Below are 461,373 nucleotides of genomic sequence, written 5' to 3' on the forward strand. Positions count from 1 at the left end.
GCGGGAATAGCTCAGTTGGTAGAGCACGACCTTGCCAAGGTCGGGGTCGCGAGTTCGAGTCTCGTTTCCCGCTCCAAATTCTTATCTCAATAAACATATCCACAACGAATTATCGCGTTGGGGCTGTTTTCTTTTGTCTTTGACATACTCTTGTAAACAGACTTATCCACAGGTTCGGATATTATTCCTGGAATGCAAAAAACTTAGCCGGGTGAATAGTATCTTTGTAATTAATTGAATACGTTGAATTAATTATCATTTCAAACTGTTAATGCGATCACTTGACGATTTTTTCCCTCTTGAATATCAATGTGTTTTTATTTTTATACACAAGCTGTGGATGACTTAAGCGTCACGTGGCAAGCCTTTTTCAATGACCCTGACCAGGCGCTGCTTCTTCGGCAGTTGCACTTCAACCACGCAGGCATTTCGCTTCTCAATTTGCTGCGCAATCGCCCATTCTATGTGCTCATCGAGAAGTGGGTGCTCACCTCGGCGATTTTCCAGCGCATTGATAACAGCCCCATCCCAGGGGGCATTACCCAGCGCGACGGCGATATTTCGTAGCCAGCGCAAGTGACCAATACGACGAATGGCAGAACCTTCTGTGACTTTTAAAAACCACGCTTCGCTCCAGCTAAACAGTTCAATTAACTCTGGGGCGTGGAGTTGTTTGCGTGGGCTAAAGTCGTCTTCTACGGTTAACTGCGAATAGCGATTCCAGGGACAAATGAGCTGGCAGTCATCGCAGCCATAGATCCTATTTCCCAGCAGTGGGCGAAATTCTTGCGGAATTGCACCCTCCAGCTCAATGGTGAGATAAGAAATGCAGCGGCGGGCATCTACGGTGTACGGCTCAACGATCGCACCAGTCGGGCAGATGGTCATGCAGGCGACACACTTCCCACATCCTTCTTCTGCTGGCAGATCCACTGGCAAAGGTAAATCAACCAGTAACTCACCCAGAAAGAAAAATGAACCGGCTTCACGGTTAAGGATAAGTGAGTGCTTACCTGTCCATCCAAGCCCGGCTTTTTCCGCCAGTGGACGCTCAAGAATAGGCGCAGAATCAACAAAAGGTCTAAAATTCAGCGAAACACAGTGTTGCTGAATCATCTCTCCCAGTTTTTTTAAGCGGTTACGCAGTAGTTTATGGTAGTCACGCCCCAGTGCGTATCGACTGACGTAGCCCAGGGTCGGATTCTTTAAGGTGCTGGCAAAGGCCGCGTTGGCAGGGAGATAGTTCATTCGTACGCTAATGACGCGTAAAGTCCCGGGCAATAACTCCTGGGGACGAGCACGCATCATGCCGTGACGGGCCATCCAGTCCATCTCGCCGTGATAGTGTTTATCCAGCCATGCCTGCAGTTTGGGTTCGGCTTCGCTAAGGTTGGTATCGGCAATACCGACCTGCTGAAAGCCAAGTTCCAGCCCCCACTGCTTAATATTTTGCGCTAACTGATTGAGATCGAGGGGCTCTGACATGACGGACCATACAATGAAGAAAAACCCCGCAAGTATACCACACTCCATCTGGCACGCCGATGACATCAAGAGAGCGGAACGTGAGGCTGCAGACAGTCTTGGGCTGACTCTTTATGAACTGATGCTACGAGCGGGAGAGGCAACATTTAAGGTTACCTGCGACGCGTACCCGGACTTCCGGCACTGGCTGGTGCTCTGTGGCCACGGAAATAATGGTGGGGATGGCTATGTGGTCGCAAGGCTTGCCAAAGCGGTGGGTATTAACGTCACATTACTGGCGCAGGAGAGTGACAAGCCTCTCCCTGAAGAGGCGCAGCAGGCGCGTGACGCCTGGCTGAATGCAGGGGGCGTTATCCATGCTCCAGATATTATCTGGCCGGAAAAGGTGGATGTCATTATTGATGGGCTGCTCGGTACCGGCTTACAACATGCACCGCGCGCCCCTCTGGCTGCATTGATCGAATTGGCTAATTCGCACCCTGCTCCCGTGGTGGCGATAGATATTCCGTCCGGTCTGCTGGCGCAGACAGGAGCGACGCCAGGTGCGGTGATGAGTGCCGCGCATACCGTCACTTTTATTGCGTTAAAACCGGGACTGTTAACCGGTAAAGCGCGTGATGTCACTGGGCATCTTCATTTTAATGCTCTTGGGCTGGAGACCTGGCTTGCAGGGCAGGAAGTGCCTGTTCAGCGTTTTGATGCTTCGCAACTTGCCCACTGGTTAACGCCGCGCCGACCGACATCGCATAAAGGCTCCCATGGGCGACTAGTGATTATTGGTGGCGACCATGGCACTGCTGGTGCAATACGTATGGCCGGTGAAGCCGCACTTCGCGCAGGTGCCGGGCTGGTTAAAGTTCTGACCCGCAGCGAAAACATTGCGCCAATCCTGACTGCCCGTCCGGAGTTGATGGTGGATACGCTAACGCCGCATGCGCTGGAGGAAAATCTGGAATGGGCGGATGTGGTGGTCATTGGTCCTGGGCTTGGGCAGCAGGAGTGGGGCAAAAAAGCGCTGCAAAAAGTGGAGAATTTTCGTAAACCAATGCTCTGGGACGCTGATGCGCTTAACCTGCTGGCAATCAACCCCGATAAACGTCACAATCGCGTGATCACGCCGCATCCAGGTGAGGCCGCGCGACTACTGGGCTGTTCCATAGCAGAAATTGAAGACGATCGCTTACTTTCTGCACAACGTCTGGTAAAACGGTACGGAGGTGTAGTGGTGCTGAAAGGTGCGGGTACGGTTGTGGCCTCCGAACAAAATGCGTTGGGTATTATTGATGCCGGCAATGCAGGAATGGCCAGCGGCGGTATGGGCGATGTGCTCTCCGGTATTATTGGTGCATTGCTCGGACAGAAGCTTACCCCGTATGATGCAGCGTGTGCAGGATGTGTCGCGCACGGTGCGGCGGCGGATGTGCTGGCAGCGCGTTTTGGAACTCGCGGCATGCTGGCGACAGATCTCTTTACCACGCTACAGCGTATTGTTAACCCTGATGTGATTGACGTTTATCATGATGAATCGAGTAATTCCGCTACCTGATGAACAGGCGACTTTAGACCTGGGACTGCGGGTAGCCAACGCCTGTGACGGCGCAACTGTTATTTATTTGTACGGCGATCTGGGTGCGGGTAAAACCACCTTTAGCCGGGGATTCCTGCAGGCGTTGGGTCACAAAGGCAATGTAAAAAGCCCCACCTACACACTGGTTGAACCCTATTCACTCGATAACCTGATGGTGTATCACTTCGATCTGTATCGACTTGCGGACCCGGAAGAATTGGAGTTTATGGGGATCCGAGATTATTTTGCCAATGATGCAATTTGCCTGGTGGAATGGCCGCAACAAGGTAAAGGTGTGCTTCCTGACCCGGACGTCGAAATACACATTGAGTACCAGGCGCAAGGTCGGGAGGCGCGCGTAAGTGCCGTCTCCTCATCGGGTGATTTATTGCTGGCGCGTTTAGCCGATTAATCTTAAGGGTGGCGGGATGATTTATCGCATCAGAAACTGGCTGATGGCAACCCTGGTCCTGCTGTGCGCGCAGGCAGGAGCCGCCAGCCTCTCGGATCTTCAGGTTTCCAACGGTGACCAACAGGCGCGGATCACGTTAAGTTTTATTGGCGATCCTGAATACAGCGTATCGCAGGACGGGAAACGAACTGTCGCGCTGGATATCAAACAATCCGGTGTGATTCAGGGATTACCGCTGCTGTTTAGTGGCAATAATCTGGTGAAGGCGATCCGCTCCGGCACGCCGAATGACGCGCAGTCTCTGCGGCTGGTCGTCGATTTAACCGAAAACGGGAAAGCTGAAGCCGTGAAACGGCAAAACGGTGGTAACTATACTGTCGTGTTTACGATCAAAGCCGATGCTCCACCGCCTCCACCTCCACCAGTGGTCGTGAAGCGTGTTGAAGCGCCGGTTGTTGCCCCGCGTTCGGTTGAGCCTGCACGCAATCCGTTTAAAACGGAAAGCAATCGTACAACTGCCGTGACCAACAGCAATACGGTCACGCGACCTGCCGCCCGGGCGACCAACAACAATGGCGATAAAGTCGTTATCGCTATCGATGCAGGACACGGTGGGCAAGATCCCGGCGCTATCGGGCCTGGCGGTACGCGGGAGAAAAACGTCACTATCGCGGTTGCGCGTAAGCTGCGTAGCTTGCTGAATGACGACCCGATGTTTAAAGGCGTGCTTACCCGTGATGGCGATTACTTCATTTCGGTGATGGGGCGTTCTGACGTCGCTCGTAAACAAAATGCCAATTTCCTGGTCTCTATTCATGCGGATGCTGCACCAAACCGGGATGCCACCGGCGCTTCCGTGTGGGTACTGTCAAACCGTCGTGCCAACAGTGAAATGGCCGGCTGGCTGGAACAGCATGAGAAGCAATCTGAGCTGTTGGGTGGTGCGGGGGATGTGCTGGCAAACAGTCAGTCCGATCCGTACTTAAGCCAGGCGGTGCTGGACCTGCAGTTCGGTCATTCACAGCGTGTAGGGTATGATGTGGCGACCAGTATGATCGGCCAGTTAGAGCGTATTGGTTCGATGCACAAACGTCGACCAGAGCACGCCAGCCTTGGCGTATTACGCTCGCCTGATATCCCGTCAGTACTGGTTGAAACCGGTTTTATCAGTAACAACAGTGAAGAGCGCCTGCTGGCGAGCGATGATTATCAGCAGCAACTGGCAGAGGCGATTTATAAAGGGTTGCGTAACTACTTCCTGGCGCACCCTATGCAAACGGGGCCGCAGGGCGCACCGTCACAAACAGCCAGCGCTGTATCGCCGGGTGATACGTTAACAAATTAAGGATTAGCCATGCCGATTCAGGTTCTACCGCCACAGCTGGCGAACCAGATTGCCGCAGGTGAGGTGGTAGAACGGCCTGCGTCGGTAGTAAAAGAACTGGTGGAAAACAGCCTTGATGCGGGTGCTACACGTATTGATATTGATATCGAACGCGGTGGTGCAAAGCTTATCCGCATTCGTGACAATGGCTGTGGTATCAAAAAAGACGAGCTGGCGCTGGCGCTGGCTCGCCATGCCACCAGTAAAATAGCCTCACTTGACGATCTCGAGGCTATCGTTAGTCTCGGGTTTCGCGGGGAGGCGCTGGCAAGTATCAGCTCTGTCTCACGTTTAACCCTGACGTCCCGTACACAAGAACAACCCGAAGCCTGGCAGGCGTATGCTGAAGGGCGCGATATGGACGTGACGGTTAAACCTGCTGCGCATCCGGTGGGTACTACGCTGGAAGTGCTGGATTTGTTCTACAACACGCCAGCGCGGCGCAAGTTCATGCGCACCGAGAAAACCGAGTTTAATCATATTGACGAAATCATCCGACGCATTGCGCTGGCGCGTTTTGACGTGACGATAAATTTGTCGCACAACGGTAAAATAATGCGCCAGTACCGCGCGGTGACAGCCGATGGGCAAAAAGAGCGTCGACTGGGCGCTATTTGTGGCACGCCATTTCTGGAGCAGGCGCTGGCTATTGAGTGGCAGCATGGCGATTTGACGTTGCGGGGCTGGGTAGCTGACCCGAATCACACCACTGCGGCATTGGCAGAAATTCAGTACTGCTACGTGAATGGTCGTATGATGCGTGACCGGCTGATTAACCACGCTATCCGCCAGGCCTGCGAAGACAAGTTAGGGGCCGATCAACAACCCGCATTTGTCTTGTATCTGGAAATTGATCCGCATCAGGTGGATGTAAATGTGCATCCTGCCAAACATGAAGTCCGCTTCCATCAGTCCCGCCTGGTGCATGATTTTATCTATCAGGGGGTGCTGAGCGTACTGCAACAACAGCTTGAAACATCGCTTCCGTTGGAGGGTGATGAAGATCCTCTACCAAGGCATATCCCGGAAAACCGGGTTGCGGCGGGACGTAATCACTTTGCAGAACCTGCGCCAGCACGTGAACCTACTACGCCGCGTTATTCCGTATCGGCAGGGAGTGGTGGCAGTCGCCAGGCATCTGCCAGTTGGCCGCATGCTCTGCCTGGGTATCAAAAGCAACAGGGTGAAGTTTACCAACAACTACTTCAGACACCTGCTCCGGTTCCAACGCACAAATCCGCTGTACCCAACGTGGCAGAGTCTTCTCTTGCCGGACACAGCCAAAGTTTTGGCCGAGTCCTGACAATCGTCGGTGCAGACTGCGCGTTACTCGAATGCGACGGACATATCCGGCTGTTGGCGCTACCGGTAGCTGAACGTTGGTTGCGTCAGGCGCAGTTGACGCCGGGACAGGGACCTGTTTGTGCTCAGCCATTGCTGATCCCGTTGCGTTTGAAAGTGACCGCAGATGAAAAGGCGGCTTTGCAAAAAGCGCAAAGCCAGTTGGCGGATTTGGGCATTGAATTTCAGTTGGATGCGCAGCATGTGACCATCCGAGCAGTGCCTTTACCCTTACGCCAACAAAATTTACAAATCTTGATTCCTGAACTGATAGGCTACCTGGCGCAGCAGTCCGTATTCGAACATGGCAACATTGCACAGTGGATTGCGCGTAACCTGATGAGTGAACATCCGCAGTGGAGCATGGCTCAGGCTATTACGCTGTTGGCGGATGTTGAGCGGCTCTGTCCGCAGCTTGTGAAGGCGCCGCCGGGTGGTCTGTTACAACCTGTTGATTTACATTCGGTAATGAACGCCCTGAAACATGAGTGATATCAGTAAGGCGAGCCTGCCAAAGGCAATTTTTTTAATGGGGCCAACGGCCTCTGGTAAAACGGCATTAGCAATTGAATTGCGTAAAGTTTTGCCTGTAGAGTTGATAAGCGTTGATTCCGCCCTTATTTACAAGGGGATGGATATCGGTACCGCCAAGCCCGATGCTGAAGAGCTAAAGGCTGCACCGCACCGATTGCTGGATATTCGCGATCCGGCACAGGCGTATTCTGCTGCGGATTTTCGTCGAGATGCGCTAGCCGAGATGGCTGATATTACTGCAGCGGGGCGTATCCCGCTGTTAGTAGGCGGCACAATGTTATATTTCAAAGCCTTGCTTGAGGGGTTGTCGCCGTTACCGTCGGCGGATCCGGAGGTCAGGGCCAGAATTGAACAGCAGGCGGCAGAGCTTGGGTGGGACGCGTTACATCGGCAGCTTCAGGAGATTGATCCTGTTGCCGCAGCGCGGATTCATCCAAATGATCCGCAAAGACTTTCCCGGGCACTGGAAGTTTTTTTCATTTCGGGTAAAACTTTAACGGAGCTGACGCAAACGTCAGGAGATGCTTTGCCGTATCAGGTGCATCAGTTTGCTATCGCCCCGGCGAGCCGTGAACTGCTCCATCAGCGAATTGAGCAGCGTTTTCATCAGATGTTAGCTTCAGGTTTTGAAGCAGAAGTCCGGGCGCTTTTTGCCCGAGGAGATTTGCATACGGATTTGCCTTCCATTCGTTGTGTTGGGTATCGCCAGATGTGGTCATACATTGAAGGTGAAATCTCATATGATGAAATGGTTTATAGAGGTGTTTGCGCCACGAGGCAGTTGGCGAAGCGGCAGGTAACCTGGTTGCGTGGTTGGGATGGGGTGCACTGGCTTGACAGTGAAAAGCCTGACCAGGCGCGAAACGAAGTATTACAGGTTGTTGGTGCTATCGCGAACTGAATGTGTACAATTGAAACGTATCGTGCGCAATTTTTCAGAATCGAAAGGTTCAAAGTACAAATAAGCATATAAGGAAAAGAGAGAATGGCTAAGGGGCAATCTTTACAAGATCCGTTCCTGAACGCACTGCGTCGGGAACGTGTTCCAGTTTCTATTTATTTGGTGAATGGTATTAAGCTGCAAGGTCAAATCGAGTCTTTTGATCAGTTCGTGATCCTGTTGAAAAACACGGTCAGCCAGATGGTTTATAAGCACGCGATTTCTACTGTTGTCCCGTCTCGCCCGGTTTCTCATCACAGCAATAACGCCACCGGCGGCACCAGCAGTAACTACCATCACGGTAGCAACGCGCAGGGTTCATCTGCGCAACAGGACAGCGAAGAAACCGAATAAGGTTTTGGCTGTTTTACACACGGGGAGCCAGAGATCCTGCGTTCCCCGTTGATATATATTAAGGGGTTGACGCTTGTTTGACCGTTATGATGCCGGTGAGCAGGCGGTACTGGTACACATCTATTTTTCGCAAGACAAAGATATGGAAGATCTCCAGGAGTTTGAATCTCTGGTTTCTTCCGCCGGTGTCGAAGCAATGCAGGTGATTACCGGGAGCCGTAAAGCACCGCACCCGAAGTTTTTTGTTGGTGAAGGTAAGGCAATCGAAATTGCGGAAGCCGTGAAAGCGACAGGCGCTGCGGTGGTGATTTTTGATCATGCTCTAAGCCCTGCCCAGGAACGTAACCTGGAACAGTTATGCCAGTGTCTTGTCATCGACAGGACTGGCCTCATTTTAGATATTTTTGCCCAGCGTGCACGTACCCATGAGGGTAAGTTGCAAGTTGAACTGGCGCAGTTGCGTCATATGGCTACACGCCTGGTCCGTGGCTGGACTCACCTTGAAAGGCAAAAGGGCGGTATTGGTTTGCGTGGTCCGGGTGAAACCCAGCTCGAAACCGACCGTCGTTTGCTGCGTAATCGCATTTTGCAGATACAGTCGCGCCTGGAAAAAGTTGAAAAGCAACGTGAGCAGGGGCGGCAGTCGCGCAAGAAAGCGGATGTCCCAACCGTATCACTGGTGGGATATACCAACGCCGGAAAATCCACCTTGTTCAACCAGATAACCGAAGCCCGGGTCTACGCAGCAGATCAACTGTTTGCGACCCTGGATCCTACACTACGTCGTATAGACGTAGCGGATGTCGGTGAAACTGTGCTGGCGGATACCGTCGGGTTTATACGTCATTTGCCGCACGACCTGGTGGCGGCGTTTAAAGCCACCTTGCAGGAGACGCGTCAGGCGACATTGCTGCTGCACGTTATTGATGCGGCAGATTTCCGTGTGCAGGAAAATATTCAGGCTGTGGATACGGTTCTCGAAGAGATCGACGCGCACGAGATCCCGACCCTGCTGGTGATGAATAAAATCGATATGCTGGATGATTTTGAACCGCGTATCGACAGAGATGAAGAGAATAAACCAATCCGCGTTTGGGTTTCTGCGCAAACTGGCATTGGTATACCACAACTTTTTCAGGCTTTGACAGAGCGGCTTTCCGGTGAGGTTGCGCAGCATACGTTGCGTTTACCGCCGCAGGAAGGGCGTCTGAGAAGCCGGTTTTACCAACTTCAGGCAATAGAAAAAGAGTGGATGGAGGAGGATGGCAGCGTAGGTCTGCAAGTTCGTATGCCGATCGTTGACTGGCGTCGCCTCTGTAAACAAGAACCGACCCTGGCAGATTACATCGTCTGACCGGGAGGAAATGCCTGGGGATTTTTTGCCCAATACTCATCGAATTTTGGGTTGCAGGAAGGCGGTAACGCTCCTGTAGTGCAAAAAACGGGGTATATCACCGCATAACAAATATGGAGCACAAACATGGCGTGGAATCAGCCCGGTAATAACGGACAAGACCGCGACCCCTGGGGAAGCAGCAAACCTGGCGGCAACCCTGAGGGAAATGGAAACAAAGGTGGTCGTGAGCAGGGACCTCCCGATCTTGATGATATCTTCCGCAAACTGAGTAAAAAACTCGGTGGTCTGGGTGGCGGTAAAGGTACAGGTTCTGGTGGCGGTAGTTCATCGCAAGGCCCGCGTCCACAACTGGGAGGACGGGTCTTTACTATCGCAGCAGCGGCAATTGTCATTATCTGGGCAGCCAGCGGTTTCTATACCATTAAAGAAGCGGAGCGCGGCGTGGTGACACGCTTCGGTAAATTCAGCCATCTGGTTGAGCCGGGTCTGAACTGGAAACCGACATTTATCGACGAAGTTACTCCGGTAAACGTCGAAGCTGTGCGTGAGCTTGCTGCATCCGGCGTGATGCTGACATCTGACGAAAACGTCGTGCGCGTTGAAATGAACGTGCAGTACCGTGTTACCGATCCGCAGCGTTACCTGTTTAGCGTAACCAGTGCTGATGACAGTCTGCGCCAGGCTACCGACAGCGCCTTGCGTGGGGTTATCGGCAAATACACCATGGATCGTATTCTGACCGAAGGGCGTACTGTTATTCGTAGCGACACCCAGCGTGAACTGGAAGAGACCATTCGTCCATACAACATGGGTATTACTCTGCTGGACGTCAACTTCCAGGCTGCACGTCCGCCGGAAGAGGTGAAAGCCGCGTTTGACGATGCCATCGCAGCACGTGAAAACGAGCAGCAATACATCCGTGAAGCTGAAGCGTACACCAACGAAGTTCAGCCACGCGCAAATGGTCAGGCGCAGCGTATTCTTGAAGAAGCGCGTGCATATAAAACGCGAACCATCCTGGAAGCACAGGGTGAAGTGGCTCGCTTTGCAAAAATTCTGCCGGAATATAAAGCCGCACCGCAAATTACTCGCGAGCGTCTGTATATTGAAACCATGGAAAAAGTGCTGAGCCATACCCGCAAAGTTCTGGTTAACGATAAGGGCGGCAATCTGATGGTTCTGCCGTTAGATCAGATGCTTAAAGGCGGAAATGCTCCAGCAGCAAAATCTGACAGCAGCTCAAACCTGTTGCGTCTGCCACCGGCATCAACCTCCAGTACTGGAGCAAGCAGCACTTCGTCCACCAGTCAGGGTGATATTATGGACCAACGCCGCGCGAACGCGCAGCGTAACGACTACCAGCGTCAGGGGGAATAACGATGCGTAAGTCAGTTATTGCGATTATTATCATCGTTCTGGTAGTTCTGTTCATGTCTGTCTTTGTCGTCAAAGAAGGCGAGCGTGGTATTACGCTGCGCTTTGGTAAAGTTCTGCGCGACGATGACAACAAGCCGCTGGTTTTTGCACCGGGTTTGCACTTTAAGATCCCGTTTATTGAATCAGTGAAAATGCTTGATGCGCGTATTCAGACCATGGACAACCAGGCCGATCGCTTTGTTACCAAAGAGAAGAAAGACCTGATCGTTGACTCCTACATTAAATGGCGTATCAGCGATTTTAGCCGTTACTACCTGGCAACGGGCGGTGGTGATGTTTCTCAGGCAGAAGTTCTGTTGAAACGTAAGTTCTCTGACCGTCTGCGTTCTGAAATCGGTCGTCTGGATGTAAAAGACATCGTTACCGATTCTCGAGGTCGTCTGACCCTGGAAGTCCGTGACGCGCTGAACTCCGGATCTGCTGGCACGGAAGATGAAGTAGCGACCCCTGCGGCGGATAGTGCAATTGCCGAAGCAGCTGAACGTGTTCAGGCTGAAACGAACGGTAAAGTACCGGTCATCAACCCGAACAGTATGGCGGCGTTGGGTATCGAAGTGGTCGACGTGCGTATCAAGCAAATCAACCTGCCGGCCGAAGTGTCCGAGGCTATCTACAACCGTATGCGCGCTGAGCGTGAAGCGGTAGCGCGTCGCCATCGTTCACAAGGTCAGGAAGAAGCGGAAAAACTGCGCGCAACAGCGGACTATGAAGTTACTAAAACGCTGGCAGAATCTGAGCGCCAGGGCCGTATTATGCGTGGTGAAGGTGATGCGGAGGCCGCTAAACTGTTTGCCGACGCATTTAGTCAGGATCCTGACTTCTACGCCTTCATCCGTAGCCTGCGTGCTTACGAGAAGAGCTTCGAAGGTAATCAGGACGTGATGATTATGAGTCCGGACAGCGATTTCTTCCGTTACATGAAGACACCGAATTCCGCGACACGCTAAAATAGCCCAGCGGTTTTAGACCAGTAAAACCACCGGCGTCCTCAGGGATGCGGTGGTTTTCTTTTTATATAAGGACAGCGGATGAACTCAACAATTTTGCTGGCGCTCGCGCTGGTTTTGGTGCTGGAAGGTCTTGGTCCGATGCTGTATCCCAGTGCCTGGAAGAAAATGATCTCTGCGATGGCACAACTGCCGGAAAATATTTTACGTCGTTTTGGCGGCGGTCTTGTGGTTGCGGGCGTTGTGGTCTACTACATGTTGAGGAAAACGATTGGCTGATTAATAAGTAGACTAATTTACGAATTTTTGGATGCAAAAAGTGCTGTATATCTGAAAAAGCGGTGGTAGAATCCATTTTTAAGCAAACGGTGATTTTGAAAAATGGGTAACAACGTCGTCGTACTGGGCACCCAATGGGGTGACGAAGGTAAAGGGAAGATCGTCGATCTTCTGACTGAACGGGCTAAATATGTTGTGCGCTACCAGGGTGGTCACAACGCAGGCCATACTCTCGTAATCAACGGTGAAAAAACCGTCCTCCATCTTATTCCATCAGGTATTCTTCGCGAGAATGTCATCAGCATCATCGGTAACGGTGTTGTGCTGTCTCCGTCCGCGCTGATGAAAGAGATGAAAGGACTGGAAGATCGTGGTATCCCTGTCCGTGAGCGCCTGCTGCTGTCTGAAGCTTGTCCTCTGATCCTTGATTATCATGTCGCGTTGGATAACGCACGTGAGAAAGCGCGTGGCGCGAAAGCGATCGGCACCACCGGTCGTGGCATCGGTCCGGCTTATGAAGACAAAGTAGCTCGTCGCGGTCTGCGCGTTGGCGATCTGTTTGATAAAGCAACCTTCGCTGAAAAACTGAAAGAAGTGATGGAATATCACAACTTCCAGCTGGTGAATTTCTATAAAGTTGAAGCAGTTGACTACCAAAAAGTGCTGGATGATGTGATGGCGATTGCCGACATCCTGACCTCTATGGTTGTTGATGTTTCCGATCTGCTGGACCAGGCGCGTAAACGTGGCGATTTTGTCATGTTCGAAGGTGCGCAGGGTACACTGCTGGATATCGACCATGGTACCTATCCGTACGTAACCTCCTCCAACACCACTGCTGGTGGCGTGGCAACTGGCTCCGGCCTGGGCCCACGTTATGTGGACTACGTGCTGGGTATCATTAAAGCCTACTCTACTCGTGTAGGTGCAGGTCCGTTCCCGACTGAACTGTTTGATGATGTCGGCGAGTTCCTGTGCAAGCAGGGTAACGAATATGGCGCGACCACGGGTCGTCGTCGTCGTACCGGCTGGCTGGACTCCGTTGCTGTGCGTCGCGCAGTACAGATTAACTCCCTGTCTGGCTTCTGCCTGACCAAACTGGACGTACTGGACGGTTTGAAAGAGGTGAAAATCTGTGTGGCGTACCGTATGCCGGATGGTCGTGAAGTCACGACTACCCCGCTGGCAGCAGACGACTGGAAAGGTATCGAGCCGATTTACGAAACCATGCCTGGCTGGTCTGAATCTACCTTTGGTGTAAAAGAACGTAGTGGTCTGCCGCAGGCTGCTCTGAACTACATCAAGCGTATTGAAGAACTGACCGGTGTACCAATTGATATTATCTCAACTGGTCCAGACCGTACTGAAACTATGATCCTGCGCGACCCGTTCGACGCATAATTATGGTTGTTGCATAGCGCCTGTGGCGCTATGCTTGTCGGGCCTACAGTGAGTGGGCATTTGTAGGCCGGATAAGGCGTTTTACGCTGGTATCCGGCTTAAAATCTTGTAAGTTCCTCGCTTTTTTCCTTCCCGAACTGAAATAAATTAGCGACCTGGCTGGTGGCTGGTTTATCATCAATATAATTAATACTACCAGGCTTATCCGTTTTCCCTTTTTCCTGAGGTTGATGTGCAGTTAACAAGTTTCACCGATTACGGATTACGTGCGCTAATCTACATGGCGTCGCTTCCCGAAGGACGTATGACCAGTATTTCTGAGGTGACAGAAGTCTACGGCGTGTCCCGTAATCATATGGTCAAAATAATCAATCAACTTAGCCGGGCGGGCTTCGTTACTGCTATTCGAGGAAAAAACGGCGGTATCCGCCTGGGCAAACCAGCTAAGGCTATTGGTATTGGCGATGTGGTTCGCGAGCTGGAACCTTTATCGCTGGTCAACTGTAGCAGCGAGTTTTGCCACATAACCCCTGCCTGTCGACTCAAACAGGCGCTTTCTAAAGCAGTGCAAAGTTTTCTGACGGAACTGGACAACTACACACTTGCCGATTTGGTTGAAAATAATCAACCGCTTTATAAATTATTGCTGGTGGAGTGACGAAAATCTTCATCAGAGATGACAACGGAGGAACCGAGATGTCACATGATCCTTTCCAGGAACGCGAAGCTGAAAAATACGCGAACCCTATCCCGAGCCGGGAATTTATCCTCGAACATTTAACCAAACGTGAAAAACCGGCCAACCGCGATGAGCTGGCTGTTGAACTCAACATTGAAGGTGAAGAGCAGTTAGAAGCGCTACGTCGCCGTCTGCGCGCTATGGAGCGTGATGGGCAACTGGTCTTCACTCGCCGTCAGTGCTATGCGCTGCCGGAACGTCTTGACCTGCTGAAAGGTACCGTTATTGGCCACCGTGATGGCTACGGCTTTCTGCGCGTTGAAGGACGTAAAGACGACCTGTACCTTTCCAGCGAACAGATGAAAACCTGCATCCATGGCGATCAGGTTCTGGCACAGCCGCTGGGCGCGGATCGTAAAGGCCGTCGCGAGGCACGTATTGTGCGCATACTGGTGCCAAAAACCAGCCAGATTGTCGGTCGCTACTTCACCGACGCCGGCGTAGGGTTTGTGGTACCAGATGATAGCCGCCTGAGCTTCGATATCCTTATCCCACCTGAAGAGGTAATGGGCGCCCGCATGGGATTTGTGGTAGTGGTTGAACTTACCCAGCGCCCAACCCGACGCACCAAAGCGGTAGGTAAAATTGTTGAAGTGTTGGGCGATAACATGGGCACTAGCATGGCCGTTGATATGGCTTTGCGTACTCATGAAATCCCTTATATCTGGCCGCAGGCGGTAGAGAAGCAGGTCGCCGGGCTTAAAGAAGAAGTACCGGAAGAGGCCAAAATTGGCCGCGTTGACCTGCGTGATTTACCGCTGGTGACAATTGACGGTGAAGATGCGCGTGACTTCGATGATGCCGTTTATTGTGAGAAGAAACGCGGTGGCGGCTGGCGTTTATGGGTGGCTATCGCTGACGTAAGCTATTATGTTCGACCACCAACACCGCTGGACCAGGAAGCTCGCAATCGTGGTACGTCCGTCTACTTCCCGTCGCAGGTCGTACCGATGCTGCCGGAAGTGCTTTCCAATGGCTTGTGTTCGCTGAACCCGCAGGTGGATCGTCTGTGCATGGTGTGCGAAATGACCATTTCGTCGAAAGGTCGTTTAACCGGCTTTAAATTCTACGAAGCGGTAATGAGCTCCCATGCTCGTTTGACCTATACCAAAGTCTGGCACATGCTGCAGGGCGATCAGGAGCTGCGTGAGCAATACGCGCCGCTGGTTAAACACATTGAAGAGCTGCACAATCTGTACAAAGTGCTGGATAAAGCCCGTGAAGAACGTGGCGGTATCTCGTTTGAAAGTGAAGAAGCCAAATTTATCTTCAACGCTGAACGCCGCATTGAACGTATTGAACAGACCCAGCGTAATGACGCGCACAAACTGATTGAAGAGTGCATGATTATGGCTAACATCTCAGCGGCACGATTCGTTGAGAAAGCCAAAGAGCCTGCACTGTTCCGTATCCACGACAAGCCGACCACTGAAGCAATCACCTCCTTCCGTTCCGTACTGGCAGAGCTGGGACTGGAACTGCCTGGTGGTAACAAACCAGAGCCACGCGATTATGCCGAGTTGCTGGAATCAATTGCCGACAGACCTGACGCGGAAATGCTGCAAACTATGCTGCTGCGTTCAATGAAGCAGGCGATTTACGATCCAGAAAACCGCGGACACTTTGGTCTGGCGCTGCAGTCTTATGCACACTTTACCTCACCGATTCGTCGCTATCCGGATCTGTCTTTGCACCGTGCAATTAAGTATTTGCTGGCACAGGAGCAGGGCCACAAAGGTAACACCACGGAAACGGGGGGCTACCATTATTCGATGGAAGAGATGTTGCAACTGGGCCAGCACTGTTCCATGGCGGAGCGCCGCGCTGACGAAGCTACGCGGGACGTTTCTGACTGGCTGAAGTGCGACTTTATGCTGGATCAGGTCGGTAATGTCTTTAAAGGCGTGATTGCCAGCGTGACCGGTTTTGGTTTCTTTGTTCGTCTTGATGAGCTGTTTATTGACGGTCTGGTGCATGTCTCCTCACTGGATAATGACTATTACCGCTTTGATCAGGTTGGACAACGCCTGACGGGGGAATCCAGCGGTCAGATGTATCGCCTGGGCGATCGTGTGGAAGTTCGTGTGGAAGCCGTCAACATGGACGAGCGTAAAATCGACTTTAGCCTGATCTCCAGTGAACGCGCACCGCGTAATGAGGGTAAAACCGCGCGCGAAAAAGCGAAAAAAGGTGATGCAGGTAAAAACACCGGCAGACGTCGTCAGATGGGCAAAAAGGTGAATTTCGAGCCGGATAGTGCTTTCCGTGGCGAGAAGAAAGGCAGAGCTAAACCTCAGGCGGATAAAAAAGCGACTGAGAAAAAAGGCGACAAAAAAGCGAAAAAGCCATCGGCGAAAACGCTTAAAATCGCTGCTGCCACCAAAGCTAAACGCGCGGCGAAAAAGAAAGTCGCGGAATAACGGCCATAAACCGTAAGCCGGGTGAGCTAAGTACTGCCCGGCATTACACATAAACTATTAACGAGTACATTCATGAGTGAAATGATTTACGGCATCCATGCGGTGCAGGCTCTGCTGGAGCGTGCGCCTGAGCGCTTTCAGGACGTCTTTATTCTCAAAGGTCGTGAAGATAAACGCCTGCTGCCGCTGATCCATGCTCTGGAAGCGCAGGGCGTTGTCATCCAGTTGGCTAACCGCCAGTTTCTGGATGAGAAAAGTGAGGGTGCGGTACATCAGGGAATTATTGCCCGCGTGAAGCCGGGCCGCCAGTATCAGGAAAACGATCTGCCGGATCTGATCGCCTCTCTCGATCAGCCGTTTTTTTTGATCCTGGATGGCGTTACCGATCCGCATAACCTGGGCGCTTGCTTGCGAAGCGCAGACGCGGCTGGTGTGCATGCTGTTATCGTCCCGAAAGATCGTTCTGCGCAGTTGAATGCGACGGCGAAAAAAGTCGCCTGTGGCGCGGCAGAAAGCGTGCCACTGATCCGTGTGACCAACCTGGCGCGCACGATGCGTATGCTGCAGGAAGAGAACATCTGGATTGTTGGGACGGCAGGTGAAGCTGACCACACTCTGTATCAGAGCAAAATGACTGGCCGCCTGGCGCTGGTCATGGGAGCTGAAGGTGAAGGTATGCGTCGTCTGACTCGTGAACACTGTGATGAGCTGATCAGTATTCCGATGGCTGGTAGCGTCTCATCGTTGAACGTCTCCGTTGCAACGGGGATCTGCCTGTTTGAGGCCGTTCGTCAGCGCGGGTAACTGAGCTCTCCATTTCCATCAAGCCATCCTCCGGGATGGCTTTTTTGTGACCGCTATCCCAGGCACCCTCTTCTGTGAGTGACCATACTTATGGTCACTGCCATTGACGGAGGGAAACACAATGCACTGGCAAACGCATACCGTTTTTAACCAACCTGTACCGCTCAATAACAGCAATTTATACCTGTCCGATGGTGCACTGTGTGAAGCGGTGAATCGTGAGGGGGCTGGCTGGGACAGCGATCTTCTTGCCAGTATTGGCCAGCAATTAGGAACGGCGGAATCGCTCGAACTGGGACGGTTGGCCAACGCTTATCCGCCAGAACTATTGCGATACGATCCGCAGGGGCAGCGACTGGATGACGTGCGTTTTCATCCCGCCTGGCATTTACTGATGCAGGGGCTGTGTGCCAACCGGGTACATAATCTTGCCTGGGAAGAAGATGCAAGACAGGGGACATTTGTTGCCCGGGCCGCACGTTTTATGCTGCATGCGCAGGTGGAGGCTGGCACGTTATGCCCTGTTACCATGACGTTTGCCGCCACGCCGCTGTTACTTGATATGTTACCCCCACAATTTCATGACTGGTTCACACCGCTATGCAGCGATCGTTATGATTCACATCTGCTGCCCGGCGGGCAAAAGCGCGGTCTACTGATTGGCATGGGAATGACGGAGAAACAGGGGGGATCAGATGTGCTGAGCAATACCACTCAGGCAGACCGCCTTGAGGATGGCACGTATCGGCTAGTTGGGCATAAATGGTTTTTCTCCGTACCGCAAAGCGATGCTCATCTGGTGCTGGCACAGGCTAAAGGAGGGTTGTCCTGCTTCTTTGTCCCGCGATTTTTACCTGATGGGCGGCGTAACGCTATCCGTCTTGAACGGCTGAAGGATAAGTTAGGCAACCGCTCTAACGCCAGTTGCGAAGTTGAATTTCAGGATGCGATTGGCTGGCTACTGGGCGAGGAGGGGGAAGGCGTTCGTCATATCCTGAAAATGGGTGGTATGACACGTTTTGACTGTGCGCTTGGTAGCCACAGTATGATGCGGCGCGCCTTTTCCGTGGCAATTTATCATGCGCATCAGCGGCAGGTATTTGGCAAACCACTGATTGAGCAGCCGATGATGCGACAGGTATTGAGCCGGATGGCTCTCCAGTTGGAAGGCCAAACAGCGTTGCTGTTTCGGCTGGCGCGAGCCTGGGATCGTCGCAACGATGTGAAAGAAGCTCTGTGGGCCAGATTATTTACGCCAGCGGCAAAGTTCGCCATCTGTAAAAGCGGTATGCCATTCGTTGCAGAGGCCATGGAAGTGCTTGGTGGCACGGGGTATTGTGAGGAGAGTGAACTGCCGCGTTTGTACCGCGAGATGCCGGTAAACAGTATCTGGGAAGGATCCGGGAACATTATGTGCCTCGATGTATTGCGAGTGTTAACGAAACAACCGGGTATGTACGATATGCTCAGTGAAGCTTTTGCTGAAGTAAAAGGGCAAGACCGACATTACGACAGAATGGTACGTCAGCTACAACAGCACTTACGTAAACCCAGTGAGGAGCTGGGACGGGAGATTACGCAGCAGCTTTTCCTGCTCGGCTGTGGGGCGCAGATGTTGCGCTATGCATCTCCGCCAGTGGCGCAGGCCTGGTGTCAGATGATGTTGGATACGCGTGGTGGTCGGCGTTTGTCTGAACAGGTGCAGAATGACTTGTTATTACGGGCTACGGGTGGCTTGTGTTAATGACTTGCCTGGCGGCTGTGCAGGAGGATCTTATCAGGCCTACACTCTTACTTTCGATGTAGGCAGATAAGTGAGCGACACCTGGCAGTATGCTATGCATAGAGTATGGCCTGTACACGCCAGTTATCAGGCTGTTGTTCTTCATACATTTGAATGATCCGATACCATGAGGCACCTTGTTCATCCGCTTTTAACGCCACAACGCGTTCCACATCCTGTGGATTTCCTGCAATGTTGCTGACAGAGATCAGTCCTATTTCGTTCAGACCCGTGACACAGTCAGCACTGGCGAACTCGGCAGGCTGTGCCGTGGTATCCACCAGTCCGGCAGAAAGCAGCAGTGAGGATAAGGCAAGTGATTGTTTCATCGTCAGCTCCATTATTCGTACCCCTACACGTGGCAGGGCATTCCATCGCGATAATAAACCTCAAGCTCCCTGCTGTTGGTTTATTGTGCACAGGTAAACGCATAGGGGCGCAAAGCAATGTAAAGCTGACTAAATTTCAATCCCGTGTTATTTACGATATAAAATGGCTTGTGAATACCATTGGCCCGTTACCACGGTTTCATCAACCAGTAATACAACGTAATAATCAGCTTTAGCCGCGGCAGCTTTGGCACGAATCTCTGCCAGCGCATCATCTGGAGAGCCTCTCACCAGCGCATTGACTGTCCCCATTCGCTGTAACCCCTGGCTCTGGTCACGGCGGATTTCTTGCGGATGGTCTGCGACAGGTGGCGCGGGTTGTGGCGTCCCCTGTAGCACGCTACAGGCGCTTAAAAACATAACCAGCATCAAAGAGGCAAACCGACGCATAACTCTATCTCGTTTCCTGATAGCCATAGTGTAGTGCCTTATTAATTTCCCTTTAGGGGAATGTTCCCGAAATGTTATCTCTCGCGCGATTTTCGAATGAAAATGTTGCGAAAGCGTAACCTAGTTCTCAACATTATGAATCATTGCCGAACACATTCACTTGCGTTAAGTATTTCTCCATGGCATACCGGAAAGAAAGAGGCGACAAATGATAGAAATTGAAACACGGCAACTGGCTGGTATTCCTGTCCTGCACGCATTTCCTGCTGGTCAACACGACCTTACACTTCCCTGCATTATCTTTTATCACGGGTTCACTTCTTCCAGCCTGGTTTACAGCTATTTTGCCGTCGCTCTGGCACAGGCCGGGTTCCGGGTTGTTATGCCCGAAGCACCCGATCATGGTGCGCGGTTCAGTGGTGATACGCAGGGTAGAATGTACCGCTTCTGGCAGATTTTGCAGCAAAACATGCAGGAATTTACGGCGTTACGTGCGGCGCTGGTGGCAGAGAATTGGATATTAGATGAACGTCTTGCTATCGCGGGCGCCTCAATGGGTGGTATGACGGCACTGGGTATTATGGCGCGACATCCCGAGGTTAAATGTGCAGCCAGCCTGATGGGTTCGGGCTATTTTACCCACCTTGCCCATACGCTTTTTCCACCTTTATTCGTGCAGACGCCAGAGCAGCAGACGGAGTTCGATACGATAATAGCTCCGCTCGCTGAGTGGGATGTGACACATCAGTTGGACCGACTGGCCGACAGACCGCTTTTATTGTGGCATGGACAGGATGACGATGTGGTCCCGGCCGTTGAAACCTTCCGCTTACAACAGGCGTTGATTCAGGCAGGTCTGGATAAAAATCTGACCTGCCTGTGGGAAGCTGGCGTGCGCCACCGTATCACGCCAGAAGCGCTGGCAGCGACGGTATCATTTTTCCGCCAACATCTCTAAACGCGCAAAATGTTTACACCCTGCGCTTCGAGCTGTTGCAAGATCTCAGGGTTCGCATTTTTACCGGTAATCAGCATATCGATTTGATCGGCACGGCTGAATAACATACCTGCACGTTCACCCACTTTACTGCTATCGACCAGTACTACCAGTTTGCCGACTACGCTAAGCATCTTCTGTTCTGCCATCGCGGTCAGCATGTCAGTTTTATACAGCCCGTCAGCGGTAAGTCCTTTGCCGCTGGTAAACATCCAGTGCCCGGCGTACAGGCTATTCTCGCTGCCCTGCGGGCTAAGTGTGATGGACTGGCTCTTGTTATATTGCCCGCCCATGATGATTACGCTCTCATGCTCCTGGTCGATCAGATAATTTGCCAGCGGCAGATAATTAGTAATGATCTGCACCGGCTTGCCACACATTTCCCGCCCAAGCAGGAATGCAGTGGATCCACAGTTGATCACCACGCTTTCGCCTGGATTGATCAGTTGTGACGCTGCCTTGGCTATGCGTACCTTCTCGTCATGATTCTGTGCCTGGTGCAGATTCATCGGCGTCCAGCGTGGCCGCTGTTGAGTAATGGCTTCTGCGCCGTTACGAACTTTTTTAAGCTTGCCGTTTTCGTCAAGTTTGTTGATATCCCGACGTGCCGTAGCGGGTGAGATTCCTAAGCGTTCTACGACATTTTCAACGGTCACAAAGCCCAGCTGTGCCAGCATATCGAGTAGAATTTGATGTCTTTGTGCTTCAGTCATGAGCTATTCCGATACAAAATGATTTTTTAAGATGATATTTGAAATAGCCTGAAAATACTAAAGTAAATATTGAAAAATGCCGGGAAAAACCCGGCATCATAGCGATTAGAGGAAGGATTTAAACGGCAGATCCGGCTCGATTGTAAAACAGTCGTCAAAACCGCGTGGATAGTGATATTCAAAGTTATCTTTATCCAGCGGCCAGGTGAACTTGCCGCCAACCTGCCAGATAAACGGCTTGAAGCCATACTTCAACCGATCTTTTTTCATCTCCCACAGAACACGGATCTCTTGCGGATCGGCCTGGAAGTTTGACCAGATATCATGGTGGAACGGGATCACCACTTTGGTATTTAACGCTTCCGCCATACGCAGCATGTCGGAGCTGGTCATCTTGTCGGTAATGCCGCGCGGGTTTTCGCCATAGGAACCCAGTGCCACATCTATCTGATGTTCATTGCCGTGTTTTGCGTAGTAGTTGGAGTAGTGGGAGTCTCCGCTGTGATACAGCGTACCGCCCGGCGTTTTGAACAGGTAGTTAACGGCACGCATATCCATGCCGTCTGGAAGGACGCCGGCCGCTTTTTGATCGACTGGCAGTGTGATCAGCGCTGTGCGGTCAAATGCATCAAGAGCATGAATTTCAATGTCTTTTATTTTAACAACGTCACCCGGTTTCACTACGATGCAGCGTTCTTTTGGCACACCCCAGCCGATCCACAGATCCACGCAGGTTTGCGGCCCGATAAATGGTACATCGTCGGCACAGTTCTGCATGACGGCCGCAGCAACGTTAACGTCAATGTGATCGTTATGATCGTGAGTGGCCAGTACTGCGTCGATCTGGCGAATAGCGAAAGGATCGAGCACAAATGGCGTGGTGCGCAGGTTTGGCTGCAATTTCTTTACTCCGGCCATACGCTGCATCTGATGCCCGGTTTTCATCAGCGGATTACCGTGGCTCTGCTTACCTGTCCCGCACCAAAAATCGACACAGACATTAGCCCCACCTTCTGATTTCAGCCAGATCCCGGTACAACCTAGCCACCACATGGCAAAGGTGCCTGGTGCAACCTGCTCCTGTTCGATCTCTTCATTCAGCCAGCTTCCCCACTCCGGGAACGTGCTCAGGATCCATGATTCACGCGTAATGCTTTTTACTTTACTCATCGCATTTACCTTCATGTTTGTTCAGATTGAATCAAAGTGTGATTTGTTTTGATTAATCCTGACACTATTTTTTCACGTTGGCAATGACTTGTTTTTCGCGACCAGCATCTCTGACAGAGTGTAATTACGAGGGAATTACGCGAGGTTTTATTTGGGGTATTTTATTATTTATTTGATTTTATTGCACTTAATCGTGATTTGAGCTGATGGTGATTAATCCTTTCCTGATCTGTAGGAATTATTTGCGTGGTGCGTCACATTTAATCAAATTCAATCTTGTTGTGATTACTTTTGAAAATTAGAGTGAGGGTACAACATTCGGGTATCAACAAAACCCGGCAACTTCGTTTACTGGAGATCGTTATGGAGATCCTCTACAACATCTTTACCGTCTTTTTTAATCAGGTAATGACCAATGCTCCGCTGCTGTTGGGTATTGTGACCTGTCTTGGCTACATCCTGCTGCGTAAGAGCGTCAGCGTGATTATCAAAGGCACGATCAAAACAATCATCGGTTTTATGTTGTTGCAGGCGGGGTCCGGCATCCTGACCAGCACCTTTAAACCAGTGGTGGCGAAGATGTCTGAGGTTTATGGCATCAACGGCGCGATTTCAGATACCTACGCCTCAATGATGGCGACCATTGAACGTATGGGCGATGCCTATAGTTGGGTAGGCTACGCCGTGTTATTGGCGCTGGCGCTGAACATTTGTTACGTCCTGCTGCGGCGTATTACCGGTATCCGCACTATCATGTTGACCGGCCACATCATGTTCCAGCAAGCGGGGCTGATTGCGGTCTCTTTCTACATCTTCGGTTACCCGATGTGGACCACCATTATCTGTACCGCGGTGCTGGTGTCGCTCTACTGGGGCATTACCTCCAACATGATGTACAAGCCGACCCAGGAAGTCACAGACGGTTGCGGCTTCTCCATTGGTCACCAGCAGCAATTCGCTTCGTGGATGGCTTACAAACTCGCACCATATCTGGGTAAAAAAGAAGAGAGCGTCGAAGATCTTAAGTTGCCTGGCTGGCTGAATATCTTCCATGACAACATCGTTTCTACAGCCATTGTGATGACCATTTTCTTTGGAGCGATCCTGCTTTCCTTCGGTATTGATGTTGTCCAGGCGATGGCGGGTAAAACCCACTGGACTATCTATATCCTGCAAACTGGTTTCTCGTTCGCGGTCGCGATCTTCATCATCACCCAGGGCGTACGTATGTTCGTTGCTGAACTTTCAGAAGCGTTCAATGGTATTTCTCAACGCCTTATTCCCGGCGCAGTACTGGCGATTGACTGTGCGGCGATTTATAGCTTTGCACCAAATGCGGTGGTCTGGGGTTTTATGTGGGGCACCATCGGCCAGTTGATCGCCGTCGGTATCCTGGTGGGTTTCGGCTCATCCATTCTGATAATCCCTGGCTTTATCCCAATGTTCTTCTCTAACGCCACTATTGGTGTGTTTGCTAACCACTTTGGCGGCTGGCGTGCGGCGCTCAAAATTTGTCTTGTGATGGGGATGATCGAAATCTTTGGCTGCGTCTGGGCGGTGAAACTCACCGGCATGAGCGCCTGGATGGGGATGGCGGATTGGTCGATTCTGGCTCCACCGATGATGCAGGGCTTTGCCTCACTCGGACTGATTTTTATGGCCGTCATGATTCTGATTTCACTGGCTTATATGTTTTTCGCAGGGCGCACATTGCGCGCTGAGGAAGATGCAGAAAAACAACTGGCAGGGCAATCTGCCTAATAAGGAGTTCCGATTATGACCGTACGTATTCTGGCTGTGTGTGGCAATGGGCAAGGCAGTTCCATGATCATGAAAATGAAAGTGGATCAGTTTTTAACCCAGTCAAATATTGACCATACGGTGAACAGTTGCGCGGTGGGCGAATACAAAAGCGAGCTGAGCGGCGCAGATATCATCATCGCCTCTACCCATATCGCCGGTGAAATCACTGTTTCCGGCAACAAATATGTCGTTGGCGTACGCAATATGCTATCGCCAGCCGATTTTGGTCCAAAGCTGCTGGAAGTGATCAAAGAACATTTTCCGCAGGATGTGAAGTAAGGACGCCATATGAAATTACGTGATTCATTAGCGGACAATAACGCCATCCTTTTGCAGGCTGATGCCAGCACCTGGCAGGAAGCCGTAAAGCTGGGCGTCGATCTGCTGGTTAAGGCCGATGTTGTCGAACCGCGTTACTACCAGGCGATTCTCGACGGCGTAGAGCAGTTTGGCCCGTATTTTGTGATAGCACCTGGTCTGGCTATGCCTCATGGCCGCCCGGAGGAAGGTGTGAAGAAAACCGGGTTTGCCCTGGTTACGCTGAAAACACCGCTGGTGTTTAACCACGAAGATAACGACCCGGTTGATATTCTGATCACCATGGCGGCAGTGGATGCCAACACGCATCAGGAGGTTGGCATCATGCAGATTGTTAATCTGTTTGAAGATGAAGCTAATTTTGATCGTTTACGTGCCTGCCGCACCGCGCAGGAAGTACTGGATTTAATTGATAACGCCACTGCGGCGGCTGCTTAAAAGGAACACTAAAATGTCATTACCTATGTTGCAGGTAGCGCTGGATAATCAAACGATGGCTTCCGCGTATGAAACAACACGCCTGATTGCAGATGAAGTGGACATCATTGAAGTTGGTACGATTCTCTGTGTCGCTGAAGGCGTGCGTGCGGTTCGCGATCTTAAAGCGCTGTATCCGCATAAAATCGTACTGGCGGATGCCAAAATTGCCGATGCAGGCAAAATTCTTTCTCGTATGTGCTTTGAAGCCAACGCTGACTGGGTGACTGTGATCTGCTGTGCGGATATCAACACCACCAAAGGTGCGCTGGATGTGGCGAAAGAATTCAATGGCGATGTACAGATTGAACTGACCGGTTACTGGACCTGGGAACAGGCGCAGGAATGGCGTGACGCGGGCATTGGACAGGTTGTGTATCACCGTAGTCGCGATGCACAGGCCGCAGGTGTGGCGTGGGGGGACGCAGATATCAGCGCCATCAAACGTCTGGCCGATATGGGCTTCAAAGTCACCGTTACCGGCGGTCTGGCGCTGGAGGATCTACCGTTGTTCAAAGGCATTCCAATCCATGTTTTTATCGCCGGTCGCAGCATTCGTGATGCAGCCTCACCGGTAGAAGCTGCTCGTCAGTTCAAACGTTCCATCGCCCAACTTTGGGGCTAAGGAGCGGTTATGTTGTCGAAACAGATCCCGCTCGGTATCTATGAAAAAGCGCTTCCCGTCGGGGAGTGCTGGCAAACGCGGCTGAAGCTTGCCAGAGAACTGGGTTTTGATTTTGTTGAGATGTCTGTTGATGAAACAGACGACCGCCTGGCGCGCCTGGACTGGAGCAGTGAGCAGCGTCTGGCGCTGGTAAGTGCGATTGCCGAAACCGGTGTGCGTGTCCCTTCCATGTGCCTGAGTGCGCATCGTCGTTTTCCGCTCGGTAGCGAAGATGACGCGGTGCGTGATCAGGGACTGGAGATCATGCGTAAAGCGATCCGATTTGCTCAGGATATTGGCATTCGCGTGATCCAACTGGCGGGTTACGACGTTTACTACCAGAAGGCAAATAACGAAACGCGTCGTCGTTTTCGCGATGGGCTGAAAGAGAGCGTGGAAATGGCGAGTCGTGCTCAGGTGACGCTGGCGATGGAGATTATGGATTATCCCCTGATGAACTCGATCAGCAAGGCGCTGGGTTATGCGCACTACCTGAACAATCCTTGGTTCCAGCTTTATCCTGATATTGGCAATCTGTCGGCGTGGGATAACGACGTGCAGATGGAATTACAGGCCGGGATAGGACATATCGTGGCGGTACACGTTAAAGACACCAAACCCGGTGTGTTCAAAAACGTGCCGTTTGGCGAGGGCGTGGTGGATTTCGAACGTTGTTTTGCAACACTCAAGCAGAGTGGGTATTGCGGGCCATACCTGATTGAGATGTGGAGTGAAACGGCAGATGATCCGGCACGAGAAGTGGCGAAAGCGCGTGATTGGGTGAAAGCGCGTATGGCAAGCGTTGGTCTGGTGGAGGCGGCGTAATGCAAAAGCTTAAACAGCAGGTGTTCGATGCCAACATGGATTTGCCGCGCTACGGACTGGTGACTTTTACCTGGGGCAACGTGAGTAGCATCGACCGCGAACGCGGGTGGGTAGTGATCAAACCCAGCGGTGTTGCTTATGAGGCCATGACCGCAGACGATATGGTTGTGGTCGATATGGCAGGGAACGTGGTGGAAGGGCGCTATCGTCCTTCTTCTGATACTGCGACGCATTTGGCACTGTACCGCCGCTATCCATCGCTCGGCGGCGTGGTGCATACCCACTCAACCCATGCGACGGCATGGGCGCAGGCGGGGCTGGCGATCCCGGCACTTGGCACTACGCATGCGGATTATTTCTTTGGCGATATTCCCTGCACCCGGGCGTTAAACGAAGAAGAGGTACAGAGCGAATATGAGCTGAACACCGGCAAGGTCATCATTGAAACTCTGGGGGACGTTGAACCGCTGCATACCCCAGGTGTGGTGGTGTATCAGCACGGTCCGTTTGCGTGGGGGAAAACTGCCCATGAGGCGGTACATAACGCAGTGGTGATGGAAGAGGTGGCGAAGATGGCGTGGATTGCGCGCGGCATCAACCCATGCCTCAATCCCATTGATGGCTACCTGATGAACAAACACTTCATGCGTAAGCACGGCCCGAACGCCTATTACGGACAGAAATAAACAAAACGCTCCGGAGCTAACGCTTTCAGGGGATGTTATCGATCAGTTCCGGATGCGTTTTACTGCAAAAAAAGCCCCCAATGAAGGGGGCAAGTCAAACTGTGGCAATGTTCTCGTTGGTTATTTCTGGATAGCTAGCGATAAATATCCGCGCTGGCGCGCATATTTCCGTTACTACCTGGCTCCCTGGTGAGGATTACGTGGTAGTAGGTAGCGCCTTGAGCATCTGTTTCTTCATTCAGGGCCTGATTGGCTTCACTTTCAGTGGCGAAGTTATGGTTTATGTAAATTACGCCTAAGCTCTGCACATCATCCATATTTCTGGCCTGATGATTGTCAATCTTGATGGCTGCCGTTGCACTTGCACTGAGCAAAAGTACAGCCAGAAGGGTCAAAACACGGGCTCGCATATGTACCTCCTCGACTGCGGTCTCTGGTTCGCTTTCTCCTGTGAGTAGATAACTTCTGATTTAATTTTAACCGTTACCGACGGAGTCGATAGCGACCATTTCTGATGCAGTTGTTCAAAAAATTACCGCATGCCTGTCTTTCCTTTAATTAACAGTTAGCTGATGTCTACCGCTGTGGTTAAAAATTCCTGTTTTCCAGGCATAACCTCTTACCAAATGGTCAATTTAACCGAATGAGTACGCCGTCTATAGTGAGCTGAAAAAAATAATATAACTTTATGATTATAAGGCAAAAACTTATGGATACTTCATTCATGGATTTCAGCTATTTCCTGATTATGTTTATGGTTGCGCTGGTAGCTGGTTTTATTAACGTAGTGTCGGGGGGCGGTGGGTTTCTCTCTATTGGCGCATTGTTGATTTCCGGTTTGCCGCCGGCCAACGCATTGGCGACCAATAAAATTCAGGCGTTGGGCAGTTCGCTCACCTCCGGGATTTATTTTTTACGCCGAGGGCATATCAATGTTCAGGAACACAAATATGTATTTTTATCTGCCTTTATTGGTTCTGCGCTGGGCACCACATTAATCCAGTTTATTGAGCCGGACCTGCTAAAAAAGTTGCTGCCGGTACTGATTATCGCCGTCGCCATCTATTTCATATTTGCCCCTAATCTCAGTGAACCGAAAAGAAAACAGCAGGTGTCACTGCTTCTTTTCTCACTTATCGGCGGCGGGTGCGTGGGTTTTTATGATGGGTTTCTTGGCGCTGGGGCCGGCTCTTTCTATACGCTCTGCTATATCCTGCTTTGGGGATACAGCATCGATAAGGCGCAAATCCACTCTAACTTTATTAATCTGGCATCGAACATCGCCTCGATTTTGTTTTTTATCTTCGGCGGTAAAATGATCTGGTCGCTGGGGCTGGTCATGTTCGTGGGACAATCCCTCGGTGCGCGCCTGGGGGCCACGGTGGTGCTGACGCGAGGAAAGAAAGTCATCAGACCGATGATTGTGATTGTCTCCATTTGCATCAGCGTCAAAATGCTGCTGGATATGTATTAATGACGCCATGATAAATAATCGAACAATCGCCTTGTGTTTGGCTGTAGGCGCAAGTATGATTACGCGTCAATTTTTCAGCCGACCTTTAACACGTTCCTTGCCTCCCCGGGCCTCGGCTGACCCAGACAGGAGGCTGAATAATCCGTAAGGAGCAATTCGATGCGTCATTACGAAATCGTTTTTATGGTCCATCCTGACCAGAGCGAACAGGTTCCGGGTATGATCGAACGCTACACTGGTGCAATCACTGCAGCAGAAGGCACGATCCACCGTCTGGAAGACTGGGGCCGCCGTCAGCTGGCTTACCCGATCAACAAACTGCACAAAGCTCACTACGTTCTGCTGAACGTTGAAGCGCCGCAGGAAGTTATCGATGAGCTGGAAACAAACTTCCGCTTCAACGATGCCGTTATCCGTAGCATGGTAATGCGTACTAAGCACGCTGTTACCGAAGCATCTCCGATGGTTAAAGCGAAAGACGAGCGTCGTGAACGTCGCGATGATTTCGCAAACGAAACCGCAGATGATGCAGATGCTGGGGATTCTGAAGAGTAATTTCTGATGACCAACCGTCTGGCGTTGTCCGGCACCGTGTGCAGGGCTCCCCTTCGAAAGGTCAGTCCATCAGGAATTCCTCATTGCCAGTTCGTGCTTGAGCATCGTTCTGTGCAGGAGGAAGCCGGTTTTCACCGGCAGGCATGGTGCCAAATGCCCGTTATTGTTAGCGGACACGAAAACCAGGCCATTACTCACAGTATAACGGTCGGTAGCGCAGTGACCGTTCAGGGGTTCATTTCTTGCCATAAGGCAAAGAACGGCCTGAGCAAAATGGTTCTGCATGCCGAGCAGATTGAATTGATAGATTCTGGAGACTAGCCATATGGCACGTTATTTCCGTCGTCGCAAGTTCTGCCGTTTCACCGCGGAAGGCGTTCAAGAGATCGACTATAAAGATATCGCTACGCTGAAAAACTACATCACCGAAAGCGGTAAGATTGTCCCAAGCCGTATCACCGGTACCCGTGCAAAATACCAGCGTCAGCTGGCTCGCGCTATCAAACGCGCTCGCTACCTGTCCCTGCTGCCGTACACTGATCGTCATCAGTAATCGGTCACGGTCCATTAATACGACTTTGAGAGGATAAGGTAATGCAAGTTATTCTGCTTGATAAAGTAGCAAACCTGGGTAGCCTGGGTGATCAGGTTAACGTTAAAGCGGGCTACGCTCGTAACTTCCTGGTACCACAGGGTAAAGCTGTTCCTGCTACCAAGAAAAACGTTGAATTTTTCGAAGCGCGTCGCGCTGAACTGGAAGCCAAACTGGCTGACGTTCTGTCTGCTGCTGAAGCTCGTGCTGAGAAAATCAACGCACTGGAAACCGTAACCATCGCGTCCAAAGCGGGCGATGAAGGTAAACTGTTCGGTTCCATCGGTACTCGCGACATCGCTGACGCTGTAACTGCAGCTGGCGTTGAAGTGGCTAAGAGCGAAGTTCGTCTGCCGAACGGTGTTCTGCGTACCACTGGTGAGCACGAAGTGAGCTTCCAGGTTCACAGCGAAGTGTTTGCTAAGCTGACTGTAAACGTAGTTGCAGAATAAGTTTTTATTCTAAAAACCGCGTAAAAGCGCCGGCCCTGTGCCGGCGTTTTGCTTTTCTCCCCCTCCTGTTTTTCGCTCTGGCTATTCTTTATCCTTTTCGGGATAATCGTAAAAATAAAACATTATTTCAAAGTGGTGATGGAATGGAAACAACGCACCAACCTCTGTTTGCGCGTAAAAATGTAGTCTATCTGAGCGCGGCGTTCTGCTGCCTGCTCTGGGGAAGTGCCTATCCGGCGATAAAAAGCGGGTATGAGATCTTCCAGATTGCCACGGATGACATTCCGTCGAAAATTGTCTTTGCCGGATACCGCTTCTTGTTTGCGGGATTATTACTACTGTTGCTGGCTATGATGCAGCGTAAACCTATCGGCAGGTTAAGCCCACGCCAGTTTGGACAGCTCACGCTGCTGGGACTGACGCAGACCTCACTGCAATACATCTTCTTTTACATCGGTCTGGCGTTCACGACGGGTGTGAAAGGCTCAATCATGAACGCCACTGGCACGTTCTTTAGCGTACTGCTGGCCCACTTTATCTACCAGAACGACAAGCTGAGCTACAACAAGGCGCTGGGCTGTATCCTGGGCTTTACCGGTGTGATGGTGGTGAACTTTAACAGTGGCCTGATGGACTTTAGCTTTAGTCTGTTAGGGGATGGCTCGGTGGTGCTGGCAGCCTTTATTCTCTCTGCCGCCACGCTTTACGGTAAACGTATTTCTCAGACAGTGGATCCGACGGTGATGACAGGCTATCAACTGGGGATAGGCGGTCTGGCATTGGTTATCGGGGGCTATGCTTTCGGTGGGACGCTGACCGTACACGGTTCGTCTTCGGTGGCGATTCTTGGCTACCTGACGCTGCTCTCTTCGGTGGCGTTCGCATTGTGGAGCATCTTGCTCAAGTACAATCGTGTAGGGATGATCGCTCCGTTTAACTTTCTTATTCCCGTTTCGGGAGCGGTGCTGTCGGCGATCTTCCTCGGCGAGAATATTCTGGAGTGGAAATACGCGGTTGCGCTGGTGCTGGTCTGTTCGGGGATTTGGTGGGTGAATAAGGTCAGTAAAGTGCGCAAACCACAGAATGCCTGATAACGTGGCGCTTATCAGGCCGATGCCAGTCCGGGTGAGGCATTGACGTCGCCACCCGGACTAAAAATTACCGTGCGCGAATAAAGCTGCCGTTGGGTTGGCGGGTAAACAGCACCTGCTGACCATTACCGGTATCGATAGTTAAACCCGTCACCACACCATTGGCATTCTGCCTGATCTGTATCATCTGACCATTTTTTAGATTACTCAGCGGTTTTCCTGCCCCCTCGACCTGTGCCATAGCATACACATCGGTTGGTGGAAGGTTATGATCGCGGAATACCTGCGCCAGCGTTTTGCCTGAATCTACGCGATAGGTGCGCCATTGCTGGTCAATCCCGCTATCCTGCTGAAAAGGCTGCGTCTGGGGCTGAGATTGTTGAGCCTGCGGCTGTACGTCTGGTTCTCCTTCCTGGATCGGTTCCGGTGCAACCGGAGCGACCTGGCCAGGATCGTTTTGCGGGGCAACCAGCTGTGCCTGAAGCTGAGCCTCAGTCGGCGGCTGTGATTGCGACTGGAAATCCAGTTGTGCATCACGTGTGACCACTGGGGTATCGCTGGTGTCATTAGAAGGGAGCAGGAAACCTATCACCAGCACGATTGCAGCAGCAATGATGCCACGGCGATGCATAGGCGGTAGCGGGTCCATAATGCGAAAATTGTCCGGTGCATGCCAGATTTTCGCCAGGGTTGGTTTTAATTCAAAGCGCCCGGGCATGGCTTTCCTCCTGCTCCGCTTATCGTTCCTCGATCATAGAGTATAGATGGCTAACGCTATGATGTTCGTCATAATACCCTTCATGCTTCGCGTTGCCGGTGTGTTGGCTGCTCTCACTCACCCTAATTACTTATAAATGTAAGCTCATCGGGATTCGTTCGCCTGCCTGCACTCGAATTTTTCAGGGTATACATCCGCTTTCGTGATATTGATGCGGAATATAGCCATTGTTTCTTTTTCCTCGCGATTTGTCATCTCTTCCTGATACAAAGTTTTACCGGATGCGGCATGGCTGATATGCTGCCCGCTACTTTACATCCGATGAAAGGAAATATGATGGCCACCCCGACTTTTGACACTATCGAAGCGCAAGCAAGCTACGGCATTGGTTTGCAGGTTGGACAGCAACTGAGCGAATCCGGTCTGGAAGGGCTGTTACCTGAAGCGCTGGTCGCTGGTATTGCTGATGCGCTGGAAGGCAAACACCCAGCTGTGCCTGTTGACGTTGTGCACCGCGCACTGCGTGAAATCCACGAACGTGCGGATGCGGTACGTCGTGAACGTTTCCAGGCTATGGCCGCCGATGGCGTCAAATATCTGGAAGAAAACCGTGAGAAAGACGGTGTGAACAGCACTGAATCCGGTCTGCAGTTCCGTGTTCTGACTCAGGGTGAAGGTGCAATTCCGGCGCGTACCGACCGCGTACGTGTGCACTATACCGGTAAACTGATTGACGGTACTGTGTTTGACAGTTCTGTCGCTCGTGGTGAGCCGGCTGAATTCCCGGTTAATGGCGTGATCCCAGGCTGGATTGAAGCGCTGACCCTGATGCCGGTGGGTTCAAAATGGGAACTGACTATTCCTCAGGAACTGGCTTATGGCGAGCGTGGCGCTGGCGCGTCCATTCCTCCGTTCAGCACGCTGGTGTTCGAGGTTGAGCTGCTCGAGATCCTGTAAGCAGTGACTTCTGTTCCCCTCAGGGTTGAGGGGAGCGGAAAATTAGTTTTAAAACCTATAGTTGTAACAGTATCGATATTTTATCTTGCAAATGACGTTCTTGCGTGTATTTTTGTGAGCTAATTCGCGGTATCAGAGTGATATGACACTCACTTTAAACATTAAATTAACATTATATCTAAATCTTAGTATTCATCCCGCCGATTCTTACCTAATATCGATGAGTCCTGCTAACGGGATCGTCGTATCATAGACACATTAAAGGCCGTAGAGCCTGAACAACACAGACAGGTACAGGAAGAAAAAAACATGGTAGATCAGGTAAAAGTCGTTGCCGACGAAGAGGGTTCGTCTGAACAGTCGCTACGGCGCAATCTCACAAACCGTCATATTCAACTTATTGCAATCGGTGGTGCCATCGGCACGGGCCTGTTTATGGGCTCCGGAAAAACCATCAGTCTCGCCGGACCGTCGATCATCTTTGTATATATGATCATCGGTTTCATGTTGTTTTTCGTGATGCGGGCAATGGGAGAACTGTTGCTTTCGAATCTCGAATACAAATCCTTCAGCGATTTCGCCTCTGACCTTCTCGGGCCATGGGCTGGGTATTTTACCGGCTGGACCTACTGGTTTTGCTGGGTAGTTACCGGGATGGCGGACGTTGTCGCCATTACGGCTTATGCGCAATTCTGGTTCCCTGGACTCTCTGACTGGGTTGCTTCACTGGCAGTGATCATTCTGCTGCTGAGTCTCAACCTCGCCACCGTTAAAATGTTCGGTGAGATGGAGTTCTGGTTTGCCATGATCAAGATCGTCGCCATTGTTGGACTGATTGTTGTCGGTCTGGTGATGGTACTGACGCACTTCCAGTCGCCAACCGGCGTTGAAGCGTCGTTTACGCACTTATGGAATGATGGTGGCTGGTTCCCGAAAGGTCTGAGTGGTTTCTTTGCTGGCTTCCAGATAGCGGTGTTCGCGTTTGTGGGTATCGAGCTGGTGGGAACGACAGCTGCGGAAACCAAAGACCCGGAGAAATCTCTGCCGCGAGCAATTAACTCGATTCCGATCCGTATTATCATGTTCTACGTTTTCGCGCTGATCGTGATTATGTCTGTAACACCGTGGAGCTCGGTTGTTCCAAGCAAAAGCCCGTTCGTTGAGCTGTTTGTGCTGGTAGGGCTACCGGCAGCGGCGAGCCTGATTAACTTTGTGGTTCTGACCTCTGCGGCGTCTTCTGCGAACAGCGGTGTGTTCTCAACCAGTCGTATGCTGTTTGGTCTGGCGCAGGAAGGCGTAGCGCCTAAAGCATTCGCCAAGCTGTCTAAACGTGCAGTACCGGCGAAAGGTTTGACGTTCTCCTGTATCTGCCTGCTGGGCGGCGTAGTGATGCTGTATGTTAACCCGAGTGTGATTGGCGCATTCACCATGATCACCACCGTATCAGCGATTCTGTTCATGTTTGTCTGGACCATTATTCTTTGCTCGTACCTGGTGTACCGCAAACAGCGTCCGCATCTGCATGAGAAATCGATCTACAAGATGCCGTTAGGCAAGCTGATGTGCTGGGTGTGCATGGCGTTCTTCGTGTTTGTACTGGTACTGCTGACGCTGGAAGAGGATACCCGACAGGCACTGATCGTAACGCCGCTGTGGTTCATTGCACTGGGACTGGGCTGGCTGTTTATCGGTAAGAAACGCATGGCTGGCGTACGCTAATAAAAAAAGAGCCGCGATGCGGCTCTAATATTCCGTAAAACAGGGCGCTCTCAGGCGCCCTTTTTATTCACCAGCGAGGGCACGCGGGAACAACACATTGTTTTCCAGACTGATGTGCTCCATCAGGTCGTCGATCAACTCGTTAATGCCGTTATACATGGCTTTCCAGGTGGTGCAGGCTTCTGGCGGAGGCGTCACATTGTTGGTGATGTGCTTGATCACTTCTACCAGTTCACCGGCATCGTCGTGCTCGCTTTCCATCACGCTGATAGGTCCCATCGCCTGGCTACCCATTCCCTGTTTAATCATCGGGAACAGGATCTGTTCTTCTTTCATCATGTGGCTGGACAGTTCTTCATGCAGCATGGTCAGGTTCTTTGCCAGACCGCGTGGTACGTTAGGTTTGTCTGCATGAACGCGTTCAACTTTAGTGGCTTGCAGGATCAGTTCCGGCAGTTGTTCGCGGTGGCGGTCGTGATAACGAACGATGATATGGTCGATGATTTCTGCCAGCGCTACGGTGCGCCAGTCTTTCTCCAGCGGTTGTTCTGCCAACTGTGCGAGCTGTGCTTCGATAGTTTCTACATCCAGCTCTTTACGTGCGGCAGCGCGTGCCAGCGTTTGCTTACCGCCACAGCAGTAATCCATATCGTATTTACGAAACAGTGCCGAAGCGCGAGGAATAGAGAGCGCCAGTTCACCTAAAGGTTGATCGCGATAAGACATAGCCGTTACCTCATTCTCAATAATATAAGGTGCATTTTAAATGCAACTTATAGAGAAGGATATAACCCTTTCGGGGCAGAGGATTATGTGATGGTTGTCACGAAAATTTCTTATCTCTTTAACATGCTGAATCTTATTGAAAAGGGGAAAAACGGCGAAAAAAACCGCGTCACAAGATTAAATAAGCGGACGCTGCTGCCGATAGTTAGATCTCAGACAATACCTGCATAATAAAAAGGCAACAGATGTTCAAACGAATCAAAGTGATAACCTTACTTATCACCGTGTTACTCGCCCTGGGCGCAATGCAGCTCATTTCCGCAGGCGTTTTTATTGGCGCGCTCAATAACGACAAGCAAAACTTTAACGTGTCTCAGCTTTCCAGCCAGAATGTGGCCGAGTTTACTGATGCCTGGATTAGTCTGAACCAGGCTCGCGTCACGCTCAATCGGGGTATGCTGCGTTTGCAAGGGACGATGGCGAATGAAATTAACGGTGGCCAGTTGAAGGAACTGGTGAATACAGCAAATCGCCTGCTGAATGATGCCAAAGATCATTACGATAAATACTATGCCTTGCCGGAAACGCCGGGTTTGGATGAGCATCTGGCTGACCGGCTCGAAGAGCAGTACGGCATCTATTCTGCAACGCTGGCAAAAATGAATGCGCTGCTCGCTGAAGGCAAACTGGAGGAGATGTTTAAACAGAATGCTGAGCAAAAGCAGACGGCGATGCAGGGGGTTTATCAGGAATGGCGCGCTGCGCAATCTGCTCTGGCAAATGCTGGTGTACAGGATAACGAGAAGGACTATCAGAAGATTATCTGGCTATTGTCCGCGGTGATGCTGATCGTGATAACCGTTATTGTCGTCAGCTGGATAGCCATGCAACGCGTACTGCTGAGGCCACTCCATGAGGTAATGGGGCACATCCGCCATATTGCCGCTGGCGATCTGACCCACGGTATCAGCGCCGAGGGCAGTAATGAAATGGCGCTACTGGCGCGTAATGTCCGTGATATGCAACAGGCGCTGGCAAACACGGTTGGCGTCGTACGCGATGGGGCAGATACCATCTACACCGGCGCGGGGGAAATCGCTGCGGGTAGTAATGATCTCTCTTCCCGTACTGAACAACAGGCCGCCTCTCTGGAAGAGACGGCTGCCAGTATGGAGCAGCTTACCGCTACCGTGAAACAGAATGCGGACAATGCGCGGCAGGCAACCAGTCTGGCAAAAAATGCCTCACAGACGGCGCAGAAAGGTGGCGCTGTGGTCGATGGTGTGGTGCGCACTATGGATGAGATCGCCACCAGTTCGAGTAAAATTGCGCAAATTACCAATGTTATCGACGGTATTGCCTTCCAGACCAATATTCTTGCACTGAACGCGGCGGTAGAAGCGGCGCGAGCCGGTGAGCAGGGGCGCGGTTTTGCTGTGGTAGCAGGAGAAGTGCGTACGCTGGCGCAGCGCAGCGCCCAGGCGGCGAAAGAAATTAAGGCGCTGATTGATGATTCCGGTAACCGGGTCAACGCCGGTACTGCGCTGGTGCATGAAGCCGGTGAAACGATGGCGGAAATAGTCAGTGCCGTCAGCCGGGTGACTGACATCATGGGTGAGATTGCATCCGCCTCAGATGAACAGAGTCGGGGTATTGATCAGGTAGGTCAGGCGGTTGCTGAGATGGACCGAGTGACGCAGCAAAATGCCTCGCTGGTGGAAGAGTCTGCTTCTGCCGCTGCCGCGCTAGAAGAGCAGGCAGCACGCCTGAATCAGACGGTGGCGGTGTTTAAAGTTTAACGTCTGCTCCGGCCTACAAGAAAATATCCTGTAGGCCGGATTAGCGCAGTACTATCCAGCACATTATGATGGTGAAACCGCGACGACACTTGGTTTTTCCGGTTTGGCCCTGACGGCGACCACCACACCCACAACCAGCAGCACGATGCCACTCAGGGTCAGCAGCGGCGGCATCTCCTGGCGCAGAATAAAGGTGTAGAGCAGGCCCGCCAGCGTTTCAAAGACAATCAGCGGCCCGAGGATCACCGTTGGTAACTTCTGACTGGCGACGTTCCAGCACAATGCTCCCACCCACGAACACAGTACCGCAATGGCGACCATCAGACCGATAAACACGCCCGGACGTGGGCCGAAGGGCAGAGAGAAATCTGGTGTTTGTCCATTTAGCCACAGACAGGCCGCAACGTATCCCAGCAGGGAGACGGGAAGCGTTACCAGTGCCTGCGCTGTTGCCCACATCATTGGATGCTTATCGGGATTCTCTCGCAGCCAGCGGGCATTACGTAGCGCATACCACGCCCAGCACACTACGGAAACCAGCGCCAGCGCGATACCGGAACCGTATCTCCAACCGCTAAAATCAGGCAGTCCCTGATTCAGCTCAGAAATATTCACGCACAGCAGACCAATGCCGATTAGCACCAGGGCAGGGGCTAAGCGCCACCACGATAATTTGCCATCACGTTGACTGTAGAGCAGGTTGGCGAATACCGGGATCACCACCGGTAATGTGCCAATGATCATTGTTGAGACCGGCGCGCCGGTGCGCTGGATCGCGCTGGCCAGGCAAACGTAATAAATCAGGTTACCCATCATCGTCAGCGTCAGTGCGGTCATCCAGTCTTTACGCGCCAGCTGGCGCAGACGTCCGCGGCCCAGCCAGGCGATCGGCAGGGCGATCAGTCCCAGCGCCAGATAGCGTCCCATCGACTGCAATACTGCCGGATACTCCGGCACGATCAGCGGCCCGACAAAAATTAATCCCCACATCAGCCCGGCCAGCAGGGCATACAACACACCGCTAATCATTTTTGACATCCACATCGCTTAACATTGCGAGCAGTGTAGGCAGGCAAAATGGCCGCGTATTGTATGAGATTGCGCATTAGCGCGAAAAAACCTGTTTCTGGTAGCGTACAGGCGTAATGCCGTAACGATGAGTAAATGCGCGGGTGAGATGCGACTGGTCGGTCAGGCCAGTCGCTGCGGCGACATCTGCAGCGGGCATGCCGTGAGTAAGAAAACATTTGGCACGCCACAGGCGGATCGCCATCAGCATCTGGTGTGGCGTGACGTGGAAATGAGATTTGAACTGGCGCTGAAAATGCCAGGGACTCAGCGAGGCAACGCGGGCCAGTTCGTCGAGCGTCACCGGGTGCATGTAGTTGTCGTGTAGATATTCGCGTACGCGCTCAAAGCGATGGGCGCCTTCCAGTTGTACCGGCGCATGACGGGCCAGAGGCTGGAATGTATCAATCAGATCGAGCAGTAACCCTTTTTGCGCCAGCGGATCCTCGGTATTCCACAGGCCGTGGATAAGTGAACAGATCTGGTACGAGCGTAGCGGATCGTGGCGCGTAACATCATGAAACCACCAGTGGCGGATCCCGGTGACGTCTTCCAGAAGGTCAGGTTCGAGGTAGACCATCCGATAGCGCCAGCCGTCGGCGGTTGCCGCCTCACCGGTATGCAGCTCATCGGGATTCATGGTGACGACGGAGTGGGCAGGAGCAACGTGCTGCGTACCGCGATAGCGAAACCGTTCTGCACCCGCTTCAATCGCGCCTATGCCAAAGGCTTCGTGGGTATGTGGTTCAAAGGCATAACGGGAGATGTGCGCATGATACAACTCAACGCCCGGAACCTGCGCCAGATGGCGAAAGCGGGCGCTGTCTTTCTCATCAATGAACTGCTCAGGTACACCTTGCACGTTTTCTCTCCCCACGCATCGTCTTTCATTATCAGAGAGGATACGCGGGGATGCCACCATAATTAACCGATTTTTAACACTTACACGATGTCTTTGACGCTGTCCGCCAGAGAAGTTGTCGGGTGACCGGTTAATTGGCTCAGGGTGTGGCTGTCGTCGAACAGACCACCTTTTGAGGCACCGATGTCAGAGTCGGCGAGCATATCCGCCAGTCCGGCAGGCAAACCAAAACCTTTCAGCGCAGCGGCAAAATCGGCTTCACTCAGGTTTTGATACACCACTTTTTTGCCACTCTGTTTTGCCAGTTCGGCGGCAAGTTGGCTCAGGGTCCAGCCCTCATCGCCCGCCAGCTCGTAGATCTTACCGGCGTGACCGTCTTCACTGATGACGCGTGCGGCAGCGGCAGCATAGTCGGCACGGGTCGCTGAGGCGATTTTGCCTTCGCCCGCAGCACCAATAAACACGCCGTGCTCCAGCGCGGCTGGCGCGCTGGCCAGATAGTTTTCGGTATACCAGCCGTTACGCAGCAGGGTATAAGCAATGCCGGAGTCAGCCAGCATTTTCTCGGTTTCCACGTGTTCAGCTGCCAGCCCCAGCGGAGAGCTGTCGGCATGCAACAGACTGGTATAGGCAATAAATTTCACATTGGCGGCTTTTGCCGCGTTAATCACGTTGCGATGCTGTGGGGTACGTTGCCCAACTTCGCTGGACGAGATCAGCAGCAGCTTGTCGATCCCCTGCAATGCTGTAGTGAAAGCGGCCTCGTCGATGTAATCCGCCTGACGGACGGCAATACCCTGTTGGCTGAGTGCAGTAGCTTTGGCTGGGTTACGCACAATGGCCACAATCTGGCTGGCGGGTACGGTTTTCAGCAGGGCTTCAATAACGTGTTGGCCCAGTTGACCAGTGGCACCGGTAATCGCAATCATGGGGAACTCCTTGGTGTTTGTCTTGTGTTTAGTAAAGCTAGCACTTAAACTTACTTTTAGTAAGTACGTACAAAAAGGTAAGTATGAATATGACAACTTCGACACTTTCTCAGCAATTGCGTGACGGCAACTTATTTGCCGAACAGTGTCCCTCCCGCGAGGTGTTAAAACACGTCACCAGCCGCTGGGGCGTGTTGATTCTGGTGGCGCTGCGTGATGGTACGCACCGGTTCAGTGATTTACGTCGCAAGATGGGCGGCGTTAGTGAAAAAATGCTGGCGCAATCCCTGCAGGCGCTGGAGCAGGACGGGTTTATCAACCGGGTGTCGTATCCGGTGGTTCCGCCGCATGTGGAGTACAGTCTCACGCCGTTGGGTGAGCAGGTGAGTGATAAAGTTGCTGCACTGGCGGACTGGATTGAAATGAATTTACCGCAGGTGCTGGCACTGAGGGAAGAGCGGGTTGCATGATATGTTGCCGGATGGCGTTTCGCTTATCCGGCCTGTGTGCGTACACAATTTTTAAGCCGGACAAGGCGTTAGCCGTCATCCGGCATTAACGTTACTTACTCAAATCCAGCTGATAAATGGCAAAACCGATATCGTCGGTGGCGACTTTCTTCAGCGGATACTGCCCTTTCTCTTTGATAAACGTGGCGGCTTTATCGGACGGCGACGTTTCAAAGCGAATATCCAGTTTCGTATCGCTGTGGATCGGCGCCAGACGCCAGTTATTATCCGCCGCTGGGTGAATTTCACCTGCACTCTTCGTCTGGGCACCTATCCATGCCGCCAGCACTGAGCGGTTTTCATCCGGTGAAGCAAACGCGATATGGCTGTCGCCGGTACCGGCGAACTTGCCACCGTAGGCGCGATAGTTGTTGGTTGCTACCAGGAAGGTCGCGTCAGGATCGATAGGTTTACCGTTAAAGGTCAGATTTTTAATACGCTCTGCTTTGGCGTTCACGGTCTGGCACTCGCCGTCGTAGCGGGCGGGTTGTGAAACATCAATCTGATAATCCACGCCGTCAATCACGTCGAAGTTGTAGGTACGGAAGCCGTCCCAGTTAATTAACGACTGGGGTTTGTTGCTGTGAATATCAATCTGATTAAATTGCCCGGCGGAACATTCCAGCCACTCTTTCACTTCTTTACCGCTGGCTTTTACCACCACCAGGGTATTCGGATACAGATAGAGATCGGCGGCATTACGGAAAGTCAGCTGGCCTTTTTCGACTTCCACAAAGCTTGCCGGATCGTTTTTACGTCCGCCGACCTTAAACGGCGCAGCGGCAGAAAGTACCGGCAGTTTTGCCAGGTCTGGATCACCCTGAATAAAGTGTTCAACGTAGGCCTTTTGCGCGTTATTCACGACCTGGACGGTCGGATCGTCCTGTACTAATGCCAGATAGCTATACATGTTATCGGCAGATTTTCCGATTGGCTTACTGACAAACTCACGCGTGGCGTCGTGATCGGCTTTCAGGATCTCAACTATCTTGCTGTCCTCGGCAGCCAGGGATTTTTTAGCCGCCGCGTCATAAATGGGACGCGCCTCGGCTTTCGCCTGGGTGACCTGCCATTTACCACTGTCGTCGTTCAGTACCAGATCCACCACGCCCAGATGATCGCCCCACATGCCTGGCATTACTGCAGGAATACCGTTTAACGTGCCTTTGGTAATATCTGCGCCTTTGATACTGGCAAAGTCTTTACCCGGGAAAACGGCGTGAGCGTGGCCAAACATAATCGCATCCACGCCCGGGACTTCGCTGAGGTAATAAACAGAGTTTTCCGCCATGGTCTGGTATGGGTCGGCAGAGAGACCGGAGTGAGCAATGACTACCACCACATCAGCGCCTTTTTCGCGCATTTCCGGCACATACTTACGTGCGGTTTCGGTAATGTCATTCACCGTCACTTTACCGCTGAGATTAGCCTTGTCCCAGGTCATGATCTGCGGGGGTACAAAGCCGATATAGCCAATCTTCAGTGTCTGCTTTTTGCCCTCATTATCGACAACTTCAGTGTCTTTAATCAGGTAAGGGGTAAACAGCGGCTTTTGGGTCTTAACGTCGATGATATTGGCGTTAACGTAGGGAAATTTTGCGCCAGCGAGCGCTTTATGCAGATACTCCAGCCCATAGTTAAACTCATGGTTGCCGAGGTTGCCCACCGCGTAATCAAGAGTATTGAGCGCCTTATAGACCGGGTGAGTTTCGCCAGTTTTAAGCCCTTTGGACGCCATGTAATCCCCGAGAGGGCTGCCCTGAATCAGATCGCCGTTATCGACCAGAACGCTGTTTTTTACTTCACCCCTGGCGGCATTAATCAAACTTGCCGTACGCACCAGACCGAATTTTTCAGTTGGCGTATCTTTGTAATAATCGAAATCCATCATGTTGCTATGCAAATCAGTGGTTTCCATTATGCGGAGATCGACGGTTGCAGCATTCACGCTGGCTGCAATCAGCGTGGCCAGAAGCGTTGCACTAAACTTAATCATCAGGGGCATCCTTTTTAAGATCTAAGCCACAAAAGAAAATGTATATAAATCTTCTTGCTTACAGAACTGTGAATCATGACATGAAGTTAGCGTTTAAAACCGCAGACGCTATCACAGTTGGCGGATCCCCTGACGATCGGGTATAAGTAAAACAACGAGTTAACATCACTGATATATACTCTAAATAATTCGAGTTGCAGGAACGCAGCCAACGTACATGCAACTTGAAGTATGACGGGTGTAAACGAGGTGGAGAATGCTAGAACATGTATGCCAGCTTGCACGGAACGCGGGCGATGCCATTATGCAGGTCTACGATGGAATCAAACCGATAGAGATCACCAGCAAGCAGGATGATTCTCCGGTCACTGCGGCGGATATTGCCGCGCACATGGTGATCCTCGAAGGATTACAGGCCCTAACGCCAGATATTCCGGTTTTATCAGAAGAGGCTCCCCCGGGCTGGGATATACGTCAGCACTGGCAGCGCTACTGGCTGGTTGATCCTCTGGACGGAACGAAGGAGTTCATCAAACGTAACGGCGAATTCACCGTGAATATTGCGCTAATTGAGAAGGGAAAACCGGTTCTGGGCGTGGTGTATGCGCCGGTGATGAACGTGATGTACAGCGCGGCGGAAGGTAAGGCGTGGAAAGAAGAGTACGGCGTGCGCAAGCAAATCCGGGTACGCGACGCGCGTCCACCGCTGGTGGTGATCAGCCGTTCGCATGCTGACAATGAGCTAAAAGAGTATCTGCAACAATTAGGTGAGCATCAGACCACGTCGATTGGATCGTCGCTGAAGTTTTGTCTGGTCGCTGAAGGGCAGGCACAGCTGTACCCGCGCTTTGGGCCAACCAATGTTTGGGATACTGCCGCAGGCCACGCTGTTGCCGCAGCAGCCGGGGCGCACGTTCACGACTGGCAGGGGAAACCCCTGGATTACACTCCGCGTGAATCGTTTCTTAACCCCGGCTTCCGGGTCTCTATTTACTGAGCAACTTATGCAGCAGGGCAATAACCTGCTGCACCTCTTCCTGCGTCAATGCGCCATCTTTTGCCCACTGAATGCGGCCATCCTTGTCGAGTACCGCGATGGCTGAACTTTCTTCATCCAGTTGCCAAGCTTTACGCGCAACACCGTTACTGTCGACAATAAACTGTGACCAGGGATAGAGCTTCTTATTACTCTCAAGGCTGCTGCGAACGAACATGCCGGAGCCTGGAATGGCGTCGTCTGTATTGACGATGGTGGTGGTCTGGTATTTATCGTGCGGCAGATTTGCCGCTTTGATTGCCTCGATTAACGTCGCGTTTTTCTCTTTGGCAGAAGTGCGTCCGGCAATGTGTTGCACAATGCGTACCTTCCCTGGCAACTGCGCGCTATTCCAGCTTTTATAACTAAACTTATCGTTATCAAGCACCAGTTCACCGCGATCGGTAATCCCCACCGGCGGCACGCGCTGGTTGGTTTCAAACTTATGTGCGGAGGCCATCATGGGTAGCAGCAGGCATGATACCGCCAGCAGTTTTTGTAAGGTCATGGTGTTTCCTTCTTTCTTTATATTTTGCAGGTGATCCGACCACTTGGGTCTGGAATTTAATCATATGTGCGAATGATGCTTTTTCCCGCAAGTGCGATGCCAGTTTGCGGACGGGCGCACAAATCCTGTGAAAAATGAAGGCTTATACTGAAGACAGCGAATGGATGAAAAGATAATTCTGAATAATTGTAACCTGAAGGTAAATAAACTTATACACGCTGGAAACATCGTAGAGATAGTCTATAGTCATAGGGCATTAAAATTTGCGCCTGAGTATTGTCGGACCGATTGTGGTACCGCAAAGGCGTAATGCTCAGCAGGAGACAACAATGAAAATTTTCCAACGATACAACCCGCTGCAGGTGGCGAAGTACGTGAAGATCCTGTTTCGTGGACGGTTATATATCAAGGATGTAGGCGCTTTTGAATTTGATAAGGGTAAGATTCTTATCCCAAAAGTGAAGGACAAACAGCATTTCTCTGTGATGTCCGAAGTTAACCGTCAGGTTTTGCGTCTGCAAACTGAGATGGCTTGACCAAAGTGCTATGCAGTAGTGTAAGTGGTATATAAAAAACGGCTCCTTAAACAGGAGCCGTTGATGTTTTTACACTCAGGACACTCAGGACATTCAGGCTTTGCTTTCTTCTTTTGCATCCGGCAGTTTCGGCACCAGGACGCTGGGTTTGCTGTCCAGTCGCGTCACCAGCAGCTGATCGATCTTGTAGTTATCGATATCCACCACTTCAAATTTATAGCCTGAGAACTTCACCGAGTCGGTGCGTTTCGGGATTTTACGCAGCATAAACATCATGAAACCGCCGATAGTTTCATAGTTGCCAGACTGTGGAAACTCGTCGATATCCAGCACGCGCATCACGTCATCAATCGGCGTACCGCCGTCAATCAGCCAGGAATTCTCATCACGTGCTACGATCTGTTCTTCAAGGCCCTGACCGACTAAGTCACCCATCAACGTGGTCATTACGTCGTTAAGCGTGATAATCCCTACTACCAGCGCGTACTCGTTCATGATGACGGCAAAGTCTTCACCTGCAGTTTTGAAGCTTTCCAGCGCTTCTGAGAGCGTCAGCGTATCCGGGACAATCAGTGTATTGCGGATCTGCACGCCGCTGTTTAGCGCCATGCTCTGGTTTGCCAGTACGCGGTTAAGCAGATCTTTGGAGTCCACATAGCCAATGATGTGGTCGATATCTTCATTACACACCAGAAACTTGGAGTGCGGATGTTCCGCAACTTTGTTTTTCAGGCTCTGCTCGTCTTCGTGCAGATCGAACCAGATGACGTTTTCACGTGATGTCATGGAAGACGGGACGGTACGGGATTCCAGCTCGAACACATTTTCAATCAACTCATGTTCCTGTTTACGCAGTACACCCGCCAGCGCGCCAGCTTCTACCACGGCGTAAATATCGTCTGAGGTGATGTCATCTTTGCGCACCATTGGGATCTTAAACAGGCGGAAAATGTTATTTGCCAGGCCGTTAAAGAACCACACCAGCGGGCGGAACACGAACAGGCAGAAGCGCATCGGGTTGATGATACGCAAAGCCACAGCTTCTGGCGCAATCATACCGATGCGTTTCGGGGTTAAATCCGCGAACAGGATGAACAGGCCAGTTACCAGTGAGAACGAGAGGATAAAGCTCAACTGTTCGGACAGCTCTGGAGCGAAGTATTGCGAGAACAAGCCGTAAAAAGCCGGAGAAAACGCAGCATCCCCCACGATACCGCCAAGAATGGCGACGGCGTTAAGACCAATTTGCACCACGGTGAAGAACATGCCGGGATTTTCCTGCATCTTCATAACGCGTTGTGCATTGATATTGCCTTCATCGGCAAGCAGCTTAAGTTTAATTTTGCGTGATGCGGCAAGCGAGATCTCGGATATCGAGAAGAACGCACTCACGGCGATCAGGCAGAGAATGACTAAAATACTGTTTAACATATCTTATCCGACCGTTAAGGCCAGATCCTCGGAAGGGAGAAGTTGATACTCGTCGTCTTTCAAGCCGCAGATGCGTTGGCTGCACTCATTCACCCCAGTCACATAGTTATCTATGCTCCTGGGGATTCACGAGTTTGCCGCCTTTCTGCAACTCGAAATCCATAGAGTATAAATCCAATGGAATATTCATTGAAAACCGGCTCGCGGAAGTGAGCCGGTAAATTCAGAAGCTAGTATAGCGTAAGCGACTGTAAAGTCGCCAGAGGCTGATATTTATCCTTGTGGCGGCAGGCAAACCCCAATGCCGCCAATGCCGCAATATCCATAAGGATTTTTGTGCAGGTACTGCTGGTGATCGTCTTCGGCATAGTAGAACGGGGTTGCCGTTTTGATTTCCGTTGTAATAGGACGATCATCACCGGCTGCGGTCATCGCTGCCTGAAAGCGTTCAAGGCTGGCCTGGGCTGCGGTATTTTGCTCCGGAGTTAATGGATAAATTGCGGAACGATACTGAGTACCCTGATCGTTGCCCTGACGCATACCTTGCGCCGGGTCGTGATTTTCCCAGAATACCTGCAGTAGCTGTTCGTAGCTGATAACATGCGGATCATAGACGATACGTACTGCTTCAGCATGGCCCGTATCACCAGAACAAACCTCCCGATAGGTTGGATTGGGGGTATAGCCGCCAGTGTATCCGGCTGCAGTGCTGTACACGCCGGGGAGTGACCAGAACAAACGTTCTACGCCCCAGAAACAGCCCATGGCGAAAAGGGCGATCTCCATACCGTCGGGCACGTTGGTCATCGAATGTTGGTTAACCGCATGCAGCGTTGCCACTGGCATCGGGGTGTTGCGTCCAGGTAATGCATCTGCTTGAGTAACAAGATGCTTTTTATCAAATAAACTCATGGCCGTTCTCCCGAAATCAGTCATTTGGGTTAAGGTTGTAACAAGACGCGTCTTTGCCCACAATAAACGGTGTGAATACGTCTAGAGTTAAACATAAGAAATATTTGGGTTGTCGTCTGTTTTTCAACTCTTATTGTTGATTTTTTGTTAAGCCCAGGAACGGCATAGTATTTTTTTCCAGGGGTGGGAAAAAAGGATATTCAGGAGAAAATGTGCCACATATCCGTCAGTTATGTTGGGTGGGGTTACTGTGCTTAAGTGGCTCAGCCGCCGCTGCGAATGTTCGCTTACAGGTCGAGGGATTATCGGGACCGCTGGAAAAAAACGTCCGTGCGCAGTTATCCACGATTCAGAGTGATGAAGTCACGCCTGACCGCCGTTTTCGTGCGCGCGTCGATGATGCTATTCGCGAAGGGCTAAAAGCGCTGGGCTATTTTGAGCCGACCATTGATTTTGAATTGCGTCCACCACCGGCGAAGGGACGTCAGGTGTTGATTGCCAAAGTGACACCCGGTGAACCGGTACTGATTGGCGGAACCGACGTCATTTTACGCGGTGGGGCGCGCACTGACAGAGATTATCTGGACCTGCTAAAAACGCGTCCAGCCATCGGCACTGTGCTGAATCAAGGCGACTATGACAGCTTCAAAAAGTCGCTAACCAGCGTGGCGCTGCGTAAGGGCTATTTCGACAGTGAATTTAATAAAAGCCAACTCGGGATCGCGCTCGATCGTCGCCAGGCATTCTGGGATATCGATTACAACAGCGGAGAGCGTTATCGTTTTGGACATGTCACCTTTGAAGGATCGCAGATTCGCGATGAGTATCTGCAAAATCTGGTGCCGTTCAAAGAAGGCAAAGAGTACGAATCGAAAGATCTGGCGGAGCTGAACCGTCGTCTCTCGGCAACCGGTTGGTTTAATTCTGTAGTGGTCGCGCCGGAATTCGACAAAGCCCGCAAAACCAAAGTGTTGCCGCTGAAAGGCGTGGTCTCGCCACGCACGGAAAACACCATTGAAACCGGGGTCGGCTATTCCACCGACGTCGGGCCACGGTTAAAAACCACGTGGAAAAAACCGTGGATGAACTCGTACGGTCACAGTCTGGCGACCAGCGTCAGCGTTTCTGCGCCTGAACAGGTTCTTGATTTCAGTTATAAAATGCCGCTGTTAAAGAACCCACTGGAGCAGTACTACCTGGTTCAGGGGGGATTTAAACGTACCGATTTGAACGATACCGAGCAGGACTCCACCACGCTTGCCGTCTCTCGCTACTGGGATCTCTCCAGCGGCTGGCAGCGCGCAATTAACCTGCGCTGGAGCCTCGACCACTTTACCCAGGGTAATGTCACCAATACCACCATGCTGCTCTATCCTGGTGTGATGATTAGCCGGACGCGCTCGCGCGGCGGTCTGATGCCCGTCTGGGGGGATTCTCAGCGCTATTCCATCGATTACTCGAATACCGCCTGGGGTTCAGATGTCGATTTCTCCGTCTTCCAGGCACAGAACGTCTGGATCCGCACGTTGTACGACCGTCATCGCTTTGTGATGCGCGGTAACCTCGGCTGGATTGAAACCGGAGACTTCGACAAAGTACCACCGGATCTGCGTTTCTTCGCCGGGGGCGACCGCAGTATTCGCGGTTACAAATACAAATCTATTGCGCCTGAAGGCAGCGACGGCAAACTGAAAGGGGCCTCGAAGCTGGCGACAGGATCGCTGGAATACCAGTACAACGTGACCGGAAAATGGTGGGGTGCGATGTTTGTTGATAGCGGTGAAGCGGTCAGCGATATCCGCAGAAGTGATTTTAAAACCGGTGCCGGGGTTGGTGTGCGCTGGCAGTCACCGGTAGGACCTATCAAGCTCGATTTTGCTGTACCTGTCGGCGACAAAGATGAGCATGGTTTACAGTTTTACATCGGTCTGGGGCCTGAATTATGAGTTTATGGAAGAAGATAAGCCTCGGCGTTCTGATTTTTATCCTGCTGTTGTTAGGCACTGTAGCGTTTCTCGTGGGTACAACCTCGGGTCTGCATCTGCTCTTTAAGGCGGCTAATCGCTGGGTTCCGGGGCTGGAGATAGGCCAGGTCACTGGCGGCTGGCGGGATTTATCGCTGAAAAATATCCGCTACGATCAGCCTGGCGTGGCGGTGAATGCGGGTGAAGTGCATCTGGCCATCGGCCTCAACTGTCTGTGGAACAGCAGTCTGTGCGTCAATGATCTGTCGCTAAAAGATATTAACGTGGCTATCGACAGTAAAAAAATGCCGCCTTCTGCTCCGGTGGAGGAAGAGGATAGCGGCCCGCTTAATCTGTCAACGCCTTATCCCATCACGCTTTCACGCGTGGCGCTTAACAACATCAATATCAAAATTGATGACACCACCGTTTCCGTGCTGGATTTTACTTCCGGCCTGAACTGGCAGGAAAAAACGCTGACCCTGAAGCCAACGTCATTACAGGGCCTGTTGATTGCACTGCCTAAAGTGGCGGAAGTCGCCCAGGAAGAGGTTGTTGAGCCGAAGATCCAGAATCCGCAGCCGGATGAGAAACCGTTGGGTGAAACGCTCAAAGATCTGTTCTCAAAACCGGTCCTACCGGAAATGACCGATGTTCACCTGCCGCTGAATCTCAATATTGAAGAATTCCGCGGCGAGCAACTGCGCGTGACCGGGGATACCGATCTGACAGTACACAACATGTTGCTGAAAGTGAGCAGCATTGACGGCAATATGAAGCTCGATGCGCTGGATATCGACTCCAGCCAGGGGACGGTGAACGCCAGTGGGACGGCGCAACTGACCGATGCGTGGCCAGTCGATATTACGCTGAACAGCACGCTGAACATTGACCCGTTAAAAGGCGAAAAGGTGAAGCTGAAGGTTGGTGGCGCGCTGCGCGAACAACTGGAAGTGGGTGTTAATCTATCCGGCCCGGTGGATATGGATCTGCGCGCACAGACGCGCCTGGCGGAAGCAGGATTACCGCTCAATCTGGACGTCGTCAGCAAACAGGTTTACTGGCCGTTTACTGGCGATAAGCAATTCCAGGCCGATGATATCAAGCTCAAACTGACCGGCAAAATGACGGACTATACGCTGTCGATGCGCACAGCAGTGAAGGGACAGGACATTCCTCCGGCAACCATTACGCTGGATGCTAAAGGCAACGAACAGCAGATTAATCTCGACAAACTTACCGTGGCGGCGCTGGAGGGGAAAACCGAACTCAAAGCGTTGCTTGACTGGCAGCAGGCTATAAGCTGGCGTGGAGAACTGACGCTGGATGGTATTAACACTGCGAAAGAGCTTCCGGACTGGCCGTCAAAACTGAATGGTTTGGTGAAAACCCGAGGTAGCCTGTATGGCGGAACCTGGCAGATGGAGGTTCCGGAGCTGAAGCTGACCGGTAACGTTAAACAGAACAAGGTTAATGTGAATGGCTCACTGAAAGGGAACAGTTACCTGCAGTGGACAATTCCAGGCCTGCACCTGGAACTGGGGCGTAACAGCGCCGAGGTGAAAGGTGAACTGGGGGTAAAAGATCTCAATCTCGACGCGATGATTGATGCTCCGGGCCTGGATAACGCGCTACCGGGGTTAGGCGGTACGGCGAAAGGTCTGGTCAAAATTCGCGGTACGGTGGAAGCGCCGCAACTGTTGGCGGATATCACTGCCCGTGGCCTGCGCTGGCAGGAACTCTCCGTTGCCCAGGTGCGCGTTGAAGGCGATGTGAAATCGGCTGAACAAATCGCCGGTAGCCTCAACGTGCGCGTAGAGCGGATTGTGCAACCTGATGTGAATATCAATCTCGTTACCCTGAATGCCAAAGGCAGCGAAAAGCAACATGAGCTGCAGCTGCGTATTCAGGGGGAGCCGGTCTCCGGGCAGCTTGACCTGGCAGGGAGTTTTGATCGCAAAGAACAGCGCTGGAAAGGAGCCTTGAGCAATACCCGCTTCCAGACGCCGGTTGGTCCGTGGTCGCTGAACCGCGCGATAGCGCTGGATTACCGTAATCAGGAACAGAAAATCAGCATCGGACCGCACTGCTGGAACAATCCAAACGCTGAACTGTGCGTGCCGCAGACGATTGATGCCGGTGCTGAAGGACGTGCAGTGGTTAATCTGAACCGCTTCGATCTGGCGATGCTGAAACCGTTTATGCCAGATACCACGCAGGCGAGCGGCGTGTTCAGCGGTAAAGCCGATGTAAGCTGGGACACGACTAAAGAAGGGTTGCCACAGGGAAAGGTAACGCTAAGCGGGCGTAACGTGAAGGTCACACAAAGCGTCAATGATGCACCGTTGCCGGTGGCATTTGAAACGCTGAATATGACCGCTGACTTGCATAATAACCGTGCCGAACTGGGATGGCTGATTCGCCTGACCAATAACGGACAGTTTGACGGGCAGGTGCAGGTTACCGATCCGCAAGGGCGACGCAACCTTGGCGGTAACGTTAATATCCGTAACTTTAATCTGGCGATGGTCAATCCCATCTTCTCGCGTGGTGAAAAAGCTGCGGGGATGCTAAACGCTAACCTGCGCCTCGGCGGCGATGTACAAAGCCCGCAGTTGCTCGGACAGCTACAGCTTAGTGGTCTGGACATTGACGGCAACTTTATGCCATTTGACATGCAGCCAAGCCAGTTGGCGATTAATTTCACGGGGTCACGTTCGACGATTGCGGGCGTGGTGCGCACGCAGCAGGGACAGATTAACCTGAGTGGTGACGCCGACTGGACTCAGATAGACAACTGGCGGGCGCGTATCGCGGCTAAAGGCAGCCGCGTTCGTATCACCGTGCCGCCAATGGTTCGTCTGGATGTATCTCCGGATGTGGTCTTCGAAGCCACGCCAAGTTTATTCACGTTGGATGGTAGCGTTGATGTACCGTGGGCGCGTATTGTGGTGCATGACCTGCCGGAAAGCGCGGTGGGTGTCTCCAGCGATATGGTAATGCTCAATAACGATCTTCAGCCTGAGAAGCCACAGAGTGCGGGTATTCCGATCAACAGCAATCTGATCGTGCATGTAGGCAACAACGTGCGCATCGATGCGTTTGGTCTGAAAGCAAGACTGACAGGCGATCTGAAAGTGGCGCAGGACAAGCAGGGGCTGGGGCTTAACGGGCAGATTAACATCCCGAGTGGTCGCTTCCATGCTTATGGTCAGGATCTTATTGTGCGCAAAGGCGAGCTGTTGTTCTCCGGCCCGCCGGACCAGCCGTTGCTCAACATCGAGGCGATTCGTAACCCGGATGCCACTGAAGACGACGTCATTGCCGGTGTTCGCGTTACAGGTACTGCTGATGAACCAAAAGCGGAGATCTTCTCTGACCCGGCGATGTCACAGCAAATGGCGCTTTCCTACCTGCTTCGTGGGCAAGGACTGGACAGCGAACAGAGCGACAGTGCGGCAATGACATCAATGCTTATTGGTCTGGGGGTTGCACAAAGTGGTCAGGTTGTGGGTAAAATCGGGGAGACATTTGGCGTAAGCAATCTGGCACTGGACACACAAGGGGTGGGCGACTCATCTCAGGTGGTTGTCAGCGGATACGTACTGCCAGGTCTGCAGGTGAAATATGGTGTGGGTATATTTGACTCCTTAGCGACACTCACGCTACGTTATCGTCTGATGCCTAAGCTATATCTGGAAGCCGTGTCTGGCGTAGATCAGGCACTTGATTTGCTCTATCAGTTTGAGTTTTAGCAATGCGAATATTTGTCTACGGTAGTTTACGACGCAAACAGGGCAACAGCCACTGGATGACCAACGCCCAGTTGCTGGGTGATTTCAATATCGAGAACTACCAGTTGTATAGTCTGGGCCACTATCCAGGCGCAGTTCCGGGAAACGGATCGGTACACGGGGAAGTTTATCGTATTGACAACGCTACGCTGGCAGAGCTTGACGCTCTGCGTACGCGAGGCGGCGAGTATGCACGCCAGTTAATTCAGACGCCGTACGGAAGTGCATGGATGTACGTGTACCAACGTCCGGTCGAGGGGTTAACGCTGATTGAAAGCGGTAACTGGTTAGACAGAGACCAGTACTAATATGAACACGCCACCCTCGGGTGGCGTTGTTTTATTACAGGGCTTAAAACTCCACTCGCGCGCCGAGGTTATAGCGACGTCCTTCCACCTGAGCGGACTCATTCCACGCGGTAGTCAGCTTCGGATCCTCATCCAGCAGGTTGTAGATACCCGCCATCAGCTGTGTATTTTTATTGAGTTTATAGCGTACGCCTACGTCTACCATCGTGTAGTCATCGTACTTATAGTTGTTGCCACTGTTGCGGTTACTGCTGCGATAATTCACCGTACTCCATACGTCCAGACTTTGTGTTGCCGTCCAGTTCAGCGACAGATTTGCCATATGGCGTGGGTAATCGTTCAGCGCGTAGCCTTTATTTACCCCACTTTTCTGCTCGCTGTGGTTCCAGGTGTAGTTGGCGTTAGCTTTAATATCCGCGCTGATTTGCCAGTCGGCGTTAAACTCCACACCGTATACATCCGCCTCGCTAACGTTGAAGTACTTACTGACGGAATCTGCCTTGTAACCATTTACGGAGCACTGATTTGTCGCCGTGGTTTCGCAAATGGTTTGCTCGGCAATTTTATCTTTGAACTGGGTATAGAAGACGGTGCTATCCAGCGACAATGTATTGCCTGTCCAGTAGAGACCCAGCTCAGAGTTAACGCTTTTCTCCGGTTTCAGGTCGTCATTACCCACCGTCAGGAACGGATAAGGCACAGTTGAGCCGTAAGGCGTGACGAAGTCGCTGGAGGTCGCGCGCAGCTCTGGTTTTTTATACCCTGCGGAAACGCCGCCTTTCAGCGCCCAGGCATCGCTGAATGCCCAGTTGCCGTACATTTTTGGCGTAATATGTGTCCCAAAATTATCATCCTGATCCATACGCGCTGACGTAGTCAGGATAAAATCATCAATACTCCAACCGTCCTCAGCAAACAGCGCCCAACCGTTGCGGCTGACTTTGGTCACGGGTTCTGAACCCGGCAGCGTTTTGTTTGCCACATCAAAGCGGTCGTTTAACTCTTCACGGGTAAAATTCGCCCCGACGGTCAGCTTGTGGTTGTCGAGAGTGATGGTGGTTTGCGAGTTGGCGACGTAGTTTTCCATCTGCACATACTGCGGTGATTGCCCGTCGTAAACGTATTTTGACCGGCCTTTTTCGTAGTTAATGTAATTGGTTGTCGCGACGGTATCTTCTGCGTACCAGCCGGTATGAGTGAGGGTGACGGCGTTACGATCGAACAGCCATGACCACGGCGCGCCACGTTTCTGGGTGCGGTTTTTCTCTTGTTCACCGGTGACGACGTTGAGGTCGAACAGGTTATTTTCGCTGGCGGCCAGACCCAGCGTCATATCCACGGATTTACGGTTATGCTTGCCAAAGTAATTGTTGCGATCGTCATCGCGTCGGTCGAGCCAGTCTGCCGCCACGCTTAATCCCAGAACATCAGGGATAATGGGACCCATAGTGAACAGATTCATCTGGCTGGTATTGCCCAGATACTGGTGTTCCTGAAGCCAGGTATTGGCGGCAATTGCCGTCGTCCAGTCCTTTGTACCGTAAGGCTTTTTAGTGATAACGTTCACCACGCCGCCGATGGCATCTGATCCGTACAGCGATGACATCGGCCCGCGAATAACCTCGATACGCTCAATGGCCTCCATCGGCGGTAAGAAGTTGGCTTCGGTACCAATATCGTGTCCGTACGGGCGTGACTCTCCGGTGTTTTGTTTGACGCTGTTGACCATGAATGCAGTATAGGACGGGTCCATCCCGCGGATCATAATGCTGCCAGCATTCATACCGCTGCTGTTGGTAACTGAAACGCCGGGAATATTTTTTATTGCTTCACCGATGTTACGGTCGGGTTGAATATCCAGTGTTTTACGATCGATAACGGAAATGGTCGCCGGGGCTTCACGTTTTTGTTGTGAGAAACCTGATGCGGTGATTACCATTTCATCTTCGCTATTGCGAGAAATTTCACTTAATTCCTCGGCCTGTGAGGGGAATATAACACCGCCAGAGAGTGCAACGATCCCTGTCAGCGTAATAAGTTGACGCGTTTTCATAATATAAGACACCTGAAAAGTAAAAATAACAACGTCACCTTGTCGTCGTTTTGGCGACAAGGTGAAAGAATGATTTTTGATTATTAATATTTAGAGAGATCGATTTTCAGCACATAGTCGGGCTTCACGCCAATCATTTTTTCTGGCTGTTTTACGCTGACATACAAGGAGTTAGCATCTGTCGATAGCGCAAGACTATTTGGTAATGCATTGGTTTCAATGCTTTGTTTCACCTGATAGGTCTTGCTGTCCACAATGCTGACTCGTTTTGCATTGCGGTGGGTGATGTAAACTTCCTGACGTTTTTCGTTATATAACACGGCAAGAGAATTAATTACCTTAATTGGCGAAATGACTTTTCCGTTATTAATATCGACAACCAGTACGTCCGCGAGATCAGGATCGGTGAGGAATGCACGATTATTTTTCGCATCAAGAGCGATATTCAGGAAGAAATGTTTTTTGGCAGGTTCAATGGTAAAGCGGTTAATAATTTTATGGCTGGTGGTATCCAGAGTAATCAACTCGTTTCTGCCATTAACGACATACAGGCGATCTTTATCGGCATCAACAGCCATGCCGGTCGGGTATTCACCCATATTTTCAATAGTGGCAATTTTTTCACGCTTTTGCGTATCTACTACCCAGACAATTCCTTTTTCTGCGACGCCGGAAATGTACAGACGGTGATGCTGCTTATCGAGCACCATTTCACGGGTATGGACAATGTCTTTCGGGTTTTTGGTCTCGCTCAGTTGTAGTATCGCCAGCTCTTTACCGCTGCGGGTATCGATTAGCGTTACTGAACCTTCCAGCGTATTTCCAACATACAGAACATGATTTTCTGCATCCAGCGCGGTAGCAAAAGCGCGACGGCTGGTAGTAATAACTTCCGTGGTGGTGAGTTTCTCCAGATCGAGTTTATAGATCAGCCCACTGGTTTTATCCTTATCAAACGACGGCGACGAGGCAGCAAAAAGTGCATTCTGTTGGCCATCAACCGCCAGTTCATACACGCCGTTACCGACATCGCGGGTCAGAAAATCTTTCTCAGGCAGCGTACCTGCGTAACCGGACAGAGTGGTAAATAGCAGCGCTGTGGCGAAGGCCACACCGGAATAGCATTTCAGGGACTTCACATTGTGGAGGTTCATTGACGTTTATTCACATTTATTTACGTGTTGCGAATGATAATGAGATCGAATCTTATTCGCAAATAAGATAAATGAAATGTGACTACCCGATTTGGTAGGTCAAAAAGGAACCAGCAGGTTGCGTGAGGAAACGGAAGGGGGAAAGCACAGACATAAAAAAACCCTTACTAACCAGAGTCTGGTGTTCAGGGCTACCAGCACAAGCGAACTTATTTCTTCGCGGCGCGCTCGAAGGATGCAACGATTTCAGCTTTTGCAGCTTCTGCGTTGTCCCAACCGTCAACTTTCACCCATTTGCCCGCTTCGAGGTCTTTATAGTGCTCGAAGAAGTGAGTGATCTGCGCTTTCAGCAGGTCCGGCAGGTCGTTCACATCTTTGATGTGATCGTATTCTTTGCTCAGTTTGGTGTGCGGTACTGCAACCAGTTTCGCATCTTCACCGGATTCGTCGGTCATTTTCAGTACGCCAACCGGACGGCAGCGGATGACTGAACCTGGCTCCAGCGGGTACGGAGTCGGGACCAGAACGTCTACCGGATCACCATCCAGAGACAGGGTGTGGTTGATGTAACCGTAGTTGCATGGGTAGAACATCGCAGTGGACATGAAGCGGTCAACGAACAGGGCGCCGCTCTCTTTGTCAACTTCGTATTTGATCGGATCTGCGTTCGCAGGGATCTCGATAACAACGTAGATATCTTCCGGCAGATCTTTACCGGCAGGGACGTTGAGTAAGCTCATGTCTGTTTCCTTTAAATATGCTATGGCAAACAAGTGGCGGGTATTATAGCCAACTCGCGCTGAATGTCTCCGCTTGTTTTTCGATTTAGTTCCTCTGAATTTCTCTTTTTCACACTGTTTGCATGACAGAAAAATCCATAAGTTCAGTCGCATTTTTCATAGGGTAATGAAAGCGATTACAAACTTGTGATTAACGTTTTATTTACTTTTTTGAAGTGTGATGTAACTCAATTCGTTACATGCTCGATTGTCTATAGTTTTTTCGCGACTGTTTATTAATCAACAATAATCACCCTACGAGGACGCACTTATGTGGAAGCGCTTACTTTTAGTCACAGCAGTTTCAGCAGCCATGTCGTCTATGGCAATGGCAGCCCCTTTAACCGTAGGATTTTCGCAGGTCGGGTCTGAGTCCGGCTGGCGCGCCGCAGAAACCAACGTGGCGAAAAGCGAGGCCGAGAAGCGCGGTATTACGCTGAAAATCGCCGACGGTCAGCAAAAGCAGGAAAACCAGATTAAAGCAGTACGTTCATTCGTTGCCCAGGGCGTGGATGCTATCTTCATTGCACCGGTCGTGGCAACGGGTTGGGAGCCAGTATTAAAAGAAGCTAAAGATGCCGAAATTCCGGTCTTTTTGCTCGATCGTTCCATCGATGTAAAAGACAAATCTCTCTATATGACCACTGTCACCGCCGATAACGTGCTGGAAGGTAAATTAATCGGCGACTGGCTGATTAAAGAAGTGAACGGCAAGCCATGTAACGTCGTTGAGCTGCAAGGGACCGTCGGTGCCAGCGTGGCAATCGACCGTAAAAAAGGCTTTGCTGAAGCCATTGCCAACGCGCCAAATATCAAAATTATTCGCTCCCAGTCCGGAGACTTTACCCGCAGTAAAGGTAAAGAAGTTATGGAAAGTTTTATCAAAGCGGAAAACAACGGCAAGAACATCTGCATGGTTTACGCCCATAACGATGACATGGTGATTGGGGCTATTCAGGCGATTAAAGAAGCAGGCCTGAAGCCGGGCAAAGATATTCTCACCGGTTCAATTGACGGCGTACCGGATATCTATAAAGCGATGATTGACGGCGAAGCCAACGCCAGCGTCGAGCTGACGCCAAATATGGCTGGTCCGGCATTCGACGCGCTGGAGAAATTCAAAAAAGACGGCACGATGCCCGAGAAGCTGACCATTACCAAATCAATCCTCTATCTGCCTGATACCGCCAAAGAAGAGTTAGAGAAGAAGAAAAACATGGGCTACTAAGTCGTTAGCGTGACGAACAATGCTGGATGGCCGGCCTACAGGCGAGTGTATTGTAGGCCGGATAAGATGCGAGCGTCGCCATCCGGCAGTTGATAGAGGGGGAACCATGACCACCGAACAGCACCAGGAAATCCTCCGAACCGAAGGATTAAGTAAATTCTTTCCCGGCGTCAAAGCGCTGGATAACGTGGATTTCAGCTTGCGTCGTGGCGAGATTATGGCGCTGTTGGGAGAAAACGGAGCCGGAAAATCGACGCTGATCAAAACGCTGACCGGCGTTTACCATGCCGATCGTGGCACTATCTGGCTCGAAGGCCAGACGATTTCACCCAAAAATACCGCCCACGCCCAGCAACTGGGGATTGGCACCGTTTATCAGGAAGTGAACCTGCTGCCCAATATGTCGGTAGCGGATAATCTGTTTATTGGCCGTGAGCCGCGGCGCTTTGGCCTGTTGCAACGTAAACAGATGGAAAAGCGTGCGACAGAGCTGATGGCCTCTTACGGTTTTTCTCTCGACGTTCGCGAACCGCTTAACCGCTTTTCCGTGGCGATGCAGCAGATAGTCGCCATCTGCCGGGCGATCGATCTCTCCGCAAAAGTGTTGATCCTCGATGAGCCCACCGCCAGCCTGGATACCCAGGAAGTTGAAATGCTGTTTGGACTAATGCGTCATCTGCGCGATCGCGGCGTCAGCCTGATTTTCGTCACCCATTTTCTCGATCAGGTTTATCAGGTCAGCGATCGGATCACCGTTCTGCGTAACGGCGGCTTCGTTGGGTGCCGTGAAACACGAGAACTACCACAGATCGAACTGGTGAAAATGATGCTGGGTCGTGAGCTGGATACCCATGCGTTACAGCGCGCAGGTCGCACGCTGTTGAGTGATAAGCCGGTGGCGGCATTCAGTAATTTTGGCAAGAAAGGCACGATCGCACCTTTTGATTTGCAGGTTCGGCCCGGCGAGATCGTTGGCCTGGCGGGGTTGCTGGGTTCGGGGCGGACAGAAACGGCGGAAGTGATCTTCGGTATTAAACCTGCCGACAGTGGCAGTGCGCTGATCAAAGGTAAACCGCAGACCCTGCGATCGCCGCATCAGGCCTCGTGCCTGGGGATCGGCTTTTGCCCGGAAGACAGGAAAACGGATGGCATTATTGCCGCTGCTTCGGTGCGGGAAAATATCATTCTGGCCCTGCAGGCGCAGCGAGGCTGGCTGCGGCCCATTCCCCGTAAAGAACAAAACGAGATCGCCGAGCGCTTTATCCGCCAGCTCGGCATTCGTACGCCGAACGCCGAACAGCCGATCGAATTTCTCTCCGGCGGTAATCAGCAAAAAGTACTGTTGTCACGCTGGCTACTGACTAAACCACAGTTCTTGATCCTTGATGAACCGACGCGTGGGATCGACGTCGGTGCGCATGCGGAGATCATTCGCTTGATCGAAACGCTGTGCGCTGATGGCCTCGCTCTGCTGGTTATTTCGTCCGAACTGGAAGAGCTGGTGGGTTATGCCGATCGGGTCATTATTATGCGCGATCGCAAACAGGTGGCAGAGATCCCACTGGCTGAACTGTCCGTACCGGCAATTATGAACGCCATTGCGGCCTAAGGAGATTATTGTGATGCCTCAATCTCTCCCCCAATCTACTCCGCCTAAACGACGGTTTCGCTGGCCAAAAGGAATGCCACAGCTGGTAGCGCTGCTGTTGGTGTTGCTGGTGGATAGCCTGGTAGCACCGCACTTCTATCAGGTGATTTTGCAGGACGGCCGCCTGTTCGGTAGCCCTATTGATATTCTCAACCGCGCTGCGCCCGTAGCGCTGCTGGCGATTGGCATGACGCTGGTGATTGCCACCGGCGGTATCGATCTTTCTGTTGGTGCGGTGATGGCCATTGCAGGCGCCACCACCGCTGCGATGACAGTCGCAGGACACAGTTTACCTATTGTCCTGCTCGCTGCGTTAGGCTCCGGTATTCTGGCAGGATTGTGGAACGGTATTCTGGTGGCGATCCTCAAGATCCAACCGTTTGTCGCGACGCTTATCCTGATGGTGGCCGGGCGTGGAGTTGCGCAATTGATCACCTCAGGGCAGATCGTCACCTTCAATTCCCCCGATCTGTCGTGGTTCGGCAGCGGCTCGTTGTTACTGTTCCCTACGCCGGTGATCATCGCGCTGCTGACGTTGGTTGCATTCTGGCTGTTGACCCGCAAAACGGCGCTGGGCATGTTTATTGAAGCGGTAGGTATCAATATTCGCGCGGCGAAAAACGCCGGGGTGAACACCCGCATCATTGTAATGCTCACCTATATACTGAGCGGCCTGTGCGCAGCGATTGCCGGAATTATCGTCACTGCGGATATTCGTGGGGCAGATGCTAATAATGCCGGATTATGGCTGGAGTTAGATGCCATTCTGGCGGTGGTCATTGGCGGCGGCTCGTTGATGGGAGGGCGTTTCAACCTGCTGTTGTCGGTAGTCGGAGCCCTCATTATTCAGGGGATGAACACCGGGATTTTACTCTCGGGCTTCCAGCCGGAGCTGAACCAGGTGGTCAAAGCCATTGTCGTGTTGTGTGTGCTGGTCGTGCAGTCACAACGCTTTATCAGCCTGATAAAAGGAGTGCGCGGTCATGATAAAACGTAATTTACCGTTGATGATCACCCTCGGTGTTTTTGTGCTGGGCTATCTCTACTGTCTGACGCAATTCCCGGCTTTTGCCTCTACCCGAGTGATATGCAATATCCTGACTGATAACGCTTTTTTAGGGATCATTGCTGTTGGTATGACCTTCGTCATTCTCTCTGGCGGGATCGATCTTTCCGTCGGCTCAGTGATTGCTTTTACTGGCGTATTTCTGGCAAAGGCCATTGGCTACTGGGGAATTTCTCCTCTGCTGGCGTTCCCCCTGATTCTGTTGATGGGCTGCGCATTCGGTGCGTTTATGGGGTTGTTAATTGATGCGCTGAAGATCCCGGCATTCATCATTACTCTGGCGGGGATGTTCTTCCTTCGCGGCGTCAGCTATCTGGTCTCCGAAGAATCAATCCCGATTAACCATCCTGTTTATGACACGCTCTCCAGCCTGGCATGGAAGATCCCCGGCGGCGGTCGCCTAAGCGCGATGGGATTGCTGATGCTGGCTGTGGTGGTGATCGGCATATTCCTTGCGCACCGTACGCGGTTTGGCAATCAGGTTTACGCTATCGGCGGTAATGCCACCTCTGCCAACCTGATGGGGATCTCAACCCGCAGTACGACAATCCGCATCTATATGTTGTCTACCGGGTTGGCGACGCTGGCCGGAATTGTTTTTTCAATTTATACCCAGGCAGGTTATGCACTGGCAGGTGTCGGCGTAGAACTGGATGCTATTGCCTCGGTGGTGATTGGCGGTACGCTGCTGAGCGGCGGAGTGGGAACGGTTTTAGGAACCCTGTTTGGCGTAGCCATTCAGGGGCTGATTCAGACCTACATTAATTTTGATGGAACATTAAGTTCATGGTGGACAAAAATCGCCATTGGCATTTTATTGTTTATTTTTATTGCCTTGCAACGGGGTCTTACCGTGTTGTGGGAGAACCGTCAGAGTTCACCGGTAACCAGAGTTACCACGTCTGCGGCACCAAAGTAACATCATGATTTTATAGAAAACATTTAAATACCTAAACTTTTTCCGGTTGTAGTCGATAGGTTCTGTACAGGTCTGTTTTATCCCTACAACCGGAAATTTAACGATGCCAAAATCCCTTTCAATTCGATCAAGTTTGTTGGTGTTATTGTCTCTGCTGACTTTTCTTCTGTTGCTGACTGGAGGGATGGGGCTTTATGCCGCAACCCGTGTAATTACTTCATTGATTTATCACGGTATTATGGGAATATCCATGTTGGCTGCCATTGCTTTGTTGGCGGTTATTTGGTTTATGCTGCGAAATAAGTTTCTGCAGCCTCTGGATAACATTGTGGAACAGCTCGAGCGTCTGGCGACGGGCGATTTGTCACCCGTTACTGCCTTGTCAGCCAGTGCCGAATTCAACCGCCTTAATACTGCAATGGATGAAATGCGTCATGCATTGGGTGATTCTGTGCAACGCGTACGTGATGCCAGCTCGCTAATTGATCTCGGCAGTCGCGAACTGACCGCAGGTAACCAACACCTGGCACAACGTACAGAATCCACCGCAACCTCGCTGGAACAGACCGCCGCCAGTATGGAAGAGCTAACGGCGACCGTGAAACAGAATGCGGAAAACGCGGAACAGGCGCATCAGATGGCAAAATCGGTATCGGATACCGCCGATCGGGGCAGTGAAATGGTGTGCTACGTTATTGAAAAAATGCGTGATATTTCCGGGAGTTCCAGTCGTATCGCCGACATCCTCAGCGTAATCGATGGCATTGCTTTTCAGACCAATATCCTGGCGCTGAATGCTTCTGTTGAAGCGGCGCGTGCTGGCGAGCAAGGGCGTGGTTTCGCGGTGGTAGCAGGAGAAGTGCGCAATCTTGCCAGCCGCAGTGCCGAAGCGGCAAAAGAGATCCGTACCTTAATCAGCGACTCGCACACGCATGTGGGAGAAGGAAGTGAGCTGGCGCAGCAAGCGGGCGAAACCATGGATGAGATTGCGACTGAAGTTATGCGTATGACTAAACTAATGCGTGAAATTGCCAGCGCTTCCCAGGAACAGAGCCGCGGGATTGAACAGGTGAACATTGCCGTGAGCCAGATGGATGAAACGGCGCAGCAGAATGCGGCGTTGGTACAGCAATCTTCGGCGGCTACTCGCTCACTGGAAGAGCAGTCACATGCACTGTTGGAGGCGATGGCGGCGTTCCGGTTGCAGGTGTCGTAATCGGGCTATGGATTTTGTAGGCCGGATAAAGGCGTTTACGCCGCCATCCGGCAATATTACCGTATCGTGCGCGGATGGCGCTTCGCTTATCCGGCCTACAACGTGGTGTAGACCGGGATGTTGCGTTTACGCGTCCGGGAACTCACGGATAAAGCGTTCTACATCTTCAACCATATGGTCGTTACCTACGAAGAACGAGCGACGCTGGTGCAGGCTTTCTGGGGTGATATCCAGAATACGATCTTTGCCATCGCTCGCCTTGCCGCCCGCTTGCTCGGCCAGGAAGGCCATTGGGTTGCATTCGTACAGCAGACGCAGTTTCCCTTGCGGGTGGCTGGCGGTGCTTGGATACAGGTAGATCCCGCCTTTCAGCAGGTTGCGGTGGAAATCTGCGACCAGAGATCCAATATAGCGCGAGGTGTACGGGCGCTGAGTGGCCTTATCTTCTTCCTGGCAGAATTTAATATACTTCTTCACGCCATTCGGGAATTTGATGTAGTTGCCTTCGTTAATGGAGTAGGTGCTTCCTTTTGCCGGGAAGCGCATACGTTCCTGGCTGAGGCAAAATACGCCCAGAGAAGGATCGTAGGTGAAGGCGTGTACGCCACAACCGGTGGTGTACACCAGCATGGTGGATGAACCATAAACAACATAGCCCGCAGCAACTTGCTTGTTACCCGGCTGCAGGAAATCCTCTTCCGTGACCGGTGTGCCGACAGGAGTTACGCGGCGGTAAATAGAGAAAATCGTACCGACGGAGACGTTAACATCGATGTTGGATGAGCCATCCAGCGGATCCATTAGCACGACATATTTTGCGTGTTCACAACCTTCAAAGACGACGATTTCATCTTCTTCTTCGGAGGCGATGCCTGCGACAATATCACGAGCCTTCAGTGCTGCTTTCAGTTTTTCGTTCGCAAACAGATCGAGTTTTTGCTGTACCTCTCCCTGCACGTTTTCTGCACCGCTGGCACCCAGGATATCGACCAGACCGGCCTTATTGATATCGCGGTGGATGATCTTGGCGCCCAGCTTTATTGCCGACAACAAAGCAGTGAGTTCACCGGTAGCATGAGAAAACTCGTGCTGCTTTTCGACAATAAATTCACCTAACGTTTTCATAACACTTTCCCTGCAATTTATGTGGAGTAAAGCGACCGCAACAATATTAACAAATATTTCAGCTATCGCGCTCAGGTGAATCGCGCCAGCAAACTACGGAATATCCTGAAATGCGTTTCTCACTTGCCAGACATGTGCGTAAAATGGCCCCCAGATTAAAAAAGGATAGTGACGTATGCGCATTCATATTTTGGGAATTTGTGGCACCTTCATGGGCGGTCTGGCGATGCTGGCGCGTTCGCTCGGCCATGAAGTAACGGGTTCGGACGCCAATGTGTATCCGCCGATGAGTACTTTACTTGAGAAGCAGGGCATTGACCTGATTCAGGGTTACGATGCCAGCCAGCTCGACCCACAGCCGGATTTGGTGATCATCGGTAACGCCATGACTCGTGGCAATCCGTGCGTGGAAGCGGTGCTTGAGAAGAATATTCCGTACATGTCCGGTCCGCAGTGGCTGCATGACTTTGTTCTGCGCGATCGCTGGGTACTGGCGGTGGCGGGGACACACGGTAAAACCACCACGGCAGGGATGGCGACCTGGATTCTGGAAGCCTGCGGTTATAAGCCGGGGTTTGTCATTGGTGGCGTACCCGGTAATTTTGAGGTTTCTGCTCGTCTGGGCGAAAGCGACTTTTTTGTCATTGAAGCGGATGAGTACGACTGCGCGTTCTTTGATAAGCGTTCCAAGTTTGTGCATTACTGCCCGCGAACGCTGATCCTCAACAACCTTGAGTTTGATCACGCAGACATCTTTGACGATCTGAAAGCGATTCAGAAACAGTTCCACCATCTGGTGCGTATTGTGCCGGGTCAGGGTCGCATCATCTTCCCGGAAAACGACATCAATCTGAAACAGACGATGGCGATGGGATGCTGGAGTGAACAGGAACTGGTCGGCGAGCAGGGACACTGGCAGGCGAAAAAACTGACTACTGATGCTTCCGAGTGGGAAGTGTGGCTGGACGGTGAAAAAGCCGGTGTTGTGAAATGGGGCCTGGTGGGTGAGCACAACATGCACAACGGCCTGATGGCGATTGCGGCGGCCCGTCACGTTGGTGTGACGCCAGCGGATGCGGCCAACGCACTGGGATCGTTCATCAATGCCCGCCGTCGTCTTGAGCTACGCGGTGAAGCTAATGGCGTGACGGTGTATGACGATTTCGCCCATCACCCAACGGCGATTCTGGCTACCCTCGCGGCACTGCGCGGTAAAGTCGGCGGTACGGCGCGTATCATTGCTGTGCTGGAACCTCGGTCTAACACCATGAAAATGGGGTTGTGCAAAGACGATCTGGCACCTTCGTTAGGACGTGCGGACGAAGTATTCCTGCTGCAACCACCACATATTCCGTGGTTGGTCTCTGAAGTAGCTGAAGCCTGTGTCCAGCCTGCTCACTGGAGCGGAGATGTTGATACGCTGGCTGATATGGTGGTGAAAACCGCGCAGCCTGGCGATCACATTCTGGTGATGAGCAACGGCGGGTTTGGCGGCATCCATCAAAAACTGTTGGATGGTCTGGCGAAGAAAGCGCAAGCAGAAGCGGAAGAGTAAGAGAATGCCCGGTAGCGTGGCCGCTTACCGGGTATGTAATTGACTGTAGGCCAGATAAGGCATTGACGCAGTTATCTGGCACTTTCAACGCATGAAATTATGCTTCGTTTTCAGCCAGCTCACGCAGATACTGGAAGATCTGACGCGCTGATTTCGGCGGTTTATTGCCTTCTTTCTCTTTCTTCGCATTGCGAACCAGAGAACGAAGCTGCTGACGGTCGGCGTTTGGCCACAGGCTCAGTACTTCTGCTACCGCGTCATCACCTTCAACGATCAAACGATCGCGCAACTGTTCAAGTTTGTGAAACAGCACAACCTGTTGGTTATGACGGTTTTTCAGCTTATCCAGCGCCTGGCGAATAGGATCGACATCCCGCTGGCGCAGCATTTTACCAATCAGCTGCAACTGGCGGCGACGGCCTTCCATCTTGATACGCTGCGCCAGTTCAATGGCGGCACGCAGATCCGCATCGAGCGGGATTTTATCCAGCGCGTTTTTCCCCAGTTCTACCAGTTCTACGCCCAGGCGCTTTAACTCCTCGGCGTCACGCTTAATTTCACTTTTACTGACCCAGATAATTTCATCGTCTTCGTCTTCGATGTCATCACCGGGAACGTCGTCGAGCCAGTCTTCGGGCTGCTTAGTCATGTCAGGCTCCTTAAAAAAAGAGGCTAATGTTACCAGTTAAGATGCGCACTGAAAAACGGTTCTCTGTTAGACTTCAGAGAAACTCTCTACATTATGGCATTTGCGATGAAAGTAATCTCACAAGTTGAAGCGCAGCGTAAGATTCTGGAAGAAGCGGTCTCGACAGCACTGGAGCTAGCGTCAGGTCAGTCGGATGGCGCGGAAGTCGCTGTAAGCAAGACCACGGGTATTAGCGTCAGCACCCGTTATGGTGAAGTGGAGAACGTAGAATTCAATAGTGATGGTGCTCTTGGCATTACGGTTTATCACCAGAACCGTAAAGGGAGCGCATCATCCACTGATTTAAGCCCGCAGGCTATCGCACGTACCGTGCAGGCCGCGCTGGATATCGCCCGTTACACCTCGCCGGACCCGTGCGCGGGCGTGGCAGATAAAGAGCTGCTGGCATTTGATGCGCCAGATTTAGATCTGTTCCACCCGGCAGAAGTGTCGCCTGATGAAGCTATTGAATTGGCCGCGCGTGCTGAACAGGCTGCGTTACAGGCCGATAAGCGCATTACTAACACCGAAGGCGGCAGTTTTAATAGCCACTATGGCATCAAAGTTTTTGGTAACAGCCATGGCATGCTACAGGGTTACTGCTCCACGCGTCATTCACTTTCCAGTTGCGTTATCGCTGAAGAGAACGGCGATATGGAACGCGATTATGCCTATACCATTGGCCGTGCAATTGGCGATCTGCAAACGCCGGAGTGGGTCGGCGCAGACTGTGCCCGTCGCACCTTATCTCGCCTGTCGCCGCGTAAGCTGTCCACCATGAAAGCACCGGTTATTTTTGCGAACGAAGTGGCGACCGGACTGTTTGGACATCTGGTAGGCGCTATTGCAGGCGGCTCGGTGTATCGCAAATCCACCTTCTTGCTGGATTCACTGGGCAAACAGATCCTGCCGGAATGGCTGACCATTGAAGAACACCCGCATCTGTTGAAAGGACTGGCATCCTCACCGTTCGACAGTGAAGGCGTGCGTACCGAGCGTCGTGACATTATCAAAGATGGTGTACTGACTCAGTGGCTGTTGACCAACTATTCTGCCCGTAAACTGGGGCTGAAAAGCACCGGTCATGCTGGCGGCATTCACAACTGGCGTATTCCCGGACAAGGGCTAAGCTTCGAGCAGTTGCTCAAAGAGATGGGCACTGGCCTGGTTGTTACCGAACTGATGGGGCAGGGCGTGAGTGGTATTACCGGCGATTACTCTCGCGGTGCGGCTGGCTTCTGGGTCGAAAACGGTGAAATTCAGTATCCGGTAAGTGAAATTACCATTGCCGGTAACTTAAAAGAGATGTGGCGCAATATTGTGACCGTAGGGAACGATATTGAAACGCGCAGTAATATACAGTGTGGTTCTGTACTGTTGCCGGAGATGAAGATCGCCGGTCAATAATACCCTTCATACTTCAAGCTGCAGGTGTGTTGGTTTTACGCGTTCATCCCAGTCACTTACTTATGTAAATGGCCGGGATTCACACGCTTGCCGCTTGCCTGCAACTCGGATTATTTAGGGTATCGGGCGTTATTTTTTAATAATAAAAAGGAAGTGAGCAATGCGTAAACACCTGTTAGCGATCATCGCGGCTTCAACGCTGGTTCTTGGCTCTTCTGCGTTTGCTGCCGATCTCGAAGACGACATGGGGATCCTCAACGATAACCTGAAGATCGTCGAAAAAACGGATAATGCGACTGAACTCAAAGGTGCGTTAACCAAAATGCGTGCAGCCGCACAAGACGCACAAAAAGGAACGCCGCCGAAGCTGGAAAGCAAATCCCCGGACAGCCCGGAGATGAAAGATTTCCGCCACGGTTTTGACACGTTGATCGGTCAGATTGACGGTGCGTTAAAACTGGCGAACGAAGGTAAAGTCAAAGAGGCGAAGGCAGTAGCGGAAGAGCTGAAATCCACCCGCAATGCCTACCATAAGAAGTACCGTTGATTTATTTATCCGGCCTACAGACTACGTAGGTCGGGTAAGACATACCCATCAGATTCCCTCCATAAGTAAACGTTATGCCCATCACATTTTTTAACTTTTAACGTCAGACCGTTATTCCTTCCGCTTGTGCTTTACCTGCAATCTCCTGCGATCCCTATCACGTTATGCTGGTTATTAATCGCCAATTCCGTCTTTTCTGTGGCACAGATCACTATCGCTGCTCGCCTTTCCACTTCGAAGTGGAAAACAACTCGCTACAAACTTTTAACCTCCACCGCTAGTTTACCCTCATAGCCATGAGTGGGGTGAAACGAGTGAATAACGGAGTTGCAATGAATGACATGGGGGAACCGGTGACACCGTCTGGTGAACTGGCCGATCGCATGCTGGCGCAGGTATATGCCCTGTTGCGTGAACGCCACATCATCCCCAACGCCGTACAGGAACAAATGCTGACGTCGCATGTTCGCGCCATGGCGCACCGCTCGGTGACGGGGGAACCCTTGCCAGACGTTGATGCCAGCCTATTTGATGAAATTTCTGCCGAATCAATGGCGCTTGCCCGCGACGTCGTAGCTGAGTTTGGCAATCTTCCAGAAGAAGAGGCCTGGCTGCTGTCGGTACATTTCGAAGTCGCGAAAGATAACCTTTAAGGAGCAAAAGATGGAACAGATTACTGTGGTGATTGGCGATCGTCTGGGTAAGGGCCAGAAAGTGGCGGCAGGCGTTGAGAAAGCCGGTGGTCGTGCGGTCGTGGTGCCGGGCGTGGCGGCAGATATGAAACTGGGCGACGTTATGAAAGCGGAAAACGCCACCTTTGGCATCTCTTTTTGTGGCAGCGGCGGCGCGGGAGCCATCACTGCGCAGACCAAATATGGCTACAAAGCAAAATACGGCATGCGCTCAGTGGATGAGGGCGTGACCGCCATTAACGAAGGCTGCAACGTGCTGGGCTTTGGCTTTATGGATAAGGAAGAACTGGGCGAGCGTCTGGTACAGGCGTGGCAAAAGAAATACGGCGCCTGAGTATGAAAGAGCAATTCACCACGACGGTGAGAGTTACCGGCAAAGGCGACACGAAAGCACGCGCCTTTGCTGATGCCCTGAATCATGTTCAGGCTGCGGTGATGAAGGCATCGCCGCATATCTTACTGCGTATTGAGCCACAGGATGTGCAGGTTGTTCAAGCGCGTGAATCGGTGCGTAAAGAGGCATTTTTATTCTTCTTTATGCGCCGGGAAAGACGCACTTTCAGCGTGGAGCTGGATGTGACCGTCAACGTGACTGCCATCAATCTCGACAAGGTGGATTTCGTCACGCAACGCTGATTTACTATTAAAAGGCATAAATATGTTCCTGATAATATTAATAAAATCGCTCATCATCGGCGCGCTGGTTGGCGTGGGTGTCGGCGCTGGGGCTGCACGCATGTTTCATGCGCCTACCACTCAGGGGATGGGCGCATTTCGTACCCTGGGAGAACTGAATTCCTGCGAAGGGGATCCGGCTTCTCACTTCTCATTTGGTCTGGGTTTCTTCTTCAACGCCTGGGCATCATCCGTGGCGGCCGGCGCGTTCACTCAGGATGTCGATCACCGCATCATTCCTAACTGGGGCGCGGCGGCGTTGATGCTGAAAAACCGTAATGTCGGTGAAACGCTGCATGACCCTAAACGCATGGCGATTGCCTGTGGCGTTATCGGCATGATCGTCGTGACCTTTCTGAACCTGACCGCTTCATCCGTACCGGAAGCATTGCAGGTTACCGCTGTTAAGGTGTTGGTTCCTGCGGCAAACCTGCTGGTCAATACCGTGATGCCGGTGATCTTCTGGCTGGCGGCTATTGATGCCGGTAAGAAATCCGGTTTCTGGGCGACAGTCTTTGGTGGTGCAGCACAGCTCATTATGGGTAATGCGGTACCGGGTCTGGTACTCGGTATTCTGATTGGTAAAGGCGTAGAAGAGAGCGGCTGGAACCACGTCACCAAAGTGATGATGGTCGCTATCGTCGCGTTGTTCGTCCTGAGCGGCTTCTTCCGCGGCTTCGATATGAAGATGATTGAATCCTTCCATCTGACCGTGCCGAACTGGCTCGAACTGATCCACAACTCGCTCAGCGGCAAATAACGGAGGTCATCATGGAACAGAATAAAGGTTTTTGGTTTGCCGACTGGTCGTTCCCGATCTTCGTTGGCCTGCTCTCCTCCGGTGTCTTTGCCGGAACGCACATGTACTACCTGTACGGCATCGGCGCATTTAACGAAGTGGCATTTGTGGCGATGCTGAAAGCGGGAATGGACACCGGATCCTACGGCGCGGTTGCGGCGTTTGGCGCAAGTTTCCTGTTTGCCCGAATCATTGAAGGTTCGCTGGTAGGGATCCTTGATATCGGTGGGGCGATTCAGACCGGTGTTGGCCTGGGCGTCCCGGCATTGTTGCTGGGCGCGGGCATTATTTTCCCGGTAGCGAACTTTGCCGCCTCGTTGGTCACGGGTCTGGTGATTGGCCTGGCGATTGGTTACATCATCATTCTGGCGCGTAAGTTCACCATCAATCAGAGCGACTCGACCTATGGCGCTGACGTAATGATGGGGGCCGGTAACGCCTCTGGTCGCTTCCTTGGGCCGTTGATCATTCTCAGTGCGATGACTGCCTCCATCCCTATCGGTATCGGCTCTCTGGCGGGTGCGCTGCTGTTTTACCTGTGGCAAAAACCGATCACTGGCGGGGCGATCCTCGGTGCGATGATTTTGGGATCAATCTTCCCGATTGCGATTAGCTAACACTGCTGTTTTGTAGGCCGGACAGAGCGATTACTCAGCCCTGTCCGGCAAAGGAGAGAACGATGTTTGATTTACTCCTGCGCCATGCGCGTCTGGTTGACGATACGGTGAGCGATATTGCTCTCAAAGACGGCAAAATTGCGGCGCTGGGCGATGTTGATAGCCCGGCGGCAAAAACTATCGACTTACGCGGCGAGTGCTACGTCAGCGCAGGCTGGATTGATTCTCACGTCCACTGCTACCCGAAATCTCCGATTTATCATGACCAGCCAGACAGCGTCGGTATTGCCACCGGCGTCACCACGGTGGTCGATGCAGGTAGTACCGGGGCTGATGATATTGACGATTTTTACACGCTGACTCGTGAAGCGATCACTGATGTTTATGCGCTACTGAATATCTCTCGCGTTGGACTTATCGCCCAAAATGAACTGGCGAACATGACCAACATTGATGCCGATGCGGTGCGACAGGCGGTCAACCGCTACCCTGATTTTATCGTCGGCCTGAAGGCGCGGATGAGCAGCAGCGTGGTCGGTGAAAACGGCATTACGCCGCTGGAGCATGCCAAAGTGATGCAGGCCGAAAACGGCGACTTGCCGTTGATGGTACATATTGGTAATAACCCGCCGGATCTGGATGAAATTGCCGAGCGCCTGGCGGCGGGCGATATCATTACTCACTGTTACAACGGCAAACCGAACCGCATTCTGACGCCAGAAGGCGAGCTGCGAACCTCGGTGTCGCAGGCTCTCGCGCGTGGTGTTCGCCTTGATGTCGGGCACGGCACCGCCAGCTTGAGCTTTGCGGTCGCGAAGCGCGCCATCAGTTTAGGCATTCTGCCGCATACCATCAGCTCAGACATCTATTGCCGTAATCGCATCAGCGGCCCGGTGTATTCGCTTGCCAATGTGATGTCCAAGTTTCTCGCCATCGGCATGTCGCTACCGCAGGTTATTGACTGCGTGACCGCCAATGCTGCTGACGGTCTGCGTTTGAAAAACAAAGGCCGACTTCAGGTAGGTCAGGATGCTGATCTCACCCTCTTTATGCTTAAACGCCAGCCAGCCGTGCTGGTCGATGCAGAAAAAGACAGCTTACAGGCAGATCAACTGCTGGTGCCGCTTGCCGCAATACGTGCGGGCAAGGGTTATATGACCGAACAAGGGAGCGCAGAACATGTCTTCGATTTTTGAAAAATACGATTTAAAACAGGTGATTAACACTTCCGGTCGCATGACGGCGCTCGGTGTTTCCACGCCGCGCCCGGAGGTTGTACAGGCCGCGATGGAAGGGATGAATCAGTACTTTGAGATGAAAGATCTGGTCAACAAAACAGGAGACTACATCGCAAAGCTACTGGAAGTAGAGGGGGCTACGGTCGTCTCCTGCGCTTCGGCAGGGATTGCCCTGTCGGTTGCCGCTGTGTTGGTTAAGGACAGTGACTGGCTGCTGGAAAATCTGCACGTTACGCCAATTGACAACAATGAAATCGTGCTGCCAAGAGGACACAACGTCAACTTTGGCGCACCGGTTGGCAGCATGGTGGCGCTTGGCGGCGGTAAGTTAGTGGAGGCGGGTTACGCTAACGAATGCTCTGCGGCACAACTGGCAGCCGCTATTACACCACGCACGGCGGCCATTCTGTATATCAAATCCCACCACTGTGTGCAGAAAAGCATGCTCAGTGTGGAGCAGGCCGCAGTGGTAGCGCGTACGCATAACTTGCCGCTGATTGTCGATGCGGCGGCGGAAGAAGATTTGCAATGCTATTACCGTGTTGGCGCGGACCTAGTGATTTATAGCGGTGCGAAAGCCATTGAAGGGCCAACCAGCGGTCTGGTGATCGGCAAAACTCAGTATGTCGAGTGGGTAAAACGCCAGACAGCGGGTATCGGGAGGGCAATGAAGGTCGGCAAAGAAGGCATTCTCGGTCTGACCTGCGCCATTGAACTCTATCTGAACGCGCAGAAAGAGAGCGGCGCGGAAATGGTGGAAAAAATGACACCATTTATCAATACGCTGAATACCTTTAATGGCGTTAGCGCCCGCGTGGTATGGGATAGCGCAGGACGCGACATCGCCCGTGCAGAGATTAAGTTTGACGAAGCGGTGACCGGTATCGCCACGGGTGAACTGGTTGATGCGCTTAAACAGGGTGAGTACGCGATTTATTTCCGTAGCTATAAAGCCAACGAAGGGATTATTGAAGCGGATGTGCGCAGCGTCGATCGCGCACAACTGGAGATTGTGGCGCGTCGTATTGGTGACGTGACCCGGCAGGAGAAAAAAGCATGAAACTGACCCCTAACTTTTATCACGATCGCGTTTGCCTGAACGTGCTGGCGGGTTCCAAAGAGAATGCCCGAGATATTTATGCGGCGGCTGAAGGCCATGTGCTGGTCGGCGTGCTCTCTAAAAATTACCCGGATGTTGAAAGCGCTGTGGCGGATATGCGCGAATATGCGGCGCTTATCGACAATGCGCTCTCTGTGGGCCTGGGAGCCGGTGATCCCAACCAGTCGGCGATGGTCAGTGAAATCTCCCGCCAGGTACAGCCACAGCATGTAAACCAGGTTTTTACCGGCGTGGCAACCAGCCGTGCGCTGCTGGGGCAGAATGAGACGGTGGTCAATGGTCTTGTGTCACCTACCGGAACGCCTGGTATGGTCAAAATCTCCACCGGGCCGCTGAGCAGCCAGTCTCCGGATGGCATTGTTCCACTAGAAACAGCTATCGCCCTGCTCAAAGACATGGGCGGCAGTTCGATTAAATACTTCCCGATGGGCGGTCTTAAGTGCCGTAACGAGTACAAGGCTGTGGCCGAAGCCTGCGCCCGTCATGACTTCTGGCTGGAGCCAACTGGCGGTATTGACCTGGATAACTTCGCGGAAATCCTGCAGATAGCGCTTGATGCAGGCGTGAGCAAAATCATTCCTCACATTTATAGTTCTATTATTGATAAGGTGAATGGAAACACTCGCCCGGATGATGTACGCCAGCTGCTGGCGATCACCAGGGCCTGTGTAGGTTAACTGACTGATGAGGAAAAAGACGTGCGATTCCCCAACCAACGTTTAGCACAGCTGTTTGACATGCTGCAAAACGAGGCGCTGCCGCAGGATGAGCTGGCGCAGCGGTTGTCGGTTTCCACACGTACTGTACGAGCGGATATCACCGCGCTGAATACGCTACTCACCCAGTATGGCGCACAGTTTGTTCTCAGTCGGGGCAACGGCTACCAGCTTAAAATTGACGATCCGGCAAGTTATCACGCGTTGCAAACGCAGCAACCAGAGCAGCTGTTGCGTATACCGCGTACCAGCCGGGAACGGGTTCACTGGCTGGTGGTCCGTTTTCTGACATCGGCTTTTTCGCTAAAGTTGGAAGATTTAGCTGATGAATGGTTCATCAGTCGGGCGACGCTGCAGAATGACATGGCGGAGGTGCGTGAACACCTGCAACGTTATCATCTGACGCTGGAAACGCGCCCCCGGCATGGAATGAAGCTGTTCGGTAGCGAGATGGCGATTCGGGCCTGTTTGACCGATCTTCTGTGGACGCTGGCACAGCAAGATCCTGCCCATCCGCTGGTAATGGAAGAGGCGCTCAATGCTGGCGTACCGCAGCAGTTGCAACCTGTTTTACAGGATATTTTTTCCCGTTTTCATATCAGCCTGACCGATGAGGGCGAGCTTTTTCTGCGCTTATATTGTGCGGTGGCGGTACGCAGGATTAGCGAGGGGTATCCACTTCCTGAGTTCGCCGCAGAAGAAGTCGAACATGCGGTGTGCCTTGCTACGCGGGAGATTGCGGCGGTATTGCACCAGTTGGCAGATAAACCGCTTTCCGTTTTTGAAGAAAACTGGCTGAAGGTGCATATTGCTGCCCGTCAGGTTCAGGAGATCGCCCCCAGTGCCATCAATGCTGACGATGATGAGGCGCTGGTTAATTACATCCTGCGTTTTATCAACACCCAGTACAACTATAACCTGCTGAATGACCAGCAACTGCATGCCGACCTGCTAACGCATATTAAGACGATGATCACCCGGGTACGCTACCAGATCATGATCCCTAATCCGCTGCTGGAAAATATTAAACAGCACTATCCAATGGCATGGGACATGACACTTGCTGCCGTGTCGGGATGGGGGAAATACACCCCGTATACGATCAGTGAAAATGAGATTGGCTTCCTTGTCCTGCATATTGGTGTTGGGCTGGAACGTAGTTACAACATCGGTTACCAACGACAGCCCCGTGTACTTCTGGTCTGTGATGCGGGAAATGCGATGGCAAGGATGATTGAAGCGGTGCTGGCGCGTAAGTACTCGCAGATTGAAATTGTAAGTACCGTGACGCTGCGAGACTATGAACAACGGGACAGTATTAGCGAAGACTTTGTTATCTCTACTGCGCGAATTAGCGAAAAAGATAAGCCCGTAGTGATGATTGCGCCGTTTCCAACAGATTATCAACTGGAGCAAATTGGTAAACTGGTGCTGGTGGACAGGACCCGCCCATGGATGCTGGACAAATACTTCGATGCGACGCATTTTCGTATTGTCGACGGGCAAATGGATCAACAGACGCTGTTCAACACACTATGCCATCAGTTGCGGGATGAAGGTTTTGTGGATGCGGAGTTTGTCAGTTCGGTGGTGGAACGTGAGGCCATCGTTAGCACCATGCTGGGTGACGGCATTGCACTACCGCACGCGCTCGGTTTGCTGGCCAAGAAAACGGTGGTCTACACGGTCCTCGCTCCGCAGGGCATTGCCTGGGGAGATGAAACCGCACACGTGATCTTTTTACTCGCCATCAGCAAAAGCGAGTACGAAGAGGCGATGGCAATCTACGATATTTTCGTTACTTTTCTGCGAGAACGCGCCATGGCAAGACTCTGTACCTGCCGTGACTTTAACGAATTCAAAGCAGTCGCGATGGAGTGTGTGAGCCGGTTTTGACAGGCGGAAAACAGAACATCATCCGCCTGAAGTGTTAGCGCAAATGATGCACAACCTGGTTGCTGCTACCGCGCCAGATAAGCGCCGGGTCTTTGAGATCCTGAACAAATTTACCATCGACCAGCACGTTGATGAGATCCACCACCTGCATTTGCTCGGCATTGAGCTCATCGAGTTTGTAACCAGTCCACACCCAGATATCTTTTCCCGGACACTCAGCGTGAATGCGCTGTACCAGTTTCAGAATATCCGGCACGTTTTGCGGATGAAGTGGATCGCCGCCCGACAGCGAGATCCCCTGACGATGGATCCGTGTATCGTTCAGATCGGCAATGATCTTGTCTTCCATCTCTGTGGTAAACGGCTGGCCGGAGTTTAGCCGCCAGGTGCTTTTGTTATAGCAGCCAGGGCATTCGTGCACGCACCCTGAAACAAACAGGGTACAGCGAGTACCGGGACCGTTGACGATGTCGACAGGGTAATACTGGTGATAATTCATTTCGCTTAACCATGCCGGATGGCGTTTTGCTTATCCGGCCTACAATGTATGCACAGTTTGTAGGCCCGGTAAGCGTAGCGCCACCGGGCATAAAACCGTGAGGGATTAACCGAGTTGCCCATTACCTAAATGCTTAACGCGGCGCTTCACTTCTTCTTGCTTACCGGCATTAAACGGGCGTGCGTCCGGGCTGCCTAAATAACCGCATACACGGCGGGTCACCGACACGCGGGCTGCATCATGATTACCACATTTCGGGCAGGTGAAGCCTTTGCTGGTGCACTCAAACTCACCGGTAAAGCCGCACTCATAGCACTCATCGATAGGCGTGTTAGTACCGTAATACGGCACATGCTGGTAGCTGTAATCCCAGACGTCTTCCAGCGCTTTCAGGTTATGCTGAATGTTCGGATACTCGCCGTAGCAAATGAAGCCGCCATTCGCCAGCGGCGGGTACGGTGCTTCGAAATCGATCTTGTCGTAAGGATTAACCTTTTTCTCCACGTCTAGGTGGAAGCTGTTGGTGTAGTAACCCTTGTCGGTCACGCCCGGCACGACACCAAACTCGGCGGTATCCAGACGGCAGAAACGATCGCACAGGTTTTCACTCGGTGTGCTGTACAGGCTGAAGCCGTAACCGGTCTCGTCTTTCCACTGATCGACTGCCTTACGCAGACGTTCGACAATGGCAATGCCCTTGGCACGAAGCGCTTCGCTGTCGTACAAGTGCGTATCACCAAACAGCGCATTGATGGTCTCGTGAATACCGATATAGCCCAGAGAGATTGATGCACGGCCATTTTTGAAGATTTCAGACACGTCATCATCCGCTTTCAGGCGCACACCGCAGGCACCTTCCATATACAGGATTGGCGCTACGCGGGCTTTTACGCTTTCCAGACGAGCGATGCGGGTCATCAGCGCTTTACGCGCCAGCACCAGACGATCGTCCAGCAACTTCCAGAAAGTGGCTTCGTCGCCGTGGGCTTCCAGCGCAATACGTGGCAGGTTGAGGCTGATCACGCCGAGGTTGTTACGACCGTCATGGATCTGCTCGCCGTTCTCGTTTTCCCAAACACCGAGGAAACTACGACAGCCCATCGGGGTTTTGAACGAACCGGTGACTTTTACGACCTGATCGTAGTTCAGGATGTCCGGGTACATACGCTTGCTCGCGCACTCCAGCGCCAGCTGTTTGATGTCATAGTTCGGATCGCCAAACTTATGGTTCAGACCGTCACGGATAGCGAACACCAGTTTCGGGAAGACGGCAGTTTTACGATTTTTACCCAGACCGGCAATACGGTTACGCAGGATGGACTGCTGAATCAAACGAGATTCCCAACTGGTACCCAGGCCAAAACCAAAGGTGACGAACGGCGTCTGACCATTGGCGGTATGCAGCGTGTTCACTTCATACTCGAGTGACTGGAATGCGTCATAGCACTCTTTCTCGGTACGGGAATGCGCATAACCGTCTGCATCCGGGATCTGCCACTCTTCAGCAGTTTTGCGGTGTTTGTTAAAGCTCTCGGTCACGAACGGTGCCAGGACTTCATCAATACGGTTAATGGTGGTGCCACCGTAAATATGGCTGGCAACCTGCGCGATGATTTGTGCCGTAACGGCGGTTGCAGTCGAGATAGATTTTGGCGGCTCAATCTCCGCGTTACCCATCTTAAAGCCCTGCGTCAGCATGCCTTTCAGGTCGATCAGCATGCAGTTAAACATCGGGAAGAATGGCGAGTAGTCGAGATCGTGATAGTGAATATCACCACGCTCGTGTGCCTGGACGACATCACGCGGCAGCAGGTGCTGACGTGCATAGTGTTTGGCGACGATACCGGCCAGCAGGTCGCGCTGGGTCGGGATCACTTTACTGTCTTTATTGGCGTTTTCGTTCAGCAGAGCTGAGTTGGTTTGTTCAACCAGACCACGAATTTCCTGGTTCAGACGGCCACGTTTTTCACGCTGTATATCACGATCGTGGCGGTATTCGATGTACGCACGGGCGAGTTGTTTGTACGGACCAGACATCAGCTGGTTTTCTACCGCTGTCTGGATCTCGTTGATATCGACCTGGCTGCGCTCATTCATCTGGCTGCTAACGACTTCTGCGACGGTGGCACAGTAATCTGCGTCATCGACTCCCGCTGCTTTAGCTGCACGCAGAATGGCTTCTTTGATGCGCTCTGATTTAAACGGCACTTTACAGCCATCTCGTTTCATCACATGCGGTGTCATGATCACTCCATATTTATAAGAACAGGTTATCCACAGAGGTTAGTGAGCGTTCATCGGTTTATTCATCTTTCTATCCAATGACTTCTCGCAATCCAGACCTCTTTTATCCACATTTCCACTGCTATGAAGGGAAATGTTGTTGTAGCAATTGTAGTCGATTAATACAACATATTGGGTCGGAGTGCATTTTAAGTTCTATATGTAGTGATTTGCATCAAGGATGTTTACGTTTTTATTGACGTAGCTCAAAGTAAAAACTGGAGCGTACAGATGACGGGCACTGCAGCCGATTGTAAATTGTGGTGAGAAAAATCTGATTAATTATTCAACAAAAACAGAAGGGTAGGCTGGATGCATGCAGAGAAGCCCGGCAGCGCTATACGCACCGGGCTTAAAACCAATTGCAAGCTATTTTTGCAGCCACCAGATAGCTTCAAAAGGACGCAATGTCATGCCCCCGGGCTGGCTGGCGACCTCGGCATAGTTGTGCATCAGCACCTGCCAGTTTCCACCGGTATGGATCGGTTGCCAGGGTTGGAAGGTCTCGCTCAGGTTGGCAATGACCAGCAGCCGCTGTCCTTGCCATTCTCGCTGATAGCACCACAGATGCGGGCTTTCCGGTAACAGATCCTCGTAGTCGCCCCAGGTGATAACTGGTTCAGTTTTGCGTAAGGCGATCAGTTTCTGATAGGCGTAAAATACCGAATCGGCATCATCAAGCGCTGCTGAGACATTGATATCAGCCGCGTTGTCGCACAGATTGATCCACGGCTCCCCCTGCGTAAAACCGGCATGTTTGCTGCGGTCCCACTGCATCGGCGTGCGGCTGTTATCGCGGGATTTACTGGCGAGGATCGCCAGCAGCTCATCGGCATCACGCCCAGCGGCATTCAGTTCGGCAAACATATTGTGGCTTTCCACATCGCGATAATCGGTAATCTGTCGAAAATGCGGGTTGGTCATGCCAATCTCTTCGCCCTGGTAGATATAGGGTGTGCCCTGCATACCGTGCAGCACCATTGCCAGCATTTTGGCCGCAGGTATGCGGTATTTCCCTTCATCACCAAAGCGTGAAACGATGCGCGGCTGATCGTGGTTACACCAGAACAGTGCGTTCCAGGCGGTGTCGTGCATACCCTGCTGCCAGTGGCGAAACAGGGCTTTCAACGCCACATAATCTGGCTTTGCCAGTGTCCACTTTTCACCATTGGGGTAGTCTACTTTCAGGTGGTGGAAGTTGAAGGTCATCGATAATTCGCTGCCGTCCTGTGCGGCGTATTGCTGACAATGAGCAAGCGAAGTAGAAGACATCTCGCCCACCGTCATCAGATTACGTGGCGTGAAGACGTCACGGTTCATTTCGCGTAAAAATTCATGCACGCGTGGGCCATCGGTATAAAAACGGCGTCCATCACCGTCAGGATCGCTCGGGAAGTCCTGCTCTTTGGAGATAAGGTTCACGACGTCGAGGCGCAGTCCATCTACGCCGCGATCGGCCCAGAATTCACAGACTTTTTTCAGCTCCGCGCGCACTGCCGGGTTTTCCCAGTTCAGGTCAGCCTGCTCCGGGGCAAAGAGGTGCAGATAATACTGCTCGCTTTCAGCGTGCCAGCCCCAGGCGCTGCCACCGAATTTTGAACGCCAGTTATTCGGGCATGCGTCCGGTGTACCATCGCGCCAGATATAAAACTGACGATACGGACTGTCTTTATCCAGCGACTCGCGAAACCAGGCGTGTTGCGTCGAAGTATGGTTAAACACCATATCCAGAATAATACGGATGCCGCGCGCTTTCGCCTGCGCCACCAGTTCGTCAAAATCATCCAGCGTACCGTAGGCCGGGTCGACGGAAATGTAATCAGCGACATCGTAGCCGTTATCAACCTGCGGCGAAATGTAGAATGGCGTCAGCCAGATGGCATCTATCCCCAGTTTTTGCAGATAGTCGAGACGTTGTGTCACACCGCGTAAATCGCCAGTGCCACTACCGGTTGTGTCCTGAAAACTCTTGGGGTAAATCTGATAGATAACGCCGTTTTGCCACCAGTGGGGAATATTCATCGTTATTTCCTGCAAATGCGATGGGGCGCAACTGCGCCCCGAAAAAAAGTCAGACAATCTGTAATGTGCCCTGACGGTATTTACGCTGGTAGATGAACGAGGTCAGTACCATCGGGATAACAATCGATATAACCATTGCCAGGCCAAATACCTGCCAGTAGGTTGGCTGGATGGAAAGGATGCCCGGCAAGCCGCCGACGCCAATACCATTCGCCATCACGCCGTTCAGACCGCACAGCAGTCCGGCAAGGCCGGAGCCGATCATCGCGCATAGCATCGGGAAACGGTATTTCAGGTTGATGCCGTACATTGCCGGTTCAGTCACTCCCAGATAAGCGGAGATCGCAGCAGGAACGGAAATTTCCCGCTCGTTATGTTTACGACTGGAGATAATGATGCCGACCACTGCAGAGGCCTGAGCGATATTCGACAGTGCAATGAGCGGCCACACAGGCGTTCCGCCCATGCTTTGAATCATCTGCATGTCGATAGCGAGCGTGGTCTGATGCACTCCGGTGATCACCAGTGGGGCGTACAGGAAGCCGAACAGCGCTGCGCCAATCGGAGCAAAACTGCCGGTCATCAGATGACGCACAGCAAAGGCGACACCATCGCCAATCCAGCGGCCAAACGGACCGATAAAGGCGTGCGCAAGGAACACCGCTAGGATCAGTGAGCACACCGGAACCACCACCAGATAGAGGTAGTCCGGGACAATGCGTTTCAGGCGCGTTTCAATCAATCCAAGTGCCAGACCTGCCAGCAGAGCTGGAATGACCTGTGCCTGATAACCGACTTTTTCGATAGTAAACAGGCCGAAATTCCATACTTCCGGCACTTGCTGACCCAGCAGGTAGGCGTTCATCAACTGCGGTGAAACCAGCGTGACGCCGAGCACAATGCCAAGGATCGGCGTACCGCCCATTTTCTTCACCGCAGACCAGCAGATCCCGACCGGCAGATAGAAGAAAATCGCCTCGCCAATCAGCCACAGAAAGTCATAAAGCGTTTTCAGTGAGGGATACATCTGCGCCAGCGTCTGGCCGTTGCTCATCGGCAGATCGCCGATCACGTTACGAAACCCTAAGATCAAGCCTCCGCTAATCAACGCCGGCAGCAGCGGGAAGAAGATCTCTGCGAAATGAGAAATCATCTGCTCGTGCCATTTCATGTTCTGCCGCGCGGCTTTTTTCGCCTGCTCTTTGTCGGCACTGGCCTGTCCGGTGGTCGCCAGCAGCGCTTTGTAGTAATCGCCCACCTCGGTGCCAATCACCACCTGGAACTGCCCGGCGTTGGTGAAACAGCCTTTGACCATCGGAAGTTGTTCGATCTCTTTCGGCCTGGCGTTCGCAGGCTGATTCAGCACAAAACGCAGGCGCGTGATGCAATGACTCACCGTGGCGATATTGTCGCGCCCGCCCACCAGCTCAATCAGCCGATCGATGTCTGCTTGTTTTATTTTGCTCATTATTAAGCCCTGTTGTTGACCTGGCGTCAGAGTATATCTTCGTTGAATATTTAAAAATGGGAACGTTCCCGAAACGTAGCGAAGATCACAAATTAACGCTCAGAAAGCGATCAGGAAAGGGTGGATGGGATGATGATTTGGCGCGGCTCGCTGCGGCCGTTGATCTGTTCGATCAGCTGTAAAGCCGCCTGTCGTCCGGCTTCGGCGTAACCGGGATCGACAGTGATGATCTCCGGATGGAGGAATTTCATCAGTGGTGTATTCCCCACACTCGCCAGTTGCAGATTATCGATCCGCTGCTCCTGCAAATATTTGCTGACCCCAAGGGCAAGGGTATCCGTCGCGCATACCAGGGCCGTGGTTTCCGGAGTAATGACATCTGCGGCATGCTCATAACCCTGCTTCATGGCGAGACCTGGCAGAGCAGCAACAGGATGCAGTTTATGTTTCTTGCAGAATGCAAGGTAAGCCTCATGGCGGCGCTTACCGGTGGTCACATCGCTATGGGGAACACCAAGAAAACTGATCTGGCGATGTTCACGGTCGTACAGACGTTGCATCAGAGTATGGATTGCACCCTCATCGTCATAACAGACGGAGGCGAAACCTTTGGCATCTCTTGCCAGTAGCACCAGAGAGTCCTGCCAGGAAGCGATCATGGCTTCTGTAATACCGGTAAAACCAAACAGTACCACGCCGTCAATATTGCGACGTCTGAGCATGCCCAAATGCTCTTCTACCAGTTCAGGTGAAAACTGGCTTTCCATCATAATAGGATCGTAACCCTGCTCATAGAAGGCGGGCAGCATGGTCTGGACGGCGAGATTTTCTGAAAGTGAATCCAGGCGCGTGACGATAATTGCTACCACTTTGTCACTTTGCCCACGCATGGCGCGTGCGGAGCGGGAAGGGGAAAAACCGTGCTGATTCATTACCGCTTCAACACGTTCACGGGTGCGTTCGCTGACACCGCTTTCATTGTTGAGAACGCGGGAAACTGTTGATTTTCCCACGCCGCTTAAGCGGGCGATGTCTTTAATAGTCAGCCGATTCTGCATCCTGTTTTCCCGTAGCACATTCAGTTTTAATTAAGAGGGTAACTTTACTCAAGTGGAGTGCAATGGGCAAAGTCTGCTTTATTTACTTTGTTATTCAGGCAATGTGTATACGTTTGGTTTAGTTACTGTGGTTTATCATACCGCCATAATTGCCACGAACCTTATGGTTTTCTGCGTATAATGCGCCGCGCAACTCACTCACTTACCGGAGGCTGTATGGATCCCGATCCCACCCCTCTCCCGAAACGGAGAAATAAACCTTTCCGGTAAGCCTGCTTTCACTGTCTTACCGGATATGTAAGACAGTGACGTTCTGACGTCCCTGTTGTGATTTTTGATTGCCATCAGGCAAGGCTTTGCTGTGCCTGATGTATTCACTGCGCCTGTGTTTACTGGCGCAGGGGGACTGCCTATGTTTAAAAATATTACCCGCCAGCTGTTTGCCCGGCTCAATCGTCATTTGCCGCATCGTCTGGTGCATCGCGATCCATTGCCCAATGCCCAGGCCGTTGCCAGCGCGCCGATCCCACCTTCCCTGAGCGAACATTGCCTGAAAATGGCGCTGATGGAAGAGGAAGCACTGTGGAAAACGTTTGATGCGCACCCTGAAGGCTTGAACGCCGCTGAAGTGGAAAGTGCCCGTGAGAAACACGGTGAAAACCAGTTGCCGGCACAGAAACCGTTGCCGTGGTGGGTGCATCTGTGGGTCTGTTACCGTAACCCATTTAATATTTTGCTCACCATTCTGGGCGGCATTTCCTATGCCACTGAGGATCTGTTTGCTGCAGGCGTAATTGCCCTGATGGTTGCTATCTCTACGTTACTGAATTTTGTGCAGGAGGCGCGTTCAACCAAAGCGGCAGATGCGCTGAAAGCGATGGTCAGCAACACCGCCACGGTACTGCGGGTGATCAACGAGAAAGGAGAAAACGGCTGGGTAGAGTTGCCGATCGACCAGCTTGTTCCTGGCGACATCATCAAACTGGCGGCAGGCGATATGATCCCGGCTGACTTACGCATCGTTCAGGCGCGTGACCTGTTTGTGGCGCAAGCCTCGCTTACCGGAGAATCACTGCCGGTTGAGAAAGTGGCGAACAGCCGAGACCCGCAGCAAAGCAACCCGCTGGAGTGCGATACCCTGTGCTTTATGGGCACCAACGTGGTGAGCGGTACGGCGCAGGCTATCGTCATTTCCACCGGGGCGAATACCTGGTTTGGACAACTGGCGGGTCGGGTTACTGAGCAGGAAAGCGAGCAGAATGCGTTCCAGAAAGGGATCAGCCGCGTCAGCATGCTGTTGATCCGTTTTATGCTGGTGATGGCACCTGTTGTGCTTATCATCAACGGTTATACCAAAGGCGACTGGTGGGAAGCGGCGCTGTTTGCTCTTTCTGTTGCGGTGGGACTGACGCCAGAAATGCTGCCCATGATCGTCACTTCCACGCTGGCGCGTGGTGCGGTGAAACTGTCGAAGCAAAAAGTTATCGTTAAGCACCTTGATGCTATCCAGAACTTTGGCGCGATGGATATTCTGTGCACCGATAAAACCGGTACGCTAACTCAGGACAAAATCGTGCTGGAGAATCATACCGATATCTCCGGTAAGCCCAGTGAGCATGTGCTGCATTCCGCGTGGCTGAACAGCCATTACCAGACCGGGCTGAAAAACCTGCTGGATACCGCGGTGCTGGAAGGTGTCGATGAAGAATCGGCCCGCCTGCTCTCTACCCGCTGGCAGAAAATCGATGAGATCCCGTTTGATTTCGAGCGCCGCCGGATGTCGGTGGTAGTGGCGGAAGAAACTGATGTGCATCAGCTGGTGTGCAAAGGGGCACTACAGGAGATCCTCAGTGTCTGTACCCAGGTGCGTCACAATGGCGAGATTGTTCCGCTGGATGACAATATGCTGCGTCGGGTTAAGCGCGTTACCGATACGCTTAACCGCCAGGGATTGCGCGTGGTGGCGGTGGCGACCAAATACCTGCCTGCACGTGAGGGAGATTATCAGCGTATTGATGAGTCCGACCTGATCCTCGAAGGATACATTGCGTTCCTCGATCCGCCGAAAGAGACCACCGCTCCGGCTCTGAAGGCGCTGAAGGCCAGCGGTATTACGGTGAAAATCCTCACCGGAGACAGCGAACTGGTGGCGGCAAAAGTCTGTCACGAAGTAGGTCTGGATGCGGGCGATGTGGTTATTGGTAGCAGCATTGAAGGGCTAAGCGATGACGAGCTGGCACAACTGGCCCAGAGCACGACGCTGTTTGCCCGTCTTACGCCGATGCACAAAGAGCGCATTGTCACGTTGCTGAAACGCGAAGGTCATGTGGTTGGATTTATGGGCGATGGCATTAACGATGCCCCGGCACTGCGTGCGGCGGATATTGGCATCTCCGTTGATGGTGCGGTAGATATTGCCCGTGAAGCGGCAGATATCATCCTGCTGGAAAAGAGCCTGATGGTACTGGAAGAAGGGGTCATCGAGGGGCGTCGTACCTTCTCGAATATGCTTAAGTATATCAAAATGACCGCCAGCTCTAACTTTGGTAACGTTTTTAGCGTGCTGGTGGCGAGCGCATTTCTGCCTTTCCTGCCAATGTTGCCGCTGCACTTACTGATTCAGAACCTGCTGTATGATGTATCCCAGGTTGCTATTCCTTTTGATAACGTTGATGAAGAGCAGATCAAAAAACCGCAGCGCTGGAATCCTGCCGAACTGGGCCGCTTTATGTTGTTCTTTGGGCCAATCAGCTCCATCTTCGATATTCTGACATTTTGTCTGATGTGGTTCGTCTTCCATGCCAATACGCCAGAACATCAGACGTTGTTCCAGTCTGGCTGGTTTGTGGTGGGTCTGCTGTCGCAAACGCTGATTGTGCATATGATCCGTACCCGCCGTGTACCGTTTATCCAGAGCCGTGCTGCATGGCCGTTAATGCTGATGACGCTGGTGGTCATGGTGGTGGGGATTGCGCTGCCATTCTCACCGTTGGCCAGCTACTTACAATTGCAGGCTCTGCCGCTGAGCTACTTCCCGTGGCTGATTGCGATTCTGGCTGGTTACATGACATTGACCCAATTAGTGAAAGGTTTTTATAGCCGTCGCTACGGCTGGCAATAATCTTTTAGTTCTCTGCCGGATAGTGCTTGGGTCGCTATCCGGCATTTTTTTATTTCATTCGAAGATATTACTCGACGATATTTCTGTTTTATTTTTATTGAAATACTAACAGGGCAAATTGGTAACAATCCCTTCCTCTTTCTTTGTTTTCTTATCAATAAAACGATCTGCGTTGCAAAAATGAAACACTGTGCTAAAAATTATTAGCGTTGACGTTTTTTTGTGAAGGCAGTCAGTGAAATAAATTGTTACACCAGTTAGTCTGCACAGGTAACGTCGTAAAGAAAGTTTCTCGCTGCCCATTTCTAATTCCGGCAGTCATTTGCTCTGCAAGCTATTCCTGTTAATGGATATTATGAACTTCTGGAGAAGGACAAATGAAACTGACAAAAAACCTGTTAAGTCTGTGCATTGGTGTATCAGTATTACTGACCAGCCATTCAACGTTGGCCCAAACTTTTCGCGCCGCAGATGTTCACCCGGCTGATTACCCGAACGTTGTGGCAGTGAAGCACATGGGAGAGAAGCTGAGTGCTGCAACGGATGGTCGTCTGGAGATTAAAACATTTCCGGGTGGCGTGTTGGGCGACGAAAAACAGATGATTGAGCAGGCACAATTAGGCGCTATCGATATTATTCGTGTCTCGATGACGCCAGTAGCAGCAATACTCCCTGAGATTAACGTGTTTACACTGCCGTATATTTTCCGCGATGAAAACCATATGCATCAGGTGCTTGACGGTATGATTGGCCAGGAAATTGGCGATCGCCTGACGGCAAACAGTAAATCACGTCTGGTGTTTCTCGGCTGGATGGATGCCGGAACACGTAACCTGATTACCAAAAAACCGGTGGTTAAACCGGAAGATTTGCACGGTATGAAAATCCGCGTTCAGGCGAGCCCGATCGCGCTGGATACTTTAAAAGCAATGGGCGCTAACTCCATTGTAATGGGCGTCAGCGAAGTGTTTAGCGGAATGCAGACTGGCGTCATTGACGGAACGGAAAATAACCCGCCAACGTTTGTTGCGCACAACTATTTGCCTGTCGTTAAAAACTATACCTGGAGTAAACATTTTATTATCCCGGAGCTATTTCTTTTCTCGAAGGCTAAATGGGATAAATTGAAAAAAGAGGACCAGGACCTCATCATTAAACTCGCTAAAGAAGCGCAAGTAGAACAGCGCAAGCTCTGGGCTGCCTATAATGAGAAGTCTCTGGAAACCATGAAAGCTAATGGCGTTCAGTTCCATGATATTGATACCGATTATTTCTTTAAAGCCACGCAATCGGTAAGGGATAATTACGGTAAAGAACACCAGGATTTGATCAAACGTATTCAGGATGTGAAGTAATTTATTGGACGGATGGGATTAACCATCCGTCTGAATCTTTTGATTAATTCGAGGTGATGATGATGGGTGAATGCTATTCATCAGTAATGGATTTTCTTTACCGGATCTCAATGTGGATTGCCGGAGTCGCATTATTGGTTATGGTCGCCATTATTCCTGTCGGGATATTTGCACGTTATGTTCTGAATAATGCACTGTCATGGCCTGAGCCAGTCGCCATTCTCTGTATGGTGACATTCACCTTTATTGGCGCGGCGGTAAGCTATCGCGCAGGTTCCCATATCGCGGTGAGTATGGTCACTGATCGCCTGGGAGATTCCGCCCGTCGCTACTGCTCGATTGTCGCCGATCTCATGCTGATTGCGATAAGCCTGTTCATTCTCTGGTACGGAACCACGCTGTGTCTTGAATTGTGGGATCAAGCCGTCGCGGAATTCCCGCTTCTCAGTGCCGGGCAAAACTATCTCCCGCTGCCCATTGGTTCTGCCATCACGCTACTTTTTATTGCTGAAAAGATTTGTCGTGGTCCGCAGTATCAGCGTCCTGTTGTCATGCTGGGATCGACCAGCTAGTTACCGCCCCCATTTCATAAAGGAAAGCAGATGGATGCATTTATTCTCGTCTTTACGCTCGGCATTATGCTGGCGATTGGGGTACCGGTAGCGTACGCGGTTGGTATTAGCGCCATCATTGGGGCCTGGTATATTGATATCCCGCTGGAAGCGGTGATGATCCAACTGACCAGCGGCGTGAACAAATTTTCATTGCTGGCTATCCCGTTCTTTATTCTGGCCGGAGCGATTATGGCCGAAGGCGGGATTGCTCGTCGGCTGGTGAATTTTGCCTATATTTTCGTTGGCTTCATTCGCGGTGGGCTGTCGCTGGTTAACATTGTGGCTTCCACCTTTTTTGGCGCGATTTCCGGATCGTCCGTGGCAGACACCGCCTCCATCGGTTCGGTGATGATCCCGGAGATGGACAAAAAAGGTTACCCACGTGACTTTGCTGCGGCGGTGACCGCCAGTGGATCGGTACAGGCGATCCTTACGCCACCCAGCCATAACTCCGTTATTTACTCGCTGGCGACCGGCGGTACGGTTTCGATTGCTGCGCTGTTCATCGCCGGGATCCTACCTGGTTTGTTGTTAAGCTTTAGCCTGATGGTGATGTGCGTGGCGTTTGCGCACAAGCGTGGTTATCCGAAAGGCGAGCGCGTACCGTTTCGTCAGGCATTGAAGATTTTTGTTGATACGCTGTGGGGCCTGATGACGGTGGTTATCATCATGGGTGGCATCCTGTCAGGTATCTTTACCGCGACGGAGTCAGCGGCGATTGCCTGCCTGTGGGCCTTCTTTGTCACGATGTTTATCTATCGCGACTATAAGTGGTCTGAGCTACCGAAACTGATGTTCCGCACGGTGAAAACGGTCACTATCGTCATGATTTTGATTGGTTTTGCTGCCGCGTTCGGCGCGGTGATGACCTATATGCAGTTGCCGATGCGCATCACCGAAGCCTTTACCAGCATCTCGGATAACAAATACGTCATCCTGATGTGTATTAACATTATGCTGCTACTGATCGGTACATTGATGGATATGGCACCGCTGATCCTGATCCTGACGCCGGTCCTGTTGCCTGTAACCAACGCGCTCGGTATTGATCCGGTCCATTTTGGTATGATCATGCTGGTTAACTTAGGGATTGGGCTAATTACGCCGCCGGTAGGATCGGTGTTGTTTGTTGCCAGTGCGGTGAGTAAGCAGAAGATTGAACAAGTGGTGAAGGCGATGCTGCCGTTCTACGCCGTACTTTTTCTGGTACTGATGTTAGTGACGTATATTCCGGCGATTTCGTTATTCCTGCCGAAATTGTTTGGCGTGCTGTGATTGCCATGCAGTGACAAAAATCCGGGCTTTCGCGCCCGGATTTCTTCATTGTTTAGCGACGAACGGCGATCGCTTCAATCTCGATTTTCACGTCTTTCGGCAGACGGGCAACTTCCACGCAAGAGCGCGCAGGGAAGGTGGCGTTGTGCTCGGTGAAGAACGCTTCGTAGGTGGCGTTAACGGTGGCGAAATCGTTCAGGTCTTTAACGAACACGGTTGTTTTTACGATGTCGCCGACTTTCAGGCCTGCAGCTTCTACGATAGCCTTCACGTTTTCCAGCGACTGGCGCGCCTGAGCGGACACGTCTTCCGATACGCTACCGGTTTTTGGATCGACCGGGATCTGACCGGAAGTGATGATCATGCTACCCAGGTCTACGCCCTGAACGTATGGGCCGATTGCTGCTGGTGCATTTTCCGTCGCGATAGTCTTGCTCATGATTTCTCCTGAATTACAGCGGTAATAGAATGTTCCCGGTCATTATAGGGAGCCGGGAATTCATTACCAACCCCAATTAGTTGGCCAGCACCACATAATGCGAAAACTCTTTTTCACAGTATTTGCATTTGAGTGCGATGTCATCGGCGCGCTTTTTCACTGCAAAACTGGATGAAACCGGCTCAGCATGGCTGATGCAGTTGCTGTTCGGGCATACCAGCACATTATCGATACGCTCCGGCAGGCTGGGGCGTGATTTCCCCACCACGTCATAGTCATCAATGCGGTTTACCGTCGCCTGCGGAGCGTACAGTGAGAGCTGGTTTACCTGCTCATCGGTCAGGAAGGTATTTTCAATTTTAATCAGGTCCTTACGGCCCATCTCGCCAGACGGCAGGTTCAGACCGATAGTGATGCGCTGGTCGGTCTCTGTCAGTTTGAACAGCGTCAGCAGCTTGAAACCAACCTGTGCGGGAATATGGTCAATCACAGTGCCACGTTTGATGGCTTCTACTTGCAGTTTGTTATCGTGTGTCATCGTCATTTCCCCTTACAGTGCCAGATCGCGGTTCAGAACCAGTGCCAGTAACGCCTGGCGAGCGAATATCCCGTTGCCTGCCTGCTGGAAATACCAGGCATGTGGCGTCTTATCAACGTCGGTAGTGATCTCATCGATACGCGGCAGCGGATGCAGAACTTTCATATTCTCTCTCGCACCATTCAGATCGCTGGCGCGCAGAACAAACTGTGCTTTCACGTTGGCGTATTCAGACGGGTCCAGACGTTCTTTCTGTACGCGGGTCATATAGAGAATGTCCACTTCCGCCATCACCTCTTCGATAGTGCCATGCAGGCTCCAGGCGATACCTTTTTCATTCAGCATATCCAGAATGTATTGCGGCATTGCCAGCGCATCCGGGGCGATAAAGTAGAAGCGGTTGCCCTCAAATTTCGCCAGTGCCTGGGTCAGGGAGTGGACGGTACGACCATATTTCAGGTCGCCTACCATCGCTATCTGCAGATTGTCCAGGCGGCCCTGAGTTTCCTGAATGGTGAACAGATCCAGCAGGGTTTGCGTCGGATGCTGGTTGGAGCCGTCACCCGCATTCAGTACCGGCACATTGCCGGAGAATTCAGTTGCCAGACGCGCGGCGCCTTCCTGCGGATGACGCATCACAATGGCATCAACATAGGTGCTGATGACGGAAATGGTGTCGGCCAGCGTTTCACCTTTTTTGCCCAGGGATGTGTTGCTGCTGTCGGAGAACCCAACCACGCTGGCACCCAGACGGTGCATTGAGGTTTCAAATGATAAACGGGTACGGGTTGACGCCTCGAAGAAGCAACTGGCGATTACCTTATGTTTTAACAGTTCCGGTTGCGGGTTTGCTTTGAGTTTCGCCGCCGTCGCGAGGACCAGATTCAGATCATCGCGGCTGAGGTCGTTTATGGAAATGATGTGTTTTTGATAGAGCGGGTTAGCCATGTTTATCTCCTGACGCCTGGGCAAAAAAAAGCCCCTCAATTGAGGGGCTTGGAATAGGTGATCAACGGGAAGAAAAACGGCAGGCCAGCGTCTTTTTTCAGACGCGGTAAGACAAAATGTCGTACACACTGAACCATACATCCTCCCGGCAAATTGTCCGCGATTATACTCAGCTACGTTATGGGATCAAGCAAATAATGCACAAATTATTCATCGCAAACGGTTCTTATGAATTTTAATTCATCTTTAGTAAATAATTAATCTGCTTGTGGACTAGCGCAGTTCGCTGAACTACCCGAGGTGCGACCCAGACAATACTGCTGCCGGCAACGACCCCCAGAACTTCCGGCAATGCGTGATAATCGAGGATTCTGGCAACGGCCCGGCCATATCCCGCTGCGGTGTGGATAAGGATAAATTCGCTATTGTGCTCTATGCTGACCACCATTTCAGCAATAGAGCGGGCGGCATCCGGCGCAGGGCGCAACTGGGGATTTGTAGAATAAATTTTTTGCCCTTTTGTATTTCTTATTTTTATAGCTCCGAGCAATTTCAGCAGGCGTGAGACAGTAGACTGGCTGATGCCGGCAAACCCCTGGTTTTGTAGTTCACAGCGGATGGCTTCCTGTGACAGGTAGCGTTTTTCTGTAATCAGGCGCTGACAAACCGCCAGCAGCAGTTGCTCTTTGGCAGAGTAATCATCGTATTCCTTCATAAAGACACCTTATATTTATTATTTATATCAATGCGATGGCGAAATTCACCATATTTTCCGTATCGATAACGGATCAAACGGGCGGTTGGGCAGAAAAACGAGAGAGCGCTCAAAAAAGCCGTCGATATCCGACGGCAAAAGGGCTACAGCATGGCGCCAATGCTTAAGACCGCCATGTTCAGCAGCGTGAGAATGAGCAGTAGTGGGGCGACCCATTTCAGGTATCGCACGTAAGGTACGCGAGCAATGGCCAGTCCCCCCATTACCACCGCAGAGGTAGGGGTAACCAGATTCACAATGCCGGAAGCGGACTGGTACGCAGTGACAACCAGATCTCTTTGCACATGGGCGAAGTCTGCCAGCGGAGCCATTATTGGCATGGTAAGTACTGCAAGCCCGGAAGAGGAAGGCACCAGGAAGGACAGCAAAACTTCCAGCCAGTAGGTAACATTGATGAAAATGGTGGTAGAAAGGCCAGAGACTAAATTCTCGGCGCTGTGCAGAATCGTGTGGGTAATCATGCCGTTATCCATCACCACGACGATGCCGCGGGCAATACCGATAATTAGCGCGACACCAAGCAGATCCCGCGCGCCGTCGATGAACGTGCTGGTAAATGCTTCTTCGCTCATTCTGGCTATCACGCCCACGATAATTGCAGCAGCCAGAAAGACGCCGGATATTTCCGCCATCCACCACCCGAGTACAGCGACCCCATAAATCATCACCGCAAAGGCGGCAGCGAAAATAAACAGGATTGCTTTACGCGTAGCCGTGAACTCAAGGTTGGTATCGGCGCGATTACCGAGAAAATGAGCGCGGTTTTCCTCCAGTTTGTCCGCTACGATAGACAGCTCTGGATGACTGCGAACTTTTCGGGCATAGCGCATCACCCACACGACGCAGATAACATACCCGACGAGCAGTAGCAGAATGCGCATCAACATCCCCTGGGTAAAAGGGATCCCGGCTGCGTTAGCAGCGATGACTGTCGCAAAGGGGTTAATCGTCGAACCGAGTGTGCCAATACCAGCGCCGAGCAGAACGGTAGCGGCGGCAACTAACGGATCGAAGCGGGCGGCCATCATTACCGGAACTAATAATGTGTAGAAAGGGAGTGACTCTTCTGCCATCCCGTAAATCGTTCCTCCGGCAGCAAAAAGTCCCATCAGGATGGGGATCATCCACTCCTCTTTACCGTTAAGTCTCACCGTCACGCGTTCAATTCCGGCGTCGATAGCACCTGTTTTATTCACAACCCCCAAAAAACCGCCGATGATCAGGACAAACAACGCCACATCAATTGCACCGGCGGTGTAGGTTTCATGGTTATAAAGACCGTCGATTGGTGCCAGTAATACCGCGGTAAAACCTTGTGGATGGGCCTCTGTGGGGGCGTAAGTGCCAGCAACCGGTACTTCTTTGCCCAGTGTGTCATTCATCGCCATCTGGTATTTCCCTGCCGGGACTATCCAGGTCATGACGGCGACAAGTGCAATGAGAATAAACAGGATGGTATATGCGCTGGGAAATTTGAATTTGCCCATGATGTTCTCCGGATAGCTCGGGCATACGTCGCCTGGCGACATATGCCCTGAGGGATTAGTCGCCGAGTGTCGCTACCATGACCGCTTTGATGGTATGCATCCGGTTCTCTGCTTCGTCGAAGACGATCGAGTGAACTGACTCGAATACTTCTTCTGTGACTTCCAGCCCTTTCAGGCCGTAAGCCGCTTCGATTTCACGTCCTACTTTGGTGTGCTCGTTATGGAAGGCTGGCAGGCAGTGCATAAATTTCACATTGGGGTTGCCGGTGGCCTTGATGACCTGTTGGTTAACCTGGTAGGGCGTCATCAGGCTGACGCGTTCCGCCCATGCTTCTTTTGGCTCGCCCATTGAGACCCAGACATCGGTGTAGAGGAAATCCACGTCGTAGACGCCTTCAGCGACATCGTCGGTGAGCGTAATGCGCGCACCAGTAACACTGGCGATTTCACGGCATTCGGCGACCAGAGCTTCATCTGGCCAGAAGGATTTTGGTGCGACCAGGCGAATATCCATGCCCATTTTTGCCGCGCCGACCATCAGCGAATTGCCCATGTTGTTACGGGCATCCCCGAGGTAAGCAAAACTCAGTTCAGGTAGAGTTCTACCCGGTGCGTGTTCCAGCATTGTCATCAGATCGGCGAGGATCTGCGTAGGGTGAAATTCATTCGTCAGCCCATTCCATACCGGAACACCGGCGTACTCACCCAGCTCCTCAACGATGTCCTGGCCATAGCCACGGTATTCGATGCCGTCATACATACGACCCAAAACGCGGGCGGTATCTTTCATCGACTCTTTATGACCAATCTGCGAGCCGCTTGGGCCGAGATAGGTCACTTGCGCACCCTGGTCGAAAGCGCCGACTTCAAAGGCGCAACGGGTGCGAGTAGAGGTTTTTTCAAAGATCAGCGCGATGTTCTTGCCGATTAGTGTTTGTCTTTCACGCCCGGCTTTTTTCGCGGTTTTTAGCTCGATAGCCAGATCGATGAGGTACTGGATCTCGGTGGGGGTGTAGTCGAGAAGTTTTAGAAAGTTGCGATTTTTCAGTGAAATAGCCATAAATAGGTCCTTAAGTCGTAGTAGGCAGGATGGCAACTTCGCCTTATCCGGCCTGCGGGTTCGTGCCATCAGGTAAAAGGGGTTTATGCGTCGACGGTTTCGCTGCGAATCAACGTGCCTTTGTCTCCGCTGAGAATGGACGTGCCGTCAGCCAGCAAACCGATGCCCGCAATGCCGTGGCAGCGGCTTACAAACTCGGCGCAGGCCGTGACTTTGGGCCCCATTGAACCGGCGTCGAATTGCATTTCGCTGAGTAGCTCCGGAGTGACCTGAGCCAGCGGGCGTTGAGTGGGTTTGCCCCAGTCGAGGTATACGGCGTCGGCATCTGTCAGGATCAGCAGCGCATTGGCATGGATTTGGCTGGCGAGGAGGGCTGCGGAGAGATCTTTGTCGATCACCGCTTCAATACCGTGGTAGCCATCGGCCTTCTCTACCACGGGCACACCACCGCCACCGTTGCAAATAACCAGATGATCGCGGGCGATCAGGGTGCGAATCGCGTCGCTTTCAACAATGCGCTTGGGTTGTGGAGAGGGGACCACCCGGCGGAATGCTTTACCGTCGGCTTTGAAAACCCAGCCCTTTTCCGCCTGTAATGTCCTGGCCTGGATGTCGTCGTAAATCGGTCCGATATATTTGGTTGGGTTGCTGAATGCCGGATCGCTGGCATCGACTTCAACCTGCGTCAGCAGGACGCTAATTTCACGCTGCGGAAGCTGATTTTTCAGCGCCTGCTGTAGCATGTAGCCGATCATTCCCTGACTCTCCGCGCCGAGAATGTCGAGCGGATAGGGGGTGACGCTGGCGTAGGCACTGTTTTGTAACGCCAGCAGTCCGACCTGCGGGCCGTTGCCATGCACCAGGATCACGCGCCACTGCTGCGTGAGTTGGGCGATGGTTTTTGCTGCCAGCTCAATATTTTTACGTTGAATATCTGCTTCCAGCGGCTCGCCACGTTTGAGCAGCGCGTTGCCACCGAGGGCGACAACCAGAGTAGGTTTGTTTTCCATGACGTCCCCTTAAATACCGTCGCGTTCCAGCGGGCAACTCATGCAGCGCGCACCGCCGCGACCTCGTCCAAGTTCGTCGCCTGGAATGGGTAAAACGGTGATTCCGGCTTTATCGTATTTTTCGTTGGTCCAGATGTTGCGCTCATAACCCACTACGACGCCGGGGCGCAGAGTGAGGACGTTGTTCGCATCATTCCACTGCTCACGTTCGGCTTCGAAAGCGTCACCACCGGTGGTGATTAAGCGAATTTGATCAAGGCCCAGGGCTTTTTCGAGGGCATGTACCAGGGTGTTTTCCTGAGTTCGTTTCAGGCCGCCGCGTCCATCTGGCGTCAGGGTCCAGCACTGAACGTCAGGGCGAACGACTTCCGGGTAGACGGAGAAGGTATCGATATCGATATGGGTCATAACGGTATCGAGATGCATACAGGAGCGATGTTTTGGCAGTTCTACGGCGATCACGCGTTCAGCCTGGCGATGCCTGAATAGCGACTGGGCAAGAAACTCGATTCCCTGTGGGGTTGTCCGTTCAGACATGCCGATCAGCACTGCGCCACGGCCAATGACCAGCACATCACCACCTTCTAACGTGGCATGGTCATAATTAATATTTTCATCACCGAAATATTTAATAAAATCACCATCGGCAAATTGCGGATGCCAGCGATAAATTGCCCGGAGATTATTGGTTTCCCGCTGACGAGCTGTTTTGGCCATCGGATTAATAGACACACCGTTATATATCCAGCATGAAGTGTCGCGAGTAAATAAGTGATTCGGTAATGGCTTCATAATAAAATCATTAATATCATGAGTGTCGACTACCATATTTTTGATTGAAGCGGGGATTTCTCCGTAGGTCAGACCGCCGCTTAAATGCCGGGCGAGTTCCCGGTGCGACATATCTGCCAGCCAGGCGCGAATATCGGTAGCGAAAGCGGGGCCAAGGCGGTAATCAGAAATTTGCGTATCCAGTAACCAGCTTTTTGCGTCAGGGATATCAAGAGTTTGTGTCAATAAATCAGTGAGTAACAGAACTTCAATTCCCTGCTGACGCAGTGTGTCGGCGAAAATGTCATGTTCTTCACCCGCACGTTCTACTGAAAGAACATCATCAAAAAGCAGCTCCTGACAGTTCGATGGCGTCAGCCTTTTTAAACTGAGATTAGGACGATGTAGCATCACGCTACGTAATTGACCGATTTCGGAACCGACATAATGCTTTTCCATCATTATCCCTTTAACGTGATTGTAAAAAATAAAGAGGAGGTGCCTGCAAATAATATTTTTGCAGTCATGATTTTTCAGCTAATTGCGGGATCTATATTTAGACCTTATCTGACATAGAAATGTGATTTCTTTCACAGTAGAGCGGACGTTTTATTTTTCTTTTTTAATATATGACAGAGTTCTGAGAAATTAAAAAATAATAGGGTGTTGAATTGAATTAATACGCAGGAATATGTCTTGTTATTTGTTCGTGTTAATTGTTTGTGTGTTTTCTTAAATATAGTGAATTTAATAGTTTGTTGATTTTTAATGGTTTATTTTTCATCTTTGAATGGTTATGCGATTTTTTAATTTTATTATTTGTGGTTTAACTTTTATTTTCAAATAAATATGAGGATATACAGGCATTATGAAGGGAGAGTGAAATGTGACCTGTTGCGGGTTTTTCTAATAAAATTTTGTAAAACAGTAGGTTACATAACATCAGGGAAAGAGGGGATCATGAGTTATGCATAGTTTATGCATAACTCATCCTGGATATTAACAACTGACCAACATCATCAGCGATAAACATGCGTTGACGCAAAATATCAGTAACCAGGAGTTGTATGGCAGACGGTTTTTTCGTATAACAACCAAAATGAAACGTTGTTTTAGTTGAGGGTTTTGAAATGATTATTGGCAATATTCACCACCTGGAAGCATGGCTGCCAGAAGAGTTGCGACAGGCGATTGAGCACATTAAAGCGCATGTGACGGATGAAACTGAAAAAGGTAAGCATGACATCGATGGCAATCGCCTGTTTTATCTGATTGCAGAAGATATGACCGAGCCGTTCGAGCAGCGCCGTGCCGAGTACCATGCCCGTTATCTTGATATTCAGATCCTGCTCAAAGGCCAGGAAGGGATGACTTTCAGCACATTGCCTGCGGGTGCGCCGGAGACCGACTGGCTGGAGGATAAAGATATCGCCTTTTTACCGGAAGGGGCTGAGGAGAAAACGGTTGTACTGAATGAAGGTGACTTTGTGGTGTTCTATCCAGGAGAGGTTCATAAGCCGCTGTGTGCGGTGGGTAAGCCTGCGCTGGTACGCAAAGCTGTAGTGAAAATGCTGGTGGCGTAGAATATATTGTGATGCCGGATGAGACGCCATCCGGCACTTCCGTCATGTAATATAGTCACTTCGCTAACGTCGCGACCATCACCGCTTTGATTGTGTGCATGCGGTTTTCTGCCTGATCGAATACCACACTGGCGGGTGACTCGAAGACCTCGTCTGTCACTTCCATACCGCCATGCAGACCGTACTCTTCCGCCATTTTTTTGCCAAGCGTGGTCTGATCGTCATGAAATGCAGGCAAGCAGTGCAAGAATTTCACCTGCGGGTTGCCGGTCAGCTCCATCATGCTGCTGTTGACCTGATATTTACGCAGTAACGCAATACGCTCGGCCCATTTCTCTTTCGCTTCACCCATTGATACCCAAACGTCGGTATAGATGAAATCTGCACCTTTAACGCCTGTGGCAACATCTTCAGTCAGCGTTATATTACCGCCGTTTTTCTGTGCCAGGGCTTTGCATTCCGCAACCAGATTTTCTTCAGGCCAGCAGGCTTGTGGCGCAACCAGACGCAAATCCAGCCCCGTTAACGCTGCTGCTTCCAGCATCGAGTTCCCCATATTGTTGCGGGCATCGCCGGTATATACCAGCGTCATCTCATTAAACGCTTTACCCGGCAGATGTTCTTGCATAGTTAACAGATCGGCCAGTAACTGAGTGGGGTGAAATTCGTTAGTTAACCCATTCCATACCGGAACCCCGGCATACTCCGCCAGTGTCTCAACGACCTCCTGTCCGTGGCCCCGGTACTGAATACCGTCGTACATGCGACCGAGCACTCGGGCGGTATCTTTAATCGACTCTTTATGACCAATCTGACTGCCGCTTGGCCCGAGATACGTTACGCGAGCGCCCTGATCGTATGCGGCAACTTCGAAAGAGCAACGGGTACGGGTCGAGTCTTTTTCGAAGATGAGCGCGATGTTTTTGCCGGTCAGTTTGGCGATCTCTGTGCCGTTTTTCTTATCCACCTTTAGTTGTGCGGCGAGTTGTAGCAGTGATGCGAGTTCAGCAGAGGTGAAATCAAGCAGTTTCAAAAAATGCTTCTGATAAAGTGCAGACATGGTTCCCTCACATGGCTTAAGCCATTTATTGAATTAAAATTCAATTTATATGGATATTTATTCGTTTGCAACCTTGTTTAACAAATCTTTCCTGGAAAGGTGGAGGCAATGTCAGCGGTATGTGACAATAAGAGTATCGGCAGGACATTATGAGGAACGAGCCATGGCAAACCCGGAACACCTGGAAGAACAGCGTGAAGAAACACGCTTGATTATTGAAGAATTACTTGAAGATGGCAGCGATCCTGATGCGCTGTATACCATCGAGCATCACCTTTCCGCAGATGATTTTGAAACCCTGGAAAAAGCAGCAGTAGAAGCCTTCAAACTGGGTTATGAAGTGACCGAGCCGGAAGAGCTGGAAGTGGAAGAGGGCGACACGGTAATTTGCTGTGACATCCTCAGCGAATGTGCTCTGAACGCCGAGCTGATTGACTCCCAGGTTGAGCAACTGATGAACCTGGCTGAAAAATTTGATGTGGAGTACGACGGGTGGGGTACTTATTTTGAAGACCCTAACGGCGAAGAAGGTGAAGACGGCGACGATGAAGATTTCGTCGACGAAGATGATGATGGCGTGCGTCACTAAATCATCTGCTGACCTACGGCAGCGTTTGCTGTCGTAGGGCAAGGACAACGTATGGATTACCCGCAAATACTCTCCCCGATCCTGAACTTCCTGCACTGCAAAACACCCCAGGCATGGCTTGATAAAGCGCGAGACCCGGAACATCTACCTCTGTTACTGACCGACCACCTCATTTGTGAACTGAAAGCGGCGCAAACCGCGATGTTGCTGGTGCGTAAATATGTCGCTGATAAGCAGGGAGCGCAGGCGCTGCTGGAGTGGCTGAAACCCTATGAGGCCTTTGCCTTCCGGGAAGGGGAAGAACCTGATTTCATCTCACTGAATAAGCAGATCGGCAAAAGTGTGATGCCGCAAACTGACGACCCATGGGGACGACAGCTTATCGACAGCATGGTTTTGTTGATCAAAGAAGAGTTACACCACTTCTGGCAGGTGCGGGAGGCGATGATGAGTCGCAATATTCCGTATATCAAAATTACTGCCAGCCGTTATGCCAAAGGCATGCTCAAAGAGGTGCGAACCCATGAGCCGTTAACGCTGATTGATAAGCTCATTTGCGGCGCGTATATCGAGGCGCGTTCCTGCGAACGTTTCGCTGCTCTGGCACCGTATCTGGATGACGAGTTACAGGCATTTTATCTGTCGTTGCTCCGTTCAGAGGCGCGCCATTATCAGGATTATCTGGCGCTGGCACAGCAGGTTTCTGCACACGATATCAGTGAAAGAGTACGATTTTTTGGTGAAGTAGAAGCTTCGCTGATCTTATCCCCGGACGATGAGTTCCGTTTTCACAGTGGCGTACCGGTCATCTCTAAAATTCGGTAGTTTTTGCTGTTGCCCAGTGACAGGATGTCTGCAGACGTTAAGAATGTCTCTTTTTGGGACAAGGATTACCAATGAACTGGACACATGTATTACTCGCTGCTTACGTAGGCGTGGTTATCGCCATCGTGGTGGGCATCTTTCGCAAAAAAGGCTGGGTGGGGAAAATCTCCGGCGCGGTTTTCATGGTGATAGCGATCATTGCGTGGAACGTTTTTGACGTGCATTACCTGATCCCCCGGGAAAATGCAGCCTCAGGCCAGACCGAAGAACAAAAATTTGATGCCGCGATGGCAACCCTGCCAACGATGATCGTGCTAAAAGAGCAGGAACCCGCATTATGGCAGCGTATTCGCATGCAGGCCCTGCAGATGCGAAAAGAGGGTAAAAGCGAGCAGGAGATGATTGATGCGGTACAACCGCAGATATTGCAGATTCAGATGGCACGCTTACAGAATGCGCCGGACGAGAACGTCACGGCCTATATGAAAATCAACCTTGAACAGATTGCGGCAGTGCAAAAGAAAGGGGATGACGAGTGCTTCCGTTTTCTGTTTCCGGCGGTGAAAGGTGGAATTAACCCGGTCCATTTGATTGCGAAGGATATTATTCAGCGGCGGATGGAGAGCGATGCTGCAATGATGCGTGCTGCCTATGGGCCAAACCGACACACGGTTACGGAAACTGAACGTCAGCAGGCAATACAGGATGTGCAGACAGTCGTGCCACCGTTAGTGCAGCGTTATGGCCATGATATTGAAATCATGGCTGATCCGCAGAAAGGCGTTGGTAAAGAGAAGATTGCCTGCGATCTGGTGCAGGACTTCTGGTCGCAGGTACTGAAACTGCCTGCGGCAAATGCGGCCGGCGTTATTCGCCTGTCGGTCGCACCTGACATGCAGTAAAACTTAAAGGGGTTTGAGCATCCGCACTTCACAATCAACGTGCCCGGTACAGCCCAATGGTTCGCTGATGTGCTCAAACCCTAAATGTTCATACAGGCCAATCGCCTCACGCAAAAAGGCAGTGGTTTCCAGATAACAGCGCTTAAAGCCCTGTTCACGGGCATGGTCCAGCGCCATCAACGCCAGTTTCTTTGCCATTCCCTGTCCACGTATCGTGGGTAAAAAATACATTTTTTGCAGTTCACAAATATCAGGTTCGCTACAGGAAAGTGGTGCGATGCCGCCACCGCCCACAACCTTTCCGTTCTGCTCGACGACCCAATATGCATATCCTGGCTGATTGTAGAGCTGATATAGCTCATCGAGATTAGGGTCGGCGACGGTATAGCCTTTATCGGCGGTCAGGCCGTATTCAGCGGAAACCTGACGGATCACGCTGGCAACGGCTGAATTATCGTCAGCGGTGATAAGGCGCAGGGTGGCCGCGACCGGTGAAATAACATTCATAGCAAAACTCGTGACATGTAGTGGCGGATATACGCAGTTAATAACACTGTGGGGCGGGGATGTGCAAGAGAGGAAAATTCAGGAACAGATGTATTGCGCGCCTCAGGAAGCGCGCAATACATTGATATTAAAGATATAACAGGCCGGGTAAGCGATATGCCTCCCGGCTTTCAGATTACAGCGCGCTAATAACCGCCTGCTGCTCAATCAGTTTAGCTTTCGCTTCTGCATAACCGTCCAGCTTCTCGCGCTCTTTGGCGATCACCGCTTCTGGTGCACGCGCCACAAAGCCTTCGTTAGACAGTTTATTTTCGATGCGGCTGATTTCACCTTCGATTTTCGCCACTTCTTTCGCCAGACGTGTCAGTTCATCTTCTTTATTGATGAGGCCAGCCATCGGGATCAGCAGCTCAGCACCGTCGATGATTTTGGTCACGGATACCGGACCTTTATCGTCGGCAGGCAGCACGGTGATGCTTTCCAGACGCGCCAGATTCAGCAGGAAGCTACGGTTGTTGTTGACGCGACGAATCGCGGCTTCACTGCAACCACGCAGCAGCAATTCCAGTGGTTTGCCTGGGGCAATGTTCATTTCCGCACGGATGTTACGCACGGCAACGATCGCCTGCTTCAGCCATTCGGTATCAGACAGTGCCGCTTCATCAACCTGAGCCGCATCGTATTCCGGGAACGGTTGCAGCATGATGGTGTCTGCGGTGATACCGCAAATCACTTTCACACGCTGCCAGATGGTTTCGGTGATGAATGGAATAATCGGGTGCGCCAGGCGCAGCAGACCTTCCAGAACCGTCACCAGCGTGTGGCGGGTACCGCGCAGTTCAGACTCTGAACCACCGTTCATTACCGGCTTGGTCAGCTCCAGATACCAATCGCAGAACTGGTTCCAGGTGAATTCGTACAGGATGCCTGCGGCGATATCGAAGCGGAAGTTATCCAGTGCTTCGCGGTACGCTTTCACGGTCTGGTTGAATTCTGCGAGGATCCAGCGGTCCGCCAGCGACAGCGTCATTTCGCCGCCGTTAAAGCCGCAATCCTGGTCTTCGGTATTCATCAGCACAAAGCGGCTGGCGTTCCACAGCTTGTTACAGAAGTTACGGTAACCTTCCAGACGCTTCATATCCCAGTTGATATCGCGACCGGTAGACGCGAGTGCTGCCAGGGTGAAACGCAGAGCGTCGGTACCGTGCGGCTCGATGCCGTTCGGGAACTGCTTCTCGGTGCGTTTGGCGATTTTCTCTGCCAGCTGCGGCTGCATCATATTGCCGGTACGTTTTTCCAGCAACTCAGGCAGGGAGATTCCGTCAACCATATCCAGCGGGTCGATAACGTTCCCCTTGGATTTGGACATCTTCTGGCCTTCGTCGTCACGGATCAGGCCGGTCATGTAGACGGTCTTGAACGGAACCTGCGGCTTGCCGTTTTCATCTTTGATGAAATGCATGGTCATCATGATCATGCGGGCAATCCAGAAGAAGATGATGTCGAAGCCGGAAACCATCACGCTGGTTGGGTGGAACTGACGCAGAGCGTCGGTGTTTTCCGGCCAGCCGAGGGTGGAGAAGGTCCACAGTGCGGAGGAGAACCAGGTATCGAGAACGTCTTCGTCCTGACGCAGGGCAACGTCGGCGCTCAGGGTGTTTTCCTGACGTACTTCGTCTTCGTTACGGCCAACGTAGACGTTACCGTCGTTGTCGTACCATGCCGGAATACGGTGACCCCACCACAGTTGACGCGAGATACACCAGTCCTGAATATCGCGCATCCAGGAGAAGTACATGTTTTCGTATTGTTTCGGTACAAACTGAATGTCGCCATTCTCAACCGCTTCAACGGCCGGTTTTGCCAGCACATCGGCACGAACGTACCACTGGTCGGTCAGCATCGGTTCAATAACCACGCCGCCACGGTCGCCGTAAGGAACAGTCAGATCGTGCGGTTTAATCTCTTCCAGCAGGCCCAGTGCGTCGACAGCGGCAACCACGGCTTTACGTGCGGCAAAACGCTCCAGCTTCTGGAATTCAGCCGGGATCTCATTGGAGTAAACGTCGGACTCTTCACCTTTGGTGTCGTACACTTCTGCACTTTCACGGATATCGCCGTCAAAGGTCAGAATGTTGATCATCGGCAGGCCGTGACGTTTACCCACTTCATAGTCATTGAAGTCGTGGGCCGGGGTGATTTTCACGCAACCGGTGCCTTTTTCCATATCGGCGTGTTCATCGCCAACAATTGGAATGCGGCGGTTAACCAGCGGCAGGATCACGAATTTGCCGATCAGGTCTTTATAGCGCGGATCTTCCGGGTTAACGGCCACGCCGGTATCACCCAGTACGGTTTCCGGACGGGTTGTCGCAACGACCAGGTAATCTTTACCGTCGGCGGTTTTTGCACCATCGGCGAGCGGATAGCGGATGTGCCACATCGAGCCTTTGGACTCGCGGTTTTCCACTTCCAGATCAGAAATAGCAGTACGCAGTTTTGGATCCCAGTTTACCAGGCGTTTGCCACGGTAAATCAGGTCTTCTTTGTACAAGCGAACAAAGACTTCTTTCACGGCATTGGAAAGGCCTTCATCCATGGTAAAGCGCTCGCGCTCCCAGTCCACAGAGTTGCCCAGACGGCGCATCTGACGGGTAATCGTACCGCCGGACTCCGCTTTCCACTGCCAGATTTTATCGATAAAAGCATCGCGACCATAGTCGTGACGGGTTTTACCTTCTTCGGCAGCAATCTTACGTTCAACCACCATCTGGGTTGCGATACCCGCATGGTCAGTACCTGCCTGCCACAGGGTGTTTTTACCCTGCATGCGCTGGTAACGGATCATGGTGTCCATGATGGTCTGCTGGAAAGCATGACCCATATGCAAACTGCCGGTAACGTTCGGCGGCGGGATCATGATGCAGAAGGACTCTTTGCTTTCATCGCCGTTAGGTTTGAAATAGCCCTGCTTTTCCCAGTGCTCGTAAAGCGGCTGTTCGATATCTTGTGGGTTGTATGTCTTTTCCATTATTTCCAGGTTGCCGTATTCAGGTTAAAACCAGCCACGCGATATGCTTTGTAGCGCTCGCGTGCCGATTGTTTCAAAGAATCTTCGTAAGGGACAAAGTCTATCACTTCTGTGAAAGCGGTGGCAAAATCTACAAAGCCAACGCGCAAACTGATCAGCAGATCGCGTGGGCTACTATTGCGCTTTTCCGGCCAGGCAATTTCAACTGGTGCACCGCCGCGCGGGCCTTCACCCGCCAGATTATGCGGCACAAAGCTTTCTGCCGGTCTCGCCCACAGTGCTTCATCCAGCCGAATAGCTTGTCTTTCATCTTCACAGGCAATCAGTACACGCTTGCCCGCGCGCCAACGTTCTGCGGCAATTTCACACACCAGTTGCTCGACGGCGCTTAAGCCATCAATGACGGTGTCATTGTCCAGAAGGTAGAACGTTGCATTCTTCATATATGGGGCTTCTTGTGGTGGATTTAAATGCGTTGCCATGATGCACACCGTAGGCCGGATGGCGCTATCTGGCCTACGGGACAATCTCAAACTTACTCTTCGCCGTTAAAACCAGCACGATTGAGCAGGAACTGCGACAGCAGCGCGACCGGACGACCGGTTGCTCCTTTGGCTTTTCCTGAACGCCATGCGGTACCGGCGATGTCCAGATGCGCCCAGTTGTACTTACGGGTAAAGCGTGACAGGAAGCAGCCCGCAGTAATTGCCCCGCCAGGACGTCCGCCAATATTGGCCATATCCGCAAAGTTGGATTCCAGTTGTTCCTGGAATTCATCGCCCAGCGGTAAACGCCACGCGCGATCGCCTGCTTGTTCAGAAGCACCAATCAGCTCGTGCGCCAGCGGGTTATGGTTCGACATCAGGCCGGTGATGTGATGGCCCAGCGCAATGACGCATGCGCCGGTCAGGGTTGCTACATCGATGACGGCTTCCGGTTCAAAACGCTCAACGTAGGTTAACACGTCACACAGCACCAGGCGGCCTTCGGCATCAGTATTGAGTACTTCAACAGTCTGGCCGGACATGGTAGTCAGCACATCACCCGGACGATACGCGCGACCACCTGGCATGTTTTCACAACCAGCCAGCACACCGACGACGTTAATCGGCAATTGCAGCTCCGCCACCATACGCATCACGCCATACACTGCCGCTGCGCCGCACATGTCGTATTTCATCTCGTCCATGCCTTCGGCAGGCTTGATGGAAATACCACCGGAGTCAAAGGTTAGTCCTTTGCCGACCAGAACAATCGGACGGACATCTTCTGACGGATTGCCTTTGTACTCGATAACGGACATCAGCGACTCGTTCTGCGACCCGTGGCCAACGGCCAGGTAAGAGTGCATGCCCAGCTCTTTCATCTGTTGCTCGCCAATCACGCGCGTCACCACATTTTTGCTGTAGCTGTCAGCCAGCTGACGTGCCTGAGACGCGAGGTACGCTGCATTACAGATGTTCGGCGGCATGTTGCCGAGATCTTTCGCGGCTTTAATACCGGCGGCAATAGCCAGACCGTGCTGAATAGCACGTTCACCGCTGGTCAGCTCACGGCGGGTAGGTACGTTGAAGACCATTTTACGCAGCGGGCGACGCGGCTCGCTTTTGTTGGTCTTTAGCTGATCAAAGCTGTACAGCGTTTCCTGCGCGGTCTCTACAGCCTGGCGCACTTTCCAGTAGTTGTTACGGCCTTTCACATGCAGCTCAGTCAGAAAGCAGACTGCTTCCATCGAGCCAGTGTCATTCAGGGTGTTGATGGTTTTCTGAATAACTTGCTTGTACTGGCGCTCATCAAGCTCACGCTCTTTGCCACAACCAATGAGGAGAATTCGCTCAGACAGAACGTTAGGAACATGGTGCAGCAACAGGGTTTGACCCGGTTTGCCTTCCAGTTCACCACGACGCAGCAGTGCGCTGATGTACCCGTCGCTGATCTTGTCGAGCTGCTCTGCAATCGGAGAGAGGCGGCGTGGTTCAAAGACGCCCACGACGATGCAGGCACTCCGCTGTTTCTCCGGGCTACCGCTTTTTACACTGAACTCCATGCACTACGCTCCTGAATCTTAAAGACAACGGCGGTGGCTACGGATAGAATTGCAAGCTTTCGTAACTCATACCCGCTGTTGCGGTGACTTCGTGTTAATCTTAACGTTATTACGGCATTGGCACGTCAGAACAATTTCTGAGAGGTGAATCCGTTGAGTATAATAGTCTTAGCGACGATTTCGACGACTCAAGAGAATAAATGACGTATAAGCCATGAAACAAGCTAAATTCCGGCAAAAGACGAGTTTTTACGGGCGTATTTAAAGTGATAATCATAAGATATCTGGTACGGGAAACGCTCAAAAGCCAACTTGCGATCCTTTTCATTCTACTTTTGATCTTCTTTTGTCAAAAGCTAGTCAGGATCCTCGGTGCGGCGGTTGACGGTGATATCCCGGCAAATCTGGTGCTCTCGCTTCTGGGGCTGGGCGTGCCAGAAATGGCGCAACTTATCTTGCCATTAAGCCTGTTCCTCGGGCTGCTAATGACGCTGGGTAAACTGTATACCGAAAGTGAAATTACGGTCATGCACGCCTGCGGTCTGAGCAAAGCGGTGCTGGTGAAAGCGGCGATGGTGCTGGCGTTGTTTACCAGTATTATTGCGGCGGTGAACGTCATGTGGGCTGGACCCTGGTCCTCAAAACATCAGGATGAAGTGCTGGCGGAAGCGAAAGCGAATCCTGGCATGGCTGCACTCGCACAGGGGCAATTCCAGCAGGCCACCAACGGCAGTTCGGTACTGTTTATCGAAAGCGTCGATGGTAACAACTTCAAAGATGTCTTCCTCGCGCAAATCCGCCCGAAAGGTAACGCCCGTCCTTCGGTGGTGGTGGCTGATTCAGGACATTTGACCCAGTTGCGCGATGGCTCTCAGGTGGTGGTGCTGAACAAAGGTACGCGCTTTGAAGGTACTGCACTGTTACGCGATTTCCGTATTACCGACTTCCAGGATTATCAGGGAATTATCGGTCATCAGGCTGTGGCGCTGGATCCCAATGATACCGATCAGATGGATATGCGCACATTGTGGACGACCGATACCGATCGTGCCCGTGCGGAACTGCACTGGCGTATCACATTGGTATTCACCGTATTTATGATGGCGCTGATGGTTGTGCCGCTGAGCGTGGTTAACCCGCGTCAGGGGCGTGTGCTTTCCATGCTGCCAGCAATGCTATTGTATCTGATGTTCTTCCTGATCCAGACTTCCCTGAAGTCGAACGGTGGCAAAGGTAAGCTTGATCCAGCGCTCTGGATGTGGACGGTTAACCTGCTTTATCTGGCACTGGCGATTGCGCTTAACCTGTGGGATACGTTGCCAGTGCGCCGCTTGCGTGCCCGTTTTCTGCGTAAAGGAGCGGTATAATGCAGCCCTTTGGTGTACTTGACCGCTATATCGGTAAAACGATTTTCACCACCATCATGATGACGTTGTTCATGCTGGTGTCGCTCTCCGGCATCATCAAGTTTGTAGACCAGCTCAAAAAAGCCGGGCAGGGGAGCTACGATGCGATGGGCGCAGGGCTGTATACCCTGCTCAGCGCACCGAAAGATATTCAGATCTTCTTCCCTATGGCCGCGCTGCTCGGCGCGTTGCTGGGGCTGGGCATGCTGGCCCAGCGCAGTGAACTGGTAGTGATGCAGGCTTCTGGTTTTACCCGTATGCAGGTCGCATTGTCGGTGATGAAAACCGCTATTCCGCTGGTGTTGTTGACGATGGCTATCGGTGAATGGGTTGCGCCTCAGGGCGAACAGATGGCGCGTAACTATCGTGCGCAGCAGATGTATGGCGGCTCGCTGCTTTCAACCCAGCAGGGGCTGTGGGCGAAAGATGGTGACAGCTTTGTCTACATTGAACGGGTGAAAGGTGACGAAGAGCTGGGTGGTATCAGTATCTACACCTTTAACGATCAGCGTCGCCTGTTGTCTGTGCGTTACGCCGCGAATGCAAAATTCGATGCCGATAATAAAGTCTGGCGCCTGTCGCAGGTTGATGAATCTAACCTGCAGGATCCGAAACAAATCACCGGTTCGCAAACTGTGAGCGGAACCTGGAAAACCAACCTTACGCCAGACAAACTTGGTGTGGTGGCATTGGATCCAGATGCGCTCTCCATCAGCGGTCTGCATAACTACGTGAAGTACCTGAAGTCGAGCGGCCAGGATGCCGGACGCTACCAGCTCAATATGTGGAGCAAAGTCTTCCAGCCGTTATCGGTAGCGGTAATGATGCTGATGGCGCTGTCGTTTATCTTTGGCCCGCTGCGTAGCGTGCCGATGGGTGTGCGCGTGGTGACAGGGATTAGCTTTGGTTTCGTGTTCTACGTGCTGGACCAGATCTTTGGCCCACTGACGCTGGTGTACGGTATTCCACCGATCATCGGCGCGTTGCTGCCAAGTGCATCGTTCTTCCTGATCAGCCTCTGGCTGATGCTGCGTAAGTCATAGCATCTGCCCCTCTCGTTGTTCGGGAGGGGCCTCTTCCTGCTAGCGTTTTCTGCCGCCCATTAAACTTCCTAACATGCCACGGATTATCTGGTTAGTGACCTGACGCGCCGCGCTTTTCGCCACGCTTTGTACCACACCATCGCGCTTGCCTCCGCGTGGTCCGGTGCTGCCAAACAGGATATCCTTTAGCCCGCCAAGAATACCGTCGTCCACCTCGACTGCTTTGCCGTTGGCTGGGGGGGTATTTTGCTGTTCGGTACTGGCCTGAACCCCTTTCTGTAAGCGTTCATAGGCGGATTCACGATCGACCTCTTCTTCATATTTGCCGTACAGAGAAGAGTGATTAATTAACCCGTTACGTTCATCGTCCGTCACCGGACCCATCCGCGAACACGGTGCAATCACCATTGCCCGTTCAACCACTGAGGGACTGCCTTTGGCGTCGAGAAATGAAACCAGCGCTTCGCCGGTGCCCAACTCCTGAATGGCTTTTTCGGTATCAAATGCCGGATTGGCGCGCATGGTTTGCGCTGCCGCTTTCACCGCTTTCTGATCTTTGGGCGTGAACGCGCGCAGGGCGTGCTGCACACGGTTGCCCAATTGGCCGAGTACGTTGTCAGGAATATCAGACGGGTTTTGCGAAACAAACCACACGCCGACACCTTTTGAGCGGATTAGACGAATCACCTGCTCGATTTTATCCAATAGCACCTGCGGAGCGTCATTGAACAACAGATGGGCCTCGTCGAAGAAGAATACCAGCTTCGGTTTCTCCAGATCGCCCGCTTCCGGTAATTGTTCGTACAGCTCGGAGAGCATCCATAGCAGGCTGGCAGCATACAGTTTGGGCATCTGGTAGAGCTTTTCGGCGCTGAGGATGTTGATCATCCCTTTACCACTGGTGTCGGTGCGCATCCAGTCTTTAATCTCCAGCATCGGCTCGCCAAAGAAATGCGCTGCGCCCTGTTGCTCCAGCGACAGTAATCCGCGCTGGATAGCCCCCACCGAGGCGCTGCTGATGTTGCCATACTGATTCTGGAAGGATTTGGCGTTATCGCCGATGTACTGGGTAATCGCCCGCAGATCTTTGAAATCGAGCAGGAGCAGCCCCTGATCATCAGCAATGCGGAAGATAATATCTAATACGCCAGACTGTACGTCGTTCAGGTTCAGCAGCCGGGCAAGAAGCAGTGGCCCGAGATCAGAAACAGTGGCGCGAACGGGGTGACCTTTCTCGCCAAAGATATCCCATACCGTTACCGGATTGGCATGTGGCTGCCAGTCGGTAATACCGATATTTTTCAGGCGAGCGAGCAGTTTTTCTGACGCTTGTCCTTCCTGTGCCACACCGGTTAAGTCACCTTTCACATCAGCCATAAATACCGGCACACCAATCTCAGACAGCGATTCGGCAAGCTTTTGTAACGTGACGGTTTTGCCGGTCCCGGTTGCGCCGGTAATCAGCCCGTGACGGTTGGCCATGCCTGGCAGTAAAAACAGTTCGGTGTCCGGTGTGCGGGCAATTAACAGGGGTGTGCTCATTAAGATTTCCTCCATTTATCCTGCCTGGAGTATAGGCAATGTGAATGAAAGAAAGTATGCGACAGGGAGAGAAAATGACTTAAAGCGTATTGCCGTGATAAATCTGATACCCCAAATCAACCGTGTTGTGGTTATGGTCGTTGTTCTTGATTTTGCTCAGTAACATTTGCGCCGCCATGCGCCCAATGTCAAAACGCGGAGTAATGACGCTGGCGAGGCTTGGGATCATCTGCCTGCCCATTTCCAGTCCGTGGAACCCGGCAATGGAGATCTGCTCCGGTACGGCAAGGTTGTGTTCGCGACACAACAGCAACGCACCCATCGCAATATCGTCATTGGTACAAAAAACGCCGTCTACGTCAGGGTGTGCCGTGAGGGCATCACGCATCATTTGTGTTCCCAGGTGGATGGATGAAATCGCGCGCGGATTGACGCGCAGCGGCTCCAGTCCACGACGCGTCATGGCATCGCAGTAACCGCGGTAGCGCTGCTCATCGCGGATATCATCTTTCGACCCCAGATAGAGAATTTTGTGGCGCTGGCGTTTATCCAGCATGGTGCTGACCATATCAAACGCCGCCTGACGGTTATCAAAGCCCACTTCCATATCCAGGCGATCGCCCTGAATATCCATCAGCTCAACCACCGGAATGGTGGCTGATCGCAGAAACTTCACGGTGCGCAGAGTGTGATATTTCTCGGAAAGAATAATACCGTCGATATTGTACGAGAGCAGGTTAATCACTGACTCTTCTTCGGATTCCCGGTCGTAATTGTAGTTAGCGATCAACGTCTGATAGTTATGGTCCGAGGTCACCGATTCAATACCTGCAAGGATGTCGGCGAACAGTTGGTTTTGAAAAGAGGGGATCAGCACACCGAGCGTATAGCTTTGCGCATTCAATAGCATTGCGGGCGCACGGTTAGGGATGTAATTAATCTCCTCCATAATCTGCGCGATACGTTCACCGGTTTCCTTTGCGACCTTTTTCGGCGAACGGATGTAGCGGCTCACTGTCATTTTGGTCACACCCGCCAGGGTGGCGATGTCTTGCAAAGAAATTCTGTGGTTCCTCATTTTCTCTCCAGTGCCGGGGAGCACTGACTTTCGCTCCCCGGTAAATACCGTATTAATGCAGGATGGCGTTCAGCGCCAGAACCCCCAGCAGTCCCATAATGGAAATCAGCGTTTCCATTACCGTCCAGGTACGTAACGTTTCCCCGACGCTGAGATTAAAATAGCCTTTAAACAACCAGAATCCCGGATCGTTAACGTGTGAGGCAATCACGCTGCCCGCGCCAGTTGCCAGCACCATCAGCGCCGGGTCAGCATGGGTGACGTTAATAATCGGCAGCACCACACCCGCAGTAGTAATAGCGGCAACGGTCGCTGAACCGAGCGCGATGCGCAGCAAGGCGGCTACCGTCCAGCACATCAGTAGCGGAGAGAGCGAGGTGCCTGTCATCAGGTGTGAGATATACTGCCCCACGCCGCTGTCCACCAGAACCTGCTTAAACGCACCACCACCGGCGATGATAAACACAATCATCGCAATCGCGCCGATAGAGTCGCCAATGATATCCATAATTTGCTCAATCGTACGTCCGTTACGTCGACCAAGGGTAAAAATAGCGAGCACGATGGCGATAAACAACGCGACCGCAGGGTTACCGATAAACTCAAAAAACACCCGTACGCTGTTGGTTTTTGGCAGCGTAATTTCGCATACCGCCGCTACTGCCATCAGTATTACCGGGATAACCGCCGCAAAGATACTGTTCCAGAATGATGGCATTTCTTCTTCGGTGAACAAATGTGGGTTGAATAAACCTTCCGGTGGCGCTTTCTCAAAACGGGTCAGCAGCTTGGAAAACAGTGGTCCGGCGACAATCACCGTCGGGATAGTAATGATAAATCCGTACAGCAACGTGGTCCCCAGGTTCGCCTCGAAAATCGTGGCGATCGCCGTTGGTCCCGGATGCGGCGGCAGAAAACAGTGAGTAACAGAAAGGGCGGCAACCATTGGCACGCCGACATACAGCAGCGGCAGGCCAGATGAGGCAACCACTGTAAATACCAGCGGTAGCAGCAGAACAAAACCGACTTCGAAGAACATCGCCAGACCGACGACCAGCCCGGTGATTACCAGCGCCCACTGCACGCGCTTTTTCCCGAACGTACTAATCAGCGTGGTGGCGATGCGTTGGGCCGCACCAGTATCGGAAATTAGCTTCCCGAGCATTGCGCCGAAACCCAGGATCATCGCCAGTCCGCCAAGCGTCCCGCCGATGCCGTTTTGTATTGAGTGCAGAACGGCCTGTGCATCCATCCCTTCGGCAAAACCGACGACAGCCGCAACCAGTACAAGGGCAATAAAGCCGTTAACTTTAAAGCCAATCATCAGGACCAGAAGCAGCGCGACGCCTGCCGCAATTATTATTAATGGCATAATCGTTTCTCTTATACACCCGTCATACTTCAAGTTGCAGGTATGTGGGCTGCGCTCACTCACCCGAATCACTTACTCAAGTAAGCTCATCGGGTTCATTCACTTGCCGCCGTCCTGCAACTCGAATTATTTAGGGGGGGCCAAAAATGCAGCGCCTGGGCGCTGCGTGATGTTGCGTTGTGTTGTATCAGACGGCGACCAGCATGCCGCCATCGACAAACAACAGGTGTCCGTTAACAAAATCTGACGCTTTGGAAGAAAGGAATACCGCTGCGCCAATCAGCTCCTGCGGATCGCCCCAGCGTGCGGCTGGCGTACGTTTGCACAGCCAGGAGGTGAAGGCTTCGTCCTCGACCAACGCTTTGGTCATTTCGGTTTTGAAGTAGCCAGGCGCGATACCGTTCACCTGAATATTGTGGCGCGCCAGCTCAACGCACATCCCGCGGGTGAGCATTTTCACCGCGCCTTTCGATGCGGCATACGGCGTAATGGTGTCACGCCCCAGTTCGCTCTGCATGGAGCAGATATTGATGACTTTCCCGGCCTGGCGTTCAACCATGCGACGGGTCACCGCTTGTGATACCAGGAATACCGCCGTCTGGTTAACGGCAATGACGTCGTTCCAGTCCTGCTCCGGGAACTCGGTGAACGGATGGCGGCGCTGGATACCGGCGTTATTCACCAGTACGTCGATCGGACCAATATCTTTTTCGATATGTTCGATGGCAGCATCAATATCCTGTTTATGCGTAACATTAAAAGGTGCAGCAACGGCGCGAATACCTTCCTGCTGCAGTTTCGTAACAGCGGCTTCTGCGCGTTCTGGCGTAATATCATTGACGATAATCTGCGCGCCATATTTACCGAGCCCAGTCGCCAGTAAATAACCAATTCCCTGAGCCGAACCGGTGATCAGAATATTTTTGCCGTCCAGTGAAAAAAGATCGTTCATTATGCTATTCCTTATTGTCTGTCTTCGAATACGAGCTGGACTTTTGCCGCCTGGGTTTTATCCCCGGCGAAAATCAGCGCTTGTTCGAGGTCGGTAAACGGATATTCGGCGCTCAGTAATGGCAGCGGATCGATAACGTTATTCGCCAACCACGACACCGCCGTGTTGAATTCAGTGGTAAAGCGGAAGGAGCCTTTGAGAGAGATTTCTTTGCCGATCAGCATCATCATCGGGAACTCCGGCACGGCGCCGCCCATGCCAACCTGTACCATCACACCTTTCGCGCGGGTGACTTCCAGGCAGGTGGTAATCGAGGAGGGATGCCCGGAGACTTCGAAACTGACGTCGAAATAGCCTTTCTCTTTTTTCCATTCGTCGAGAGAGTCCTGCTGCGGATTAATGAGCGTATCCGCTCCCATCTGCTGTGCCAGCGTGAGTGAACGCGGACTAATGTCAGCACAAACAATCTCTGCCGCGCCAAGCGTTTTCACCGCGCTGACGATCAGACAGCCGATAGGGCCAACACCGGAAATAAATACGCGCTTGCCCTGCAGATCGCCCGCTTCATGTGCGGCGTGGATCGCCACCGCCAGCGGTTCGGCAAAGGCCATCACTTTTTCATCTGCCTGCTGCGGGTAGGGAATACATTGCGCAGTATCGACGGTTTTAAACTGAGTAAAGCCGCCGTCAACGTGGGGAAAATACATGGCGCTGCCAAAAAAGCGCATTTCCGTGCACTGGTTTTCTTCATGCTGCAAACAGTATTTACAGTGACCACAAGGCTTAGACGGATTAATAGCAATCGACTGACCTTCATGTAATTCTTTTGAATCACTATGGACAACTTTACCAATGACTTCATGGCCTAAAATCATCGGCGCTTTTACGGTAAAGTTACCAACTTTACCTTCCTGATAATAATGTAAATCGGAACCGCAAATACCACCTCGGGTAATTTGTACCAATGTTCCTTTATTATTCCATTCAATATTTTGGTCTGTAATGGCAACAGTTTTCTTACCCGCGACAACGCAGGATTGTGTTTTGACTTGCATAAATGCCTCACTGGTCAGGTAGTAACCTCGGCAGCATTTAAACGGTTTTATTTGTTATTATTTGTGACATAGATCACGCTGGAAAATTGTTACACTACAATGTTACGCATAACGTGATACGCCTTGTAATTCTCAGCAGCAGCGCTAAAAAAGCGTGAAATTCCTAATGTGGGAAGCGTAGTATCGCGGCATGGAAACAGGAATCTGGAGTTTTTTTTGATGGCCGGGGAAAGTTATATTTTGATGGGCGTTTCGGGTAGCGGTAAATCATTAATTGGCAGCAAGATTGCCGCTGTATTATCGGCTAAATTCATTGATGGTGATGATCTCCATCCAGCTAAAAATATTGATAAAATGTCTGAAGGCATTCCGCTAACCGATGAAGACCGACTCCCCTGGTTAGCGCGATTAAATGACGCCTCATACAGCCTGTATAAAAAAAATGAGACCGGATTTATTGTCTGCTCGTCATTAAAAAAACAGTATCGCGATATATTGCGCCAGGGTAGTCCTAATGTGCATTTCCTGTGGCTGGACGGCGATTACGAGACCATTCTGGCGCGCATGCAGCGTCGGGCAGGACATTTTATGCCAGTGGGTTTGCTGAAAAGTCAGTTTGATGCGCTGGAATGCCCGCAGGATGATGAACACGATATTGCCCGTATTGACGTGAACCACGACATCGAACATGTGACGGAACAGTGCCGCCAGGCGGTACTCGCGTTTCGTAACGGGCAATAAGCTCAGCCCCGGATGGGACTGAGCCACTGCATCAGAAGTCGGCTTTTAGCACTACGCGGTAGCGGGCTTTGCCGTCACGCACGTGCTGGATAGCTTCATTAATTTGCGACATCGGGTACAGCTCGGTGGTTGGAGATACTTTACTGCGCCCAGCAAACTTCATCAGCTTGCGCAGCTCAAAAGGTGTGCCGGTCGCTGAACCGGAGATACTGCGATCGCCGGCAATTAAAGTGAACGCCGGAACCGGCAGCGGCTTCAGCACGGCACCGACGGTATGGAAGTTACCGCCGTAAGCCAGCGCTTCAAAATAGGGTTGCCAGTCGAGATCGACGTTAACCGTATTGATAATCAGATCGAACTGGCCCGCCAGCGCTTTTAATGCCTGCGGGTCACGGCTGTTGACCACTTTATCCGCTCCCATCGCCAACACTTCCTGCTCTTTCGCCGGGTTTGAACTGAACGCCGTCACTTCACAACCCATCGCGTGCAGCAACTTAATAGCGATATGCCCCAGACCGCCGATACCGATCACCCCGACGCGGCTGGTCGCTGTAATGTGATGCATCAGCAGCGGTTTGAATACCGTGATGCCGCCGCACAACAGAGGTCCCGCAGCCGCAATATCGATGCTCTCCGGCAGCGGGATCACCCATTGCCAGTCGGCACGCAGCTTCTCGGCAAAGCCACCGCGATTGAGAATGGTGGGAACAGAACCTTCCAGACAGTTAATCTGATTGCCGCTGATACAGGCATCGCAGTGCCCGCAGCTACGTGCCGTCCAGCCAATACCAACGCGTTGACCGATCTTCAGCCCTTTATCCTGCGCCGCACTGCCGAGCGCGGCCACGCGACCAATGACCTCATGTCCGGCAACCAGCGGATACTGAGAGAATTCCCATTCGTTGTCGATCATCGACAAATCGGAATGGCAGATACCGCAGTAGTCGACCTGCACCTCGACATCTTCCGGCTTTAACTCACCCGCATCATATTCGTAGAGTTCGAGTTCGCTGCCCGCCGCTTTTGCGGCGTAGCTTTTTATCATCGACATCATGTTCCCCTCATGTGGTGTTGAACTGGAAGTGTAGAGCATGGGGTAACGGGGCGCTTCGCAGAAGGGGGGATTAAGGTGGTTGTTGCGGGGGATAAACTGTGATGGTGATTGCAGGCGCGTAACGTAATGCTGAAATTTTCAACACTTAGCGCGCAAGGTACACGCTGGAGCTTGCATGGTGGCGCATGACAGGTATAATCCACAACGTTTTCCGCATCCCTTCCGTGCCGGAGTGGCGAAATCGGTAGACGCAGTTGATTCAAAATCAACCGTAGAAATACGTGCCGGTTCGAGTCCGGCCTTCGGCACCAAAAGTATATAAATAGACGTCAATTGACGTCTTTTTTATGCCCAAAATCCGTGCCACACAAGGCTTTCCACGATTTTCTCCTCAACTGAAGTCAACCTAACTCAATCCACATCAACAAGCTTGTGAGTATACTAATGAGTATATTTGCCGATTCGATATTGCTTGTATACTCACGAAATACCAATGGAAGGAGGACCATTATGGCCCTAACGGATACTAAAGTTCGTTCTGCAAAACCTGAGGAGAAAGAGTATTCACTTGTTGACGGTGACGGCATGTTCTTACTTGTAAAACCTAACGGTTCCAAGTATTGGCGATTTCGTTTCCGTTTTGGCGGTAAACAGCATTTGATGGCGTTCGGTGTCTATCCTGAAATTTCACTGGCGGATGCCAGGAAGAAAAGGGAAGAGGCCAGAAGGTTGGTAGCTGCTAGTATCGATCCTCGTGAGCATAAACGTGCTGTGAAAGAAGAGCAGGCGAAAGAAATTATTACTTTCGAGAAGGTTGCCAGAGAGTGGCTCGTGACCAACCAAAAATGGTCGGAAGATCATGCTAATCGCGTAAAAAAGAGTTTAGAGGACAATATCTTCCCGGCAATTGGTGCTCGCAATATTGCTGAATTGGGTACCCGCGATTTGTTAATTCCCATTAAAGCCGTCGAGACATCTGGCCGTCTTGAAGTGGCCTCCCGTCTTCAACAGCGCACCACGGCCATCATGCGTTATGCGGTGCAAAGCGGGTTGATTGATTACAACCCGGCGCAGGAGATGGCTGGAGCCGTCGCATCTGGCAATCGACAACATCGCCCGGCGCTGGAGTTAAAGCGCATCCCTGAATTACTCCAGAAAATAGACGGCTATACCGGCAGGCCACTAACCCGTTGGGCAACCGAACTCACTCTGCTTATCTTTATTCGATCCAGTGAGTTGCGTTTTGCTCGCTGGTCAGAGATCGATTTTGAAACGTCAATGTGGACCATCCCGCCTGAGCGAGAGCCTATTCCCGGCGTGAAACATTCTCAGCGAGGATCAAAGATGCGTACACCTCATCTGGTGCCGCTTTCAAAGCAGGCGCTGGCGACTCTGAAGCAGATAAAACAGTTTTGTGGTGATAAGCATGAGCTAATTTTTATTGGCGATCACGATCCCCGCAAACCGATGAGTGAAAACACGGTGAACAGTGCGCTGCGGGTGATGGGTTATGACACCAAAGTTGAGGTTTGCGGTCACGGCTTTCGTACAATGGCCTGTAGTTCGTTAATTGAGTCAGGGCTATGGTCGAAGGATGCGGTTGAAAGGCAGATGAGCCATATGGAACGCAATTCGGTGCGGGCGGCGTATATCCATAAAGCGGAACATCTGGACGAACGCAAGCTGATGTTGCAGTGGTGGGCTGATTTTCTGGATGCGAATCGGGAGAGAGCGATTACGCCGTTTGACTATGCGAAGATCAATCGGGGTAATATTTAGAGTATATGTTTAATTAAGATAAAACTAATCAACCATCAACTAGCCTCGCTTTGGAGGCTAGTTGATGGTTTTGGGTTTGACCCGCCGTCTCTGGATGTGTTTTGTATCATTGGTAACGTTGTACGGATAGGGAAAGATACGATGTTGAAATCGCTCGTAATGACTGTGTCAAAGAGCCTATAGATATCATGGGTTAGCTTTTATACAATAGGTGAATTCTTACTTTAGAGAACATGAACTCATGAGCGCAATCACATTACGTAAAGCGTTGGGTGTACTTGCGAAGTCATCTTCGTTTTCCGTCACCACCGTGACACACCGTCAGAAGGATGAGTTCGATCAGTTAAAGGAACAACTGTTTGTTAAACAAGAGATTGAAGCCGAGTTACAACGCTATCTGGATGTTGCTAAACCCGGTGAAATCATTTTTTTGTGCGGTAGTAGCGGGGACGGAAAGTCCGAAATTTTAACCCGCTGTCAGTCAGATCCGCGTTATCAGCGGCGGTTTATTTTTCATCTGGATGCCACTCATAGCTTTGCCCCTCGACAATCAGCCATTGATGCTTTGAATGAGTTATTTGCTAATCATCATCAGCAGTCATCTCCATTGCTCATTGGCATCAACACCGGAATGCTTGCTAACTTTGCCCGAGAAGGCGCTGAATGCCACAGGGTGATCCGGTCTGCAATTGACTCATTTTTATCAGGGCAGCAGGATGAAAGCCGTCCCTACCGTAACGAGAATTGTTCTTTTTTTGATTTTGAACATTACCCTAAATTCCAGTTTGACGAAAATAAACAATATTCATCATTTATTAAGACCTTATTAGATAATTTAACTCGTGATGATGATAATAATTTATTTCAGTTTATTTTTCGGCGCGATGAGTTAATTAATCCAGATCTAAAAGAGGTCGCAAACTTTAAATTGCTTTGCATGCCAGGCGTGCAGAGTTTATTAATTACGCAGCTCTTTAAAGCGCGATTAATTAAAGACCAGTTTGTAACGACCCGAACGCTGCTGGATTTTTTGCATCATCTGCTGATGGGGCCTGGCTACTTATTTGATAATCTCTTCACCGGTGCAGAAAATGATCTGATCAAAAAAGTTTCCGATTTTGATCCCGCCAGATTGCACACCTATGAACTTGATCAATTTGTTTTGCGCTATGAACTGGGGCTGGTTGACGCTGATCTCGATGATTTTTTAGCCGCACTTGAGCCGTTGCACATTAAGTTTGATCGCCAGAACGTTAAGTCTGGTGACGCAACCTCCTTGATCCGGCTTTTCTGGCTGTTGCAGTACGAGTCATTGGGTAATGATTATCATCGGAAATTTTCCGCGTTCTTTAACGAATCGCTGTTTGAACGTTACTCAGAAATCTGGCACTTGCATAGTAATTACACAGCAGATCCGGAGCAAAAAAGGTCACTGAATCGCTTTTATGCTTTTGAGCTTATTGCTGGTATCCAGCGCTATGCTAACCGCAAAGCGCCTGAATTAAGTATGCAAAAAGAAGAGTTCTTTTTGGGTGAGTTCGGTGGTGTTAAAATAACCGCACCGGTAGAGATAAAGCCTGACTGGGACTCTATTCGTAATAAACACACGGCTCATCCTACCGGCTTTGATATATATTTAAAGGTTGGGTGTAACGCACTTCCTCCTGTTCACATTGGACTCAATCTCTTTGAACTTTTGTACAAATTGAACAATGGCTATCGTCCTAATAAATACGATAAAAATGCCATAGTTCTGCTGGATGAACTCGTTGAGTTAATTGCCGAACAAGCTAAATCTAGCCGCGATATAAAATTTTATGATGGCAGATTCCGAGTCTATCGCGCAAAAGCAGATGACGACATAATATCAATTAGCTGCATGGAGGGATAACATGATGTATCCCATTACCCTAAAAAAACTGAAAGTTGGAAACAATATAGTCGATAGCTATTTACCAGTGCGTAACAGCAATAATAATATTGATTGGAAAATAGTTACTGGTCTGGTCCTTAGTTATGCACTTAAACATAAGATTGATGATTACGATTTCTCTCAGTTTCGTGATGACTGCAGATCTGATTTGCAGAGAGTACTTGAAGATCCAGAATTTTGGTCGATATTGGAAAGAATGTACTTTACAAACTATGATGTTTTTCGTGTATCTCCGCTTTTTTTACTTTTCCATGCACAATTTTCTGATGATAAAATAAATGTAGGCTCCACAGCAGATAAGCGACTTGCTATCCTATTTTCTAATCTGATAGGGGAGTTTTCATTAAATTATCCAATACAAGATAATTTAAATTTCATCGAGCAAAGAATGTCGGGTAAACTTGCTAAAAATGTTACTCCTTTTTTGGGAAGGGGACCATTTACAGAAGAACAACCATATTTACCCTATATGGTGGAGTGTTTTCAGTCAGATCTTTCATTTTTAGCAGAGCATCCAAAGTATCTTTTACAAGAGCTAACCAATACTCTTCGATTGTATGCCTTCAGCTGGTGTGCTCAATTAGCGCTCAATATTGATAACTGGAAAGATGGAGTTCCAAAAAGCAAATCGTTGTTTTTTATTCTTGATAGTGAGAAGGCTAGCTCCGAACGTGATATGTTGAAACGATATGGCTATAAACTATTCTCAAGTCAAAGTGAAAAACTTTTTCCCATGCTTTCTGCATTAGAGGTATTACAGTGGGAAAAAGGCGAAAAAAAACGTCCACTATGGCAGGTTTATCAGGATGTACTAAATTATCCAGACACTTCATTTCAGATATTAAATGCGCTTAATAAATATTTGAGTGAATTTATTGAGAATCGGAAGCTCGAAGCTAGGGAAAAAGCATCAACTCTAGAAAGTGCCTTCAATCAATTTTTTTCTGTTGCTCTTGAACAATTCCAAGATAAAAAAGATAGGGCAGCAGTAAACCGTAATTACATAAATGAGTTGGAAAGAGAAATCTGTACAGGTTTCATTCAGGTCCGTGGTCGGGCAGGGAAAGTGCTGGTGCTGAATCAGGATCGTCTTCTGTTGCTGACCAATCTCACTGTGGGCAAAAATGACAAACTCCGCCTACATGAACTGCTGCGTGGTTTTGAACAGCGCGGTTTTTATCTGGACAACCAGTCGGCGCAAACGCTGGTGGCGTTTTATGAACGCATGGGAAATGTAGAGCGAATGAGTGACAGTGGAGACGCCGTGTATGTCCGTAAAACAGTATGAAACCTATCTGGCAGAAACTTTTATTGAATGGGTAGGTGGCATCATTCAGCCCGGCGAGCGCTACCAGTTCAAATCTCCCGATCCTGATAATGCCCTAAAACTGTGGGAAGCATTCGTCTCTCTGGCGGACGGCAATCAGTTGGAAATTGCGCCAGGGCAATATATTGATTGCCTCCCCTGCAATGGTGTTCAGCTTATTCCTGTACTGCACGGAGCCGAGGCCCCAGCATTCACAGAAAACTACATTTCTCATTTGCGCGATGAAGTTGCAGGGCGCAGCGGCGTTTTTGCCCAAACAGCGCTGTTGATTATTCACAACAGTATGCTCGATACCCTGATTAACAGCACGAAAGACGTGGCGGCACCGGATGCTATCTGGTACCCACAAACATTCAGTCATCAACTGGAAAAGCTCATTACTACTAATAGTAACCGTTCGGAATTGTCCCGCTGTTTGCTGGAGGATCAACTGGCGACGGTACTGGATGAAGGCGCGACCGTATTTGGTTTCTCGTCGCTGTATCGCTTGCTGGATGATGGCAATCTGGATTTCTCTGAGCTTCATCTGTTTAAAGATGATGAACTACTGAACTATAGCCAGAAGCAGCTACGCACCCGACTGAATGAAAACCGGAAATTATATCGCCAGATAGAAGATAGTGTTGAACGCTACAGTGGACAGCTGGAGAATGTGCTGCCTGAGTTTAGTACAAAATTCATTCAGGAGCATTTTTACGATAAAGATGACTGGCGTGAGCTCGATTTCTCCGACTATAGGAAAGAGAAAGAACAGAATAGTGAACAAAAACTGGTGCTGGAGAACGTCTCCGTCGAAAACGGCGAGGTTTGGCAACGGGCGAAAAGCGCCAGTAAGGCAGGCAAACGTGACATCAGTCTGCTGGTGCAGGTGCAGCCAGGGCAATCAAAGGCTGAGCTGGAGTTCAGTTTTCAGGGTAATGATCTTCAGGATAACCAGATAAAGATTGCCCATAATCGCCAGTTAAAGAAAGCACCTTTCTGGCGCACCAGCCGGGCAGGCGGCAAGACTTCCCGCATTATGGCGTCGGTGCCTTTTGACGGGCATCCTTGCTTCTTTAGTCTCGAACTGACCAACCGCAATAATTCAGCTGAAGAGTATAAATTTCGCCTGTTGTTGGTCGAGCAGGGACAATTCTGGCTGAACGATATTCAGCACTGTTACCGCATTGAGCCAGGTAAAGAACAAATAACTCTGCAACTGGAAGATAACACGCTGCGTATTGCCGAGTCTGGCAACCTGACCTGTACGTTGAATGACGAGAGCGAGGACATAGACTGTCAGCATTATGCTCAGGTGAATTTTGAGACGTTGGCAAATCAAAGTGACCTGGTTCAGTTTGCGATCGTGTCTGGCGATTCCCGTCTGTCGTTTAACATAGAGGGACCGGGAGCAGAAGAAGGGCTAACGCTGCCACTGCTTTTTGACCAAAGCCGTTTCAACAAATTGTTTAAGGAAGAGGGCAATGCAACCTGGAACCGACTAAAAGGGCGCATCATACTCGATAATACTGAACACAAGGTCGTCGGTGTTCGTCAGCAGTTGTTGATACTGGAAGCCTCATTAATTGAGCGACGTCTGCTGGGTACGGGAAGTGACGATAGCGAGTTTGCGCTGGATGAACTTCTTGCCAGCTACCCCGATCTCCATAACGCTTATGAGCAGTTATTTGCCTACTATCATCGTCGTAACACCCTACCGAGTCTGGTGTCGTGGTCAGCGGAATATCGCACACTGGTCAGCTACATTGTTACTACGTTTGAACAGTCACTCCAGCAAATCGGCCTGAGCAGAGCGCTGACAGCGCATGAGAAACGTCTTCTCCATCTGGGGATCTGCCGCAATGATAGCCATGAGCGCCTCTCTCCGCTGCATCCTCTGGTGCTGGCCTACCATCTACAACTGGCAGAAACTATCGTCGCGGAGTCGGAGCAGCACGATTCGGCATCATTTGCCACACTACCGCCGATCACTCTTGATCGCTTGATGGTTTCCGGATTAGTGCCCTTTGTTTATCACAGTGAGCATGAATACGCGCAACTACAGCCGGTGGATGAAAACCGCTTCTGGATTGATGTGGTTCCCCAGCGGCAGGTCAGCCATGACTACGTTAAACGTCTGGTAAAAGACAAACTTAATGAGTTCACGGACGCTTACGCCCGGTTGTTCCAGAGCGCTGAAAACAGTGCGTTGATTATCAATGCTATAAATCAAGGGAACGCCAAAGAACTGTTTCTGGGATTAGTAGAATATTTTAAGCAAGAAAAAGAGCAGGCTATTTCGGTTCATGTGAACTGCTACGATGAACGTTTGCTACCCAATATGTTTGATCATTTTGCCGAAAGTGGTAGCTATGAACAGCTTAAAAACGATCTCGATCTGAACAGCGGCGTATGGCGGGCGGAAGCCGATATGCTGATTGACCTGCTGCGTAGCCGGTTAACGTTCAGCAAGTTTGTCCTGCCGTCAGAAAGTGACAAGCTGGCCTATGCACATCTGGCATTTTTCACCAATACAGCACCTGTGGATTGCCGCCAGATCCGCATTGAAGATGCGTCCAGTGGGGTATTGTGTCATGGGTTGATCGCTGGGGAAGGTGCCGAAACGCAGGGGGATGCTTACTTTACCGCGTTTGGACTGCGTGATGTGGATACTGAGTCCTACTGCGCCCTGCGTCTTGCCCGACTAATCGGCTGCCTGTGGCAACCTGCACGTCAAAGCAACAGCCAGTATCATGGACAAGGGATCGGCCTGGCTGTGAGCGGCAATTTTAAGCAGCTGCTCAATTACTCCTACAATAGCGCGCTCTGGACCACAATTATTGATCCAAAAGTCACTCTCGACTTTTTCACCAGTCAGAAAGATGTGGTGCTTATCCACTATTCTGACCAGTACACCAGTTGCGCAGGCTACGATGCCGTCACCGTCACGAAGCAGGTTGATTTGTTCCTGCGGTTGCTCCAGACCGGAAGCCAGTCAGGGCAACCTGCTGTTGATAGTCAGCATTTGCTGGCTGAATTTAACGCCTTTAATGGCGAATGGCTGCTGAAAATGCTGCGCTCCAGTGAAAGGGAGCGTAAAGAGAAACACGGCATTATAGGTGCGTACAAATTTGTGCAATCCATGCTGCACCAGTCCGATATTTGCTGGATTCCGTTATCGGTGGCCGAAATGATCCGCGTGTCCGGCAATGTCGGGCTGAAAATGAAAGAGAGCGATTTATCGAGAAATTTACAGGGGTATCGTAACGGTGCGATCTCTGATGATGTGCTCTTTGTCGGGTTCAAAGAAAACCGCCTCTATTTGTTGCCGCTGGAAGTCAAAACCGGGGCTCGACCGGACTACGGCTATGCAGGCCAACAGGCTTGTGAACTAAAACGTTATTTACAACAGGATATTCTGGAACCACAAACGCTGGCATCACAATTGTACCGGGCGCTCTTTATTCGTCAGGTGCTGATGCAGGTGGAGAAACTGCGCCTGTATGGTGTGCTGGATAGCAACAAACTGGCTCCCTTGCTGGATCGACGCGAATGGTGGTTAACGGGTGACTATCAGTTAGGTGAGTTGGCCGACTATGTGGACGGCTTCGTCGTGGCGCATGTGGACAGCGCAACCTGTTTCGATCTCTCTTATAAAGAGACAGCGGAGAATATCTTACAGATCGAAATCCCTTATTCATTGCTGCCTTCGCTGATTGCCGCACAGGGGAATGAACTATCTCTTGCAGAACGTTACCGGGTGCCGGAAAAATATCGGCTTAAGTCTGGGGGCGATGCCACTCCGTCACAACCCGAAGCCGTGGTAGAAGTCACCACGCCGACTACTGTACAGCCCGTTTCGAAACCGGAGCCGTTACACCCTGCGGTAGTGGTAGTTCCTGATCTCAGTGATACGCCATTACAGATCCTGTTCGGTCATGATGCTGTGCATCAGAGCCCATTGCATTGGGAGCCAACCAACACCGCGAAGTTCATGAATACCAACACCGGCATTATTGGAACGATGGGCACCGGGAAAACTCAGTTTACTAAATCACTAGTAACACAGTTAATGCGTAATCAGTCCTGTAACGTTGATGGTAAACCTATTGGTTTGTTGATCTTCGACTACAAATCAGACTATGTGGATGAGGCTTTTCTTGATGCAACGGGAGCCAAAAAGTACAAGTTATTTAAGCTGCCTTACAACCCCTTATCTTTGTTTGGCGATACGCCAATGCTACCAATCCATACCGCTGGTGGACTATCGGAAACGATGGCGAAAGCCTATGGGTTGGGCCATAAGCAGCAGCTCAAATTAGAAAATCTGATCTTAGAATGCTACGAAGCAGCAGGCATTTCGCCGGAAGATCCGACAACATGGTCAAGGACTGCACCGACGATTGAAGATGTATGGCAGCTCTTCCTCGGTCAGGAAAAGGTTGAAGAAGATTCGCTTTATGCAGCACTTTCTAAACTGGCGCGTTACAAGATATTCGAGACCATCCCGGAGAAGATGACCAGCTTGTACGAACTGATTGACGGCGTCACCGTGATTGAGCTGGCTGGCTACCCCCCTGAAGTGCAAAACCTGGTAGTCGCGCTCACTCTGGATCTGTTTTACGCGCAGATGCAAAAACGCGGTAAACCGGTGGTTCGGGGGGATTATCGTCAGCTTACCAAAATGATTCTTGTGGACGAAGCCGATAACTTTATGCGTCAGGATTTTTCCAGCCTTCGTAAGATCCTTAAAGAAGGCCGTGAGTATGGCGTTGGTGCGATCCTGTCAACGCAGGAGATCACTCATTTTAAGACCGGGGAAAATAATTATGCTTCCTATATTTTAACATGGGTGATCCATCGTGTTTCTGAGATTAGGAATGCGGATATTAAGGCGGTATTTAACGTCGATGATAAAGGTGAGCAGGAGTCTTTGATGGGACAGATTCGGCAGCTTGAGAAGCATTTTAGCCTGTATGTGGATGGAGATAAGCGAGTTAAGAAGATGCGGGATCGAGCATTTTGGGAGTTAGGGAAGGTGCGAACAAGTTCCTGATATGAGATCATCATATTCATCCGGAGCGCATCCCAGAGGGACATCATGAGCCATCAACTCACCTTCGCCGATAGTGAATTCAGCACTAAGCGCCGTCAGACCCGAAAAGAGATTTTCCTCTCCCGCATGGAGCAGATTCTGCCATGGCAGAATATGACCGCTGTCATCGAGCCGTTTTATCCCAAGGCGGGCAATGGCCGACGGCCCTATCCGCTGGAGACCATGCTGCGTATTCACTGCATGCAGCATTGGTACAACCTGAGCGACGGTGCCATGGAAGATGCCCTGTACGAAATCGCCTCCATGCGCCTGTTTGCCCGATTATCCCTGGATAGCGCCCTGCCGGATCGCACCACCATCATGAATTTCCGCCACCTGCTCGAGCAGCATCAACTGGCCCGTCAATTGTTCAAGACCATCAATCGCTGGCTGGCCGAAGCAGGCGTCATGATGACCCAAGGCACTTTGGTGGATGCCACCATCATTGAGGCACCCAGCTCTACCAAGAACAAAGAGCAGCAACGCGATCCGGAGATGCATCAGACCAAGAAAGGCAATCAGTGGCACTTTGGCATGAAGGCCCACATTGGTGTCGATGCCAAGAGTGGCCTGACCCACAGCCTGGTCACCACCGCGGCCAACGAGCATGACCTCAATCAGCTGGGTAATCTGCTGCATGGAGAGGAGCAATTTGTCTCAGCCGATGCCGGCTACCAAGGAGCGCCACAGCGCGAGGAGCTGGCCGAGGTGGATGTGGACTGGCTGATCGCCGAGCGTCCCGGCAGGGTAAAAACCTTGAAGCAGCATCCGCGCAAGAACAAAACGGCCATCAACATCGAATACATGAAAGCCAGCATCCGTGCCAGGGTGGAGCACCCGTTTCGCATCATCAAGCGGCAGTTCGGCTTCGTGAAAGCCAGATACAAGGGGCTGCTGAAAAACGATAACCAACTGGCGATGTTATTCACCCTGGCCAACCTGTTTCGGGTGGACCAAATGATACGTCAGAGGGAGAGATCTCAGTAAAAACCTGAAATAACGCCAGAAATGGTGGAAAAAATAGCCTAAATAGGCTGATTCGATGTGTTTGCGGGAAAAAAATCGGCCCAGATCCGCGAAATTTTAATCAGCGAGTCAGCTTGGGAAGAAATGACCTGCTTATTCGCACCTTCCCTAAGTACAAAGACCTTCCAGAATCTGCGCTCGTTGATACCACTCATCTTCAACACGAGTGTGATATCAAATCAGTCGAGGAGTTTGAGTCTAAAGTGAGCCACCTGACAGCATTGCTAGAAGAGTGCGACTTAGAGTCTGAATTTTATTATTCCAAGTATAAGTCCTGTTTTGAAAAGCTTAATCCGGAACTGAGCTACGCTCTGTCTGAAGCAGTATCAAGTTATCATTTTGATGATGCTCTGGAGCTAATGGTTCAAATCAAAGTCGAGTTAAGTCAATTCAAAGAGACCGTTGTGGATGAGTTACTTTGAGACTGTAATTTAAATTGTGTATCTGCCTGTTTTTGATATGTTCATTCCAACAACGGAGACAGGCAAATTATGGACGAAAAGAAACTCAAAGCGCTGGCGGCTGAACTGGCTAAGGGCCTTAAAACCGAAGCCGATCTTAACCAGTTTTCTCGGCACTGTTGCAAATAGTCGGTGGTGATAAACTTATCATCCCCTTTTGCTGATGGAGCTGCACATGAACCCATTCAAAGGCCGGCATTTTCAGCGTGACATCATTCTGTGGGCCGTACGCTGGTACTGCAAATACGGCATCAGTTACCGTGAGCTGCAGGAGATGCTGGCTGAACGCGGAGTGAATGTCGATCACTCCACGATTTACCGCTGGGTTCAGCGTTATGCGCCTGAAATGGAAAAACGGCTGCGCTGGTACTGGCGTAACCCTTCCGATCTTTGCCCGTGGCACATGGATGAAACCTACGTGAAGGTCAATGGCCGCTGGGCGTATCTGTACCGGGCCGTCGACAGCCGGGGCCACACTGTCGATTTTTATCTCTCCTCCCGTCGTAACAGCAAAGCTGCATACCGGTTTCTGGGTAAAATCCTCAACAACGTGAAGAAGTGGCAGATCCCGCGATTCATCAACACGGATAAAGCGCCCGCCTATGGTCGCGCGCTTGCTCTGCTCAAACGCGAAGGCCGGTGCCCGTCTGACGTTGAACACCGACAGATTAAGTACCGGAACAACGTGATTGAATGCGATCATGGCAAACTGAAACGGATAATCGGCGCCACGCTGGGATTTAAATCCATGAAGACGGCTTACGCCACCATCAAAGGTATTGAGGTGATGCGTGCACTACGCAAAGGCCAGGCCTCAGCATTTTATTATGGTGATCCCCTGGGCGAAATGCGCCTGGTAAGCAGAGTTTTTGAAATGTAAGGCCTTTGAATAAGACAAAAGGCTGCCTCATCGCTAACTTTGCAACAGTGCCCCACAGACACATGTAACCTCATCTGGCGCCTCCATGCCGCTGACGCGGCATCCGGAAGTTTCCCATGCTGTAGACCTTTAACGTCAGCTTTGTGCTGTGAGTTCAGCTAGTCTCAGTGCTTCATCGCGAAATTCCGGCGTGTACTGTTTACGGGCCGTTTTGCAGGTTTATGATGGTTTTGTCATGAGTAATCGCCTCTGGTTAAGAGTTTACTCACTTAGTAGCGGGTCCACTAATTGTGGGCGGGTTCAGAATAAACCAGAGAACACCCTCAACCAGACTCCTCATTTTGGTGCATTTTTTCGTACCTTGCCCCTTCATTGCGCAATATAAACCACGCCGAATCCCCACAACATACCCCGCAGCTGCTCAGTCTTGGTAATTTATTAATTGGCATGATTGGTGCTTAAACATTGTTGAACAAACAACCACAGAGACTCCACTATGAAAACGATGTTACGCATTGCCTGTCTTGCTGCACCTGTAATGTTGAATGTGGCGCAGGCGTCCACACTGCAACCGGGTAACCTGATCATTGGCTCTGACCTGACTTATCCGCCTTATAATTTCCTTAAGCAGGACAAACCGGCGGGTTTTGATACTGAGTTTATTGAGTTAATTGCCTCCCCGTTAAAGCTGAAACCGGTCGTTAAAGACACGCGTTTCGCCAGCCTGATCCTTGGCTTAAAAAGCAATAAGTTCGATGTTATCGCTTCAACACTCTATGTCACGCCGGAGCGCGCGCAGCAGGTGGATTTTCTGCCTTATATGAAAACCGGCGGCTCTTTATTGGTGATAGCCGGCTCGGCTTTCCAGCCGCAGAAGCCCGAAGACCTGTGCGGCAAACGGGTGGCATCAATTAAAGGCGGAGCCTGGATTGCCCGCCTGAATAAGGTGTCTACCGACTACTGCCAGTCTAAAAGCCTTGGCGCCATATCAGTGCAAGAATTCCCGACCTCGCCAGAAGCAACTCAGGCCCTGCTGTCGGCGGCGGTTGATGTGCAATATGAGGATGCCGCAGTTGCAAAAGCGACATTAGAGAAAACCGGGCAGCGCCTGAAAATTTCCTCTCAACAAATGATCTATCCCGTGGTGGTGGGGCTGGCGGTCAATAAAGACAACCCTGAATTATTGAAGGAACTGAAAGCATCCTTGGCGCAGAGGGTGAGCGATGGCAGCTACCGTGCGCTGTTGCAGAAGTACAACCTGCAAATGCCGGGTGCCGATGAAATATCGAAAGCGCTGGCAGGTAGTCTTTGACGGTTATCATCCCCCGGAGGAAACATGCATTTTGACTGGCGTTACCTGATAAGTTTATTCCACTACGCAGATTTCTGGCGTGCCAGTTGGCTGGTAGTGCAACTGAGCGTGATGACGTGGCTCGGGGGAATTGTGCTGGGCTTAGGCGTGGCGCTGGCTAAACAATCGCGTAACACCCTGTTGCGAAATGCGGCAGGCTGCTACATCTGGTTATTCCGCAGCCTGCCGTTGCTGGTGTTACTGATCTTTATTTTTAACCTGCCACAAATTTTCCCGACAACCAGCGGGTTACTGTCGAATCCATTCGCAGCCGGTTTGCTGGCGCTGATTCTTAGCGAAACCGCCTATATTGCGGAAATCCATCGTGGTGGATTGTTGTCAGTTCAGCGCGGGCAGTTTGAAGCAGGACGGGCGCTGGGGCTCAATAATACCCAGATCCGGCTAAGCATTATTATTCCGCAGGCATTACGTATCTCTCTACCAACGTTGGTGAATGAATTTATCACCATCGTGAAAATGACTTCGCTGGTGTCGGTTATCTCGCTGTCAGAAATCCTGATGGTGGGTGAACGCCTTTATACTGACAACTTCAAGGTGATGGAGACCCTGCTGGCGGTGGCCTTCTATTATGTGCTGATCGTTACGTTGTTCGAGCGCCTGTTTGGCTGGCTGGAGCGCCGCTGGGATGTGCTGAATCGTAAGCCCGCACCGTTTGATGTGGCGCAGGCTCGCGCCAGCTTGCCAGTACAGCCCGTTGCCACGCGCAAAAGCCACAGCGCATCGGCAAAACCGATTTTGAAGTTAACTGGTCTCAGTAAGTCCTTCAATGGCAAGCCGGTACTGAACAATATCAACCTCAGCGTGAAACCTGGTGAGGTGATCTCCATTATTGGCCCGTCGGGCTCAGGAAAAACCACGTTGATCCGCATGATCAATGGTCTGGAAAAAATGGATCAGGGTAGTGTTGAGCTGCTGGGACGTGCATTTATTCATGCAGGACAGCGCGAAAACGCACTCCCTTACCGTGCCCAGATAACCCGGCTTGGAATGGTTTTTCAGGGCTTCAACCTGTTTCCCCATAAGACAGTGCTGGAAAACCTGATGCTGGCCCCGCGACTGCATAACCTCGATAACCCTAATGATCTGTATAAGCGCAGCCTGGCCATGCTTGATAAAGTTGGCATGCTGGAACACGCTACGAAATACCCCCATCAATTATCAGGCGGACAGCAACAGCGCGTGGCCATCGCCCGTACTCTGGTAATGAAGCCCGCAGTGGTGCTTTTTGATGAGCCAACCTCGGCACTCGATCCGGAGCGAGTCAGCGAAGTACTACAGGTGATTGAAAAGCTGGCGGAAGAGGGGATCACCATGCTGATTGTAACCCACGAGATGAGGTTCGCGTTCACCATTTCCGACCGGGTGGTGTTTATGGAGCAGGGGCGTATCGAAATTGATGCGCCGCCGGAAGAAATTCGCCAAATGCGCAATCACCGGATCCTCCGCTTTATCGACGATATGGCTACGGCCTGAGGAGATTGTATGAAAGGATCTGCCGGGGAATCAGGCGCATTGTTCATTGAAATTCCTGAACATATTGATTTAACCGGGCTGCCTGCATTTGAGCGTATATCCATCCTGCTGCGTGAAAACATCATCAGCGGCAATCTGGTAGCTGGGCAGGCGCTGGGCGAAATTGAACTGGCGGCATTATGCGATAGCTCGCGTAACACCCTACGTGAGGCATTGCGTTTTCTGCATGGCGAAGGACTGGTGAATTATCACCAGAATCGCGGGGTCTTTGTTCGTCAGCTTGATAAGCGCGATATCCGCGACATATTCAAAGCTCGCCGCCATCTGGAAGTACTGGCGTTAACGGTCAACACGCCTATCAGCGATTTTCATCTGGCGCGGATGGAAAAGCATCTGGATAACGCTGCGCAATCAGCGGCGGCGTCGGAATGGCGCAGCGTCGGTACGCACAGCCTGCGATTTCATCAGAGCATCGTACAGATGCTGGGATGCGAGCGTTTTAATGATTTTTTCAGTGTGTTACTCGCGCAGTTGCGTCTGTTGTTTTGCAGCGGCGCCGGGGAGCGAGATTTCCAGTTGCCATGGATCGCACGCGATCGCCAAATCCTGGCCTTACTGAACCAGCAACAAAGCGAGGCAGCCTGCCGTGCGCTAATCGACTATCTCGATTACTCAGAACGACAGTTAACGACCAACTTTAGTCACCCAATTACCTATGGAGAATCTTACTGATGGCGAATTATCCTGCAGCGTATCAGAGCACGTCCGGCTCGGCGTTAGACGTTGACCGCGATTTCTACAAAGCGCTTGCCGAAGGCCCGCGTGAGCTTATCACCTCTCATCTGATTCCAATTCGTACTGGCTTTGCCTGGGAAGTTCCCGCCGGACATCTATTCCGGATTACCACGCCGGAAGGACCGCAGGTAGGGGATTTGAATATCTGGAACCGCCGTGACCCACGCGAAAGAATGTGGGTATCCCGTACCCGCCAATTACAACGGGCGCACCTGTCGACTTACGATCGACTCTGGTCGAATTTGCCGTTTATTCGTCCGATAGCGACCATCACCGCAGATTCGCTGGCGGATTATGGTATCGACAGCGACGGCGGCCGCGTACATGACCTGATGGGAACACGTTGCGATCCCTATGTAAATAAATTACTGACTGGCGAAGATTTCGATTTCCATTGCCATTCCAACCTGGTACGCGCTGTACAGCCCTGGGGACTGACAGAATTTGATGTCCATGACGTGATGAATGTATTCCAGTGCACCGGCCTGAATGACAATGACCAGTATTTTATGAAAGCCTGCCCGGCGAAGAAGGGTGATTACCTTGAGTTTTTCGCCGAAATCGATCTGTTATGTGCACTTTCAACTTGTCCGGGCGGCGATTTGTCGCTACCGATGTGGGGCGAAGAGGCGCAAGACACGCTGAGGGTCTGCCGTCCGCTTGGGGTGGAAATTTATAAGCCGCAGGCGGACCTGGTTGCCAACTGGACGCCGCCGGTTTCACCGGACTACCGTGGTAATCACGGTATGCAACTGAAGCCAGTTGCCTGGTAATACCATAAAAAACCCGCTGATAAAGCGGGTTTTTTTATCATCACGACGCCATGGGATCGGTATCTCTGTGTATGTCGGCCAGCATTGTCCCTGCCGTCACCATCTCACCAGCAGCGGCCCGAAGAGTAATTCGACCAGCGCAGGGCGCATAGAGCTGCGTTTCCATTTTCATCGCTTCCATCATGGCGATGGGGTCGCCTTCGCTAACCTGCTGGCTTTCTTCGACATGCCAGCTCAGTAAAACACCCGAAATGGGGGCTTCTACCACGCCTGCGTTCACCCGCAAGGGCCGTGCGGGCTGCGCATCCGGCTGTGTAACGCCATTCAGCAGCGAATCCGGCAGCCCCAGGGCAACACGCTTTCCATCGAGTTCTATCCAGACACACGTCAGGCTTTCTTCCCGTGCAGGCAATGTCCGGTCTGCCAGCGGCAAATCGACAGCAAAATCAGTTTCAATCCAGCGTGTATGCACAGAAAAAGGCGCGGTAATGAAATCCGGCTCCTGCAGGGCAGCGCGGTGGAAAGGAAGAACGCTTGCCAGCCCTTCTATTTTGAATTCAGCAAGAGCGCGTCGAGCTCGCGCAAGCGCCATTTCGCGCGATGGCGCCCAGACGATAAGTTTTGCCAGCAGAGAATCAAAAGTGGGCGGCACTGTCGAACCGGTCCGGACTCCGCTGTCCAGACGGATACCAATGCCGGACGGCGGTGAAAAGTCACTGATCGTGCCGGAAACAGGAAGAAATCCACGCGCAGGATCTTCGGCATTGATACGAAACTCAAAAGCATGGCCGTGCGGAGGCGGAGTTTCGGTATTGTCCAGCCGTTTGCCCCGGGCGATCTCCAGTTGGGCGATGACAAGGTCAATGCCAGTGGTTTCTTCCGTCACAGTGTGTTCAACCTGCAGGCGGGTATTGACCTCAAGGAAGGAGAACTCCCCTTCCGGGCTAAGCAGAAACTCGACGGTACCAGCGCCGCAGTACGCTGCTTCGCGACACAACTCTCTGGCTGCATCATGAATACGCTGACGTTGTTCATCACTGAGAAAAGGCGCGGGCGCTTCTTCAATCAGCTTTTGGTTACGGCGCTGTAACGAACAATCGCGCGTGCCTAGCACCTGTACGTTGCCATATTTGTCTGCCAGCACCTGCGCTTCAATGTGACGCGGCCTGTCTAAAAACCGTTCAATAAAACATTCGCCACGGCCGAATGCGGTCACCGCTTCGCGCACGGCTGAGACATACAGTTCTGGAATGTCCTCTCTTCGCCATACCACTTTCATTCCCCGTCCGCCACCACCATAAGCGGCTTTGATCACCAGCGGCAGGCCATATTGCTCGGCAAATTTCATGACGTCATCTACGCTGTTAACCGGATCCTGAGTTCCTGCCACTAACGGCGTGCCGACACGTTTTGCCAGCTGACGTGCTTTCACTTTGTCGCCCAATATATCAATGGCTTCTGGCGAAGGGCCAATCCAGCACAATCCCGCGGTAATGGTGCCAACTTACTGATTTAGTGTATGATGGTGTTTTTGAGGTGCTCCAGTGGCTTCTGTTTCTATCAGCTGTCCCTCCTGTTCAGCTACTGAAGGCGTGGTGCGTAACGGTAACAGTACTGCCGGACATCAGCGCTATCTCTGCTCTCACTGCCGTAAAACATGGCAGCTACAGTTCACTTACACCGCTTCTCAACCCGGTACGCATCAGAAAATCATTGATATGGCCATGAATGGCGTCGGATGTCGCGCCAGTGCACGCATTATGGGCGTTGGCCTCAACACGATTTTACGTCACTTAAAAAACTCAGGCCGCAGTCGGTAACCTCGCGCATACAGCCGGGCAGTGACGTCATCGTTTGCGCGGAAATGGACGAACAGTGGGGTTACGTCGGCGCTAAATCACGCCAGCGCTGGTTGTTTTACGCGTATGACAGGCTCCGGAAGACGGTTGTTGCGCACGTATTCGGTGAACGCACTATGGCGACGCTGGGGCGTCTTATGAGCCTGCTGTCACCCTTTGACGTGGTGATATGGATGACGGATGGCTGGCCGCTTTATGAATCACGCCTGAATGGAGAACTGCACGTTATCAGCAAGCGATATACGCAGCGCATTGAGCGGCATAACCTGAATCTGAGGCAACATCTGGCAAGGCTGGGACGGAAGTCACTGTCGTTCTCAAAATCGGTGGAGCTGCATGACAAAGTCATCGGGCATTATCTGAACATAAAACACTATCAATAAGTTGGAGTCATTACCCAATTTCTTCTCTGTGGTTAGTGAATTATGGCCTAATGCGTGGGATAGTAAAAACAGAAAATCCGTACTTAATAAAACCGTCGGATTTATTTCTTTGATTAGATTATTAAGAGATGTTTATAATATTTATGTTGATGAAGGTATCATAAACTATGGCGATATTATAGATAAGGACTTGTTCTATTCTAAACTAAAAGAAATTGATTTGGATGACTCTTATTTTGAAACTGTTGATGCTGTCTCAAAATCATCAGGTTATGTTTATAAAATAATGAAAAGTTTTATTAGTTAATTCTAGATTAAGCCCTATTTATCATAGGGCTTTTTATCACAAGCTTAGTGTGAAATCCTTTAAACTACGATGATTTCTTAATGCTGCAATCCCATCCTCAACATGCGCTGCCCACGCCTTAATCATCGCCTTCTGCTCTAGTTGCGGATAAAGCATCTTCAAGACCAATTCCGTTGCTTGCAATGTTTCCCCCAGCCACGTAATTTTATCCAGCGTCATCGCACCATCCAATTTCCTATTGTCACTCTCCGGCGAATAACGAAACTCGCTCTCCACTGAGCGGAAAAACGCCAGTCGAGCGGCAACATTGGGCGTGATCCCAGTATATCCTTTTAGCTTTTTAAGCTGCTCTTCAGTTTGACAACTAAGCACCATTCGATTCGGGAGCATCAGATAGCCTCCTTAGTTAGTTCCCAGAAATAACCGGGTTTCAGCGCAGATGATTTGGTATGCGCATTAAACACAATCTCATAAGCATGAGAAATATCATCACGCAGTCGATCGACGAAATAACGCTCGTCCACTTCAGTATCGGTGGATAGCAGCACAACCTGATGGCTGGCCTCCGGGAAATAATGATTAATCAACTTATCCCGGTGCTGAGAATCCAGACGCCCTAACGGCGTATCAATAATCACCGGGAAATCACGCCCAGAGGTTTTTGCCAGCGCCTCAAGAATAGCAATCGCATAAATCTGCTTTTCACCCGCAGAAAGCAGCTTACGATTAATCACCAAACCCTTTTCATCCACCAGCTCAACATCAAACGTCTGCGGATTGATATGTGCATTAAGCTGTAAATCTTCTTTACGAGCCAGCTTGTGGTAGGCGATTTCAAAGTTAGCAGATAATTTTTTCACTCGTGCCTGCGTTAACACATCGCTGTAGTAATCGAGCAGGTTAATGGTTTCATGCGCATTTTTAAGTGCGCTGCTTAAACCGTGTTGGCTACGGGTGATGTCGTGTGCTTTCTGTACCTGGCGAACACAGTCCAGTTGCTGCTGTTTCGTCCGTTTAGCCTCTTCCAGCAGTGAGCGATATTTTTGGCGCTGTTTTTCACGCTTATGGTCGAGATCGCGTAAAGCTGCAAAGAGATCCATTAACTGCTCGTCTTCCGGGGCGCGAGCAATATTAGCAGCGGCCTGCTCCAGCTGTTGTTCAATATCTGCTAACTGATGACGGTAAATATCAAAACGCTGCCATGCTTTCTTGCTGTCTTGTTCAATGGATTGCTGGAGCATACCGGCTTCACGCTCAGAAATATCAAACAGCAAATCACCTTTTGGTTTGGTTGCCATATATGCGTCCAAATTATTGGCAATCGCTTCGGTAGCAATGGCTTTGGTACTACTCTCACTGCTGGAACGGAACGCGATATCATTTTTGAGTTGAGTTAAAAATTGATTTAACTCCGTCTCAAAACTTTTCGCCTGCTTGATCTGTGCTTCATTGGCAATTTTTTCCAGCAACCGCGACAATGTGTTAGGTGCCAACGCATAAGGCAACGATCCATCACATTCCTGTCGTAACGCTTTTTCCAGACGCTCTTTTTCTTTTAACAGCGTTTCAACTTTCAGTTTTTCCTGCGCTTTGGTCTGGGCAAATGCGCCGCCTTGCGCATTTAACAATCCTTCATGGCGAATAATGTCCTGGGATAAAAATTCAATCCGCGAGTTGACAAAATCGGCTTCTTCCAACAATTTCTCCGCCTGACCGGCAAGAGTTTTAATTTTTGTCTCAAGCGCTTCAACCTGCTGTTGCTGGGAGCCACCCAACTGGGCGGTTTGCTGGCGTTTGACAAAAATCATTAAGTCATTTTGCAGTCTGGCGATTAGATCCAGTCCCAGCAAGCGGCGCACCGCTGTACGCAGAATATTGCCGGATTCATCCTCCGCCAGCTCTGCGATCTTTTCTCCATCAAAAAAGAAAAGATCGGCAACACCATGAGGGATTAATTCATTCAAAAATCCCTGGCACTGGTCATAACTGAGTTCACTACGCGGTTGTCCGTCCTGCTGCAAAGATAGACGATCTTTCTTTCCTTTTTTCCAGCTACGCGTGACGGTAAATTCAGTCTCATGACCGTTTTGGTTATAGGTAAAAGTCAGTTCTACTGCGGCCTCTTCCGGACGCTCTGCCGTATATGTTCCGTTATGCACCAGCGCAGCGAGTTGTTCAACATACTCCTGCTGCTGCATTGCTGGGCCAAATGCTAAACGCCCATACAGCGCCAGCCGAATAGCCGACAAAATAGACGTTTTTCCAGCGCCATTTAAACCACCAAACAGCACAATCGGGCGAGGGTTTGCTTCATGCGGGCGCTTTCTGGGAGCCAGATCGATGGTGTGTGTGCCGCAAAATACTCGAAAATTATGTAATACCAGTTGCTTAATGAGCACGTTCATTTTCCTCATCGATAAGCACAGACGATTCGCCCGCATCGATAATTCTGCGCTGTAAAGTCTGAAGTTCATCTTCCAGCTTTTCAACTTCGTCCTGATGAATATCCCGATCGTTGCGCTTTTGCAGCGTTGCTTGTTGCTGCTGGATCTCTTCCAGGCTGCCCCAGTCCTGCTTCAAAATTGTGCCGAGCTTGTCAAAAATCCCCTGACGACGACTTAACCCTTCCATCGAGGTTTCCAGCTCAATCAGTTTCATCACCATTTCAGGTACTACGTCAAACCCTTGCGTTATCTGCGCCAGCAAATCAGCATCGCTGGCATCAAAGCGCGACTGATCGTCAACTACCCAATTCAGATCCTGCTGATATACCTCGCGGTAAATCCCCGGCAATGTATCGTACCAGTCTGGCTCGTTAGGATCCTTCAACCACTCCTGGCGGATAGCGTGCAGCTCCGGCTGGGTAATTAACGTAATTGTGTGGCCCTGGGCGTTTAAATCACGCTCAATTTCCAGTAAGTCTTTTAACCACTGCTGGCGGTATTTGAGCCAGTAGGGGCCAGGAACATGCTTACGCTCTGCGCTGCGATCTTCGCCGTCTTTAGCGTACTGATAGCTCACCTTGCCGGTACGGCGTTTATAGTTGCGATACTTATCTTTATTTACCGGATCGGTTGTAAACGCCAGTAGATCGCGATATTTCAGCAATGGCGACATCCACTCTTCACCATTCTTGATCAGACTTTCCATCGCTTTATCTTTGGTGACTACGGTACAGGTCCAGCAGCCAAAGCGAGAATTCCCGCAAGAGGGTGTACTTTCGTCGATCACCAGGGGACACTCACCCTGTGCGGAAGAGTCCATATACAGCGTCCACAAAGGACGGTTGTTTCCACCCCATGGGCTTTCCCATTCGTCGATATCTTCAGGTGCATAGCGGAACGCGCCGCGCAGCAGCTTCCAGACATCTTCTACATCCCAGGTATCAATGGGGGTATAGATAAACGCATTTGCCAGTGTGGTGTGCCGGGCCAGGCGTGAGCCATCAATTTTGTGTTTTGCTATTACCTGTGCACGAGAAGCGCTTTCGCTGCTACGTGAGCCGAGGACAACAATCACTTCATCAAACTGGCTGACCTTATCTTTAATAAAGTCACTGACCGGGTTGATCTTCATCCGTTCGGTACACCAGCGAAAACTCCGGGTTGGAGCCGGATAACCTTTCCCCAGTAAATTGACCCAGAAGGTTTCATTAGTTTTAGGCGTTACCGCATGTTGAGTGATCGGCAGGCCATTACGCTTTGCGCCTGCTTCAATCTGCAACATCGTTTTCTTAATTAAATCTACTACCACAGGTGTTTCCACCAGCGTATCGGATGACACTACAAAAACATCTTTGCTGCGCATTTCCGGGGGTAGGCCGAGCAGGGCCAGATACACCAACGTGATCACGGCGGAAGAATCTTTCCCGCCGCTATAGCCAATTACCCACGGACGCTTATCCGCACAATAAATTCTTTGAACCTCAGCAACATATTCGGCTAGAGGGCGTCCAGCGAACTGTTCCTGATTAATAAAATCTTCGTATTCGGCCAAATCGTAGGCCTGAACTAATTTACTCATGAGACAACCATTTGAGCTTCAAGCTCCTGTTCTTCAGGAGTGAGGGGGATTGAGAGCGCGGTTTTTAGCGCATTACAGGTGAGCTGGATCGCGGTACTGGTTTTACTAAGTTTGCCGTGCTGCATCGCACGTTTGACGAGATCCGGGTTGTTTCTGCGCCAGTTAAATGTTTTGAGTGCAGCGATTTTCTCCGGCCATTGCTCAGGATAATCCGTCAACAGGGTATATCCCAGCAGCCCAAGGGCCTGTAATCCAATGCCATGAGCGTGAACATAATCTTGTCGTAACTGAACCGGTGAAACCTCTTTTTTAGCCGCTAGCTGCCAATCCGGCATCACGCTAAAAATAGCTTGCCAATATTGGGTAGCAACTTGGGTGCATTCCTCAAAGTTGTTCTCTTTGGGATCTTTACCCAACAATGCTCTGGTAGCCTGCTTGATGCTGCTCAACGTAAATAACTTATTCGACCGCTGACTGATGCCAGATTTTTCCAGTTCTGTCATCCCAACAAACGGCTCTATGGACATCGCCAGGTAACGTGCCAGATTTGAACTGGCATCGCGATGATCGTATAGAGACGCCAGCGACGGGCTGGGGCGAATGGCGTATTTATTCAGATCGGCGAACATCTGCTGGCTGCGTTTTAAGCCTTCATCAACAAAGAACAACACCGGAATATTATCCTGGCCCAGTTCCGGGCGAGCCTCTAAAGCGTCTTCAATCGCTTTGCGGCGATGTTGACCGTCGTTGATCAGAATTTGTGCATCCATTGGCACACACAACGTCCCCAGGTTATTGGAACCGGGAAACTCATCAAATTGGACGTCTACGGCAATGGAAGCCGTCAGTGCTGAAAACACATAATCTTTAGGATTTTCGAGTAGATAACGCACCATTTCGGGGATGCGAGATTTATTGAGCGTACGCTGCGCACGTAACTCGGGGGGGACATCATTTTCATCAAAGCTAAAAATTTTGGGGATGATACGCATCGGGCATGTGGCAATGTAGAAGGGGCGGCCTGCCTGAATGCCACGTATAGCCGGAAAAGAGTAGCAATAATCTGCATCAACACTAGCCATGCTGTAATCCGTAAAAACCGAATGAATTGAGTTACGTGATATTTTACGTAACACTGGATAAGAATTACAGCCATTTCACGTAATAAATTGCGTACTATCTTCCGATATACCCGCAATTTAGTTCTATACCCAATACATTCGTGCAGATACGGTCTATTCTGCAGAACTCTCGCTTTTCCCTAGGGTCAATGACTTGTAGCACATCCAGTAGTTTTATCAGCACCATATTATCCCTCTGTCTCCCCGGTTCGCCAACACCATTTCCGTGAAGTTCTAGCCCAATTCATCGAAATGAGCAGCAGGGGTTCCGAAAGCACTGGTATGCAATCCCAATCTACAGCCGCAGGAAACGCAACTCTATACCAGCCACGGTACACTCATAGCCTCACTGACCGTCACAAAGTGACCTCCCCAGTTATTTGCCTGATAGCATTTCAGCATGCGTATACCGTAAACTTCTGTGTTCTGACAGCCTTGTCGGGATGCATCTGACTGTATTCGCCGGTTCGACAGGTCAAACAATAACGTTCGCCGTGGTAATCGCTGTCACAGCCGTTACAATGCCAGTAGGCTTGGAAAACCAGCGGGCGTGCATCCGATACATAACATTGTAGTTGCCGTACCAGTCGTGTCTCTTTCCGATCCGGCTTAACGTATGGACAGTGCTGTCTACCATTCTCCGTCAGCGTATCGTGTCGGTGTTCAAACCACGGGCGTTCAGTCTGGTATTCCGGATGATACTCCAGTGCACTGTTGCACAAGTGGCAGGTGTAGCGGTCATAGGGGGCGGGCTGTGCGGTACGGGCACCGGTAAGACGACCGTTGCCATCAAGGGCCATGAAGGATTTTGCGTACATAGTATTGTTCCTTACCGCCAGACGACACGCAGGTGTCTACCGTCCCAGTGCGGGCAGCGTGTGAATGGCGGGTTTGTTAAGAATTGTCTGGAGGAAGGAGCAAGCCTGTTCTGGCTGTCGCTACTGTTCGGTGGTTGTCACACTATGTGGCACTGACGTAAAAAACAGTCAGATCCTGCCTCGTGGTCGCCCTGTCAGTGGGCGCGGTGGTACTTCGTTGCAGCCAAACAACGGCATCCCCTGTTTTTGTTGAATTTTGGCCATATACGCCAGCACCTGTCGGATGTTGGTGATACTGTCCGGATTGCTGTAACGTACCGGAATATTGATATTGGCCTCGTAATGTTCTTTAAACTCACACCGGTGATACCAGCCATCCCGGTCTGTGATATCGATCCAGTACAAACCGGCCTGCTGCGCCCAGGGATAGGTATTCTGCGTTTTACTACCATCCAGCCAGAACACGACATGGGCATGGTAGTGGTGGTCTTCTGTCCATTCGATAACCCAGAAGAAACCGACCACCGCTTCGAGTTGCATCATACGGTTCATCAGCTTTCGGATATCCCATTCGAGCTGCTGGTGATCCTGCAGGAAATACTTAGCGGTATGATCCTGGTAAAACAGATCTATTCGGAATGCCCGCAGGCAGGAATAGCGCTCTACCAGTTTGTCGATATGGTTGTTCAGGAGTGACTGTAGAAACCAGTCTGGCTCCCATCGTTGATTATTTTGCATAGGATGAGTTTCTTTAGTGCTGGTGAGGGCCAGCCAGTGGAATACACCAGGCCTTCAGGAAGGGTCATGGCTGGGGGAACTGCATGGATTGAGGGATGATTGTAAAAAGGGAGTGCCTATTAATTATATTAATTAACCTAAATTAACTTTCACTCCCCAATTACTCTCAAATCCCTTGTAGGACAAGGCTTCAGGCATGCTTCAGCGGTTCAGTTGTCGTCCGCCATGCAAAGCAGACATATTCGTCCATCAGACTGGTCAGCGCAGGGTTTTCAGCCTGCCGGTCATTGATCCAGATATCCATCTCCTTGTCTTTTTTGAACCTAAGGTTGTCGGTCCAGTCCTCAAGACAATTCCCCAGCATCAAATCGTACCAGCACAGCCAGACAAGCTTCAGACGCAACTCACTACCGCTGAACTGCTGGAACAAACTGATGAGCTTGTTTGCCAGAGGGCGTTGTTTTAAACGCACGCACTCAGACAGCAAAATCCCCTCCAGCATGGGATGGTGAGCCAGCAAGTGTTCCTGGGTAAATAAACTGACGCTCAGGTCATCATTAACAGTCAGTGGGGCTGCTGATCTTCCATAAATAATTCGGTGCAGACACTGGGGAACAACAGCAATAACCTCTTCCTCTCCCGGAAAATTAAGGCTACCAACCGTCAGGGTATGATGGTGGTAGATATTCTGGTGGCACATACCCGATTTGACCGTCAGCTTCGTAAAATCGGTCAACCAGACCTGATAATATTTATAAAGCTCTTCGTAACGAGGCTTGTAATCTTTCATGGTTCATATTCCTTCTGGCTTAAATGACAGACGGCAGAAAACCTCCGGAGCAACCGGATAGTTATTATTCTGCTGAGGGTTTAGTCTGGCGGGAGGTTATTTGCGGGACTGGTCGATTCGCTCCTGTAGCCAGTTTTCGACTTCGCTTTTTAACCATCGGGAGCTTCGCCCCAGTTTGATTGGTTTGGGAAAGATTCCGTCCTTAATGAGCTTATAAATCCACTTATCTGTCATTTGCAGCAGACTAGTGATAAATGCCATGTCAACGAACTGGTCTTCGGTCAGTGAAGGGCGGGTAGTCATGATTTGTATCTCCGGTTAAGAAAGGTCAGCCGGATTAGTGATGTTTGATAACGACCACTGCTCCGACATACCTACCGGGCTGATACGTAAAAAAAGCGAGGTACATTGACCTTTGCTCTGTTCCCCGTATTCACATAGGTATTTATTTACCGGGAAGTCGACGCATTATTAATGCTTTTATCGCCTGGAAATGAATCATTGCCGGGGATCAGCGGCTGTTGTAAATTAACCATAAAGAAGGGGGGAGCTCAGCCAGATGCGCAAAGCGTCAGGAGTAGTCTCTGGTGAACACGATTCTCAGCATTGGCAGTGAACGCAGTGACATAAAAAAGTGACCACCACCCTGTTAACAGAGACAAAAAGACAATGTAATTCACATCACAAAAATCCTATTTCCCCCGAGTTCATGTACGTGAAATAGATTGAAATTCTTACTGAAACCATGCTAAAACTTCTTTAATTTACGTGAAATCACGTAGTGATTTAAGATTGGAGGTAGTATGGTTAAGTTAACGGGCAATGACCGGAGCAGGATACAGCATCTGGAGAAACGACTACGGGAGGCATTAGATAAGAATTTTTATCATCCTCCTGCCGGGGCAAGTGAAAACGACTATCGTTCATATCAGCAAAAAGTCATTATTTATCTTCGGAGTATTAACACACCCGAAAATAATATTAATGCCTTTCTTTATGAAACAGATCGCCTTTATTCAGGGATGTTTCCATCTGAAAGTGATACAGAGTGGTATCGAAATGATCCACGGGCGAGCTTATGGCTGGTTTGTGAACTCTATGAGGAACTGAAGAAAAATAAAGTTGAGCATAATGCCGATTTTTTATCACCGGAATTATTACAGCCAAGCCATAATGTAAGAGTTGATGCCATGCGTAGATGTATTAATGACTGGCCTTTATTTTTCACCACACAAAATGATTTCATCAAAGACAGAGGCATTGAATGGGCTAACCTTCTGGATGGTCATGATTTATTCAGAGATGTAAGATCAAGTAAAGTAGATGTTGGTTCATGGCTGAAGGATTATATTAAAAATAATACACCAATAGGTTTAAATCGAATTTGCGGTGAGTCTCCAGAAGAAGTCATGGCTTGGTGCTATACCAGTTATTTCATTTGGAGAAAAAACAACCTGCACTTACCTGATTCAGTTGAGTTGTTTGACAGGAAATTTAAGGGCGCGTGGGCAACCCAGAAAAACAGAAACAAGAAGAAAGTTGAGCTAAACCTGATAGCTCTGAATGTAAATATAACTCAAAAATCACGCGATATTTTAGCTGATTACTGCACATGCAAAGGTGTATCGAGAGACTCGGCTATTGAGCATGCAATTAAAACGGCACTCAGTAAATTTAAATAGACAACAGGTTTATTCTAACAGATTTCAGACAGATATTATCTCCGTGAATCCCCCGCCTCCTTTACCGAAGCGCGGGAATTTTTTGTTTTTCACGCTGAGAACCCTGTATGACTAAACCTCATGGCCTTCAGGCCCTTGAACAACCGCTGACGTCGCTTCCCGATACGCTTCGCCAGCTCATTCTTGAACGTATTAAGAACCTCACCCACTACGAGCCGGTGATTGGCATCATGGGCAAAAGTGGTGCCGGTAAATCCTCGCTCTGTAATGAACTCTTCCGGGGCGAGGTCTCCCCCGTTAGTGATGTGAACGCCTGCACCCGTGATGTACTGCGCTTCCGGCTGCGCAGTGGTCGTCACAGTCTGGTGATTGTTGATTTACCGGGTGTGGGAGAAAACGGGCAACGAGACCATGAATACCGCGCCCTGTACCGGCGTATGCTGCCGGAGTTAGACCTGGTGCTGTGGGTCATCAAGGCCGACGACCGGGCGCTGTCGGTGGACGAGCAGTTCTGGCACGGTGTGATGCAACCTTACCGGCAGCAGGTGCTGTTCGTGCTGAATCAGGCCGACAAAATCGAACCCTGTCACGAATGGGATACCCACACCAGTACACCTTCACTGCAGCAATGGGAAAACCTGAAGGTGAAGCAGACTGCGATTACGGCAATGTTTAAACCACATCATCCGGTCTGCATGGTGTCCGCCTGCAGCGGCTGGGGCGTGGAGGAGATGGTGGCAACCATGATGCGCTGTCTGCCGGACCGCGCCACCAGCCCGGTGGCGACACAGCTGCACGGGAGGCTCTGCACAGAGCCGGTAAAGTCGCAGGCGCGTGACGGCTTCGGTGAGGCTGTGGGCCGGATGTTCGATACGGCTGAATCATCGTCGTTCCTGCCCGCCCCACTGAAAACGGTGATTCACACCGTGCGTGATGCGGTGGTGTCGGTTGCGCGGGCTGTATGGGACTGGATTTTCTTCTGATGTCGAGCAGGCATTGTACTAACGTGCGGACATACCCTGTCCGTTTGCAGGCTTTTACTCAGGGGGGAAAGAGCAAAATTCCCCGGTAGCCCCCGCCATTCCTGACATCGACCGATTTAAAAAATCGTCTTTCTGTGTCCATACCCTGCCACGCCCCCTTGTTACACTAACCCACATCTTTTCAGTGAATTAGCTAACCGGAGAACGAAGCCTTATGAATCAGGCTGAACGTCGCCATGACCGGCTTGCCGTCCGACTGTCGATGATTATTGGCCGTCTGGTGGCAGGCGAAACGCTGGATATGCGCAAACTGGCCGCCGAGTTTGGCGTGTCGGTTCGCACCCTGCGCCGGGATTTTCGTGAACGACTGATGTATTTGGACCTGGAGTACCGTCATGGGCGTTGCCGTTTGCTGTCGGGTAGTCGTCAGCGGGAACTGGCAGTGATGACCTTTGCCCGCCAGTCAGGTGTTGAGGCGCTCTTTCCGGGGCTGGACGGGCATCTGGTCAGCTCGCTTCTGGGCGGGCCTGGAGAGTCACCCTGCCTTATCTGGCAGGGACATTCCGCACAGGCCGTCACCGATAGCGGGGTTTTTACCCAACTGGTGAATGCCGTCCAGGAATGCAGGAAGGTGACCCTGCGCGGAAACGGATGCTGCCATACGGATATTGCCCCCTACCGGCTGGTTCTGCACGTCGGTAACTGGTATCTAACGGGGGCGATCCAGACCCGCATCATCGCGCTTCCTCTGACGGATATCCGCGCCGTCACGCTTCATCCCGACAGTTTTACCCCTGATGCCACCGTGCACGACATCCTGTCCCGTCAGGATTTTTTACAGGCATTACCTCATTTCCGGTTCATCGGTGAAGTATTGTCCGGCTTCGTCCCTGAACTACATCAACCCGCAACAGAAGGATAACATGATGAAAATAAGACGTATCACACCCGGCAACCCGACTTCCGGCAAACGCTGCCCGGACTGTGGCTCTCACGACACCATCCCCTGGGCTGATGGCTGGATGTGCCGGGACTGCGGGTGTGAATGGGGCAAAGACAACGGCTATCTGTAGAAGGTGGGGCAATGGGATTCTGGAAGGCTGCCGGAAAACTCGCGGCTGAAGTGGCAAAAGACGCACTCAGCAGCGCACGTGAAGTAAAGGCGATACATGACCGCCTGGAAGACAAAAGCAGCGCTGAACTGAGAAAGATAACCACTGACGATGGTTTTTTCAGCAGCACTACCATCACGGAAAAGCGCCTGGCTCGCAGCATTCTGCGTAACCGGGACGACCGTTAATGACACCACAGGGCCGGGACAGGCCCTGTTTTTATTTCAGGAAATAAAAATGATGAAAAGGGTAAAACTTTCCACCTGTGCGAAATGGCTGGCGCTCGGCCTGCTTGTTGTGGTTAACAGCAGTTATGCTGCCTCCCGGGTGAAAACAGCGGCTCAGGCGATTCAGTGTCAGCCTGATACTCAGGAAAACGGCTACAACGGGACCTGTCCGTATCCTGCCGACCTTTACCGCGCCGACCCCGTCTGGAAAAAAGATATGGAATCGGCCTTACAGCAGGCGGGTATCCGTAACGTACTGGGACCGGATGGCAGTCTGAACGGGCCGGAAGAGACGCTGGAGCCCGTCACCGTCGGTGGCAGGCAATGGCTTCAGGGCTCGCTGTGTGAGCAGGGGAACTGTGGCGACCATTATCTGCGTTTTTTATATTCGCCGGGTACGCATCAGGTTCTGGGTTTCTACGTTGACGGTCAGGCACGCTGGGTCGGGAAACCACCGGCAGAAGAGGCGAAACTGTTGCGCGGTAATGCCGACGCCATTGCGGAGAAAACACCGTTACCGTCTGCCTTGCCCACAATACCCACGGCGCCAGCGGACGGAGCCCCGGCCGACACCATCTGGACCTTTAAAGGGGATGGCGGAAAATCGTTATGGCAGGTCTGTGGTGGTAAGAACAGCAGTTGTACCATTATCGCCAACACGAAGTATTACGTTGCCGTTCTGAATCGTAAATCCGCGACGGGCTGTGCTTTCGGTGATTTTTATGTTGTCGCCCGCGATACCGCATCATGGCAGCAGTACGATACCGGCACATGCAGCCCGGATGCGTATATCCGCAAGGGTAGTATTAACAACGGCCAGTATCTGTCCGTCGATATCGGTATCAACGGGGTGCTTGTGAAGCAGTTCCCGATTGGTTACTGGTCAATGCGCAAGGAATTTCCGGTAGCCGACGCCCTTCGTGGTCAAAGGTTAAGGAAAAAAATCAGCAGAACTGAGAGCATCAGCGATAAAACCAGTCATCAGGCCATGTTCCTTCGGGAGCATGGCCTTTTTGTTTTATGCCATTAATCAGGAGTATTCACATGCCAGACGCTGGCAATCTGCTGCTGTCCGATGGGCCCTTTACCCGCAGGCAGGCCGATGTCGTGGTAGTGGCGTATCAGAACGTCGCTATTGAAGATGACCAGGGTACGCATTTTCGGCTGGTCATTCGCGACCACAACGGGCAGTTGATCTGGCGGGTATGAAGTTTTGAAGCCAGTGCCGGGGAATGGCTTAACTGCTATCTGCTCAGCCACGGTATCCCCAGAGGCTGACTCACCACGGGCCTCGCCCGAACGTTAACCATATGACCTACTGGCCATGTTCCCATCGGGAGGACATGGCTTTTTTGTTTATGCCGTTAAATCAACCATAAGGAATTAACCATGCGCTTAGCCAGCCGTTTTGGGCGGACAAACCAGATCCGCCGCGACCGCCCCTTAACCCGCGAAGAACTGATGCAGGTTGTCCCCAGCGTCTTCGGGGAAGGTAAGCACGCTTCCAGAAGCGATAAATACACGTTCATCCCCACCATTACCCTGCTCGACAACCTGCAACGTGAAGGCTTTCAGCCGTTCTTTGCCTGCCAGACCCGTGTGCGCGACCAGAGTAAGAGAGAGCACACTAAACACATGCTGCGCCTGCGTCGAGAGGGGCAAATCACCGGCAAGCAGGTGCCGGAAATCATTCTCCTAAACAGCCACGATGGTTCCAGCTCGTACCAGATGCTGCCGGGGCTATTCAGATCGGTTTGCCAAAATGGACTGATTTGTGGTGAGAGTTTTGGAGAGGTGCGTGTGCCACATAAAGGCAACGTGGTGGAGAAAGTCATTGAAGGGGCTTATGAAGTGCTGGGGATATTTGACCGGGTGGAGGAGAGGCGCGATGCCATGCAGTCACTTTTGTTACCGCCCCCCGCCCAGCAGGCAATGGCTAAAGCGGCATTAACTTATCGCTTTGGTGAGGAGCATCACCCGGTGACGGAATCGCAAATCCTTTCTCCACGCCGCTGGCAGGACGAAAGTGACGACCTGTGGACCACTTACCAGCGTATTCAGGAAAACCTGATTAAAGGCGGCCTGTCGGGACTAACGACCAAAGGAAAGCGCACCCATACTCGTGCTGTGAAAGGAATCGACGGCGATGTAAAGCTCAATCGCGCGTTGTGGGTGATGGCTGAAAATATGCTACAGCTCGCCTCATGAACCACATACTCATCTCGTTTATAGCCCTGTAGCTTGTTGCTATGGGGCTTTTTATTTTAAGGATTTTCCATGTCTGAACTGATATTACCTCCGGCTTTTCCAGCGAATGAGCAACGTATTATCCGTCGCGCTATGCGCCTGCTGGAGAAATACCTGCGCCAGCCTGGTAAACAGTTTCTTGCCGCGAATTGTACGAAAACCTGGCTACAACTGCATCTGGCGCGACAGGAACGAGAAGTCTTTATCGTACTCTACCTCGATAATCAACATCGCCTGCTGGAACACGAAACTCTATTTCTCGGCACGATCAGCCATACCGAAGTTCATCCCCGTGAAATTGTAAAATCTGCACTGCGCCATAACGCAGCAGCGGTGATAGTCGCCCATAACCATCCGTCAGGGATTACGGATGCAAGTAAGGCAGACAGAACCATCACCGCCCAAATCGTAAACGCTCTGGGTCTGGTCGAGGTTCGGGTGCTGGACCATTTCATTATCGGTAATGGCGAAATATTGTCTTTTGCTGAACGGGGCTGGCTGTAGCGAGAAATTTCACCTACTTAACGGATATAAAACAGGAGGAAATGATGGAGAAAAACGATCCCATCGAATGGGGGCTTCGACGCGATATCACGCCGCGTGTAGGAGCACGACTGGTACAGGAAGGAAATCAATTGCATTACTTGGCTGACCGGGCCGGTGTCACCGGCATTTTTAATGAAGCTGAGAGCCGCAAACTGAATGCAGCATTTCCGCATTTCGTGGAGCAGATGGAGTTAATGCTACTCTCCGGGGAACTAAACCCCCGTTATGCACATTGTGTCACCCTGTACCATGATGGATTTACCTGTGAAGCTGACACGCTTGGCTCTTATGGTTACGTCTACATTGTCATTTACCCCACTCAACGCTGACCGATTTTAGCCTCAACCTTAACGAGAACAACCCCATGAAAACTTTACCTGCATCAACTCAGCGGGTGGCTAAGCCATGCCCGACGCCCGTAGTTGTCTGGCAAACGCTACTCACCCGTCTGCTGGAGCAACACTATGGTCTGGCTCTGGACGACACGCCATTCTGCGATGAAACAGTCATTCAGGAACATATTAACGCCGGTATCACACTGGCTGATGCCGTTAACTTTCTGGTGGAAAAGTACGAACTGATTCGTATCGATCGCAGAGGGTTTAGCTGGCAGGAACAATCGCCTTATCTTCGGGCAGTAGATATTTTGCGGGCGAGACAGGCAACGGGTCTGTTACGACAAAGCCATAATCTTTCGACACGCTGAATCTTGCGAGCCTCCATCCCGAATTACATTCCCGATCTGTCTTCCTTATTTACTCATTGCATAATGCGCCTGCCACTCCCGGCAGGCGTGTTTGCTTTTATACGGACAAAAATCATGCAAACAGAAGCTGAAGTCTTAACTGACCATAATGAGCTAATTTGCTCAACCAGTATCGAACGCATTGTCACAGGACGTGATGCTGCGCTGAGCCTGATAGAAATCCTGATCCATAAGCTTGATGATATCTCACGGCTAACCTCCAGCATCGGTGGTGATGTGGCGGAGCATTGGGCGATGCGACAGGGCCATTCCTTTGACTGCTGGCTGATGCAACCAGTAGATAAAGCGATGCCGGTGATTACCCGCAATATCGACCGCAGTATCTGGCGCGATCTCATGCTGAAGTCCGGGATGTTGACCTTGATGGATGCCGAAGCCCGCAGCCAGTGGGCTAAAAACCTCGAAGAGGGCGATCTTCCGGCCATCAGTGAAGCCAACATCCTAAGTACCTTTGAACAACTCCACCACAATAAGCAGGATGTTTTCGAACGTGGGATTATCAATGTCTTTAAAGGGTTAAGCTGGGACTACAAAACCAATAATCCCTGTTATTTCGGTAAGAAGATTATCGTCAACAATCTGGTGAAGCATGACAGATGGGGCTTCAGTCTGAACTGGGGGTGGCGGCGCGACCAGTTAGCCGATCTGGAGCGAATGCTCTACCTGCTGGATGGTAAAACCATTCCCGATAACCGGCATGATGTCTCCATCCGGTTTATGGATTTTGTGCGCGATAATCCGCATCAGCAGATTTTCGAAGATGAGTTGTTCACTATTCGCTACTTTCAGAAGGGCAGCGGGCATATCACGTTCAAACGTCTGGATCTGGTAGAAAAGATGAATGACATTGTGGCGAAGCACTTTCCGGGGATGTTGCCTGCGAAATGAGATGTGATGTTTTTATAGGCACCTCTATGCTAATCTTAATAGGAGTTATTAAATGTTATTGACGGAGGTAATCCCTATGGGTTCGCTTACTAAACAAACCATCAGCGCACAGATACCCGTTGAGTTGGCTGCTGCTGTTGAAAATCTGGCAATTGAGTTGGACCGTTCTAAGAGCTGGATTATTAAAGAAGCGTTGACCAGTATGCTGGCCGAAAGAGAACGGCGTCATCAGAGCATTCAGGCCGGTCTTGCCGATGTGGATGCTGGTCGCGTGGTGAGCCACTCGGACATGGTGGATTTTGCTAATCGCTTAAAGAAATCCTGATAAATGGAAGTTTACTGGACGCTTAAAGCTCAGGATGACCTGGAGCGTATCTACCGTTTTGCCCTTCAGTACAGCCGCCAGCACGCCGATGAGGTTTTGGATCGCCTGATTACTGGTTGTGCTGGTCTTACAGCGCATCCGGCAATTGGCGTACAGCAGACTCGGTATGAACCTCGTGAGGTCCGAAAAGTGTTATTCGATGATTACGAGGTTCACTACGAACTTCGCGATAATGACATCTATATCGTGGATCTTTGGCATACCAAAGAAGAACGATGAAAAGATTTTCTTTTCGTCCATGAGTGCTGATGAATGAGTAAAAAACACAGCTCTGTGTTTTTTACTCAATTTTGTGTTTTAATGGCACTTTCTACTCCTTCTGAAGGATGGATGCCATGTTACAGAACAACATCAAACAGCTCCGTACCCAGCTATCTATCACTCAGCGCGAGCTGGCATTTATGGTCGGCACCAGCCAGCAACAAATTCAGCGTATCGAAACCGGGAAGGTTGCGGCAAAGCTGAGTCTTGCACAGGCAATATGCAATGCCCTGGATAAACCTCTAAACGTAGTGTTCCCGGAAAGCGATCGGTTGATAAACGACTTCCGCAAGAAGCGTCGTAAAACCGATGAAGATCTTGAGGCGATAGCCACAAGAGGTATTGAAATGGATAGCGGTCTCTGGACCGTAAAACTTTGGCTACAGGGGCAGCAGGACTATTTGTTGTTGCCCATTTCAGCAGCGGATAAGCGGAGGTTTTATTATTATTTTCAGGAAAAAAACACCCCAAACACAGAACGCTTCTTCGTTTTTGATTCTTCCGAGTATCGTTATGCGTTAAATATGCGTGAAGTGGTATTTCATCAGTTTCTGTCTGATGGTCTGCGGCCAATCGTTGACAAAGAGGATGATGCCTACGAAGACGATTATTTTAATGTCCATATCACGCTGGTAAATGGCGGACCAGTGATTCCACTAAGTGTTGAGCCTGATGCTCCGCAAAACGAAAAGACGGATGATATCGGCCAGTTGAATGCGTTTTTTGACACGCTGGATTGCGAGCCTGAAACCACGGATCGTTTTATGATAACCGACGAAGACGGAGAAGATGCTTTCATCCGTATTGGTTCTATCGCTATGGTGCGAGTCGCGCTTGACGCGTTAGAACCTGTGGAAGATGATGAAGAGTAATTTTTAGCTAGCTGTATTCACAGGGAATCGCGTTGAGTATACATGTGAGTATACATCGTGATCCCTTGTTTTTATAAATTCATTTATTTCAATTGGTTATGGCGTAAATCGCGGTGCGGCCTTCGCACTCACCCCCGAAACACCTCCTTCCTGTGCCACTCCAAAAAACCTTCTTTTGGGTAGTTTTCGCGCACCATCGGTAGTGCTATCGGCTTAGCGTCGAAATCCCAGAACAGTCTGCCCACCATGCCGCTGCCATTCACTGCGGGTGACACCTGAACCCGCATACTTTCATCCAGCCCAATCGAACCTTTATCAAAGGCTTTATGATGAATTGCGCACAGCGCCAGGCCGTTTGAAATCTCGCACGGGCCGCCGTGCTGTTTCCATTTGATATGGGCGGCTTCAAGCGCAACTGAAGTGCTATCGTGGCGCATATTGAAGCCACAAATGGCGCATTCATAGTTATAAGCGCGCAGAACTTGCTGGCGGAACAACGGGTCCCGCTGTTTGCGGATTTGCAGGATATCAAATCCCAGTTCATCCGCGATCTCTTCCTGAATGCTTTCGGTGAAGTGTGCCTCAAGAATTTGTTGTGCCAGGGTGTTGATGAGGTTTTTGCTCTTTTTCAGCAGGGAAAAATGTTGTTCATCAAAGCCTCCGGCAACGTTGTGTGCCACCAATTCTCCGGCAGGGGGCTGTTTGTTGCTACCGGATGTTGAGCATTGCTCGGCATTTTGTAGCTCCCAGAATCCATCTCCCTGTAAGCGCCAGAAGGGCATATCCGGGCGGTACTGCGCGCGCTGTGGTCCAAATCGCTCCAGTAGGCTATGCAAAGGGTCGCGAACTTCCGAACCGTAGTCAAACAGGCGACCGTGGCCCTGCTGATAACCCGCCAGCACATGAAGCAGCAGCAGAGGCTTGTGCGGCGCACGCTGCTCGCCTTTACGCCAGATGGTGATGTCGGCAACTGCCTGTTGCAGAGTTTTACTGGAAGTCATTGATTTCATTATCAGGTAAATAATTGCGATGATGCTCGCAAAATATAACCTGATCAAGAGGAGTGAGGCCGATACACTATCGACGTCACTTTATCGCTTGCCGTTATTTCAGAAAGCCTTTGGTTAAAGGAACCTGACCCATGAATGAACTCCCTGACACGCTGCCGCGCGAGTACATTATCAAGGCCATTCACGCCTATGACTCGGGCTTTTCGCACCGTTTCAAATTACGAGCTGGAATTTCAGGGGCGTCGCTATCCATCAAAAACCATTGCCGGAATTGCAGCGACGCTTTTGACGGGCAAAGCGTTTACCCCTCAGGATTTCTCCGGCGGTATTAGTTCGAAATGCGTCAGATTATTGACTGAGCAAGGTTTTTATATTGTTCAGGATAAAAATCGTGCTGCGGCGGTGAGTGACACGATCTTCCCTGAAGAACTCGAGGCGCAAACTGAATATATAGAGGGGGCAGCGACTCAGGTGACCGTGAATCGCTATGAGCGCGACCGCAATGCCCGACAGGTGGCGCTTCGCCATCACGGCTGTCAGTGCAAAGTGTGTAGCATCGATATGTCAAAGGTCTACGGCAAGATTGCCGAAGGGTTTATCCATGTTCATCACCTGGTACCCTTATCGGCAATTAAAGAAAACTACCGCTTTGACCCCATCAATGACCTGATCCCCGAGTGTCCAAACTGTCATGCCATGCTGCACCGTCGCATGCCGCCGTATACCCCAGAAGAACTGAAAAATATGCTGTGCTAAAGGCTCAATAAAGGCGCCCGCAGGCGCTTTTACCAGCTCATCCCCTTTTAACGCTTCCCCGCAATCACTCCTATAAACCCCGCACTTGCTTTTTTTATGCACCGACAACTTTTCCACTGCGCGCATTCAGACGTTTCGGGTTTGAGTCCGCAGATGGTCAACACGATGCAACCTTCTATTATCCGCATCTTCGCATCGCCCTAATAAAAACACCTGTAAATTACTTCAGTGAAAAGGATAAAATCCAGGTGAAAATAAGATCTAATAAGAGTCATTAACTCGTTATTAAGAATAAGAGAAAACCCTTCCCATCCCAATAAATATGCGGATATACGGTATTGTTCATCCGATAACTCCATCTCCATTTGCCTGCCCAAGCAGAATCACGTTCCAGAAAACAACACCTGTCTGCATCAGGTATAAAATGAGATCTAAATCACTGAAGTAAATAGCAAACTATGAAACTACAGTGTTTTGTACACTTTGCTTTACACTTTTAGTGATGTGAATCACAATTATAATCCTGTGAAGTGATCCGACTCTCACAAAACGGGGTGTACTCATTCGCCAATACATTATGAGAACAGCCTGGAAAGTTAAGTTTTCAGTATTTCCCCTCCTCGACGACATCTGATGGCAAACTGCAAATCAAAAGGCAAAAAAAAACTTGTTGAATATGAATGGGTAAAAAAAATATATGTGATTTTCATCACTCATATTTACAGCTTTTTAAATTATTGCCAGTGATTAATGTTGACCTGACTATTTCCATAATCAATCAAATCTTGCATAGTGCCTCCACATTATTTCTCCCCCTGAATCAGGAGGCGAATAGTTATATTTCATCAGATTCTGTTGATGAGCCAGGTATGCTTTACTTCACATTAATACGTACATGACCACTGTTACTGGAGAAACAAAATGAATTATCCGGCAGAACCCTTCCGTATTAAAAGCGTTGAAACTGTATCTATGATCCCGCGTGATGAGCGCCTTAAAAAAATGCAGGAAGCGGGTTACAATACATTCCTGTTAAATTCAAAAGATATTTATATTGACCTGCTGACTGACAGTGGCACCAACGCAATGAGCGACAAGCAGTGGGCCGGAATGATGATGGGTGATGAAGCATACGCGGGCAGCGAAAACTTCTATCATCTGGAAAGAACGGTGCAGGAGCTTTTTGGCTTTAAACATATTGTTCCTACTCACCAGGGCCGCGGCGCGGAAAACCTGTTATCGCAACTGGCAATTAAGCCGGGGCAGTATGTTGCCGGTAATATGTATTTCACCACCACTCGTTATCACCAGGAAAAAAATGGAGCGGTGTTTGTTGATATCGTTCGTGACGAAGCGCACGATGCCGGTCTTAATATTGCTTTTAAAGGTGATATCGATCTTAAAAAATTACAAAAACTGATTGACGAAAAAGGCGCAGAGAATATTGCCTATATCTGTCTGGCGGTAACGGTTAACCTCGCGGGCGGGCAGCCGGTCTCAATGGCCAATATGCGTGCGGTGCGTGAACTGACTCAGACACATGGCATTAAAGTGTTCTACGACGCAACCCGCTGCGTAGAAAATGCCTACTTTATCAAAGAGCAAGAGCAGGGCTTTGAGAACAAGAGCATCGCAGAAATCGTGCATGAGATGTTCAGCTATGCCGACGGTTGTACCATGAGTGGTAAAAAAGACTGTCTGGTGAACATCGGCGGCTTCCTGTGCATGAACGATGACGAAATGTTCTCTTCTGCCAAAGAGTTAGTCGTGGTTTATGAAGGAATGCCATCCTACGGTGGTCTGGCCGGACGCGACATGGAAGCGATGGCGATTGGCCTGCGTGAAGCCATGCAGTATGAGTATATTGAGCATCGCGTGAAGCAGGTTCGCTACCTGGGTGACAAACTGAAAGCAGCCGGTGTACCGATTGTTGAACCAGTGGGCGGCCATGCGGTATTCCTTGATGCGCGTCGCTTCTGTGAGCATCTGACGCAGGACGAATTCCCGGCACAAAGCCTTGCCGCAAGCATCTATGTAGAGACCGGGGTGCGTAGTATGGAACGCGGTATTATCTCTGCGGGCCGTAATAATGTGACTGGTGAACACCACAGACCGAAACTGGAAACAGTACGCCTGACTATTCCGCGCCGTGTTTATACTTACGCGCATATGGATGTGGTAGCTGACGGCATCATTAAACTTTACCAGCATAAAGAAGATATTCGCGGGCTGAAGTTTATTTATGAGCCGAAGCAGCTTCGCTTCTTTACTGCACGTTTTGATTATATCTAAATCTTTTTCTGGCCCCATCTTTTGATGGGGCTTTTTTGTATTCATTTTCCATGAACAGGAAGCCTTTGCGGTGCCCGTTACCGTGACAGACATAAAAAAAGCAAACCCTGACTCCAACATTTTTATTATCCGCATGATGTACAAATGACAGCTGTAATTATAACTAATAGTCTACAGGAACATTTATCATGGATATTAACGCCATTGAGCGACAAAGTAGTACCCCCGGACTGATTAGCGGAACCATGTTGGTTATCGCGACCGTAGTGGGTGGTGGGATGTTTTCTCTGCCGATTGCGATGGCAGGCGTATGGTTCCCCGGTGCCTCTGTTATTCTTCTTTTTATTGCCATCATGATGTTATTAACCGGGTTGATGCTGGTAGAAGTTAATCTGCATTATGGCGCTGGTGCCAGTTTCAATACATTTACTCAGGATTTATTAGGCCGCAAGTGGAATATCGTGGTGGGTATCGCTTTTGGCTTTGTACTCTATATTCTGACCTATGCCTATATCTCCGGGTCATCGGCGGTGATGGCGCAAACCGTATTTAAATATAGTGGCGTGCGATTTCCGGCGAATATATCGGTGGTGATCGTCAGTATGTTAGTTGGCGCAATCGCATGGTACAGCTCATTGCTGGTCGGGCGGATCACTACCGTGTTGATTATCGGTAAATTTGTGGCGTTCTTTGCCACTTTCTCCGGATTGGTCGGCCATATCGAAGTGGCGAAGCTCATCGATAGCGTAGCGGTGGCAATACCGGGCTCGCAGTACATTCCTTATATTTTGATGACGCTGCCATTCTGCATTATTTCGTTTGGTTTCCATGGCAACGTGCCGAGCCTGGTTAAGCTGTATGGCACAGGAGGGGTTCGCAATATTACGCGCTCCATCATCATTGGAACGCTATTTGCTCTGCTACTGTATATTTTCTGGCTGGGTGTAACGATGGGCAATATCAGCCGCGCTGAGTTCCCGCCGATTATTGCCAAAGGTGGAAATATTGATGTGTTTGTCGAGGCTATCAGCGGATTGTTTACCAGCCGCTATATGGATCTGATCCTGACATTCTTCGGCAACTTTGCCGTAGCCAGCTCCCTGCTGGCGGCGACGCTCGGCCTGTTTGATTATATCGCGGATCTGTTTCACTTCCCGGATAACGGCGTCGGTCGTCTGAAAACCGCGCTGGTGACCTATTTCCCGCCAGCGGCTGTTTGCTTCTTCTTTCCGAATGGTTTTGTACACGCGATTGGCTACGCCGGTCTGGCCTTCACCATCTGGAGCGTGATCCTGCCACCTTTCCTGGTGAAGGCTGCACGTAAACGTTTTCCGACTGCCAGCTATACCGCGCCCTGCAATAACACGGTGCTCAACCTTGTGATTGTTTGCGGGGGAATTGTTTATCTGACGGTTGTTCTGGACGTATTTGGTCTGCTGCCAACGTTTCGTTAGACGGAGTGAAAATGAAAAACGTGTTGTCTGTTCAGTCGTCAGTCGTTTACGGCTATGCCGGCAATAAAGCCGCGGTGTTGCCAATGCAGCTCTCCGGCATTGATGTCTGGCCGTTTTACACCGTGCAATTTTCTAACCATACCCAGTACGGGATGTGGCAGGGGATGGCAATGCCGCACGGTGAATTGAGTGCGATCATCAGCGGACTGGATGACCTGCAAAAGCTCGCGCAGTGCGATGCCGTACTGTCTGGTTATCTCGGCGATAAAAGGCATTGCGAAGAGGTGAAGCACGCGGTGACGACCATCCGCCAGCGCAATCCGCAGGCGCTCTATTTTTGCGATCCGGTAATGGGTGACCCGCAAAAAGGCTGCATTGTGGCCCAGGGTGTCGAGTCCTTTTTTGTTGATGACGCCATTCAACTGGCCGACATAATGGGACCGAATCTCTATGAGCTGGGTGTGCTGACGGGCAGACAACTACGCAGCTTTGACGAGGTGGTTGCAGCGGCGCAGCAACTGGTGGCGTGGGGCGTGAAGAAGGTTCTGGTGAAGCATCTCGGTGATTGCTCGTGCGACAAACAGGCGTTTGAAATGTTGCTGGTCACACCGGAACAGACATTACATATAGCCAGACCGCTGTATACCTTTGCCAAAATGCCCGTCGGCGTTGGGGATCTGATATGCAGCGTCATGCTGGCCTCGTTGCTCAACGGTTTTGAGGATAAAGAGGCGCTGGAGCGAACCACCAGTATTGTGGATTCGGTGATGCATCTGACCAAAGAGCGTGGCTCGTATGAACTGCGGCTGATAGAAGCACGTTATCAGATAATGGATCCACAGGTTCGTTATCGGGCGACGGTGCTATAGCGCATCGCGAGCGCCGAAGGGAGGCTCTATGTTTCTGACATTGCTCAGGTTTCAGCATCCGCTGGTCTACCGTTTTGCGTGGCTGCGGATGCGGGTAGTGGTGTTAAGAAAATGCGGGCTGCGCAAGAAGAAAACAGGGAGAAAGACTCAGGCCTGTCGTTGACAGGCCTGCCTGGCTTTACACCCGGAAGTAGCGTGGTGGAATCAACGCAGAGAAGGCGTCGAACTTCTTCACCATCTTTTTCCAGAACAACATAACAACTATCCTCAATTTGAAACATCGGCGCTATTTTAGTCAGCGCCAACAAATCGTAAAGCCAGCCGCTTCGTTCTTATCGCGAAGGCGGTGTAAACCTTTTGGTTCACTGGGCGGTCAGGTTGATGAACAACAAACCGCCAGACCCTCGATGGGGTTGACAAGAGGATAGATTGTGAACAACGCCAGCCTTCAACAGAATTCAGGCCATAAACCAGTAATAAAAGAGGCCGACCTTTAATCCCAGGATCACAATGTAGGCACAGCAGTATTTCATCGTGCCGGACATTATCTGGTTAGCCTGTCCTTCCATTTTGGTCGCGGAAACCGCGATGGCGATGCTTTGCGGCGAAATCATTTTCCCGCCGGTTGCACCGGAAGTATTGGCCGCAGCCAGCCAGTTAGGATCAATATTCAGTTTACTGGCAGCAATGGTTTGCAATTTGCCAAACAGAATATTCGAGTTGGTGTCGCTGCCGGTGACAAATGTTCCCAGTGCGCCAATCACCGGTGCAATAAAGACATAAGAGCTGCCGGTCAGATCGACAATGGACTGGGCAAGTGTGGAGATAATACCGCTGAGATCCATCACCGTTGCCAGCGCGACGATCGCCATAATGGCGACGATGGAGTTCCTGAGCTGGAACACGGTTTTGCCAAAGACTTCCAGCATACCGCGAGCGGATGCCCCCTGAATAAAACCACCAATAATGGTCGCAAAGATGATCAGCATTCCGGGTGTCGTGATCCATTCGATTTTTAGCGCCAGAGATTTACCGTCAGCCAGCGTGAAATGCAGTACTGAAGCCAGTTGAGAAGCCGCCGATTTTACCGCCGGGAATAATGGAGAGCACAGCAGAATAAAGATAAAAATCAACATGTAGATTGAACCGACCCGAAACAGCACCTTTGCTGAGCGCGGAGTCGTTTCACGGGTATGGCTGACCTCAATACGCCACTCGGGATCTGTTTTCCCGTTACGCAATCGACCCGCGATGGCGACGGCGAAAAGACTGACCAGACTGCCGGCAAAAGCGGGTAATTCTGCGCCAAGATGTATCGCGACAAAATATTGTGGGATAAGCGTAGTGATGCCGCATATCAGAGTGATAAGGAATACGCCGCGGAGGGCTTTCAAGCCACCGCCAATAATGCAGACAATGACAAACGGCAGCAGAATATTAAACAGGGCTAACTGCAGAATAATCGTCCCGCCTAAAGTATAAACCGACAGGTTAACCTGTTCAGCGAGGATAGAGACCGGAATACCGACCGCACCGAAAGCCGTCGGTACGGTGTTCGCCACGAGAGAGGCAATGGCTGCTTTCAGCGGATTGAATCCCAGTGCGATGAGAATGCCGATAGGGATTGCGACCGCCGTGCCGTAACCTGCCGCAGCTTCAAGAAATCCCCCAAAGCACCACGAAATAAGCAGTACCTGAATTCGCTTATCTTCGCTGATGCTGGCGAGAATATCGCGGAGAATATCCAGCGCTTTTGTCGCCTGCATCACGTTATAACTGAATATGGCCCCGAGGATCACAATCACTATCGGCCATAATCCCTTCAGTGCGCCATAGCCTATCGCGGCTTTCAGATTCTGTACTGGCATCGCCCAGAATATCGCTGATAGCGCGGCGGTGAATACCAGAGAGATCAACACAGAATAATGGATGGGCATTTTCAATTTCAGTATTAAAAATACCATTAGCAGTAAAGGAGATAGTGCCAGGGCAAACATAAAATATTCGTTCATTATTATTCCTGCTTGGTTCATTAAACCTGATTTATATTTATGGCGGAAAGGCTACATTGGCGTATAAATAAAGTATGCAAACTGAATCGCTTCAGTGAATAAAGTAATTATGATTAATAGTTTTGTAACTATTGTAATCTTTTAATTAAAGGCTGCTGCCAGATAAATACACTTAAGAGTAAGGCAAATACCTATAAGTAGTTATTTAATAACCTTTTTAATAATGATAATGACGAGATTAGTCATCACCTGAAACTGTTTTTAAGGTTTTAATAACGCTATGGTTTCCAATATAAAAATGTGAGCAAGGCCGAAAGAAATAAACATGGGTATTGCATATGCTTGTTGATTAGAGGATTATTTGGTTTTGTCATACAAATGAAAATACAGACGTTTGCGATTGTCCTGATATAAGAAGCGGAGAGTCGCCACCAACGGAAAACGATCCGGGCATCACTATGAACTCAGTCATTAGTAAAACCAAAAAAACCGAAAAACTGGGCGTGATACACGGCTGAACCTTTGCTTGATATAGCGATATCAAGCGCAATAAATAGAAATGAAGCAATGGAGTAGTTATTGTGAATGTAAATTTCTTTGTCACCTGTATTGGTGACGCGCTGAAGTCCCGGATGGCACGTGATTCCGTATTGCTGCTGGAAAAACTGGGCTGCCGCGTTAATTTCCCTGAGAAACAAGGGTGCTGCGGCCAGCCAGCCATCAACAGTGGTTATATCAAAGAAGCGATTCCGGGGATGAAAAACCTGATCGCCGCGATGGAAGATAATGATGACCCGATAATCTCTCCGGCAGGCTCTTGTACTTACGCGGTGAAAAGCTATCCGGCGTATCTGGTCGATGAGCCTGAATGGGCGCTGCGTGCGGAAAAGGTTGCTGCGCGCATGCAGGATCTCACCTCCTTTATCGTTAACAAGTTGGGGGTAGTTGATGTGGGGGCCAGTTTGCAAGGGAAGGCGGTTTATCATCCGTCCTGCAGCCTGACTCGCAAGCTGGGCGTGAAGGAAGAACCGCTTACGCTACTGAAAAATGTGCGTGGTCTGGAGCTGTTGACGTTTGCCGATCAGGATACCTGCTGCGGCTTTGGCGGTACTTTCTCGGTCAAAATGGCCGAAATATCGGGCGAGATGGTGAAAGAGAAAGTCGTCCACATGATGGATGCCCGTCCGGAATATTTGATTGGTGCTGATGTCAGTTGTTTGCTGAACATCGGTGGCCGTCTGCAGCGAGAAGGCCAGCCGGTCAAAGTGATGCATATTGCTGAAGTGCTGATGAGCCGCTGAGGAGAAAAGTATGTCGATAAAAACCAGCGATGTAGAGTTCAAGATGCGCATTCGTCAGCAAATCGAAGATCCGATTATGCGCAAAGCTGTGGCCAATGCGCAGGAGCGTATCGGTGCGAATCGCCAAAAAATGGTCGACGAATTAGGGCACTGGGAAGCGTGGCGCGACCGGGCCAGCCAGATCCGTGACCATGTTCTGAGTAAGCTCGATGCTTATCTGTATCAACTCTCCGAGAAAGTGACCGAAAATGGCGGCCACGTCTTTTTTGCGAAGACCAAAGAAGAGGCCACCCGCTACATTTTGCAGGTCGCGCAGAGTAAAAATGCGCGCAAAGTGGTGAAGTCAAAGTCGATGGTGACTGAAGAAATCGGTATCAACCATGTGTTGCAGGATGCCGGAATCCAGGTGATCGAAACCGATCTGGGTGAATATATTCTCCAGTTGGATCAGGATCCTCCTTCGCATGTGGTGGTTCCGGCTATCCATAAAGATCGGTATCAGATCCGCCGCGTGCTAAACGAACGCCTGGGCTACGACGGCCCGGAAACGCCCGAAGCAATGACTTTATTTATCCGTCAGAAGATCCGCGAAGATTTTCTCAGTGCCGAAATCGGGATCACCGGGTGTAATTTCGCCGTGGCGGAGACCGGCTCTGTTTGCCTTGTCACCAACGAAGGTAATGCGCGGATGTGTACCACATTGCCGAAAACGCACATTGCGGTGATGGGAATGGAGCGTATTGCACCGACGTTTGCTGATGTTGATGTGCTCATCACCATGCTGGCGCGTAGTGCTGTTGGCGCACGTCTGACAGGCTACAATACCTGGCTTACCGGTCCGCGTGAGGCGGATAACGTTGACGGGCCGGAAGAGTTTCACCTGGTCATTGTGGATAACGGGCGCTCGCAGGTGCTTGGTTCTGAGTTTCGTGACGTGCTGCGCTGTATACGCTGCGGGGCCTGTATGAACACCTGTCCGGCATATCGCCATATTGGTGGGCACGGGTATGGCTCTATCTATCCAGGTCCTATTGGTGCGGTGATTTCTCCGTTGCTCGGCGGTTATAAGGATTTTAAAGATCTGCCTTACGCCTGTTCATTATGCACGGCTTGCGACAGCGTATGTCCGGTGCATATCCCTCTTTCTAAACTGATTCTGCGTCATCGCAGAGTAATGGCGGAGCAGGGCATTACCCCGAAAGCGGAGCGGCGGGCGATCAAAATGTTTGCGTATGCTAATAGCCATCCAGGGTTGTGGAAAGTCGGGATGATGGCGGGAGCCCATGCGGCGAGCTGGTTTATTAATGGTGGAAAAACACCGCTTAAGGTGGGAGCCATTAACGACTGGATGGAGTCACGCGATCTTCCTGGTGCTGACGGAGAGAGTTTCCGTAGCTGGTTTAGAAAACATCAGGCGGAGGATAAAAAGAATGGATAACCGTACCGCGTTTTTAAACACTATCGCCGGAGCGTTGGGTCGGCAGGTGCGATTTGTACCGGAACCAGATGCGGCACCGGTTAACAACTATGCGAACGAGCGACTGACTGAACTCAACCAGCAGCAGCGTTGTGATGCCTTTATCCAGTTCGCTACTGATGTCATGCTGGCACGCTGCGAACTGACCAGTGAAGCGCAGGCGGCAGACGCGGCATTACGTCTGTGTGAAGAACTTGGTCAGCAATCGGTGGTGCTTAGCGGCGACAGTCGGCTGGCAGTTCTGGGGATCAGCGAGCGCCTGAAACAGGAATGTAACGCCGTGGTCTGGGACCCGGCCCGTGGCGAGGAGAATATTACCCAGGCCGAGCAGGCGAAAGTCGGGGTGGTGTATGCCGAGTATGGCTTAACGGAGTCGGGCGGTGTGGTCCTCTTTTCTGCACCCGAGCGCGGACGCTCATTAAGCCTGCTGCCGGAGTCTTCTATTTTTGTCCTGCGCAAAAGCACCATCCTGCCGCGCGTGGCGCAGCTGGCAGAAATTCTGCATCAGAAAGCGCTGGCCGGTGAGCGTATGCCGTCGTGCATTAACATCATCAGTGGGCCGAGTTCAACGGCGGATATTGAGCTGATTAAGGTGGTTGGGGTGCATGGTCCGGTGAAGGCGGTGTATCTGATTATTGAGGATTGTTGAGATTTTTGTTGATGAACGCTCTGGCACTGAAGGCCAGAGCGGAATGACAATATTATGCAATCATACTGATGATCAATACGATAATCAGGCCGACCACGGAGTTAACCAGCTCCAGTAAACCCCAGGTCTTCAGCGTGTCCTTCACTGACAGGTCAAAGTAACCTTTGAACAGCCAGAATGAGGCATCGTTGATATGGGTCAGGGTGTTGGAGCCCGCCGCCGTTGCCAGTACCAGTAATGCCGGATCGACGCCCACTAACTGACCCGTTGCGGGATCGAGGATCGCTGCGCTGATAATCCCCGCGGCGGTCATTGCTGACACGACGCCCTGGCCGGTTGCCAGACGGATAAGTACGGTGATGAGCCACGCCATGATGTACGGTGAAATGTTGCCGTGTGACATCAGCATGCCAATCGTATCACCGATGCCGGTATCGATAATGGTCTGCTTCAGTACGCCGCCCGCACCGATAATCAGGATCACCATCGCGATGCTTTTCACCGCATTTTCAAAGGCGTTCATTACCCACTGCATGTCATGGCCACGCGCGGTACCGAACAGCACAAAGGCGACAATCATAGCGATGAACATCGCAATCGGAGAAGAACCTAAGAAGTTCACCACTTCCCAGGCCTGAGTCCCTTTAACCAGCCAGATATTGGCGATGGTAGTGGAGATCATAATGATCGCCGGGATCAGCGGCACCAGAATTGACACGCCGAATGACGGCAAATTATTCTGGTCAACCGGCACATCGGCTTTCATAAATGAAGGCGTCGGGCGATCAAGATTACCGAGGAACTTCGGCAGGATCAGCCCCGCACAGATCACGCTTGGGATCGTCACCAGAATACCGTAGATATAAACCATGCCCATATCGGCGCCATAGGCGTTGACCAGCGCTACCGGTCCCGGCTGAGGTGGAAACAGCGAGTGCGCGGTGGTTGCGGCGGCGACGGCAGGGATAGCCAGTTTCAGGAACGGGATCTTCGCTTCGGCGGCAATGACGATCACCAGCGGAGCCAGCATAATAAAGGCCACTTCATAGAACATTGCCAGGCCGAAGATCAGGCCAATAATGATCACCGATAGCTGTACATAGCGCAGACCGAGGCGCGCCAGCAGCGTATGGGCAATCTGATGTGCCGCCCCGGAGTCGACCATCAACTTGCCGATAACCGCACCAAACACCACGATAATCGCCAGTTCCCCCAGCGTACTGCCAAAGCCGGACTTCATGGTGTGCAGCAGTTCCATTAAATCCATGCCCGCCAGCATACCGACGGAGAGCGCCGCCAATAGCAAGGCGACCATTGAGTTTATTTTGAATCTTAAATTGAGAACCAGCATCAGACCGATGCCGAATACTACCCACAGAATATTGAGAACGTGCATAAAACGTCTGCCTTCTTTGGTTGAACCATTATGATTTTGGTTGAGATGTTATATAAATTGGTTAACCATTGATGCGATGAATGTCACATTGCGTTACAGATTTGCACTGCTGATATGGTTTTGGGTTTTGTCATCACTGGCAAACATCGCCATTATTGTGATTTGGTTAACCAATATTCCTATTCAGGTTGACATGTCATACCAAAAAGAGGAATTTATGTGCCATATTGTCGAGCCCATTACGTAAATGAGGAATAGAGCATGGAACAGACATGGCGCTGGTATGGTCCGAACGATCCGGTCACTTTAGCTGATGTACGTCAGGCGGGGGCGACGGGCGTTGTTACTGCTTTGCACCATATCCCGAACGGGGAAGTATGGTCAGTTGATGAGATCCAGAAGCGTAAAGCCATTGTTGAACAGGCGGGTCTGGTGTGGTCAGTCGTGGAGAGCGTGCCAATCCACGAAGATATCAAAACCCGTTCCGGTAACTATCTTCAGTGGATTGCCAATTACCAGCAGTCACTGCGCAATCTGGCACAGTGTGGCATTCGTACTGTGTGCTACAACTTTATGCCTGTTCTCGACTGGACACGTACCGATCTGGAATATGTTCTGCCGGACGGTTCCAAAGCGTTGCGTTTTGATCAGATTGAATTTGCCGCATTTGAGCTGCATATCCTCAAACGTCCAGGCGCAGAAGCCGACTACAGCGCTGAAGAAATCGCCCAGGCGAATCAACGTTTCACGACCATGAGTGATGAAGATAAGGCCCGTCTGACCCGCAATATCATCGCCGGCCTGCCGGGCGCGGAAGAAGGGTATACCCTCGATCAGTTCCGCCAGCACCTTGAGCGTTATAAAGATATTGATAAAGCCGCGCTACGTGAGAATTTCGCCGTCTTCCTGAAGGCGATTATCCCGGTCGCGGAAGAAGTGGGCGTACGCATGGCGGTACATCCGGACGATCCGCCGCGCCCAATCCTCGGCCTGCCGCGTATTGTTTCCACCGTGGAAGATATGCAATGGATGGTCGATACGGTCAGCAGCATGGCCAACGGTTTCACCATGTGTACCGGCTCTTACGGTGTTCGCGCAGACAACGATCTGGTCGATATGATCAAGCAGTTTGGTCCGCGTATTTACTTCACCCATCTTCGGTCGACACTGCGTGAAGACAACCCGAAAACCTTCCATGAAGCGGCGCATCTCAATGGTGATGTCGACATGTACGAAGTAGTGAAGGCAATCGTGGAAGAAGAGCATCGCCGTAGGGCCCAGGGCCAGGAGGATTTGATCCCGATGCGCCCGGATCATGGTCACCAGATGCTCGACGATCTGAAAAAGAAAACCAACCCTGGCTATTCCGCGATTGGGCGCCTGAAAGGGCTGGCGGAAGTCCGTGGCGTTGAAATGGCTATTCAGCGCGCTTTTTTTAGCCGCTAAACCAGACCGGCAGGGCGACGTGCCGTGCCGGCTTTGTTCTTTTCTCTTCCCGTCGGCATTTCCGATGGGTTATGGAGTTCGCGATGACTACGACAATTGCTAACAGCAACCTGCCGGTTGCACGCCCGGCGTGGGATCATTCTCGTCTGCAATCCCGTATTGTTCACCTGGGATGCGGTGCTTTTCACCGTGCGCATCAGGCGTTGTATACGCACCATTTACTGGAACAAACAGACAGCGACTGGGGCATCTGTGAAGTGAACCTGATGCCGGGTAATGACCGTGTGCTGATCGAAAATCTGAAAAAGCAGCAGCTTCTGTATACCGTGGCGGAGAAAGGGGCTGACGACACCGTGCTGAAAGTCATCGGCTCGATGAAAGAAGCGTTACACCCGGATCTTGATGGTTGTGACGGTATTCTGCAGGCTATGGCGCGACCGCAGACGGCGATTGTCTCTCTGACGGTAACCGAAAAAGGCTACTGCACGGATGCTGCCAGCGGTCAGTTAGATCTCAATAATCCACTGATCCAACATGATCTGGCAAACCCGGCGGCACCGAAATCAGCTATTGGCTACATTGTGCAGGCGCTGCATCTGCGCCGTGAGCAGGGACTGGCGGCCTTTACCGTGATGTCCTGCGACAACGTTCGTGAAAACGGTCATGTGGCAAAAGTCGCGGTGCTGGGGCTGGCACAAGCGCGCGATCCGGAGCTGGCGAAATGGATTGAAACTCACGCTACCTTCCCGTGCACTATGGTGGATCGTATCGTTCCGGCGGCGACCCCTGAGATGTTACAGGAAGTCGCTGATCAACTGGGCGTGTATGATCCGTGTGCTATCGCCTGTGAGCCGTTCCGCCAGTGGGTGATTGAAGATAACTTTGTTAATGGTCGTCCTGACTGGGATAAAGTCGGTGCGCAGTTTGTTGCCGACGTGGTGCCATTTGAAATGATGAAGCTGCGCATGCTTAACGGCAGCCACTCTTTCCTTGCCTATCTGGGCTACCTCGGTGGGTATGAAACCATCGCGGATACCATGACTAATCCGGCATACCGCAAAGCAGCCTTTGCACTGATGATGCAGGAGCAGGCTCCGACGCTCTCTATGCCGGAAGGCACCGATCTTAAAGCCTATGCGACGCTGCTGATTGAGCGCTTCAGTAATCCTTCCCTGCGCCACCGTACATGGCAGATTGCGATGGACGGCAGCCAGAAACTGCCGCAGCGCTTGCTGGATCCAGTACGTCTGCATTTGCAGAACGGCAGCGACTGGCGACACCTGGCGCTCGGTGTGGCGGGCTGGATGCGTTACACCCTGGGTGTGGATGAGCAGGGGCAGGCAATTGACGTTGTCGACCCATTACTGGCGGAATATCAGCGGATCAACCAGCAATATCAGGGAGCCGAACGTGTTACGGCTCTGCTGGGATTAAGTGGGATTTTTGGTCACGATTTAGCGGAAAAGGCCGACTTTGTCGATGCGATTATCGCGAGCTATCAACAGCTGTGTGAGCAGGGCGCGCGTGAGTGCGTTGCGGCGTTAAGCGCTGACGCATAACTTCCCCACGATGACGGGTCAATCAAAAGTCTATTTGGTTGACCCGTTTCCTGTTTTTGGCTCTCCACAAATGCTATAGTTCGATACCGAATCACCGGATCTGAATAAACGTATCTGACGGGCATAACATTATGAAATCGAACACTTCTCAGCAAAGGCCCTACCAGGAAGTGGGCGCAATGATCCGCGATCTAATTGTACAGACGCCGTACAATCCTGGTGAGCGCCTGCCGCCGGAGCGTGAAATTGCCGAGATGCTCAATGTCACCCGAACGGTGGTACGCGAAGCGTTAATCATGCTGGAAATTAAAGGGCTGGTGGACGTGCGGCGTGGCGCCGGGATCTATGTGCTTGATAACGCAGACGCTCAGGCAATGGATAACACCGATGTGAACCATTGTAACGATGCCGGTCCTTTTGAGCTGTTACAGGCTCGTCAGCTACTTGAAAGCAATATTGCTGAATTTGCTGCTCTGCAGGCTACCCGCGAAGATATCGTCAAAATGCGCCAGGCGTTACAACTGGAAGAGCGAGAACTGGCTTCCAGCGAACCGAACGGTACAGAAAGCGGTGATATGCAGTTCCATCTCGCCATTGCTGAGGCGACGCATAACAGTATGTTGGTGGAACTGTTTCGCCAGTCCTGGCAGTGGCGTGAGAACAACCCAATGTGGATCCAGCTACACAGCCATCTCGACGATACGCATTACCGCAAAGAATGGCTGGGTGACCATAAGCAGATCCTGGCGGCGTTGATCAAAAAGGACGCCCGTGCGGCCAAGCTGGCGATGTGGCAGCATCTGGAAAACGTCAAACAGCGTCTGCTGGAGTTTTCTAATGTCGATGATATCGACTTTGATGGCTATCTGTTTGAATCCTGGCCACTGGATAAAGTTAACGCCTGATTTCTCCCGCTGAGTACAACGCGGACTGTTTCAGTTCGCGCTTCACTTTGTTCTGTTGTATTACGATACATTCCCCCATCTTCGCACGTTAAATTCGGCGTAATAAATTGTTTCCATCCTGCCGGATGGTGATTTTCTTGCGCCGTGAGAGCAGAGTAAAAATTGATTTGTATCAATTAAAAATGACTTATTTTTAAAGGCGAAAGAATGCCTTCGTTACCTTAAATTTACCTTTCCGTGCTTATTTTTAGACAAAGCTGACCAATGTTAAGTGAGAATTAAAGTGATTTGCGCAGAAGTTTGAGGCGATTAATCTTGTCTAACATCGCATAAAAAAAAGCGTTTTATGCGAATGTAGACATTAATAACGCTATGTAACCTATTGGCCGGAATGATGTTTTGATTACGTATCGTGATTATCATTTCCAGTACCCAATTTTTTAGTCAGGTGAATAAGAAACAATATACGTAAAGTAATCATTACATATTATTCTATAATAAAGTTATCTTTCATTTGAAATGACGTTCCATTTTTTGGGTGTTTATTAACAGTTTTATTACTATTGTGGGGATATTTTTGCCATTGACATGTTTTTACACTGGCTGCATATTTCATCGCCATAAGCGTGTTATTGCGTTCAGGAGTTGACTATGCCCTCTCGAGATTATCCAGATATTCGAAAAGCAAGGGGTACCCGATCTAAAGATATGGTTCTTTTAAGTGCTCGTGTCGATACCTCTCTGTGGGAATATGTTCGAACGCTGGCATTTGAAACACGAAAAAGTAAACAGGATATTATTGCTGAGGCATTAATGTTACATCGTTCTATTAATCAGAGTGAACCCCAGGAATAAAAATAGCCATTCTCTGTCTGGATTTTATTTAAAATCCTGAAAATGAATTATGTCTTGCCACTTCATTATTACCTTTATTGGTATGTTATTGATTTTTCCCCTTACTTGATAGGGGACTTTTTTATGTGGGCACGCTGCCCTCATAACAAAGTTGATAGCAAAATTCACAATTAAAAGTGAGTAAAAATATGAAAAAGACAGCAGTGGCATTAACAGTGATGGCATTAGGGGTAACTTCCGTTCATGCAGCGGAAATTTATAACAAAGATGGCAACAAACTGGATCTGTACGGCAAAGTAAAAGCGGTTCATTCCTGGACTGATGGTACTGATACTGACGGTACCTATGCACGTCTGGGTTTCCGCGGCGAGACACAAATCAACGATCAACTGACCGGTTATGGCCAGTTTGAAAGTCAGTTTGATGCCTCTAAAGCAGAAGGGTCGCAGAATGGCGTTAATACACGTCTGGCGTTTGCTGGCCTGGATTATGGTCACAACATTAGCTTTGACTATGGCCGTAACTACGGTATCGCTTACGATGTGGGAGTTTACACTGACACTCTGTCAGAGTTCGGTGGTGACTCCTATGAAGATACTGACCGTTTCCTTACTACACGCACTTCTGGTGTTGCAACACTCCGTACCAAAAATCTGTTTGGCGCCGTTGATGGCATAAACGTGGCTGCGCAATACCAGGGTCAGGATGATTCCGACGCTAACCCTGCTAAGCAGCATGGTAACGGCTACGGCTTCTCTCTGGGCTATGACAACATCGCGGATTCTGGTGTGTCTGCTGTTGCAGCCTATTCAACCAGTGCGGTGACTACCGATCAGAAACAACACGGCTGGAATGGGGAAAACGCAGAGTTCTGGGGGGCTGGCCTGAAGTATGACGCTAACGCTATCTACGTTGCGACCATGTATGGCGAATCTCATAACCTGATTCAGGACGCGGACAAAGCGCAGCACTTTGAAGCGATGGCTGCCTATGTGTTTGATTTCGGTCTGCGTCCGAACGTGGCTTATGTGCATGCGCGTGATGACAACAATACTGACCTGACCGAATATGTCGCGCTGGGTACAGACTACTACTTCAATAAAAACATCGTTGCTGATGTTGGTTACAAGATTAACCTCCTCAATGGCACTAACGGTGACAACGAAGTCGTTGCAGGCCTGACCTATCAGTTCTAACTTTTTGTTATGATATGAAAAAGGTATCTTCAGTAAGATACCTTTTTATATTGAGTCTTTCTTCCCGCTATTTTCATATTGATAAAAAAACACAAGCAATGGAGCAGGCTTGTAAAACAAACGCTACCTCCTGCCAAAGAAATACCGTTGTGGATGTCAATATAATAAACGAATCCACGCTGCCAACAATTTCTATAACCCTTTACTATATCAACTAAGCTGAAAAGAACAATTAGACCAATAATGGGGTTTTTAGTCATGGTATAAGCTATTTCCGCGAGCGTTGTTGATGTTGAATTGATATGTCCATTTTTACACATTTTCCGCCAGTTCTTTGTAAAAAGAACTAGAAAATGTCTGGCTGTTATTTGTGTGCTATTAAATTTTGATATTGAATTGCGGAGTCATCTGAACACTATATATATCTGGTGACTTTCTGGCTTAGAGCTTATCCCATTAGGCTATTTTACTTGCCAGTTTGAGCACTGCCCGTGTCCAAACTGACACCAACAATATACGCTTACTGGGATCCTGTTACTCTTTATGAATATACCCGTCATACTTCAAGTTGCCTGTGCGTTGGCAGCACTCGCTAACCCCAGTCACGTACTTGTGTTCGCTCCTTGGTATTCACTCGTTTGCCGCCTTCATGCAACTCGAATTATTTTGGTATGTATTATAAACAGACGGGCTTGAGCGGTCAGGAGGCGGCAAACGTGGCAATGCAGCGCCACTCTCCGTCCTCAAAGCGGTAAATAGATTCGGTATGTCCCGGGATCACCCACTGCGCTTCCTCATCCGCAGCACAGTTCACATAGATACACAATCCGCAGCCACCGCGCAGCTGGCGGGGGATATCCGCCACCCGAAAGTTGATCGCTGCAGCCTGTAACGCCTTGCGCATTTTGATGACGCCGACGGTGGAATGAAATAAGAACAGCGTTTCCGTCACTGGCGTTTCCTCTGACGATGGCCAATCAGTGCTGCACCCACGGCACCGGCAAATTGTGCGTCGGGATGGGTATGAACGGGGATGCCGAGATGTCCTTCGAGCATACGCGCGAAGGCGTTGCAGTGGCTGACGCCGCCGGTAAACAACAATGGCCCTTGTGCTGAAAGCCGCCCGATAAAGTTCGCGCTGCGTCTGGCCATCGCATTGATCACGCCTGCCAGAATCGCTTCCGGCGCAATGCCTGCTGAGCGCAGGCTGATAACTTCTGACTCGGCAAACACTGTACACATGCTGCTGATAGCATGTGGTTCTACGCCTGCGGTAATGGTATCGAGTTGCTCCACACTGGCGCCAAGAGTGCGTGAGATGACTTCCAGAAACCGTCCGGTCCCGGCCGCACATTTGTCGTTCATTAAAAAATCGCTGAGGTTGCCATCATCGTCCAACTGTATGACTTTACTGTCCTGACCGCCGATATCAATCACCATACGGGTGTCGGGCGCCAGCAAGCGCGCCCCCAGTCCATGACAGGAAATTTCAGTGACCTGCTTATCGGCATAATCCACGAGCTGACGTCCGTAACCCGTGAGGGTTAATAACGGTCGTACATCCAGCCCGGCTTGCAGTGTTTCCCATGCCTGCGCGATCGCTTCTGCGGGGCGAAAAGGCGTAGGGCAGAGGAAGCGGCGTTTGATAATACCTCCTTCCAGCAGAATGCCTTTGGTCGCCGTGGAGCCGGAATCGATCCCTATTGAGTATGTCATCCGTGCTCCTCACAGCATTTCAATAAACGCGGCGACGCGGGTGCTCAGCTGGCCGATATCTGCGCTGGAGTAGTCAGTTTCAATGGCGATATAAGGAATATTGTGTTGCTGGCGAACGTGGCGTTTAATCGCAAGTGATTCAACGGCATAGGTATGACAGGCTTGTAGGATAACATCGACAACGCCGTCGGCTTGATACTCTTCGACCATCTGGCTGAGCATTTTCAGACGCTGATCGTTAGGTGAGATACAGGAGCAACCAATAGCGAGATATTTATCGGTCAGCGCATCATAGACGTCGCCGGTTTCTTCCACGCACTGTTCTGTGGCTTTAGCACCGGTGCAGTTTTCATAGCCCACCACCCAGCCGCCGTTATCTTCAATGGCGCGGACCACTTTTTCTGCCGCACCGCCAATGGGACAACCGGTGATCAGAATGCGGGGCCGTGATTCCAGGCGTTTGCCGTCCTGCCATTCCTGACGTACGCGCTCGGCCATGCTGTTCAGCTCGTCGATAAGCGCCTCTTTATCAAAACGGAAGGTCGCGCCGTACACCACTTTCAGGATGTCACTGCCGCTGAGCGCAGGCGGGTTGAGTTGGCCAACGCGGTAGAAATTCGCCAGCGCGCGACGTTCTCTGTTTTTGAGCATAATGGCTTCACGTAGCGCAGCTTCGGTAATAGGGGTACCAAAACGGGCTTCGATACCTTGTTGCAGACGCAGGATCTCAGCTTTCCATAGCGCACGAGAGGCCGCATCGTTGGCGCTGTTGGGCAGTTGCATCACATGTACCGCTTTAAATTCGGCCATGTACTCGTACATCTTCTTCTTGCCGTCGCAGGTGGTTTCGCCCACCACCAGGTCAGAAAAGTAGAAGTAGGGGCATTTGTCGGTTTTACCAAAGCCGTAGCTGCTTTTGATCAACGGACAGAGGTTACGCGGGAGGTCCTTTTCAGCTTCTTCAATGGTTTCGTCAGAGGTGGAACACAGCGAAACGACAACAGCTCCAGCAGCCATCGCGATCTCTTGCGGCATAAAGGTGCAATAGGTCCCAACGAGCGGAATTCCCTGCTCTTTAAGATCCATTACGGTAAGGAAGCCTTTCTGACGAGCGTCGGAGAATTGGTTGAAAATGGCGGGTAAATCAGTGATAAGCGACATGGTTTTCCTTCCCCGTAACACGGGAGACAGTGAAAAGACGCCGCATTATAACCTTATAGTTATTGTGTATTTATTGATCTCCCTCGCGATGTATACATTTGTCCATCTACAGTATGCGGTCATAGAATTTTCTTCAGATCCATTTCTTCCTGGATCCGTTCGCTCCAGGCAATATGGGTGCGGATCGCCTCTTCAATTCCCGCGTTGTAGAAAGCAGATCCCAGTTTTTCGATAATAAAATCAATAAAGAACTCGGCGTCGAATTGTTCAAGCTCAAGATCAAAGTGGTCGCTACAGTACGTTTCAAGCTCGCTACGCAGACGATCACGATCCGCCGGGGCCAGAGTGATTTCAGCCATTTTTTCTCCTTAAAAATTCGGCAGTGTCAGCAGGGAAGGAATTTGCGACAACAGATATAACACCAGTCCTATAGAACCGCCAACCAGCGTGCCGTTGACGCGAATAAACTGCAAATCTTTGCCGATGTTCAGCTCGATTTGCTGTGACATATCACGCGCATCCCAGCTTTTTACCGTGTCGCTGATATGGCGTGTCAGGAAGGTAGCGAACTCCGGTGCGATCTTACGCGCGGCCTGCTCAAGATGTCCATTCAGCGAAGCGCGCAAGGCGCTGTCGGCAACCAGCGTTTCACCGAACCACTGCCCGGCACTGGCGATACGCTGTTTCACGCGGGAATCGTCGGCGTTAATGTCGGTTTTCACCCACTGGCGCAGATCCGCCCACAACTCGCCGAGATAACGGTTAAAGGCTTCATCCTCTTTCAGATAGCTTTTGAGACTTTCCGCCCGGACAGCCATCTCCGGATCGTGTTTGAGCTTATCAATCAGTTTAAACGTGGCACGATCGAAGGCATGGCGGATCTGATGCGTCCGATCGTGGCTGATGTCATCCAGCAGGGAGTTGACCGCATCAGACACCAGCTCGGCGCTGTGCTCGCCCAGCCATTCGGTCGGCAGGAGTTTCGCTTTTAGCGGGTGTTCTGTCTCCAGCCAGCGCACGATCTGCTGCGCAATAAACGCCCGTGAGCTGTCGCGCTGTAGCAGGGTGATCAACTGCGTAATCAGCGTGTCGAGCAGCTCCTGGTGGCGATTGTTTTTGGTCATGCTTTCCAGCATTAGCGCACTGGTACCGGAAAGATCAACCTTGTCGATAGCCTTGTGCACCGCGCGCTTGATCAGCCGCTGGATGCGGGAGTCGTCGGTCAGTTCGAGAAAACCACTCATAATTTGCAGCAGGTGCTGACCAATGCGCTGGGCGTTTTCCGGCTGGCTGAACCAGTTACCAATCAGCAAGGCCGGCTCATGGCGGCGGATCAACGCCACCAGCGACTGGGTATCGAGGAATTTTTCCTGCACGAACTTACCGAGGTTCTCGCCGATTCTGTCTTTGTTACGCGGGATGATCGCCGTGTGTTGCGAGATAAATGGAATCGGTACCCGACGAAAAAGTGCAACCACGGCGAACCAGTCCGCCAGTGCGCCGACCATCGCCGCTTCGGCTATCGCCTTGATTCCGAGTACCCAGAAGTTTGGCGGCAGAAACAGGGTGATGACGAACGTCGCAGCAGCGATCAGCAGCAGAGAGAGCGCCAGTCGCTTGGCGCGTTTGAGTTCAGTAATTTTATTCATAGGCTTAAGGATAGAGCCAGACGCTGGGATCGCGCAAAAAATGTGGCGTACCTCCCATTTTTAGGTGGAGATTTTACCCAGGGATCCAGTTGTCCCATGCGGGTAATGGGCCGAGTTCCGTTACCAGAAAGTCGATAAACGATCGCACCTTCGGATTACTGTACTTGCTGGGAAAATAGAGCGCGTAAAGGGCGTGGGTTTCGCAGGTGATGGTGCCATCGAGCATCAGCGGCGTTATCTCTTCTTTTTGAATATGATCGCCAATCAGATAGGTGGGTAAATACGCCACCCCTTGATCTTCTAATACCGATTTCAGCAATACCAGACTGCTGTTGGCCTGGATTGGCATGTGCAGCTTCAACTGATGCAGACGATCCTGTTCATCTGCCACTTTTAGCACCGGCGTGAGGCCGGGGTAAACCAGACAATCATGATTCACCAGATCGCTACGGTGCTGGGGCATACCTTTTTTGGCAAGGTAGCCGGGTGATGCGCAGTACGCCCAGCGGATAGGCACCAGCTTGCGCATCGCATAGTTTTGTGGCGGTGCTGTGGAGATGCGCAGGGCGATGTCGAAATCTGTTTCGTTCAGATTGACGAAGTTATCGTTGAGATCGATATACAGATTCACATCCGGGAACTGGGAGCGATATTTATCCACCAGGTTTACCAGTCGTGAATAACCAAAAGCGATCGAACAGGTTATACGTAATTCACCCTGCGGACTGTGGTAATAGCCGGAGGTCGTGTTCAGCGTTTCATCAAACTCTTTCAATAACTTATTCGCGCGGTTAAATAAATATTGCCCTGCATCGGTCAGAGTAATACTGCGGGTGGTACGTTTAATTAATGTCGTACCCAGCGTGTCCTCCATGGCAGTCAGGCTTTTACTTACCGCTGAAGGCGATACGTTGAGTTGCGCGGCGGCTTCAGATAATCCTCCGCAGTCGACGATTTTGACAAAAAACTCCAGATGCTTGAGTGAAATCGGCGTACTCATTGTTTCCTTAAATTCACAAGTGATTTGCATAAACGGTACGAATAGGCCGTTACATTCGCGTTTTAAACATGCAACTATTGAATCACAGGAAACAACTTGCTGGCAAAATGAAAAAATAACAACTTAAGTGAGTTGCATCACAAATATAAGGAGGCGGAGCGAAAACTCATCAAAATGTGAATTTAATCTCATTTAATATTTTATAATTTTAAAGGTACCCATTATGTGGTCACGACTCGAACCCTACAAATCGTCGATTATTTTATTAATTGCTCTGGTTATTGGTGGCTTATTAGGTATTTATGCCCCGACGTTTGCAAGTAAACTCCAACCAATAGGTCAGATATTTTTAAACCTGTTATTTATGATTATTGTGCCGCTGGTGGGTATCAGCGTCATGTCCTCCATCGCCAGTATGACCGACCTGAAAAGGCTGGGACGTATTATGGCGATTATCTTTATTGTCTCGATCGCAATGGCCTTTATTCCGGCTGCCGGAATTGTGGCGCTGGCGCTATGGTATAACCCGGCGCAGGGCGTCACTATCGATCTTTCGCAGTCTGTACAGGCGGGCAGCGGCAAGATGGATTTTGTCAGTATGATCACCACCAGTGACTTTATCGGGCTGTTCTCTAAGTCCAATATTCTGGCGCTGATCGTGATGGCGATTATCGCCGGAGTGGCGATAGGACAATCTGAACAGGCGGGTAAGCGTATTGCGTCGCTGCTGGAAGATGCCAACACCGTCATCATGAAGATCGTTTCAATCATTATGAAAGTGGCGCCGATTGGTCTTGGCTGCTATTTCGCCGCCACGATGGCCAGTCAGGACTCTGGTCTGCTGTTAACCTTTGCCCGCGCCATTGGTCTGTTTATGGTTGCCACGCTGGTCTACTTCGTTTTGGGTTCTATTCTCTATTCGTATATTGGCGGCGGTATTCCGGCGGTCAAAGCCTTCTGGCGTAATGCGATTGAACCGTCAGCCACGGCGTTAGGGACGTGTTCTTCACTGGGCACACTCCCTGTGACGCTGCGTGCGGGTAAGGCGATGGGAATTAACCCGGAAATCGTTGATGTCTCTATTCCGCTACTGGTCAACCTGAATAAAGGCGGCGTGGCGATGATTGCCGCACTGAAAATCGTCTTTATCTATTCGGTGCTGGGCATGGAGTTCACCACTGAGACATTCTTCCTGACGATGCTGATTGCCGTTCTCTCCGCCATTATTGTCGGCGGTGTACCAGGTGGGGCGTTTTTAGGAGAGATTTTTATCGTGACGACGCTGGGCTTGCCGATGGAAGCCATCCCGATGCTGGTGGTGCTGGGCACGATTACCGATGCTCCGGCCACGCTGATTAACGTGATCCATGATTTGAATGCGGCACAGATTGTCGAGCGGTTCGCTGGAAAAAAGCAGACCAATACTGAAATAAACTCTACTGCTGCGGTGGTATAGGTTTTCACACGGATTTAGAACAGGAGAAGTTATGAAAGACGCAATCAAGCTTGAAACGCAACTGGTCGTTGCTGGTCGCGACAAACGTTACACCCAGGGAGCGGTGAATCCGGTGATCCAGCGCGCCTCTTCGCTGGTGTTCGATACCGTGAAGGACAAAAAATTTGCCACCGCCAATCGTGCGAATGGCGAACTGTTCTACGGTCGTCGCGGAACTTACACACACTTCGCATTCCAGAAGGCAATGAGCGACCTGGAAGGCGGTGCGGGTTGTGCGCTGTACCCGTGCGGTGCGGCGGCGGTCACCAATGCGATTCTGGCGTTTGTCCAAAGCGGCGATCATATCCTGATGACCGGAGCGGCCTATGAACCCACTCAGGATTTCTGTAATAAGATCCTGAGTAAATTCAATGTGGAAACCACTTATTACGATCCGCTAATTGGTGCAGGCATTGTCGATCTTCTGCGCCCTGAGACGAAAGTGGTGTTCCTGGAATCCCCCAGTTCAATCACTATGGAAGTCCAGGACGTGCCGGGAATGGTGAAGGCGATCCGCGCGGTGAACCCAGAGATCGTCATCATGATCGACAACACCTGGGCGGCGGGAGTGCTGTTTAAAGCGCTGGACTTCGGCGTGGATATTTCCATTCAGGCTGGCACGAAGTACACCATTGGCCATTCGGACGGCATGCTGGGGACGGCGGTGTCGAACGCCCGCTGTTGGGATCGTTTGCGTGAAAACTCCTATCTGATGGGGCAAACGCTGGATGCCGATACGGCTTACAACGGTAGCCGCGGATTACGTACGCTGGCTGTACGTCTTAAACAGCACCAGGAGAGCAGCATCCATATTGCGCGTTGGCTGTCGGCGAGACCTGAAGTGGCGCGGGTGAATCATCCGGCGTTACCGGAATGCCCCGGTCATGAGTATTTTCAGCGTGATTTTGCCGGTAGCTCAGGCCTGTTCTCGTTTGTCCTGAAAAAGAGACTGACCGACGAACAGATGGCTAATTTTCTCGATAATTTTTCTTTGTTCCATATGGCCTATTCGTGGGGAGGATTCGAATCACTCATTCTGGCCAACCAGCCGGAAGAGCTGAACAGCATTCGCCCAGCCGGGGATGTCGATTTCAGCGGAACGCTGGTCAGGGTGCATATCGGCCTGGAAGATGTTGGCGATCTGATTGCTGATCTGGAAGCGGGGTTTGCACGAATCGCGTAACGTAAAGTGATAAATGCAGACACTTATCCGGCCTGCTGTGGCTACACAGGCCGGATAAAGTGCTTGTTTTGCGGGGTTGCATAGAAGTTGTGGTCGACAATACCAATCAAAATACATCATTTAAAATCAAATTAGATCATTTTTTGTCAAAATTAATCTTTGTCACAATTTTCATCATCTCATACGGGTAGCATTGATCAGGATCCTCAATGTTATTATTTTACGTAAGGGATGGTTATATTATGAATCTTAATGATTTTTTTATAAGAACAGCGCCGGAACGTCGTCATTATGGTGTCGCGTTACTGGTTGGTATCGTTTCCGGGATTCTCTCTGCATTTGTTAAGTGGGGGGCTGAAGTCCCACTTCCTCCCAGAACGTTTTCTTTGGGACGTAATGAATTTAATCCGCCGTATCTTTTCCTGAGAGACTATCTGGGGATTGATCCGACGCAGACGGTTTACACTTTTTCAGAACACGTGATTAATCCGGTGATGGTAACGCACATCATTTTTTCCTTAGTCTTTGCCGTGGGTTACTGTGTCGCTGCTGAAATTTTTCCGAAAGTAAAACTTTGGCAAGGTGTATTAGCGGGGTTGATCGTGACAGTGGCTGTTCATGGTATCTTCATCCCGGCATTTCATCTTTCACCACCGTTGTCCCAACTACCATTCGATGAATATGTTTCTGAAATAGTGGGGCACATTTTTTGGTTTTGGGTGATTGAAATGATTCGCCGTGACCTGAGAAATCGGATCACGCATGAACCGGATGCTGAAGTTCCGTTACATTTAGCCAGATGATCAAAAGTAGATGCACTATTTATGGCTTCTTATGGCTTGTTATGGCTTGCCCCCGACTTGCAAACACGAATATTAGTGTTCAGGTACCGGGGGCAGCTTATAGAAGTTTAGTTTTCGGTGACTAACGCTGTTGCCTCATGCTGACGCACTCGCTTCAATAATCCGGCCAGCGTGAACACCACGGCAATACCCGCCACGACCGCCAACAGGTGAAACGAAAGCCTGCCGCCGTTAAACCACAGCCAGCGTCCGACTTCGACCGAAACTGCCATCACTGTCAGGATCACCATGTTTAGCGACGCGGAGACCGTACCCTTCGGCAAGTTGTTAGAAAACAACGTAAAACGGAATAGCGTTGGGAAGATCATCCCGATGCCAAATGCATACAGGCTGGTCCCCAGCACCGACCACAGCCACACATGCGGCCACAGCAAATTACCGCCAATCAGTACCGCCAGTCCGCTCAGTTGAATGGGCGCAGCACGCCAGATAAAGCGCGGCTTCGTTGGATCCTTCACAAAACGCACGACCACCATATTGGCGACGATCACGGCACCAAATACCGGAGCCTGCGCCCAGGCAAACTGCGATGTGGTCATGCCGCCGGCATCAATCAGGATCACTGGCGAAACCGCTACCCAGCTCATCATCGGGATATAACTCAGCGAAAGTGTGGCTGCGCCAAAGAGGAACACCCGGTTGCGAAAAACGTCGCGGAAATCACGCAGTACGCTGCGCGCACTGAACGGCACCGAGCCGCGCTGGACAGTTTCCGGCATCGCTAACGCTAACCCAATCAGGGCGATAAGCCCCATAGCGGCGATAATGGCAAACAGGATCTTCCAGTGTACAAAGTGCATCAGCGCCGCCCCGGAGAGTGGGCCGATAACCGGCGCAACCAGCACAATGGAGGTGATTATCGCCATCAGTTTAATGGCCTTAGTTTGACCAAATGCCTCCTGCACCGTGACATAACCTACCGTGGCGATAAAGCAGATGCTGGTGCCCTGAATAAAACGCGCGATCAGAAATTGCGTCATTGAGGTGGTGAACAACGTGGCCGCACAGGCAAGAGTAAAGATTAATGCTCCTGCAATCAGTACCGGTCGGCGGCCAATTCGGTCGGAAAGCGGACCTAACAGCCACTGCAGCGCCATACCTCCCGCCAGATACAGACTGACCGCAGCCGGTGCCAGGCTGACATCGGCGTTAAAATCCCGTACTACATTAATGATGCCGGGCTGGATCAGGTCCGTCGACAAATAGGCGGCGAAGTCATATAAAATCAGCGCGATGGGGAAGAATAGCGTTGTGGCGCGTTGGGCGAAAAACGCGAAAATCCGTTGCATAAAAACAGCTCCTTGTCGGGAGAATACCCTCAACGGGAATAGCGAAATTCAATACCGTCTTTTGAGACGTCAGGCTGGTGACAGAAAAAACAGACTGCAGATGTACTGAATTTCATGTAATCAAAAACGCTGTCTGCGCGAAGCACAAACAGGACATACGCATCTCTGATGAGGTCAGAAAGCGTAACGATTACAGGTAACAATCAGCACATCACACCTCGGGAAGAGAATTAAGTTGAACGGAAAATAGTCAAACCGCAGTGTAATGCGAATTGGATGATAATTAAACGAGTTTATAGGGTTAATCTGAAGAAAATCACCATGCTTAACTGAGCGTGAGGCTGTGTAAAAACCGCAGTGCGATCGCGCTGCCGAAGATGATCAACACGCCTCCAGCGATGCGCTCGATCCACAGGATCCCTCTGGTTAACCGTTTCTGGATCTGCGGCAAACCGATGAACATCACGATCAATAGATCCCAGACCAGCACTACGCTCGTCATCCAGATACCGCTAACGGTTTGTTGTAGCAACGTCACCGACGGGCCGAGCAGGGCGGTCATCAGCGCCAGATAGAACAGCGCATTTTTGGGGTTGAGCAGTGATGAACCCAGTCCCAGCAGCAGTTGTTTGCCAAATCCAGGGCGATTGAGGCGGGCATCTGCTCCAGCCACGATTTGCGGACGACTGCGGATTAGCAGGCTACCAATCCACAATAAATAGAGCGCACCCAGTAATTCAATGGCTGTAAACAGCAGAGGGATCTGTCGCAGGATCCCCCAGCCGATAATTGCCAGCAGGATATACAACCCATTGCCGATGGCGATGCCCACACACAGCCCGGCGCTACCACGCAGCCGATAACGTACAGCGTAGGCGATCAGTAAAAAGAAATCCGGCCCGGGACTGAGCAACGCCATAAAATGCGCCAGCGCCAGTGCGGGAAAAGCGGAGGGGAAGAGTGCAGAAAGCCGTTCCATAGTGACCTCAGAATATGAATCTGCGATCACCCTACGCCTGACATAACATTAATTATTGTCTGATATTGATCGTCCCAACGCGTACTGACGCGGCGTGGCTGCGGTGTAACGGACAAAGGTGCGATGGAAATGGCTCTGGTCGGCAAACCCGCTCTGGTAGCTGACATCGGCAATATCATCCCCGGCGCGCAACCGCCCGCGGGCATAGTTAATCCGCACAATATTCAGGTAGCTTCCCGGCGTCAGCCCGGTATCTTGTTTGAAAGTACGGATCAGCGTTTCTTTACGCATGCTGCATTCATTTGCCAGTTCATCCAGCGAGGGCGGTGCCAACAGGCTGGACTGCAACCGCTCACGCAGATACTGACTGGTGACGCTTAGGTTAGTTGGTTTTCTCGACAGCAACGGCAGTGAACGCAGCAGCACAATTGCTGCATCGGTTATTTGCGCCGTCCGCTGTTGGCGCATTAACGCCACAAGATGCACATAGCACTGAAATAACGGTGGGTCATGGATCACGGGTGTGGGCGAGTAAAATTGCGGGTTACAGTTCAATGCTGAAAGATGAGAGCGACACCACTGCGCATCAAGATAGAGCATATGGTAACTGCGAAACTGCCCGCTGACAGGGTTGCAGCTGTGAGGCACCAGAGGCGGGATCACGATGAGATCGCCTACGCTCAGGCGGTATTCCTTGCCATCACATATGCAGCATGTCTCTCCTTCAAGAATCGCCCCAATCGAAAGCTGGGGATGGTGGTGACGCTTATAGGCCTGCTGACTGCACCAGGTGCTGCGCAGCTCCAGCCACGGAAGCTGTTCATCACGCCAGAATGACTGTGGAATATCGCGGGTATGCGTCACATCGTGTCCTCCATGAAAGTGATGGTTTGTTATAGCACAGGCCGCATGGTGAAAAAGTGGTGTTGTGTATCGACATGGTGCTTTTACGTAATGCATTCCAGAGAAATGCGAACGTTGCAGAGAGACGAATTTATCTCTGAAAATGCCTCGCAAAGGTAAAAAGTAGGAGGTGAGGGCGTGGTTTACCGGCGCTACAGTCACGACATCTTACTTTCAGGTGACGGATTGCTATGAATAAAGCGCCAGCCTCCACACCGCATGATGCAGTTTTTAAGACGTTTTTACGTCACCCTGAGACCGCGCGGGATTTTCTGCAGATTCATCTTCCTGCTTCGCTTCGTGAAATTTGCGATCTTCAGACGCTGAATCTCGAGTCTGACAGTTTTATTGAAGAGGATTTACGTGCGTATTATTCCGATGTGTTGTGGTCTGTGAAAACGACGGAAGGGGATGGATATATTTATGTGGTGATTGAACACCAGAGCACACCGGATGCGCATATGGCGTTCAGGTTGATGCGCTATGCGATAGCAGCCATGCAGAAACATTTAGATGCCGGACATAAGCAACTGCCTTTGGTGGTGCCGATGCTGTTTTATCACGGTGCCAAAAGCCCGTATCCCTGGTCGCTGTGCTGGCTGGATGAGTTTGCTAACCCAGGGCTGGCACGCCAGCTGTATGCTGCAGCGTTTCCGCTGGTAGATATTACGGTTATCCCTGACGATGAAATTGTGCAGCATCGACGTATGGCATTGCTCGAGCTAATCCAGAAACATATCCGTCAGCGCGATCTTATGGGATTGGTTGAACAAATTGTTTCTCTGCTCGTTACCGGGTCCACTAATGACAGCCAGATTAAGACACTGTTTAATTATATTTTGTGCACCGGCGATGCTCCTCGCTTCAATGAGTTTATCCGTGAGGTTGCCGAACGTTCACCGCAACATAAGGAGAATTTGATGACGATCGCAGAAAGGCTGCATGAAGCAGGATTACAAAAAGGCAGGCTGGAAGGTCGAGAGGAAGGGCTACAAGAAGGGCTTATCGAAGGTCAACGCGCTGAAGCACGGCGTATTGCTCGCACCATGCTGGCAGACGGTATTGAGATCAGTACGGTACAAAAAATTACCCGGCTTCCCACTGATGAACTTTATAACCTGAGCCATTAGGTATTACGGGAATGGCGTACTCTCCCGCCTGGTGAACTTACGCTACCGGGCATTCAATTTATTCTATCGCCACCTTTACCGCTTCGCCGAGCTTCTGCATCACTTCCCGATGCTTCTCGTTTGGCGGTAACGCGCAGTTAATGCGTACACAGTTGCGATACTTCCCTGAGGCAGAGAACAGCGATCCCGGTGCGACCTGTATTTTCAGCCGACAGAGTTGTTTGGCGACACAGACCATATCGACCTGCAGCGGTAACTCTACCCACAGCATAAAGCCGCCTTTGGGGCGGGTGACGCAGATCTCACAGGGGAAATATTCCCGTACCCAGCAGGTGTAGATCTCCATATTACGCTGATAGATCTGGCGCATACGCCGGACATGGCGATGATAGTGGCCGTCGCGCACAAAGGTTGCCGCTGCCAACTGCGTGGCAGGAACGTTGGTGCCGATAACGGCGTATTTTTTATGCAGAAGTTTGTCATGGTAGCGGCCAGGAACAACCCAACCCACGCGCAGGCCCGGCGCTACGGATTTGGTAAACGAACTGCACAACAGTACCCGACCGTCGATATCCCAGGAGTGGATGGTGCGCGGGCGCGGGTATTCTGTTGCCAGCTCGCCATACACATCGTCTTCAAAAATAACAATATCGTGGCGCTGAGCGAGGGCGAGGACCGCCCGCTTACGCGCATCCGGCATAATAAACCCGAGCGGATTATTGCAATTAGGGACCAGAATCACCCCTTTAATGGGCCACTGATCCAGCGCCAGTTCCAACGCCTCAACACTGATGCCGGTATCCGGATCGGTTGGGATCTCAATAACCTTAATCCCTAAACCGCGCAGTAGTTGCATCGTACCGTAGTAGGCGGGCGATTCTACGGCGACGATATCTCCTGGCTGGCAGACCGTCAGTAGCGCCAGCGACATTCCGCTCTGGCTACCGTTGGTGATGATAATGTCATCTGCATTGACGACCGAGCCGCCGTCCAGCATCAGACGGGCAATCTGATTACGCAGTTCGCGGCATCCAGCCAGTTCGTCGTAGCCCAGCACCGCTCCTAAATTGTGCTGCACTACGCGGCTTAATTCGCGCCAGAGTGGTTTCAGGCTGGGTTGATTGATATCGGGGACGCCGCTACTGAAAGGAATTATCGATTTGTCTGCATGACCTGCCAACATGTCCAGCACCTGATCCCACTGGGTTATCTCCACCGGACGCTGGACCGGGCGCGACATCAGTGGTACGGGCGGCTGCGCTTTTTGCGGCGCGACAAAGTAACCGGAACGCGGCTGCGGGGTGATCAACTGCCGCTGTTCCAGCATCTGATACGCCTGCTGGACGGTACTGATACTCACCCCGTGTTCCTGGCTCAGGCTGCGCACCGACGGCAGTTTTTCACCATGGCGATACAGCCCCAGCTCAATGCGTTCGGCCAGTAGTGTGGCCAGATGTTGGTAACGGGTCATGCTGTATCCCTCATTGTTGCCATACAGATGGATAAACCAATACAGAACGATGGAAAAAACCGTATGCAGATACTGTTTTAATCAATCTGTATGTTAAATAAAAGTACTTTTTGAATCTGTATTGTCTGGCGGTAAATCCGCGAAGATAAGCCTCTGGCAAGGCGGGGAGGCAAAGTATGGAATTTCACGAGAATAAAGCAAAACAGCCGTTTATTGGTTTGGTGCAGATCTGGCAGGCGATAAAACGCTGGCATCTGCGGGCGCAAACGCGGCGTATATTGCAGCAGATGAGCGACGAGCGGCTGCGGGATGTCGGGCTGCGACGCGATCAGGTGGAATGATTTTTCTTCCGATGACAAAGGCCGGTGGTTATCGCCCTGGCCTTTTTTATATTCACGATATTTATCAATTCATGCTTCTGGTTGGTCCGTTTCTTGATACTTACCCTGATAAGTATTATTTTCTTATCAGCGATGAGAGGAAAGTAAGATGACTGAAGATGAACTGTTTGCCTGCCGACCGATGGGGATGCGCATGGCAATGGTGGTGCGCCAGTGGCGGGCCATTATTGATGCTGCCATCACCGATACTGGCCTGACGCAGTCAAGCTGGACGGTGCTGATGCAACTGCATCAGTTGGGTGACAATGTTTCAGTCAGCGAACTGGCGGAGGTGCAGGGCATTGAACTGCCGCCGCTGATGCGCACCCTCTCGCAGCTGGAAAAGCAGGGGTATCTGCTGCGTTCCACATCGCCTTATGACAAACGCATCCGCCTGCTAACGCTGACCGAGCAAGGCCGCTTAAGGCTTGAAGAACTTAACCGGGTGATTGAGACATACCAACATCGCGTCACCTGCACCATTCCTGAAGCGGAGCTTGCCTCTTTCAGCACGACCTTAAATCAACTCGCCTGCAATTTGCGGACAATCCGCGAAGAAGACAATCAACACTAAAAAACTATGATGACCCCAGAACAAAAATTTGCCCGTTGGGTAAGGGTGAGTATTGCCGCTTTCCTGGTAGTATTCGCCTGGTTTATCGTTGCCGATATCTGGATCCCGTTGACGCCGGACTCCACGGTGATGCGCGTGGTAACGCCCATTTCCTCACGCGTATCCGGATACGTCTCGCAGGTGCATGTACACAATAATAGCCAGGTGAAGAAGGGCGATTTGCTGTACGAACTGGATCCGACGCCGTTTTTCAATAAGGTCGAGGCCGCGCAAATCGCCCTTGAGCAGGCGAAGCTGAGCAACCAACAGCTGGATGCGCAGATCTCCTCTGCCCGTGCCAACCTGCGCACCGCGCAATTCAACGCCCGCAACGATAAGACCACCTTTGACCGCTATCAGCGCCTGAGTGCCATGCAGAACGTGTCGCAATCCGATCTCGACAAGGTGCGCACCGCCTGGCAAACCAGCGAGCAGTCGGTGGCGGCACTTAATGCCAGTATTCAGAACCTGCTGATTCAGCGCGGTGAGCGCGATGATAAGCGTAACGTGACGTTGCAAAAATACCGTAACGCGCTGGAAGAGGCGCAACTGAACCTCGGCTGGAGCAAAGTGTATGCAGAGACCAACGGCACGGTGAGCAATCTTCAGCTTAGCCCCGGACTTTACGCGACCGCCGCCACGCCGCTGCTGGCGCTGGTCAGCCATCAGACCGATATCGTGGCTGATTTTCGCGAGAAAAGCCTGCGCCACACCCGGGTGGATACCGATGCCGCCGTGGTGTTCGACGCCATGCCGGGCAAGGTTTTCTCTGCCCGTGTCACCAGCAGTGATGCCGGTATTCTGGCGGGTCAGGAGCAGGTTAACGGCCAGTTGTCGCAACCGGAACAGTCTACCCGTTGGGTGCGCGATGCCCAGCGTATGCGCATTCACGTAGCGCTGAACGAACCGCTCGACACGCCGTTACCGACCGGGGCGCGCGCCACGGTACAGCTGTATAACAGCGAGGGGATGTTCGCCCGCACCTTTGCCGGGGCGCAGATCCATCTCGTTAGCTGGCTGCATTATGTCTATTAACACTCTGGCCCACGTCTTTACGCCGCACGGGAACATTGTCTACACCGCCAATGATTTTCGCCAGACCCTGCGTATCTCCGTTGCCGGGACAATCGCGCTAAGTATCTCGACCTTCTACAACGTGCAGTACGGCGTGTTTTTTGTGGTTTATCCGCTGATGCTGTTGTCGCTGGTGCCGGTGTTCAACCGCCATGTGGCAAAACAGTTCGTGTTCAGCGCAGCGGTGAACTGTGTTGAAATGGTGCTAATCGTCGGCTATCTCTCACAGTGGCCGCTGATTATGACGCTGGTGGTGTTCGGCTTGTACGTGATGCGTTTTCGCTTTATGAGCAAAGGGCCGCTGTTTCTGCTCGGCTCGATGGGCGTGGTGTGTCAGAGCACGATGCTCAACTTTATGAGCTATCCCACCACCAACTGGCATACGCTGATGTTCTCCAATATGGAGGCCTGCGTAATGGCGGTGGCGCTGAGCGCGCTGCTGAATTATCTGATCCCGGATGTGGAGGCGCGCCAGCCGCCGCCGCGCATTGAGAAGGATGCCGCCCGGGTCCGCCATGAGTCGCTGCTTTCCGGTACGGTGGCGACGATGATTTTTGTCATCTTCCAGATCTGTGATTTGAGTGATTCGCTGTCGGCACTGATGGCGGGCATTTTGATCCTGTTTCCGATGCACTACCGTGGCGCGGTGATCAGTTCTCTCTGGCGTGTGGTCGGTGTGGTGCTGGCCTGCCTGTATATTCTGCTGGTGCAGCTGCTTATCTATGATTTCAGCAACCATATGGTGTTGATGATGCCGCTGATTGGCCTCGGGCTGGCGTTCAGCGCCCGCCTGCACGTAATGGAAAAAGTCGGCGCAGGCGTGGGTTTTGCCAGTATCACCACCATCGGCATTATGTTTGGCCAGAATCTGCACCCGGATCAGGACCTGGTATTCAGCGATCTGTACCGCATCACCTCCGTCACCGTCGCGCTGGTGGCAACGCTGACGATGGTATTTCTGGTGCACCGGGTTTTGAACTGCTTTGCCGCGACGCGGTTTGTGATTACCGAGTGAGTGGGGAGTGAGTGCCGGATGGCGGCTGCGCCTTATCCGGCCTACGGGAAAGTGCTATTTGTAGGCCCGGTAAGCGTAGCGCCACCGGGCAAATCAGCAGGGAGTTACTTCTTCAACCCCGCAAACGCTGCTCTGATCTCGTCTTCCGGCAGGTTAATGCCAATAAACACCAGTGTGCTGTGCGGTTGTTCGTCGCCCCATGGGCGGTCCCAGTCGGCGCTGTACAGGCGTTGCACGCCCTGAAACAGCAGGCGGTTGGGTTCGCCGCCAATCCATAGCATGCCTTTGTAGCGCAGCAGTTTCTCGGCGGATTCCAGCAGCAGATTTTCCATCACTCGCGACACGTCGCTGATGTTCACCGGGTAATCCAGCTCGACGACGATCGAGGATATATCGTTTTGCTTGTCGGCGATAAAGTGGAAGCGCGGTTTGGCACTGACGATGTTCTCTTCCAGCATAAAACCATTGGTGTCGAACAGTTGTGCGAGGTCGATATCGCCGTGAGTCACGGTATATACCGGGGCGCGGGCATTGATGCGCGCCAGGCGCTCGCGCAATTTTTCACTGTTGCCAGCGACGTCAGTTTTAGTCAGCAGAATGCGATCTGCATAACCTACTTGCGACTGGGCGATGGTGAACTGGTTCATTTGTTCGTCGGCATGTACCGCATCAACCAACGCAATCACGCCGTCCAGCAGGTAGCGTTCGCAAATCACTTCATGGGAGAAAAAGGTCTGAATAATCGGGCCGGGATCGGCCATGCCGGTGCACTCAATCACAAGACGGTCAAAATTGATGGCACCTTTGTCGAGGTTATCGAGCAGGTCTAACAATGCGTCTTCCAGCTCGCTCGAACGGGTGCAGCAGATACAGCCGTTGGTCAGGGTTTTGATCTGCGTGGCACGGTCGCCAATCAGTTGATCGTCCACCGAGACTTCGCCGAATTCGTTTTCGATGACGGCAATTTTGTAACCGTGCTGCTCGTTGAGAATATGGCGCAGCAGGGTCGTTTTACCTGCGCCAAGAAAACCGGTGAGTAGGGTAACTGCAATCGGGGTCATTCATTTCTCCTTCTAACAGCAACTGCTTCCGCCGCTACCGTAGCGGGCTTCCTGGCGCTCGCGGAAGAATTCTTCGTAGGTCATGTACGGCTTATCGGGGTGGTTGGTCTTCATGTGCTCGACGTAGTTGTCGTAGTCCGGAATACCAATCAACATCTTTGCCGCCTGACCGAGATATTTTTTTGCCTGACCTAAAGTACCAAACATAAACAATCCTGATAAGCGAAAAGCCCCGCCGGAGCGGGGCTGAATACATCTTAGTGGTGTGAAGAGGTCTTCACGCCGCCTTCCGGCACTGGTACATACGGCGTCTCTTTATCAGAGCGACCGTTGATGGCGCGGGCCTTCTGCCAGGTACGGAACCCGTAGAAAATGATGCTGTACACCACCACCAGGAACAGAATACTCAGGCCGGCGTTGGTGTAGTTGTTGATGACGATATGGTTCATGTTGGCAATCTGCTGTGCGGTCAGCTCACCGCCGTTGGCAATCTTCTCTTTGTACTGATTTGCCATGAAGAAGAAGCCTTCCATCTGCGGGTTGGTGCTGAACAGTTTCAGACCCAGCGCCCAGGTGGTGCAGATAAGCAGCCATACTGCCGGGATAACAGTAACCCAGATGTATTTGGTACGCTGCATTTTAACCAGAACCACGGTACCCAGAACCAGTGCCACGGCTGCCAGCATCTGGTTAGAGATACCGAACAGCGGCCACAGGCTCTTAACGCCGCCCAGCGGATCAACCACGCCCTGATACAGCAGGTAGCCCCACAGACCTACGCAGCCCGCAGTACCGACAACACCCGCAACCAGAGAGTCAGTTTTCTTCAGGAACGGTACGAAGTTACCCAGTAAATCCTGCAGCATGAAGCGGCCAGAACGGGTACCGGCATCCAGTGCGGTCAGGATGAACAGTGCTTCAAACAGAATACCGAAGTGGTACCAGAAGCCCATGTCAGCCATCGGCAGTACTTTATGGAACACGTGAGCGATACCAACAGCCAGCGTTGGTGCGCCACCAGCGCGGTTCAGTACGGACGGTTCGCCGATATCTTTCGCAGTTTGCAGGATCTGCTCAGGCGAAATCACGAAGCCCCAAGAGCTGACGGTTGCCGCTGCGTGTGCGGTAACGTCTTTCAGCTGCGCCATAATCAACGGCGCGTTCTCGCCACCCATTTCATGCAGGTTCGGCATGGTGATGCCAAGGCCCGCAGGCGGGGTGTTCATTGCGAAGTACAGACCTGGCTCGATGATGGATGCTGCAACCAGCGCCATAATCGCCACGAAGGATTCCATCAGCATCGCGCCATAACCAATGAAACGCGCGTCGGTTTCACAGGCCAGCAGTTTCGGCGTGGTACCAGAGGCGATCAGCGCATGGAAACCAGATACCGCACCACAGGCGATGGTGATAAACAGGAATGGGAACAGAGCACCTTTCCACAGCGGACCCGTACCATCAACGTACTGTGTCATCGCCGGCATTTTCAGTTCCGGGTTGAGGATAACAATCCCCACAGCCAGACCGACGATAACGCCGATTTTCAGGAAGGTAGCCAGATAGTCACGCGGAGCGAGGATCAGCCATACCGGCAGCAGCGCAGAGATAAACGCGTAGCCAATAAGCGTAAAGGTAATGGTGGTGTCTTTAAAGGTCAGTGCCGGGCCCCAGTACGGGTCGTGGGCAATCACGCCGCCGAAGTAGATGGAGGCAACCAGCAGCACAATACCAATCACCGACACTTCACCCACACGTCCTGGTCGCAGGAAGCGCATGTAGATACCCATGAACAACGCGATTGGTACGGTTGAGCAGACGGTGAATACACCCCACGGGCTCTCAGCCAGTGCTTTCACCACGATCAGCGCCAGTACCGCGAGGATGATGATCATGATTAAGAAGCAGCCGAACAGCGCAATAGTTCCCGGTACCGGGCCCATCTCTTCTTTGATCATCTCACCGAGAGACGCACCGTTACGGCGGGAAGAGATAAACAGCACCATGAAGTCCTGCACAGCACCCGCCAGCACAACGCCGGCCAGCAGCCACAGCGTACCAGGCAGATAGCCCATCTGTGCGGCCAGTACCGGCCCAACCAGCGGACCTGCACCGGCGATAGCGGCAAAGTGGTGACCGAATAATACGTTACGGTTGGTCGGTACGTAGTTCAGACCGTCATTGTTGATGACCGCCGGCGTGGCACGCGTCGGGTCAAGTTTCATCACCTTCTGGGCGATGTACAGGCTGTAGTAGCGATAAGCCACCAGATAAACAGAGACAGAGGCGACCACAATCCACAGGGCGCTGATGTGTTCACCCCGACGTAAGGCCACTACCGAGAGGCAGAAAGCACCGATGATTCCGAGAATCACCCAGGGTATGTGCTTGAATATCTTTTTCGTATCCATAGTAAAACCTGGTATTAGATTAATAATTGGCCGAAGCCGCTTGGGTTTGATCTTGTGTTTGAGGAGGTAAATTGACTGCTATGCTGCAGAGGATCTTGCCAGAGAATTACGCGCGTAAAGTAAGGTAAATAAGTGAGTGGTTGTATGTCAGCTTAAGCGGTCCCAAGTGTCAGTGAGCGGTTTTCATTCGGCGTAACAGCATGAAATTATGTGATTTTCATCACATAATTTCATGGGGCGATTATGAACTGTCGACAGTAGTCACACTGGCTTTGCAATGAGGTAGAGGTAATAGAGGGTTATGAGAATAACAACGGTATAAAATATGTACTTCTCTGCTTTATCGACTTCGTTTCTACTCAGGTGGTTAAGGAAGTCGAATACCCTCCATATCACGAGCAGCATCGCCGAAAAATAAATACCGATTCCAGCCATGCGAAATTCGCCATAGGGCAGCATTGCCAGCGTGAGACCGAGCAGTGTGCCAACAGTGGCCGCCGTGATGGATTTCCCTAGTTCATTGAATTTAAATGAAAATTTTTCATAGAAAAAAGCAGCTAATTTTTTGTCCGGATCAAACCTGCCACTGAATCTCAGTAAAATGACGGTGAGTAACGCATTCAAAATTATCAGGAACATGATGCTTTTGGGCGCGACATTCTCCAGTAAAATATCTGAAATCTCCGGAATAAATAGCTTTGGCACGACCGGGGTCATCGCCCCTAAAAAGAGTCCCAATACCATGAAGGGAAACGCGTTAGAAAGTAAGTCGAGATAATTATTTTTCACAGAAGGACTTCCTTGTTATAGCCGATGATAAAACAGACCCACTATTGGTAGCCGAAGCTTACGGCAATGAAAAGCCCTCTTAAAAGGTGGGGAAAGGAGTCATGGCGCTAGTTTGCGTTATGTATACGAGTGGTATTTACTGCTTTTTTCTGCGCCAGATGTCGCCAGAACATCTGCTTTTTGAACGATATTCGTAAAGTTTTCGCTTTCCAGGCCGAAAATTCTGACATCTGTCTAGCGGAAAGAGAAAACATGTTAAAACGAATGAAGATTGTTACCAGCCTATTGCTGGTACTGGCGCTGTTTGGCCTTTTACAGCTTGCCTCAGGGGGTTTGTTCTTTAACTCATTAAAGAATGACAAAGAGAACTTTACCGTTCTGCAAACTATTCGCCAGCAGCAGTCTGCGCTGAATGCGACCTGGGTTGAATTGCTGCAAACGCGAAATACCCTTAACCGGGCAGGCATTCGCTACATGATGGATCAGAGCAATATTGGCAGCGGTGCGACCGTTGCAGAACTGATGCAGGTAGCCAGCACCGCGCTGAAACTGACGGAAAAAAACTGGGCGATTTATGAATCGCTCCCACGCGATCCGCGTCAAAGCGAAGCCGCTTTCCAGGAGATCAACCGCACGTATGATATCTACCACGGTGCGCTGGCGGAGCTGATCCAGTTGCTGGGTGATGGGAAGATCAATGCGTTCTTTGATCAACCGACTCAAAGCTATCAGGATGGTTTTGAGAAGCAGTATATGAGCTACATGCAGCAGAACGATCGCCTGTATGACATCGCGGTTGAGGACAACAACAGTTCCTACAGCCAGGCGCTGTGGGTGCTGGTATGTGTATTGATTACCGTACTGGCAGCAATTATCGCTGTCTGGTTTGGTATTAAGCTTTCGCTTATTGCCCCGATGAACCGACTGATCGATAGCATTCGTCATATTGCCAGCGGCGATTTGGTGAAACGTATTGATGTGGAAGGTTCCAACGAGATTGGTCAACTGGCAGAAAGTTTGCGTCACATGCAGGGTGAGTTGATGAGCACCGTCGGCGATGTGCGTAACGGCGCCAACGCCATTTACAGCGGTGCCAGCGAGATTGCGATGGGCAATAACGATCTCTCTTCACGTACTGAGCAGCAGGCGGCCTCTCTGGAAGAAACCGCGGCCAGCATGGAAGAGTTGACGGCGACTGTGAAGCAGAACGCGGAAAACGCGCGCCAGGCCAGCCATCTGGCGCTGAGTGCCTCAGAAACCGCGCAAAAAGGCGGGAAAGTGGTGGATAACGTGGTGCAAACCATGCGTGACATCGCTTCCAGTTCGCAGAAAATCGCCGACATTATTAGTGTTATCGATGGTATTGCCTTCCAGACTAACATCCTGGCTCTCAACGCGGCGGTAGAAGCGGCACGTGCGGGTGAACAGGGACGTGGGTTTGCGGTAGTCGCAGGTGAAGTCCGTAACCTGGCACAGCGTAGTGCTCAGGCCGCGCGCGAGATCAAGAGTCTGATTGAAGACTCGGTCAGCCGTGTGGATGTCGGCTCAACGCTGGTTGAAAGCGCCGGTGAAACCATGGATGAGATCGTGAATGCGGTAACCCGTGTGACCGATATTATGGGTGAGATCGCCTCTGCATCTGACGAGCAGAGCCGTGGTATCGACCAGGTTGGTCTGGCCGTTGCTGAAATGGATCGCGTGACGCAACAGAACGCCTCGCTGGTGGAAGAATCCGCCGCTGCCGCTGCCGCACTGGAAGAACAGGCCAGCCGTCTGACTCAGGCTGTTGCTGTATTCCGTATCCAGCACGATCAACAGCGTGCGCGTGATGTTACTGCAGCAAAACCGGTATCAACCACCGCTCAACCGCGTAAAGCTGCGGTAACGGATGCCGGAGAGAACTGGGAAACGTTTTAACTAAAAGTAGCTGGATGTCACTTTTCCGGTTACCGGGCAGCTAACTCAGCTTCAGGCGCATGGCGCAGCGTGATTCATACACCTGACCATGCGCCACTTCCTCTTCTCTTTTCTGGTGTAGCATCGCTGGAAGGGCATTGTCGGCCAGCATCTCAAACCCCAGTCGGGCATAGAATGGTGCATTCCATGGAACATCGCGGAAGGTAGTCAGCGTTAGCGATGTATAACCTTTCTCACGCGCCTGGTTCGCGACATAGTGAATCAATCCGCTACCAATACCCTTTCCCTGCCATTCCAGATGCAGAGAGACTTCGGCAATGAAAAGCGAGGACTCTTGCGCTTCTGTCAGTAAAAATCCAACGGGGTGATTATCCGCAAGCGCCAGCCAGCTCATCTGTTGTAAGACGTATTGCCGATGTTGCTCGAGCGAAATGATGTGATCGCCTGCGATCCACGCAAGCGAGGGTATGTGTAGAAAACGCTGTCCTGCTGAGCGTTCAATGCCGGGCAGAGTTGCGATATCAGTGAGGGTGGTATCACGGAAAAGTATATTCATGCGGGAAAGTATAACAGGGGGGGATTACGATCCGGTAACGCGCTGTTACCGGATCATTGGGGTAATTACTCCTGACGTGGATCGCTAATTGGCTGGCGGACCAGGAAGATGTAAGCGAGCGCGCCTACCATGGTAACGCAACCGCAGATAATCAGCGCCAGACGGAAAGAGTTCGTTGTATCAACAATAAATCCGGTGACGATCGGCGCGAACGATGCACAAATAAAGCTGGCAAAGTTCTGGATGCTGCCCACTGAGGCGGTCATGCGTGAAGCCACCGCAACGTGGATTAGTCCCCAGCAGGATGTTCCGGCGAAGTGGATGCAGAACAGCGCCATCCCGATCAGTAAAACTGCAGCCATGGACGTTGTTGCCTGCGGCACTACGAAGGTGAATGCAGCCGAGCAGAACATTCCGGCAATGATACAAATCTTACGGCTCTTAATGGGAGCCATACCCCCTTTTACCAGCCAGTCGGTGACAAAGCCATTAATCAGCATCCCGGCTGCACCAAACAGGAATGGGATTGCCGCCATTAATCCGGTGCTTTTTAAATCAAGGTTATAAGAAGTTTGCAGGTAACCCGGCAGCCAGGCCAGATACAACCATGCCGTATAGTTAATACCGCTAAAGCCCAGCATCATGCCCCACATAGTGCGGTTACGGAACAGGCTGCGCCATTCGGCAAAACTCAGTGGATCGCGACGAGCATTGACGCTCCCCGCATTCAGATACGCTTGTTCAGTGGCGCTCAGTTCAATTTGTTCGCGGTTGCGGTAAAGCATATACCAGCCAATGGCGAGGAAAATGCCCAGCACACCGATGGTAATGAACATCCAGCGCCAGCCCATGACCAGCATCATCGCAGCCAAGATCGGCGGACTAATGGCGACACCGATCGTGGAGGCAGCGTTGAACAATCCCATCGGGCGGCCACGCTCTTTGATGTTAAACCAGTCGTTGATTACCTTCACACCGCATGGGTTCATTGGCGCTTCGCCAATCCCCATCCCGATACGTACCAGTACAAACTGGGTGAAGGTGTGTACCATACCGGACATCGCCTGAAACAGCGACCAGAAGAACATACCCAGTCCCAACATAATGCGTGGACCTTTACGATCCAGCAGCGGGCCGCAGGGAAGTTGCGCAATACCATAAGCGAGAGAGAACACGGACAACAGGATGCCGATTTGCGTTGCACTGAGTCCCAGTTCTTCACGAATAGTTAAGTTCGCTACCGACAACGAACTGCGGTCGAGATAATTAATAACCGCAGCAAAAAATAATAAAATCATTGCTGTGGTCTGAATACGTTTTATTCGACTACTGCGTTGAACCATGCCCTCAGGCGGAACATTAATATCCGCAGATGAGGGCGTGTCAAACGAAGAACTTGGGTCGAGTGTAATATTATTTTTTTCCACGCCGGACTCCTGAACCTCAATAAATTATTTGTTACACAACGTGCAGTTGCGCAGTATTGAAAAAATACCAGTGACAAATCAATTTGTTCATCACCGCTCACAAAAGTTTTTAATGCAGTCGACTTAGCGTGAGCATAGGCAAGAGGTATTTTCTGGCGTTTTTATTTTTATAGAATCGTGCTCCCGGTAATGATTTCCTGTTTTTTATCTGTTCTTAATGAGCGTTGTGGCTACTTTGGTTGATGGAGCGAATCATCGATTGTTTGGCTGAATTCAAATGGTTGCAGAGTGCCAGGGTAGCATCCAGGTCGCTGCGGCAAATCAGCGCGCTGAGGATGGTCATATGCTCATCAATGGCAATGATGTTGCGTTGCTTGAGGTCGCTTTCATCCCACTGATAGTGGAAATGGAAAATCACAGAGATAATTTCAAGTGATTGATTAAAAAATATATTATCAGCGGCGGATAGCAGCAAAGCATGGAACTCACGATCTAACTGCGAGAACATACGAAAGCTACTGCCGATGCTGTCGCGCAGTATGCGATGGCGCTCAAGCAGTGTTTTTGCCTGTAACCAACGCGGGTCATCGTCGGGCAGATTCAGGAAATGTTGCAGGGAATGTGTTTCCAGCATTTCTCGCAATTCGAACAGTTGTTCGGCGTAGGCCTGATCGAACTGCTTCATGCTCCACTGACCGCGCTTCTCATTCTTTATCAGATTGTAACGTTCGAATTTTAAAAGATATTCCCGTACAACTACCGGGCTGACGCCGGCGGCTCTGGCAAGCTGCAACTCGGAAAAACTTTCACCTGCGCGCAATTGGCGCTGGTTGATCATGGTGAAAAATGCCTGCTCAAAAATTCGATTTTGCTCGGTCATGGAGGCTGTGGTACACGAAAAACCATCCTCATGGTTGGGTTTGCGTACGATAACGTAGTGGCTTCCTACCTGCGTTAATACGCCGCATTCGCCTAAATGGCTCAGCATGTGGCGTACGGTGGTACGACTAATGTTGTACATTTCAGCCAGTGCGCTTTGCGAAGGCAGCGGGGAAGGGATATGACCGCGTGCCATATCATCGATTATCTGGTTAATCACATTGTGGCGTAAGTTCTGTGAACGGCTCATGGCATCTCCTTTTTGCCTATTAAAACCCGATTTAAAACATTTTTATGCGCTGGGATTCACAGATTATGTTTCTGGTTTCTCCTGCATTTTTAATTTCGTTGATATCTGAGGCAACAAAAAAACAGGAGAGCCGAATCATGTCTACGATGAATACTTTGATTTGCCAGGAACCCAAAAAATTAGTCTGGAAAGAGCGTGAAATACCTATTCCAGGTGAAAGTGAAGCATTAATAAAAATTAAATCTGTCGGGATCTGTGGGACTGATATTCATGCCTGGGGAGGCAACCAACCATTTTTTAGTTATCCACGCGTATTAGGTCATGAAATATGCGGGGAGATTGTTGGGCTGGGTAAGAATATACAAAACCTGAAAACGGGCCAGCAGGTGGCAGTTATTCCTTACGTCGCGTGTCAGCAGTGTCCGGCGTGCCAGAGCGGGCGTACCAACTGCTGTGAGAAGATTTCAGTGATTGGCGTACATCAGGATGGTGGATTCAGTGAGTATTTGTCCGTTCCGGTGACGAACCTGCTGGATGCGCAGGGAATTGACCCACATGCCGCTGCACTGATTGAACCGTATGCTATCAGCGCACATGCGGTGCGCCGGGCGGCGGTGATGCCGGGTGAGCAGGTTCTTGTCGTGGGGGCCGGGCCGATAGGTCTTGGGGCGGCAGCAATTGCCAAAGCCGATGGCGCACAGGTAGTGGTGGCAGATACCAGCCCCGCGCGCAGGGAACATGTTGTCTCCCGATTGGGACTTCCGGTTCTCGATCCCGCTGCCGAAGATTTCGATGCGCAGCTACGTGCCCAGTTTGGTGGTTCACTGGCGCAAAAAGTCATTGATGCGACGGGTAATCAGCATGCGATGAACAATACGGTGAATTTGATTCGCCACGGCGGCAGCATCGTCTTTGTTGGGCTGTTCAAAGGTGATTTGCAGTTCTCTGACCCTGAGTTCCATAAGAAAGAAACCACCATGATGGGCAGTCGTAACGCCACGCCGGAAGATTTCGCCAAAGTGGGGCGGCTGATGTCTGAAGGCAAACTGACCGCTGACATGATGCTCACACACCGTTACGCGTTTGCCACGCTTGCGGAAATCTACGAGCGGGATGTGATTAACAACCGCGAATTAATCAAAGGTGTGATCACGTTCTGAGAAGGGTTTTGTGATGAAGACATTGAATCGACAAGATTTCCCTGGGGCAAGGTATCCGACGCGGGTGATCCAGTTTGGTGAAGGTAACTTCCTGCGCGCGTTTGTCGACTGGCAACTGGATATCCTGAATGAGAAGACAGATCTCCGGGCCGGAGTGACAATTGTTCGTCCGATTAATACGGATTTTCCACCTTCGCTGAATACCCAGGACGGGTTATATACCACGCTCATTCGCGGATTGAATGAGCAGGGCGATGCGGTGAGTGAGGCACGGCTAATCCGCTCGGTGAATAACGAGATCAACCCGTATCTGGATTTTACGGCGTATCTGGCGTTGGCTCACAATCCGGACATCCGCTTTGTATTTTCAAACACGACGGAGGCGGGGATTAGTTATCACGCCGGTGATAGCGTCGATGATGCGCCGCCAGTGAGTTTTCCGGCCAAACTGACGCGTCTGCTGCTGGAGCGCTTTAACCATTTCGACGGGGCGGCAGATAAGGGCTGGGTGATTATTCCTTGTGAGCTTATCGACTATAACGGTGATGCGCTTAAAACCCTGGTATTGCAGTACGCGCGAGACTGGCAGCTTTCTCCGGCGTTTACTGACTGGGTGGAAACCGCGAATACCTTCTGTTCTACACTGGTGGACCGGATTGTTACAGGCTATCCACGTGAAGAAGCTGCGCCACTGGAACAAACGCTGGGTTATCACGATGCATTTCTGGATACAGCTGAGCATTTTTACCTGTTCGTCATTCAGGGGCCTTTATGGCTGGCTGAAGAGTTGAAACTGGCGGAGTGCCCGTTAAATATCCGCGTGGTGAGCGATATTAAACCGTACAAGGAACGTAAGGTTGCCATTCTTAACGGCGCTCATACCGCACTGGTGCCTGTGGCCTGGCTGTGTGGGCTGGAGACCGTTGGTGAGGCGATGCAGGATGCTGATATACGCCACTTTGTTGAGCAGGCAATTGACAGGGAGGTCATCCCTGTTTTGGATCTTCCGGCCGATGAGTTGCGTGAATTTGCTGGTGCGGTTAGTGGACGTTTTCAGAACCCTTATATTCGTCATCAGCTCCTCTCCATTGCGCTTAATGGGATGACAAAATTTCGCACACGTATTTTGCCGCAGTTGCTGGCAGGGCAGCAAGATGCACGCTGGCCGGTGCGGTTGACGTTTGCACTGGCTGCGTTAATCGCGTTTTATCGCGGGGAACGGGCGGGAGAGAATTATCCATTACAGGATGATGAGCAGTGGATCCGCCGCTATGCCGATCTCTGGCCGAGGGTTGGTAATGACCTGACGCTGCGTGAGCTGGTGATGGTTGTGCTCGGTGATGCCACTCACTGGGGGCAAGATCTTACATTGCTGCCAGGGCTTGTCGAACAGGTGACGGCAAACCTGGAGTTAATACTGGTGCAGGGAATGCGCCACGCAGTACAAAGTCTGGATTAAGGTTGCCATGCAGCGCCCGGAGTGGTGTTGGGCGCTGTTTTTTTTACCCTTGTAAATCCACAACTTTAATTTCAACCATCCCGATCCCCAGCTTACGCGGCGAGTGGCCCAGAATGTTCCCCTCGTTGGTGGCGACGGGGTCGGGCGGGACAATCACCAGCGTATTGGCATCTGCCGGGTTATCAAAATGCAGCGTGGTGGTGCTGATATCATGGCTTAGCACCAGCGTTTGCTCCTCGTTGCCCACGCGTACGGGAATAGGACGGTTGGCGTTGTCGCCGAAAGCTTTCGCGGTGATGATCAGATCAAATTTCTTCGGCAACGGAGCCTTGTATTCGATTTTTACCTCTTCGCTCAGTTGCGCATTGGACCAGCGTCCCCAGGATTCGGGGCGTGAAATCCCACTAAACTGTTTCACCTCTTCCGGCGCACCTGCCACGTTAAAGACAAAACTGTCGGCTTTGTAACGAATATCGTTATCGACAATTTTCAGCGTATCGACGTTACCTTTGTAACGCTCCATGTCGATAACTGTATCTTTAAACGCAGTCTTACCTTTCCATTTCGCTTTATCGACGTGCTGTACAATTTGCTGGCCGCCTAACTGGCCCTGCGATACGCACCAGTCGGTAGAGAGTGCCAGCTCTGGTGCCCATAACTGCGCCATTTTGTAGCAGCGGTCTACCCACACAAAGTTATCGCGTGGGGCGAAATCAGCAAGCTGGAAGCGCAGTGGGGCAGAGTATTCACTTTCCGGCAGCGGCTCAACGCGTTTGTCTGATACGCGCAGCAGCAGCGGCAGGCGGAAATGGCTCCCCGAGAAGGCGATCATGTTTTTGTCCTGATCGACGGTAAACTTTTTCATCTCTTTGGGAAATTTCCACAGACGAATGATATCGGGCTTCCACGCCAGCATTTTTTCTTTGATATTCAGGAAGACTTCCGATACGGATTCGCTCGACAAACTGCTACGTCCGAGGCCGATAAAGTTATCGCCGCCCAGAATATCCAGCACCGTTGCGCCGTTATCCATGGTGTTACGTTTCACGGCCAGCGTCTCCTGCTGAGGCTTGTCACCACGCAGAACGAAGAACAGATTGTTGCGATCTTGCTTATTCAGATACTTCCATGCGGTGTTGTTCATCGCCAGGTGATCGGAAGAGACCACGATAACGGTATCTTTAAACCACGGTGAGGCTTTGATCTTATTGATAAATTCAGCAATATTTTCCTGGCTACAACTGACTGCGCTAAAGGATTGGTTCGCCTTACCATCGATATCATAGCGTTTGCGGTTACAGGTACGGGAGATGAAACCATCCGGATGATGGGTATCTACCGTCAGTGTGAACAGTGAAAAACGTTGGCCGGAGCGGGAAAGCTCTTCGAATTTTTTCCATGCCTCATCCAGTACGGTGTCGTCGTAAAAACCCCAGTCGTTACGGTATGCCGGGTCTGCCACCACGCTTTTTAACTCTTCCGCGCCATACAGATAATCAAAACCATGGGATTTCAGAAAGACGTCTTTTCCGGCAAAGCGCAGATTTGCACCTTGTACAAAGTAGTTGTGATAGCCGGAGTTTTTCAGGATATCACCCAGGCAGATATTTTGTGGGAAGAAACTGGAGACTGATGCTGAAGCGTTACCTTCAAACGGGGCAAACAGCGGAATACCACACTGTGAGGCCACCATTCCGGCGATGGTGTAATCCGTACCCGGTAACTGCATGGTATTGCTGAAGTCCATTCCTTCGTTTTTTAATGCACCCAGCTCCGGAGTCAGGTCCGGGAACGCATCATTATTAAAATAGGTACGCTCCAGGCTTTCGCCGTAGATATAAACCAGGTTCAGCTTCGGGTTAGGGATCGTTTTTGATGGCTCTTTGTAATACGCCGTGAAGTCCGGATCGCCATCGCGAGACTGGGATTTGACCAGTTCGGTTATCTGGTGGAATGCCGGGCTGGCATCAACGGAAGCCAGTGCCAGTATCAGGGCCAGCAGACTGTAGCCAACGTGATGAGGATGATGGCGACGGCGGCGAAGTACCCAGCCCAGGGCGCCAAATACGACAGTCAGCGCCAGTGCAATCCCTACACCCGGAAGAACATATTTGCTGACGCCCGCGCCGGTCAGGCTGTTGGTCAGCGTATAGAGCACCGCATCGTTGATGCCATCTCCGGTGAAATAGTTGCTGGCATACAGTGTGATATTTAAGACAATAAAAATTCCCAGCACCGTTAACATGGCGGCAAACCACCAGGTGTTGCGACCCGCTTTCCAGGCGTAAATCAATACCGAAGCGAGAAACAGAGCGATGGAGAATAATTCAGACAACGGACGATCCTCAGTAAGCCGGGCAATTAATTGCCTGGCAGGCTAATCATTTCTGGACTGTACAATGTAATCGCGTTGTTATATTGCTGCAATTGTAGTGACATTTAATTACGTTGTTATTCAGAATTGGTTTAGATATGCGGGGCGTTGAAGGGCATTACTGATTATTTTGGGAAATGTATGCGGGAAATAGATTGATACCGCGCAGGCTGTGAAAAAACCGTACGCGGCGCTTATCACATCAGGAAATGAAGTTCATACCCTGTTTTAATACCAGATCGCAGGCCTTGGTTTTAACTTGCTTTGCCAGCGAGCTGTTACCAATCGTGTCCAGGTTAAGCTGTTGACCATCTTTGGCGTTCAGCAGGCCCTGAATACCATCCAGGTAGTTGGTATCTTTTTTCTGTTCCGTCGTTCCCAACCCCAGCTTATCCAGAACCTGGTTTTTGACGTTTTCAGTATCTGTGACCGAGGCGAGCTTCTGTTTTGCACAATATTCCAGAATACCGGCCGCGTTATTCATACTGTTCGACGTGAGCGACTGATTACTGCTCAGCAGGCTGGTCAGGGAAGAGAGTGAGGTGCTGCTCTGTGAGCCAGTGCTTTGCTTACTCAGTTCATTGGCAGCGCTGGAGAGCGAATCTTGCCAGGAGGCGGCGAAAACGCCAGTAGAGATTAGTGTGCTGGCGGCAACCGCACAGCAAAGAAGACGTTTTGTTGCTTTCATCATTACAGGTCACTCGTGTTATGCCTTTTCAGCGCAGTATAGCGCTGGATCACTTAGGAGTGTTCCCAATACTTTAATACTCTTTACCAGTAACCCGGCTACGGTAACTTTCCCAGTTAAAAATGACCCACAGGCTGTTGCCGAGTCGCATACGATCCATCACGCGCTCACCCAGCAGTTTGTTCATCTCATCCATATTGCTGTTTGTCAGCATGCCGGTCGGGCGCTTGGAGGAAGAACGACGATCGACGATCTGATTGATGATCACTTTTTCATAGCGGGATTCGGTCTGCATACCGATTTCGTCGATCACCAGCAGATCCACGTTGCTGAGATCGTTGAGCAGCTGTTCTTCGCTGGTTTCACGGTTACTGAAGGTATCCTTCATCGCTGACATAATATCAGCCACAGTAATGATCAGTACTGACTTGCCGCGCAGCAGCAGTTCGTTGCAAATAGCTGCGGCCAGATGGTTTTTTCCGGTGCCGGGTTTGCCGGAGAAGATAAAGCTGGCAATGTTGCCATCAAACTCGTCAACGTACTGGCGGGCTTTGCTCAGGGCATTCATTTGACCTTCACACTCGACCCGGTAGTTATCGAACGAGCAGTTTTGGTGCAGGGGACGGATACCGGAACGGTTGAATGTGCGCTGCATCTTCATTGCCCGGTTCTCACGAGCCAGCGCCGCAGCCCGAATTTCACCTTGCTCTTTTTGCCATGCCAGCAACTCCTCGCCCGTTTTAAACGCGGGCTTTACATTGGGTGGCATCATTTTTTGCAGACGTTTCATCAGGTCGCCAACGTTTTTCATCGTTATCCTCTAAAACCTGGTGGAATATGGCTGTCAGGTTCGCTGACACTATTTACATCACGCTTTGGCATCCCGCCATTGCTGGCCCGGCCAATCTGTATGCTACGCGCCAGTTTTTGTTGCCACTGAATGTGATGAAAGACTTTACCTTCCGCCTGCCAGTAAGCAACAAATGAAGCCAGTTCTTCGGCGGTGACTGGCTCTCTCAACGCCACGCCCCACAGGGCGGCCTGTCGCTGAAAGTCGGCGTCTGGCTGCCAGTCAGCGTACATCGCAAATTTCCCCATTGGCACGGCAACAGGAGCGGCTTGCGGCTCTTCATAAAATTGCGCGTCCAACGTTACATCGCTACCCGGACGGGACAGTTTCTCTTCAAGCGCCAATAGCTCAGCTAGCCGCGCAGGGGTAACCGCGTAAAAGGCAGGAGCGTTATTGGCGAAAACGGCCACAGCACCCCCTACTGACTTTGCCAGCACCGCGTTGTGATCGTGTAATAAGGCGTCAATGCTGATGACGTCCGGGGTCAAAATTTTGCAGGACATAATGTTTCTCAATACCGAACAACAACCGAGAAGGGGACTGCTTTTATAGTAACACAGAGAAGAGGGAGAGCAGCAGGATGAGGGAAGGTCGCCCCCATCCGTTGGATTGTAAGAAGGTTAATCAATTATACGCGCGGGCGCTTTCTATACAGCCATAATCCCGGAACTGAAAGCCCGATAGAGAGTGCGCCCACAATAGATGAAGCTTTCAGAAAGTTGGTCAGCAGGGTGATCATCAGCGCTTCGCTGTAACCAAAATGACCGATTTTTACGGCGGATATCATGGCTGTGTAGGCCGAGATCCCGGGGAACATCGGGATCACCGCCGCGACGGTGAAGACTTTCGGGTGCGCCAGATACCAGCGAGACCACTGGATCCCAATACAACCTACGAGCAATGAAGCTAAAAAGGTTGACCATTCGATATTGAGTCCTGCGGTCATTACAGCCATTCGCGAGCCGTGCCCGAGCGCACCGAGCAAGGCGCACCACGGGAGTGCCCGATGAGGCACGTTAAACACCATGGCAAACCCCAGGGCGGGAATTGCCGACAGGACCATATCCTGCAGTAGTGCAAAAATGAAATCCATCACACCCATCCTCGTAGCCCCCATATCGTCATCGACATCACTACGCCAACGCAGGTGGCCAGTGTGAGCAGACTGGCAATAGCCCAGCGAGCAAGGCCGGTATTAATGTGTCCTTTAAACATATCTGCAACGGAGTTAATCAGTGGGAAACCCGGAACCAGCAGCAGCACGCTGGCTGCCATTGCCACGGTCGGCGTGTGATTAAAGGTGGGCAGAGTCAGCATCAGGCCAGATATCGTTGTGGCAACAAAAGCGGTGATACAAAAGTTGATCTGCGGATGTAAATGCCGGGAGGCCAGAATTTGGCGAATGTACATGGCGATCATGCTGGCAAAAAAGGTGATAACGGCACCATCCCATCCGCCCTTATTGAGCTTACAAAAGCAGGCACAGGATAACCCGACCATGAAAGCAACCAGCCATCTTGGGTAGCGCAGCGGTTTAATTTGGCTAAAGCGTTTCTCAACACCTTTGTCATCCAGTAGCTTGTGTTCTGCCAAAATAACGATGTGCTGCACTTCCGTAACGACGTGCATATTAATGCCGCGATCGTGATTTTTACGGGTCGATGTCAGGCATTGTCCGTTTTTAATCGTGGTCAGGACGATTGCGTTAGATGATATGGCGCTTTCTACGCTGTCCATTCCAAGAGCCAGCCCAAGGCGGGTGGAGAGCTCGTCAACCAGTGCGCTTTCTGCCCCATGTTGCAGTAAAAAAAGCCCGCATTGTATACATAACCGTGTAACCGTTCGTTGTGACGACTGCTCTGTTTGCATAGCTCACTCTGACTGAAAAAACGCTCTCTGAATGACGAATGTCTACTTTTATCATGAAGTATAAGCCCAATGGCTCTGGCTAAGATCAATATTTGTGTTGAAAAAAAGAGACATCGTGCTTGTCTGCTGAATGTGAAGCGACATTTAGTTTTAGCGATTGAGTGAAAATTTAAGTTGTTTGAAGCATCCTCTCACCATACTGAGCCTGCTAACTTACGATCAGAAAGCGTTATTATTTTATGGGCTGAATGCTAAATAAGTTAGAATGGCTAATGTTATAGTTTAGTTATTTTAATTGTACATTTAATGTTTTATGAGTAATTATGCGACGATGGCTCTATAGCAAAGTACTATTAGGATTATAGTGCTATTATGCGGTCTGAATTATCATGAATTAAATTAAGGATAAACAATTCACAATATCTATTATTTACTCTAACCATTCCTTATTGATTATGTTACTTACCCATTAAGAATTTATAGAGTGAATGAGATAAACGGCATATGGATGTGGAGGATATATGTTGCCAGGACGCAGCAAAAACGCAGTTGTTATTAGTACGCTGCCGATTATGCAAGCGGGATTAAAGAGTGTAATTCAAACTCATTTCTCAAATTATGAGCTCACCTGTTTCCGCAGTGCAGAAGAACTCACTTTATTGCAGCTACGACGTTCCGATTTGGTGATGATTGATTTAACTGGGGACTTTAGCCAGCCGCGTTCAGTCTGTGAACAGTATTATTCTTTATTATCTCAGTACCGTGATATCCACTGGGTCTTCCTCGTTTCTCGCAAATTTTATCCGCTAGCCGTTGAATTGTTGATGTGCCCTTGTAGTTCGTTGTTGTCTGATGCGGAGCCAATCGAAAGTTTAGTGAATGTAATTCATGTGGGAAATACTCGCGCCGAGAGAATTAGCAAAATGTTGCTCTCACCGCCCGTAACGCCTGAAATCCTGGAACATAGCGTGCAGTCGATAGTGCTTACCCTGTCAGAGAGAAAAGTGTTGCGACTGCTGGGGAAAGGTTGGGGAATTAATCAGATAGCGATGTTGCTTAAGAAAAGCAATAAAACAATCAGTGCCCAAAAAAATAGTGCGATGCGTCGTTTATCAATACATAGCAATGCAGAGATGTATGCATGGATCAATAGTTCTCAAGGATCACGAGAACTGAATTTACCTTCATTGTATGGAGAAACCACGGAATGGAAAAAAGAAGTGTCAAACGAAATGTCGCGTTGGTAGAAAAGTGTGTAATGAGCAGTGTGGGTATTAATAATTTATTTAATACCATGCCAAAAAATCAATATAAACTTCATCTCTTTTCCAGCCAGTCTGACTTTAGCCAGACAATGATAAATATGCCATTTTCAGCGGTTATTTTTTCACTTCCCGCGATAAGAACTGATCGACGAGCTGGACTGGTATATCTGACTGAATTGGCGGTGAACTTCCCTCATATTCGCCGCGTGGTTATTGCCGATGATGATGCTGAAGTGCGTTTAATTGGCTCTCTGTCGCCGTTACCACTGGATGGTGTTCTTAGCAAAGCATCCTCGTTAAGCGTTTTACAGGAGGGATTATTTGCAGCCTTGAATTTTGCTAGCAGGGAAACAGAAAGCACGAAAAACCTTTGGTATATCAACCAAAGTCGTATGCTGAGTCCAACAGAGCGTGAAATTCTACGCTTTATGTCGAATGGTTATTCGATGCCGCAAATTGCTATTCAGCTTGAGCGGAATATTAAAACCATTAGGGCGCATAAATTTAATGCAATGTCTAAACTGGGCGTTAGCTCCGATGCCGGATTATTGAACGCTGCCGATATTCTGTTATATCTGCGTGCCGGGGAGTCGACACCATTTATCCATGCAGTTTCGTAACGGTGTTATTGATCAATTAGTGCCGGGGTTAGTCACCGGCACAAAGACCTGGGTTCGTTACTGACACACGTCTACCCAGGTTGCAGCAGTCAGCTCAGCCATTCTGTCAGGTGCGATGCGAACCGCGCTGTGTGTGGCTCCCGCTGCGGGGAGTACTTCAGCATAGCGTTTCAGCGATATATCACAGTACACGGAAATTGGTGTTTCCAGGCCAAACGGACAAACCCCGCCAACGGGATGACCTGTAGCATTGACCACCTCATCGCTACTCAGCATACGAGCCTTAGCACCAAATGTATTCTTCAGCTTCTTATTGTCCAGACGAGCATCCCCTTTGGCGACCACCAGGATAATGTCGTTTTTAACTTTCAGCGAAAGCGTTTTTGCGATCTGACCTGGCTCGACGTTATGGGCTTTTGCAGCCAGATCAACCGTTGCTGTGCTTTGGTCTAATTCGATGATTTCAATATCCGGGGCATGCTCCGCCAAAAACTGCCGTACTGATTGTAAACTCATTCTTTTCTCCCAATTGCCAGTAAGCAGCCCTATATAGCAAAAAACTGCATGGCGTAATTTGTCACAGGGAAAGTATCACTGTAAATATTTTATTGTAACAACGCCGCAACATCAGATTCAGTTAACAGGGAAGGAGAATAAGCAGGCAGTTAAGAATGACGAGGGGGCAGTTCTTCTTTTATTTCAACGTACAGTCACCGCACTGCTGGACATCGGGTAGACGGTAGCGCTGGCAACAGGTTCTGCGAACCAGCAGCCCTTCACGCGGAACAACAGTACGCCACAAAGGATTGTCCCGGCCACAGGATAACTGTTTCTCAAAGAAGCAGGCTTGTCGCAACATTGTCAGTAATTCATCACCGAGTAACGGTTTCATCTCCGTTAAATACCAGTGAATTAAATATCCGGTGTTGCTCCAGATAAGCTTACCGTTGATCTCACCTGTCGACTCCAGCGCCTGAACAACGGGTGTCAGTGCTGAGAGAATCAGTGTTTCCATCCGTTGTTGTGGAGTGAAGGCAGTGGCGTGTTTATCCTGATGTACATCTATCCAGAAACATGCAGCACGACCCGTTTCGTGAAACTCGACGTGCATATGTTCTGGAGCGGTATCGATGGCTTCTTTTTGTGTCAGAAGGGCTAACATCAGCGGAGGCATCATCAGCCCGATATACCATTGCGCCCACAGGGAAATCAGTGGCTTATTTTCGCGTGTTAATGTGGGTTGGTTACGATATATATGGTCAGAATAAACTGCCAGCAACGAGTTTAGCGTAGCGGGCTGGGTCCATTCATGCAGCGTCATGGCATTTTGTGGCGGTGTTTCGTCAAGACGAATGAAGTCCAGTAGATGCTCGCGGGTCTGAGCGATTGTTGCTCGCACGGAATCTGCCAGCGATGCTTTCTCGGGAGGGAGAGGGGTTCGCCAGATGACATCTTCAACGATCGGTGCGGAACGGTAAGCCATGTCTATATAGAGATGTTAATCTAAATGATAATGATTGCCAATCCTATAGACGAGGGAAAACGATGGCAAGATTTTTGTCGCGATGTTGGACAACAGCGCACAGATAGCTCAGACCGAGGGGCTGCTTACCCGTAGTTCATCACTGACCAGAGTGTTATTACGGCCCAGGTTCTTGGCTTCGTAGAGGGCTTTGTCTGCTTTAGCGATGGCTTCGTCAATCTCCTGATCTACCAATGGTGCAATGCCGATACTGACGGTCACATTGGTCGCCACGCTTTCATTAAACATGTGAGGAATTTTAAGATCGTAGACCTTCTGGCGAATTCGCTCGGCAGCAGCCTGTGCCTGCGCTGGATCGATAGCGGTCAGCAACACCATAAACTCTTCACCACCAAAACGCGCCACTACGTCCCGCGAGCGCACTGAGTCGCGAATAGCGGCAGAAACACGAATCAGCGCCTGATCGCCCATCATATGGCCGTAATGATCGTTGTAGGCTTTGAAATGGTCGATATCCAGCAACAGGACATAGTGCCTGGAATTACTGAGGGCCAGCAGCGTATCAAGCCGGTTTTGCAGGCCCCGGCGATTATACAGACCCGTTAATGGGTCGAGCATACTAAGTCCGTTTAGTGTTTCACGCTCTTCCAGCAGCTTGTACATCAACTGCTGGGCAAAACCGTCATAGCGCTTTTGTATCACGTGTTGAATAGCGATCCCGGCCATGGGCAGCGCCATAAAATAGATAATTCGCAGACCGTGCTCGCTACCGTTAAGCCACAGACACACGGCGACTGAAGGTAATGAATGGAGGGTAAACGCAATGATATTATTGGCAAAAGCAATCGAGCCAATAAACAGCACGCTGAGAAGCGCTATCAATAGAAAATAGTAATCATTATGACCTAATACAGAAGATTTCAGAACAATATGTGTCGCCCATAACAAGCCAAAAATGATTGAAATAAGGGGGAGATTAATTCTTTTATCGACATATTTCTCATGCCAGACCAACAACAGCGTACTCGCGGCGCAGATGAGTACTGCTGGTGCGGATAATGCCTTGACGGCAAAAAGCGGGAAGAAAAGCGTAAACAACGAGGAGACTGCGTTGAGAAGCAGAAACAAACGTAAAGAGAGTTGGTATTTTTTAGTGCGCAGAGCTCGCCAGGATTGTACTGTCATAGGTAAATATTGTTATTTATCTGCAAGATACGAAGATGTGTTTGTCAGGGAAAAAATAACGAGTGAAAAATCATTCACATAGGTATTTATAGTTTTTTGTTGAAAAGCTAACCGCCGTGCAATTTATCACCTTCAATTATTCATGTCATCAATCGTTAAGTAAAACTCATATAATTGATAGTCTTTCCAGGCTGACAAATGAGAAAATATATCATATGATATTGGTTATCATTATCAATGTCGTAGGTGAAACCATGTTGCAACGTGCGCTGGGCAGTGGATGGGGAGTGCTACTGCCGGGAATATTAATTGCCGGGCTGGCATTTACTGACCTGTCAGTTTACGCATGGAAAGCGGTGGTTGTATTAGGGTTACTACTGACTTCACTCATGCTGTATCACAAGCAATTACGGCATTTTGTTTTGCTACCTTCATGCGCAGCGCTAATTGGTGGCGTTGTTCTGATGATGATGAACTGGAATCAGGGGTGAGGTGAAACAGAAAAAACAGAAGGGAAAATAAGATAATTGGTGCGAGGGGGGGGACTTGAACCCCCACGTCCGTAAGGACACTAACACCTGAAGCTAGCGCGTCTACCAATTCCGCCACCTTCGCACAGTCATCTTACTTTTTGATATCGCCTCGTTGGTGCGAGGGGGGGGACTTGAACCCCCACGTCCGTAAGAACACTAACACCTGAAGCTAGCGCGTCTACCAATTCCGCCACCTTCGCCCAGTGCGAGCAATATCAACGTGGATTATGGTGCGAGGGGGGGGACTTGAACCCCCACGTCCGTAAGGACACTAACACCTGAAGCTAGCGCGTCTACCAATTCCGCCACCTTCGCACAGTCATCTTACTTTTTGATATCGCCTCGTTGGTGCGAGGGGGGGGACTTGAACCCCCACGTCCGTAAGAACACTAACACCTGAAGCTAGCGCGTCTACCAATTCCGCCACCTTCGCCCAGTGCGAGCAATATCAACGTGGATTATGGTGCGAGGGGGGGGACTTGAACCCCCACGTCCGTAAGGACACTAACACCTGAAGCTAGCGCGTCTACCAATTCCGCCACCTTCGCATACCATCGATACTCAAAAAGTATCGTTACCACGGAGGCGCATTCTAGTGGTTTTCAGCTTTTCGTCAATAGTTAATTGTGCAGTCTGGGTTGATTGGTGCAAAAACGGCCATGTAAATGGCCGTTACATATTCCAGTTATGCTTTCTTCGCCTGACGCGTCATCACGGTACGGTACACTTTAAAACGTCCGGTCTGGGCGATGACTTCATGGAAGCCAAACATTTCATCCAGCACTTTCGGGTAAGGCAGGAATGCGTTGGCCACAATACGCAATTCACCGCCGCTGTTCAGATGACGAACCGCCCCGCGAATTAACGTTTGTGCGGCATCAAGACTGGTCTGCATACCGTCGTGGAATGGCGGGTTAGAGATGATCATATCAAAGCGCCCGGTCACATCGGAAAAGACGTTACTGGCGAGAACATCACCTTCAATACCATTTGCGGCCAGCGTTGCGCGGCTGGCTTCAACCGCAGATGCGCTGACATCGCACAGCGTTAAACGAACTTTCGGTGAATGGCTGGCTAATGCGACGGAGAGTACGCCTGCGCCACAGCCAACATCCAGAACTTTACCTTTGGTGTGCGGTGTCAACGTTGACAGCAGCAACTGGCTGCCCACATCCAGGCCATCACGGCTGAACACACCAGGTAGCGTTTTGATGGTCAAATTGTCAACGTTGTACTCGTCCCAGTACTTTTCGGCGTCAAAGACTGGCTGTTTTTCCAGACGACCGTGATAGAGGCCACAGCGGCGCGCACTGTCGACTTTATTCAGCGGTGCGTATTCGGCCAGCATTTGTTCTGCGCTGCGTACGCCACTGCGGTTCTCACCGACGATAAAAATATCGCTGCCCACCGGCAGTAGCGACAGAATATTCATCAGTTGGAATTGGGCTTCCGGCTTATTTTTGGGCCAGTAGTAAATTAACGTATCGCTATCTGCGATGTCTTCGGCCTGTGCGACGAGGCTAAAGCGAACGTTGTCACCCATCTGACGGTTTAATACCTGCCAGTGGTGGAGTTGTTGGGTATGCGCCCGGCTGGCGGCGCTTTCGAAGTGGGCTGGCAGGTCATCTTGCAAATCACCGGCAAACAGAATACGGCTTTGTTCGAAATCATCACTGTGGCGCAGCAAGACTTCACTTGCCGGGGTAAAAGCAGACATGGAGTGCTCCTCAATTTATACAGGTTGCGATTATATACAAAAAATCATTCAAGCTGTATCAAGGCGGCCTGCGGGATGACGTGTATCGTTGTTTGTTGGCGCTGATTCGACAGATTTGCTATATTTGCGCCCCTGATAGACAGGAGTGTTTCGCTATGACATCCCGACGAGACTGGCAGTTACAGCAACTGGGCATTACGCAGTGGTCGCTGCGTCGTCCTGGCGCACTGCAGGGCGAGATCGCGGTTTCAATTCCTGCGCATGTCCGTCTGGTAATGGTTGCCGCGGAGTTACCCGCGCTAACCGAACCGTTGATGAGCGATATTTTACACGCATTGACCGTCAGTCCGGATCAGGTTTTACAACTGACGCCTGACCGTGTCGCCATGCTACCACAAGGCAGTCGCTGTAATAGCTGGCGGCTGGGTACCGAAGAGCCTTTGCAGTTGGATGGCGCTCAGGTCGCCAGCCCGGCGTTTAATGAATTACGGGAAAACCCAGCGGCACGTGCCGCTTTATGGCAACAAATCTGCGCATATGAACACGATTTCTTCCCTCGGTCCGACTGATTTACCCACAGCATTTCAGATTGAAAAACGCGCCCATGCATTTCCATGGAGTGAAAAAACATTTGCCAGCAACCAGGGCGATCGTTACCTCAATTTTCAGCTCACAGTTGACGGAACGATGGCCGCCTTTGCAATTACGCAGGTGGTGCTGGATGAAGCTACGCTGTTCAATATTGCCGTCGACCCTGATTTTCAGCGTCGAGGTTTAGGACGCGAACTACTGGATCATTTGATCGATGAACTGGAAAAGCGGGGGATTCGGACGCTGTGGCTCGAGGTGCGCGCTTCGAATGCTGCGGCTATCGCGCTATATGAAAGCTTAGGCTTTAACGAAGCGACGATTCGTCGTAATTACTATCCGACAGCCGACGGTCACGAAGACGCCATTATAATGGCATTGCCAATCAGCATGTAAGACAAGGTGTAATGATGATGAAGTGGGACTGGATTTTCTTTGATGCCGATGAAACGTTGTTCACATTTGATGCGTTTACCGGCCTACAGCGGATGTTTCTCGACTATAGCATTACCTTTACCGCTGAAGATTTTCAGGACTATCAGGCCGTGAATAAGCCACTGTGGGTGGATTATCAAAACGGTGCGATAACGTCATTACAACTGCAGCATGCTCGTTTCCAGAGCTGGGCTGAACGCCTGAACGTGCCGCCTGGCTCTCTGAACGACGCTTTTATTAATGCGATGGCGGAGATTTGCTCCCCGCTACCGGGCGCGGTTTCGCTCTTGAATGCGATTCGTGGCAAAACGAAAATTGGCATTATTACCAACGGCTTTACCGCATTGCAGCAAATCCGCCTTGAGCGTACGGGTCTGCGAGACTTTTTCGATCTGCTTGTCATTTCTGAACAGGTTGGTGTGGCAAAACCCGATCCGCGTATTTTTGATCATGCACTGACGCTGGCGGGCAATCCTGATCGCTCTCGAGTACTTATGGTGGGTGATACTGCGGAGTCAGATATTCTTGGTGGTATCAATTCCGGACTGTCCACCTGCTGGCTAAATGCACACCATCGTGAGCAGCCTGTGGGCATTCAGCCGACCTGGACGGTTGCGTCATTAAGCGAACTGGAGCAACTCCTGTGTAAACACTGATTGCCTCCCCCCTGTTGATGGGTAAAATAGCCGCAATTTTTCGTATTCAACATGCCCGGCCTGATGCCGTGCTTACCTAAGAAGATTTGACTATGACGTTGTCTCCTTATTTGCAGGAGGTGGCTAAACGCCGCACTTTTGCCATTATTTCTCACCCGGATGCCGGTAAAACGACTATCACCGAAAAGGTGCTGTTATTCGGACAGGCTATCCAGACCGCCGGTACGGTAAAAGGCCGTGGCTCCAGCCAGCATGCGAAATCTGACTGGATGGAGATGGAAAAGCAGCGTGGTATCTCCATTACTACCTCGGTAATGCAGTTTCCGTATCATGACTGTCTGGTGAACCTGCTGGACACCCCTGGGCACGAAGACTTCTCTGAGGATACTTACCGTACGCTGACGGCGGTGGACTGCTGCCTGATGGTCATCGACGCCGCAAAAGGTGTTGAAGACAGGACCCGTAAGTTGATGGAAGTTACGCGTCTGCGTGATACCCCGATCCTGACCTTTATGAACAAACTTGACCGTGATATCCGCGATCCGATGGAACTGCTGGATGAAGTGGAAAACGAGCTGAAAATCGGCTGTGCGCCGATTACGTGGCCGATTGGCTGCGGTAAATTGTTCAAGGGCGTGTATCACCTTTATAAAGATGAGACCTACCTGTACCAGACCGGTAAAGGCCATACCATCCAGGAAGTTCGTATTGTCAAAGGTCTGAATAACCCGGATCTCGACGCGGCAGTGGGTGAAGATCTGGCTCAGCAGTTGCGTGATGAGCTGGAGCTGGTTCAGGGGGCTTCTAACGAGTTTGACCATGAGCTGTTCCTGGCGGGTGAAATAACACCGGTTTTCTTCGGGACCGCACTGGGTAACTTCGGTGTAGACCATATGCTGGACGGTCTGGTGGAGTGGGCGCCAGCGCCAATGCCACGTAAAACCGATACCCGCGTAGTTGAAGCCTCAGAAGAGAAGTTCACTGGTTTCGTCTTTAAAATTCAGGCCAATATGGACCCGAAACATCGCGACCGCGTGGCGTTTATGCGTGTTGTTTCCGGAAAATATGAGAAAGGCATGAAAATGCGTCAGGTGCGCATTGGTAAAGATGTGGTTATTTCAGATGCGCTGACCTTTATGGCTGGAGATCGTTCTCACGTGGAAGAAGCGTATCCAGGCGATATCCTCGGTCTGCACAACCACGGCACCATTCAGATTGGTGATACCTTTACTCAGGGCGAAATGATGAAGTTCACCGGTATCCCGAACTTCGCACCGGAGCTGTTCCGTCGTATTCGCCTGAAAGATCCGTTGAAGCAAAAACAGCTGTTGAAAGGTCTGGTTCAGCTTTCTGAAGAAGGTGCGGTGCAGGTCTTCCGTCCGATTGCCAATAACGATCTGATCGTTGGTGCGGTCGGTGTGCTGCAGTTTGATGTGGTCGTTTCACGCCTGAAAAGCGAGTACAACGTTGAAGCGATTTATGAGTCGGTCAACGTGGCAACTGCGCGCTGGGTAGAATGTACAGACGTGAAAAAATTCGAAGAATTTAAGCGTAAAAACGAAGTTCAGCTGGCGCTGGATGGTGGTGATAATCTTACCTATATTGCCCCTACCATGGTTAACCTGAACCTCACCCAGGAACGTTATCCTGACGTTACGTTCCGTAAAACGCGCGAACACTAATCGACCTTCCAGGGTGCGGCTTCTGCCGTACCCTGCGACTTTCCCTGCCTTTTTAATCCCTTACGGAATGTTCTTAAATCCCGCATTTTATCTTCGTTTTGTCTGTTTTTTAATCTGTTTGGTCAGCGACTTCGAAATTGTGATCTATATTTAACAAAGTGATGACATAAGTGTCGGCATTTAAATGCCATGCAAATAAATGTTTATGGTTGTTAGAACTGATATTTATTTTTATCACGATATTAATAACTGGTTCGGGTCGTCGTCGTGCAGAACATCAATGTGAGTACTGTTGATTGTGATGGCGACCATTGACTTCTGAATTGAGTGATTTTCGCCACATTCAGCAATGCAGCACATGTGCTGCCAATGCTCGAATTATGAGCAAAAAAAACAGGATTAAATCGATGACAATGACAAGACTGAAGATTTCTAAAACGCTGCTGGCCGTGATGCTGACTTCTGCTGTTGCAACGGGTTCTGCTTTTGCAGAAAACGCGACAATGGACAAAGCGCAATCCGGTCTTGAAAGCGCGGGGCAGAAAGTCGATAGCTCTATGAACAAAGTCGGTAATTTCATGGATGACAGCTCCATCACTGCAAAAGTAAAAGCCGCGCTGGTGGATCACGAAAGTATTAAGAGCACCGATATCTCCGTCAAAACAGACCAAAAAGTGGTTACGTTAAGTGGGTTTGTTGAAAGCCAGGCCCAGGCTGAAGAAGCGGTGAAGGTAGCGAAAGGCGTTGAAGGGGTGACCTCCGTTAGCGACAAACTGCACGTTCGGGATAGCAAAAGTACGACTGTAAAAGGCTATGCGGGCGATACGGCAACCACCAGCGAAGTGAAAGCGAAACTGCTGGCTGATGACATAGTCCCTTCCCGCAAAGTGAAAGTAGAGACTACCGATGGTGTAGTTCAGCTTTCCGGAACCGTCGATTCACAGGCTCAAAGCGATCGTGCTGAGAGCATCGCCAAAGCCGTTGATGGCGTGAAAAGCGTCAAAAACGATCTCAAAACTCAGTAATTCGACTTAATTCGCCTTCCCGATGTTTGTCGGAAGGCGTGTTGTGCACCACACTAAAAAATATCGCAAATGGGCGGCCTGAGCGTCCATATCAAGCGGTTGACATTAACTATGGTAAAGGAGAAGCGTATGTTTCGTTGGGGCATCATATTTCTGGTTATCGCGTTAATTGCCGCCGCTCTGGGATTTGGTGGACTTGCGGGTACCGCTGCAGGTGCGGCAAAAATAGTCTTCGTGGTCGGGATTATCCTGTTTCTGGTTAGCCTGTTTACCGGTCGTAAACGACCCTAGCGCGTAAACCGTAAAGAAAAATTGCTACCAAGCCAGTCCAGTGGACTGGCTTTTACGGTTTTAGCGATGAGCAAATTGCGTTACTTTGTCGTTCTATCACAAAAAATACAGGAAGGCAGAGGTGGGGCAGAGAATACCCGTCACGCTCGGTAATATTGCGCCGTTATCGTTACGTCCGTTTCAACCTGGCAGTATGGCGCTGGTGTGCGAAGGCGGAGGACAAAGGGGGATCTTTACTGCAGGCGTACTGGATGAGTTCATGCGTGCGCAATTCAATCCCTTTGATTTCTACTACGGGACTTCCGCTGGCGCGCAAAATCTTTCGGCCTATCTTTGTAATCAGCCCGGTTACGGACGCAAAGTTATTATGCGTTACACCACAAAGCGTGAGTTCTTTGACCCGGTGCGATTTGTGCGCGGGGGAAATCTTATCGATCTCGACTGGCTGGTGGATTCAACATCGACGCAGATGCCGCTGGCGATTGATAACGCAGAGCGCCTGTTTGCAGCGGGAAAAGCTTTTTACATGTGCGCCTGTCGGGGAGATGACTATAGCCCGGGCTACTTTTCACCTACCCGACAGAATTGGCTCGACCTTATCCGCGCCTCCAGTGCTATTCCGGGATTCTATCGTTCGGGAGTGTTGCTTGACGGTGTCAACTATCTGGATGGGGGAATTAGCGATGCTATCCCCGTGCAGGAGGCGGCAAAGCAGGGGGCAAAAACGTTGGTGGTGATCCGCACCGTGCCCTCGCAAATGTACTATACGCCACAGTGGTTCAAGCGGATGGAGCGCTGGCTGGGGGAAAGCAGCTTGCAACCGTTGGTGAATTTAGTTCAGCATCATGAAACCAGCTATCGTGCTATTCAGAATTTTATTGAAAAACCGCCCGGTAAGCTGCGTATCTTTGAGATCTATCCGCCAAAACCGCTGCACAGTATGGCGTTAGGTAGCCGTATTCCGGCACTGAGAGAAGACTACAAAACAGGACGCCTTTGCGGTCGTTACTTTTTGGCTACCGTGGGTAAGTTGTTGGCGAAAAATACGCCGTTGCCGCGCCAGACTCCGAAGATTGTGGTGCCGGGGCCGGTGGTGGTCCCTCCTGCGCCTGTTGCCAATGATGCCCATGCCCCGGTGGTTACCCACGCACCCCAGGCCAACGACACGACATTCAATAATGAGGATCTGGCGTGAGTTATCGTTTTATCGATACGCATTGTCATTTCGATTTTCCGCCCTTTGTCGGTGATGAACCTGACAGTATCCAGCGTGCCGCTGAGGCTGGGGTGAACAGCATCATTGTCCCGGCCACTGAGGCGGTGAATTTTTCACGCGTGCTGGTGTTAGCACAAACCTATCCATCGTTGTTTGCCGCATTGGGTCTGCACCCCATTGTTATTGAACATCACGACGGCGACTGTCTGGATAGACTGCAACAGGAACTGGAAAAACGACCGCAGAAAGTAGTTGCCGTCGGAGAGATCGGACTGGATCTGTGGCGCGACGATCCGCACTTCGACAAGCAGGAATGGGTACTGGAGGCGCAGCTTAAGCTGGCGAAACGCTACGATATGCCGGTGATCCTGCATTCGCGCCGCACCCATGACAAGCTGGCGATGCATCTTAAACGCCACGCCCTCCCGCGAACCGGTGTAGTACACGGTTTTGCAGGAAGCATGCAGCAGGCGGAGCGCTTTGTTCAATTGGGCTATAAAATTGGCGTGGGCGGGACCATTACCTATCCACGCGCCAGTAAAACGCGTGAGGTGGTGGCGCAGTTACCGCTGGAAGCATTGCTGCTGGAAACCGACGCGCCGGATATGCCGTTAAACGGTTTTCAGGGCCAGCCTAACCGCCCGGAACAGGTGGTCCGGGTGTTTGATGTTTTATGTGAATTGCGTCCAGAGCCAGCGGACGTGATTGCTGATGTGCTGTATCGCAATACGACCGCGTTGTTTACCCTCTGATGGCCGGATAAGGCGTAGGCGCTATCCGGCAATTCACAAATATAACGCTGGATAAATCAGATTATCCACCCCGCGCTTGCGTAATTCTTTCGCCAATTGCTCCACATCCTCCGGCGTTGCGCTCGCCCACGCTTTGGCTTCGCCATATACGCCATGCGCATGGAATGCATTAAGCCGCACCGGTACGCGTCCCAGTTGGGTAATAAACGCCGCCAGTGGTTCGATATGATGCAGATAATCCACCTGACCGGGAATGACCAGCAGGCGCAATTCCGCAAGTTTTCCCCGCTTAGCCAGAAAGAGAATACTGCGCTTGATCGTCGCATTATCGCGCCCGGTAAGCTGCATATGGTATGCGCTGTCCCAGGCTTTGAAATCCAGCATTACACCGTCGCAAACCGGTAACAGCTTCTGCCAGCCGGTTTCGCCAAGCCAGCCGTTGCTGTCCACCATGCAGGTCAGGTGCTGTAACTGCGGATCGGCTTTGATCGCTGAGAATAGCGCAATCACAAAGGGGAGTTGAGTTGTGGCTTCCCCACCGCTGACGGTGATCCCCTCAATAAACAATGATGCCTTACGGATGTGGCGTAGAACCTCATTGACGCTCATGGTCTGCGCCATCGGTGTCGCCTGCTGTGGGCACATTTGCAGGCAGGTATCACATTGCTGGCAAATATCAGAATGCCACACCACTTTACTCGTATTCAGGCTTAGCGCCTGATGTGGACACTGCGGAACACATTCCCCGCAATCGTTGCAGCGTCCCATCGTCCACGGGTTGTGGCAATTTTTACAGCGCAAATTACACCCCTGTAAAAAGAGGGTCAGACGACTGCCTGGCCCGTCCACGCAGGAGAAAGGGATGATCTTACTGACCGAAGCGCATCTGCTGTTCATGGCTTACCACACGAGGTTGTCGATCCAGAATACGCGTATTGCGGGCGGCTTCTTCACCCAGCCAGGTGGTATTGGTGCGAGAGCCTTCGGCGCGATATTTTTCCAGATCGGACAGGCGCACCATATAGCCGGTCACGCGTACCAAATCGTTACCGCTCACGTTGGCCGTAAACTCACGCATACCAGCTTTAAACGCCCCGAGGCAAAGTTGTACCAACGCCTGAGGATTGCGTTTGATGGTTTCATCCAGCGTTAAAATATCGCTGATCCCGGCGTGATAATACGCGTGGTGTGGTGCAACGGTTTGCAGATGGGTGATAGGATCCGGCTCATCGCCATAAGGCAGACGCGCACCCGGCGTGGTGCCAATATCAGAACTGATACCCGACTGCGCATGCAGCATCGCGCGCTGCTTCCAGCCATATTTTACAGGTGTGTTTTCCACAAAGTCAGCAAGCTGGGCGCTGATACGATAGCCCATCTCATTAGCACTCTCATCCTTCCCGTAGCGGGCGCTCAGGCCAGCCTTTTCACAAAGCAGGTTTACCGCTTCCGCCAGACCGTACATCCCAAACATTGGTACAAAACGTTTGGGATCAATCAACCCTTCCTGCACCAGGAAGCTATTCTCAAAGAAATGTGATTTCTCGTAGAGGAATTCACATCGTGAATCAATGATGGCGATTTGCTGCTGACAGTAGTGCGGTAGAGTGCGCGTAAAGAAGTCATCGACAGACGTGCTGCGCTCTGCGATGGCTTTCAGATTGAGTCTGACCAGCGTACTTCCTCCCCCAGCGAGAGGCAGGGAGTTGTAACAGCTGACCACGCCATAGTGGCCTTTTGTGAAAATTTTATCATTTTCAGGGCCGTTGGAAATGTGTGGTTTGCTGCATTCGCAAATATTTTTCGCTACGTTCAACAGAAGATCGTCAGGAGTAATTTGCGGATCATAAATAAATGTCAGATTAGGGGAAACCTGCTTTAACTCTGCATCTGCACGTAAAATTGCTCGCGTAACTGGTGTGTCAGCAGGACCGATGTTGGCATGCATAAACGCATCTGGCAGCGTTCTGTCGAGATAACGCCAGAAACGTTTTATTCGAATGTCGATCTCTTCTTGTGTTAGAATTCTAACATACGGTTGCAGCAAAGCATCGATCTGCCCGAGGTAGACCGGCATCGAGGTTACTGACGGAACATGGTGGTACAGGATGGTCAGCAAGGATAATGCGTCATCAAGATCCTTTGCGCCTTCCAGTTCCAGCCATGATGAACCGTTGGCCAGAAAACGAGCGTAATCGGGTAAAACATAGCGCGGCTTGAACGGGGCATGACCTTCATACATATCGCAGATAACCCCGTCATCCAGCGCCTGGCGGGCTTCAACAGGCAAATGGGGATAAGGTAGAGCGTTCTCTGCCTCCAGCGCCAGAAAATGGCGTTTCTGTTCAGGGCTGAGCACCGGACTGGTCACGATTTGTTGGCAACGCTGTTGCAGCGCGAGTTCAGAGGACGTGGGCATCGTTGGTTCCTTTATGTGCCGAATAGGAGCTGAAGGTTAAGTGTCATTGTAGGAAGCTGTACAACATCAACCTTTGATCCGGATGCGGCTGAAGCCATCACATCCTGCCGGTAAAGGTTATTTATTTGAAGTAGATCTCATTAGAGTAATGCAAATCTGTATGTGGTTTTCATTAACTGTGATGTATATCGAAGTGTAATAGCGAGCGGATGTTAGAATACTAACAAACTCGCAAGGTGAAATTTTATACGGCGATGCCGTTGGAGAATGTTATGACCGATTTAACAGCAAGCAGCCTGCGTGCACTGAAACTGATGGATCTGACTACCCTGAATGACGACGACACGAATGAAAAAGTGATCGCGCTGTGTCATCAGGCTAAAACTCCGGTTGGTAACACGGCAGCAATCTGCATTTATCCGCGTTTCATCCCTATTGCTCGTAAAACTCTGAAAGAGCAGGGCACGCCGGACATCCGCATTGCTACAGTGACAAACTTCCCGCACGGCAACGACGACATCGAGATTGCGCTGGCAGAAACCCGCGCCGCTATCGCTTACGGTGCGGACGAAGTTGACGTGGTATTCCCGTACCGTGCGCTGATTGCTGGTAACGAGCAGATTGGTTTCGATCTGGTTAAAGCCTGTAAAGACGCATGTGCTGCGGCAAATGTGCTGCTGAAAGTGATTATCGAAACAGGCGAACTGAAAGAAGAAGCCTTGATTCGTAAAGCCTCTGAAATCTCCATCAAAGCCGGTGCTGATTTCATCAAAACCTCTACCGGTAAAGTACCAGTAAATGCGACGCCGGAAAGCGCACGCATCATGATGGAAGTGATCCGCGATATGGGTGTGGAAAAAACGGTTGGCTTCAAACCGGCTGGCGGCGTACGTACTGCGGAAGACGCACAGCAGTTCCTGGCTATTGCGGACGAACTGTTTGGTGCTGATTGGGCTGATTCCCGCCACTACCGCTTCGGTGCATCCAGCCTGCTGGCTAGCTTGTTGAAAGCGCTGGGTCACGGTGATGGTAAGAGCGCAAGCAGCTACTAAGTTTCAATTGCCCATCGTAGGCCGGACAAGGTGTTAGTCACCCTCCGGCATCAATACGACTTGCCGGGTGGCATCTTGCTTACCCGGCCCATAATCGGGAGGTTACCTTGTTTCTCGCACAAGAAATTATTCGTAAAAAACGTGATGGTCATGCGCTGAGCGATGAAGAAATTCGTTTCTTTATCAATGGTATTCGCGATAACACCATCTCTGAAGGGCAAATCGCCGCCCTGGCGATGACTATTTTCTTCCACGATATGACAATGCCAGAGCGTGTTTCGCTGACCATGGCAATGCGTGATTCAGGAACCGTGCTGGACTGGAAGAGTCTGCAACTGAACGGCCCGATTGTGGATAAACACTCTACCGGTGGCGTGGGTGACGTAACGTCACTGATGTTAGGCCCGATGGTCGCTGCATGCGGTGGTTATATTCCGATGATCTCCGGGCGTGGTCTGGGCCATACCGGTGGTACGCTTGATAAACTGGAAGCCATTCCGGGATTTGACATCTTCCCGGATGACGCTCGATTCCGTGAAATTATTAAAGACGTGGGTGTTGCGATTATTGGTCAAACCAGCTCGCTTGCACCGGCGGATAAACGTTTTTATGCCACCCGCGACATTACCGCGACCGTGGACTCCATCCCACTGATTACTGGCTCTATTCTGGCGAAAAAATTGGCGGAAGGGCTGGATGCATTGGTGATGGACGTGAAAGTAGGCAGCGGTGCCTTTATGCCGACCTATGAACTTTCGGCTGCCCTTGCCGAAGCGATTGTTGGTGTGGCGAATGGTGCGGGTGTGCGTACTACCGCACTGTTAACCGATATGAATCAGGTGCTGGCCTCCAGCGCCGGTAACGCGGTAGAAGTTCGCGAAGCTGTACAGTTCCTGATGGGTGAATACCGTAACCCGCGTCTGTTTGACGTCACCATGGCGCTGTGCGTGGAGATGCTGATCTCCGGCAAACTTGCGAAAGACGATGCTGAAGCCCGCGCCAGGTTGCAGGCGGTACTGGATAACGGTAAAGCGGCGGAAATTTTTGGTCGCATGGTTGCGGCGCAGAAGGGACCGACCGATTTTGTCGAAAACTACGCGAAGTACCTCCCGACGGCAATGCTCAGCAAAGCGGTATATGCTGATACCGAAGGTTTCGTTAGCGCGATGGATACCCGTGCACTGGGTATGGCGGTAGTTTCCATGGGCGGCGGTCGCCGTCAGGCATCTGACACGATTGATTACAGCGTCGGCTTTACTGATATGGCGCGTTTGGGTGACAGCATAGATGGACAGCGTCCGCTGGCAGTGATCCACGCCAAAGATGAAGCCAGCTGGCAGGAAGCGGCGAAAGCCGTCAAAGCGGCAATCAGCCTTGACGACAAAGCGCCAGAAATTACACCGACAGTCTATCGTCGTATTACCGAATAACTGTATACTGATCTGATCGCTTTTTTGCGGCGCAGATGTATGGAGAACAAGATGAAACGTGCATTTATTATGGTGCTGGACTCCTTTGGTATTGGTGCGACTGAAGATGCGGAACGCTTTGGCGACGTAGGTTCAGACACTATGGGACATATTGCAGAAGCCTGTGCGAAGGGCGAAGCTGACAATGGTCGCAAAGGTCCGCTGAATCTGCCTAACCTGACCCGTCTGGGCCTGGTGAAAGCTCACGAAGGTTCTACCGGTAAAATTGCGGCCGGTATGGACGGCAATGCGGAAGTCATTGGTGCTTACGCATGGGCGCATGAACTCTCTTCCGGGAAAGACACTCCGTCTGGTCACTGGGAAATCGCTGGTGTTCCGGTTCTGTTTGACTGGGGCTATTTCTCCGATCATGAAAACAGCTTCCCACAAGAGCTACTGGATAAACTGGTAAAACGTGCCAACCTGCCCGGCTATCTCGGTAATTGCCACTCTTCCGGTACGGTGATTCTGGACCAACTGGGCGAAGAACATATGAAAACCGGCAAGCCGATTTTCTACACTTCGGCTGACTCTGTATTCCAGATTGCCTGCCATGAAGAGACCTATGGCCTGGATAAACTCTACGAGCTGTGCGAAATCGCACGCGAAGAGCTGACCGAAGGTGGCTACAACATTGGCCGCGTTATCGCGCGTCCGTTTATCGGCGATAAGGCCGGTAACTTCCAGCGTACCGGTAACCGTCACGACCTGGCCGTCGAACCGCCAGCACCGACGGTACTGCAGAAACTGGTTGACGAGAAAAAAGGCCATGTCGTATCCGTTGGTAAAATTGCGGACATTTACGCGAACTGCGGTATCACTAAAAAAGTGAAAGCGACGGGTCTGGACGCACTGTTCGACGCAACGATCAAAGAGATGAAAGAAGCGGGTGATGAGACCATCGTCTTCACTAACTTCGTCGACTTTGACTCCTCCTGGGGACACCGCCGCGACATCGCTGGCTATGCTGCAGGTCTGGAGTTGTTCGACCGCCGTCTGCCTGAGCTGATGGAGCTGGTGGGGGAAGATGACATTCTGATCCTGACCGCTGACCACGGTTGCGATCCGAGCTGGACTGGAACCGATCACACCCGTGAACACATTCCGGTGCTGATCTATGGCCCGAAAGTAAAACCAGGCTCTTTAGGTCACCGTGAAACATTCGCGGATATTGGTCAGACGCTGGCAAGCTACTTCGGTACGTCGCCAATGGACTACGGTAAAAACATGCTGTAATACCCGTTGTCTTTCGCGCCGTAGGCTCGTTGACTTCATTCGTTCACCCCGGTCACATAGTGAATCTATGCTCCTGTGGTGAACGAAATAGCCGCCTTCCTACAACGTGAAATCCTTAGGGTATTTCCACTATTTAATTAAGGATAATTTATGGCAACTCCACATATTAATGCAGAAATGGGTGATTTCGCTGACGTCGTATTGATGCCTGGCGACCCGCTGCGTGCTAAGCACATTGCTGAAACTTTCCTCGAAGATGTCCGCGAAGTAAACAACGTTCGTGGCATGTTAGGTTTCACCGGTACTTACAAAGGCCGTAAGATCTCAGTTATGGGTCATGGCATGGGTATCCCATCCTGCTCTATCTACACCAAAGAACTGATCACCGATTTCGGCGTGAAGAAAATCATTCGCGTGGGTTCCTGTGGTGCGGTGCGTATGGATGTCAAACTGCGTGACGTGGTAATTGGTATGGGTGCATGCACCGATTCCAAAGTTAACCGTATCCGCTTTAAAGATCATGATTTTGCCGCTATTGCTGATTTCGACATGGTGCGTAACGCTGTTGATGCTGCAAAAGCTCTGGGTGTAGATGCGCGTGTTGGCAACTTGTTCTCCGCCGATCTGTTCTACTCCCCGGACGGCGAAATGTTCGACGTAATGGAAAAATACGGCGTGCTGGGTGTGGAAATGGAAGCTGCGGGTATCTACGGCGTTGCGGCTGAGTTTGGTGCGAAAGCGCTGACCATTTGCACCGTATCTGACCATATCCGTACTCATGAGCAGACTACTGCTGCTGAGCGTCAGACGACCTTCAACGACATGATCAAAATCGCGCTGGAATCTGTTCTGCTGGGCGATAAAGAATAAGTTCGGTTTGTGCCCGGTGACGCTTTGCTTACCGGGTCTATAATACTGCCGGATAAGGCGTAGCCTCCATCCGGCAGTTATCTCAATTGCTTAACGCACTGCTCTGGCAATCCATGCCGAAAGCTCCCGGAGTTCTTCTTTCTGGTCCGGGAAGTCGACCAACAATGCCTCGCACTCATGCTGCAACATATCAGCGCGGTACAGACATCCTTGCAGACGATTCGCCAACGCTTCTAACGGGGCGGGGTTGAGGCTGTCAGTGAAGGCCTGCGCGCGGGTAATATGCCCTTTTTCAACGTCGAAATGCAGTTCTACGCCGCCCCAGGTGAAGCGCTCATCCAGCAGATGCGAAAAAGCAGGAGCCTGGCCAAAATTCCACTCCCAACTGCTCTGGCGAGCGAAAGTTTCGGCAAAATTCGGCAGATCCGGTGTTTTGTCGGGAGAGATAATCTCTGCTTCTACACGTTCACCGTAGTGGGCAAAAAAGGCATCGGTTACTGCCTTGCACACCTGTTCATGGGTGACGCCCGGCAGCAATTCAGTAAGATTCGCAACGCGTGAGCGTACGGAGGTAATCCCTTTGGCGGCGAGTTTCTTTTTATCCGGATTTAGATAGTTAGCCAAACGGCTGAGATCGGCATTTAACAGCAGTGTGCCGTGGTGGAAGCCACGGTCTTTGGTTTCCCGATAGGCAGAGCCAGAGACTTTGCGATCGCCCCCGGCTGTTTTGACGACCAGATCGTTGCGCCCGGATGCATCAGCATCGACTCCAAGAGAAGCTAATGCATTGAGTACGATAGTGGTGGATATGGTTTTGTCGTATTCTGGTTTGCCTGCCATAAAGGTAAAGCAAGTATTACCCAGATCGTGAAACACCGCGCCGCCGCCGCTGCTGCGACGCGCAAGCCTGACGTTGTCTTCTTCCATGCGCCGGGTATTGCACTCTTTCCACGGATTTTGCGCCCGGCCAATGACTACCGTATCAGCGTTGCGCCATAAAAACAGAACGCGCTGCGTAGCGGGCATTTGACGAAAAATGCACTCTTCAACGGCCAGATTAAACCATGGATCGAAAGAGTCAGAGATGAGCAGGCGTAATGTTGTCATGGTCGATTTCCTTTCTGGTAAATTACTCTTTTTTCTCAGTGTCTTCTTCCTGTACCGGTTTGTTGGCGGTAAGCAGGAACGGGGATTGTTGCCAACGGGTACGCTTGCCTTGAAGTAGTGTTCGGGTCAACACTACACCAATAGCCAGTGACAGAAGCAGCATCAGGCGTAGAATGTTGGTGGTGTTATCCACCTGCTTCGCCTCAGTGGCGAGTGTGTGGGTATCAAGCGTCAGGCGTAGATAGCCCAGCGGGCCGTTTTTCCCCTGAATGGGTTCGACAATCTGCTGATTAAAATAGCCACCGGCTTTTTTACCGTCCAGCGCCAGCCGATCACGTACATCCACGCTCTCACCGGCATGTGTAATGAGATCGCCCTGTTCATCATAGACTCCCGCATCCAGAATACGGCTCTCTTCGGTGAGCTGACGTAGTACGAAAGCAATACGTTTCTCATCCGGTGTTTCGGTTCGCATCAGTGGTGCGACGTTTAACGCGACCTGGCGAGCCAGCGTGCGAGCCAATTCTTCCAGCTGCGGGTTACGCTGCTGTTGATGGCTTTGACTAAACCATGATGCGCCTTGCATGAGTGCGACGAGTAGCGCGAGGCAGGACAATACAATCACTGCACGATGAAGTCGGAATTTCAGTTTTGCGCGAGCCATATTCCACCTACTGAAAATTTGAGGCTTAATGTTGCCAGAAGCGCTGGTTACAAGGTAGCCTCATGCGTTATTTTCCCTGGATGATTCCGACCCGAACGATTTTACAGGAGCTTTAATGCCTAACATTACCTGGTGCGATCTACCTGAAGATGTCTCTCTGTGGCCAGGTCTGCCCCTCTCTTTAAGTGGCGATGAAGTGATGCCGCTGGATTACCACGCGGGCCGGAGTGGCTGGCTGCTGTATGGTCGTGGGCTGGATAAACAACGCTTAACGCAATATCAAAGCAAGCTGGGAGCGGCGATGGTTATTGTGGCAGCCTGGTGCGTCGAAGATTATCAGGTCATTCGCCTGGCGGGGTCGCTAACACCGCGTGCGACAAAACTGGCGCATGATGCCAAACTGGATGTTGCGCCACTGGGCAAAATCCCGCATTTGCGCACGCCTGGTCTGCTGGTGATGGACATGGACTCAACCGCTATCCAGATCGAGTGTATAGATGAGATCGCTAAACTGGCGGGAACCGGTGAGATGGTTGCGGAAGTGACGGAGCGTGCGATGCGTGGTGAGCTGGACTTCACCGCCAGCCTTCGTAGCCGTGTCGCGACCCTCAAGGGCGCTGACGCAAACATTCTGCATCAGGTGCGTGAAACTCTGCCCCTGATGCCCGGCCTGACGCAACTGGTGCTGAAGCTGGAAACTCTCGGCTGGAAAGTGGCTATCGCCTCTGGGGGGTTTACCTTCTTTGCGGAATACCTGCGTCAAAAACTGCGACTGACTGCAGCGGTGGCGAATGAGCTGGAAATCATGGACGGTAAATTTACCGGCAACGTGACTGGCGATATCGTCGATGCCCAGTACAAAGCTAATACCCTTACTCGACTGGCACTAGAGCATGAAATCCCTATAGCGCAAACGGTCGCGATTGGCGATGGTGCGAACGATCTGCCGATGATCAAAACGGCAGGGTTGGGTATCGCTTACCATGCTAAACCGAAAGTGAATGAAAAGACGGAAATCACTATCCGTCATGCCGATCTGATGGGGGTGTTCTGCATTCTCTCCGGCAGTATGAATCAGAAATAACGAGGTAAAACGTGGCAAAAGCTCCTAAGCGCGCCTTTGTTTGTAACGAATGCGGGGCCGATTATCCGCGCTGGCAGGGGCAATGTAGCGCCTGTCAGGCCTGGAATACCATTACCGAGGTACGCCTTGCTGCATCACCAACAGTGGCGCGCAACGAGCGACTCAGCGGTTACGCTGGCAATGCAGGCGTCGCAAAGGTTCAGAAACTGTCGGAAATCAGTCTTGAGGAACTGCCGCGTTTTTCTACCGGTTTTAAAGAGTTTGACCGCGTGCTGGGTGGTGGCGTGGTGCCTGGCAGCGCTATTTTGATCGGCGGTAACCCTGGTGCAGGGAAATCAACGCTACTGCTGCAAACGCTGTGTAAGCTCAGCGAGCAGATGAAAACCCTGTACGTCACGGGGGAAGAATCCTTGCAACAGGTGGCAATGCGTGCGCATCGACTTGGACTACCGACTGCGAATATGAATATGCTGTCGGAAACCAGTATTGAACAGATTTGCCTGATCGCCGAAGAAGAACAGCCGAAACTGATGGTTATCGACTCCATTCAGGTAATGCACATGGCTGATATCCAGTCTTCGCCAGGTAGCGTGGCACAGGTTCGGGAAACGGCTGCTTACCTGACACGCTTTGCGAAAACGCGGGGCGTGGCGATTGTTATGGTTGGGCATGTCACCAAAGACGGTTCGCTGGCCGGGCCGAAAGTTCTGGAACACTGTATTGACTGCTCAGTGTTGCTTGACGGCGATGCTGACTCCCGTTTTCGTACTTTGCGTAGCCATAAAAACCGTTTTGGTGCAGTGAATGAGCTTGGTGTCTTTGCGATGACCGAGCAAGGTCTACGTGAAGTCAGTAATCCTTCAGCCATTTTCTTAAGTCGCGGTGATGAGGTCACTCCCGGTAGCTCCGTGATGGTTGTCTGGGAAGGAACACGTCCGCTGTTGGTGGAGATCCAGGCGCTGGTTGATCACTCAATGATGGCGAACCCGCGCCGTGTTGCGGTAGGGCTGGAGCAAAACCGTTTGGCCATTTTGCTGGCTGTGCTGCATCGTCACGGTGGGTTGCAAATGGCGGATCAGGATGTGTTTGTCAACGTGGTGGGTGGTGTAAAAGTCACTGAAACCAGCGCAGACTTGGCTCTGCTGCTGGCAATGGTTTCCAGCCTTCGCGACCGGCCGTTGCCGCAGGATTTAGTCGTCTTCGGTGAAGTGGGGCTGGCGGGTGAAATTCGTCCGGTTCCCAGTGGTCAAGAGCGGATTTCGGAAGCAGCGAAGCATGGATTCCGTCGGGCGATTGTACCTGCCGCGAATGTGCCGAAAAAACCGCCAGAAGGCATGCAAGTTTTTGGCGTTAAAAAACTCACGGATGCGCTCAGCGTTTTTGACGACTTATAATTAAATACCCGTCGTCTTTCCGGCGACAGGTGTGTTGGTCGTGTTCGCTGCCCCGAATCATATCGGGATTTGTTTGCGCCTTCCTGCCACCAGAGATCCATGGGTATTACGTTAATTTATAGCAAGCAGGAGGCTCTTGTGTCATTTGATTATCTGAAAACTGCCATTAAGCAAAAGGGCTGTACTCTGCAACAGGTGGCGGATGCCAGTGGCATGACCAAGGGGTATTTAAGCCAACTCCTGAACGCCAAGATAAAAAGCCCCAGTGCGCAAAAACTGGAGGCATTGCACCGTTTTCTGGGACTGGAGTTCCCCCGCCAGCAGAAAAACATTGGTGTGGTCTTTGGTAAGTTTTATCCATTGCATACTGGTCATATCTATCTGATTCAGCGTGCCTGTAGCCAGGTCGATGAATTACATATCATCATGGGCTATGACGATACGCGCGATCGGGGCCTGTTTGAAGACAGCGCTATGTCACAACAACCCACGGTTTCCGACCGTTTACGCTGGTTGCTGCAAACGTTTAAGTATCAGAAAAATATCCGCATACATGCCTTTAATGAGGAAGGTATGGAGCCATATCCGCACGGCTGGGATGTCTGGAGCAACGGGATTAAAACGTTTATGCAAGAGAAGGGGATCCAGCCTAACTGGATCTACACTTCTGAAGAAGCTGACGCCCCGCAATATCTGGAACATCTGGGTATTGAAACTGTGTTGGTCGATCCAAAACGGACCTTTATGAGCATCAGCGGGGCGCAAATCCGTGAAAATCCATTCCGCTATTGGGAATACATTCCGACGGAAGTGAAACCCTTCTTTGTGCGTACCGTGGCGATCCTCGGCGGTGAGTCGAGTGGAAAATCGACACTGGTGAATAAGCTTGCCAATATCTTCAATACGACCAGCGCATGGGAATACGGGCGCGATTACGTCTTTTCCCATTTGGGCGGCGATGAGATGGCGCTGCAGTATTCTGATTACGACAAGATCGCGCTAGGACAAGCGCAATACATTGATTTTGCAGTTAAGTATGCTAATAAAGTGGCGTTTATCGACACAGACTTTGTCACCACTCAGGCGTTCTGCAAAAAGTATGAAGGGCGTGAGCACCCGTTTGTGCAGGCATTGATTGACGAGTATCGCTTTGACCTGGTGATCCTGCTGGAAAACAACACGCCATGGGTTGCGGATGGATTACGAAGCTTGGGGAGTTCGGTGGATCGCAAAGAGTTTCAGACGCTATTGGTATCGATGTTGGAGAAGAACAACATCAAATTTGTGCATGTTGAGGAGGCTGATTATGACTCGCGGTTTTTGCGCTGTGTGGAGCTGGTAAAAGGGCTGATGGGCGAGAGGGTATAGAGTTTATGGGTAGTATACGTTATATACTACCCATAATGTATAATATAAGCATTATGCATGATATTAATTGTGAATATTATCACTTCCTAAAGACAATAGATTAATTATATTCATGTTTTATATGAATAATATCTTAAAAAATATTTAGTCTCTTTCTATTTCAACATTATATTGTAAGATATCCCTTACTGGTTTAAAGGTATTGCTATTATGTCTATCAGAAATGCGTTATTTCGTATGGGTTTTAATTGTCCTGCGTATCATTAACCATTTTATGTAATACTTTTCTACTAAATAAAATATACATGAGCCTGTGGCAGCTTAAGCTAAGGGCGGTAGCATGTCAAATATGATGGATTGGCTATGGCGAGAAGTTGCATTGAAATCCAATTTTCAGTAATTAAGGCTCTGTTTTTTCGGGAAGCTAAAACTCGATTTGGAAAATATCGTCTTGGATATCTTTGGGCTCTATTAGAGCCCGCTGCTCATCTTATGGTAATACTGGTTATCTTTGGATATATAATGCATCGCACAATGCCTGATATATCTTTCCCGGTTTTTTTAATTAATGGGATTATTCCTTATTTCCTTTTTAAGGATATATCTATTCGGTCAATTAAAGCAATTGAAGCTAATCAGGGACTATTTAATTACAGACCAGTAAAGCCTGTAGATACAATAATTGCAAGGACTTTTCTGGAAATGGTTATTTATATCCTTGTCTATCTGGTTCTGATGGGAATTCTTAGTTTGTGCGGTGAGATTTTTTCACTTTCTCGTGTGTTACTCTTATTTAGTACATGGTTTTTGCTTATTATATTTTCATGTGGTGTGGGACTGATCTTTATGGTGATAGGTAGTTGGCTCCCAGAAACGGAAAAGTTTCTTCCTATCGTTATCAAGCCACTTTACTTTATTTCATGCATTATGTTTCCACTTCAGGCAATTCCTAAGGAGTATCAGTCCTATGCTCTTTGGAATCCCATCGTTCATGTTGTCGAACTTAGCAGAGAGGCAGTTGTTGCTAACTATACTAGCGATGGCGTGAGTTTTGGCTATCTGGCTATTTGTGCGCTAGGGGTCTTTTTTCTTGGTTTAGCCAGCTATTGGTGCCGGCGGAGAGCAATGCTAACTTCATCATGATCAAAGTCGAAAATTTAACGAAATCATATATCACGTCGAAAGGGCGCCACTACGTATTCAAGGATTTAAACTTTGAATTGCCAACAGGTAAGAGTGTTGCGCTGATTGGGCGTAACGGTGCAGGTAAATCTACATTACTTCGTATGATTGGAGGTATCGATCATCCAGATAGTGGCATGATAACAACCGATCAAACTATTTCATGGCCAGTAGGATTGGCAGGAGGGTTTCAGGGGAGCTTAACTGGTAGGGAGAATGTAAAATTTGTCGCTCGGTTATATGCAAGTAAGGATGAATTAAAAGAAAAAATTGAATTTGTGCAAGACTTTTCCGAATTGGGTAAATACTTTGATATGCCAATCAAAACATATTCTTCGGGGATGCGTTCACGGCTTGGGTTCAGTTTAAGTATGGCATTTAAATTTGATTACTATTTAGTAGATGAGATTCTTGCTGTCGGTGATACTAAATTTAGAAAAAAATGTGAGGATATTTTTTTATCTAAATCAAATGGAAGTCATATATTACTAGTATCTCATAGTATGAACCTTCTTAAGAGGTATTGTGATTCGGCTATTGTTTTTTCTGAAGGTAATAAATGTCAATATATTTCATCAATCGATGAAGCATTAGGCTGTTTTAATAACTAGATTATTGGTAGGTCACAATATGGATAATATTTTTTTAGAAAGATATGCTGATGATATTAATTTTTGCGTGGCCGATTTTAATGTAGATAAGAAATATAATGAATTAACGCCAGTTGAGATAGGTATTTCCGGAGATAAAACTAATAAAATATGTTATCAAGATAATAATATACCTTCTGGTATAGATATACTTTATGGTAAAAATGCAAAAAATAGCAGGGTATATATTCGTTCTGGAAGTAAATTTAATAATGTTAAAGTTATTATAAACTCCATCGATTGTTGTGTGTATATAGGTCAGGATTGCGATATAAAAGGATTAACTATAGCGATGCCTTGTAGAAATGACTCGGTAATTATTGGTGCTGGGGTTGTTGTGACAAAATCGAATACATGGACTGTTGGCCTAAATCACGGATGTTCTGCTAATGGTATTATTGTTGGTGATCACTGTTTAATAGCTGCAGATGTTTGTATTAGGGCATCTGACGGGCATTTGATATTAGATATTGACTCACACACGCAAATTAATAAAACAAAACTCCCCGTAATTATTGAGCCCTATTGCTGGTTGGGGCAACGGGCATCAATTCTAAAAAATGTAAGAGTTGGTGGGGGAACGATTGTTTCCTTTGGTGCAATAGTAACTAAATCATTTGATAAGCTAAGTGTTTTATGTGGTGTACCTGCAAAAAATAAAAATGGCCCTGCTCGTATATGGCAAAGAAATAACAGTCCTAATTCTATTGAAATAAGAATGATTTATGAGAAAAGATATATTAAAACAAGTTAAAAGAAATATTATAAAAACTAATTTGGTAAACTTGTTTATGGACTGTCCTAGCTTGGCATATGTATGAAATATAAATTATGGATATTATATGAGTAAAATTGCAAAGTTGTTAACTTCTCCCGGCGTTTTTTTCGCGATGCTTTTATAAAAAAATATCCTTTAAGTGTACCTGATGGTTTAGGTAGAGTTTTACTAGAGGATAAGGGAAAGAAAAATACACATAATGATAAAAACTCTAATTTAAGAGAGTTAGATACTGCTAGCTTGGGGGTGACTTTTCCTGTCGATATGGTTTTTACTTGGGTTGATGCAGATGATCCCGATTTTATCGAACTTTTTAATCAGTATGCACCTGTTGAATCACAAAAAAGCACATTATCAAATGTGGCGCGTTTTAAATCACTTGATGAGTTAAAATATGCGTTAAGGTCAATTTTTGAATATGCATACTGGGTTAATAAAATATATATTGTAACAAATGGGCAATCTCCTGCATGGCTAAATAAAGAACATCCTAAAATTAGAATTGTTCCTCATGAGGAAATATTAGATAAGAAATATTTACCAACATTTAATTCTCATGTAATAGAAAGCGCTATTCATCGAATAGAGGGGCTTTCTGAACATTATATTTATTTTAATGATGATATGATGTTACTTAGAAAAACAGAGCCTAGTTATTTTTTTTCTGGCTCCGGATTGGGATATATGTTTAGCTCTAAGGTTAATCTCTCACAAACACCTATTAACCTTGTTTATGATTCTGCTACTGAGTGGGGGGCTAAGAATGCGCGAAGGTTGATTTTCGACAAATATAACTTGTATGTTGAAAGAATGTTTGCTCATACATTTTATCCGCAAATTAAATCTGTCTCTGAATTATGTGAGGAAACGTGGCCTGAGGCTTTTGATACATGTAGGAGAAATCGATTTCGGGCACCTACCGATATTTTTTGCACTGGGTTCTTATTTCCTCATGTTGCACATATCACGGGTAAGGCGGTATTTACAAAAACGAGATTGTTTTATTTCAATGTAAGGAAAAAAGTAGCGCTAGACTATTATAGAATGTTGAAGGAGAAAAAAAATAAAGATTCAATACCTTTTTCCATGTGCCCTAATGATCGTTCATCAGAAGATGGCTTAGATTTTCCTGATTATCATCTTCACTTAACAAAAGCATTGAGTGAATTTTACAATACACCATCTCCATTTGAATTAATTGAAACTGGTTCAGGCAATTTTTAAGTAATTTTTCTGATTGTTACACTGAGGATGTCTAATTATGAAAACGTTAAATTTTATGGATAGTATTTCTATTGTAGAAAAAGACGGTAGTAAAAATCTTTTACTCATATTTTCAGCAAGGAATTCAGCTAAAGGTAAGTTTACATTCTGGGATAAGTTTAAGTCATTGCCTGCAACTCGGATATATATAAATGATTATAATAATGAGTGGTATACTAATGGGATCCCAGATTATCCCTCTGAGGATAAGCTTATTAAATTTTTGGAAGAGTGTAAGCGAAAATATATAAAAGGTGGTAAATTGTGGATTTTAGGCACTAGTATGGGAGCATATGCCGCACTAAAATATGGTGCGAAATTAAAAGCTGATAGAATTGTTGCATTTAATCCTGAAAACACGTTAGGGATGACTTTTTCGAAAAGCATTGAAAATACAGATGCCATAAATAACAGCGAATATAAACTCGATTTATGCTCTCTTGAATATAAAAAAGATGGAGAAGTTATTATTGTTTCTAACAATGGTAATTTTATAGATATGTATTCTGCAAATAAGCTTAAGAATTCAATATCGACGTCAAAGGTTTATATTCTTAACAATTTTAAACATAACACTTTAGAGGAGTTGAATAAAACAAGAAATGTTGATGAACTTCTTGGGCAAATGATCTCTAAAGGTTCATCTTTAGGCTTATCTGATCTGCAAAAATGCCCTTTATTTAAAGATGAAGAGATAGAGGTTCTAAAAGAACTAAATGAGAACCTTATATTAGAAAATAAAATTATAAATGTGGATGTTAAATTAGTAGAAAAAATGTTGCAAAAATGTCCCGATAGTGGCTATTTCAATTTTTTATATGGTTTATCACTTAATTCGTTAGGTTTTAAGTCTTCATCAGTGTCATATTTAAATAAATCTTTAGCGTATACGCCTTTTCTCGGGCGTGCGGCTATTAAACTCGCACAGATATATAATGAACTTAAAGAATATGATCATGCTATATTCTTATTGGAGCCTATATGCCGTAAGAATTTCAATATTAAAGCTTTAATGATTTTATGCACAGCTTACGAAAAATCGGGATTGTTCCAAAGTTCTTTAAGTGCCCTTGATTTTAATATTCTAAATAATAAAAATAAATCAGGTAAAATTTCTGTTGAGCGTAGACGTAAGCTATTATTATCAAAGCATCCAAAGTTATTAACATTTGTTAACTAATATTCTATTTTGGCGAAAATAATCAGAAGCAAATGGTCTGATTATTTTCTAATGGTTTTTATCTTGAGTTTTTCTAATGCAATCTAGACGGCGATTCATTTTTTCCCTTGCTGTTATATTCTCTATTAATCTTCAGAGGAGTTTAGCTGTAAGAAATAAAAATATCGTTAATGTTAATGTTGTTGCAGATGTACAGAACCTTGAATTGATGGATGGTCTTCTAGTTGAAACTACAGGCTATTATTCATCTGGTGATGGAGGTGGTTCAACTTACGTTATAAAAAAACACAGTAATAAAAACAAAAAATACTCTATAAATATTAATGAATATTTTTGTATGATTTTAGTAAATAAAAATGATCCAGTTTCATTAAAGCAATTAGGTATCCATGCTGATGGTAAGAATGATGATACTTATTTGTTACGTGAGGTGCTTAAATTTTCAGGAAATTATTATTTTAGTGAAGGGACCATTCTAGTTAGTGATTATATAGAACTTGCTCCACATATCAGCTTAATCGGAGCTGGTATGTTTAAATCAAAAATAGAATATCGTAGCGTAGAAGGAAATTGGCTTTTTATAAATGGACGTAAAGGTGATCGCAATTTTTTGAGTGGATTTGGATACAATGGGCGCAGCGATTATATATTTAAAGATTTTTCAATAGATCTCCGTGGCGATATTGCAAAATATAGCCGTAGTGCAATGATATTTGGTCGTTCTTCTAATGTTATCATTGAAAATGTTGGTTTTATTAATGGGAAAAATTCTCATCGAATAGAATGTAATTCTCAGTCTGATTTTCATATAAAAAATTGTATCTTCGCAAATACTTTAGTAACTGATGAATCATCACATGAAGAAATAAATATTGATTTTAATAGTGAAAAAAGTTTCCCTGCTTTTGGTAAATGGGATTATAGTGCATGTAAAAATATTATAATTTCCTCCTGCTTTTTCTATAATGTACAGTCTGGAGTTGGATCTCATAGTTATAACTTTAGAAAGCATGAGAATATTGTAATAATCGATTGCTCTTTCTTTAATATAAGTAAGGCAGCTATACGATTTCAGTCTTTCAATAATTCAGTAATTGAAAAGTGTAGATTTGAACATGTAAGTGGCTACAGTGTTATATTACTTGATTCATGTTGGAATAGAATGTTTGATAATTACTTTTCATTGTCGAGCAAGAGATTGCATATATCTAAAGACTCTCTCTATAACATCATTTTGGATGAGTAGAATCACAAGATGATGTTTTCAAATTTTTATAAATAGTTGTTATAGCAATAGAGGAATCAACTTAATGCTATTATTATTGAATAAATCACTGTAAGAACCACTTCCCTTCAGTAATATTTTCTTTATGAGTCACCTGATATTGCACCATTTCAGGTGATTTCTTTCCATAAAACACTGCATTAATTTGAGTGTTTACACGTAAATATTTGCTGAATTTCTTGAATAACCTCGTGTCAGGTTTAAAGTGAGCACCCCAGTATTGATTTAAATGTCCTTGGTAAGTCAACCCTTTAATATCATATAGAGCTTGCCCTAATACCTTAAGTGGCTTATTGTGAATAAGCGCAGATATCCCAGCAGTGCTATTGATAGTTATGACGGCTTTCGTATGGGTCAGCAAACGTGGCATTGGCAGATCGTGCACATAAATCACCCTATTACTTACACCATATAGTTTGCCTAATTTTTTAATTAACGGTGCATACAGGCGGTGTCCGCGATCCATCGGATGGTGTTTGAACACCAAAAAATCTGCTGGTGAAGCTTTTTTAGAAAATGAGTACATAACATCATTAATATAATTACGCACATCCTTATACGGGCTATGATTTCGAATCTGGCTGTCGTTGTATACTTGTAGAATGGCCAAAAAGTAGCGTTTATCCAATGTTGTTTTCAGCAACGTCATCACGTGTCGTTCTTTGTAGCGATACCACTGTTTACGCCAGCCGGCACGGATCCAACATTTGGCTTCATACCAGGGGGAAAAGACTTTATGGTGTCTGTATTGAGGAAATTGGGTCCGATATATCCAACTGATCAGGTAATACCACATAGCATGCCAGATACGCAGGTTAGTTGAAGGCTTTAAACTCTGAACCTCCAGCTCCGGTTGTGGGGGTAAATTGCGGTAAAACTCTGGCTCTCTAGGAATTGAGGAATAAGCATTAACGCCGCCTTTCTCGAGAGTAATGAAGTGCGGTCGTAAGTACCCCTCTTCAAAGGCCAGAAAACGTACCCCTTTGGCCTGCGCCCAGCGTTTTGCTGCCTGATGTAATTGGCGGCAATCACCAAAGCACAGAATGGTATCAAATGGATTTTCTTGCCATGTCTCTTTTAACCAATGTGGAAACTCCCTCGGTGTCTTCGTGTAGGCCAGATATTGCCGCTTCCGGCAATAAAAACGGTCGCCGGCATTAAAAACAACATTAGTGGCTTTACGTCCCTGCGATTCCAGCCATTCCGCCATCTCATTGAAAAACGGTCCCATTGGTCCTTGTAGTAGCAAGTAACTCTTACCAGAGAGAAGTGTATTGATCGTATTGCTGTTCATAGAGATCCTTCTCGTTATCTTGTTTTCATGGCGTTATAAAGCATTTGCAATTTTCGACTTTGCCGTTGCAGATACTGGCTTGCTCTGTGTTGGTTGAGACTTAAGTTCTGGCGCTTTTGAGCCAGCAACCAGTCAATGGCCATTTCAGGTGTAATGCACAGTTTCAGCTCCGGGTGAATGTAGATGGGGTAGCTAATCAGCGTTTGGTACAGCAAGTCGTTGAGTGAGATGCAGTTCTGTCGGCGCTCACAGGTGTGTTCATCAGTGGTTAACCCCCAGCCAGCATAGAAGGGAATGCCGTAGCAAAAGACTTTTTTACCATGTATGAGGGCTTCAAATCCTGATAGCGACGTCATAGTATGTACTTCATCAACCTGCTGAATACACTCGATAATATCGGCATCAAGTGCCACGCAATCAGCCAGTTGTTGCATATCTTTTTCTGCTATATGTCCAGGACGATTACCCACCAGAACGTCCGGGTGGGGTTTATAGATGATGAAGGCATTGGGGTAACGAGCACGAACGGTCTGCAATAATGCCAAATTAGTGTTGGTGGACCGTGTTCCGCGAGCCATGGAGGCATCGTTTTCAACCTGACCGGTAACCAGTAATTTTCGTTTCCCCGCAGTTACGCATGGAATTACCCATTGTTCACCAAGGTTATATTTGCTGAGTTTGGTGGCTATCAACTTTTGCCTCAGCGCTTCGGCACGTTGCTGCTGTTCTTTTGTCAGATGTGAATTGTTTAGTAAATTTTCCAGATCGCTTTGCCGCGTGGCATCGTAATAGATACCTGTTTTGTCGAGAACCAGGGATAGAGGAGGCTGTAGATCTGAACCCAAACCGGAAGATCGCAAGAAACCGTCTTCCATTCGCCAAACGGGAATCTCGCGCTGTGATGCTGCCACATGCCAGCGTTGCTCTCCTTTGATCCCCCATACCACGCAGATGTTGGCCCCCCGTCCACTGCGTGAGAAATTGACATGGTTTGTAGGTGTAGCCAGAAAAGGTTTTACTATGCTGCTTTTCCAAAGCGTCATACCCGGAGCCCAGAGATTTCCGTGGCGAGTCAGAAGGTATGTGCGTTGTAAATGGAGATATTCCAGCACATTTAATAGCGTACCAGGGTTACCTGTATACGGGTCGATATAGCGGCTATATTGCAGCCAGGCAGCCGCTACCAGAGCGGTAAGTGGGGCGCTTCCTCGGCGTGCGGCAAGTCTATCTGCGAATTGATGCCGATCATCGGTCAGGCCCCATCCTGCGTACCAGGGCAAACCGAAACAAATGACCTTTTTACCTGCCATCAGCGCCTCAATACCATATTGTGATGTTACGGTATAAACGGTAGAGACATGCCGTAGCAGTGATTGTGGGCTGAAATCTTCAGTTATAAGTCGAATACTTGGATCCTGGGCCAGGTTGTCAAAATATCCTTTCTTCTTACCTGTCAAAACATCAGGATGTGTTTTAACCCAAATTTTGCCTTCAGGATGCTCCCGTTTGGCACAGGACAACATCTCTGCGAATTGTCTCTCACTGGCACCGCCCAGAGTGATGGATACATCCCCGTAGGTTTGATCAATGACCAATGTCACGCCAGCATGGTGCCCTTCATTAAAGGGAAGTGAGTGGTTGTATTTTGAGAGATCGTTCTCAACCATGAAGGCCATCGCCCGCAGAGCATCGTGTTGTAAATGTGGCTCTTTAGCTTCCTTCTGAATGAGTACTTCCAGGCGGCTGGGACGGCTGGCATCGTAGTAAATGCTTAAATCATCAACGACCATGCCTAAAGGTGGCGCTCCATTGATGCCCAACCCTAATGAACGGGTAAAACCGTCTTCCAACCGCAGTATTGGCAGCCCGGCCTTTTTAGCCTGTTCTATTGGATGCTGAGAGACGGCTCGCTCTCCCCAGACGGCGATCGCGTCGACTGAATTTGGGGCCGAAAGATGTGACAGTTTGTGGCACGCTTCACCTAAAAAATTCTGAAGGTGCGGGATCTGCCAGATACCTGAAGAGTAGATGCCTATCATCCTGAATGGCTTCCATGTTAGGGTTTTTTTGGTGGCGGAATCTCTCCGCCACCCTCTTTGTCTTACAAGTCCAGAATGACTTTTGCTGCTACAGCCAACTGATAAAGAATGGTGGAAATACCCCGTGTGACTTCCAGATTTTTAGTTTCATACATCGGCAGTACCATGATTTCATCGCCAGGTAGAACGTCGTCTACGTCGTCGGCATCCACCGCCGAACCATCCTGGTGAATAACGATGATTTTCGACTGACCGGACTTTTGAGTCAGACCGCCGCACTTCTCAATGTAATCATCCACATCCAGCTTCTCGTTCCAGGATATTGCGTTGGGAAAAAGAACCGAACCATGGATCATAACTAATGAGGTTTTCTCCGGGATCGTAATAACGTCGCCATCTTCCAGGATGACGTTATCAAGATTACTTCCGTTAAGGACGACCTGACCTTTAGGCACCACGTTACGTGCTTTTGCTACGAAACGACTGACGAGTTGGGCTTCCTGCACACGCAGTCGAGCTTCTTCCTGCGTAGCGGATTGAGAGGACAAAGAAGCCTCTTCCAGTTTTTGCAAAGAGGTATTCAGCATTTCTTTCTGACGGGTCGCCACTGAGTGGCGGTAAAGCTGAATACTACTGAGTTGCGACATGTTGTTAGGTTTAATCTGCGCCAGCACCTGTTTCATTGTGGAGCCGTATGGCAATACGACAGCATGTTCACCAGAGTGAGCGCCTTCAATGCGAATCTGTATGGTGCCAGCGTAGCGGTCGGAGCTGATGATAAGTTTATCGCCATCCTGCAGGATTTTGCCTGGTGAACTGTTTAGTGGGTGATACTCCGTCCGCTTCATTGCCCCCTGCTGGCGGATAATAGTGAAATGCGTTGCTCCCGGTTTGGGACGCGACCATGCCAGCGCTTCTGAAACGGGAATGGTGCTATTGTGGAACTCGAAGTCATAGCTGTTATAAACATCACCTTCTACGCTAAAGGTGTATTGTCGAGGGCCGACGATAATTGTATCCCCATCGGAAAACTGAGAAAGATTCAGTGAACCATTGAGCAGAAAATCATAAAGATTGACGTGTGCACGTACACTCTTACCACGTTTCACAGTGATATCCACGTAGCTTCCTCGCTCACTATCCACTCCGCCCGCTTTACTCAGATAAGAGAGCAGCGAATCGGAGGCGACGCCGCCATATAGCCCGGGATTTCTGACGTACCCTGTGACGAATACTTTTACCGGTTGCGCCTGAAGAAGCGAAGCATAGACGTTGACATTCGACTGATAGACTTCTTTCACTTTGGTCGTCACTCGACTGTTTAACTGGCTGTTATTTATGCCGTTAACGTTCAGTGGGCCGATGTTGGGGACAAAAATGTTTCCTTTGGGATCGACGGGGAGGGCTCCGTCAAAATTAAATGCTCCCCACAATCTAATCTGAATGGTATCGCCAAGTCCGATAATGTAATTGGGATTAAAGCCGATACTGGCACCGCTATCAGCGGTGGTACCGGTAAACAGCTGAGCACCGAACATACGGCTTAACACCGGTGCAGGCGTTGGCATCGGTGTGTTATCAAAGCCGCTGTTGTCCGTGGTCTGTGTTTTGGCTACGAGTGCTTCAGGGAGTGCTGCAGCACCGGTTAGCTGCTGATCCGCAGTAATTCCGACAGCCAAAACCTGGCAGGATAGTAAGATGCTCAATACAAGAATCGATTTAACTAATTTCATAATAGACTCTGTCATTTATATCGGTGGCGGATATCATTCTTTGTGATCTTCAATAATGGCGATCAATAATTTGGTCGTACCAAAAAGCAGACAACACACTAATAACCAGCTCGCTAAGAGATAGGGGATGTTCGGAAAGCGAGATTCTTGCGGTAATTGTGGTGAGCTAATTATGGATAGCGTTTTTAGCTTACGTGCGCTTTCCATTCTGGTTTTCTCGATGGCTTTCAGCGCTAAGGCGTATATATCGGTATCAAATTTCACCGTGTTTTTGAGTTCTTCAAAATCAGCGGCCATGCTGTTAAGTTTTTTGCCATCAGGTGCGGTAATTTTGTTTTGCTCAACTTCAATCTGGGCTTGTAATGACTTAATGGCATTTTGGGTACTGACCACCTGAGGAGCATCTTCACGTAAATAGGTCAGCAGATTGCGTAGATCTGCCTCCATCTCTATTTTTTTACTCATCAGTGTATTGACCAGCGTACTGGCTGCTTCGGCTGAAGCTGCTGGGTCGAGTACATTATTATTATTTTGATACGCCAGAAGATGACTCTTACTGTTGTTCAGGCGATCTTTCGCCTGCTGTAGTTCATCCTCAGCAAACTGCATCTGCTCGCGTATGATTTTATGCGAGAGCTCATTAATAAAACGCTCTGACTCCTTAAGTATGGCTTGGTTAAACTGTTGAGCAAACTCAGGCGTGAAGCCTTGCGTCTGAATTGACAGCAAACCTGATTTTTCGTCGTAATCAACGCTCAGACGGGAGCGGTAGTATTCAAGGTAGCGTTCTGTGGTGATATCTATGGGAAGATGGTAAAGAAAGTCCCAGCCGCTTTGGCTGAAGGCTCGATGGAAATTGAGCTTCTTATCCAGGCTTTGTAGCATATCCGGAGAGTTAATGTACTCTTTCAGATACAGCGAGTCTTCCGCAGAAGAGGGGGTCGATGCGCCCAATATCAAGCCAACATTCAGACTGCTATTGTCGAGTTCGTTTTGACGTTTGACCGCGACTTTAGCTTCGCTGACGTAGCGAGGTTGACAGAAAATCACCAGATAGACAATTAGCAGGCACATCGGGGCCGCGATCATCGTTTTCCACAAATGATGCTGGATATCAATTTGGCGACATTTTTTGAAAATTGAACAGATCAGTCTTTTTTTTCTGGCAATAGAGTGATCGGGTAAAGTGTTTTTTATTTCCATGAGTTATTCGATGAGCTTAATTAATCGGTTGGAATGATAGAATATTCTTGGCGTGAGATATTCATCTATCCCATTGATTGCATTCTTTTTGCCGATACAACTCAAAATAAATAATGTGATGAAACATATCATTCCTTTGTATGTTATCAAATGAGTTTTAATATTGCTGGGGTCTATTTATATATAAACTATATAAGTTAATGTTTAATTGATGACGTATCTGTTTTTTTAGCACAGTTGTTAAAACACTACAACTGTGATTGTCTATTACTGGTTTTTCTTAGGCGGTATGTATTGAGAGTATTTATATTTTTTGATGGATATAGGAGAGGTGGCAATAAAATTACCATTTTTTTATTCTCAAATGAATGATTATATTCTAACTTAAAATCGTATTAAGTTTTATTAAAGCGGATGGCAGAGCCATCCGCTAGAGTAGTATTACTTCGCAATACGCTTGTACTTGATACGCTTCGGTTCCAGCGCATCTGCACCCAGGGTACGTTTCTTGTACTCTTCATATTCGGTAAAGTTACCTTCGAAGAACTCGACTTTGCCTTCATCCTGGTAATCCAGAATGTGGGTGGCGATACGGTCGAGGAACCAACGGTCGTGCGAGATAACCATGGCGCAACCCGGGAACTCCAGCAAGGCGTTTTCCAGCGCGCGCAGGGTTTCGATATCCAGGTCGTTTGTCGGTTCATCGAGCAGCAGCATGTTGCCGCCAACCTGCAGCAGCTTCGCGAGGTGCAGACGACCACGCTCACCACCGGACAGTTCGCCTACACGTTTACCCTGATCAACACCTTTGAAGTTGAAGCGGCCTACGTAGGCGCGGCTTGGCATTTCAGTGTTGCCGATACGCATAATATCCAGCCCACCGGATACTTCTTCCCACACGGTTTTGCTGTTATCCATAGCGTCACGGAACTGGTCGACGGAGGCCAGCTTGACGGTTTCACCCAGTTCGATGGTGCCGCTGTCAGGTTGTTCCTGACCGGACAGCATACGGAACAGAGTCGATTTACCCGCGCCGTTCGGACCGATAATGCCGACGATAGCCCCTTTCGGTACGGAGAAGCTCAGGTCGTCGATCAGCACACGATCGCCGTAGGATTTACGCAGGTTGCTGACCTCAACGACTTTATCGCCCAGACGTGGTCCAGGTGGAATAAACAGTTCGTTGGTTTCGTTACGTTTCTGGTACTCGGTGTTGTTGAGCTCTTCAAAGCGAGCCAGACGGGCTTTGCCCTTAGACTGACGGCCTTTGGCACCCTGACGCACCCATTCCAGTTCTTTCTCAATGGATTTGCGGCGGGCCGCTTCCTGAGAGGCTTCCTGTGCCAGACGCTGATCTTTCTGCTCCAGCCAGGAAGAGTAGTTACCTTCCCAGGGAATACCTTCGCCGCGGTCCAGCTCCAGAATCCATCCGGCAACGTTATCGAGGAAGTAACGGTCGTGGGTAATCGCCACCACAGTGCCTTCGAAGTCGTGCAGGAAGCGTTCCAGCCACGCAACAGATTCGGCATCCAGGTGGTTGGTTGGTTCGTCGAGCAGCAGCATGTCTGGCTTTTCCAGCAGCAGGCGGCACAGCGCGACACGGCGGCGTTCACCACCGGAGAGCTTCTCAATTTTTGCATCCCAGTCTGGCAGACGCAATGCGTCAGCGGCACGTTCGAGCTGCACGTTGAGATTATGACCGTCGTGCGCCTGAATAATCTCTTCAAACTTGCCCTGTTGTGCGGCGAGCTTGTCGAAATCAGCATCGGGTTCAGCGTACTTCGCGTACACTTCATCCAGGCCTTTCAGGGCGTTAACGACTTCGGCAACAGCTTCTTCAACCGATTCACGAACGGTATGTTCCGGGTTCAGTTTCGGTTCCTGCGGTAGGTAACCGATCTTGATACCTGGCTGTGGACGTGCTTCGCCCTCGATGTCGGTGTCAATGCCGGCCATGATGCGCAGCAGGGTAGATTTACCCGCGCCGTTCAGACCGAGCACGCCGATTTTGGCGCCAGGGAAGAAACTCAGAGAGATGTTTTTAAGAATATGACGTTTCGGCGGAACCACTTTGCCGACACGATGCATGGTATAAACGAATTGAGCCACGTTGGACTTCGCCTCTTTTATAGTGATGAATAGTTATCAAAGGCGAAGTGTAGCCTTTTTCACGGTCTAATCCCAGCCAGCAGATCTCACCCGCAACAAAAGTAAAAAAGTGTCCGGAACGTGGCACATTCTGTAATGTCTGGTTAGCATAAATCTATTAAGCGGCATGATGCTGCACAGACGTAACACGACAAGAGGAAGAGCTTGTGGACAAAGCCAAAAAATTTACCTGGCGCCTACTGGCTGCCAGCGTATGTCTGCTGACGGTAAGTCAAATGGCGCGGGCCGATTCTCTGGATGAGCAGCGTAACCGCTATGCGCAAATTAAGCAGGCCTGGGATAACCGACAGATGGATGTTGTAGAGCAGATGATGCCTGGCCTGAAGAGCTATCCTCTGTATCCCTATCTTGAATATCGTCAGATAACTGACGATCTCATGAATCAACCCACCATTACTGTAACGAATTTTGTGCGTGCCAATCCTACGTTGCCTCCAGCCCGCACATTGCAATCGCGTTTTGTGAACGAGCTGGCTCGTCGGGAAGACTGGCGCGGATTGTTAGCGTTTAGCCCGGATAAACCCGGTACTACCGAAGCGCAATGTAACTACTACTATGCGAAATGGAGCACCGGGCAAGCAGAGGAAGCCTGGCAGGGGGCGAAAGAGCTTTGGCTGAGCGGAAAAAGTCAGCCCAATGCCTGTGACAAATTATTCGGCGTTTGGCGGGCATCGGGCACTCAGGATCCGCTGGCTTATCTGGAACGTATTCGCCTGGCGATGAAAGCAGGTAATACGGGGCTGGTGACTGCGCTGGCAGGACAGATGCCAGCTGAGTATCAGACCATAGCTTCGGCGATCATCGCGCTGGCAAATGATCCTAATTCCGTTATGACATTTGCCCGCACGACCGGAGCAACGGATTTCACTCGCCAGATGGCGGCGGTGGCGTTTGCCAGTGTTGCGCGTCAGGATGTGGAAAATGCACGTTTGATGATCCCGTCACTGGCGCAGGCGCAGCAGCTTAATGACGATCAAACTCAGGAGCTGCGTGATATTGTCGCCTGGCGCCTGATGGGCAATGATGTTACCGACGAGCAGGCGAAATGGCGTGATGACGCTATTATGCGATCGCAATCCACCACGCTTGTGGAACGTCGCGTGCGGATGGCGCTGGGAACTGGCGATCGGCGTGGTCTGAATACCTGGCTGGCGCGCTTGCCGATGGAAGCCAAAGAGAAGGATGAATGGCGTTACTGGCAGGCGGATCTGTTGCTGGAGCGGGGGCGTGATGCCGAAGCGAAAGAGATCCTGCATTCTTTGATGCAGCAGCGCGGTTTCTATCCAATGGTAGCGGCGCAAAAGTTGGGTGAAGAGTATGAGTTGAAGGTCGACAAAGCACCTACAGATGTCAACTCTGCCCTGACTCAGGGACCTGAAATGGCACGCGTACGTGAGTTAATGTACTGGAACATGGATAATACTGCGCGCAGTGAATGGGCGAATCTGGTCACCAGCCGCACGAAGTCTGAACAGGCGCAACTGGCGCGTTACGCATTCAACAACCACTGGTGGGATCTGAGCGTGCAGGCAACGATCGCCGGCAAACTCTGGGATCATCTGGAAGAGCGTTTCCCTTTGGCCTACAAAGATCTGTTTTCTCGTTACACCAGCGGGAAGGATATTCAGCAAAGCTACGCGATGGCAATTGCGCGTCAGGAAAGCGCATGGAACCCGAAAGTAAAATCACCGGTTGGAGCCAGTGGGTTGATGCAGATTATGCCGGGCACCGCGACGCATACGGTGAAAATGTTCTCGATTCCAGGTTACAGCAGCTCCAGTCAGTTGCTGGATCCTGAAACTAATATCAACATCGGTACCAGCTATTTGCAGTATGTATATCAGCAATTTGGCAACAACCGCATTTTTGCTTCTGCGGCCTATAACGCCGGGCCGGGACGCGTTCGCACCTGGCTTGGTAATAGCGCTGGGCGAATTGACGCAGTGGCATTTGTTGAAAGTATTCCTTTCTCTGAGACAAGAGGGTATGTGAAAAACGTTCTGGCTTATGACGCCTATTATCGCTATTTCCTGGGGGATAAACCGGAGTTGATGAGCAACGCAGAATGGCAACGTCGTTACTGATCGAGTCGAGTGTGTTATGCTATCGTACTCGTTAAAGAGTACAAAAGGGGGAAGCAAGCGCGCTTCCCCCATAACGATGGCGACACTTTATGACACAGCAATCACCCTATTCAGCAGCGATGGCAGAACAGCGTCACCAGGAGTGGTTACGTTTTGTCGACCTGCTTAAACACGCCTACGATCAGGATTTACACCAACCACTGCTTAATTTGATGTTAACGCCAGATGAGCGCGAAGCGCTGGGTACGCGCGTGCGCATCATTGAAGAACTTCTGCGCGGTGAGATGAGTCAGCGTGAGTTAAAAAATGAGCTCGGGGCCGGGATCGCCACAATTACACGTGGTTCTAACAGCCTCAAGTCGGCGCCAGTAGAGCTGCGTCAGTGGCTGGAGCAGGTACTGCTCGGAAAAAATTGAATTTCCTGATGGCGATGCTGCCGCATTTTATCAGGCCTACAAATGACGCTGAGCCGTATGCCGGATAAGGCGAAGCCGCCATCCGGCACAACGCTACCAATACACCGCGTTATGAAACGGGCTAAGCGCCAGAATTACGGCCTGGTGGTAAACGCTGGAGCGCGTCAGTTTTCCTGCAGTAAAGACACCAATTGCTCCCTCTTTACGGCCGATCTCATCAATACCCGTATACTGTGACATCACCGGACCGAGTGCTTCCCCCTGACGGACCTTTTCGAGAATAACCGCAGGCAGCGGTAACGTTGCTGAACGCGCTTCGCCTCGCTGCGCGCCATTATCAATCACCACCCAACTGAACGTGGCGTCATCATCAATTCCTGCTTCGATGGCTACCCAGAAATCGGCCTGCGGATGCAGACGGCGCGCGTTTTCAACCCGATTTCGTGCGCCAGTGCGCGTTTCCTGACTTCCAAAAGGTTGTTCTGGCACACCACTCTCGACGGCAGCGGGTTCGATATGGCAGGATCCTTCACCGAAAATCTCTTCAAATGCCTGTAGAATTGCCTGAATTTTGGCAGGATTGGTGGTAGCAGAGATAACCTTGTGCATAATTAAGCTCGGTTTGGAAAAATTCATCGCAGTCTATTCTATATAATTTGAGTGACAGGAAGGCGGCAAGCGAGAAACCCCCCGTGGTGCATAGATAACTATGTGGCTGAGGGAGCGACTAATCTGTCAGGAACAGATTTGAACGCCGCAAAGCGGCGGCCCGTAAGGGCGAGGCTCATGGATGAGCCGAGTAACTCGTAGCCAACGCATCTGCCACTCAAAGTATGACGAGTATATAACGGAAAAAACGCATGTTACAGGTATACCTTGTTCGCCATGGTGAGACGCAGTGGAACGCCGAGCGACGTATTCAAGGCCAGTCAGATAGCCCACTGACCGCTAAAGGTGAGCAGCAAGCCATGCAGGTCGGCGAACGCGCGCGCTCGCTTGGCATTACTCATGTCATCAGTAGCGATTTAGGTCGTACACGACGCACCGCAGAAATCATTGCCCAGGCTTGTGGCTGTGATATTACCTTTGATGCCCGACTGCGCGAGTTGAATATGGGGGTGCTGGAAAAGCGCCATATTGATTCTCTGACGCAAGAGGAAGAGGGTTGGCGTCGCCAGTTGGTGAATGGAACGGTTGATGGCCGCATCCCGGAGGGGGAATCGATGCAGGAGTTGGGGGAACGTGTTAACGCCGCCCTGGCATCCTGTCTGGATCTTCCACAGGGAAGTCGTCCACTGCTGGTGAGTCACGGTATTGCTCTGGGTTGTCTGGTGAGCACGATTCTGGGATTGCCAGCATGGGCGGAACGCCGGTTGCGTCTGCGTAACTGCTCAATTTCCCGCGTCGATTATCAGGAAAGTTTGTGGCTGGCGCCGGGATGGGTTGTCGAAACGGCAGGGGACATATCGCATCTGGATGCCCCTGCGTTGGATGAACTACAGCGTTAGCGGCGAATAGGGATAAGGAATTCGCAGCGCAGATTAATAGGGCGATCGCCTGCTTTGGCATCTTCTGCCGGATAGTATCGCTCTATATCCTGACCTTTACGGCGAGTGAGGTTTAGCATCGGCATACAGGTGCCGTAAACCGTCAGGATAAATTCCTGCACGCCTGTCCCCAGGCCTTCATACGTAAACATCACGTATTCGCCACCCTGCAACAGGATCGGCTGTGCTGATTGCACATATCCATTGGCCTGTTCTGGCGTTAATGCAGTTGTATAGAACACTTCCTGCTCGTCATCTTTTTCAAAGCTTGGACGCGTTTCGTTTAGTCCGTATAGAACAGGCGGGATCGCCGGAGCCTGGCTGAGGAAGTCGCGCCAGAACTGAATACGCATTTCATGACGGAAATCTGAGATCTGTTCCAGTGAGCAGGAGTAACTTTGCGTGGTGCCGAGCAGTTGCGTATCTTCCAGGGTTACGAACTGATGCGGTGGCATAGCAAATTCCCCGAGTCGCATCGGCGGACGAATACCAAAAGCGCTCCATTCTGGCGAGCGGCGATACAGCGCAGGCGTCTGGGCAAATTGCTTTTTGAACGCGCGAGTAAACGTTTGTTGAGAGTCGAAACGGTATTGCAGGGCAATATCAAGAATGGGGCGAGCAGTCAGACGAAGCGCCACTGCAGACTTCGATAAACGACGGGCGCGGATATAGGCGCCAATAGCATGGCCCGTCACGTCCTTAAACATTCTCTGCAGGTGCCACTTGGAATAGCCCGCTTTTGCCGCCACATTGTCAAGCGACAGGGGCTGATCCAGATGACCTTCCAGCCAGACTAATAGGTCGCGAATAATGCCAGCCTGATCCATAAAATATCCTCATCCTTTCAACAACGAGTACCTGACGTCAGGTATGTGGATAATAGCATTTTTTGCTGTTTTAGCATTCAGTGTTTTTTTTGCTCATAAATGCTTTTTTCGGGCATACGAAAGCGTGATTATTGTAATCCTGTGATCTGTATACGTTTTATCTTAGAATGTCGAATAATTACACAGAGTAACTTTTAAAAATGGTAACAATATGAAATATAAGAGCTTAGTCATTTCCTCAATTTTGCTGATGCTGGCGCAGGTTGCCCATGCAGAGCAAATTGGTTCTGTCGATACGGTATTCAAAATGTTTGGACCAGATCATAAAATTGTGGTCGAAGCTTTTGACGATCCGGATGTTACCAATGTGACCTGCTACGTTAGCCGAGCGAAAACCGGCGGCATCAAGGGCGGGTTAGGACTGGCTGAAGATACTTCCGATGCCGCGATCTCTTGTCAGCAGGTGGGGCCGATTGAACTGAGCGACCGAATCAAGAATGGCAAAGCTGAGGGTGAGGTTGTCTTTAAGAAACGTACATCGTTGGTGTTTAAGTCCTTACAGGTAGTGCGTTTTTATGATGCGAAACGTAATACGCTGGCATATCTGGCCTATTCAGATAAGGTTGTTGACGGGTCGCCTAAAAATGCCATCAGTGCAGTACCCATCATGCCGTGGCGACAATAACAAGGAAGCAAGATGCAACAGCCGTTGATCTGGTTGGTTGAGGATGAGCAGGGAATTGCTGACACGCTTATCTACATGCTGCAACAGGAAGGTTTTAGTGTCGAAGCGTTTGAGCGCGGGTTGCCGGTGCTGGAAAAAGCGCGACAGCACTGCCCTGATGCGATAATCCTCGATGTTGGTTTACCTGATATCAGCGGTTTTGAGCTATGCCGGCGCTTGCTGGAACATCACCCGGCTTTACCCATTCTCTTTCTGACCGCACGCAGCGATGAAGTGGATCGTCTTCTGGGGCTGGAAATTGGCGCGGATGACTATGTTGCGAAACCCTTCTCGCCGCGTGAGGTCTGTGCCCGTGTACGCTCGCTGCTCCGACGGGTGAAAAAATTTTCCGCTCCATCATCGTCGACGCGTTTTGGTGATTTTGAACTTAATGAACCTGCCGCGCAGATCGCCTGGTTTGGCATACCGCTAAGCCTGACGCGCTATGAATTCCTGCTGCTGAAAACATTGCTGATGTCGCCGGGACGTATCTATTCTCGCCAACAGTTGATGGATTTAGTCTGGGCCGATGCTCAGGATACCTTTGACAGGACTGTCGATACGCATATTAAAACGTTGCGTGCCAAACTGCGGGCGATTAATCCCGAACTCTCGCCGATTAACACTCATCGCGGTATGGGGTATAGCCTGAGGAGCGTCTGATGCGCATCGGCATGCGTTTGCTGCTGGGCTACTTTCTGATCGTGGCCGTTGCTGCCTGGTTCGTTTTGTCTATCTTTGTGCAGGAGATTAAGCCTGGCGTTCGCCGTGCTACCGAAGGCACCCTGATTGATACAGCCACGTTATTAGCCGCGCTGGCTCGTGATGATCTTCTTTCAGGCAACCCTGCTAACGGCAAGTTGGCGCAGGCATTTTCGCAACTGCACGATCGTCCTTTTCGCGCCAATATCAGCGGTATTAACAAAGTGCGAAATGAATACCATGTCTACATGACGGACGCACAGGGTAGGGTGTTGTTTGACTCTGCCAACAAAGCCGTCGGTGAAGATTATTCCCGCTGGAACGACGTTTGGTTAACGCTGCGCGGGCAGTATGGCGCACGTAGTACGCCACAAAATTCAGACGATCCGGAAAGCTCAGTCATGTACGTTGCCGCACCGATTATAGATGGCGGGCGTATTATCGGGGTTCTTAGCGTCGGCAAACCGAATGCGGCGATGGCACCGGTTATTAAGCGTAGTGAACGGCGGATGCTGTGGGCGAGTGCGGTGTTGCTGGGTATCGCATTGGTGATTGGCGCAGGGATGGTGTGGTGGATAAACCGATCTATTGCCAGACTGGCGCGCTATGCTGATTCCGTAACGGAGAATCGACCCGTTGCCTTACCTGATTTAGGCAGCAGTGAGCTACGTAAACTGGCGCAGGCGCTGGAAAGTATGCGTCTGAAGCTGGAGGGTAAGAATTACATTGAGCAGTACGTCTACGCGTTAACGCATGAACTGAAAAGTCCACTGGCAGCTATTCGCGGTGCGGCGGAGATTTTGCGTGAAGGCCCGCCGCCTAATGTGGTTGCGCGCTTTACCGAAAATATTCTGACGCAAAATGCGCGCATGCAGGTGCTGGTTGAAACCTTGCTACGGCAGGCGCGACTGGAAAACCGGCAGGATATTTCATTCATCCCCGTGGCGGTAGATGCGCTATTTGTTCAGTTGCGTGAAGCGCGTAGCGTCCAGTTAGCGGCTAAGAACATCACGCTTACTATTGTGCCTTCATCACTGATTGTCGCGGCTGATCCTGCGTTACTGGAGCAGGCAGTAGGTAATTTACTTGATAACGCCATCGACTTCACACCGGAGAAGGGAAACATTATCCTTAGTGCATATCAGCAGGATGAGAGAGTCACATTGCAGATTACGGACAGCGGAAGCGGTATCCCTGACTTTGCGCTGCCACGTATTTTTGAACGTTTTTACTCGCTCCCCCGTGAGAATGGGCAGAAGAGCAGTGGTTTAGGTCTGGCATTTGTGAGCGAAGTCGCGCGACTGCTTAAAGGTGAAGTGGTACTGCATAACCGTCCCGAAGGTGGGGTGCAGGCTTCGTTGACGCTTCACCGTCACTTCACATAACTTCAAACTCCCCGCACATAGCTGTTTTACCTTGCTGGCATTGCAAAGGAGAACGCTATGTTGAAATCCCCCCTGTTTTGGAAAATAGTCACCTTAAGTGGTGCAATGCTGCTGTTATTAATTCCTCTGACAATGGTCAGACAAATTATCGTTGAGCGCTCGGATTACCGCAGTGCAGTAGAAGATGCCATCCGACAGAGTACCAGTGGGCCGCAGAAGATGGTTGGTCCACTGATCGCTATTCCCGTGACCGAAGTTTATACCGAGCTGGAAGATGACAAAGAGGTCCAGCGTAAGCGCAGCTTTATCCATTTCTGGCTGCCAGAGTCGTTAATGGTAGAGGCAAATCAGGACGTCGAAGCACGAAGGATCGGTATTTACGAGGGACAGGTCTGGCATAACGGTATGTCAGTGCGGGCAGAGTTTAATGCTGAGCGTCTGAGTGAATTGAATCATCCGAATGTGACTGTGGGAAAACCGTTTATTGTGGTTGGTGTAGGTGATGCCCGAGGTATTGGCGTAGTCAATGCACCGCAGGTCAACGGAGTTTCACTAACGGTTGAGCCCGGAACGGGGTTGAATGGGCGTGCTCAGGGGATCCATATTCCGCTACCGGATGCCGACTGGGTGGAGAAGGATCTCAGTCTGGCATTGTCACTCAATCTGAGTGGAACCGGAGATTTCTCTGTCGTTCCGGTGGGGCGTAGCAGCGAAATGACCTTAACCAGCAACTGGCCTCATCCCAACTTTCTGGGGGACTTTCTTCCGGCAAAGCGCGAAGTCAGCGAGTCAGGGTTTAAGGCTCAATGGCAAAGCAGTTGGTTTGCCAATAACCTGGGCGAACGCTTTGAGGGGGAGAAAATTGGCTGGCAGGGAATGCCTGCATTTAGCGTAGCTGTGGCCACGCCTGCGGATCAGTATCAATTGACGGACAGAGCAACAAAGTATGCCAGCTTGTTAATAGTACTGACCTTTATGTCTTTCTTTGTACTCGAGTGTATGAGCAATCTTCGTCTGCATCCTATGCAGTATCTGCTGGTGGGGTTATCGCTGGTGATGTTTTATCTGTTGCTGTTGGCGCTGTCAGAACATATTGGCTTTACGGCGGCGTGGATCATTGCCAGCATGGTTGGTGCGTTGATGAACGGCGTTTATTTACAGGCGATATTGCAGGGATGGCGTAACAGTATTTTGTTCACAGTGGCGCTGCTGTCTCTGGATGGGGTGATGTGGGTGCTGTTGCGTTCGCAGGACAGCGCTTTACTGCTGGGTACCGGTGTGCTGTTGTTAGCGCTATGCGGGATCATGTTCCTGACGCGTCATCTTGACTGGCACTCGCTTGCTCAACCAAAGCCAAAATACGTTCAAACCGCTGAGAATGACGGGCTGCGTTTGTGGAAATAGGGCAATGATGAAATGAAAAACGGCGCATAAAGCGCCGTTTTTATACCAGTCAGAATCGAATTAATCCTGCAGGTCGCCGCAGAAGCGGTAACCTTCACCGTGAATGGTCGCGATGATTTCTGGTGTATCCGGCGTGGATTCGAAATGTTTACGAATGCGGCGGATTGTTACATCAACGGTACGGTCATGCGGTTTCAGTTCGCGACCGGTCATTTTTTTCAACAGTTCTGCGCGAGACTGGATTTTGCCCGGATTCTCACAGAAGTGAAGCATGGCACGGAATTCACTGCGTGGCAGTTTATACTGCTCGCCGTCAGGACCGATTAGAGAACGGCTGTTAATATCCAGTTCCCAACCATTGAACTTGTAGCTTTCGACGCTACGACGCTCTTCGCTGACCGTGCCCAGATTCATGGTACGGGACAGCAGGTTACGAGCACGGATAGTCAGTTCACGTGGGTTAAACGGCTTGGTGATGTAATCGTCAGCGCCGATTTCGAGGCCGAGAATTTTGTCGACTTCGTTATCACGGCCCGTCAGGAACATCAGCGCAACGTTAGCTTGTTCACGTAGTTCACGCGCTAACAGAAGACCGTTTTTGCCTGGCAGATTGATATCCATAATCACAAGGTTGATGTCATATTCAGAGAGGATCTGATGCATTTCCGCGCCATCTGTCGCCTCGAATACATCATAGCCTTCCGCTTCGAAAATGCTTTTCAACGTGTTGCGTGTTACTAACTCGTCTTCAACGATAAGAATGTGCGGGGTCTGCATGTTTGCTACCTAAATTGCCAACTAAATCGAAACAGGAAGTACAAAAGTCCCTGACCTGCCTGATGCATGTCGTAAATTAACATGATCGGCGTAACATGACTAAAGTACGTAATTGCGTTCTTGATGCACTTTCCATCAACGTCAACAACATCATTAGCTTGGTCGTGGGCACTTTCCCTCTGGACCCGACAGTGTCAAAAACGGCTGTCATCCTAACCATTTTAACAGCAACATAACAGGCTAAGACGTACCGGACACCCAATAAAACTACGCTTCGTTGACATATATCAAGTTCAATTGTAGCACGTTAACAGTTTGATGAAATCATCGTATCCAAATGTTAGCTTTCATCACAAAAATGCAATAATACAACTAGTTGCACTCGCAAACTAATAAATGTAATGAATCCAATGAATGAGATCCATTTTCAATTAAATTATCATGGATAAACAGAAGGATATACAACTTCTGTTAACAAAAAAAGTAATAGTAAATCCACGAAATAGTTTAGCATTTTTTACTGAATGTGGAATGCATTTTCAGTGATTTCTGTTAAAAATATGTAAATTCGCGCTGCGTAATATGTTGATGGGTATCACATTATTATCTGCAGACTGGCCAAAAAGAGTATCGAAATGCGTTTAACTATTATTCTGGTAGCCCCTGCCAGAGCAGAAAATATTGGTGCGGCTGCCCGTGCTATGAAAACCATGGGTTTTGCCGAGTTGCGGATCGTTGACAGCCTGGCTCACCTGGAGCCTGCGACGCGATGGGTTGCGCATGGCTCAGGTGATATTATTGATAATATTAACGTTTTTTCAACGCTGGCTGACGCGCTTCATGATGTTGATTTTACCGTCGCCACCACGGCGCGCAGCCGCGCGAAGTTCCATTATTACGCCACTCCTGTCGAGCTGGTCCCCTTGTTGGAAGAAAAATCTGCATGGATGGAACACGCCGCGCTGGTTTTTGGTCGTGAAGATTCAGGCCTGACAAACGATGAATTAGCTCTGGCCGATGTACTGACCGGTGTCCCCATGGTTGCCGACTATCCTTCACTCAATCTGGGGCAGGCGGTGATGGTGTATTGCTATCAATTAGCAGGTTTAATACAACAGCCCACAAAAACCATTGAGCCGACAGATGAGCTTCAGTTACAGGCATTACGCGCACGTGTTTTACGTTTATTAACCACGCTGGACGTTGCTGATGACATCAAACTAACGGATTGGCTGCAACAGCGAATGGGCCTGTTAGGGCAGCGAGACACGGCAATGTTGCACCGTTTTCTACATGATATTGAAAAAAACATCACAAAATAAAATTTCACATTTTTTGTTTTTTATGGTGTTTGACTCTGACTTCAAGTGGGCATGGCACGCTGTATTGGTTGAAAGTAAAAGAGTAGGCAGTCGCTCGTGAACAAGTTTCGGAGTGTGATCAATTTAAAAATTTATTGACTTAGGTCATAAGATACTTTAACCCTAAAAGAATACAGTACAGAATAATTACAGAGCACACAACATCATGAAACGCATCAGCACCACTATTACCACAACCATCACCATTACCACAGGTAACGGTGCGGGCTGACGCGTACAGGAAACACAGAAAAAAGCCCGCACCTAAACAGTGCGGGCTTTTTTTTCGACCAAAGGTAACGAGGTAAACCATGCGAGTGTTGAAGTTCGGCGGTACATCAGTGGCAAATGCAGAGCGCTTTCTGCGAGTTGCCGATATTCTGGAAAGCAATGCCAGGCAGGGGCAGGTCGCGACCGTTCTGTCTGCCCCCGCAAAAATTACTAACCATCTGGTGGCGATGATTGAGAAGACCATCGGTGGTCAGGACGCTTTACCAAATATCAGTGACGCCGAACGTATTTTCTCTGAGCTTTTGGTCGGTCTTGCTGCTGCGCAACCGGATTTCCCGCTGGCTCAACTCAAAACGTTTGTTGAACAAGAATTTGCCCAGATTAAGCATGTCCTGCACGGCATCAGCCTGTTGGGACAGTGTCCGGACAGCATCAATGCTGCGCTTATCTGTCGTGGTGAAAAAATGTCGATCGCCATCATGGCAGGTTTGCTTGAAGCGCGCGGACATAACGTTACGGTTATCGACCCGGTTGAAAAACTGCTGGCGGTTGGTCATTACCTCGAATCCACCGTTGATATCACTGAATCTACTCGTCGCATTGCTGCCAGCCGTATTCCTGCTGATCATATGGTACTGATGGCGGGCTTTACTGCCGGGAATGAAAAAGGCGAATTAGTGGTATTGGGACGCAACGGATCTGACTACTCTGCTGCCGTGCTGGCTGCCTGTTTACGTGCAGACTGTTGTGAAATCTGGACTGATGTTGACGGTGTTTATACCTGTGATCCGCGTCAGGTTCCTGATGCCAGGCTACTTAAATCGATGTCTTATCAGGAAGCGATGGAGCTTTCTTACTTCGGTGCCAAAGTTCTTCATCCGCGTACCATCACTCCGATTGCCCAGTTCCAGATCCCCTGCCTGATTAAAAACACCGGTAACCCGCAAGCGCCGGGTACGCTGATTGGCGCCAGCTGCGATGAAGACGACTTGCCGGTAAAAGGCATTTCTAACCTGAACAATATGGCGATGTTTAGCGTTTCGGGGCCAGGAATGAAAGGGATGGTGGGAATGGCAGCACGCGTTTTTGCTGCGATGTCTCGTGCGGGTATCTCCGTTGTGCTGATCACTCAATCCTCCTCTGAATACAGCATCAGTTTCTGCGTACCGCAGGGCGACTGCGTGCGTGCTCAGCGTGCTATGCAGGATGAATTCTACCTGGAACTGAAAGAAGGGCTGCTGGAGCCTCTGGCGGTAACAGAGCGTCTGGCGATCATCTCGGTGGTTGGTGACGGTATGCGCACGCTGCGTGGCATCTCCGCCAAGTTCTTTGCGGCACTGGCGCGTGCCAACATCAATATTGTTGCCATCGCACAGGGTTCGTCTGAACGTTCTATTTCGGTAGTGGTAAACAATGATGACGCTACAACTGGTGTACGCGTTACGCATCAGATGTTGTTCAATACCGATCAGGTGATCGAAGTCTTTGTTATCGGTGTTGGCGGTGTGGGGACAGCACTGCTTGAACAGTTAAAACGCCAGCAGAGCTGGCTGAAGAGTAAGCATATTGATTTACGTGTTTGCGGCGTGGCGAACTCAAAGGCTTTACTCACAAATGTTCACGGTCTGAACCTAGAAAACTGGCAGGCGGGGCTGGCTCAAGCAAAGGAACCTTTCAACCTCGGTCGCTTAATTCGCCTGGTGAAAGAATATCATCTGCTCAATCCGGTGATTGTTGACTGTACTTCAAGTCAGGCTGTGGCAGATCAGTATGCTGACTTCCTGCGTGAAGGCTTCCATGTAGTAACCCCGAACAAAAAAGCCAACACTTCATCGATGGATTATTACCATCAGTTGCGCTTTGCCGCGGCAAAATCGCGGCGTAAATTCCTCTACGACACCAACGTGGGGGCGGGTTTACCGGTTATCGAAAACCTACAAAACCTGCTCAGTGCAGGCGATGAACTGCAGCGATTTTCCGGAATTCTGTCTGGTTCACTGTCGTTTATTTTCGGCAAACTGGATGAAGGAATGAGCTTCTCGCAGGCCACTATTATGGCGCGTGAAATGGGCTACACCGAACCTGATCCGCGTGACGATCTTTCCGGGATGGATGTCGCGCGTAAGTTGCTGATCCTCGCCCGCGAAACCGGACGCGAACTGGAGCTCTCTGATATCGTTATTGAACCGGTGTTGCCGCAAGGTTTTGACGATTCAGGCGACGTTACAACATTTATGGCCAATCTGTCGCGGCTGGACCAGGCCTTTGCCGCTCGTGTGGCGAAAGCCCGTGATGAGGGCAAAGTATTGCGCTATGTTGGCAATATTGAAGAAGATGGCGTTTGCTGCGTGAAAATAGCTGAAGTGGATGGCAACGATCCGTTGTTCAAAGTGAAAAACGGTGAAAATGCGCTGGCCTTCTATAGCCACTACTATCAGCCATTGCCGCTAGTGCTACGCGGATATGGTGCGGGTAACGATGTGACTGCGGCGGGTGTCTTTGCCGACCTGCTACGTACCCTTTCATGGAAGTTAGGAGTCTAAAATGGTTAGAGTTTATGCCCCGGCTTCCAGTGCCAATATGAGCGTCGGGTTTGATGTGCTCGGGGCGGCGGTAACACCCGTTGATGGTTCTCTGTTGGGGGATGTTGTCAGCGTCGAAGCGGCTGATAGCTTCAGCCTGAACAACCTCGGACGCTTTGCCAACAAGTTGCCGTCAGAGCCGCGGGAAAATATCGTTTATCAGTGCTGGGAGCGGTTCTGCCAGGAACTGGGTAAACATATTCCGGTGAGCATGACGCTGGAAAAAAATATGCCGATTGGCTCCGGGTTAGGCTCCAGCGCCTGCTCTGTCGTTGCTGCTCTGGTCGCGATGAATGAGTACTGCGGGAAGCCGCTGAACGATATGCGCTTGCTGGCGATTATGGGCGAGCTGGAAGGGCGTATCTCCGGCAGTATCCATTACGACAATGTCGCCCCGTGCTTTTTGGGCGGCATGCAGTTAATGATTGAAGAAAACGGCATCATTAGCCAGCAGGTGCCAGGATTTGATGAATGGCTGTGGGTGCTGGCGTATCCGGGTATTAAAGTGTCTACGGCGGAAGCGCGGGCGATTTTACCTGCGCAGTATCGCCGCCAGGACTGTATTGCCCATGGGCGTCATCTGGCTGGATTTATCCATGCCTGCTATTCCCGCCAGCCTCAACTGGCCGCGAAGTTGATGAAGGATGTGATTGCGGAACCGTATCGCACCCGCTTACTGCCCGGCTTTAGCCAGGCACGTCAGGCGGTGGCGGAAATTGGCGCGTTGGCCAGTGGGATCTCCGGGTCAGGACCGACGCTGTTTGCCTTGTGCGATAAGCCGGATACGGCACAGCGTGTAGCAGACTGGCTGGATAAAAATTACTTACAAAATCAGGAAGGCTTTGTTCATATTTGCCGGCTGGACACGGCGGGCGCACGGGTACTGGGATAATAAATGAAACTCTACAATCTTAAAGATCATAACGAGCAGGTCAGTTTCGCGCAGGCCGTCACGCAAGGGTTAGGTAAAAAGCAGGGGCTATTTTTCCCGCACGATCTGCCGGAATTTAGTCTGACTGAAATTGATGACATGCTGAAGCAAGACTTTGTCAGCCGTAGTACCAGGATCCTCTCCTCATTTATTGGTGATGAAATCCCTCAGGAGATCCTTGCCGAGCGTGTGGGCGCAGCGTTTGCTTTCCCGGCGCCGGTCGCTCAGGTTGAAGGTGATGTCGGCTGTCTTGAGCTGTTCCACGGCCCAACACTGGCATTTAAAGATTTTGGTGGCCGCTTTATGGCGCAAATGCTGACACATATCAGCGGCGATAAGCCGGTTACTATCCTGACGGCGACCTCCGGAGATACCGGTGCTGCAGTCGCACATGCTTTTTATGGTTTGAAAAATGTACGCGTGGTGATCCTCTATCCGAACGGTAAAATCAGTCCATTACAGGAAAAATTGTTCTGTACGTTGGGTGGAAATATCGAAACCGTTGCCATCGATGGTGATTTTGATGCCTGTCAGGCGCTGGTTAAACAGGCGTTTGATGACGAGGAACTGAAAGTGGCTCTGGGGCTAAATTCGGCTAACTCGATCAACATCAGTCGTCTACTGGCACAAATTTGTTACTACTTTGAGGCCGTTGCCCAACTGCCACAAGAGGCGCGGAATCAACTGGTGATTTCCGTTCCCAGCGGTAACTTTGGCGATCTGACGGCCGGCCTGCTGGCGAAATCCCTTGGTCTGCCGGTGAAGCGCTTTATCGCAGCAACTAACGTCAATGATACGGTTCCGCGTTTCCTGCAAGGTGGCGAATGGACACCGAAAGCAACGCAGGCAACCTTATCGAATGCAATGGATGTCAGCCAGCCGAACAACTGGCCGCGAGTGGAAGAACTGTTCCGCCGTAAAATCTGGCGTCTGAGTGAGCTGGGTTATGCGGCCGTTGATGATGCAACCACTCAGGAAACCATGCGTGAACTACAGGCGATTGGATACACCTCTGAGCCGCATGCAGCCGTCGCTTACCGCGCTTTACGTGACCAGTTAAATCCGGGCGAGTATGGTTTGTTCCTCGGTACTGCGCATCCGGCGAAGTTTAAAGAAAGCGTTGAAGAGATTCTTGATGTGACGCTGGATCTGCCAAAAGAGCTGGCGGAGCGTGCGGACTTACCTCTGCTCTCCCATCACTTACCCGCCGATTTTGCCGCGCTGCGTCAGTTGATGATGACCCGCAGCTAACTATAGTGCCCGGTAGCGCATGCGCTTACCGGGCCTACAAAATCTGTTGGTTAATCTCTATTGCTAAACAAATCACTGTTCGTGACGTTTAAACACCAGTTCACCGTTCCCTGACGCTTCTTCATCAAAGAAATAGCCGTCACTGTTAAACGCCGCAAGCTGTTCTGGCTTTGTTAAACGGTTTTCAATGATGTAGCGGCTCATCAGGCCACGTGCCTTTTTGGCATAGAAACTGATGACTTTGAATTTGCCATTTTTCTCATCGAGGAAAACGGGTTTGATCAGCTCCGCGTTTAGCTTTTTCGGCTTCACGGATTTGAAATATTCATCAGAGGCGAGGTTAACCACCACGTTGTCGCCTTGTGCTTCCAGCGCTTCATTTAGTTTGTCTGTGATGATATCTCCCCAGAACTGGTAGAGATCTTTCCCCTTCGTATTGGCAAGACGGATGCCCATTTCCAGACGATAAGGCTGCATCAGGTCCAGTGGGCGTAAAACGCCATACAGTCCGGACAGCATGCGTAAATGCTGCTGAGCGAAATCAAAATCCGCCTCACTGAAGGTTTCTGCCTGCAATCCGGTGTAGACATCGCCCTTAAACGCCAGAATCGCCTGACGCGCATTCTCAGGTGTGAAATCAGGCTGCCAGTCATGAAAGCGGGTGGCATTCAGGTCCGCCAGCTTGTCGCTAATCCCCATCAGCTTGCCAATCTGCGGTGCAGAGAGCTGGCGTGCGGTATGAATAAGCTGCTGGGAGTGATCCAGCAGCTCGGGCAGCGTATGGCGAGTGGTGGCCAGCGGACTTTGGTAGTCGAGTGTTTTTGCAGGTGAAATCAGAATCAGCATATCCAGTCCTTGCAGGAAATTTACTGCGACTTTAGCAAAAAAAACGACAGAATTGATCGATGGTTGCAATTGCCTGGCTAGTTGTGGGGCGGTTCATGCCATGTTTCCGGTGCAAGCTGTTGTCTGATATCAGGATAACGGTGTGGATCAAATTCTGGTCGCACGCCGAGTTTTCGCTGACGCAGGTAATCGCTGGCAAGAGTGTGGACAACCGGGGACAGCAGTAAAATTGCCGTCAGATTAGTGATGGCCATACAGGCCATGATAATGTCGGCTAACTGCCACACCAGCGGAAACTGGAGTAATGTTCCTGCAATTACAGTGCAGACGGTCGTGATACGTAAAAGCCAGATGACCCGGATATTGTCCAGATTCAAAAAGACCAGGTTGTTTTCCGCATAGATGTAGTTGGCGACGATCGAACTGAAAGCAAAAAGGATAACAATCAGAGCGACGAATCCCGCGCCCCATTCACCTGTTAGCGATACCATGGCTTTCTGAACCAACTGGATACCTTCCATTGGGACATATGTAGTTCCATTCCCTGCCAGAAGAATAATCATTGCGCTGGCTGTACAGATAATCAGTGTATCACCCAGCACGCCAATCATTTGCACAATACCTTGTGCGGCAGGATGCGGAGGCCATGAGGCGGCTGAAGCCGCAGCGTTAGGGGTTGAACCCATTCCGGCCTCATTCGAAAACATACCGCGTTGAAAGCCACTGGCAATGGCCTGGCTTAGCGTATACCCGGCTGCACCGGCGGCGGCTTCCTGCCAGCCAAATGCACTCTTCACAATGGTGACGATGATCTCTGGGATCTGGCCGATATGCCACAGACAAATGGCAATGCTACAGCCGACCCACAACAAAGCCATTAACGGAACGAACCATTGCATCAAGCGGGCAACACCTTTAATTCCGCCGACTATAGCCAGTAAAGACAGCAATGCCAGCGAGATACCGGATGCAAGAGGAGGGATGTCGAAAGCAAATTCCAGCGCACGAGAGACAGAGTTTGCCTGGACGCTGTTAAAAATCAGGCCATAAGCAATGAGTAAGAAGATAGCAAAGAGGACGCCCATCCAGCGCATGCCCAGTCCGCGAGCCATATACCACGCAGGCCCGCCGCGAAACTGCCCCTTACTGTCGCGCTCTTTATACAGTTGTGCGAGTGAGCACTCGGCAAACGAGGTCGCCATACCAATCAGGGCAGAGACCCACATCCAGAAGACAGCACCAGCGCCACCTGCAGCAATAGCCAGTGCAACGCCAGCCAGGTTTCCGCTTCCGATACGAGCCGCAAGGCTGGTACACAGTGCCTGAAATGATGTTAAACCGCCCGGCTGTGGGCTGAGACTATTTTTAAGACTTTTGCCAAACTGGCGAACGTAGCGAAACTGGACAAATCCCGTACGGTAAGTGAACCAACACCCTGCGCCTAGCAGGAGGTAGATCATCACCGATCCCCAGAGTACTTCATTAATAAATGAGAAAAAATCAGGCATTAACATCCCTCTTGTTGATGCCGGCAAGCGCGAATAATCCCGTGTAAGCGCTACCAATTAGCGAACAGTATATACCTTGTCATGAGATTGATAGCGGGAGTTTATCATACATCAGGTCTCCCCCTTAATTGCGCATGGCTGGTCTGGAGATGCGTAATCAGAGCTGAACGGCAGGTCGGGCAATCCCGGCGGTTGCGCTGAGAGTGCGTCGTGCTATCATCAGGGAAGATCGGTTACATCCCCCTAACAAGCTGTTTAAAGAGAAACGCTATCATGACGGACAAATTGACCTCCCTTCGTCAGTTCACCACTGTAGTGGCCGACACCGGAGACATCGCGGCAATGAAGCTGTATCAGCCTCAGGATGCCACAACTAACCCTTCTCTCATTCTTAACGCAGCGCAGATCCCGGAATACCGTAAGCTGATTGATGATGCTGTCGCCTGGGCTAAGCAGCAGAGTAACGACCGCGCACAGCAGATCGTCGATGCAACTGACAAACTGGCGGTGAACATTGGTCTGGAGATCCTGAAGCTGGTCCCGGGTCGCATCTCCACTGAAGTTGACGCTCGTCTGTCCTACGACACTGACGCATCTATCGCGAAAGCAAAACGCCTGATCAAACTGTACAACGATGCTGGCATCAGCAACGATCGTATTCTGATCAAACTGGCTTCTACCTGGCAGGGTATCCGTGCCGCGGAGCAGCTGGAAAAAGAAGGCATTAACTGTAACTTGACCCTGCTGTTCTCCTTCGCGCAGGCGCGCGCATGTGCAGAAGCTGGCGTATACCTGATCTCTCCGTTCGTTGGCCGTATTCTTGACTGGTACAAAGCGAATACCGACAAGAAAGAGTATGCACCGGCAGAAGATCCAGGTGTGGTTTCCGTTACGGAAATCTACGAGTATTACAAACAACACGGTTATGAAACTGTGGTTATGGGCGCGAGCTTCCGTAACATCGGCGAAATCATTGAGCTGGCAGGCTGCGATCGTCTGACGATTGCTCCGGCACTGCTGAAAGAGCTGGCGGAAAGCGAAGGTGCTATCGAGCGTAAACTGTCCTTCTCCGGTGAAGTGAAGGCGCGTCCGGCACGCATCACTGAAGCTGAGTTCCTGTGGCAGCACAACCAGGATCCGATGGCTGTAGACAAACTGGCGGATGGTATCCGTAAGTTTGCTGTAGACCAGGGTAAACTGGAAAAAATGATCGGCGATCTGCTGTAATCATTTAAGCGTGACCGGGCTTCCGGTCACGCTCTCGTTCTATACCTCTTCTGAAACCTGTCTGTCGCTTCCTCCGCAGTGTATCATTCTGTTTAACGAGACTGTTTAAACGGAATAATCATGAACACTTTACGCATTGGCCTAGTTTCCATTTCTGACCGAGCCTCCAGTGGCGTTTACCAGGATAAGGGGATCCCTGCTCTCGAAGAGTGGCTGGCATCGGCCCTGACGACCCCTTTTGAGCTACAAACGCGGCTAATCCCGGATGAGCAGGCGATCATCGAACAAACGTTGTGCGAACTGGTTGATGAAATGAGTTGTCATCTGGTGTTGACCACCGGAGGCACCGGTCCGGCACGTCGCGATGTGACACCGGATGCGACGCTGGCTGTTGCCGACCGCCAAATGCCTGGTTTTGGTGAGCAAATGCGCCAGATTAGTCTGCACTTTGTCCCTACGGCGATCCTCTCCCGCCAGGTCGGGGTGATTCGTAAGCAGGCGTTGATCCTGAACCTGCCTGGGCAACCTAAATCGATCAAAGAGACGCTGGAAGGCGTGAAAGGTGCCGACGGTAAGGTTATTGTGCCGGGTATTTTTGCAAGTGTACCGTATTGTATACAGTTGCTGGATGGACCATACGTGGAAACCGCACCGGCAGTGGTAGCATCTTTTCGACCAAAAAGCGCAATACGCGATACAAACGCCTGAAAGTAGCCTATTTGTGATATAAATGACAATGATGGTGGAGTGTTGAATTGTTTACGATATAGTAATTTTTAATTTACACGTATCGACAAAACGTTCAATGACTCCACTGACTCATGGTTTGCTATGTCACAACACTCTCGACCGCTGAATCGCCAGGATTATAAAACCCTTTCGCTTGCTGCCCTCGGCGGGGCGCTGGAGTTTTATGATTTCATTATTTTTGTCTTCTTTGCCGCAGTCGTTGGCGAATTATTTTTCCCCGCAGACATCCCGGAATGGCTACGTCAGGTCCAAACCTTTGGTATTTTTGCCGCAGGATATCTGGCGCGTCCGTTGGGTGGCATCATCATGGCGCATTTTGGCGATCTGGTGGGGCGTAAGAAAATGTTCACTTTGAGCATTTTGCTGATGGCGATACCGACGCTGGCGATTGGCCTGTTACCGACTTACACCTCGATGGGGATTCTGGCACCGCTGTTGTTGCTGCTGATGCGTATTTTGCAGGGCGCTGCCATTGGTGGAGAAGTTCCGGGGGCGTGGGTGTTTGTGGCAGAACATGTCCCGGAACGCCGTATTGGTATTGCCTGCGGAACACTGACCGCCGGATTGACAGTCGGTATTCTGTTGGGGTCAGTGGTTGCAACGCTGGTCAATACAAGCCTGACACCGCAGGCCGTACATGAGTACGGCTGGCGTATTCCTTTCCTCTTAGGGGGGGCGTTTGGGCTGGTGGCGATGTACCTGCGCCGTTGGTTGCAGGAAACACCGATCTTCCTTGAAATGCAGGCGCGTAAAGCGCTGGCGGAAGAACTGCCGGTTAAATCGGTTGTCAGCAAGCATAAAAAAGCGGTGGTAATTTCGATGCTACTGACCTGGCTGCTTTCGGCCGGTATTGTGGTGGTGATCCTGATGTCGCCTGTCTGGCTGCAAAAACAGTATGGCTTTGCGCCCGCTCTGACGCTACAAGCCAACAGCGTCGCCACCATTATGCTGTGTGTGGGATGTCTGCTGGCCGGCTTTATTGTCGACAGAGTTGGTGCCAGCAAAACCTTTATTATCGGTAGCCTGCTGCTGGCCTGTTCCAGCTGGTTTTTCTATCACCTTGCCGGTATTTATCCTGAACACCTGTTTCTTTTATATGGCCTGGTCGGTTTATGTGTCGGCGTGGTCGGAGCCGTACCTTACGTGATGGTGCGGGCGTTTCCAGCGGAAGTTCGCTTTACCGGCATCTCTTTTTCCTACAATGTCTCGTATGCCATTTTTGGCGGTCTGACGCCGATTGCAGTGACAATGTTGATGAGTGTGTCGCCAATGGCTCCAGCCTGGTACGTGCTGGCGTTATCATTGGTAGGGTTAGGACTGGGAATTTGGCTGCGACAGGATATTTATCATCGCGATACGGACGTACAGGGAGAGTTGCAGCGCCTGTAAGAAATATCCCCCCGCAAGGGGGGGATAACGGAATAGATTAGTGCATTTCACCAATCGGCAGGATAGTACGGCCAAACTGTTCGTTCAGCACTTCACCCATTGCCAGGTAAATGGCGCTTGCGCCACACACTAAACCAACCCAGCCAGCGAAATGGATAACTCCTTCGTTACCTGCAATGTTGCCAACAGCCAGCAGGGCGAACAGCACCGTCAGGCTCAGGAAGACAAACTGCAAAGCACGGTTAGCTTTCAGCGTGCCGAAGAACATGAACAGTGTGAACACGCCCCACAGACCCAGATACACGCCCAGGAACTGACCATTTGTTGCATCCGCCAGGCCCATTTTCGGCATGATCAGGATGGCAACCAGCGTCAGCCAGAAAGAGCCGTAGGAGGTAAAGGCGGTTAAACCGAAGGTGTTGCCTTTTTTATATTCCAGCAGGCCGGCAAAAATTTGCGCGATACCGCCGTAGAAAATTCCCATCGCCAGAATAATAACGTCAAAGGCGAAGAAACCCGCGTTGTGCAGGTTAAGCAGAATGGTGGTCATGCCAAAGCCCATCAGGCCCAGCGGTGCCGGATTAGCCAACTTAGTGTTGCCCATAATTCCTCAAAATCATCATTGATTGAATGGTGAAATAGTTTCCCCGAATAACGATCACTGTCTTCGGGGCGCGGCATAATAATCAGGTGAGAGTGGGCTGTCTATGATCTAATAAGGGGAAAATGAATTATTTTCCCCTGTGACGGGCATCACGCTTGTGGGGGGAACATTTGGCGCAGGTAAAGGAGAGGGTTTAGTCGTCGCCAATCACTTTTAACGTCGCCATGTCAGAAGAATTGACCGACTGGCCTGAGAAGGTAATTTTCGACACACAACGTTTATTGTTGTTGTCGCTATTGATATTGATCCATTTGGTGGTTTGCCCCTCTTTGATTGACGAAGGGACATTCAGGCTCTGGCTGGACATGCGTGATGCTTTAAAATAAACGGAGGCTCCATTCAGATGAATATCGCCACGATCTGCCGTCAATTGGATGCGCTTCACAACGCGACAAACGGGGATTTTTAACGTGAGGCTGTCGGTTTGATTTCTGGGCATCGCAATCATACCGAGGACTTTATGATCGTTAGCATGTGCTGTGCTGCTCAGAAGAAGACCGAAAAGCATGCTGACAGACAGCGTTAAAACGGATTTCATGGGATTTCTCTTTGACGGGTTCAAAAGTGGCAATCTGCCACCATATTACCGCTGTCAGAAAAACGATTCATTCTTGTAATATTTTCTTTTTATTACAATTTTTTCGTGAATGGCTTATTTTGTTTTATTCGATTTATGAATAAATTTGGATTGGTAACTATTTCTCATGTTGCTTTTCAGCTCCATTTATCTCGTTTTCTGGTCTCAGGGCTAAAAAAAATTTGCATGCCCCCCTTGATGACGTGGGTTACGACCCCATCTTGTAGACAACCGCAGTGGTGAGTCTGAAAAAAAACGATTCAGGGTAGTTGAAACCGCACGTTTCGCCCTTATTACAGATTCACAACCACATGATGACCGAATTTTTAGTGGAGACGTTTAGATGGGTAAAATTATTGGTATCGACCTGGGTACTACCAACTCTTGTGTAGCGATTATGGATGGCACTACTGCACGTGTGCTGGAGAACGCCGAGGGCGATCGCACCACGCCTTCTATCATTGCTTATACCCAGGATGGTGAAACTCTGGTTGGTCAGCCGGCTAAACGTCAGGCAGTGACAAACCCGCAAAACACCCTGTTTGCGATTAAACGCCTGATTGGCCGCCGCTTCCAGGACGAAGAAGTGCAGCGTGATGAAGCTATCATGCCGTACAAAATCATCGGTGCTGACAACGGTGATGCATGGATTGATGTAAAAGGTCAGAAAATGGCACCGCCGCAGATTTCTGCAGAAGTGCTGAAAAAAATGAAGAAAACCGCTGAGGATTACCTGGGCGAACCGGTAACTGAAGCCGTTATCACCGTACCTGCATACTTTAACGATGCTCAGCGTCAGGCAACCAAAGACGCAGGCCGTATCGCAGGTCTGGAAGTCAAACGTATCATCAACGAACCGACTGCTGCCGCGCTGGCTTACGGTCTGGATAAAGAAGTCGGCAACCGTACTATCGCGGTATATGACCTCGGTGGTGGTACCTTCGATATCTCTATTATCGAAATCGACGAAGTTGACGGCGAAAAAACCTTCGAAGTTCTGGCAACCAACGGTGATACCCACTTGGGTGGTGAAGACTTCGATAGCCGTATGATCAACTACCTGGTTGACGAATTTAAGAAAGATCAGGGCATTGACCTGCGTAACGACCCGCTGGCAATGCAGCGCCTGAAAGAAGCCGCAGAAAAAGCGAAAATTGAGCTGTCTTCTGCGCAGCAGACCGACGTTAACCTGCCGTACATCACTGCAGATGCGTCTGGTCCGAAACACATGAACATCAAAGTGACCCGTGCGAAACTGGAAAGCCTGGTAGAAGACCTGGTGAACCGTTCCATCGAGCCGCTGAAAGTTGCTCTGCAGGATGCTGGTCTGTCTGTTTCCGACGTTCAGGATGTAATCCTGGTTGGTGGTCAGACTCGTATGCCGATGGTGCAGAAGAAAGTTGCTGAGTTCTTTGGTAAAGAACCGCGTAAAGACGTTAACCCGGACGAAGCTGTAGCAATTGGTGCTGCCGTTCAGGGTGGTGTATTGACCGGTGATGTGAAAGACGTACTGCTGCTGGACGTTACCCCGCTGTCTCTGGGTATCGAAACCATGGGCGGCGTGATGACTCCGCTGATAGCCAAAAATACCACCATCCCGACCAAGCACAGCCAGGTGTTCTCTACCGCTGAAGACAACCAGTCTGCGGTAACCATCCATGTGCTGCAGGGTGAACGTAAACGTGCTGCTGATAACAAAGATCTGGGTCAGTTTAACCTGGATGGCATCAGCCCGGCACCGCGCGGCATGCCGCAGATCGAAGTCACCTTCGATATCGATGCTGACGGTATCCTGCACGTTTCCGCGAAAGACAAAAACAGCGGTAAAGAGCAGAAGATCACCATCAAGGCATCTTCTGGTCTGAACGAAGAAGAAATTCAGAAAATGGTTCGTGAAGCAGAAGCGAACGCGGAATCTGACCGTAAGTTCGAAGAGCTGGTTCAGACCCGTAACCAGGGCGACCATCTGCTGCACAGCACTCGCAAGCAGGTTGAAGAAGCAGGCGACAAACTGCCAGCTGATGACAAAACTGCCATCGAGTCTGCACTGACCGCGCTGGAAACTTCTCTGAAAGGTGAAGACAAAGCGGATATCGAAGCGAAAATGCAGGCGCTGGCGCAGGTTTCCCAGAAACTGATGGAAATCGCTCAGCAGCAGCACGCACAGCAGCAGGCTGGTGCAGCAGGCGCTGATGCTTCTGCAAACAACGCGAAAGATGACGATGTTGTCGACGCTGAGTTTGAAGAAGTGAAAGACAAAAAATAATCGCCCTTTGAACGGGTAATTACTGGCACGGGCGAAGAGGTTTCCTCTCCGCCCGTGCATGCATGTTAGGGGCAGATAAAAAAAGATGGCTAAGCAAGACTATTACGAGATTTTAGGCGTTTCCAAAACAGCGGAAGAGCGTGAAATCAAAAAGGCCTACAAGCGCCTGGCCATGAAATTCCACCCGGACCGTAACCAGGGTGATAAAGAGGCCGAAGCTAAATTCAAAGAGATCAAAGAAGCCTACGAGATCCTGACCGATGCGCAAAAGCGAGCGGCTTACGATCAGTACGGCCATGCAGCATTTGAGCAAGGCGGTATGGGCGGCGGCGGCGGTTTTGGCGGCGGTGCTGACTTCAGCGATATCTTTGGTGACGTGTTTGGCGATATCTTTGGCGGTGGTCGTGGCCGTCAGCGCGCCTCACGTGGTGCTGATTTACGTTACAACATGGATCTCACTCTGGAAGAAGCCGTGCGTGGCGTCACCAAAGAGATCCGTATTCCTACACTGGAAGAGTGTGACGTCTGCCACGGCAGCGGCGCGAAATCCGGTACTCAGCCGCAGACCTGTCCAACCTGTCACGGTTCAGGTCAGGTGCAGATGCGTCAGGGCTTTTTTGCCGTACAGCAGACCTGTCCACACTGCCAGGGGCGCGGTACGCTGATCAAAGATCCATGCAATAAATGCCATGGTCATGGTCGCGTTGAGAAGAGTAAAACGCTGTCCGTTAAAATACCTGCTGGGGTGGATACCGGCGATCGTATTCGCTTGTCTGGTGAAGGCGAAGCAGGCGAGCATGGCGCACCGGCAGGCGATCTGTACGTTCAGGTGCAGGTGAAACAGCACCCGATTTTTGAACGAGAAGGCAATAACCTCTACTGTGAAGTACCGATTAACTTTGCGATGGCAGCTCTGGGCGGTGAAATTGAAGTACCGACGCTGGATGGCCGCGTGAAGTTAAAAATACCTGGTGAAACGCAAACCGGTAAACTTTTCCGTATGCGTGGCAAAGGTGTTAAATCGGTTCGCGGTGGTGCTCAGGGCGATCTGTTGTGCCGTGTTGTCGTTGAAACCCCAGTGGGTCTGAACGACAAACAAAAACAGTTGCTGAAAGATCTTCAGGACAGCTTTGGCGGTCCGACGGGTGAGCAAAACAGCCCGCGCTCAAAAAGCTTCTTCGACGGCGTGAAGAAATTCTTCGATGATCTGACGCGCTAATAAACAAGCCTAACATTTGATGAAAAGCCTGAGACTGAAGAGCCTCAGGCTTTTTTATTTCTGCGATCCGTCCTGATCAAATTGTCATCCCCCTTTGTTTTTTAGTTCGTAAATACCGAGTTATTCATCATGTATAAACTAATATTAACGATGAGTTATGCGGAGTAAGATAGTAATTACGAAGTATTCACCCAATAGAGAGAATAAAAAGTGAAACATCTGCATCGTTTTTTTAGTAGCGACGCCTCGGGAGGCATTATTCTGATCATCGCTGCAGTGGTAGCTATGTTGATGGCCAATATCGGCGTAACCAGTGGATGGTACCACGCCTTTCTGGAAACCCCCGTCCAACTGCGGGTTGGCGCGCTTGAGATCAACAAAAATATGCTGCTGTGGATCAACGACGCCTTGATGGCGGTGTTTTTCCTGCTAATTGGTCTGGAAGTGAAGCGTGAGCTGATGCAAGGGTCGCTGGCCAGCCTGCGTCAGGCTGCTTTTCCAATCATTGCGGCGATTGGCGGCATGATTGTTCCGGCGTTGCTCTATCTCGCATTCAACTATGCCGATCCTATCACCCGTGAAGGGTGGGCGATCCCTGCGGCAACGGATATAGCTTTTGCATTGGGCGTGCTGGCACTTCTGGGGAATCGTGTCCCGCTGGCGCTGAAAATATTCCTGATGGCGCTGGCGATTATCGATGATCTTGGCGCTATCGTGATTATCGCGCTGTTCTATACCAGCGACCTGTCACTGCTTTCGCTGGGGGTTGCCGCATTCGCTATTTTGATTCTGGCGGTGTTGAATTTGTGCGGGGTAAGACGTACCGGCATTTATATTCTGGTTGGCGTAGTACTGTGGACTGCGGTACTGAAGTCCGGCGTGCACGCGACCCTGGCTGGCGTAATTGTTGGTTTCTTCATTCCGTTGAAGGAAAAGCATGGCCGGTCACCAGCGAAGCGTCTGGAGCACGTCCTGCATCCGTGGGTGGCATATTTGATTCTACCGCTGTTTGCCTTTGCCAATGCGGGAGTTTCATTGCAGGGCGTTACGATGGATGGGCTAACCTCCATACTGCCTCTGGGCATTATTGCCGGCCTGCTTATTGGTAAGCCGTTGGGAATCAGCCTGTTCTGCTGGCTGGCGCTGCGTCTGAAGTTGGCACAGTTGCCGGAGGGGACGAATTTCCAGCAAATTATGGCGGTGGGTATTCTGTGCGGTATTGGCTTCACAATGTCGATTTTTATCGCCAGCCTTGCGTTTGGTAACGTTGATCCTGAGTTAATTAACTGGGCGAAACTGGGGATCCTGATCGGTTCCTTGCTGTCGGCGGTTATCGGTTATAGCTGGCTGCGCACGCGTTTGAATGCGCCAGCCTGATCGGTTAATCCGTTTATGACAATTTTCAGGGAGAGAGTATGTCTCATATAAATTACAACCACCTGTATTACTTCTGGCATGTGTACAAAGAAGGTTCGGTGGTGGGGGCTGCAGAAGCGCTTTATCTGACGCCACAAACTATTACCGGGCAGATCAAAGCGCTTGAGGAACGTTTACAGGGAAAGTTGTTTAAGCGTAAGGGACGTGGGCTGGAGCCGAGTGAGCTGGGCGAATTAGTTTTTCGATATGCGGACAAGATGTTCACCTTAAGCCAGGAGATGCTGGATATCGTGAACTATCGCAAAGAGTCTAATTTACTGTTCGACGTTGGCGTGGCGGATGCGTTGTCTAAACAGCTGGTCAGCAGCGTGCTGGATGCTGCTGTGGTTAAAGATGAACAGATCCACCTGCGCTGCTTTGAATCAACGCATGAGATGCTGCTGGAGCAGCTCAGCCAGCACAAGCTGGACATGATTATCTCAGACTGCCCGATCGACTCCACGCAACAGGAAGGGCTGTTCTCGGTGAAAATTGGCGAGTGTTGTGTAAGCTTCTGGTGTACAAATCCGTTACCAGAAAAGCCGTTTCCGGCATGCCTCGAGGAGCGGCGATTATTGATACCAGGACGTCGTTCAATGCTCGGGCGTAAGTTGCTGAACTGGATTAACTCTCAGGGGCTGAACGTAGAAATCCTCGGGGAGTTTGACGATGCTGCATTGATGAAAGCTTTTGGTGCAACACACAATGCCATTTTTGTTGCACCTACGCTCTATTCGAACAATTTCTATGCAGATGACTCAATTATTGAGATTGGACGCGTGGAGAATGTGATGGAGGAATATCATGCCATTTTTGCCGAGAGGATGATCCAGCATCCGGCGGTGCAGCGTATTTGTAATGCGGATTATTCCGCGCTATTTACGCCAGCGAACAAATAAGCAGACATAAAAAAACCCGCTTGCGCGGGTTTTTTCACAAAGCGACAACAAGCAAGCGATTAAGCCAGTTTGTTGATCTGCGCAGTCAGGTTTGCTTTATGACGTGCAGCTTTGTTTTTGTGGATCAGACCTTTAGCAGCCTGACGATCCACGATTGGTTGCATTTCGTTAAATGCTTTCAGTGCAGTAGCTTTGTCGCCAGCTTCAATAGCTGCGTATACTTTCTTGATGAAAGTACGCATCATAGAGCGACGGCTAGCGTTGTGCTTGCGGGCCTTTTCAGACTGAACGGCGCGCTTCTTAGCTGATTTGATATTAGCCAAGGTCCAACTCCCAAATGTGTTCTATATGGACAATTCAAAGGCCGAGGAATATGCCCTTTTAGCCTTCTTTTGTCAATGGATTTGTGCAAATAAGCGCCGTTTAAATTGCGGCACTCGTTGCGTAGTGATGGCGCAGGATTCTACCAGCTTGCGTGCTGTGAATACAGCTTTTCCACGAGAAAAGTTGAATTGGCTTGCCCGTGAAGGACATCAATTTGTTTCATAACAATGAAAACAATCTTCTTTCTGTTTCGTGGTACCAATCGCCGGTTAACCTTGACCGCGGTACAGGGTATACTTTCACGATTTTCACTGTTTTGAGCCAGACATGAAGCTGATACGAGGCATACATAATCTCAGTCAGGCCCCGCATGGGTGTGTGCTGACTATTGGTAATTTCGATGGCGTGCATCGTGGCCACCGCGCGTTGCTGCAGGGTTTGCAGGAAGAAGGACGCAAGCGGGGCTTGCCGGTAATGGTGATGATTTTTGAGCCACAGCCGCTTGAACTGTTTGCGACTGAAAAGTCACCTGCACGACTGACTCGTTTGCGGGAAAAGCTGCGTTATCTGGCGGAATGCGGCGTTGATTACGTGCTCTGTATACGTTTTGACAGACGCTTTGCCGCATTAACGGCACAGAATTTTATCGGTGACCTGTTGGTTAAGCGGCTGGGTGTACAATTTCTTGCCGTTGGTGATGATTTCCGCTTCGGCGCTGGTCGCGAGGGCGATTTCTTGTTATTACAGGAAGCGGGTGCGGAGTATGGCTTCGATATCACCAGTACCCAGACCTTCTGTGAAGGTGGAGTGCGAATCAGCAGTACCGCAGTGCGCCAGGCGCTGGCTGAAGATAATCTGTTGCTGGCTGAAAGCTTGCTGGGTCATCCCTTTACCATTTCGGGACGGGTTGTACACGGCGACGAGTTAGGACGTACCATCGGCTTTCCGACGGCAAATTTACCGCTCCGTCGCCAGGTCTCTCCTGTAAAAGGGGTGTATGCGGTTGAGGTGATGGGGCTTGGCGAAAAACCTATTCCCGGTGTCGCTAACATCGGTACTCGCCCAACGGTGGCAGGCGTACGCCAGCAGTTAGAAGTGCATTTGCTGGACGTTGTAATGGACCTCTACGGTCGCCATATAGATGTAGTACTGCGTAAAAAAATACGCAACGAACAGCGATTTGCCTCGCTGGATGAACTAAAAGCGCAGATTGCGCGTGATGAGTTAACTGCCCGCGATTTTTTTGGGCTATCAAAACCGGCTTAACGCCTATACGAGTTTTAAATACGGAACCGAGAATCTGATGAGTGACTATAAATCAACCCTGAATTTGCCGGAAACAGGGTTCCCGATGCGCGGCGATCTCGCCAAGCGTGAACCGGGAATGCTGGCGCGTTGGACTGATGATGACCTGTACGGCATCATTCGTGCGGCTAAAAAAGGCAAAAAAACCTTCATTCTGCATGATGGCCCTCCTTATGCGAATGGCAGCATTCATATTGGTCACTCTGTAAACAAGATTCTGAAAGACATTATCGTGAAGTCCAAAGGACTCACGGGATATGACTCGCCTTACGTTCCGGGCTGGGACTGCCACGGTCTGCCTATCGAGCTGAAAGTAGAGCAGGAATTTGGTAAGCCGGGAGAGAAGTTCACTGCCGCAGAGTTCCGTGCCAAATGCCGTGAATATGCCGCAACGCAGGTTGACGGCCAGCGTAAAGACTTTATCCGTCTTGGCGTGCTGGGCGACTGGTCACATCCGTACCTGACGATGGACTTCAAAACCGAAGCCAACATCATTCGCGCGCTGGGTAAAATCATCGGCAACGGTCACCTGCACAAAGGTGCGAAACCGGTGCATTGGTGCGTAGACTGCCGTTCTGCACTGGCGGAAGCGGAAGTTGAATATTACGACAAAACGTCCCCGTCTATCGACGTGGCGTTCCACGCTGCCGACCCTGACGCGGTGAAAGCGAAGTTTGGCGTTTCTGATGTCAACGGCCCGATCTCTCTGGTCATCTGGACTACCACTCCGTGGACGCTGCCGGCTAACCGCGCTATCTCTCTGGCACCTGATTTTGATTATGCGCTGGTGCAGATTGACGGTCAGGCCCTGATTCTGGCAAAAGACCTGGTTGAAAGTGTAATGCAGCGTATTGGCGCCGCTGAGTACAGCATCCTTGGTACAGTAAAAGGCGCTGAGCTGGAACTGCTGCGTTTTACCCATCCGTTTATGGGCTTTGATGTTCCGGCAATCCTTGGCGATCACGTGACGCTGGATGCGGGTACCGGTGCGGTGCATACCGCGCCAGGCCATGGTCCTGACGACTATGTCATTGGTCAGAAATATGGACTGGAAGTGGCTAACCCGGTTGGTCCGGACGGCACTTATCTGCCAGGTACTTACCCAACGCTGGATGGCGTTAACGTATTCAAAGCCAACGATATCGTCGTTGCATTGCTGACTGAAAAAGGCGCACTGCTGCACGTTGAGAAGATGCAACACAGCTATCCTTGCTGCTGGCGTCACAAGTCTCCGATCATCTTCCGTGCAACACCACAGTGGTTCGTCAGCATGGATCAGAAAGGCTTGCGCGCGCAGTCGCTGAAAGAGATCAAAGGTGTACAGTGGATCCCGGACTGGGGTCAGGCGCGTATCGAATCAATGGTTGCCAACCGTCCTGACTGGTGTATCTCCCGTCAACGTACGTGGGGTGTGCCGATGTCTCTGTTTGTTCACAAAGACACAGAAGAACTGCATCCGCGTGCCATCGAACTGATGGAAGAAGTTGCCAAACGCGTTGAAGTCGACGGCATCCAGGCGTGGTGGGATCTCGATCCAAAAGATATCCTCGGTGACGAAGCTGACCAGTATGTCAAAGTACCGGATACACTGGACGTATGGTTCGATTCCGGGTCAACCCATTCATCCGTGGTTGATGTGCGCCCTGAGTTTTCTGGTCACGCGGCAGATATGTATCTGGAAGGCTCTGACCAGCATCGCGGTTGGTTCATGTCTTCGCTGATGATTTCCACCGCAATGAAGGGCAAAGCGCCATACCGTCAGGTACTGACCCACGGTTTCACCGTTGATGGTCAGGGACGCAAGATGTCCAAGTCCATCGGTAACACCGTTAGCCCACAGGATGTGATGAACAAACTGGGTGCGGATATTCTGCGTCTGTGGGTGGCATCTACCGACTACACCGGCGAAATGGCGGTTTCAGACGAAATCCTGAAACGTGCTGCTGACAGCTATCGTCGTATCCGTAACACCGCTCGCTTCCTGCTGGCGAACCTGAACGGGTTTGATCCGCTAAAAGACATGGTGAAACCGGAAGAGATGGTCGTGCTGGATCGCTGGGCTGTGGGCTGTGCACAAGCGGCACAGGACGAGATCCTGAAAGCCTACGAAGCCTATGACTTCCACGAAGTCGTGCAGCGCCTGATGCGCTTCTGCTCCGTTGAAATGGGTTCGTTCTATCTCGACATCATCAAAGACCGCCAGTACACCGCGAAAGCGGACAGCGTGGCGCGTCGTAGTTGCCAGACTGCGCTGTTCCATATCGCAGAAGCACTGGTCCGTTGGATGGCACCAATCATGTCCTTTACCGCCGATGAAATCTGGGGTTACCTGCCAGGCGATCGCGAGAAGTATGTTTTCACCGGTGAGTGGTACCAAGGTCTGTTTGGTCTGGCCGATACTGAAGCGATGAACGACGCATTCTGGGACGAACTGCTGAAAGTGCGTGGCGAAGTGAACAAGGTTATCGAGCAGGCGCGTACGGATAAGAAAGTGGGCGGTTCTCTGGAAGCGGCAGTCACCCTGTATGCTGAACCAGAACTGGCTGCGAAGCTGACCGCACTGGGCGAAGAGTTACGCTTTGTTCTGTTGACCTCTGGCGCGATTGTTGCGGATTATGCACAAGCTCCTGCTGATGCTCAGCAGAGCGAACTGCTCAAAGGTCTGAAAATCGTACTGAGCAAAGCCGAAGGTGAGAAGTGCCCGCGTTGCTGGCATTACACCACCGACGTCGGTCAGGTGGCGGAACACGCAGAAATCTGCGGACGCTGTGTCAGCAACATCGCCGGTGATGGCGAAAAACGTAAGTTTGCCTGATGAGTAAGCCTCTTTGTTCAACTGGGCTACGCTGGCTATGGCTGGTGGTAGTCGTGCTGATTATCGATTTGGGCAGCAAATACCTGATCCTCCAGAGCTTTGCTCTGGGGGATACGGTGTCGCTATTCCCGTCGCTTAATCTGCACTATGCGCGTAATTATGGCGCTGCGTTTAGCTTCTTAGCCGACAGCGGTGGCTGGCAGCGCTGGTTCTTCGCCGGTATCGCGATTGGTATTTGTGTCATTCTGGCGGTGATGATGTATCGCTCGAAGGCGACGCAGAAGCTGAACAACATTGCCTATGCGCTAATCATTGGTGGCGCGCTGGGGAACCTGTTCGATCGACTGTGGCACGGTTTCGTGGTCGATATGATCGACTTTTACGTTGGTGACTGGCATTTCGCGACATTCAATCTTGCTGATACGGCGATTTGTATTGGCGCTGCGTTGATTGTCCTGGAAGGCTTCTTACCTTCGAAAGAGAAAAAAGCCGCATAAAAAAATGCCGGATAACGCTATGCTTATCCGGTGTGTAATATATCGCGATCCTTGTTTGCCCGGCTTGCTTAGCGCTACCGGGCAAACAGGCGGCAGCAATTTTAAAGAGCAATCTGCATGTCTAAATCAGTACAGAGTAACAGTGCGGTGCTGGTGCACTTCACCTTAAAGCTCGACGATGGCTCCACCGCAGAGTCAACCCGCAATAACGGTAAGCCTGCGCTGTTCCGCCTGGGCGATGGTTCTCTGTCTGAAGGACTGGAACAACATCTTCTGGGGTTAAAAGAGGGTGATAAAACCACTTTTTCTCTGGAGCCGGACGCCGCCTTTGGTGTGGCAAGCCCGGACTTAATTCAGTATTTCTCGCGTCGGGAATTTATGGACGCGGGTGAGCCAGAAATTGGCGCTATCATGCTCTTTACCGCAATGGACGGCAGTGAGATGCCGGGTGTGATCCGCGAAATCAATGGTGATTCAATCACGGTTGACTTCAACCATCCGCTGGCCGGGCATACCGTTCATTTTGATATTGAAGTGCTGGAAGTCGAACCGGCACTGGAGGCGTAAAATGCAGATCCTGTTGGCCAACCCGCGCGGTTTTTGCGCTGGCGTAGACCGCGCTATCAGCATTGTAGAAAACGCGCTGGCCATTTACGGCGCGCCGATTTATGTCCGTCATGAAGTGGTGCATAACCGCTATGTGGTGGATAGCCTGCGCGAGCGCGGCGCTATTTTTATAGAGCAAATCAGCGAAGTACCAGATGGCGCGATCCTGATTTTCTCGGCTCACGGAGTGTCTCAGGCAGTACGTAATGAGGCGAAAGGTCGTGACCTCACGGTGTTTGATGCAACCTGTCCGCTGGTGACGAAAGTGCATATGGAAGTCGCGCGAGCCAGCCGTCGCGGTGAAGAGTCGATCCTGATCGGCCACGCCGGGCACCCGGAAGTCGAAGGCACAATGGGGCAGTACAGCAACCCGCAAGGGGGAATGTATCTGGTTGAATCACCAGATGATGTGTGGACGCTGGACGTTAAAAACGAAGCGAAGCTGTCGTTTATGACGCAGACCACGCTCTCAGTGGACGACACATCTGATGTGATTGACGCGCTACGTAACCGTTTCCCGAAAATTGTCGGACCGCGTAAAGACGATATCTGCTATGCCACCACTAACCGACAGGAAGCGGTTCGTGCGCTGGCGGAACAAGCGGATGTGGTACTGGTGGTCGGTTCGAAAAACTCCTCTAACTCCAACCGCCTGGCCGAGCTGGCGCAGCGTATGGGCAAAGCGGCATACCTGATCGACGATGCAACCGATATCCAGGAATTGTGGGTGAAAGAGGCGAAGTGCGTGGGTGTCACCGCCGGAGCTTCTGCACCGGATATCCTGGTGCAGAACGTGATTACTCGCCTACAGGAGTTTGGCGGCGGGGAACCTGTTCCGCTGGAAGGACGTGAAGAGAACATTGTTTTCGAAGTGCCTAAAGAGCTGCGTGTGGATGTTCGTGAAGTAGAGTAAAACTTTCACTTATCTATTATGAGAAGATGCCAGACTTAACGTCTGGCATTTTTTTTGGAGAAACCATGCGCTTACCGATCATTCTTGATACCGACCCCGGCATTGATGATGCCGCTGCTATAGCCGCCGCGCTGTTTGCCCCTGAGCTGGATCTGCAACTGATGACCACGGTGGCAGGTAACGTTTCTGTGGAAAAAACCACTCGTAACGCGCTACAACTGCTACATTTCTGGAATGCGGATATCCCGCTGGCACAAGGGGCATCAATGCCGTTGCTGCGACCGCTACGCGACGCGGCTTCTGTACACGGTGAGTCCGGTATGGAAGGATATGAGTTTGTCGAACATAACCGTCAGCCGCTAGTAAAACCCGCCTTTCAGGTGATCCGTGATGCATTGATGAGCTCTCCTGAACCCCTCACCCTGGTTGCTATTGGTCCGTTAACTAATATTGCATTGCTGCTGATGCACTATCCGGAATGTGCGTTCAATATTCGTCGTCTGGTGATCATGGGCGGTTCCGCGGGTAGGGGAAACTTTACGCCAAATGCGGAGTTTAATATTGCTATCGATCCTGAAGCGGCAGCAAAAGTATTCCAGAGTGGGCTGGAGATTGTGATGTGCGGGCTGGATGTTACTAATCAGGCAGTACTCGCACCAGATTATCTGGCGACATTGCCTGAGTTGAACCAGACCGGGAGAATGCTGCATGCGCTGTTCAGTCATTACCGCAGTGGTAGCATGAATACAGGGCTGCGTATGCACGATCTCTGCGCCATTGCCTGGCTGGTGCGTCCGGATCTGTTCACAATGAAGCCGTGCTTTGTGGCAGTAGAAACGCAGGGTGAATACACGTCGGGTACGACGGTGGTGGATATTGAAGGACGACTTGGTCAACCGGCAAACGCACAGGTGGCGCTGGATCTGAACGTTGAAGGTTTTCAACAGTGGGTTGCTCACGTGTTGGCGCTGGCCCCCTGATTTCTGCACGATATAACGATATGACGCTGCTTATTCCGTAGTGTCATGTCTTTTACTGATATCTCTCCCTGTTTATCATTAAATTCTAATTATCGACGTTTTCGGCTGGCGGCGCAGCGATGCGCTGGTTAATCTGAAAATGATTTACGTGAAATTAACAAAAGAGAATAGCTATGCATGATGCACAAATCCGCGTTGCCATCGCGGGAGCCGGGGGGCGCATGGGGCGCCAGTTGATTCAGGCCACCCTCGGCATGGATGGCGTACAGCTGGGCGCGGCGCTGGAGCGTGAAGGCTCATCCTTGCTGGGTAGCGATGCCGGAGAGTTGGCAGGAGCCGGGAAAACGGGCGTGACTGTGCAGAGTAGCCTTGAGGCGATCAAAGATGATTTCGATATTTTTATCGATTTTACTCGCCCGGAAGGCACTTTGACGCATCTGGCATTTTGTCGCCAGCATGGAAAAGGGATGGTTATTGGGACGACTGGCTTTGATGATGCAGGCAAACAAGCTATTCATGATGCTGCTCAGGAGATTGGCATTGTATTCGCCGCTAACTTTAGCGTGGGTGTCAATGTCATGCTGAAGCTTCTGGAAAAAGCGGCGAAAGTGATGGGTGATTACACCGACATTGAAATCATCGAAGCCCACCACCGTCATAAAGTAGATGCGCCGTCAGGCACAGCGCTGGCGATGGGAGAAGCGATTGCCGGGGCACTGGATAAAGATCTCAAAGATTGCGCTGTCTATAGCCGTGAAGGTTACACCGGTGAACGTGTACCTGGCACCATTGGTTTTGCCACAGTGCGTGCAGGGGACATCGTCGGGGAACATACCGCGATGTTCGCTGATATTGGCGAACGTATCGAGATTACGCACAAGGCTTCCAGCCGTATGACGTTTGCTAATGGAGCGGTGAGATCGGCCATCTGGCTTAAATCTAAGTCAAATGGTCTTTTTGACATGCGTGATGTGCTTGATTTACGCAGTTTATAGGCATTATTTATCCTTCGTGATGTGGTTATTGTAATCATAATTAGTTGATTACATGGGGCAATATTTTATTGCCCTTTTATTTTTGATTGTTTTTGTGTGTTTTTGTCCTGAGTTGATTAATTTGAAACATTTACCTACAGTATTTTGTAGATTAAATGTAAATTTTGACCAAATGGTCTACTTTTTTTCATGTGTAAGCTATTTTTCACGCTCGATAAGTTCCGCAAGCGTTTTCTACCCCCACTTAGCTGATCTTTTTGCCTGTTAAATCGCATGTTTCATTCCAGTTGCGTAAAATAATAATAAAAATTGCCCTTTTGGGTAGACTTTTAGCTGGGCTGTCTCTAGAATGCCGCCGTTTGCCAGAAATCCATAGGTAAGCAAATTTGCATTGATTCATTCTGTCTTAATGAATTAATATGCAAATAAAGTGAGTGAATATTCTCTGGAGGGTGTTTTGATTAAGTCAGCGCTATTGGTTCTGGAAGACGGAACCCAGTTTCACGGTCGGGCCATAGGGGCAACAGGTTCGGCGGTTGGGGAAGTCGTTTTCAATACTTCAATGACCGGTTATCAAGAAATCCTCACTGATCCTTCCTATTCCCGCCAAATCGTCACTCTTACTTATCCCCATATCGGCAATGTCGGCACCAATGAAGCCGATGCAGAATCTTCTCAGGTACATGCGCAAGGTCTGGTCATCCGCGACCTGCCACTGATTGCCAGCAACTTCCGCGATACTGAAGACCTCTCTTCTTACCTGAAGCGTCACAACATTGTGGCGATTGCCGATATTGATACCCGTAAGCTGACTCGTCTGCTGCGTGAAAAAGGCGCACAGAATGGCTGCATCATTGCAGGGGATAACCCGGATGCAGCTCTGGCGCTGGAAAAAGCGAAAGCCTTCCCAGGCCTGAACGGAATGGACCTGGCGAAAGAAGTCACCACTGCGGAGCCTTACAACTGGACGCAGGGGAGCTGGACGCTGGCAGGTGACCTGCCAGAAGCGAAATCTGCAGATGAACTCCCGTTCCATGTTGTGGCTTATGATTTTGGTGCTAAACGCAATATTCTGCGCATGTTAGTGGATCGCGGCTGTCGCCTGACGGTGGTGCCGGCGAAGACCTCCGCAGAGGAAGTACTGAAGATGAATCCGGACGGTATTTTCCTGTCCAACGGTCCTGGTGACCCGGCTCCGTGCGACTACGCTATCGACGCGATTGGAAAATTCCTCGAAACCGATATTCCGGTATTCGGCATCTGCCTAGGCCATCAGCTACTGGCGCTGGCGAGCGGTGCTAAGACTATCAAGATGAAGTTTGGCCACCACGGCGGCAACCATCCGGTTAAAGATATTGATAACAACACCGTGATGATTACTGCACAAAACCACGGCTTTGCGGTGGATGAAGCGTCGCTGCCTGCAAACCTGCGCGTAACGCATAAATCGCTGTTCGATGGCACCCTTCAGGGTATCCACCGCACTGATAAACCGGCGTTCAGCTTCCAGGGCCACCCGGAAGCCAGTCCGGGGCCGCATGATGCTGCGCCGCTGTTCGACCACTTTATCGAGTTAATTGAGCTTTACCGTCAGTCCGCGAAATAATCAGGAGTTAATAGAGCCATGCCAAAACGTACAGACATAAAAAGTATCCTGATTCTGGGCGCGGGTCCGATTGTTATCGGCCAGGCGTGTGAGTTTGACTATTCCGGTGCGCAGGCATGTAAGGCCCTGCGTGAAGAGGGTTACCGCGTTATTCTGGTAAACTCCAACCCGGCAACCATTATGACCGACCCGGAAATGGCCGATGCTACCTACATCGAGCCGATTCACTGGGAAGTTGTGCGTAAGATTATCGAAAAAGAGCGCCCGGATGCGGTACTGCCGACCATGGGCGGCCAGACTGCGCTGAACTGTGCACTGGAACTTGAGCGTCAGGGCGTACTGGCTGAATTCGGTGTGACCATGATTGGGGCAACGGCGGATGCGATTGATAAAGCTGAAGACCGCCGTCGCTTCGATATCGCGATGAAGAAAATCGGCCTCGACACTGCGCGTTCTGGTATCGCACATACCATGGAAGAAGCGCTCGCGGTTGCCGCTGATGTTGGCTTTCCGTGCATTATCCGGCCTAGCTTCACCATGGGCGGCACCGGTGGCGGTATCGCTTATAACCGCGAAGAGTTTGAAGAAATTTGCGAACGCGGGTTGGATCTTTCCCCAACCAAAGAGCTGCTGATTGATGAGTCGCTGATTGGCTGGAAAGAGTACGAGATGGAAGTGGTACGTGATAAAAACGACAACTGCATCATCGTCTGCTCCATCGAAAACTTCGACGCTATGGGCATCCATACCGGTGACTCCATCACCGTAGCTCCGGCGCAAACGCTGACCGATAAAGAATACCAAATCATGCGTAACGCCTCGATGGCGGTACTGCGTGAAATCGGCGTGGAAACCGGTGGTTCTAACGTCCAGTTTGCGGTGAATCCCAAAAATGGTCGTCTGATTGTTATCGAAATGAACCCGCGTGTTTCTCGATCGTCGGCGCTGGCATCAAAAGCGACCGGTTTCCCGATTGCGAAAGTGGCGGCAAAACTGGCGGTCGGTTACACCCTCGACGAACTGATGAATGACATCACGGGCGGTCGTACTCCGGCTTCCTTTGAGCCGTCTATCGACTACGTCGTGACCAAAATCCCACGCTTTAACTTCGAGAAATTCGCCGGCGCCAACGACCGTCTGACTACTCAGATGAAATCTGTTGGTGAAGTGATGGCGATTGGTCGCACCCAGCAGGAATCTTTGCAGAAAGCACTGCGCGGTCTGGAAGTGGGGGCTACCGGTTTCGACCCTAAAGTGAGCCTGGATGACCCGGAAGCGCTGACCAAGATTCGCCGTGAGCTGAAAGATGCGGGCGCTGAGCGTATCTGGTATATCGCCGATGCGTTCCGCGCAGGTCTGTCCGTCGATGGCGTCTTCAACCTGACCAACATCGACCGCTGGTTCCTGGTACAAATTGAAGAACTGGTGCGTCTGGAAGAAAAAGTGGCGGAGCTTGGCATCAACGGGCTCAATGCTGACTTCCTGCGTGCTCTTAAGCGTAAAGGCTTTGCCGATGCGCGTCTGGCAAAACTGGCGGGCGTGCGCGAAGCGGAAATTCGCAAGCTGCGTGAACAGTATAATCTGCACCCGGTTTATAAGCGTGTAGATACTTGCGCCGCAGAATTTGCCACCGATACTGCTTATATGTACTCCACCTATGAAGATGAATGCGAAGCGAACCCAACGCAGGATCGCGACAAAATCATGGTCCTGGGTGGTGGTCCGAACCGTATCGGTCAGGGTATTGAATTCGACTACTGCTGCGTACATGCTTCGCTGGCACTGCGTGAAGACGGCTACGAGACCATCATGGTTAACTGTAACCCGGAAACTGTCTCTACCGACTACGACACTTCTGACCGTCTGTACTTTGAGCCGGTAACTCTGGAAGACGTGCTGGAAATCGTGCGCATCGAGAAACCAAAAGGTGTCATCGTCCAGTACGGCGGCCAGACCCCGCTGAAGCTGGCGCGTGCGCTGGAAGCCGCAGGTGTGCCGGTTATCGGCACCAGCCCGGATGCAATTGACCGTGCAGAAGACCGTGAAAGATTCCAGCACGCGGTTGACCGTCTGAAACTGAAACAACCCGCGAACGCCACCGTCACCGCCATCGAACAGGCAGTTGAGAAGGCGAAAGAGATTGGCTATCCGCTGGTGGTGCGTCCATCCTACGTTCTCGGCGGTCGCGCGATGGAAATCGTCTACGACGAAGCCGACTTACGTCGCTACTTCCAGACGGCAGTTAGCGTCTCCAACGACGCGCCGGTACTGCTGGACCGTTTCCTGGATGACGCGGTAGAAGTGGATGTGGATGCTATTTGCGACGGCGAAATGGTGCTGATTGGTGGCATCATGGAACACATCGAACAGGCTGGCGTTCACTCCGGTGATTCAGCATGTTCCCTGCCAGCCTACACGCTGAGCCAGGAAATTCAGGATGTAATGCGCCAGCAGGTGCAAAAGTTGGCCTTCGAACTGCAGGTTCGTGGTCTGATGAACGTCCAGTTTGCGGTGAAGAATAACGAAGTCTACCTGATTGAAGTCAACCCGCGTGCGGCGCGTACGGTACCGTTTGTGTCGAAGGCGACGGGGGTTCCGCTGGCGAAAGTGGCTGCACGAGTGATGGCAGGTAAAACGCTGGCACAGCAGGGCGTCACCAAAGAAGTTATCCCACCGTACTACTCGGTAAAAGAAGTGGTGCTGCCGTTCAACAAATTCCCGGGCGTTGACCCCCTTTTAGGGCCAGAAATGCGCTCTACCGGTGAAGTGATGGGCGTCGGCCGCACCTTTGCGGAAGCGTTCGCTAAGGCACAGTTGGGTAGCAGTTCCACCATGAAAAAACAGGGCCGCGCTTTACTCTCTGTTCGCGAAGGCGACAAAGAGCGCGTCGTCGACCTTGCGGCCAAACTGCTGAAGTTTGGTTTTGAGCTGGATGCCACGCATGGTACAGCGATTGTTCTGGGGGAGGCCGGGATTAACCCGCGTCTGGTGAATAAAGTGCATGAAGGTCGCCCGCACATTCAGGACCGTATCAAGAATGGCGAATACACCTACATCATCAACACCACAGAAGGTCGTCAGGCGATTGAGGATTCCAAGCTGATTCGTCGCAGTGCGCTGCAGTACAAAGTGCATTATGACACCACCCTGAACGGTGGTTTTGCCACGGCGATGGCGTTGAATGCGGATGCCACAGAGAAGGTGACGTCTGTTCAGGAAATGCACGCGCAGATCAATAAATAATATCTGGATGGTCCGGTGATAATTGCGTTAAGCGGACTTTAAATATAATTCGAAACGGTTTCTGTAAAGGAGCCGTTTTTTTTTGCTCTATCAGGTCATTCCTGGATAAATAGAATTCCATAACCACATTTTCAATGTAATAAGCGCGATGTTGCTCACACTAATCAACATTCAAGTCGCATACTATCCTTTATATACACAATTTTAATATGGCTTTGTTTTTATTAATTTTGAACAAGCCGTAGCCAGATTTTTAATTTGTGAAATGGTGCGCTTATGTGTGAAGAATATGTTGAAAGACCGCTTTATTTGTTAATTGCCGATTGGATTATGGCAGAAGATCGTTGGGTGACGGCAAAAGAAATTTCCCGTCATTTCGATATTGAACATTGCAAAGCGATTAATACGCTCTCTTATATTCTTTCGGAAGTGAGTGAAATTGTTTGTGAAGTTAAGATGATCCCTAATCAGCTTGCTGGTCGCGGATGTCAGTGTCAGCGCCTGGTGAAAGTTGTGAGAATTGATCCTCAGCTTTATAGCCGATTGAGCCACGGTCTGCAGGAGAAAAGAGTGAGTGTTGGGAAAACGCCACGGATGTCGGCTGTTCCCCCTAGTGAGCTTAATCGCGAGCAGAAATGGCAGATGATGCTGTCAAAAAGTATGCGTCGGTAATCTTTTCTTTGCCGGATGGTGCTTATGCTTATCCGGCACCATCAGGAAGCCGTTTTGGGCTTTACCTCCGTTGTGCCTTTGAGGCGTGGACGGTTTTCTTCGACCTGCGTTAACGGCTGGGTTTCATGTAACCCAGCCCTACAGCGCACAGCGAGATCCTGATACTCCTTGGTATTCATTCGCTTCCACTGCAATTCCTGATCCGTCACTTCTCGTATTACCCGGGCGGGTGCCCCAACCAGTAATTGCCTTGGTTCGCCAGTAAATCCTGCTTTAACAAAGCTCATGGCGGCGACAATGCTTTCTTCGCCTATCACGGCACCGTCCATAATTACGCTGTTCATGCCAACCAGCGCATCGCGACCAATCACGCAGCCGTGCAGGATCGCGCCGTGTCCGATGTGTCCGTGCTCATGCACGATGGTATCGGTGTCGCAGTATCCATGCATGATGCAGCTATCCTGCAGATTGGAGCCTGCTTCAAGGATCAGACGACCATAGTCGCCGCGCAGTGAAGCGAGTGGGCCAATATAGACACCCGCACCCACAATTACATCGCCAATCAGCACAGCGCTGGGATGAACATAAGCAGACGGGTGTACCACGGGGATAAGACCTTCAAAAGCGTAATAGCTCACAATATTCCTTATTTTTACCGGATGGCGGTTTACGGTATTTGTTGGCCGGATAAGCGAAGCCTATCCGGCATGACAACATTAACGACCTTTCCACACCGGATCGCGTTTTTCGGCAAACGCCTGCGGGCCTTCAAGCGCATCTTCAGAGTGCAACACCGCCGGGTAGTGTTTCAGCACACCACTGCGGATATAGCGGTAGCCTTCTTCTACCGGCATTTCACTGGTAGCACGGTAAATCTCTTTTAGCGCTGCGATAGCCAGTGGGGCGCTATTCACCAGCTGTTGTGCCAGTTCGCGCGCACTGTCCATAAGCTCGCTCTGGTTGACGACACGGTTTACGATCCCCCAACGTATTGCTTCTTCGGCGCTCATCCGTCTGCCGGTCATCACCATTTCGTTGACGATAGCCGGTGGCAGCAGCTTGGGCAAACGGAGTACTCCGCCACTGTCAGGCACAATACCGAGCTTCGCTTCCGGCAGCGCAAAGCTGGCGTTTTCTGCACAGACGATAAAGTCCGCAGCCAGTGCCAGCTCGAAACCACCGCCAAAGGCATAGCCGTTTACTGCCGCTATGACAGGCTTGTTGAGGTCGAAAATTTCGGTTAAACCGGCGAAGCCGCCAGGACCAAAATCAGCATCCGGAGCTTCACCTTCTGCCGCCGCTTTTAAGTCCCAACCGGCGGAAAAGAATTTCTCTCCGCCGCCGGTGATAATAGCCACGCGTAATTCAGGATCGTCACGGAAATTAAGAAAAGCCTCTCCCATTTCAAAACTGGTTTTGGCATCAATGGCATTCGCCTTTGGTCTGTCCAGCGTAATTTCCAGAATCGGGCCATTGCGGGTCAGATGTAATGATTCACTCATAGTTCATCTCCAAAAATATACCCTTCGTCTTTCAGGCTGCATTTTTGTTAGCTGCGTCCGCTCACCCAATTCACATAGTTATCTATGCTCCTGGGATGAGCGGACTTGCCGTCTCAATGCAACTCGAAATCTATTGGGTATAGATTTCCCGGCAGGAGGAATTCCCGCCAGAGGGGTTATTTCAGATTTTTTTTGATTATTTTTCCTGAACAATTACGCGGCAGGTCGGTTCGTATCTCCATAAAAGAGGGAACCTTAAATTTCGCCATATTGTGTTCGCAGAAGCTGAAGAATTCTGCTTCGCTTAATGTTTCACCTTCATTCAGTACGATAAAAGCTTTAATCGCCTCATCACGGATAGAGTCCTTAATACCGACAACGACGATGTCCTGAATTTTGGGGTGGGCGGAGATAATATTTTCCAGTTCGACACAGGAGACATTTTCTCCACCGCGTTTAATCATGTTGCAGCGCCTGTCGACGAAATAGAAAAAACCATCTTCATCCTGGTAACCTGAATCGCCGGTATGCAGCCAACCCTCAGGCTCCAGCGCTTTGGCCGTCGCATCCGGTTGTGCATAGTACTCTTTGAAGATCGTTTTACCCGGTACGCCCTTAATACAGATTTCGCCAATTTCTCCGGCGGGTAGGGGACGGTTTTGATCGTCGCGGATTTCTGCTTCATAGCTAAAGCCCACTCGCCCAATAGAGGGCCAGCGTCGTTTATCCCCCGGACGGTCTCCAATAATGCCGACAATCGTTTCTGTCATGCCGTAGGAGGTCAGGAGTCTGACGCCAAACCGTGCGATAAAGTCATCCTTCTCCTGTACCGATAAATTGAGATAGAACATCACTTCGCGCAGATGATGCTGCTTGTCCGTGGATGCAGCGGGCTGCACCATCAATGTTCTGATCATCATCGGAATGCATTCTGTAACCGTCGCCTGATATTTACGTACCTGCTCCCAGAAGGCCCGGGCGCTGTATTTCTCTATCAGAACAAAGGTACTGCCTGCAGAGAATGCCGCCATTGCTGCCGTACACTGGCAGTCGATATGAAAGGCGGGCATCACCGTCAGGTACACATCATCGTCGCGCAGGGCGCATTGCCAGGAGGAGTAGTAGCCAGCAAAACGCAGGTTATAGTGGGTAATGACCACCCCTTTGGGACGCGAGGTGGTTCCTGAGGTGAACAGGATTTCCGCCGTATCGTCAGTGGATAACGCAGGCGCATAACACAGCGTTGCTGGCTGTTGGTTTTTCAGGTCGGAAAAGTGACTTACGCCGTCGTCAGCCGGAACATGCTCGCTAATCAAACAGATGTGATTGAGCGGAGTCTCATTTTCCAACTTTATCTGGCGATACATGGGATAAAACTGGGTGCTGGTGACCAGCAGACTGACCTGGCTGTTTTGCAGGATCCAGGCACTTTCCTCTCCCAGTAAGCGGGCATTAATCGGTACCATAATGGCGCCAATTTTTGCCAGCCCAAACCAGCAAAAAATGAATTCCGGGCAGTTATCCAGATGCAATGCGACCTTATCGCCTTTGCGGATCCCCAAGGAATGAAAAAGATTTGCCGTGCGGTTAATCTCTTCATTAAGCGAGGCATAACTAAACTGTCGAACGTTTCCTTCACAGGATTCGAAAATAAGCGCCGTTTTATCTCCGTACACCCCGGCCAGGTCGTCCCACATCTGACGTAAGTTTTGTCTGCCAACGATATCCATATTACTTATCCACTGAAATCAGGCGTGAGCGCTAACCAAACGAACTGGCCAGCGCGTCGCGTTTAATCCTCAACTCTGGCCAGGCCTTTGCCGACCAGCTCATTAATGTCTGCTTCGCTATAACCGATATTTTTCAGAATGGCGGCGGTATCCATGCCGTGTGATGGCATGCCACGCCAGATTTTCCCCGGGTTGTTTTTGAATTTCGGCATGATGTTCGGTCCTTTACAGGTGCGACCGTCCATCGTTTGCCACTGGGTAATCGATTCACGGGCAACGTACTGCGGGTTATCTTCCAGTTCAGGAATGGTCAGCACTTTCGCACAAGCGATATTCAGTTCCGCAAAGCGCGCCTGCACTTCAGCGATGGTGTGCGTTGCCAGCCAGGCGTCCAGTTTCTCCTCGACTAACGGACCATATGGACATTCAACGCGGTGGATAAGCTGCGTTCCTTCCGGCACTTCAGGCGTACCGAGAATGTGCGCCAGTCCAATATCCTTAAAGCATTCGTTGATTTGCGTGATACCAACCAGTTCCATGACGATGTAACCATCGGCACATTTATACAGGCCGCAACCGGCATAATAGGGGTCTTTGCCTTTGGTCATTCGCGGACATATTTCGCCGCCGTTGAAATAATCCATCATGAAGTACTGGCCCATACGCAGCATCACTTCATACATGGCAACATCAATACTTTCGCCTTTACCGGTCTCACGCACTTTGTGCAGCGCCGCGAGTGCTGCTGTGGTTGCGGTCATACCTGAGAAGTAATCGGCTGTGTAGGGGAAGGCAGGCATGGGCTGATCAACGTCGCCGTTCTGGATCAGATAGCCGCTGAATGCCTGAGCAATGGTGTTGTAAGCGGGGAGATTGGTGTACTCATCGGTACCAAACTGGCCGAAGCCGGAAAGATGGGCAATAACCAGTTTCGGGTTATGTTGCCACAGCACCTCGTCGGTAATACCACGACGAGCGAAGGCCGGGCCTTTACTGGCTTCAATGAAAATGTCGGTGGTTTCCATTAACTTCAGAAACGCTTCCCGCCCCTCATCTTTGAAAATATTGAGCGAAAGAGCGTGCAGGTTGCGGCGTGATAGCTGCGGATAGTTAGGTTGTACACGGATGGTATCGGCCCAGGCGACGTTTTCAATCCAGATAACTTCAGCACCCCATTCGGCAAACATTTGTCCGGCGAACGGCCCGGCAATTTCGATCCCTGAGAAGACCACGCGTAATCCGGACAGTGGTCCAAAAGCGGGCATTGGTAGACGGTTCATAAATTAGCTCCTGGCAGTGAGTTGTAGGCCCGGTAAGCTCAGCGCTACCGGGCATGTTTCCGGATGAGGGCTTAGCTCTCTCTCCGGCCTACAGATGCGCCGACTTAACGGTATTGTTTCAATACCGAACGGCCCAATGTCAGGATCTGCATTTCATCAGAGCCCCCGGACACACGGTCAACGCGCAGGTCACGCCAGAAACGTGTGATGCGATGGTTGCCCGCGATACCGACACCACCCAGCACTTGCATGGAGGTATCTACCACTTCAAATGCGGCATTGGCGCAGAAGTATTTGCACATTGCTGCATCACCAGAGGTGATGGTACCGTTATCCGCTTTCCACGCGGCTTCCAGCAGCATGTTTTTCATCGAGTTAAGTTTGATCGCCATGTGCGCAAACTTCTCCTGAATCAGCTGGAAGCGTCCAATAGCTTCGCCAAACTGCACACGTTGATTCGCGTAGCGTGCCGCATCTTCAAACGCACACATTGCTGTACCGTAGTTAGTCAGTGCGACGAGGAAACGCTCGTGGTCAAACTCTTCTTTTACGCGGTTGAAACCATTACCTTCCCGACCGAACATGTCTTTTTCGTCCAGCTCTACGTCATCAAAGGTGATTTCACAGCAGCTATCCATACGCAGGCCGAGCTTCTCCAGCTTGTTGACCTTGATACCCGCTTTGCCCATGTCAACAAACCACTCGGTATAAACAGGTTTATCCGGCGATGCTCCATCTCTTGCCATTACCACGATGTACGGGGTATAGGCGCTACTGGTGATGAAGCACTTACTGCCATTAAGATAAACCTTACCATTTTTGCGTGTATAAGTGGTTTTCAGACTGCCAACATCCGATCCTGCTCCCGGTTCTGTAATCGCGGAGTTCCACATCTGCTTACCGGTGCCCTGGAACGCCATGATTTTATCAATTTGCTCCTGGGTTCCTTCACGCAGGAAAGTGTTAAAACCACCTGGCAATTGGTACAGCACGTAGGTTGGAGCGCCAAGACGACCCAGTTCCATCCAGACAGCGGCAACGGTGACGAATCCCGCTTCCAGACCGCCGTGTTCTTCCGGGATCAAAAGGCTGTCGATGCCCATATCCGCCAGTGCTTTCACAAAACGCTCTGGGTAGACGCTATCGCGATCGCACTCGGCAAAATAAGCTTCCCAGTTCTCACTGGCCATCAGTTCACGAATACCAGCGACAAACAGCTCCTGCTCGTCATTCAAATTGAAATCCATCTTCAAGCCTCTTCAGTAATGGGTTAATTAAACTTATTTATCTTTCCAGTGCACTTTGGCGTCTTTAATAAAGGACAGCGTTACCATGATGTTGACGAAGAACAGCGGGCACCCACCGGCGATAATCGCAGTCTGTATGGGCTTCAATCCTCCCAGTGCCAACAGAACGATACCGATGACACCTACCAATACTGACCAGCCGATACGTACCAACAGCGGAGGTTCTTCACCATCGCGAACTTCACGGCAGGTGGACATCGCCAGGGTATATGAGCAGGCGTTGATGAGTGTGACGGTGGCGATAAAGCAGAGGATAAAGAATCCCCACATGGTGGCTGTGCTGAACGGCAATGCGGCCCAGGTTTCGATAATGGCGCGCGCCACGCCGTGCTGTTCAATCAGTTGTGGGATGTTGAGGATGTTTTTATCCATCAACAGCAGAGTGTTACTGCCAAGCACGGTCCACAGGATCCAGGTAGAGGCGGTCAAGCCCAACACCATCCCGAAGCACAGTTCACGCACGGTACGGCCGCGAGAGATACGGGCAAGGAAAATACTCATCTGGATGGCGTAAATGACCCACCATGCCCAGTAGAAGACGGTCCAGCCCTGTGGGAAGCCGCCTTTGCCGATGGCATCGGTATAGAACAGCATGCGCGGCAAGTACATCAGCAGCATACCGACGGAATCGGTGAAGTAGTTCATGATGAAGCTGGCACCGCTGACGATAAACACCCAGCCCAACATCAGAAAACTCAGGTAGCTACGCACATCGCTGGCGATTTTGACCCCTTTTTGCAGGCCACAAGCCACGCAAATTGCGTTCAAAATGATCCAGCAGGTAATGATGATTGCGTCTAATTGCAGCGTGTGCGGAATACCAAACAACCACTGCATACACTCGGTAACCAGCGGTGTCGCCAGCCCAAGACTGGTGCCCATTGCGAAGATCAGCGCGACCAGATAGAAGTTATCTACGATAGTGCCGAATAACCCTTTCGCGTGTTTTTCACCGACCAGGGGAACCAGCGTGGAGCTGGGGCGGATAACATCCATCTTGCGTACAAAGAAGAAGTAGGCGAATGCCACCGAGAGGAAGCTATAGGTTGCCCACGGCAGAGGCCCCCAGTGGAACAAGCTGTAGGCCAGACCAATCTCTTTCGCCGGTGTCGATCCTGGAGTTAGCGCGAACGGCGGCGTGGAGATGTAGTAATAGATCTCTATCGAACCCCAGAACAGCACGGCGGCTGAGGTGCAGGAGGCAAACATCATAAAAATCCAGCTGGCTGTGCTGAACTCAGGTTTTTCGTCGCCTAATTTCTTTTTAGCATAGGGACCAAAGACCAACCAGAACCAGCCGAATAGCATAACGACCATATACCATTCAAATGCCCAACCCCAGACATTGGTGACGTAACTGAATACCGCATTAATAACAACATTAGCGGCATCAAGATCTCTTACTGTTAGCCAACAAAGTATTCCGACAATTATTAATGGCGGAAAGAAAACCTTTGGTTCAATTCCCGATTTTTTCTTTTCATTTTTCATAAGTGAATTCCAGTTTGAAAACGAAATTTATTTAGCGTTCCCTTTTTTGCTGTTTTGTATATTTATTATTAATAATTTGTTGATAACTATTTAACCTCTGGGGCGCCTCAGTGAGTAACTCATAATGGGTATTCATTACGGGGCGTTCTGTTAACTGTGTCACACTTTTATTTCTGGTGTGTTTTGCTTTGTTTTTGCTTTATTTTTGTTGAAAATCATGTGTTTATGCCTATTCTTTGGGTGTTTTTAGCGAACTGCCTTTCAATATTGGTGATCCAGAAAACAATATTGAAAGTTTTCATATTTGTTTGCATCTTTTCAATATTGGTGAGGCACGTAACACTATTGAAAGTTGCAAATATCAATGTGTGACATTTTCAATATTGGTGATTAAGGTTTTATTTCCGAATTAAAGAGCGTGATATCTGTATTTAACACTGCCGATATGAATAACGTTTCCTTCATGATTTCTGGAGATGCAATGAAGATAATTACTTGCTACAAATGCGTGCCTGATGAACAGGATATTTTGATTAATAATGCTGATGGTTCACTGGATTTCAGTAAAGCGGATGGCAAAATCAGTCAGTACGATCTGAATGCGATAGAAGCGGCCTGTCAGTTAAAACAGCAACTGGGAGAAGCCCAGGTCGTCGCCTTGAGCGTAGGTGGTAAAGCGCTGACAAATGCAAAAGGCCGCAAAGATGTGCTCTCGCGCGGGCCTGATGAACTGATTGTCGTAATTGACGATCGGTTTGAGCAGGCGCTGCCGCAGCATACGGCGACCGCACTGGCTGCTGCCGCGCAAAAATCCGGTTTTGATTTGATCGTCTGCGGCGACGGATCTTCCGATCTTTATGCCCAGCAGGTTGGTCTGCTGGTGGGGGAAGCGCTGAATATTCCAGCGATTAACGGCGTGAGCAAGATCCTCTCTCTGGCTGATAACACCCTCATTGTTGAACGTGAGCTGGAAGATGAAATTGAAACCCTGAGCATTCCGCTCCCGGCAGTTATTGCGGTCTCAACAGATATCAACACGCCACAAATCCCTTCCATGAAAGCCATCCTCGGCGCAGCGAAAAAACCGGTTCAGGTCTGGTCGCCAGCGGACATTGAGCTCAATGCCGTGGAGGCGTATTCCGTACAACAGGTTGCAGCACCGAAGCAACGTGAGCGTCAGCGCGTTGTGATTGAAGGTGACGGTGAAGAACAGATTGCTGCGTTTGTCGAGAGTCTTCGCAAAATCATTTAATTATCAGGGGATGTTATGAACAAGTTTTCCAGTATCTGGGTATTCAGCGATACCCCTTCTCGTCTGCCGGAACTGATGAATGGTGCGCAGACTTTAGGTGAAAAAATCAACACGTTTGTGCTCAACGAAGCTGATAGTGCAGCGGCGTTCCCGCTTGGTGCGGATCATGTCTGGCTGCTCAGCGGTAAGCCAGATGATCGTATGGTGGAAGATTATGCCGGCGTGATGGCTGAGACTATTCGCCAGCACAGTGAAGGTGGTGCGGTGCTGTTGCCGAATACACGTCGCGGTAAGCTGCTGGCGGCGAAACTGGGTTTTCGTTTGTCTGCGGCGGTCTCTAACGATGCCAGTGCGGTGGCATTGCAGGACGGTAAGGCTGCGGTTAAACATATGGTCTACGGTGGACTGGCTATGGGCGCTGAAACGATCGCTTCGCCGTTTGCCGTGATGACGCTTAGCAGTGGGACATTTGACGCCCAACAACCCGATGCCTCCCGCAGTGGCGAGATGCATACCGTACAGTGGCAGGCTCCGACCACTGCCGTCACCCGTACCGCAACGCAGGCTCGTAAGAGCAATAGCGTTGATCTCGACAAAGCACGTCTGGTGGTCAGCGTGGGACGCGGTATTGGCAGCAAGGAGAATATTTCTCTGGCCGAAGCGCTGTGCCAGACCATTGGTGCTGAGTTGGCGTGCTCCCGTCCGGTAGCGGAAAATGAGAAGTGGATGGAGCATGAACGCTACGTAGGTATCTCCAACCTGATGCTCAAACCTGAACTGTATCTGGCCGTGGGGATTTCAGGACAGATCCAACATATGGTCGGTGCTAACGGTGCCCAGACTATTTTCGCCATCAACAAAGACAAAAATGCCCCGATCTTCCAGTACGCGGATTATGGCATCGTTGGCGATGCGCTGAAGATCCTGCCTGCATTAACGGCTGCATTAGCGCGCTAAACCATTTCGGCAGGGCGCTATATGCCCTGCCGCTGACAGGAGTTTTTATGTCTGAAGATATCTTTGATGCCATCATCGTGGGTGCAGGGCTGGCCGGTTCGGTTGCGGCGCTGGTGCTTGCCCGTGAGGGGGCTCAGGTGTTGGTTATCGAGCGTGGTAATTCTGCTGGCGCGAAGAATGTCACCGGTGGGCGCATCTACGCGCATAGCCTGGAGCGCATTATCCCCGGTTTTGCTGAACAGGCTCCCATTGAACGCATGATCACCCACGAAAAACTCGCCTTTATGACCGAACAAGGGGCGATGACGATGGATTATTGCAACGGTGAAGAAGCCGCGGCATCGCAGGTTTCTTACTCGGTATTGCGCAGTAAATTTGACGCCTGGTTGATGGAGCAAGCTGAAGAAGCAGGGGCCCAGCTTATCACCGGTATTCGCGTGGATAACGTTGTTCGGCGTGATGGCAAAGTCGTGGGTGTGGAAGCCGATGGCGATATTCTTGAAGCAAAAGTTGTGATCCTCGCTGATGGGGTGAACTCTCTGCTGGCAGAAAAGCTGGGAATGGCAAAGCGCGTTGAAGCTGCTCATGTTGCCGTTGGCGTGAAGGAGCTCATTGAATTACCGAAGTCGGTAATTGAAGATCGCTTTCATCTGCAAGGGAATCAGGGGGCAGCCTGTCTGTTTGCCGGTTCACCGACCGATGGTCTGATGGGCGGTGGCTTCCTTTATACAAATGAAACAACCCTTTCTCTGGGGCTGGTGTGCGGTCTTCATCACCTGAAAGACGCTAAAAAATCGGTCCCACAAATGCTGGAAGATTTCAAACAGCACCCGGCTGTTGCTCCACTAATAGCGGGTGGCAAGCTGGTGGAGTATGCCGCCCACGTTGTACCGGAAGCAGGAATGAATATGCAGCCTGAGCTGGTTGGCGATGGTGTGTTGATAGCCGGTGATGCCGCAGGCATGTGCATGAACCTTGGCTTCACCATTCGCGGCATGGATCTAGCCGTGTCGGCAGGAGAGGCGGCTGCTAAGACGGTGCTCTCCGCCATGAAGCGCGATGATTTTAGCAAACAGGCGCTTACCGAATATCACCAGCATCTGGACGATGGCCCGATGCGCGACATGCGCATGTACCAGCGCTTGCCTGCATTCCTTGATAATCCACGCATGTTTACAGCTTATCCAGAGATGGCGGTTGGTATCGCCCGTGACCTGTTCACCGTTGATGGTTCGGCCCCTGTTCCTATGCGTAAAAAAATGCTGCGTCATGCGAAGAAAGTGGGCTTCATCAACCTGCTGAAGGATGGCCTTAAAGGAGTGACCGTATTATGACTTCTCCTGTCAATGTGGACGTCAAGCTGGGCGTCAATAAATTCAATGTGGATGAAGAAATTCCGCATATCATTCTGAAAACTGAGCCCGATCAACAGGTGCTGGACGTGTTAATTAAAGCCTGTCCGGCAGGACTGTATAAAAAACAGGACGATGGCAGTGTGCGTTTTGATTACGCCGGATGTCTGGAATGCGGTACATGTCGGATTCTTGGGCTTGATACGGCGCTGGAAAAATGGGAATACCCACGCGGGACGTTTGGCGTGGAGTTTCGCTACGGCTAATAAGTACAGGTTTGTGCACCCGTAGGCCGGATAAGACGCCTCTGTGTCGACATCCGGCAATAATAACGTGACGCCAGTGCCGGATAGCGGCGTATATGCCTCCTCCGGCCTGGATATAACGCTTTGCCCGTGTTGAAACAGGAAGTCGCTATGCAGCAGCCCAGGAACTTTGATGACATCAAATTTACCTCCATTCACCGCCGGATAATGCTGTGGGGAAGCGGTGGGCCGTTTCTGGATGGTTATGTGCTGGTGATGATAGGCGTTGCGCTGGAGCAGCTCACACCAGCATTGAAACTGGATGCCGAATGGATTGGCCTGCTGGGAGCCGGGACGCTGGCCGGGCTGTTCGTTGGTACATCACTGTTTGGTTATATCTCCGATAAGGTCGGACGGCGCAAAATGTTCATCATCGATATTATCGCCATTGGCGTGATATCGGCGGCGACAATGTTCGTCACATCTCCTGTTGAGCTGCTGGTAATGCGCGTGCTGATCGGTGTTGTGATTGGGGCAGATTATCCCATTGCGACCTCCATGATCACCGAGTTTTCCAATACCCGCCAGCGTGCTTTCTCCATCGGTTTTATTGCCGCTATGTGGTATGTCGGCGCCACCTGTGCCGATCTGGTCGGCTACTGGCTGTATGATGTTGAGGGGGGATGGCGCTGGATGCTGGGCAGCGCGGTGATCCCTTGCATTTTGATCCTGATTGGTCGCTTTGATCTGCCTGAATCACCACGCTGGCTGCTGCGTAAAGGCCGGGTAAAAGAGTGTGAGGAGATGATGATAAAGTTGTTCGGCGAACCGGTGGTGTTCGACGAAGAAGCGCCGCAGGAAACTCGTTTTCTCCAGTTGTTTAACCGTCGCCACTTCCCGTTTGTCTTGTTTGTTGCCGCTATCTGGACCTGCCAGGTGATCCCGATGTTTGCCATTTACACCTTTGGTCCACAGATTGTCGGGCTGCTGGGCCTCGGTGTCGGGAAAAGCGCCGCGCTGGGGAACGTGGTGATCAGCTTATGCTTTATGCTGGGATGTATTCCGCCGATGTTCTGGCTGAACAGTGCAGGTCGTCGACCGCTATTGATTGGCAGCTTCGTGATGATGACACTGGCGCTGGCTGTGCTGGGGCTGGTCCCGGATATGGGGGCATGGCTGGTGGTACTGGCATTTGCCGTGTATGCGTTTTTCTCGGGTGGGCCAGGGAATCTCCAGTGGCTATATCCCAATGAACTGTTCCCTACCGATATCCGTGCGTCAGCCGTCGGCGTGATTATGTCATTGAGTCGCATCGGGACCATTATTTCAACCTGGGCGCTCCCTGTGTTTATCACTAAATATGGGATCAATTCTGTGATGTTAATGGGAGCAGGGATTTCGCTAATAGGACTACTTATTTCCATTGCTTTTGCACCGGAAACGCGAGGGTTGACGCTCGCTCAGACGAGTCAAATGACGATTCGCACCAAGTCCGTATCCCGGGCCAGTTATTAGGAGTGTTCTGTATTTTCCCTGTTACTCAGTCAGTTAGCCTACAGTTAACGGGTATATCACTGAAAATGACTGAAAAGCAGGGAGAACACCATGCAAAAACATATTCTGATCACCTCTATTTTTACCGCAGCTGCTCTGTTTACCGTCGCCGGTTGTTCCTCTAACCAGGCGGTCAAAACCACTGATGGTAAAACGATCGTCACCGATGGCAAACCGCAGGTAGATGATGATACCGGCCTGGTATCGTATAAAAACGCGGAAACTGGCAAAACGGAACAAATCAACCGTGACCAGGTTAAAGACATGAGCGAACTTGACAACTAGTTCAGTTTTCTCCATTCAGCTACTCAATAATATTGACTTTTAGCCTGCTGATTAAGTGACTAAACTCACTGTTATTACAATAATGCAGTGATAGCAGGCTAATCATGATTCTCATCATTTACGCACATCCCTATCCGCAGCACTCGCATGCGAATAAGCGGATGCTTGAACAGGCAAGGACGCTGGAAGGCGTTGAAATTCGCTCGCTCTACCAACTCTATCCCGACTTCAATATCGATATCGCTGCTGAACAGGATGCACTGGCTCGCGCGAGCCTTATTATCTGGCAGCATCCTATGCAATGGTACAGCACACCCCCTTTACTCAAACTGTGGATGGATAAAGTTCTCTCCCACGGTTGGGCATATGGTCATGGGGGGACCGCGCTGCATGGTAAACATCTGCTGTGGGCGGTGACGACCGGTGGTGGGGAAAACCACTTTGAGATCGGTTCCCATCCGGGGTTTGACGTGCTCTCTCAGCCTTTGCAGGCGACAGCGATATATTGTGGTCTCAAGTGGCTCCCACCGTTTGCTATGCACTGCACGTTTATCTGTGATGACGAAACGCTACAGGCGCAGGCCCGTCATTACAAACAACGTTTGCTGGAATGGCAGGAGGCACACCATGGATAGCCATACACTAATACAGGCGCTGATTTATCTCGGCTCGGCGGCGTTGATTGTACCGATTGCCGTCCGACTGGGTTTAGGCTCTGTGCTGGGCTATCTCATTGCCGGATGTATCATTGGTCCGTGGGGGCTACGACTGGTCACAGACGCAGAGTCTATACTGCATTTTGCTGAAATCGGCGTAGTTCTGATGCTGTTTGTTATCGGTCTGGAGCTGGATCCGCAGCGTCTGTGGAAACTGCGTGCATCGGTTTTCGGCGGCGGCGCACTGCAAATGGTGGTCTGTGGTGGATTGATCGGCGTGTTCTGTATGTTCCTCGGCCTGCGCTGGCAGGTGGCGGAACTGATTGGTATGACGCTGGCGCTCTCCTCCACGGCCATCGCCATGCAGGCAATGAATGAACGCAACCTGATGGTTTCACAAATGGGGCGCAGTGCATTTGCCGTGCTGTTGTTCCAGGATATTGCCGCTATCCCGCTGGTAGCGATGATTCCACTACTGGCTGCGAGTGGCGCGTCGACGACGCTGGGAGCTTTCGCTCTGTCTGCGCTGAAAGTGGCTGGTGCGCTGGTCCTGGTGGTTCTGTTGGGGCGCTATGTCACCCGTCCGGCATTACGTTTTGTGGCGCGTTCTGGCCTGCGGGAAGTCTTTAGTGCCGTCGCACTGTTTCTCGTATTTGGCTTCGGCTTACTGCTTGAAGAGGTCGGACTGTCGATGGCAATGGGGGCGTTTCTGGCGGGCGTATTACTGGCGAGTTCTGAGTACCGCCACGCGCTGGAAAGCGATATCGAGCCGTTTAAAGGGCTGCTGTTGGGACTCTTTTTCATCGGCGTCGGCATGTCTATCGACTTTGGGACGCTGATTGATAATCCACTGCGTATCGTCACTCTGCTGGTGGGGTTCCTGGCGATTAAAACCATTATGTTGTGGATTATTGCGAAACCGCTGCGGGTGCCGAATAAGCAGCGTCGCTGGTTTGCCGTATTATTAGGACAAGGGAGTGAGTTTGCCTTCGTGGTGTTTGGCGCAGCGCAAATGGCAAATGTGCTCGATCCCGACTGGGCGAAAGCGTTGACGCTGGCGGTAGCACTCTCAATGGCGGCCACGCCGATTTTACTGGTTGTCCTGACGCGGCTTGAGAAATCGGCTACCGATGAAGAACGTGAGGCGGATGAAATTGACGAGGAACAACCCCGGGTGATTATCGCCGGATTTGGGCGATTCGGTCAGATAACCGGTCGTTTGCTGCTGTCGAGTGGAGTGAAGATGGTCGTGCTCGATCACGATCCGGACCACATTGAAACGCTGCGCAAATTTGGTATGAAGGTTTTTTATGGCGATGCGACCCGTATGGATCTGCTGGAGTCAGCTGGCGCAGCTAAAGCTGAGGTAATTATTAATGCTATCGACGATCCCGAAACCAGCCTGCAGCTGACCGAAATGGTGAAAACCCATTTCCCTCATCTACAAATTATTGCCCGTGCGCGCGATGTTGATCATTACATCCGCTTGCGTCAGGCGGGAGTAGAGATGCCTGAACGTGAAACTTTTGAAGGTGCACTGAAAACCGGGCGGCTGGCACTGGAAGGTCTTGGGCTTGGGCGTTATGAAGCCCGTGAACGGGCCGATGTGTTTCGTCGCTTCAATACGTTGATGGTTGAAGAGATGGTGAAGGGGGAAAACGATGCGGTTTCCCGTGCGGCTGTCTATAAACGCACCAGTGCAATGCTGAGTGAAATTATTGCTGAGGATCGTCAGCATCTATCTTTAATTCAACGCCATGGCTGGCAAGGCACGGATGAAGGTAAACATACGGGCGACGTCGCCGATGAGCCGGAAGTGAAACCGTCAGCATAAGGTACAAAATGTGATGTTCTGCAAACTTTACTGCTAACTGGCTGTTTTTGAACTACTGTAATGCTGGCGTACCACCTTAAATAGGTCGGTTCGCCAGCAGAACGAAAAATTTTCCTGCTCATCCTCTTTCCGCCAGTCGACGAAAGATTGCGCTTTCCGTATAGTGGCGACAATTTTTTTGTATCCGGGAAATATTCAATGATCAGTCTGATTGCGGCGTTAGCGGTAGATCGCGTCATCGGTATGGAAAACGCCATGCCGTGGAACCTACCTGCCGATCTCGCCTGGTTTAAACGTAATACCTTAAACAAGCCAGTTGTCATGGGACGCCATACCTGGGAATCCATCGGGCGACCGTTGCCAGGGCGTAAAAATATCGTCATTAGTAGCCAGCCAGGCACCGACGATCGCGTGCAGTGGGTGAAGTCTGTCGATGAGGCAATTGCTGCCTGTGGCGATGAACCTGAAATTATGGTGATTGGCGGTGGGCGTGTGTATGAGCAGTTTCTGCCGAAAGCGCAGAAATTGTATCTGACGCATATTGACGCTGAAGTAGAAGGGGATACGCATTTCCCGGACTACGAGCCGGATGACTGGGAATCTGTTTTCAGCGAATTCCATGATGCCGACGCGCAAAACTCTCACAGCTATTGCTTCGAGATTCTGGAACGTCGTTAATACACTATGTAGGCCTGATAAGCGAAGCGCCATCAGGCAATAGATGGCGTGAATGCCGGATAGCGGCGTAAATGCCTTATCCGGCCTACAGAATGCTCATCAGCCGTTTACAACTTCGCCCGGATCCAGATCTACATGGCGATTTGACGGCTGTACAAAGTATTGTTTGTCTTCCCAGCGCAGACAGGTGAGATCTCCCCCCCAGCAGCAACCAGTATCCAGCGCGTAAATACCTTCCGGAGTGCCTTTGCCCTCCAGCGATGCCCAGTGCCCGAATGCAATGCTATACGCTTCACTGACCGGGCCGGGGATGGCAAACCAGGGCTTCAGCGGAGCAGGGGCATCTTCCGGCGACTCTTTGCTGTACATATCCAGTTGACCGTTGGGGAAACAGTAACGCATACGGGTAAAGGCGTTGGTAATAAAACGTAATCGTGCCAGCCCCGTCAGCTCCGGCGTCCAGTTATTCGGCATGTCGCCATACATGGCATCAAGGAAGAATGGATAGGAGTCGCTCGACAGTACTGCTTCGACATCACGGGCACACTCCTTTGCGGTCTGGAGATCCCACTGTGGCGTAATACCCGCATGCGCCATCACCAGCTTCTTCTCTTCATCAACCTGCAACAGCGGTTGGCGGCGTAACCAGTTAAGCAGCGCGTCGGCATCCGGTGCTTCGAGTAACGACGAGAGTCTGTCTTTAGGTTTATTGCGACTAATACCTGCAAATACGGCCAGCAGATGTAAATCATGATTACCTAATACCAACCGTACGCTGTCGCCAAGTGATTTGACATAGCGCAGCACGTCCAGCGAGCCAGGACCACGGGCGACCAAATCGCCGGTAAGCCATAAGGTATCTTTCCCTGGGGCAAAGTCTACTTGATGCAGCAATGCGATCAGTTCGTCGTAACAACCGTGAACGTCGCCAATGAGGTATGTCGCCATAGCTATTGTTTTAGTGAATGAGTGTTGGAACGGCGAGTCGGAATACGGGAATATCGATGGTAAAGGCGACGCCCTGCTCATCAATCATTTCGTAATGACCCTGCATGGTGCCCAGCGGCGTTTCAATAACCGCGCCGCTGGTGTACTGGTATTCTTCACCAGGTTCAATGTGGGGCTGAACGCCAACCACACCTTCGCCCTGAACTTCGGTTTCGCGGCCATGACCATTGGTAATCAACCAATAACGCCCCAACAGCTGCACTGGTGCTCGCCCCAAATTGCGGATGGTCACGGTATAGGCAAAAACGTAACGTTCATCATCAGGTGAGGATTGAGCCTCAATATAGACGCTTTGTACCTGAATACACACTCGGGGCGAATTGATCATGCTTAACTCTCCTTCGATGGCGCGTTTTCTGACAGATAGTTAGCCATCCGGCAGTATTGCGCGACAGAGATATTTTCTGCTCGCATCGCCGGATCAACCCCCAGCTCTGTCAATACTTCAACGTTGAACAGATTACCGAGGCTGTTACGTACCGTTTTGCGGCGCTGATTAAACGCTTCGGTCGTAATACGGCTCAGGACGCGAACATCTTTAACCGGGTATGGCATCGTGGCGTGAGGAACCAGACGCACTACCGCGGAATCTACTTTAGGTGCCGGTGTGAAGGCCGATGGCGGCACTTCGAGTACCGGGATAACCTGGCAGTAATATTGTGCCATGACGCTTAATCGACCATACGCTTTACTGTTTGGCCCTGCAACCAGACGATTGACCACCTCTTTTTGTAACATGAAATGCATGTCGGCAATGGCATCAGTATAGGTAAAAAGATGGAACATTAGCGGCGTGGAGATGTTGTAAGGCAGGTTGCCAAACACGCGCAGCGGCTGACCCATTGTCTGCGACAGTTCACCGAAGTTCATGGTCATGGCGTCTTGCTGATAGATGGTCAGCTTCGGCCCTAAAAACGGGTGCGTTTGCAGACGGGCTGCCAGATCGCGGTCCAGTTCAATGACGGTTAGCTTGTCCAGACGTTCACCTACCGGCTCGGTCAGTGCAGCAAGGCCCGGGCCGATTTCGACCATGGCCTGACCCTTTTGTGGGTTGATAGCAGAGACAATACTTTCGATCACAAACTGATCGTTGAGGAAGTTTTGCCCGAAACGTTTACGGGCTAAATGGCCCTGATGGACTCGATTATTCATTGGTATTAACAATCATTTTGATGGCGAGATTAAGCGCCGTAATAAAACTGCCGACATCGGCTTGCCCACGACCCGCAAGTTCAAGTGCGGTGCCGTGATCAACGGATGTGCGAATAAATGGCAGGCCCAGTGTGATATTCACACCGCGACCAAATCCCTGGTATTTTAGCACGGGGAGGCCTTGATCGTGGTACATTGCCAGCACGGCATCCGCGCTATTGAGATATTTGGGCTGAAACAGGGTGTCTGCGGGCAGTGGACCGTTTAACTTCATCCCCTGTGCGCGCATTTCATCGAGAACCGGAATGATTGTATCTATCTCTTCCGTACCCATATGACCACCTTCACCCGCATGTGGATTAAGTCCACATACCAGAATATGTGGATCAGGGATACCAAACTTCGTGCGTAAATCATGATGCAGAATACCGATCACTTCCCGTAGTAACGCAGGCGTAATGGCATCGGCAACGTCCCTGAGCGGCAGATGCGTGGTCGCCAGAGCAACGCGCAGCTCCTCAGTTGCCAGCATCATCACCACTTTTTTCGCCTGTGAGCGCTCTTCAAAAAATTCGGTATGACCGGTGAACGGCACGCCAGCATCATTAATCACGCCCTTGTGTACGGGGCCTGTGATCAGAGCTGAAAATTCACCTTGCAGGCAACCGTCGCACGCACGAGCCAGCGTATCCACCACATACTGCCCATTTTCCACTACCAACTGACCCGGTACGGCAGGTGCGCGTAGCGCAATCGGGAGCAACGTCAATGTGCCCGCAGATTGTGGTCTGGCTGGTATATCTTGATTGTAGGGGAGGAGCGAGAGTGGTAAACCGAGCATCGCTGCCCGGTTGGAAAGGAGCGCGGCATCTGCACAGACGACGAGCTCTACCGGCCATTCACGCTGCGCAAGCTGAACGACCAGATCCGGACCAATCCCGGCGGGTTCGCCGGGAGTGATAATAACGCGTTGAGTACGGGTCATTAGTTGCTCAGAATTTTAACGTACGCGCTGGCGCGCTGTTCCTGCATCCAGGTCGCTGCTTCTTCCGAGAATTTACGGTTCATCAGCATGCGATAAGCACGGTCTTTCTGCGCCGCGTCAGTTTTATCAACGTTACGCGTGTCTAGCAGTTCGATCAGGTGCCAGCCAAAAGAGGAATGCACCGGTGCACTCATCTGGCCTTTGTTCAGTCGGGTCAGCGCATCGCGGAAGGCTGGATCGAAAATGTCTGCTGCAGCCCAACCCAGATCGCCGCCCTGGTTTGCCGATCCAGGATCCTGAGAGAACTCTTTTGCTGCTGCTGCAAAGGTCGTTTTACCGCTTTTAATATCCGCTGCGATTTGTTCCAGCTTCAGACGTGCCTGCTGATCGGTCATGATCGGCGATGGCTTCAGCAGAATATGGCGGGCGTGAACTTCAGTCACGGAGATGCTCTGACTCTGGCCACGCATATCATTAACTTTCAGAATGTGGAAGCCGACACCAGAACGAATCGGGCCGATAATGTCGCCTTTTTTCGCGGTGCTTAACGCCTGAGCAAAGATGCCTGGCAGTTCCTGAATACGACCCCAGCCCATCTGACCGCCTTTCAGCGCCTGCTGATCGGCAGAATAAGTGATGGCCAGCTTGCCGAAATCACTACCGTTACGCGCTTCGTCAACAACAGAGCGCGCCTGGCTTTCAGCTTCGTTAACCTGATCTGAGGTTGGGTTTTCCGGTAAAGGAATAAGAATGTGGCTCAGATTGAGTTCAGTGCTGGCATCATTTTGGTTGCCAACCTGCTGCGCCAGGGCATCAACTTCCTGCGGCAGGATCGTGACACGGCGGCGTACTTCATTGTTGCGCACCTCAGAGATAGTCATCTCTTTGCGGATTTGGCTACGATAGGTCGAATAGCTTAAGCCATCCTGAGCCAGACGGCTGCGCATTTGGTCCAGCGTCATGTTGTTCTGTTTGGCGATGTTAGCGATAGCCTGATCCAACTGCTCATCAGAGATTTTCACCCCCATCTTCTGACCCATCTGCAGAATAATTTGATCCATGATCAAACGTTCCAGGATCTGATGACGAAGCGTTGCATCGTCCGGAAGTTGCTGGCCAGCCTGACCTGCATTGAGTTTTACGGACTGCATTAAGCCATCGACGTCGCTTTCCAGAACGACGCCGTTATTGACGACGGCTGCGACTTTATCGACTACCTGTGGGGCAGCGAAACTGGTATTCGCGATCATGGCGATACCGAGAAGCAGCGTTTTCCAGTTCTTCATACTTTTTCCATTATTAATTAACCGCAATGCGGATTACGTAGTATACCCTTCGTCTTTCAAGCCGCATTTTTGTTGGCCGCCTTCACTCACCCCAGTCACTTACTGATGTAAGCTCTTGGGGATTCTCTCAGTTGCCGCCTCAATGCAGCTCGAAATCCATTGGGTATAAATCAGTCAGATCATAAAGCGCTTTGGTACGGCAATATGTTCGAACGCAACATTTGATTGGTGCCAAGGCCATAGTTAGAGCTCAGACCGCGCAGTTCGATATTAAAGCCGATCGTATTGTCATAAACTGCGTGTTGCTGGGTGTTATCCCAACCGTTCAGCTTACGTTCGTAGCCGAAGCGGATGGCGTAGCAGCAGGAGTTGTACTGCAAGCCCAGCATTGAGTCCGCTTCTTTGTTCACATTGGTATCAAAGTAGTAAGCACCGACAATCGACCAACGGTCGGCAATCGGGAAGCTTGCCACTGCGCCCACCTGCGAAATCCCGTTTTTATACTGCTCCGCTGTAGAGTAGTACGATGGCAGCGTAGCCTGAATATACTCAGAGCTGGCATAACGGTAATTCAACTGCAGCATGCGGTTTTCGTCACGACGATATTCGATGCTGCTGCTACTGGTGGCGACGCTGTCCAGACGGGTGTCGTACTGGATACCGCTGCGTAAACCCCAGCGATCGGAGATACGCCAGTAGGTATCGCCTGCCCATACCAGTGAGCCGGTTTTGTCGTCATTCTCCCATTTAATGTTGTCATCGCCGGTGCGAGACTCCGTGAAATAGTAGATTTGACCCACGGAAATATTAAAACGTTCAACGGCCGCGTCATCATATACGCGAGATGTGACACCGGTAGTGACCTGGTTGGCGGAAGCAATACGGTCCAGACCGCCATAAGTGCGGTCACGGAACAGGCCGCTATAGTCAGATTGCAGCAGTGAGGAGTCATAGTTAAAGATATTACTTTGGTCGCGATACGGGACGTACAGATACTGCGCGCGTGGCTCAAGCGTCTGGGTATAACCCGGTGCCAGCATTGCCATGTCGCGCTCGAATACCATCTTGCCATCGATTTTAAACTGCGGCATTACGCGGTTGACGGAATCTTCCAAAGAATTAGCCGCGTTAAGGGTATTTAAATTATCTTGAGTAGGATTGTTACGATAATTATTTCTTGCGAATGATTGATACTCGCTGATGTTACTTTGCTGATAGTGCGTCGCCAGCAGTTTCACTTCAGTGTTGAGACTTCCCCAATTATTCGATAACGGTAGATTGATAGTCGGTTCAAGGTGTAAACGTGTTGCTTCCGGCCTGTTGTCATTGGTATTGACGAAATGCACCGCCTGACCATAAATGCGGGTATCGAACGGACCCACATCATTCTGATAGTAGTTGACGTCTAACTGCGGTTGCGCAGAGTAACTGTTGCTGTTTTGGGCGTCGAAGACCTGGAACTGCTTGGTCGATATCGTGGCATCAAAGTTCTGTACCGCGTAGCCAACGCTGAATTTTTGCGTGGCATAGCCGTCGGTACTGGAGCCGTATTTATTATCGAAATCATTAAAGTAGCTGGTATCGCTGACTTTGGTATAGTCGACGTTGAAACGCCACACCTGGTCCATTACCCCAGCATGTTGCCAGTAGAACAGCCAGCGGCGCGAATTGTCATCCTTCGGATGTTCATCATCGTAAACTTTGTCGGAATTCAGATAGTCAAATTCCATCAGGCCCGCACCCGCCTGAGTGAGGTAACGGAATTCGTTCTCCCACATAATACCGCCACGACGGTGCATATAATGCGGCGTGATGGTGGCGTCCATATTGGGCGCGATATTCCAGTAATACGGAAGGTAGAACTCAAAATAGTTATTGGTGGAGTATTTTGCGTTCGGGATCAGGAAGCCAGAACGTCGCTTATCTCCAACGGGAAGCTGTAAATAAGGGCTGTAAAAGACCGGAACCGGGCCCAGCTTGAAGCGAGCGTTCCAGATTTCTGCCACCTGTTCTTCGCGGTCGTGGATCACTTCGCTACCGACAACGCTCCAGGTATTAGATCCCGGCAAACAGGAGGTAAAGCTACCGTTCTCCAGAATGGTATAGCGGTTTTCACCACGCTGTTTCATCAGGTCCGCTTTCCCGCGCCCCTGACGGCCAACCATCTGATAGTCACCTTCCCAGATGTTGGTATCTTTTGTATTCAGGTTAGACCAACCCTTCGGTCCCTTCAGAATGACTTGGTTGTCATCATAGTGGACGTTACCCAGAGCATCGACGGTGCGAACCGGCTCCGGCAGACCCTCGGCCTGTTTCTGATGAAGCTGTACTTCATCGGCCTGCAGGCGGCTATTACCCTGGGCGATATCCACGTTGCCGGTAAACACGGCGTCATCCGGGTAATTCCCTTTCGCGTGATCGGCATTGATGGTAACGGGTAACTCGTTTGTCTCGCCCTGCACCAGAGGACGGTTATAGCTTGGCACGCCCAACATGCACTGTGAGGCGAGATCGGCTGCCAGACCCTGCTGACTATAGAGGGCGCTGGCAATCATGGTGGCCAGAAGAGTGGGAATACGTTTTTTCATACGTTGTATTTATTGTTCCATCATCAGTAGCGTCGCGCGTGACAAACGGTCACAGCCTAACTTATCTCATCTTCACTGCGCTAGTATTAATCCTGCCCATTTAGGCATCCGTGGTGTTAGGCACGGCATTGAATGACAGGTATGATAATGCAAATTATAGGCGATGTCCCACAATTGACCGCAGCCGTAAAACGGTAAAAGCACCTTATATTGTGGGACATAGCCTGGCTGACAGCATAAAGATTTGGGGAGTCTATGCAGTATTGGGGAAAGATTATTGGTGTAGCCGTGGCCTTAATGATGGGCGGCGGCTTCTGGGGCGTGGTTTTGGGCCTGTTAGTTGGCCATATGTTCGACAAAGCTCGCATGCGCAAAATGGCATGGTTTGCGAATCAACGTGAACGTCAGGCACTGTTTTTTGCCACCACTTTTGAGGTGATGGGACATCTGACCAAATCCAAAGGACGCGTCACGGAAGCAGATATCCATATTGCCAGCCAACTGATGGATCGGATGAATTTGCACGGTGACTCACGTACCGCCGCTCAGCATGCCTTCCGGGTGGGAAAATCAGATAATTACCCATTACGTGAAAAGATGCGCCAGTTTCGTAGCGTCTGTTTTGGCCGTTTCGATCTGATCCGCATGTTTCTGGAGATTCAGATCCAGGCCGCGTTTGCCGATGGGTCATTGCATCCTAACGAACGCGAAGTGCTGTACGTAATTGCAGAAGAACTGGGGATCTCGCGTACGCAATTTGATCAGTTCCTGCGCATGATGCAGGGGGGCGCGCAGTTTGGTGGAGGATACCAGCAGCAGTCTGGTGGCGGCTGGCAGCAGGCGCAACGAGGACCTACGCTGGAAGATGCCTGTAACGTGCTTGGCGTTAAAGCAACCGATGATGCGACGACCATTAAGCGAGCCTATCGCAAACTGATGAGTGAGCACCATCCTGATAAACTGGTTGCGAAAGGGTTGCCGCCGGAGATGATGGAAATGGCGAAACAAAAAGCGCAGGAAATCCAAAAAGCTTACGAGTTGATTAAGGATCAAAAAGGGTTCAAGTGATTGCTTTGTCGGATGGCGGCTGGCGTCTTATCCGGCCTACGTTATGAATGTAGGCCGGATAAGCGAAGCGTCTCCGGCATAAATTGGCTCTGAGATTTAAAAATCTGCCGGGACTTTAAACGTCATACTGTTGCCGTAGGCGGGGTGGGTGATGGTTAGCATCTCCGCATGCAGTAGCAAGCGTGGTGCCATCGCCAGGGCTTCCGGCGGGGCATAGAAGCGATCGCCCAGAATCGGATGCCCTAACGCCTGCATATGTACGCGAAGCTGATGGGAACGCCCGGTAATAGGTTTGAGCACCACCCGGGCGGTATTATCCGCAGCAAACTCCACGACTTCATACTCGGTCTGCGCGGATTTGCCGGTTTCATAACACACTTTCTGCTTTGGTCGGTTCGGCCAGTCACAAATCAGTGGTAAATCAACCAGTCCCTCGGCAGGTGAGGGATGTCCCCAGATGCGCGCGACATATTGCTTCTTCGGCTCACGCTCGCGAAACTGACGTTTTAGCTCGCGCTCTGCCGCTTTGGTCAGCGCCACTACAATCACACCGCTGGTTGCCATATCCAGACGATGTACGGATTCAGCCTGTGGATAGTCGCGCTGAACACGTGTCATCACGCTGTCTTTGTGCTCTTCAAGACGACCCGGCACGGACAACAAACCGCTCGGTTTGTTGACCACCATAATGTGTTCATCCTGATACAGGATAACCAACCAGGGTTCCTGCGGCGGATTGTAGTTTTCCATCCCCATGTATGACTCCGTTACTGGTGCGTCACGACGATCAGACGCAAGGCATCCAGGCGCCAGCCCGCCTGATCCAGGCTATCCATCACCTGTTGACGGTTGCTTTCGATTGCAGCAAGTTCGTCATCACGGATGTTTGGGTTAACAGCGCGTAGTGCTTCCAGGCGCGACAGCTCCGCAGTCAGCTTCTCGTCCGCTTCTTTGCGCGCGGCGTCGATCAATGCCCGGGCAGACTTCTCAACCTGTGCTTCGCCCAACTGCAAAATCGCGTGGACATCCTGTTGCACGGCGTTGACCAGTTTGCTTCCGGTGTGGCGGTTAACGGCACTGAGCTGACGGTTAAAGGTTTCAAACTCAACCTGCGCGGCGAGGTTATTACCATTTTTATCCAGCAACATGCGTACCGGTGTTGGCGGCAGGAAGCGGTTTAACTGTAGCTGTTTCGGCGCTTGCGCTTCAACGACGTAGATCAGTTCAACAAGCAGTGTGCCTACTGGTAATGCTTTGTTCTTCAAAAGGGAAATGGTGCTGCTACCGGTGTCTCCGGAAAGGATCAGATCCAGACCGTTGCGGATCAGCGGGTGTTCCCAGGTAATAAATTGGGCATCTTCACGCGACAGCGCCACATCACGCTCAAACGTAATGGTACAGCCATCTTCTGGCAGTCCCGGAAAGTCAGGAACCAGCATATGGTCGGATGGCGTCAGGACAATTAAGTTATCACCACGGTCATCCTGATTAATACCGACGATATCAAACAGGTTCATGGCGAACGCGATCAGGCTGGTGTCATCGTCCTGCTCTTCAATACTTTCGGTCAGCGCCAGTGCTTTTTCGCCGCCATTGGAGTGAATTTCCAGCAGACGGTCACGCCCTTGCTCCAGTTGCGCTTTCAGTGCGTCGTGCTGTTCGCGGCAGGTTTTGATCAGGTCATCAAATCCCTCGTTGTTTTCCGGTTCTGCCAGATAACCAATCAGATTATTGTAGACCGTATCATAGATGGTACGTCCGGTCGGGCAGGTGTGTTCGAACGCATCCAGACCTTCGTGGTACCAGCGCACCAGCACAGACTGCGCGGTTTTTTCCAGGAAGGGGACGTGGATCTGAATATCATGCGCCTGACCAATACGGTCCAGACGGCCGATACGCTGTTCCAGCAGATCCGGGTTAAACGGCAGATCAAACATCACCAGATTGCTGGCAAACTGGAAGTTACGGCCTTCAGAGCCGATTTCAGAGCACAGCATCACCTGTGCGCCGCTGTCTTCTTCGCTAAACCAGGCGGCGGCACGGTCACGTTCAATGATCGACATACCTTCATGGAACACGGCGGCGCGAATGCCTTCGCGCTCACGCAGCACCTGTTCCAACTGCAACGCGGTGGTCGCTTTCGCACAGATAACCAGCACTTTCTGCGAGCGATGGCTGGTCAGGTAGCCCATCAGCCACTCAACGCGCGGATCAAAATTCCACCAGGTACCGGTATCGCCTTCGAATTCCTGGTAAATCTGTTCCGGGTAGAGCATGTCGCGTGCGCGATCTTCCGCGCTCTTGCGCGCACCCATAATGCCGGAGACTTTAATTGCGGTCTGGTATTGGGTTGGCAGCGGCAGCTTGATGGTATGCAGCTCGCGTTTCGGGAAGCCTTTCACGCCGTTACGAGTGTTACGGAACAGTACGCGGCTGGTGCCATGTCTGTCCATCAGCATCGAAACCAGCTCCTGACGTGCACTCTGGGCGTCGTCACTATCGCTGTTCGCAGCTTGCAACAATGGCTCAATGTCCTGCTCGCCAATCATCTCACCCAGCATGTTTAGCTCATCGTTGCTCAGCTTCTTGCCTGCCAGCAGCATAGCGACGGCATCGGCAACCGGACGGTAATTTTTTTGCTCTTCAACGAACTGCTCGAAATCGTGGAAACGACTTGGATCCAACAGGCGCAAACGTGCAAAGTGGCTTTCCATGCCCAGCTGTTCCGGCGTTGCGGTCAGCAGCAGGATCCCCGGTACGCGCTCAGCCAGCTGTTCAATCGCCATATATTCACGGCTTGGCGCATCTTCGCTCCACACCAGGTGATGAGCTTCATCGACCACCAGCAGATCCCACTCGGCGTCGCACAGATGTTCCAGACGTTGCTTATTGCGACGGGCAAAGTCCAGCGAGCAGATGATCAGTTGTTCGGTTTCAAACGGGTTGTAGGCGTCATGCTGCGCTTCGGCATAGCGCTCATCATCAAACAGCGCAAAGCGCAGGTTGAAACGGCGCAACATTTCGACCAGCCACTGATGCTGTAACGTCTCAGGGACGATGATCAGCACACGCTCTGCGGCGCCAGACAGCAACTGTTGATGCAGGATCATCCCGGCTTCAATTGTTTTTCCTAAGCCAACTTCGTCTGCCAGCAGAACACGGGGGGCATGGCGACGACCGACATCATGGGCAATATTGAGCTGATGAGGGATCAGGCTGGTGCGTTGACCGCGCAAACCACTCCACGGCATACGGTACTGCTCGCTCTGAAATTTACGCGCACGGTAGCGCAGAGCAAAGCGGTCCATACGGTCGATTTGACCAGCAAACAGGCGATCCTGCGGTTTACTGAATACCAGTTTGCTGTCGAGTAGTACTTCACGCAGCATCACACCGGTTTCTTCGTTATCAAGGCGGGTCCCGATATAAGCAAGCAGGCCGTTTTCTTCTTTTACTTCATCGACATGCAGCTGCCAACCTTCATGGCTTGTTATCGTATCGCCAGGATTGAACATCACCCGGGTCACGGGGGAATCACTGCGCGAGTACAGACGGTTTTCACCCGTTGATGAGAAAAGTAATGTGACGGTTCGCGCATCCATGGCGACAACAGTACCAAGTCCCAATTCGCTTTCTGTATCGCTGATCCAGCGTTGACCAAGTGTAAAAGGCATATGTGTTCGGCTCTATATCTTTAATTGCAGGCAATACTCGTCATTATTCGGGCACCCCGAGTTTTTGAGAGCATACGACACCGCTACCAGGCTAATAAATCAGTGGTAGTGATGTTAAATGGGTCCAGGAATGGAAAGGGCGCTATGGTACTGGATGGCGACGCATTCGTCACGCGTCAAAATAACCCCAGTTGCCCTGTGAGTAGTGTAGCAAAGTTATCATCAATAAAGGGAAGAATTCCCTCCGCAACAGGCTGTAGCTGGCGCGTAAGATAATGTTCGTAATCCAGCGCAGATAATTGATAATCCACCGGTTCCGGGCCGTTTATCGTCCAGACATATTTGATGGTACCGCGGTTTTGATACTGCGGAGGGCGGCCCAGCTTTACGTTTTGTTCGTCAGCAAGCCGTGCGGCACGCACGTGTGGCGGCACATTACGTTGGTATTCGTTCAACGGGCGACGCAGGCGCTTGCGGTAAACCAGTTGGTCATCAAGCTCTCCCGCCATCAGTTTATCAATGGTTTCGCGGATAAACTCCTGATAGGGCTCGTTACGAAAAATACGCAGATACAGCGTTTGCTGAAACTGCTGCGCCAGCGGCGTCCAGTCGGTGCGCACTGTTTCCAGCCCTTTGAAGACCATACGCTGTTGGTCTCCATCCTGAATGAGTCCGGCGTAGCGTTTCTTGCTGCCCGTATCCGCACCGCGAATCGTCGGCATCAGAAAACGGCAGAAGTGGGTTTCAAACTCCAGTTCCAGGGCGCTGGTCAAATTCTGTTGTTGCAGCGATTGTGCCCACCAGGTATTGACGTGATTCACCAATTGCTGGCCAATCTTTCCGGCCTCCTCTTCTGAGTGTGCGCCTTTGAGCCAGACAAAGGTTGAGTCGGTATCACCATAGATGACGTCGTATCCCTGAGCTTCAATCAGTGCTTTGGTCTGGCGCATGATCGCATGGCCGCGCATGGTAATTGATGAAGCCAGCCGTGGATCAAAAAAACGACAGGCGGTTGTTCCAAGCACGCCGTAAAACGCGTTCATGATGATTTTCAGCGCCTGAGAAAGCGGCTTATTACCGCGGCGTTTAGCCTCATCGCGTCCGAGCCAGATCTGGGTAACGATCTCCGGGAGGCAGTGTTTTTCGCGCGAGAACCAGGCATCAAGAAAACCTTCGGTACTGTGTACCGGGTCAGGATGCGCCATACCTTCAATTAACCCCACCGGGTCGATTAAAAAAGTCCGAATGATTGAGGGATACAGGCTTTTATAGTCCAGTACCAGCACGGAATCGTACAAACCCGGGCGCGAATCCATCACGTAGCCGCCGGGGCTGGCGTGAGGGGGGACTTCCCCCAGATTCGGTGCCACGTAGCCGGCGCGGTGCATGCGCGGTAAATAGAGATGGCCGAAGGCGGCAACGGAACCACCGTGCCGGTCGACAGGCAGGCCGTTGACCGTCGAGCGTTCCAGCAGAAATGGCATGATTTCAGTTTTATGAAAAATGCGCGTGACCAGTTCGCAGTCTTTAAGGTTGTATGTGGCAAGCGCAGGCTTATCGTTAGCGAATCGGCGGTCAATTTCGTCCATTCGATCCCACGGGTTATCAATAGATTTCCCTTCTCCCAGCAGCTCTTGCGAAACCGTCTCCAGTGAAAACGATGAGAAATTCCAGAATGCTGATTTAAGCGCTTCAATGCCGTCAATAATCAGACGGCCTTTAGCCTGGGCGAAAAAAACGCCATTTTTGAAACCATGCTCGCGCCACTCCAGCTCGCTGTTATCGCGGCCAAAACGCAGTGGAATACGATAACGTTCGGCATGATTTTGCAAGACGCGTAAATCGAACTGCACCACGTTCCAGCCGATAATCACATCAGGATCGTGACGTGCTATCCAGTCGTTGAGTTTTTCCAGCAACTGAGGACGACTTGCCACGTACTCAAGTGCAAAATCAAGCTGTGAGGCATCACCATTTGCCGGGCCGAGCATATACACAATGCGTTGTCCGCAGCCTTCAAGGCCAATGCAGTACAGTTCACCGTGTCGTGTCGTTTCGATATCCAGTGATACCCATTTCAGAGGGGGACGGTAGTCTGGATTCGGCTTCAGGCGGGCATTTACAAGCGTGTTGCCGCGTCTGTCGCCTTCGACCCAAACGGGGGACGTGACAAAGCGTTCCATCAGATAACGCTCTGGTGGGCGCACGTCTGCCTCGTACACCGTCACTGCGTTTTCTCGCAGCAGTTTTTCCAGACGCATAAGCTGACGATGTGAACGGCAATACAGGCCAGAAACAGGTTGTCGGTGAAAATCTTGCAAATTGAGCGGCGTCAGGCGATAGCCGTTTTCACTACTTAATAATGAGGTGACTCGGGAAACCTGACTTGTGGGGATAAAGGCGACCGACTCTTGAGGCGCAAGCGTGACAAGCAGTGGCCCATCGTCTGTTGCCAGCCAGAATGAAACCTCTGTCCCCTGCGAGGTATCCCGCCAGTGTCGGGTTAAAATAAAACCTGCCTGCGCCACGCTGTGTATCCATCAAAAAACCAGGCATGATTATAGCCTGGTTCTGAGGAGTTTGCTGTGGTTTTATACAGTTGTATGCCGCCAGAGCGCGCTGCACTGCTTGAGTAATTCGCTACTGTCCGTAATAGGCCTTGGCACCGTGTTTACGCAGATAGTGTTTGTCCAGCAGGGTTTGCTGCATATTCGGCAGTTGTGGCGCGAGCTGGCGGCAGAAGATCCCCATATAGGCGACTTCCTCCAGCACAATCGCGTTGTGTACGGCGTCTTCGGCATTTTTACCCCAGGCAAACGGGCCGTGAGAGTGCACCAGCACCCCCGGCATTTGCGCTGCGTCAATGCCTTGCTTCTCGAAGGTTTCAACGATCACATTACCGGTTTCCCACTCATATTCCCCGTTGATTTCGGCGTCGGTCATTTGACGCGTGCAGGGAATAGCCCCGTAGAAGTAGTCCGCATGTGTTGTGCCTGTTGCCGGAATCGACTGACCTGCCTGTGCCCAGATGGTCGCGTGACGCGAATGGGTGTGGACAATGCCGCCAATGGTCGGAAACGCCTGATACAGCAAACGGTGGGTTGGGGTATCGGAAGACGGTTTTTTCTCTCCTTCTACCACTTCACCCGTTGCAATACTGATGACGACCATATCATCAGCGGTCATAACACTGTAATCGACACCGGAAGGTTTTATTACAAATACGCCGCGCTCGCGGTCCACGGCACTAACGTTTCCCCAGGTCAGGGTAACCAGGTTGTGCTTCGGTAGCGCCAGGTTCGCTTCCAGTACCTGACGTTTGAGATCATCTAACATGTTTATCACCCTTAACGTTTCAAACCGTAATACACCTCATTCCAGCGCAGCGCGTCCTTGAAGGCCGGCAGGCGTGTATCGTTGTCGATCACGGTGATCTCGATATCGTGCATTTCAGCAAACTGACGCATGTCGTTCAGATCCAGCGCGTGACTGAAGACGGTATGGTGCGCGCCACCAGCAAGGATCCAGGCCTCTGATGCGGTGGGGAGATCCGGCTGGGCTTTCCATAATGCGTTAGCCACTGGTAGTTTCGGCAGGTCGTGCGGGGTTTGTACCGTATCAATGCAGTTAACCAGCAGACGAAAGCGATCGCCGAGATCGATCAGGCTGGCAACCACTGCCGGGCCGGTTTTGGTGTTGAAGATCAAGCGGGCAGGAGCGTCTTTACCACCGATGCCAAGATGCTGTACGTCGAGGATCGGTTTCTCTTCCACCGCGATAGACGGACAGACTTCCAGCATGTGCGAGCCGAGCACCAGATCGTTACCCTTCTCAAAGTGGTAGGTGTAATCCTCCATAAATGAGGTGCCGCCCTGCAGACCGGTTGACATCACCTTCATGATGCGAAGCAGAGCGGCTGTTTTCCAGTCGCCTTCGCCCGCAAAGCCGTAGCCTTGCTGCATCAGACGCTGTACGGCCAGACCCGGGAGTTGCTTCAGGCCGTGCAAATCTTCAAATGTGGTGGTAAAGGCGTGGAACCCACCCTGTTCGAGAAAGCGCTTCATCCCCAGTTCAATACGAGCTGCTTCCAGCACATTCTGACGCTTTTCGCCGTGGATCTGCGTTGCTGGTGTCATGGTGTAGCTGCTTTCGTACTCGTCGATCAGCGCATTAATGTCGCCGTCGCTAATAGCGTTTACCACCTGAACCAGATCGCCAACAGCCCAGGTGTTAACGGAGAAACCAAATTTAATCTGGGCGGCAACTTTGTCACCGTCGGTGACAGCCACTTCACGCATGTTGTCGCCAAAGCGGCACACTTTCAGATGGCGGGTATCCTGTTTGGATACAGCCTGGCGCATCCATGAACCGATACGCTCGTGCGCCTGCTTGTCCTGCCAGTGACCGGTGACGACGGCATGCTGTTGACGCATTCGCGCGCCGATAAAGCCGAACTCACGACCACCGTGCGCAGTCTGGTTCAGATTCATAAAGTCCATATCAATGCTATCCCACGGTAGGGCAGCGTTGAACTGGGTGTGAAACTGCAGCAGCGGCTTGTTAAGGATCGTCAGGCCGTTGATCCACATTTTGGCCGGAGAGAAGGTGTGCAGCCAGACCACCATCCCAGCGCAACGATCGTCATAGCTGGCATCACGACAAATTGCGGTGATCTCGTCAGGTGAAGTTCCCAACGGTTTTAAAACCAGTTTGCAGGGCAGTTTTGCTTCGGTATTCAGCGCGTTTACGACGTGCTCGGCATGTTGGGTTACCTGACGCAGAGTTTCTGGCCCATACAGATGCTGGCTACCAATCACAAACCACACTTCATAGTTATTAAAAATCGTCATTGTCGTGTCCTTAATGTGTCAGGGTTGCCTGGTTGACCGGGGCTGTTTGCGCCGGAGCGGCAGTCGGAAGATATTGTTGTTCAGCGCTTACAGCCCACTGCTGGTAGCGGCGATAAAGCTGTTCAAAACGTTGAGCTTGTTCGGTGCGAGGTTGCAGCGTGTTTTCCACAGCACTTGCCATTTTTTGCTGAGCGGTCGGGATATCGGCGTGAACTTTTGCGGCGACGGCGGCAAAGATGGCTGCGCCAAGCGCACAGCATTGATCTGAAGCGACAATCTGCAGCGGGCGATTAAGTACGTCGCAGCAGGCTTGCATGATGATCGGGTTTTTACGCGCGATGCCGCCGAGGGCCATCACGTTGTTGACTGCAATACCTTGTTCGGTAAAGCATTCCATGATGGCACGTGCGCCAAATGCCGTTGCGGCAATCAGGCCACCAAACAGTGCTGGAGCATCGGTCGCAAGGTTAAGATCGGTAATGACCCCTTTCAGGCGCTGGTTGGCATTTGGTGTACGACGACCGTTGAACCAGTCGAGTACCACCGGCAGATGATCCAGCGAAGGATTATTCGCCCATGCTTCGGTCAGCGCGGGCAGCAACTGTTTTTGGCTGGCTTTAATTTGAGCTTTCAGTTCAGGGTGCTGCGCTACAAGCTGATCCAGTGGCCAGCTCAATACGCGGCTAAACCAGGCATAGATATCGCCGAAGGCGGATTGACCAGCCTCCAGACCAATAAAATGGGGTACGACGCTGCCATCAACCTGACCGCAAATTCCCTTCACCGCGCGCTCACCCACGCTTTGCTTGTCGGCTATCAGAATGTCGCAGGTAGAAGTGCCAATAACTTTTACCAGCGTATTGGGTTGCGCTCCTGCGCCGACTGCTCCCATATGGCAGTCAAATGCGCCGCCTGAAATCACCACGCTTTCTGGCAAACCGAGGCGTTGCGCCCATTCGGCACACAGCGTGCCAACAGGCAGGTCAGCGGTGAAGGTGTCAGTAAACATCGGGTATTGCAGATGGCGGTTGATAAGCGGGTCGAGCTCATCAAAGAAACTTGCCGGAGGTAACCCCCCCCAACTTTCATGCCACAGAGACTTGTGTCCGGCGCTACAGCGTCCACGACGAATATCCTGTGGACGCACAGTATTTGAGAGCAGGGCCGGAACCCAGTCACACAGTTCAACCCAGGAGGCTGCGGCCTGTGCAACAGCGTTGTCCTGACGGGTAACGTGCAGGATTTTTGCCCAGAACCATTCGCTGGAGTAAATACCGCCGATATAGCGGGAATAATCGGCTTTGCCTGGCGTGTGGCACAGGCGGGTAATTTCTTCTGCTTCTTCTACTGAAGTGTGATCTTTCCACAACACGAACATGGCGTTCGGATTGTCAGCGAACGCCGGGTGCAGTGCGAGGACGTTGCCATCGGCATCAACGGGAGCCGGGGTTGAACCCGTACTGTCAACGCCAATCCCGACCACTTCCTCGCGCTGCTCAGCGCTCAGTTCGGCCAGCACAGTTTTGAGCGCCGCTTCCATTGATTCAATATAGTCACGCGGATGATGGCGAAACTGGTTATTTGGGCCATCGCAATACAGCCCTTCCTGCCAGCGTGGATACCACTCTACGCTGGTGGCGATTTCCTTGCCGCTGTCACAGTCCACCGCCAGAGCTCGTACTGAATCACTACCAAAATCGAGGCCAATTGCAATTGCCATCGTCTTGCTCCATCCAAAAAAACAGGTATGGATAAACAGTAGATAGTAGGGATAAAAACCGTCAGGCAGGATCCGCTAATCTTATGGATTAAAATGCTGTGACATCACAAAGTGTGACGCTGTGCAAATAATCAATGTGGACATTTCTGCCGTAGTTATAGACACTTTTGTTAGCCGTTTTTGTCGTCGATGTGGTACGGCTTTTTTACAAGATGCTTTTCACAAGCGGGGTTTATGGTCAATTTCTGAAAACACGGCGATCCACTAAAGCGAGGGTGACGATGTCTTGCGCAATATGGACGATTTGTTTCTTTTCAGAGCATCGGGAGTATTGAAATTATGGCTGAAACGCAAAACGATCCCCTGCTGCCGGGTTATTCGTTTAACGCACATCTGGTGGCGGGATTAACCCCCATTGAAGCAAACGGATACCTGGATTTTTTTATCGACAGGCCGTTAGGGATGAAGGGCTATATCTTGAACCTTACCATCCGTGGGGAAGGGGTTATCAATAATCAGGGCAAGCAGTTTGTCTGCCGGCCAGGTGATATTTTATTGTTCCCACCGGGTGAAATTCACCACTACGGACGCCACCCCGATGCCAGCGAATGGTATCACCAGTGGGTCTATTTTCGACCACGCGCATACTGGCAGGAGTGGCTGACCTGGCCGACGATTTTTGCTCAGACCGGTTTTTTTCGTCCGGACGAAGCGCATCAGCCGCATTTTAACGAACTGTTTGGTCAGATCATCAGTGCCGGACAGGGGGAAGGGCGATACTCGGAACTGCTGGCGATTAATCTGCTGGAGCAAATGCTGCTCAGACGTATGGAAGCAATTAATGAATCGCTGCACCCGCCGATGGATAACCGCGTACGTGATGCCTGCCAGTACATCAGCGATCACCTTGCAGACAGCAATTTTGATATTGCCAGCGTCGCACAACATGTCTGCCTGTCGCCATCGCGTTTATCGCACCTGTTCCGCCAGCAGTTGGGTATTAGCGTATTGAGCTGGCGTGAGGATCAGCGTATTAGCCAGGCTAAACTCCTGTTGAGCACCACGCGCATGCCTATCGCTACGGTCGGGCGTAATGTTGGATTTGACGATCAGCTCTATTTCTCGCGTGTTTTCAAGAAATGTACCGGTGCCAGCCCAAGCGAATTTCGTGCAGGGTGTGAATAAAAAGTGAATGATGTGTCCTGAAAGTTGTCATATCTCGCAAACTATTCAGACAAATGATGGCTTGACGAAGTTGGGAAGGGTTATCAGAATCCCTGCTTCGTAAATCTGACGGACACATTATGCAAGCATTGCTGGAACACTTTATCCTCCAGTCCGCCGTGTACTCTTTGATAGCCGTACTACTGGTGGCTTTTCTGGAGTCACTGGCGTTGGTGGGCCTGATTTTACCCGGTACCGTAATGATGGCGGGGCTGGGCGCACTGATTGGCAGTGGTGAACTGAACTTCTGGCACGCCTGGCTTGCGGGCATCGTTGGTTGTTTGTTGGGTGACTGGATCTCTTTCTGGCTGGGATGGCGCTTTAAAAAGCCGCTTCATCGCTGGTCTTTTATGAAAAAGAACAAGGCATTACTGGATAAAACTGAACATGCGCTCCATCAGCACAGCATGTTCACCATTCTGGTAGGCCGTTTTGTAGGGCCGACGCGCCCGCTGGTGCCGATGGTGGCGGGTATGCTGGATCTGCCGGTCACAAAATTTATCGTGCCCAATATCATTGGTTGCATACTGTGGCCCCCTTTCTATTTTTTGCCGGGTATTCTGGCTGGCGCGGCGATTGATATTCCTTCTGAGATACAGAGCGGGGATTTCAAATGGTTGTTGCTGGCGACGGCGCTGCTGCTGTGGGTTGGAGGCTGGCTGTGCTGGCGACTGTGGCGCAGTGGCAAAGCCGCGGTTGATCGTTTAACGCCGTATTTGCCACGAGGCCGTCTGCTCTGGCTTGCACCACTTATTCTCGGTATCGGCGTTGTTGCGCTGGTTGCCCTGGTGCGCCATCCATTGATGCCTGTTTATATTGATATTCTGCGCAAAGTGGTTGGCTACTGACGCTCAATTCCGAGCAATGCTGAGGCACTGGCATGACCGCTTAATAACTCATCCGTTTTGCCTTGCCACGCTATACGTCCGTCGGCGACCACAATTGAACGCGGCGCAATACGCGCGGCGTCTTCTACGCTGTGTGACACCATCAGCAGAGTCAATTGCTTCTCACGACAAACATCGGCTACCAGCGTTAGCATCTCCTGACGCAGAGCGGGGTCGAGCGCGGAAAACGGTTCGTCGAGCAGTAACACGGGCTGTTCGCGAACCAGACAGCGTGCCAGAGCGACGCGTTGCCTCTGTCCGCCGGAAAGCTCGCCGGGAAGTCTCTCCAGCAGGTTTTCGATCCCCATTTGTTTGGCGATATGGTGCATTTTCTCCCGCTGAAACGCGTTCAGTTTTAATCCCGGATTAAGGCCCAGGCCAATGTTTTGCTGTACGCTCAGGTGACTGAACAGGTTGTTTTCCTGAAACAGCATGGAAACAGGACGACGAGAGGGCGGCGTGGCGGTGTGATCTTCACCTTCAATCAACATGGTACCGCTGGCCGGTGTCAGAAATCCGGCGATCAGATTCAATAGGGTACTTTTCCCGGCACCGCTTGGCCCAAGTACCGCGACCTGCTCACCCCGCGCAACTGACAACGTAAAGCGCATCGGAAAATGGTGGTACAGCCATGTGATATCAATCAGTTTTAACATTTCGACCCGGTAATTTCTCAATAACGGTAAACAGCGTAAAGCACAAGAGAAGCAACAATAATGCCGTTACCGCACCATCCTGGCTGCGATAAGAACCAATTTGCTGATACAGGTAAAATGGCAGCGTGCGGAAATCATCATTACCAAACAACGCCACCACGCCAAAATCGCCAATAGAGAGCACGCAGGCAAAGGCCATTGCCTGCGCCAGCGGACGTTTCAGGGCGCGCAGTTCAACCACTTTCAGCCGTGACCACCCTTCAATACCCAAAGACTGACACAACCTACTGTAGCGTGTGGTTACATCACGCATTGGATTTTCCAGCACTTTTAACGCGTAAGGGATCGCCATCAGCGCATTGGTGAAAATGACAATGCCATCCGCAGAGTCCGGTAGCCCGATAGTGTCGTTAAGCAACAGGAAGAAGCCGGTAGCCAGCACAATGCCCGGCATGGCGAGTATCATCATGCCGCTAAGTTCCAGCGTCTGGCCTGCCAGTACCTGCTGTCGGGCACGCAGTTCGCGGCTGCTCCATAGCAGCATCATGGTGAGAATAACGCACAACATGCCTGCTGCCAGCGCGATGCGCAGCGAGGTCCACAGCGCTTGCCACAGTACTGGCTGCATAAGCACATCCAGTACATGGCGATTTAAACCATCGACCATCACCGCCAGCAGCGGCGGCAGCAACAGCAGCAGGGCCAGAATAATCAGGATTGCGTCAGCTAGGCGGCTGTGCAGGCGATCGTCGGGATCGCGCCACCCCTGGACCAGCGTGGTACCGGGGGCGATCGCCCGGCTCAGACGTTGGCTAAGCAGCACAAGGGCTAAACAACAAATCATCTGGATCAGCGCCAGCATGGCGGCTCGGGCAGGATCGTAATCAAAGCTCAGCGCCTGATAGATGGCCAGCTCAATGGTGGTTGCTTGTGGCCCACCACCGAGCGACAAGACGGTAGCGAAGCTGGCGAAACACAGCATAAAGATGAGTGCAGCGACGGGGAGGATCTGACGACGCAGCCATGGCCATTCAACAAAGCGGAAGAAATGCCAGCCGCGCATACCTAACTGCGCTGCGAGCTGACGCTGTTCACCGGGAATATTCTCCAGTGATTGCAGCAGTAAGCGGCTGGCCATTGGGAGATTGAAAAAGACGTGGGCCAGCAGAATGCCCTGCAGGCCGTACGGGGAAAACGTCCATTCCAGTCCGAATGTTTGCCAGATTGAGGCCAGCCAGCCCTGGCGACCATATACGCTGAGGATACCAAAGACGGCGACCAGCACAGGCAGGATCAGCGTCATCGCGCACAGGCGCAGCAACGCCAGACGTCCGGGAAAACGGCGGCGATAGAGTGCTCTGGCGAGGAAAATCGCCGGGATGACGGACAGCGCTGCGGATAAAAACGCCTGCCAGAAGGAAAAGTGCACCACATGCCACAGGTAGCTGTCCTGCAACAGCGAGAACCAGTCCCCTTGTGGCGCGTTAAACCACAGCGCCAGAAATGCTGCCAGAGCGACAGCCACCATCAGCGTGGCGGCTGAAAGCCCTGGTATCAGCCAGCCAGGTATTAACGGCTGACGGCGCGTTGCCATTCGCTAATCCATGCCTGACGTTGGGTTGCTACCTGCTGCGGAGTAAATTCCAGTGCGGTAGATGGTTTTTCCAGTTGCTCAAATCCTGGCGGCAGGGCGACCTGGGTAACCGGATACATCCAGTTGCCCGTCGGAATGGCGTTCTGGAATGCCGGAGAGACCATAAATTTAATGAATTTTTCTGCAAGTTCCGGCTGCTTGCTGGCAGCGGTGCGGGCAGCAACTTCAACCTGCAGATAGTGACCTTCGCTAAAATTCGCGGCGGCGTAGTTGTCTTTCTTCTCTTCGATGATGTGATACGCAGGAGAAGTTGTATAGCTTAGTACCAGATCACTTTCACCTTTCAGAAACAGGCCGTAGGCTTCACTCCAGCCTTTGGTGACGGTGACGGTTTTTGCTGCCAGTTTCTGCCAGGCTTCTGGCGTTTTATCGCCATAGACTTTTTGCATCCACAGCAGCAATCCCAGACCCGGCGTGCTGGTGCGTGGATCCTGGTAGATTACACGCCATTTTTGGTCGCTCTCGACCAGTTCCTTCAGGCTTTTCGGCGGGTTTTTCAGCTTGTTTTTGTCATAAACGAAGGCGAAATAGCCGTAATCAAACGGTACAAACGTGTCGTTTTTCCAGCCGCCAGGGACTGCGACGGTATCGTTCGCCACGTCGCTTTTGGCAAACAGTTTGGTTTGCATTGCGGCTTCAAGCAGGTTGTTGTCCAGACCAAGTACTACGTCGGCTTTACTGTTTTTTCCTTCCATACGCAGGCGGTTCAGCAGTGATACACCATCTTCCAGCGCCACCAGTTTTAGCTCACAGTTGCAGTCAGCTTCAAAGGCTTTTTTGATGGTTGGACCGGGGCCCCAGTCAGCGGCGAACGAGTCGTAGGTATAGACAGTCAAAACAGGTTTGGCGAAGGCAGGCGCTGCGCACAGTAGCAGCAGGGGAAGACATTTTTTTAACACTTTGCACCTCATTAAAAGAGTGGCAAAGGACTTGAGCTGTAGCCTCAAATCCCTTCGCCGGCGTTATCCGGATCAGGTTCGACGGGTATTTTCTCAGCCCGCGCACTCGGCGCAGCACCCCGTTGAGAACGGCACATTGTAATGATTACGTGAATAAATCAAAAGCCTTAAGGATCCGGTGGTGCGAACCATGCAGATTTAAAATCAAACCAGCCGAGGGTATTCATACGTAACCCGCGCATACTCCGCTGTCCCTGAATGATCAGCCAGTGATGGATCAGCGGCACAATAGCTTTACTGGCAAGCAGTTGCTGGCACCACGCGGCCAGACTCATTTCGCCGGTTCGCCAGCGGGCGGCGTCGCTTTCCCAGTCCAGAGAAATACAGTTTTGCAGCAGCGGGACTTCGCATAAATGGGCGAACAGTGAGAAGTCCAGTGGCAAGGTAAAGTTGGCACTGTTGAGCCAGATATCGCTGACGGTCTCGCCTGCATGCCATTGATCGTAGTCGATCTCCTGAATATTCAGCTGTACCTGATGTTCCGCCAGTAATGTTTTCATGATCTGCGCGATAACCCGATGCTCGATATGATCGCGGTAGTAAGTAAGCGTCAGCGTTTCCAGCCCTGCCGGTTTTTCACCGAGTCCTGGTCTCGCGTGATGCCAGCGGGGGAGTAATCCGTAGGCGGGGAACCAGTGTCGTTGATACTGTTCATCAGCCTGAAAAATTAAATTCGTCGGTGAGAGAATGCGGCTTACCCATTCGCGAACGTCCTGATTTGCTCCTCGATGGGAACGTGAATCAAACAGCATGTAGTAGCAGCCTTCTTCCAGGCGGCTTTCGATCGCTTTTTCATCTTCGGTTGGGCCTTTCAGCATCAGACCGCCGCCAGGTTCTTCACCTATGTCCGGTAGGACCCAAACGTTAACTTCATCGATCAACGCCCGGTAGCCAAAGTAATCATCAAATGCGTGAATTTTTAGCTGGCTATGCGTGTTGCGCATTACCGCATAGGGGCCGGTACCAATGGGGTGGCTGGAGAAATTATTGAGCGTTTCCCATTCACGCGGCAGGATCATTGCGGGCACTTGTCCCAATAACCAGGGAAGCCAGCGATCCGCTTGCGAAAGGTGGATATCCAGCGTCCAGGCCGTGGGGGAAACAATTTGCGTGATGTGCGAGTACAGCGGCAGATTGTTAATACGCGTGAGTGAGGAAATCACATCTTCCATTTCCAGCTCGCGACCATGATGAAAATGGACCCCAGGGCGCAGGAAGAAGCGCCAGTGCAGCGGGGAAATTTGTTGCCAGTGATGTGCTATATCGGCTTCCAGTTCCCCATTTTCCTCATTTACCCGAATTAAGGCGCTGAAGATTTGCCGGGCAATGTGGGTTTCAGAACGGCGTAACGCTGTACCGGGGAGCAAGTTGTGCATAGGGCGATAGTAGAGGACACGCATGATGTGTCGGCCCTGACGAAAGCTGCGACCCAAATGGGAAACCAGCATTTGCCGTACGGCTGTTTTATCCCCGACCAGTTGCACCAGTTGATCAATACGATCCTGCTCCAGCAGGTCTTCTGCACGCTGCTGCTGGAGCGCCAGCCCGGTATAGAGAAACGTCAGGCGCGATCGTTTGCCGCGTCCGACTTCTGCTTCCCATGTTAGCCAGCCGCGTTCCTGCATGGTGTTAAGCAGGGTACGCATGTGGCGTCGGGAACAGCTAAGCAGCTCCGCCAGTTCGTTCAGCGTAGTATCTTGCGTTTTGCCGTCACAGCATTGCCACAGACGGATGAACTGTTGTTGCAAACGACCAGAAGACATAAAAGGGGAACTCCTGCGGAAAACTCAGCAATTTTATTATCCCTATATTAAGTCAATAATAGATTCCGATGAAGCGATGAGACGACAAAGGGGTCATCTATGCGTCAGTTCTGGTTGAAATACTTTACCGCGACAGAACGCTTGTCCTGGTTGGCTTGCCTGAGCGCACCGCAGCGCTTAAAGATGCTCGAAGAACTGATGCAGTGGGAGCTGACAAACTGACCTCTGAATGCCGAATTGCAGACATCATGTGTGACTGAGTATTGGTGCAGGCTACCGCCTCGATTCACCCGCCAGCAGATATTACCTGCTGGCTTTTTTTCGTTTCCGCTGCGCAAAAGGAAAGGTAATGCTCTGGATTATGACGATGGGACGGCGCCTTAACGGCGTTTATGCCGCATTTATGCTGGTTGCATTCATGATGGGCGTGGCGGGTGCATTACAGGCACCCACGCTGAGCCTGTTTCTGAGTCGTGAGGTTGGGGCGCAGCCATTTTGGGTCGGTCTGTTTTACACCGTCAATGCGATTGCCGGGATTGCGGTTAGTCTTGGTCTGGCAAAACGATCAGATAGCCAGGGCGATCGGCGTAAACTGATTATGTTCTGCTGCCTGATGGCCATTGGTAACGCGCTGTTGTTTGCCTTTAATCGCCATTATTTAACGCTGATAACCTGCGGAGTACTGCTGGCCTCACTGGCGAATACGGCTATGCCACAGCTGTTTGCGCTGGCACGAGAGTATGCTGATAACTCGGCACGCGAAGTGGTGATGTTTAGTTCGGTTATGCGTGCCCAGCTTTCGCTGGCGTGGGTGATTGGACCGCCGCTGGCCTTTATGCTGGCGCTGAATTACGGTTTTACGGCGATGTTCTCTATTGCCGCAGGAATTTTCGCGATTAGCGTGGTGCTGATCGCGCTGATACTGCCATCCGTGGCTCGGGTAGCACAGCCTGTTGATGTCACGCTTGAACAGGCTGGCGGCTGGCAGGATAAAAATGTGCGCATGTTGTTTATCGCCTCTACGCTGATGTGGACCTGTAACACCATGTACATCATCGATATGCCGCTGTGGATCAGCCTTGAGCTTGGTCTGCCTGACAAGCTTGCCGGGATCCTGATGGGGACTGCGGCGGGACTGGAAATTCCGGCGATGATTCTGGCGGGCTATTACGTGAAGCGCTTCGGCAAACGGCGGATGATGATGACTGCCGTAGCGGCTGGCGTGTTGTTTTATCTCGGCCTTATTTTCTTTCATAGCCACACGGCGTTACTTATCCTGCAGCTGTTTAATGCGGTATTTATCGGTATCGTTGCGGGGATCGGTATGCTGTGGTTTCAGGATCTGATGCCTGGGCGTGCTGGTTCGGCGACGACGTTGTTTACCAACAGTATTTCAACGGGCGTGATTCTGGCGGGGGTTATTCAGGGGGCGGTGGCGCAAAGCTACGGGCATTTTGCCGTCTACTGGGTGATTGCGGGGATTTCTCTGATTACGCTGGTGATGACCGGACGGGTAAAAGATGTGTAATCAGCGTGCCGGATAAGACACTTTTGTGTCGCTATCCGGCATGTTGAGTATCAGCGCATAAACGCCGGTTGCTTATTTTCGTAAGCGGAGATGGCGTCTTCATGCTGCAACGTCAGGCCGATGCTGTCCAGGCCATTGAGCATGCAGTGGCGGCGGAAATCATCAATTTTGAAGCTGTATGACTTATCGCCCGCTTTCACTACCTGCGCTTCAAGGTCCACTTCAAAGCGGATCCCCGGATGCGCCTGCACCAGTTTGAACAGCTCATCAACTTCTACATCGCTTAACTTCACTGGCAGAAGCTGATTGTTGAAGCTGTTGCCGTAAAAGATGTCAGCGAAGCTTGGTGCAATCACCACTTTGAAGCCGTAATCAGTCAACGCCCACGGTGCGTGTTCACGCGATGAGCCGCAGCCAAAGTTTTCCCGCGCCAGCAGAATTGAGGCACCTTTATATTCCGGGAAGTTCAGGACGAATTCTGGGTTGGGTTGTTGGCCCTTTTCATCCAGGAAACGCCAGTCATTAAACAGGTGTGCGCCGAAACCGGTACGCGTTACCTTCTGCAGAAACTGTTTAGGAATAATTGCATCAGTATCGACGTTGGCGGCATCCAGTGGGACAACCAGGCCGGTATGCTGGGTAAATTTCTCTGCCATGGTGGTTTCCTTATTTGATGCTGCGAATATCGGCAAAATGGCCGGTAACGGCGGCAGCGGCGGCCATTGCCGGGCTGACTAAGTGCGTACGTCCACCGCGGCCCTGACGACCTTCAAAATTACGGTTGCTGGTGGAAGCGCAACGTTCTCCGGGATTCAGGCGGTCATTATTCATTGCCAGACACATTGAGCAACCCGGCAAGCGCCATTCAAAACCGGCTTCAATGAATATTTTATCCAACCCTTCCGCTTCTGCCTGTGCTTTTACCGGGCCGGAACCTGGTACCACCAGCGCCTGCACCCCTGGCGCGACTTTACGCCCTTTAGCGATTTCCGCAGCGGCACGTAAATCTTCTATACGTGAGTTAGTGCAGGATCCGATAAACACCTTGTCGATCGCCACATCGGTCAGCGGGATCCCCGGCTTCAACCCCATATAAGCCAGCGCTTTTTCTGCCGAAGCGCGCTCAACTGGGTCGGTAAACGATGCTGGGTCGGGAATATTATCGTTCACGGAAATCACCTGGCCTGGATTCGTTCCCCAGGTTACCTGTGGTGCAATCTCTTCGGCCTGCAGAGTTACGATAGTATCAAAGGTCGCACCGTCGTCGGTTTTCAACGTTTTCCAGTACTCAACCGCGTTGGCAAAGTCCTGGCCTTTCGGCGCATGCAAACGACCCTGCACATAGTTAAACGTGGTTTCATCCGGCGCGACCAGACCCGCTTTGGCACCCATCTCAATCGCCATATTGCACAGAGTCATACGGCCTTCCATGCTCAGTGCACGGATGGCATCGCCACAAAACTCAACCACATGGCCGGTACCGCCTGCGCTGCCGGTTTTACCAATGATCGCCAGCACGATATCTTTAGCCGTGATACCCGGAGCAGCAGTGCCGTTAACCTCAATCTTCATGGTTTTTGCCCGGCCCTGTTTCAAGGTTTGCGTAGCCAGCACGTGTTCGACTTCGGAAGTCCCGATACCAAACGCCAGCGCGCCAAACGCACCATGAGTGGCAGTGTGGGAGTCACCGCAGACGATGGTCATGCCCGGCAAAGTCACGCCTTGCTCCGGCCCCATGACGTGGACGATGCCCTGATACGGATGATTCAGGTCGTACAGCTCGACGCCGAATTCATTGCAGTTTTTGATCAGTTCCTGCATCTGAATACGCGCCATTTCGCCGGAAGCGTTAATGTCTTTGGTTTGCGTTGAGACATTATGATCCATGGTCGCGAAGGTTTTGCCTGGTTGGCGAACCGGACGATTGTGCGCACGCAGACCGTCAAATGCCTGTGGAGAGGTCACTTCATGCACCAGATGTCTGTCGATATATAACAGCGGAGTTTCGTTTTGCGCCTCATACACCACGTGCGCATCAAACAATTTTTCGTATAACGTTCTGGCCATGATTACACCCCTTCTGCGACGTAACGAGCGATGATATCGCCCATTTCATCGGTACTGACTGCGGCTGCGCCACGGGCTAAGTCGCCCGTACGAATGCCTTCTTCTAATGCGCGGTTGATGGCGCTCTCAATTGCGGTGGCTGCATCATTGGCATCCAGGCTGTAGCGTAACAGCAGCGCCAGAGACAGGATCTGGGCAATTGGGTTAGCGATATTTTTCCCGGCAATATCCGGAGCGGAGCCGCCAGCGGGTTCGTACAGGCCAAAGCCCAGCTCATTGAGGCTGGCAGAGGGCAGCATGCCCATTGAGCCGGTGATCATGGCGCACTCATCAGACAGAATGTCGCCAAACAGGTTTGAGCACAACAGCACGTCGAACTGGGATGGGTCTTTGATTAACTGCATCGTGGCGTTATCGATGTACATATGAGCCAGTTCAACGTCCGGGTATTCATTAGAGATTTCATTGACGATTTCGCGCCACAAAATAGAGGTTTGCAGCACGTTAGCTTTATCAATCGACGTCACTTTACGACGGCGCTGGCGTGCAGACTCAAAGGCGATGCGCGCAATGCGTTCAATCTCAAAACGGTGATACACCTCGGTATCAAAGGCTTTCTCATGTTGGCCGCTGCCTTCACGACCTTTTGGCTGACCGAAGTAGATGCCTCCGGTCAGTTCGCGTACGCACAGGATGTCGAAACCGTTGGCGGCGATGTCGGCGCGCAGCGGGCAAAATGCTTCGAGTCCCTGATACAGCTTAGCCGGACGCAGATTGCTGAATAATTTGAAGTGTTTACGTAATGGCAGTAAAGCACCGCGTTCAGGCTGCTGGTTTGGCGGCAGGTTTTCCCATTTCGGGCCACCAACGGAGCCAAACAGAATGGCATCGGCTTGCTCACAACCTTCAACCGTAGCGGGTGGCAGTGGTTGACCGTGGTTATCGATGGCGGCTCCGCCTACGTCATAGTGGCTGGTGGTAATGCGCATATTAAAACGCGTCCGAATTGCTTCCAGTACCTTCAGGGCTTGCGCCATCACTTCCGGGCCAATACCGTCACCCGGTAAAACAGCAATATGATAATTCTTCGACATCACACGGTTTCCTTATTGTTCTCGTTGTTCTGAGCTTTGCGTTGCAATTCTTTTTCGACTTCTTCGGCGCGCCAGATATTGTTCAGCACATGTACCATCGCTTTTGCGGAAGATTCGACGATATCTGTTGCCAGACCGACGCCATGGAAGCGGCGCCCGTTATAGTTAGCGACAATATCTACCTGACCCAGCGCATCTTTACCGTGGCCTTTCGCGGTCAGGCTGTATTTCACCAGTTCAACGTTGTAATCGGTAATACGGTTGATGGCTTGATAAATGGCATCGACCGGCCCGTTGCCGTTGGCTGCTTCGGCTTTGACTTCTTCGCCACAGACCAGCTTGACGGAGGCGGTAGCGATATCATTAGAACCTGACTGCACGCTGAAATAATCCAGACGGAAATGTTCTGGTTCTTCCTGCTGTTTGTTAATGAAGGCCAGGGCTTCCAGGTCGTAATCGAATACCTGACCTTTTTTATCCGCCAGTTTCAGGAATGCGTCGTACAGATTATCCAGACTGTATTCACTCTCTTTGTAACCCATCTCATCCATACGGTGTTTTACGGCGGCACGTCCGGAACGGGAAGTCAGGTTCAACTGCACCTGATTCAAACCGATGGATTCCGGGGTCATGATTTCGTAGTTTTCACGGTTTTTCAGCACGCCGTCCTGATGAATGCCTGAGGAGTGGGCAAAAGCGCCACTGCCAACAATCGCTTTGTTTGCCGGAATCGGCATATTACAGATTTGGCTGACCATCTGACTGGTACGCCAGATCTCCTGGTGATTGATGCGGGTCTGTACATTCAGGATATCTTTGCGGACTTTGATCGCCATGATGACTTCTTCCAGCGAGCAGTTACCAGCACGTTCACCGATACCGTTCATTGCCCCTTCTACCTGACGAGCCCCCGCATGCACTGCCGCCAGCGCATTACCGACACCCAGACCTAAATCGTCATGGGTGTGTACAGATATGATCGCTTTGTCGATATTCGGTACGCGTTCATACAGACCGGAAATAATTGCCCCAAATTCGAAAGGCATGGTGTAACCGACGGTATCGGGGATATTGATGGTTCTGGCTCCCGCATTAATAGCCGCTTCCACCACGCGAGCCAGATCAGCGATAGGGGTTCGGCCAGCGTCTTCGCACGAGAATTCAACGTCATCCGTGTAATTACGAGCGCGTTTAACCATATAGATAGCCCGCTCAATAACTTCATCCAGCGTACTGCGCAGCTTGGTCGCAATATGCATCGGTGAGGTGGCAATAAACGTATGAATACGGAAAGCCTCTGCCACTTTCAGGGATTCAGCCGCGACGTCGATATCTTTTTCTACACAGCGGGCTAATGCACAAACGCGGCTGTTTTTAACCTGACGGGCGATGGTTTGTACTGATTCAAAGTCACCCGGCGACGAAACAGGGAAACCCACTTCCATCACGTCAACGCCCATACGCTCGAGAGCCAGAGCAATCTGCAGTTTTTCTTTTACACTCAGGCTTGCCTGTAACGCCTGTTCACCATCGCGTAAGGTGGTATCGAAAATAATGACTTGCTGGCTCATGGTTTAGGTCCTTGGTGTTTAGGGCGCCTTGCTTCGAGCATAAAAAAACCCGCGCAACGGCGCGGGTTTTTTGTCTTAACTGGAGCTGACTTAATGCTGAATGTCGTTCACCAGTCTACCGCGCAACGAAGATGCGTTTAGTAGTAGTAGACCGTTAAAACGAGCAATGTAAGTCATCAATCAGGCTCCAGGCGAATGCGATATGCTTTTAGTGGTACTGGATATGAAGTCTGATGTCAACCCTGCTCACTGCAAATCCCTCCGTTCAGAGAGAATTACCTCTCCATGTTTGAGCGAATTGTGCTGAATTTTTATGTTTGTATAAAATAAATCAGTATGCGGCGTACATACTTTTCATTATTTGAAATGTTTAAGCATAATTATTTTCAATTGTTGTAATGGAACAGATGAAGAGGAGTGTCGGTAAAGGATTTTTTATCTTTATGATTTATCTATTTTTATAGTAACTCTGAATGGGTGTGGCAAAGGTGGTAACAAATAATTGATAAATTAATGTTAATCATTAATGTATTAAAAATATAAATATTTAATTAAATCTTAATTACGTATTCACTGTGTGTATGATTGTACATTCGTCATGCTTATGGTTATATTGTTTATGAAATTAAAACATATGAATCATCGTGCAGTGACATCTGCCACACTGCGCTCGCATTGTTTTTATGTTCATTTAGGTTAGTGCCTTTATGTTTTCCTAATTTTAATGTTTTCTCTTTTTCTCATTCTATATGTATGGTAAATCATATTATCGGAGATTATTCACTCCGTCTGGGGAAAAGGGAGTTTAGAGTGACAGTGGAGTTAATTATGCCAGAAGTAAAAATAATAGATAAATCCAATCTTATAGATATTGGGAAACCGCAGCTTCGTATGGTTGATCTTAATTTATTAACCGTCTTTGATGCGGTTATGCAAGAACAGAACATTACACGTGCTGCACATTCTCTGGGGATGTCACAACCTGCGGTCAGTAATGCAGTTGCGCGGCTGAAGGTCATGTTTAATGATGAGCTTTTTGTTCGTTATGGGCGAGGGATTCAGCCGACAGCAAGGGCTTTCCAGCTATTTGGTTCAGTTCGTCAGGCGTTACAATTGGTGCAGAATGAATTGCCAGGATCGGGGTTTGAACCTGCCATCAGCGAGCGTGTTTTCAACCTCTGCGTATGTAGCCCATTGGATAATATTCTGACATCCTTGATTTATAATCGAGTTGAGGATGTAGCGCCTAATATTAATGTCGTATTTAAATCTTCACTTAATCAAAATACAGAACACCAATTGCGCTATCAGGAAACAGAGTTTGTTATTAGTTATGAAGAATTCCGCCGGGTTGAATTCACAAGCATACCGTTGTTCAATGACGAAATGGTGCTGGTAGCGAGCAAAAAACATCCACGCATAAGTGGTCCATTATTGGAAAGTGATGTCTATAATGAGCAACATGCTGTGGTTTCTCTTGACCGCTATGCTTCATTTAGCCAACCATGGTACGACACACCGGATAAACAATCCTGCGTTGCTTATCAGGGAATGGCATTAATAAGTGTATTGAATATTGTTTCTCAAACCCAATTGGTCTCCATTGCACCGCGCTGGTTAGCAGAAGAGTTCTCAGAGTCTTTAGACCTGCAGGTATTGCCTTTACCATTAAAATTGAACAGTCGCACATGTTATCTTTCCTGGCATGAAGCAGCAGGTCGGGATAAAGGACATAAATGGATGGAAGAATTGTTAGTTTCCGTCTGCAAGAAGTAGCATTTATATCCTTTGTTTTTCAAGCTGCTTTGTCTCCCCAGCCACATTGTTATCTATGCTGCTGGGGGAATGAGGAGGCATCTCTGCCCCTCCCCAGATGCAGTCTTTGGCTGTTTATATTCGTTTCAGACGAACGTGTCACGGGCTTGCCGCCTCAATGCGACTCGAAATCCATTGGGTATAGCAGAATAAATTCGATGTCATATCTGGTTTATTCTGCTTTTTTCTTTTTATTTGAAATTTTATGCTGAATTCCTCTTTTTACATTTGTTCTGAAATGTAAAAAAATAGAGTAATCGCTGTAAGTTCCCATTTTTAAGCGATTATTTATCATTCCACTTAATTCTACTGGTTTAATTCTCCGTTTATTCGACTCTTTCCTCCGTTTTATCCTTATTCGCTGTAATGCCACCACGTCGGTGCGAATTGCCATGCGTCATCGTCAGCGGTTAATGTGTTGTTAAACCGTTATTCATTATAAGAGTGGAGGCAAGCCATGGAGATGTTGTCTGGAGCCGAGATGGTCGTCCGATCGCTCATCGACCAGGGTGTGAAGCAGGTATTCGGTTATCCCGGGGGGGCAGTCCTCGATATCTATGATGCACTACATACGGTCGGTGGAATTGATCATGTGCTGGTCCGCCATGAACAAGCTGCAGTACATATGGCCGATGGCCTGGCGCGAGCCACGGGAGAAGTGGGCGTCGTACTGGTCACTTCGGGACCAGGAGCTACCAATGCGATTACCGGAATTGCAACGGCTTATATGGACTCCATACCACTCGTGATCCTCTCCGGGCAGGTTGCAACCTCTCTGATTGGCTATGATGCCTTTCAGGAGTGCGATATGGTCGGCATATCCCGCCCGGTGGTGAAGCACAGCTTCCTCGTCAAGCAAACAGAGGACATCCCGCAGGTATTGAAAAAAGCTTTCTGGCTGGCGGCAAGCGGCCGTCCAGGTCCAGTGGTGGTGGATTTACCGAAGGATATTCTGAACCCTGGGAAGAAACTACCTTATAGCTGGCCGGAATCGGTAAGTATGCGTTCGTATAATCCTACAACCACTGGGCATAAAGGGCAGATAAAACGCGCACTGCAAACGCTGATAGCAGCCAAAAAACCGGTGGTGTATGTTGGTGGCGGTGCAGTGAATGCGGCCTGTCATGAGCAACTGGGGCAGATTGCAGAAGCACTTAACCTGCCCGTTGTGTCTTCGTTGATGGGGTTAGGCGTGTTTCCGGCAACGCATCGTCAGGCGTTGGGCATGTTGGGAATGCACGGCACTTATGAAGCAAATATGACCATGCATCATTCTGATGTCATTTTTGCCATCGGTGTTCGTTTTGACGATCGCACGACCAATAACCTGGCAAAATATTGCCCGCATGCGACCGTGTTGCATATCGACATCGACCCTACTTCAATTTCGAAAACAGTGACGGCGGATATTCCTATTGTTGGTGATGCCCGGTTGGTGCTCGATCAGATGCTGGAGCTGCTGGCGCAGGAGAAGTCGCAGCAACCACTGGATGATAACCGTGACTGGTGGCAACAGATTGAGCAATGGCGCGCCCGTCAGTGCCTGAAATATGACACCCAAAGTGAAAGTATTAAGCCGCAGGCTGTGATTGAAACTATCTGGCAGTTAACGAAAGGGGATGCGTATGTGACCTCGGACGTTGGGCAGCATCAGATGTTTGCCGCACTTTACTACCCGTTTGATAAACCACGCCGTTGGATTAACTCCGGTGGTCTTGGCACGATGGGATTTGGTTTACCCGCAGCGTTAGGTGTCAAGATGGCGCTACCTGATGAAACGGTAGTGTGTGTGACCGGCGATGGCAGCATTCAGATGAATATCCAGGAGTTGTCGACAGCGCTGCAGTATGAACTGCCAGTGTTGGTACTCAATCTTAACAACCGCTACCTCGGTATGGTCAAACAGTGGCAGGACATGATCTACTCCGGAAGGCACTCGCAGTCTTATATGCAGTCGCTGCCTGATTTCGTCCGCCTTGCTGAAGCCTATGGGCATATTGGTATCCAGATAAACCATCCAAACGAACTGGAGAGCAAACTGGTTGAAGCGTTGGAGCATGTGCGCAACCATCGTTTGGTGTTTGTCGATGTTACCGTTGATGGCAGTGAGCATGTTTATCCAATGCAGATTCGTGGGGGCGGTATGGATGAAATGTGGTTAAGCAAAACGGAGAGGACCTGATTATGCGCCGGATATTATCGGTATTGCTGGAAAACGAGTCGGGTGCATTGTCGCGTGTGATAGGTCTCTTCGCCCAGCGCGGTTACAACATCGAAAGCCTGACAGTCGCGCCAACGGACGATCCGACCTTATCGCGGATGACGATCCAGACTGTAGGGGATGAAAAAGTCCTCGAGCAAATTGAAAAGCAACTGCACAAACTGGTGGATGTCCTGCGTGTGAGTGAACTGGGACAGGGCGCCCATGTTGAACGAGAAATCATGTTGGTGAAAATTCAGGCCAGCGGATACGGCAGGGAAGAGGTGAAGCGCAACACGGAAATTTTCCGTGGGCAAATCATTGACGTCACGCCGTCTATTTACACCGTACAACTGGCTGGCACCAGCGATAAACTGGATGCGTTCCTGGCGACATTACGTGAAGTCGCAAAGATCGTCGAGGTTGCTCGCTCAGGTGTTGTGGGTCTCTCTCGCGGCGATAAAATTATGCGCTAATCATGACCATGTTCTTAATTCGCAAGCCTGACAGTAGCGGTTGGGCTTTTTTTTGCGAAATCAGCAGTAACCAGAGACAAAAGCGGTTGCCGCAGTCATTATTCTGCGCTTAGATGTTAATAAATTTAACCCATGCCATCTCAAAGGTTATGGTTTGTACATTTTACGCAAGGGGCAATTGTGAAACTGGATGAAATCGCTCGGCTGGCCGGCGTTTCGCGAACGACTGCAAGCTACGTTATTAACGGCAAAGCAAAGCAATATCGCGTAAGCGACAAGACGGTTGAAAAAGTCATGGCAGTGGTGCGCGAGCATAATTACCACCCAAATGCTGTGGCAGCCGGGCTGCGTGCTGGACGCACACGTTCTATCGGGTTGGTGATCCCTGACCTGGAGAACACAAGTTATACCCGGATTGCAAACTACCTGGAGCGCCAGGCACGACAGCGTGGGTATCAACTGCTGATAGCCTGCTCTGAAGATCAGCCGGATAACGAAATGCGCTGTATTGAGCATCTTTTACAACGCCAGGTTGATGCCATCATTGTGTCAACGTCTTTGCCTCCTGAGCACCCGTTCTACCAGCGCTGGGCAAATAGCTCATTCCCTATCGTGGCGTTAGACCGTGCACTGGATCGTGAGCATTTCACCAGTGTTGTGGGGGCTGATCAGGATGATGCAGAAATGCTGGCTGAGGAATTACGTAAATTTCCGGCTGAAAACGTGCTCTATCTGGGGGCTCTCCCTGAATTATCCGTGAGTTTCCTGCGTGAGCAGGGTTTTCGTACCGCCTGGAAGGATGACCCGCGAGAAGTGAATTTCCTGTACGCTAACAGCTATGAGCGGGAGGCCGCCGCACAGTTGTTCGATAAATGGCTGGAAACGCACCCTATGCCTCAGGCGCTGTTTACCACTTCGTTTGCCCTGTTGCAGGGGGTGATGGACGTGACACTACGCCGCGATGGGCAATTACCGTCAGATTTAGCCATTGCTACCTTTGGCGATCATGAACTACTCGATTTCCTGCAATGTCCGGTGTTGGCAGTCGCGCAACGCCATCGTGATGTTGCCGAACGCGTACTGGAAATCGTGCTAGCCAGCCTGGATGAGCCGCGTAAGCCAAAACCAGGACTCACACGCATTAAACGTAATCTGTATCGTCGCGGTATTCTCAGCCGCAGCTAAGTCTCCTCTGCTGTATGCGCCGGGAGGATACCCTTCTGGCGCTATCAAATATCAATTATCAGAAATAACCTCATTATAATTAAGAATATTCTTTAGAATTATCTGAAATTCATTTCTTAATTACCTCGATTTAAAATACTGCCGTCTGTTTTTGGGTTATTGATACGTAACGACGCGTTACTGTTGTATTATTTTGTTACATGCTTGTGTGGAATTGCCGAATTAACAAACACTTTGCTTCTTTATTGCAGATAATTCTCGTATATCTCTGTCGTACGGGGCGTACAGACCGATTAACTGGCACTGTTATCTCGCTGCATATTGTCCTAAAATGCCGCTCGCGTCGCAAACTGACACTTTATATTTTCTTTAGATGATATTGAGTTGTTTTAAACAGTGATGAGTTGTTGGATCTTTTTCTTACAAATATTCATGACGTTAATTTGCTTCGTTTGCTGTACGAAATCTGTTCAACGCTGATATTAGCCGTAAACATTGGGTTTTTTGCTCCGCTAAGCGCCGTGACTTGCTTGACAAGGTTTTCCTCCGCTCCGTAAACTCCTTTAAGTGGGAATTTGTGGGATAAAGTGGTAATCGGGGGTGAGGCTGGCATGTTCCGGGGAGCAACGTTAGTTAATCTCGACAGTAAAGGGCGCTTATCTGTGCCTACCCGTTATCGGGATCAACTGCTCGAGAGTGCTGCCGGTCAAATGGTTTGTACCATTGACATCCATCACCCGTGCCTGCTGCTGTACCCCCTGCCTGAATGGGAAATTATCGAGCAGAAGTTATCGCGCCTGTCGAGCATGAATCCGGTTGAGCGCCGCGTACAGCGCTTACTGTTAGGGCATGCCAGCGAATGTCAGATGGACAGCGCTGGTCGATTACTGATTGCCCCCATTCTGCGACAACATGCAGGGTTGACGAAAGAAGTGATGCTGGTTGGGCAGTTCAATAAGTTTGAGCTGTGGGATGAAACGACCTGGTATCAACAGGTCAGGGAAGATATCGACGCTGAGCAGTCTGTTACTGGCGCGCTGTCGGAACGATTGCAGGATTTGTCTCTATAAGATGATGGAAAATTATAAACATACAACGGTGTTGCTGGATGAAGCCGTAAACGGCCTGAATATTCGTCCAGACGGCATCTACATTGACGGGACATTTGGTCGCGGTGGTCACTCACGTTTAATTCTCTCGCAGCTCGGCGAAGAGGGACGTTTGCTGGCAATCGATCGCGATCCGCAGGCTATTGCCGTTGCCCAGACCATTAACGATCCCCGTTTCTCCATCATTCATGGACCTTTCTCTGCGCTGGCTGAATATGTAGCCGAGCGCGGACTTACCGGCAAGATCGATGGAATCCTCCTTGATCTTGGCGTGTCTTCACCGCAGCTTGACGATGCTGAACGCGGCTTTTCATTTATGCGTGACGGTCCATTAGATATGCGTATGGACCCAACACGTGGTCAGTCTGCCGCCGAGTGGCTGCAAACCGCCGATGAAGCTGATATTGCCTGGGTGATTAAAACCTTTGGTGAGGAGCGCTTTGGCAAGCGCATTGCCCGCGCCATTGTGGAGCGTAACCGCATTGAACCGATGACTCGTACTAAAGAGCTGGCGGAAGTGATTGCGGCGGCAATGCCGGTAAAAGACAAATTTAAACATCCCGCGACCCGTACCTTCCAGGCGGTGCGCATATGGGTGAACAGTGAACTGGAGGAGATAGAGCAGGCGCTAAAAAGCTCGCTCAGCGTGCTGGCACCAGGCGGTCGGCTTTCAATCATCAGTTTCCACTCGCTCGAAGACCGTATTGTGAAGCGCTTTATGCGTGAACAAAGTCGCGGTCCGCAGGTTCCGGCTGGAATACCGATGACGGAAGCGCAGATCAAAAAGTTGGGCGGCCGTGAGTTGAGAGCACTAGGCAAGTTGATGCCGGGTGAAGAAGAGGTAGCTGAAAATCCTCGTGCCCGTAGTTCAGTTCTGCGTATTGCAGAGAGGACGAACGCATGATCAGCAGAGTGACAGAAGCCCTCAGCAAAGTTAAAGGATCGATAGGAAGCAACGAGCGCCATGCCTTGCCTGGCGTGATCGGTGACGATCTTTTGCGGTTTGGGAAGCTGCCACTCTGCTTGTTCATTTGCATTATTTTGACGGCGGTCACCGTCGTAACAACAGCGCACCATACGCGCTTACTGACCGCGCAACGCGAACAACTGGTTCTGGAACGAGATGCGCTGGATATCGAATGGCGCAACCTGATCCTTGAGGAGAACGCGCTCGGCGACCATAGCCGTGTTGAACGGATCGCAACGGAAAAACTGCAAATGCAGCATGTTGATCCCTCACAAGAAAATATCGTAGTACAAAAATAAGGATAAACGCGACGCATGAAAGCAGCGGCAAAGACGCACAAACCAAAACGCCAGGAAGAACAAGCCAACTTTATCAGTTGGCGTTTTGCGTTACTGTGCGGTTGTATTTTGCTGGCGCTGGGGTTCCTGCTGGGGCGCGTTGCCTGGCTGCAAATCATCGCGCCTGACATGCTGGTGCGCCAGGGCGACATGCGCTCTCTGCGCGTCCAGGAAGTTTCCACATCGCGCGGTATGATTACCGACCGTTCAGGACGTCCGTTGGCGGTGAGTGTGCCGGTTAAGGCTATCTGGGCTGATCCAAAAGAAGTGCATGATGCGGGCGGTGTTAGCGTTGGTGAGCGCTGGAGAGCGCTTTCGACTGCGTTGAACATTCCGCTTGATCAACTGGCCTCCAGAATTAACGCTAACCCGAAAGGGCGTTTTATCTACCTCGCACGTCAGGTCAACCCTGACATGGCTGACTACATCAAGAAACTGAAGCTACCGGGGATCCATCTGCGTGAAGAATCCCGTCGTTACTACCCTTCCGGGGAAGTGACCGCTCACCTCATTGGTTTCACCAACGTCGACAGCCAGGGGATTGAAGGCGTTGAGAAGAGTTTTGATAAATGGCTCACCGGTCAACCTGGCGAGCGTGTGGTGCGTAAAGATCGCTATGGCCGTGTTATTGAAGACATCTCGTCGACCGATAGCCAGGCGGCGCATAATCTTGCATTAAGTATTGATGAGCGCTTGCAGGCGCTGGTCTACCGCGAACTGAACAACGCTGTTGCCTTTAACAAAGCAGAATCGGGCAGCGCCGTGTTAGTCGATGTTAACACGGGTGAAGTGCTGGCGATGGCGAATAGCCCTTCCTATAACCCAAACAACCTCACCGGTACGCCGAAGGATGCAATGCGTAACCGTACCATCACTGACGTGTTCGAGCCGGGTTCTACCGTCAAACCGATGGTGGTGATGACGGCACTGCAGCGCGGTGTGGTTCGCGAAAATACCGTACTGAACACTATTCCCTACCGAATTAATGGTCACGAAATTAAAGACGTGGCGCGTTATAGCGAATTGACCCTCACCGGGGTCTTGCAGAAGTCGAGTAACGTCGGTGTTTCCAAGCTGGCGTTAGCGATGCCGTCCTCAGCGTTAGTAGATACTTACTCACGTTTTGGGCTGGGAAAAGCGACCAATTTGGGGTTGGTCGGAGAACGCAGTGGCTTATATCCTCAAAAACAACGGTGGTCTGACATAGAGAGGGCCACCTTCTCTTTCGGCTATGGGCTAATGGTAACCCCGTTACAGTTAGCGCGAGTCTACGCAACCATCGGCAGCTATGGCGTTTATCGCCCGCTGTCGATTACCAAAGTTGATCCTCCTGTTCCGGGCGAGCGTATCTTCCCGGAGTCGACCGTACGCACCGTGGTGCACATGATGGAAAGCGTCGCGCTGCCTGGCGGCGGCGGCGTGAAGGCGGCGATTAAAGGCTATCGCATCGCTATTAAAACCGGTACGGCGAAAAAAGTAGGGCCGGATGGCCGCTACATCAATAAATACATTGCTTATACCGCAGGTGTTGCGCCTGCGAGTCAGCCGCGCTTCGCGCTGGTTGTTGTTATCAACGATCCGCAGGCGGGTAAATACTACGGTGGCGCCGTTTCCGCGCCGGTCTTTGGTGCCATCATGGGGGGCGTACTGCGTACCATGAACATCGAACCGGATGCGCTGGCAACGAGCGATAAAAATGAATTTGTGAATAATCAAGGCGAGGCAACAGGTGGCAGATCGTAATTTGCGCGACCTTCTTGCTCCATGGGTGCCGGGTGCACCGGAGCGAGCACTGCGGGAGATGACACTCGACAGCCGTGTGGCTGCATCGGGGGATCTCTTTGTGGCAGTGGTAGGTCATCAGGCGGACGGGCGTCGATATATCCCGCAGGCGATAGCGCAAGGTGTAGCTGCCATAATTGCAGAGGCAAAAGACGAGGCAACCGACGGTGAAATCCGTGAAATGCACGGTGTGCCAGTAATCTATCTTAGCCAGCTTAATGAACGTTTATCTGCACTGGCGGGCCGCTTTTACCACGAGCCATCTGAGAATATGCGCCTGGTCGGTGTGACCGGGACCAACGGTAAAACCACCACCACCCAACTGCTGGCGCAATGGAGTCAGCTGCTTGGTGAGACCAGTGCAGTGATGGGCACGGTAGGCAATGGTCTGCTGGGCAAAGTGATCCCGACCGAGAATACCACCGGTTCAGCTGTTGACGTTCAGCACGTGCTGGCGGGACTGGTTGAGCAGGGTGCAACGTTTGGAGCAATGGAAGTCTCGTCCCACGGTCTGGTTCAGCATCGCGTGGCGGCTTTGAAATTTGCCGCATCGGTATTTACCAATTTAAGTCGTGATCACCTCGACTATCACGGCGATATGGAGCATTACGAAGCGGCTAAATGGCTGCTGTACTCCACTCATCATTGCGGTCAGGCCATCGTCAATGCCGATGATGAAGTTGGTCGTCGCTGGCTGGCAAAACTGCCGGATGCGGTTGCCGTTTCGATGGAAGACCATATCAACCCTAACTGTCACGGACGTTGGTTGAAAGCAGTAGACGTGAATTACCACGACAGCGGCGCGACAATTCGTTTCACTTCTTCGTGGGGCGACGGTGAAATTGAAAGCCGCCTGATGGGGGCATTCAACGTCAGCAACCTGCTGCTGGCGCTGGCAACGCTGCTGGCGCTCGGGTATCCGTTAGCAGAATTACTGAAAACGGCTGCGCGCCTGCAACCGGTTTGTGGACGTATGGAAGTGTTCAGCGCGCCGGGCAAAACCACGGTGGTGGTTGATTATGCCCACACGCCGGATGCGCTGGAAAAAGCGTTGCAGGCAGCACGTCTACACTGTGCCGGTAAACTGTGGTGCGTCTTTGGCTGTGGCGGCGATCGTGACAAAGGTAAACGCCCGCTGATGGGGGCTATTGCAGAGCAGTTTGCTGATGTAGTCGTGGTGACGGACGACAACCCGCGCACCGAAGAACCACGCGCCATCATTAACGACATTCTGGCGGGGATGCTGGATGCCGGGCATGCGAAGGTGATGGAAGGGCGCGCTGAAGCGGTGACAAACGCCATCATGCAGGCGAAAGAAAACGACGTGGTGCTGGTGGCAGGGAAAGGTCACGAGGATTACCAGATCGTCGGGTCTCATCGCCTTGACTACTCTGACCGTGTTACGGCAGCCCGCTTGCTGGGGGTGATCGCATGATTAGCGTAACCCTCAGCCAACTGACGGAGATCCTCCGCGGCGAACTGAAAGGGGCCGATCTGACCCTGGATGCAGTTACAACCGATACGCGTAAAGTCACGCCGGGCTGTTTGTTTGTGGCGCTGAAAGGCGAACGCTTTGATGCTCACGATTTTGCTGAACAAGCAAAAGCGAGCGGGGCTGGCGCACTGCTGGTTAGCCGTCCGCTGGAAATCGATTTGCCGCAATTGATTGTGAAGGATACGCGACTGGCGTTCGGTGAGCTGGCAGCGTGGGTTCGCGCGCAAGTTCCGGCTCGCGTGGTAGCGCTGACCGGTTCATCCGGTAAAACGTCTGTCAAAGAGATGACCGCTTCTATTCTGAGCCAGTGCGGAAATACCCTGTACACGGCTGGCAACCTGAATAATGACATTGGCGTACCAATGACGCTGCTGCGGTTAAACAACGATTATGACTATGCCGTGATTGAACTTGGCGCCAATCATCAGGGTGAGATCGCGTGGACTGTCGGTCTGACGCGTCCAGAAGCTGCGCTGGTTAACAATCTTGCTGCGGCTCACCTGGAAGGGTTTGGTTCGCTTGCGGGTGTGGCCAAAGCCAAAGGCGAAATCTTTACCGGTCTGTCGGCGAACGGCATTGCCATTATGAATGCTGATAACAACGACTGGCTGAACTGGCAGAACGTTATTGGCGATCGCAAAGTCTGGCGCTTTTCCCCGAATGCGGCCAACAGCGATTTTTCTGCAACCAACATTCATATCACCTCGCACGGTACTGAGTTTTCTCTGCAAACGCCTGTGGGCAGCATTGATGTCCTGCTGCCATTACCGGGCCGCCACAACATTGCCAACGCATTGGCTGCGGCCGCGCTCTCAATGGCAGTTGGCGCTACGCATGAGGCAATTAAAACCGGTCTGAAGGATCTGAAAGCAGTGCCGGGGCGTCTGTTCCCGATTCAACTTGCTGAAAATCAGCTGCTGCTGGACGACTCCTATAACGCGAACGTTGGTTCGATGACCGCGGCGGTACAGGTTCTGTCCGAAATGCCGGGCTACCGTGTGCTGGTGGTGGGGGATATGGCAGAGCTTGGTGCGGAAAGTGAAGCATGCCACGTACAGGTAGGTGAAGCAGCGAAAGCGGCAGGCATTGACCGTGTACTGAGTACAGGGAAACTGAGCAAGGCAATTAGCGATGCCAGCGGGGTTGGCGAGCATTTTGCGGATAAAACCGTGCTGACCGCGCATCTTAAGACGCTGATTGCAGAGCATCAGGTAATGACGATTTTAGTGAAGGGTTCACGTAGTGCCGCTATGGAAGAGGTAGTACGCGCATTACAGGAGAATGGAACATGTTAGTTTGGCTGGCCGAACATTTGGTCAAATATTATTCCGGCTTTAACGTCTTTTCCTATCTGACGTTTCGCGCCATCGTCAGCCTGCTGACCGCGCTGTTCATCTCTTTGTGGATGGGCCCGCGCATGATTGCCCGTCTGCAAAAAATGTCTTTTGGTCAGGTCGTTCGTAACGACGGCCCGGAATCACACTTCAGTAAACGCGGTACGCCGACTATGGGCGGCATTATGATCCTCACCGCGATTGTCATCTCCGTTCTGCTGTGGGCCTATCCATCGAATCCTTACGTCTGGTGCGTGTTAGTGGTTCTGATTGGCTACGGCATTATCGGTTTCGTAGATGATTACCGCAAAGTCGTGCGTAAAGACACCAAGGGTCTGATAGCCCGCTGGAAGTACTTTTGGATGTCGGTGATTGCGTTAGGTGTTGCGTTCGCGCTGTATCTGGCGGGGAAAGATACTCCGGCAACTGAGCTGGTGGTGCCGTTCTTTAAAGATGTGATGCCGCAGTTGGGTCTGTTCTATGTCCTGCTGGCGTATTTCGTCATTGTTGGTACCGGTAATGCGGTTAATCTGACCGATGGTCTGGATGGTCTGGCGATTATGCCTACCGTGTTCGTCGCGGCCGGATTTGCGCTGGTGGCGTGGGCGACCGGTAACATGAACTTTGCCAGCTATCTGCATATTCCCTATTTGCGCCATGCCGGTGAACTGGTGATCGTCTGTACGGCGATTGTTGGCGCGGGCCTGGGCTTCCTGTGGTTTAACACCTATCCGGCTCAGGTCTTTATGGGCGATGTCGGTTCGCTGGCGCTGGGTGGCGCGCTGGGCATTATTGCTGTGCTGCTGCGTCAGGAATTCCTGTTGGTGATCATGGGTGGCGTATTTGTGGTAGAAACCCTGTCGGTTATTTTGCAGGTTGGTTCCTTCAAGCTGCGTGGACAGCGCATCTTCCGAATGGCGCCGATTCATCATCACTATGAATTGAAAGGCTGGCCGGAGCCGCGCGTGATTGTGCGCTTCTGGATTATTTCGCTGATGCTGGTGCTGATTGGCCTGGCAACGCTGAAGGTACGTTAATCATGGTTGATTACCAGGGTAAAAAAGTCGTCATTATCGGTCTGGGTTTGACCGGGTTGTCCTGCGTAGATTTCTTCCTCGCGCGTGGTGTAACGCCGCGCGTAATGGATACCCGTGCGACACCGCCGGGCCTGGATAAATTACCTGAAGCGGTTGAGCGTCATGTCGGCAGTCTGAATGATGACTGGCTGCTGGCTGCGGATTTAATCGTCGCCAGCCCTGGTATTGCACTGGCGCATCCTTCGTTAAGCGCTGCCGCGGATGCGGGTATTGAAATTGTCGGCGATATAGAACTGTTCTGCCGTGAAGCGCAGGCACCGATCGTCGCGATTACTGGCTCCAATGGTAAAAGTACGGTTACCACGTTAGTTGGCGAGATGGCGAAAGCGGCCGGTGTAAACGTGGGGGTGGGTGGCAACATTGGTTTACCCGCACTCATGCTACTGGACGCTGAACGTGAACTGTATGTTCTGGAGCTCTCCAGCTTCCAACTGGAGACAACCTCCAGCCTGCAGGCCGTGGCAGCAACCATTTTGAACGTTACTGAAGATCATATGGACCGCTATCCGTTTGGGTTGCAGCAGTATCGTGCCGCCAAACTGCGCGTCTATGAGAACGCGAAAGTCTGCGTCGTAAACGCAGATGATGCGTTAACCATGCCGGTTCGTGGCGCCGATGAGCGTTGTGTGAGCTTTGGCGTCAATATGGGCGATTATCACCTTAACCGTCAGCAAGGGGAGACCTGGCTGCGGGTGAAGGGTGAAAAAATATTGAACGTGAAAGAGATGACTCTTTCCGGTCAGCATAACTATACCAACGCACTTGCGGCGTTGGCGCTGGCTGATGCAGCGGGTCTGCCTCGCGCCTCTAGTCTGAAAGCGCTGACGACATTCACCGGTCTGGCGCACCGCTTCCAACTGGTACTGGATCATAACGGCGTGCGGTGGATAAACGACTCGAAAGCCACCAATGTTGGCAGTACTGAAGCCGCGTTGAATGGACTACATGTTGATGGCACTTTGCATCTGCTCCTCGGTGGCGATGGAAAATCAGCAGATTTCTCTTCACTGGAGCGTTATTTGCACGGTGATCGTGTGCGTCTGTACTGCTTTGGGCGAGATGGTGGACAGCTGGCGGCACTGCGTCCGGACATCGCCGAACAAACTGAAACGATGGAAGAGGCGATGCGTTTGCTCGCTCCCCGCGTGAAGCCGGGTGATATGGTGCTGTTGTCGCCAGCTTGTGCCAGCCTTGATCAGTTCAAGAATTTTGAACAACGAGGCGATGTCTTTACCCGCCTGGCGAAGGAGTTGGGTTGATGCGATTATCTCTCCCTCGTCTGAGAATGCCGCGCTTACCAGGATTTGGTGTCCTGGCGTGGATCTTCGCGGCACTTAAAGGCTGGGTGATGGCTTCGCGTGACAAAGACGCGGATAGCCTGATCATGTACGACCGTATGCTGTTGTGGTTGACGTTCGGTCTGGCAGCGATCGGTTTTATCATGGTCACATCTGCGTCAATGCCTGTGGGGCAACGTCTGGCGGGCGATCCCTTCCTGTTCGCCAAGCGTGATGCACTGTACATTTTTCTGGCGTTCTGTCTGGCCATGGTTACGCTGCGTCTGCCTATGGAATTCTGGCAAAAGTACAGCACCACAATGCTGATCGCGTCGATCATCATGTTGCTGATCGTGCTGGTGGTTGGTAGCTCCGTTAACGGGGCATCACGCTGGATCGCACTGGGACCGCTGCGTATTCAGCCTGCGGAATTTACTAAGCTGTCTCTGTTTTGTTATCTCGCCAACTATCTGGTGCGTAAAGTTGATGAGGTACGTAACAACCTTCGCGGCTTCTTAAAACCGATGGGCGTGATTCTGGTGCTGGCCGTGCTACTGCTGGCACAGCCTGACCTCGGAACGGTAGTGGTGCTATTTGTCACTACGCTGGCGATGTTGTTCCTTGCCGGGGCTAAGTTGTGGCAGTTCATTGCCATCATCGGTATGGGGATTTCGGCGGTGGTGCTGCTGATCCTCGCGGAGCCGTACCGTATTCGCCGTGTAACCTCTTTCTGGAACCCATGGGAAGATCCGTTTGGCAGCGGTTACCAGCTGACGCAATCTTTGATGGCTTTCGGACGTGGTGAGATTTGGGGTCAGGGGCTGGGTAATTCAGTACAAAAACTGGAGTATTTGCCGGAAGCGCACACTGACTTTATCTTCGCCATTATTGGGGAAGAACTGGGTTATATCGGTGTGGTACTGGCACTTTTAATGGTATTCTTCGTCGCTTTTCGCGCGATGTCGATTGGTCGTAAGGCGCTGGAAATTGACCACCGTTTTTCAGGTTTCTTAGCCTGCTCCATCGGGATCTGGTTCAGTTTTCAGGCGCTGGTCAACGTCGGCGCGGCAGCAGGTATGCTGCCAACGAAAGGTCTGACGCTGCCGCTGATCAGTTATGGTGGTTCCAGTTTGTTGATCATGTCGACAGCCATCATGTTTTTGTTACGCATTGATTATGAAACGCGTCTGGAAAAAGCCCAGGCGTTTACACGAGGTGCACGATGAGTGGTCAACCGAAGCGGTTAATGGTGATGGCGGGCGGTACCGGCGGGCATGTGTTCCCGGGGCTGGCTGTCGCCCACCATTTAATGGCCCAGGGCTGGCAGGTTCGTTGGCTCGGCACCGCCGATCGTATGGAAGCGGACTTAGTGCCGAAGCATGGCATTGAAATTGACTTTATTCGCATCTCCGGTTTGCGTGGAAAGGGCATTAAAGCATTGCTGGCTGCGCCATTACGTATTTTTAATGCCTGGCGTCAGGCTCGCGCCATCATGAAGCAGTTTAAACCTGACGTAGTGCTCGGTATGGGCGGTTATGTGTCAGGTCCCGGTGGGCTGGCAGCCTGGTCGTTAGGTATTCCGGTGGTGCTGCACGAACAGAACGGCATCGCGGGATTGACCAATAAATGGCTGGCGAAGATTGCAACGACGGTCATGCAGGCATTTCCTGGCGCCTTCCCTAAAGCGGAAGTGGTGGGTAACCCGGTGCGGACCGATGTGCTGGCGTTACCGTTACCCCAGGTTCGTCTGGCCGGACGTGAAGGCCCGGTTCGCGTGCTGGTTGTTGGTGGATCTCAGGGCGCGCGAGTGCTGAATCAGACGCTGCCGCAGGTTGCCGCAAAACTTGGTGACGCGGTGACTATCTGGCATCAGAGCGGCAAAGGCGCACAGCAAACCGTTGAACAGGCTTACGCCGAAGCGGGGCAGCCGCAGCATAAGGTCACCGAGTTTATTGATGATATGGCCGCAGCCTATGCGTGGGCGGATGTCGTCGTGTGTCGTTCTGGTGCACTGACGGTGAGTGAGATTGCTGCTGCAGGTTTACCAGCGCTGTTTGTGCCGTTTCAACACAAAGACAGGCAACAGTACTGGAATGCGCTTCCACTGGAAAAAGCGGGCGCAGCAAAAATTTTAGAGCAGCCGCAGTTTACTGTGGATGCCGTCGTAAGCACCCTTTCCGGGTGGTCGCGAGAAACTTTATTAACCATGGCAGAACGTGCACGCGCTGCATCCATACCGGATGCCACTGAGCGTGTGGCAAATGAAGTCAGTCGGGCTGCCCGGGTGTAATTGTGGTGATGCCTTTTGCATCACAGGATATTTCGAAGTTAATGGCGTAAAGAATGAATACACAACAATTGGCAAAACTGCGTTCCATCGTGCCCGAAATGCGTCGCGTTCGGCACATTCACTTTGTCGGCATCGGTGGTGCTGGTATGGGCGGTATTGCCGAAGTTTTGGCCAATGAAGGTTATCAGATTAGCGGTTCTGACTTAGCGCCGAATCCGGTTACTCAACAGCTGACGAACCTGGGGGCCACCATTTTCTTCAACCATCGTCCGGAAAACGTGCGTGATGCGAGCGTGGTAGTAGTTTCCAGCGCAATTTCTGCAGATAACCCGGAAATCGTTGCGGCACACGAGGCACGTATCCCGGTGATCCGCCGTGCAGAGATGCTTGCAGAGTTAATGCGTTTTCGTCACGGCATCGCCATTGCCGGGACGCATGGTAAAACCACGACGACCGCGATGGTTTCCAGTATCTATGCGGAAGCGGGGCTGGATCCAACCTTCGTAAACGGTGGTCTGGTGAAAGCGGCGGGCGTGCATGCGCGTCTGGGGCATAGCCGTTATTTGATTGCGGAAGCGGATGAGAGCGATGCGTCATTCCTGCATTTGCAGCCGATGGTGGCGATTGTCACCAATATCGAAGCTGACCATATGGATACTTACCATGGTGATTTCGAAAATTTAAAGCAGACCTTTATTAATTTCCTGCATAACTTGCCGTTTTATGGTCGTGCGGTGATGTGCGTTGACGATCCGGTGATCCGCGAATTGTTACCACGCGTAGGTCGCCAGACAACGACCTATGGTTTTAGCGATGACGCAGACGTACGCGTTGAAGATTATCAGCAGATTGGCCCACAGGGGCACTTCACGCTGATGCGTCAGGGGATGGCCGATCTGCGCGTGACGTTGAATGCGCCAGGGCGTCACAATGCGCTGAACGCGGCGGCAGCTGTTGCCGTGGCAACGGAAGAGGGCATTGAAGACGAGGCGATCCTACGCGCGCTGGAAAGTTTCCAGGGAACCGGACGTCGTTTTGACTTCCTTGGTGAATTCCCACTTGAACCGGTAAACGGTAAAACAGGGACCGCGATGCTAGTGGATGACTACGGGCATCATCCAACGGAAGTGGATGCAACGATTAAAGCTGCACGTGCAGGCTGGCCGGATAAAAATCTGGTGATGTTGTTTCAGCCGCACCGCTTCACGCGTACCCGCGATCTGTACGATGACTTTGCCAACGTACTGACTCAAGTAGACACGCTGCTGATGCTGGATGTTTATGCTGCAGGTGAAGCGCCGATTCCTGGTGCTGACAGTCGTTCACTGTGCCGTACTATCCGTGGTCGCGGTAAGATCGACCCTATTTTAGTGTCCGATCCGGCTCAGGTGGCGGAAATGTTGGCACCGGTATTAACCGGAAACGATCTGATTTTGGTGCAAGGCGCTGGAAATATCGGCAAAATCGCGCGTTCCTTAGCTGAAATCAAACTGAAGCCGCAAAACCCGGAGGAAGAACAACATGGCTGATAAAATTGCGGTCCTGTTGGGAGGAACCTCCGCAGAGCGAGAAGTATCGCTGAATTCTGGTGCAGCTGTACTGGCCGGATTACGTGAAGGTGGTGTGGATGCACACCCGATTGACCCAAAAGAGATTGATGTCACTCTTCTGAAATCTATGGGCTTTCAGAAGGTGTTTATTGCGTTACATGGCCGTGGCGGTGAAGATGGCACCTTGCAGGGCATGCTGGATCTGATTGGCCTGCCGTACACCGGCAGTGGGGTCATGGCTTCTGCTATCTCGATGGACAAACTGCGCAGTAAGTTGCTGTGGAAGGGCGCAGGCTTACCCGTTGCGCCGTGGGTCGCATTGACCCGCGCTGAGTTCGAAAAAGGGCTTGGTGATGAAGTGGTTACGAAAATCTCTGCGCTAGGTTTACCGCTTATTGTTAAGCCAAGCCGCGAAGGCTCCAGCGTGGGGATGTCAAAAGTTGAAGAAGAAAATGCTTTGCAGAGTGCATTAGCATTGGCTTTTCAGCATGATGAAGAAGTACTGATCGAAAAATGGCTAAGTGGCCCGGAATTCACAGTTGCGATACTTGGCGAAGAAATTTTACCGTCAATACGTATCCAACCGGCGGGAACCTTCTATGATTATGAGGCGAAGTATCTGTCTGATGAGACACAATATTTCTGTCCCGCTGGTCTGGAAGACGAACAAGAAGCGGCTTTACAGGCATTAGTCCTGAAAGCATGGACTGCGTTGGGCTGTAAAGGTTGGGGACGCATCGACGTCATGCTGGACAGCGATGGTCAGTTTTATCTGCTGGAAGCGAATACCTCTCCGGGTATGACCAGCCATAGTCTGGTGCCCATGGCGGCGCGTCAGGCGGGCTTAAGCTTCTCGCAGTTGGTAGTACGAATTCTGGAGTTGGCGGACTGATATGTCGCAGGCTGCGCTGAACACGCGAAACGGTGATGAAGAAGAGGTTCTCTCCTCACGCCGCAATAATGGAACGCGTCTTGCAGGAATACTGTTTCTGCTGACAGTGCTGTGCACCGTGTTTGTGAGCGGCTGGGTGGTGTTGGGATGGATGGAAGATGCGCAGCGTTTGCCTTTGTCGAAGCTGGTATTGACCGGTGAACGGCATTACACGCGCAATGACGATATTCGTCAGTCCATTCTGGCGCTAGGCGCACCTGGAACCTTTATGACTCAGGATGTGAACATCATCCAGAGTCAAATTGAACGCCTCCCCTGGATTAAACAGGCGAGTGTCAGAAAGCAGTGGCCCGATGAATTGAAGATTCATCTGGTTGAATATGTGCCGATAGCGCGTTGGAATGACCAGCATATGGTGGATGCTGAAGGAAATACGTTCAGTATACCGGCTGGTCGAGCTAACAAGCAGGTATTACCTATGTTGTATGGCCCGGAAGGCAGCGCAAATGAAGTGTTGCAAGGGTTCCGCGATATGGGGCAGGTGCTGGCTAAGGATAGATTCACCCTGAAGGAAGCGGCGATGACCGCTCGTCGTTCCTGGCAGTTGACGCTGAATAACGATATTAAGCTCAATCTGGGCAGGGGCGATACGATAAAACGTTTGGCTCGCTTTGTGGAACTTTACCCGGTTTTACAGCAGCAGGCGCAAACCGATGGCAAACGGATTAGCTACGTTGATTTGCGTTATGACTCAGGAGCGGCAGTAGGCTGGGTTCCCTTGCCTCCTGAGGAATCTAATCAGCAACAGAATCAGGCACAGGCAGAACAACAATGATCAAGGCGACGGACAGAAAACTGGTAGTTGGACTGGAGATTGGCACCGCGAAGGTAGCCGCTTTAGTAGGGGAAGTTCTGCCCGACGGTATGGTCAATATCATTGGCGTGGGCAGTTGCCCGTCGCGAGGTATGGATAAAGGTGGGGTGAACGACCTTGAGTCAGTGGTGAAGTGCGTACAGCGCGCCATTGACCAGGCTGAACTGATGGCGGATTGCCAGATTTCTTCGGTGTATCTGGCGCTTTCAGGTAAACATATTAGCTGTCAGAATGAAATTGGTATGGTGCCGATTTCCGAAGAGGAAGTGACCCAGGAAGATGTGGAAAACGTTGTGCATACGGCAAAATCCGTACGCGTACGCGATGAGCATCGTGTTTTGCACGTTATTCCACAGGAATACGCCATTGATTACCAGGAAGGTATTAAAAATCCGGTGGGTCTTTCCGGCGTGCGTATGCAGGCAAAAGTTCATCTGATTACCTGCCACAACGATATGGCGAAGAACATTGTTAAAGCCGTTGAACGTTGTGGTCTGAAAGTTGACCAACTTATATTTGCCGGGTTGGCAGCCAGTTATTCTGTTTTGACGGAAGACGAACGTGAACTGGGTGTCTGCGTGGTGGATATCGGTGGTGGTACAATGGATATCGCCGTTTATACTGGCGGGGCATTGCGTCATACCAAAGTAATTCCTTACGCAGGGAATGTGGTAACCAGCGATATCGCGTACGCCTTTGGTACGCCGCCAAGTGATGCTGAAGCCATCAAAGTTCGTCATGGCTGCGCACTGGGTTCTATCGTTGGTAAAGATGAAAGCGTTGAAGTGCCAAGCGTGGGCGGTCGTCCGCCGCGCAGTCTGCAGCGTCAGACCCTGGCAGAAGTGATTGAGCCGCGTTATACCGAGCTGCTTAACCTGGTCAACGAAGAGATATTGCAATTACAGGAACAACTTCGCCAGCAGGGTGTGAAACATCACCTGGCGGCGGGGATTGTGTTAACCGGCGGTGCTGCGCAAATTGAAGGCCTTGCAGCCTGCGCTCAGCGCGTGTTCCATACGCAGGTGCGTATTGGCGCACCGCTGAATATCACCGGTCTGACAGATTATGCCCAGGAGCCGTATTATTCAACGGCTGTGGGGCTGCTTCACTACGGGAAAGAATCCCATTTGAGTGGTGAGGCTGAAGTTGAAAAACGCGTTACGGCATCGGTTGGCTCGTGGATCAAACGACTCAATAGCTGGCTGAGAAAAGAGTTCTAATTTTTATGAGGCTGGCAAATATTACGGCCTCAGGCGACAGGCACAACGGAGAGAGAAACTATGTTTGAACCTATGGAACTAACCAATGACGCGGTGATTAAAGTCATCGGCGTCGGCGGCGGCGGCGGTAATGCCGTTGAACACATGGTGCGCGAGCGCATCGAAGGTGTTGAATTCTTCGCGGTGAATACCGACGCTCAGGCGTTGCGTAAGACGGCGGTTGGACAGACCATTCAGATTGGTAGCGGCATCACCAAGGGTCTGGGCGCGGGTGCAAACCCGGAAGTCGGTCGCAATGCGGCAGATGAAGATCGTGAAGCTCTGCGTGCAGCGCTTGACGGCGCAGACATGGTGTTTATCGCAGCAGGCATGGGTGGCGGTACCGGAACCGGTGCAGCGCCAGTGGTAGCTGAAGTAGCAAAAGATTTAGGTATTCTGACCGTTGCTGTCGTCACCAAGCCTTTTAACTTCGAAGGCAAGAAGCGTATGGCATTCGCGGAGCAGGGGATCACTGAGTTGTCCAAACATGTGGACTCTCTGATCACTATCCCGAACGATAAACTGCTGAAAGTGCTGGGACGCGGTATTTCTCTGCTGGACGCGTTTGGTGCAGCGAACGATGTGCTGAAAGGCGCAGTTCAGGGTATCGCCGAACTGATCACCCGTCCGGGGCTGATGAACGTTGACTTTGCAGACGTGCGCACAGTGATGTCCGAAATGGGCTACGCGATGATGGGTTCCGGTGTGGCGAGCGGTGAAGACCGTGCAGAAGAAGCGGCTGAAATGGCTATCTCTTCTCCACTGCTGGAAGACATCGATCTGTCGGGTGCGCGTGGCGTGCTGGTCAACATTACTGCGGGCTTCGACCTGCGTCTGGATGAGTTCGAAACTGTAGGTAACACCATCCGTGCATTTGCATCGGATAACGCGACCGTGGTTATCGGTACCTCTCTGGACCCGGATATGAACGACGAACTGCGCGTCACCGTTGTTGCCACTGGAATTGGTATGGACAAGCGTCCTGAAATCACTCTGGTGACCAACAAGCAGGTACAGCAACCAGTAATGGATCGTTACCAGCAGCACGGTATGGCACCGTTGACGCAAGAACAGAAACCGGTAGCAAAAGTGGTAAACGACAATACGCCGCAGACCACCAAAGAGCCGGATTATCTGGATATCCCCGCATTCCTGCGTAAGCAAGCTGATTAAGAATTAGCTGGAATTTGGGAATTGTGCCTCTTTGTGCTAAACTGGCCCACCGAATGTATAGTACACTTCGGTTGGATAGGTAATTTGGCGAGATTATACGATGATCAAACAAAGGACTCTTAAACGTATCGTTCAGGCGACTGGCGTCGGTTTGCATACCGGCAAAAAAGTCACCCTGACATTACGCCCTGCGCCGGCCAACACCGGGGTCATCTATCGTCGCACCGACTTGAATCCTCCGGTAGATTTCCCGGCCGATGCCAAATCTGTGCGTGATACCATGCTCTGTACGTGTCTGGTCAATGAGCATGATGTACGGATTTCAACCGTTGAGCACCTGAATGCTGCTCTGGCGGGCTTAGGTATCGATAACATTGTTATTGAGGTTAATGCCCCGGAAATCCCGATCATGGATGGCAGTGCTGCTCCGTTCGTTTACCTGCTGCTTGATGCAGGTATTGAAGAACTGAACTGCGCCAAAAAATTTGTACGCATCAAAGAGACTGTTCGTGTCGAAGATGGCGACAAGTGGGCTGAATTCAAACCGTACAATGGTTTCTCGTTGGACTTTACCATCGACTTTAACCATCCGGCGATTGACTCCAGTACACAGCGCTATGCGATGAACTTCTCTGCGGATGCGTTCATGCGCCAGATTAGCCGCGCGCGTACTTTCGGTTTCATGCGTGATATCGAATATCTGCAGTCCCGTGGCCTGTGCCTGGGCGGCAGCTTCGATTGTGCCATCGTTGTTGACGATTATCGCGTATTGAACGAAGACGGTCTGCGTTTTGAAGATGAATTCGTTCGTCACAAAATGCTCGACGCGATTGGTGATTTGTTCATGTGTGGTCACAATATTATTGGTGCATTTACCGCGTATAAATCCGGTCATGCATTGAATAACAAATTGTTGCAGGCCGTCCTGGCAAAACAGGAAGCCTGGGAATTTGTGACCTTCCAGGACGATGCAGAACTGCCGTTGGCGTTCAAAGCACCTTCGACCGTACTGGCGTAACGACACAAGCTGTCGCATAAATTCGACTGGTAAATCTGGCACTCTCTCCGGCCAGATGAGCCAGTCGTTTTTTTATTGTATTGATTGACCAGTACCTTTCCCGATGCAATTTTTTCTCTGTCACGACATTAAAATACAGTGCGTTCGCTGCTTTCTTAAGCATATTTAGCTGTGACTAATCGTCATTACTGCTGTGGAGCGTACACTTTAATGATAAGATTTGTGCGCAAAAAAAGTTTTGAATTCATAACCCCAAATTCAGGGTATATCAGGTGGCAATAACGTGAGTGGAATACTGACGCGATGGCGACAGTTAGGCAGACGGTACTTCTGGCCGCATCTCCTGTTGGGGATGGTCGCGGCGAGTTTTGGCCTGCCTGCGCTCGGTAATACTGCTGAACCTAATACTCCCGCAAAAGCGACAGCCAGTAATCACGATCAATCAGCTAAGGTTAACTTTAGCCAGCTCGCATTGCTGGAAGCGACTAATCGTCGTCCGAATTTTACCGTCGATTATTGGCATCAGCATGCTATTCGTACGGTCATTCGCCACCTTTCTTTTGCCATGGCCCCTCAGGCGCTTCCCGTTGCCGAAGAGCCCTTGCCAATTCAGGCGCATCATCTTGCTTTGCTGAATACGCTCAGCGCGATGCTGACGCAAGAAGGCCGACCGCCAGCGACCGTAAGTCGCGTGACGTATGCACATTTTACTTCTCAAGCCGCGTTTAGCATCCCTGTCTGGATAAGCCAGCGACAGGGGATCCGCGCTGGCCCCCAACGCCTCAGCTAAAAAAGAACCTTCCAACTTATAATTTTTGACTCCGCACCGCGGGGCGTTTGAGATTTTATTATGCTAATCAAATTATTAACGAAAGTATTCGGTAGCCGTAACGAACGTACGCTGCGTCGTATGCGTAAAGTGGTTAACGTCATTAATGCGATGGAACCGGAGATGGAAAAACTCTCCGATGACGAACTGAAAGCAAAGACCGCCGAATTCCGTGCGCGTCTGGAAAAGGGCGCAAGTGTTGAAAGCCTGATCCCTGAAGCGTTTGCTGTTGTCCGTGAGGCGAGTAAGCGCGTGTTTGGCATGCGCCACTTCGACGTCCAGTTGCTGGGCGGTATGGTCCTCAACGATCGCTGCATCGCCGAAATGCGTACCGGTGAAGGTAAAACTTTGACCGCAACGCTGCCCGCTTACCTGAATGCGTTAAGTGGTAAGGGCGTACACGTTGTCACCGTCAACGACTATCTGGCGCAGCGTGACGCCGAAAATAACCGCCCGCTGTTTGAATTCCTCGGCATGACCGTGGGTATCAACATGTCAGGATTACCTGCACCTGCTAAGCGTGAAGCTTATGCGGCAGATATCACCTACGGTACCAACAACGAATACGGCTTTGACTACCTGCGCGACAACATGGCATTTAGCCCGGAAGAGCGTGTTCAACGTAAACTGCACTATGCGCTGGTGGATGAGGTCGACTCCATCCTGATCGATGAAGCGCGTACTCCGCTGATCATTTCCGGCCCGGCAGAAGACAGCTCGGAAATGTACAAAAAAGTGAACAAAATCATCCCGCATCTGATCCGTCAGGAGAAGGAAGATTCTGATACTTTCCAGGGCGAAGGCCACTTCTCTGTCGATGAGAAAGCACGTCAGGTGAACCTGACGGAACGTGGTCTGGTACTGATTGAAGAACTGCTGGTGAACGAAGGCATTATGGATGAAGGTGAGTCACTGTACTCTCCGGGCAACATTATGCTGATGCATCACGTGACTGCTGCTCTGCGTGCGCACGTCCTGTTCACTCGCGATGTGGACTACATTGTGAAAGACGGTGAAGTTATCATCGTCGATGAGCACACCGGTCGTACTATGCAGGGGCGTCGCTGGTCCGATGGCCTGCATCAGGCTGTCGAAGCGAAAGAAGGGGTGGATATCCAGAACGAAAACCAGACTCTGGCTTCCATCACATTCCAGAACTACTTCCGCTTGTACGAAAAACTGGCCGGTATGACTGGTACAGCAGATACCGAAGCGTTTGAATTCAGCTCTATCTACAAACTTGATACTGTTGTCGTGCCGACGAACCGTCCGATGATCCGTAAGGATTTACCGGATCTGGTGTACATGACTGAAGCTGAAAAAATTCAGGCAATCATTGAAGATATTAAAGAGCGTACCGCTAATGGCCAGCCGGTGCTGGTGGGTACTATCTCCATTGAAAAATCTGAAGTGGTCTCTAATGAGTTGACCAAAGCGGGTATCAAGCACAACGTTCTTAACGCCAAGTTCCACGCTAACGAAGCGGCGATTGTCGCGCAGGCGGGCTATCCGTCAGCCGTGACGATCGCAACTAACATGGCGGGGCGTGGTACGGATATCGTGTTGGGTGGTAGCTGGCAAGCCGAAGTCGCTGAGCTGGAAAACCCAACTGAAGAGCAGATCGCGAAGATTAAAGCTGACTGGCAGGTTCGTCATGACGCAGTACTAGCATCTGGCGGGTTGCACATTATTGGTACTGAACGTCACGAGTCACGTCGTATCGATAACCAGCTGCGCGGTCGTTCTGGTCGCCAGGGGGATGCGGGTTCCTCTCGTTTCTACCTGTCGATGGAAGATGCGCTGATGCGTATTTTTGCCTCTGACCGTGTGTCTGGCATGATGCGTAAACTGGGTATGAAGCCGGGTGAAGCGATTGAACACCCGTGGGTAACTAAAGCGATTGCTAACGCCCAACGCAAGGTTGAAAGCCGTAACTTCGATATTCGTAAGCAACTGCTGGAATACGATGACGTCGCCAACGATCAGCGTCGCGCAATTTACAGCCAACGTAACGAGCTGCTGGACGTATCCGACGTAAGCGAAACCATCAACAGTATCCGTGAAGATGTCTTCAAAGCGACAATTGATGCGTACATTCCGCCTCAGTCACTGGAAGAGATGTGGGATATTCCGGGCCTGCAGGAACGTTTGAAAAACGACTTCGATCTCGAAATGCCGATCTCAGAGTGGCTGGATAAAGAGCCTGAGCTGCATGAAGAAACGCTGCGCGAACGTATTCTGGCGAATGCCATTGAAGTTTATCAGCGTAAAGAAGAAGTTGTGGGCGCTGAAATGATGCGTCATTTCGAAAAAGGAGTGATGCTGCAAACCCTCGATTCCCTGTGGAAAGAGCACCTTGCCGCGATGGACTACCTGCGCCAGGGTATTCACCTGCGTGGTTACGCACAGAAAGATCCGAAGCAGGAATACAAACGCGAATCTTTCTCCATGTTTGCTTCAATGCTGGAATCACTTAAATATGAAGTGATCAGCACCCTGAGTAAAGTTCAGGTGCGTATGCCTGAAGAGGTGGAAGCGATGGAGCAGCAGCGTCGCGAAGACGCTGAGCGTTTAGCGCAGATGCAGCAGTTGAGCCATAAAGATGACGAGTCTGCTGTTGCAGAAGAGCTGGCAGCGCAAACCGGCGATCGTAAAGTCGGTCGTAACGATCCTTGCCCTTGCGGTTCTGGTAAAAAATACAAACAGTGCCATGGTCGTCTGAGCTAAAAAAATAACTTACTAAAAAGGCGCAGAATTCTGCGCCTTTTTTATGGACGTACAATATGAAAACACTGCAAATCGCTGTTGGAATTATTCGTAATCAGCAGAATGAGATTTTTATTACTCAGCGCGCCGCTGATGCTCATATGGCTAACAAGCTGGAATTTCCCGGTGGGAAAATTGAATCAGGTGAAACACCTGAACAAGCTCTGATTCGTGAGCTACAGGAAGAGGTTGGGATTACGCCAATTCAGAGCCGGTTGTTCGAAAAACTGGAATATCAGTTTCCGGATCGGCATATCACATTGTGGTTTTGGCTGGTAGACAGTTGGGAAGGCACGCCGTGGGGAAAAGAGGGACAACCGTCTCAGTGGATTGCGCAAAACGCGCTGAATGCGGAAGATTTTCCGCCGGCAAATGAACCCGTTATTACGAAGTTAAAGCAAAATATGTAGTTCTTATGCCGGATGAGGCGACGCTGCCATCCGGCATAAAGCATGTATACCTGATGGCGCGCGGGTTTAAGTCTTACTATTCTTTTTCTTCGCTCCAGTCATCGCTTTCTGACAGATCGCCGGAACTGGGGATACGTTTCTCTTCTGCTGCCCACTCACCTAAATCAATTAGCTGGCAGCGTTTGCTGCAGAATGGGCGAAACGGACTGGTTTCAGCCCACACGACAGGCTTTCCACAGGTTGGACAGTTGACGATAGTTTGTTCAGACATATTCATTCCTTAACAGCATGCCAGGTCAAAATCGAGACGCTCGGGTACCTGGCCATTCTCACTATCCAGTGGCATAAAGCGGATGGCAAAACGGCTTTTATGGCCAGATATTTGCGGATAAAGCTGCGAATCAAGCGGCAATTGCAAACGCAGCAAATCTGCATCTTCGCCATTATCCTGATAAAATCCGTTCAAACTGGTCTGTTTGCGAAACGGTGCAGAATTACGGATTAAATCAAGAACCAGCGTCAGCGCCTGATTGAGGGGCTCCAGGCTGGCAATCCAGCGCCCGACCTGTTCGTCACGCTGCGCCTGCGATGAGTGCAACCAGATATGCAGAGTTGGTAAATCAAAACTGCAACACCCACCAGGAATACTTAAACGCTGGCGAACCAGACCAATTAAGCGATCTTCACGCAATGTTTGTCCGATGCGCGGGGCCGAAATTAAAATACTGCCTGCGTTTTTTAACTGCTGGCGCAGAGAGTCAATTCGGTTTTGATCGACGCCGGGAACTTCAACCCAGGCCTGAAGTTTACGCTGTTGTCGCTCCAGTTCTTTGAGGAGTTCGGTACGCACTTCACCCCGTTCAAAGACATCCAGTAAATCCCCAATGTTGCGGAAAAAATGCAGTGCATCTGCATGGTCTGCAATGGGTAAATTAACGGAGAGTTGCTGAGTTAGAAATTCAATGCGCAGCCATGTACGCATCTTCTCATTGAGAGGGTGTTCAAAAAGGACCTGGGTGTGCATTACGGTTTTTCCTGTGAGACAAACTGCGACGCGCATTGCAAATAGAGCGCGTGCAGGCGGGCAACATCCGAGACGATGGCATCCGGTGCGCCATTATTATCAATAACATCGTCTGCCACGGCAAGACGCGCTTCACGCGAGGCCTGGGCAGCCAGAATTTGTTCTACATGCTGGCGAGTCACATCATCACGCAGCATGGTGCGTCTGAGCTGTGTCTCGGGAGTAACATCAACCACGAGCACGCGATTGGCTTTTTTATACAATGAATTCTCAACCAGCAGAGGTACAACCCATAACAGATAAGGAGAGGTTGCTTGTTGAAACTGGCGCTGAGTTTCCTGCTGAATAAGCGGATGGAGCAGGGCATTCAGCCAGGCTTTTTCATCAGGATCGGAAAAAATACGTTCGCGTAAAATTCGCCGTTGTAACGATCCATCTGCAGCAATGAGTTCGGAGCCAAAATGTTCGGCAATCGCCTTGAGCGCTGGCATACCTGGTTCGACCACCTGACGCGCAATAATATCTGCATCAATCACGTTTATTCCGAGGTCAGCGAACGCATTCGCAACGGTACTTTTACCACTGCCAATACCGCCGGTTAAGGCTACCGTATACCTCATAGATCCAGATCCTGGAGTTTAAGTTTGATTATCAAACAGTTAAAAGTTAAGCATGCGAAGGCGAGGCTGTTGCAGGATTAACCTACTATTCGCCAGGTAAATTTATGGGATTGTAGCGTAAAAAAAGAGAATTTCGCAGTCTTGCGCGGTATTGATTAGTGCGTATGATAGCGTCACTGGAGTTGTGAGTTTCGATTTTTAGCCATTAACCCCAGGAATCCGCACATGCGTATCGAAGAAGATCTGAAGTTAGGTTTCAAAGACGTTCTTATCCGCCCTAAGCGTTCTACTCTCAAAAGCCGTTCCGATGTTGAGCTGGAACGTCAATTTACCTTTAAACATTCAGGTCAGACCTGGTCCGGCGTACCTATTATCGCCGCGAATATGGACACCGTCGGGACATTTGCAATGGCTACGGCACTTGCATCCTTCGACATCCTGACCGCTGTGCACAAACACTATTCTGTAGAAGACTGGGCTGCTTTCATCGCGGGTACTTCTGCTGATGTACTGAAACACGTGATGGTTTCAACCGGGACCTCTGACGCTGATTTCGAAAAAACCAAACAAATCCTGGCCCTGAATCCTGCGCTGAACTTTATCTGCATCGATGTGGCAAATGGTTACTCAGAGCACTTTGTGCAGTTTGTGTCGAAAGCGCGCGAAGCATGGCCGACAAAAACGATTTGCGCGGGTAATGTCGTTACCGGCGAAATGTGTGAAGAACTGGTGCTTTCTGGTGCTGATATTGTCAAAGTTGGTATTGGTCCAGGTTCTGTTTGTACCACGCGTGTAAAAACCGGTGTGGGCTATCCACAGCTTTCTGCTGTTATTGAATGTGCTGATGCCGCTCACGGTCTGGGCGGAATGATTGTCAGCGACGGCGGCTGCACGATGCCCGGTGATGTGGCAAAAGCGTTTGGTGGCGGTGCAGACTTTGTGATGCTTGGTGGCATGCTGGCCGGTCACGAAGAAAGCGGTGGTAAAGTGGTCGAAGAGAACGGTGAAAAATTCATGCTGTTCTATGGTATGAGTTCTGAATCCGCCATGACGCGCCACGTTGGTGGTGTAGCACAATACCGTGCAGCGGAAGGCAAAACCGTTAAGCTACCGCTGCGTGGCCCGGTTGATAATACGGCTCGTGACATCCTTGGTGGTCTGCGTTCTGCCTGTACTTACGTAGGTGCTTCCCGCCTGAAAGAGCTGACTAAACGTACAACGTTTATTCGTGTTCAGGAACAAGAAAACCGTGTTTTCAATAGTCTGTAAAAACAGATAGTCAATCGTAAAATGCCTGATGGTGTGCTGCTTGAAGGCCTACGTTATGTGCTTCGTAGGCCGGATAAACCGTTTACGCCGCCATCCGGCATCTGAGGATTACCCCACACCGCTCATCGCATCTCCCAGGTGAAAAATCGGTAAATACATCGCGACAACCAGTGTACCGATAATCAACCCTGTAATGACAAGCAGCGCAGGCTCAAGTAGCGCAGCCAGGTTCTCTGCCTGTGACATTGTGTTCTCGCTATGATGTCGTGCCAGATTTTGCAACATTGCATCCAGCGAGCCGGACGTTTCTCCTGTTCTCACCAGCTGTAAACACAATGGACTGAATTCTCCGGCATTTTTGAGCGCCAGCCAGATCGGTTTTCCGGCACTGATGTCTCGGTGCGCTTGCGCTAAACGTTGAGACCAGAAAGGGCAAGCCAGCGTTTCGGCCACACTCTCCAGACCTTGCAAAAAGGGAATGCCTGCACTTTGTGTTAACGCCAGGACGGTAAAGATCTGCGTGAGTTTTTGGCCCCTTACCAGTGGTCCTATGACAGGGCAACACAGAAGAAATCTCTGACGCTGAATAAGGTAGTAGGGTTTCTGCTTTACCAGACAGTATGCCAGCCCCAATGCCAGTCCGAGTAATCCCGCCAGCCACCCCCATCGACTACTGTATTGTGCGACAGCAATAATTCCCTGCGTCAGTGCCGGCAACGGGGTGTTGAATGTACGATAGATGGCAGCAAATTCAGGTAGTACAAAATGCAGCATGGCGAGCACCACCATGACAGCCATTGTGAGAATGATGACCGGATAACGCAGCGCTTTTTTAACTTTATCAGTAAGCTGTTGCTGTTCTTTCTGTTGTCGGGCGAGTTCAAAACAGCAGTCGTCCAGCTTACCGGTGAGTTCTCCCGTGCGAATCATCGCCTGGTACAATGGAGGGAATACGTGCTGCCATTGTGAAAGTGAAGTGGAAAGTGAAATGCCCTGTTCCATATCGTAAGCCAGTGTGCGTAGTAACGCCTGCCATTGGCTGCTGGGATGTTGCTCGGCAAGTAGCGCTAATCCTTCGGAAAGTGTCAGTCCTGCTTTAAGTAACGTGGCTAACTGGTGTATCGCTTCGCGACTTCTTGTTCTGCTCCATTGTGAGGTTTTAACCTTCATGCGCTTAACGCGTATCGGTGTAATATGCGAATGCTCCAACGCCAATATTAGCGAAGGGCGAGTATCCGCCCAAAGAGCCCCCTCCATTGGTTGTCCCTCGTTGTTAATTCCATGCCAGCGCCAGAGTTGTTTAGCTGACATGGGGCATACCCAGTACGCGGATCAGCTCTTCAAACGTTGTTAATCCTTGTTCAACGGCCTGGCAGCCATTACCGAAAAGTGTGAGCATCCCCGCCTGCTGTGCATCCGATTCCACGATGTCGATGGATGTGCCGCTGGCGATGCACTGTCGTAATGCTGGTGTGACGGGCAGGACTTCAAACAATGCACTGCGGCCATAATAACCGTGATAACAGTGTTCGCAGCCAGGCGCCAGCCAGCGTGGAAGTGGGGTGGGCCACAGCGTAGCCGGGAGTGTGATGGGGGAGTCAAGACGTTGTCGACAATAGGGACACAGTTTTCTGACGAGTCGCTGCGCAATCACCAGCGTCAACGCTGAGGCTATCATCCACCGTGCTACGCCCATTTGCTGCAGGCGTATCAGCGTTTCACTGGTGGAGTTGGTATGCAGAGTTGAAAGGACCAGATGACCGGTTTGCGCGGCTTTGAGGGCAATCTCAGCCGTCTCGCCGTCGCGGATTTCACCCACCATGATAATGTCGGGGTCCTGTCGCAGCAGCGCACGTAATACGCTCTGAAACGTGAGACCTGCGCGTGGGTGAATTTGAGTCTGGTTGAGTCCTTCGATCGGGATCTCTATTGGGTCTTCCACGCTACAGATATTCACATCCGGGGAGTTTCTGGCTTGCAGCGCGCTGTACAGCGTAACCGTTTTGCCACTCCCGGTAGGCCCGGTTACCAGAACCAGCCCCTGAGGTTGCTGTAATGCTTGTGAAAATGCCGCCAGTTGCGCGTTCTGCATTCCCAACGCCTTGATCTCCAGCGTCTGCTCAACCTGATGCAGCAATCTCAGCACCACTTTTTCACCATGACGACAGGGTAACGTCGCGATGCGAAACGAGATCGGTTCTCCTGAAATATCAATGGTAAACTGCCCATCTTGTGGAAGCCGGTGCTCAGCAATGTCCAGACTCCCTAATACTTTTAACCTTGCAGTGAGGGCAATGCCTGTATCCGTCGCGATATCTGGTAAGGTGTGTAGAACACCATCCACGCGTAACCTTATTCGGTAGCGATGTTCTGCTGGTTCAATGTGAATATCAGAAGCGCGTTTCGCCAGAGCGGATTGCAACGTCTGATCCAGCAATTCTGCTGCGGTAACACTGCTTTCAGGGACGATTGCCGGAAGCCTCGCCCGTGTATTGTGCGAGTGACCTTCCATTTGCTGACGAGTCCAGCACACGATGTCGATGCGTCTTGTAGTCGCAAAATGCAAAGCGTCCAGCAGTTCGTGAGATGGGGCATCCACGACGGCAATATGCACCACGTCATGGTCTGCATCCAACAATATGCCCTGATAACGCTGGCACAGTGCTGTCAGTTGTGTGGTATTCATCTCTTGTCCTCTTACTGCGCATCAAATCGGAAAACGTCTTCACAGGCCTGCTGCAAAGCGCTGTCATTTGAGATGCCGCAGTTACGGCTCCAGCCGGTAATACCGTTGGCATTTTCCCAGTTTGGCGTCATGGTGATGTTCAGACCGTTCAGGCTTTCCTGCCCGGTGAGGGTAACCACGCCCTTTTCAACGCTCATGCCGGAGACATAGCGGGTCGTGGCTGGAGATGGAATACCATTGGTCCCGGCATCACAGGTCTCAGTTCCGCCATGCTCCAGTGCGCAGAGTTCGACTGCCGTACGATAGGGGACAAAGGTTTGCAGCATGTCTGTTAGTGCTGCTTTGCGCAGATAATTTTGATAGGCCGGAATACCAATAGCACTGAGAATGGCAATGATGCCAATGACTACCATAAGTTCGATAAGCGTGAAGCCTCGTTGCTTGTCCATTGTTCTCTCCTTGAGTTAGCTGGCGCTACTTTGGCAAACAGGAGGGAGCGTTTGCGAGAGGCAAAAAACAAAACGGGAAGGTGGGTTCAGAGATATCTATATTTCTTTCAACGCAAGATGGCGTATTTGCGAAAAGGCTCGAAGAAATTGCCGAATAAGCGGGGAAGAAGGCCCGATACGCGAAGCGCCATCGGGCAATACACTTTGCTATTAACGAAAACGCATAGAGAGATCGAGGGCGCGAACGTGCTTTGTCAGTGCACCTACGGAGATGAAATCCACGCCGGTTTCGGCAAATTCGCGTAGCGTTTCGTGGGTGACGTTCCCTGAGACTTCCAGACGGGCCTGGCCGTTGGTGCGTTTAACCGCTTCGCGCATTTGATCGGTCTCAAAATTGTCCAGCATGATAATGTCCGCCCCAGCTTTCAGCGCGTCGTCCAGTTCATCCAGATTTTCAACTTCGACTTCGACCGGTACGTCCGGATGCAGCCAGAAGGCTTTTTCGACAGCCTGACGTACCGATCCGGAAGCAATAATGTGGTTTTCTTTAATCAGGAATGCATCCGAAAGCCCTAGTCGATGATTTGCGCCGCCGCCGCATAGTACGGCATATTTCAGCGCTGTCCGGAGTCCCGGCAGGGTTTTACGCGTATCGAGAAGTTGGGTATTTGTCCCTGCCAGCAGGTCGACGTAACTGCGCACCACGCTGGCGACACCGGACAGCGTTTGCACAAAATTGAGCGCGGTGCGTTCACCTGTAAGCAATACACGGGAAGGACCGTCCAGTTCAAACAGCGGCTGATTAGCTTTAATACTGTCGCCATCTTCGACATGCCAGGTGACGCTTACATCATCGCCAGCAAGCTGAATAAAGACCTCTTCCACCCAGCGTTTTCCACAAAAAACGCCATCTTCACGCGTAATTACGGTAGCGTGGGAACGCATATCCTCAGGCAAAAGTTGCGCGGTGATATCGTTATTGGCATTAACTTCCCCACCTAAATCTTCGCACAGTGCCTGGGCAACAGCAGCAGGGATATCGAGGTTTATGCGTTCCAACAGCGCGTCACGTCGGTAGTCAGGGTTATAGCGGCGAGGCGGCATGATAAAACTCCAAATTGCTAACGAATCATAAGGTAGAAACATGCTACCCTGAACCTGATATGAGCACCACCAATAAGGAGATTCTGCATGTTGTTAGATGAGGGCTGGCTGGCTGAGGCACGACGCGTTCCTTCTCCACATTACGATTGCCGCCCGGACGACGAAACCCCTTCTTTGCTGGTGGTTCATAACATCAGTCTGCCGCCTGGTGAATTTGGTGGTCCGTGGATAGACGCGTTATTCACTGGAACAATTGATCCCAATGCCCACCCTTTTTTTGCAGAGATCGCCCATTTGCGCGTTTCTGCCCATTGTCTGATTCGTCGCGACGGCGAGATTGTGCAGTATGTCCCTTTTAATAAACGCGCCTGGCATGCAGGTGTATCGAACTATCAGGGACGTGAACGCTGTAATGACTTTTCGATTGGTATTGAGCTGGAGGGAACGGATACGCTGGCCTATACCGATGCGCAGTACCAGCAACTGGCAGCCGTTACGCATGCTCTGATTCAGCGTTATCCGGAAATTGCCAGTAACATAACCGGGCATTGTGATATTGCGCCTGAGCGTAAGACCGATCCCGGTCCGTCTTTTGACTGGGCAAGGTTTCGCGCCCTGGTCACCCCCTCGTCACACAAGGAGATGACATGACGCTGTTTACAACATTACTGGTGTTGATGGTTGAACGCCTGTTTAAGCTGGGTGAACACTGGCAGCTTGACCACAGGCTCGAAGCCTTCTTCCGCCGGATAAAACATTTTTCTATGGCGCGCACATCAGGAATGACAATTATCGCGATGGCGGTGACGTTTTTGCTGCTGCGAGCCCTGCATGGGCTGCTGTTTAATGTCCCGCTGCTGGTGGTTTGGATCTCAATTGGCTTGCTGTGCATTGGCGCAGGTAAGGTTCGTCTTCATTACCATGCATACCTGAATGCGGCTTCGCGTAATGATGCACATGCCCGTGAGGCGATGGCCAGCGAACTCACGCTTATCCATGGTGTTCCACCGGACTGTGATGAGCGTGAGTTTTTGCGTGAACTGCAAAATGCGCTGTTATGGAACAATTTTCGCTTTTACCTGGCGCCGTTATTCTGGTTGATCGTTGGTGGCCCGTGGGGGCCGGTGACGCTGGTAGGCTATGCTTTTCTGCGCGCGTGGCAGTCCTGGTTGGCGCGTTATCAAACACCTCATCAGCGTTTACAATCGGGTATTGATGCGATTCTGCATGTGCTGGATTGGATCCCGGTACGTCTTGCCGGTGTGGTCTATGCGTTGCTGGGGCATGGTGAAAAGGCGCTACCTGCCTGGTTTGCCTCGCTGGGAGATCTGCATACTTCGCAATATCAGGTGTTAACTCGCCTGGCGCAGTTCTCGCTGGCGCGTGAATCTCACACCGATAAAGTAGAAACACCTAAAGCCGCTGTTTCAATGGCCAAGAAAACTTCGTTCGTAGTGGTGGTCGTTATTGCGCTGCTGACGATTTACGGGACGTTGATTTAACGTATTGTTGCCGGACGGCGTAGGTAATCCCCCCTACCTTATGCAGGTAGGGGGTATAATTAATGCGCTTTAACAGCCCTGGCTGTTTTTTGTTTGCACAGATAGCCAATACCAAGAATGGCAATCCACACCGGGATCAGGTAAACAGAGATTGCCATGCCTGGTGTCATCAGCATAATCACCAGTACAGCTGCCATGAAAATCAGGCAGATCCAGTTACCCATCGGATAGAACAGCGCCGGGAAGCGGGTGGCAACGCCCTGTTGTTGTTTCGCTTTGCGGAACTTCATGTGCGCGAGGCTGATCATTGCCCAGTTGATCACCAGTGCAGAAACCACCAGTGCCATCAGTAAACCAAATGCGGATTCCGGTGCCAGATAGTTAATCAGTACGCATAAAGCCGTAACCAGCGCAGAGACCAGGATCGTGTTGACTGGTACACCGCGTTTATCCACGCTCATCAGTACTTTTGGCGCATTACCCTGCTGAGCCAGACCGAACAGCATACGACTGTTGCAATATACACAGCTGTTATAAACAGAAAGAGCAGCGGTCAGCACCACGACGTTCAGCGCATTAGCGACGAATGTGTCTCCCAGTTCGTGGAAGATCAGTACGAACGGGCTGGTATCTGCTGTCACACGCGTCCACGGCATCAAAGAGAGCAGAACGGCCAGGGAGCCTACGTAGAAAATCAGGATACGGTAAATAACCTGGTTGGTCGCTTTGGGGATGCTTTGTTCCGGGTTATCCGCTTCTGCAGCCGTGATGCCAACCAGCTCAAGTCCACCGAAGGAGAACATGATAATGGCCATCATCATGACCAGACCGGTGAAACCGTGTGGCAGGAAGCCACCTTGATCCCACAAGTTACTGACGCTGGCCTGCGGGCCACCGTTGCCGCTAAACAGCAACCAGCCGCCGAACAGGATCATCGCCACGACCGCAATGACTTTAATAATGGCGAACCAGAACTCCATCTCACCGAACACTTTAACGTTGGTCAGGTTGATGGCGTTGATAGCAACGAAAAAGACCGCAGCAGAAACCCAGGTTGGAATTTCTGGCCACCAGAACTGAATGTATTTCCCGACGGCAGTCAACTCGGCCATGGCAACCAGTACGTACAGTACCCAGTAGTTCCAGCCGGAGGAAAAACCTGCGAAACCGCCCCAATATTTATAAGCAAAGTGGCTGAAGGAGCCTGCAACTGGCTCTTCAACCACCATTTCACCCAACTGACGCATTATCAAAAAGGCAATAAAGCCGGCGATAGCGTAACCCAGAATAATACCCGGCCCTGCAGACTGAATAACGGATGCGCTCCCGAGGAATAACCCGGTGCCTATCGCGCCACCCAGCGCGATAAGCTGTATATGGCGGTTTTTAAGGCCGCGCTTTAGCTGATCGCCATGCTGTTGACTTTCCATCATGAAACCTCGTGTGTGGTTTTACTCTTTATATTCGAGTACCTATTTTTTGAACCACGCAGTGACGCGTGTGTAAGTTTGCAATTCCGTTTGTTGTATTGTTTTGTTTACGGCAGTGGTCGGTAAAATGTTGCCTAAATACTTTTGTCCTGGACAGAATAATGTTATGCGGACGCGAATGCACCTGCTTTATGAAGGGGGGATGACGAGTTGAATAAAAAGAAACCATTTGTAAACGCAGGATTATCTACCACAAAATTTCCGATATGAATTTTTATTCGAAAATTGTGCTTACAAAATCGATAAATTGAGAGTTGAATCGGTTCAGATAAGATATTTTTTCGTTTCAATTACGTTAAAACTACTCCGTGATGGGTAAATTTAACATTTGTGCATAGTTACATGTTTGAAACGTTATTTCTGTAATGTTGTTAAAATGTGCCCGCTTTACTGATTTCAATCAAAACCTGTATGGACAGAAGGTGAATACTTTGTTACTTTAGCGTCAAGAACATGAAATTGGTAAGACCAATTGACTTCGGGCAAATGGCTTAAGACAGGAAATCATGGCCTACAGCAAAATCCGCCAACCAAAACTCTCCGATGTGATTGAGCAGCAGCTGGAGTTTTTAATTCTTGAGGGGACACTTCGCCCCGGAGAAAAACTCCCACCGGAACGCGAGCTGGCAAAACAGTTCGACGTATCCCGCCCCTCTTTACGCGAGGCGATCCAACGCCTTGAAGCGAAGGGTTTGCTGCTTCGTCGTCAGGGCGGTGGCACTTTTGTGCAGAGTAGCCTGTGGCAGAGCTTTAGCGACCCACTGGTCGAACTGCTCTCCGACCATCCTGAATCCCAGTTTGACCTGCTTGAGACGCGTCATGCGCTGGAAGGTATTGCTGCATATTACGCAGCACTGCGCAGCACGGATGAAGATAAAACGCGTATCCGTGAACTCCACCATGCAATCGAGCTTGCTCAACAGTCCGGCGATCTTGACGGCGAGTCTGATGCGGTTCTCCAGTATCAAATTGCTGTCACTGAGGCGGCACACAATGTAGTGCTCCTCCATTTGCTAAGGTGTATGGAGCCCATGTTGGCCCAGAACGTCCGCCAAAACTTTGAATTGCTGTATGCGCGTCGGGAAATGCTGCCACTGGTTAGCAGTCACCGCACCCGTATTTTTGAGGCAATTATTGCCGGTAAGCCAGAAGAGGCACGCGAAGCGTCCCACTGTCATCTGGCGTTTATCGAAGAAATTTTGCTGGACAGAAGTCGTGAGGAAAGCCGTCGTGAACGCGCCTTACGCCGTCTGGAGCAACGAAAGAATTAGTGATTTTTCTGGCAGAAAGTTAACCAGAAGATGTTGTAAATCATGCGCCAATTAAAGTGCGCGGCAACTAAACGCAGAACCTGTCTTATTGTGCTCTTGCGAGCAAGAACACAATGGGACAGGTTCCAGATAACTCAACGTACTAGATAGATAAGGAATACCCCCATGTCAGAACGTTTCCCAAATGACGTGGATCCGATCGAAACTCGCGACTGGCTACAGGCGATCGAATCGGTCATCCGTGAAGAAGGTGTTGAGCGTGCTCAGTATCTGATCGACCAACTGCTTTCAGAAGCCCGCAAAGGCGGCGTGAAAGTAGCGGCAGGTGCAGGGGCCAGCAATTATATAAACACTATTGCCGTTGAAGATGAACCGGAATACCCGGGCAATCTGGAGCTGGAGCGTCGTATTCGTTCTGCTATCCGCTGGAACGCCATCATGACCGTACTGCGTGCGTCTAAAAAGGACCTCGAGCTGGGTGGCCACATGGCATCCTTCCAGTCCTCCGCAACGGTATATGATGTTTGCTTCAACCATTTCTTCCGTGCACGCAACGAGCAGGATGGCGGCGACCTGATTTACTTCCAGGGCCACATCTCTCCGGGCATCTATGCACGCGCATTCCTGGAAGGTCGTCTGACTGAAGAGCAGATGAACAACTTCCGCCAGGAAGTTCATGGCAAAGGCCTGTCTTCCTACCCGCACCCGAAACTGATGCCAGAATTCTGGCAGTTCCCGACCGTTTCTATGGGTCTGGGTCCAATCGGTGCTATCTACCAGGCTAAATTCCTGAAGTATCTGGAACACCGTGGTCTGAAAGATACCTCCAAACAAACCGTTTACGCCTTCCTGGGCGACGGCGAGATGGATGAGCCAGAATCTAAAGGTGCGATCACCATCGCGACCCGTGAAAAACTGGACAACCTGGTCTTTGTTATCAACTGTAACCTGCAGCGTCTTGACGGCCCGGTCACCGGTAACGGCAAGATTGTTAACGAACTGGAAGGCATCTTCGCGGGCGCTGGCTGGAACGTGATCAAAGTCATGTGGGGCGGTCGTTGGGATGAGCTGCTGCGTAAAGACACCAGCGGTAAACTGATCCAGCTGATGAACGAAACCGTTGATGGCGACTACCAGACCTTCAAATCCAAAGATGGCGCTTACGTTCGTGAGCACTTCTTCGGTAAATACCCGGAAACCGCAGCACTGGTTGCTGACTGGACTGACGAGCAGATTTGGGCTCTGAACCGTGGTGGTCACGATCCGAAGAAAGTCTACGCAGCACTGAAAAAAGCGCAGGAAACCAAAGGCAAAGCAACTGTAATCCTCGCCCATACCATCAAAGGTTACGGCATGGGTGACACCGCTGAAGGTAAAAACATCGCGCACCAGGTTAAGAAAATGAACATGGACGGCGTGCGTTACATCCGCGACCGTTTTAACGTTCCTGTAACCGATGAGCAGGTTGAAAACCTGTCTTACATTACCTTCCCTGAAGGTTCTGAAGAGCATACCTATCTGCACGCTCAGCGTCAGAAACTGCACGGTTACCTGCCGGCTCGTCAGCCGAACTTCACCGAGAAACTGGAGCTGCCGGCTCTGGAAGACTTCGGTGCGCTGCTGGAAGAGCAGAACAAAGAAATCTCCACCACTATCGCTTTCGTTCGTGCCCTGAACGTGATGCTGAAGAACAAGTCGATCAAAGATCGTCTGGTGCCGATCATCGCCGACGAAGCACGTACTTTCGGTATGGAAGGTCTGTTCCGCCAGATCGGTATCTACAGCCCGAACGGCCAGCAGTACACTCCGCAGGACCGTGAGCAGGTTGCTTACTACAAAGAAGACGAGAAAGGTCAGATCCTGCAGGAAGGTATCAACGAACTGGGTGCCGGCGCGTCCTGGTTGGCTGCTGCGACCTCTTACAGCACCAACGATCTGCCGATGATCCCGTTCTACATTTACTACTCCATGTTCGGGTTCCAGCGTATCGGCGACCTGTGCTGGCAGGCGGGCGATCAGCAGGCGCGCGGCTTCCTGATCGGTGGTACTTCCGGTCGTACAACGCTGAACGGTGAAGGTCTGCAGCACGAAGATGGTCACAGCCATATTCAGTCTCTGACTATCCCGAACTGTATCTCTTACGATCCATCTTACGCGTACGAAGTTGCAGTCATCATGCATGATGGTCTGGAGCGCATGTACGGCGAGAAACAAGAGAACGTTTACTACTACATCACCACGCTGAACGAAAACTACCACATGCCGGCAATGCCAGCAGGTGCCGAGGAAGGTATCCGTAAAGGTATCTACAAACTCGAAACCCTCGAAGGTAGCAAAGGTAAAGTTCAGCTGCTGGGCTCCGGTTCTATTCTGCGTCACGTACGTGAAGCAGCGCAGATCCTGGCGAACGACTACGGCGTAGGTTCTGACGTGTATAGCGTCACATCCTTCACTGAACTGGCGCGTGATGGCCAGGATTGTGAGCGCTGGAACATGCTGCATCCGCTGGAAACCCCACGCGTTCCGTACATTGCTCAGGTGATGAACGACGCGCCGGCTGTAGCATCTACTGACTATATGAAACTGTTTGCCGAACAGGTTCGTACTTACGTACCGGCTGATGATTACCGTGTACTGGGTACTGACGGCTTCGGTCGCTCTGACAGCCGTGAAAACCTGCGTCACCACTTCGAAGTTGACGCTTCTTATGTGGTTGTAGCGGCACTGGGCGAACTGGCTAAACGTGGCGAAATCGATAAGAAAGTGGTTGCTGACGCTATCACTAAATTCAATATCGATGCAGATAAAGTTAACCCGCGTCTGGCGTAAGAGGTAAAAGAATAATGGCTATCGAAATCAATGTACCGGACATCGGGGCTGATGAAGTTGAAATCACCGAGATCCTGGTCAAAGTGGGCGACAAAGTTGAAGCTGAACAGTCGCTGATCACCGTAGAAGGCGACAAAGCCTCTATGGAAGTTCCGTCCCCTCAGGCGGGTATCGTTAAAGAGATTAAAGTCTCTGTTGGCGATAAAACTGAGACCGGCAAACTGATCATGATTTTCGATTCCGCCGACGGTGCAGCAGCTGCTGCACCTGCTCCGGCAGAAGAGAAGAAAGAAGCCGCTCCTGCAGCTGCTCCTGCTGCTGCGGCAGCGAAAGATGTACACGTACCGGACATCGGCGGTGACGAAGTTGAAGTCACTGAGATCATGGTCAAAGTGGGCGACACCGTTGCGGCTGAACAGTCTCTGATTACTGTAGAAGGCGACAAAGCCTCTATGGAAGTCCCGGCACCGTTCGCGGGCACCGTGAAAGAGATCAAAATCAGCAATGGCGACAAAGTGTCTACCGGCTCCCTGATCATGGTCTTCGAAGTAGCAGGCAGCGCGCCTGCAGCTGCTCCGGCTCAGGCTGCTGCACCAGCCGCAGCGGCGGCTCCGGCTGCCACGGGTTCTAAAGAAGTTAATGTACCGGACATCGGCGGTGACGAAGTTGAAGTGACCGAAGTGATGGTGAAAGTGGGCGATAAAATTGCCGCTGAGCAGTCACTGATCACCGTTGAAGGTGACAAAGCGTCTATGGAAGTGCCGGCTCCGTTCGCGGGTACCGTTAAAGAAATCAAAATCAGTACTGGCGACAAAGTGAAAACCGGTTCTCTGATTATGATCTTCGAAGTAGAAGGCGCAGCACCAGCTGCCGCTCCGGCACAAGCCGCTGCCCCGGCTCCGGCCGCAGCACCTGCACAGGCTGCTGCACCTGCTCCGGCGGCGAAAGCTGAAGGTAAATCTGACTTCGCAGAAAACGATGCTTACGTCCACGCGACTCCGCTGATTCGTCGCCTGGCGCGCGAATTTGGTGTGAACCTGGCGAAAGTGAAAGGAACGGGCCGTAAAGGTCGTATCCTGCGCGAAGACGTTCAGGCTTACGTGAAAGATGCGGTTAAACGCGCTGAATCTGCACCGGCAGCTGCGGCTGGCGGCGGTATTCCGGGCATGCTGCCTTGGCCGAAAGTGGACTTCAGCAAGTTTGGTGAAATCGAGGAAGTGGAACTGGGCCGTATCCAGAAAATCTCTGGTGCTAACCTGAGCCGTAACTGGGTGATGATCCCGCATGTTACTCACTTCGACAAAACCGATATCACCGATCTGGAAGCGTTCCGTAAACAGCAGAACGCCGAAGCTGAGAAACGTAAACTGGACGTGAAATTCACCCCGGTTGTCTTCATCATGAAAGCCGTTGCCGCTGCTCTTGAGCAGATGCCACGCTTTAACAGCTCCCTGTCCGAAGATGGCCAGAAGCTGACGCTGAAGAAATACATCAACATCGGTGTTGCGGTTGATACCCCGAATGGTCTGGTCGTTCCGGTCTTTAAAGACGTGAACAAGAAGAGCATTACCGAGCTGTCTCGTGAACTGACTACGATCTCCAAGAAAGCGCGTGATGGTAAGCTGACTGCTGGCGAAATGCAGGGCGGTTGCTTCACTATCTCCAGCATCGGCGGCCTGGGTACTACCCATTTCGCACCGATTGTGAACGCGCCTGAAGTGGCTATTCTCGGCGTGTCCAAGTCTGCTATTGAACCGGTGTGGAACGGTAAAGAGTTTACTCCGCGTCTGATGATGCCGATTTCACTCTCCTTCGACCACCGCGTGATTGACGGTGCTGATGGTGCTCGCTTTATCACCATCATCAACAACACGCTGTCTGACATTCGCCGTCTGGTGATGTAAGCGAAAAAGCCGGCCCGACGGCCGGCTTTTTTCTGGTAATCTCATGAAGTCAGTGAGGTTATTGTGCGAAAGACAAATCGGTTGCCGTTTGTTGTTTCAAAATTGTTAACAATTTTGTAAAATACTGGCGGATAGAACGACCCGGTGGACGACGGGTATAAATTAAGAGGTCATGATGAGCACTGAAATCAAAACTCAGGTCGTGGTACTTGGGGCAGGCCCTGCAGGTTACTCTGCTGCCTTCCGTTGCGCAGATTTAGGTCTGGAGACCGTCATCGTAGAACGTTACAGCACCCTCGGTGGTGTTTGTCTGAACGTCGGCTGTATCCCTTCTAAAGCACTGTTGCACGTAGCAAAAGTTATCGAAGAAGCCAAAGCACTGGCAGAGCACGGTATTGTTTTCGGCGAGCCGAAAACCGATATCGACAAGATTCGTACCTGGAAAGAAAAAGTTATCACCCAACTGACTGGCGGGCTGGCTGGTATGGCCAAAGGCCGTAAAGTGAAAGTGGTAAACGGTCTGGGTAAATTTACCGGGGCGAACACCCTGGAAGTTGAAGGCGAAAACGGCAAAACCGTGATCAACTTCGACAACGCGATCATCGCGGCGGGTTCCCGTCCGATCGAACTGCCGTTTATTCCGCATGAAGATCCGCGCGTGTGGGATTCCACCGACGCGCTGGAGCTGAAAACCGTACCAAAACGCCTGCTGGTTATGGGTGGCGGTATCATCGGTCTGGAAATGGGTACTGTGTACCATGCGCTGGGTTCAGAGATCGACGTGGTTGAAATGTTTGACCAGGTTATCCCGGCTGCCGATAAAGACGTGGTTAAAGTCTTCACCAAACGTATCAGCAAGAAATTCAACCTGATGCTGGAAACCAAAGTGACTGCCGTTGAAGCAAAAGCAGACGGTATTTACGTTTCCATGGAAGGCAAAAAAGCGCCGGCAGAAGCACAGCGTTATGACGCCGTGCTGGTGGCTATCGGTCGTGTGCCGAACGGTAAGAACCTCGACGCTGGTAAAGCTGGCGTGGAAGTTGATGACCGTGGTTTCATCCGTGTTGACAAACAACTGCGTACCAACGTACCGCACATCTTTGCAATCGGCGATATCGTCGGTCAGCCGATGCTGGCGCACAAAGGTGTTCACGAAGGTCACGTTGCTGCTGAAGTTATCGCCGGTAAGAAACACTACTTCGATCCGAAAGTTATCCCATCCATTGCGTACACTGAACCAGAAGTTGCATGGGTTGGCCTGACTGAGAAAGAAGCGAAAGAAAAAGGCATCAGCTATGAAACCGCCACCTTCCCGTGGGCTGCTTCTGGCCGTGCTATCGCTTCCGACTGCGCAGACGGTATGACCAAACTGATTTTCGACAAAGAATCTCACCGTGTTATCGGTGGCGCGATTGTCGGCACCAACGGCGGCGAGCTGTTGGGTGAAATCGGTCTGGCGATCGAAATGGGCTGTGATGCTGAAGATATCGCGCTGACCATCCACGCGCACCCGACTCTGCATGAGTCTGTGGGCCTGGCGGCAGAAGTGTTCGAAGGTAGCATTACCGACCTGCCGAACCCGAAAGCGAAGAAAAAATAATCTTCCCACTTTTGTGAAAACGCCTCTTCGGAGGCGTTTTTTTTGCCTGAAGCATAACAGCAACTAATCTGACGCTTTAGATCCGTATAGCCAAAGTGCTGGAGACTCAGGGCGCTACAGGTTGCCAGGATTTATCAGGGCTGAATTCGGTCATTGCCTGCGCTTTCTGCTGGGATGTTGCGCCAAGATTGGCCTGATAAACCGTATCATCCCCACTAATAATAAAGCTCATTACACCGGTATGACTGTAACTGATGGGCCAGGCAATCATCGCAAAACCACTGGCTTTGTCGGGAAGTATGCGGAAATGATAACCGTGATAACCCGTACCTGGTTCCTGTGGACTGAAGGCGGGACCCAGAGGGCTGGGTGCTTCACCGGGGGCTACCGGCCAATAAAGACCGTCCTTTTTGCCATCTGAGCTGACAATTTTCTTTGCATATTTCTGGTTCATCGCAAAATAGCTTTGCTGCGCATCAACATACGCGTGAAGTGCTTCAATCGCGGCAAGCTCGTTGCGACCGATCTCGCGGGTCTGGATCTCTTCGGCAGCTTCCTGCATATCAAATTGCCATCCATCGGCAGTTTTGATCACCGGGATTGGGAGCTGCCAGTCACTGTCTCCGACGATCAGATGTGCCATATCACCGTTGATGACGGTGTCATGTTTCACTTTCCAGTCGCGCAGGAAGCGATCAACGGCATCAGGATCCACACCTTCCGGCGGCAGAAAGTCGCGCCAGTTCTCCCCAAGCAGGTTGCTCATGGCACCTTCATTTTGCTCGCTGATGGCATTAACCAGAGCATCGGTTGCCTGAGCTGGTGTGCTGAATTGTTGTTGCGCCATCGCGACGGACGAAACCATGAACAGCACTATCCCACTGAGTAATTGTATTTTCATGTCGGCTCCCTTAACGATGACGGAATTCACGGTGTTCAGTACGCCCGGCTGGTGCCTGGCGCGATGCCTGGTTGCGGGATATTTGCCGGCTCTGGGCGCCTCGCTGTTGCTGTGCCTGCCAACTTCCTGAACGGCTATCATTGCCGCTTAACGCATTGGCGCGTGGCTGGCTGGTTCGTTGTTGCATATTTCGCTGTTGATGACCGCGTTGTTGCGCCGTTTGCGAAACCCGTTTTTCCTGTCTCTGCGGTGTTGCCTGGCGGTTCTCTCGCTGTTGTGAGGATGTCCGCTTCGCGGTTTGCGGTTTTGTGTCGTAACCACGATAGTTATTACGCTGGGAAATCTGCTTCAACTGTTGGTTTGAAGCCAGGCGCTGTGCATCTTTAGTCCCCGGACGCGTTGTTTGAGGGAATGTTTTCCCCGTCGATTTCTCCATTTGGGACATGGCCGCCTGACGCTGGCTATCACGGTTGACTGGTTTTTGCTGTGTAGCACTGAGCCCGGTCGCTGAGTTGGTGGAGTGGAAACGGTTATTGAGCTGGTTATTAGGGTACGGTACACCTTCACGATAGGCCGGATTATGCTGCCAGGTGCGGTTGGCATCAGTCAGACGCTGCCCACTGATTTTATTGAAGTTATCAACGTTGATATTGATGTTGTTATCACCGTTGCGGTTATAACTGCCATGGTGGTTGTAATCATTATCGTGGTGGTGATCCCAGTCGTCGTCATCATCATCCCAGTCGATGTTGCTGAAGATTGCATAGGTTGTCGCCACACCGAGGCTGAAGCCCAGACCGTTAACAAAGCTGTTGCCAAATTGCTCGCCGGGTGATGGCGGTAAATAGGTCGGCGGATAGGCGGTGTTTGGCCAGGTCCCGTAAACTGTGTTTGGGTTATAGGTGGGGACGTAAACCACCTGTGGGTCGGCAGACTCAATCTTGATAACTGTCGGGCTGGTCGTGGTAGTCGTGGTACTTGTTGTCGACTCGCTGCTGGTGGTTTTAGCGGGTGCCGGTTTTGTCACGGTGGTGACAGTCTGCTGCGGCGTTGATTGTAATGCACCAGTTTGCTGCGCCAGTAAGCGCAGGCGTTGAACAGAATCCATGACGTCTTTTGGTTGCGCGAGGAAAGCATCGCCCAGATTTTGTACCCACGGCGGATTTTCTCCCAGCAGCGACATCAACTGAGGAAACGCGACCAGCGATTTCACGCTAGGATCCCACGGTTGTCCGGCTACGGCCTGAATAGCGGCATCACCCTGCATTTTGGGATTGTCTTTCGACCATTGCGCAGCCTGAATAACGTTGGCCGGGTAGGTTGAGGCCATCAATATTTGCGACAACAACGCATCGGGATAGAGCGCAATTGGCGCAACCCACTGATCGATTTGCGCGGCGGAGTATGTTGGCGTTACGGTCGGTGCAGGTTGATCGGCTGGCGCGGCTGCGGGGGCCGCTGCGGCAGGGGCTTGCTCGACAGGCGCAGGAGCTGCAGGTTCCGTTGTGCGACTTTTGACGAGCATTACGCCTGAGGCGGCAAACAGCCCGGCACTGCACAAAAGGACGAGCAGGTGTGGCTTAATGGGCAACTTCATAAAATGACTCCAACGAGACAAGCGTTGTGCCGTGAGGCGTTCTTGTTGCCGCGAGTATCAATCACCCGTGTTTTACAGTTTTGACTTTTATTGGGAAACCGCCCGTAGTGTCCGGATAAAGAGTGTGAACATTTATTACACAATTATATCTGATGGTTGAAAAGCCGCTGGAATATTCGGAAGGTCACTCTTGCAAGTTACGGCTGCACAGCGTTTTTTGTGCTCGAATTTTGCCCTTTCTTTCCGCTATACCATTCTTAACGATTCAGCCAATTTTTTATGTTACTTTTTTGTAAACAGATTAACACTTAATGAAAATCCTGTTATTGTGCCCTATGCGGTACCGGGCATTTACCCTACAAACTGCTGTCTCACAGGAGCGTGAAGAGAATCGCCTACCGCATATGACAATGAGAGCGAGGAGATACCGTCGTGCTAGAAGAATACCGTAAGCACGTAGCTGAGCGTGCCGCCCTTGGGATTGTGCCAAAACCTTTAGATGCAACCCAAATGGCCGCACTTGTCGAGCTGCTGAAGACCCCGCCTGTGGGCGAAGAAGAATTCCTGTTAGACCTGTTGATCAACCGCGTTCCTCCTGGCGTAGATGAAGCCGCTTATGTAAAAGCCGGTTTTCTTGCCGCTGTCGCGAAAGGCGACACAACCTCCCCGCTGGTGACACCAGAAAAAGCCATTGAACTGCTGGGTACTATGCAGGGTGGTTACAACATTCATCCGCTGATTGATGCTCTGGATGATGCAAAACTGGCGCCGATTGCCGCCAAAGCCCTCTCTTCAACACTGCTGATGTTCGATAATTTCTATGATGTAGAAGAGAAAGCCAAAGCAGGCAACGAATATGCAAGGCAGGTGATGCAATCCTGGGCCGATGCAGAATGGTTCCTGAATCGGCCTGCACTGGCTGAGAAAATCACCGTTACCGTGTTTAAAGTGACGGGTGAAACCAACACCGATGACCTGTCCCCGGCGCCGGATGCCTGGTCTCGTCCGGATATCCCTCTGCACGCTCTGGCAATGCTGAAAAACGCCCGTGAAGGTATCGAGCCGGATCAGCCGGGCAGCGTTGGCCCGATCAAACAGATCGAAGAGTTGCAGAAAAAAGGTTACCCGCTGGCTTACGTAGGTGATGTTGTCGGCACCGGTTCTTCACGTAAATCTGCAACCAACTCCGTGTTGTGGTTCATGGGCGATGATATTCCTCATGTCCCGAACAAGCGCGGCGGCGGTTTGTGTCTCGGCGGCAAAATTGCGCCCATCTTCTTCAATACCATGGAAGATGCGGGCGCACTGCCAATCGAAGTCGATGTGTCTAACCTGAACATGGGCGATGTGATTGACGTTTACCCGTTCAAAGGTGAAGTGCGTAACCACGCAACAGGTGAACTGCTGGCAAGCTTTGAGCTGAAAACTGAAGTACTGATCGACGAAGTGCGTGCCGGTGGCCGTATTCCGTTGATTATCGGCCGTGGCCTGACAACCAAAGCGCGTGAGGCGCTTGGTCTGCCGCACAGCGACGTATTCCGTCAGGCGAAAGATGTGGCTGAAAGCAGCCGTGGCTTCTCTCTGGCACAGAAAATGGTTGGTCGCGCTTGTGGCGTGAAAGGTGTCCGTCCGGGCGCGTACTGCGAACCGAAGATGACCTCCGTAGGTTCTCAGGATACCACCGGCCCAATGACCCGTGATGAACTGAAAGATCTGGCGTGTCTGGGCTTTTCTTCAGATCTGGTTATGCAGTCGTTCTGTCATACCGCGGCGTATCCGAAGCCGGTAGACGTGACCACGCACCATACACTGCCTGACTTCATCATGAACCGTGGCGGCGTATCGCTTCGTCCGGGCGATGGTGTTATCCACTCCTGGCTGAACCGCATGCTGCTGCCGGATACCGTGGGTACTGGTGGTGACTCTCATACCCGTTTCCCGATCGGTATCTCCTTCCCGGCAGGCTCTGGCCTGGTAGCGTTTGCTGCTGCGACTGGTGTAATGCCACTGGATATGCCGGAATCCGTTCTGGTGCGTTTCAAAGGCAAAATGCAGCCGGGTATCACCCTGCGCGACCTGGTTCACGCCATTCCGCTGTACGCGATCAAACAGGGTCTGCTGACCGTTGAGAAGAAAGGTAAGAAAAACATCTTCTCTGGTCGCATTCTGGAAATCGAAGGTCTGCCGGATCTGAAAGTTGAACAGGCGTTTGAGCTGACCGATGCCTCTGCTGAGCGTTCCGCTGCGGGCTGTACCATCAAGCTGAACAAAGAGCCGATCATTGAATACCTCAGCTCTAACATCGTTCTGCTGAAGTGGATGATCGCAGAAGGTTACGGCGATCGCCGTACGCTGGAGCGTCGTATTCAGGGTATGGAAAAATGGCTGGCCGATCCGCAACTGCTGGAAGGCGATGCTGACGCCGAATATGCGGCAGTGATCGATATCGATCTGGCTGATATCAAAGAGCCAATCCTGTGCGCGCCGAACGATCCGGACGATGCGCGTCTGCTGTCTGACGTGCAGGGCGAGAAGATCGACGAAGTGTTCATCGGTTCCTGCATGACTAACATCGGTCACTTCCGTGCGGCAGGTAAACTGCTGGATGCGCATAAAGGCCAACTGCCGACGCGCCTGTGGGTGGCTCCGCCAACCCGTATGGATGCCGCGCAATTGACTGAAGAAGGCTACTACAGCGTCTTTGGTAAGAGCGGGGCGCGTATCGAGATCCCTGGCTGTTCACTGTGCATGGGTAACCAGGCGCGTGTGGCTGATGGCGCGACGGTAGTTTCTACCTCTACCCGTAACTTCCCGAACCGTCTGGGTACTGGTGCTAACGTCTTCCTGGCTTCTGCTGAGCTGGCGGCTGTTGCGGCGCTTATTGGTAAACTGCCAACGCCGGAAGAGTACCAGAACTATGTGGCACAGGTGGATAAAACGGCCGTGGATACTTACCGTTATCTGAACTTTGACCAACTTTCTCAGTACACCGAGAAAGCGGATAGCGTGATTTTCCAGACGGCGGTGTAACGCCATAAGCTGCTGCACCTGATTTTTGTGCACAAACTCACCAATGCCCGGTAAACCTTGCGTTACCGGGCATTTTTATTTCCAATCCTTATGCCTGCTCTGCTTTTTTTCTTTCGTTGTGCTGCGATAATTACAGCATAGGCGCAATGCGGTATTGGCGCATTGCCGGGAGTAGAGGAACACATTATGGATTACGAATTTCTGCGCGATATTACCGGAGTGGTAAAAGTGCGTATGTCCATGGGCCACGAAGTAGTGGGGCACTGGTTTAATGAAGAAGTGAAAGAGAACCTGGCCTTACTTGATGAAGTGGAACAGGCGGCACGTGCGGTAAAAGGCAGTGAACGTTCCTGGCAACGGGCAGGGCATGAATACACGCTCTGGCTGGATGGCGAAGAGGTGATGGTGCGTGCCAACCAACTGGAGTTCACGGGCGACGAAATGGAAGAAGGGATGAATTACTACGACGAAGAGAGCTTTTCGCTGTGTGGCGTAGAGGATTTTCTTCAGGTCGTGGCGGCATATCGCGAATTTGTACAGCAGGGGAAATGATTAACGCCAGATGAGTCTTTACCTGCCGGATAAGGCACTTGTGCCGCCATCCGGCTTCACATTATTTAACGTAGGCCAACAGGCTCAGGGAATCTCGTGCCAGCGCTTTGCATTTTTTTGCGACCGGAATACCAATACCGCTCAAATCGCGATAACTGTCTTCACCGAGTGATTTCATATCGAAGGTGTCGTAATTACTGAGGTCCCACTGGTTCTGTTGGGCAAAAAAGACCAGTGCGCGTCGGATCTGCCCGTTGGGCAAATTCTGGTATCCACAGTCATTTTTCAGAAAAACAAAAACTGCCGTTAAATCGGCCATATCTTCGGCTTCGGACTCGCTAAGCGCGTAGCTGTTTGCGCATACGGCCATCAGGCTGCCGAACAACACTGTTCTGAAAAACGTCTTCATTGCTTCTACCACTGCATCACGGAAATTAAACGTTAGCATACTGTGAGCGAAGCGACGACCTTTATTATCAGCCGTTCACTTGACCTTCCCGTAAGGGGAGGGCTTATGCTTAAAAGATAGCCTGCTTAAGCTGCTGAATATAAGGAAGTGATTATGCAACGTCGTGACTTTTTAAAGTACTCCGTGGCGCTGGGCGTCGCGTCAGCGTTACCTCTCTGGAGTCGTACTGTTTTTGCGGCCGACCGTCCCGTGTTGCCTGTTCCAGACCTGTTAACGGCGGATGCCTCTAATCGTATGCAACTGATCGTTAAGGCTGGGCAATCGACCTTCGGCGGTAAAACCGCTACAACCTGGGGATATAACGGTAATTTACTTGGACCTGCGGTGAAACTGCATAAAGGCAAGTCGGTGACCGTTGATATCTATAATCAGTTGGCTGAAGAGACCACATTACACTGGCACGGACTGGAGATACCTGGCGAAGTCGACGGTGGCCCGCAAGGGATTATTCCGGCGGGCGGAAAACGTTCCGTAACCTTCATCCCCGATCAACGGGCAGCAACCTGCTGGTTCCACCCGCACCAACACGGGAAAACGGGCCGTCAGGTGGCGATGGGGCTGGCTGGACTGGTGCTGATTGAAGACGATGACATCCGCAAACTGATGTTGCCGAAGCAGTGGGGAATTGATGATGTTCCGGTGATTATTCAGGACAAACAATTTTCTGCCGACGGACAAGTTAACTATCAACTGGATATGATGACAGCCGCCGTGGGTTGGTTTGGTGATACGCTGCTGACCAATGGTGCAATTTATCCGCAGCATTCCGCGCCGCGTGGGTGGTTACGTCTGCGTTTGCTAAACGGTTGTAACGCTCGCTCGCTTAACGTGGCTGCCAGCGATAATCGCCCTCTGTATGTTATTGCCAGCGATGGTGGACTGTTGGCTGAGCCGGTTAAAGTTACTGAACTTCCTATGCTGATGGGCGAACGCTTTGAAGTGCTGGTGGATATTAGCGACGGTAAAGCCTTCGATCTGCTGACCTTACCCGTGACTCAAATGGGGATGGCTATAGCGCCATTTGATAAGCCGCATCCTGTGATGCGCATTCAGCCGCTCCTTATTACTGCTTCCGGTACGCTGCCGGATACGCTGACGACAATGCCATCACTGCCTTCGCTTGATGGCCTGACTGTGCGCAAACTGCAACTATCAATGGATCCGATGCTCGACATGATGGGAATGCAAATGCTGATGCAGAAGTATGGCGAACAGGCCATGACGGGAATGGGGCATGGGCAGATGATGGGGCATATGGATAACGACGGTATGAACCACGGTAATATGAACCACGGTAATATGGGTAATATGAAACATGGCGGGAAGTTTGATTTCCATAATGCCAACCGGATCAATGGCCAGGCATTTGATATGAATAAACCCATGTTTGCGGCAACGAAAGGTCAGCATGAACGCTGGGTGATTTCCGGGCAAGGGGACATGATGCTGCATCCGTTCCACATTCACGGTACTCAGTTCCGCATTTTGTCAGAGAACGGTAAAGCGCCAGCCGCGCATCGCGCAGGCTGGAAGGACACAGTACGTGTCGAAGGTGGTGTCAGCGAGGTACTGGTGAAGTTTGACCACGACGCGCCAAAAGAACATGCCTACATGGCGCACTGCCATCTGCTGGAGCATGAAGATACTGGTATGATGCTCGGCTTTACTGTGTAAGGGTTTCATTGCCGGATGGAATTACCGTCCGGCGATTAACATACCGACAATCCTGCTAACTATCAGAGGAACGCGGCTTCTTTACTGGTATACTTCACCCACTGAATTGTTTGTATGCTGTCGCAAGTTTTGTGGTTAGTGCGAGCCACCGTCTGTCAGTCGGTGTATCAACATAAGCGCTTTCTTTCGATTTGCATGATGTGTTAACTGATAAAAATCAGTGAGTTATATTTTTTATGAAACATACTGTAGAAGTCATGATCCCGGAAGCGGAGATCAAAGCGCGTATTGCTGAACTCGGGCGTCAGATTAACGAACGCTACAAGGACAGCGGCAGTGACATGGTGCTGGTCGGGCTGTTACGTGGCTCGTTTATGTTTATGGCAGATCTGTGCCGTGAAGTGCATGTCTCCCACGAAGTCGATTTCATGACCGCCTCCAGCTACGGCAGCGGCATGTCAACCACGCGTGATGTTAAAATCCTGAAAGACCTGGATGAAGATATTCGTGGTAAGGATGTGCTGATTGTCGAAGACATTATCGACTCCGGCAACACGCTGTCAAAAGTGCGTGAAATCCTTAGCCTGCGCGAGCCGAAATCGCTGGCGATCTGTACGCTGTTGGACAAACCTTCCCGTCGAGAAGTGAATGTCCCGGTTGAGTTTATCGGATTCTCTATCCCGGATGAGTTCGTTGTCGGCTACGGCATTGACTATGCCCAGCGTTATCGCCACCTGCCATATGTTGGCAAAGTCGTGCTGCTGGACGAGTAATTCTGTGCGAGCGCCTGATGGCGCTCTGCTTATCCGGTCTACAGGTATGTACCTCGTAGGCCGGATAAGATGGAGTCGCCGCCCGGCAATACTGCGTTATTTATGGTTTATGTGTTTTTTACTGAGGTTAGACAGACCCTGTCTGTAGCGTTGTTCCAGTGATTCACGACTGGTGGCCGTAACTTCCAGATCGCGAAGTAGACCATCATGAATACCGTAAGCCCATCCGTGAATGGTAACTTTCTGACCACGCTTCCAGGCGGACCGCATAATTGTTGAGTGGCCCAGGTTGTACACCTGTTCCATTACGTTCAGTTCGCACAGTGTATCAATACGGCGTTCCTGCGGCATCTCACCCAGCAGAGAGCTGTGTTTAAACCAGATATCGCGGATATGCAGCAACCAGTTATCAATCAGTCCCAGTTCCGTATTTTCAATGGCTGCCTGTACGCCACCGCATCCGTAATGACCACAAATAATAATATGTTCCACTTCCAGCACATCGACCGCATACTGAACGACAGAGAGACAGTTCAGATCGGTATGAATAACCAGATTGGCAACATTACGGTGGACAAATAATTCGCCCGGCTCAAGACCGGTTAAACGTTCCGCGGGAACGCGACTATCAGAACATCCAATCCATAGAAAACGTGGATTCTGCGCATGCGTCAGCGTTTCAAAAAATCCGGGATCCTCTTCTACCAGCATCTTTGACCATAGTGCATTGTTGCTGATGAGTGTATCTATGTCTTTCATGGAGGTTTCGACCCGAAGCCAAATAAATGCGATGGGCTAATATAGGGTAACTCCAGGATTAATTAAACTATATATAAAATGTCAGAACGTAAGGTAAGCAAAAAACCATGACCATTGCTCTGGAACTTCAGCAACTTAAGAAAACCTATCCCGGTGGCGTTCAGGCGCTACGTGGCATAGATTTGCAAGTCGAAGCGGGTGATTTCTATGCGCTTTTAGGACCCAATGGCGCAGGGAAGTCCACCACTATCGGGATTATCAGTTCCCTGGTGAATAAAAGCTCCGGACGAGTTAGCGTCTTCGGATACGATCTTGAAAAAGATACGGTTAACGCTAAACGACAGCTTGGGCTGGTACCGCAGGAATTTAACTTTAACCCGTTTGAAACGGTGCAGCAGATCGTGGTGAATCAGGCGGGGTATTACGGTGTTGAGCATAAAGAGGCTGTAAAGCGCAGTGAAATATATTTAAAGCAGCTCGACCTGTGGGAAAAGCGTAGTGAGCGAGCGCGTATGCTGTCTGGCGGTATGAAGCGCCGTCTGATGATTGCCCGTGCACTGATGCATGAACCAAAGCTGCTGATCCTCGATGAACCGACAGCGGGCGTTGATATTGAATTACGTCGCTCAATGTGGGGTTTTTTAAAGGATTTAAACGACAAGGGTACGACGATTATTCTGACAACACACTATCTCGAAGAAGCGGAAATGCTGTGCCGTAATATTGGCATTATTCAGCATGGCGAGCTGGTGGAAAATACCTCAATGAAAAACCTGCTCTCCAAACTCAAGTCCGAGACCTTTATTCTCGATCTGGCGGCGAAAAGTCCGCTGCCCAAGCTGGAAGGATATCAATACCGTCTGGTTGATACCTCGACGCTGGAAGTCGAAGTGCTGAGAGAGCAAGGTGTTAACAGCGTATTTTCCCAACTGAGCGCGCAGGGGGTTCAGGTGTTGAGTATGCGTAACAAGGCAAACCGACTGGAAGAGTTGTTTGTTTCCCTGGTTCATGAAAAGCAAGGAGATCGCGCATGATGCAGCTTTACTGGGTCGCGCTGAAAAGTATCTGGGCGAAAGAGATCCACCGTTTTATGCGCATCTGGGTCCAGACTCTGGTCCCACCCGTTATCACCATGACGCTCTATTTTATTATCTTCGGTAATTTAATTGGTTCGCGTATCGGTGAAATGCACGGTTTTAGCTACATGCAATTTATTGTGCCGGGTCTGATTATGATGGCGGTTATCACTAACTCCTACGCCAACGTAGCGTCGTCATTCTTTAGTGCCAAATTTCAACGTAACATTGAAGAATTGCTGGTCGCACCGGTTCCGACGCACGTTATCATCACGGGGTTTGTCGGCGGCGGCGTGGCGCGCGGCCTGTGCGTAGGAATATTGGTTACGGCTATTTCACTGTTCTTCGTTCCGTTCCAGGTGCATTCATGGGTCTTTGTGGCGCTAACGCTGGTGCTGACGGCGGTTCTGTTTTCGTTGGCCGGGTTATTGAATGCCGTCTTTGCCAAAACCTTTGACGACATCAGCCTGATCCCAACTTTCGTACTGACGCCGTTGACCTACCTGGGGGGCGTTTTCTACTCGTTAACGTTGTTGCCGCCATTCTGGCAGGGGTTGTCGCATCTCAACCCGATTGTTTACATGATCAGTGGATTCCGCTACGGCTTCCTGGGCATCCATGATGTGCCGCTGGTCACGACATTCGGTGTACTGGTGGTGTTTATCGCGGCATTTTATTTGCTGTGCTGGTACCTGATTCAGCGTGGGCGCGGGTTACGTAGCTAATTATTTCTTCCTCTCCCATCACGGGAGAGGAAGACCTTTGATGTTTATCACCGTTAAGTTTTTATCACTCTGATAAACTACTTGCCTGCTAAGGAGGTGGGCAATGTTAGGTTGGGTAATTACCTGTCATGATGATAACGCACAGGATATGCTGCATCGTCTGGAAGAAAAGTACGGCCCTCTGGCGCAATGCCAGGTGGTCAGTTTTTGGCATGGTCTAAGTTCGAATATGTTAAGCCGGATGATGTGCGATGCTCTGCATGCTGCCGATTCTGGTGATGGCGTGATATTCCTGACAGATATTGCTGGCTCTGCGCCATACCGTGTGGCCGCGTTGATGAGTCATAAGCATCCGGCCTGTGAAGTGATTTCCGGGATAAGCTATCCATTGCTGGAGCGAATGCTTTTGTCGCGAGAGTCGATGAGCAGTTCTGCGTTTCGTGATGAAATAGTCTCTCTTGGAGGCCCTGGCGTTACGAGTTTGTGGCATCAACAACAGAAAAATCCGCCTTTTGTTTTACTGCATGATTTGTATGAGTATTAATCATTGGTATTGATGATGCTTTTGCTACAATAGCTGAGGTTCTTCGCCTCGGTTAACTCATATGGCTACGCGCGTCCTGCTCATACTGTTGTTCCTGTTCTCTGGTTGTGCTGCTGCCGCTTTGCCTGCTCGTTATATGCAAACTACTGAAGATGCTGCCGTCTGGGCGCAGATTGGCAATAAAATGGTGACGGTAGGCCATATTCGCGCAGGTCAAATCCTCTCAGTCATCCCCACTGGCGAAGACTATTACGCATTTACATTTGGATTTGGCCGAGGGTTTATCGATAAAGGCCATCTGGATCGCGTACAGGGGCGGCAGAAGGTGGAAGATGGCCTGGGTGATCTCAATAAACCGCTGAGCAATCAGAACCTGGTTACCTGGAAAGCGACACCTGTTTACAATGCCCCTGACGCCGGTAGCGCACCGTTTGGCGTGCTGGCGGACAATCTGCGATATCCCATAATTAACAGACTGAAGGACAGGCTAAACCAGACGTGGTACCAAATTCGTATTGGTGACAGGCTGGCCTACGTTAGCGCGCTGGATGCGCAGCAAGACCACGGTATTCCGGTACTGACCTATCACCATATTCTGCGTGATGAAGAGAACACCCGTTTTCGTCATACCTCTACTACCACCTCCGTACGCGCTTTCAGCAACCAGATGACATGGCTGCGCGATATGGGTTACACCACGCTGACCCTGTATCAGTTGGAAGACTATGTGCGTAACCGCGCTAATTTGCCTGCGCGGGCGGTAGTGATTACCTTTGATGATGGTTTGAAGTCGGTGAGCCGTTATGCATATCCGGTACTGAAACAGTATGGAATGAAGGCGACGGCATTTATTATCTCATCACGTATTAAGCGTCATCCGCAGAAGTGGGATCCGAAATCGCTGCAGTTTATGAGTATTTCTGAACTGAATGAGATCAGGGATGTGTTCGACTTCCAGTCACATACCCATTTTTTACATCGTGTGGATGGTTATCACCGGCCGATCCTGCTTAGCCGTAGCTATCACAATATTCTTTTTGATTTTGCGCATTCTCGTCGGGCGCTGGCGCAATTTAACCCGCATGTTCTTTATCTATCTTATCCGTTTGGCGGTTATAACGTGACGGCCGTGAAGGCGGCGAATGATGCAGGGTTTCATATGGCTGTGACCACGGTGAAAGGAAAGGTAAAACCAGGAGATAACCCAATGCTGTTAAAACGGTTGTATATCTTAAGAACGGATTCGTTAGAGACCATGTCGCGGCTGGTCAGCAACCAGCCGCAGGGGTAGCCTTTATCAAGCTACCTGTACCGGGATGGCTTTCGCAGTACGTTTCATTTCATTGTCACCTTCAAAGTAGGCAACTTTTGGCCGCCAGGTACGCGCTTCTTCATCAGACATCGTGACGAAGCTGGCGATAATCACAATATCGCCAACCTCGGCACAGTGCGCGGCCGCACCGTTCACCGAGATGATTTTAGAACCGCGTTCAGCCGCAATGGCGTAGGTCGAGAAACGTTTACCATTAGTCACGTTCCAGATATCAATGGCTTCGTTTTCCAGGATGCCGGAAGCATCAAGGAAATCCTGGTCAATGGCGCAGGAGCCTTCGTAATGCAGGTCCGCCTGTGTGACTTTCACGCGGTGGAGCTTGCCTTGCAGCATGGTGCGAATCATAACGTCTACCTTTAACGCTTATCAGAAGCAAAGCAGGCGGTACCTGCTTTGAGTAATTTCTTAGGCAGTATTGCCCTATTTTTAACCCCTGTCTACTGGGCTAATGTTACACTCAGATTGTCGATCAAACGTGCCTGACCCAGCCATGCAGCGACCAGAATCACCGCGCGTTTGCTGCTGTCAGTCAGCTCGAGCAGCGTATCAGCATCGCGGATTTGAATGTCGTCGGCACGAAAACCTTTTTCATTCAGTTCTTGTTCAGCAATGGCAATTATCTCTTCCTGCTCACGTTCACCAGCCTGTAATTTTTCACCAATACTGCTCATCACTTTGAACAAGCCGGGCGCGATTTTTCGCTGCTCTGCGGTCAGATAGCCATTGCGTGAACTGAGGGCCAGGCCGTCTTTAGCGCGAATAATGGGAACGCCGACGATCTCAATGTCATATCCCATGTCGGCAACCATTTTGCGGATCAGCGCCAGTTGCTGAAAATCCTTCTCGCCAAAACATGCGATATCCGGTTGGATCAGATTGAACAGTTTGCTGACGATGGTAGCAACACCACGGAAGTGACCAGGACGACTTGCGCCTTCCAGCATGGTGGAAAGCCCCGGAACTTCTACATAGGTTTGGCTATCTGTCCCTTGCGGGTAGATTTCTTGCGCTGCAGGAGCAAAGACAAAATCAACTTTGCGCTTGTTCAGCTTTTCGCAGTCTTCTTGCAGCGTACGCGGGTAGCGCACCAGATCGTCCGGACGGTCGAACTGCATTGGGTTGACGAAAATACTGACGATCACCACATCAGCCTGAGCTTTTGCTTCATCGACCAGCTTCATGTGACCGTCGTGTAGGTTTCCCATGGTAGGGACCAGAGCCACACGTTTACCTTCCTGACGCAGACGACGAATGTGCTGGCGTAACAGCGGCAGGGTTTCAATAATTAGCACAACAAGACTCCTTTAGTTGCCTGATGATCTGTAGGCCAGGAAAGCGCAACGCCTTATTTGGCCTACAAATTCCAAACTTTGCTTAATGGAAGCTATGTTCTTCACCCGGGTAGACGCCGGATTCAACCTCCGCAATATACTGCCGCACTGCGGCGCGCATGTCGCCTGCTTCATTGAGAAAGTTTTTAGCAAATTTTGGAATATGGCCGCCTGTGATACCAAACGCGTCATGCATCACCAGGATCTGACCATCGGTGACATTGCCTGCGCCTATACCGATGACCGGAATGGACAGAGCTTCAGTCACGCGTTTAGCCAGCTCAACCGGAACGCATTCCAGCACCAGCAACTGTGCTCCTGCGGCTTCTAACGCCAGCGCATCGTCGAGCAATGTCTGGCCCGCATCTCCGCGACCCTGCACCTTATAGCCACCGAAGATGTTAACTGACTGCGGGGTTAAGCCCAGATGGCCGCATACCGGTACCGCGCGATCGGTGAGCATTTTCACCGTATCAACCAGCCACGCACCGCCTTCAATCTTGACCATATTCGCGCCCGCGCGCATAACAACGGCGGCGTTTTCAAAGGCCTGTTGCGGTGTGGCATAGGCCATAAACGGCAGGTCGGAAAGCAGCAGGCAGTTTGGCGCACCACGACGCACAGCACGGGTGTGATAGGCAACGTCTTCGACGCTGACCGGCAAGGTGGAGTCGTGCCCTTGTACCGTCATCCCCAGTGAATCGCCTACCAGCATCACATTGATACCTTCGTCGGCAAATAATTTGGCGAAGCTGTAGTCGTAGGCCGTAATAGTCGCGAAGCGCTTTTTCTCTTGCTTACATTTTTGCAGCAATGAGATAGTCGTTGGTTTCATAACATTTCCTGAATGTGGAAGTCATATTTAACGGCATTCTAGCAGTCAGATTCAGGGCGGCAATTGTTTTAAGCAACCGTTTGGCGCAAAAGTAGTAAACTTTTTAGGTGAGAGTATGCTTTACCAGTGCGCAGGTTTTGCTACGGCGAGGCGGGTGAGATGCTGATGTAAGCTGATACCATCCGGGAAGGTCAGGTCGGGCGCGATTTCAAATAGCGGCCACAACATAAAGCCCCGGTTTTTCATATCGTAATGCGGAACCGTCAGGCGCTCGGTGTTAATCACGTCATTGCCAAACAACATGATGTCGAGATCCAGCGTACGCGGACCCCAGCGCTCGGCTTTGCGTACCCGACCTTGCTGCAACTCAATACGTTGAGTGTGATTAAGCAATTCTTCAGGTTCGAGGGTTGTTTCCAGCGCAACGGCAGCATTCAGATAATCAGGTTGATCCTGAGGACCTAATGGCGGCGTGCGGTAGAAGGATGAAACGGCGATGATCCGGCTGTCCGGGATTTCTCCCAGCGCCTGCACGGCAGCATTAACCTGCTCAAGAGGAGAGGCTAAATTACTGCCGAGCGCGATATATACCCGTTGTCTTTCAAGCTGCATTTGTGTTGGCTTTCCTCACTCATCCCAGTCACGTACTGATGTACGCTCCTGGGCATTCGCTGTGTCGCCGCCTTGATGCAACTCGAAATCTATTGGGTATACGCGATTGGTCACGCGGTTCCCTCGCGGCGTGGGGCGCGTTTACGCGGGCGACGATGACGGCGGCGGGCATCTGGTTCTTCATCAAGTTCGTTCAGCATGCCTTTTTGCTCTGGCGGAGCCGAAACCTGGAATTCACCCCACCACTGCGCCAGACGTTGCAGTTCGGCGTTGTTTTCTACTTCGGCACGCAGGGCCAGTAAATCGTAGGCTGCGCGGAATTTCGGATGCTCCATCAGCTTCCAGGCGCGTTTACCCTGGCGGCGGGACATGCGTAACTGAAGCTGCCAGATATCGCGGGTGAGCGACGTCAGGCGTTTTGGAATTGCCAGTGAGCGGCACGCTTCGTCCAGGACATCGTTCATCGCCAGTGCGAAGGCATCGTAGTAGGCCAGACCGCTTTCCTGGGCAATTTTCTGTGCCGTTTCCAGTAACGGATACCAGAACATGGCGGCGAACAAGAATGCCGGGTTAACACGCATATCGTTGTGAATGCGGGTATCGGTATTCTTCAGAACCTGGGCAATGATGCGTTCCATTGCGCTGTCACCGTCTTCGGTGAAATAGCGGGTAATGGTCGGGAACAGCGGCTGGAACAGGCTGTACTCACGCAGCTTTTTATAGGTTTCATAGCCGTAGCCCGCCTGTAATAGCTTGAGGGCTTCTTCAAACAGGCGCGCAGGCGGGATATCGTTAAGCAACGTAGCCAGACGCGGGATCGGCTCTGCAGTTTCCGGGCTGATGCGCATGTCGAGTTTTGCTGCAAAGCGGACAGCGCGCAGCATGCGCACGGGATCTTCACGATAACGCGTTTCCGGATTACCAATCAGGCGAATGACGCCATCTTCCAGATCCTGCATACCGCCAACGTAGTCGCGAACGGTGAAATCAGCAACGCTATAATAGAGGCTGTTGATCGTGAAATCGCGGCGTTGAGCATCTTCTTCGATAGAACCGAAGATGTTATCGCGCAGTAGCATACCGTTTTGTCCGCGCTGAGATGTCGCACGATCGGCTTCGCTGCCTTCATGATGTCCGCGAAAAGTTGCCACTTCGATAATTTCCGGGCCGAACATTACATGGGCCAGACGGAAACGACGGCCAACAAGACGGCAGTTACGAAACAGTTTCCGTACCTGATCCGGTGTCGCGTTGGTGGTGACATCAAAGTCTTTCGGCTTTTTGCCCAGCAAAAGATCGCGCACACCCCCGCCAACCAGCCATGCCTCGTAGCCGGCCTTATTGAGCCTGTACATTACCTTCAGGGCATTTTCACTGATATCTTTGCGGGAGATTGAGTGCTGCTCACGCGGGATTACCGTCATATGGGGACGGGCGACGGCAAGCTCTGCCTCGCGCTCCTCGCGGCTTAGCACCTTGCGGCAAAAATTAGCGACTCGGGTAAAAATAGTGCACCTCGGTAGTGTCAAACTTCAGTCAGAACAAGTGTTGCTGTGTAAAAATAGCGGCTAATCATAGCTCAGCATGAGTCATTTGAGAATGCCGGATTTACAATACCCGATTCAGGTACCGCCTCAAGCTGCCAGTTTTCCACCGCGACTCGCAACAATTCCTCTACGCTGAACTCTTGCCACGGTATCGCTGTGCTCTGGCCGAGAAAGCGCAATGCGCTGATGAGAACCGGGCGCGGATCGCCTTGTGGCAGGGCTGGCGCATGATTCTGCTTGGACAGTTTAGCGCCTTGTTCGTTGAGCGCCAGCGGCAGATGAATATAGTCAGGTGCATGCCAGCCGAACTGTTGATACAGCGAAATTTGGCGCACAGTTGGTTCAATGAGATCCGCGCCACGTACAATCTCCGTAACGCCCTGAAAATGATCATCGACCACCACAGCAAAATTATAAGCAAACAGCCCGTCGCGTCGGTGAATGATAAAGTCTTCCTGTGCAAGTTCAGGGTCGGCCTGAATCTTGCCGCGCAGCCTGTCGTTAAACTGCATGACGGGATGTCGTTGCTTGATACGTATCGCTGCCCGTTCTGGTCCGTGGCGCAACTCGCGACAATGGCCGTCGTAAATACCGCCGATGCTCTGGATCCGGGCGCGAGTACAGGTGCAGTAATAGCTCAGATCCTGCTTATATAACCAGGCAAGCGCCTCGCGGTAAGCGTCGTGGCGTTGGGATTGCCATAATATGTCGCCATCCCAGTACAGGCCGTAATGTTCCAGCTGACGCAGGATAGTTTCTGCAGCACCGGGAACTTCACGAGGAGGATCAATATCTTCAATGCGTACCCGCCAGATTCCGTGTTGCGCACGGGCCTGCAGGTAACTCCCGAGGGCGGCAATCAGCGAACCAAAATGGAGTTCACCGGAAGGGGAAGGGGCGAAGCGGCCAATATAGCGTTTGTCAGTCATGTCGGTGGATAACATAAAAGAATAAGGCGGGAGATGCTCCCGCCCAGGTATTGCCAGATGGCGACGCAAACACTTGATCCGGCCTACGAAATAGAGGTGTTCCGTAGCCCGGATAAGCGTAACGCCATCCGGCATTCAACAGTTTACGGGATTAACCCGCCATCTGTTTTTCGCGAATTTCTGCCAGCGTTTTACAGTCGATGCACAGATCGGCTGTCGGGCGAGCTTCCAGACGGCGAATACCAATTTCCACACCGCACGATTCGCAGTAGCCGAAATCTTCGTCTTCTACTTTCTTCAGCGTCTTCTCGATCTTTTTGATCAGTTTGCGCTCACGGTCACGGTTACGTAGCTCAAGGCTGAACTCTTCTTCCTGTGCGGCACGGTCAACCGGATCAGGGAAGTTAGCCGCTTCGTCCTGCATATGAGTCACAGTGCGATCGACTTCATCCCTGAGTTGATTACGCCATGCTTCAAGAATACGCCTGAAGTGCGACAGCTGGGCTTCGTTCATATACTCTTCGCCCGGTTTCTCCTGGTAAGGCTCCACCCCAGCGATGGCGAGAATACTCAGGGACGATGTTTTACGGTTTTGCCCTTCTTGCATGTTGCTTCTCCTTAACACGCACTATCGATCCCCATGTTCGGGGGAAAAATCAGGTCGCTATAAATAGCAGATGCTTTTCCGGATAGCAATTATCTAAACGTAACACTTGACAACCCTGTGAGGAAAAGCGTATTTGCGCACGCGGCCAGAATACTAATTAACCCGTTTTTCGCACCATTACAAAGTAATGGGCAATGGCTCTTTAAGAGTCATACCGTGGGCAGAAAGTTCCGCTTTATAAACCAGAATTTCTACCCCCTTAAGCTGCGCTTCGGCTAATAATTGCGCATATTTTGCATCAATATGCCGCGCGGGTGAAAACCGTGTAATTGCTGAATGCAGAACGGCGAAAAATATCACCGCTCGCTTGCCTTCAGCCGCTACGCTCATCAATTCCCGAAGATGTTTCTGACCTCGTTCAGTAATGGCATCGGGAAAATAACCTTGCTCATTCTCCGCCAACGTGACTGATTTCACTTCAATATAGCAGTCAGGGCGGAAATCTGCCTGTAACAAAAAATCAATGCGGCTACCTTCGGCACCATATTTTACTTCACTTTTCAACGTATTGTAGTTTGAAATTTCTGAAATTAGCGAATTCTGAATAGCCTCTTTCGTTAATCTGTTAGCCCATAGCGTGTTAACACAAATAAAAGCACCAGATTGGCTTTGTGTTAATTCCCAGGTGTGCGGATATTTCCGTTTAGTATTTTCTGACGTCGAATACCAGACGGTATCTCCGGGGGTTGCACATCCGGTCATGGCACCGGTATTTGGGCAGTGTAGCGTTATCGTTGTGCCATCAGGTGTGATCACATCCGCTAAAAAACGCTTGTAGCGCTGAATTAACGTAGCGCGCTGAAGTGGGGGAGAAAACTGCATGGGTTATCCTTAATTATTCTGCAAGCGTCCAGCGTTGTAATGGCGTGTAGCGCGTGCGACCTCGTTCAAATGAAGAGGCGTAAAGGGCAAACTCCGTTACCGGAAACGACCAGCAAAAACCTGGCGGCGGGATAGTGACAGCATGACTGGCATCGCGCAGCAGCGTGATATGTGGATGAAATGGCTGCGGACTTTGGTAACACCCGCTGCGTGCGGCCTGTGATCGCAGCATATTCGCCAGTTGCAGCAACCCGCGCGGTGGTTGACGCATGCCAAGCCATATTACCCTTGATCGCAACCATTGCCCGGCGTCATCCAGTTTTAACGTAAAGCCTGGCTGGCGAATACGCCCTGCCAGTTGTGACAGCGCCTGCTGTTTCTCTGCGCTGATATCGCCTAAAAATGCCAGCGTCAGGTGCAGATTGTCAGAAGCGACTGGACGCCCCGCCTCTGGCGGAAACTGTGCCGCCCGCCAGTGGATAAGTTGCTCCCGAACCTCGGCTGGTAATTCAATGGCAAAAAACAGCCTTTTTGGCTCAGACATGATGGATACTCGGTTATGAATTAACGCGATGCTACAATGCAGCGCGAAGAATGTTAACCCTCTGGAGTCATTTGTGACGTCGTTGCCCGTTGCTGCCGTTGTGCCTGAACTGCTTAATGCCCTTGATGCTTCACCACAGGTTCTGTTGACCGCGCCGACCGGTGCCGGGAAATCAACCTGGCTGCCGTTGCAGTTTCTTACGCACAAGGGAATCCAGGGGCGGATTGTTCTGTTGGAACCGCGACGTCTGGCCGCTCGCAATGTGGCGCAGCGCCTGGCTGAATTGCTGAACGAAAAGCCCGGTGAGACAGTAGGTTACCGTATGCGCGCCCAAAGCTGTGTCGGGCCACGGACCCGGCTCGAAGTGGTGACGGAAGGGGTGCTAACGCGAATGATCCAACGCGATCCCGAGCTGAATGGCGTTGGGCTGGTGATCCTCGATGAATTTCACGAGCGCAGCTTACAGGCAGACCTTGCACTGGCGCTGCTGTTGGATGTGCAACAAGGATTACGAGATGACTTAAAACTGCTGATCATGTCGGCCACACTGGATAACGGCCGCCTGCAACAGTTATTGCCCGCTGCCCCGACGATTATTTCTGAAGGCCGCGCATTCCCTGTTGAGCGGCGCTATCAGCCGCTGGCTGCGCATCTGCGTTTTGATGAGGCGGTGGCTATTGCTACTGCGGAGCTACTGCGTAATGAAAGCGGCTCTCTGCTGCTCTTTTTACCGGGGGTTGGGGAGATCCAACGCGTGCAGGAGCAACTGGCTTCACGTGTGGGTAGCGATGTTCTGTTATGCCCGTTATATGGCGCCTTATCGCTGACCGAGCAGCGCCAGGCGATTTTGCCAGCGCCACAAGGTAAGCGCAAAGTGGTGCTGGCAACGAACATTGCCGAAACCAGCTTAACCATTGAGGGCATTCGTCTGGTGGTGGACTGCGCGCAGGAGCGCGTAGCGCGCTATGATGCCCGCACCGGTTTGACGCGGCTGATTACCCAGCGCATTAGCCAGGCCTCTATGACACAGCGAGCCGGTCGCGCAGGACGTCTGGAACCGGGGATTTGTCTGCACCTGCTTGCCAAAGAGCAGGCAGAAAGGGCGGCAGCACAGGGTGAGCCAGAGATTTTACAGAGCGATCTATCCGGTTTGCTGATGGAACTGCTGCAATGGGGATGCACCGACCCTGCGCAACTGAACTGGCTGGATATGCCGCCTGCTGTAAATTTGCAGGCGGCAAGACGATTATTACAGATGTTGCAAGCCATGGATGGTGAGCGCTTGAACGCTGCCGGGCAGAAGATGGCTGCGCTGGGTAACGATCCCCGACTGGCGGCAATGCTCATCGGAGCGACAAATGAAAACGAAGCTGTTACAGCGGCAAAGCTGGCGGCGATTCTGGAAGAGCCGCCGCGCGGTGGTCATACCGATTTGACCGTACATTTTTCGCGTAACCAGCCAGGCTGGCAGCAGCGTAGTCAGCAATTGCTGAAGCGGCTTAATGTGCAGAGTGGTCAGCCCGACAGTGAGCTAATCGCGCCTTTACTGGCAAAAGCATTCGCCGATCGCATTGCGCGGCGTCGTGGCCAGGAAGGGCGATATCAGTTGGCTAACGGAATGGGGGCAATGCTTGATGCCGACGACGCATCAGGGCGGCATGAATGGCTAATCGCGCCTCTGTTGCTACAGGGCAGTGCTTCGCCTGATGCGCGTATTCTGCTCGCTCTGCCGTTGGATATTGATACGCTGCTGCAAACAAGTCCTGAGCTGTTGCAACAGTCAGACACCATCGAATGGGATGAAAATCAGGGAACGTTGAAGGCATGGCGCCGAACGCGTATTGGTCAACTGACGGTGAAAGTTCAGCCACTGGCAAAACCTTCGGAAGAGGAACTGCATCAGGCGATGCTGAATGGTATTCGCGATAAAGGCCTGAGTGTGCTCAACTGGACCCCGGAAGCGGAACAGTTCCGGCTGCGTCTGCAATGTGCGGCAAATTGGTTGCCTGAGTACAACTGGCCAGCAGTGGATGATGCCTCTTTGCTGGCGACGCTGGAGAGTTGGTTGTTGCCGCATATGCAAGGTGTGCACTCTTTACGTGCTCTCAAAGCGTTAAATGTGGGGCAGGCTTTGCGTGGGCTACTGGACTGGTCAATGCTGCAACGTCTGGATAGTGAGCTGCCTGCGCATTACACTGTGCCGACGGGCAGCCGGATAGCCATTCGTTATCACGAGGATAACCCGCCGGCATTAGCGGTTAGAATGCAGGAAATGTTTGGCGAAGCGAAGACCCCTACCATCGCGCAGGGGCGTGTTCCATTGGTGCTCGAGTTATTGTCTCCGGCCCAACGCCCACTACAAATCACCCGTGATTTGAGCGCGTTCTGGCAGGGGGCTTATCGCGAAGTGCAAAAAGAGATGAAAGGGCGTTATCCCAGGCATGTCTGGCCGGACGATCCGGCGAATACCGCGCCAACACGGCGCACCAAGAAGTATTCTGCCTGATGGTGCGCTGCTTTCAGGCCTACACTGTACGGCGATCCGTAGGTTGATTAAGGCGTTTGACACCGTCTCTGGCGAAAGAGCGGTAAAAATTGAGAGATTTCTTCTTCTGTCGCCTGACGGAAGAACAGAGAATCAGGCCTTTGCGCCTGAATGTTGCGGAGAAAAAGCATGGCGGGGAATGACCGCGAGCCAATTGGACGTAAAGGGAAACCATCGCGTCCGGTGAAACAAAAGGTGAGCCGTCGTCAACTCAGAGATGACGAGTATGACGACGATTATGATGATGACGACTATGAGGATGAAGAACCGATGCCGCGCAAAGGTAAAGGCAAAGGGCGTAAGCCTCGTGGTAAGCGCGGCTGGTTCTGGCTGCTGCTAAAACTCTCGATTGTCTTTTTGGTGCTGATTGCCATTTACGGCGTCTACCTGGATCAAAAAATCCGTAGCCGTATTGATGGCAAAGTCTGGCAGCTTCCTGCGGCGGTGTATGGCCGTATGGTTAACCTTGAGCCAGAAATGCCCATCGGTAAAAAAGAGATGGTGAAACTGCTGGAGGCCACGCAGTATCGTCAGGTGACGAAGATGACGCGTCCTGGCGAATTTACCGTACAGGCGAACAGCATTGAGATGATCCGTCGTCCGTTTGACTTCCCGGACAGTAAAGAAGGCCAGGTGCGTGCGCGTCTGACCTTTGATGGCGATCATCTGGACACTATCGAGAATCTGGACAACAACCGCCAGTTCGGTTTCTTCCGTCTGGATCCGCGTCTGATTACCATGCTCTCTTCGCCAAACGGTGAGCAGCGCTTGTTCGTTCCCCGCAGTGGCTTCCCTGATCTGCTGGTTGATACACTGCTGGCGACCGAAGACCGCCATTTCTATGAGCATGACGGCATCAGTTTGTACTCCATTGGGCGTGCGGTACTGGCTAACCTGACGGCAGGCCGTACTGTGCAAGGGGCGAGTACGCTGACTCAGCAGTTGGTGAAAAACCTGTTCCTCTCCAGCGAGCGTTCGTACTGGCGTAAGGCTAACGAAGCCTATATGGCGCTGATCATGGATGCGCGCTACAGCAAAGACCGCATTCTTGAGCTGTATATGAACGAGGTGTACCTCGGTCAGAGCGGCGACAACGAGATCCGTGGTTTCCCGCTGGCGAGTCTTTATTATTTTGGGCGTCCGGTTGAAGAACTGAGCCTTGATCAGCAGGCGCTACTGGTGGGGATGGTTAAAGGGGCGTCTATCTACAATCCGTGGCGTAACCCGAAACTGGCGCTGGAGCGCCGTAACCTGGTGCTGCGTCTGCTGCAACAGCAGCAGATTATTGACCAGGATCTGTATGACATGCTGAGTGCGCGTCCGTTAGGCGTACAACCACGTGGCGGGGTGATTTCACCGCAGCCAGCGTTTATGCAGATGGTACGTCAGGAACTGCAGGCGAAGCTGGGTGATAAAGTTAAAGACCTCTCCGGCGTGAAGATCTTCACCACTTTTGATTCTGTGGCGCAGGATGCGGCAGAAAAAGCAGCGGTTGAAGGCATTCCGGTGCTGAAGAAACAGCGTAAGCTGAGCGATCTGGAAACCGCGATTGTGGTTGTGGATCGCTTTAGTGGGGAAGTTCGTGCGATGGTTGGTGGGGCGGAGCCACAGTTTGCAGGCTATAACCGTGCCATGCAGGCACGCCGCTCGATTGGTTCTCTGGCGAAACCGGCGACCTATCTGACCGCACTGAGTCAGCCGAAGCTGTACCGTCTGAATACCTGGATTGCCGATGCGCCGATTGCGTTGCGTCAGCCTAACGGGCAGGTCTGGTCTCCGCAGAACGATGACCGTCGCTACAGCGAAAGTGGCAGAGTGATGCTGGTGGATGCGTTAACGCGTTCCATGAACGTACCGACGGTAAATCTGGGGATGGCGCTGGGTCTGCCAGCCGTGACCGATACATGGATAAAACTGGGTGCACCGAAAGATCAACTGAATCCGGTTCCGGCTATGCTGTTGGGAGCACTGAACCTTACGCCAATCGAAGTGGCGCAGGCGTTCCAGACTATCGCCAGCGGTGGTAACCGCGCGCCGTTATCAGCACTGCGTTCGGTGATCGCCGAAGATGGCACGGTGCTGTATCAGAGCTTCCCACAGGCCGAACGAGCCGTTCCGGCACAGGCGGCGTACATGACGTTGTGGACGATGCAACAGGTTGTACAGCGCGGTACCGGTCGTCAGCTGGGCGCCAAGTATCCTGGGCTGCATCTGGCAGGTAAAACCGGGACCACTAACAACAACGTTGATACCTGGTTCGCGGGTATTGACGGCAGTCAGGTGACCATTACCTGGGTGGGGCGTGATAATAACCAGCCAACCAAGCTGTACGGCGCGAGCGGAGCGATGTCGATTTACCAGCGCTATCTGGCTAACCAGACACCGACGCCACTGACGCTGACGCCGCCGGAAGATATTGTTGATATGGGCGTGGATTACGACGGTAACTTCGTTTGTAGCGGCGGGATGCGTACGCTTCCGGTATGGACAAGCGATCCTGATTCATTGTGTCAGCAAGGTGAGATGCAGCAGCAGTCAGGCAATCCGTTTGATCAGTCAACGCAGCCGCAGCAACAACCCCAACAGCAGCAGCAGCAACAACAACCGCCGCAGCAGGAGAAGAAAGATGGCGACGGTGTCGCAGGTTGGATAAAAGATATGTTTGGTAGCAACTAATACCCCCTAAAACCCGCTTCGGCGGGTTTTTCTTTGCCCACGTCTGGATTGAGGCAAACAACATTTCAGCGTAATTTATTAACCCTTTCTTTTCATCTGGTTATTTCTTAACCCCTCAGTTTTAGTAGGGATGTGTATTGCTTGCTATCCCGCCAGAGTTTCGAATATTATGCTGCCGTTATAATAATAATTCTCGTTTACGTTATCATTCACTTTCATCAGAGATATACCAATGGCGCGTCTTAAAACTGCTCAGCCAAACTCTTCGCTGCGTAAAATCGCAGTTGTAGTAGCCACAGCGGTTAGCGGCATGTCTGTGTATGCACAGGCGGCGGTTCAACCGAAAGAAGAAACAATCACCGTAACCGCAGCACCTGCCGCACAAGAAAGCGCATGGGGCCCCGCGGCAACCATCGCGGCAAGACAATCTGCCACGGCGACAAAAACAGACACTCCGATTCAAAAGGTGCCGCAGTCTATCTCCGTTGTGACAGCCGAAGAGATGGCGCTGCATCAGCCTAAATCTGTGAAAGAGGCGCTCAGTTACACTCCTGGTGTCGCTGTGGGAACTCGTGGCGCATCTAATACCTATGATTACCTGATCATTCGCGGATTCGCCGCTGACGGCCAAAGCCAGAATAACTATCTGAACGGCCTGAAAATGCAGGGCAACTTCTATAACGACGCGGTAATCGATCCCTATATGCTGGAGCGCGCTGAGGTTATGCGCGGCCCGGTTTCCGTTCTTTACGGAAAGAGTAACCCTGGCGGCTTGTTGAACATGGTCAGCAAGCGCCCGACGACGGAACCGTTGAAAGAAGTTCAGTTCAAAATGGGCACTGACAGCCTGTTCCAGACCGGTTTTGACTTCAGTGATGCGCTGGATGATGACGGTGTGTATTCTTATCGCTTAACGGGCCTTGCTCGCTCCGCTAATGCACAGCAGCAAGGTGCGGAAGAGCAACGGTATGCCATTGCGCCTTCTTTCAGCTGGCGTCCGGACGATAAAACGAACTTCACTTTCCTCTCTTATTTCCAGAATGAGCCAGAGACCGGTTATTACGGCTGGCTGCCAAAAGAGGGGACAGTAACGAAACTGCCAAATGGCACACGTCTCCCTACTGATTTCAATGAAGGTGCGGGCAACAATACCTATTCTCGTAACGAGAAGATGGTAGGCTACAGCTTCGATCACGAATTTAACGACACTTTTACCGTGCGTCAGAATTTGCGCTATGCGCAAAACAAAGTTTCGCAAAACAGCGTATATGGCTACGGTATGTGTTCCGATCCGCTCTATACCAAGGATCCGGCTAAAAGTCCTTGCGCCAGCGTTCCTCAGTCCGATTGGGATCACACGCTGACTCGTCAGTACGTTATCGATAATGAGAAATTGCAGAACTTCGCTGTTGATACTCAGCTGCAAAGCAAGTTCGCGACTGCCGATGTGGATCATACCCTGCTGACCGGCGTTGATTTTATGCGCATGCGTAACGATATCGACTCATGGTTTGGTTATGCCGGTTCTGTTGCACCGTCCGATATCTATAACCTTGACCGCAGCGACTTTGATTTTGGCTCACACCCAGGCCCTTCTGGTCCTTACAAAGTGCTGAACAAACAGAAACAGACTGGCTTGTATGCGCAGGATCAGATGCAGTGGGATAAGGTGCTGGTTACTCTGGGCGGTCGTTACGACTGGGCTAAACAGGACTCTCTGAACCGTGTTTCTGGCGTTACGGATTCCCGCGATGATAAGCAGTTCACCTGGCGTGGCGGTGTTAACTATCTTTTCGACAACGGCGTAACCCCGTATTTCAGCTACAGCGAGTCGTTTGAACCGGCTTCCCAGACGGGGGCTAGTGGGAATATTTTCGCACCGTCCAAAGGTAAGCAGTACGAAGCGGGCGTGAAATATGTTCCGAGCGATCGTCCGATCGTGATCACCGGTGCTGTCTATCAGTTGACCAAAACCAACAACCTGATGGCTGACCCGACAGGCACATCGTTCTTCTCAGTTGAAGGCGGTGAAATTCGTTCTCGCGGTGTGGAAATCGAAGCGAAAGCGGCACTGTCTGCCAGCGTTAACGTTGTCGGCTCTTATACCTACACCGATGCGGAATACACCACTGACACCACCTACAAAGGCAATACGCCTGCTCAGGTGCCAAAACATATGGCATCACTGTGGGGCGATTATACCCTCTATGATGGTGCGCTTTCCGGGCTGACGTTGGGTACTGGCGTTCGTTATACTGGTTCCAGCTATGGCGACCCGGCAAACTCCTTCAAAGTGGGGAGCTATACGCTGGTGGATGCGTTGGTACGTTACGATCTGGCTCGCGTTGGTATGGCGGGCTCCAACGTGGCGCTGCATGTGAACAACTTGTTTGACCGTGAATACGTCGCCAGTTGCTTCAATACCTATGGCTGCTTCTGGGGCGCGGAACGTCAGGTCGTTGCAACAGCAACCTTCCGTTTCTAATTTCTCTTTGGGCACGCTTTGCGTGCCCGTTTTACAAGTTGGCCGCTATGCAGGAAAACAGATCCCATCCCGACACCACTTTTGCGCTAAGTCATGTCTCCTTTCGTGTACCTGGCCGCACGCTTTTGCATCCTCTCTCGTTAACCTTTCCCGTGGGTAAAGTGACCGGTCTTATCGGCCATAACGGCTCCGGTAAATCCACGTTATTAAAGATGTTAGCTCGCCATCAGCCGCCTTCTGAAGGCGATATTTTTTTGGATGGACAGCCCGTTGATAGCTGGAAGAGTAAAGCATTTGCCCGCAAGGTTGCCTGGTTACCGCAGCAGTTGCCGCAGGCGGAAGGGATGACAGTGCGTGAACTGGTGGCGATTGGTCGCTACCCGTGGCACGGTGCGCTGGGACGTTTTGGTGTAGCTGACAGAGAAAAAGTGGAAGAGGCGATAACGCTGGTAGGGTTAAAGCCACTGGCACATCGTCTGGTTGATAGTTTGTCCGGCGGCGAGCGTCAACGTGCGTGGATCGCCATGCTGGTGGCGCAGGACAGCCGTTGCCTGCTGCTCGACGAACCCACTTCGGCGTTGGATATCGCCCATCAGGTTGATGTGCTGGCGCTGGTGCATCGCTTGAGCCAACAACGTGGATTGACGGTGATCGCCGTGCTGCATGATATCAATATGGCTGCCCGCTACTGTGACTATCTGGTGGCGCTACGAGGTGGCGAAATGATCGCTCAGGGGACGCCTGCTGAACTGATGCGCAGTGAAACCCTGGAACAGATCTACGGTATCCCGATGGGTATTTTGCCGCATCCGGCTGGTGCTGCACCTGTGAGTTTTGTCTATTAATGATCGCATTACATCATATAACCCGCCGTCGTTTGCTAACGGCAATGGCGTTGTCACCATTGCTCTGGCAGATGAATCAGGCGCGTGCGGCGGCGGTTGATCCGCAGCGCATTGTGGCTCTGGAGTGGTTACCGGTTGAGCTGCTGCTGGCGCTGGGTATTACACCCTATGGCGTCGCAGATGTTCCGAACTACAAGCTGTGGGTCAATGAACCTGCTCTGCCGGACTCGGTGATTGACGTCGGGTTACGCACTGAACCCAATCTTGAACTGCTGACTGAAATGAAGCCCTCATTTATGGTTTGGTCGGCAGGCTATGGTCCTGCGCCCGAGAAACTGGCACGTATTGCGCCTGGCCGTGGATTTAACTTCAGCGATGGCAAAAAGCCGCTGGCGGTTGCCCGCCAGTCGCTGCAGGAAATGGCGCAGTTGCTGAATCTGGAACCTGCTGCCGAACGTCATCTGGCGCAATATGATCGCTTTATTGACAGCCTGAAACCACGCTTTATTCAGCGCGGAGAGCGTCCTTTACTGCTGATGACCCTGCTGGATCCTCGCCATATGCTGGTGTTTGGTCCTAACTGTCTGTTTCAGGAAGTGCTGGACGAGTACGGGATCCGTAACGCCTGGCAGGGGGAAACAAACTTCTGGGGTAGCACTGCTGTGGGTATCGATCGGCTTGCGGTCTATAAAGATGTTGATGTGTTGTGCTTTGATCATGGCAACAATAAAGAGATGAATGCGCTGATGTCCACCCCGTTGTGGCAGGCAATGCCGTTTGTCCGCGCCGGACGTTTTCAGCGCGTACCTGCCGTCTGGTTCTATGGCGCAACACTGTCGGCGATGCGCTTTGCGCGCATTCTGGATAATGCGCTGGGAGGCAAAGCGTGAGTAAACGTGTTGCGCTTTTCCCGGTACTTTTACTGACAGTCTTGTTTGTATCTGCCTGCTGGCTGACCTGGGTTAACTTCTCTGTTGCCCTGCCGCGCAGCCAGTGGCTGCAGGCTATCTGGTCGCCGGATATCGATATCATTGAACAGATGGTTTTCCATTTCAGTTTGCTGCCGAGGCTGGCGATTGCGTTACTGGTCGGTGCCGGGCTGGGACTGGTTGGCGTTTTGTTTCAGCAGGTATTGCGTAACCCGCTGGCAGAGCCGACCACGCTTGGCGTGGCAACCGGAGCACAGTTAGGTATAACGGTCACTACACTGTGGGCGCTCCCCGGAGCGCTGACCACGCAATTTGCGGCGCTGGCAGGAGCATGTATCGTCGGAGCGCTGGTGTTTGGTGTCGCCTGGGGCAAACGTCTTTCGCCCGTCACATTGATCCTTGCAGGTCTGGTGGTAAGTCTGTACTGCGGCGCGATTAACCAACTGATGGTTATCTTCCATCACGATCAACTGCAAAGCATGTTTTTGTGGAGCAGCGGAACGTTAACGCAAACTGACTGGAACGGGGTGCAGCGTCTGTGGCCGCAACTGCTGGGTGGCGTGATGCTAACCCTGCTGTTATTACGTCCTATGACGCTGATGGGGCTGGATGACGGTGTAGCGCGTAATCTTGGCCTGGCGCTATCGCTGGCGCGTCTGGCCGCATTGTCGCTGGCGATTGTGCTGAGTGCTTTGCTGGTTAACGCAGTCGGAATTATTGGTTTTATTGGTCTGTTTGCGCCGCTGCTGGCAAAAATGCTCGGCGCCCGGCGCTTACTGGCTCGCTTGATGCTGGCCCCGCTGATTGGTGCTCTGATCCTCTGGCTTTCCGATCAAATTATTCTGTGGCTGACCCGCGTATGGATGGAAGTCTCTACTGGCTCGGTAACCGCACTGATTGGCGCACCGCTGCTGTTGTGGCTGCTGCCGCGTTTGCGCAGCATGAGCGCGCCGGATATGAATGCCAGTAGTCACGTTGTTGCGGAACGTCAGAACGTGCTGATGTTCGCCCTGGTGGGGGGCGCAATATTGTTGTTGACCGTCGTAGTGGCGCTTTCTTTTGGTCGCGATGCTCATGGCTGGAGTTGGGCCAGTGGTGTGATGCTGGATGAGCTGATGCCCTGGCGCTGGCCACGAATTATGGCGGCACTGATTGCGGGTGTTATGCTGGCGGTAGCGGGCTGTATTATTCAGCGCCTGACCGGTAATCCAATGGCCAGCCCGGAAGTATTGGGTATCAGCTCCGGTGCGGCGTTTGGCGTCGTGTTGATGTTGTTTCTGGTGCCCGGAAATGCCTTCGGTTGGCTGCTACCTGCCGGGAGTGTCGGGGCAGCGGTGACGTTGCTGATCATCATGATTGCCGCTGGGCGCGGGGGCTTTTCGCCTCACCGAATGCTGCTGGCAGGGATGGCGCTTAGCACTGCATTTACTATGTTGCTGATGATGCTACAGGCCAGCGGCGACCCGCGGATGGCGAGCATACTGACCTGGATCTCCGGCTCGACCTATAACGCTTCCCCTGAACAGGTAATACGTACGGGGATCGTGATGGTGATTCTGCTGGCGATTACGCCGTTGTGCCGTCGCTGGCTGACGATTTTACCGCTGGGCGGTGATACGGCTCGGGCGGTGGGTATTGCGTTGACACCGTCACGTGTCGGTTTGCTGATGCTGGCCGCGGGACTGACCGCAACGGCAACCATGACTATTGGACCGTTGAGCTTTGTTGGGCTGATGGCGCCGCATATCGCCCGCATGCTCGGTTTTCGGCGTACCATGCCGCATATGGTAATGTCAGCGCTGGCGGGTGGGGTACTGTTGGTCTTTGCGGACTGGTGCGGCAGAATGGTGCTGTTTCCGTATCAGATCCCGGCGGGATTACTCTCGACGTTTATTGGTGCGCCATACTTTATCTGGCTGCTACGTAAGCAGAGCCGGTAATACAAAGCTGGATAAGCACTTTGCGTCGCCATCCGGCAACAAAAAAGCCGGGTGGCGGAGTGCCTTACCCGGCTTACGATCTCTGATGCTGCTTTTTACAACTTCCCGAACACCCGGCGTGCGGCGTCGATGGTGTTATTGATATCTTCCATGCTGTGCGCGACGGACATAAAGCCAGCTTCAAAGGCTGATGGCGCGAGATAAACCCCTTCATCCAGCATCATGTGGAAGAAACGCTTAAAGCGCTCGACATCGCATGCCATTACGTCCTGATAGCAGGTCACGGTTTCTGCTTCGGTGAAGAAAATCCCGAACATCCCGCCCACATGGTTAACCACCAGAGGAATATTCGCTTCCTGGGCGGCTTCCAGCAGACCTTCTGCCAGATGGGTGGTGAGTTCATCTAATGTTTCATGAATACCCGGCTGGGCGACTTCATTCAGACAGGCAAATCCTGCCGCCATGGCAATTGGATTACCAGACAGCGTACCAGCCTGATAAACCGGTCCGGTTGGTGCCAGCGCGTCCATGACATCGCGACGACCGCCGAATGCACCAACAGGCATACCACCACCGATGATTTTGCCCAGACAGGTCAGATCCGGAACGACGCCGTAGTAATCCTGCGCGCCAGCCAACGCGACACGGAAACCGGTCATTACTTCATCGATAATCAACAGCGCACCAAACTCATCGCACAACGCGCGCAGACCAGGCAGGAATTCCGGCAGCGGCGGGATGCAGTTCATGTTGCCAGCGACCGGCTCCACGATAATGCAGGCAATGTCTTGCGGATACTGTTCAAATGCTGCACGTACAGAGGCGAGATCGTTATAAGTACAGGTCAGAGTATGCTTAGCGAAATCTGCCGGAACGCCCGGAGAGTTCGGCTGGCCCAGCGTCAGTGCGCCGGAGCCGGCTTTTACCAGCAGGCAGTCGGCATGACCGTGATAGCATCCTTCAAATTTGATAATTTTATCGCGTCCGGTGAAGCCGCGCGCCAGACGGATGGCGCTCATCGTCGCTTCGGTACCGGAGTTGACCATGCGCACCATGTCCATGGTTGGCACGAGTTCAGTGACCAGCGCCGCCATTTTCACTTCCATCTCGGTTGGCGCACCAAAGCTCAGGCCACGTTCTGCAGCCTCAATCACCGCATTGCGGATAGCCGGGTGGTTATGGCCCAGCACCATCGGGCCCCAGGAACCAACATAATCAATGTAGGCTTTACCATCGACGTCATACAGATACGCGCCGTCTGCTTTTTCGATAAACAGCGGAGTACCACCCACGCCGGTAAAGGCGCGAACAGGGGAGTTAACGCCGCCGGGGATAAGTTCGCGTGCTGCGCTGTAGAGGTTTTCAGACTTACTCATGGATGGGGTCCTGGTTCGTAGAAAAAGTGAATGCCCGCTATTCTAGTTATTCAGAGAAGGTTATGAAAGTTTTGCGCATTTGAAACAATACGATTTGCAGGGGATTTTCACGAAATGTGCGAGTAGAATGCCGATTCCGTATTTGTATTACCAATTAATGATCATCTAATGAAAACAGACTCTCCCTCTTTTGAAGCACAGCAAATTGTGCGTTTACGGCGCAGGGATCAGATCCGTCGACTACTTGATCGGGACAAGACGCCGCTGGCGATCCTCTTTATGGCGGCTGTTGTCGGCACCGTGACTGGACTTGTTGGTGTTGCTTTTGAGAAAGCTGTGTCCTGGGTACAGAACCTGCGTATAGGCACGCTGGCACAGGTCGCCGATCATGCCATTTTGGTGTGGCCGCTGGCGTTTATTCTCTCTGCGCTGCTGGCAATGGTCGGTTATTTCCTGGTGCGTAAATTTGCGCCGGAAGCGGGTGGTTCGGGGATTCCGGAGATCGAAGGTGCACTGGAAGAGTTGCGCCCGGTGCGTTGGTGGCGTGTATTGCCGGTGAAGTTTATCGGCGGTATGGGAACGCTGGGTGCCGGGATGGTGCTTGGACGAGAAGGGCCGACGGTGCAAATTGGCGGCAATATCGGACGCATGGTGCTTGATGTTTTCCGTATGCGTAGCGCTGAAGCGCGCCATACTCTACTGGCTACCGGTGCTGCAGCCGGTCTGTCGGCCGCTTTTAATGCGCCTCTGGCGGGTATCCTGTTCATTCTTGAAGAGATGCGTCCGCAGTTCCGTTACAACCTCGTATCGATCAAAGCCGTATTTACCGGCGTTATTATGTCCAGCATTGTGTTCCGTATTTTTAACGGCGAGGCCCCGATCATTGAAGTCGGGAAGCTCTCCAATGCACCGGTTAATACGCTGTGGTTATATCTCGTCCTTGGAATTATTTTTGGTTGTGTCGGACCGTTATTCAATACGATGGTGTTGCGGACCCAGGATATGTTTCAACGCTTCCACGGCGGCGAAATTAAAAAGTGGGTGCTGATGGGGGGCGCTATCGGCGGTCTGTGTGGGATCCTCGGTTTAATAAAACCTGAAGCGGCAGGTGGTGGGTTTAACCTGATCCCTATCGCAGCAGCGGGCAATTTCAGTGTTGGTATACTGCTGTTTATTTTTGTTGCCAGGGTCATCACCACGCTGCTGTGCTTCTCCTCCGGTGCGCCCGGTGGGATATTTGCACCGATGCTGGCGCTGGGTACATTGCTCGGCACCGCATTTGGCATGGCTGCAGCGGCGTCTTTTCCGCAGTATCATCTGGAAGCCGGGACGTTTGCTATTGCCGGAATGGGGGCGTTGCTGGCGGCTTCAGTACGTGCACCATTAACGGGCATTGTGCTGGTTCTGGAAATGACTGATAACTACCAGCTCATTTTGCCAATGATTATTACCTGTCTTGGCGCAACACTATTAGCCCAATTTATGGGCGGAAAGCCGCTATACTCGACTATTCTTGCACGTACGCTGGCAAAACAGGAAGCGGAGCAGGCGGCGAAAAGCCAGAGTACAGCTGCTGGCGAGAATACTTGAACGAAATACCAGGGTATTAGATAATGGCCCAAAATATTGGGTTGAAATTTATCCAATTGCCAATGTCGTTTGGAGCAAAATATGAGTGATGACGTAGCGCTGCCACTGCAATTTACAGAAGCAGCAGCCAATAAAGTAAAAAGCCTGATCGCTGACGAAGATAACCCGAATCTGAAATTACGCGTGTATATCACCGGTGGTGGTTGCAGCGGTTTCCAGTATGGTTTCACCTTTGATGATCAAGTTAACGAAGGTGATATGACCATTGAGAAACAAGGCGTTGGTCTGGTGGTTGATCCAATGAGCCTGCAATATCTGGTGGGTGGTGCGGTTGACTATACCGAAGGTCTGGAAGGTTCCCGCTTCGTTGTGACGAACCCGAACGCTAAAAGCACCTGCGGGTGTGGCTCTTCCTTCAGCATTTGATGAGCTGATTCTGTCTGCCCGGTAAGCGTCGCGCCGCCGGGCAATTTGTCGGATAACGGCGTAAACGTCTTATCCGGCCTGTGTATCCCGCGTCGTCAAATTATCGACCATTATCATCTAACGCAAACGTCGGTAGCTTTAAATGCCAGCGAATAGCGGCAAGCCGAATCAGCAATGTGACGATCATCCCCATCATGCTGGCGTTTTCCAGCGGTACTGAAAAAGTATAAAACGCCGTGGCGTGAACAATCCCGCCAATAATACATGCAGTTGCGTAGATTTCTGTACGTAATATCATCGGTACTTCACGTGCTAACACGTCGCGAATAATCCCGCCGCCTACGCCGGTGATCACTCCCATACAAATTGCCACCAGTGGTCCGGTTCCGGCGAGAAATGCTTTATTAACGCCAATGCCGACGAACACCGCCAGACCGACAGCATCCAGTGCCGGAAGGATCCACTTGGGTAATCGTCTTGGCTGGCGCACCAGTAAGATCGTGAGCATGCTGGTGATCATGGCAACAACCAGATCGGTAGGATCTTTAACCCAAAATACCGGCCCGTTATCCAGTGCCATATCGCGGATCGTGCCGCCGCCTACTGCGGTAACAACGCCGAGGACCAGGACACCGAAGGGGTCCATACGCAATTTCCCGGCCAGTAATACGCCAGAGATAGCAAATACCGCAGTGCCTACAATATCGAGCCAATAGACGAGCATTGTCGAATCCCCAATACACATCACCCTTCAGGCTGCCTCTTTGTTGGCTGCGTTAGTTACCCCTGTCACGTATTATTTGTACGCTTCCGGGGATTCATTAACTTGCTGCCTCGAGGCATCATGAATGATTTTGTGTCTCATTTATCTGTGAAAGCGCATTACAGAGTTGTTTTGCGGCGAGGATAATACGCGGGCTCGCGCGTTCGAACCAGTCACTATTAAGGGTAATAACCGGGATTTTTAGCTGATTTCCCCAGTATTGTTCGATTTTAAGATTTTCGCCCGAATTTCCGGTGGTAACGATAGCCTGAGGCGCTCTTGCCAGAACCTGTTCGCGGCTGACCTGCGGCCAGGGGACCCGGCTGCCGGCAAAGATGTTTTCTCCGCCACAGACCTCAAGAACCTGGTGCTGAATGGAGCCTTTCCCACTGGTAAACAACGGATTTGCGCCAAACTGAAGAAACACACGTTTTTTCGGTTTGTTGGCATACTGTGATTTTAGTGAAGCATACTCATCAAGCAAGGTTTTCGCGGCCTGTTTTGCCTGTTCAGGTCTGGGACTCCACGCCGCCAGTTGGCGCAGCGCGTCTGCGACTTGCTCAATGGTTACCGCATCCACCCAAATAACTTTAATTCCCAGGGCGGTCAGTTGATTCACCTGCCGTTCGGCGTTCCCTCCGCGCCAGGCGATAACTAAATCTGGTTTGAGCGCCACGATGCGTTCCAGATTCATGCCTTGCCAGGTTGAGACCTCTTCAATATTTTTGGCCTCGGGCGGGTAGTTTGAGTAGCTGCTGACGCCGACCGGGGTAATGCCGGCGGCAAAGGCCAGTTCGGTGTTAGCAGGGGAGAGTGAAACTACACGCGGTGCGGCACAGAGCCACACCGGAAGAGTGAAAAGCAGGGCGGCCAGCGCCCTGGGCATTAATTTAGCCATGCGCCAGTTTCTGTACCAGCGTTTCAACCATCAGGCTCGACTGTTTCGCGGCAACAACCAGGAATTCGTCAAAGCTGAGATGGGACTGCTGATCGGCGACATCAGAGATGGCACGAACCACCACGAACGGGACTTTAAAGTTGTGGCAAACGTGCGCAATTGCCGTGGCTTCCATTTCTACAGCAACTGCCTGCGGGAAATTATGTTTAATTTTTGCCAGACCAACAGATCCATTAATGAAGGCGTCACCGCTGACAATCAGCCCACGAACGGCGTTCAGATTGAGTTCTGCGATGCAGGACTCAGCCGCGGTGATCAGTGCGGGATCGGCTTTAAAGCCTGCCGGACAGCCCGGCAACTGGCCAAATTCATAGCCAAATGCGGTAACGTCAGCATCGTGATAACGTGCTTCATCAGAAACTACGATATCGCCGACTGTCAGCGTAGAGGCCAGGCCGCCCGCAGAACCGGTATTAATGATGGCATCCGGCTTGCAGCGTTCGAGCAAAAGCGTTGCGCCCAGTGCCGCAGCCACTTTACCGATACCAGATTTCAGTAGCGCAACCTCAGTACCGTTCAGTTGGCCGGTGTAAATTTCACAACCGCCGAGGGAGATAGTCTGACGGTTTTCGATTTTGTCACGCAGGAGCGTAACTTCTTCTTCCATTGCACCAATGATGCCGATTTTCATAGATTTACTCGCGATAAGCCAGATTTGAGGGCATAGTCTATCATGCGCTTAAGGGGTAGCGCATTTCTCAGGCGGGAGAGGACATGGCACAGATCGATTTCCGAAAAAAAATAAACTGGCATCGTCGTTACCGTTCGCCGCAGGGCGTGAAATCTGAGCATGAGATCCTGCGAATTTTTGAAAGCGATCGCGGACGTATTATCAACTCCCCGGCAATCCGCCGGCTGCAGCAAAAAACCCAGGTTTTTCCGCTGGAGCGTAATGCAGCGGTGCGCACACGTCTGACGCATTCGATGGAAGTTCAGCAGGTGGGACGCTATATCGCAAAAGAGATCCTCAGCCGACTAAAAGAGCTAAAGTTGCTGGAACAATATGGCCTGGATGAGCTGACAGGCCCTTTTGAAAGTGTTGTCGAAATGTCCTGTCTGATGCATGACATTGGTAATCCACCGTTTGGGCACTTCGGTGAAGCGGCGATTAACGACTGGTTCCGCCAGCGACTTTTTCCCGCGGATGCGGAAAGCCAGCCCTTAAGCGATGACCGCTGCCTGGTGGCGGCGCTGCGTTTGCGTGAAGGCGAAGAGTCTCTCAATGATATCCGCCGTAAAGTGCGGCAGGATTTGTGCCACTTTGAAGGTAATGCGCAGGGGATTCGGTTGGTACATACCTTGATGCGAATGAATCTTACCTGGGCGCAGGTTGGGGGTATTTTAAAATATACGCGTCCGGCATGGTGGCGCGGAGCTGCCCCGACAACACATAACTATTTAATGAAAAAACCGGGATATTACCTTTCCGAGGAACCGTATATTGAGAGGTTGCGTAAAGAATTATCTTTAGCACCTTACAGTCGCTTTCCATTAACCTGGATTATGGAGGCGGCCGATGATATCTCTTATTGTGTGGCCGACCTGGAAGATGCCGTTGAGAAAAGAATCTTCAGTGTCGAACAACTTTATCACCATCTGTACGAGGCATGGGGACAGCACGAAAAAGGTTCCCTGTTTACCCAGGTTGTTGAGAATGCCTGGGAGAAATCGCGCTCAAATACATTAAGTCGCAGTACGGAAGATCAGTTCTTTATGTATTTGCGAGTCAACACGCTGAATAAACTAGTACCGTATGCGGCCCAGCGTTTTATTGATAACTTGCCGCAGATTTTTGAGGGTAGCTTTAATCACGCGCTGTTGGAAGACGCCAGTAGCTTCAGCCAATTGCTCGGGGTTTATAAAAATGTGGCGATGAAACATGTGTTTAGCCATCCCGATGTTGAACAACTGGAATTACAGGGGTATCGGGTTATCAGTGGGCTACTGGAAATCTATAAGCCGTTATTAAAAATGACGCAATCAGACTTTACCGCGCTGGTTGAAAATGAAAGATTAAAACACTTTCCGATTGAGTCGCGATTATTTCAAAAGCTGTCTACGCGCCATCGGTTGGCTTACGTTGAGGCTGTTAGTAAAATATCGTCTGTTTCTGCAGAGTATCCGGTTTTTGAATATTATTATCGCTGTCGCCTGATCCAGGATTATATCAGCGGGATGACGGATTTGTATGCCTGGGATGAATACCGACGACTGATGGCGGTAGAACAATAAATACTCATTTGTAAAGACTGACAATAAAATTTTACTTTTTCCTGAAACTTTACTCTGGAACTTCGCGCTATAAAACGACTCTGACGTATACAGCAATTTTGCGTTATCTGTTAATCGAGAACGAAACACATGAAAAAAACCACATTAGCAATGAGTGCACTGGCTCTGAGTTTAGGTTTGGCGTTGTCCCCCCTGTCTGCAACGGCGGCTGAGACAGCGTCTTCAGCAGTGACGGCCCAGCAGATGCCAAGCCTGGCCCCGATGCTCGAAAAAGTGATGCCATCGGTGGTGAGTATTAACGTCGAGGGGAGCACGACGGTGAATACGCCGCGTATGCCGCGTAATTTCCAGCAGTTCTTCGGTGATAATTCCCCGTTCTGCCAGGATGGTTCTCCGTTCCAGAGCTCACCATTCTGCCAGGGCGGTGCGCCGGGCGCAGGTAATGGTGGCGGGCAGCAGCAGAAATTTATGGCGCTGGGTTCCGGCGTTATTATTGATGCCGCTAAAGGTTATGTCGTTACCAACAACCACGTGGTCGATAACGCCACGGTGATTAAAGTACAACTGAGCGATGGGCGTAAATTTGACGCGAAGATCGTCGGCAAAGATCCGCGCTCTGACATTGCGTTAATCCAGATTCAGGATCCGAAGAACCTGACAGCGATCAAGCTGGCAGATTCTGATGCGCTGCGCGTGGGTGATTACACTGTCGCCATTGGTAACCCGTTTGGCCTCGGTGAAACGGTAACTTCGGGTATCGTTTCTGCGCTGGGGCGTAGCGGTCTGAATGCGGAAAACTACGAGAACTTTATCCAGACGGACGCCGCGATTAACCGGGGTAACTCCGGTGGCGCACTGGTCAACCTGAACGGTGAGCTGATTGGGATTAACACCGCGATCCTCGCGCCTGACGGCGGTAATATCGGTATCGGTTTTGCTATCCCAAGCAACATGGTGAAAAACTTGACCTCGCAGATGGTTGAGTTTGGCCAGGTTAAACGTGGTGAGTTGGGTATTCTGGGCACTGAACTGAACTCTGAGCTGGCCAAAGCCATGAAGGTTGACGCACAGCGTGGCGCATTCGTCAGTCAGGTCATGCCGAATTCATCCGCAGCGAAAGCCGGTATCAAAGCCGGGGATGTGATTACCTCGCTGAACGGTAAGCCTATCAGCAGTTTTGCCGCGCTGCGTGCGCAGGTCGGCACGATGCCTGTAGGTAGCAAAATCAGCCTTGGTCTGTTGCGCGACGGTAAACCGGTCACTGTGAACCTGGAACTGCAGCAGAGTAGCCAGACTCAGGTAGATTCCAGCTCCATCTTCAAAGGTATTGAAGGTGCGGATATGAGCAACAAAGGCCAGGACAAAGGGGTCGTGGTAAGCGATGTGAAACCGAATACTCCGGCGGCTCAGATTGGCCTGAAGAAAGGGGATGTGATTATCGGTGCCAATCAGCAACCGGTGAAAAATATCGCGGAACTGCGCAAAATCCTCGATAGCAAACCGTCTGTTCTGGCGTTGAATATTCAGCGTGGTGACACCTCAATCTATCTGTTGATGCAGTAATCCTCTCAAACCCCTTCCTGTTACCAGGGAGGGGTTTTTTTTTGTGATACTTACCACAACTCCATACTTCTCTTCTTCGCTTTGTGCATTTGCACAATGTTGCTGCGTATGATCTTCCTTATGCTTGAGCTCTGCTCACAGGAGGGTTTATGGCTGGCTGGCATCTTGATACCAAAATGGCGCAGGATATCGTGGCACGCACGATGCGCATCATTGATACCAATATCAACGTAATGGATGCCCGTGGGCGGATTATCGGCAGCGGCGATCGCGAGCGTATTGGTGAATTGCACGAAGGCGCACTGTTGGTGCTTTCGCAGGGGCGCGTGGTGGATATCGATGATGCCGTCGCCAGGCATCTGCACGGTGTGCGCCAGGGGATAAACCTGCCACTACGGCTCGAAGGTGAAATTGTTGGCGTTATTGGTTTAACCGGCGAACCGGAACATCTGCGCAAGTATGGTGAACTGGTTTGTATGACCGCGGAAATGATGCTGGAACAGTCGCGTCTGATGCATCTGCTCGCGCAGGACAGTCGTCTGCGTGAAGAGTTGGTGATGAACCTGATTCAGGCCGAAGAAAATACTCCGGCGCTGATGGAGTGGGCACAACGTTTAGGCATTGATTTGAACCAGCCGCGCGTGGTGGCGGTGGTGGAAGTTGACAGTGGGCAGCTTGGCGTTGACAGTGCCATGGCAGAACTGCAGCAGCTACAAAATGCCCTGACTACGCCTGAGCGTAATAACCTGATTGCGATTGTTTCTCTTACCGAGATGGTGGTGCTGAAGCCTGCGCTTAATCAGTTTGGTCGCTGGGATGCGGAAGATCACCGTAAGCGCGTCGAGCAGTTAATTGCCCGGATGAAAGAGAATGGGCAGTTGCGCTTTCGCGTTTCTCTGGGTAACTACTTTACCGGACCAGGCAGTATTGCCCGTTCATATCGAACGGCACGTACGACCATGATGGTCGGAAAGCAACGTATGCCGGAAAGTCGCAGCTATTTCTACCAGGATTTGATGCTGCCGGTGCTGCTGGACAGCCTGCGCGGCGGCTGGCAGGCTAATGAGCTGGCGCGCCCACTGGTAAGGCTGAAAGCGATGGATAACAACGGCTTGCTGCGGCGGACATTAGCGGCGTGGTTTCGTCATAACGTGCAGCCGCTGGCGACATCTAAGGCATTGTTTATCCATCGTAATACGCTGGAATATCGCCTGAATCGTATCTCTGAGCTGACCGGGTTGGATTTGGGAAATTTTGATGACAGGTTGTTGCTGTATGTGGCGTTACAACTGGATGAGCAGCATTGATTGGTTGCCTGATGGCGCTACGCTTATCAGGCCTACGAGGATATACCTGTAGGCCGGATAAGGCGTAAGACGCCGCCATCCGGCAATAAACTGCTTACTTACGCGTTAGTTTTTCCAGATCGGCTTCAATCTCGCTGATCTTGTTGGTGACGACGCTTTCCAGATGACGTAAATCATCAAGGATCTTGCGTTTAAGATCGACTTCACTACGATCGCGCAGACAGATCTGATCCAGTTCGTCGATCACGTAGCGCAGGTTCGGGCTTATCTCCTGCACTTCTTTGTAACCCTGGCCAACGCCATCGGCGACCACGGTTTTACGCTGACGGGGATATTTAAACTTTACGCTCTTGGCAAAAAACTCGCCTTTATCCTTCTGGAAATAGATTTTCAGGATATCGTTATTGGCTTCTTGCCGCAGGCTGTAACGATCGATCTCTTCAGGATTGGTAATGCCCAGACTTTTCAGATTGTCATACATAGCGGTACCCTTAAGCTCACTATAACCATTGAATAATTAACGAAAAGCCTTGTTTATGCCACTCGCAGATGTAAAAAAAGCGGGCCAAGCCCGCTTTTTCAAAATACCGTTAGTCGATGGTGCGTAACAGCTCGTTAATACCGACTTTTCCTCGCGTCTTAGCATCAACTTTCTTCACGATCACCGCACAGTAAAGGCTGTACTTGCCATCTTTCGACGGCAGGTTGCCTGATACCACAACGGAGCCGGCCGGGACACGTCCATAATGTACTTCACCCGTTTCGCGGTCATAAATACGCGTACTCTGGCCGATGTAAACGCCCATAGAGATAACGGAACCTTCTTCGACAATTACGCCTTCTACGACTTCAGAGCGTGCGCCAATGAAGCAGTTATCTTCGATGATGGTTGGGTTAGCCTGTAATGGCTCCAGTACACCACCGATGCCAACACCGCCAGACAAGTGGACGTTTTTACCAATCTGGGCACACGAACCTACGGTAGCCCAGGTATCAACCATGGTACCTTCGTCAACGTATGCGCCGATATTGACGTATGACGGCATCAGAACCGTATTACGGGCGATAAATGCACCCTGACGCACAGCCGCAGGCGGCACTACGCGAAAGCCTTCCTTCTGGAAGCGCGCTTCGTCATAGTTGGCGAATTTCATTGGTACTTTATCGAAGTAGCGGCTTTCCGCACCATCGATAACCTGGTTATCGTTAATACGAAAAGAGAGCAGTACCGCTTTTTTCAGCCACTGATGAGTGACCCACTGACCCTCAATCTTTTCTGCGACGCGCAGTGCACCGGAATCCAGCAGAGAAATAACCTGATTAACCGCTTCACGGGTTACGGTATCCACATTTGCCGGAGTGATGTCGGCACGGCGCTCGAAAGCGGACTCAATAACGTTCTGTAACTGCTGCATTGTTAAACTCTTTCCATATAAATAAAAAACATTACCCTTTATCGTTTGGATTGAGGGCCTCTGTCAACCGTTGATGCACTTCCTGTTGCAGCTCATTATTAAGGGCACGCCGGTCGGCTGTTGCGATTATGAATAAATCTTCTACTCGCTCGCCAATGGTTGTAATTCGGGCGCCATGCAGCGAAATTCCCAGATCGGCAAAAATCTGTCCGACCCGCGCCAGCAGTCCAGGCTGGTCGAGCGCGATAAGCTCCAGGAATGATTTACGGTCAGTATGCGTCGGCAGAAAAGTGACCTCGGTGTCGACGGTAAAGTGACGTAATTTTGCCGGTTGACGACGTGGCTGCGGCGGCTGCCAGCTACGCTGAGTGATCGCTTGCTCCAGCCCAAAACGGATCGCTTCGTGTCTGTCTGATGACAGCGGGCTACCATCCGGTTCCAGCACGATAAACGTATCCATCGCCATTCCATCACGTGTAGTGAAAATCTGCGCATCGTGGACGCTAAGATTACGACGATCCAGTTCTGCACAGACCGCAGCAAACAGGTAAGGACGGTCCGGGCTCCAGATGAAAATTTCTGTCCCGCCTCGTGTTGCCTGTGGGCTGAGTAAAATCAAGGGATCGTTCAGATCATGCTGTAGCAGATGGCGTGCGTGCCAGGCCAACTGGTTTGGACTGTGGCGCACGAAATAGTTGGCGCGACAGCGCGACCAGATATGGTGTAGCGCTTCCTCATCAATATTATCCATACGCAGCAGCGCCAGTGCCTGAAGTTGGTGGTGGCGTACGCGCTCGCGCATATCCGGCGTGTTTTGCATTCCACGACGTAGCTGTTTTTCTGTGGCGAAGTACAGTTCTCGCAACAGACTTTGCTTCCAGCTGTTCCATAGGGTTTCGTTAGTGGCGCAAATATCCGCTACCGTCAGGCAGACCAGGAAGCGCAGACGATGTTCTGTTTGTACCTCTTCTGCGAATTGCTTAATCACCTCAGGATCCTGAATATCACGACGCTGAGCGGTAACTGACATCAGCAGATGCTGGCGTACAAGCCAGGCGACCAGTTGTGTTTCGCGGGAATTTAGTCCGTGCAATTCGGCGAATTTTAGAACGTCCTGGGCACCAAGAATTGAGTGGTCGCCGCCGCGTCCTTTGGCGATATCGTGGAACAGCGCGGCAATCAGAATCAGCTCCGGCTGGCGCAGGCGCGGCCAGAGATCCACACACAACGGGTGGCGCTGACGAGTCTCTTCCTTGGCAAAACTTTCCAGCTTTAGCATCACTCGGATGGTGTGTTCATCCACCGTGTAGGCATGAAACAGGTCAAACTGCATTTGGCCGACGATGTGCGACCATTGCGGCATATAGGCCCACAAAACACTGTGGCGGTGCATTGGCAGCAGACCGCGACTCACTGCGCCTGGATGTCGCAACATGCTGAGAAACAGCGAGCGGGCCTCCGGGATGTAGCACAGCGGTTGCGTTAAATGGCGGCGGGCATGGCGCAGATGACGCAACGTCGTGGAATAAATTCCAGTGATCGCGCTGTTACGCACCATAGTGTAAAACATTCGCAGAATCGCCTCTGGTTCACGGATGAACAGATCATCGTTGCGCAGGTCAATCAGTGTACCGCGAAGTTGAAAGTCATCATCAATCGGGCGTGGTTTTTCATCCGCAGGCAAGGCGAGGATAGCCTCGTCAAACAGCTGTAGCAGCATGTTGTTTAGTTCACTCACCCGACGCGTGACGCGAAAATAGTCTTTCATCATCCGTTCGACCGGCTCGTTGCCATCGCCGCTGTAGTTAAGCCGTTGGGCTACGCTCAACTGACGGTCGAACAGCAGACGGTTATCATAACGACTGACCACCAGATGCAGTGCGAAGCGAATGCGCCAAAGGATGTGCAGACATTCGTTGAGTTCGGCGCGCTCCGCCAGCGTCAGAAAACCGAACCCGACCATTTCATCAAGCGAGGTTGCGCCAAAATGGCGTCGGGCAACCCATTGCAGGGTGTGGATATCGCGCAGGCCGCCCGGGCTGCTTTTGATATCCGGCTCCAGATTGTAGCTGGTACCGTGATAGCGCTGGTGGCGCTGATTTTGCTCTTCCACCTTGGCGGCGTAAAATTTATCAGACGGCCAGAAACCTTCGCTAAAAATATGTTTCTGTAGCTCAAGAAACAGCGCTACGTCGCCGATCAGCAGTCGCGTTTCAATCAGGTTGGTGGCGACGGTTAAATCTGACAACCCCTCCAGCAGACACTCTTCCAGCGTGCGCACGCTGTGCCCAACCTCCAGCCTGACGTCCCACAGTAACGTTAACAGCTCGCCGACTTTCTCAGCTTGGGCGTCAGGCAGCTTTTTACGACTCAGGATCAGCAGGTCAATATCGGAAAGCGGATGCAGTTCACCGCGTCCATAGCCACCGACGGCAACCAGCGCCAGATCGGCGATCTGGCCGAAGCCAGCTTCAATCCACAGGCGTTGCAGCAACTGGTCAATAAATTCGGTGCGGGCTTCAATCAACTGTTCGGCAGAAATACCGCTGTCAAACGCTTCGCCTAACCAGTGCTGGAAAGTATCGATATGCGTTTTAATCCCGGTACAGTTGAGATCATGCTGTGGCCAGGTTCCAGGATTTTGCGGTTGGCCAGGCAGGGTGGGGAGGGCAGTATTTGCGTGCTGTTCAGGAAGAGTATTCATTGTGCGCCACCCATTAAAAAGCCGGATGACGGCGCTAACGCCTTATCCGGCCTACGAAGTAGAGCAATTTGTAGGCCTGATAAGATGCGGGGACATCGCCATCAGGCAAAAAATTATTCGTCGTGTTTGATGATCGCCGGGATGGTGTCATCCTTGCGTAACGTCAGAATTTCACAGCCGTTTTCGGTAACTACAATAGTATGCTCGTACTGTGCAGACAAGCTACGGTCTTTGGTTTTCACCGTCCAGCCGTCTTTCATGGTACGAATGCGATAATCCCCCGCATTCAGCATCGGTTCCACGGTAAAGGTCATGCCCGGCTGAAGTACTACACCGCCATCGTCAGCATCGTAGTGCAGAACCTGAGGTTCTTCATGGAAGCCGCGGCCAATACCGTGACCACAGTATTCGCGAACCACAGAGAAGCCTTCTCCTTCCGCGTATTTCTGAATCGCAGCGCCCAGCGTGCGCAGACGAATGCCTGGTTTTACCATCCGCAGCGCCAGATACAGGCTTTCCTGCGTAACGCGGCACAGACGCTCGCCGAGAATTGTCGGTTTGCCGACAATAAACATTTTTGAGGTGTCGCCATGGAACTCGTCTTTAATGACAGTCACGTCGATATTGACGATATCGCCATCTTTCAGATGTTTGGCATCATCCGGGATCCCGTGGCATACCACTTCGTTAATAGAGATGCACACAGACTTCGGATAACCGTGATAACCCAGGCAGGCGGATATAGCCTGCTGCTCATTCACTATGTAGTCATTACAGATGCGATCCAGTTCGCCGGTGCTGACACCCGGTTTGATAAACGGTTCGATCATTTCCAGCACTTCAGCGGCCAGACGACCAGCGACGCGCATTTTTTCGATTTCTTCAGGGGTCTTGATTGAGATAGCCATGAATTCTGTCCATCAGTGTCGATGATTTCGACAATAATTGTGTAAGTGCTGCCAATGGTAACAGTCCGGCGTACTTGCTGCCAAATTGAGAATCATTAACAGCACAGACCGCCAACAATTATTGGTGTCTGCGGCGTATTTGTGGTATAAAGCGCGCCGGACTTCCGTTCCATTCTCAGATACACAAGATGGACTGAAGCGACAAATCTCACTTTGTGTAACAACACACACGTATCGGCACATATTCCGGGGTGCCCTTTGGGGTCGGTAATATGGGATGCGTGGAGGCTTAACCCCAACTTTTATATATAGAGGTTTTAATCATGGCAACTGTTTCCATGCGCGACATGCTCAAGGCTGGTGTTCACTTCGGTCACCAGACCCGTTACTGGAACCCGAAAATGAAGCCGTTCATCTTCGGTGCGCGTAACAAAGTTCACATCATCAACCTTGAGAAAACTGTACCGATGTTCAACGAAGCTCTGGCTGAACTGAACAAGATCTCTGCTCGTAAAGGTAAAATCCTTTTCGTTGGTACTAAACGCGCTGCAAGCGAAGCGGTGAAAGAAGCTGCTAACAGCTGCGACCAGTTCTTCGTGAACCATCGCTGGCTGGGCGGTATGCTGACTAACTGGAAAACTGTTCGTCAGTCCATCAAACGTCTGAAAGATCTGGAAACTCAGTCTCAGGACGGTACTTTCGAAAAGCTGACCAAGAAAGAAGCGCTGATGCGCACCCGTGAGCTTGAGAAACTGGAAAACAGCCTGGGCGGTATCAAAGACATGGGCGGTCTGCCGGACGCTCTGTTCGTAATCGATGCTGACCACGAGCACATTGCTATCAAAGAAGCAAACAACCTGGGTATCCCGGTATTTGCTATCGTTGATACCAACTCTGATCCGGACGGTGTTGACTTCGTTATCCCGGGTAACGACGACGCAATCCGTGCTGTGACCCTGTACCTGGGCGCTGTAGCTACAACCGTTCGTGAAGGCCGTTCTCAGGATCTGGCTTCCCAGGCGGAAGAAAGCTTCGTAGAAGCTGAATAATAAGGCACGCTCGTTAGAGCCCTTATAGACCAGGTAGTATCACGTTTGGTTAGGGGGCCTGTATTAGGCCCCCTTTTTCACTTTTAAATCTGTGCGGTTTAATGCCGGGCAGATCAAATCTTCCGAGGATTTTAGAATGGCTGAAATTACCGCATCCCTGGTAAAAGAGCTGCGTGAGCGTACTGGCGCAGGCATGATGGATTGCAAAAAAGCACTGACTGAAGCTAATGGCGACATCGAGCTGGCAATCGAAAACATGCGTAAATCTGGAGCGATCAAAGCTGCGAAAAAAGCAGGCAACGTTGCTGCTGACGGCGTGATCAAAACCAAAATCGAAGGCAACTTCGGTGTGATTCTGGAAGTTAACTGCCAGACTGACTTCGTTGCTAAAGACGGTGGTTTCCAGGCGTTCGCAGACAAAGTTCTGGACGCGGCTGTAGCAGGTAAAGTGACTGATGTTGAAGTCCTGAAAGCACAGTTCGAAGAAGAGCGTGTTGCGCTGGTTGCTAAAATCGGTGAAAACATCAACATCCGTCGCGTTGCAATCCTGGAAGGCGACGTTCTGGGCAACTACCAACACGGTGCGCGCATCGGTGTTCTGGTTGCGGCTAAAGGCGCTGATGAAGAGCTGGTTAAACACCTGGCGATGCACGTTGCTGCAAGCAAACCAGAATTCGTTAAACCAGAAGACGTGTCTGCTGAAGTGGTAGAGAAAGAATACCAGGTACAGCTGGACATCGCGATGCAGTCTGGTAAGCCGAAAGAAATCGCAGAGAAAATGGTTGAAGGCCGTATGAAGAAATTCACCGGTGAAGTTTCTCTGACTGGTCAGCCTTTCGTAATGGACCCGAGCAAAAACGTTGGCCAGTTGCTGAAAGAGCACAACGCTGACGTGACTGGCTTCATCCGCTTTGAAGTGGGCGAAGGCATCGAGAAAGTTGAAGCTGACTTCGCAGCAGAAGTTGCTGCAATGTCTAAACAGTCTTAATTGTACTGTCCGGAGCCGCCTCAGGGCGGCTCCTTTTTGTACCCGTCATGTGAAAATCAGCCAGTTCCAGTAGGCAACAAACGGCAGGAAACACATGATGTCACCCGATTTAAATCATCCCATTCGTGACACTCGCAGGAAAGAAAATGGCTACCAACGCAAAACCCGTCTACAAACGCATTCTGCTTAAACTGAGCGGCGAAGCATTGCAGGGGACTGAAGGTTTCGGTATTGACGCAAGCATCCTTGACCGTATGGCGCAAGAGATTAAAGAACTTGTTGAACTGGGCATTCAGGTTGGCGTAGTGATTGGCGGTGGTAACCTGTTCCGCGGTGCAGGTTTGGCAAAAGCGGGTATGAACCGCGTTGTGGGCGACCACATGGGCATGCTGGCAACAGTTATGAACGGCCTGGCAATGCGTGACGCACTGCATCGCGCCTATGTGAACGCTCGCCTGATGTCTGCTATTCCGCTGAACGGCGTGTGCGACAACTACAGCTGGGCAGAGGCTATCAGCCTGCTGCGTAACAACCGCGTTGTTATTTTATCCGCGGGTACCGGTAACCCGTTCTTCACTACTGACTCTGCAGCTTGTCTGCGCGGTATTGAAATCGAAGCGGATGTGGTTCTGAAAGCCACTAAAGTTGATGGCGTATTTACCGCCGATCCGGCTCAGGATCCAACCGCTACCATGTACGAACAACTGACCTACAGTGAAGTACTGGATAAAGAACTGAAAGTGATGGATCTGGCTGCGTTCACGCTGGCTCGTGACCACAAATTACCGATTCGTGTCTTCAACATGAACAAACCAGGTGCCTTGCGCCGTGTTGTTATGGGTGAAAAAGAAGGCACTTTAATCACGGAATAATTTCCGTCGAGGCCAAATACGGGTAAGATTCCGCTTTAATCAAGCGGGTCACTTACCCGGTGGCATATTTTAAACAAGACTATACTTAGCGCATCAGTGCTTCCGTCTGGTCTGTCTGAGACAAGTTTTCAAGGATTCGTAACGTGATTAGCGATATCAGAAAAGATGCTGAAGTGCGCATGGATAAATGCGTAGAAGCGTTCAAAAACCAAATCAGCAAAATTCGCACGGGTCGTGCTTCTCCCAGCCTGCTGGACGGTATTGTCGTAGAATATTACGGCACACCAACTCCGCTGCGTCAGCTGGCAAGCGTAACGGTTGAAGATTCCCGTACTCTTAAAATCAACGTGTTTGACCGTTCAATGGGGCCGGCTGTTGAGAAGGCGATTATGGCTTCCGACCTCGGTCTGAACCCAAGTTCTGCGGGTACCGATATCCGCGTTCCGCTGCCTCCGCTGACCGAAGAGCGTCGTAAAGATCTGACGAAAGTTGTGCGTGGTGAAGCTGAACAGGCTCGTGTTGCTGTACGTAACGTACGCCGTGATGCCAACGATAAAGTAAAAGCTCTGTTGAAAGATAAAGAGATCAGCGAAGATGACGATCGCCGTTCTCAGGACGACGTACAGAAACTGACTGACGCAGCAATCAAGAAAGTTGATGCGGCGCTGGCAGAGAAAGAAGCGGAACTGATGCAGTTCTGATTCGTCTGTACGTTTAAAACGCCGCTTGGGGGATCTGTGAGGATCAACTGGCGGCGTTTTGCTTTTTATCCTGTCTCAATTCTTCTGGATGTCTGATGAAGCAATTAACCGTTCTGGGCTCAACCGGCTCTATTGGTTGCAGTACGCTGGATGTAGTACGCCATAACCCGGAAAAGTTTCGAGTTGCTGCGTTGGTTGCGGGTAAAAATGTCACCCGCATGGTAGAGCAATGCCTGGAGTTTTCTCCCCGCTATGCGGTGATGGACGATGAAAAAAGCGCAGTGCTGGTGAAAGCCGCACTTCAGGAGCAAGGAAGTCGCACTGAGGTGATGAGTGGGCAACAGGCAGCCTGTGATATGGCTGCGCTGGATGACGTCGATCAGGTGATGGCGGCGATTGTCGGCGCAGCGGGGCTATTACCGACGCTGGCGGCAATCCGTGCAGGCAAAAGTATTCTGTTGGCAAATAAAGAGTCTTTAGTGACCTGCGGACGTCTGTTTATGGACGACGTGAAACGCAACAAAGCGCAGCTTTTGCCGGTAGATAGCGAACATAATGCGATTTTTCAGAGTTTACCTCAACCTATCCAACACAATCTGGGATACGCTGACCTTGAGCAAAATGGCGTAATGTCCGTTCTGCTTACCGGGTCTGGTGGCCCTTTCCGTGAAACGCCATTGCAGGATCTGGTCTCAATGACGCCCGATCAAGCATGCCGTCATCCGAACTGGTCGATGGGAAGAAAAATCTCAGTCGATTCCGCCACCATGATGAATAAAGGTCTGGAATACATTGAAGCGCGTTGGTTATTTAATGCCAGTGCAAGCCAGATGGAAGTGCTGATTCATCCGCAGTCGGTGATTCACTCGATGGTGCGTTATCAGGATGGTAGTGTGCTGGCCCAGTTGGGTGAGCCTGATATGCGTACACCGATTGCTCATACGATGGCATGGCCGGAACGTGTGACGTCTGGCGCTAAGCCTGTCGACTTTTGCAAACTCAGTGCGTTGACTTTTTCCGCACCTGATTACCAGCGTTATCCGTGCCTGAAATTGGCAATGGACGCGTTTGAGCAAGGGCAGGCCGCGACAACCGCGCTGAACGCCGCGAATGAAATTACCGTTGCCGCATTCCTGGCGCAGCAGATTCGATTTACTGATATCGCCGATCTAAATTTATCCGTACTGGATAAGATGGATTTGCAGGAACCGCAGAGCGTTGATGACGTGCTGAGGGTCGATGCCATCGCCAGGGAAGTCGCCACAAAACAAGTGACGCGACTCTCAAGCTGATGATAATCCCGCTACGGGGGATCGTGCTATTTGTTAGCGTTGGGCTTCAGTGATATAGTCTGCGCCACCCGATTGTGGGTATTTGCTTTTTTTCGGTCGGGTAAGCCGTGGTTTGACACGGCTTTTTTGTGGATACACAAAATCATTCAGGTTGCATCAAGGCGGCAAGTGAATGAGTTCCCAGGAGCATACAATCAGTATGTGGCTGGGGCGAATGAGCGCAGCTAACAAAGAGGCAGCCTGAAGGATGAAGAGCAAAAGGCTTCAGTATTCCTGAGTACCTTAAAATCCTTTCAGGGACTAAAAACGCGTTATGTTGTCTGCAACTCAACCATTAAGCGAAAATTTGCCAGCACATGGCTGCCGCCATGTAGCCATTATTATGGATGGCAATGGCCGCTGGGCGAAAAAGCAAGGGAAGATTCGCGCCTTTGGGCATAAGGCCGGAGCAAAATCCGTCCGCCGGGCTGTCTCTTTTGCTGCCAATAACGGTATTGATGCGTTAACGCTGTATGCCTTTAGCAGTGAGAACTGGAACCGACCTGCGCAGGAAGTGAGCGCGTTAATGGAATTGTTCGTGTGGGCGCTTGATAGCGAAGTGAAAAACCTGCACCGCCATAACGTTCGTCTGCGTATTATCGGGGATATCAGTCGATTTAACTCACGTTTGCAAGAACGGATCCGCAAATCGGAAGCGCTTACCGCCCAAAATACCGGGTTAACGCTGAATATTGCTGCGAATTACGGTGGACGGTGGGATATTGTCCAGGGAGTCAGACAACTGGCACAACAGGTGCAGGAAGGTCTGCTGCGTCCTGAGCAAATTGATGAAGAGAAGCTTGGTCAACAAATTTGCATGCATGAGCTGGCTCCGGTGGATTTAGTAATAAGGACTGGGGGAGAGCACCGCATTAGTAATTTTCTGCTGTGGCAAATTGCCTATGCCGAGCTTTACTTTACGGATGTTCTCTGGCCCGATTTCGATGAACAAGACTTTGAAGGTGCGCTGCATGCCTTTGCTAATCGAGAGCGTCGTTTCGGCGGCACCGAACCCGGTGATGAAAAAGCCTGATGGGGGTCGCTTTTGCTGAAGTATCGCCTGATTTCTGCTTTTGTTTTAATACCCGTGGTCATCGCGGCGCTGTTTTTGTTGCCGCCGGTGGGGTTCGCCATTGTTACGCTGGTCGTTTGTATGCTGGCAGCCTGGGAATGGGGACAGTTAAGCGGTTTTGCCACTCGCACGCAGCGAGTCTGGCTGGCGGTTCTGTGTGGGCTACTGCTGGCACTGATGCTGTTTTTGCTGCCTGAATATCATCACAATATTCACCAGCCGCTGGTTGAATTGTCGCTTTGGGCGTCGTTAGGCTGGTGGGCTGTAGCGCTATTACTGGTGTTATTTTACCCCGGTTCAGCGGCAGTCTGGCGTAATTCAAAGATATTACGCATAATTTTCGGCATCTTAACCATTGTCCCTTTCTTTTGGGGAATGCTGGCGCTACGAGCCTGGCATTATGATGAGAATCATTATAGTGGCGCGGTATGGCTGCTCTATGTCATGATCCTCGTCTGGGGAGCGGATTCTGGTGCGTATATGTTTGGAAAGCTGTTTGGCAAGCATAAACTGGCGCCGAAGGTCTCTCCTGGTAAAACCTGGCAAGGTTTTATTGGCGGACTCGCCACTGCTGCTGTGATCTCATGGGGTTATGGTATGTGGGCGAATCTTGATGTTGCGCCTGTCACCTTGCTCATTTGCTCTATCGTTGCAGCCCTGGCCTCCGTGTTGGGTGACTTGACCGAGAGTATGTTTAAGCGTGAAGCAGGTATTAAGGACAGTGGTCACTTAATCCCAGGGCACGGTGGTATTCTGGATCGCATTGATAGCCTGACGGCTGCAGTACCGGTCTTTGCTTGCCTGTTGTTACTGGTATTCAGGACACTCTAACGGATGGTCTTATGCTGAGTATTCTCTGGAATCTGGCTGCATTCATCGTCGCACTCGGTGTGCTTATCACTGTGCATGAATTTGGTCATTTCTGGGTTGCCCGGCGCTGTGGAGTCCGTGTCGAGCGCTTTTCCATTGGCTTTGGAAAAGCGCTTTGGCGTCGTACCGATAAACTGGGTACTGAATACGTCATCGCCCTGATCCCACTCGGCGGCTACGTCAAAATGCTGGATGAGCGTGCTGAGCCGGTTATACCGGAGCTGCGCCACCACGCCTTCAACAATAAAACAGTTGGGCAACGTGCTGCCATTATCGCTGCAGGCCCAATTGCAAACTTCATCTTTGCTATTTTTGCCTACTGGTTGGTCTTTATCATCGGTGTCCCTGGTGTGCGTCCGGTTGTTGGTGAGATCACACCTAATTCGATCGCCGCTCAGGCGCAAATTTTGCCTGGTACGGAACTAAAAGCTGTTGATGGCATCGAAACCCCAGATTGGGATACTGTGCGGTTGCAGCTGGTCTCCAAAATCGGCGATGAGCATACGACCATCAGCGTGGCGCAGTTTGGCAGCAACCAGCGACAGGACAAAACGCTGGATCTGCGCGATTGGGCATTTGAGCCGGATAAAGAGGATCCTGTCTCTAGTCTGGGGATTCGCCCGCGCGGTCCGCAGATTGAACCGGTGCTGTCAGAAGTGCAGGTTAACTCCGCTGCAAGCAAGGCGGGTTTGCAAGCTGGCGACAGGATCGTTAAAGTCGATGGTCAACCGCTAACGCAATGGATGACGTTCGTGATGTTGGTGCGCGATAATCCAGGTAAGCCGTTAGCGCTCGAAATTGAAAGGCAGGGGAGTCCCTTGTCTTTAACATTAATCCCGGATACCAAACCGGGTAATGGAAAGGCGGAAGGTTTTGCGGGCGTTGTGCCTAAAATTATCCCTCTGCCTGATGAGTACAAGACTGTACGCCAGTATGGGCCGTTCAGCGCCATCCTCGAAGCCACGGATAAAACGTGGCAGCTGATGAAGTTGACGGTCAGTATGCTGGGAAAATTGATTACCGGTGATGTAAAACTGAACAACCTCAGTGGGCCGATTTCTATCGCCCAGGGGGCTGGGATGTCAGCGGAGTTCGGGGTAATTTATTACCTGATGTTCCTTGCGCTTATCAGCGTGAACTTAGGGATAATCAACCTGTTTCCGTTGCCCGTTCTTGACGGGGGGCATCTGCTGTTCCTGGCGATTGAAAAGCTGAAGGGCGGTCCGGTATCCGAGCGGGTTCAAGACTTTAGTTATCGCATTGGCTCTATTTTGCTGGTGTTGTTAATGGGGCTTGCACTTTTCAATGATTTCTCTCGGTTGTAAGAGAGTGTTAGGAAGAACGCATAATAACGATGGCGATGAAAAAGTTGCTCATAGCGTCGCTGCTGTTTAGCAGCGCCACCGTATACGGTGCTGAAGGGTTCGTAGTGAAGGACATTCATTTCGAAGGCCTACAGCGAGTCGCCGTTGGTGCGGCTCTCCTTAGTATGCCGGTGCGTACAGGCGACACGGTTAATGATGAAGACATCAGTAATACCATTCGCGCCCTGTTCGCCACCGGAAACTTTGAGGATGTCCGCGTCCTGCGCGATGGTGATACCCTTCTGGTTCAGGTAAAAGAACGTCCGACGATTGCCAGCATTACTTTCTCCGGTAACAAATCGGTGAAAGACGACATGCTTAAGCAGAACCTCGAGGCGTCTGGCGTGCGTGTTGGCGAATCTCTTGATCGCACAACCCTTGCCGATATCGAAAAAGGCCTGGAAGATTTCTACTATAGCGTCGGTAAGTACAGCGCCAGTGTGAAAGCGGTGGTAACACCGTTGCCGCGTAACCGCGTTGATCTCAAACTGGTGTTCCAGGAAGGTGTATCGGCGAAGATCCAACAGATCAATATCGTCGGTAACCACGCCTTTACAACCGACGAGCTTATCTCTCACTTCCAACTGCGTGATGAAGTGCCGTGGTGGAACGTCGTAGGCGATCGTAAATATCAGAAACAGAAACTGGCGGGCGATCTCGAAACCCTGCGCAGCTACTATCTGGATCGCGGTTACGCTCGTTTCAACATTGACTCCACGCAGGTCAGCCTGACGCCGGATAAGAAAGGTATCTATATCACTGTCAACATCACAGAAGGCGAGCAGTACAAACTTTCTGGGGTGCAAGTGAGCGGTAACCTTGCCGGACACTCTGCCGAGATTGAGACCCTGACGAAAATCGAGCCGGGCGAACTCTATAACGGCACCAAAGTGACCAAAATGGAAGATGATATCAAGAAGCTTCTGGGTCGCTATGGCTATGCCTACCCGCGTGTACAGTCGCAACCTGAAATCAACGATGCAGACAAAACCGTAAAATTACGTGTAAATGTGGATGCGGGTAACCGTTTCTATGTTCGTAAGATCCGTTTTGAAGGTAACGACACCTCTAAAGATTCCGTGCTGCGTCGCGAAATGCGCCAGATGGAAGGCGCGTGGTTGGGTAGCGATCTGGTCGATCAGGGTAAAGAACGTCTGAATCGTCTGGGCTACTTCGAAACCGTGGACACTGATACTCAGCGTATTCCGGGTAGTCCGGATCAGGTTGATGTGGTCTATAAGGTGAAAGAACGTAACACCGGTAGCTTCAACTTCGGCGTCGGTTACGGTACCGAGAGCGGCGTTAGCTTCCAGGCGGGCGTTCAGCAGGATAACTGGTTAGGTACCGGTTATTCGGTCGGTATTAACGGCACCAAAAACGACTATCAGACCTATACTGAGTTGTCTGTTACCAACCCGTATTTCACCGTTGATGGTGTCAGCCTTGGTGGTCGCGTCTTCTATAACGACTTTGAAGCGGATGATGCGGATCTGTCCGACTATACCAACAAAAGTTATGGTACAGACGTAACGCTGGGCTTCCCGATCAACGAATACAATACGTTGCGTGCGGGTCTGGGTTATGTGCATAACTCCCTGTCTAACATGGATCCACAGGTTGCGATGCAGCGATATCTGGTTTCCATGGGTGAGAATCCTGACGCTGATAGCTTCAAATCGGACGATTTCACCTTCAACTACGGTTGGACATACAACAAGCTGGACCGTGGGTACTTCCCAACGGAAGGTACGCGTGTCAACCTGAACGGTAAAGTGACGGTTCCTGGTTCTGATAACGAATACTACAAAGCGACGTTGGATACTGCGACCTATGTGCCGATCGATGACGACCATAAATGGGTTGTTCTGGGTCGTACTAAGTGGGGTTACGGTGACGGTATAGGCGGCAAAGAGATGCCGTTCTATGAGAACTTCTATGCCGGTGGTTCCAGCACTGTGCGTGGCTTCCAGTCGAACACTATCGGTCCGAAAGCCGTCTATTTACCGGCTAATCGTTATAATAATGATGACGATTATGACAACGAGTGTGACACTACCAATACTGCACCGTGTAAATCGGATGATGCTGTGGGCGGTAACGCCATGGCTGTCGCTAGCCTGGAGTTTATTACTCCGACGCCGTTTATTAGCGACAAGTATGCCAACTCGGTCCGTACTTCCTTCTTCTGGGATATGGGTACCGTTTGGGATACTAACTGGGATTCCGCGAAGTATTCTGGTTATCCAGACTACAGCGATCCGAGCAATATCCGTATGTCTGCAGGTATCGCATTACAATGGATGTCCCCATTGGGGCCGTTGGTCTTCTCCTACGCCCAGCCGTTTAAGGATTATGAGGGAGACAAAAAAGAGCAGTTCCAGTTTAACATTGGTAAAACCTGGTAATTGTTCTTCACAAAGGAATGTAAGAGTTGTGTAGCGATGACTTTAGGCGATCTTGCATGGGATCGCCTGGCCACGCAAAGAACTGCATCTTCGGATGCAAATGGGATGGTAAGGAGTTAATTGTGAAAAAGTGGTTATTAGCTGCAGGTCTCGGTTTAGCGATGGCAACGTCTGCACAGGCTGCCGACAAAATTGCAATCGTCAATATGGGTAGCCTGTTCCAACAGGTTGCACAGAAGACTGGTGTTTCTAATACGCTGGAAAACGAGTTCAAAGGCCGCGCCAGCGAACTGCAGCGTATGGAATCCGATCTGCAATCTAAAATGCAGCGTCTGCAATCTATGAAAGCGGGTGCCGATCGTACCAAGCTGGAAAAAGACGTTATGGCACAGCGCCAGACTTTCTCTCAGAAAGCGCAGGCTTTTGAGCAGGATCGTCAACGTCGTTCCAACGAAGAACGTGGCAAACTGGTTACTCGTATCCAGACTGCTGTGAAATCTGTCGCTAGCAGCCAGAGCATCGATCTGGTCGTTGACGCGAACACCGTTGCATACAACAGCAGCGATGTAAAAGACATCACCGCCGACGTACTGAAACAGGTTAAATAAGTAATGCCTTCAATTCGACTGGCTGATTTAGCAGAGCAGTTGGATGCAGAATTACACGGTGATGGCGATATCGTCATCACCGGCGTAGCGTCCATGCAATCTGCGCAAACTGGCAATATCACATTCATGGTAAACCCTAAATACCGTGAACATTTAGGCGTATGCCAGGCTTCTGCCGTTGTGATGACGCAGGACGATCTTCCTTTTGCTAAGAGTGCCGCGCTGGTAGTGAAGAATCCCTACCTGACCTATGCACGAATGGCACAAATTTTAGATACCACGCCTCAGCCTGCACAAAATATTGCACCCAGTGCAGTGATCGATGCGACGGCGAAGCTGGGTAATAATGTCTCTGTTGGCGCAAATGCGGTCATCGAGTCAGGCGTAGAGCTGGGCGATAACGTGGTTATCGGCGCAGGTTGCTTCGTCGGAAAAAACACAAAAATCGGTGCAGGTTCACGCTTGTGGGCCAATGTGACGATTTACCACGATATTCAGATCGGTGAGAATTGCTTGATCCAGTCAAGCACAGTCGTCGGATCTGACGGCTTTGGCTATGCAAACGATCGTGGTAATTGGGTGAAGATCCCGCAGCTTGGTCGCGTCATTATTGGCGATCGCGTCGAGATTGGTGCCTGTACGACAATCGATCGTGGCGCACTGGACGATACCGTGATCGGCAATGGTGTTATCATTGATAACCAGTGCCAGATTGCGCATAACGTTGTGATTGGCGACAATACGGCTGTAGCCGGTGGCGTCATTATGGCGGGTAGCCTGAAGATTGGCCGTTACTGCATGATTGGCGGCGCCAGCGTGATCAATGGGCATATGGAAATATGCGACAAAGTCACGGTAACTGGCATGGGTATGGTGATGCGTCCTATTACTGAACCTGGCGTCTACTCCTCAGGCATTCCGCTACAACCCAACAAGGTATGGCGTAAAACAGCTGCACTGGTGATGAATATTGATGATATGAGCAAGCGTCTCAAAGCAATTGAGCGCAAGGTTAATCAACAAGACTAACGTTCCACCTGTACACAACATCGTTCAAGCTGCATTGAAGCGGCAATTGAGTGAAATCCCGGGAGCTTGCGCAGGTAAGTGACTGGAGTGAGCCAAGGCAGCCAACAAAGCGGCAGCTTGAAAGATAAAGTGTATGTACGTGCCATCCTTTTACGGCCTGTCACATTCATGCGATTGCGACAGGCCGTGTTATTATTGCCTTTTAGTATATTTTGACAGGAAGAGTATTTTGACTACTAACACTCATACTCTGCATATTGAAGAGATTTTAGAACTTCTGCCGCACCGTTTTCCGTTTCTGCTGGTTGACCGTGTGCTGGATTTTGAAGAAGGTCGTTTTCTGCGCGCAGTGAAAAATGTATCCGTTAACGAGCCTTTCTTTCAGGGCCACTTCCCGGGTAAACCGATTTTCCCTGGTGTGCTGATTCTGGAAGCGATGGCACAGGCAACGGGTATTCTGGCGTTTAAAAGCGTAGGAAAACTGGAGCCGGGCGAACTGTATTACTTCGCAGGTATTGATGAGGCACGCTTTAAGCGTCCTGTCGTGCCAGGCGATCAGATGATCATGGAAGTGACTTTCGAGAAAACGCGCCGCGGCCTGACCCGTTTTAAAGGGGTTGCGTTGGTCGACGGTAAAGTTGTGTGCGAAGCAACAATGATGTGTGCCCGTAGCCGGGAGGCCTGATACGTGATTGATAAATCCGCCTTTATTCACCCAACTGCCATTGTAGAAGATGGTGCCAGCATTGGCGCTAATGCTCACATTGGCCCATTTTGTATTGTTGGACCCCATGTTGAAATTGGTGAGGGTACCGTACTGAAGTCTCACGTTGTCGTGAATGGTCATACCAAGATTGGTCGCGATAACGAGATCTATCAGTTTGCCTCCATCGGTGAAGTGAACCAGGACCTGAAATATGCTGGCGAACCGACCCGTGTGGAAATTGGCGATCGTAACCGCATCCGCGAGAGCGTCACCATTCATCGTGGCACAGTGCAGGGCGGTGGGTTGACGAAGGTGGGCAGTGATAACTTACTGATGATCAACGCGCACGTCGCGCACGATTGTACGGTGGGTAACCGCTGCATTCTGGCGAATAACGCCACGCTTGCCGGACATGTTTCGCTGGATGATTTTGTTATCATCGGTGGCATGACAGCGGTGCATCAGTTCTGCATCATTGGCGCGCACGTGATGGTTGGTGGCTGTTCTGGCGTTGCCCAGGATGTTCCTCCATACGTTATTGCCCAAGGCAACCATGCGACGCCGTTTGGCGTCAACATTGAAGGTCTGAAGCGTCGTGGATTCACTCGCGAAGCGATTACTGCGATCCGCAATGCCTATAAAGCGTTGTACCGCAGCGGCAAAACGCTTGACGAAGCGAAACCGGAAATCGCCGAACTGGCGAAGCAGTACCCCGATGTTCAGGCCTTTAGCGATTTCTTTGAGCGCTCAACGCGTGGTCTGATTCGTTAATGACTGAGCAGCGTCCTTTAACGATTGCCCTCGTCGCCGGAGAAACCTCCGGCGATATTCTTGGTGCAGGATTAATTCGAGCACTCAAGGCTCGCGTCCCCAATGCGCGATTTATTGGCGTTGCAGGTCCGCTGATGCAGGCTGAAGGCTGTGAAGCCTGGTACGAAATGGAAGAGTTGGCGGTAATGGGCATTGTTGAAGTGCTCGGACGTCTGCGCCGTTTGCTGCATATCCGCGCTGATCTGACTCGCCGTTTCACCGATCTCAAGCCGGATGTTTTTGTCGGTATTGATGCGCCTGATTTCAACATTACCCTCGAAGGAAATTTGAAAAAGCAGGGCATTAAAACCATTCATTACGTCAGCCCCTCCGTGTGGGCATGGCGACAGAAACGCGTTTTCAAAATAGGCAGATCCACCAATATGGTGCTGGCCTTTCTGCCTTTCGAAAAAGCGTTTTATGACAAATTTAACGTCCCGTGCCGCTTTATCGGTCACACCATGGCGGATGCCATGCCGTTGGATCCTGATAAAAATGCGGCTCGTGATGTTCTGGGTATTCCTCATGATGCGCACTGCCTGGCATTGCTACCGGGAAGTCGTGGTGCAGAAGTGGAAATGCTCAGCGCTGATTTTCTGAAAACAGCGCAGCTATTACGTCAACAATACCCGGATCTCGAAGTTGTGGTTCCGTTGGTCAATACCAAACGCCGAGAGCAGTTTGAACGCATCAAGGCTGAAGTGGCTCCAGAACTTTCCGTACATATGCTTAATGGAATGGGACGTGAAGCCATGGTTGCCAGCGATGCTGCGCTGCTGGCCTCTGGTACGGCTGCGCTGGAGTGCATGCTGGCGAAGTGTCCGATGGTTGTCGGCTATCGTATGAAACCCTTCACGTTCTGGCTGGCGAAGCGTCTGGTGAAAACCGATTATGTTTCTCTGCCGAACTTGTTAGCGGGAAGAGAACTGGTTAAAGAGCTGCTGCAGGATGAATGCGAACCGCATGCATTGGCGCAAGCGCTGTTGCCGTTGCTCGCCAATGGTAAAACCAGCCATGCGATGCATGACACTTTCCGTGAACTGCACCAGCAGATCCGTTGCAATGCCGATGAACAAGCGGCGGATGCTGTCCTGGAGTTAGCACAATGATTGAATTTGTTTATCCACATACGCATTTAGTGGCGGGTGTGGATGAAGTGGGGCGCGGTCCTTTGGTGGGAGCCGTTGTGACTGCGGCCGTTATACTTGATCCTGCGCGTCCGATTGTCGGGCTCAACGACTCCAAAAAATTGTCGGAAAAGCGTCGTCTGGCACTTTACGATGAAATCAAGGACAAGGCGTTAAGCTGGAGCCTTGGGCGAGCGGAACCGCATGAAATTGACGAGCTGAATATCCTGCATGCCACCATGCTGGCTATGCAGCGTGCGGTTGCAGGTCTGCATATTACGCCTGAATACGTACTGATTGATGGAAATCGTTGCCCGGCATTGCCGATGCCGTCGATGGCGGTAGTGAAAGGTGATAGCCGAGTGGCAGAGATCAGCGCTGCGTCTATCCTGGCTAAAGTCACACGTGACGCTGAAATGGCGGCGCTGGATATTATTTTTCCGCAGTATGGCTTTGCACAGCACAAAGGCTACCCAACCGCTTTTCATCTGGAAAAGCTGGCAGAGCATGGCGCTACAGAGCACCACCGTCGCAGCTTTGGCCCTGTCAAACGCGCACTGGGACTCGCGTCCTGATTCTTGTGTCGAGAATAAGTAAACCGGAATCTGAAGATGTCTGAACCACGTTTCGTCCACCTGCGGGTGCACAGCGACTACTCCATGATTGATGGGCTGGCAAAAACCGGACCGCTGGTAAAAAAGGCGGCCGCATTAGGCATGCCTGCGCTGGCGATCACCGATTTTACCAACCTGTGTGGTCTGGTGAAGTTTTACGGAGCGGGTCATGGCGCGGGCATTAAGCCAATTGTTGGCGCTGATTTTCATGTTCGTAGTGAACTGTTTGGTGATGAGCTCACTCAACTGACCGTGCTGGCGGCCAATAACACGGGTTACCAGAACCTGACATTGTTGATATCGAAAGCCTATCAGCGTGGCTATGGTGCTGAAGGGCCGGTTATCGACAAAGACTGGCTGGTCGATTTAAAAGATGGCTTAATTTTGCTTTCCGGTGGTCGCATGGGCGACGTCGGGCGCAGCCTGCTGCGTGGTAACAGCGCACTGGTCGATGAGTGCGTGACGTTTTATGAAGAACATTTTCCCAATTGCTACTTCCTGGAACTGATCCGCACCGGCAGGCAAGACGAAGAAAATTATCTGCATGCCGCAGTGGCTCTGGCCGAAACGCGTGGTCTGCCAGTGGTGGCGACCAACGATGTTCGCTTCCTTGAAAGCGGAGATTTCGACGCGCATGAAATTCGCGTTGCGATCCACGATGGTTTCACTCTCGATGATCCGAAACGCCCGCGCAACTATTCGCCGCAGCAGTATATGCGCAGCGAAGAGGAGATGTGCGAGCTGTTCTCCGACATCCCGGAAGCGCTGCAAAATACTGTCGAGATAGCCAAACGCTGTAATGTGACGGTACGTTTGGGCGAATATTTTCTGCCGCAGTTCCCGACTGGTGATATGACCACGGAAGACTATCTGGTCAAAAAATCCAAAGAGGGGCTGGAAGAGCGTCTGGCATTTTTGTTCCCGGACGAAGCCGAGCGTCAAGAGAAGCGCCCACCCTATGATGAACGCCTGGATATTGAACTTCAGGTTATTAACCAAATGGGGTTCCCGGGTTACTTCCTGATCGTTATGGAGTTTATCCAGTGGTCAAAAGATAACGGTGTACCCGTTGGGCCGGGACGTGGTTCCGGTGCGGGCTCGTTGGTTGCTTATGCATTAAAAATTACCGATCTTGATCCGCTGGAATTCGACCTGCTGTTCGAACGTTTCCTCAACCCGGAACGTGTCTCGATGCCTGACTTCGACGTTGACTTCTGTATGGAGAAGCGCGACCAGGTAATTGAGCACGTAGCGGATATGTATGGCCGTGACGCGGTATCGCAGATTATTACCTTTGGTACGATGGCGGCAAAAGCGGTTATCCGCGACGTAGGCCGCGTGCTGGGGCATCCGTACGGTTTTGTTGACCGTATTTCTAAACTGGTACCACCCGATCCGGGGATGACGCTGGCGAAGGCCTTTGAGGCTGAGCCGCAACTGCCTGAAATTTACGAGGCTGATGAAGAGGTCAGGGCGCTGATCGACATGGCGCGTAAGCTGGAAGGTGTCACACGTAACGCCGGTAAACATGCTGGTGGTGTGGTCATCGCGCCAACTAAAATTACTGACTTTGCGCCGTTGTACTGCGATGAGCAGGGGCTGCATCCGGTTACTCAGTTTGATAAGAACGATGTGGAATACGCCGGGCTGGTGAAGTTTGACTTCCTCGGCTTGCGAACGCTCACTATCATCAACTGGGCGCTGGAGATGATAAACGCTCGCCGTAAGAAGAACGGTGAGCCACCGCTGGATATTGCCGCCATTCCGCTCGACGATAAAAAAAGTTTCGATATGCTGCAGCGTTCAGAGACGACAGCTGTTTTCCAGCTTGAATCTCGCGGTATGAAGGATCTGATCAAGCGCCTGCAGCCTGACTGCTTCGAAGACATGATCGCTCTGGTGGCGCTGTTCCGTCCCGGCCCGCTCCAGTCGGGGATGGTAGATAACTTTATCGACCGTAAACACGGTCGTGAAGAGATTTCCTACCCGGACGTACAATGGCAGCATGAGTGCCTGAAACCGGTGCTGGAGCCGACCTATGGCATTATCCTGTATCAGGAACAGGTCATGCAGATAGCCCAGGAGCTGTCGGGCTATACTCTTGGCGGCGCGGACATGTTGCGTCGTGCAATGGGTAAGAAAAAACCGGAAGAGATGGCCAAGCAGCGCGGCACCTTCGAAGAAGGGGCGAAAAAGCGTGGTGTAGATGGCGAGCTGGCGATGAAAATCTTTGACCTGGTGGAGAAATTCGCCGGTTACGGATTTAACAAATCGCACTCCGCGGCCTATGCGCTGGTCTCTTACCAGACGCTGTGGCTGAAAGCGCATTACCCCGCTGAGTTTATGGCAGCGGTAATGACCGCCGATATGGATAACACCGAAAAGGTGGTGGGGCTGGTGGACGAATGCTGGCGCATGGGGCTAAAAATCCTGCCGCCAGATATCAACTCCGGGCTGTATCATTTCCATGTTAATGATGACGGCGAAATTGTGTATGGCATCGGCGCGATAAAAGGCGTGGGTGAAGGGCCAATTGAAGCTATCATTGAAGCGCGTAATAAAGGTGGCTACTTCCGCGAGCTGTTTGATCTCTGCGCCCGCACAGATATTAAGAAGCTTAATCGCCGGGTGTTGGAAAAGCTAATCATGTCCGGGGCGTTTGACCGCCTTGGCCCGCATCGCGCTGCGTTGATGAATTCGCTTAATGATGCGCTTAAAGCTGCCGATCAGCATGCGAAAGCTGAAGCTATCGGTCAGGCCGATATGTTTGGTGTACTGGCGGAAGAGCCGGAACAAATTGAACAATCCTACGCCAGCTGCACGCCGTGGCCGGAGCAGGTGGTATTAGAGGGTGAACGTGAAACGTTAGGACTTTACCTGACCGGACACCCTATCAATCAGTATTTAAAAGAAATTGAGCGCTATGTCGGAGGCCACAGGCTGAAAGACATGCATCCGACAGAACGTGGTAAAGTTACCACTGCTGCGGGGCTCGTTATTGCTGCGCGGGTAATGGTCACCAAGCGCGGTAATCGTATCGGCATCTGCACACTGGATGACCGTTCCGGGCGTCTGGAAGTGATGTTATTCACCGATGCTCTGGATAAATACCAGCATTTGCTGGAAAAAGACCGCATACTTATCGTCAGCGGACAGGTCAGCTTTGATGACTTCAACGGCGGGCTTAAAATGATGGCCCGTGAAGTCATGGATATTGACGAAGCCCGGGAAAAATATGCTCGCGGGCTTGCTATCTCGCTGACGGACAGGCAAATTGATGACCAGCTTTTAAACCGACTCCGTCAGTCTCTGGAACCCCACCGCTCGGGGACAATTCCAGTACATCTCTACTATCAGAGGGCGGATGCACGTGCGCGATTGCGTTTTGGCGCAACGTGGCGTGTCTCTCCGAGCGATCGTTTGCTAAACGATCTCCGTGGCCTTATTGGTTCGGAGCAGGTGGAACTGGAGTTTGACTAATACAGGAATACTATGAGTCTGAATTTCCTTGATTTTGAACAGCCGATTGCAGAGCTGGAAGCAAAAATCGATTCTCTGACTGCGGTTAGCCGTCAGGATGAGAAACTGGATATTAACATCGATGAAGAAGTGCATCGTCTGCGTGAAAAAAGCGTAGAACTGACGCGCAAAATCTTCGCCGATCTTGGCGCATGGCAGGTAGCCCAACTGGCTCGCCATCCACAGCGTCCATATACCCTGGATTATGTCCGCTTGGCGTTTGATGAATTTGATGAGCTGGCGGGCGATCGCGCCTATGCGGATGACAAAGCTATTGTCGGCGGTATTGCGCGTCTTGAGGGGCGTCCGGTGATGATCATTGGTCATCAGAAAGGCCGCGAGACCAAAGAGAAAATTCGTCGCAACTTCGGCATGCCAGCACCGGAAGGCTATCGTAAAGCGCTGCGTCTGATGGAAATGGCCGAACGCTTCAAGATGCCGATTATCACCTTCATCGACACCCCTGGGGCTTACCCGGGTGTGGGGGCGGAAGAACGTGGTCAGTCTGAAGCGATTGCGCGCAACCTGCGTGAAATGTCACGTCTGAGCGTGCCGGTTATCTGCACCGTTATCGGTGAAGGTGGTTCCGGTGGTGCGCTGGCGATCGGCGTGGGCGATAAAGTGAATATGCTGCAATACAGCACCTATTCAGTTATCTCCCCGGAAGGCTGCGCGTCCATTCTGTGGAAAAGCGCAGACAAAGCGCCGTTGGCGGCAGAAGCGATGGGCATTATTGCGACGCGTTTGAAAGAGCTGAAGCTTATCGACTCCATCGTTCCGGAACCACTGGGTGGTGCGCATCGTAATCCGGAAGCAATGGCAGCGTCGCTGAAGGCGCAATTGCTGGCCGATCTGGCCGATCTTGACGTGTTAAGTACGGAAGAGCTCAAAAATCGTCGTTACCAGCGTCTGATGAACTACGGTTACGCGTAAACTGTATTTATTCTGAAAAGGGCCACAACACTGTGGCCCTTTTTTTTACCTGCGGTTTGACCAGGCTATGATTAACTAAGGTTTTTCCAGGAGGAACGCATGAACATTATTGCCATCATGGGACCGCATGGCGTCTTTTATAAAGATGAGCCCATCAAGGAACTTGAACGTGCGCTGCAGCAGCAGGGGTTTCAGATTATCTGGCCACAGAATAGCGTCGACCTGCTGAAATTTATCGAACACAATCCGCGCATTTGCGGTGTTATTTTTGACTGGGATGAATACAGCCTGGAGCTATGTAGCGATATCAATCAGCTAAATGAATATCTCCCACTGTACGCTTTTATTAATACCCATTCGACGATGGATGTCAGCGCCCACGATCTGCGCATGGCGCTGTGGTTTTTTGAGTATGCGCTTGGTCAGTCCGAAGATATAGCGACGCGTATTCGGCAGTACACCAGTGAATATCTCGATAACATTACGCCTGCCTTTACCAAAGCGCTGTTTACTTATGTGAAGGAAGGGAAGTATACCTTCTGTACGCCAGGGCATATGGCGGGAACGGCGTACCAGAAAAGCCCGGTGGGATGCCTGTTCTATGATTTCTTTGGCGGCAACACGTTAAAGGCTGACGTGTCCATTTCTGTGACTGAGTTGGGGTCGCTATTGGACCATACAGGTCCACACCTGGAAGCAGAAGAGTATATCGCTCGCACCTTTGGCGCAGAGCAAAGTTATATGGTCACCAACGGCACATCGACGTCGAATAAGATTGTTGGGATGTATGCCGCCCCTACGGGAAGTACGTTATTAATTGATCGCAACTGTCATAAATCTCTCGCGCATTTATTGATGATGAGTGATGTGGTGCCCATTTGGCTGAAACCCACACGTAATGCGCTGGGGATCCTCGGGGGAATTCCGCGCCGCGAATTCTGCCGCGAGAGTATTGCACGTAAGGTAGAGGAGACTACGCAAGCACAGTGGCCGGTGCATGCAGTTATCACTAACTCGACCTACGACGGTCTGTTGTATAACACTAACTGGATTAAACAAACGCTGGATGTCCCTTCTATTCATTTTGACTCTGCCTGGGTGCCTTACACGCATTTCCATCCGATTTACCAGGGGAAAAGTGGCATGAGCGGTGAGAGGGTTCCAGGTAAAGTCATCTTTGAAACGCAGTCCACCCACAAGATGTTGGCCGCGTTGTCGCAGGCGTCTTTGATTCACATTAAAGGGGATTATGACGAAGATACCTTTAATGAAGCCTTTATGATGCACACCTCGACCTCACCCAGCTACCCCATTGTGGCATCGATTGAAACAGCGGCGGCGATGCTGCGTGGTAATCCCGGTAAGCGGCTAATTAACCGCTCGGTGGAGCGCGCGCTCCATTTCCGTAAAGAGGTACAGCGACTGCGAGAAGAATCGGACGGGTGGTTCTTCGATATCTGGCAGCCGGAAAAAGTAGATCAAGCGGAATGCTGGCCCGTCGCTCCTGATGAAGGCTGGCATGGGTTTAATGATGCTGACGCTGACCACATGTTCCTCGACCCGGTAAAAGTCACTATTCTGACGCCGGGAATGGATGAACAAGGAAATATGAGCGAAGAAGGGATCCCTGCCGCGCTGGTAGCAAAGTTCCTCGATGAACGCGGTGTCGTGGTGGAGAAAACAGGTCCGTATAATCTGTTGTTCCTGTTCAGCATTGGGATTGATAAAACCCGGGCAATGGGCTTACTGCGAGGACTTACTGAGTTCAAACGCTCATATGACCTTAATTTGCGCGTTAAAAACATGCTGCCGGATTTGTATGCTGAAGATCCTGATTTTTATCGCAATATGCGTATTCAGGATCTGGCGCAGGGGATCCATAATTTGATCCGCCAGCATGATCTCTCCGGGTTGATGCTACGGGCATTTGACACCTTGCCGGAAATGAAAATGACGCCGCATCAGGCCTGGCAGCGACAAATTAAAGGCGAAGTGGAGACCGTGACGCTCGATCAACTGGTGGGGCGCGTTTCTGCCAATATGATCCTGCCTTATCCACCTGGTGTACCGCTGCTGATGCCGGGGGAAATGATCACTGAAGAAAGCCGTGCTGTACTCGATTTCCTGCTGATGCTGTGTTCAGTAGGCCATCATTACCCCGGATTCGAAACAGATATTCATGGCGCTAAACTGGGCGAGGACGGTGTGTATCGTGTGAGAGTCCTAAAAATGGCATAACGACTTGCCTGAACCGACTGCGGATGAGTAATGTGCGAAAAGAAAACTAAAGAGGCAAACACGCTATGCTGGGATTAAAACAGGTTCACCATATTGCCATTATTGCGACGGATTACGCGGTCAGTAAGGCATTTTACTGTGATGTGCTGGGCTTTACGTTGATGAGTGAAGCCTACCGTGAAGAGCGTGACTCCTGGAAAGGTGACCTCGCGTTGAATGGGCAGTATGTGATTGAGCTTTTTTCCTTTCCTTTTCCGCCTGGCCGCCCCAGCCGACCAGAGGCTTGCGGTTTACGTCACCTGGCGTTTAGCGTTGAGAACGTGGAAGCCGCAATAACCCATCTGGAAGATCATAATGTGAAATGCGAGCCGATACGCGTCGATCCTTTTACTGGTAAGCGCTTTACGTTTTTCAACGATCCAGACGGATTGCCTCTTGAACTGTATGAACTGTAAGTCTTGTTATTGTGGCTTTAGCCCGGTAACGTGCCGGGCAATGCCATTGTAAGCAACTATCATGACGACACTCACACTGAACACTTCACTTCTGAACGCTAACCAGATCCTCGTCGCTTTTAGCGGCGGCCTGGACTCTACCGTGCTGTTGCATCAACTGGTGCAGTGGCGAACGCAGCACCCTGAAGTCTCCTTGCGCGCTATCCATATCCATCATGGGTTAAGTCCCCACGCTGATGAATGGGTGACCCACTGTGAATCGATATGTGCGCAATGGCAGGTACCACTGGTGGTTGAGCGGGTACAACTGCAGGACGATGGGTCAGGAATAGAAGCTCAGGCGCGACGGGCACGCTATCAGGCATTTGAACAGACACTGTTGTCGAATGAAATACTGATGACCGCCCAGCATCTTGATGACCAGTGCGAAACATTTTTGCTCGCACTAAAACGTGGCAGTGGCCCCGCTGGGCTTTCTGCGATGGGTGAAAGTTCGCCGTTTGCCGGAACCCGGCTTATTCGCCCACTGCTAACACAAACACGAGAAGAACTTGAAAAGTGGGCGCGGACGCATGCGTTAAGCTGGATTGAAGACGAAAGCAATCAGGTCGATGCTTATGACCGCAATTTCTTACGCTTGCGCATTATTCCACTCCTGCAACAGCGCTGGCCGCATTTTGCGGAGGCTACAGCCCGCAGCGCCTCGCTGTGCGCCGAGCAGGAGAGTTTACTGGATGAGTTACTTGCTCAAGATTTAGCTGACTGTGTCACCGCTCAAGGTGCGCTGCGACTGGAACCATTAATGATGAAGAGCGATGTGCGGCGTGCGGCGCTGCTTCGTCGCTGGCTGGCTGGGTTGAATGCACCGATGCCCTCACGGGATGCTTTGGAGCGTATCTGGCAGGAAGTCGCGCTGGCGCGGGAAGATGCTGTACCCCGTTTGTGCTTTGGCGGGTACGAAATTCGTCGTTACCAGTCACAGTTGTGGTGGGTTAAATCTGTTGTCGGGCAAAGTGAAACGGTGATTCCATGGTCATGCACGAAAACGCCGTTGGTGTTGCCTGTCGGGCTGGGAACGGTGCAGTTACTTCCCGATGGCGAATTACGAAAACCGCGAGCGAATGAGACAGTCAGTATTCGGTTTAAAGCTCCTGGACTCTTGCATATTGTCGGGCGTAACGGCGGGCGTAAGCTCAAAAAAATCTGGCAGGAGCAGGGGATCCCTCCCTGGCGACGAGATACCACACCGTTGCTATTTTACGGCGATACGCTGATTGCAGCTGCGGGAGTATTTGTAACGCGTGAAGGTATGGCTGAGGAAGAAGAGAGTGTGCGCCTGCTATGGCATGCCTGATGATGGCGCTGCGCTTATCTGGCCTACGGATTGTAGGCCAGATAAGGTGCGTGCATCGCCATTTGGCAAAGGGGATTATGATTCGCTGACCACCACGGTACCGATTTCCGGGTGGCTGAAGCTGGCAATTTTGTCGAGGCGAAGCTCACGGGTTTCACCTGCGACTTCTGCAACCAGATACTCCACATTTTTGCGGGAAACCAGGTCATTCGCTTTCGCCTGCAGAACTTCGCCATCTTTTAGCGCCAGCGTCAGTAACAAATGGTGCTGGCAGGCGAGCTCAAGATTGTCGTAATCATCACAGTTAATGGGTTGATACGTTTCATTCATTGACATAATCGCTCACCAGTAAGTTCGCGGCCGCATATGCCGCCTTTTCCCTGACCGACTCTGAAAGGGCGCTGTCTGCAGCCACTTCATTCAGTACCTTCAATACGCAACCCAGCGCATCCGGGACATACCCTAAGTCTCCGCTGGCAATTTCCGCGTACCGCTTGCGTATTAACTCACAATATTTTCCCACATGCCCTCCTGTCAGCACTCTGACTTAACCGTGGATGCAAGTCTAAGCCTACGAAGATAAACTCTGTTTAGCAAGGTGACTATACCATACTCATTCAAGCAATATCAGCGCCTTGATAGAGGACACCCACGTTACCGGTTAGCAGCCTTTTGGCGCAGATTTCGCTACAATGGACGCCTGATTCGAAAGGAGTTCTCTCATGGCGCTTAAAGCGACAATATATAAAGCCGTAGTCAATGTGGCGGATCTTGACCGCAACCAGTTTCTTGACGCGGCATTGACGCTGGCGCGTCACCCCTCAGAAACCCAGGAACGCATGATGCTGCGCCTGCTGGCGTGGATTAAATATGCTGACGAACGGTTGCAGTTTACGCGGGGATTAAGCGCCGAAGATGAGCCGGAAGCGTGGTTGCGTAATGATCATCTGGGTATCGATTTATGGATTGAACTCGGTTTGCCGGATGAACGCCGTATCAAGAAAGCATGTACTCAGTCTGCAGAAGTTGCTTTGTTTGCCTATAACAGCCGTGCGGCTCAAATCTGGTGGCAGCAAAACCAAAGTAAGTGCTCTCAGTTTGCTAATTTATCCGTGTGGTATCTGGATGATGAGCAACTGGCGCAACTGAGTGACTTTGCTGGCCGTACAATGACGCTTCAGGCGACTATCCAGGATGGGGCTATCTGGCTGTCAGATTCTCAGAACAATCTGGAAATTCATTTGAGCGCGTGGCAGCAACCTTCATGATTGTTATCTCCCGAAATGTCTCTATTCCTGATAATGAGCTGGAAATCACGGCAATCCGGGCTCAGGGAGCAGGTGGGCAGCACGTTAATAAGACTTCGACGGCTATCCATTTGCGCTTTGACATTCGGGCCTCTGGCCTGCCAGAGTATTATAAGGAACGTCTGCTGGCTGCCAGTCATCATCTGATCAGCGGCGATGGTGTCATTATCATTAAGGCACAGGAGTACCGTAGCCAGGAGCTTAACCGGGAAGCGGCAATATCCCGACTGGTGGCGGTCATTAAAGAGTTAACCGCAGTGCAAAAAAGCCGACAGGCAACTCGCCCTACGCGCGCGTCGAAAGAGCGTAGGTTGTCATCAAAGGCGCAGAAATCCACAGTGAAGGCACTGCGAGGTAGGGTTCGTCGCTCGCAAGACTGACGAACGGGAATAAAAAAATTATAAGGAATTCATGGTGAAAACAGCGATATTGTCAGTAGCGGCTGCATGTACGCTCTTTGCCTTGATCGGCTGTAATAATCGTACTGAAGTTGATGTACTACAGCCGACACGGGCGGCAGAATTAAAACCGATGCAGCAAAGCTGGCGCGGTATATTACCTTGTGCGGACTGCGAAGGTATTGAAACCTCTTTGTTCCTCGAAAAAGACGGAACATGGGTGATGAATGAACGCTATCAGGGTGTGCGGGATGAACCCTCTTCGTTTGCTTCATATGGGACATGGGCCCGTACTGCCGATAAACTGGTGCTGACAGACAGCAAAGGCGAAAAATCTTACTATCGGGCAAAAGGTGAGGCGCTGGAGATGCTCGATCGTGAAGGTAATCCGATTGAGTCGCAGTTTAACTATACCCTTCAGCCGGTTTCAGCCAGTTTGCCGGTTACGCCAATGCCGATGCGTGGTATGTATTTCTACATGGCGGATGCGGCAGTATTTACCGACTGCGCAACGGGAAAACGTATGCCGGTGGCGAATAATGCCCAGCTTGAACGCGACTATTTAGCCGCGCGCGCGGAAACGGGACAATCTGTTCTGTTGACTCTGGAAGGGCATTTCACGCTGGAGGCGAACCCGGATACAGGCGAGAAAGTGAAAACGCTGATGGCGGATAAAGACGCGAAGTTTGTGCCAGGAAAAGCGTGTAATTAATCGATAAAGTAAAAAGGCCCTGAAGAATCAGGGCCTTTTGCTGGTATTAGCCTTTTATCGCTTTTACCAGATAGTC

General features: G+C 51.0%; 419 protein-coding genes, 7 tRNA genes, 3 pseudogenes, 1 riboswitch and 1 other annotated feature (1 of these 431 cut by a window edge). Of the genes and pseudogenes, 262 read left to right on the forward strand and 167 right to left on the reverse strand.

Features of this window, described 5'->3' with window-relative positions; all coding sequences use genetic code 11:
- Positions 1 to 76, forward strand: a tRNA-Gly gene (locus OGX98_RS21790).
- A 269-nt stretch (positions 77 to 345) separates the two neighbouring features.
- Here the strand turns inward: OGX98_RS21790 and queG are convergent.
- Complete coding sequence (gene queG, locus OGX98_RS21795) at positions 346 to 1,485, reverse strand: tRNA epoxyqueuosine(34) reductase QueG (protein WP_045438931.1); 1,140 nt, start codon at positions 1,483 to 1,485, stop codon at positions 346 to 348.
- Here queG and nnr point away from each other — a divergent pair.
- From nnr to OGX98_RS21870, 15 genes are all read left to right on the forward strand, one after another.
- On the forward strand, positions 1,484 to 3,031 hold the full coding sequence (gene nnr, locus OGX98_RS21800; protein WP_286595913.1) for a bifunctional ADP-dependent NAD(P)H-hydrate dehydratase/NAD(P)H-hydrate epimerase: 1,548 nt from the start codon (positions 1,484 to 1,486) through the stop codon (positions 3,029 to 3,031). The genes queG and nnr overlap by 2 nt on opposite strands.
- Positions 3,003 to 3,464: a tRNA (adenosine(37)-N6)-threonylcarbamoyltransferase complex ATPase subunit type 1 TsaE gene (gene tsaE / locus OGX98_RS21805; RefSeq protein WP_045438937.1), complete on the forward strand. Its 462-nt coding sequence runs from the start codon at positions 3,003 to 3,005 to the stop codon at positions 3,462 to 3,464. The genes nnr and tsaE overlap by 29 nt, the downstream gene beginning before the upstream one ends.
- A 16-nt stretch (positions 3,465 to 3,480) precedes the next feature.
- On the forward strand, positions 3,481 to 4,809 hold the full coding sequence (gene amiB, locus OGX98_RS21810; RefSeq protein ID WP_136345328.1) for an N-acetylmuramoyl-L-alanine amidase AmiB: 1,329 nt from the start codon (positions 3,481 to 3,483) through the stop codon (positions 4,807 to 4,809).
- A 9-nt stretch (positions 4,810 to 4,818) separates the two neighbouring features.
- Entirely contained in the window at positions 4,819 to 6,681 is a 1,863-nt protein-coding gene (gene mutL, locus OGX98_RS21815) for a DNA mismatch repair endonuclease MutL (protein ID WP_286595914.1), read from the forward strand.
- Positions 6,674 to 7,624, forward strand: a complete 951-nt coding sequence (gene miaA, locus OGX98_RS21820; RefSeq protein ID WP_048222323.1) for a tRNA (adenosine(37)-N6)-dimethylallyltransferase MiaA — start codon at positions 6,674 to 6,676, stop codon at positions 7,622 to 7,624. Before mutL ends, miaA begins: the two co-directional genes overlap by 8 nt.
- Positions 7,625 to 7,708: 84 nt before the next feature.
- Positions 7,709 to 8,017 (forward strand): RNA chaperone Hfq, encoded by a 309-nt coding sequence (gene hfq / locus OGX98_RS21825; protein WP_045438949.1) that lies wholly within the window; start codon positions 7,709 to 7,711, stop codon positions 8,015 to 8,017.
- A 73-nt stretch (positions 8,018 to 8,090) separates the two neighbouring features.
- On the forward strand, positions 8,091 to 9,371 hold the full coding sequence (gene hflX, locus OGX98_RS21830) for a ribosome rescue GTPase HflX (RefSeq protein WP_045438953.1): 1,281 nt from the start codon (positions 8,091 to 8,093) through the stop codon (positions 9,369 to 9,371).
- A 126-nt stretch (positions 9,372 to 9,497) separates the two neighbouring features.
- On the forward strand, positions 9,498 to 10,751 hold the full coding sequence (hflK, locus tag OGX98_RS21835; protein ID WP_048222322.1) for an FtsH protease activity modulator HflK: 1,254 nt from the start codon (positions 9,498 to 9,500) through the stop codon (positions 10,749 to 10,751).
- A 2-nt stretch (positions 10,752 to 10,753) separates the two neighbouring features.
- The gene (gene hflC / locus OGX98_RS21840) at positions 10,754 to 11,758 is read left to right on the forward strand and encodes a protease modulator HflC (protein WP_045438957.1); all 1,005 of its coding nucleotides are present in this window, start codon (positions 10,754 to 10,756) and stop codon (positions 11,756 to 11,758) included.
- An 81-nt stretch (positions 11,759 to 11,839) separates the two neighbouring features.
- Positions 11,840 to 12,037 carry a DUF2065 domain-containing protein gene (locus OGX98_RS21845; protein ID WP_003025602.1) on the forward strand — a complete coding sequence of 66 codons (198 nt, stop codon included), beginning with the start codon at positions 11,840 to 11,842 and terminating at the stop codon, positions 12,035 to 12,037.
- Positions 12,038 to 12,139: 102 nt separating this feature from the next.
- A complete protein-coding gene (gene purA / locus OGX98_RS21850) occupies positions 12,140 to 13,438 on the forward strand; it encodes an adenylosuccinate synthase (RefSeq protein ID WP_045438961.1) in 1,299 nt (432 codons plus the stop codon).
- A 232-nt stretch (positions 13,439 to 13,670) separates the two neighbouring features.
- Positions 13,671 to 14,096 carry a nitric oxide-sensing transcriptional repressor NsrR gene (nsrR, locus tag OGX98_RS21855; protein ID WP_045438964.1) on the forward strand — a complete coding sequence of 142 codons (426 nt, stop codon included), beginning with the start codon at positions 13,671 to 13,673 and terminating at the stop codon, positions 14,094 to 14,096.
- 38 nt (positions 14,097 to 14,134) lie between these two features.
- On the forward strand, positions 14,135 to 16,597 hold the full coding sequence (rnr, locus tag OGX98_RS21860; RefSeq protein WP_045438967.1) for a ribonuclease R: 2,463 nt from the start codon (positions 14,135 to 14,137) through the stop codon (positions 16,595 to 16,597).
- A gap of 72 nt (positions 16,598 to 16,669) precedes the next feature.
- Positions 16,670 to 17,401, forward strand: a complete 732-nt coding sequence (rlmB, locus tag OGX98_RS21865; protein ID WP_045438969.1) for a 23S rRNA (guanosine(2251)-2'-O)-methyltransferase RlmB — start codon at positions 16,670 to 16,672, stop codon at positions 17,399 to 17,401.
- Between the two features lie 121 nt (positions 17,402 to 17,522).
- Complete coding sequence (locus OGX98_RS21870; RefSeq protein ID WP_286595915.1) at positions 17,523 to 19,145, forward strand: isovaleryl-CoA dehydrogenase; 1,623 nt, start codon at positions 17,523 to 17,525, stop codon at positions 19,143 to 19,145.
- Between the two features lie 92 nt (positions 19,146 to 19,237).
- On the opposite strand, the gene yjfN is transcribed toward OGX98_RS21870, so the two are convergent.
- Together yjfN and bsmA are read right to left on the reverse strand one after the other, a co-directional pair.
- Positions 19,238 to 19,513: a DUF1471 family protease activator YjfN gene (yjfN, locus tag OGX98_RS21875; protein ID WP_136345327.1), complete on the reverse strand. Its 276-nt coding sequence runs from the start codon at positions 19,511 to 19,513 to the stop codon at positions 19,238 to 19,240.
- A 147-nt stretch (positions 19,514 to 19,660) separates the two neighbouring features.
- On the reverse strand, positions 19,661 to 19,990 hold the full coding sequence (gene bsmA, locus OGX98_RS21880) for a biofilm peroxide resistance protein BsmA (RefSeq protein WP_071828881.1): 330 nt from the start codon (positions 19,988 to 19,990) through the stop codon (positions 19,661 to 19,663).
- A gap of 181 nt (positions 19,991 to 20,171) precedes the next feature.
- Here bsmA and yjfP point away from each other — a divergent pair, with 181 nt between their 5' ends.
- Entirely contained in the window at positions 20,172 to 20,921 is a 750-nt protein-coding gene (yjfP, locus tag OGX98_RS21885; RefSeq protein ID WP_286595916.1) for an esterase, read from the forward strand.
- Here yjfP and ulaR read toward each other — a convergent pair.
- The gene (ulaR, locus tag OGX98_RS21890) at positions 20,918 to 21,673 is read right to left on the reverse strand and encodes an HTH-type transcriptional regulator UlaR (RefSeq protein WP_045438991.1); all 756 of its coding nucleotides are present in this window, start codon (positions 21,671 to 21,673) and stop codon (positions 20,918 to 20,920) included. The two genes, yjfP and ulaR, sit on opposite strands and share 4 nt — an antisense overlap.
- A 105-nt stretch (positions 21,674 to 21,778) precedes the next feature.
- Complete coding sequence (gene ulaG / locus OGX98_RS21895; RefSeq protein ID WP_200012443.1) at positions 21,779 to 22,843, reverse strand: L-ascorbate 6-phosphate lactonase; 1,065 nt, start codon at positions 22,841 to 22,843, stop codon at positions 21,779 to 21,781.
- A 363-nt stretch (positions 22,844 to 23,206) separates the two neighbouring features.
- Here ulaG and ulaA point away from each other — a divergent pair, with 363 nt between their 5' ends.
- From ulaA to OGX98_RS21925, 6 genes are read left to right on the forward strand one after another with little or no spacing between them, the layout of a single operon-like run.
- On the forward strand, positions 23,207 to 24,604 hold the full coding sequence (gene ulaA, locus OGX98_RS21900; RefSeq protein WP_045438997.1) for a PTS ascorbate transporter subunit IIC: 1,398 nt from the start codon (positions 23,207 to 23,209) through the stop codon (positions 24,602 to 24,604).
- 15 nt (positions 24,605 to 24,619) lie between these two features.
- The gene (ulaB, locus tag OGX98_RS21905) at positions 24,620 to 24,925 is read left to right on the forward strand and encodes a PTS ascorbate transporter subunit IIB (protein WP_045439008.1); all 306 of its coding nucleotides are present in this window, start codon (positions 24,620 to 24,622) and stop codon (positions 24,923 to 24,925) included.
- Positions 24,926 to 24,934: 9 nt separating this feature from the next.
- On the forward strand, positions 24,935 to 25,402 hold the full coding sequence (gene ulaC / locus OGX98_RS21910) for a PTS ascorbate transporter subunit IIA (protein ID WP_045439010.1): 468 nt from the start codon (positions 24,935 to 24,937) through the stop codon (positions 25,400 to 25,402).
- 13 nt (positions 25,403 to 25,415) lie between these two features.
- Positions 25,416 to 26,066: a 3-keto-L-gulonate-6-phosphate decarboxylase UlaD gene (ulaD, locus tag OGX98_RS21915; RefSeq protein WP_045439012.1), complete on the forward strand. Its 651-nt coding sequence runs from the start codon at positions 25,416 to 25,418 to the stop codon at positions 26,064 to 26,066.
- A gap of 9 nt (positions 26,067 to 26,075) precedes the next feature.
- Positions 26,076 to 26,930 (forward strand): L-ribulose-5-phosphate 3-epimerase, encoded by an 855-nt coding sequence (locus tag OGX98_RS21920; protein WP_048222313.1) that lies wholly within the window; start codon positions 26,076 to 26,078, stop codon positions 26,928 to 26,930.
- Entirely contained in the window at positions 26,930 to 27,616 is a 687-nt protein-coding gene (locus OGX98_RS21925; protein WP_286595917.1) for an L-ribulose-5-phosphate 4-epimerase, read from the forward strand. Before OGX98_RS21920 ends, OGX98_RS21925 begins: the two co-directional genes overlap by 1 nt.
- A 134-nt stretch (positions 27,617 to 27,750) precedes the next feature.
- Here the strand turns inward: OGX98_RS21925 and yjfY are convergent, their stop codons facing one another.
- Positions 27,751 to 28,026 carry a DUF1471 family protein YjfY gene (gene yjfY, locus OGX98_RS21930; protein WP_045439020.1) on the reverse strand — a complete coding sequence of 92 codons (276 nt, stop codon included), beginning with the start codon at positions 28,024 to 28,026 and terminating at the stop codon, positions 27,751 to 27,753.
- 299 nt (positions 28,027 to 28,325) lie between these two features.
- On the opposite strand from yjfY, the gene OGX98_RS21935 reads away from it, so the two are divergent.
- The 6 genes from OGX98_RS21935 to OGX98_RS21960 all read left to right on the forward strand — a co-directional run bounded on the left by OGX98_RS21935 (position 28,326) and on the right by OGX98_RS21960 (position 31,780).
- Positions 28,326 to 29,090 carry a TSUP family transporter gene (locus OGX98_RS21935; protein ID WP_045439023.1) on the forward strand — a complete coding sequence of 255 codons (765 nt, stop codon included), beginning with the start codon at positions 28,326 to 28,328 and terminating at the stop codon, positions 29,088 to 29,090.
- Positions 29,091 to 29,249: 159 nt separating this feature from the next.
- Entirely contained in the window at positions 29,250 to 29,645 is a 396-nt protein-coding gene (gene rpsF, locus OGX98_RS21940) for a 30S ribosomal protein S6 (RefSeq protein WP_006686337.1), read from the forward strand.
- Positions 29,646 to 29,651: 6 nt separating this feature from the next.
- Positions 29,652 to 29,966, forward strand: coding sequence for a primosomal replication protein N (gene priB, locus OGX98_RS21945; protein WP_006686338.1), 315 nt, complete (start codon positions 29,652 to 29,654; stop codon positions 29,964 to 29,966).
- 4 nt (positions 29,967 to 29,970) lie between these two features.
- A complete protein-coding gene (gene rpsR, locus OGX98_RS21950) occupies positions 29,971 to 30,198 on the forward strand; it encodes a 30S ribosomal protein S18 (protein WP_000135199.1) in 228 nt (75 codons plus the stop codon).
- Between the two features lie 41 nt (positions 30,199 to 30,239).
- Positions 30,240 to 30,689, forward strand: a complete 450-nt coding sequence (gene rplI / locus OGX98_RS21955; protein WP_003025676.1) for a 50S ribosomal protein L9 — start codon at positions 30,240 to 30,242, stop codon at positions 30,687 to 30,689.
- A gap of 143 nt (positions 30,690 to 30,832) precedes the next feature.
- The gene (locus tag OGX98_RS21960; protein WP_045439029.1) at positions 30,833 to 31,780 is read left to right on the forward strand and encodes a DMT family transporter; all 948 of its coding nucleotides are present in this window, start codon (positions 30,833 to 30,835) and stop codon (positions 31,778 to 31,780) included.
- 67 nt (positions 31,781 to 31,847) lie between these two features.
- Here OGX98_RS21960 and OGX98_RS21965 read toward each other — a convergent pair whose 3' ends face one another.
- Positions 31,848 to 32,498 (reverse strand): OapA family protein, encoded by a 651-nt coding sequence (locus tag OGX98_RS21965; protein WP_284096888.1) that lies wholly within the window; start codon positions 32,496 to 32,498, stop codon positions 31,848 to 31,850.
- Between the two features lie 336 nt (positions 32,499 to 32,834).
- On the opposite strand from OGX98_RS21965, the gene bamJ reads away from it, so the two are divergent.
- Positions 32,835 to 33,455, forward strand: coding sequence for a BamJ family beta-barrel-assembly machinery protein (gene bamJ / locus OGX98_RS21970; protein WP_045449404.1), 621 nt, complete (start codon positions 32,835 to 32,837; stop codon positions 33,453 to 33,455).
- A gap of 309 nt (positions 33,456 to 33,764) precedes the next feature.
- Positions 33,765 to 35,174, forward strand: a complete 1,410-nt coding sequence (gene cycA, locus OGX98_RS21975; RefSeq protein WP_045439035.1) for a D-serine/D-alanine/glycine transporter — start codon at positions 33,765 to 33,767, stop codon at positions 35,172 to 35,174.
- 63 nt (positions 35,175 to 35,237) lie between these two features.
- Here the strand turns inward: cycA and ytfE are convergent, their stop codons facing one another.
- Positions 35,238 to 35,900, reverse strand: a complete 663-nt coding sequence (gene ytfE, locus OGX98_RS21980) for an iron-sulfur cluster repair protein YtfE (protein ID WP_045439037.1) — start codon at positions 35,898 to 35,900, stop codon at positions 35,238 to 35,240.
- A 245-nt stretch (positions 35,901 to 36,145) separates the two neighbouring features.
- On the opposite strand from ytfE, the gene OGX98_RS21985 reads away from it, so the two are divergent.
- On the forward strand, positions 36,146 to 37,699 hold the full coding sequence (locus OGX98_RS21985; protein ID WP_284096887.1) for a methyl-accepting chemotaxis protein: 1,554 nt from the start codon (positions 36,146 to 36,148) through the stop codon (positions 37,697 to 37,699).
- Between the two features lie 63 nt (positions 37,700 to 37,762).
- On the opposite strand, the gene OGX98_RS21990 is transcribed toward OGX98_RS21985, so the two are convergent.
- The 3 genes from OGX98_RS21990 to OGX98_RS22000 form a co-directional block, all read right to left on the reverse strand.
- Positions 37,763 to 38,728 (reverse strand): DMT family transporter, encoded by a 966-nt coding sequence (locus OGX98_RS21990; RefSeq protein WP_200012616.1) that lies wholly within the window; start codon positions 38,726 to 38,728, stop codon positions 37,763 to 37,765.
- A gap of 76 nt (positions 38,729 to 38,804) precedes the next feature.
- The gene (locus tag OGX98_RS21995; RefSeq protein ID WP_048222305.1) at positions 38,805 to 39,629 is read right to left on the reverse strand and encodes an AraC family transcriptional regulator; all 825 of its coding nucleotides are present in this window, start codon (positions 39,627 to 39,629) and stop codon (positions 38,805 to 38,807) included.
- A gap of 80 nt (positions 39,630 to 39,709) precedes the next feature.
- On the reverse strand, positions 39,710 to 40,558 hold the full coding sequence (locus OGX98_RS22000; RefSeq protein ID WP_286595918.1) for an SDR family oxidoreductase: 849 nt from the start codon (positions 40,556 to 40,558) through the stop codon (positions 39,710 to 39,712).
- A gap of 89 nt (positions 40,559 to 40,647) precedes the next feature.
- On the opposite strand from OGX98_RS22000, the gene OGX98_RS22005 reads away from it, so the two are divergent.
- Entirely contained in the window at positions 40,648 to 41,028 is a 381-nt protein-coding gene (locus OGX98_RS22005) for a winged helix-turn-helix transcriptional regulator (RefSeq protein ID WP_045439054.1), read from the forward strand.
- A gap of 91 nt (positions 41,029 to 41,119) precedes the next feature.
- On the opposite strand, the gene OGX98_RS22010 is transcribed toward OGX98_RS22005, so the two are convergent.
- Positions 41,120 to 43,063 (reverse strand): bifunctional 2',3'-cyclic-nucleotide 2'-phosphodiesterase/3'-nucleotidase, encoded by a 1,944-nt coding sequence (locus OGX98_RS22010; RefSeq protein WP_286595919.1) that lies wholly within the window; start codon positions 43,061 to 43,063, stop codon positions 41,120 to 41,122.
- 256 nt (positions 43,064 to 43,319) lie between these two features.
- Between OGX98_RS22010 and cysQ the strand changes: the two genes are divergently transcribed.
- Entirely contained in the window at positions 43,320 to 44,060 is a 741-nt protein-coding gene (gene cysQ, locus OGX98_RS22015; RefSeq protein ID WP_045439058.1) for a 3'(2'),5'-bisphosphate nucleotidase CysQ, read from the forward strand.
- Here the strand turns inward: cysQ and OGX98_RS22020 are convergent.
- Complete coding sequence (locus OGX98_RS22020; protein ID WP_045439061.1) at positions 44,050 to 44,607, reverse strand: YtfJ family protein; 558 nt, start codon at positions 44,605 to 44,607, stop codon at positions 44,050 to 44,052. The two genes, cysQ and OGX98_RS22020, sit on opposite strands and share 11 nt — an antisense overlap.
- Positions 44,608 to 44,936: 329 nt before the next feature.
- Between OGX98_RS22020 and OGX98_RS22025 the strand changes: the two genes are divergently transcribed.
- A complete protein-coding gene (locus OGX98_RS22025) occupies positions 44,937 to 45,143 on the forward strand; it encodes a DUF1107 domain-containing protein (RefSeq protein WP_041143739.1) in 207 nt (68 codons plus the stop codon).
- A 93-nt stretch (positions 45,144 to 45,236) separates the two neighbouring features.
- On the opposite strand, the gene paeA is transcribed toward OGX98_RS22025, so the two are convergent.
- Positions 45,237 to 46,574 (reverse strand): polyamine export protein PaeA, encoded by a 1,338-nt coding sequence (gene paeA / locus OGX98_RS22030; protein ID WP_045439075.1) that lies wholly within the window; start codon positions 46,572 to 46,574, stop codon positions 45,237 to 45,239.
- Positions 46,575 to 46,847: 273 nt separating this feature from the next.
- Positions 46,848 to 47,486, reverse strand: a complete 639-nt coding sequence (gene msrA, locus OGX98_RS22035) for a peptide-methionine (S)-S-oxide reductase MsrA (protein ID WP_045439078.1) — start codon at positions 47,484 to 47,486, stop codon at positions 46,848 to 46,850.
- Positions 47,487 to 47,698: 212 nt separating this feature from the next.
- Between msrA and tamA the strand changes: the two genes are divergently transcribed.
- The 3 genes from tamA to OGX98_RS22050 are packed head-to-tail and all read left to right on the forward strand — an operon-like array spanning position 47,699 to position 53,552.
- On the forward strand, positions 47,699 to 49,432 hold the full coding sequence (tamA, locus tag OGX98_RS22040; protein WP_045439081.1) for an autotransporter assembly complex protein TamA: 1,734 nt from the start codon (positions 47,699 to 47,701) through the stop codon (positions 49,430 to 49,432).
- Positions 49,429 to 53,205: an autotransporter assembly complex protein TamB gene (tamB, locus tag OGX98_RS22045; protein WP_284096885.1), complete on the forward strand. Its 3,777-nt coding sequence runs from the start codon at positions 49,429 to 49,431 to the stop codon at positions 53,203 to 53,205. The genes tamA and tamB overlap by 4 nt, the downstream gene beginning before the upstream one ends.
- Before the next feature lie 2 nt (positions 53,206 to 53,207).
- A complete protein-coding gene (locus OGX98_RS22050; protein ID WP_045439093.1) occupies positions 53,208 to 53,552 on the forward strand; it encodes a gamma-glutamylcyclotransferase family protein in 345 nt (114 codons plus the stop codon).
- Positions 53,553 to 53,595: 43 nt separating this feature from the next.
- Here the strand turns inward: OGX98_RS22050 and OGX98_RS22055 are convergent, their stop codons facing one another.
- From OGX98_RS22055 to ppa, 3 genes are all read right to left on the reverse strand, one after another.
- On the reverse strand, positions 53,596 to 55,605 hold the full coding sequence (locus tag OGX98_RS22055) for a TonB-dependent receptor domain-containing protein (RefSeq protein ID WP_286595920.1): 2,010 nt from the start codon (positions 55,603 to 55,605) through the stop codon (positions 53,596 to 53,598).
- 83 nt (positions 55,606 to 55,688) lie between these two features.
- Positions 55,689 to 56,759 carry a 7-bladed beta-propeller protein YncE gene (gene yncE, locus OGX98_RS22060; RefSeq protein ID WP_353622284.1) on the reverse strand — a complete coding sequence of 357 codons (1,071 nt, stop codon included), beginning with the start codon at positions 56,757 to 56,759 and terminating at the stop codon, positions 55,689 to 55,691.
- A gap of 209 nt (positions 56,760 to 56,968) precedes the next feature.
- The gene (gene ppa, locus OGX98_RS22065) at positions 56,969 to 57,499 is read right to left on the reverse strand and encodes an inorganic diphosphatase (RefSeq protein ID WP_045439097.1); all 531 of its coding nucleotides are present in this window, start codon (positions 57,497 to 57,499) and stop codon (positions 56,969 to 56,971) included.
- Between the two features lie 310 nt (positions 57,500 to 57,809).
- On the opposite strand from ppa, the gene ytfQ reads away from it, so the two are divergent.
- The 5 genes from ytfQ to OGX98_RS22090 all read left to right on the forward strand — a co-directional run bounded on the left by ytfQ (position 57,810) and on the right by OGX98_RS22090 (position 63,615).
- Entirely contained in the window at positions 57,810 to 58,766 is a 957-nt protein-coding gene (gene ytfQ / locus OGX98_RS22070) for a galactofuranose ABC transporter substrate-binding protein YtfQ (RefSeq protein WP_048222286.1), read from the forward strand.
- Positions 58,767 to 58,872: 106 nt separating this feature from the next.
- The gene (gene ytfR / locus OGX98_RS22075) at positions 58,873 to 60,375 is read left to right on the forward strand and encodes a galactofuranose ABC transporter, ATP-binding protein YtfR (RefSeq protein ID WP_286595922.1); all 1,503 of its coding nucleotides are present in this window, start codon (positions 58,873 to 58,875) and stop codon (positions 60,373 to 60,375) included.
- Positions 60,376 to 60,388: 13 nt separating this feature from the next.
- Positions 60,389 to 61,411: a galactofuranose ABC transporter, ATP-binding protein YtfT gene (gene ytfT / locus OGX98_RS22080; RefSeq protein WP_286596010.1), complete on the forward strand. Its 1,023-nt coding sequence runs from the start codon at positions 60,389 to 60,391 to the stop codon at positions 61,409 to 61,411.
- The gene (gene yjfF, locus OGX98_RS22085) at positions 61,398 to 62,399 is read left to right on the forward strand and encodes a galactofuranose ABC transporter, permease protein YjfF (protein ID WP_200012458.1); all 1,002 of its coding nucleotides are present in this window, start codon (positions 61,398 to 61,400) and stop codon (positions 62,397 to 62,399) included. The genes ytfT and yjfF overlap by 14 nt, the downstream gene beginning before the upstream one ends.
- Positions 62,400 to 62,502: 103 nt before the next feature.
- Positions 62,503 to 63,615: a methyl-accepting chemotaxis protein gene (locus OGX98_RS22090; protein ID WP_286595923.1), complete on the forward strand. Its 1,113-nt coding sequence runs from the start codon at positions 62,503 to 62,505 to the stop codon at positions 63,613 to 63,615.
- A 126-nt stretch (positions 63,616 to 63,741) separates the two neighbouring features.
- On the opposite strand, the gene fbp is transcribed toward OGX98_RS22090, so the two are convergent.
- On the reverse strand, positions 63,742 to 64,740 hold the full coding sequence (gene fbp / locus OGX98_RS22095) for a class 1 fructose-bisphosphatase (protein ID WP_045439113.1): 999 nt from the start codon (positions 64,738 to 64,740) through the stop codon (positions 63,742 to 63,744).
- A 175-nt stretch (positions 64,741 to 64,915) separates the two neighbouring features.
- Between fbp and mpl the strand changes: the two genes are divergently transcribed.
- Positions 64,916 to 66,295, forward strand: a complete 1,380-nt coding sequence (mpl, locus tag OGX98_RS22100) for a UDP-N-acetylmuramate:L-alanyl-gamma-D-glutamyl-meso-diaminopimelate ligase (protein ID WP_284096880.1) — start codon at positions 64,916 to 64,918, stop codon at positions 66,293 to 66,295.
- 97 nt (positions 66,296 to 66,392) lie between these two features.
- Here mpl and yjgA read toward each other — a convergent pair whose 3' ends face one another.
- Complete coding sequence (gene yjgA / locus OGX98_RS22105) at positions 66,393 to 66,944, reverse strand: ribosome biogenesis factor YjgA (protein ID WP_045439118.1); 552 nt, start codon at positions 66,942 to 66,944, stop codon at positions 66,393 to 66,395.
- Between the two features lie 93 nt (positions 66,945 to 67,037).
- Between yjgA and pmbA the strand changes: the two genes are divergently transcribed.
- The 11 genes from pmbA to OGX98_RS22160 all read left to right on the forward strand — a co-directional run bounded on the left by pmbA (position 67,038) and on the right by OGX98_RS22160 (position 76,690).
- On the forward strand, positions 67,038 to 68,390 hold the full coding sequence (gene pmbA, locus OGX98_RS22110) for a metalloprotease PmbA (RefSeq protein WP_045439120.1): 1,353 nt from the start codon (positions 67,038 to 67,040) through the stop codon (positions 68,388 to 68,390).
- 160 nt (positions 68,391 to 68,550) lie between these two features.
- Positions 68,551 to 68,937 (forward strand): cytochrome b562, encoded by a 387-nt coding sequence (cybC, locus tag OGX98_RS22115; protein WP_045439122.1) that lies wholly within the window; start codon positions 68,551 to 68,553, stop codon positions 68,935 to 68,937.
- Positions 68,938 to 69,251: 314 nt separating this feature from the next.
- Positions 69,252 to 69,590, forward strand: a complete 339-nt coding sequence (locus tag OGX98_RS22120; protein WP_223306970.1) for a glycine dehydrogenase — start codon at positions 69,252 to 69,254, stop codon at positions 69,588 to 69,590.
- A gap of 10 nt (positions 69,591 to 69,600) precedes the next feature.
- A complete protein-coding gene (locus OGX98_RS22125; RefSeq protein ID WP_008786042.1) occupies positions 69,601 to 69,963 on the forward strand; it encodes an SFCGS family glycine-rich protein in 363 nt (120 codons plus the stop codon).
- Between the two features lie 2 nt (positions 69,964 to 69,965).
- Complete coding sequence (locus OGX98_RS22130; protein WP_045439135.1) at positions 69,966 to 70,265, forward strand: DUF4312 family protein; 300 nt, start codon at positions 69,966 to 69,968, stop codon at positions 70,263 to 70,265.
- 22 nt (positions 70,266 to 70,287) lie between these two features.
- Entirely contained in the window at positions 70,288 to 71,064 is a 777-nt protein-coding gene (locus tag OGX98_RS22135; RefSeq protein ID WP_045439140.1) for a DUF4311 domain-containing protein, read from the forward strand.
- A gap of 11 nt (positions 71,065 to 71,075) precedes the next feature.
- Positions 71,076 to 71,720, forward strand: a complete 645-nt coding sequence (locus tag OGX98_RS22140; RefSeq protein WP_003830379.1) for a DUF4310 family protein — start codon at positions 71,076 to 71,078, stop codon at positions 71,718 to 71,720.
- 62 nt (positions 71,721 to 71,782) lie between these two features.
- Complete coding sequence (locus OGX98_RS22145) at positions 71,783 to 72,916, forward strand: amidohydrolase/deacetylase family metallohydrolase (protein WP_286595925.1); 1,134 nt, start codon at positions 71,783 to 71,785, stop codon at positions 72,914 to 72,916.
- Complete coding sequence (locus OGX98_RS22150; protein WP_286595926.1) at positions 72,900 to 74,018, forward strand: DgaE family pyridoxal phosphate-dependent ammonia lyase; 1,119 nt, start codon at positions 72,900 to 72,902, stop codon at positions 74,016 to 74,018. The genes OGX98_RS22145 and OGX98_RS22150 overlap by 17 nt, the downstream gene beginning before the upstream one ends.
- Positions 74,015 to 74,755: a 2-dehydro-3-deoxy-phosphogluconate aldolase gene (gene dagF / locus OGX98_RS22155; protein WP_284096876.1), complete on the forward strand. Its 741-nt coding sequence runs from the start codon at positions 74,015 to 74,017 to the stop codon at positions 74,753 to 74,755. Before OGX98_RS22150 ends, dagF begins: the two co-directional genes overlap by 4 nt.
- A 21-nt stretch (positions 74,756 to 74,776) precedes the next feature.
- A complete protein-coding gene (locus tag OGX98_RS22160; RefSeq protein ID WP_286595927.1) occupies positions 74,777 to 76,690 on the forward strand; it encodes a BglG family transcription antiterminator in 1,914 nt (637 codons plus the stop codon).
- A gap of 34 nt (positions 76,691 to 76,724) precedes the next feature.
- On the opposite strand, the gene nrdG is transcribed toward OGX98_RS22160, so the two are convergent.
- From nrdG to treR, 5 genes are all read right to left on the reverse strand, one after another.
- Positions 76,725 to 77,189: an anaerobic ribonucleoside-triphosphate reductase-activating protein gene (nrdG, locus tag OGX98_RS22165; protein WP_048222265.1), complete on the reverse strand. Its 465-nt coding sequence runs from the start codon at positions 77,187 to 77,189 to the stop codon at positions 76,725 to 76,727.
- A 105-nt stretch (positions 77,190 to 77,294) separates the two neighbouring features.
- On the reverse strand, positions 77,295 to 79,433 hold the full coding sequence (gene nrdD, locus OGX98_RS22170; protein ID WP_286595928.1) for an anaerobic ribonucleoside-triphosphate reductase: 2,139 nt from the start codon (positions 79,431 to 79,433) through the stop codon (positions 77,295 to 77,297).
- Between the two features lie 408 nt (positions 79,434 to 79,841).
- Positions 79,842 to 81,494 carry an alpha,alpha-phosphotrehalase gene (gene treC / locus OGX98_RS22175; protein ID WP_286595929.1) on the reverse strand — a complete coding sequence of 551 codons (1,653 nt, stop codon included), beginning with the start codon at positions 81,492 to 81,494 and terminating at the stop codon, positions 79,842 to 79,844.
- Positions 81,495 to 81,543: 49 nt separating this feature from the next.
- Positions 81,544 to 82,962 carry a PTS trehalose transporter subunit IIBC gene (treB, locus tag OGX98_RS22180; RefSeq protein ID WP_045439168.1) on the reverse strand — a complete coding sequence of 473 codons (1,419 nt, stop codon included), beginning with the start codon at positions 82,960 to 82,962 and terminating at the stop codon, positions 81,544 to 81,546.
- Positions 82,963 to 83,072: 110 nt separating this feature from the next.
- Positions 83,073 to 84,038 carry a trehalose operon repressor TreR gene (gene treR / locus OGX98_RS22185; protein WP_286595930.1) on the reverse strand — a complete coding sequence of 322 codons (966 nt, stop codon included), beginning with the start codon at positions 84,036 to 84,038 and terminating at the stop codon, positions 83,073 to 83,075.
- 198 nt (positions 84,039 to 84,236) lie between these two features.
- Between treR and mgtL the strand changes: the two genes are divergently transcribed.
- The 5 genes from mgtL to OGX98_RS22205 all read left to right on the forward strand — a co-directional run bounded on the left by mgtL (position 84,237) and on the right by OGX98_RS22205 (position 90,385).
- A complete protein-coding gene (gene mgtL, locus OGX98_RS24020) occupies positions 84,237 to 84,290 on the forward strand; it encodes a mgtA regulatory leader peptide MgtL (protein ID WP_223307022.1) in 54 nt (17 codons plus the stop codon).
- A 142-nt stretch (positions 84,291 to 84,432) separates the two neighbouring features.
- Positions 84,433 to 87,141, forward strand: coding sequence for a magnesium-translocating P-type ATPase (gene mgtA / locus OGX98_RS22190; protein WP_045439174.1), 2,709 nt, complete (start codon positions 84,433 to 84,435; stop codon positions 87,139 to 87,141).
- A gap of 377 nt (positions 87,142 to 87,518) precedes the next feature.
- Positions 87,519 to 88,496, forward strand: a complete 978-nt coding sequence (locus OGX98_RS22195; RefSeq protein WP_286595931.1) for a TRAP transporter substrate-binding protein — start codon at positions 87,519 to 87,521, stop codon at positions 88,494 to 88,496.
- Positions 88,497 to 88,558: 62 nt separating this feature from the next.
- On the forward strand, positions 88,559 to 89,068 hold the full coding sequence (locus OGX98_RS22200) for a TRAP transporter small permease (protein WP_045439181.1): 510 nt from the start codon (positions 88,559 to 88,561) through the stop codon (positions 89,066 to 89,068).
- A 30-nt stretch (positions 89,069 to 89,098) separates the two neighbouring features.
- Positions 89,099 to 90,385: a TRAP transporter large permease gene (locus tag OGX98_RS22205; RefSeq protein ID WP_045439183.1), complete on the forward strand. Its 1,287-nt coding sequence runs from the start codon at positions 89,099 to 89,101 to the stop codon at positions 90,383 to 90,385.
- Positions 90,386 to 90,437: 52 nt separating this feature from the next.
- Here OGX98_RS22205 and ridA read toward each other — a convergent pair whose 3' ends face one another.
- The 4 genes from ridA to pyrL all read right to left on the reverse strand — a co-directional run bounded on the left by ridA (position 90,438) and on the right by pyrL (position 92,447).
- The gene (gene ridA / locus OGX98_RS22210; protein ID WP_042321681.1) at positions 90,438 to 90,824 is read right to left on the reverse strand and encodes a 2-iminobutanoate/2-iminopropanoate deaminase; all 387 of its coding nucleotides are present in this window, start codon (positions 90,822 to 90,824) and stop codon (positions 90,438 to 90,440) included.
- Between the two features lie 76 nt (positions 90,825 to 90,900).
- Positions 90,901 to 91,362, reverse strand: coding sequence for an aspartate carbamoyltransferase regulatory subunit (pyrI, locus tag OGX98_RS22215; protein WP_003025816.1), 462 nt, complete (start codon positions 91,360 to 91,362; stop codon positions 90,901 to 90,903).
- Positions 91,363 to 91,374: 12 nt separating this feature from the next.
- Complete coding sequence (gene pyrB / locus OGX98_RS22220) at positions 91,375 to 92,310, reverse strand: aspartate carbamoyltransferase (RefSeq protein ID WP_048222256.1); 936 nt, start codon at positions 92,308 to 92,310, stop codon at positions 91,375 to 91,377.
- A gap of 35 nt (positions 92,311 to 92,345) precedes the next feature.
- Complete coding sequence (pyrL, locus tag OGX98_RS22225) at positions 92,346 to 92,447, reverse strand: pyr operon leader peptide (protein WP_071828883.1); 102 nt, start codon at positions 92,445 to 92,447, stop codon at positions 92,346 to 92,348.
- On the opposite strand from pyrL, the gene OGX98_RS22230 reads away from it, so the two are divergent.
- Entirely contained in the window at positions 92,427 to 92,549 is a 123-nt protein-coding gene (locus tag OGX98_RS22230; protein ID WP_136345326.1) for a hypothetical protein, read from the forward strand. The two genes, pyrL and OGX98_RS22230, sit on opposite strands and share 21 nt — an antisense overlap.
- Here OGX98_RS22230 and OGX98_RS22235 read toward each other — a convergent pair.
- The 5 genes from OGX98_RS22235 to arcA (OGX98_RS22255) form a co-directional block, all read right to left on the reverse strand.
- Complete coding sequence (locus OGX98_RS22235) at positions 92,546 to 93,025, reverse strand: arginine repressor (RefSeq protein ID WP_045439191.1); 480 nt, start codon at positions 93,023 to 93,025, stop codon at positions 92,546 to 92,548. The genes OGX98_RS22230 and OGX98_RS22235 overlap by 4 nt on opposite strands.
- Positions 93,026 to 93,168: 143 nt before the next feature.
- The gene (locus OGX98_RS22240) at positions 93,169 to 94,572 is read right to left on the reverse strand and encodes a YfcC family protein (RefSeq protein ID WP_045439193.1); all 1,404 of its coding nucleotides are present in this window, start codon (positions 94,570 to 94,572) and stop codon (positions 93,169 to 93,171) included.
- Between the two features lie 55 nt (positions 94,573 to 94,627).
- Complete coding sequence (gene argF / locus OGX98_RS22245; protein ID WP_225760403.1) at positions 94,628 to 95,632, reverse strand: ornithine carbamoyltransferase; 1,005 nt, start codon at positions 95,630 to 95,632, stop codon at positions 94,628 to 94,630.
- A gap of 83 nt (positions 95,633 to 95,715) precedes the next feature.
- Positions 95,716 to 96,642, reverse strand: a complete 927-nt coding sequence (arcC, locus tag OGX98_RS22250) for a carbamate kinase (protein WP_286595933.1) — start codon at positions 96,640 to 96,642, stop codon at positions 95,716 to 95,718.
- A gap of 9 nt (positions 96,643 to 96,651) precedes the next feature.
- A complete protein-coding gene (gene arcA, locus OGX98_RS22255) occupies positions 96,652 to 97,872 on the reverse strand; it encodes an arginine deiminase (protein WP_045439201.1) in 1,221 nt (406 codons plus the stop codon).
- Between the two features lie 671 nt (positions 97,873 to 98,543).
- Between arcA (OGX98_RS22255) and OGX98_RS22260 the strand changes: the two genes are divergently transcribed.
- Positions 98,544 to 98,996, forward strand: a complete 453-nt coding sequence (locus OGX98_RS22260) for a YhcH/YjgK/YiaL family protein (RefSeq protein WP_045439205.1) — start codon at positions 98,544 to 98,546, stop codon at positions 98,994 to 98,996.
- A gap of 55 nt (positions 98,997 to 99,051) precedes the next feature.
- Here OGX98_RS22260 and argF (OGX98_RS22265) read toward each other — a convergent pair whose 3' ends face one another.
- Together argF (OGX98_RS22265) and argL are read right to left on the reverse strand one after the other, a co-directional pair.
- Positions 99,052 to 100,056, reverse strand: coding sequence for an ornithine carbamoyltransferase (gene argF, locus OGX98_RS22265; protein ID WP_045439209.1), 1,005 nt, complete (start codon positions 100,054 to 100,056; stop codon positions 99,052 to 99,054).
- Positions 100,026 to 100,127: a putative translational regulatory protein ArgL gene (gene argL / locus OGX98_RS24135; protein ID WP_404842351.1), complete on the reverse strand. Its 102-nt coding sequence runs from the start codon at positions 100,125 to 100,127 to the stop codon at positions 100,026 to 100,028. The genes argF (OGX98_RS22265) and argL overlap by 31 nt, the downstream gene beginning before the upstream one ends.
- A 92-nt stretch (positions 100,128 to 100,219) precedes the next feature.
- Here argL and rraB point away from each other — a divergent pair, with 92 nt between their 5' ends.
- The 3 genes from rraB to OGX98_RS22280 all read left to right on the forward strand — a co-directional run bounded on the left by rraB (position 100,220) and on the right by OGX98_RS22280 (position 102,372).
- Positions 100,220 to 100,645, forward strand: a complete 426-nt coding sequence (gene rraB, locus OGX98_RS22270; RefSeq protein WP_045439213.1) for a ribonuclease E inhibitor RraB — start codon at positions 100,220 to 100,222, stop codon at positions 100,643 to 100,645.
- 51 nt (positions 100,646 to 100,696) lie between these two features.
- Entirely contained in the window at positions 100,697 to 101,470 is a 774-nt protein-coding gene (miaE, locus tag OGX98_RS22275) for a tRNA isopentenyl-2-thiomethyl-A-37 hydroxylase MiaE (protein ID WP_045439216.1), read from the forward strand.
- A gap of 71 nt (positions 101,471 to 101,541) precedes the next feature.
- Positions 101,542 to 102,372, forward strand: coding sequence for a topoisomerase II (locus OGX98_RS22280; RefSeq protein ID WP_286595934.1), 831 nt, complete (start codon positions 101,542 to 101,544; stop codon positions 102,370 to 102,372).
- 3 nt (positions 102,373 to 102,375) lie between these two features.
- Here OGX98_RS22280 and OGX98_RS22285 read toward each other — a convergent pair whose 3' ends face one another.
- From OGX98_RS22285 to pepA, 4 genes are all read right to left on the reverse strand, one after another.
- The gene (locus OGX98_RS22285) at positions 102,376 to 102,879 is read right to left on the reverse strand and encodes a GNAT family N-acetyltransferase (RefSeq protein ID WP_045439219.1); all 504 of its coding nucleotides are present in this window, start codon (positions 102,877 to 102,879) and stop codon (positions 102,376 to 102,378) included.
- A gap of 175 nt (positions 102,880 to 103,054) precedes the next feature.
- A complete protein-coding gene (locus OGX98_RS22290; protein ID WP_286595935.1) occupies positions 103,055 to 105,910 on the reverse strand; it encodes a valine--tRNA ligase in 2,856 nt (951 codons plus the stop codon).
- Complete coding sequence (gene holC / locus OGX98_RS22295; protein ID WP_045439226.1) at positions 105,910 to 106,353, reverse strand: DNA polymerase III subunit chi; 444 nt, start codon at positions 106,351 to 106,353, stop codon at positions 105,910 to 105,912. Before holC ends, OGX98_RS22290 begins: the two co-directional genes overlap by 1 nt.
- A 92-nt stretch (positions 106,354 to 106,445) precedes the next feature.
- Positions 106,446 to 107,957, reverse strand: coding sequence for a leucyl aminopeptidase (gene pepA, locus OGX98_RS22300; protein ID WP_045439229.1), 1,512 nt, complete (start codon positions 107,955 to 107,957; stop codon positions 106,446 to 106,448).
- 153 nt (positions 107,958 to 108,110) lie between these two features.
- Here pepA and OGX98_RS22305 point away from each other — a divergent pair, with 153 nt between their 5' ends.
- From OGX98_RS22305 to lptG, 3 genes are all read left to right on the forward strand, one after another.
- Positions 108,111 to 108,161: a hypothetical protein gene (locus OGX98_RS22305; RefSeq protein WP_223307023.1), complete on the forward strand. Its 51-nt coding sequence runs from the start codon at positions 108,111 to 108,113 to the stop codon at positions 108,159 to 108,161.
- A 62-nt stretch (positions 108,162 to 108,223) separates the two neighbouring features.
- Complete coding sequence (gene lptF, locus OGX98_RS22310; protein WP_045439231.1) at positions 108,224 to 109,324, forward strand: LPS export ABC transporter permease LptF; 1,101 nt, start codon at positions 108,224 to 108,226, stop codon at positions 109,322 to 109,324.
- Entirely contained in the window at positions 109,324 to 110,406 is a 1,083-nt protein-coding gene (lptG, locus tag OGX98_RS22315) for an LPS export ABC transporter permease LptG (protein ID WP_045439235.1), read from the forward strand. Before lptF ends, lptG begins: the two co-directional genes overlap by 1 nt.
- A gap of 39 nt (positions 110,407 to 110,445) precedes the next feature.
- Here lptG and OGX98_RS22320 read toward each other — a convergent pair whose 3' ends face one another.
- The 5 genes from OGX98_RS22320 to idnD all read right to left on the reverse strand — a co-directional run bounded on the left by OGX98_RS22320 (position 110,446) and on the right by idnD (position 116,405).
- Positions 110,446 to 111,948: a helicase HerA-like C-terminal domain-containing protein gene (locus tag OGX98_RS22320; RefSeq protein ID WP_045449409.1), complete on the reverse strand. Its 1,503-nt coding sequence runs from the start codon at positions 111,946 to 111,948 to the stop codon at positions 110,446 to 110,448.
- 79 nt (positions 111,949 to 112,027) lie between these two features.
- Complete coding sequence (idnR, locus tag OGX98_RS22325) at positions 112,028 to 113,026, reverse strand: DNA-binding transcriptional regulator IdnR (RefSeq protein ID WP_045439240.1); 999 nt, start codon at positions 113,024 to 113,026, stop codon at positions 112,028 to 112,030.
- Between the two features lie 52 nt (positions 113,027 to 113,078).
- On the reverse strand, positions 113,079 to 114,398 hold the full coding sequence (idnT, locus tag OGX98_RS22330) for a gnt-II system L-idonate transporter (RefSeq protein ID WP_048222237.1): 1,320 nt from the start codon (positions 114,396 to 114,398) through the stop codon (positions 113,079 to 113,081).
- A gap of 187 nt (positions 114,399 to 114,585) precedes the next feature.
- Positions 114,586 to 115,350: a gluconate 5-dehydrogenase gene (gene idnO / locus OGX98_RS22335; RefSeq protein ID WP_225760491.1), complete on the reverse strand. Its 765-nt coding sequence runs from the start codon at positions 115,348 to 115,350 to the stop codon at positions 114,586 to 114,588.
- An 11-nt stretch (positions 115,351 to 115,361) separates the two neighbouring features.
- Entirely contained in the window at positions 115,362 to 116,405 is a 1,044-nt protein-coding gene (gene idnD / locus OGX98_RS22340) for an L-idonate 5-dehydrogenase (protein ID WP_045439253.1), read from the reverse strand.
- 219 nt (positions 116,406 to 116,624) lie between these two features.
- On the opposite strand from idnD, the gene idnK reads away from it, so the two are divergent.
- On the forward strand, positions 116,625 to 117,146 hold the full coding sequence (gene idnK / locus OGX98_RS22345; protein WP_225760408.1) for a gluconokinase: 522 nt from the start codon (positions 116,625 to 116,627) through the stop codon (positions 117,144 to 117,146).
- Between the two features lie 31 nt (positions 117,147 to 117,177).
- On the opposite strand, the gene ahr is transcribed toward idnK, so the two are convergent.
- Entirely contained in the window at positions 117,178 to 118,197 is a 1,020-nt protein-coding gene (gene ahr / locus OGX98_RS22350; protein ID WP_286596011.1) for an NADPH-dependent aldehyde reductase Ahr, read from the reverse strand.
- A gap of 229 nt (positions 118,198 to 118,426) precedes the next feature.
- Between ahr and OGX98_RS22355 the strand changes: the two genes are divergently transcribed.
- The 12 genes from OGX98_RS22355 (at position 118,427) to OGX98_RS22410 (ending at position 135,093) form a co-directional block, all read left to right on the forward strand.
- Positions 118,427 to 118,511 (forward strand) — tRNA-Leu (locus tag OGX98_RS22355).
- 199 nt (positions 118,512 to 118,710) lie between these two features.
- Complete coding sequence (locus OGX98_RS22360) at positions 118,711 to 119,979, forward strand: tyrosine-type recombinase/integrase (protein WP_112094754.1); 1,269 nt, start codon at positions 118,711 to 118,713, stop codon at positions 119,977 to 119,979.
- Positions 119,980 to 120,220: 241 nt separating this feature from the next.
- Positions 120,221 to 121,870, forward strand: a complete 1,650-nt coding sequence (dptF, locus tag OGX98_RS22365) for a DNA phosphorothioation-dependent restriction protein DptF (RefSeq protein ID WP_286595937.1) — start codon at positions 120,221 to 120,223, stop codon at positions 121,868 to 121,870.
- A gap of 4 nt (positions 121,871 to 121,874) precedes the next feature.
- Positions 121,875 to 123,200 carry a DNA phosphorothioation-dependent restriction protein DptG gene (dptG, locus tag OGX98_RS22370; RefSeq protein WP_286596012.1) on the forward strand — a complete coding sequence of 442 codons (1,326 nt, stop codon included), beginning with the start codon at positions 121,875 to 121,877 and terminating at the stop codon, positions 123,198 to 123,200.
- Positions 123,181 to 128,274 carry a DNA phosphorothioation-dependent restriction protein DptH gene (gene dptH / locus OGX98_RS22375; RefSeq protein WP_286595938.1) on the forward strand — a complete coding sequence of 1,698 codons (5,094 nt, stop codon included), beginning with the start codon at positions 123,181 to 123,183 and terminating at the stop codon, positions 128,272 to 128,274. The genes dptG and dptH overlap by 20 nt, the downstream gene beginning before the upstream one ends.
- A 45-nt stretch (positions 128,275 to 128,319) precedes the next feature.
- Positions 128,320 to 129,300 carry an IS5-like element ISKpn26 family transposase gene (locus OGX98_RS22380; RefSeq protein WP_039025567.1) on the forward strand — a complete coding sequence of 327 codons (981 nt, stop codon included), beginning with the start codon at positions 128,320 to 128,322 and terminating at the stop codon, positions 129,298 to 129,300.
- A 113-nt stretch (positions 129,301 to 129,413) separates the two neighbouring features.
- The gene (locus OGX98_RS22385; protein WP_286595939.1) at positions 129,414 to 129,761 is read left to right on the forward strand and encodes a hypothetical protein; all 348 of its coding nucleotides are present in this window, start codon (positions 129,414 to 129,416) and stop codon (positions 129,759 to 129,761) included.
- Between the two features lie 214 nt (positions 129,762 to 129,975).
- On the forward strand, positions 129,976 to 130,680 hold the full coding sequence (locus tag OGX98_RS22390; RefSeq protein ID WP_049026484.1) for an IS6-like element IS26 family transposase: 705 nt from the start codon (positions 129,976 to 129,978) through the stop codon (positions 130,678 to 130,680).
- A 496-nt stretch (positions 130,681 to 131,176) separates the two neighbouring features.
- Complete coding sequence (locus OGX98_RS22395) at positions 131,177 to 131,992, forward strand: ABC transporter substrate-binding protein (protein WP_004186996.1); 816 nt, start codon at positions 131,177 to 131,179, stop codon at positions 131,990 to 131,992.
- 24 nt (positions 131,993 to 132,016) lie between these two features.
- On the forward strand, positions 132,017 to 133,525 hold the full coding sequence (locus OGX98_RS22400) for an amino acid ABC transporter permease/ATP-binding protein (RefSeq protein WP_004186997.1): 1,509 nt from the start codon (positions 132,017 to 132,019) through the stop codon (positions 133,523 to 133,525).
- Positions 133,526 to 133,534: 9 nt separating this feature from the next.
- On the forward strand, positions 133,535 to 134,257 hold the full coding sequence (locus OGX98_RS22405; protein ID WP_004186998.1) for a GntR family transcriptional regulator: 723 nt from the start codon (positions 133,535 to 133,537) through the stop codon (positions 134,255 to 134,257).
- Positions 134,257 to 135,093: a DUF1989 domain-containing protein gene (locus tag OGX98_RS22410; protein WP_004186999.1), complete on the forward strand. Its 837-nt coding sequence runs from the start codon at positions 134,257 to 134,259 to the stop codon at positions 135,091 to 135,093. The genes OGX98_RS22405 and OGX98_RS22410 overlap by 1 nt, the downstream gene beginning before the upstream one ends.
- A 40-nt stretch (positions 135,094 to 135,133) precedes the next feature.
- Here the strand turns inward: OGX98_RS22410 and OGX98_RS22415 are convergent, their stop codons facing one another.
- Positions 135,134 to 136,525: an ATP-binding protein gene (locus OGX98_RS22415; protein WP_004187000.1), complete on the reverse strand. Its 1,392-nt coding sequence runs from the start codon at positions 136,523 to 136,525 to the stop codon at positions 135,134 to 135,136.
- A gap of 112 nt (positions 136,526 to 136,637) precedes the next feature.
- Between OGX98_RS22415 and OGX98_RS22420 the strand changes: the two genes are divergently transcribed.
- A protein-coding gene (locus OGX98_RS22420) for an IS1 family transposase (RefSeq protein WP_286595941.1) occupies positions 136,638 to 137,335 on the forward strand; the annotation gives its coding sequence in 2 pieces (ribosomal slippage) (positions 136,638 to 136,887 and positions 136,887 to 137,335; 699 coding nt in all).
- A gap of 343 nt (positions 137,336 to 137,678) precedes the next feature.
- On the opposite strand, the gene dndE is transcribed toward OGX98_RS22420, so the two are convergent.
- From dndE to OGX98_RS22460, 8 genes are all read right to left on the reverse strand, one after another.
- Positions 137,679 to 138,032, reverse strand: coding sequence for a DNA sulfur modification protein DndE (gene dndE, locus OGX98_RS22425; protein WP_094107502.1), 354 nt, complete (start codon positions 138,030 to 138,032; stop codon positions 137,679 to 137,681).
- Positions 138,032 to 140,041, reverse strand: coding sequence for a DNA sulfur modification protein DndD (dndD, locus tag OGX98_RS22430; RefSeq protein ID WP_191028150.1), 2,010 nt, complete (start codon positions 140,039 to 140,041; stop codon positions 138,032 to 138,034). The genes dndE and dndD overlap by 1 nt, the downstream gene beginning before the upstream one ends.
- Complete coding sequence (gene dndC / locus OGX98_RS22435; protein WP_273622432.1) at positions 140,031 to 141,665, reverse strand: DNA phosphorothioation system sulfurtransferase DndC; 1,635 nt, start codon at positions 141,663 to 141,665, stop codon at positions 140,031 to 140,033. The genes dndD and dndC overlap by 11 nt, the downstream gene beginning before the upstream one ends.
- Positions 141,662 to 142,747: a DNA sulfur modification protein DndB gene (gene dndB / locus OGX98_RS22440; RefSeq protein WP_286595945.1), complete on the reverse strand. Its 1,086-nt coding sequence runs from the start codon at positions 142,745 to 142,747 to the stop codon at positions 141,662 to 141,664. The genes dndC and dndB overlap by 4 nt, the downstream gene beginning before the upstream one ends.
- A 434-nt stretch (positions 142,748 to 143,181) precedes the next feature.
- A complete protein-coding gene (locus tag OGX98_RS22445) occupies positions 143,182 to 143,604 on the reverse strand; it encodes a putative zinc ribbon protein (protein ID WP_094107505.1) in 423 nt (140 codons plus the stop codon).
- A 168-nt stretch (positions 143,605 to 143,772) separates the two neighbouring features.
- Positions 143,773 to 144,342: a YagK/YfjJ domain-containing protein gene (locus tag OGX98_RS22450; protein WP_273622430.1), complete on the reverse strand. Its 570-nt coding sequence runs from the start codon at positions 144,340 to 144,342 to the stop codon at positions 143,773 to 143,775.
- Between the two features lie 190 nt (positions 144,343 to 144,532).
- Positions 144,533 to 145,132 (reverse strand): hypothetical protein, encoded by a 600-nt coding sequence (locus OGX98_RS22455; RefSeq protein ID WP_273622429.1) that lies wholly within the window; start codon positions 145,130 to 145,132, stop codon positions 144,533 to 144,535.
- 96 nt (positions 145,133 to 145,228) lie between these two features.
- Positions 145,229 to 145,435: a helix-turn-helix transcriptional regulator gene (locus tag OGX98_RS22460; RefSeq protein WP_004108780.1), complete on the reverse strand. Its 207-nt coding sequence runs from the start codon at positions 145,433 to 145,435 to the stop codon at positions 145,229 to 145,231.
- A gap of 500 nt (positions 145,436 to 145,935) precedes the next feature.
- Here OGX98_RS22460 and OGX98_RS22465 point away from each other — a divergent pair, with 500 nt between their 5' ends.
- From OGX98_RS22465 to OGX98_RS22535, 15 genes and pseudogenes are all read left to right on the forward strand, one after another.
- On the forward strand, positions 145,936 to 146,814 hold the full coding sequence (locus OGX98_RS22465; protein WP_094107508.1) for a hypothetical protein: 879 nt from the start codon (positions 145,936 to 145,938) through the stop codon (positions 146,812 to 146,814).
- 107 nt (positions 146,815 to 146,921) lie between these two features.
- Entirely contained in the window at positions 146,922 to 147,797 is an 876-nt protein-coding gene (locus OGX98_RS22470; protein ID WP_286595946.1) for a GTPase family protein, read from the forward strand.
- Between the two features lie 214 nt (positions 147,798 to 148,011).
- Positions 148,012 to 148,719, forward strand: coding sequence for a helix-turn-helix transcriptional regulator (locus tag OGX98_RS22475; RefSeq protein ID WP_094107510.1), 708 nt, complete (start codon positions 148,012 to 148,014; stop codon positions 148,717 to 148,719).
- 1 nt (position 148,720) lies between these two features.
- A complete protein-coding gene (locus OGX98_RS22480; protein WP_001458941.1) occupies positions 148,721 to 148,870 on the forward strand; it encodes a hypothetical protein in 150 nt (49 codons plus the stop codon).
- A gap of 11 nt (positions 148,871 to 148,881) precedes the next feature.
- Positions 148,882 to 149,097 (forward strand): hypothetical protein, encoded by a 216-nt coding sequence (locus tag OGX98_RS22485; RefSeq protein WP_042944388.1) that lies wholly within the window; start codon positions 148,882 to 148,884, stop codon positions 149,095 to 149,097.
- Positions 149,098 to 149,146: 49 nt separating this feature from the next.
- Positions 149,147 to 150,166, forward strand: coding sequence for an Ivy family c-type lysozyme inhibitor (locus OGX98_RS22490; protein ID WP_286595947.1), 1,020 nt, complete (start codon positions 149,147 to 149,149; stop codon positions 150,164 to 150,166).
- 14 nt (positions 150,167 to 150,180) lie between these two features.
- Positions 150,181 to 150,414, forward strand: a pseudogene (locus OGX98_RS22495) (DUF905 family protein).
- Positions 150,415 to 150,525: 111 nt separating this feature from the next.
- Positions 150,526 to 151,344: a DUF932 domain-containing protein gene (locus OGX98_RS22500; protein WP_094107512.1), complete on the forward strand. Its 819-nt coding sequence runs from the start codon at positions 150,526 to 150,528 to the stop codon at positions 151,342 to 151,344.
- 69 nt (positions 151,345 to 151,413) lie between these two features.
- Positions 151,414 to 151,887: a RadC family protein gene (gene radC, locus OGX98_RS22505; protein WP_191028156.1), complete on the forward strand. Its 474-nt coding sequence runs from the start codon at positions 151,414 to 151,416 to the stop codon at positions 151,885 to 151,887.
- 44 nt (positions 151,888 to 151,931) lie between these two features.
- A complete protein-coding gene (locus tag OGX98_RS22510; protein WP_106107569.1) occupies positions 151,932 to 152,258 on the forward strand; it encodes a type IV toxin-antitoxin system YeeU family antitoxin in 327 nt (108 codons plus the stop codon).
- Between the two features lie 35 nt (positions 152,259 to 152,293).
- Positions 152,294 to 152,635 carry a TA system toxin CbtA family protein gene (locus tag OGX98_RS22515; protein WP_286595948.1) on the forward strand — a complete coding sequence of 114 codons (342 nt, stop codon included), beginning with the start codon at positions 152,294 to 152,296 and terminating at the stop codon, positions 152,633 to 152,635.
- A 114-nt stretch (positions 152,636 to 152,749) separates the two neighbouring features.
- Positions 152,750 to 153,583: a DUF4942 domain-containing protein gene (locus tag OGX98_RS22520; protein WP_032676675.1), complete on the forward strand. Its 834-nt coding sequence runs from the start codon at positions 152,750 to 152,752 to the stop codon at positions 153,581 to 153,583.
- A gap of 76 nt (positions 153,584 to 153,659) precedes the next feature.
- Complete coding sequence (locus OGX98_RS22525) at positions 153,660 to 153,908, forward strand: CopG family ribbon-helix-helix protein (protein ID WP_000535213.1); 249 nt, start codon at positions 153,660 to 153,662, stop codon at positions 153,906 to 153,908.
- Between the two features lie 3 nt (positions 153,909 to 153,911).
- Positions 153,912 to 154,187, forward strand: a complete 276-nt coding sequence (locus OGX98_RS22530; protein WP_094107515.1) for a type II toxin-antitoxin system RelE/ParE family toxin — start codon at positions 153,912 to 153,914, stop codon at positions 154,185 to 154,187.
- A gap of 116 nt (positions 154,188 to 154,303) precedes the next feature.
- Positions 154,304 to 155,101, forward strand: coding sequence for a helix-turn-helix transcriptional regulator (locus OGX98_RS22535; RefSeq protein WP_094107516.1), 798 nt, complete (start codon positions 154,304 to 154,306; stop codon positions 155,099 to 155,101).
- 128 nt (positions 155,102 to 155,229) lie between these two features.
- On the opposite strand, the gene OGX98_RS22540 is transcribed toward OGX98_RS22535, so the two are convergent.
- The gene (locus tag OGX98_RS22540; RefSeq protein ID WP_225760425.1) at positions 155,230 to 156,102 is read right to left on the reverse strand and encodes a phosphorothioated DNA-binding restriction endonuclease; all 873 of its coding nucleotides are present in this window, start codon (positions 156,100 to 156,102) and stop codon (positions 155,230 to 155,232) included.
- 140 nt (positions 156,103 to 156,242) lie between these two features.
- On the opposite strand from OGX98_RS22540, the pseudogene OGX98_RS22545 reads away from it, so the two are divergent.
- The 4 genes and pseudogenes from OGX98_RS22545 to pdxY all read left to right on the forward strand — a co-directional run bounded on the left by OGX98_RS22545 (position 156,243) and on the right by pdxY (position 161,482).
- Positions 156,243 to 156,867, forward strand: a pseudogene (locus OGX98_RS22545) (HNH endonuclease).
- Between the two features lie 921 nt (positions 156,868 to 157,788).
- Positions 157,789 to 159,159: a tyrosine phenol-lyase gene (locus tag OGX98_RS22550; protein WP_045439318.1), complete on the forward strand. Its 1,371-nt coding sequence runs from the start codon at positions 157,789 to 157,791 to the stop codon at positions 159,157 to 159,159.
- A gap of 188 nt (positions 159,160 to 159,347) precedes the next feature.
- The gene (locus tag OGX98_RS22555) at positions 159,348 to 160,613 is read left to right on the forward strand and encodes an aromatic amino acid transporter (RefSeq protein WP_045439321.1); all 1,266 of its coding nucleotides are present in this window, start codon (positions 159,348 to 159,350) and stop codon (positions 160,611 to 160,613) included.
- 11 nt (positions 160,614 to 160,624) lie between these two features.
- On the forward strand, positions 160,625 to 161,482 hold the full coding sequence (pdxY, locus tag OGX98_RS22560) for a pyridoxal kinase PdxY (protein ID WP_045439325.1): 858 nt from the start codon (positions 160,625 to 160,627) through the stop codon (positions 161,480 to 161,482).
- Positions 161,483 to 161,940: 458 nt separating this feature from the next.
- Here the strand turns inward: pdxY and OGX98_RS22565 are convergent, their stop codons facing one another.
- Complete coding sequence (locus tag OGX98_RS22565; RefSeq protein WP_045439327.1) at positions 161,941 to 163,494, reverse strand: L-lactate permease; 1,554 nt, start codon at positions 163,492 to 163,494, stop codon at positions 161,941 to 161,943.
- A gap of 581 nt (positions 163,495 to 164,075) precedes the next feature.
- On the opposite strand from OGX98_RS22565, the gene OGX98_RS22570 reads away from it, so the two are divergent.
- Genes OGX98_RS22570 through OGX98_RS22580 form a run of 3 tightly spaced genes read left to right on the forward strand, consistent with a single transcriptional unit; the run spans position 164,076 to position 166,921 of the window.
- Positions 164,076 to 164,795, forward strand: coding sequence for a (Fe-S)-binding protein (locus OGX98_RS22570; protein ID WP_045439330.1), 720 nt, complete (start codon positions 164,076 to 164,078; stop codon positions 164,793 to 164,795).
- Positions 164,796 to 164,805: 10 nt separating this feature from the next.
- Positions 164,806 to 166,233, forward strand: a complete 1,428-nt coding sequence (locus OGX98_RS22575; RefSeq protein ID WP_286595949.1) for a LutB/LldF family L-lactate oxidation iron-sulfur protein — start codon at positions 164,806 to 164,808, stop codon at positions 166,231 to 166,233.
- Positions 166,226 to 166,921, forward strand: coding sequence for a LutC/YkgG family protein (locus tag OGX98_RS22580; RefSeq protein WP_048222170.1), 696 nt, complete (start codon positions 166,226 to 166,228; stop codon positions 166,919 to 166,921). Before OGX98_RS22575 ends, OGX98_RS22580 begins: the two co-directional genes overlap by 8 nt.
- 52 nt (positions 166,922 to 166,973) lie before the next feature.
- Here the strand turns inward: OGX98_RS22580 and gntP are convergent, their stop codons facing one another.
- Positions 166,974 to 168,317, reverse strand: coding sequence for a gluconate permease GntP (gene gntP, locus OGX98_RS22585; protein ID WP_038636883.1), 1,344 nt, complete (start codon positions 168,315 to 168,317; stop codon positions 166,974 to 166,976).
- A gap of 261 nt (positions 168,318 to 168,578) precedes the next feature.
- Here gntP and uxuA point away from each other — a divergent pair, with 261 nt between their 5' ends.
- The 5 genes from uxuA (at position 168,579) to OGX98_RS22610 (ending at position 174,278) form a co-directional block, all read left to right on the forward strand.
- Complete coding sequence (gene uxuA / locus OGX98_RS22590) at positions 168,579 to 169,763, forward strand: mannonate dehydratase (RefSeq protein ID WP_286595950.1); 1,185 nt, start codon at positions 168,579 to 168,581, stop codon at positions 169,761 to 169,763.
- Between the two features lie 83 nt (positions 169,764 to 169,846).
- Positions 169,847 to 171,322, forward strand: coding sequence for a fructuronate reductase (locus tag OGX98_RS22595; protein ID WP_045439343.1), 1,476 nt, complete (start codon positions 169,847 to 169,849; stop codon positions 171,320 to 171,322).
- A gap of 131 nt (positions 171,323 to 171,453) precedes the next feature.
- The gene (gene uxuR, locus OGX98_RS22600) at positions 171,454 to 172,227 is read left to right on the forward strand and encodes a Uxu operon transcriptional regulator (RefSeq protein ID WP_286595951.1); all 774 of its coding nucleotides are present in this window, start codon (positions 171,454 to 171,456) and stop codon (positions 172,225 to 172,227) included.
- A 651-nt stretch (positions 172,228 to 172,878) separates the two neighbouring features.
- The gene (locus OGX98_RS22605; RefSeq protein ID WP_045439348.1) at positions 172,879 to 173,082 is read left to right on the forward strand and encodes a hypothetical protein; all 204 of its coding nucleotides are present in this window, start codon (positions 172,879 to 172,881) and stop codon (positions 173,080 to 173,082) included.
- A gap of 188 nt (positions 173,083 to 173,270) precedes the next feature.
- Positions 173,271 to 174,278 (forward strand): porin, encoded by a 1,008-nt coding sequence (locus OGX98_RS22610; RefSeq protein WP_286595952.1) that lies wholly within the window; start codon positions 173,271 to 173,273, stop codon positions 174,276 to 174,278.
- 700 nt (positions 174,279 to 174,978) lie between these two features.
- Here OGX98_RS22610 and OGX98_RS22615 read toward each other — a convergent pair.
- The 6 genes from OGX98_RS22615 to OGX98_RS22640 form a co-directional block, all read right to left on the reverse strand.
- Positions 174,979 to 175,230 carry a putative Se/S carrier protein gene (locus tag OGX98_RS22615; protein ID WP_045439354.1) on the reverse strand — a complete coding sequence of 84 codons (252 nt, stop codon included), beginning with the start codon at positions 175,228 to 175,230 and terminating at the stop codon, positions 174,979 to 174,981.
- Positions 175,227 to 175,994, reverse strand: coding sequence for a putative 2-hydroxyacyl-CoA dehydratase activator YjiL (gene yjiL, locus OGX98_RS22620; RefSeq protein WP_286595953.1), 768 nt, complete (start codon positions 175,992 to 175,994; stop codon positions 175,227 to 175,229). The genes OGX98_RS22615 and yjiL overlap by 4 nt, the downstream gene beginning before the upstream one ends.
- Positions 175,995 to 176,003: 9 nt before the next feature.
- A complete protein-coding gene (locus OGX98_RS22625) occupies positions 176,004 to 177,155 on the reverse strand; it encodes a double-cubane-cluster-containing anaerobic reductase (protein WP_045439359.1) in 1,152 nt (383 codons plus the stop codon).
- 119 nt (positions 177,156 to 177,274) lie between these two features.
- The gene (locus tag OGX98_RS22630; RefSeq protein ID WP_045439361.1) at positions 177,275 to 177,514 is read right to left on the reverse strand and encodes a DUF2164 domain-containing protein; all 240 of its coding nucleotides are present in this window, start codon (positions 177,512 to 177,514) and stop codon (positions 177,275 to 177,277) included.
- 9 nt (positions 177,515 to 177,523) lie between these two features.
- A complete protein-coding gene (locus OGX98_RS22635) occupies positions 177,524 to 178,804 on the reverse strand; it encodes a DUF445 domain-containing protein (RefSeq protein ID WP_286595954.1) in 1,281 nt (426 codons plus the stop codon).
- 73 nt (positions 178,805 to 178,877) lie between these two features.
- Positions 178,878 to 179,804 (reverse strand): LysR family transcriptional regulator, encoded by a 927-nt coding sequence (locus tag OGX98_RS22640; protein WP_045439367.1) that lies wholly within the window; start codon positions 179,802 to 179,804, stop codon positions 178,878 to 178,880.
- A 223-nt stretch (positions 179,805 to 180,027) separates the two neighbouring features.
- Between OGX98_RS22640 and OGX98_RS22645 the strand changes: the two genes are divergently transcribed.
- From OGX98_RS22645 to OGX98_RS22655, 3 genes are all read left to right on the forward strand, one after another.
- On the forward strand, positions 180,028 to 181,260 hold the full coding sequence (locus tag OGX98_RS22645) for a dicarboxylate/amino acid:cation symporter (protein WP_045439370.1): 1,233 nt from the start codon (positions 180,028 to 180,030) through the stop codon (positions 181,258 to 181,260).
- A 31-nt stretch (positions 181,261 to 181,291) separates the two neighbouring features.
- Positions 181,292 to 182,482, forward strand: coding sequence for a cystathionine beta-lyase (gene metC, locus OGX98_RS22650; protein WP_045439378.1), 1,191 nt, complete (start codon positions 181,292 to 181,294; stop codon positions 182,480 to 182,482).
- Positions 182,483 to 182,724: 242 nt separating this feature from the next.
- Positions 182,725 to 183,285: a YagU family protein gene (locus OGX98_RS22655; RefSeq protein ID WP_045449427.1), complete on the forward strand. Its 561-nt coding sequence runs from the start codon at positions 182,725 to 182,727 to the stop codon at positions 183,283 to 183,285.
- 107 nt (positions 183,286 to 183,392) lie between these two features.
- Here the strand turns inward: OGX98_RS22655 and mdtM are convergent, their stop codons facing one another.
- The 3 genes from mdtM to OGX98_RS22670 all read right to left on the reverse strand — a co-directional run bounded on the left by mdtM (position 183,393) and on the right by OGX98_RS22670 (position 186,477).
- On the reverse strand, positions 183,393 to 184,634 hold the full coding sequence (gene mdtM / locus OGX98_RS22660; RefSeq protein ID WP_045439381.1) for a multidrug efflux MFS transporter MdtM: 1,242 nt from the start codon (positions 184,632 to 184,634) through the stop codon (positions 183,393 to 183,395).
- A 325-nt stretch (positions 184,635 to 184,959) separates the two neighbouring features.
- Positions 184,960 to 185,613, reverse strand: coding sequence for a LysE family translocator (locus OGX98_RS22665; RefSeq protein ID WP_045439384.1), 654 nt, complete (start codon positions 185,611 to 185,613; stop codon positions 184,960 to 184,962).
- A gap of 48 nt (positions 185,614 to 185,661) precedes the next feature.
- Complete coding sequence (locus OGX98_RS22670; RefSeq protein ID WP_048222157.1) at positions 185,662 to 186,477, reverse strand: helix-turn-helix transcriptional regulator; 816 nt, start codon at positions 186,475 to 186,477, stop codon at positions 185,662 to 185,664.
- 230 nt (positions 186,478 to 186,707) lie between these two features.
- Between OGX98_RS22670 and OGX98_RS22675 the strand changes: the two genes are divergently transcribed.
- Positions 186,708 to 187,646, forward strand: coding sequence for an Rpn family recombination-promoting nuclease/putative transposase (locus OGX98_RS22675; protein ID WP_048222155.1), 939 nt, complete (start codon positions 186,708 to 186,710; stop codon positions 187,644 to 187,646).
- Positions 187,647 to 187,704: 58 nt separating this feature from the next.
- Here the strand turns inward: OGX98_RS22675 and OGX98_RS22680 are convergent, their stop codons facing one another.
- Positions 187,705 to 189,117 carry an aminotransferase-like domain-containing protein gene (locus OGX98_RS22680; protein ID WP_048222154.1) on the reverse strand — a complete coding sequence of 471 codons (1,413 nt, stop codon included), beginning with the start codon at positions 189,115 to 189,117 and terminating at the stop codon, positions 187,705 to 187,707.
- A gap of 176 nt (positions 189,118 to 189,293) precedes the next feature.
- Here OGX98_RS22680 and OGX98_RS22685 point away from each other — a divergent pair, with 176 nt between their 5' ends.
- The 4 genes from OGX98_RS22685 to OGX98_RS22700 all read left to right on the forward strand — a co-directional run bounded on the left by OGX98_RS22685 (position 189,294) and on the right by OGX98_RS22700 (position 192,199).
- Positions 189,294 to 189,458, forward strand: a complete 165-nt coding sequence (locus tag OGX98_RS22685; RefSeq protein ID WP_071828888.1) for a DUF1127 domain-containing protein — start codon at positions 189,294 to 189,296, stop codon at positions 189,456 to 189,458.
- Positions 189,459 to 189,606: 148 nt separating this feature from the next.
- Positions 189,607 to 190,071 carry a MarR family winged helix-turn-helix transcriptional regulator gene (locus OGX98_RS22690; RefSeq protein WP_045439395.1) on the forward strand — a complete coding sequence of 155 codons (465 nt, stop codon included), beginning with the start codon at positions 189,607 to 189,609 and terminating at the stop codon, positions 190,069 to 190,071.
- 6 nt (positions 190,072 to 190,077) lie between these two features.
- Complete coding sequence (locus tag OGX98_RS22695) at positions 190,078 to 191,145, forward strand: HlyD family secretion protein (RefSeq protein ID WP_048222152.1); 1,068 nt, start codon at positions 190,078 to 190,080, stop codon at positions 191,143 to 191,145.
- A complete protein-coding gene (locus OGX98_RS22700) occupies positions 191,135 to 192,199 on the forward strand; it encodes a DUF2955 domain-containing protein (RefSeq protein WP_225760432.1) in 1,065 nt (354 codons plus the stop codon). The genes OGX98_RS22695 and OGX98_RS22700 overlap by 11 nt, the downstream gene beginning before the upstream one ends.
- 104 nt (positions 192,200 to 192,303) lie before the next feature.
- Here the strand turns inward: OGX98_RS22700 and yjiA are convergent, their stop codons facing one another.
- The 4 genes from yjiA to OGX98_RS22720 form a co-directional block, all read right to left on the reverse strand.
- Positions 192,304 to 193,260 (reverse strand): GTPase, encoded by a 957-nt coding sequence (gene yjiA / locus OGX98_RS22705; RefSeq protein ID WP_286595955.1) that lies wholly within the window; start codon positions 193,258 to 193,260, stop codon positions 192,304 to 192,306.
- A gap of 12 nt (positions 193,261 to 193,272) precedes the next feature.
- Complete coding sequence (locus tag OGX98_RS22710; RefSeq protein WP_003830038.1) at positions 193,273 to 193,467, reverse strand: YbdD/YjiX family protein; 195 nt, start codon at positions 193,465 to 193,467, stop codon at positions 193,273 to 193,275.
- 50 nt (positions 193,468 to 193,517) lie between these two features.
- Positions 193,518 to 195,668 carry a pyruvate/proton symporter BtsT gene (gene btsT / locus OGX98_RS22715; RefSeq protein WP_048222148.1) on the reverse strand — a complete coding sequence of 717 codons (2,151 nt, stop codon included), beginning with the start codon at positions 195,666 to 195,668 and terminating at the stop codon, positions 193,518 to 193,520.
- A gap of 261 nt (positions 195,669 to 195,929) precedes the next feature.
- Positions 195,930 to 196,457, reverse strand: a complete 528-nt coding sequence (locus tag OGX98_RS22720) for a hypothetical protein (protein WP_048222146.1) — start codon at positions 196,455 to 196,457, stop codon at positions 195,930 to 195,932.
- A 252-nt stretch (positions 196,458 to 196,709) separates the two neighbouring features.
- On the opposite strand from OGX98_RS22720, the gene tsr reads away from it, so the two are divergent.
- Positions 196,710 to 198,374, forward strand: a complete 1,665-nt coding sequence (tsr, locus tag OGX98_RS22725; RefSeq protein ID WP_048222802.1) for a methyl-accepting chemotaxis protein — start codon at positions 196,710 to 196,712, stop codon at positions 198,372 to 198,374.
- 40 nt (positions 198,375 to 198,414) lie between these two features.
- On the opposite strand, the gene OGX98_RS22730 is transcribed toward tsr, so the two are convergent.
- From OGX98_RS22730 to OGX98_RS22740, 3 genes are all read right to left on the reverse strand, one after another.
- Entirely contained in the window at positions 198,415 to 198,930 is a 516-nt protein-coding gene (locus OGX98_RS22730; protein ID WP_048222144.1) for a GNAT family N-acetyltransferase, read from the reverse strand.
- Between the two features lie 65 nt (positions 198,931 to 198,995).
- A complete protein-coding gene (locus tag OGX98_RS22735; protein WP_045439413.1) occupies positions 198,996 to 200,357 on the reverse strand; it encodes an MFS transporter in 1,362 nt (453 codons plus the stop codon).
- Positions 200,358 to 200,571: 214 nt separating this feature from the next.
- Positions 200,572 to 201,486 (reverse strand): GntR family transcriptional regulator, encoded by a 915-nt coding sequence (locus OGX98_RS22740; RefSeq protein ID WP_045439416.1) that lies wholly within the window; start codon positions 201,484 to 201,486, stop codon positions 200,572 to 200,574.
- A 137-nt stretch (positions 201,487 to 201,623) separates the two neighbouring features.
- Between OGX98_RS22740 and OGX98_RS22745 the strand changes: the two genes are divergently transcribed.
- Entirely contained in the window at positions 201,624 to 202,646 is a 1,023-nt protein-coding gene (locus OGX98_RS22745) for a zinc-binding alcohol dehydrogenase family protein (protein WP_045439419.1), read from the forward strand.
- A 13-nt stretch (positions 202,647 to 202,659) separates the two neighbouring features.
- Positions 202,660 to 204,105: a tagaturonate reductase gene (locus OGX98_RS22750; protein WP_048222142.1), complete on the forward strand. Its 1,446-nt coding sequence runs from the start codon at positions 202,660 to 202,662 to the stop codon at positions 204,103 to 204,105.
- 43 nt (positions 204,106 to 204,148) lie between these two features.
- On the opposite strand, the gene opgB is transcribed toward OGX98_RS22750, so the two are convergent.
- The 6 genes from opgB to OGX98_RS22780 form a co-directional block, all read right to left on the reverse strand.
- The gene (gene opgB, locus OGX98_RS22755) at positions 204,149 to 206,440 is read right to left on the reverse strand and encodes a phosphatidylglycerol--membrane-oligosaccharide glycerophosphotransferase (RefSeq protein WP_048222140.1); all 2,292 of its coding nucleotides are present in this window, start codon (positions 206,438 to 206,440) and stop codon (positions 204,149 to 204,151) included.
- 241 nt (positions 206,441 to 206,681) lie between these two features.
- The gene (locus OGX98_RS22760; RefSeq protein WP_048222139.1) at positions 206,682 to 207,170 is read right to left on the reverse strand and encodes a YjjA family protein; all 489 of its coding nucleotides are present in this window, start codon (positions 207,168 to 207,170) and stop codon (positions 206,682 to 206,684) included.
- Positions 207,171 to 207,240: 70 nt separating this feature from the next.
- Complete coding sequence (gene dnaC, locus OGX98_RS22765) at positions 207,241 to 207,978, reverse strand: replicative helicase loader DnaC (protein ID WP_045439430.1); 738 nt, start codon at positions 207,976 to 207,978, stop codon at positions 207,241 to 207,243.
- Positions 207,979 to 207,980: 2 nt separating this feature from the next.
- Positions 207,981 to 208,520, reverse strand: coding sequence for a primosomal protein DnaT (gene dnaT, locus OGX98_RS22770; protein WP_048222137.1), 540 nt, complete (start codon positions 208,518 to 208,520; stop codon positions 207,981 to 207,983).
- A 125-nt stretch (positions 208,521 to 208,645) separates the two neighbouring features.
- Positions 208,646 to 209,119 carry a threonine/serine exporter gene (locus OGX98_RS22775; RefSeq protein WP_045439436.1) on the reverse strand — a complete coding sequence of 158 codons (474 nt, stop codon included), beginning with the start codon at positions 209,117 to 209,119 and terminating at the stop codon, positions 208,646 to 208,648.
- Positions 209,110 to 209,886 carry a threonine/serine exporter family protein gene (locus OGX98_RS22780; RefSeq protein WP_048222135.1) on the reverse strand — a complete coding sequence of 259 codons (777 nt, stop codon included), beginning with the start codon at positions 209,884 to 209,886 and terminating at the stop codon, positions 209,110 to 209,112. Before OGX98_RS22780 ends, OGX98_RS22775 begins: the two co-directional genes overlap by 10 nt.
- A 521-nt stretch (positions 209,887 to 210,407) precedes the next feature.
- On the opposite strand from OGX98_RS22780, the gene OGX98_RS22785 reads away from it, so the two are divergent.
- Positions 210,408 to 211,133 (forward strand): response regulator transcription factor, encoded by a 726-nt coding sequence (locus OGX98_RS22785; protein WP_048222133.1) that lies wholly within the window; start codon positions 210,408 to 210,410, stop codon positions 211,131 to 211,133.
- Entirely contained in the window at positions 211,094 to 211,771 is a 678-nt protein-coding gene (bglJ, locus tag OGX98_RS22790; protein ID WP_045439444.1) for a DNA-binding transcriptional activator BglJ, read from the forward strand. The genes OGX98_RS22785 and bglJ overlap by 40 nt, the downstream gene beginning before the upstream one ends.
- A gap of 57 nt (positions 211,772 to 211,828) precedes the next feature.
- Here bglJ and OGX98_RS22795 read toward each other — a convergent pair whose 3' ends face one another.
- The 3 genes from OGX98_RS22795 to OGX98_RS22805 form a co-directional block, all read right to left on the reverse strand.
- Positions 211,829 to 212,287: a YbaK/EbsC family protein gene (locus tag OGX98_RS22795; RefSeq protein ID WP_045439446.1), complete on the reverse strand. Its 459-nt coding sequence runs from the start codon at positions 212,285 to 212,287 to the stop codon at positions 211,829 to 211,831.
- Between the two features lie 178 nt (positions 212,288 to 212,465).
- The gene (gene fhuF, locus OGX98_RS22800) at positions 212,466 to 213,254 is read right to left on the reverse strand and encodes a siderophore-iron reductase FhuF (RefSeq protein WP_045439449.1); all 789 of its coding nucleotides are present in this window, start codon (positions 213,252 to 213,254) and stop codon (positions 212,466 to 212,468) included.
- A gap of 108 nt (positions 213,255 to 213,362) precedes the next feature.
- The gene (locus OGX98_RS22805; RefSeq protein ID WP_048222131.1) at positions 213,363 to 214,439 is read right to left on the reverse strand and encodes a GGDEF domain-containing protein; all 1,077 of its coding nucleotides are present in this window, start codon (positions 214,437 to 214,439) and stop codon (positions 213,363 to 213,365) included.
- 254 nt (positions 214,440 to 214,693) lie between these two features.
- On the opposite strand from OGX98_RS22805, the gene OGX98_RS22810 reads away from it, so the two are divergent.
- Positions 214,694 to 214,930 (forward strand): DUF1435 domain-containing protein, encoded by a 237-nt coding sequence (locus OGX98_RS22810; protein WP_286596013.1) that lies wholly within the window; start codon positions 214,694 to 214,696, stop codon positions 214,928 to 214,930.
- A 37-nt stretch (positions 214,931 to 214,967) separates the two neighbouring features.
- On the opposite strand, the gene OGX98_RS22815 is transcribed toward OGX98_RS22810, so the two are convergent.
- From OGX98_RS22815 to rsmC, 6 genes are all read right to left on the reverse strand, one after another.
- A tRNA-Leu gene (locus OGX98_RS22815) sits at positions 214,968 to 215,054 on the reverse strand.
- Positions 215,055 to 215,085: 31 nt separating this feature from the next.
- A tRNA-Leu gene (locus OGX98_RS22820) sits at positions 215,086 to 215,172 on the reverse strand.
- A gap of 28 nt (positions 215,173 to 215,200) precedes the next feature.
- Positions 215,201 to 215,287, reverse strand: a tRNA-Leu gene (locus tag OGX98_RS22825).
- A 31-nt stretch (positions 215,288 to 215,318) separates the two neighbouring features.
- Positions 215,319 to 215,405, reverse strand: a tRNA-Leu gene (locus OGX98_RS22830).
- Between the two features lie 28 nt (positions 215,406 to 215,433).
- A tRNA-Leu gene (locus OGX98_RS22835) sits at positions 215,434 to 215,520 on the reverse strand.
- A 137-nt stretch (positions 215,521 to 215,657) separates the two neighbouring features.
- Complete coding sequence (gene rsmC / locus OGX98_RS22840; protein ID WP_225760437.1) at positions 215,658 to 216,689, reverse strand: 16S rRNA (guanine(1207)-N(2))-methyltransferase RsmC; 1,032 nt, start codon at positions 216,687 to 216,689, stop codon at positions 215,658 to 215,660.
- A 155-nt stretch (positions 216,690 to 216,844) separates the two neighbouring features.
- Here rsmC and holD point away from each other — a divergent pair, with 155 nt between their 5' ends.
- The 8 genes from holD (at position 216,845) to OGX98_RS22880 (ending at position 223,334) form a co-directional block, all read left to right on the forward strand.
- Positions 216,845 to 217,258 (forward strand): DNA polymerase III subunit psi, encoded by a 414-nt coding sequence (gene holD / locus OGX98_RS22845; protein WP_045439461.1) that lies wholly within the window; start codon positions 216,845 to 216,847, stop codon positions 217,256 to 217,258.
- Entirely contained in the window at positions 217,227 to 217,673 is a 447-nt protein-coding gene (rimI, locus tag OGX98_RS22850) for a ribosomal protein S18-alanine N-acetyltransferase (protein ID WP_045439463.1), read from the forward strand. Before holD ends, rimI begins: the two co-directional genes overlap by 32 nt.
- A gap of 17 nt (positions 217,674 to 217,690) precedes the next feature.
- Entirely contained in the window at positions 217,691 to 218,368 is a 678-nt protein-coding gene (gene yjjG / locus OGX98_RS22855; RefSeq protein ID WP_045449431.1) for a pyrimidine 5'-nucleotidase, read from the forward strand.
- Between the two features lie 92 nt (positions 218,369 to 218,460).
- The gene (prfC, locus tag OGX98_RS22860; RefSeq protein WP_045439466.1) at positions 218,461 to 220,050 is read left to right on the forward strand and encodes a peptide chain release factor 3; all 1,590 of its coding nucleotides are present in this window, start codon (positions 218,461 to 218,463) and stop codon (positions 220,048 to 220,050) included.
- A gap of 407 nt (positions 220,051 to 220,457) precedes the next feature.
- Positions 220,458 to 221,075: a molecular chaperone OsmY gene (osmY, locus tag OGX98_RS22865; protein ID WP_045439469.1), complete on the forward strand. Its 618-nt coding sequence runs from the start codon at positions 220,458 to 220,460 to the stop codon at positions 221,073 to 221,075.
- Positions 221,076 to 221,204: 129 nt separating this feature from the next.
- Positions 221,205 to 221,366, forward strand: coding sequence for a DUF1328 domain-containing protein (locus tag OGX98_RS22870; protein WP_003019081.1), 162 nt, complete (start codon positions 221,205 to 221,207; stop codon positions 221,364 to 221,366).
- Positions 221,367 to 221,487: 121 nt separating this feature from the next.
- Positions 221,488 to 222,561, forward strand: coding sequence for a patatin-like phospholipase family protein (locus OGX98_RS22875; protein ID WP_045439472.1), 1,074 nt, complete (start codon positions 221,488 to 221,490; stop codon positions 222,559 to 222,561).
- A complete protein-coding gene (locus OGX98_RS22880; protein ID WP_284096624.1) occupies positions 222,558 to 223,334 on the forward strand; it encodes a metal-dependent hydrolase in 777 nt (258 codons plus the stop codon). Before OGX98_RS22875 ends, OGX98_RS22880 begins: the two co-directional genes overlap by 4 nt.
- Before the next feature lie 33 nt (positions 223,335 to 223,367).
- On the opposite strand, the gene OGX98_RS22885 is transcribed toward OGX98_RS22880, so the two are convergent.
- A complete protein-coding gene (locus OGX98_RS22885) occupies positions 223,368 to 224,231 on the reverse strand; it encodes a YjjW family glycine radical enzyme activase (RefSeq protein ID WP_286595956.1) in 864 nt (287 codons plus the stop codon).
- Positions 224,203 to 225,753 (reverse strand): YjjI family glycine radical enzyme, encoded by a 1,551-nt coding sequence (locus tag OGX98_RS22890; RefSeq protein ID WP_200011374.1) that lies wholly within the window; start codon positions 225,751 to 225,753, stop codon positions 224,203 to 224,205. Before OGX98_RS22890 ends, OGX98_RS22885 begins: the two co-directional genes overlap by 29 nt.
- Positions 225,754 to 226,025: 272 nt before the next feature.
- Here OGX98_RS22890 and deoC point away from each other — a divergent pair, with 272 nt between their 5' ends.
- The 4 genes from deoC to deoD all read left to right on the forward strand — a co-directional run bounded on the left by deoC (position 226,026) and on the right by deoD (position 230,380).
- Positions 226,026 to 226,805, forward strand: coding sequence for a deoxyribose-phosphate aldolase (gene deoC / locus OGX98_RS22895; RefSeq protein WP_197086132.1), 780 nt, complete (start codon positions 226,026 to 226,028; stop codon positions 226,803 to 226,805).
- 107 nt (positions 226,806 to 226,912) lie between these two features.
- Positions 226,913 to 228,235: a thymidine phosphorylase gene (deoA, locus tag OGX98_RS22900; RefSeq protein WP_286595957.1), complete on the forward strand. Its 1,323-nt coding sequence runs from the start codon at positions 226,913 to 226,915 to the stop codon at positions 228,233 to 228,235.
- Between the two features lie 51 nt (positions 228,236 to 228,286).
- Positions 228,287 to 229,510, forward strand: coding sequence for a phosphopentomutase (gene deoB, locus OGX98_RS22905; protein ID WP_286595958.1), 1,224 nt, complete (start codon positions 228,287 to 228,289; stop codon positions 229,508 to 229,510).
- A gap of 150 nt (positions 229,511 to 229,660) precedes the next feature.
- Complete coding sequence (deoD, locus tag OGX98_RS22910; protein WP_000224864.1) at positions 229,661 to 230,380, forward strand: purine-nucleoside phosphorylase; 720 nt, start codon at positions 229,661 to 229,663, stop codon at positions 230,378 to 230,380.
- A gap of 90 nt (positions 230,381 to 230,470) precedes the next feature.
- Here the strand turns inward: deoD and lplA are convergent, their stop codons facing one another.
- Together lplA and OGX98_RS22920 are read right to left on the reverse strand one after the other, a co-directional pair.
- On the reverse strand, positions 230,471 to 231,487 hold the full coding sequence (gene lplA, locus OGX98_RS22915) for a lipoate--protein ligase (protein ID WP_286595959.1): 1,017 nt from the start codon (positions 231,485 to 231,487) through the stop codon (positions 230,471 to 230,473).
- 22 nt (positions 231,488 to 231,509) lie between these two features.
- Positions 231,510 to 232,151 carry a YtjB family periplasmic protein gene (locus OGX98_RS22920; protein WP_286595960.1) on the reverse strand — a complete coding sequence of 214 codons (642 nt, stop codon included), beginning with the start codon at positions 232,149 to 232,151 and terminating at the stop codon, positions 231,510 to 231,512.
- 115 nt (positions 232,152 to 232,266) lie between these two features.
- On the opposite strand from OGX98_RS22920, the gene serB reads away from it, so the two are divergent.
- From serB to OGX98_RS22965, 9 genes are all read left to right on the forward strand, one after another.
- On the forward strand, positions 232,267 to 233,235 hold the full coding sequence (gene serB / locus OGX98_RS22925; RefSeq protein WP_045439503.1) for a phosphoserine phosphatase: 969 nt from the start codon (positions 232,267 to 232,269) through the stop codon (positions 233,233 to 233,235).
- An 11-nt stretch (positions 233,236 to 233,246) separates the two neighbouring features.
- Positions 233,247 to 234,629 (forward strand): DNA repair protein RadA, encoded by a 1,383-nt coding sequence (radA, locus tag OGX98_RS22930; protein ID WP_045439506.1) that lies wholly within the window; start codon positions 233,247 to 233,249, stop codon positions 234,627 to 234,629.
- Positions 234,630 to 234,767: 138 nt separating this feature from the next.
- Positions 234,768 to 235,997 (forward strand): multifunctional transcriptional regulator/nicotinamide-nucleotide adenylyltransferase/ribosylnicotinamide kinase NadR, encoded by a 1,230-nt coding sequence (gene nadR, locus OGX98_RS22935; protein ID WP_370637015.1) that lies wholly within the window; start codon positions 234,768 to 234,770, stop codon positions 235,995 to 235,997.
- A gap of 363 nt (positions 235,998 to 236,360) precedes the next feature.
- On the forward strand, positions 236,361 to 237,140 hold the full coding sequence (locus OGX98_RS22940) for an ABC transporter permease (protein WP_286595962.1): 780 nt from the start codon (positions 236,361 to 236,363) through the stop codon (positions 237,138 to 237,140).
- Complete coding sequence (locus OGX98_RS22945; RefSeq protein ID WP_286595963.1) at positions 237,137 to 237,790, forward strand: ABC transporter ATP-binding protein; 654 nt, start codon at positions 237,137 to 237,139, stop codon at positions 237,788 to 237,790. Before OGX98_RS22940 ends, OGX98_RS22945 begins: the two co-directional genes overlap by 4 nt.
- A gap of 19 nt (positions 237,791 to 237,809) precedes the next feature.
- Complete coding sequence (locus OGX98_RS22950; protein WP_286595964.1) at positions 237,810 to 238,583, forward strand: LbetaH domain-containing protein; 774 nt, start codon at positions 237,810 to 237,812, stop codon at positions 238,581 to 238,583.
- 270 nt (positions 238,584 to 238,853) lie between these two features.
- Complete coding sequence (locus OGX98_RS22955) at positions 238,854 to 239,831, forward strand: stealth family protein (protein WP_286595965.1); 978 nt, start codon at positions 238,854 to 238,856, stop codon at positions 239,829 to 239,831.
- A 37-nt stretch (positions 239,832 to 239,868) separates the two neighbouring features.
- Positions 239,869 to 241,050, forward strand: a complete 1,182-nt coding sequence (locus OGX98_RS22960) for a tetratricopeptide repeat protein (RefSeq protein ID WP_286595966.1) — start codon at positions 239,869 to 239,871, stop codon at positions 241,048 to 241,050.
- Positions 241,051 to 241,126: 76 nt separating this feature from the next.
- Positions 241,127 to 242,296, forward strand: a complete 1,170-nt coding sequence (locus OGX98_RS22965) for a glycosyl hydrolase family 28-related protein (protein WP_286595967.1) — start codon at positions 241,127 to 241,129, stop codon at positions 242,294 to 242,296.
- 85 nt (positions 242,297 to 242,381) lie between these two features.
- Here OGX98_RS22965 and OGX98_RS22970 read toward each other — a convergent pair whose 3' ends face one another.
- The 5 genes from OGX98_RS22970 to ettA all read right to left on the reverse strand — a co-directional run bounded on the left by OGX98_RS22970 (position 242,382) and on the right by ettA (position 250,713).
- Positions 242,382 to 243,629 carry a capsule polysaccharide biogenesis protein gene (locus tag OGX98_RS22970; protein ID WP_286595968.1) on the reverse strand — a complete coding sequence of 416 codons (1,248 nt, stop codon included), beginning with the start codon at positions 243,627 to 243,629 and terminating at the stop codon, positions 242,382 to 242,384.
- Positions 243,630 to 243,643: 14 nt separating this feature from the next.
- Positions 243,644 to 245,668 (reverse strand): capsule polysaccharide biogenesis protein, encoded by a 2,025-nt coding sequence (locus tag OGX98_RS22975; protein ID WP_286595969.1) that lies wholly within the window; start codon positions 245,666 to 245,668, stop codon positions 243,644 to 243,646.
- 62 nt (positions 245,669 to 245,730) lie between these two features.
- On the reverse strand, positions 245,731 to 247,401 hold the full coding sequence (locus OGX98_RS22980) for a polysaccharide biosynthesis/export family protein (protein WP_048222098.1): 1,671 nt from the start codon (positions 247,399 to 247,401) through the stop codon (positions 245,731 to 245,733).
- A 33-nt stretch (positions 247,402 to 247,434) separates the two neighbouring features.
- A complete protein-coding gene (locus OGX98_RS22985) occupies positions 247,435 to 248,490 on the reverse strand; it encodes a capsule biosynthesis protein (RefSeq protein WP_190284572.1) in 1,056 nt (351 codons plus the stop codon).
- A gap of 555 nt (positions 248,491 to 249,045) precedes the next feature.
- Positions 249,046 to 250,713: an energy-dependent translational throttle protein EttA gene (ettA, locus tag OGX98_RS22990; RefSeq protein WP_045439535.1), complete on the reverse strand. Its 1,668-nt coding sequence runs from the start codon at positions 250,711 to 250,713 to the stop codon at positions 249,046 to 249,048.
- A gap of 206 nt (positions 250,714 to 250,919) precedes the next feature.
- On the opposite strand from ettA, the gene sltY reads away from it, so the two are divergent.
- Both sltY and trpR read left to right on the forward strand, forming a co-directional pair.
- Positions 250,920 to 252,857, forward strand: coding sequence for a murein transglycosylase (sltY, locus tag OGX98_RS22995; RefSeq protein ID WP_048222096.1), 1,938 nt, complete (start codon positions 250,920 to 250,922; stop codon positions 252,855 to 252,857).
- Positions 252,858 to 252,946: 89 nt separating this feature from the next.
- Positions 252,947 to 253,273 (forward strand): trp operon repressor, encoded by a 327-nt coding sequence (gene trpR, locus OGX98_RS23000; RefSeq protein WP_045439539.1) that lies wholly within the window; start codon positions 252,947 to 252,949, stop codon positions 253,271 to 253,273.
- A 93-nt stretch (positions 253,274 to 253,366) separates the two neighbouring features.
- On the opposite strand, the gene yjjX is transcribed toward trpR, so the two are convergent.
- On the reverse strand, positions 253,367 to 253,882 hold the full coding sequence (yjjX, locus tag OGX98_RS23005) for an inosine/xanthosine triphosphatase (protein ID WP_200011384.1): 516 nt from the start codon (positions 253,880 to 253,882) through the stop codon (positions 253,367 to 253,369).
- 251 nt (positions 253,883 to 254,133) lie between these two features.
- On the opposite strand from yjjX, the gene gpmB reads away from it, so the two are divergent.
- The gene (gene gpmB / locus OGX98_RS23010) at positions 254,134 to 254,781 is read left to right on the forward strand and encodes a 2,3-diphosphoglycerate-dependent phosphoglycerate mutase GpmB (protein ID WP_045439544.1); all 648 of its coding nucleotides are present in this window, start codon (positions 254,134 to 254,136) and stop codon (positions 254,779 to 254,781) included.
- On the opposite strand, the gene robA is transcribed toward gpmB, so the two are convergent.
- Positions 254,778 to 255,647: an MDR efflux pump AcrAB transcriptional activator RobA gene (gene robA, locus OGX98_RS23015; RefSeq protein ID WP_045439547.1), complete on the reverse strand. Its 870-nt coding sequence runs from the start codon at positions 255,645 to 255,647 to the stop codon at positions 254,778 to 254,780. The genes gpmB and robA overlap by 4 nt on opposite strands.
- A 211-nt stretch (positions 255,648 to 255,858) precedes the next feature.
- Between robA and creA the strand changes: the two genes are divergently transcribed.
- The 4 genes from creA to creD are packed head-to-tail and all read left to right on the forward strand — an operon-like array spanning position 255,859 to position 259,862.
- Complete coding sequence (creA, locus tag OGX98_RS23020) at positions 255,859 to 256,332, forward strand: protein CreA (RefSeq protein ID WP_045439549.1); 474 nt, start codon at positions 255,859 to 255,861, stop codon at positions 256,330 to 256,332.
- 12 nt (positions 256,333 to 256,344) lie between these two features.
- On the forward strand, positions 256,345 to 257,034 hold the full coding sequence (creB, locus tag OGX98_RS23025) for a two-component system response regulator CreB (RefSeq protein WP_045439551.1): 690 nt from the start codon (positions 256,345 to 256,347) through the stop codon (positions 257,032 to 257,034).
- Positions 257,034 to 258,458: a two-component system sensor histidine kinase CreC gene (creC, locus tag OGX98_RS23030; RefSeq protein WP_286595971.1), complete on the forward strand. Its 1,425-nt coding sequence runs from the start codon at positions 257,034 to 257,036 to the stop codon at positions 258,456 to 258,458. The genes creB and creC overlap by 1 nt, the downstream gene beginning before the upstream one ends.
- Before the next feature lie 57 nt (positions 258,459 to 258,515).
- Complete coding sequence (creD, locus tag OGX98_RS23035) at positions 258,516 to 259,862, forward strand: cell envelope integrity protein CreD (RefSeq protein ID WP_286595972.1); 1,347 nt, start codon at positions 258,516 to 258,518, stop codon at positions 259,860 to 259,862.
- A gap of 60 nt (positions 259,863 to 259,922) precedes the next feature.
- On the opposite strand, the gene arcA (OGX98_RS23040) is transcribed toward creD, so the two are convergent.
- Positions 259,923 to 260,639, reverse strand: coding sequence for a two-component system response regulator ArcA (gene arcA, locus OGX98_RS23040; RefSeq protein WP_001194359.1), 717 nt, complete (start codon positions 260,637 to 260,639; stop codon positions 259,923 to 259,925).
- A 95-nt stretch (positions 260,640 to 260,734) separates the two neighbouring features.
- On the opposite strand from arcA (OGX98_RS23040), the gene yjjY reads away from it, so the two are divergent.
- The 6 genes from yjjY (at position 260,735) to thrC (ending at position 266,995) form a co-directional block, all read left to right on the forward strand.
- Entirely contained in the window at positions 260,735 to 260,875 is a 141-nt protein-coding gene (yjjY, locus tag OGX98_RS23045) for a YjjY family protein (protein WP_001541509.1), read from the forward strand.
- A gap of 399 nt (positions 260,876 to 261,274) precedes the next feature.
- The gene (locus tag OGX98_RS23050) at positions 261,275 to 261,961 is read left to right on the forward strand and encodes a tRNA/rRNA methyltransferase (protein ID WP_045439567.1); all 687 of its coding nucleotides are present in this window, start codon (positions 261,275 to 261,277) and stop codon (positions 261,959 to 261,961) included.
- Between the two features lie 200 nt (positions 261,962 to 262,161).
- Positions 262,162 to 262,288: a sequence feature (Thr leader region), on the forward strand.
- A complete protein-coding gene (gene thrL / locus OGX98_RS23055; RefSeq protein WP_001386572.1) occupies positions 262,167 to 262,232 on the forward strand; it encodes a thr operon leader peptide in 66 nt (21 codons plus the stop codon). It overlaps the preceding feature by 66 nt.
- 23 nt (positions 262,289 to 262,311) lie before the next feature.
- Positions 262,312 to 264,774: a bifunctional aspartate kinase/homoserine dehydrogenase I gene (gene thrA, locus OGX98_RS23060; protein ID WP_045439570.1), complete on the forward strand. Its 2,463-nt coding sequence runs from the start codon at positions 262,312 to 262,314 to the stop codon at positions 264,772 to 264,774.
- 1 nt (position 264,775) lies between these two features.
- Positions 264,776 to 265,705 carry a homoserine kinase gene (gene thrB, locus OGX98_RS23065; RefSeq protein ID WP_045439573.1) on the forward strand — a complete coding sequence of 310 codons (930 nt, stop codon included), beginning with the start codon at positions 264,776 to 264,778 and terminating at the stop codon, positions 265,703 to 265,705.
- Between the two features lie 3 nt (positions 265,706 to 265,708).
- Positions 265,709 to 266,995 (forward strand): threonine synthase, encoded by a 1,287-nt coding sequence (gene thrC / locus OGX98_RS23070; RefSeq protein ID WP_045439578.1) that lies wholly within the window; start codon positions 265,709 to 265,711, stop codon positions 266,993 to 266,995.
- A gap of 72 nt (positions 266,996 to 267,067) precedes the next feature.
- Here the strand turns inward: thrC and yaaA are convergent, their stop codons facing one another.
- Together yaaA and OGX98_RS23080 are read right to left on the reverse strand one after the other, a co-directional pair.
- Entirely contained in the window at positions 267,068 to 267,841 is a 774-nt protein-coding gene (gene yaaA / locus OGX98_RS23075) for a peroxide stress protein YaaA (protein WP_045439581.1), read from the reverse strand.
- 77 nt (positions 267,842 to 267,918) lie between these two features.
- Positions 267,919 to 269,349, reverse strand: coding sequence for an alanine/glycine:cation symporter family protein (locus OGX98_RS23080; RefSeq protein WP_225760447.1), 1,431 nt, complete (start codon positions 269,347 to 269,349; stop codon positions 267,919 to 267,921).
- A gap of 273 nt (positions 269,350 to 269,622) precedes the next feature.
- On the opposite strand from OGX98_RS23080, the gene tal reads away from it, so the two are divergent.
- From tal to OGX98_RS23095, 3 genes are all read left to right on the forward strand, one after another.
- Positions 269,623 to 270,576, forward strand: coding sequence for a transaldolase (gene tal / locus OGX98_RS23085; RefSeq protein ID WP_045439585.1), 954 nt, complete (start codon positions 269,623 to 269,625; stop codon positions 270,574 to 270,576).
- Between the two features lie 120 nt (positions 270,577 to 270,696).
- Positions 270,697 to 271,284, forward strand: coding sequence for a molybdopterin adenylyltransferase (gene mog, locus OGX98_RS23090; RefSeq protein WP_045439588.1), 588 nt, complete (start codon positions 270,697 to 270,699; stop codon positions 271,282 to 271,284).
- Positions 271,285 to 271,407: 123 nt separating this feature from the next.
- A complete protein-coding gene (locus OGX98_RS23095; protein WP_225760449.1) occupies positions 271,408 to 272,715 on the forward strand; it encodes an MFS transporter in 1,308 nt (435 codons plus the stop codon).
- 37 nt (positions 272,716 to 272,752) lie between these two features.
- Here the strand turns inward: OGX98_RS23095 and satP are convergent, their stop codons facing one another.
- Together satP and OGX98_RS23105 are read right to left on the reverse strand one after the other, a co-directional pair.
- A complete protein-coding gene (gene satP, locus OGX98_RS23100; RefSeq protein WP_045439598.1) occupies positions 272,753 to 273,319 on the reverse strand; it encodes an acetate uptake transporter in 567 nt (188 codons plus the stop codon).
- Positions 273,320 to 273,512: 193 nt separating this feature from the next.
- On the reverse strand, positions 273,513 to 273,917 hold the full coding sequence (locus OGX98_RS23105; protein WP_048222082.1) for a DUF2541 family protein: 405 nt from the start codon (positions 273,915 to 273,917) through the stop codon (positions 273,513 to 273,515).
- Between the two features lie 382 nt (positions 273,918 to 274,299).
- On the opposite strand from OGX98_RS23105, the gene dnaK reads away from it, so the two are divergent.
- From dnaK to nhaR, 4 genes are all read left to right on the forward strand, one after another.
- Positions 274,300 to 276,222, forward strand: coding sequence for a molecular chaperone DnaK (dnaK, locus tag OGX98_RS23110; protein WP_045439604.1), 1,923 nt, complete (start codon positions 274,300 to 274,302; stop codon positions 276,220 to 276,222).
- 85 nt (positions 276,223 to 276,307) lie between these two features.
- Entirely contained in the window at positions 276,308 to 277,441 is a 1,134-nt protein-coding gene (dnaJ, locus tag OGX98_RS23115) for a molecular chaperone DnaJ (protein ID WP_045439607.1), read from the forward strand.
- Positions 277,442 to 277,651: 210 nt separating this feature from the next.
- The gene (gene nhaA, locus OGX98_RS23120) at positions 277,652 to 278,818 is read left to right on the forward strand and encodes a Na+/H+ antiporter NhaA (protein ID WP_286595973.1); all 1,167 of its coding nucleotides are present in this window, start codon (positions 277,652 to 277,654) and stop codon (positions 278,816 to 278,818) included.
- 38 nt (positions 278,819 to 278,856) lie between these two features.
- A complete protein-coding gene (gene nhaR, locus OGX98_RS23125) occupies positions 278,857 to 279,756 on the forward strand; it encodes a transcriptional activator NhaR (protein WP_045439611.1) in 900 nt (299 codons plus the stop codon).
- A 59-nt stretch (positions 279,757 to 279,815) separates the two neighbouring features.
- On the opposite strand, the gene rpsT is transcribed toward nhaR, so the two are convergent.
- A complete protein-coding gene (gene rpsT / locus OGX98_RS23130) occupies positions 279,816 to 280,079 on the reverse strand; it encodes a 30S ribosomal protein S20 (RefSeq protein WP_003018940.1) in 264 nt (87 codons plus the stop codon).
- Between the two features lie 105 nt (positions 280,080 to 280,184).
- Between rpsT and OGX98_RS23135 the strand changes: the two are divergent.
- The 11 genes and pseudogenes from OGX98_RS23135 to caiF all read left to right on the forward strand — a co-directional run bounded on the left by OGX98_RS23135 (position 280,185) and on the right by caiF (position 293,712).
- Positions 280,185 to 280,400, forward strand: a pseudogene (locus OGX98_RS23135) (DUF2575 domain-containing protein).
- A 7-nt stretch (positions 280,401 to 280,407) separates the two neighbouring features.
- Complete coding sequence (gene ribF, locus OGX98_RS23140; protein WP_045439613.1) at positions 280,408 to 281,346, forward strand: bifunctional riboflavin kinase/FAD synthetase; 939 nt, start codon at positions 280,408 to 280,410, stop codon at positions 281,344 to 281,346.
- Positions 281,347 to 281,383: 37 nt separating this feature from the next.
- On the forward strand, positions 281,384 to 284,200 hold the full coding sequence (ileS, locus tag OGX98_RS23145; RefSeq protein ID WP_225760451.1) for an isoleucine--tRNA ligase: 2,817 nt from the start codon (positions 281,384 to 281,386) through the stop codon (positions 284,198 to 284,200).
- A complete protein-coding gene (gene lspA / locus OGX98_RS23150; RefSeq protein ID WP_200011397.1) occupies positions 284,200 to 284,697 on the forward strand; it encodes a signal peptidase II in 498 nt (165 codons plus the stop codon). Before ileS ends, lspA begins: the two co-directional genes overlap by 1 nt.
- A gap of 117 nt (positions 284,698 to 284,814) precedes the next feature.
- Positions 284,815 to 285,264 carry an FKBP-type peptidyl-prolyl cis-trans isomerase gene (gene fkpB / locus OGX98_RS23155; RefSeq protein ID WP_045439628.1) on the forward strand — a complete coding sequence of 150 codons (450 nt, stop codon included), beginning with the start codon at positions 284,815 to 284,817 and terminating at the stop codon, positions 285,262 to 285,264.
- Between the two features lies 1 nt (position 285,265).
- Positions 285,266 to 286,216 carry a 4-hydroxy-3-methylbut-2-enyl diphosphate reductase gene (gene ispH, locus OGX98_RS23160; protein ID WP_045439631.1) on the forward strand — a complete coding sequence of 317 codons (951 nt, stop codon included), beginning with the start codon at positions 285,266 to 285,268 and terminating at the stop codon, positions 286,214 to 286,216.
- A 65-nt stretch (positions 286,217 to 286,281) separates the two neighbouring features.
- Positions 286,282 to 287,196: a ribonucleoside hydrolase RihC gene (rihC, locus tag OGX98_RS23165; RefSeq protein ID WP_225760452.1), complete on the forward strand. Its 915-nt coding sequence runs from the start codon at positions 286,282 to 286,284 to the stop codon at positions 287,194 to 287,196.
- A gap of 173 nt (positions 287,197 to 287,369) precedes the next feature.
- On the forward strand, positions 287,370 to 288,191 hold the full coding sequence (dapB, locus tag OGX98_RS23170; RefSeq protein WP_045439634.1) for a 4-hydroxy-tetrahydrodipicolinate reductase: 822 nt from the start codon (positions 287,370 to 287,372) through the stop codon (positions 288,189 to 288,191).
- Between the two features lie 457 nt (positions 288,192 to 288,648).
- Positions 288,649 to 289,797 carry a glutamine-hydrolyzing carbamoyl-phosphate synthase small subunit gene (gene carA / locus OGX98_RS23175; protein WP_045439637.1) on the forward strand — a complete coding sequence of 383 codons (1,149 nt, stop codon included), beginning with the start codon at positions 288,649 to 288,651 and terminating at the stop codon, positions 289,795 to 289,797.
- An 18-nt stretch (positions 289,798 to 289,815) separates the two neighbouring features.
- Positions 289,816 to 293,040, forward strand: coding sequence for a carbamoyl-phosphate synthase large subunit (carB, locus tag OGX98_RS23180; RefSeq protein ID WP_045439640.1), 3,225 nt, complete (start codon positions 289,816 to 289,818; stop codon positions 293,038 to 293,040).
- A 276-nt stretch (positions 293,041 to 293,316) separates the two neighbouring features.
- Positions 293,317 to 293,712, forward strand: coding sequence for a carnitine metabolism transcriptional regulator CaiF (gene caiF / locus OGX98_RS23185; RefSeq protein WP_045439642.1), 396 nt, complete (start codon positions 293,317 to 293,319; stop codon positions 293,710 to 293,712).
- Between the two features lie 41 nt (positions 293,713 to 293,753).
- Here caiF and caiE read toward each other — a convergent pair whose 3' ends face one another.
- The 6 genes from caiE to caiT all read right to left on the reverse strand — a co-directional run bounded on the left by caiE (position 293,754) and on the right by caiT (position 301,022).
- Positions 293,754 to 294,350 (reverse strand): carnitine operon protein CaiE, encoded by a 597-nt coding sequence (gene caiE, locus OGX98_RS23190; protein WP_286595974.1) that lies wholly within the window; start codon positions 294,348 to 294,350, stop codon positions 293,754 to 293,756.
- A gap of 78 nt (positions 294,351 to 294,428) precedes the next feature.
- Entirely contained in the window at positions 294,429 to 295,214 is a 786-nt protein-coding gene (gene caiD / locus OGX98_RS23195) for a crotonobetainyl-CoA hydratase (protein ID WP_200011408.1), read from the reverse strand.
- Positions 295,215 to 295,390: 176 nt separating this feature from the next.
- Positions 295,391 to 296,944 (reverse strand): crotonobetaine/carnitine-CoA ligase, encoded by a 1,554-nt coding sequence (caiC, locus tag OGX98_RS23200; protein ID WP_045439650.1) that lies wholly within the window; start codon positions 296,942 to 296,944, stop codon positions 295,391 to 295,393.
- 62 nt (positions 296,945 to 297,006) lie between these two features.
- Positions 297,007 to 298,224: an L-carnitine CoA-transferase gene (gene caiB / locus OGX98_RS23205; protein WP_045439653.1), complete on the reverse strand. Its 1,218-nt coding sequence runs from the start codon at positions 298,222 to 298,224 to the stop codon at positions 297,007 to 297,009.
- Positions 298,225 to 298,328: 104 nt separating this feature from the next.
- Positions 298,329 to 299,471: a crotonobetainyl-CoA dehydrogenase gene (gene caiA / locus OGX98_RS23210; RefSeq protein WP_286595975.1), complete on the reverse strand. Its 1,143-nt coding sequence runs from the start codon at positions 299,469 to 299,471 to the stop codon at positions 298,329 to 298,331.
- A 33-nt stretch (positions 299,472 to 299,504) separates the two neighbouring features.
- The gene (caiT, locus tag OGX98_RS23215; protein ID WP_045439665.1) at positions 299,505 to 301,022 is read right to left on the reverse strand and encodes an L-carnitine/gamma-butyrobetaine antiporter; all 1,518 of its coding nucleotides are present in this window, start codon (positions 301,020 to 301,022) and stop codon (positions 299,505 to 299,507) included.
- A gap of 481 nt (positions 301,023 to 301,503) precedes the next feature.
- Here caiT and OGX98_RS23220 point away from each other — a divergent pair, with 481 nt between their 5' ends.
- The 9 genes from OGX98_RS23220 (at position 301,504) to folA (ending at position 309,835) form a co-directional block, all read left to right on the forward strand.
- On the forward strand, positions 301,504 to 302,274 hold the full coding sequence (locus OGX98_RS23220; RefSeq protein ID WP_045439668.1) for an electron transfer flavoprotein FixA: 771 nt from the start codon (positions 301,504 to 301,506) through the stop codon (positions 302,272 to 302,274).
- Between the two features lie 15 nt (positions 302,275 to 302,289).
- On the forward strand, positions 302,290 to 303,231 hold the full coding sequence (locus tag OGX98_RS23225) for an electron transfer flavoprotein subunit alpha/FixB family protein (RefSeq protein WP_286595976.1): 942 nt from the start codon (positions 302,290 to 302,292) through the stop codon (positions 303,229 to 303,231).
- Between the two features lie 47 nt (positions 303,232 to 303,278).
- A complete protein-coding gene (locus tag OGX98_RS23230; protein WP_225760455.1) occupies positions 303,279 to 304,565 on the forward strand; it encodes an FAD-dependent oxidoreductase in 1,287 nt (428 codons plus the stop codon).
- Complete coding sequence (gene fixX, locus OGX98_RS23235) at positions 304,562 to 304,849, forward strand: ferredoxin-like protein FixX (protein WP_045439675.1); 288 nt, start codon at positions 304,562 to 304,564, stop codon at positions 304,847 to 304,849. The genes OGX98_RS23230 and fixX overlap by 4 nt, the downstream gene beginning before the upstream one ends.
- Positions 304,850 to 304,999: 150 nt before the next feature.
- Positions 305,000 to 306,343, forward strand: a complete 1,344-nt coding sequence (locus OGX98_RS23240; RefSeq protein ID WP_045439678.1) for an MFS transporter — start codon at positions 305,000 to 305,002, stop codon at positions 306,341 to 306,343.
- Positions 306,344 to 306,433: 90 nt separating this feature from the next.
- Complete coding sequence (locus OGX98_RS23245; RefSeq protein ID WP_005124493.1) at positions 306,434 to 306,667, forward strand: YgdI/YgdR family lipoprotein; 234 nt, start codon at positions 306,434 to 306,436, stop codon at positions 306,665 to 306,667.
- 104 nt (positions 306,668 to 306,771) lie between these two features.
- Positions 306,772 to 307,302, forward strand: a complete 531-nt coding sequence (kefF, locus tag OGX98_RS23250; RefSeq protein ID WP_045439684.1) for a glutathione-regulated potassium-efflux system oxidoreductase KefF — start codon at positions 306,772 to 306,774, stop codon at positions 307,300 to 307,302.
- A complete protein-coding gene (gene kefC, locus OGX98_RS23255; RefSeq protein WP_045439686.1) occupies positions 307,295 to 309,157 on the forward strand; it encodes a glutathione-regulated potassium-efflux system protein KefC in 1,863 nt (620 codons plus the stop codon). Before kefF ends, kefC begins: the two co-directional genes overlap by 8 nt.
- A 198-nt stretch (positions 309,158 to 309,355) precedes the next feature.
- Positions 309,356 to 309,835 (forward strand): type 3 dihydrofolate reductase, encoded by a 480-nt coding sequence (gene folA, locus OGX98_RS23260; protein ID WP_136345316.1) that lies wholly within the window; start codon positions 309,356 to 309,358, stop codon positions 309,833 to 309,835.
- Between the two features lie 99 nt (positions 309,836 to 309,934).
- Here folA and apaH read toward each other — a convergent pair whose 3' ends face one another.
- From apaH to lptD, 6 genes are all read right to left on the reverse strand, one after another.
- On the reverse strand, positions 309,935 to 310,783 hold the full coding sequence (apaH, locus tag OGX98_RS23265) for a bis(5'-nucleosyl)-tetraphosphatase (symmetrical) ApaH (protein ID WP_045439691.1): 849 nt from the start codon (positions 310,781 to 310,783) through the stop codon (positions 309,935 to 309,937).
- 10 nt (positions 310,784 to 310,793) lie between these two features.
- Positions 310,794 to 311,171, reverse strand: a complete 378-nt coding sequence (gene apaG, locus OGX98_RS23270) for a Co2+/Mg2+ efflux facilitator ApaG/CorD (RefSeq protein WP_045439694.1) — start codon at positions 311,169 to 311,171, stop codon at positions 310,794 to 310,796.
- A gap of 2 nt (positions 311,172 to 311,173) precedes the next feature.
- On the reverse strand, positions 311,174 to 311,995 hold the full coding sequence (gene rsmA / locus OGX98_RS23275; protein ID WP_284096604.1) for a 16S rRNA (adenine(1518)-N(6)/adenine(1519)-N(6))-dimethyltransferase RsmA: 822 nt from the start codon (positions 311,993 to 311,995) through the stop codon (positions 311,174 to 311,176).
- Positions 311,988 to 312,980 (reverse strand): 4-hydroxythreonine-4-phosphate dehydrogenase PdxA, encoded by a 993-nt coding sequence (pdxA, locus tag OGX98_RS23280; RefSeq protein ID WP_048222073.1) that lies wholly within the window; start codon positions 312,978 to 312,980, stop codon positions 311,988 to 311,990. The genes rsmA and pdxA overlap by 8 nt, the downstream gene beginning before the upstream one ends.
- Positions 312,980 to 314,266, reverse strand: a complete 1,287-nt coding sequence (gene surA / locus OGX98_RS23285) for a peptidylprolyl isomerase SurA (protein WP_045439701.1) — start codon at positions 314,264 to 314,266, stop codon at positions 312,980 to 312,982. Before surA ends, pdxA begins: the two co-directional genes overlap by 1 nt.
- 179 nt (positions 314,267 to 314,445) lie before the next feature.
- Positions 314,446 to 316,854, reverse strand: coding sequence for an LPS assembly protein LptD (gene lptD, locus OGX98_RS23290; RefSeq protein ID WP_284096603.1), 2,409 nt, complete (start codon positions 316,852 to 316,854; stop codon positions 314,446 to 314,448).
- Between the two features lie 255 nt (positions 316,855 to 317,109).
- On the opposite strand from lptD, the gene djlA reads away from it, so the two are divergent.
- Positions 317,110 to 317,922: a co-chaperone DjlA gene (gene djlA, locus OGX98_RS23295; protein ID WP_045439706.1), complete on the forward strand. Its 813-nt coding sequence runs from the start codon at positions 317,110 to 317,112 to the stop codon at positions 317,920 to 317,922.
- Positions 317,923 to 318,018: 96 nt separating this feature from the next.
- On the opposite strand, the gene rluA is transcribed toward djlA, so the two are convergent.
- The 6 genes from rluA to araB all read right to left on the reverse strand — a co-directional run bounded on the left by rluA (position 318,019) and on the right by araB (position 328,166).
- Entirely contained in the window at positions 318,019 to 318,678 is a 660-nt protein-coding gene (gene rluA / locus OGX98_RS23300; protein ID WP_045439709.1) for a bifunctional tRNA pseudouridine(32) synthase/23S rRNA pseudouridine(746) synthase RluA, read from the reverse strand.
- 11 nt (positions 318,679 to 318,689) lie between these two features.
- Positions 318,690 to 321,596, reverse strand: a complete 2,907-nt coding sequence (gene rapA, locus OGX98_RS23305) for an RNA polymerase-associated protein RapA (RefSeq protein WP_286595978.1) — start codon at positions 321,594 to 321,596, stop codon at positions 318,690 to 318,692.
- Between the two features lie 176 nt (positions 321,597 to 321,772).
- Positions 321,773 to 324,124: a DNA polymerase II gene (gene polB / locus OGX98_RS23310; protein WP_286595979.1), complete on the reverse strand. Its 2,352-nt coding sequence runs from the start codon at positions 324,122 to 324,124 to the stop codon at positions 321,773 to 321,775.
- Positions 324,125 to 324,236: 112 nt separating this feature from the next.
- Positions 324,237 to 324,932, reverse strand: a complete 696-nt coding sequence (araD, locus tag OGX98_RS23315; protein WP_048222070.1) for an L-ribulose-5-phosphate 4-epimerase — start codon at positions 324,930 to 324,932, stop codon at positions 324,237 to 324,239.
- A gap of 11 nt (positions 324,933 to 324,943) precedes the next feature.
- The gene (gene araA, locus OGX98_RS23320; RefSeq protein WP_286595980.1) at positions 324,944 to 326,446 is read right to left on the reverse strand and encodes an L-arabinose isomerase; all 1,503 of its coding nucleotides are present in this window, start codon (positions 326,444 to 326,446) and stop codon (positions 324,944 to 324,946) included.
- Positions 326,447 to 326,456: 10 nt separating this feature from the next.
- Positions 326,457 to 328,166 (reverse strand): ribulokinase, encoded by a 1,710-nt coding sequence (gene araB, locus OGX98_RS23325; protein WP_048222069.1) that lies wholly within the window; start codon positions 328,164 to 328,166, stop codon positions 326,457 to 326,459.
- 339 nt (positions 328,167 to 328,505) lie between these two features.
- Here araB and araC point away from each other — a divergent pair, with 339 nt between their 5' ends.
- A complete protein-coding gene (gene araC / locus OGX98_RS23330; RefSeq protein ID WP_286595981.1) occupies positions 328,506 to 329,351 on the forward strand; it encodes an arabinose operon transcriptional regulator AraC in 846 nt (281 codons plus the stop codon).
- 119 nt (positions 329,352 to 329,470) lie between these two features.
- The gene (locus tag OGX98_RS23335; protein ID WP_045439729.1) at positions 329,471 to 330,238 is read left to right on the forward strand and encodes a DedA family protein; all 768 of its coding nucleotides are present in this window, start codon (positions 329,471 to 329,473) and stop codon (positions 330,236 to 330,238) included.
- On the opposite strand, the gene thiQ is transcribed toward OGX98_RS23335, so the two are convergent.
- The 4 genes from thiQ to sgrR all read right to left on the reverse strand — a co-directional run bounded on the left by thiQ (position 330,232) and on the right by sgrR (position 335,309).
- Entirely contained in the window at positions 330,232 to 330,933 is a 702-nt protein-coding gene (gene thiQ / locus OGX98_RS23340) for a thiamine ABC transporter ATP-binding protein ThiQ (protein WP_286595982.1), read from the reverse strand. The genes OGX98_RS23335 and thiQ overlap by 7 nt on opposite strands.
- Positions 330,917 to 332,527 (reverse strand): thiamine/thiamine pyrophosphate ABC transporter permease ThiP, encoded by a 1,611-nt coding sequence (gene thiP, locus OGX98_RS23345; protein WP_286595984.1) that lies wholly within the window; start codon positions 332,525 to 332,527, stop codon positions 330,917 to 330,919. The genes thiQ and thiP overlap by 17 nt, the downstream gene beginning before the upstream one ends.
- Positions 332,503 to 333,486: a thiamine ABC transporter substrate binding subunit gene (gene thiB, locus OGX98_RS23350; protein WP_286595985.1), complete on the reverse strand. Its 984-nt coding sequence runs from the start codon at positions 333,484 to 333,486 to the stop codon at positions 332,503 to 332,505. The genes thiP and thiB overlap by 25 nt, the downstream gene beginning before the upstream one ends.
- A gap of 31 nt (positions 333,487 to 333,517) precedes the next feature.
- Positions 333,518 to 333,618, reverse strand: a riboswitch (TPP riboswitch).
- A 35-nt stretch (positions 333,619 to 333,653) separates the two neighbouring features.
- Positions 333,654 to 335,309: an HTH-type transcriptional regulator SgrR gene (sgrR, locus tag OGX98_RS23355; RefSeq protein ID WP_048222065.1), complete on the reverse strand. Its 1,656-nt coding sequence runs from the start codon at positions 335,307 to 335,309 to the stop codon at positions 333,654 to 333,656.
- A gap of 99 nt (positions 335,310 to 335,408) precedes the next feature.
- Between sgrR and sgrT the strand changes: the two genes are divergently transcribed.
- Positions 335,409 to 335,531: a glucose uptake inhibitor SgrT gene (sgrT, locus tag OGX98_RS23360; protein WP_045439749.1), complete on the forward strand. Its 123-nt coding sequence runs from the start codon at positions 335,409 to 335,411 to the stop codon at positions 335,529 to 335,531.
- A gap of 127 nt (positions 335,532 to 335,658) precedes the next feature.
- Positions 335,659 to 336,837 (forward strand): sugar efflux transporter, encoded by a 1,179-nt coding sequence (locus tag OGX98_RS23365; RefSeq protein ID WP_286595989.1) that lies wholly within the window; start codon positions 335,659 to 335,661, stop codon positions 336,835 to 336,837.
- Between the two features lie 50 nt (positions 336,838 to 336,887).
- Here OGX98_RS23365 and leuD read toward each other — a convergent pair whose 3' ends face one another.
- The 5 genes from leuD to leuL all read right to left on the reverse strand — a co-directional run bounded on the left by leuD (position 336,888) and on the right by leuL (position 341,746).
- Positions 336,888 to 337,493 carry a 3-isopropylmalate dehydratase small subunit gene (gene leuD, locus OGX98_RS23370; RefSeq protein ID WP_045439755.1) on the reverse strand — a complete coding sequence of 202 codons (606 nt, stop codon included), beginning with the start codon at positions 337,491 to 337,493 and terminating at the stop codon, positions 336,888 to 336,890.
- 10 nt (positions 337,494 to 337,503) lie between these two features.
- Positions 337,504 to 338,904 carry a 3-isopropylmalate dehydratase large subunit gene (gene leuC / locus OGX98_RS23375; protein ID WP_045439758.1) on the reverse strand — a complete coding sequence of 467 codons (1,401 nt, stop codon included), beginning with the start codon at positions 338,902 to 338,904 and terminating at the stop codon, positions 337,504 to 337,506.
- Between the two features lie 2 nt (positions 338,905 to 338,906).
- Positions 338,907 to 339,998, reverse strand: a complete 1,092-nt coding sequence (gene leuB / locus OGX98_RS23380) for a 3-isopropylmalate dehydrogenase (protein WP_286595990.1) — start codon at positions 339,996 to 339,998, stop codon at positions 338,907 to 338,909.
- Positions 339,998 to 341,569, reverse strand: coding sequence for a 2-isopropylmalate synthase (gene leuA, locus OGX98_RS23385; RefSeq protein ID WP_045439770.1), 1,572 nt, complete (start codon positions 341,567 to 341,569; stop codon positions 339,998 to 340,000). Before leuA ends, leuB begins: the two co-directional genes overlap by 1 nt.
- Before the next feature lie 90 nt (positions 341,570 to 341,659).
- Positions 341,660 to 341,746 carry a leu operon leader peptide gene (gene leuL, locus OGX98_RS23390; RefSeq protein ID WP_049002746.1) on the reverse strand — a complete coding sequence of 29 codons (87 nt, stop codon included), beginning with the start codon at positions 341,744 to 341,746 and terminating at the stop codon, positions 341,660 to 341,662.
- Between the two features lie 651 nt (positions 341,747 to 342,397).
- On the opposite strand from leuL, the gene leuO reads away from it, so the two are divergent.
- Positions 342,398 to 343,345: a transcriptional regulator LeuO gene (leuO, locus tag OGX98_RS23395; RefSeq protein ID WP_048222061.1), complete on the forward strand. Its 948-nt coding sequence runs from the start codon at positions 342,398 to 342,400 to the stop codon at positions 343,343 to 343,345.
- A gap of 211 nt (positions 343,346 to 343,556) precedes the next feature.
- Here the strand turns inward: leuO and OGX98_RS23400 are convergent, their stop codons facing one another.
- Positions 343,557 to 343,778, reverse strand: a complete 222-nt coding sequence (locus tag OGX98_RS23400) for a hypothetical protein (protein WP_144243044.1) — start codon at positions 343,776 to 343,778, stop codon at positions 343,557 to 343,559.
- A gap of 63 nt (positions 343,779 to 343,841) precedes the next feature.
- Here OGX98_RS23400 and ilvI point away from each other — a divergent pair, with 63 nt between their 5' ends.
- The 22 genes from ilvI (at position 343,842) to mutT (ending at position 369,705) form a co-directional block, all read left to right on the forward strand.
- Complete coding sequence (gene ilvI, locus OGX98_RS23405) at positions 343,842 to 345,566, forward strand: acetolactate synthase 3 large subunit (protein WP_286595991.1); 1,725 nt, start codon at positions 343,842 to 343,844, stop codon at positions 345,564 to 345,566.
- Between the two features lie 2 nt (positions 345,567 to 345,568).
- Positions 345,569 to 346,060 (forward strand): acetolactate synthase small subunit, encoded by a 492-nt coding sequence (ilvN, locus tag OGX98_RS23410; RefSeq protein ID WP_003829566.1) that lies wholly within the window; start codon positions 345,569 to 345,571, stop codon positions 346,058 to 346,060.
- Between the two features lie 180 nt (positions 346,061 to 346,240).
- Positions 346,241 to 347,245, forward strand: coding sequence for a catabolite repressor/activator (gene cra, locus OGX98_RS23415; RefSeq protein ID WP_045439785.1), 1,005 nt, complete (start codon positions 346,241 to 346,243; stop codon positions 347,243 to 347,245).
- A gap of 611 nt (positions 347,246 to 347,856) precedes the next feature.
- Positions 347,857 to 348,315, forward strand: a complete 459-nt coding sequence (mraZ, locus tag OGX98_RS23420; RefSeq protein ID WP_045439788.1) for a division/cell wall cluster transcriptional repressor MraZ — start codon at positions 347,857 to 347,859, stop codon at positions 348,313 to 348,315.
- Position 348,316: 1 nt separating this feature from the next.
- The gene (gene rsmH, locus OGX98_RS23425) at positions 348,317 to 349,258 is read left to right on the forward strand and encodes a 16S rRNA (cytosine(1402)-N(4))-methyltransferase RsmH (protein WP_045439790.1); all 942 of its coding nucleotides are present in this window, start codon (positions 348,317 to 348,319) and stop codon (positions 349,256 to 349,258) included.
- Entirely contained in the window at positions 349,255 to 349,620 is a 366-nt protein-coding gene (ftsL, locus tag OGX98_RS23430; RefSeq protein WP_000625651.1) for a cell division protein FtsL, read from the forward strand. The genes rsmH and ftsL overlap by 4 nt, the downstream gene beginning before the upstream one ends.
- A 15-nt stretch (positions 349,621 to 349,635) precedes the next feature.
- Positions 349,636 to 351,402 carry a peptidoglycan glycosyltransferase FtsI gene (gene ftsI, locus OGX98_RS23435; protein WP_045439796.1) on the forward strand — a complete coding sequence of 589 codons (1,767 nt, stop codon included), beginning with the start codon at positions 349,636 to 349,638 and terminating at the stop codon, positions 351,400 to 351,402.
- Positions 351,389 to 352,876, forward strand: a complete 1,488-nt coding sequence (gene murE, locus OGX98_RS23440) for a UDP-N-acetylmuramoyl-L-alanyl-D-glutamate--2,6-diaminopimelate ligase (protein WP_048222059.1) — start codon at positions 351,389 to 351,391, stop codon at positions 352,874 to 352,876. The genes ftsI and murE overlap by 14 nt, the downstream gene beginning before the upstream one ends.
- On the forward strand, positions 352,873 to 354,231 hold the full coding sequence (gene murF / locus OGX98_RS23445; protein WP_045439800.1) for a UDP-N-acetylmuramoyl-tripeptide--D-alanyl-D-alanine ligase: 1,359 nt from the start codon (positions 352,873 to 352,875) through the stop codon (positions 354,229 to 354,231). Before murE ends, murF begins: the two co-directional genes overlap by 4 nt.
- Complete coding sequence (gene mraY, locus OGX98_RS23450) at positions 354,225 to 355,307, forward strand: phospho-N-acetylmuramoyl-pentapeptide-transferase (RefSeq protein ID WP_045439803.1); 1,083 nt, start codon at positions 354,225 to 354,227, stop codon at positions 355,305 to 355,307. Before murF ends, mraY begins: the two co-directional genes overlap by 7 nt.
- A gap of 2 nt (positions 355,308 to 355,309) precedes the next feature.
- Entirely contained in the window at positions 355,310 to 356,626 is a 1,317-nt protein-coding gene (murD, locus tag OGX98_RS23455) for a UDP-N-acetylmuramoyl-L-alanine--D-glutamate ligase (RefSeq protein ID WP_045439806.1), read from the forward strand.
- Positions 356,626 to 357,870: a cell division protein FtsW gene (gene ftsW, locus OGX98_RS23460; RefSeq protein ID WP_045439809.1), complete on the forward strand. Its 1,245-nt coding sequence runs from the start codon at positions 356,626 to 356,628 to the stop codon at positions 357,868 to 357,870. The genes murD and ftsW overlap by 1 nt, the downstream gene beginning before the upstream one ends.
- Positions 357,867 to 358,934: an undecaprenyldiphospho-muramoylpentapeptide beta-N-acetylglucosaminyltransferase gene (gene murG, locus OGX98_RS23465; protein ID WP_286595992.1), complete on the forward strand. Its 1,068-nt coding sequence runs from the start codon at positions 357,867 to 357,869 to the stop codon at positions 358,932 to 358,934. Before ftsW ends, murG begins: the two co-directional genes overlap by 4 nt.
- Positions 358,935 to 358,987: 53 nt before the next feature.
- Entirely contained in the window at positions 358,988 to 360,463 is a 1,476-nt protein-coding gene (gene murC / locus OGX98_RS23470) for a UDP-N-acetylmuramate--L-alanine ligase (RefSeq protein ID WP_045439815.1), read from the forward strand.
- Complete coding sequence (locus OGX98_RS23475) at positions 360,456 to 361,376, forward strand: D-alanine--D-alanine ligase (protein ID WP_225760467.1); 921 nt, start codon at positions 360,456 to 360,458, stop codon at positions 361,374 to 361,376. Before murC ends, OGX98_RS23475 begins: the two co-directional genes overlap by 8 nt.
- 1 nt (position 361,377) lies before the next feature.
- Positions 361,378 to 362,211, forward strand: a complete 834-nt coding sequence (gene ftsQ / locus OGX98_RS23480; protein WP_045439820.1) for a cell division protein FtsQ — start codon at positions 361,378 to 361,380, stop codon at positions 362,209 to 362,211.
- Positions 362,208 to 363,470 (forward strand): cell division protein FtsA, encoded by a 1,263-nt coding sequence (ftsA, locus tag OGX98_RS23485; protein ID WP_003018755.1) that lies wholly within the window; start codon positions 362,208 to 362,210, stop codon positions 363,468 to 363,470. The genes ftsQ and ftsA overlap by 4 nt, the downstream gene beginning before the upstream one ends.
- 60 nt (positions 363,471 to 363,530) lie before the next feature.
- Positions 363,531 to 364,682 carry a cell division protein FtsZ gene (gene ftsZ / locus OGX98_RS23490; RefSeq protein ID WP_003018753.1) on the forward strand — a complete coding sequence of 384 codons (1,152 nt, stop codon included), beginning with the start codon at positions 363,531 to 363,533 and terminating at the stop codon, positions 364,680 to 364,682.
- Between the two features lie 100 nt (positions 364,683 to 364,782).
- Positions 364,783 to 365,700, forward strand: a complete 918-nt coding sequence (lpxC, locus tag OGX98_RS23495) for a UDP-3-O-acyl-N-acetylglucosamine deacetylase (RefSeq protein ID WP_045439825.1) — start codon at positions 364,783 to 364,785, stop codon at positions 365,698 to 365,700.
- A 283-nt stretch (positions 365,701 to 365,983) separates the two neighbouring features.
- On the forward strand, positions 365,984 to 366,490 hold the full coding sequence (secM, locus tag OGX98_RS23500; protein WP_048222056.1) for a secA translation cis-regulator SecM: 507 nt from the start codon (positions 365,984 to 365,986) through the stop codon (positions 366,488 to 366,490).
- Positions 366,491 to 366,550: 60 nt separating this feature from the next.
- Complete coding sequence (secA, locus tag OGX98_RS23505) at positions 366,551 to 369,256, forward strand: preprotein translocase subunit SecA (RefSeq protein WP_045439831.1); 2,706 nt, start codon at positions 366,551 to 366,553, stop codon at positions 369,254 to 369,256.
- A gap of 56 nt (positions 369,257 to 369,312) precedes the next feature.
- The gene (mutT, locus tag OGX98_RS23510) at positions 369,313 to 369,705 is read left to right on the forward strand and encodes an 8-oxo-dGTP diphosphatase MutT (protein WP_045439833.1); all 393 of its coding nucleotides are present in this window, start codon (positions 369,313 to 369,315) and stop codon (positions 369,703 to 369,705) included.
- A gap of 76 nt (positions 369,706 to 369,781) precedes the next feature.
- Here the strand turns inward: mutT and yacG are convergent, their stop codons facing one another.
- From yacG to coaE, 3 genes are read right to left on the reverse strand one after another with little or no spacing between them, the layout of a single operon-like run.
- Positions 369,782 to 369,976 (reverse strand): DNA gyrase inhibitor YacG, encoded by a 195-nt coding sequence (gene yacG / locus OGX98_RS23515; protein ID WP_045439835.1) that lies wholly within the window; start codon positions 369,974 to 369,976, stop codon positions 369,782 to 369,784.
- A 9-nt stretch (positions 369,977 to 369,985) separates the two neighbouring features.
- Positions 369,986 to 370,729 (reverse strand): cell division protein ZapD, encoded by a 744-nt coding sequence (gene zapD / locus OGX98_RS23520; RefSeq protein ID WP_045439837.1) that lies wholly within the window; start codon positions 370,727 to 370,729, stop codon positions 369,986 to 369,988.
- Complete coding sequence (gene coaE / locus OGX98_RS23525) at positions 370,729 to 371,349, reverse strand: dephospho-CoA kinase (RefSeq protein ID WP_048222054.1); 621 nt, start codon at positions 371,347 to 371,349, stop codon at positions 370,729 to 370,731. The genes zapD and coaE overlap by 1 nt, the downstream gene beginning before the upstream one ends.
- 225 nt (positions 371,350 to 371,574) lie before the next feature.
- On the opposite strand from coaE, the gene OGX98_RS23530 reads away from it, so the two are divergent.
- Positions 371,575 to 372,618, forward strand: coding sequence for a GMP reductase (locus OGX98_RS23530; RefSeq protein WP_048222053.1), 1,044 nt, complete (start codon positions 371,575 to 371,577; stop codon positions 372,616 to 372,618).
- A 108-nt stretch (positions 372,619 to 372,726) separates the two neighbouring features.
- Here OGX98_RS23530 and hofC read toward each other — a convergent pair whose 3' ends face one another.
- From hofC to nadC, 4 genes are all read right to left on the reverse strand, one after another.
- Positions 372,727 to 373,929: a protein transport protein HofC gene (hofC, locus tag OGX98_RS23535; protein ID WP_045439850.1), complete on the reverse strand. Its 1,203-nt coding sequence runs from the start codon at positions 373,927 to 373,929 to the stop codon at positions 372,727 to 372,729.
- Positions 373,919 to 375,304: a type II secretion system protein GspE gene (gspE, locus tag OGX98_RS23540; protein WP_225760468.1), complete on the reverse strand. Its 1,386-nt coding sequence runs from the start codon at positions 375,302 to 375,304 to the stop codon at positions 373,919 to 373,921. Before gspE ends, hofC begins: the two co-directional genes overlap by 11 nt.
- Before the next feature lie 11 nt (positions 375,305 to 375,315).
- The gene (gene ppdD, locus OGX98_RS23545; RefSeq protein ID WP_045439856.1) at positions 375,316 to 375,753 is read right to left on the reverse strand and encodes a prepilin peptidase-dependent pilin; all 438 of its coding nucleotides are present in this window, start codon (positions 375,751 to 375,753) and stop codon (positions 375,316 to 375,318) included.
- A gap of 210 nt (positions 375,754 to 375,963) precedes the next feature.
- Positions 375,964 to 376,857 carry a carboxylating nicotinate-nucleotide diphosphorylase gene (gene nadC, locus OGX98_RS23550; protein ID WP_045449439.1) on the reverse strand — a complete coding sequence of 298 codons (894 nt, stop codon included), beginning with the start codon at positions 376,855 to 376,857 and terminating at the stop codon, positions 375,964 to 375,966.
- 87 nt (positions 376,858 to 376,944) lie between these two features.
- On the opposite strand from nadC, the gene ampD reads away from it, so the two are divergent.
- Both ampD and ampE read left to right on the forward strand, forming a co-directional pair.
- On the forward strand, positions 376,945 to 377,508 hold the full coding sequence (ampD, locus tag OGX98_RS23555) for a 1,6-anhydro-N-acetylmuramyl-L-alanine amidase AmpD (RefSeq protein WP_048222049.1): 564 nt from the start codon (positions 376,945 to 376,947) through the stop codon (positions 377,506 to 377,508).
- Entirely contained in the window at positions 377,505 to 378,359 is an 855-nt protein-coding gene (ampE, locus tag OGX98_RS23560; protein ID WP_048222048.1) for a beta-lactamase regulator AmpE, read from the forward strand. Before ampD ends, ampE begins: the two co-directional genes overlap by 4 nt.
- A 59-nt stretch (positions 378,360 to 378,418) precedes the next feature.
- On the opposite strand, the gene aroP is transcribed toward ampE, so the two are convergent.
- Entirely contained in the window at positions 378,419 to 379,792 is a 1,374-nt protein-coding gene (aroP, locus tag OGX98_RS23565) for an aromatic amino acid transporter AroP (RefSeq protein ID WP_167493945.1), read from the reverse strand.
- 563 nt (positions 379,793 to 380,355) lie between these two features.
- On the opposite strand from aroP, the gene pdhR reads away from it, so the two are divergent.
- The 4 genes from pdhR to lpdA all read left to right on the forward strand — a co-directional run bounded on the left by pdhR (position 380,356) and on the right by lpdA (position 387,453).
- Positions 380,356 to 381,120, forward strand: a complete 765-nt coding sequence (gene pdhR / locus OGX98_RS23570) for a pyruvate dehydrogenase complex transcriptional repressor PdhR (protein ID WP_286595993.1) — start codon at positions 380,356 to 380,358, stop codon at positions 381,118 to 381,120.
- 165 nt (positions 381,121 to 381,285) lie between these two features.
- Positions 381,286 to 383,949 carry a pyruvate dehydrogenase (acetyl-transferring), homodimeric type gene (aceE, locus tag OGX98_RS23575; RefSeq protein WP_045439866.1) on the forward strand — a complete coding sequence of 888 codons (2,664 nt, stop codon included), beginning with the start codon at positions 381,286 to 381,288 and terminating at the stop codon, positions 383,947 to 383,949.
- Positions 383,950 to 383,963: 14 nt separating this feature from the next.
- The gene (aceF, locus tag OGX98_RS23580; protein ID WP_286595994.1) at positions 383,964 to 385,853 is read left to right on the forward strand and encodes a pyruvate dehydrogenase complex dihydrolipoyllysine-residue acetyltransferase; all 1,890 of its coding nucleotides are present in this window, start codon (positions 383,964 to 383,966) and stop codon (positions 385,851 to 385,853) included.
- Between the two features lie 175 nt (positions 385,854 to 386,028).
- Positions 386,029 to 387,453: a dihydrolipoyl dehydrogenase gene (gene lpdA / locus OGX98_RS23585; RefSeq protein ID WP_045439872.1), complete on the forward strand. Its 1,425-nt coding sequence runs from the start codon at positions 386,029 to 386,031 to the stop codon at positions 387,451 to 387,453.
- A 106-nt stretch (positions 387,454 to 387,559) separates the two neighbouring features.
- Here lpdA and OGX98_RS23590 read toward each other — a convergent pair whose 3' ends face one another.
- Both OGX98_RS23590 and OGX98_RS23595 read right to left on the reverse strand, forming a co-directional pair.
- Positions 387,560 to 388,354: a DUF2950 family protein gene (locus tag OGX98_RS23590; RefSeq protein ID WP_225760471.1), complete on the reverse strand. Its 795-nt coding sequence runs from the start codon at positions 388,352 to 388,354 to the stop codon at positions 387,560 to 387,562.
- Between the two features lie 10 nt (positions 388,355 to 388,364).
- Positions 388,365 to 389,951: a DUF3300 domain-containing protein gene (locus OGX98_RS23595; protein ID WP_200042197.1), complete on the reverse strand. Its 1,587-nt coding sequence runs from the start codon at positions 389,949 to 389,951 to the stop codon at positions 388,365 to 388,367.
- Positions 389,952 to 390,383: 432 nt separating this feature from the next.
- Here OGX98_RS23595 and acnB point away from each other — a divergent pair, with 432 nt between their 5' ends.
- Together acnB and yacL are read left to right on the forward strand one after the other, a co-directional pair.
- The gene (gene acnB, locus OGX98_RS23600) at positions 390,384 to 392,981 is read left to right on the forward strand and encodes a bifunctional aconitate hydratase 2/2-methylisocitrate dehydratase (protein WP_048222044.1); all 2,598 of its coding nucleotides are present in this window, start codon (positions 390,384 to 390,386) and stop codon (positions 392,979 to 392,981) included.
- A gap of 186 nt (positions 392,982 to 393,167) precedes the next feature.
- Positions 393,168 to 393,533: a protein YacL gene (gene yacL / locus OGX98_RS23605; protein ID WP_045439883.1), complete on the forward strand. Its 366-nt coding sequence runs from the start codon at positions 393,168 to 393,170 to the stop codon at positions 393,531 to 393,533.
- A 61-nt stretch (positions 393,534 to 393,594) separates the two neighbouring features.
- Here the strand turns inward: yacL and OGX98_RS23610 are convergent, their stop codons facing one another.
- Entirely contained in the window at positions 393,595 to 393,942 is a 348-nt protein-coding gene (locus tag OGX98_RS23610) for a YacC family pilotin-like protein (protein ID WP_000846617.1), read from the reverse strand.
- 153 nt (positions 393,943 to 394,095) lie between these two features.
- Here OGX98_RS23610 and cueO point away from each other — a divergent pair, with 153 nt between their 5' ends.
- Together cueO and hpt are read left to right on the forward strand one after the other, a co-directional pair.
- Positions 394,096 to 395,676, forward strand: coding sequence for a multicopper oxidase CueO (gene cueO, locus OGX98_RS23615; RefSeq protein ID WP_200011471.1), 1,581 nt, complete (start codon positions 394,096 to 394,098; stop codon positions 395,674 to 395,676).
- Positions 395,677 to 395,912: 236 nt separating this feature from the next.
- On the forward strand, positions 395,913 to 396,449 hold the full coding sequence (gene hpt, locus OGX98_RS23620; protein ID WP_003018658.1) for a hypoxanthine phosphoribosyltransferase: 537 nt from the start codon (positions 395,913 to 395,915) through the stop codon (positions 396,447 to 396,449).
- Positions 396,450 to 396,545: 96 nt separating this feature from the next.
- Here the strand turns inward: hpt and can are convergent, their stop codons facing one another.
- Complete coding sequence (can, locus tag OGX98_RS23625; protein ID WP_045439892.1) at positions 396,546 to 397,208, reverse strand: carbonate dehydratase; 663 nt, start codon at positions 397,206 to 397,208, stop codon at positions 396,546 to 396,548.
- A gap of 107 nt (positions 397,209 to 397,315) precedes the next feature.
- On the opposite strand from can, the gene OGX98_RS23630 reads away from it, so the two are divergent.
- The 4 genes from OGX98_RS23630 to OGX98_RS23645 all read left to right on the forward strand — a co-directional run bounded on the left by OGX98_RS23630 (position 397,316) and on the right by OGX98_RS23645 (position 400,844).
- Positions 397,316 to 398,242 (forward strand): ABC transporter ATP-binding protein, encoded by a 927-nt coding sequence (locus tag OGX98_RS23630; protein WP_048222042.1) that lies wholly within the window; start codon positions 397,316 to 397,318, stop codon positions 398,240 to 398,242.
- Entirely contained in the window at positions 398,239 to 399,009 is a 771-nt protein-coding gene (locus tag OGX98_RS23635) for an ABC transporter permease (protein WP_045439897.1), read from the forward strand. The genes OGX98_RS23630 and OGX98_RS23635 overlap by 4 nt, the downstream gene beginning before the upstream one ends.
- A 103-nt stretch (positions 399,010 to 399,112) precedes the next feature.
- Positions 399,113 to 399,553 carry a PTS sugar transporter subunit IIA gene (locus tag OGX98_RS23640; protein ID WP_045439900.1) on the forward strand — a complete coding sequence of 147 codons (441 nt, stop codon included), beginning with the start codon at positions 399,113 to 399,115 and terminating at the stop codon, positions 399,551 to 399,553.
- Between the two features lie 61 nt (positions 399,554 to 399,614).
- Positions 399,615 to 400,844, forward strand: coding sequence for a polysaccharide deacetylase family protein (locus OGX98_RS23645; protein WP_045439903.1), 1,230 nt, complete (start codon positions 399,615 to 399,617; stop codon positions 400,842 to 400,844).
- Between the two features lie 6 nt (positions 400,845 to 400,850).
- Here the strand turns inward: OGX98_RS23645 and panD are convergent, their stop codons facing one another.
- The 9 genes from panD to thpR form a co-directional block, all read right to left on the reverse strand.
- Positions 400,851 to 401,231 (reverse strand): aspartate 1-decarboxylase, encoded by a 381-nt coding sequence (gene panD / locus OGX98_RS23650; RefSeq protein WP_023178331.1) that lies wholly within the window; start codon positions 401,229 to 401,231, stop codon positions 400,851 to 400,853.
- 92 nt (positions 401,232 to 401,323) lie between these two features.
- A complete protein-coding gene (gene panC, locus OGX98_RS23655; protein ID WP_045439910.1) occupies positions 401,324 to 402,178 on the reverse strand; it encodes a pantoate--beta-alanine ligase in 855 nt (284 codons plus the stop codon).
- Between the two features lie 82 nt (positions 402,179 to 402,260).
- A complete protein-coding gene (gene panB / locus OGX98_RS23660) occupies positions 402,261 to 403,052 on the reverse strand; it encodes a 3-methyl-2-oxobutanoate hydroxymethyltransferase (RefSeq protein WP_136345310.1) in 792 nt (263 codons plus the stop codon).
- 120 nt (positions 403,053 to 403,172) lie between these two features.
- A complete protein-coding gene (gene folK, locus OGX98_RS23665) occupies positions 403,173 to 403,664 on the reverse strand; it encodes a 2-amino-4-hydroxy-6-hydroxymethyldihydropteridine diphosphokinase (protein WP_048222039.1) in 492 nt (163 codons plus the stop codon).
- Positions 403,665 to 403,774: 110 nt separating this feature from the next.
- The gene (pcnB, locus tag OGX98_RS23670) at positions 403,775 to 405,172 is read right to left on the reverse strand and encodes a polynucleotide adenylyltransferase PcnB (RefSeq protein WP_223307024.1); all 1,398 of its coding nucleotides are present in this window, start codon (positions 405,170 to 405,172) and stop codon (positions 403,775 to 403,777) included.
- Positions 405,173 to 405,243: 71 nt separating this feature from the next.
- A complete protein-coding gene (gluQRS, locus tag OGX98_RS23675) occupies positions 405,244 to 406,140 on the reverse strand; it encodes a tRNA glutamyl-Q(34) synthetase GluQRS (protein WP_286595996.1) in 897 nt (298 codons plus the stop codon).
- 151 nt (positions 406,141 to 406,291) lie between these two features.
- Positions 406,292 to 406,747, reverse strand: a complete 456-nt coding sequence (gene dksA / locus OGX98_RS23680) for an RNA polymerase-binding protein DksA (protein WP_003829221.1) — start codon at positions 406,745 to 406,747, stop codon at positions 406,292 to 406,294.
- 177 nt (positions 406,748 to 406,924) lie between these two features.
- The gene (sfsA, locus tag OGX98_RS23685) at positions 406,925 to 407,629 is read right to left on the reverse strand and encodes a DNA/RNA nuclease SfsA (RefSeq protein WP_286595997.1); all 705 of its coding nucleotides are present in this window, start codon (positions 407,627 to 407,629) and stop codon (positions 406,925 to 406,927) included.
- Positions 407,630 to 407,642: 13 nt separating this feature from the next.
- Positions 407,643 to 408,173 (reverse strand): RNA 2',3'-cyclic phosphodiesterase, encoded by a 531-nt coding sequence (gene thpR / locus OGX98_RS23690; RefSeq protein ID WP_048222036.1) that lies wholly within the window; start codon positions 408,171 to 408,173, stop codon positions 407,643 to 407,645.
- Positions 408,174 to 408,246: 73 nt separating this feature from the next.
- Here thpR and hrpB point away from each other — a divergent pair, with 73 nt between their 5' ends.
- The 6 genes from hrpB (at position 408,247) to fhuB (ending at position 419,593) form a co-directional block, all read left to right on the forward strand.
- Positions 408,247 to 410,679 (forward strand): ATP-dependent helicase HrpB, encoded by a 2,433-nt coding sequence (hrpB, locus tag OGX98_RS23695; protein WP_286595998.1) that lies wholly within the window; start codon positions 408,247 to 408,249, stop codon positions 410,677 to 410,679.
- A gap of 168 nt (positions 410,680 to 410,847) precedes the next feature.
- A complete protein-coding gene (gene mrcB, locus OGX98_RS23700; RefSeq protein ID WP_136345309.1) occupies positions 410,848 to 413,394 on the forward strand; it encodes a bifunctional glycosyl transferase/transpeptidase in 2,547 nt (848 codons plus the stop codon).
- 232 nt (positions 413,395 to 413,626) lie between these two features.
- Positions 413,627 to 415,879 carry a ferrichrome porin FhuA gene (fhuA, locus tag OGX98_RS23705; RefSeq protein WP_045439933.1) on the forward strand — a complete coding sequence of 751 codons (2,253 nt, stop codon included), beginning with the start codon at positions 413,627 to 413,629 and terminating at the stop codon, positions 415,877 to 415,879.
- Between the two features lie 47 nt (positions 415,880 to 415,926).
- Positions 415,927 to 416,724 (forward strand): Fe3+-hydroxamate ABC transporter ATP-binding protein FhuC, encoded by a 798-nt coding sequence (gene fhuC, locus OGX98_RS23710; RefSeq protein WP_045439935.1) that lies wholly within the window; start codon positions 415,927 to 415,929, stop codon positions 416,722 to 416,724.
- Positions 416,724 to 417,614, forward strand: a complete 891-nt coding sequence (fhuD, locus tag OGX98_RS23715) for a Fe(3+)-hydroxamate ABC transporter substrate-binding protein FhuD (protein ID WP_200011484.1) — start codon at positions 416,724 to 416,726, stop codon at positions 417,612 to 417,614. Before fhuC ends, fhuD begins: the two co-directional genes overlap by 1 nt.
- A complete protein-coding gene (fhuB, locus tag OGX98_RS23720) occupies positions 417,611 to 419,593 on the forward strand; it encodes a Fe(3+)-hydroxamate ABC transporter permease FhuB (RefSeq protein ID WP_286595999.1) in 1,983 nt (660 codons plus the stop codon). Before fhuD ends, fhuB begins: the two co-directional genes overlap by 4 nt.
- Positions 419,594 to 419,688: 95 nt before the next feature.
- On the opposite strand, the gene hemL is transcribed toward fhuB, so the two are convergent.
- Positions 419,689 to 420,969, reverse strand: a complete 1,281-nt coding sequence (gene hemL, locus OGX98_RS23725; protein WP_286596001.1) for a glutamate-1-semialdehyde 2,1-aminomutase — start codon at positions 420,967 to 420,969, stop codon at positions 419,689 to 419,691.
- A 168-nt stretch (positions 420,970 to 421,137) separates the two neighbouring features.
- On the opposite strand from hemL, the gene clcA reads away from it, so the two are divergent.
- Genes clcA through erpA form a run of 3 tightly spaced genes read left to right on the forward strand, consistent with a single transcriptional unit; the run spans position 421,138 to position 422,985 of the window.
- Complete coding sequence (gene clcA / locus OGX98_RS23730) at positions 421,138 to 422,559, forward strand: H(+)/Cl(-) exchange transporter ClcA (RefSeq protein ID WP_045439953.1); 1,422 nt, start codon at positions 421,138 to 421,140, stop codon at positions 422,557 to 422,559.
- A gap of 23 nt (positions 422,560 to 422,582) precedes the next feature.
- Entirely contained in the window at positions 422,583 to 422,648 is a 66-nt protein-coding gene (yadW, locus tag OGX98_RS23735; protein WP_136345333.1) for a small protein YadW, read from the forward strand.
- Positions 422,641 to 422,985 carry an iron-sulfur cluster insertion protein ErpA gene (gene erpA, locus OGX98_RS23740; protein WP_008786260.1) on the forward strand — a complete coding sequence of 115 codons (345 nt, stop codon included), beginning with the start codon at positions 422,641 to 422,643 and terminating at the stop codon, positions 422,983 to 422,985. The genes yadW and erpA overlap by 8 nt, the downstream gene beginning before the upstream one ends.
- A gap of 100 nt (positions 422,986 to 423,085) precedes the next feature.
- Here the strand turns inward: erpA and OGX98_RS23745 are convergent, their stop codons facing one another.
- The 3 genes from OGX98_RS23745 to mtnN all read right to left on the reverse strand — a co-directional run bounded on the left by OGX98_RS23745 (position 423,086) and on the right by mtnN (position 425,337).
- Complete coding sequence (locus OGX98_RS23745; RefSeq protein ID WP_045439956.1) at positions 423,086 to 423,709, reverse strand: TRIC cation channel family protein; 624 nt, start codon at positions 423,707 to 423,709, stop codon at positions 423,086 to 423,088.
- Positions 423,710 to 423,827: 118 nt separating this feature from the next.
- A complete protein-coding gene (gene btuF, locus OGX98_RS23750; protein WP_045439959.1) occupies positions 423,828 to 424,646 on the reverse strand; it encodes a vitamin B12 ABC transporter substrate-binding protein BtuF in 819 nt (272 codons plus the stop codon).
- Positions 424,639 to 425,337 (reverse strand): 5'-methylthioadenosine/S-adenosylhomocysteine nucleosidase, encoded by a 699-nt coding sequence (gene mtnN / locus OGX98_RS23755; RefSeq protein WP_045439962.1) that lies wholly within the window; start codon positions 425,335 to 425,337, stop codon positions 424,639 to 424,641. The genes btuF and mtnN overlap by 8 nt, the downstream gene beginning before the upstream one ends.
- A gap of 83 nt (positions 425,338 to 425,420) precedes the next feature.
- Here mtnN and dgt point away from each other — a divergent pair, with 83 nt between their 5' ends.
- The 3 genes from dgt to cdaR all read left to right on the forward strand — a co-directional run bounded on the left by dgt (position 425,421) and on the right by cdaR (position 429,808).
- Positions 425,421 to 426,938: a dGTPase gene (gene dgt / locus OGX98_RS23760; RefSeq protein ID WP_286596002.1), complete on the forward strand. Its 1,518-nt coding sequence runs from the start codon at positions 425,421 to 425,423 to the stop codon at positions 426,936 to 426,938.
- 129 nt (positions 426,939 to 427,067) lie between these two features.
- Positions 427,068 to 428,501, forward strand: coding sequence for a serine endoprotease DegP (degP, locus tag OGX98_RS23765; protein WP_045439965.1), 1,434 nt, complete (start codon positions 427,068 to 427,070; stop codon positions 428,499 to 428,501).
- Positions 428,502 to 428,650: 149 nt separating this feature from the next.
- Positions 428,651 to 429,808, forward strand: a complete 1,158-nt coding sequence (gene cdaR, locus OGX98_RS23770) for a DNA-binding transcriptional regulator CdaR (RefSeq protein WP_003018564.1) — start codon at positions 428,651 to 428,653, stop codon at positions 429,806 to 429,808.
- A gap of 94 nt (positions 429,809 to 429,902) precedes the next feature.
- Here cdaR and OGX98_RS23775 read toward each other — a convergent pair whose 3' ends face one another.
- From OGX98_RS23775 to map, 4 genes are all read right to left on the reverse strand, one after another.
- Positions 429,903 to 430,289 carry a DUF3461 family protein gene (locus OGX98_RS23775; protein WP_045439967.1) on the reverse strand — a complete coding sequence of 129 codons (387 nt, stop codon included), beginning with the start codon at positions 430,287 to 430,289 and terminating at the stop codon, positions 429,903 to 429,905.
- 109 nt (positions 430,290 to 430,398) lie between these two features.
- Positions 430,399 to 431,223, reverse strand: coding sequence for a 2,3,4,5-tetrahydropyridine-2,6-dicarboxylate N-succinyltransferase (dapD, locus tag OGX98_RS23780; protein ID WP_198906405.1), 825 nt, complete (start codon positions 431,221 to 431,223; stop codon positions 430,399 to 430,401).
- Positions 431,224 to 431,254: 31 nt separating this feature from the next.
- On the reverse strand, positions 431,255 to 433,927 hold the full coding sequence (gene glnD / locus OGX98_RS23785; protein WP_045439970.1) for a bifunctional uridylyltransferase/uridylyl-removing protein GlnD: 2,673 nt from the start codon (positions 433,925 to 433,927) through the stop codon (positions 431,255 to 431,257).
- Positions 433,928 to 434,040: 113 nt separating this feature from the next.
- Positions 434,041 to 434,835, reverse strand: a complete 795-nt coding sequence (gene map / locus OGX98_RS23790) for a type I methionyl aminopeptidase (protein WP_045439973.1) — start codon at positions 434,833 to 434,835, stop codon at positions 434,041 to 434,043.
- Between the two features lie 323 nt (positions 434,836 to 435,158).
- Here map and rpsB point away from each other — a divergent pair, with 323 nt between their 5' ends.
- The 20 genes from rpsB to tilS all read left to right on the forward strand — a co-directional run bounded on the left by rpsB (position 435,159) and on the right by tilS (position 458,880).
- Positions 435,159 to 435,884, forward strand: coding sequence for a 30S ribosomal protein S2 (rpsB, locus tag OGX98_RS23795; protein WP_003018553.1), 726 nt, complete (start codon positions 435,159 to 435,161; stop codon positions 435,882 to 435,884).
- Between the two features lie 136 nt (positions 435,885 to 436,020).
- Complete coding sequence (tsf, locus tag OGX98_RS23800) at positions 436,021 to 436,872, forward strand: translation elongation factor Ts (RefSeq protein WP_045439976.1); 852 nt, start codon at positions 436,021 to 436,023, stop codon at positions 436,870 to 436,872.
- Between the two features lie 146 nt (positions 436,873 to 437,018).
- Positions 437,019 to 437,744, forward strand: a complete 726-nt coding sequence (gene pyrH, locus OGX98_RS23805) for a UMP kinase (protein ID WP_045439978.1) — start codon at positions 437,019 to 437,021, stop codon at positions 437,742 to 437,744.
- Positions 437,745 to 437,887: 143 nt separating this feature from the next.
- Positions 437,888 to 438,445 carry a ribosome recycling factor gene (frr, locus tag OGX98_RS23810; protein WP_045439981.1) on the forward strand — a complete coding sequence of 186 codons (558 nt, stop codon included), beginning with the start codon at positions 437,888 to 437,890 and terminating at the stop codon, positions 438,443 to 438,445.
- A gap of 95 nt (positions 438,446 to 438,540) precedes the next feature.
- Complete coding sequence (ispC, locus tag OGX98_RS23815) at positions 438,541 to 439,737, forward strand: 1-deoxy-D-xylulose-5-phosphate reductoisomerase (RefSeq protein WP_286596004.1); 1,197 nt, start codon at positions 438,541 to 438,543, stop codon at positions 439,735 to 439,737.
- A gap of 313 nt (positions 439,738 to 440,050) precedes the next feature.
- On the forward strand, positions 440,051 to 440,809 hold the full coding sequence (gene ispU, locus OGX98_RS23820; RefSeq protein WP_045439986.1) for a (2E,6E)-farnesyl-diphosphate-specific ditrans,polycis-undecaprenyl-diphosphate synthase: 759 nt from the start codon (positions 440,051 to 440,053) through the stop codon (positions 440,807 to 440,809).
- 12 nt (positions 440,810 to 440,821) lie between these two features.
- Positions 440,822 to 441,679: a phosphatidate cytidylyltransferase gene (gene cdsA, locus OGX98_RS23825; protein ID WP_286596005.1), complete on the forward strand. Its 858-nt coding sequence runs from the start codon at positions 440,822 to 440,824 to the stop codon at positions 441,677 to 441,679.
- 11 nt (positions 441,680 to 441,690) lie between these two features.
- Positions 441,691 to 443,043 carry a sigma E protease regulator RseP gene (gene rseP / locus OGX98_RS23830; RefSeq protein WP_045439992.1) on the forward strand — a complete coding sequence of 451 codons (1,353 nt, stop codon included), beginning with the start codon at positions 441,691 to 441,693 and terminating at the stop codon, positions 443,041 to 443,043.
- Positions 443,044 to 443,072: 29 nt separating this feature from the next.
- Positions 443,073 to 445,487, forward strand: a complete 2,415-nt coding sequence (gene bamA / locus OGX98_RS23835) for an outer membrane protein assembly factor BamA (RefSeq protein WP_045440002.1) — start codon at positions 443,073 to 443,075, stop codon at positions 445,485 to 445,487.
- A 122-nt stretch (positions 445,488 to 445,609) separates the two neighbouring features.
- Entirely contained in the window at positions 445,610 to 446,095 is a 486-nt protein-coding gene (skp, locus tag OGX98_RS23840) for a molecular chaperone Skp (protein ID WP_045440005.1), read from the forward strand.
- Positions 446,096 to 446,098: 3 nt separating this feature from the next.
- Positions 446,099 to 447,124: a UDP-3-O-(3-hydroxymyristoyl)glucosamine N-acyltransferase gene (gene lpxD / locus OGX98_RS23845; RefSeq protein WP_003018531.1), complete on the forward strand. Its 1,026-nt coding sequence runs from the start codon at positions 446,099 to 446,101 to the stop codon at positions 447,122 to 447,124.
- Between the two features lie 229 nt (positions 447,125 to 447,353).
- The gene (gene fabZ, locus OGX98_RS23850) at positions 447,354 to 447,809 is read left to right on the forward strand and encodes a 3-hydroxyacyl-ACP dehydratase FabZ (protein WP_003018528.1); all 456 of its coding nucleotides are present in this window, start codon (positions 447,354 to 447,356) and stop codon (positions 447,807 to 447,809) included.
- Positions 447,810 to 447,812: 3 nt separating this feature from the next.
- A complete protein-coding gene (lpxA, locus tag OGX98_RS23855) occupies positions 447,813 to 448,601 on the forward strand; it encodes an acyl-ACP--UDP-N-acetylglucosamine O-acyltransferase (RefSeq protein WP_045440007.1) in 789 nt (262 codons plus the stop codon).
- Positions 448,601 to 449,749 (forward strand): lipid-A-disaccharide synthase, encoded by a 1,149-nt coding sequence (gene lpxB / locus OGX98_RS23860; RefSeq protein WP_045440009.1) that lies wholly within the window; start codon positions 448,601 to 448,603, stop codon positions 449,747 to 449,749. The genes lpxA and lpxB overlap by 1 nt, the downstream gene beginning before the upstream one ends.
- Entirely contained in the window at positions 449,746 to 450,342 is a 597-nt protein-coding gene (rnhB, locus tag OGX98_RS23865; protein ID WP_048222026.1) for a ribonuclease HII, read from the forward strand. Before lpxB ends, rnhB begins: the two co-directional genes overlap by 4 nt.
- A 36-nt stretch (positions 450,343 to 450,378) precedes the next feature.
- Positions 450,379 to 453,861: a DNA polymerase III subunit alpha gene (gene dnaE / locus OGX98_RS23870; RefSeq protein WP_045440012.1), complete on the forward strand. Its 3,483-nt coding sequence runs from the start codon at positions 450,379 to 450,381 to the stop codon at positions 453,859 to 453,861.
- A gap of 12 nt (positions 453,862 to 453,873) precedes the next feature.
- Positions 453,874 to 454,833 (forward strand): acetyl-CoA carboxylase carboxyl transferase subunit alpha, encoded by a 960-nt coding sequence (gene accA, locus OGX98_RS23875; protein WP_045440015.1) that lies wholly within the window; start codon positions 453,874 to 453,876, stop codon positions 454,831 to 454,833.
- Between the two features lie 99 nt (positions 454,834 to 454,932).
- A complete protein-coding gene (ldcC, locus tag OGX98_RS23880; protein ID WP_286596006.1) occupies positions 454,933 to 457,071 on the forward strand; it encodes a lysine decarboxylase LdcC in 2,139 nt (712 codons plus the stop codon).
- Positions 457,072 to 457,136: 65 nt separating this feature from the next.
- Positions 457,137 to 457,526, forward strand: a complete 390-nt coding sequence (locus tag OGX98_RS23885; protein WP_045440020.1) for a VOC family protein — start codon at positions 457,137 to 457,139, stop codon at positions 457,524 to 457,526.
- Positions 457,527 to 457,587: 61 nt separating this feature from the next.
- Positions 457,588 to 458,880, forward strand: coding sequence for a tRNA lysidine(34) synthetase TilS (gene tilS, locus OGX98_RS23890; RefSeq protein ID WP_286596007.1), 1,293 nt, complete (start codon positions 457,588 to 457,590; stop codon positions 458,878 to 458,880).
- Positions 458,881 to 458,955: 75 nt separating this feature from the next.
- Here the strand turns inward: tilS and rof are convergent, their stop codons facing one another.
- The gene (rof, locus tag OGX98_RS23895; RefSeq protein ID WP_045440024.1) at positions 458,956 to 459,216 is read right to left on the reverse strand and encodes a Rho-binding antiterminator; all 261 of its coding nucleotides are present in this window, start codon (positions 459,214 to 459,216) and stop codon (positions 458,956 to 458,958) included.
- Positions 459,203 to 459,403, reverse strand: a complete 201-nt coding sequence (locus tag OGX98_RS23900; RefSeq protein WP_286596008.1) for a YaeP family protein — start codon at positions 459,401 to 459,403, stop codon at positions 459,203 to 459,205. Before OGX98_RS23900 ends, rof begins: the two co-directional genes overlap by 14 nt.
- 199 nt (positions 459,404 to 459,602) lie before the next feature.
- On the opposite strand from OGX98_RS23900, the gene OGX98_RS23905 reads away from it, so the two are divergent.
- From OGX98_RS23905 to nlpE, 3 genes are read left to right on the forward strand one after another with little or no spacing between them, the layout of a single operon-like run.
- On the forward strand, positions 459,603 to 460,148 hold the full coding sequence (locus tag OGX98_RS23905) for a YaeQ family protein (RefSeq protein WP_045440028.1): 546 nt from the start codon (positions 459,603 to 459,605) through the stop codon (positions 460,146 to 460,148).
- Positions 460,145 to 460,567 carry an alternative ribosome rescue aminoacyl-tRNA hydrolase ArfB gene (gene arfB / locus OGX98_RS23910; RefSeq protein ID WP_045440031.1) on the forward strand — a complete coding sequence of 141 codons (423 nt, stop codon included), beginning with the start codon at positions 460,145 to 460,147 and terminating at the stop codon, positions 460,565 to 460,567. The genes OGX98_RS23905 and arfB overlap by 4 nt, the downstream gene beginning before the upstream one ends.
- Before the next feature lie 31 nt (positions 460,568 to 460,598).
- Entirely contained in the window at positions 460,599 to 461,297 is a 699-nt protein-coding gene (nlpE, locus tag OGX98_RS23915; RefSeq protein WP_136345308.1) for an envelope stress response activation lipoprotein NlpE, read from the forward strand.
- A 46-nt stretch (positions 461,298 to 461,343) separates the two neighbouring features.
- On the opposite strand, the gene proS is transcribed toward nlpE, so the two are convergent.
- Positions 461,344 to 461,373 carry the 3' end of a proline--tRNA ligase gene (gene proS, locus OGX98_RS23920; RefSeq protein WP_045440034.1) on the reverse strand. The gene runs 1,689 nt beyond the window's last position, so 30 of the gene's 1,719 nt are visible here — the last part of the coding sequence; the start codon falls outside the window, past its right edge — the gene reads right to left on this strand; the stop codon is at positions 461,344 to 461,346.

It is taken from the genome of Citrobacter sp. Cm046 (assembly GCF_030333065.1).
GTDB classification, from domain to species: Bacteria; Pseudomonadota; Gammaproteobacteria; order Enterobacterales; family Enterobacteriaceae; genus Citrobacter; species Citrobacter murliniae.

What these genes read in the sequence shown, in the direction of transcription:
- nnr (WP_286595913.1), top strand. Translation starts at nt 1,484, where the DNA reads ATGACGGACCATACAATGAAGAAAAACCCCGCAAGTATACCACACTCC.
- queG (WP_045438931.1), bottom strand. Translation starts at nt 1,485, where the DNA reads ATGTCAGAGCCCCTCGATCTCAATCAGTTAGCGCAAAATATTAAGCAG.
- tsaE (WP_045438937.1), top strand. Translation starts at nt 3,003, where the DNA reads ATGATGAATCGAGTAATTCCGCTACCTGATGAACAGGCGACTTTAGAC.
- amiB (WP_136345328.1), top strand. Translation starts at nt 3,481, where the DNA reads ATGATTTATCGCATCAGAAACTGGCTGATGGCAACCCTGGTCCTGCTG.
- mutL (WP_286595914.1), top strand. Translation starts at nt 4,819, where the DNA reads ATGCCGATTCAGGTTCTACCGCCACAGCTGGCGAACCAGATTGCCGCA.
- miaA (WP_048222323.1), top strand. Translation starts at nt 6,674, where the DNA reads ATGAGTGATATCAGTAAGGCGAGCCTGCCAAAGGCAATTTTTTTAATG.
- hfq (WP_045438949.1), top strand. Translation starts at nt 7,709, where the DNA reads ATGGCTAAGGGGCAATCTTTACAAGATCCGTTCCTGAACGCACTGCGT.
- hflK (WP_048222322.1), top strand. Translation starts at nt 9,498, where the DNA reads ATGGCGTGGAATCAGCCCGGTAATAACGGACAAGACCGCGACCCCTGG.
- hflC (WP_045438957.1), top strand. Translation starts at nt 10,754, where the DNA reads ATGCGTAAGTCAGTTATTGCGATTATTATCATCGTTCTGGTAGTTCTG.
- OGX98_RS21845 (WP_003025602.1), top strand. Translation starts at nt 11,840, where the DNA reads ATGAACTCAACAATTTTGCTGGCGCTCGCGCTGGTTTTGGTGCTGGAA.
- purA (WP_045438961.1), top strand. Translation starts at nt 12,140, where the DNA reads ATGGGTAACAACGTCGTCGTACTGGGCACCCAATGGGGTGACGAAGGT.
- rnr (WP_045438967.1), top strand. Translation starts at nt 14,135, where the DNA reads ATGTCACATGATCCTTTCCAGGAACGCGAAGCTGAAAAATACGCGAAC.
- rlmB (WP_045438969.1), top strand. Translation starts at nt 16,670, where the DNA reads ATGAGTGAAATGATTTACGGCATCCATGCGGTGCAGGCTCTGCTGGAG.
- OGX98_RS21870 (WP_286595915.1), top strand. Translation starts at nt 17,523, where the DNA reads ATGCACTGGCAAACGCATACCGTTTTTAACCAACCTGTACCGCTCAAT.
- yjfN (WP_136345327.1), bottom strand. Translation starts at nt 19,513, where the DNA reads ATGAAACAATCACTTGCCTTATCCTCACTGCTGCTTTCTGCCGGACTG.
- bsmA (WP_071828881.1), bottom strand. Translation starts at nt 19,990, where the DNA reads ATGGCTATCAGGAAACGAGATAGAGTTATGCGTCGGTTTGCCTCTTTG.
- yjfP (WP_286595916.1), top strand. Translation starts at nt 20,172, where the DNA reads ATGATAGAAATTGAAACACGGCAACTGGCTGGTATTCCTGTCCTGCAC.
- ulaR (WP_045438991.1), bottom strand. Translation starts at nt 21,673, where the DNA reads ATGACTGAAGCACAAAGACATCAAATTCTACTCGATATGCTGGCACAG.
- ulaG (WP_200012443.1), bottom strand. Translation starts at nt 22,843, where the DNA reads ATGAGTAAAGTAAAAAGCATTACGCGTGAATCATGGATCCTGAGCACG.
- ulaA (WP_045438997.1), top strand. Translation starts at nt 23,207, where the DNA reads ATGGAGATCCTCTACAACATCTTTACCGTCTTTTTTAATCAGGTAATG.
- ulaB (WP_045439008.1), top strand. Translation starts at nt 24,620, where the DNA reads ATGACCGTACGTATTCTGGCTGTGTGTGGCAATGGGCAAGGCAGTTCC.
- ulaC (WP_045439010.1), top strand. Translation starts at nt 24,935, where the DNA reads ATGAAATTACGTGATTCATTAGCGGACAATAACGCCATCCTTTTGCAG.
- ulaD (WP_045439012.1), top strand. Translation starts at nt 25,416, where the DNA reads ATGTCATTACCTATGTTGCAGGTAGCGCTGGATAATCAAACGATGGCT.
- OGX98_RS21920 (WP_048222313.1), top strand. Translation starts at nt 26,076, where the DNA reads ATGTTGTCGAAACAGATCCCGCTCGGTATCTATGAAAAAGCGCTTCCC.
- OGX98_RS21925 (WP_286595917.1), top strand. Translation starts at nt 26,930, where the DNA reads ATGCAAAAGCTTAAACAGCAGGTGTTCGATGCCAACATGGATTTGCCG.
- yjfY (WP_045439020.1), bottom strand. Translation starts at nt 28,026, where the DNA reads ATGCGAGCCCGTGTTTTGACCCTTCTGGCTGTACTTTTGCTCAGTGCA.
- OGX98_RS21935 (WP_045439023.1), top strand. Translation starts at nt 28,326, where the DNA reads ATGGATACTTCATTCATGGATTTCAGCTATTTCCTGATTATGTTTATG.
- rpsF (WP_006686337.1), top strand. Translation starts at nt 29,250, where the DNA reads ATGCGTCATTACGAAATCGTTTTTATGGTCCATCCTGACCAGAGCGAA.
- priB (WP_006686338.1), top strand. Translation starts at nt 29,652, where the DNA reads ATGACCAACCGTCTGGCGTTGTCCGGCACCGTGTGCAGGGCTCCCCTT.
- rpsR (WP_000135199.1), top strand. Translation starts at nt 29,971, where the DNA reads ATGGCACGTTATTTCCGTCGTCGCAAGTTCTGCCGTTTCACCGCGGAA.
- rplI (WP_003025676.1), top strand. Translation starts at nt 30,240, where the DNA reads ATGCAAGTTATTCTGCTTGATAAAGTAGCAAACCTGGGTAGCCTGGGT.
- OGX98_RS21960 (WP_045439029.1), top strand. Translation starts at nt 30,833, where the DNA reads ATGGAAACAACGCACCAACCTCTGTTTGCGCGTAAAAATGTAGTCTAT.
- OGX98_RS21965 (WP_284096888.1), bottom strand. Translation starts at nt 32,498, where the DNA reads ATGCCCGGGCGCTTTGAATTAAAACCAACCCTGGCGAAAATCTGGCAT.
- bamJ (WP_045449404.1), top strand. Translation starts at nt 32,835, where the DNA reads ATGGCCACCCCGACTTTTGACACTATCGAAGCGCAAGCAAGCTACGGC.
- cycA (WP_045439035.1), top strand. Translation starts at nt 33,765, where the DNA reads ATGGTAGATCAGGTAAAAGTCGTTGCCGACGAAGAGGGTTCGTCTGAA.
- ytfE (WP_045439037.1), bottom strand. Translation starts at nt 35,900, where the DNA reads ATGTCTTATCGCGATCAACCTTTAGGTGAACTGGCGCTCTCTATTCCT.
- OGX98_RS21985 (WP_284096887.1), top strand. Translation starts at nt 36,146, where the DNA reads ATGTTCAAACGAATCAAAGTGATAACCTTACTTATCACCGTGTTACTC.
- OGX98_RS21990 (WP_200012616.1), bottom strand. Translation starts at nt 38,728, where the DNA reads ATGATTAGCGGTGTGTTGTATGCCCTGCTGGCCGGGCTGATGTGGGGA.
- OGX98_RS22000 (WP_286595918.1), bottom strand. Translation starts at nt 40,558, where the DNA reads ATGATTGCGATTACCGGTGCCACTGGTCAACTGGGCCAACACGTTATT.
- OGX98_RS22005 (WP_045439054.1), top strand. Translation starts at nt 40,648, where the DNA reads ATGACAACTTCGACACTTTCTCAGCAATTGCGTGACGGCAACTTATTT.
- OGX98_RS22010 (WP_286595919.1), bottom strand. Translation starts at nt 43,063, where the DNA reads ATGATTAAGTTTAGTGCAACGCTTCTGGCCACGCTGATTGCAGCCAGC.
- cysQ (WP_045439058.1), top strand. Translation starts at nt 43,320, where the DNA reads ATGCTAGAACATGTATGCCAGCTTGCACGGAACGCGGGCGATGCCATT.
- OGX98_RS22020 (WP_045439061.1), bottom strand. Translation starts at nt 44,607, where the DNA reads ATGACCTTACAAAAACTGCTGGCGGTATCATGCCTGCTGCTACCCATG.
- OGX98_RS22025 (WP_041143739.1), top strand. Translation starts at nt 44,937, where the DNA reads ATGAAAATTTTCCAACGATACAACCCGCTGCAGGTGGCGAAGTACGTG.
- paeA (WP_045439075.1), bottom strand. Translation starts at nt 46,574, where the DNA reads ATGTTAAACAGTATTTTAGTCATTCTCTGCCTGATCGCCGTGAGTGCG.
- msrA (WP_045439078.1), bottom strand. Translation starts at nt 47,486, where the DNA reads ATGAGTTTATTTGATAAAAAGCATCTTGTTACTCAAGCAGATGCATTA.
- tamB (WP_284096885.1), top strand. Translation starts at nt 49,429, where the DNA reads ATGAGTTTATGGAAGAAGATAAGCCTCGGCGTTCTGATTTTTATCCTG.
- OGX98_RS22050 (WP_045439093.1), top strand. Translation starts at nt 53,208, where the DNA reads ATGCGAATATTTGTCTACGGTAGTTTACGACGCAAACAGGGCAACAGC.
- OGX98_RS22055 (WP_286595920.1), bottom strand. Translation starts at nt 55,605, where the DNA reads ATGAAAACGCGTCAACTTATTACGCTGACAGGGATCGTTGCACTCTCT.
- yncE (WP_353622284.1), bottom strand. Translation starts at nt 56,759, where the DNA reads ATGAACCTCCACAATGTGAAGTCCCTGAAATGCTATTCCGGTGTGGCC.
- ppa (WP_045439097.1), bottom strand. Translation starts at nt 57,499, where the DNA reads ATGAGCTTACTCAACGTCCCTGCCGGTAAAGATCTGCCGGAAGATATC.
- ytfQ (WP_048222286.1), top strand. Translation starts at nt 57,810, where the DNA reads ATGTGGAAGCGCTTACTTTTAGTCACAGCAGTTTCAGCAGCCATGTCG.
- ytfR (WP_286595922.1), top strand. Translation starts at nt 58,873, where the DNA reads ATGACCACCGAACAGCACCAGGAAATCCTCCGAACCGAAGGATTAAGT.
- ytfT (WP_286596010.1), top strand. Translation starts at nt 60,389, where the DNA reads ATGCCTCAATCTCTCCCCCAATCTACTCCGCCTAAACGACGGTTTCGC.
- yjfF (WP_200012458.1), top strand. Translation starts at nt 61,398, where the DNA reads ATGATAAAACGTAATTTACCGTTGATGATCACCCTCGGTGTTTTTGTG.
- OGX98_RS22090 (WP_286595923.1), top strand. Translation starts at nt 62,503, where the DNA reads ATGCCAAAATCCCTTTCAATTCGATCAAGTTTGTTGGTGTTATTGTCT.
- fbp (WP_045439113.1), bottom strand. Translation starts at nt 64,740, where the DNA reads ATGAAAACGTTAGGTGAATTTATTGTCGAAAAGCAGCACGAGTTTTCT.
- mpl (WP_284096880.1), top strand. Translation starts at nt 64,916, where the DNA reads ATGCGCATTCATATTTTGGGAATTTGTGGCACCTTCATGGGCGGTCTG.
- yjgA (WP_045439118.1), bottom strand. Translation starts at nt 66,944, where the DNA reads ATGACTAAGCAGCCCGAAGACTGGCTCGACGACGTTCCCGGTGATGAC.
- pmbA (WP_045439120.1), top strand. Translation starts at nt 67,038, where the DNA reads ATGGCATTTGCGATGAAAGTAATCTCACAAGTTGAAGCGCAGCGTAAG.
- cybC (WP_045439122.1), top strand. Translation starts at nt 68,551, where the DNA reads ATGCGTAAACACCTGTTAGCGATCATCGCGGCTTCAACGCTGGTTCTT.
- OGX98_RS22125 (WP_008786042.1), top strand. Translation starts at nt 69,601, where the DNA reads ATGGAACAGATTACTGTGGTGATTGGCGATCGTCTGGGTAAGGGCCAG.
- OGX98_RS22130 (WP_045439135.1), top strand. Translation starts at nt 69,966, where the DNA reads ATGAAAGAGCAATTCACCACGACGGTGAGAGTTACCGGCAAAGGCGAC.
- OGX98_RS22135 (WP_045439140.1), top strand. Translation starts at nt 70,288, where the DNA reads ATGTTCCTGATAATATTAATAAAATCGCTCATCATCGGCGCGCTGGTT.
- OGX98_RS22140 (WP_003830379.1), top strand. Translation starts at nt 71,076, where the DNA reads ATGGAACAGAATAAAGGTTTTTGGTTTGCCGACTGGTCGTTCCCGATC.
- OGX98_RS22145 (WP_286595925.1), top strand. Translation starts at nt 71,783, where the DNA reads ATGTTTGATTTACTCCTGCGCCATGCGCGTCTGGTTGACGATACGGTG.
- OGX98_RS22150 (WP_286595926.1), top strand. Translation starts at nt 72,900, where the DNA reads ATGTCTTCGATTTTTGAAAAATACGATTTAAAACAGGTGATTAACACT.
- dagF (WP_284096876.1), top strand. Translation starts at nt 74,015, where the DNA reads ATGAAACTGACCCCTAACTTTTATCACGATCGCGTTTGCCTGAACGTG.
- nrdG (WP_048222265.1), bottom strand. Translation starts at nt 77,189, where the DNA reads ATGAATTATCACCAGTATTACCCTGTCGACATCGTCAACGGTCCCGGT.
- nrdD (WP_286595928.1), bottom strand. Translation starts at nt 79,433, where the DNA reads ATGACACCGCATGTGATGAAACGAGATGGCTGTAAAGTGCCGTTTAAA.
- treC (WP_286595929.1), bottom strand. Translation starts at nt 81,494, where the DNA reads ATGAATATTCCCCACTGGTGGCAAAACGGCGTTATCTATCAGATTTAC.
- treB (WP_045439168.1), bottom strand. Translation starts at nt 82,962, where the DNA reads ATGAGCAAAATAAAACAAGCAGACATCGATCGGCTGATTGAGCTGGTG.
- mgtA (WP_045439174.1), top strand. Translation starts at nt 84,433, where the DNA reads ATGTTTAAAAATATTACCCGCCAGCTGTTTGCCCGGCTCAATCGTCAT.
- OGX98_RS22195 (WP_286595931.1), top strand. Translation starts at nt 87,519, where the DNA reads ATGAAACTGACAAAAAACCTGTTAAGTCTGTGCATTGGTGTATCAGTA.
- OGX98_RS22200 (WP_045439181.1), top strand. Translation starts at nt 88,559, where the DNA reads ATGGGTGAATGCTATTCATCAGTAATGGATTTTCTTTACCGGATCTCA.
- OGX98_RS22205 (WP_045439183.1), top strand. Translation starts at nt 89,099, where the DNA reads ATGGATGCATTTATTCTCGTCTTTACGCTCGGCATTATGCTGGCGATT.
- ridA (WP_042321681.1), bottom strand. Translation starts at nt 90,824, where the DNA reads ATGAGCAAGACTATCGCGACGGAAAATGCACCAGCAGCAATCGGCCCA.
- pyrI (WP_003025816.1), bottom strand. Translation starts at nt 91,362, where the DNA reads ATGACACACGATAACAAACTGCAAGTAGAAGCCATCAAACGTGGCACT.
- pyrB (WP_048222256.1), bottom strand. Translation starts at nt 92,310, where the DNA reads ATGGCTAACCCGCTCTATCAAAAACACATCATTTCCATAAACGACCTC.
- OGX98_RS22230 (WP_136345326.1), top strand. Translation starts at nt 92,427, where the DNA reads ATGTCGTACACACTGAACCATACATCCTCCCGGCAAATTGTCCGCGAT.
- pyrL (WP_071828883.1), bottom strand. Translation starts at nt 92,447, where the DNA reads ATGGTTCAGTGTGTACGACATTTTGTCTTACCGCGTCTGAAAAAAGAC.
- OGX98_RS22235 (WP_045439191.1), bottom strand. Translation starts at nt 93,025, where the DNA reads ATGAAGGAATACGATGATTACTCTGCCAAAGAGCAACTGCTGCTGGCG.
- OGX98_RS22240 (WP_045439193.1), bottom strand. Translation starts at nt 94,572, where the DNA reads ATGGGCAAATTCAAATTTCCCAGCGCATATACCATCCTGTTTATTCTC.
- argF (WP_225760403.1), bottom strand. Translation starts at nt 95,632, where the DNA reads ATGGCTATTTCACTGAAAAATCGCAACTTTCTAAAACTTCTCGACTAC.
- arcC (WP_286595933.1), bottom strand. Translation starts at nt 96,642, where the DNA reads ATGGAAAACAAACCTACTCTGGTTGTCGCCCTCGGTGGCAACGCGCTG.
- arcA (WP_045439201.1), bottom strand. Translation starts at nt 97,872, where the DNA reads ATGGAAAAGCATTATGTCGGTTCCGAAATCGGTCAATTACGTAGCGTG.
- OGX98_RS22260 (WP_045439205.1), top strand. Translation starts at nt 98,544, where the DNA reads ATGATTATTGGCAATATTCACCACCTGGAAGCATGGCTGCCAGAAGAG.
- argF (WP_045439209.1), bottom strand. Translation starts at nt 100,056, where the DNA reads ATGTCTGCACTTTATCAGAAGCATTTTTTGAAACTGCTTGATTTCACC.
- rraB (WP_045439213.1), top strand. Translation starts at nt 100,220, where the DNA reads ATGGCAAACCCGGAACACCTGGAAGAACAGCGTGAAGAAACACGCTTG.
- miaE (WP_045439216.1), top strand. Translation starts at nt 100,697, where the DNA reads ATGGATTACCCGCAAATACTCTCCCCGATCCTGAACTTCCTGCACTGC.
- OGX98_RS22280 (WP_286595934.1), top strand. Translation starts at nt 101,542, where the DNA reads ATGAACTGGACACATGTATTACTCGCTGCTTACGTAGGCGTGGTTATC.
- OGX98_RS22285 (WP_045439219.1), bottom strand. Translation starts at nt 102,879, where the DNA reads ATGAATGTTATTTCACCGGTCGCGGCCACCCTGCGCCTTATCACCGCT.
- OGX98_RS22290 (WP_286595935.1), bottom strand. Translation starts at nt 105,910, where the DNA reads ATGGAAAAGACATACAACCCACAAGATATCGAACAGCCGCTTTACGAG.
- holC (WP_045439226.1), bottom strand. Translation starts at nt 106,353, where the DNA reads ATGAAGAATGCAACGTTCTACCTTCTGGACAATGACACCGTCATTGAT.
- pepA (WP_045439229.1), bottom strand. Translation starts at nt 107,957, where the DNA reads ATGGAGTTCAGTGTAAAAAGCGGTAGCCCGGAGAAACAGCGGAGTGCC.
- lptG (WP_045439235.1), top strand. Translation starts at nt 109,324, where the DNA reads ATGCAGCCCTTTGGTGTACTTGACCGCTATATCGGTAAAACGATTTTC.
- OGX98_RS22320 (WP_045449409.1), bottom strand. Translation starts at nt 111,948, where the DNA reads ATGAGCACACCCCTGTTAATTGCCCGCACACCGGACACCGAACTGTTT.
- idnR (WP_045439240.1), bottom strand. Translation starts at nt 113,026, where the DNA reads ATGAGGAACCACAGAATTTCTTTGCAAGACATCGCCACCCTGGCGGGT.
- idnT (WP_048222237.1), bottom strand. Translation starts at nt 114,398, where the DNA reads ATGCCATTAATAATAATTGCGGCAGGCGTCGCGCTGCTTCTGGTCCTG.
- idnO (WP_225760491.1), bottom strand. Translation starts at nt 115,350, where the DNA reads ATGAACGATCTTTTTTCACTGGACGGCAAAAATATTCTGATCACCGGT.
- idnD (WP_045439253.1), bottom strand. Translation starts at nt 116,405, where the DNA reads ATGCAAGTCAAAACACAATCCTGCGTTGTCGCGGGTAAGAAAACTGTT.
- idnK (WP_225760408.1), top strand. Translation starts at nt 116,625, where the DNA reads ATGGCCGGGGAAAGTTATATTTTGATGGGCGTTTCGGGTAGCGGTAAA.
- ahr (WP_286596011.1), bottom strand. Translation starts at nt 118,197, where the DNA reads ATGTCGATGATAAAAAGCTACGCCGCAAAAGCGGCGGGCAGCGAACTC.
- OGX98_RS22360 (WP_112094754.1), top strand. Translation starts at nt 118,711, where the DNA reads ATGGCCCTAACGGATACTAAAGTTCGTTCTGCAAAACCTGAGGAGAAA.
- dptF (WP_286595937.1), top strand. Translation starts at nt 120,221, where the DNA reads ATGAGCGCAATCACATTACGTAAAGCGTTGGGTGTACTTGCGAAGTCA.
- dptG (WP_286596012.1), top strand. Translation starts at nt 121,875, where the DNA reads ATGTATCCCATTACCCTAAAAAAACTGAAAGTTGGAAACAATATAGTC.
- dptH (WP_286595938.1), top strand. Translation starts at nt 123,181, where the DNA reads ATGTCCGTAAAACAGTATGAAACCTATCTGGCAGAAACTTTTATTGAA.
- OGX98_RS22380 (WP_039025567.1), top strand. Translation starts at nt 128,320, where the DNA reads ATGAGCCATCAACTCACCTTCGCCGATAGTGAATTCAGCACTAAGCGC.
- OGX98_RS22390 (WP_049026484.1), top strand. Translation starts at nt 129,976, where the DNA reads ATGAACCCATTCAAAGGCCGGCATTTTCAGCGTGACATCATTCTGTGG.
- OGX98_RS22395 (WP_004186996.1), top strand. Translation starts at nt 131,177, where the DNA reads ATGAAAACGATGTTACGCATTGCCTGTCTTGCTGCACCTGTAATGTTG.
- OGX98_RS22400 (WP_004186997.1), top strand. Translation starts at nt 132,017, where the DNA reads ATGCATTTTGACTGGCGTTACCTGATAAGTTTATTCCACTACGCAGAT.
- OGX98_RS22405 (WP_004186998.1), top strand. Translation starts at nt 133,535, where the DNA reads ATGAAAGGATCTGCCGGGGAATCAGGCGCATTGTTCATTGAAATTCCT.
- OGX98_RS22410 (WP_004186999.1), top strand. Translation starts at nt 134,257, where the DNA reads ATGGCGAATTATCCTGCAGCGTATCAGAGCACGTCCGGCTCGGCGTTA.
- dndE (WP_094107502.1), bottom strand. Translation starts at nt 138,032, where the DNA reads ATGCTCCCGAATCGAATGGTGCTTAGTTGTCAAACTGAAGAGCAGCTT.
- dndC (WP_273622432.1), bottom strand. Translation starts at nt 141,665, where the DNA reads ATGAGTAAATTAGTTCAGGCCTACGATTTGGCCGAATACGAAGATTTT.
- dndB (WP_286595945.1), bottom strand. Translation starts at nt 142,747, where the DNA reads ATGGCTAGTGTTGATGCAGATTATTGCTACTCTTTTCCGGCTATACGT.
- OGX98_RS22445 (WP_094107505.1), bottom strand. Translation starts at nt 143,604, where the DNA reads ATGTACGCAAAATCCTTCATGGCCCTTGATGGCAACGGTCGTCTTACC.
- OGX98_RS22450 (WP_273622430.1), bottom strand. Translation starts at nt 144,342, where the DNA reads ATGCAAAATAATCAACGATGGGAGCCAGACTGGTTTCTACAGTCACTC.
- OGX98_RS22455 (WP_273622429.1), bottom strand. Translation starts at nt 145,132, where the DNA reads ATGAAAGATTACAAGCCTCGTTACGAAGAGCTTTATAAATATTATCAG.
- OGX98_RS22460 (WP_004108780.1), bottom strand. Translation starts at nt 145,435, where the DNA reads ATGACTACCCGCCCTTCACTGACCGAAGACCAGTTCGTTGACATGGCA.
- OGX98_RS22465 (WP_094107508.1), top strand. Translation starts at nt 145,936, where the DNA reads ATGGTTAAGTTAACGGGCAATGACCGGAGCAGGATACAGCATCTGGAG.
- OGX98_RS22470 (WP_286595946.1), top strand. Translation starts at nt 146,922, where the DNA reads ATGACTAAACCTCATGGCCTTCAGGCCCTTGAACAACCGCTGACGTCG.
- OGX98_RS22475 (WP_094107510.1), top strand. Translation starts at nt 148,012, where the DNA reads ATGAATCAGGCTGAACGTCGCCATGACCGGCTTGCCGTCCGACTGTCG.
- OGX98_RS22480 (WP_001458941.1), top strand. Translation starts at nt 148,721, where the DNA reads ATGATGAAAATAAGACGTATCACACCCGGCAACCCGACTTCCGGCAAA.
- OGX98_RS22485 (WP_042944388.1), top strand. Translation starts at nt 148,882, where the DNA reads ATGGGATTCTGGAAGGCTGCCGGAAAACTCGCGGCTGAAGTGGCAAAA.
- OGX98_RS22490 (WP_286595947.1), top strand. Translation starts at nt 149,147, where the DNA reads ATGATGAAAAGGGTAAAACTTTCCACCTGTGCGAAATGGCTGGCGCTC.
- OGX98_RS22500 (WP_094107512.1), top strand. Translation starts at nt 150,526, where the DNA reads ATGCGCTTAGCCAGCCGTTTTGGGCGGACAAACCAGATCCGCCGCGAC.
- radC (WP_191028156.1), top strand. Translation starts at nt 151,414, where the DNA reads ATGTCTGAACTGATATTACCTCCGGCTTTTCCAGCGAATGAGCAACGT.
- OGX98_RS22510 (WP_106107569.1), top strand. Translation starts at nt 151,932, where the DNA reads ATGGAGAAAAACGATCCCATCGAATGGGGGCTTCGACGCGATATCACG.
- OGX98_RS22515 (WP_286595948.1), top strand. Translation starts at nt 152,294, where the DNA reads ATGAAAACTTTACCTGCATCAACTCAGCGGGTGGCTAAGCCATGCCCG.
- OGX98_RS22520 (WP_032676675.1), top strand. Translation starts at nt 152,750, where the DNA reads ATGCAAACAGAAGCTGAAGTCTTAACTGACCATAATGAGCTAATTTGC.
- OGX98_RS22525 (WP_000535213.1), top strand. Translation starts at nt 153,660, where the DNA reads ATGGGTTCGCTTACTAAACAAACCATCAGCGCACAGATACCCGTTGAG.
- OGX98_RS22530 (WP_094107515.1), top strand. Translation starts at nt 153,912, where the DNA reads ATGGAAGTTTACTGGACGCTTAAAGCTCAGGATGACCTGGAGCGTATC.
- OGX98_RS22535 (WP_094107516.1), top strand. Translation starts at nt 154,304, where the DNA reads ATGTTACAGAACAACATCAAACAGCTCCGTACCCAGCTATCTATCACT.
- OGX98_RS22540 (WP_225760425.1), bottom strand. Translation starts at nt 156,102, where the DNA reads ATGACTTCCAGTAAAACTCTGCAACAGGCAGTTGCCGACATCACCATC.
- OGX98_RS22550 (WP_045439318.1), top strand. Translation starts at nt 157,789, where the DNA reads ATGAATTATCCGGCAGAACCCTTCCGTATTAAAAGCGTTGAAACTGTA.
- OGX98_RS22555 (WP_045439321.1), top strand. Translation starts at nt 159,348, where the DNA reads ATGGATATTAACGCCATTGAGCGACAAAGTAGTACCCCCGGACTGATT.
- pdxY (WP_045439325.1), top strand. Translation starts at nt 160,625, where the DNA reads ATGAAAAACGTGTTGTCTGTTCAGTCGTCAGTCGTTTACGGCTATGCC.
- OGX98_RS22565 (WP_045439327.1), bottom strand. Translation starts at nt 163,494, where the DNA reads ATGAACGAATATTTTATGTTTGCCCTGGCACTATCTCCTTTACTGCTA.
- OGX98_RS22575 (WP_286595949.1), top strand. Translation starts at nt 164,806, where the DNA reads ATGTCGATAAAAACCAGCGATGTAGAGTTCAAGATGCGCATTCGTCAG.
- OGX98_RS22580 (WP_048222170.1), top strand. Translation starts at nt 166,226, where the DNA reads ATGGATAACCGTACCGCGTTTTTAAACACTATCGCCGGAGCGTTGGGT.
- gntP (WP_038636883.1), bottom strand. Translation starts at nt 168,317, where the DNA reads ATGCACGTTCTCAATATTCTGTGGGTAGTATTCGGCATCGGTCTGATG.
- uxuA (WP_286595950.1), top strand. Translation starts at nt 168,579, where the DNA reads ATGGAACAGACATGGCGCTGGTATGGTCCGAACGATCCGGTCACTTTA.
- OGX98_RS22595 (WP_045439343.1), top strand. Translation starts at nt 169,847, where the DNA reads ATGACTACGACAATTGCTAACAGCAACCTGCCGGTTGCACGCCCGGCG.
- uxuR (WP_286595951.1), top strand. Translation starts at nt 171,454, where the DNA reads ATGAAATCGAACACTTCTCAGCAAAGGCCCTACCAGGAAGTGGGCGCA.
- OGX98_RS22605 (WP_045439348.1), top strand. Translation starts at nt 172,879, where the DNA reads ATGCCCTCTCGAGATTATCCAGATATTCGAAAAGCAAGGGGTACCCGA.
- OGX98_RS22610 (WP_286595952.1), top strand. Translation starts at nt 173,271, where the DNA reads ATGAAAAAGACAGCAGTGGCATTAACAGTGATGGCATTAGGGGTAACT.
- yjiL (WP_286595953.1), bottom strand. Translation starts at nt 175,994, where the DNA reads ATGACATACTCAATAGGGATCGATTCCGGCTCCACGGCGACCAAAGGC.
- OGX98_RS22625 (WP_045439359.1), bottom strand. Translation starts at nt 177,155, where the DNA reads ATGTCGCTTATCACTGATTTACCCGCCATTTTCAACCAATTCTCCGAC.
- OGX98_RS22630 (WP_045439361.1), bottom strand. Translation starts at nt 177,514, where the DNA reads ATGGCTGAAATCACTCTGGCCCCGGCGGATCGTGATCGTCTGCGTAGC.
- OGX98_RS22635 (WP_286595954.1), bottom strand. Translation starts at nt 178,804, where the DNA reads ATGAATAAAATTACTGAACTCAAACGCGCCAAGCGACTGGCGCTCTCT.
- OGX98_RS22640 (WP_045439367.1), bottom strand. Translation starts at nt 179,804, where the DNA reads ATGAGTACGCCGATTTCACTCAAGCATCTGGAGTTTTTTGTCAAAATC.
- OGX98_RS22645 (WP_045439370.1), top strand. Translation starts at nt 180,028, where the DNA reads ATGTGGTCACGACTCGAACCCTACAAATCGTCGATTATTTTATTAATT.
- metC (WP_045439378.1), top strand. Translation starts at nt 181,292, where the DNA reads ATGAAAGACGCAATCAAGCTTGAAACGCAACTGGTCGTTGCTGGTCGC.
- OGX98_RS22655 (WP_045449427.1), top strand. Translation starts at nt 182,725, where the DNA reads ATGAATCTTAATGATTTTTTTATAAGAACAGCGCCGGAACGTCGTCAT.
- mdtM (WP_045439381.1), bottom strand. Translation starts at nt 184,634, where the DNA reads ATGCAACGGATTTTCGCGTTTTTCGCCCAACGCGCCACAACGCTATTC.
- OGX98_RS22665 (WP_045439384.1), bottom strand. Translation starts at nt 185,613, where the DNA reads ATGGAACGGCTTTCTGCACTCTTCCCCTCCGCTTTTCCCGCACTGGCG.
- OGX98_RS22675 (WP_048222155.1), top strand. Translation starts at nt 186,708, where the DNA reads ATGAATAAAGCGCCAGCCTCCACACCGCATGATGCAGTTTTTAAGACG.
- OGX98_RS22680 (WP_048222154.1), bottom strand. Translation starts at nt 189,117, where the DNA reads ATGACCCGTTACCAACATCTGGCCACACTACTGGCCGAACGCATTGAG.
- OGX98_RS22685 (WP_071828888.1), top strand. Translation starts at nt 189,294, where the DNA reads ATGGAATTTCACGAGAATAAAGCAAAACAGCCGTTTATTGGTTTGGTG.
- OGX98_RS22690 (WP_045439395.1), top strand. Translation starts at nt 189,607, where the DNA reads ATGACTGAAGATGAACTGTTTGCCTGCCGACCGATGGGGATGCGCATG.
- OGX98_RS22695 (WP_048222152.1), top strand. Translation starts at nt 190,078, where the DNA reads ATGATGACCCCAGAACAAAAATTTGCCCGTTGGGTAAGGGTGAGTATT.
- OGX98_RS22700 (WP_225760432.1), top strand. Translation starts at nt 191,135, where the DNA reads ATGTCTATTAACACTCTGGCCCACGTCTTTACGCCGCACGGGAACATT.
- yjiA (WP_286595955.1), bottom strand. Translation starts at nt 193,260, where the DNA reads ATGACCCCGATTGCAGTTACCCTACTCACCGGTTTTCTTGGCGCAGGT.
- OGX98_RS22710 (WP_003830038.1), bottom strand. Translation starts at nt 193,467, where the DNA reads ATGTTTGGTACTTTAGGTCAGGCAAAAAAATATCTCGGTCAGGCGGCA.
- btsT (WP_048222148.1), bottom strand. Translation starts at nt 195,668, where the DNA reads ATGGATACGAAAAAGATATTCAAGCACATACCCTGGGTGATTCTCGGA.
- tsr (WP_048222802.1), top strand. Translation starts at nt 196,710, where the DNA reads ATGTTAAAACGAATGAAGATTGTTACCAGCCTATTGCTGGTACTGGCG.
- OGX98_RS22730 (WP_048222144.1), bottom strand. Translation starts at nt 198,930, where the DNA reads ATGAATATACTTTTCCGTGATACCACCCTCACTGATATCGCAACTCTG.
- OGX98_RS22740 (WP_045439416.1), bottom strand. Translation starts at nt 201,486, where the DNA reads ATGAGCCGTTCACAGAACTTACGCCACAATGTGATTAACCAGATAATC.
- OGX98_RS22745 (WP_045439419.1), top strand. Translation starts at nt 201,624, where the DNA reads ATGTCTACGATGAATACTTTGATTTGCCAGGAACCCAAAAAATTAGTC.
- OGX98_RS22750 (WP_048222142.1), top strand. Translation starts at nt 202,660, where the DNA reads ATGAAGACATTGAATCGACAAGATTTCCCTGGGGCAAGGTATCCGACG.
- OGX98_RS22760 (WP_048222139.1), bottom strand. Translation starts at nt 207,170, where the DNA reads ATGATGAAAGCAACAAAACGTCTTCTTTGCTGTGCGGTTGCCGCCAGC.
- dnaC (WP_045439430.1), bottom strand. Translation starts at nt 207,978, where the DNA reads ATGAAAAACGTTGGCGACCTGATGAAACGTCTGCAAAAAATGATGCCA.
- dnaT (WP_048222137.1), bottom strand. Translation starts at nt 208,520, where the DNA reads ATGTCCTGCAAAATTTTGACCCCGGACGTCATCAGCATTGACGCCTTA.
- OGX98_RS22775 (WP_045439436.1), bottom strand. Translation starts at nt 209,119, where the DNA reads ATGGGTGTGATGGATTTCATTTTTGCACTACTGCAGGATATGGTCCTG.
- OGX98_RS22780 (WP_048222135.1), bottom strand. Translation starts at nt 209,886, where the DNA reads ATGCAAACAGAGCAGTCGTCACAACGAACGGTTACACGGTTATGTATA.
- OGX98_RS22785 (WP_048222133.1), top strand. Translation starts at nt 210,408, where the DNA reads ATGTTGCCAGGACGCAGCAAAAACGCAGTTGTTATTAGTACGCTGCCG.
- bglJ (WP_045439444.1), top strand. Translation starts at nt 211,094, where the DNA reads ATGGAAAAAAGAAGTGTCAAACGAAATGTCGCGTTGGTAGAAAAGTGT.
- OGX98_RS22795 (WP_045439446.1), bottom strand. Translation starts at nt 212,287, where the DNA reads ATGAGTTTACAATCAGTACGGCAGTTTTTGGCGGAGCATGCCCCGGAT.
- fhuF (WP_045439449.1), bottom strand. Translation starts at nt 213,254, where the DNA reads ATGGCTTACCGTTCCGCACCGATCGTTGAAGATGTCATCTGGCGAACC.
- OGX98_RS22805 (WP_048222131.1), bottom strand. Translation starts at nt 214,439, where the DNA reads ATGACAGTACAATCCTGGCGAGCTCTGCGCACTAAAAAATACCAACTC.
- OGX98_RS22810 (WP_286596013.1), top strand. Translation starts at nt 214,694, where the DNA reads ATGTTGCAACGTGCGCTGGGCAGTGGATGGGGAGTGCTACTGCCGGGA.
- rsmC (WP_225760437.1), bottom strand. Translation starts at nt 216,689, where the DNA reads ATGTCTGCTTTTACCCCGGCAAGTGAAGTCTTGCTGCGCCACAGTGAT.
- holD (WP_045439461.1), top strand. Translation starts at nt 216,845, where the DNA reads ATGACATCCCGACGAGACTGGCAGTTACAGCAACTGGGCATTACGCAG.
- rimI (WP_045439463.1), top strand. Translation starts at nt 217,227, where the DNA reads ATGAACACGATTTCTTCCCTCGGTCCGACTGATTTACCCACAGCATTT.
- yjjG (WP_045449431.1), top strand. Translation starts at nt 217,691, where the DNA reads ATGAAGTGGGACTGGATTTTCTTTGATGCCGATGAAACGTTGTTCACA.
- prfC (WP_045439466.1), top strand. Translation starts at nt 218,461, where the DNA reads ATGACGTTGTCTCCTTATTTGCAGGAGGTGGCTAAACGCCGCACTTTT.
- osmY (WP_045439469.1), top strand. Translation starts at nt 220,458, where the DNA reads ATGACAATGACAAGACTGAAGATTTCTAAAACGCTGCTGGCCGTGATG.
- OGX98_RS22870 (WP_003019081.1), top strand. Translation starts at nt 221,205, where the DNA reads ATGTTTCGTTGGGGCATCATATTTCTGGTTATCGCGTTAATTGCCGCC.
- OGX98_RS22885 (WP_286595956.1), bottom strand. Translation starts at nt 224,231, where the DNA reads ATGAACAGCAGATGCGCTTCGGTCAGTAAGATCATCCCTTTCTCCTGC.
- OGX98_RS22890 (WP_200011374.1), bottom strand. Translation starts at nt 225,753, where the DNA reads ATGCCCACGTCCTCTGAACTCGCGCTGCAACAGCGTTGCCAACAAATC.
- deoC (WP_197086132.1), top strand. Translation starts at nt 226,026, where the DNA reads ATGACCGATTTAACAGCAAGCAGCCTGCGTGCACTGAAACTGATGGAT.
- deoB (WP_286595958.1), top strand. Translation starts at nt 228,287, where the DNA reads ATGAAACGTGCATTTATTATGGTGCTGGACTCCTTTGGTATTGGTGCG.
- deoD (WP_000224864.1), top strand. Translation starts at nt 229,661, where the DNA reads ATGGCAACTCCACATATTAATGCAGAAATGGGTGATTTCGCTGACGTC.
- lplA (WP_286595959.1), bottom strand. Translation starts at nt 231,487, where the DNA reads ATGACAACATTACGCCTGCTCATCTCTGACTCTTTCGATCCATGGTTT.
- OGX98_RS22920 (WP_286595960.1), bottom strand. Translation starts at nt 232,151, where the DNA reads ATGGCTCGCGCAAAACTGAAATTCCGACTTCATCGTGCAGTGATTGTA.
- serB (WP_045439503.1), top strand. Translation starts at nt 232,267, where the DNA reads ATGCCTAACATTACCTGGTGCGATCTACCTGAAGATGTCTCTCTGTGG.
- OGX98_RS22940 (WP_286595962.1), top strand. Translation starts at nt 236,361, where the DNA reads ATGGCGAGAAGTTGCATTGAAATCCAATTTTCAGTAATTAAGGCTCTG.
- OGX98_RS22945 (WP_286595963.1), top strand. Translation starts at nt 237,137, where the DNA reads ATGATCAAAGTCGAAAATTTAACGAAATCATATATCACGTCGAAAGGG.
- OGX98_RS22950 (WP_286595964.1), top strand. Translation starts at nt 237,810, where the DNA reads ATGGATAATATTTTTTTAGAAAGATATGCTGATGATATTAATTTTTGC.
- OGX98_RS22960 (WP_286595966.1), top strand. Translation starts at nt 239,869, where the DNA reads ATGAAAACGTTAAATTTTATGGATAGTATTTCTATTGTAGAAAAAGAC.
- OGX98_RS22965 (WP_286595967.1), top strand. Translation starts at nt 241,127, where the DNA reads ATGCAATCTAGACGGCGATTCATTTTTTCCCTTGCTGTTATATTCTCT.
- OGX98_RS22970 (WP_286595968.1), bottom strand. Translation starts at nt 243,629, where the DNA reads ATGAACAGCAATACGATCAATACACTTCTCTCTGGTAAGAGTTACTTG.
- OGX98_RS22975 (WP_286595969.1), bottom strand. Translation starts at nt 245,668, where the DNA reads ATGATAGGCATCTACTCTTCAGGTATCTGGCAGATCCCGCACCTTCAG.
- OGX98_RS22980 (WP_048222098.1), bottom strand. Translation starts at nt 247,401, where the DNA reads ATGAAATTAGTTAAATCGATTCTTGTATTGAGCATCTTACTATCCTGC.
- OGX98_RS22985 (WP_190284572.1), bottom strand. Translation starts at nt 248,490, where the DNA reads ATGATCGCGGCCCCGATGTGCCTGCTAATTGTCTATCTGGTGATTTTC.
- trpR (WP_045439539.1), top strand. Translation starts at nt 252,947, where the DNA reads ATGACACAGCAATCACCCTATTCAGCAGCGATGGCAGAACAGCGTCAC.
- yjjX (WP_200011384.1), bottom strand. Translation starts at nt 253,882, where the DNA reads ATGCACAAGGTTATCTCTGCTACCACCAATCCTGCCAAAATTCAGGCA.
- gpmB (WP_045439544.1), top strand. Translation starts at nt 254,134, where the DNA reads ATGTTACAGGTATACCTTGTTCGCCATGGTGAGACGCAGTGGAACGCC.
- robA (WP_045439547.1), bottom strand. Translation starts at nt 255,647, where the DNA reads ATGGATCAGGCTGGCATTATTCGCGACCTATTAGTCTGGCTGGAAGGT.
- creA (WP_045439549.1), top strand. Translation starts at nt 255,859, where the DNA reads ATGAAATATAAGAGCTTAGTCATTTCCTCAATTTTGCTGATGCTGGCG.
- creB (WP_045439551.1), top strand. Translation starts at nt 256,345, where the DNA reads ATGCAACAGCCGTTGATCTGGTTGGTTGAGGATGAGCAGGGAATTGCT.
- creC (WP_286595971.1), top strand. Translation starts at nt 257,034, where the DNA reads ATGCGCATCGGCATGCGTTTGCTGCTGGGCTACTTTCTGATCGTGGCC.
- creD (WP_286595972.1), top strand. Translation starts at nt 258,516, where the DNA reads ATGTTGAAATCCCCCCTGTTTTGGAAAATAGTCACCTTAAGTGGTGCA.
- arcA (WP_001194359.1), bottom strand. Translation starts at nt 260,639, where the DNA reads ATGCAGACCCCGCACATTCTTATCGTTGAAGACGAGTTAGTAACACGC.
- yjjY (WP_001541509.1), top strand. Translation starts at nt 260,735, where the DNA reads ATGACTAAAGTACGTAATTGCGTTCTTGATGCACTTTCCATCAACGTC.
- OGX98_RS23050 (WP_045439567.1), top strand. Translation starts at nt 261,275, where the DNA reads ATGCGTTTAACTATTATTCTGGTAGCCCCTGCCAGAGCAGAAAATATT.
- thrA (WP_045439570.1), top strand. Translation starts at nt 262,312, where the DNA reads ATGCGAGTGTTGAAGTTCGGCGGTACATCAGTGGCAAATGCAGAGCGC.
- thrB (WP_045439573.1), top strand. Translation starts at nt 264,776, where the DNA reads ATGGTTAGAGTTTATGCCCCGGCTTCCAGTGCCAATATGAGCGTCGGG.
- thrC (WP_045439578.1), top strand. Translation starts at nt 265,709, where the DNA reads ATGAAACTCTACAATCTTAAAGATCATAACGAGCAGGTCAGTTTCGCG.
- yaaA (WP_045439581.1), bottom strand. Translation starts at nt 267,841, where the DNA reads ATGCTGATTCTGATTTCACCTGCAAAAACACTCGACTACCAAAGTCCG.
- OGX98_RS23080 (WP_225760447.1), bottom strand. Translation starts at nt 269,349, where the DNA reads ATGCCTGATTTTTTCTCATTTATTAATGAAGTACTCTGGGGATCGGTG.
- tal (WP_045439585.1), top strand. Translation starts at nt 269,623, where the DNA reads ATGACGGACAAATTGACCTCCCTTCGTCAGTTCACCACTGTAGTGGCC.
- mog (WP_045439588.1), top strand. Translation starts at nt 270,697, where the DNA reads ATGAACACTTTACGCATTGGCCTAGTTTCCATTTCTGACCGAGCCTCC.
- OGX98_RS23095 (WP_225760449.1), top strand. Translation starts at nt 271,408, where the DNA reads ATGTCACAACACTCTCGACCGCTGAATCGCCAGGATTATAAAACCCTT.
- satP (WP_045439598.1), bottom strand. Translation starts at nt 273,319, where the DNA reads ATGGGCAACACTAAGTTGGCTAATCCGGCACCGCTGGGCCTGATGGGC.
- OGX98_RS23105 (WP_048222082.1), bottom strand. Translation starts at nt 273,917, where the DNA reads ATGAAATCCGTTTTAACGCTGTCTGTCAGCATGCTTTTCGGTCTTCTT.
- dnaK (WP_045439604.1), top strand. Translation starts at nt 274,300, where the DNA reads ATGGGTAAAATTATTGGTATCGACCTGGGTACTACCAACTCTTGTGTA.
- dnaJ (WP_045439607.1), top strand. Translation starts at nt 276,308, where the DNA reads ATGGCTAAGCAAGACTATTACGAGATTTTAGGCGTTTCCAAAACAGCG.
- nhaR (WP_045439611.1), top strand. Translation starts at nt 278,857, where the DNA reads ATGTCTCATATAAATTACAACCACCTGTATTACTTCTGGCATGTGTAC.
- ribF (WP_045439613.1), top strand. Translation starts at nt 280,408, where the DNA reads ATGAAGCTGATACGAGGCATACATAATCTCAGTCAGGCCCCGCATGGG.
- ileS (WP_225760451.1), top strand. Translation starts at nt 281,384, where the DNA reads ATGAGTGACTATAAATCAACCCTGAATTTGCCGGAAACAGGGTTCCCG.
- lspA (WP_200011397.1), top strand. Translation starts at nt 284,200, where the DNA reads ATGAGTAAGCCTCTTTGTTCAACTGGGCTACGCTGGCTATGGCTGGTG.
- fkpB (WP_045439628.1), top strand. Translation starts at nt 284,815, where the DNA reads ATGTCTAAATCAGTACAGAGTAACAGTGCGGTGCTGGTGCACTTCACC.
- ispH (WP_045439631.1), top strand. Translation starts at nt 285,266, where the DNA reads ATGCAGATCCTGTTGGCCAACCCGCGCGGTTTTTGCGCTGGCGTAGAC.
- rihC (WP_225760452.1), top strand. Translation starts at nt 286,282, where the DNA reads ATGCGCTTACCGATCATTCTTGATACCGACCCCGGCATTGATGATGCC.
- dapB (WP_045439634.1), top strand. Translation starts at nt 287,370, where the DNA reads ATGCATGATGCACAAATCCGCGTTGCCATCGCGGGAGCCGGGGGGCGC.
- carB (WP_045439640.1), top strand. Translation starts at nt 289,816, where the DNA reads ATGCCAAAACGTACAGACATAAAAAGTATCCTGATTCTGGGCGCGGGT.
- caiF (WP_045439642.1), top strand. Translation starts at nt 293,317, where the DNA reads ATGTGTGAAGAATATGTTGAAAGACCGCTTTATTTGTTAATTGCCGAT.
- caiD (WP_200011408.1), bottom strand. Translation starts at nt 295,214, where the DNA reads ATGAGTGAATCATTACATCTGACCCGCAATGGCCCGATTCTGGAAATT.
- caiC (WP_045439650.1), bottom strand. Translation starts at nt 296,944, where the DNA reads ATGGATATCGTTGGCAGACAAAACTTACGTCAGATGTGGGACGACCTG.
- caiB (WP_045439653.1), bottom strand. Translation starts at nt 298,224, where the DNA reads ATGAACCGTCTACCAATGCCCGCTTTTGGACCACTGTCCGGATTACGC.
- caiA (WP_286595975.1), bottom strand. Translation starts at nt 299,471, where the DNA reads ATGGATTTCAATTTGAATGACGAGCAGGAGCTGTTTGTCGCTGGTATT.
- caiT (WP_045439665.1), bottom strand. Translation starts at nt 301,022, where the DNA reads ATGAAAAATGAAAAGAAAAAATCGGGAATTGAACCAAAGGTTTTCTTT.
- OGX98_RS23220 (WP_045439668.1), top strand. Translation starts at nt 301,504, where the DNA reads ATGAAGATAATTACTTGCTACAAATGCGTGCCTGATGAACAGGATATT.
- OGX98_RS23225 (WP_286595976.1), top strand. Translation starts at nt 302,290, where the DNA reads ATGAACAAGTTTTCCAGTATCTGGGTATTCAGCGATACCCCTTCTCGT.
- OGX98_RS23230 (WP_225760455.1), top strand. Translation starts at nt 303,279, where the DNA reads ATGTCTGAAGATATCTTTGATGCCATCATCGTGGGTGCAGGGCTGGCC.
- fixX (WP_045439675.1), top strand. Translation starts at nt 304,562, where the DNA reads ATGACTTCTCCTGTCAATGTGGACGTCAAGCTGGGCGTCAATAAATTC.
- OGX98_RS23240 (WP_045439678.1), top strand. Translation starts at nt 305,000, where the DNA reads ATGCAGCAGCCCAGGAACTTTGATGACATCAAATTTACCTCCATTCAC.
- OGX98_RS23245 (WP_005124493.1), top strand. Translation starts at nt 306,434, where the DNA reads ATGCAAAAACATATTCTGATCACCTCTATTTTTACCGCAGCTGCTCTG.
- kefF (WP_045439684.1), top strand. Translation starts at nt 306,772, where the DNA reads ATGATTCTCATCATTTACGCACATCCCTATCCGCAGCACTCGCATGCG.
- kefC (WP_045439686.1), top strand. Translation starts at nt 307,295, where the DNA reads ATGGATAGCCATACACTAATACAGGCGCTGATTTATCTCGGCTCGGCG.
- folA (WP_136345316.1), top strand. Translation starts at nt 309,356, where the DNA reads ATGATCAGTCTGATTGCGGCGTTAGCGGTAGATCGCGTCATCGGTATG.
- apaH (WP_045439691.1), bottom strand. Translation starts at nt 310,783, where the DNA reads ATGGCGACATACCTCATTGGCGACGTTCACGGTTGTTACGACGAACTG.
- apaG (WP_045439694.1), bottom strand. Translation starts at nt 311,171, where the DNA reads ATGATCAATTCGCCCCGAGTGTGTATTCAGGTACAAAGCGTCTATATT.
- rsmA (WP_284096604.1), bottom strand. Translation starts at nt 311,995, where the DNA reads ATGAATAATCGAGTCCATCAGGGCCATTTAGCCCGTAAACGTTTCGGG.
- pdxA (WP_048222073.1), bottom strand. Translation starts at nt 312,980, where the DNA reads ATGACCCGTACTCAACGCGTTATTATCACTCCCGGCGAACCCGCCGGG.
- surA (WP_045439701.1), bottom strand. Translation starts at nt 314,266, where the DNA reads ATGAAGAACTGGAAAACGCTGCTTCTCGGTATCGCCATGATCGCGAAT.
- lptD (WP_284096603.1), bottom strand. Translation starts at nt 316,854, where the DNA reads ATGAAAAAACGTATTCCCACTCTTCTGGCCACCATGATTGCCAGCGCC.
- djlA (WP_045439706.1), top strand. Translation starts at nt 317,110, where the DNA reads ATGCAGTATTGGGGAAAGATTATTGGTGTAGCCGTGGCCTTAATGATG.
- rluA (WP_045439709.1), bottom strand. Translation starts at nt 318,678, where the DNA reads ATGGGGATGGAAAACTACAATCCGCCGCAGGAACCCTGGTTGGTTATC.
- rapA (WP_286595978.1), bottom strand. Translation starts at nt 321,596, where the DNA reads ATGCCTTTTACACTTGGTCAACGCTGGATCAGCGATACAGAAAGCGAA.
- araD (WP_048222070.1), bottom strand. Translation starts at nt 324,932, where the DNA reads ATGTTAGATGATCTCAAACGTCAGGTACTGGAAGCGAACCTGGCGCTA.
- araA (WP_286595980.1), bottom strand. Translation starts at nt 326,446, where the DNA reads ATGACGATTTTTAATAACTATGAAGTGTGGTTTGTGATTGGTAGCCAG.
- araB (WP_048222069.1), bottom strand. Translation starts at nt 328,166, where the DNA reads ATGGCAATTGCAATTGGCCTCGATTTTGGTAGTGATTCAGTACGAGCT.
- araC (WP_286595981.1), top strand. Translation starts at nt 328,506, where the DNA reads ATGGCTGAAACGCAAAACGATCCCCTGCTGCCGGGTTATTCGTTTAAC.
- OGX98_RS23335 (WP_045439729.1), top strand. Translation starts at nt 329,471, where the DNA reads ATGCAAGCATTGCTGGAACACTTTATCCTCCAGTCCGCCGTGTACTCT.
- thiQ (WP_286595982.1), bottom strand. Translation starts at nt 330,933, where the DNA reads ATGTTAAAACTGATTGATATCACATGGCTGTACCACCATTTTCCGATG.
- thiP (WP_286595984.1), bottom strand. Translation starts at nt 332,527, where the DNA reads ATGGCAACGCGCCGTCAGCCGTTAATACCTGGCTGGCTGATACCAGGG.
- sgrR (WP_048222065.1), bottom strand. Translation starts at nt 335,309, where the DNA reads ATGTCTTCTGGTCGTTTGCAACAACAGTTCATCCGTCTGTGGCAATGC.
- sgrT (WP_045439749.1), top strand. Translation starts at nt 335,409, where the DNA reads ATGCGTCAGTTCTGGTTGAAATACTTTACCGCGACAGAACGCTTGTCC.
- OGX98_RS23365 (WP_286595989.1), top strand. Translation starts at nt 335,659, where the DNA reads ATGCTCTGGATTATGACGATGGGACGGCGCCTTAACGGCGTTTATGCC.
- leuD (WP_045439755.1), bottom strand. Translation starts at nt 337,493, where the DNA reads ATGGCAGAGAAATTTACCCAGCATACCGGCCTGGTTGTCCCACTGGAT.
- leuC (WP_045439758.1), bottom strand. Translation starts at nt 338,904, where the DNA reads ATGGCCAGAACGTTATACGAAAAATTGTTTGATGCGCACGTGGTGTAT.
- leuB (WP_286595990.1), bottom strand. Translation starts at nt 339,998, where the DNA reads ATGTCGAAGAATTATCATATTGCTGTTTTACCGGGTGACGGTATTGGC.
- leuA (WP_045439770.1), bottom strand. Translation starts at nt 341,569, where the DNA reads ATGAGCCAGCAAGTCATTATTTTCGATACCACCTTACGCGATGGTGAA.
- leuL (WP_049002746.1), bottom strand. Translation starts at nt 341,746, where the DNA reads ATGACTTACATTGCTCGTTTTAACGGTCTACTACTACTAAACGCATCT.
- leuO (WP_048222061.1), top strand. Translation starts at nt 342,398, where the DNA reads ATGCCAGAAGTAAAAATAATAGATAAATCCAATCTTATAGATATTGGG.
- OGX98_RS23400 (WP_144243044.1), bottom strand. Translation starts at nt 343,778, where the DNA reads ATGGCAATTCGCACCGACGTGGTGGCATTACAGCGAATAAGGATAAAA.
- ilvI (WP_286595991.1), top strand. Translation starts at nt 343,842, where the DNA reads ATGGAGATGTTGTCTGGAGCCGAGATGGTCGTCCGATCGCTCATCGAC.
- ilvN (WP_003829566.1), top strand. Translation starts at nt 345,569, where the DNA reads ATGCGCCGGATATTATCGGTATTGCTGGAAAACGAGTCGGGTGCATTG.
- mraZ (WP_045439788.1), top strand. Translation starts at nt 347,857, where the DNA reads ATGTTCCGGGGAGCAACGTTAGTTAATCTCGACAGTAAAGGGCGCTTA.
- rsmH (WP_045439790.1), top strand. Translation starts at nt 348,317, where the DNA reads ATGATGGAAAATTATAAACATACAACGGTGTTGCTGGATGAAGCCGTA.
- ftsL (WP_000625651.1), top strand. Translation starts at nt 349,255, where the DNA reads ATGATCAGCAGAGTGACAGAAGCCCTCAGCAAAGTTAAAGGATCGATA.
- ftsI (WP_045439796.1), top strand. Translation starts at nt 349,636, where the DNA reads ATGAAAGCAGCGGCAAAGACGCACAAACCAAAACGCCAGGAAGAACAA.
- murF (WP_045439800.1), top strand. Translation starts at nt 352,873, where the DNA reads ATGATTAGCGTAACCCTCAGCCAACTGACGGAGATCCTCCGCGGCGAA.
- mraY (WP_045439803.1), top strand. Translation starts at nt 354,225, where the DNA reads ATGTTAGTTTGGCTGGCCGAACATTTGGTCAAATATTATTCCGGCTTT.
- murD (WP_045439806.1), top strand. Translation starts at nt 355,310, where the DNA reads ATGGTTGATTACCAGGGTAAAAAAGTCGTCATTATCGGTCTGGGTTTG.
- ftsW (WP_045439809.1), top strand. Translation starts at nt 356,626, where the DNA reads ATGCGATTATCTCTCCCTCGTCTGAGAATGCCGCGCTTACCAGGATTT.
- murG (WP_286595992.1), top strand. Translation starts at nt 357,867, where the DNA reads ATGAGTGGTCAACCGAAGCGGTTAATGGTGATGGCGGGCGGTACCGGC.
- murC (WP_045439815.1), top strand. Translation starts at nt 358,988, where the DNA reads ATGAATACACAACAATTGGCAAAACTGCGTTCCATCGTGCCCGAAATG.
- OGX98_RS23475 (WP_225760467.1), top strand. Translation starts at nt 360,456, where the DNA reads ATGGCTGATAAAATTGCGGTCCTGTTGGGAGGAACCTCCGCAGAGCGA.
- ftsQ (WP_045439820.1), top strand. Translation starts at nt 361,378, where the DNA reads ATGTCGCAGGCTGCGCTGAACACGCGAAACGGTGATGAAGAAGAGGTT.
- ftsA (WP_003018755.1), top strand. Translation starts at nt 362,208, where the DNA reads ATGATCAAGGCGACGGACAGAAAACTGGTAGTTGGACTGGAGATTGGC.
- ftsZ (WP_003018753.1), top strand. Translation starts at nt 363,531, where the DNA reads ATGTTTGAACCTATGGAACTAACCAATGACGCGGTGATTAAAGTCATC.
- lpxC (WP_045439825.1), top strand. Translation starts at nt 364,783, where the DNA reads ATGATCAAACAAAGGACTCTTAAACGTATCGTTCAGGCGACTGGCGTC.
- secA (WP_045439831.1), top strand. Translation starts at nt 366,551, where the DNA reads ATGCTAATCAAATTATTAACGAAAGTATTCGGTAGCCGTAACGAACGT.
- mutT (WP_045439833.1), top strand. Translation starts at nt 369,313, where the DNA reads ATGAAAACACTGCAAATCGCTGTTGGAATTATTCGTAATCAGCAGAAT.
- yacG (WP_045439835.1), bottom strand. Translation starts at nt 369,976, where the DNA reads ATGTCTGAACAAACTATCGTCAACTGTCCAACCTGTGGAAAGCCTGTC.
- zapD (WP_045439837.1), bottom strand. Translation starts at nt 370,729, where the DNA reads ATGCACACCCAGGTCCTTTTTGAACACCCTCTCAATGAGAAGATGCGT.
- coaE (WP_048222054.1), bottom strand. Translation starts at nt 371,349, where the DNA reads ATGAGGTATACGGTAGCCTTAACCGGCGGTATTGGCAGTGGTAAAAGT.
- OGX98_RS23530 (WP_048222053.1), top strand. Translation starts at nt 371,575, where the DNA reads ATGCGTATCGAAGAAGATCTGAAGTTAGGTTTCAAAGACGTTCTTATC.
- hofC (WP_045439850.1), bottom strand. Translation starts at nt 373,929, where the DNA reads ATGTCAGCTAAACAACTCTGGCGCTGGCATGGAATTAACAACGAGGGA.
- gspE (WP_225760468.1), bottom strand. Translation starts at nt 375,304, where the DNA reads ATGAATACCACACAACTGACAGCACTGTGCCAGCGTTATCAGGGCATA.
- ppdD (WP_045439856.1), bottom strand. Translation starts at nt 375,753, where the DNA reads ATGGACAAGCAACGAGGCTTCACGCTTATCGAACTTATGGTAGTCATT.
- nadC (WP_045449439.1), bottom strand. Translation starts at nt 376,857, where the DNA reads ATGCCGCCTCGCCGCTATAACCCTGACTACCGACGTGACGCGCTGTTG.
- ampD (WP_048222049.1), top strand. Translation starts at nt 376,945, where the DNA reads ATGTTGTTAGATGAGGGCTGGCTGGCTGAGGCACGACGCGTTCCTTCT.
- ampE (WP_048222048.1), top strand. Translation starts at nt 377,505, where the DNA reads ATGACGCTGTTTACAACATTACTGGTGTTGATGGTTGAACGCCTGTTT.
- aroP (WP_167493945.1), bottom strand. Translation starts at nt 379,792, where the DNA reads ATGATGGAAAGTCAACAGCATGGCGATCAGCTAAAGCGCGGCCTTAAA.
- pdhR (WP_286595993.1), top strand. Translation starts at nt 380,356, where the DNA reads ATGGCCTACAGCAAAATCCGCCAACCAAAACTCTCCGATGTGATTGAG.
- aceE (WP_045439866.1), top strand. Translation starts at nt 381,286, where the DNA reads ATGTCAGAACGTTTCCCAAATGACGTGGATCCGATCGAAACTCGCGAC.
- aceF (WP_286595994.1), top strand. Translation starts at nt 383,964, where the DNA reads ATGGCTATCGAAATCAATGTACCGGACATCGGGGCTGATGAAGTTGAA.
- lpdA (WP_045439872.1), top strand. Translation starts at nt 386,029, where the DNA reads ATGAGCACTGAAATCAAAACTCAGGTCGTGGTACTTGGGGCAGGCCCT.
- OGX98_RS23590 (WP_225760471.1), bottom strand. Translation starts at nt 388,354, where the DNA reads ATGAAAATACAATTACTCAGTGGGATAGTGCTGTTCATGGTTTCGTCC.
- OGX98_RS23595 (WP_200042197.1), bottom strand. Translation starts at nt 389,951, where the DNA reads ATGAAGTTGCCCATTAAGCCACACCTGCTCGTCCTTTTGTGCAGTGCC.
- yacL (WP_045439883.1), top strand. Translation starts at nt 393,168, where the DNA reads ATGGATTACGAATTTCTGCGCGATATTACCGGAGTGGTAAAAGTGCGT.
- OGX98_RS23610 (WP_000846617.1), bottom strand. Translation starts at nt 393,942, where the DNA reads ATGAAGACGTTTTTCAGAACAGTGTTGTTCGGCAGCCTGATGGCCGTA.
- cueO (WP_200011471.1), top strand. Translation starts at nt 394,096, where the DNA reads ATGCAACGTCGTGACTTTTTAAAGTACTCCGTGGCGCTGGGCGTCGCG.
- hpt (WP_003018658.1), top strand. Translation starts at nt 395,913, where the DNA reads ATGAAACATACTGTAGAAGTCATGATCCCGGAAGCGGAGATCAAAGCG.
- can (WP_045439892.1), bottom strand. Translation starts at nt 397,208, where the DNA reads ATGAAAGACATAGATACACTCATCAGCAACAATGCACTATGGTCAAAG.
- OGX98_RS23630 (WP_048222042.1), top strand. Translation starts at nt 397,316, where the DNA reads ATGACCATTGCTCTGGAACTTCAGCAACTTAAGAAAACCTATCCCGGT.
- OGX98_RS23635 (WP_045439897.1), top strand. Translation starts at nt 398,239, where the DNA reads ATGATGCAGCTTTACTGGGTCGCGCTGAAAAGTATCTGGGCGAAAGAG.
- OGX98_RS23640 (WP_045439900.1), top strand. Translation starts at nt 399,113, where the DNA reads ATGTTAGGTTGGGTAATTACCTGTCATGATGATAACGCACAGGATATG.
- OGX98_RS23645 (WP_045439903.1), top strand. Translation starts at nt 399,615, where the DNA reads ATGGCTACGCGCGTCCTGCTCATACTGTTGTTCCTGTTCTCTGGTTGT.
- panD (WP_023178331.1), bottom strand. Translation starts at nt 401,231, where the DNA reads ATGATTCGCACCATGCTGCAAGGCAAGCTCCACCGCGTGAAAGTCACA.
- panB (WP_136345310.1), bottom strand. Translation starts at nt 403,052, where the DNA reads ATGAAACCAACGACTATCTCATTGCTGCAAAAATGTAAGCAAGAGAAA.
- folK (WP_048222039.1), bottom strand. Translation starts at nt 403,664, where the DNA reads ATGCAGCTTGAAAGACAACGGGTATATATCGCGCTCGGCAGTAATTTA.
- gluQRS (WP_286595996.1), bottom strand. Translation starts at nt 406,140, where the DNA reads ATGACTGACAAACGCTATATTGGCCGCTTCGCCCCTTCCCCTTCCGGT.
- dksA (WP_003829221.1), bottom strand. Translation starts at nt 406,747, where the DNA reads ATGCAAGAAGGGCAAAACCGTAAAACATCGTCCCTGAGTATTCTCGCC.
- sfsA (WP_286595997.1), bottom strand. Translation starts at nt 407,629, where the DNA reads ATGCAGTTTTCTCCCCCACTTCAGCGCGCTACGTTAATTCAGCGCTAC.
- thpR (WP_048222036.1), bottom strand. Translation starts at nt 408,173, where the DNA reads ATGTCTGAGCCAAAAAGGCTGTTTTTTGCCATTGAATTACCAGCCGAG.
- mrcB (WP_136345309.1), top strand. Translation starts at nt 410,848, where the DNA reads ATGGCGGGGAATGACCGCGAGCCAATTGGACGTAAAGGGAAACCATCG.
- fhuA (WP_045439933.1), top strand. Translation starts at nt 413,627, where the DNA reads ATGGCGCGTCTTAAAACTGCTCAGCCAAACTCTTCGCTGCGTAAAATC.
- fhuC (WP_045439935.1), top strand. Translation starts at nt 415,927, where the DNA reads ATGCAGGAAAACAGATCCCATCCCGACACCACTTTTGCGCTAAGTCAT.
- fhuD (WP_200011484.1), top strand. Translation starts at nt 416,724, where the DNA reads ATGATCGCATTACATCATATAACCCGCCGTCGTTTGCTAACGGCAATG.
- hemL (WP_286596001.1), bottom strand. Translation starts at nt 420,969, where the DNA reads ATGAGTAAGTCTGAAAACCTCTACAGCGCAGCACGCGAACTTATCCCC.
- clcA (WP_045439953.1), top strand. Translation starts at nt 421,138, where the DNA reads ATGAAAACAGACTCTCCCTCTTTTGAAGCACAGCAAATTGTGCGTTTA.
- erpA (WP_008786260.1), top strand. Translation starts at nt 422,641, where the DNA reads ATGAGTGATGACGTAGCGCTGCCACTGCAATTTACAGAAGCAGCAGCC.
- OGX98_RS23745 (WP_045439956.1), bottom strand. Translation starts at nt 423,709, where the DNA reads ATGCTCGTCTATTGGCTCGATATTGTAGGCACTGCGGTATTTGCTATC.
- btuF (WP_045439959.1), bottom strand. Translation starts at nt 424,646, where the DNA reads ATGGCTAAATTAATGCCCAGGGCGCTGGCCGCCCTGCTTTTCACTCTT.
- mtnN (WP_045439962.1), bottom strand. Translation starts at nt 425,337, where the DNA reads ATGAAAATCGGCATCATTGGTGCAATGGAAGAAGAAGTTACGCTCCTG.
- dgt (WP_286596002.1), top strand. Translation starts at nt 425,421, where the DNA reads ATGGCACAGATCGATTTCCGAAAAAAAATAAACTGGCATCGTCGTTAC.
- degP (WP_045439965.1), top strand. Translation starts at nt 427,068, where the DNA reads ATGAAAAAAACCACATTAGCAATGAGTGCACTGGCTCTGAGTTTAGGT.
- cdaR (WP_003018564.1), top strand. Translation starts at nt 428,651, where the DNA reads ATGGCTGGCTGGCATCTTGATACCAAAATGGCGCAGGATATCGTGGCA.
- OGX98_RS23775 (WP_045439967.1), bottom strand. Translation starts at nt 430,289, where the DNA reads ATGTATGACAATCTGAAAAGTCTGGGCATTACCAATCCTGAAGAGATC.
- dapD (WP_198906405.1), bottom strand. Translation starts at nt 431,223, where the DNA reads ATGCAGCAGTTACAGAACGTTATTGAGTCCGCTTTCGAGCGCCGTGCC.
- glnD (WP_045439970.1), bottom strand. Translation starts at nt 433,927, where the DNA reads ATGAATACTCTTCCTGAACAGCACGCAAATACTGCCCTCCCCACCCTG.
- map (WP_045439973.1), bottom strand. Translation starts at nt 434,835, where the DNA reads ATGGCTATCTCAATCAAGACCCCTGAAGAAATCGAAAAAATGCGCGTC.
- rpsB (WP_003018553.1), top strand. Translation starts at nt 435,159, where the DNA reads ATGGCAACTGTTTCCATGCGCGACATGCTCAAGGCTGGTGTTCACTTC.
- tsf (WP_045439976.1), top strand. Translation starts at nt 436,021, where the DNA reads ATGGCTGAAATTACCGCATCCCTGGTAAAAGAGCTGCGTGAGCGTACT.
- pyrH (WP_045439978.1), top strand. Translation starts at nt 437,019, where the DNA reads ATGGCTACCAACGCAAAACCCGTCTACAAACGCATTCTGCTTAAACTG.
- ispC (WP_286596004.1), top strand. Translation starts at nt 438,541, where the DNA reads ATGAAGCAATTAACCGTTCTGGGCTCAACCGGCTCTATTGGTTGCAGT.
- ispU (WP_045439986.1), top strand. Translation starts at nt 440,051, where the DNA reads ATGTTGTCTGCAACTCAACCATTAAGCGAAAATTTGCCAGCACATGGC.
- rseP (WP_045439992.1), top strand. Translation starts at nt 441,691, where the DNA reads ATGCTGAGTATTCTCTGGAATCTGGCTGCATTCATCGTCGCACTCGGT.
- bamA (WP_045440002.1), top strand. Translation starts at nt 443,073, where the DNA reads ATGGCGATGAAAAAGTTGCTCATAGCGTCGCTGCTGTTTAGCAGCGCC.
- lpxD (WP_003018531.1), top strand. Translation starts at nt 446,099, where the DNA reads ATGCCTTCAATTCGACTGGCTGATTTAGCAGAGCAGTTGGATGCAGAA.
- lpxB (WP_045440009.1), top strand. Translation starts at nt 448,601, where the DNA reads ATGACTGAGCAGCGTCCTTTAACGATTGCCCTCGTCGCCGGAGAAACC.
- rnhB (WP_048222026.1), top strand. Translation starts at nt 449,746, where the DNA reads ATGATTGAATTTGTTTATCCACATACGCATTTAGTGGCGGGTGTGGAT.
- dnaE (WP_045440012.1), top strand. Translation starts at nt 450,379, where the DNA reads ATGTCTGAACCACGTTTCGTCCACCTGCGGGTGCACAGCGACTACTCC.
- accA (WP_045440015.1), top strand. Translation starts at nt 453,874, where the DNA reads ATGAGTCTGAATTTCCTTGATTTTGAACAGCCGATTGCAGAGCTGGAA.
- ldcC (WP_286596006.1), top strand. Translation starts at nt 454,933, where the DNA reads ATGAACATTATTGCCATCATGGGACCGCATGGCGTCTTTTATAAAGAT.
- OGX98_RS23885 (WP_045440020.1), top strand. Translation starts at nt 457,137, where the DNA reads ATGCTGGGATTAAAACAGGTTCACCATATTGCCATTATTGCGACGGAT.
- tilS (WP_286596007.1), top strand. Translation starts at nt 457,588, where the DNA reads ATGACGACACTCACACTGAACACTTCACTTCTGAACGCTAACCAGATC.
- rof (WP_045440024.1), bottom strand. Translation starts at nt 459,216, where the DNA reads ATGTCAATGAATGAAACGTATCAACCCATTAACTGTGATGATTACGAC.
- OGX98_RS23905 (WP_045440028.1), top strand. Translation starts at nt 459,603, where the DNA reads ATGGCGCTTAAAGCGACAATATATAAAGCCGTAGTCAATGTGGCGGAT.
- arfB (WP_045440031.1), top strand. Translation starts at nt 460,145, where the DNA reads ATGATTGTTATCTCCCGAAATGTCTCTATTCCTGATAATGAGCTGGAA.
- nlpE (WP_136345308.1), top strand. Translation starts at nt 460,599, where the DNA reads ATGGTGAAAACAGCGATATTGTCAGTAGCGGCTGCATGTACGCTCTTT.